This window comes from Xenorhabdus bakwenae (genome assembly GCF_030272115.1).
Taxonomy (GTDB): domain Bacteria; phylum Pseudomonadota; class Gammaproteobacteria; order Enterobacterales; family Enterobacteriaceae; genus Xenorhabdus; species Xenorhabdus bakwenae.
The window spans coordinates 2,247,000-2,708,372 of sequence record NZ_CP119194.1; the positions used below are offsets into that span (position 1 = coordinate 2,247,000).

Below are 461,373 nucleotides of genomic sequence, written 5' to 3' on the forward strand. Positions count from 1 at the left end.
AAAACGGCCAAGATTATCGCGGTTTTTGGCGATCCGGTCTGGAAAACCCTGCACCAGGAGTTCAGGCACAAGATCTAATCTCAGGTTTCCAGCATGGTTTGGTTTATCCGCCCGTTGATTTGTAAAATTCCTGACCAGCTGATTAGCTCGTTGCTGCCAATGACGCTGATTCTCTGTCATCCAATAGAGTAGGTCAGGCTGTCCACGACGCGGGGGTTCTTCCAGAATGGCGACCAATTTCGCTGCTGTTATCAATGCTGCCCAGCCTTCGCCTTTTTTATCTTCGCTCTCCTGAGCTGAACACAATATCGCCGCCAAACGGGGTTCACTGCCGAATGCCGCCATTTGCCAACCACGGGAAGTCAGTTGCTGGTTGTCGTCCAACGCCCTAAGGCGCAGCAACAGGGAACCTGCAACCGCTAATGCGGGTTGTGGTGGATTATCCAACCAATGAAGTTGGTTACTGTCACGACATCCCCACTGTAGTAAAGAGAGCTGTAGACCGCTTAGATCTGCATGCAAGATCTCCGGCTCGCTGTGCTCTCTGGCTCTTTCTGCCTGATCCTGACTAAATAAGTGCCAACAGACACCTGCCTCTCGTCGTCCAGCCCGCCCTGCCCGCTGAACCATAGATGCCTGGCTGATGCGTTGGGTCATTAAGCGTGTCAGGCCACTCTTCGGTTCAAATCGGCCGGCGCGTTCCAGTCCACTGTCTACCACTAACCGGATACCTTCAATTGTCAAACTGGTTTCTGCAATATTGGTAGCAAGTACAACTTTACGCATCCCCACTGGCGCCGGTGTGATTGCCTTGCGTTGTTCTGTCAACGACAATGCCCCATACAATGGACACAACAGCGTATCGTCATTGATCTTACCGGCCAATTGCGACAATACCCGCTGAATTTCACCGACACCGGGCAGAAACAGCAATAACGATCCCGTTTCCTGTTGCAATAAACGCAGTACCGCCGATGCAACGGATTGTTCAAAAGGTTGATGAGAAGGAAGTGGATGATATGACCTGATTACCGGATAACTACGCCCTTCTGACACAATCACAGGCGCATCGGGTAATAAAGAAGAAAGGCGCTGGTTATCCAATGTTGCCGACATCACCAAGATACGCAGGTCATCGCGCAACCCTTCCTGTACATCCAGCAGCAGTGCTAATGCAAGATCGGCCTGTAAACTGCGTTCATGAAATTCATCAAGAATGACCAAAGAGATGCCGTTCAATTCAGGATCTTGTTGCAGCATACGCGTCAAAATCCCTTCGGTCACAACCTCAATCCGTGTTGCAACACTGACTTTAGTTTCCGAACGCATCCGGTAGCCGATGGTCATACCAACAGGTTCATTGAGTTGTTCGGCAAGGCGTTCAGCCACACTCCGTGCAGCAATGCGCCGCGGTTCCAGCATAATAATGCGCCCCGGCAACTGCGCCTGCTGTAAAATTGCCAATGGCAATCCGGTCGATTTTCCAGCGCCCGTTGGCGCATGTAATAACACTTGCTTCGACGTTTGCAATGCAGCAATAACGGAGCCAACCACGTCATAAATGGGTAATAGATCACACATGGGCAATGACAAAGGATCACCATAATGAATTAACTTTCAGTGGATGCCATTGTAGCATTAGCGCCTTTGATTTCATTCGCCCACGGGTTATGAAGGAAAGTTTATGGAATTTTCACCTCCCCTGAAACCGGCTACCTTAATCCGCCGTTATAAACGCTTTCTTGCGGATGTCCTCACGCCAGAAGGAGAAATACTCACTATACATTGTGCCAATACGGGTGCCATGACAGGATGTGCCACGCCAGGGGATACCGTGTGGTATTCCACATCCGATAATCCCAAACGCAAGTACCCCAATAGCTGGGAACTCACGCAAACCCAGGATGGTCACTGGATTTGTGTCAATACCCTCAGAGCCAATGCTCTGGTCTGCCAAGCTATTGAAAAAAAATATTATCTCGGAATTATCTGGATATGAGCACATGCGTCATGAAGTTGGCTATGGAAAAGAGAAAAGTCGCATAGATTTATTGTTACAATCAAAACAAAAAGTTAGCTGCTATATTGAAGTCAAGTCAGTCACATTGTTACAAGAAAATTATGGATATTTTCCTGATGCGGTCACAATTCGAGGGCAAAAACATTTACGTGAGCTATCATTGATAGCACAACAAGGCCAGCGGGCTGTTTTGTTATTTGCTGTTTTACATTCTGGGATCAGCCAGGTTGCAGCAGCAAAACATATTGACCATGATTATGCTTTTCTTTTGGAACAAGCATGCCAATCAGGGGTCGAAGTAATCTGTTATAAGGCCAGCATGACAGAAAACGGGATGGTTATAAGTGACAAATTACCTTTCGTATCAATGGGATAATTTGTAAACAAATCATACTGACAAGAGGGGTTTTGCAACATATTTAGGCAGTAAACATGCCTGCCTTCACACCATTGCAAAACTAATGGCAGGAACAATTGCCAACCTCGCAGTCATCTGCTATTTATAGCGGCCTATTTTTTTCCCCCTCTTATCGGGGGGTCGTTTGATAGTGCGTGTGTAAGGAGAAGCATTATGCAAGAAGGGCAAAAACGTAAAACCTCGTCCTTGAGCATTCTCGCCATCGCTGGGGTAGAACCTTACCAGGAAAAGCCAGGCGAAGAATACATGAACGATGCCCAGTTAAAGCATTTCAGGCTGATTCTGGAAGCATGGCGCAATCAACTCAGGGATGAAGTAGACCGTACTGTATCTCATATGCAAGATGAGGCAGCAAACTTCCCTGATCCAGTTGACCGTGCGGCGCAAGAAGAAGAGTTCAGTCTTGAATTACGTAATCGGGATCGTGAGCGTAAGTTGATCAAAAAGATCGAAAAAACGCTGAAAAAGGTCGAAGAAGAAGACTTTGGCTATTGTGAAGCCTGTGGGATTGAAATCGGCATCCGCCGTTTAGAGGCTCGGCCAACAGCCGATTTATGTATTGACTGCAAGACGTTGGCCGAAATTCGTGAAAAACAAATGGCTGGCTAACCAATAGGGTTAAGTACGGCGCTAAATGCGCCGTATGCCCCTATGTTGAATCGACGATGACTCAATCCAGACATTCCTCGTTATATATTGGCCGTTTTGCGCCATCTCCTTCCGGCGATCTCCATTTTGGTTCTTTGGTGACTGCATTGGGCAGTTATCTGCAAGCCCGTGCCTGTCACGGAAAATGGCTGATGCGTATTGATGATATTGATCCCCCACGGGAAATTCCCGGAGCCGCCACGCGGATATTGCAAGCCCTTGAGCATTATAGGCTTTATTGGGATGGTGAGGTACTCTATCAATCCCAGCGCCATGACGCTTACCGTGCTATCCTCGATCAATTAAAACAGCAAGGTGATAGCTATTACTGCACCTGCACCCGCCAACACATTCAACAACTGGGCGGCTTTTATCATGGCCACTGCCGACATTTGTCTCTGCCCGCTCACAACGCTGCCATTCGTCTAAAACAACGCCATCCGGTTTATGGTTTTTACGATAAATGGCAAGGCCATATCACCGTGCCTACGAAAATGGCTGAGGAAGATTTTATTATTTATCGCAAAGACGGTTTATTTGCCTATAATCTTGTCGTTGTTATTGATGATAGCTATCAAGGTGTCACTGAAATTGTCAGAGGAGCTGATTTAATTGAACCCACGGTTCGCCAGCTATCTCTGTATCAGCATTTGAATTTTGCAACACCAGATTATGTGCATTTACCTCTCGTGCTAAATAAAGAGGGAAATAAACTTTCTAAGCAAAATCATGCCCAGCCGATCCCATTGAGCGACCCAAGACCATTGCTTATTGATGCGTTATCATTTCTGAATCAGCCCACTATTGCAGGCTGGCAGGATCTCACCACAGATCAACTGCTACAGCAAGCTATCGTCGGTTGGAATATAAACGCGGTTCCGCCAAAAAAAACCTAGTGAATAGACTAAGTTAAATAAAGTCTTTCTATCGGTACTGTAAGCATTCTCAAAAAATGTCCAGTAAGTTATGATTGGCGGCTGTTTTTGTTTTAATTGATCAGTCACTACCGAGGTGTACCATTTTTAACCGAGTAGCAACTTTCTGTCGTAATTTATTAATCCGCGATCACAGAACAAAGCGCGACGCACCGGCAGTCAGTGAAAGGCCAGTCACCGTATCTGACCATTCTGCTCAAACAGAGAGCAGTCCTCTGCGTAAACGTAGCAGGAGGAATCATTCATCTTCATCACATGCCGAAAACGACAAAATGAAGAAAAAACCCGTAAAGGCAATACGTTCGGACTCCCCGATCACGGTGATCCCACGCGACCAGCATCTAATTTCACGCAAGGACATCAGTGATAATGCCTTGAAAGTTCTGTATCGCCTAAATAAATCAGGTTTTGAAGCTTATCTGGTCGGTGGCGGAGTTCGTGATCTGCTGCTGCATAAAAAACCCAAAGATTTTGATATAGCCACCAATGCTACACCTGAACAAGTTCGTCAACTGTTCCGTAACTGCCGCCTTGTCGGACGTCGCTTTCGCCTTGCCCATATCATGTTTGGCCCTGATGTGATTGAAGTTGCCACCTTCCGCGGGCCACATGATCAAATTGAAAGCAATGACCGGAACCAGTCACATAAAGCTCAAAGCGGCATGTTATTGCGGGATAATATTTTTGGTTCAGTAGAAGAAGATGCCGTTCGTCGTGATTTCACAATCAATAGCCTCTATTATGGCATTGAAGATTTCTCACTGCGGGATTACGTCGGGGGCATGGCCGATCTGAACGCAGGTATCATTCGCCTGATTGGTGATCCCGAAACGCGCTATCGGGAAGACCCCGTGCGTATGCTGCGGGCTGTCCGTTTTGCCAGCAAACTGGGTATGACTGTCGAGCCAGCTACCGCTGAACCTATCCCGCGCCTGGCATTTCTGTTGAAGGATATTCCAGCGGCACGTCTGTTCGAAGAATCGCTGAAACTGTTACAGACAGGACAGGGTTACAGGACTTATAAACTGCTGCGCGAATATCATCTGTTCCAGTCATTGTTTCCGCTTATTCAACCGGGTTTCACCCAACGTGGTGATTCGTCAATGGAAAAGCTGTTAGTACAAGTGCTGAAAAATACCGATTTTCGCTTACAAAGTGACAAGAGAGTGAATCCCGCTTTCTTATTTGCGGCCATGCTATGGTATCCCTTGATTGAACATGCGGAAAAGCTGACACAGGAAGGTGGATTACAGTATTACGACGCCTTTGCGTTAGCAATGAATGATATTCTTGATGAACAGTGTCGTTCCATTGCGATCCCGAAACGTTATACCACCACCATGCGCGATATCTGGTTACTCCAGCTTCGTTTGCCACGCCGTCAGGGAAAACGAGCAAATAAGTTAATGGAACATCCGAAGTTCCGCGCGGCGTATGACTTACTGGAATTGCGCGCCAGCATTGAGCCACGCCATGACCTGAAAGAACTGGTACATTGGTGGACTGAATTCCAACAGTCAACATCACCACAACAGCGCGAAATGATATCTGATCTGGGCAACGAACCCATTCGCCGCCGGACACGCCCCCGTCGTGTTGGACGCACTCGCCATCACAGGAATAACGGTTAATATGACTCGCGTCTATATTGCCATTGGCAGCAATCTGGCCGAACCTTTGCAGCAAGTCAATAACGCGCTTGCTGCCCTGAAAAAGATCCCTGATACCACTTTCATTGTTCGATCCTCTTTTTACCGAACCAAACCAATGGGACCACAGGATCAACCAGATTACCTCAACCTTGCCGTCGCATTGGAAACGCGGTTATCACCAGAAACATTGCTTGATCACACCCAAGCAATCGAACGGGAACAAGGACGCGTTCGTAAAGACGAACGCTGGGGACCGAGAACGCTCGATTTGGATATCATGTTGTTTGGTAATCACATCATCAACACCGAACGCTTGACAGTTCCCCACTATGGGTTAAAACAGCGTGAATTCATGCTTTATCCACTGGCAGAAATTGCACCTGACCTTGTGTTTCCCGATGGAGAAACCCTGACAGCGCAATTAAAAAAAGTGCCAGAAAATGGCCTGACGCTTTGGTTATAAAAATAGAGGGTATCACTATTCAGGAGAGAATGATGAAATCAACCACCCTGACTGATCTCAGTCAGTTAAAAAAAGAAAAGCGCAAATTTGCAACCATCACCGCTTACGATGCCAGTTTCGCCCACCTTTTCGCCGGACAAGGTATTAACGTCATGCTCATTGGTGATTCACTCGGCATGACTATACAGGGATTTGACTCTACCCTGCCCGTTACCGTTGAAGATATCGCTTACCACACCCGAAGTGTTCGTGCTGGTGCCCCTCATGCTTTTCTCATCGCAGATATGCCTTTCATGAGCTACGCAACCCCCGAACAAAGTTTTGGTAATGCGGCGGCACTCATGCGTTCTGGTGCCAATATGGTCAAAATTGAAGGCGGAGATTGGCTATGTGATACCGTCAAAATGCTGACCGAACGAGCCGTCCCCGTTTGCGGTCATTTAGGTCTGACACCACAATCCGTCAATGTCCTCGGTGGCTATAAAGTTCAGGGACGCGATGATGCCTCAGCCCAAAAATTATTTGACGATGCGATTGCCTTAGAAAAAGCAGGTATGCAACTCCTGGTGCTAGAATGTGTTCCGACTGCACTGGCGCAGCGTATTACTGAAGCACTGGACATTCCGGTTATTGGCATTGGGGCGGGCAATATGACTGACGGTCAAATTCTGGTGATGCATGATGCCTTGGGCATTACCGCAAAACCACCTAAATTTGCTAAAGATTTCCTCAATGAAGCTGGCAATATGAGGGATGCCATTCGCCTGTACATTGAACAAGTAGAAAGCGGCACCTATCCTGATCCGGCACACTCGTTCAACTGAATATTCTCCAGCATGACGACTAATTAAAGGAGTACAACAATGCTGATCATAGAAACGATCCCCATTTTACGCCGAGAAATCCGGCGCTGGCGTCAGGCGGGCAAACGTATTGCCTTCGTCCCTACGATGGGAAACCTGCATGATGGTCATATGGCGTTAGTTGATACTGCCAAAGCACAGGCTGACGTTGTTATCGTCAGTATCTTCGTCAATCCGATGCAATTTGATCGAGAAGACGATCTGGTCAATTATCCTCGAACCTTGCAGGAAGATTGCGAAAAACTAAGCCGCCGCAATGTCGAGTTGATATTCGCCCCTAATGCTAACGAGATGTACCCACATGGTTTAAACGGCAACCAAACTTTTGTCGAAGTCCCCGAACTCTCCCATATTCTTGAAGGTGCCAGCCGACCAGGACATTTCCGTGGCGTCACTACCGTTGTCAGCAAATTGTTTAACCTGATCCAGCCCGATCTGGTTTATTTCGGCGAAAAAGATTTCCAGCAATTACAGATTATCCGCAAGATGATTGCAGATATGGCTTACGATATTACCTTGGTTTCCGTGCCGATTGTCCGTGATAAAACTGGATTGGCACTCAGCTCACGTAATAGCCTTCTATCCGCTGAAGAGAAAAAATTTGCGCCTTTGCTGAATAAAGTTATGCAATGTATGGCAGAAAAGCTGAAAAATGGTGAACGCGATACTGAACGGCTCATTGAACTGGCATCTGCACATTTGCGGGAAGAAGGCTTTATGCCGGATGAGTTATTTATTCGTGATGCAGAAAACCTGATGCCATTAAAGGCACAAAGTAAAAAAGCCGTAATTCTAATGGCAGCATGGTTAGGGCAAACCCGGCTGATTGATAATCAGCAAGTTGATTTGGCTGACTGATTTTAATTGTGGGATATGTGCATACCGTCACTCCGCCGCAATCAACGGCGGAGTATTAAATTTTTTGGCTATTAAGTTCTCAGCCCTCGCCCTGATTCAATCAGATACCAGGCCAATAGATAGAATCCAACAATAAAAAGCCCCAGCATACCTAACGTCATCGCCAGAGAAACATCCATAATACCGAGAAAACCATAACGGAAGCCACTGACCATATAGACGATGGGATTTAGTTTTGACACTATCTGCCAGAAAGCAGGTAACAGGGTAAGGGAGTAGAATACGCCCCCCAAATAGGTTAACGGGGTCAGCACAAATGTTGGAATAATACTGATATCATCAAACGTTTTCGCAAAAATGGCATTCAATAGCCCCGCCAATGAAAATAAGATTGATGTGGCCAGCAAAGTGATCACCACCATTCCCCATGAATGTATCTGTAGCGGTACGAACAATAGGGAAACCAGTGTCACCAGGATGCCAACACATACCCCACGCGCTACGCCACCCCCAACAAATCCAGCAATAATGATATGGGTTGGAACCGGAGCGACCAGTACTTCTTCAATGCTGCGCTGGAACTTAGCGCCAAAGAAAGACGAAGAAACGTTAGCGTAAGAGTTGGTGATCACTGACATCATTATCAACCCGGGTACAATAAACTGCATATAACCAACCCCCCCATTTCGCCAATGCGGGAACCGACCAGATTGCCGAAGATAACGAAATAAAGAGACATCGTGATCACCGGCGGCAGTAATGTCTGTACCCAAATACGCCCAAAGCGGGTGACTTCTTTAATCCAAATGGTTTTCAGAGCCACCCAGTATAATTGGATCATTACCTCTCTCCTTGGCTATTATTGGTCAATCCGACAAACAACTCTTCCAGGCGATTCGCTTTGTTACGCATACTGCTGATTTGTATACCCTGCTTACTTAGCTGGGAGAAAACATCATTTAATCCCTGCCCGCGTTTTACATCCACTTCCAGCGTGACTGCATCAATCAGACGGTAATCGTAGCCGTCAATAACAGGCTTTGTTTCTTTTGGTAATAAATCCAGCAAGAATGTTTCACGTTCAAGTTGACTGAGCAGGTTTTTCATGCTGGTGTTTTCCACCAGCTCACCATGTTGGATAATGCCGATGTTTCGGCACAACATCTCAGCTTCTTCAAGATAGTGGGTCGTCAAGATGATTGTGGTTCCCTGCGCATTCAGTTCTTTCAAAAATTCCCACATCGATCGGCGCAGTTCGATATCCACGCCCGCTGTAGGTTCATCAAGAATTAACAACTTCGGCTGATGCATTAAGGCACGGGCAATCATTAAACGCCGTTTCATACCGCCAGATAAACGAATGGCACGCTCGTTGCGCTTTTCCCATAGATCCAATTGAGTAAGATAGATTTCAGCCCGTTCCTGCGCCAGATTGCGTGGAACGCCATAATATCCCGCCTGGTTTAAGACAATCTGAATCACTGTTTCGAATGGATTGAAATTAAATTCCTGTGGAACAAGGCCAAGCTGCCGTTTGGCATTAATGAGATCCGTATCAATATCGTAGCCAAAAACCCTGACCGTCCCCCCACTTTTATTAACCAAGGAACTAATTATCCCTATCGTGGTCGATTTCCCAGCTCCATTTGGCCCTAAAAGCGCGTAGAAATCACCTTCTTCTACACGCAAATCAATCCCCCGCAGCGCTTTCACTCTACTCTCATAGACTTTCGTGAGCTGCGTCAATTCCAATGCGTAAGCCATAAGTAAAAAATACCTTTATTATTTGCTAATTCTGACTGCTGCAAGAGAGAAAGTATGCCATTATTTTCCCCCTATTTCTTCGCAATAATAGGGGACCAATAAAAAAACATACTTCAATTAAATATTAAATTCTCAATTAATGTTGTATATGATTCTATCTCAAAAATGTTACTAGGCTATTAGTTATGATGAGAAAAATTGAAGAGCTGTTTGCCAGGAACAAACAGTGGTCAAAGTCCGTAAACGAAGAAAACCCCCTGTTCTTCAAAGAATTATCAAAAGCACAAAAACCCCATTTTCTGTGGATAGGCTGCTCTGATAGCCGAGTACCTGCCGAAAAGCTGATTGATGCAGCCCCTGGCGATCTTTTTGTACACCGAAACGTCGCTAACCTTGTTATCCATACCGATTTAAACTGTCTGTCTGTTGTACAATATGCCGTTGATGTTTTGCAGGTTGAGCACATCATCATCTGTGGTCACTACGGTTGCGGTGGCATTGAAGCGGCTGTGGATGGCACTGAATTGGGCTTAATCAACAACTGGCTGCTCCATATCCGTGATTTGTGGTACAAACACAGTTCCATGCTGGGTGAGTTACCGCCTAACGACAGGCTGAATCTCCTGTGTGAATTGAATGTCATTGAACAGGTTTACAACCTTGGCCACTCAACCATTATGCAATCTGCATGGAAACGTGGGCAGAAAGTGATGATCCACGGTTGGGTATATGGTTTGAAGGATGGGGAGTTACATGATCTGGATATTACCGCTGACAGCCGTGAAAAATTGGAACTTAATTACCGTCAGGCTATTTCCAAGTTATCTCAGACAAAATAGTAACCCGAAAGGCAATCTATTATTAGAAAAACAAATGGCAGCCCCAAAGCTGCCATTTGCTTCTACCCGATAAACGTCAAGCTGCCATCCACAAGACGACGCGAGGCCTTATATTTCCCCGTTGCACGGGGAAATATAACACGCATCTTCCAGTTGGATTGGTATATACCAAATTGATTATTTTTGCTGATTGCAAAAATTAATCTTCCAGCAAGATGACATGTCCGATATAAGGCAGATGGCGATAACGCTGTGCATAGTCAATGCCGTAACCGACGACAAATTTATCTTCGATTGAATAACCCATCCACTCAACTGGCACATCGACTTCGCGGCGAGAGGGTTTGTTCAATAAAGTACAAATCGCCAGTGAATGAGGCTCACGCAGCGCCAGAATCTCGCGGATTTTGTTCAGTGTATTGCCTGAGTCGATAATATCTTCAACGATCAGCACATCTTTACCACGAATGTCTTCATCCAGATCCTTGAGGATTTTCACATCGCGGGTAGAACTCATCTCATTGCCATAGCTGGATGCAGTCATAAAATCCACTTCGTGGGGAACCTGAATTTCACGGCATAGATCGGCCATAAAGATAAACGACCCTCTTAACAAGCCAATCAACACTAATTCACGATCGCTGTTACGATAGTGTTCTGTAATCTGCTGCCCTAACTCAGCAATACGTTGCTTAACCTCTTGTTCGGAGATCATTACTTCTACAATATGTTTTAATTCACTCATAACTATATGTTTTTAATTAAAAATTTAAATAAACCATGTGGCGTTTTACCCAAAGTGATACCCCGATTGATATACCGTTCACCACACAAAAACGCACACACAAGAAAACATGAGAACAAAATATTTTGCAAAGCATATCAGAATTCATCACCTACAGTAAAAGAAGGGTGAATCTATGACTACCTACAAATAGGGATTTGAGGTGAATGCGGCTACACACTCGTAGTACCATGAGTCAGGTATTAGATAGTGATTGCTGTAACCTATCCACCTTGTTTACAGTTAGAGGGAGGGATCTGCCGTCATGGACGCTCCCATTCTGGCTATCAATATTATTTTTGCCATTCCTGGCAACTTGAATTCACTTATATCGCATATCGGGCGGGATCCCCCCCCTGAAATAGAACATTTTTTAACCGGAATAAATTCATATCTGATATCCTGTATGAATGAAAACAGATGACGCACGCTCACGACTGAGCAACAAGTGCGGCTAAGACAGCAAGCTATCCCGCTTCTTCGTTTGGAAGAGAAATTATTTCGCTAAATCGGCCAATGATTGCATATGCATCCAGATACCGCTTGACACTGGTTCAAACGCGGTCAGGCTGAGAGGAAAATAACCAGTTGATTTTTTTAACAATCACAAATCAAAGCTAAAAATGAATGTGACTATTTATATCGAGCTCAATCGCATAAGCTCACTGGCAGAAAAAATGGTCATTTTATTAAATTGAAGCAAATAAAGTTTGGCTAACAAAGATATTAATATGTTAATTTAAGTAAAACGGTAGAAAATCAGTATAATAGAAATTATGCAAAAAATTGCCTTATTCGCGTACATTCTGGCTCTGTTTAGTTTTGCTCAACCAGCAACAGCGCTGTCTGAGAGTGAAGCTGAAGATCTCGCCGATCTGACAGCCGTCTATATCTATCTAAAACATGACTGCGGCTATAGCCAAATCCCAGATTTTCAAATTAAACGTACAATTATCTATTTTGCCCAACGTAACAAGTGGGATCTCAGTAACTATGATAATCAGTTAATGCAGGAACTAAATCAATCAGGTTACAACGAGTTAAAGGATATCAACTTACCTCATGAGGTTAAATGCCGTTCTCTTGCAAAGAACTCCCTCAGCCTGCTCTCTTATATAAAAAGTTCCTTTTAGGTACTTCCAAGATTAATTTCATGTTAAAACTCAGTGACGGCCATGTGAATTACTGGCTACTATGTGCAGCCGATGAAGATCACAATGGAGGAAGAGCCGGGGAGTTTCTCACAATATCTAAGCATTGGGAGCATGATCTGGACTTAACAACTCAACGGTAAGATAACCCAATTTACCGTGTTTATCAGACTCTTTTGGAAAACAATGCCACAACACCTGACTCCTACGGCAATTACCGCAGGAGATGAAGACATAAATCGCTTGTCTGCCTATCAAATCATCAATAAACCCTGTAAAATCAACTATGCTTTCTGGGTATGTCACACCGCGAAAGCCCTTCCATTTCACTTCTAATAAATAGGTTTTACTAATGCATCAGTCTGATGTTGTTGATCGCTCGCTTTTTTCATTAAGCTGGCCGATTTTCATTGATATCTTTCTGCATATGGCGACGTTATTAATTAATACGTATATGGTCAGCCATATTTCTACTGCTTACCTTGCTGCAATGGGAGTGGGTAATCATGTCTTTGATCTCTTTATTACAATTTTTAACTTCATTAGCGTAGGTTGCAGTGTTGTCATCGCGCAATATCTGGGATCAGGGAAACGCAATAAAGCAGGTCAGGCGATTCATATTTCCATCGCCTTTAATTTTCTGTTGGGTTTGAGTTGTGCGCTGGTCACCGTGTTCTTCGGTTATAAGATCCTGCATCTCATGAACCTGCCTGAAAATCTGATGGAAGAGGGGTTCGCTTATCTGCATGTTCTTGGTATCTGTCTGATCCCCGAAGCGATTTCAATTATTCTGGCCGCCTGTATGCGGGTTTATGGTAAGTCGAAATCGGCCATGTATGTCACGCTGATTGCCAACTTGCTGACCATTGTCGGCAATATGATCGTGCTGTATGGATTCTTTGGACTACCTCAATATGGGCTTGAAGGCGTAGCGTGGTCTACGGTATTTGGCCGTACTGTGGCTGTTATTCTGCTCTTCGGATTACTGTTTTGTGGTTTGAAGCTCAAACTCGAACCTAAATTGCTCGTGAGCTGGTCCAAGAATATATTGGGAAAAATCCTGCACATCGGTTTACCCGCTGCGGGTGAAAATTTGGTGTGGATCCTACAATATATGACTGCACAGGCATTTATCGGCCTGATGGGTGAAATGTCTCTGGCCGCGCAAACGCTGTACTTCCAACTATCTCTGTTCATTATGTTGTTTGGTATCTCTATCAGCATTGGCAATGAGATTATGGTGGGTCACCTTGTTGGAGCAAAGCGTTTTGAAGACGCCTATCTTCGGGGGTTGAAGAGCCTGAGAATTGGTGTGATTGTTACAGTAGGCATCGTCTTAATGTTCTGGATTTTCAGGGAGCCACTACTCTATTTCATGACAGAAGATCAGAAGATTGTTGAACTTCTGCTGCCTTTGTTCCTGCTCTCGGTATTTTTTGAACCAGGACGCACTTTTAACATTGTGATGGTCAATGCCCTGCGCGCTTCCGGTGATGCTCGTTTTCCACTCTATACCGCGTTAATTTGTATGTGGGGGATCTCTATTCCAGTCGGATATTTTCTAGGAATTACTATGGGAATGGGGATCTTGGGGATCTGGATAGGATTCTTCTGCGACGAGTGGATCCGCGGGTTAGTGAACTCTTGGCGTTGGAAGTCTAAAAGATGGCAAGCCAAGCGATTGGATGTCTAGTTAAAAAATAACAGTAAAAAATGCCGCAAATTTATCTGCGGCATTTTATTCCCATCAAATCCTATAATTTTTCTTTACCATAGAATTCTGAACGTGGGCCATACAGTAGGTGGCCATATCCATATCCACCCGCACTTAACAAACGATTACTGGTGATGTCTGCAATATCATGACCTCTGTCCATAACGGTATTTGCGATCTGGGTGATGGCTGCTGATACCAACATCCCGATCAAACCGCCGCTGGAGTAATTATCATTTTCGGTGGAAGATGCTGTCGCGGCGCCATTCCACAGTTGTTTACCCGTGCGCAAATCCACCAGACGCGCTGTCGCACTGACACGGGTATCACTGTTAATCACCTGATATTGCGTACCGTATTGGGTAATATTCAGGTAAAGAACGGAATCTGCGCCAAATATGTCATACAGTTTTTTATAGCTGATATCGTGGATATCCTGCGCTTCTGTGACACCATTTTGGCGGAAGGTTTCTTCAACCACCGCAACGGGATAAACATAATAGCCGGATTCTGCCAGTGGGTAAGTCACCTGAGACAGAAAACTGCCAGAAGCCTGCACTTCTACAGACTTATTTATGGCAGGCAGAACTAAAATAGATTTAGGTTTGCTTTCTCTCAAGGCTGAATAATCATACGGTTTATTGTTAGCACACCCTGCTAGTACCAGCAGAAATAAGAAACCAATCGCCCCCAGAAAACGCTTCATTATTTCACTCCCTTATTCTTGCTTAACAGAAAATCCATGTAAGGTGCTGATTCAGGAAATAGATTTTTCTCTATCTCAAACTGCTGGAATGCATCCTCAATATTGCCGATATTGCTGTAAAGCAATCCCATTTGTGCATGCAAACCCGGTGGAACCGGATTATCTTTAGCCTTAGCTTGTTCAACCACTTTTTGCAATGCCTGAAGCTGCTCTTGTGGTCCCGTTTTATCCTGCTGGTAATATTGGTATAGGGTTGATTGGTAATTTCCCCATTCATATATGGTCTTAGGTGCGTTGACACATCCCACTAATGATTCCGCTACTAATAGTACTCCCAGCAACATCCCCGTCTTTCTTATCAAATACATACCGCTGTTTTCCCTAAAAAACATTTCACTTATCAATATATATACCCATCCAACTTCAAGATGCGTGTTATATTTAAAAATTAGTTAGTTGGCTTCCATGCACCATTATCAATACCCGCGACCAGATCATTAATTGCTTCACGGATCGCCAGATCCAATACCTTGCCATTTAAGGTAGAGTCATAGCGGGAAGTACTACCGAATCCAATCAGTTCACGGCTGGAAAGTTTATATTCCCCTGCCCCCGCAGAAGAGAAAACAACTTCAGAGGTTTCTACATTCACAATATTCAGCATCACTTTTGCATAAGCAATTTGTGATTTGCCACGCCCCAAAATGCCCCATAGCTGGTGATCACCCACTTCTTTACGGCCAAATTCAGTCACAGAACCAGTAATAATGTAATTAGCTCCTTTCAATTTTTGAACCTTACCCTGTAAGTCCGTTTCCATTTTCAACTCGGCCAGGTTGGTGCGTTCCAATACATTAAAACGTCCTGTTTGTTGTAAATGCGTTATAAGGATAGTTTTTGACTGGTTTCCTAAACGGTCAATGCCGTCAGAGAAAATGCCATTTTGGTAGCTTGAACGGTTTTCGAATTTACCCACGGCAATCGGGCTGCGAATGCCGGCATAGGTCGTTTTATAAGAAGTGACTTTTTGTACTGGAAGTGTTGATGAAGATTCCGTTGCACAACCGGCCAGCATGAGGGAGGCCAGACAAAGTGAAGCCAATGTGAATTTTCTTTTCATTATTATATCTTCCTGAATGATGGTTCAAATAAGTCTGCTCTATTTTTTATACAGAACATATCGTATCGCTAATATAAAAGTGGAATAATAAATATAGTTACAGTAAAAGTCCATTTAATTAATAAGAACTCGCCGGATAAAATCAAGTTATTGATTTATTTTAAATCATTAAAAATACTTATTGAGCAATCACTTGGTAACTTAATTTTAACTCCTGTTACTAAAAATAGAAAAATAGCGTTAAGCTCTTTACATTTTAGTTTTTTCATCATTATCTATAAATCAGCTTTATTCCATCAAATTAATTAGATCGGGTTAATTTCAGATAAAACATATACTCGATAAACTGCAAGTTGCAATCCGCAAGACGACGCGAGGCCTTATATTCCCCCGCTGCGCGGGGAAATATAACACGCATCTTGAAGTTGGATTGGTATAGTAAAAGAAAGCTGACTAATTAAATTATGTTTTCCTTTCATTTTTAATCAATAAGCAGGATTAAGATAGGTATCGACTCCGTTCACTAGTAAAAAAACCTAGATTAATATGCTGAAATACAGCATAATGTTAATAATTAAAAGGATTAAATCCTGACAAGGTGTTTTGAACAGATACAGACGTGATAAAAGCGTAATAGAAAATACTCAACTTTTCTTTATAATTGTTCCAATGGTCAATATCACAAATACCTTCGTATAGCGAATAAATAGCGTTGTTTATCAATACGATAAAAACAGCAACTCTTTTTACGCAGTATCCCTTAGCAATTTCTTCTTTATGAAGACATTGTTCTCCAAACGCCATATCAGATGGCATGTTTAGGGAAAATTTTTTCCCTGAAATCGAAATCATTGACGATCAGCAAACGATAATTCACTTACTAAAAGATATGAAAACAGCAACAAACAACAATGATGTCACGTCACAGTTATCGCCATCGGCCAAACGCGCCAACATGACGGAGGCAGAGTGGAAAAAAGCAATAAAATTTGACCATATCGATACCGGTTGGGTCATTATGAGTATTGGTATGGCAATCGGGGCCGGAATTGTTTTCTTGCCTGTTCAGGTTGGATTGATGGGATTGATGGGATTGTGGGTTTTTCTGCTCTCTTCCATTATTGGTTATCCTGCCATGTATCTCTTTCAACGGCTCTTCATCAATACCCTTGCCGAGTCACCAGAATGCAAAGATTATCCTAGTGTTATCAGTGGTTATCTTGGTAAAAATTGGGGCATGCTGTTAGGAATACTCTACTTTATTATGCTGGTGATCTGGATGTTTGTTTATTCCACTGCGATAACCAATGATAGTGCTTCTTACCTGCAAACCTTTGGGATCACTGATGAATTAATATCGAAAAATCCGCTTTATGGATTGGTATTAATCTGTGTATTAGTCGCTATCGCTTCCCGAGGTGAACAATTACTGTTCAAAATATCCAGTCTAATGGTCATAACAAAGTTATTTGTTATCGCGGCATTAGGATTTTCCATGATCGGTATGTGGCATCTTTACAATATCGGGGCATTACCTCCCCTGGGGCTATTGATCAAACAAGCCATCATCACGTTACCTTTTACGCTCACATCCATCCTGTTTATCCAAACACTTAGCCCAATGGTGATTTCTTATCGCAATCGGGAGAAAAACCGTGAAGTTGCCCGTCACAAGGCACTGCGAGCTATGAACATTGCCTTTGGTATCCTGTTTTGTACCGTATTTTTCTATGCCATCTCTTTTACGCTGGCAATGGGACATGACGAAGCGCTCAAAGCCTATGAACAGAATATTTCAGCATTAGCCATTGCCGCCCAATTCTTTCCCGGCAGTTGGGTTATTGCCGTCAGTATCATGCTCAATGTCTTTGCCGTGATGACTGCGTTTTTTGGTGTTTACCTTGGGTTTTGCGAAGCCAGCCAAGGCATTGCCATGAATATTCTTAATCGCCTGATGCCGGCCGAAAAGATCAATAAAAAGTGGGTACAAAAAGGCATCATGGTTTTTGCCATCTTATTGGCATGGGGCGCAATCCTCCTGAATGTCCCGGTATTAAGTTTTACTTCTATTTGTAGCCCAATATTTGGCATTGTTGGCTGCCTTATCCCGGCTTATTTGGTCTACAAGCTCCCTGAACTACACCATTACAAAGGGATATCGCTCATCTTGATCATCTTTACTGGGATCTTGCTCTGTATTTCCCCTTTTCTGGCCTTCTCCTGATATGAGGGCTTATAATTAAGGTTTACCCCGTGCGCCCTATATCCTCGTCTTTCTCTGTTAGGGGATATAAGGCACATTTAACTAATCAACGTCCTACAAAATCGCCTTCATTTATTTATTAAAGAATCCTTTTAAGGATGACTCGATAAACTTCAAGTTGCAATCCGCAAGACGATGCGAGGCCTTATATTTCCCCGCGCAACGGGGAAATATAAGGCCTCGCATCTTGAAGTTGGATGGGTATATATTTAATTAATCATGAAAAATATCTATTTAATTTAATTTCACAAAATGAACAAAAAACAGCCAATAAGCGCAATCCAAATAACGATGTAATAAACAAAAGAAACTATAACTAATGTTATCAAGTTAACGAAAACCCTTACTTTAACCTGATGTTATTCCAAGCATTACCCCTTAACCTCCCTCAATATTTCTCCTTTTTTCTCTCAAAAACGCAGTCAATCAGAATAAAAATCCAATAATAAACAAAAAATAAAAATATTATTTCAAAAACACCAGATAAAAGTTAATTTTCAATCAATAATAAAGCGCTATCTAAACAAATTAGATAAATCATTTACTTTTTCCACTAAATGCAGTAAAAATACAAACCCAATACACTTAAAAGGATTTTTAAAAGAATAAAAAACTAAAAAACAAACCAAGCTAAATGATTAGTTGTAAAGTTCAATAGAGCTGTTTTTATATATGGAATTCTATTTATGATTGCCTCATTCTGTGTATCAGAATCACATAACACGTATTTATACGATTTCAATTAGCATTTTCATTAAAAATAAGACAAAAATAAGCAGCAACTTTTTATTTGCGTTATTCCAATTAAATTAATCAGGTATTTAGCTAATCATGTTTAAAAAACATTAATGTTTTGTTGTATTCGATTAACTTAAATACCTTGCTGTTCACAATTTATCTCTCTGATTTCATAGGAATGATAATTTCATGAAACAACGTAAGTTTTTAACCCGATACGAAATAGACGCAATTTTGGCAGCAACAAAACAAGGACGTCATGCAGAGCGGGATTATTGCATGCTGTTAATGTGTTTCATTCACGGCTTTAGGGTAAGTGAGTTATGTAATCTATGCCTATCTGATCTCGATTTGAATTCAGCGATCATTCACATCAGACGGTTAAAAGGTGGGCTTTCAACCACACATCCTTTAATTCCAGAGGAAATTGAAGCGTTAAATAAATGGCTAGATATTCGTCAAAAATGGCGTGAAGCCGATTCTCCGTGGGTATTTCTCTCTCAAAAATCGGGTCCTGTTTCACGGCAACAAGTTTATGGTTTATTAAAACGTTATGGAAAGCAGGCATCTGTCAGTGTTTCTCCACATCCGCATATGTTAAGGCACGCTTGTGGTTATGCTTTAGCTGATCTCGGGCGTGATACCCGCTTGATTCAAGACTATCTCGGACACCGTAATATTTCACATACTGTAATTTACACCGCCAGTAATGTGAAACGTTTTTCCCGAATTTGGGAGTCTCACTCTAAATAGTTGTGTTCTTTTTTCTGCTGTTTTCACTAACATGATCGGTTATTGTAACAATCTCCACTAATGAATTTGTGGAGATTGCCGGCAGATAAAATAGACAATGCCATGAAAATCTAAGATAAAGGACTATTTTTTACGTATGGCAAACTCAATTTGTAAATTTATTTTATTTTTATTGTTTTCCAACTGTTAAATAACCTAAGTTTATTCTTTAAAAAAACTTAAGCTCAACAGGTCAATATATAAATTTTCATTTAAACTTGAGCAGCGAATTTATATAAATAACTTCACTGCTCAATAAGAAATAAAAATTATCAATTAAAATTCCACAAAAAGTGATTACCCAATCAATTATGCTTTAACCCATTCCGCAAATTTTTCACGAATTTTCTGTTCCGGCAGATCTATACCAATAAAAACCAGCACACTTTCACGTACTTCATTATCGCGCCATTCTCTATCCCAATCTGCGCTATACAGACGCTGAACCCCTTGAAACAGTAACCGCCGGGGTTCTTCTTTGATAGCAAGAATGCCTTTGTATCGCAGGAGATTATCCGCGAAACTCAGTAATAGCGCTTCCATCAGGTTAGAAACTTCTGGCAGTTCAACTGGGTACGCCAAGTTAATGACAATCGACTGAACCGAATTTTGTTGTTTGGGTACAAATCGAAAAATAGGTGCCGAAACCGTCAGTTTGTCATTCAACATAAAACCTTCGATATCGAACAGTAAGTCTAAATCAGCTTCACCTTGAATAATCTTGTGAATGGGTGCTCTGGCATTGATTCGCTGCAAACGTTCAACTAAAGCATCATGAACGGGAGCAACATCTGTTTTGGTTAAAAGAATACTGTCTGCATATCCTATCTGCGCCTGTGCAATGGAAAAACGATCTAACTGTTGTTCCGCGTGAACCGCATCCACCAGCGTAATAATGCCATCGAGCAAAAAACGCTGACACAAAATTTTATGGGAAAAGAAAGTCTGCGTAATCGGGCCAGGATCAGCCATGCCTGTACATTCGATAATCAAGCGGTCAAAGTCGATCTGCCCTTTATCCAGGCTATCCAGCAGATCCAATAATGCATCTTCCAGCTCATTCGAACGACTACAACAGATGCATCCGTTACTTAATGTCTTAATCTGAGTTGCCCGATCACCAATCAATTCATTATCAATAGGGACTTCGCCAAATTCATTTTCAATGACGGCGATTTTATAACCATGATTGGCATTAAGGATATGACGCAGCAGCGTCGTTTTGCCTGAACCCAAAAAACCGCTCAGGATCGTGACTGATATTGGTTGCATTTTCGTTTCCCGATTTTTCACTAACAGCAACGCATCCCGCCTTTGCCATCGCCACCATAGCGAGCATTCTGACGTTCGCGAAAAAATTCTTCATAAGACATATAAGGCTTATCTGGGTGGTTTTCCTTCATATGTTGTACATAGGTGTCATAGTCGGGAACGCCCACCAACATGCGGGCAGCCTGCCCCAAATACTTGCCTGCCCGACCAAGATGACCAAACATAAATTGTTCTCCAAGGCTTGTTCTATAAAAATACCCCACATAATACAAAGTCAGTTATGTGGGGTATCGCTGCTACTGATACGAAATGACTTGGCTGGTATCAGTTTTCGTATCACATCAGTGCGTAGAAGAGACTTTCACCCCACCTTCAGGAAGCGGAACATAAGGCGTTTCATTATCGGTACGCTCTGGGTTCTTACTTGCTTTGACCGCAGTTTTGATACCATAAATAATGATGCTATACACCACAATTAGGAATAAAATACTTAAGCCCGCATTGGTGTAGTTGTTTATAACAATATGATTCATGTTACTGATTTGCTGAGCTGTTAATTCTGCACCCCCTTCGGCAATTCGCTGCTTGTATTCTTTCGCCAGAAAGAAGAAGCCTTCAAGCCGCGGGTTATCACTGAATAATTTCAGCCCCAACGCCCATGTGGTACAAATCAACAACCAAACCGCAGGAATCACCGTTACCCAGATATATCGGGTGCGTTTCATCTTGATCAAGACAACCGTACCCAATACCAACGCAACGGCAGCCAACATCTGGTTAGAGATACCAAATAGCGGCCACAAGCTCTTGACGCCACCCAATGGATCAACCACACCTTGATACAGCAAATAACCCCATAAGCCAACACAACCGGCTGTACCAATAATACCCGCAATCAAAGAGTCCGTTTTTTTCAGGAATGGAACAAAGTTACCCAGAAGATCCTGCAACATGAAACGGCCAGAGCGTGTACCTGCATCCAGCGCCGTCAGGATAAACAACGCTTCAAACAGAATACCAAAGTGATACCAAAAGCCCATGTCTGCCGCAGGCATGATCTGATGGAATACATGGGCAATACCCACGGCCAAGGTTGGCGCTCCCCCTGCGCGGTTCAGAACGGATGGCTCACCAATGTCTTTTGCCGTTTGCAGAATTTGATCGGGTGAAATCACAAAGCCCCAGGAACTGACGGTCGTTGCCGCATGGCTCGTGACTTCTTGCAAAGAGGCCATGATCATTGGCGCTTCGGCAGTACCCAAATTATGCAAATCAGGCATGGTAATGCCCAGAGCTGCCGGAGGGGTATTCATCGCAAAATACAGCCCCGGTTCAATAATGGATGCAGCAACCAATGCCATGATCGCCACAAACGACTCCATTAACATCGCACCATAACCAATGAAGCGGGCATCTTTTTCATTTGCCAACAGTTTAGGCGTCGTCCCCGAAGAGATCAGGGCATGGAAACCAGACACCGCGCCACAAGCAATAGTAATGAACAAGAATGGGAACAACGTTCCTTTCCAGACTGGCCCTGTACCATCAATATATTGTGTGACGGCGGGCATTTTCAGTTCAGGGTTCAGGATGACAATCCCAATTGCAAGACCAACAATAACCCCAATTTTCAGGAAAGTTGCCAGATAGTCACGCGGTGCCAAAATAAGCCAAACGGGCAATAATGCAGAGATAAATGCATATCCGATCAGCGCATAAGTGATGGTGGTATCTTTAAAAGTCAGCGCGGGTCCCCAGTAAGGATCTGCGGCAACAACACCACCAAACCAAATGGCGGCAATTAGCAGGAAAATACCGATCACCGAGACTTCACCCACACGCCCCGGACGGATATATCGCATATAGATCCCCATGAAAAGCGCAATTGGCACTGTCGAACAAACAGTAAATACGCCCCACGGGCTTTCTGCCAATGCTTTCACGACGATTAAGGCCAGTACTGCCAGAATGATGATCATGATTAAGAAGCAACCAAACAGCGCTATTGTGCCTGGTACACGCCCCATCTCTTCCTTGACTATCTCCCCCAGTGATGCCCCATTACGGCGGGAGGAGATAAACAGCACCATAAAGTCCTGCACCGCTCCGGCAAGCACTACCCCTGCTAACAACCACAATGTTCCTGGCAGATAACCAACCTGTGCCGCCAATACTGGCCCGACTAATGGACCGGCCCCCGCGATGGCGGCAAAATGGTGACCAAACAGGACATTTTTATTGGTGGGAACATAGTTCAAACCATCATTATTGACAACAGCAGGCGTTGCTCGCGTGGCATCCAGCTTCATCACCTTCGTGGCGATATACAGGCTGTAATACCGATAAGCAACCAAGTAAACGGCTACGGAAGCGACAATGATCCACAAAGCACTAACGTGTTCTCCCCGACGTAGCGCAACGACTCCAAGACAGAATGCGCCAATTATCCCCAACATCATCCAGGGGATATGTTTTAACAATTTATTATTCTTCATAAAACGTCCTTTTCCACAGTAAGACGAACAGCAAGTCATTATTTAATTTTTACTTCCTTCTCCATAAACCGACCATCTACAGCCGGCAGGAAGCGATACCCATTAAAAGGTATATACTCCTCGTCACACTGCACTATGATATAAAACTCTCCCTGATAAGAGGGAGAGGATCTTACTCAGCGGTTGAATACCAACATTAAGCGGTCAAAATCCCCCAATCAGTGGTTCATACATATAAAGCATGAGCCAGATTTTGTGAGGTAACTCACTTCCTCAATAAATTGCAAGACGAAGGTATATTCATCAATCGAAGTTGATGGCGTCATCCTTTAGGTGATTAAAGTCTTTATATTCGTTACTGAATGAAATCACTGTATGTTGGTTCGGACACGCCTGGTTGGAAAACCAGGCACATTTGGATACCAGGCGAGGTTCTTCAATTCCCAACCATGTGGATAACATAGACAGTAGATTCAAACCGCTGCGGTGAGCATCTATGATATTTTTGCTTGCTGTGTTCTTGTCGGCATTTTTAATGCCATAGTCATAACCGGTAATAATAAAGGGAACTTGATAGTTCTGCTTATTACTATCGTTATGGGTCAGATTCTCGCTATCTGTATTCTTATTCACCAGCGACAAACCATGATCCGCAAAGTAAAGCATTGTCCAGTGCAATTGATTTTTATTGGCAATACTTTCAATGTCAGCTAGCAGGCTGTCCGTATTATGAATACTCTGAAGATAACATGAAATATTTTTGGAATGAAAATAGGTGCCGTATTTATCATTCGTTCTGGTGCAAGGTTGTGGATGCGAACCCATTAAGTGAATAATAATCAGCTTCTTTTTTTGCTCATTCTTCCCTAATGCTTTGCGAATATAAGGCAATAAATTTTCATCCGGCATATAACTGCGATCATCTGAATTGCCTTCTTTCAGAAAAGTATAATGAGTGGCCTGCTGCCCAATCAGTGCGACAGGAGAATCAAACCCTCCCTTCATTCCCTGGTTGGACAGCCAGTAAGTTTCAAATCCCGCTTTTTTCGCCAGTGAAACAAGACTGTTGTTCAGTTGAATTTCATTTGCTTCACGAACGGCCAGAGAGTTAGTCAACGACAACTGTGTCGAGGGTGCCGCAGAAATATAGTGGGTTAACACGGTGGCATTCGCATTATCCAACCAAGGGGTATTTTTATCCGGGAACCCATAGACACTCATAAAATCTTTTCGGACGCTCTCACCAATCACCATGATATAAGTATCGTATTTCTCTTCTTTCACCACGGGCTGCCAGTCATCCCGATATTGAATTATCTTGGCAAATCGGTGATTTTCTGACATGACTTGCTTGTAGCTCTGATAGACATCACTGAAAAAACGAACTTCCGGTAAACTGGTATTCAAAAGTTCCGAGCTATCTTCAAAACCCGATTTTATATACCCTTTGGCCGGGGACCAGAAAGCCGAAATCAAAAACAGGGTAAACAGCCACTTTTTACTTTTGCCTGTTAAGATGACATTTAGCTTAAGTGAAAATATCATCAGAACAAAAATAGCTATCGCAGTTAAATAGGTTGAAACAGAAAGGCCACTAATATATTCCGCTGTTTCATTCCTATTTGTATAGATTAATGATCCCACCGCATTGATGTCTGGATAACCGTAATTGAGACCAATCGGGGTATAGAGCATTCCTATCAAGGAAAAAAAAGCAATCAAAAAGATATATATTCGTCTACTGATAGCAGCCAAAAATAAAAAGAGTGCAAAGGCACTAAAGACATATATGAGTTTTAATTGATACCCTAAACATTTATGTATCAGAAAAATAAGAAAAAAGAGAACAATAAAACAAGAAAGATTCTTGTTTTTATAAAGCCAAGACATAATCACCCTGTAATTTCACATAGCCGTAGTTAAATTTCTATAAACCCAACACTGCACAACACAGTATTGGGAATCACTATCACATAATAAATTGTCATTTATTGAGTGATCGACAGGTAACGTGCAAAAATTTCGCGTTCTTCATCCCGCAGCGTTAACACGTTAAAACCATCACGGGTTACCAAGATCGTATGCTCAAACTGAGCTGATAACCGACGATCTTTGGTTGTTACAGTCCAACCATCTTTATGCAGTTTAATATCCTATTAGTGAAGAGTTCAAGCCAACATTTATTTAAATCCAGGCTTTTTCTAATCTCCTCTAAGTCCACCAATTCTCAATATCGCTGATAGAATTCAAGTGCTGTATGCCATCGGCTTTCTTATTATTTGTTATTTGGCAGCATGACTCAAACCAAACAACAATCGAGCTGCTTCGCAATCCTGCTGAATTGTGAAAAAATCTGATACATTCCTGCGAGTAATCCTGCTAACCTACCATTTAGATCTTCTCATCGCATCCACAGATGAATCACACAGATTATCAGTGATAAGATAGCGTTTTCGCCCAGGATGAGGTCAATTAACGTTCCATCCTTAGCTGATTATATTTAGGTTTTGTCATTTAGATGGGTTGACTTAGCGTCGATGGCCCAACTGAGTCAACAGGAATAATAGAATTGAATCAAGTCAATATGAAAGAATCTCCAGCAAAGGATATAGATAGCCACACCCCCATGATGCAGCAGTATCTGCGTCTGAAAGCGCAGCACCCCGATATTATGCTGCTGTATAGAATGGGGGATTTTTACGAGTTATTTTATGACGATGCCAAAAAAAGCGGCGAGGTTGCTGGATATCTCCCTAACCAAGCGCGGGCAATCGGCAGGTCAGCCTATTCCGATGGCGGGTGTTCCTTATCACGCAATCGAAAACTATCTGGCAAAACTGGTACAACTCGGTGAATCTGCGGCGATCTGCGAACAAGTTGGTGATCCTGCAACCAGTAAAGGCCCTGTTGAGCGCAAAGTTGTGCGTATTGTCACTCCCGGCACCGTCACTGATGAAGCTTTACTACAAGAACGTCAGGATAATCTGCTCGCCGCTATCTGGCATGATAATCAGGGCTTTGGTTACGCGACGCTGGATATCACTTCCGGCCGTTTCCGCGTTTCTGAAATGTCCGATCAAGATAGTATTGCCGCAGAATTGCAACGCACCCGTCCCGCGGAATTGCTTTATCCTGAAACCTTTGAGCATATGGCGTTGATTGAACGTTGTCATGGCTTGCGCCGACGCCCGATGTGGGAATTTGAGCTGGATACAGCAAGACAGCAACTTAATTTGCAATTTGGCACCCGTGACCTGATTGGCTTCGGGGTGGAAAAAGCGATGCTCGCCCTGCGCGCAGCAGGCTGTTTGCTGCAATATGTCAAAGATACTCAACGCACCACTTTACCTCATATTCGCAGTATTACGATGGAACGCCAGCAGGAAACGGTTATTATGGATGCCGCCACCCGCCGTAATCTGGAGCTGACACAAAATTTGTCCGGTGGCACTGAGAATACGCTGGCGGCGGTACTCGATCAATGTGTGACACCGATGGGCAGCCGAATGCTGAAACGCTGGCTGCATTCACCAACCCGCAATAAAGTTATGCTGGAAAATCGCCATCAAGCGATTTCTGCATTACAGGAAATCGGTTATGAATTACGGCCGTTTTTGCGTCAGGTCGGTGACTTAGAGCGTGTGCTTGCCCGTCTTGCTCTCCGCTCTGCTCGTCCCCGTGATCTGGCCAGAATGCGCCATGCTTTTCAGCAATTGCCTGATATTCATCAGATCCTGACATCCTCCGATGCCCCTTATATCCAAGTACTACAGCAGCGTGTGGGACATTTTGATGAATTGCAGATTCTGCTGGAAAATGCGATTGTCGAAACGCCTCCTGTTCTGGTGCGTGATGGTGGCGTCATTGCCACAGGTTATAATGCTGAATTGGATGAATGGCGAGCACTGGCCGATGGTGCCAGTGATTATCTGGATAAACTGGAGATCCGCGAACGTGAAAAACTTGGCATTGATACCCTGAAAGTGGGCTTTAATTCGGTACATGGTTACTATATTCAGGTCAGTCGTGGACAAAGCCATTTAGTCCCTATCCATTACGTTCGTCGTCAAACGCTGAAAAACGCAGAACGCTATATCATTCCTGAATTAAAGGAATATGAAGACAAAGTGCTGACGTCCAAAGGTAAAGCACTTGCCATCGAAAAAGCCCTGTACGAAACGTTGTTCGATCTGTTACTGCCTCATCTGGCCGATTTGCAAACTTGTGCCGAAGCACTGTCAGAGCTGGATGTACTGGCAAATCTTGCCGAACGTGCTGAAACGCTAAATTACACCTGTCCGATACTAACCGATAAAGTAGGTATTCAGCTCACTGGCGGTCGGCATCCGGTTGTCGAACAAGTATTAAGCGAACCGTTTATTTCTAACCCCTTGACGCTCTCGTCACAGCGCCGTTTGCTGATTATTACAGGGCCGAATATGGGGGGGAAAAGTACCTATATGCGTCAGGCGGCTTTGATCACGTTGATGGCTTATATTGGAAGCTTTGTTCCTGCCGAAAAAGCGGTTATTGGCCCTGTAGATCGCATCTTTACGCGTGTCGGTGCATCCGATGACCTGGCATCAGGACGCTCTACCTTTATGGTGGAAATGACTGAAACGGCCAACATCTTGCATAACGCGACTGAACACAGTCTGGTTTTGATGGATGAGATCGGTCGTGGGACATCAACTTATGATGGTTTATCCCTGGCGTGGGCCTGTGCGGAAAATTTAGCTAATCGCATCAAAGCAATGACCCTGTTTGCAACCCACTATTTCGAACTGACAACACTGCCTGAGAAACTGGAAGGGGTCGTCAATATTCATCTTGATGCTGTCGAACATGGCGATACCATTGCTTTCATGCACAGTGTACAGGAAGGGGCAGCAAGCAAGAGTTATGGATTGGCCGTTGCTTCGCTGGCCGGTGTTCCACGCGATGTCATTAAACGTGCACGCCAAAAATTGAAAGAGCTGGAATCACTCTCCAATAATGCGGCAGTAGGCCATGTCGATACACCACAGTTAACCCTGCTGACAGAAGAAACTCCTCCGGCAGTTGAAGCATTGGAAAACCTGAATCCAGATACCTTGACACCACGTCAGGCATTAGAGTGGATTTATCGTCTGAAAGATATGGTTTAGCCGTGAATGAAACAGCCATGCAGGGAACAACAATGACGTTTGATACTAATCTGTTAGTGCCCATTTATCAAATTTTACAGTGCGAAACTCCCGACCAATGGGTAGAAAAAGCGCGGCTGCCAGAGAATTTGCCCATTTTATTGCGCGATCATCTACTGTGTGAATTGAAAGCAGCACAAAGTGCTATGTTCTTAATTCGTAAATATGCCGTCGCCCCTGAGAGTGCGGATGCTCTGCTGGCTTGGTTTCAGCCCTATGAGGATTTTGTCTATAAAAAAATGGGGAATATCCATTCGTTGAAAGGAAAAAATCAGGCCACCAAGCAAATTACCGCGCGGGCAAAATCACGTTATAGTCAAGATCTCATCGATAAGATGGTGTTATTAATTAAGGAAGAGTTGCATCATTTTTATCAAGTATTAGAAATCATGGATGCCAGAGGGATAAACTATGACAGTATCAGTGCCAGCCGCTATGCTAAATCCCTGTTTCAGCATGTTGCTAATCATGAACCTTATACGTTGGTCGATAAATTAATTATTGGTGCTTATATTGAAGCTCGCTCATGCGAACGTTTTGCAAAATTGGCTCCTCATCTGGATGAGGATTTGGGTAAGTTTTATATTTCTCTGCTGCGTTCAGAAGCGCGGCATTACCAAGATTATTTGATGCTCGCTCAGTCAATATCTAAAGAAGATATTACCGAAAGAGTGAATTATTTCGGCCAGGTTGAAGCAGAGCTTATTCAAACTCACGATCATGATTTTAAATTTCATAGTGGTGTTCCGATTATCTCACTTTGATAAGTGTCACACCAAATGGTAATAAAAATATATACCAATCCGGCTTCAAGATGCGTGTTATATTTCCCCGCACAGCGGGGAAATATAAGGCCTCGCGTCGTCTGGCGGATTGCAACTTGAAGTTTATCGAGTATAAATGCGTAAATAAAAGGTGGGCTAAATAAGCCCACCTTAAGATTACTGCCTATCTTCTCTATTCCTTTATCTTTTCAATTATCACTTTTGGAATTACTGCTACTCTTGCCATCACCAAGTTATCTAATTATCTTTGCTTCTGGAAACTCATCTATTTTCCACTAACGCTGCAATTTTAAATTTCTTAGGTGTACGTTCTCAGGAATAAAAAATTAAGTACGGAATAATGATTCTATATTCAAACCTTGGGTATGCAATATGTCTCTAAGACGACGCAATCCCTCAACTTGAATCTGACGAACTCTCTCTCTTGTTAAACCAATTTCTCTCCCAACATCTTCCAATGTTTCTGCTTCGTATCCAAGCAAACCGAAACGACGGGCCAAAACTTCGCGCTGTTTTGCGTTCAGCTCAAACAACCATTTCACAATACTCTGTTTCATATCATCATCTTGAATGGTTGTTTCTGGCCCTGAATCATTTTCATCAGATAAAATATCCAATAATGCCTTATCTGAATCACCACTCATTGGTGTATCGACAGAAGTAATGCGTTCGTTCAGCCGCATCATACGACTTACATCTTCAATAGGTTTATCCAATTTTTCCGCAATTTCTTCGATACTGGGTTCATGATCCAATTTGTGTGCCAGTTCTCTTGCAGTACGTAAATAGACGTTCAATTCTTTGACAATGTGAATAGGTAAGCGAATTGTGCGAGTTTGATTCATAATGGCACGTTCAATGGTTTGACGGATCCACCATGTTGCATAAGTAGAAAAACGAAAACCTTTTTCAGGATCAAATTTTTCCACTGCACGAATAAGCCCAAGGTTACCTTCTTCAATCAGATCTAGCAGTGCTAATCCACGATTGCTATAGCGGCGGGATATTTTTACCACCAAGCGCAAGTTACTTTCAATCATGCGTTGGCGTGCAGCAACATCCCCTCGTAGTGCTCGTCTGGCGAAAAGAACCTCTTCCTCTGCTGTCAGCAAAGGTGAGAAACCAATCTCTCCGAGATAAAGCTGTGTTGCATCAAGAACCCGTTGGTTTACTCCTTGCAACAAATCCAAATCTTCATCAAGACCAGTTATATCATCCTCATCTTTCAGCAACGCTTCATCAAAGTCATCAGCTTCCATGCTATTTTCGTCTAAATTCGCATCATCATACAACTCATTAACTTTAAGCGTACTTTGGCTCATCAGCTGCTCCTACCCATGATAATGCGGGCAGGAATTTCAGATCCCTGCCCCGGTTTATCGCTGCGAAAGATAGCGCAGCGGGTTTACGGATTTTCCCTTATAGCGAATTTCAAAATGCAATCTTACTGAACTTGTTCCGGTGCTACCTATAGTGGCAATTTTTTGCCCCGCTTGAACGTCCTGTTGCTCACGAACCAGCATTGTGTCGTTGTGCGCATAAGCACTTAGGTAGTCATCGTTATGTTTTATTATTATTAGATTTCCATAGCCACGTAATGCATTTCCGGCATAAACCACTTTCCCACGGGCTGTAGCAAATACGGGTTGGCCACGGCTCCCCGCAATATCAATGCCTTTATTTCCTCCTTGAGAATCAGAGAAGTTTTCAAGAATTTTTCCTTCTGCTGGCCACCTCCAACTATTAATAGTATCAATACCATTAATAGCATTATTTACCCCTGTATCTGTTGCGATAGATACTTTTGGATAGGAATTATCGCCATCAGAAACGGTTGCCTTTGGCAACATTTTTCCTGACTTTGGTTTATCAATATTTGCAGGATACGCATTAATTTTTTGAAAATCAACCTGACTAATTTTTGATTTAGTACTATTTGATGCTATTAATACACCATTTGTGGAGGTTAGATTACCTATTCTCAGCACCTGACCAACATTTAAGCTATAAGGCTCTGAAATATTATTTCTGAGAGCCAGATCACGGAAATCACTACCTGTAATCCAGGCTATATAAAACAAAGTATCGCTATGTTTAACCGTATAAGTGCTCCCGTTGTAGCTTCCTTTGGGAATATTTTCATAGTTACGGCGATAAATAATTCGCCCTTGAGATGAACTGCTATTGGCAGCATTATTCACTGGCTGACGATTTTTAATCGCATGATTATCTGAAACACGATTTGTATCGATATTCACGATTGGGGCTGGACGATTTGGTGTATTACTGCAACCTATCAGCACAACGCCCATCACAGTACTGGCGATTATCCACTTTATTTTTTTCACTGGTTTTTCCAGATTCATACTTTATCCCCCATAAAGGCAAATATAAGTGAAAATAATAATGATTTATGAAAATTTAGGATTAAGAAAGATTTAAAGCGAAACATTTTGCTTAAATTCAGAAAAAAGAACAGCTGATTTGAAACTATCCCCCCAAATAAATTAGCTGATTATATTAGTTCGCCTTGAATTAGGGGTACAAAACGGACAGGTTCGATAACATCGCCATGAAAATCATTCCCATAACGATGTACGACTTTCAGTAACTGAGTACGCTCGCCGACAGGTAAAACCATCACGCCTCCATCAGCAAGTTGATGGAGTAATGCCTGCGGAATTTCTGGTGGTGCGGCGGTGACAATAATAGCGTCAAAGGGTCCTTTTGATGGCCATCCATCCCAGCCATCACCGTGGCGGGTTGAGATATTATGTAGGTCGAGTTGCTTCAATCTGCGTTTAGCCTGCCACTGCAATCCTTTAATCCGCTCCACGGAGAAAACGCGTTTGGCTAAGTGGGCCAGTATTGCTGTTTGATAACCTGAGCCTGTTCCAATTTCCAATACGTTGGAGGCCGGGGTTAAATTCAGCAACTCAGTCATGCGAGCAACAATATAGGGTTGAGAGATCGTTTGCCCATGACCAATAGGCAGTGCGGTGTTTTCATACGCCTTATGGGCGAGAGCTTCATCAACAAAACATTCTCGAGGGACTTTGCCAATAACCTCCAATAGTGGCTCATGATGAATTCCTTGCTGACGCAGCTGCGCCAACAAATTTTTCATTGATCGGTTTAACATTCCCCAATATCCCCGACTTTTGCCAACCAATCACTTATCCGCGCCTGGGCTTTATAAGCTGTTAAGTCCACTTGCAAAGGGGTAATGGAGACAAATCCTTCTTCTACCGCAGCAAAATCTGTTTCAGGCCCAAAATCACTTTTTTCTCCCGGAGGGCCTAGCCAATAGAGCATATTGCCTTTGGGATCTTCCATCGCATAGACTTGCTCAGCAGCACTACGGCGACCGCATCGCGTCACCCGAAACCCTTTGATCTGTTCAAGGGGAATATCAGGTACGTTCACATTCAGAATATTACCTGCTCTCAATGGGGATTTTTGCAGCAACGCTAATAAACGCATGGTCACTTCTGCCGCCGTTTCGTAATGTTGGTCGCCATTGAGTGATACCGCCAATGCGGGTAAGCCTAAGTGGCGTCCTTCCATTGCCGCCGCGACCGTACCAGAGTAAATCACGTCATCACCAAGGTTAGGGCCACAGTTGATGCCAGAAACGACAATGTCAGGACGAGGGAGTACCAGATTATTCACGCCCAAATAGACACAATCCGTCGGTGTACCTTCCTGAACAGAAATATCACCATTGTTCAGTGTGTTGATGCGCAAAGGGCGATCCAGCGTTAAGGCATTCGACGCTCCACTACGGTTACGGTCAGGTGCAACGACCTGAACATGATAGTGTTTCCGCAATGTCGCCGCCAAGGTTTGAATACCCGGTGCGGTGACACCATCATCGTTACTCAGCAATATCCGCAGCATTGATATATCTCATTGATTTTACTAAAATAAAATAGGTTAATAATGTAAATTATCCTGTGTGTGTTTGATCTTAGCATGACGTTGACAGTTTTGTAGAGTACTGTGCAATCACGCCACATCAAGGGAAGAGCCGAGATCCGGATTGATCAGTTCTCTAACAACACTGGTGGCAAAGCTACCAGATGGCAAAGAGAAATGCAGAGTGACAGTTTGGTCATCTTGCCATTCCCAACGCAAGTTAAGTGGTTTCACCAATATTGCCCGACGGGCGCTCTCCACACGTTCACGTTTGGCTAATCCCCAAAAATCCGCATAATCCAATAAGCATTGTTGTTCGAAATCCAAAGCCTGATGCTGCGTTCCTAATGCCTTATCACCCGGTAAAGGAGCCGTTATTTGTAATTCTCCCCCCATAACCCGGTGCTGCAATACCGACAATTCAGATTCATCAGCGACAAACCAGCTACTACGCCCTGTCAATTGTAATGCATCGCCATTTTTTACCTTTTGGTGTTCATCCTGGGCAATACGTCGGCTGGCAACAGCATTAAACATCGCGCTGCGACAGGCAGAAAGATAAAAACTGCGGCGGTTGCGTTCTTTGACATGGATTTCATTAGCTGCCCAGCGTTGAGCCTGAACTAAATTTTGTCCATCCCGCCCGAAACGCTGTTCACCAAAGTAATTTGGAACGCCGGTTTGCGCTATCTGCTGCAAGCGTTTTTCCACCGATTGTCGGTCAGAAATGTCTCTTAATACCAGAATGAAATCATTGCCTTTCAATGCGCCAATCCGCAGCTTGCGTTTCTGGCGGGACGTTGCCAGCATTTCACAACCCTCAAGTTGAAATGCCGCTAAATCCGGATCTTGTTTCCCCGGTAAGTGTAAGCAGAACCACTGTTCCGTCACTGCGTTGCGATCTTTCAATCCCGCATAGCTGACAGCGCGAGCCGGTATTTTGGCAAAACAGGCAAGTTGATCCGCGACAAATTGGGTGTTACATCCTGTTTTACGGATATATACCATTAAGTGTTCGCCCTCTCCATCAGGAGAAAATCCCAAATCTTCGCGAACAATAAAATCTTCTGGTGTGGCTTTAACAATACCGGTCGCTTCCGGCTGGCCATAAAGCCAATGTAATTTACTCAATGTCATGCTGATTTCTTTTATCTGTTTGCTCTTTAACCAACAAAGCAACCGCTTCGCAGGTAATGCCTTCTTTACGCCCAACAAATCCCAATTTTTCTGTTGTTGTCGCTTTGACGTTAATATCATCCATATGGCATTCAAGATCTTCTGCCAGATTAACCCGCATCTGGGGAATATGTGGCAGCATTTTCGGCGCTTGTGCGATAATCGTGATATCCAGGTTTCCCAGCCGATAGCCTTTCGCACGAATGCGACGGTAGGCTTCTTTCAGTAGCTCACGGCTATCTGCGCCTTTGAAGGCAGGATCGGTATCGGGAAATAATTTACCAATATCACCCAAAGCTGCCGCGCCCAGTAGGGCATCTGTAGCAGCGTGTAAGGCGACATCACCATCTGAGTGGGCAATTAACCCTTGTTCATAAGGAATGCGAACACCGCCAATGACCAATGGCCCTTCTCCGCCAAATTTATGCACATCAAAACCGTGTCCAATTCTCATACGATAGATTCCTTAGCTTTTCGGGATAGGTAAAATTCAGCCAATGCCAAATCTTCAGGTTGGGTCACTTTTATATTATCCGCTCGTCCCTTGATCAGTACGGGACGATAACCACAATGTTCAAGCGCCGAAGATTCATCGGTGATGCAGGCTTGATCTGCAAGTGCCTTGAGCAAGCAATCACGCAATAGCTGCAAAGGGAATAACTGGGGGGTCAACGCATGCCAAAGTCCGTTACGGTCAACGGTATGAGCAATCAAGTGAGGGGAAAGTGTGGATGATCCTGCCACTGATAGCGATACCGTGCGTTTCATCGTATCCCTCACCGGAGATGCCAGAAGCCCGCCACATAGGTCAGGAGACTCTGTGTTGTGATCAATCACCCGCAACAAGTTATCAAGATCATTTCTATGCAGACAAGGACGGGCTGCATCATGCACTAAGACCCAGACTGCCTTGTCTGTAGCCAAATCAATCAGATAATCTAATCCAGCCAATACCGAATCAGCACGTTCTTCACCACCAATGACAGTCATTATTCTTGGATCAGAAGCGATAGGTAATTGCGCAAATTGGGTATCAGCAGGATTCAGCGCGATAATAACGCGTTGTATACGAGGATGCTCAAGCAGTGCTGTCAGGGTATGTTCAAGGATCGTTTTTCCGGCAACTTTCAGATACTGTTTTGGGCAATCTGAATTCATCCGGCTACCGATACCCGCAGCCGGGATCAAGGCGATGATTTCAGCAGGGGGATGAAGTTGTGAATTATTCATTTCGATTATTATTTACTGTCTTGATTTAAAGTTACTGCGCATTATTTTTTGAGGTATCAGGCACCATACGATAAAAAGATTCTCCTGGTTTAATCATGCCCAACTCATTACGGGCACGTTCTTCAATCGCTTCCTGTCCCCCTTTAAGATCCTGAATTTCAGCTAATAACTGTTCGTTACGTGCTTTCAGTTTAAGGTTATCAACCTCTTGTTTATCAACTTCAGCCTTCACCCGCACATAATCGTGAATGCCATTTTTGCCGAACCACAGCGAATACTGTAACCAACCCAGCAGAACCAGTAATAATAGCGTTAGTTTGCCCATCTCCCCCCCTGAAAACTCGCTAATCATCCCACAACTGAAAGCATGACGCCACTGACTCTCACAAAACCATTTGCAAACCCACTCATAAGGCCAAGCAAAAACAGGATTGCACGAGGTAATGACACGAGATATTGAATTAACTGAGTGTAGAAACACATTATTTCACTAACAATAATAATGTGTTTCATGACAGTTTGTTGGGTTTGGTCGTTAAGTTGGCAGGATATTGCCGTTTTTCAGGGCAAAAAGCAGTTTTTCAATTGAAGATTCCATAGGCTGTGAACCCTCTAAATAGACTTCTGGTTGTTCGGGCGCTTCATAGGCCGCATCAATTCCGGTGAAATTGCGCAATGTTCCCGCTCGTGCTTTTTTATAGAGTCCTTTGGGATCACGGCTCTCACATATCTCCAGTGGCGTGTCGACATACACTTCAATGAATTGCCCCTCTTCCATTGATTCACGGATTTTTTTGCCGCTCTGCTCTCTGGGGAGAAATAAATGCGGTCAGGACAACCAGGCCTGCATCAACCATCAATTTTGCGACTTCACCGACCCGTCGGATATTTTCCTGCCGATCTGTTTCAGAAAAGCCCAAATCACTGCATAGGCCGTGGCGCACATTATCACCATCCAGTAAGTACGTTTTGATTCCCTGTGCAAACAATGCCTGCTCCAATGCCCCTGCAAGAGTGGATTTTCCTGAGCCAGATAGCCCTGTAAACCAAATCACCAATGCAGGATGACCATTTGCGCTTTCCCGCTGTGCCCTATTCAAAGCATGCGGATGCCAGACGATATTCTCCTGAACCACTTATTTTCCTCCCAATAGATCACGTACGCCCCAGTGCGGGAAGTGACGACGAACTAAGCGGTTAAGTTCCAGCTCAAACTCACTGTATACTTTCACCTCTTCGTCAACATCGGCGTGAATTTCACGCACCAATCCCGCGCCTACGGTAACGTTGGTTAGGCGATCAATCAGGATAATGCCACCGGTATCCGCATTTTGTGCGTAACTGTCGAGCAATAAAGGTTCATCAAATGAAAATTCCACCCGCCCAATGGCATTAAGCGGTAACTCAACAGCGACCTTCTGTGTCAGGTTGTTAATATCCACCTGATATTGAACATTATCGACTTTGCCACGGCTTTTTTTTGCCCGCAACTTTAATATCCAAACTCTGCCCTTGGATCAGTGGCTGTTCCGACATCCAGACGACATCAGCCAGAGCGTGGCGGGTCGCATTCATGTGATCGTCAACGGCAATCAATAAGTCACCACGGCTGATATCGATTTCATCTTTTAATACGAGGGTAATCGCTTCTCCGGGTACGGCAAAGGTGAGATCACCATTAAAAGTAACAATTCTTTCCACCGTAGAAACTACACCAGATGGCATCACTTTTATTTGCTGACCTTGCCGTAAAATTCCTGAAGACAATGTGCCGCTGTATCCACGAAAATCAAGATCGGGACGATTGACGTACTGGATCGGGAAACGCAAGGGCTGTTCTGCCGCTTTTGTTTTTACGTCCACGGATTCCAGGATATCCAGTAACGTTTCTCCCGTATGCCACACCATGTTCTCGCTGCGGGTAACGATATTATCCCCTTCTAACGCCGAGACAGGAACGAAATAGATATTTAAGTCAGTCGGGAGTTGTGCCGCAAAATTCAAATAATCGTGCTTGATCTGTTCAAATATCTCTTTTTGATATTCAACTAAATCCATTTTATTAATTGCCACCACCACGTGACGAATACCCAGCAAGGTGCTGATAAAACTGTGACGGCGGGTTTGTTCCTGAACACCTTTGCGGGCATCGATCAATAAAATGGAAAGATGACTGGTTGAAGCGCCTGTTGCCATATTGCGGGTATATTGTTCATGCCCTGGTGTGTCCGCAATGATGAATTTCCGCTTTTCCGTGGAAAAATAGCGGTATGCCACATCAATGGTGATGCCCTGTTCCCGTTCAGCCGCTAATCCATCAACCAATAATGCCAGATCGAGCTTCTCTCCCTGAGTCCCTATCCGCTTGCTATCGCTTTGTAAAGTTGCAAGTTGATCCTCATAAATTTGACGGGTGTCATGCAGCAAACGTCCAATGAGGGTACTTTTGCCATCATCCACGCTACCGCAGGTTAAAAAGCGCAGTAATCCTTTTTCCTGCTGCGTCCGAAGGTAAGCTTCAACTCCGCCTTGTTGCTTGATCTGACTAGCCATAGTTTCATTATATGCAAGTGCTGGCATAGCTGGACTCCTTAAAAATAACCCTGGCGCTTTTTCAGCTCCATAGAACCTGACTGATCACTATCAATCAGCCGCCCTTGCCGTTCGCTAGTGGTTGATATCAACATTTCTTCAATAATTTCCGGCAACGTTTCTGCTTCTGATTCCACCGCCCCTGTCAGCGGCCAGCAACCCAGTGTCCTAAAGCGCACTTTACGCTGGCTAATCACTTCCCCTGTTTTTAAATCGATTCGATCATCATCAACCATAATCAAGGTTCCTTCCCGCTGAACAACCGGACGGAACTGAGTAAAATAAAGGGGAACGATATCGATCTGCTCCAGATAGATGTATTGCCAGATATCCAACTCTGTCCAGTTGGATAACGGGAAGACGCGGATACTTTCCTCTTTATTAATCTGGCCGTTATAGTTGCGCCAAAGTTCGGGACGCTGATTTTTGGGATCCCAACGATGGGAGCGGTCACGGAATGAGTAAATGCGTTCTTTGGCTCGTGATTTTTCTTCATCACGCCGCGCCCCGCCAAATGCTGCATCAAAGCCGTATTTATCCAGTGCTTGCTTCAACCCTTCTGTTTTCATGATATCGGTATGTTTAGCACTGCCATGAATAAAAGGATTAATGCCCAACGCCTCGCCTTGTGGATTACGGTAGACCAGTAACTCAAAACCATATTTTTCCGCTGTACGATCACGGAAATCGTACATGTCCTGAAATTTCCAGCCGGTATCTACGTGCAATAAGGGGAAAGGCAGTTTTCCCGGATAAAACGCTTTACGTGCCAGATGCAGCATCACAGAGGAATCTTTACCAATCGAATAGAGCATGACGGGGTTGGCAAATTCAGCCGCCACTTCCCGAATAATATGGATACTTTCAGCTTCAAGTTGCTGTAAGTGTGTCAGTCTTTTTTCGTCCATCAGGCACTCCTTATACTAAATCAATCACAGCGGGGCGATTTACTTGATCAGCCGCGTTTCCGCGCTCAAACCAGCCTATTTGATGGTGGAGTTGAGCCACCTCGCCTATTACCAGCAAGGCGGGTGATGGTGCTTCTTGTGCCAATCGTTCCAATTCGGATAAGGTTCCGGTCAATACTTGCTGTTCTGGACGAGTGCCACAACCAATCACGGCAACGGGGGTATGGCTATCCCGACCATGCGAAATCAGCTGTTGGCTGATCAAGGCGGCTTTCATGATCCCCATATAAATAGCTAATGTTTGATTGCCCCGCGCAAGTACAGGCCAATTCAATTCATCGCCATTTTCACGGCAATGTCCGGTAATAAAAGTGACGCTTTGTGCGTGTTCTCTGTGGGTTAATGGGATACCTGCGTAAGCAGAAGCGCCCACTGCTGCCGTAATACCGGGCACGACGTGAAAAGGAATTCCTGCGGCTGCGGCAATCTGTAATTCCTCTCCACCACGGCCAAAAATAAAGGGATCTCCTCCCTTTAAGCGAACTACTTTTTTCCCCTGATTCGCTAATTTGATGATAAGTCGGTTGATTTCTTCTTGCGCCACGGAGTGATCACCCGCTCTTTTTCCAACACAGATTTTGTCTGCATCACGGCGAACTAACTCCAGAATTTCTGCACTCACTAAATGGTCATAAAGAATGACGTCAGCCTGCTGGATCACCTGTAGGCCTTTTAGAGTCAATAATCCCGGATCACCTGGCCCAGCGCCTACCAGCGCAAGTTCTCCCTGGGAATGAGCATCACCTTGTGCTAACTGCTGTTCAAGTTGTTCTTCTGCTTGCTGTAATTGCCCATTGGCGATCAGTGTGGCAAAACGCCCATTAAACGCCTTTTCCCAAAAATGGCGCCGTTGACGTAGGGTGGTGAGATGTTTTTTCACGCGCTCGCGCCAGCGCCCCGCGATATTTGCCATCGCACCAAGGCTAAATGGGAGCAAAGACTCCAGCTTTTCTCGCAATAATCGGGTTAATACCGGAGATTTTCCAGCCGATGAGATCGCCACGATAATCGGGGAGCGATCAATAATTGATGGGAAAATGGCCGAACAGAGCGGTTGGTTATCCACAACGTTGGTCAAGATAGCGCGCTGATTGGCTTCGGCAAAAATATGTTGATTTAAGATGTTATCGTCTGTAGCGGCGATCACTAAAAATACGCTATCAAGATATTCTGTTTTAAACGTTTCCTGTAACCACTCGAATTCTCCTCTTTGATGACGTTGTTGCAGTTCTGCATGTAGCTCAGGCGCAACAACCGTTAACGCTGCACCAGTACGAAGTAATAAGTCTGCTTTACGAGAGGCGATTTCTCCCCCCCAACCAGCAGTACAGATCGGGCTTTAAGCTCAATAAATAAAGGTAAATAATCCACGATACCATCCCGCGTTAGAGCCTGTTCAAGTTCTATCCTCTGGATTTCAAGTCACAAAGGATATAGCTCTTAATTATTATGATGACCAGAAGATGAATATATGAGGCTGTGATCAGGTTATGAAATGACAAAAAGTAATTATTTGTTCCTGAATCGCATAAGCTAAAAAAGCAGCGGTAGCCCACCAGCGCAGTCACTCAGGTTTTCCAGCCTGCGATCGCTTATTTCGCCCAAACGATGCATGAAGACTGCCTGCGCCAGTGCATTACGCACTTCACCTTTATTTAACCCTACTTGAATTATTTGCACCAACTCTCCGTTTAGCCCGACTGCTCAAGCGAAGCTGAGGTTAATTTAACTTTCATGTAAACCACACTCACGTTTCAGGCCGAAAAAACGGGTTTGTTCTTCACTCATACCGGGTTCCCATTTTTGGGTGGTATGCGTATCCCCGACAGAAAGATAACCCTGCTCCCAGAATGGATGGTATTCAAGGCCATGCTTTGTCAGGTATTGATGTACCTGGCGATTATCCCAATCAATTATAGGCAGGATTTTAAAAACTCCCCGTTGAATTGCTAGCACAGGTAAGTTGGCCCGGCTTTCTGATTGCTGGCGACGCAACCCCGCAAACCAGCTTTGTGCTTGCAGAGATGCTAATGCACGATCCATCGGCTCAACTTTGTTGATTTGGTTATAACGTTCAATCCCTTCTATTCCCTGTTCCCATAATTTGCCATAACGTGATTCTTGCCACGCCGGAGAATGCTCTGCACGAAAAACCTTCAAGTTCAGGTTGAGTTTTTCAGTCAATTTATCGATAAATTGATAAGTTTCAGGAAATAAGTATCCCGTATCGGTAAGAACCACGGGAATATCAGGATACTCCCGCGTCACAAGGTGCAAACAAACTGCCGCCTGAATACCAAAACTAGAGGAAAGCACAAATTCGCCAGACAGATGTTCCAATGCCCATCTCACCCGTTCACGGGCATCCAGCACCTCCAGCTGTTGATTGATTTCTGCCAATGACGGGGTTTGCTGCTCTGGAGCCAGTGCCACCCGCTCCGATAAATTCAATCGGTTCATACCGCCTCCTGCCAATCATAAAAATCGACAGCTGAATTCAATACTGGTTTGACGATATCAGCGCGGATCAGAAAATCACCGAAACATTCACCGACATGACGCCCTGATGCCCAACGACCAATTAATTCATCCAGTATCTCAAGGATCTCGGCTGATGTGATATTTTCCCTGTACATGCGGGGAATGCGATCACCGATACGATTTCCACCAAGATGCAGGTTGTAACGATCAAGCGCTTTACCCACCAGCCCAATTTCTGCCAGCATCGCCCTGCCACACCCATTCGGACAGCCTGTAACGCGCACTATGATCTCTTCATTGTCCACACCATGCTTTTTCATTAACGCATCAACATAATCGACAAAAGTCGGCAAGAAACGTTCTGCTTCGGCCATCGCTAATGGGCAGGTAGGAAATGAAACACAGGCCATAGCGTGGTGACGCAAGGTTGTCACGCTATTGTCAATTAAACCATGAGCACGGGCAATGTCTTCAATCCGCGATTTTTCACTCTCAGGCACCCCTGCCACAATCAGGTTTTGGTTGGCCGTCAGACGAAAATCGCCTTTATGGATTTTCGCAATTTCTGCAATCCCTGTTTTTAATGGCTGGTTGGGATAATCCAATAAACGGCCATTTTCAATAAATAAGGTCAGATGCCATTGATCATCAATACCTTTTAACCAACCCATTTGATCACCCCGGCCAGTGAATTTATAGGGGCGAATGGCTTCAAATTTCACGCCAGCACGTTTTTCAACCTCTTGTTTGAAGGTTTCGATCCCCACACGTTCAAGGGTATATTTAGTTTTGGCATTTTTACGGTCAGTCCGGTTACCCCAATCACGTTGGGTGGTCACTATCGCCTCTGCAATGGCCAGTGTGTGCTCTTGTGCAATAAAACCAAATTCACTCGCCAGCCGTGGAAAGGTTTTTTTGTCACCGTGGGTCATGGCTAATCCCCCACCCACCAATACGTTAAAGCCAATTAATTGATCCTTTTCCGCAATGGCGACAAAGTTCATATCGTTGGCATGGAGATCCACGTCATTTTGAGGCGGGATCACCACCGATGTTTTGAATTTACGGGGCAGATAAGTAGTACCAAGAATCGGTTCTTCATCGGTTGTTGCAATTTTTTCTTTATCCAACCAGATTTCAGCATATGCATTGGTACGAGGCAGCAGATGTTCCGATATCTTTTTTGCCCACTCGTAAGCGTGTTGGTGTAAAGCAGATTGCACCGGATTGGATGTACACAATACGTTACGATTGACGTCGTTGGCGGTAGCCAGCGAATCCAACCCCATTAGTGCCAATAATTGGTGTGCGGGTTTGAGATTATTTTTTAAAATCCCATGAAACTGGAACGTCTGGCGGTTGGTCAACCGGATGCTGCCATACAGCGTATTTTCTGTCGCAAACCGATCAATGCCCAGCCACTGTTTTGGAGTAATAATCCCTCCCGGCAGGCGACAACGCAACATCATGGCATGGCGTGGTTCGAGTTTCTGTTCTGCCCGTTCTGCCCGGATATCACGGTCATCTTGCTGATACATACCATGAAAGCGGATAAGGAGGAAATTATCCCCTTCAAATCCGCCTGTCAGCCCATTTTTTAAATCTTCGCTAATCGTTCCTCGCAGATAATTGCTGTCTAACTTCATGCGTTCACTGTCTGCAAGTTTGCCTTCAACGATCAAAGTACCTGTTTTTTCTTTGCTCACATTGCTCATATTAGTAAACATCTCTCTGATAACGGCGCTCAAGGCGCAATTCACTCAAGAATTCATCAGCCTGTTCAGCATCCATGCCACTATGTTGTGAAATGATGTCCAATAGGGCTTGTTCTACATCTTTTGCCATGCGACTCGCATCGCCACAGACATACAGATGGGCACCATCCTGAATCCAGCGCCAGACTTCGCCTCCCTGTTCACGCAGTTTGTCTTGTACATAGATTTTATGCTGCTGATCCCTTGACCATGCCAAATCAATGCGGGTCAATAAGCCCTCTTTCACATAGCGCTGGAATTCAACCTGATAAAGAAAATCTTCAATAAAATGCGGGTTACCAAAAAACAGCCAGTTTTTACCTTCAGCTCCCTGACGGTCACGATGCTGCAAAAATGCCCTAAACGGAGCAACCCCCGTTCCCGGTCCAATCATGATGATGGGGGTATTAGGATCGACCGGTAAACGGAAATTGTCGTTCTGTTCGATAAACACGCGGATGTTGTCATCTTCCTGCAAACGATCCGCCAGATAACCCGACGCTCCACCTGTACGGGCACGCCTTTCAATGTCATAACGAACGACTCCCACGGTAATGTGGACTTCGTTTTCCACTTCAGATTGTGAAGAGGAGATGGAATAGAGACGTGGGGTCAGTGGGCGCAATAAATCAATAAATTGTTGGGCCTCTGGGTGTGAAGCCGCAGCCCTGACCATATCGACAATAGGTGTTGTCTGAGCGTATTGCTGCAATGCTTGTTTATTAGCGGCGAGCGATAACAGTTTTTCATCTTTTGCCAACGCTGCATATTTCCCAACAATCACACCGGTATTTTGGGTCAACTCTATATGGCTAATCAGCGCCTCACGCAATGGAAGTGATTTTCCATGCACATTGACCTGTTCTGAACCTTCCAACCAAAGCAGGGCTATTAATTCATCCACTAAAGCCGGATCGTTTTCAAACCAAACGCCAAGTGCATCCCCTGGTTGATAGCGCAGTCCTGAATCCCCTAAATCAATTTCAATATGGCGAACATCTTTGTCAGAACCACGTCCCGTTATTTTCTGGTTAGTCAACAGGGAAGCCGTTAGAGGGCTTTCTTTGGTATATGTTTGGGTTTCCTGAACCTGCGCTGAAATAATAGATGAAGTGGCAGGCGGCGTGACAGTATTTGCTTGTACTGACAAGCGCTGCTTTAAGATATCCGTAATTTGCTGACGCCATTGAATAGCTTGTTCTTGATATTCCACATCAGCATCAACACGATCCAGTAGGCGTTGAGCACCAAGCTCATGCAGACGACGGTCAAAATCTTTCCCTGCCTGACAGAAGTTTTCATACGACGTATCCCCAAGGCCAAATACGGCATATACCGTCTCTTTCATTGATGGCGCTTTTTTTGGCATAGAGATACTTATGGAGTGCTACGGCTTCTTCGGCAGGTTCGCCTTCACCTTGCGTTGAAGCAATAACAATCAATACACGTTCCCGGGAAATTTGCTTAAATTTATAGTCACCCGCATTAATTAAGTTTACATTGATATTTCCCGCTAATAGTGAATCTCTTAGTTGTTCAGCCAAGCGACGGGCGTTGCCTGTTTGCGATGCGGAGAGCAAAGTCACTGTTTCCTGTGCAGAAACGACTGGTGTCTCTGCCCCAGTTTGTGGCTGATGATTCACCATTCCCCAAAAATAGCCAGACAACCAGGCTAATTGATGGGGAGAAAAATCGCTAATTGCAGATTGCAAGCGTGATAATTGCTCTGGAGAAACAGGTAGTAATGCGATTGAAGGTGGTTTTGCGGTCATTGTCCCAGTGCCTTTTGCTATAGCCAGTATCCATGTTGTAAAAAACGTAGGAATCAATCCAGCCATCAACATGAATTGATTAAGGTTATCCCAGAATAGGAGCTGTATTTAAAGAAAGGATCGCAATATCTCATAACCAAAACGCCTAACTTTATTTACAGATTTAATATATCAATAAAGCCGTTAAGCGTTGTGCTTTTTACTTCCAGAAAAATCACGTTAAGCTCGCAAAGTTCAGGTAGAATAGCCGACCTTTTGAAATCAGGGGAAAGCACAATGAGTACAACCATCTTTAAAGATTTTCAATTCGAAGCAGCACATCACCTTCCACACGTACCGGAAGGGCACAAATGTGGGCGTTTGCATGGGCATTCATTTATGGTACGGCTGGAGGTCACCGGAGACGTCGATCCGCTTAGTGGCTGGCTCATGGATTTTGCCGATGTCAAAGCTGCCTTTAAACCTGTCTGGGAACAGCTCGATCACCACTATCTCAATGAGATTCCCGGGCTTGAAAATCCAACCAGCGAAGTGTTGGCCACGTGGATTTGGGAAAAGTTAAAACCGACGTTGCCTCAACTCAGTGCTGTTATGGTTAAAGAGACTTGTAGCGCAGGTTGTATCTATCGGGGAGAATAAGGATTCAGCACCAGAGCCTGGTGCTGAATGAGATTTAAGCGATATTTAAGTATTTATGGGTCTGCATCGAAAAACGCCAATTACGGGCAATGCACGTTTCGATGCACAGGCGAGTAGCATCTTCTTTCTGGCTGATCGGCTGTAAAGCAATAACCGGAGTAGGGTTTCCATCAAGCATAGTCAATAATTCATCCAATGCTTCAATATCGCGCTGCCGCCCGACAGGATGCTTAATTTCATTAGCGCGTTTCATAGCCTCAGGCAAGACCTGATAGCCTCCGCGCATTTTCACTTTCGGAGAAACCGTCACCCACGTTTTATCAGAGCACTGAATCGCGTGTGTACCGCTCGTCTCTAGCTGACATTGATAGCCTTCAGTTTCCAGTGTTTCAGTCAAAGGACGCAAGTCATATAAGCACGGTTCTCCCCCGGTAATGACAATATGTTTCGCGCTATAACCTTGGTGAGTGAATATGTTCAGCAATTGTCTTGCAGTGGCAACGCCCCACAGATCGCTGTCTTGCGATTTCAGCAAAATATTTTCCATCGGCTGCTGTTTATCAGCCTCTTTTTCCCACGTATGTTTGGTATCGCACCAACTGCACCCTACCGGACATCCTTGCAATCGAATGAAAACCGAAGGTACACCGGTAAACACGCCTTCTCCCTGTAAAGTTTGGAAGATTTCATTTATTGGGTAAATCATAAAAAAACTCTGGTTTTAATAAACTGCCCTTATTATTACAGATATCTATCCCGCGAACATCCATCTTTATGGTATTGTACCAGGTTGCTTTTGCTGGCATCTCATGCCAGACAGAGCATCGTATGCCTAAATACTCTCAGGCTGAAAGGATAGATGGGAATAACGAATGCAAAATAATGAAAATCAGCTTAAACAGGGTCTAAGCGTGCGGCACATCCGCTTTATGGCTTTAGGCTCTGCAATAGGCACGGGGCTGTTTTATGGCTCAGCAGCAGCAATACAGCAAGCTGGCCCCGCGGTATTGTTGGCCTATTTACTCGGTGGAGCTGCCGTATTTATTGTGATGAGAGCACTTGGCGAAATGGCCGTTCACCATCCTGTTTCTGGTTCTTTTTCGCAATATGCCAGCCATTATCTGGGACCTTTGGCCGGTTTTTTAACTGGCTGGATCTATATTCTTGAAATGCTGTTTGTTTGCCTGGCTGACGTTACTGCATTCGGCACGTATATGAAGCTCTGGTTCCCACATGTTGATCAGTGGATTTGGGTTTTAGGGATTGTATGTTTTATTGGTGCCTTGAATCTATGTCACGTAAAAATCTTTGGTGAAATGGAGTTTTGGCTTTCAATCATTAAAGTCACTGCCATTATTGCCATGATTATCGGCGGCCTTGCCATTATGTTTTACGGTTTCGGACAAGTAACTGAGCATGCAACCGGTCTGTCCAATTTATGGGAGCATGGCGGTTTTATGCCAAATGGTATCAGTGGGGTGATAGCTTCATTCGCCATTGTTATGTTCGCTTTTGGTGGCATCGAAGTCATTGGTATCACTGCCAGTGAAGCAAAAAATCCAGAAAAAACGATCCCTCAGGCAATTAATGCTGTCCCGTTTCGTATCTTGATCTTCTATGTTTTGACTCTGTGTATCCTGATGAGTATCTATCCATGGAATCAAATTGGTCAGGATGGAAGCCCATTTGTACAGATCTTTTCCAATTTAGGCATGAATTCAGCCGCAAATATTTTAAATGTGGTCGTGATTACCGCTGCGATTTCCGCTATCAATAGTGATATTTTTGGTGCCGGCAGGATGATGTATGGTATGGCGCAAGAAGGACAAGCTCCCGAATCATTTAAAAAATTAACTCGTAATGGTGTGCCCTGGATGACGGTTCTTGTCATGACTGCGGTTCTGTTACTTGGCGTAGTGCTAAATTATCTGATCCCCGAAGAGATCTTCATTCTTATTGCTTCTGTTGCCACATTTGCAACCGTTTGGGTATGGTTGATGATTTTAATCTCGCAAATTGCCATGCGTCGCCAAATGAGCGCAGAAGAAGTCAAGACATTGAAATTTCCAATCCCAATGTGGCCTGTCGCTCCTGCAACCGCACTCATCTTCATGGTCAGTATCATCGTATTGCTGGGCTATTTTGAACAAACAAGAGACGCGCTATATGTTGGTCTAGGTTGGGTATTTATTCTGACTCTAGCCTATTTCTTCGGTGTGAAGAAGAACCTATCAGCAAAACGCGCTTCTAACCAGTAAACGACTTAAGTATGTCTAAAAAAGCGTCGGTAATCTCCGGCGCTTTTTTCTCTTTTCTTTGCAAGATCAGATAATCGCTTTATCCATCAGTTATCATCGCACAGAGAAATCATCATAAAGAGAAGTTCACCATCAATGGGTTATGATCAGAAGCACCGGTCATTACAACTGCTGCACGGGAAACTTTTAATTCACGATAAAAAACAAAATCCAGCGGTTTGCCAAAAACAATCGTTCTATGATCATCATCAAAATAGACTTCTTTCAAATGCATACGGTGGGCAAAACGTTCTAATATTTTTAACCTCTGCCGACTCCATGCATTAAAATCTCCTGCAAAAATGACGGGGCCATTGTGTAAGTTTATATGAATACCAATGTTATTTAATTGTCGACTATAAACATCAACACCAAGGCTAAAGTTAATGGCGTGCACGTTTATTACCATTAGCTGGCGTTTATCTGGCAATGGATAAATTGTAATTAATGACGATTTAGATAGTCTAAATATCGGTTCTTTTTCACGCAGTGGACAGCAATAAACGGGTGAAGACGAGGACAATGTCATCACACCTGATGGGTGTTGAGGAATAGCAAATGCAGGAACCTGATCGGCGACCAAACCGCTCTCCGTCACGAATTTCAATAAGGCTGGGGTCGTTTGTGCTTCTTGCAGTAAGACAAGGTCACTTTTCTCAATCAAAGAAGCCAAAACATGTTGCCATGATGGCCGTTGTTGTTTGTAGATATTCCAGATGGCGACAGAAAGCTCACTATCATGCTCAAGGAGCGGTTTCCCTCGTGGTAGCGACGCATCCTCAAGTAATTGCCTAGAAGTAGGAAAAACCCGTTCCACAGGCCGTCCAGCAACATATCTCATGGCGAAATTTTTTTGAGCGTAATCTTTTCTCGCCCAACTTTTTCTTAACTGACTATTCCTAATCAAGTTTCCCCCAGCTTACTTCAACACCTTTATCTCCATTAATATGACATTTTGGTAATTGATTTCAATCTCTAGCGCTTAAAAAACCAACATGGTTGTGTAACTATATACCAATCCAACTTCAAGATGCGTGTTATATTTCCCCGCTGCGCGGGGAAATATAAGGCCTCGCGTCGTCTTGCGGATTGCAACTTGAAGTTTATCGTGTATATATGAAAAATACGAATTTAAAATCATTGATAAGAATATAGGCAATAGAAAAAGCCCTGAGAGATACCTCTCAGGGCTTTTTCTAAATACGGTGGCGGTGCGGACGGGACTCGAACCCGCGACCCCCGGCGTGACAGGCCGGTATTCTAACCAACTGAACTACCGCACCACCGAATTTCTTTCTCTGTGCTGCCTTTTGGGCCGGCAACACGTTTTTTAATCAATGTCTGGCAGTGTCCTACTCTCACATGGGGAGACCCCACACTACCATCGGCGCTACGGCGTTTCACTGCTGAGTTCGGCATGGGTTCAGGTGGTCCCACCGCGCTGTTGCCGCCAGACAAATTCTGTCTTCAATCCCGAACAAGCTGTTTTTCACTCTGAAACCCTCTCAAATCCCCAAAACACCTTCGGTGTTGTCAGGTTAAGCCGCACGGCTCATTAGTACCGGTTAGCTCAACGTCTCGCAACGCTTACACACCCGGCCTATCCACGTCCTCGTCTCGGACGGTCCTTCAGTACCCTCAAAGGAGTAAGGGAAGACTCATCTTAAGGCAAGTTTCCCGCTTAGATGCTTTCAGCGGTTATCTCTTCCGCACTTAGCTACCGGGCAATGCCATTGGCATGACAACCCGAACACCAGTGGTGCGTCCACTCCGGTCCTCTCGTACTAGGAGCAGCCCCTTGCAATCTTCCAGCGCCCACGGCAGATAGGGACCGAACTGTCTCACGACGTTCTAAACCCAGCTCGCGTACCACTTTAAATGGCGAACAGCCATACCCTTGGGACCTACTTCAACCCCAGGATGTGATGAGCCGACATCGAGGTGCCAAACACCGCCGTCGATATGAACTCTTGGGCGGTATCAGCCTGTTATCCCCGGAGTACCTTTTATCCGTTGAGCGATGGCCCTTCCATTCAGAACCACCGGATCACTATGACCTGCTTTCGCACCTGCTCGAGCTGTCACTCTCGCAGTCAAGCTGGCTTATGCCATTGCACTAACCTCCTGATGTCCGACCAGGATTAGCCAACCTTCGTGCTCCTCCGTTACGCTTTGGGAGGAGACCGCCCCAGTCAAACTACCCACCAGACACTGTCCGCAACCCGGATAACGGGCCGGCGTTAGAACATCAAACATTCAAGGGTGGTATTTCAAGGATGGCTCCGTGCAGACTGGCGTCTGCACTTCACAGCCTCCCACCTATCCTACACATCAAGGCTCAAGGTTCAGTGTCAAGCTATAGTAAAGGTTCACGGGGTCTTTCCGTCTTGCCGCGGGTACACTGCATCTTCACAGCGAGTTCAATTTCACTGAGTCTCGGGTGGAGACAGCCTGGCCATCATTACGCCATTCGTGCAGGTCGGAACTTACCCGACAAGGAATTTCGCTACCTTAGGACCGTTATAGTTACGGCCGCCGTTTACTGGGGCTTCGATCAGGAGCTTCTCGCCAGGCGATAACCCCATCAATTAACCTTCCAGCACCGGGCAGGCGTCACACCGTATACGTCCACTTTCGTGTTTGCACAGTGCTGTGTTTTTATTAAACAGTTGCAGCCAGCTGGTATCTGCGACTGGCCTCAGCTCCGGACGCTCGGTCCTTCACCTAACGCCAGCGTGCCTTCTCCCGAAGTTACGGCACCATTTTGCCTAGTTCCTTCACCCGAGTTCTCTCAAGCGCCTGAGTATTCTCTACCTGACCACCTGTGTCGGTTTGGGGTACGATGAGCACTAATCTGAAGCTTAGGGGCTTTTCCTGGAAGCGGGGCATCAGCAACTTCAGCACCGTAGTGCCTCGTCATCGTGCCTCAGTGCTGTGGATAACCGGATTTGCCTGATTATCCCACCTACACACTTAAACCGGGACGACCGTCGCCCGGATTGCCTAGCCTTCTCCGTCCCCCCGTCGCAATTATTGCCCGTACAGGAATATTAACCTGTTTCCCATCGACTACGCTTTTCAGCCTCGCCTTAGGGGTCGACTCACCCTGCCCCGATTAACGTTGGACAGGAACCCTTGGTCTTCCGGCGAGCGGGTTTTTCACCCGCTTTATCGTTACTTATGTCAGCATTCGCACTTCTGATACCTCCAGCAAACCTCACAGTTCACCTTCAACGGCTTACAGAACGCTCCCCTACCCAGCAACACATTCGTGTCGCTGCCGCAGCTTCGGTGCATGGTTTAGCCCCGTTACATCTTCCGCGCAGGCCGACTCGACCAGTGAGCTATTACGCTTTCTTTAAATGATGGCTGCTTCTAAGCCAACATCCTGGCTGTCTGAGCCTTCCCACTTCGTTTCCCACTTAACCATGACTTGGGGACCTTAGCTGGCGGTCTGGGTTGTTTCCCTCTTCACGACGGACGTTAGCACCCGCCGTGTGTCTCCCGTGATAACATTCTTCGGTATTCGCAGTTTGCATCGGGTTGGTAAGTCGGGATGACCCCCTAGCCGAAACAGTGCTCTACCCCCGAAGATGACTTCACGAGGCGCTACCTAAATAGCTTTCGGGGAGAACCAGCTATCTCCCGGTTTGATTGGCCTTTCACCCCCAGCCACAAGTCATCCGCTAATTTTTCAACATTAGTCGGTTCGGTCCTCCAGTTAGTGTTACCCAACCTTCAACCTGCCCATGGCTAGATCACCGGGTTTCGGGTCTATACCCTGCAACTTAACGCCCAGTTAAGACTCGGTTTCCCTGCGGCTCCCCTATACGGTTAACCTTGCTACAGAATATAAGTCGCTGACCCATTATACAAAAGGTACGCAGTCACCCTGATAAATCAGGGCTCCCACTGCTTGTACGTACACGGTTTCAGGTTCTCTTTCACTCCCCTCGCCGGGGTTCTTTTCGCCTTTCCCTCACGGTACTGGTTCACTATCGGTCAGTCAGGAGTATTTAGCCTTGGAGGATGGTCCCCCCATGTTCAGACAGGATATCACGTGTCCCGCCCTACTCTTCGAGCTCACACAACACACCACTTCGGATACGGGGCTTTCACCCTTTACTGCCGGCCTTTCCAGACCGTTCTCCTGAGGCGTGTCATGCTGATGGCTCTGGGCTCCTCCCCGTTCGCTCGCCGCTACTGGGGGAATCTCGGTTGATTTCTTTTCCTCGGGGTACTGAGATGTTTCAGTTCCCCCGGTTCGCCTCATTAACCTATGAATTCAGTTAATGATGGTGCAACGGATTGCACCGGGTTTCCCCATTCGGACATCGCCGGCTGACAGCGCTTCATATCAGCTCACCGGCGCTTTTCGCAGATTAGCACGTCCTTCATCGCCTCTGACTGCCTAGGCATCCACCGTGTACGCTTAGTCGCTTAACCTGACAACCCGAAGGTGTCTTCGGATTGACGGGTCTGAGAGACTCACCCGTGCTGATGAATTCATCGTCACGGGCTGTTTCAAATTTTCAGCTTGTTCCAGATTGTTAAAGAGCTTACATTTCACAACACACGGCTTTGCATGTGTTCGGAAATGATTATAAATCAGAAGAGGATGGTGGAGCTAAGCGGGATCGAACCGCTGACCTCCTGCGTGCAAGGCAGGCGCTCTCCCAGCTGAGCTATAGCCCCATCGAGGTGTCCGGAAAAGTTGGTAGGCCTGAGTGGACTTGAACCACCGACCTCACCCTTATCAGGGGTGCGCTCTAACCACCTGAGCTACAAGCCTATTCCGTCCCGTCTCTTCTTTTCTTTATTTCATCAGACAATCTGTGTGAGCACTGCACCAAAAACCACTATCTTTCGGTAAGGAGGTGATCCAACCGCAGGTTCCCCTACGGTTACCTTGTTACGACTTCACCCCAGTCATGAATCACAAAGTGGTCAGCGCCCTCCCGAAGGTTAAGCTACCGACTTCTTTTGCAACCCACTCCCATGGTGTGACGGGCGGTGTGTACAAGGCCCGGGAACGTATTCACCGTAGCATTCTGATCTACGATTACTAGCGATTCCGACTTCATGGAGTCGAGTTGCAGACTCCAATCCGGACTACGACAGACTTTATGAGGTCCGCTTGCTCTCGCGAGGTCGCTTCTCTTTGTATCTGCCATTGTAGCACGTGTGTAGCCCTACTCGTAAGGGCCATGATGACTTGACGTCATCCCCACCTTCCTCCGGTTTATCACCGGCAGTCTCCCTTGAGTTCCCACCATCACGTGCTGGCAACAAAGGATAAGGGTTGCGCTCGTTGCGGGACTTAACCCAACATTTCACAACACGAGCTGACGACAGCCATGCAGCACCTGTCTCACGGGTCCCGAAGGCACTTCCGCATCTCTGCAGAATTCCGTGGATGTCAAGAGTAGGTAAGGTTCTTCGCGTTGCATCGAATTAAACCACATGCTCCACCGCTTGTGCGGGCCCCCGTCAATTCATTTGAGTTTTAATCTTGCGACCGTACTCCCCAGGCGGTCGATTTAACGCGTTAGCTCCGGAAGCCACAGCTCAAGGCCACAACCTCCAAATCGACATCGTTTACAGCGTGGACTACCAGGGTATCTAATCCTGTTTGCTCCCCACGCTTTCGCACCTGAGCGTCAGTCTTCGTCCAGGGGGCCGCCTTCGCCACCGGTATTCCTCCACATCTCTACGCATTTCACCGCTACACGTGGAATTCTACCCCCCTCTACGAGACTCTAGTCAACCAGTCTTAGATGCCATTCCCGGGTTAAGCCCGGGGATTTCACATCTAACTTAATTGACCGCCTGCGTGCGCTTTACGCCCAGTAATTCCGATTAACGCTTGCACCCTCCGTATTACCGCGGCTGCTGGCACGGAGTTAGCCGGTGCTTCTTCTGTGGGTAACGTCAATCACAGGGTGTATTCAACCCTGCGCCTTCCTCCCCACTGAAAGTACTTTACAACCCGAAGGCCTTCTTCATACACGCGGCATGGCTGCATCAGGCTTGCGCCCATTGTGCAATATTCCCCACTGCTGCCTCCCGTAGGAGTCTGGGCCGTGTCTCAGTCCCAGTGTGGCTGGTCATCCTCTCAGACCAGCTAGGGATCGTCGCCTAGGTGAGCCATTACCCCACCTACTAGCTAATCCCATCTGGGTTCATCCGATGGTGTGAGGCCCGAAGGTCCCCCACTTTGCTCTCTCGAGGTTATGCGGTATTAGCCACCGTTTCCAGTGGTTATCCCCCTCCATCGGGCAGATCCCCAGACATTACTCACCCGTCCGCCGCTCGCCGGCAAAGAAGCAAGCTTCTTCCCGCTGCCGCCCGACTTGCATGTGTTAGGCCTGCCGCCAGCGTTCAATCTGAGCCATGATCAAACTCTTCAATTAAAGTGTTTGATGCTCAAAGAATTCTGACTGTCCGTTCATAATGAATTAACTGTTCAGTCACTCTTCAAGACTTTTTTAATCTTTTTCGCCTTTCGGCGTCAGATAGTGTCTTGTGAGTGCCCACACAGATTGTCTGATTAATTTGTTAAAGAGCGTTGGCAACCGGAAGGACCTTCCGGGTTGCGAGGCTGCGTATCTTACGCTTTCCTCTTTTCGTGTCAAGCCTTATTCTCAGGCCTTTTCACGTTGTCATCCCGACCGGCTTGTGTGTTTGTCGTGACAACGGAAGCGCATTATAGGGAGCCTTTTAATTTAGGCAAGCCTTTTTTATTATTTTTTATTTAATCGCTCATAATTTAACCCAAATGGTTATTTTTGCCTATTTTTTATAACATTTGGCAAGTCTGACAAGCTATTAACTACCAAATCCGCAACCTGTTCAGCTTCTTCTGTTACCGGTTTTCCTGTACGAACAAGAATCTTAGTACCAACTTTCGCCGCTTTAGCTGCCAACATATCTTCTATTTTGTCTCCTACCATATAAGAAGAGGACATATCGATATGCAATGCTTGCTGTGCATCTAATAACATAGCGGGCTGTGGCTTGCGACAATTACAGTTCTTCTTATATTCTTCATCCTCTGCTTCTGGATGATGCGGACAATAATAGATACCATCAAGATCAACACCTCTATCCGCCAATGACCAATCCATCCATTCTGTTAGTTGCATAAACTGATCTTCAGTAAAAATCTTACGGGCAATGCCTGACTGATTGGTAATCAAAACCAGGGCATAGCCCATTTTTTTCAATTCAAGCATGGCTTCAATAGCACCATCAATAAATTGAAAATTATCTATTTCATATACATAACCATGATCGATGTTAATCGTGCCGTCACGATCTAAGAATACGGCGGGAATACCTTGAGTCACCTGATTACTCCAAAAATGTACCAAGTGGACAGTATCGCATGATTTATTACTGATTGAGAATGCAGCATTTAATTTATTCCTAGTTGACTTAGACGTCTAGACGCCTTAACATCCACTTTAATTCATGACTTGTTGAAATGTTCTCAAGTCATTCATCATTTACATCTAATAAGAAAAATATGATAAGACTGACTCAGATAAATAAGATATTTCAACAAGGAACGCGCACAATAAAAGCGCTTTCAGATATCAACCTACATGTCCCGCAGGGGCAAATATATGGTGTCATTGGTTCTTCTGGTGCGGGCAAAAGTACCTTAATTCGCTGTGTGAATATGCTTGAACGGCCGACTTCTGGTCAGGTATTAGTGGCAGGGCAGGATCTCACTTCGCTTTCAGAACGTGATCTTACTCATGCGCGTCGTCATATTGGCATGATTTTCCAGCACTTTAATTTGTTGTCATCCAGAACTGTGTTTGGCAATGTTGCGTTATCTTTGGAACTTAATAACACGCCTAAAGCTGAAATAAAGACTAAAGTTAACGAATTGCTAGAGTTAGTCGGCCTTACTGAAAAACATGATGCTTATCCTGCCAATTTATCTGGTGGTCAAAAGCAGCGCGTTGCTATTGCGCGGGCTCTGGCAAACTCCCCCAAAGTGCTTTTGTGTGACGAAGCCACCAGCGCTCTGGACCCAGCAACAACACGTTCTATTCTGGAGTTATTAAAAGACATTAACCGTCGACTGGGTCTGACCATTCTTCTCATTACCCATGAAATGGACGTCGTTAAACGTATCTGTGATCAAGTTGCTGTCATTAGTGGTGGTCAACTGATTGAACAAGATGTTGTGAGCGAAATATTTTCGCATCCCAAGACACCGGTTGCTCAGGAATTTATCAAATCTACGCTGCACCTAGATATTCCTGAAGATTATTTACAGAAGTTGCAACCGGAATCCGCTCCTGATCGCAGTCCATTACTGAAGCTAGAGTTCACAGGCAAATCAGTTGATGCACCGGTAATCTCTATAGCCGTTCGCCGCTTTAATATCGACATCAGCATATTAAGTTCTCAAATGGACTACGCCGGCGGTGTGAAATTTGGGGTTATGCTGGCTGAATTAGACGGGGAAAGCGATAGTATCAAATCAACAATTGCCTTTTTAGAAGAGCATCATGTAAAAGTAGAGGTTCTCGGTTATGTCTGAAGGAATGATTTTATTAATGGCTAAAGGAGTCTGGGAAACCCTCGTCATGACTTTTGTCTCTGGTTTCTTTGGCTTTGTTATTGGATTGCCGGCGGGTGTGCTTCTATATGTTACTCGCCCTGGGCAGATCATTGAAAATGGTACGCTTTATCGCATACTTTCTGCATTGGTAAATATAACGCGTTCAATACCTTTTATTATTCTGTTGGTATGGATGATCCCATTTACCCGTCTGATTGTAGGAACATCAATCGGCTTGCAGGCAGCCATTGTTCCGCTGACTGTGGGTGCAGCACCGTTTATTGCCCGTATGGTGGAAAATGCATTGTTGGAAATTCCGACTGGCTTAATTGAAGCAGCGCGTGCAATGGGAGCAACCCCATTTCAGATAGTCAAAAAGATTTTATTGCCGGAAGCCTTGCCAAGCTTGATTAATGCCGCCACCATCACGTTAATTACATTAGTGGGTTATTCCGCAATGGGTGGCGCTGTTGGTGCTGGTGGTTTGGGCCAGATTGGCTATCAATATGGTTATATCGGCTACGATGCGACAATAATGAATACCGTATTAGCATTATTAGTTGTTTTAGTGTTCTTGATTCAGCTCGGCGGTGATCATTTAGTGAAAGCCGTTAATCGCAAATAGATTATTTTCAACAAAGTGGCAAGGCTTATACCTACCCGACAAATTTCAAGTTGCTGCTTTATTGGCTGCAATTTGAAAAATGATGGGGAATAAGAGCCTCAATTATAGTAGTACGCAGTAACTTGATAAGACAGGTTATAAATCAGTATTCAATAGGGGTGAAAATATGTCAGTAAAATTGAAATCCATCGCAGCAGTCAGTGCATTGTTAGGTACATTAATTCTTGCTGGTTGCGGTCAGGAACAACGTGATCCAAACCATATTAAGGTTGGCGTTATTGCAGGACCTGAACTTAAGGTTGCCGAAGTGGCTAAACAAGTGGCTAAAGATAAATATGGCCTTGATGTTGAGCTGACGACATTCAATGATTATGTTCTGCCAAATGAATCATTGAGTAAGGGAGATATTGATGTGAATGTCTTCCAACATAAACCTTTTTTAGATCAGCAAATGAAAGAACGTAACTACAAACTGGCCAGTGTGGGTAACTCTTTCATTTTCCCAATGGCGGCCTATTCTAAAAAAATTAAGTCAGTGGATGAATTGCAAGAGGGTTCTCAAATTGCCATCCCCAACGATCCGACTAACCAAGGCCGCGCCCTGCTGTTATTACAAAAACAAGGTCTTATCACTCTGAAAGAGGGTGTTGGTCTGCTGCCAACTATTTTAGACATTACCAGCAATCCTAAGCACCTGGATATCGTACAGTTGGAAGGTCCCCAATTACCACGTTCACTGGACGACCAAAAGATTGTTTTCGCTATTATCAATAACACCTATGCGGGGCAAATTGGTTTAACACCAGAGCAAGATGGGATCTTTGTTGAAGATAAAGATTCACCTTACGTAAATCTCATTGTCAGCCGCGAAGACAATAAAGATGCGGAAAATGTGCAAAAATTTGTGAAAGCGTACCAGTCTCCAGAAGTAGCAAAAGAAGCCAATGAAGCCTTTAAGGGCGGAGCAATAAAAGGCTGGTAACCTTTCCTATTCAGTTAATCAAGATTAAAATCATTGGGTGGATATTTTTATATCCACCCATTTTTAATTTTAATGAGGATTCAACTCGATGCGTGTGTTACCTGTCTGCTTCATGGCGCTCTTTATCGCTGGGTGTACTTCACCATCAACCCAGTTCAGTAAATCTGGTATGTCAGATCCGAAGTTGAAACATCAGCCAGCCAAAAAAAGCAAAGTGCTCTCTTATGTCCGTCTATATACTAAGCCGGATGAGCTTTTAGGTTTACCATTTAAAGAGTTAGGTATTGTCGCCGGAGAGTCCTGCCGTAATACGTTGCAAGATTCTCCCGCCAGTATTGCAACCGCACGACAAAATATGCTGACAAAAGCATCTTATCTAAACGCAAACGCAGTTTTACTTCATCAATGTGCAATTTTACCGGGTCAGGGTTGTTACCAAATTGCCATTTGTGAAGGCACTGCATTACTGACAACCAATAAATAATTATTATTAATAAAAAGCGCTTATGGCAGATTTTCAGTTTACGCAAATAGGAACCATTCATTCTCCTTATAAAGAGAAATTTGCCATTCCCCGCCAACCGGGTTTGGTCGAAGATGGTACAGGGCAGCTAGAATTACTTGCGCCTTATAATCAGGTTGATGCAGTACGCGGGCTGGAGCAGTTCAGTCATTTATGGATTATTTTTGTCTTCCATCAAACTATGGTGGATGGCTGGAATCCATTAGTGCGTCCCCCTCGTTTGGGAGGCAATGCCAAAATGGGTGTTTTTGCCACCCGCTCAACCTTCCGCCCCAACCCCATTGGCGTGTCACTGGTGGAATTGAAAGCTATCCAATGCGAGAACAACCGCGTCATTCTGGAACTGGGTAGTTTGGATTTGGTAGATGGTACACCGGTTATCGACATCAAACCTTACCTGCCTTTTGCCGAATCAAAGCCAGAAGCCAAGGCGGGTTTTGCCCAGGCCGCACCAGAGGCAGATATGGTAGTGAATTTCTCACCAGAAGCGGAATGCCAACTTTTACCTTATAAAGCCCATTATCCTCACTTGAGGCGCTTTATCAGCCAAGTTTTAGCGCAAGATCCTCGTCCTGCCTACCGTAAAAAAGCGCAGGAAAACCGCCTATATGCTGCTCATATCTTGGATTTTAACGTTCGCTGGCGAGTTTTTAATACCACAACAGAAGTGGTTTCTATCGAACCCCGCTAAAACTCCTTTTGACATCGCAAGCTCGCTGGTAGACTAGCGATTTGTCTTTATTTTTCGCTATCCAATGGAAACTTACTATGCGTACTAGCCAATATCTGCTCTCTACTTTAAAAGAAACACCTGCTGATGCAGAAGTCGTCAGTCATCAACTGATGCTTCGTGCCGGAATGATCCGCAAACTCGCTTCTGGTCTGTACAACTGGATGCCGACCGGTGTTCGCGCGTTGAGAAAAGTTGAACACATTGTTCGTGAAGAGATGAATAATGCGGGAGCAGTTGAGGTTTCCATGCCAGTAGTTCAGCCAGCAGATTTGTGGCAGGAAAGTGGCCGTTGGGAACAATATGGCCCAGAATTACTGCGTTTTGTTGATCGCGGTGAACGCCCTTTCGTTTTGGGACCCACTCATGAAGAAGTTATCACTGATCTGGTGCGTAACGAAGTCACTTCCTATAAGCAGCTTCCACTGAGCCTGTTCCAGATCCAGACCAAATTCCGTGATGAAGTTCGTCCACGCTTTGGTGTTATGCGTTCACGTGAATTTATCATGAAAGATGCATATTCTTTCCACACTACCCAAGCCTCTCTGCAAGAGACTTACGAGAAGATGTACGAGGCCTACAGTAAGATCTTTACCCGCATCGGCTTAGATTTCCGTGCAGTTCTGGCTGATACGGGTTCAATCGGTGGCAGTGCTTCCCACGAATTCCAGGTTCTGGCAGACAGTGGTGAAGATGATATCGTTTTCTCTACCGAGTCTAACTATGCGGCCAATATTGAGTTGGCTGAAGCAGTCATACCATCTCAAGAGCGTGCGGCTCCGTCTGAAGAGCTGCGTCTGGTCGATACACCAAACGCTAAAACCATTGCTGAACTGGTAGAACAATTCAATCTGCCAATTGAAAAAACCGTTAAAACTCTGATCGTTCATGCCACAGAAGAAAGTGGGCATAAATTAGTTGCCTTGCTGGTACGTGGTGATCATGAACTGAATGAGATCAAAGCAGAAAAATTGCCTTTAGTCGCCAGCCCGTTGACTTTTGCGACCGAAGAAGAAATCCGTGCCATCGTGAAAGCAGGCCCTGGTTCTTTAGGACCGGTCAACCTGCCGATGCCGGTCATTATTGACCGCAGCGTATCCATCATGAGTGATTTTGGTGCCGGCGCTAATATTGATGACAAACACTACTTTGGCATTAACTGGGAGCGTGATTTACCACTGCCAGAAGTGGCGGATATCCGTAATGTGGTTGAAGGTGACGCCAGCCCAGACGGTAAAGGAACGCTGTTAATCAAGCGTGGTATTGAAGTGGGTCATATCTTCCAATTAGGCACCAAATATTCTGATGCCTTGAAAGCAACCGTGCAAAACGAAGATGGGCACAATCAAGTGATCACTATGGGATGCTATGGGATTGGTATCACCCGTATCGTTGCCGCAGCCATTGAACAGAATCACGATGATCGTGGCATTATCTGGCCAGATGCCATTGCCCCATTCCAGGTGGCGATCCTGCCAATGAACATGCACAAATCTTACCGCGTGAAAGAAGTCGCCGAAAAATTATATGCAGATTTACGTGCCAGCGGCATTGATGTCATTTTCGACGATCGCAAAGAGCGCCCTGGTGTTATGTTTGCTGATATGGAACTGATCGGTGTACCACATAATCTGGTTATCGGTGATCGTAACTTAGATAACGGTGAGATCGAATATAAATACCGCCGTACTGGTGATAAGCAGATGCTGAAACTGGAAAATATCGTTGATTACCTGAAAGATCATATTCAACAAGTTTAATTTCTTTGGTCAGCTTTTAAGAAAACCTGCGTATTTATTACGCAGGATTTTCAATAGATATGCGCCACTGTTATACGTTATTTCTTCGTATGGCAGGAAGAAGCTTTATCAAACCGAATTTTACCTGTTTGGACCACGGCATTATCAAACAAGCCATCTTCCATTGACGGACGAACCGTGTAATAGCCCTCTATTTCCACATAAACAGGGGTTCCACCTTCTACTCCCATCGCACTGTAACCACGTTCTAAATCGATATTTTCCGCCGCATCATAACGCTTTCCGGTGCCACATTCGGTAAAGAAAGCAGAGTCAGCAAAATAGCTGTATTCTCCTGCCAGTTTTTTCGGTTTGGCGTTCGCTAATTCATAATTGAGGCTTGATTGAATTGGCTCGCCGTTGATATCCAGCATAACCAGGTTCTCGCCTTTCATCAGATAATAAGATTTTTGGTCATCTTGCTGACTTAAGATAATCTTTTTACCCTTTATCACCCAATGACCGGTTTCAAAGAACGTATTTTCCTGATGTTTGGCTCCCAAATAAGTTTGCCCCAATATATATGTCCCATCTTTAGCAAGCTGTAAGGTCGTCTCGATACCTGCACAATCCGCACAAGGAACAACACCACTAAACACGTTGTCACTTGACTGAAACTTTTCCTGAGAGACAGCGGTATCCGGGGTTACGAATGTATTCTGGCATCCCGTAGCGGTAAATACACCCGCAACCAACAATGCTAGCAATATTTTTTTATTCATCATTTGATCCAATAAATTCAAAAAGATAATCATTCACTTTCAAGCAAAGCATAAACTTTACCTAACAACATTGACATTACGCTGATGGGTTCCAAAATGCACGGAGAGAACCATCGAATAGCATGACTTTATTTTATTGCGTAATGGTAAGATACAGGTTTAATCCACTTCCTGTTTTAACGAAAGTCTCACCGACTTATTCAGTAATAACGGGAAGCTTACTGTGCTATAGTCGTAAGTGGCATTTTGTATTTGATTTTGGTCAATCACGGGCGGCTCGATAACCGCCACTAACACAGTGGTGAGTAAATATGTCTATAGATAACGAAGAATATCAACCAATTAACTGTGATGATTACGATAACCTTGAGCTAGCATGTCAACGCCAGCTACATTTACGTCTCCAATTGCGAGATGGTGAATCCGTTGAAGGAAAAGCGAATAAGCTGATTTTAAGAAAAAAAATTGAATATCTTCTCGTCGATTCAAATAAAGGAACCCGTGAATTAAGGTTAGATTACATTATTAGTTTCAGCAATCCAGAAATTGGAACGATTGTTATTGAGCATTCTTAAATCTGATCGCTAATAGCGATTAACCCCCCCCCCCCCCCCAAAGTCCTTATATAGAATAAGGACTTTTTTTATGTCAGAAAAACATGCATTAAATAGACAGCATAATTTTCTTCCACTGAACCGAAATTCCTTCATCATCAGGCAAATTCTGCCCTTCTTTCGTGATGAAAACCCCCAGCGCGGCAATCAGTTTTTCATTGTAATAAAGCAACGGTGTTCTCTCCCTGAGCCAAGGGGAAATCCCTAATTCTTGCCACAGTTTTTTACTGTGACGGGAATGTTGTCGCCCGACAATACTAATATTGCCCTGAACCCCAAAACGAATTGTCACTTGCTCATGACGGGTTGGTTTTCTCACTGTCATGCCATGTTCTTTAAAACAGAGCAGCGTTCCCAACCCATCTGGTAACGTCAATGCCTGCTGTAAATCCCAGGCAAGAATTGATCCCGCCAGATCCTGATATTGCGGAAGTAGCCAAAGTTGCTGCCGATAACGACGAATATCATATTGCCCCAATCTAAAACGCGGTTCTGCATCTTGTCTGGCGAGTGCCACTTCGGACCAAATGCGTTGAAGCTGCTCTCGGGCCGGCATTTTTACCCCACACTGATTGAGCCATCGCCGCAACAACGCATTTCGTTTTGCTTCCGAACTGTTTTCCAAAGGTGGAATGGATATCGAACCTTCTGCGGTAATCAGTGAATCCAAAGATTCTTGTAACAATTCATCCAGCAATTGTTCTTGCTCACCACACAAACTGGCGCTGCGGGAAACCGCTTGGGGGAAATGCGGCCAACGCTGATTGAATAACGGCATGATATTCAGGCGCAGGAAATTACGGTCATAACGATCATCTTGATTACTGTCATCCTCGACCCATTGTAATTTTTGTGCCTGTGCATACTCTTCCAACTCTGCACGGCTTACATTTAGCAATGGGCGAATCAATGTCGTTCCCGCAAAGGGCATTCTGGCAGGCATGGAAGATAATCCCGCCGGACCACTGCCCCGTTTCAGGGCTAATAAAAACGTTTCTGCCTGATCATCAAGATGTTGCGCCGTGATTAAAACCTCATCCTGTTGTAGCTCACGCTGGAAAGCGTGATAACGCGCATTTCGGGCCGCCGCTTCAATCCCATTCTGGCGAGTATCAAGCCGGACTTTTTCGGTTCGGAAACCCACCTGCCAATCAGCGCAAACCTGACGACAATGTTCGACCCATAAATCCGCTTTTGGGTTTAAGCCATGATGAATATGGATTGCCCTTAACCCCACTCTTTCACGACTCAATTGATGGGGTTGGGTTCGCAAACGAACCAGCAAATGCAGCAATACGGTGGAATCCAGTCCACCGCTAAATCCAAGCAAAATCTTTTTATGCTGACCAATTTGTTCTGCCAACGCCGTAAGCAGAAGATCATGAGAACTTGCCATTATAGAGCCAAACCTTTTTTCATTTTGCCTAATCAATCCTCAATCAGATCATCCGTCAATTCATTCTGTTCGGACGTTTTTCTCTTGGTACTGATACAGAGTAATCCAGAAATAATAACCAGTGCTAATCCAAACACATAGGCAGGGACAAATGCATCACCAAAAAACAAGATAATCCACATCATCGACAAAACGGGGGATAAAAATAAGATTGAAGCAACCTTATGGGAATCAGGGCCATTCATGGCTTTGAACCAAATAATATAAGAAATCCCATTCAGTATGATGCCGTTAAGTAACGTTGGCATCAGCGAGTCACCGACAGGCAAATTAATGCGGCTGAAAGCAAACATAAATACCGCAGAAACTAAGGTAGAACAGAGGAATACCCAGAATGTACTAATATAGGGATCAATAGCAAACTGTCTCGATAATACCGACATTAATGCAAAACAAAATGCTCCGCTAAATACCAGCAACAATGCCTGCGGATGTTCCACTGCAATCTCGGTAATATTGCCTTTCGTGAAAGTGATCACTACCGCCATAAAGCCCATGACAATACCAATCATCTGTTTGATCGTTAATTTTTCTTTAAACAGAAAAAATGACAATCCAATAATCATTAACGGCCAGCTATATTGGATCACCAAAACAGCCACACCATTTTCAATGGAATAACCATAGTAAAGCAGCAAATAGAAGAAACAATCCAACGCACCTAAGATCAAAACCTTAAGCATAACGGGTAAAGGAATGAATAAAATACCCTTCCAACTTCTTCCCATCATGAGGGCAACGACAAATACCGCTAAAACAGACAAAATATTTGACCAGAATAAATATTGGAAGTGATCCATCTCTTTCTGACCAAAACGCGATATAGAAGGAATAAAACTCCAGATAAACACGCAAGAAAACGCATAAATAATATATTTATATTTGGCCATAGAAAAACTCAACTTATTATTTTAAAGCCCAGCCTACGAGGCGCCTATTCCATCCCAATGCCATCAGGCATGATAATATTAGATTATATATGACGTAATGATTTCGCCCTTACAAACAGCAAAACAGGCGGAAATATCAGGGGGTTATCACTCCTCAATATTTCCGCCTGGTAAATGATTTTCATCCGCTATTAGCGAGTAAAAACTTTAGACCTTAGCAATAACCGTACTGCATTAAGTGCTCATAACGGCGGTTAACTAATTCTTCACTGTCCAGTTCGCTCAATTCAGCAAGATCAGCTAACAGTTGAGCTTTCAATGTTTCAGCGATTTCTTCATAGTTACGGTGCGCACCACCCAATGGCTCAGGAATAACAGTATCAATCAAATTCAATTCTTTCAAACGTGGGGCGGTATTCCCCATGGCTTCCGCCGCCAATGGTGCTTTTTCAGCGCTTTTCCACAAGATGGAAGCACAGCCTTCAGGAGAGATGGTGGAGAAGGTGCTGTATTGCAACATGTTAACTTTATCACCCACACTAAGCGCCAATGCGCCACCAGAACCCCCTTCGCCAATCACGGTACAAATGATAGGAACAGAAAGATGAGACATTTCACGTAGGTTACGGGCAATAGCTTCTGACTGACCACGCTCTTCTGCACCTACTCCGGGATAGGCCCCCGGAGTATCAATGAAAGTCATGATTGGCAATTTGAAACGCTCTGCCATCTCCATCAATCTCAATGCCTTACGATAACCTTCCGGCGATGGCATACCAAAATTACGACGGATCTTTTCTTTGGTTTCACGCCCTTTCTGATGGCCTATCACCATGACAGGACGGCCATCAATACGCGCTAACCCTCCTACAATGGCTTTGTCATCTGCATAGGCACGATCACCCGCTAACTCTTCAAAGTCAGTAAATATATGCTGAATATAATCCAGTGTATAAGGGCGCAAGGGATGACGTGATAGCTGGGAAATTTGCCATGCCCCTAAATCAGCGAAAATTTTGCGAGTCAGCTCCAGGCTTTTTTCCCGCAGACGCTGGACTTCTTCATCCAGATTGATATCTAGCTTTTCATCTTGACGGCTAACTGCGGTAAGCGAATCAATTTTCGCTTCCAGCTCGGCAATCGGCTGTTCAAAATCCAGAAAATTCAGACTCATAATGTTCCTATTCTAGTCAAATTCTAATTCTACCTGCTCATTACCCAGCAGAGTTCGCAGATCGGTCAACAGGGTGTCTGTTGGCGTTACCCGCCAGGTCGCCCCGAATCGTAAACGGGCGCGGGCATCTACCCGCTGATAATAAAGATGAACCGGTATCGTACCTGAACGGTGTGGCTCCAATGCCCCACGAAGACGGCTCAATAATTGCTCATCAATTTGCCTGTCTGATAACGAGATAGCAAGCCCACGTGCAAATTTTTCACGTGCTTCACTGATATCCATTAATTCACGAACTGTCATTTTAAGCCCACCGCTGAAGTCATCAAAGCTGACTTGTCCGGTAGCAATCAAAATCTTGTCCTGTTCCAATAAATGCTGATACCTTTCCAACGCATCAGAAAACAGCATGATCTCCAGACGTCCTGAACGATCATCCAATGTACTGATACCAATCCGGTTTCCCCGTTTGGTCGTCAATATTTTGGAAGCTAATACCAAACCTACCACTGTTGTTATCTGGCCACGAGGTGTCGGGTTCACATCTTTTAGACGCAATCCATTGGTATATCGTTCAATCTCTTTCAAATAACCTGTGATGGGGTGTCCAGTTAAGTACAAGCCTAATGTTTCCCGCTCACCATCCAATACCACCTGATCCGGCCATTTCGGGGTGCTGGCATAGGAACGCTCAACTTGTTCTGGCTCTTCAGCCAACACACCAAACATATCTGTTTGACCCGTAGCTTCGGCTTTGGCATGTTGATCCGCTGCTTTCAGTGCCCCTTCCAGGGAAGACATCAGTGCTGCACGATGTGGTCCCAACCGATCAAAAGCACCGGACATGATCAGTTTCTCCATCACACGACGGTTTATTTTTTTTGATATCAACACGTGCACACAGGTCGAATAGCTCTTTGAAATGCCCCCCTTTCTGTCGGGCTTCGAGCATCGCTTCAATCGGCCCTTCCCCCACGCCTTTAATCGCGCCAATGCCGTAAACAATTTCTCCGTCATTATTGACATGGAAATGATACAAGCCGCTATTTATATCAGGAGGAAGAACTTTCAGCCTCATGCGCCAGCACTCATCCACCAGCCCAACGACTTTTTCGGTGTTATCCATATCCGCTGTCATCACGGCAGCCATAAATTCTGCCGGATAGTGCGCTTTCAACCATAACGTTTGGTAGGAAACCAGTGCATAAGCTGCGGAGTGAGATTTGTTAAAGCCATAACCCGCGAATTTCTCCACCAAATCGAATATTTTCATGGCGAGCGTACCATCCACGCCCTGTTTTAACGCTCCCTCTTCAAATACCGACCGCTGTTTAGCCATCTCTTCTGGTTTTTTCTTACCCATCGCACGGCGCAACATATCTGCCCCGCCCAGGGTATAACCGGCTAAAACCTGCGCAATTTGCATCACCTGTTCCTGATACAGAATGATACCGTAAGTTGGCTCCAATACAGGTTTTAAGGATTCGTGCTGCCATTCCACATCAGGATAGGAAAGCGCTTCCCGTCCATGTTTACGGTCGATAAAGTTATCTACCATGCCTGATTGCAACGGCCCAGGACGGAACAGCGCCACTAATGCGATCATGTCTTCAAAACAGTCAGGGCGCAGACGTTTGATTAAGTCCTTCATTCCGCGAGATTCAAGCTGGAACACGGCCGTGGTTTCAGAGCGTTGCAGCATATCGAAACTTTTCTTATCGTCCAACGGAATAGCGGCGATATCAATCGGCTCCAGCCCTTGCCTGGCACGACGTGCATTCACCATCTCAAGCGCCCAGTTGATGATGGTCAGGGTTCTCAGGCCAAGGAAGTCAAACTTAACCAGACCTGCATATTCCACATCATTTTTGTCAAACTGGGTAACCGGGTTCTGTCCTTCTGGATCACAGTAAATTGGCGCAAAATCAGTAATTTTGGTTGGTGCAATAACAACACCACCGGCATGCTTACCTGCGTTACGAGTGACACCTTCCAGTTTACGCGCCATGTCTATCAGCGCTTTAACCTCTTCATCCGCTTCGTAAATTTCAGGTAACTGGGGTTCGGCAGCAAACGCTTTTTCCAGTGTCATACCCGGGTCAGGAGGCACCAGTTTGGATATTCGATCCACAAATCCATAGGGGTGTCCAAGTACACGCCCAACATCACGGATAACCGCTTTCGCCGCCATCGTACCAAAAGTGATGATCTGCGATACGGCATCTCGTCCGTACATATCTGCAACGTGATCGATAACCTGATCACGTTTTTCCATACAGAAATCGATGTCAAAATCTGGCATGGAAATACGTTCAGGGTTAAGGAAACGTTCAAACAGCAGATCGAATCCTAGCGGATCGAGGTCGGTAATTTTTAACGCATAAGCCACAAGGGAGCCGGCACCAGAACCTCGTCCTGGACCAACGGGAACACCGTTGTCTTTCGACCACTGGATAAATTCCATTACGATCAGGAAGTAGCCAGGAAATCCCATCTGATTGATAACGTTCAGTTCAATATCCAGACGCTCATCATATTCTGGCCGTTTCTGCTCCCTGACTTCTGGGTCGGGATAGAGAAATTCCAGACGCTCTTCCAATCCTTGCCTGGATTTTTCAATGAGAAAGTCTTCTGTGCTCATTTCTCCCGTCGGAAATTGGGGCAGGAAATACTCACCAAGACGGATCGTGACATTACAGCGTTTAGCAATTTCTACGCTATTTTGTAGCGCTTCAGGAATGTCTGAGAAAAGCTCGCACATCTCCTGTTCACTGCGTAGATATTGCTGAGGGCTGTAATTTTTAGGCCGTTTCGGATCAGACAGTGTATAACCATCGTGGATAGCAACCCGAATATCGTGGGCTTCGAAGTCTTCGCTTTCAAGAAAACAAACGTCGTTGGTTGCCACAACAGGAAGATTTTTTTCTGACGCCAGTGCCACAGCCGCATGAAGATAGTTTTCTTCATCCTGACGTCCGGTACGGATCAGCTCAAGGTAATAACTGTCAGGGAAATGCTCCTGATAAAAATCGAGGCATTGCTCCACCATCGCACGATTGCCACGCAGCAGGAATTTACCCACATCCCCCATGCGTCCCCCCGACAACAGGATCAACCCTGTTTTGTATTTCACCAGCCATTCCCGCTGGAGAGTCGGGCCAATCGCACCATAACCTTTTTGGTAAGCCTCAGAGATCAGCAAAGTCAGATTTTGGTAACCTTCATTATTACGAGCAAGGATCGTCAGATGGGCATATTCATCCCCCAGCAAATCACTTTCCACATAAAAATCTGCACCAATAATTGGCTTGATACCGGCACCGTGGGCACTACCATAGAATTTCACCAATCCACACAAGTTGGTAAAATCCGTGATCGCAAAAGCGGGCATCCCCAATTTGGCGATTTTTTTCACCAATGGGCCGGTCTTAGCCAAGCCATCAATCATTGAATAATCACTGTGAACACGTAAGTGTACAAAACGTGGTTCTGTCATAATCTGCCCAGATACTTATCCCAGATTTTATATAAGACCTAGCACCCGTTTAACGGGCGCAAAACTTTTACGATGGTGCTCCGTAGCGCCCAAAGAAGCCAGTTTTTCCAGATGCAGGGCGGTTGGATAACCTTTATGTTTCGCAAAGCCATAGTCAGGGAACTGTTTATCCAGCTCTGCCATTTCTCTGTCACGTGTGACTTTGGCAAGAATAGAGGCAGCACTGATTTCTGCAACCAGATTATCGCCCTTAATGACAGCCTGAGCTGGCATGGATAACACCGGACAGCGGTTGCCATCAATCAGAACATAATCCGGTATGAGTGCCAACCCGGCAACGGCTCTTTGCATAGCCAGCATAGTGGCGTGGAGGATGTTAAGCTGGTCGATCTCTTCCGGCTCTGCGCGACCGAGACTCCAACATAAAGCTTTTTCTTTTATTTCCCAATACAGTGCCTCACGGCGTTTTTCCGTGAGTTTCTTGGAATCCATTAAGCCTGCAATCGGTTTGAGCGGATCAAGAATAACCGCCGCAGTCACGACAGCCCCTACCAGTGGGCCACGCCCAACTTCATCAACACCGGCAATCAAATTCGCCTGTGGATAAACAAAATCCATTATCTTCTCGCTAATTCCAGAACGGCTTGCGCAGCCTGTTCATCGGCATCACAGCGAATGCTTTTATGCAAATGCAAGAACGTTTGTTGCAACGCATCCACATCCGCACCACCTTGCACAAGAGGTAACAATGCCTCTGACAACGCTTGTGGTTCGCATTCATCTTGTAGCAGTTCTTTGACTAATTCTTTTCCTGCCAGTAAGTTAGGCAAAGAAACATACGGTGTTTTCACCAAGCGTTTTGCCAGCCAAAATGTAAAAGGTTTCATTCTATAGCCCACTACCATTGGGCATTTGGCCAGCATACATTCCAGTGCAGCCGTCCCGGAGGCCAGTAAAGTGGCATCACTGGCAATCATGGCTTCACGCGCTTTGCCATCCAATAAATGGAGCAGCAAATCCGGTGCTGTCTCGTTCTTAATGCGCTGAAACTGTTCACGCCGTTTGGCATTAACCAACGGAACCAATACATGCAAGTCGGGATATTCTTCCCGTAATAATTGGGCGGTTTTTAAGAAGTCAGCACTGAGCATCTCGACTTCAGCATGACGACTCCCCGGCAATATTGCCAGACAGTGAGCGGCCAATGGAATACCCAGAATTTTTCTGGCGGCGGCTTTATCGGGTTGCAAGGGCATCGCATCTGCCATTGTGTGCCCGATAAATCGGCACGGAACGTTAAACCGATCGTAAAAAGCTTTTTCAAAAGGTAAAAACGCCAATACCAAATCCGTTGCCCGCCCCATTTTAAACACGCGTTTCTGACGCCACGCCCATACCGATGGGCTAACGTAATGGATCGTTTTAATTCCCTGCTGTTTAAGCCTGCCTTCCAAAGTAATGTTGAAGTCAGGCGCATCAATGCCAATAAACACATCAGGTTTCAACGCGGTAAAACGGGCGGTTAAATCTTTGCGTATTTTCAGCAAACGGGGCAAACGTCCCAGCACTTCGACGATCCCCATGACGGCCAGCTCTTCCATCTCATACCAGGCTTCACAACCTTCTGCCTGCATAAGAGGACCAGCAACACCCACAAAACGGGCGTGCGGAATTTTTGCTTTCAATGCACGAATCAGCCCTGCCCCAAGTATATCACCGGAAGTTTCTCCGGCGACCAAACCAATTATCAGGGGGCGCTGATTATCAACAGAAGAAAAGGTAGTCAAAGGAGTATCCTTCATCTACTTATTAACGAATGATGCCACGGCTGGATTTTGCGGAATGTTCCAGAAAATCACTGAATACTTTCACATGCGGGCTGTTTTCCGCTTGGAGATCAATCTCTTTTCTGGCTTCTTCCAATGTTTTTCCGCTGCGATAAAGCGTCTTATAGGCATGACGAATGGCATGCAGAGATTCTTTGTCAAACCCACGGCGTTTCAGGCCTTCGATATTCAATCCGAAAGGAGTTGCATGGTTTCCCTGTGCGATGATGTAAGGAGGAATATCCTGAGCAACGCCGGAACAGCCACCCACCATCACGTGGGAACCAATTTGACAGAATTGATGCACCGCCGTCATACCACCAATAATGACATGATCACCCAGAATAACATGCCCGCCCAATGTACCGTTGTTCGCAATAATACAACGATCACCAATGATACAGTCATGGGCGATATGGGCGTTGATCATCAGCAGATTGTCACTGCCAACTTTAGTCACGCCCCCACCCTGCACCGTGCCTCTGTGGATAGAAACACTTTCACGAATGCGATTACGGTCACCAATTTCAACACGGGTTGGTTCACCCTGATATTTGAGATCCTGATTGACCTCCCCAATAGAGGCAAATTGATAAATCTGGTTATCACAACCAATTTTAGTTATCCCATTAACCACAATATGGGATTTTAATTCAGTCCCTTCACCAATCTCAACGTGGGCACCGATATAACAAAATGGGCCAATGCGAACATTGGCGCCAATAACAGCACCCTCTTCAATAATAGAAGAGGGATGGATAATCGCGGTCTTATCAATCATGGATTAAGCCTCACGACGGCGAGCACACATCATTTCAGCTTCGCAAGCCACTTCTCCATCGACTTTCGCTACGCCCCTGAAACGCGCAACACCGCGACGTTCTTTAATAAATTCTACTTCCATGATCATTTGATCACCTGGCAGAACCGGACGCTTGAAGCGAGCGCCATCAATCGCTGCAAAGTAATACAATTCACCTGGCGCCAGTGATCCAACACTTTTGAACGCCAAAATACCGGTAGCTTGAGCCATTGCTTCGAGGATCAAAACACCAGGAAAAATGGGTTTACCCGGGAAGTGTCCCTGAAAGAATGGTTCATTAAATGATACATTCTTGACTGCGCGCAGAAATTTACCTTTCTCAAAATCCAAGACGCGGTCTACCAACAAAAATGGGTAGCGGTGAGGCAGTAAATCTAAAATCTCTTCAATTTGCAGAGTATGATTATCACTCATCTAAATACTCTTCCTGTCATATAAAAATCATAATATTAACGACACGGCCTGCGTTAACTCCAAATTCAGAGCTATCAGGCAGGCCGCAAAAATCAAAAGCACAACCAAAAATGCTAATTAAAAACGTTTAATCAAAAATGTCTATCCAAGATGCGGGTATGATTATTCGTTTTCACCTTCCAGTTGGCGTTCAACTGACTTCAAGCGCTTATTCATCTCACTGATGTTCATGATTAAAGCGGCCGTCTTGCGCCAAACTTTGTTCGGTTGTAACGGAAGCCCCGACGAGTATACGCCCGGCTCTGTGATTGGACGTATCACCATGCTCATACCCGTCACGGTCACTTTATCACAGATTTCCATGTGCCCATTGATGGCACTGGCTCCACCAATCATACAGTAACGGCCCATTTTCAAACTGCCCGCCATAACGACGCCACCCGCCACTGCGGTGTTGTCTCCAATCGTCACGTTGTGGGCAATCTGACATTGGTTGTCTATGATAACACCATTACCGATGACTGTGTTATCCAATGCGCCGCGATCAATTGTCGTACAAGCGCCGATTTCAACGCGATTTCCGATGATCACTGTGCCTAACTGTGGAATTTTAACCCAATTTCCGCGCTCATTGGCATAACCAAAACCATCAGAACCGATAACAGTCCCTGACTGGATCAAACACGACTCACCAATTTCAACATTGTGGTATACCGATACATTGGCCCAAAGACGGGTTCCTGCACCAATCCGCGCATTTTTTCCAATAAAACAACCGGCACCAACAATAACGTTATCACCAAGCATAACGCCGGATTCGATAACCGCATTGGCACCAATCGCCACATTTTTGCCCAGTACCCCCTCAGAGGAAATCACTGCTGATGGGTGGATATCCTGTGCCGGTTTCGGTGTCGTATCCATAATTTGCGCCATACGGGCATAGGCAAGGTAAGGATCATTAACAACCAACGCGGCAACTTTGCAGTGAGGGAGATCTGCTTCACGCAGCACAACGGCCGCAGCCTGACAGGTAGCAAGTTTGTCAGTATAACGACTGTCGGATAAAAATGTAATTTGCTCGTTATTTGCTGAATACATCGGCGCAATACCGGTGATGACGATATCGCCATCACCATGTAATTGCGCATTCAACTGCTGAGCGAGATCAGCCAATCGAATTGAAACCATCTACTTACTTAACCTGTTTCAGTACTTCTACAGTGATATCTTTACCTGACGTAGAATACACCACGGTATTCGCATCCAGAACCAGATCGTAACCTTCTTTGCCTGCAACCACTTTGACTGCATCCTGAATACGGTTCAGAATTTTACCGCGTTCTTCCATCTGACGACGGCGGTTATCGTTTTCAAAACTTTGCGCTTTCTGAGCAAAGTCATCACGTTTCGCCATCACTTCTTTTTCCAATTTTTCGCGTTCACTGGCCTTCATGGTTGAGCCATCACGCTGTAATTTTTGGATTTTAGTTTGCAACTCAGATTCCATACGCTGTAATTCGGTTGCGCGGCCTTTAAATTCGTTTTCCAACTGTTTTGCCACAGCTTCACGGGCAGGTAACTGTTGAAAAACTTCAGCTACATTCACTAAAGCAATTTTATCTGCCGCCTGCGCACCCGCAGAAAATGCTAATGCTATCCCCAAACCTGCTGCACACAATATTTTCTTCACTATAAACTCCTTTGACCTACGCTATTTTTACATATTAATAATAGGGCGATTTTTACCAAAAATGATTAAAAATTACCAAACTCCGCCAATATTGAACTGGAACTGTTCCGCTCTATCACCGGAATATTCCTTAATTGGCTGTGCATAAGAGAAGCTCAGTGGTCCTAATGGTGATATCCATTGCAGAGCAATACCGGCCGAAACACGGATGTTATTTGGCTTACTGTAGTCTGGCATCCCTGCGTCAGTCTTATCCCAATTGGTATCCCACACAGTTCCCGCGTCCACAAATAGCGAAGTCCGCAGGGAGTTGGCATATTTAGCATCCAGGAACGGTGTCGGGGTAATCAGTTCGAAACTCGCAACCGCCGTCGCGTTACCCCCCACGGCATCACGGGATGGGCTATTTGGTTTACCACTTTGTCCATCTAAATAAACCGCTTTCGGGCCAATATTATTCGACCGGAAGCCACGAACACTGCTGGAACCACCGGCATAAAAGTTCTCATAGAATGGCATTTCCTTGCCACCAAAACCGCCACCATATCCCAGTCGTGTACGCCCCATCAGTACCCATGCGTGATTATCATCTAATGGATAATAAGCGGCTGAGTTCCAAGTGATTTTATAGAACTGGTTGTCGGAACCAGGAATGGTCACTTTCGTATCCAGAGAGGATTTCAGGCCAGATGTCGGGAAGAAACCACGGTCAAGATTGTTGTAAACCCATCCTATTGTGACGGTGAAGTCATTAGAATCAAAATTCGCCTTATCTTTAAAATTGGGATGTTTACCCATTTTATTCCAATAACGCCACATCGCGCTCTGTGGTCGCATATTAGACAGAGAGTTATGGATATAACCCAGTCTAAACGACAGGCCGTTATTTTCATTCAATGGGAAGCCGAGCGTTCCCTCAGTACCGTATGCTTTATTGGTATAATTCGAAAGATCAGCATCATTGGCGCGGAAATCGTTATAGAACAGACGCCCCCCCAAACTGACACCATCGACGGTGAAGTAAGGGTTAGTCATCGATATATCAGCCGATGTTGAATAGTCATTTTTACTGGCGTTGATGCTCACGGCGTTGCCTGTCCCCAGCCAGTTGGCCTGTTGGAGTCCAACCTGGAAACCCATGCCACTTTCTGTGCCGAAACTCACACCAAAGTTCATAGAACCCGTATTGCGCTCTTTGACTTTGTAAACCACGTCAACCTGATCTGGACTGCCTGGTACGCGTTCCGTTTCCACATCAACAGAGTCAAAATACCCTAATCGATTGAGGCGTTCTTTACCCTGCTCAACCAAATCACTCCCCAGCCAAGAGCCTTCCATCTGACGCATTTCACGGCGTAATACAGAATCTTTACTCACATTATTGCCTGAAAAAAAGGATTTTACGCACATAGAAGCGATTACCAGAATCAACATTCACATGCAGCTTAACCGTCTTATCGGAATCGTTGATTTCAGGTTGTGTCATTACGCGAGGATAAGCATAACCGTGGCGACCAAGCAGGTTTTTGATGGCGGTTTCCATCTTGGTTACTTCTGCACCATTATACAGCGAACCAGGTTCAATTTTAGTCAATTCTTCGATTTGGGACTGGTAACCCGCCAAATTACCATTCAAATCAACCCCAGCGATTTTATACTGATCGCCTTCGGTGATATTGACAGTGACATAAATACCTTTCTTATCTGGCGTCAGGTTAACTTGAGTCGAGTCAATATTGAAACGCGCATAGCCTCGATCAAGATAGAAACTACGCAAGGTTTCAAGATCACCTGCCAATTTTTGTTTCTGGTATTTTTGGTCAGCCATCATGTTCCACCAGGGAACATCATCCCTAAGTTGAAACTGGTTAAGCAATTCATTGGTTGAGAAGGCTTTATTACCAACAATATTAATTTGTTGGATCTTGGCAGAAACCCCTTCAGAAAAAACGAGCTTCAAATCAATACGGTTGCGGGGCAGTGGCGTGACAACGGCTTTTACTGTCGCGTTGTATTTACCAACACTGTAATAGAAATCTTCCAGCCCCTTCTCAATATTGGACAGCATAGTGCGGTCAAGGGCTTCGCCAACACGAACGCGAGAGGCTTCAAGGTTTTGCTTGAGCATGTCATCTTTCACCGATTTGTTGCCGGTGAAAGTAATACTTGCGATGGTTGGCCGTTCTTTTACCTGAACAACAAGTGAATTGCCATCACGTAAGACACGAACATCTTCAAAGTTTCCAGTTGCGAATAGTGAATGAATCGTGCGGCTAATATCTTCATCACTAACCGTATCACCCACCCGAACTGGCATGTTCAGTAATGCTGCACCAACGGTGACGCGTTGAAGACCGTCAAAGTGAATGTCCCGAACTACGAATCCGTCTGAACTGTATGCAGTGGCGCTGCCGAACAGCAGCGACGCTATGAGCAACTTTTTCATCGCCATCGTTGTTATGCGTTTTCCTAACCGGTCTCCCACCTTAAAAGCGGGAGAAATCATTGAAAAGTGCAAGCCCCATTAATAACACCAGTAACATAGCACCAATGCGATAACTGAAGTCTTGTACACGCTCGGAGACTGGCCCCCCCTTAATCTTTTCGATAGCAAGGAAAAGCAAGTGTCCACCATCTAGTACAGGTAATGGAAACAAATTAATGATCCCAAGATTGACGCTAATCAGCGCCAAAAACATTAAATAATACACCAAGCCAGAATCAGCCGATACTCCTGCGCCTTTGGCAATGGAAATCGGCCCACTCAGATTATTCAGTTTTAAGTCACCCACAATCAATTTGCCGATCATATTGACCGTCAGCTTCATTAACTGCCAAGTCTTGTCTCCTGCCTCATAAATGGCAGAAAAAGGTCCATATTGCTGAATAACCTTGTATTCATCCGCCAATGGAATGATTTTCAGTTCGGTGCCAGCAAACCCCTCTTCACGGCCATTGGATAATTTTCTGACTTCAGGAGTCAGGGACAAGGAGATCATTCCCCCCGCTCTCGCAACGTCCAATTTTAGAGGAGTATTAGGATTCTTCCTGACAAAAGATGAAAAAGTGTGCCATACATCGACATCTTGATCGTTGACTTTAACGATCCTATCCCCACTTTGTAAACCCGCTTTTTCAGCGGCTGAAGCAGGATAAACTTTTTCCACTTGCGAACTCAGTCGAGGTACAACAGGCATAATTCCCAAAGATAGCAGAACATCCTGTTTAGATGGATCGAAAGCCCACTTGCTCAAATCTAGTGTCTTTTGAACACCATCAAGCGCATTCAGCGGCAAAACATCCATAGTGACCGATGTCGCCCCCACTTTACCTATCATGGCAAGACGTACTGAGTTCCAATCAGGAGTTTCGATACCATTAACGGCTTTTAGTTCCATTCCAGGCAAAATATTTGCCTGTGCAGCAATCGAGTTTGGCTTAATATCCAACACTACCGGGCGTACAGATGGCACGCCAATCACAAAAACCAGCCAATAAGCGATCACCGCCAGAATGAAGTTTGCGATTGGCCCAGCGCTGATAACTGCCGCACGCTGGCCAATAGTTTTGTTATTGAATGCCATATGACGACGTTCGGGAGCAACTTCCCCTACCCGCTCGTCGAGCATTTTGACATATCCCCCTAAGGGGATAAGAGCGATAACGTATTCGGTTCCCTGTTTATCTGTACGACGCCAAAGCACCTTGCCAAATCCGATGGAAAAGCGTTCAACGTAGATACCGCACCGTCTGGCAACCCAAAAATGACCAAACTCATGCACGGTGATGAGAACACCCAAAGCAACAATAAATGCAGCCAGATTCCAGAGAATATCCATTACGTACCTTCAGAGAGTAAATCCAGAAGAAATTAACATAACCAGCCCAGCAAACACGGGAACTGCCGCAGTCAGACTATCAACCCTGTCCATGACACCGCCGTGCCCCGGAATCAATTGACTACTGTCTTTGATCCCAGATTCCCGCTTGAACATACTTTCAGTCAGATCACCAAAGACCGAGGCAACCACCACTACCGTAGAAATCAGCAACAAATGTTCTGGCATCGCGGGGACAGGGGCAAATTTACCAAACAACCACGAAATCAGTGCAGCCGTTAATAACCCACCAACCAACCCCTCAAGCGTTTTACCTGGGGATACTTTTGGGGCCATTTTATGTTTACCCATGGTACGGCCAAAAAGATAAGCGCCTGAATCGGCAGCCCATACCAACAGCATGACGTACAGCAACCACCATGCGCCATCATAAGGATTATTTTCATAGCTCTGGGTACGCAGTACCATCATCCCACAATAAAATGGCACAATAGTCATAACCCCGAATAGCAGGCGCAAGGCAACCGACGATTTCCAGATGGAAGCAGAAGCCGGATACGTCACCACCAATAAAATGGCGACCACCCACCAAAGCATGCCAGCCCACAGTAGGTATACAATTTGTGGTTTCTCAATAAGGTGAGAAAAATCCGACAAAGAGTACTGCAAGGCCAATAGCCCGACAGCAAATAACACAGCCAGCGTAATACGCTTAACTGGAGTGAAAAGACCTGCAAATTGCCCCCATTCCCATGCAGCAAGTGCTGAAACAGCAATCACAACCAACCCAAACCCTGCCGGGGAGAGGAAAAACAGCGCTACAATAACAAGTGGAATCAATATCAACGTAGTTAAAAGACGGTACTTCAGCAAGTTATCCTCCTATGATCCCACTTCGGCATCGTCTTGCGTTCCGCCAAATCGGCGTTCTCGTTTGACAAAGGCATTAATTGCACCTTCAAAAATAGTTTCATCAAAATCAGGCCAAAGTATATCGGTAAAATACAATTCTGCATAAGCGATCTGCCAGAGCAGGAAATTACTGACACGATGTTCGCCGCCAGTCCTAATCACCAGATCCACTTCAGGCTGCTGACTTAAATTGATGAAGTCATCAACTGTCGCTTCGGTAATCTCTTCGGGAGATAATTCATTGGCTTCAATCTTTTCCGCAATTTGCTTAAAACTCTGAACCAGATCCCAACGACCACCATAGTTAGCAGCAATATTAAGCTGTAATCCGGTATTGCCCGCTGTCAATTCAACAGAACGGCGGATACGCTCCTGCAACCGTAAGCTAAAACGACTGATATCACCAATCACAGACAATTTCACATTGTGTTTATGCAGGCTCTTTACTTCATTATCGAGAGCAAAAACAAACAGCTCCATCAATGAACTGACTTCCTGCTGTGGGCGATTCCAGTTTTCGCTGCTAAAAGCATATAGCGTCAGTGAATTAATATTATTTTTCACTGAAAAACTCACGGCACTTCGTACGGCTTTAATTCCTGCACGGTGGCCAAAGACTCTTAATTTGCCCCGTTTTTTTGCCCAGCGACCGTTACCATCCATAATGATGGCGACATGTCTGGGTAACGTTGGCAATGAGTCATTATCACAGGGAGATATCACTCAAAATAATCCTTAAATAACTAAGCTGACTTTTTGGTAAACTCAATCACTTCTAAACATGAAAAGCCGTATTCCGTGTCAACAATTAGCACGGATAGCACGGCTATTTCAGGCACGACTGAATGAAAGCCTTTAACCTGTGCTTATCTATGATTAGAATGCAAGCACCAGATGATTGAAATGGCTATTATAGCAACTGTAATTTACCCGCGAACTATATCATTTGCCAAAACGCAAACCTATACTTATTAATAAAACTGGCTATTTGGCAAAAGTGCTTATGGTTTCTCGCGCTAAGGCCCTGGCTATGTTATCGATTTCTAAGACCTCTTCGATACTTTGCGGTTCAGATAAATTTACTTTTTCAACGACCAACCGATTGATTGTCGCAATATCGGTGAAACGGATCCCACCTTGCAAAAAAACATCAACGGTTTCTTCATTTGCTGCATTTAACGCCGTTGTTGCCGCCTGCCCCCGGTGACAAGCCTCAATCGCCAGTTTCAAACAAGGATAACGCTGATAATCCAGAGATTCAAAAGTGAGCAAACTCAATTCGGTAAAATCCAGTGGCTTTGCCCCGGATGGAATACGATTAGGATAAGCCATCGCATAGGCAATTGGGGTACACATGTCCTGTGTTCCCAATTGTGCGATGATGCTGCCATCCTGATAACGAACCATCGAATGAATGACCGATTGGGGATGCAATACTACTTCCATTTCATCTGCGGATGCATTGAACAGGTAACGCGCTTCGATATATTCCAATCCCTTGTTCATCATCGTGGCAGAATCCACCGAAATTTTACGGCCCATTGACCAGATAGGATGCGCACACGCTTCATCCGGCGTCACATCGGGCAAATTCACCAAAGGCGTCTGGCGGAACGGCCCGCCCGATCCCGTCAGGATAATGCTGGAAATACCGTGTTCTTTTAGATTTGCCTTGCCGAGATTGTGCTGAACCCCCTCCGGCAGACTTTGGAAAATAGCATTATGTTCGCTATCAATTGGCAGCAATTGCGCTTTGTATTGGATAACCGCTTCCATAAACAGACGGCCACTGGTAATCAACGATTCTTTGTTAGCCAGCAGAACTTGTTTGCCCTTGCGGATAGCCGCCAACGTCGGCAATAAACCTGCGACGCCAACGATGGCTGACATGACTTGATCGACGTTATCCAATGCCGCTAAATCACAAATAGCCTGTTTACCGGACAGCACTTCGGTTTGGCTTCCCTGCGCCTGTAATAACTGACGCAGCGCTTTTGCTGACGGCTCATCGGCCATTGCGGCATATTGAGGGTGGAATTCCAAACATTGCTGTGCCATGACTGCAATATTTTTCCCAGCAACCAGTGCGATGACACTGAATTTCTCCGGGTTATGGCGAACAACAGAAAGCGTACTTTTCCCAATCGAACCCGTTGAGCCAAGAATAGTTAACCGTTTCATTTTAATACTCTAAGTATGCTACTGATATAAAATTGCAATAGAAAATCGTAACAGAAAATCTGTCATAGTTTGAGCGGTGCAGATCGCTATGTCCATCGCTTGAGAAAGAAATGTGATACGAAGTGTAAAAGAACAACGCCGCAAGAGTTGCGGCGTTGTATGCGTAAAACGGCAATTAGAAATCCATCAACTCAGTTTCTTTATTTGCCAACGCTTCATCAATTTTCTTAATGAAGCTGTCAGTCAGTTTCTGAATTTCATCTTGTGAACGACGTTCTTCATCTTCACTGATTTCTTTGTCTTTCAGCAGTGTTTTGACCTTATCGTTCGCATCACGGCGAATGTTACGGATGGAGACACGACCCTGTTCCGCTTCCCCACGAACGACTTTAATAAGATCCTTACGGCGTTCTTCTGTCAGTGGTGGCAATGGAACACGGATAATGGTTCCGGCAGAAGAGGGATTCAGGCCCAGGTCAGAAGCCATGATAGCTTTTTCAACCGCCGCAGACATAGAGCGATCAAATACCGTGATCGCCAAAGTGCGAACATCTTCTGCAACGACGTTTGCAATCTGACGCAGTGGAGTCGCCGCGCCATAATATTCAACGCTGATGCCATCCAACAGGCTAGGAGAAGCACGGCCAGTACGAACCTTGCTAATTTGATTTTTCAGTGCTTCGACGCTTTTTTCCATGCGGTCTTGTGCGTCTTTCTTGATTTCATTAATCACGTTACAAACCCTTGGGAGATGGTTATTTTTTTAGGCCACACTGCGTAAGTCATCAATAAGTGAACCGAATACGCTACGACATGTGTGACCCGGTGTCATTAAATTTGGCGCATCAGGACGCTGATCATACCGTCAAATTTCACCAATGTCTCTGAGCACGAACTGTGAAAAATCAGCCGTGAGAAATCAACGTACCTTCACTTTCTCCCATCACAACACGACGAAGTGCGCCTGGTTTGTTCATATTAAAGACACGAATTGGCAGATTATGGTCACGAGCCAGCGTAAAGGCCGCCAGATCCATCACTTTCAATTCACGCTCCAATACTTCCTGATAAGTGAGCTTATTGTAGAGAACGGCTTCAGGATTTTTTGCAGGATCAGCAGAATAAACGCCATCAACTTTGGTTGCTTTTAACACAACATCCGCTTCGATTTCAATGCCACGTAAACAGGCAGCGGAATCTGTTGTGAAGAACGGGTTGCCAGTACCCGCAGAGAAAATAACAACACGACCGTGGCGCAGTAAGCTTATCGCCTCAGCCCAGCTATAATTGTCACACACGCCATTCAATGGGATGGCAGACATCAGACGAGCGTTCACATAGGCGCGGTGCAAAGCATCACGCATTGCCAGACCATTCATCACAGTCGCCAACATGCCCATGTGGTCGCCTACGACACGGTTCATTCCTGCTTCTGCCAAACCGGCACCACGAAACAGGTTACCTCCTCCAATAACGACACCGACCTGAATACCCAGCTCAACCAGTTCTTTGATTTCCTGAGCCATGCGGTCTAAGACACTGGCGTCGATACCAAAACCTTCTGTGCCTTGCAGGGCTTCTCCACTGAGCTTAAGCAGGATTTTCTGATATACGGGTTTTGCATTGGTTGCCATGGTGTTCAGTCCTAAGCAGATAAGGATATTGGGGATTTATTAAGATTGACTCAACTACTACACACCCACGCGATAAAGCCCAGATGTAAAAATTCATCATGAGATAAAACAGAACCGCCAATCGGCGGCTCCGTTCAAGAAAATTAAGACTGTTTGCTCATTGCAGCAACTTCTGCGGCGAAATCAGCTTCAACTTTCTCAATACCTTCACCAACTTCGAAGCGGATGAAGTTGATAACCTTAGCATTGTTTTCTTTCAGCAGATCGCCAACAGATTTGCTTGGGTCCATCACGAAGTTCTGACCAGTCAGAGAGATTTCGCCGGTAAATTTGTTCATACGGCCAGAAACCATTTTCTCTGCGATTTCGCGAGGCTTACCAGACTGCATAGCGATATCCAGCTGGATCTGGTGCTCACGCTCAACAACGTCAGCAGGAACGTCAGTTGGGTTCACGTATTCTGGCTTGCTTGCCGCAACGTGCATTGCGATGTGTTTGATCAATTCTTCGTTGGCACTTTCAGCCGCAACCAGAACACCGATACGAGCGCCGTGCAGGTAAGAACCCACCGCTTCACCTTCCAGAATAGCAACGCGACGAATGTTGATGTTTTCACCAATTTTCGCGACCAGGCCAGTACGCTGTTCTTCGAACTTCGCTTTCAGTGCGTCGATGTCAGCGTTTTTGTCTGCCATAACAGAAGCAATAACTTCTTTACCGAACGCCAGGAAGCCAGCATCTTTAGCAACGAAGTCAGTTTCACAGTTCAGTTCAACGATTGCTGCAAATTTAGCATCAGCCGCAACTTCAACCAGAATAACACCTTCAGCAGCAACACGGCCTGCTTTCTTAGCCGCTTTTGCCTGACCTGATTTACGCATGTTATCGATAGCCAGTTCGATATCACCATTTGCTTCAACCAGTGCTTTTTTACATTCCATCATGCCTGCGCCAGTACGCTCACGCAGTTCTTTTACCAGAGCAGCGGTAATGTCAGCCATTTGTTTTATTCCTCGATGTGTCTCGCGGGAAGATAATACTCCGCGTGGAAAGTTCTATATCAGATAATAGTTCTATATCAGATAGGTAAAGGGGGCCTTGATAGGCCCCCTAACCAATATATTTCAATACCTGGTCAATAAGGGCTCAAACAAAATGAGCAGGCCTTATTATTCAGCGTCTACCAGATCTTCTTCAGCCTGAACAGCCAGATCTTGAGAACGACCTTCACGAACAGCGGTAGCTGCCGCAGTCAGGTACAGTTTAACTGCACGGATTGCATCGTCGTTACCTGGGATGATGAAGTTAACGCCGTCTGGATCAGAGTTGGTATCAACGATAGAGAAGACAGGGATACCCAGGTTGTTTGCTTCTTTGATAGCAATGTGTTCGTGTTCAGCGTCGATAACAAACAGCGCATCAGGCAGGCCGCCCATGTCTTTGATACCGCCCAGGCTGTTTTCCAGTTTGATAAGCTCACGAGAACGCATCAGCGCTTCTTTTTTAGTCAGCTTTTCAAAAGTACCGTCCTGAGACTGAACTTCCAGATCTTTCAAACGCTTGATTGACTGACGAACAGTTTTCCAGTTAGTCAGCATACCACCCAACCAACGGTGGTTAACGAAGTATTGGTCACAGCTCAGTGCTGCTTCTTTTACGGCTTCGCTAGCAGCACGCTTGGTGCCAACAAACAGAATTTTACCTTTACGGGAAGCGATTTTGTTCAGCTCTGCCAGAGCATCGTTGAACATTGGAACAGTTTTTTCCAGGTTGATGATATGAACTTTGTTACGAGCACCAAAGATGAAAGGTTTCATTTTTGGGTTCCAGTAACGAGTCTGGTGACCGAAGTGAACGCCCGCTTGCAGCATATCGCGCATGGAAACAGTTGCCATTTTAGACCTCTATAAAGTTAATTGGGGTTATGCCTCCACAGATCCCATGACACCGACTCATTAGCTGCGGGCTATTTGTAAAAATGAGCTAACCGCATAAGAGCACCCCGGTGTATGTGCCGATCCGTGTGTGTTATTTACACATAATGAGTTTATTTAGTATCCTTCGTACATTGCATCACATCAGAAACAATGACACAGAATACCGGCGCGTTTTATACCATAAACCACCACCAGACTCCAACATTTGTTACAGCTACGTTTGTTACAGCTATGTTTATTACAGCGACTGATTCGGGTTATATTGGCATCCCTTCGGTGGGCTGATACCATTACCGACAATACTTTCCTTAATTAATATCAAGTAGTCGGTAATTTTCCGACTTAAATGGACCCATTTCATGGCTATTTCTATCAAAACAGAAGAAGACATTCAGAAAATGCGGGTTGCCGGACGTCTGGCCGCCGAAGTTCTGGAAATGATTGAGCCTTACGTTAAGGCGGGCGTCACTACGGGTGAACTTGATCGTATCTGCCACAAGCACATAACCGAAAAACAACAGGCCATCTCGGCTTGTCTGGGCTATCACGGCTTCCCTAAATCCGTGTGCATCTCCGTCAATGACGTGGTTTGCCACGGCATTCCAAGCGATGATAAGGCGCTGAAAGAAGGGGATATCGTCAATATCGACGTGACCGTCATCAAAGATGAGTTCCACGGTGATACTTCTAAAATGTTTATTGTCGGCAAGCCCACCATTCAAGGTGAGCGCCTGTGTCGCGTCACGCAGGAAAGCTTGTATCTTGCCCTGAAAATGGTTAAACCCGGCATCCGTCTGCGTACCATCGGCAAGACAATTCAGCAATTTGTCGAAAGTCACGATTATTCTGTTGTCCGCGAATACTGCGGTCACGGTATCGGCAGAGGCTTCCACGAAGAACCTCATGTTCTGCATTATGATGCGGATGATGGCGGCGTGATATTGCAAAAAGGGATGGCATTCACCATTGAGCCGATGGTCAACGCGGGTGATTTTCGTATCCGCTCTATGAAAGATGGCTGGACAGTTAAAACCAAAGATCGCGGTTGGTCTGCTCAGTATGAGCACACTATTGTCGTTACCGATAATGGTTGTGAAATCATGACATGGCGCCAAGAAGAAGAAGCACATATCTCGGCAGTATTAGAAAACGCATAATTGCCCGCTAATACAATTTATTAAATTTAATCAACAAGCTCCCTGTTATCTTCAACCCACCGGGAGCTTTTATCTCTGTCAATAATCCCTGTTCAACCTATCATTTTCTCAGTAATCTGATCATCATGGGCTTTCTCACGATAGGTTTCTGCATATGCCGGTTGATATCTCCTTAGCGCAAGCACCCGTTCCCCCCCTTTCTCCTGTGGAGTTTTCCCACGATGATCTGCAATTCCCCGCCCTTAAACAGCACGTTGATGAATTCCAGCTCTGGCTTGAACACGCATTCAAGGCAGGGATCTCACCGGATGCACTGATTTACACCCGCAGTGACTATATTGATCAACTTTTAAAACGATTATGGCAGGAACAGGGATTTGATCCGATCGATTCCTTTTCCCTGATTGCGGTAGGTGGCTATGGTCGCCGCGAATTACATCCTCTCTCTGACATTGACCTATTGATTCTGAGCAAATTGCCATTAACTGAAGAACAATCAGCCCGTCTTGGCCAGTTTATTGCCCTACTTTGGGATATCCGGCTTGAAGTCGGTCATAGTGTCAGGACATTCGAAGAATGTCAGCAAAAAGGGCTTTCCGACTCCACTATAGCGACTAATCTCATTGAATCCCGCCTGATTTGCGGAAATTTGCCGCTATTTTTGCGATTACAGAAATATATTTTCAGTGATGATTTCTGGCCATCCGCTCAATTTTTCGCAGCCAAAATTACGGAACAACAGGAACGCCATCAACGCTATCACAGCACCAGTTACAATCTGGAGCCAGATATCAAAAGCAGCCCAGGTGGCCTGCGCGATATCCATACCTTACTTTGGGTTGCTCATCGCCATTTTGGTGCTACCTCTTTAGATGAAATGGTCAATTTTGGTTTCCTGACCCAAGAAGAACGCAATGAATTGAACGAATGTCAGAATTTTCTCTGGCGTATCCGTTTTGCGCTTCATTTGGTGGTTACCCGTTACGATAACCGGTTGCTGTTCGAAAGTCAGTTTAGTGTCGCCAGACTACTCGGCTATGAAGGGGAAAGAAATCAGCCGGTCGAACGAATGATGAAAGATTTCTATCGCATGACCCGCCGTGTCAGTGAGCTAAATAACATGCTGCTGCAACTGTTTAATGAAGCCATTTTGGCACTGCAACCTAATGAAAAACCCCGCTTCCTGAACACCGAATTTCAATTGCGGGGAAACCTTATCGATCTTATTGATGAAACACTGTTTAGCCGCGATCCCATTTCAATATTGAGAATGTTTTATCACATGGCTGAACATCATGAAATTGAGGGGATCTATTCCACGACATTACGCCAACTTCGCTATGCCCGCAGAAACCTGACTACGCCGTTATGCGAACGCCCCGAAGCACGAAAAATTTTCATGGATATTCTGCGCCACCCCCGTGCAGTTACAGGGGCATTACTCCCGATGCACCTGCATAGTGTCCTGGGGGCTTACATGCCATTTTGGAGTCATATTGTCGGCCAGATGCAATTTGACCTTTTTCATGCTTATACCGTTGATGAACACACCATCCGCGTACTGCAAAAACTGGAAAGTTTTGCTGATGAAAACAACCGCGTGATCCACCCGCTGTGTGTTGAACTTTATCCGCACCTGTCTCAGCCAGAGCTACTGCGATTGGCGGCGTTTTTCCATGATATTGCCAAAGGACGCAACGGCGACCATTCTGAACTCGGTGCCAAAGATGCCTTCGCATTCGCACTACAGCATGGCCTGACCAACCACGAAGCCGAATTGGTGGAATGGCTGGTTTGCGACCATCTGCTGATGTCAGTGACCGCACAACGGCGGGATATTCAAGATCCTGAGGTTATCCAACAATTTGCCAGTCAGGTTAAAAACCAAAATCGCCTTAATTACTTAGCCTGCCTGACTGTTGCAGATATTTGCGCCACCAACGCTAAACTGTGGAATAGCTGGAAACAGAGCCTGATACGTGAACTCTATTTCGCCACTAAAACCCAATTACACCAAGGTATCCAAAACACCCCTGATTTACGGGAACGCATCCATAACAATCGCTTGCAGGCATTGGCTCTTCTGCGCCAGGAAGAAATTAACGAACAGCGCTTGCACAACATCTGGAGCCGTTGCCATGCAGATTATTTCCTGCGCCATACCCCCGACCAATTAGCGTGGCACGCTAGCCATTTAATCCATCACCTCCCCCCGGAACCCATGGTTTTGATCAGCACCGCATTTTCTCACGGTGGCACAGAAATTTTCATTTGGTGCCAGGACCGGCCTTCGCTTTTTGCGGCTGTTGTTGGGGAATTGGACAAGCGTAATTTAAGTGTCCATGATGCTCAAATTTTCACTAATCGTGATGAAATGGCGATGGATACATTTGTCGTTTTAGATCCTAACGGTCATCCACTGGCGTTTGATCGCCACGAACCTATCCGCCGTGCCTTATTGAAAGTCGTGAATGATCCGCATCCTGACGTCCCAAAGGCACGCAATCTGTCTGCCAAGTTGCGCCATTTTAATGTCCCTACCAAAGTCAACTTCTTACCGACAAAAAATGCTCGCCGTACTTACATGGAATTGGTCGCATTGGATCAACCAGGATTATTGGCACGGGTAGGTAATATTTTCGCCGAATTGGGGGTTTTCTTACATGGAGCACGCATTACGACTATTGGCGAACGTGTGGAAGACTTTTTTGTATTGGCGGATAAAGATCAAAACGCATTACATAAAAAAATAAGGGATGAACTCTCAGAAAGGTTGACAGAGGCTCTCAACACACGAGATAAACTATAGCAAGATTCTCTTAACAGAAATTAGGAACCGCATACTTATGCAGCAATTACAAACGACTATCGAAAATGCATTTGAAGACCGCGTCAACATCACCCCAACTACTGTTGATAGCGCAACCCGTGATGCCATTAATCAGGTTATTCAAATGCTGGACAGTGGCAAACTGCGGGTTGCTGAAAAAATCGACGGAGAGTGGGTAACTCATCAATGGCTGAAAAAAGCGGTATTGCTTTCCTTCCGCATTAATGACAATCAAGTGATGGAAGGGGCTGAAAGCCGCTATTTCGACAAAGTACCGATGAAATTTGCTGACTATGATCAAGCTCGTTTCGAAAAAGAAGGATTCCGGGTCGTGCCTCCTGCGGCTGTCCGCCAGGGGGCTTATATCGCCCGCAACACCGTATTGATGCCATCTTACGTCAACCTTGGGGCTTACGTGGATGAAGGCTCAATGGTGGACACTTGGGCCACCGTCGGTTCCTGCGCACAAATCGGTAAAAATGTTCACTTATCCGGTGGTGTTGGCATTGGCGGTGTCCTGGAGCCATTGCAGGCCAACCCAACCATCATTGAAGACAACTGCTTTATCGGTGCACGCTCTGAGATTGTAGAAGGCGTAATCGTAGAAGAAGGCTCCGTGATCTCAATGGGGGTTTACATCGGCCAGAGCACCAAAATCTACGATCGTGAAACCGGCGAAATCCATTATGGTCGCGTACCCGCAGGTTCTGTCGTCGTCTCCGGTAATCTTCCGTCAAAAGATGGCAGCTACAGCCTGTATTGCGCTGTTATCGTGAAAAAGGTGGATGCCAAAACCCGTGGCAAAGTGGGTATTAATGAACTGCTGAGAAATATTGATTAAATCAAAAACAACCGCGCCACCCATTAGGGTGGCTGTTAATATTAATAACTAGGTAGCGCACTATGTACGATAACTTGAAAAGTTTGGGGATCACACATCCTGAAGATATTGATCGCTATAGCCTCCGTCAGGAAGCGAATAACGACATCCTGAAGATTTATTTCCGCAAGGACAAAGGCGAATTCTTCGCCAAAAGCGTTAAATTTAAGTATCCACGCCAGTTAAAGACCATCTCTGACGCCCACTCTAGCCAGGGTTATAAAGAAGTCAAAGAGATCAACACCAACCTGCGTTATGTTATTGAAGAGTTAGATCAGATTTGTAAACGTGATCAAATAGAAGTGGATTTACAACGCAAAATTCTCGACGACTTACGCCATTTAGAACACGTCGTTGCAAACAAAATTGCAGAAATTGAAGCCGATTTGGAAAAATTGGCCCGCAAGTAAATGTAAATGATGTCCGTTTGTTATACACCGCTTATCCTTCCCAATGCTCAAACCCAATAAAGGCATAAGCGGTATCATCGATCACGTTCTTACAACAAAGCCCCCCACGTCTTAATCCAGTCTTGGGCAAAGACCTCAGGTTCAACGACTTCAATCGCATCAATCAGCAACATCTCACCGATTCGTTTGGCTCCCTGTTCCTGTAACAGTTCATCAAAAGTACGGCCCCCCCCACAGAAAGTGTCGTAACTGCTGTCACCTAACGCAATCACGCCATAGCTCAGATCGGGCTGATAGCCCAACTTATCATTTAATTCTGTATAGAGCGGCTGGATATTGTCAGGCAGATCGCCTTGTCCTGTTGTCGAAGTGACCACTAAAACAACGTGTTGCAAATACTCTTGCCATTGTTCTAAGGTTGCATCTTCAAAAACTGCAACCTCGTGCCCCAGCGGCTCAAGGATCTGCTGCGCTTCTTCCGCAACCGCTAATGCATTGCCATAAACTGTACCAACGAAAACACCAATCTTTGCCATAAATATTGATCTCTTTAATCGGTTTGATACTGCGTTCATTCATGAATAGGGAGACATTCCAGATCAGACACAATACCCTGCCAGCCAAATTGTTCAAGCAAATGCTGCCATGATTGATCCCAGCGTGCAGTCAGAAGAAGGTTTTCTCCTGTCACCGGATGCTTGAGTTGAAGATGGCTGGCATGCAACATTAACCTGCCAGTCTGATAATATTTAACAACGCCTCGATTTTGTCGCAAATCGCCGTGCGTGGTATCCCCAATGATCGGATGTCGAATATGTGCCATATGCCGCCGCAATTGATGTTTACGACCGGTCTTTGGCATCAGCTCCAACAGGCTGAAACGAGATGTTGGATAACGCCCTATCTCAACCGGACACTCTGCGTTTGCCAATGAACGGTAAGAAGTCACGGCGGGTTGCGCTGCTCGATCTGTATCAGCAAATTTATCCGCAATTTTATCCAACTGTTCCATTAGGGCATAGTCGATAATATCATCACCTTCAACATAACCCCGCACAACGGCGTGATACGTTTTTTGTATCTCGTGGAATTCAAATTGTTGCGAAAGTGCTCTGGCGACGTCACTGGAAAGCGCCATCAGCAAAACGCCCGATGTGGGTTTGTCCAGACGATGGACAGGAAAAACATGCTGCCCAATTTGATCACGCAATGTCTGCATCACAAAAACCGTTTCATGGCGTGCCAGCCAGCTGCGGTGAACCAACCATCCGGCGGGTTTATTGACCGCAACAATATGTTCATCCTGATAAATGATCTCCAGCATGTCAGACATCCTGCATAAACAGGTTATCTAATGCCCGTAAATGTTCAAGCAAAGGTAAAAAACGCGCCGCGTCTTCTTTAAAAGCCTCTTCAAAATAGGGGGCAATGGAAAATGCCGTCGGCAGGCTGGCATCCTGCTCTATCAGGGTGCGCATCCTTGGGATTAACACCCACTGAAGCCACTCTTCTGCTGACATGGTATCAATGGAAAAAGGTTCGGTGCTGTCAAAGGCTTCTGGTTTAGGGGGATAATTTTGCCATACCCCCACCATTTTCATGGTAGCTTCAATGAGCTGTAATTTATGTAGAATTTGTTTCTCGATACTCATGATGTTTCGTCTGATGCTTGTCTGTTGTTCAGATGACAGAAACTGCCACCGTGTCATTGGGACGTAAGAGTATCATTGATATGATTTCAGCGGAAAAGTTACGGTAGGAAAATAGCGGCAATAGTTAAAGCAAACAGTTAAAGCAAACAGTTAAAGCAAACAGTTATGGCAATACAAGTGAGTAAGAGGAGAGAGGTTCTCTCTCCTCTTGAGTGGCTGTCATAGCAATCCTGCTACATGGGGTGCTTCCTGCTCATTTCCCTGACAAAATACATCCTTGTCAGTTATCCTTTATTATACTGATAGTTTTTAGCATTCCTGCCTATACCTAATCATCCTTGTACCATCTTCCCGATGGGTTTATTCCCTGGTTATTGTTTTGCAGTGGTTCCTTGCGGAACAGTGAAAGGATCTACGATCCAGCGTCTTGAAACAAGCAACTGGATCAGCATCGTAAGAGATATAAAAAATGCACATTGAGGTAATATTACGCATATTATTGATATAGCATAAAAATAATTTCACCAAATAATATTCACGCCATGATTAGAAGAGATATCTCACGTGAAATGTGAGATATCTCTTACAAAAAAGCTAACCAATATCTGCAATTAACTGCACATAACAGGATTGATAACCGAAAGGAAACTTGCCAAATCTGCGGATAACATTTTCCGATCCTGGCGACCAAACTGTTCAAAAATCACTTGCCCTGTCAAATTACACACAGAGATCAAGCCCATATCGGAATCGGTCGTCCCAATAAAAACAGTAGGCGAGAGCTTTAACCGCTTCTGTGTAACAAGATGACCAATCAGGTTTTCCTGCAAGCGAATAAAATCATCTTCACTCCATGCCTGAATCAGGCTGAAATTTTGGCCGGCAAAACTGGCCGTCATATCACCCGCAACCTGCATCACATAATAATCATGGATGGAGTCCTGCAAACGGATCTCCAGTGCAGTTTCTACCTTGCTGAGTTTTTCCTGCGCAGAAAACGACCGTGGAAGCCAATGCACCACCCCCTCTCCCGTGCGCTCGATACAGGGTGAAGATATGCCATACAACTCACGGCTGGCTGGCGGAAACCCTGTTTTCTCTTGCCATAATTCAACATAACGGCGGGTAAAGTCAGAGAGTGCCTCTGTCACATTAAAGGTCATATGATTATATCATCCACATTTTCAGGCTTATAAGGGTGATGTTACCCTCTATTTCAATAAATTATAAAATTTATCATGGCATTCTATTTTATATCCTATATACCAATCCAACTTCAAGATGCATGTTATATTTCCCTGCGTAGCAGAGAAATATAAGGCCTCACGTCGTCTTGCGGATTGCAACTTGAAGTTTATCGAATATATATTTTATTTCCATAAAATAGTTATTAACAAATAGCTCTTAGCAAATAGATATATACCAATCCAACGTCAAGATGCGGGTTATATTTCTCCGCGCAGCGGGGAAATATAAGGCCTCGCGTCGTCTTGAGAATTGCAACTTGAAGTTTATCGAGTATATTGTTGAACTTATATTAAAAAAGTCACCCTACAAATTAAAAACGAAGGAAATAAAACATGCCATCACCTGACCAACTGAAACAAGAAGATATTTATTTACAAAATGAGATAATTACAAAAATAGAATATAACTTACCCAACTTTCCCCAAGACGTAATCTGGAAAATGATTAATTTTAAAAACTGGTCAGGAGAAATTCGCGCCGATAATATACCATATTGTATACCTAGAACTATTGATGAGGTGATTTCCGTTGTCAATTGGGCATGGAAAGAGAATTATAAATTAAGACCCATCGGACAATCCCATAATTGGTCACCACTCATATTGGAATCAGGGCAAAGTTTCAAAAATCATATTATATTGATGGATCTTTCCTCGCATTTCACCCATGTTAATATCGAGCATCGTGCGAAATTTTCTATAGTGACTGCACAACCCGGCGTATTAATGGAAACATTAATGGCCCAAATGGAAGAACAAGGCTTGGGTTTTACTGCCACACCTGCTCCCGGTGATTTAACACTCGGCGCTGTTCTTGCAATAAACGGGCATGGAACTGCCATTAAAGCCGTTGATGAAACGCCACTTCCTGGACACACATTTGGCTCCCTCAGTAATACGATATTATCCCTGTCTGCTGTTGTATGGGATAAAGAAAACCAGCAATATACCATTAAACGTTTTGAGCGAAATGAACCTGATTGTGCACCGTTATTAACGCATGTCGGAGGCGCTCTGATTTTAGAAGTGCAATTTCAGGCAGGTCAAAATCAACGCCTTCGCTGCCAAAGTTTCACCGATATTCCAGCGGATGAGTTATTTGCCCCGCCAGAAAACGCAAAAGAAAAACAGACCTTGAGTTATTTTCTGGATAAAAGTGGTCGTGCCGAAATCATTTTATTTCCTTTTACCAAGACACCGTGGCTAAAAGTCTGGAGTGTGGCACCAACCAAACCCGCTTCCAGCGTTGAAGTTAATGCGCCCTATAACTACCCATTTTCCGATAATATTTCATCAACCTTATCGGATATTGCGGATAATATTCTGGCCAACTTTCCGCTGATTACGCCGCTTGTTGGTGAAATGCAATATCAACTGACACATGCAGCCTTGCAAAACTATGGAAAAGATATCTGGGGTTGGAGTAAGAACCTGCTGTTATATGTCAAACCAACCACATTACGTGTCACCGCAAATGGTTATGCGGTATTAACACAACGTACAAATATCCAGCTTGTGCTGAATAAGTTTTATGCTCAGTGGCAGGGATTAATACAGCACTATGCAAACCAGGGGAAATATCCCATCAATGGCCCGCTTGAAGTTAGAGTCACTGGGTTAGATGATCCGGCTGAAGTGATGCATACAGGAGCAACGGTTCCCAGCTTATCCGCTATTCGTCCCCGGTTGGATCATCTAGAATGGGATGTGGCCGTTTGGCTTGATGTCTTAACCTTTCCAGAAACCCCCTATGCCATTGAATTTTGTCACCAATTTGAACAATGGCTATTCAACGAATTTGATGGTTCTTATGCCTCTGCTCGTGTTGAATGGAGTAAAGGTTGGGCTTATGGCTCTCACACTGCATGGGAGAATAAAGAAATATTAACCAAAACAATCCCAGCGTCATTGACTGAGGGTTTGCCTGCTGATAACAACTGGACTTCAACAGTGGCAGCATTACAGAAGCACGATCCACATCACGTATTTAGATCACCATTATTGGATACCTTGTTTTCTGGTTAACCGCTTTCTGATTAGTAAGACCCTAATAAATAGCAGATATAGAAATATACCTGCTATTTAAGTTCAATAACACGGATGCTGACTTCACCCATTACGCCAATAAAAGCGACAATAATATTGGTTCAGTAAACTAAGGGGATCCTGTGTAATAAAAATACGAACCATCAGGATTCCTTGATACACTACAGATGACTTTAGTCATTAAGACGCTTTTTGTCGTAAAGACTAGCTCAATGATAAGATTTTTTAGCCTTAAGGAATCCTAATGTCTTTATACCAAGATAATCATGCGCTTTCCCAACTCACATTGGGTAAACCAACGCCCTACCGTGATAACTATGATCCTACTTTATTGCAAGCAGTTCCACGCAGTATGAACCGTGAACCGCTTGAGCTGTTTCCTGATAATCTTCCTTTTCATGGTGCAGATATCTGGACAATGTACGAACTCTCCTGGCTCAACGCACGCGGCGTTCCTCAAGTTGCCATCGGTCACGTCAGCCTGGATGCAGCCAGTGAAAACCTTATCGAATCAAAAAGCTTTAAACTTTATCTCAACAGTTTTAACCAAACCCGCTTTGCGGATTGGGAAACCGTACAAAAAACGTTGCAACAGGATTTATCTGCTTGCGCCAATGGCAATATTGAAGTTGTTTTGCATCCCCTCCACACTTTCAGCCAACAGCCAATTGCCGAATTTGAGGGAAAATGCATCGATAATCAGGACATTGACATTGATGATTATCAGTTCAGTCGCAATTATCTTAACCAGGCAGCCACAGGTCCTGTCGTTGAGGAGACTTTGGTTAGCCACTTGCTAAAATCAAATTGCCTGATCACCCACCAACCCGATTGGGGATCGGTAATGATCCGCTATCAAGGCCCTAAAATCGATCAGGAAAAACTATTGCGCTACCTGGTTTCTTTCCGCCACCACAATGAATTTCATGAACAATGTGTTGAGCGTATTTTCAATGACGTAATGACGTTATGTGCACCTGAAAAGCTGACGGTTTATGCACGTTATACCCGTCGGGGAGGGTTGGATATCAACCCGTGGCGCAGTAACGAAGCGTTTACTCCAGCAACCGGAAGGTTAGCTCGCCAGTAATCATCGTCTGTACCCTAACCGGACTGCCGGATGAAGTCAGTTATACCCAACAGGGACATAAGTCATTATTGAGGGATCCCCATAAGGGGTAAAAGGAGTCATTTTGATTACGCATGTCAATCCATTAGGATCAATGAATTTACTCTCTCAGCTTGAAGTAGATATGCTCAAGCGTACCGCAAGCAGTGATTTATACCGCCTTTTCCGTAACTGTTCACTGGCGGTTCTTAATTCAGGCAGTCAAACAGATAACAGTAAGGAGTTACTATCAAAATATCAACATTTTGATATCAACGTCCTGCGCCGAGAGCGAGGGGTAAAGCTGAAACTGATTAATCCCCCCGAAGACGCTTTCGTCGATGGTAAAATCATCCGTTCCCTGCAAGCCAATCTTTTTGCAGTACTGCGCGATATTTTATTTGTCCACGCACAAATTACCGATGCACAGAAGGCAAATCATTTGGATATGGGAAATGGTATGCATATTACCAATACTATTTTCTCCATCCTGCGCAACGCCAACGCACTGCATATCTCAGAAGATCCTAATATGATTGTTTGTTGGGGCGGCCATTCCATCAATGAGAAAGAGTACTTGTATGGGCGCAAGGTAGGCAATGAGCTGGGACTACGTGAACTGAATATCTGTACGGGATGCGGTCCCGGTGCAATGGAAGCACCGATGAAAGGCGCCGCAGTGGGACATGCCCAGCAGAATTACAAAAAAAGTCGTTTTATCGGCATCACAGAACCGTCAATAATTGCAGCAGAGCCACCTAATCCACTGGTGAATGAGCTAATCATCATGCCGGATATTGAAAAACGTCTGGAAGCCTTTGTCCGTATTGCTCATGGCATCATTATCTTCCCCGGCGGAGTGGGAACGGCAGAAGAATTGCTGTATTTGTTGTCTATCCTGATGCATCCTGAAAATAAAGATCAAGTTCTGCCGCTGGTCTTGACTGGTCCCAAAGAGAGCGCCAATTACTTCCGGGTGTTGGATGAGTTTATTGTTAATACTCTGGGGGAACAGGCACGCCGGCACTATCACATTATTGTGGATGCCCCTTCAGAAGTCGCCCGTATCATGAAAAAAGCCATGCCGAAGGTCAAAGAAAAGCGCCGCGCGACCGGAGATGCCTATAGTTTCAACTGGTCACTGAAAATCGGCTCTGATCTACAATCTCCTTTCATGCCAACCCATGAAAACATGGCTGATTTGAATTTATACCCAAACCAATCGGCAGAGAAACTTGCCTCCGCGCTCCGGCGCGCATTTTCTGGTATTGTGGCAGGCAATGTCAAAGAAGCGGGTATTTACGCCATAGAAAAACACGGGGCATTCAAGATCCACGGTGATGCAGATATTATGCATCGCATGGATGACCTGTTGAAAGATTTTGTCGAGCAGGATCGCATGAAACTCCCCGGAGGTACGGCTTATGAACCCTGTTATGAGATAATCACATAAATCGCGGATACCTTTTCTCATCAATATTCAATGAGGCTGGTGCCAGGGAATAAATCCACGGATGGACTATAACGACCATGATACATCTTCTGATTGTAGACGCCTTAAACCTGATTCGGCGCATCCATGCAGTACAGGGCAGCCCTTGCATTCCGGCCTGTCAACATGCGTTAAAGCAGTTAATCACCCATGCATCACCGACTCACGCGGTTGCGGTATTTGATGAAGCTGATCGCAGCCATAGCTGGCGCCATCAACTGTTCCCGGATTACAAAGCGGGCCGCTCTGCCATGCCGGACAACTTGCAGCAAGAAATGCCCTTAATTAAGCAGGCATTCAACGCGCAGGGGGTGGCTTGCTGGCACGCAGAAGGGCATGAAGCGGATGATTTAGCGGCCACACTGGCAACAAAAGTCGCCAATAGCGGGCATCATGTCACCATCGTTTCAACAGATAAGGGCTATTGCCAGCTCCTTTCCCCCAATATCCAGATTCGTGATTACTTCCAAAAGCGCTGGCTGGATCTGCCTTTTGTCCAGCAAGAGTTTAGGGTTGAACCAGACCAGCTTCCCGATTATTGGGGGCTTGCCGGTATCAGTAGCAGTAAGATCCCAGGCATTCAGGGAATTGGTCCCAAAACGGCCGCCCTCCTGCTGCAACAAGCGGGTTCGCTGGATAATTTATTCCAAAACCTGGACGCCCAGCCGGATAAATGGCGCAAAAAATTGGCATCTCACAAAGAAATGGCTTATATCAGCCGTGAAATTGCTTCACTAAGAACTGATTTGACCTTACAGGGTAATTTACAGCAACTGCGGCTTATTAATAAATAAACTGTTCTCTGTCAGTGAATAATGCGTGATACCCGTTTCTATTATGCGAATCTTAAGGATAAAGAAGACGGGATATCACACTTTAATCATCTCAACCAAAATAATCAGCAATTAACCTAATATGTTCACCCTGTAACTGGCCTGATTCATCTAATAACCCAATCCACGCTTTCATATAGTCATATTTTGCCTGAGAGAGTTCACGACGGGCGGTATAAAGCTGTTGCTCGGCATTCAATATATCGACATTCACTCTCTGCCCCAACGCCACACTTTTTTGCGTCGCTTTCACTTGCAATGCGGCCGCTTCCACCGCCGTTTCATAGGCGCGTATCCGCTTTTCACCGTTCACGCAAGCGTTATAATTGCGCCTCAGTGCGTTCAGGATTTCCCCCGTCTGTGCATCCATTTCGAATTTAGTCTTGCCATAATTTGCGGCTGATTGGCGCACCGCTGCCGCAGTGCCTCCGCCATTATAGAGATTTATGGAGAGTCGTAAGCCAATGGAATCCGTCCGGTATTGTTGGTCAATGCTGTTGTCACTACTGGATTTATTTTCGCTATGGGAAGCATATAGCTCCAGTTTCGGCAGATATCCCGCCCGGTTACGCTCAATATCATGGTACGCAACATCCACTTTCTGGCGGGCGGCCGCCAGTTGTGGGTTCTGACGTAATGCCAGTTGTTCCCAATCGGTGTAGTGTGCTAAATCCAGTTTGATGGTTTTGAACGGCGGGGAGTCGGATAAACGCTTAACCGGCACATCTACTGGCAACGGGTTGCCAACTAATAACTGCAAGCCACGAATAGCGGCATCCAGCTCATCTTGCACCACTAACTCATCAGCCAGTACCTGACTGTAACGCGCCTGAGTTTCCGCCACATCGGTACGAGTACCTTCACCGGAAAAAAACAATTTCTGGTTACGTTCCAGTTGCTCTTCATAGGCCGCCCGCTGTTGAGCAACCTGTGCCAGCCGATCCTGCGCATAAGCGACCGCCACATAGCTGTTCACCACCCTGACCGCCAATTGCTGGTTATCCGCCCGAAAACGGCTATCACTCATCAGGGTATAAGCCTGACGGGTTCGATAACGCGCCCAGGCCTCAAAATCGATCACCGGCTGGGTCAAAATAATCGCACCGCTATAGCTGTCATACTGTCGGTCACGGCTCTCCCTGACGCTTCTTCCCCGCAGGTCTAACGATTGCGAGTCCATCTTTTGCCCATTTTTGGGGGCATTCTGGTAACTGAAAGATAGCTTGGGCAACAGTTCCGCCAGCCCAAGATTTTTCTCTTCCTGTCCCGCTTCCTGCTCTTTGATAGCAGCCTGAAATGTCGGATCGTGCTGCAATGCCAGCGCATAAGCCTCCGTTAAGGAAAGCGCACTGGCAAAACGGGGAAATATCAATATCGACATCAGCAATACTGACGCTGGCAATAATTTGCTGAAAAATAGGCGAGATAAAAAAGCCCGTCTATTGGCAAAACTGTGATACATCAACATCCCCATTACTCCTCGATTAGTGAGGTAGACGCCCTGTCCATTAATGGCTTGAACAGATAACTCAACAACGAACGCGAACCGGTTTTGACAAATACGTCAACCGGCATCCCCGGTCTGATATTCAATCCGGCCAGTTTCTCCATGCCATCAGGACTGACTTTCAATCGCATCTGGTAATAAGGCTCTCTTGTCCGTTCATCCACCAGACGGTCAGCGGAAATCACCATCACCTTGCCCGTGACTTTCGGGGTCCGGTTCTGGTTGAACGCGGTAAACATTAAGTCAACCTCTTGCCCCACGGCAACCTTATCAATCAGGTTCACCAGCAGACGCGCCTCGATTTCCAGCGCACTCTGGGTCGGCAGGATCTCCATCAGCTTCTCACCGGCAGCCACCACCCCCCCTGAGTGAACACGGTTAATCCAACCACTGAGCCATCCACCGGGGCCATGATAGAAGTCTGTGACAAATCAAATTGTGCCGTTTCCAGCTTATTTCTCAGCTCATTCGCCAGAACCTGTACATCAGATAACTGGCTGCGTACCTCACGCTGGTAATCCGCCTGACGCTGGATAACCCGCTGCTGCGTTTCCTGCCGCTGCTTTTCAAGCTGACCCATTTTTCCGGTCATTTCCGCGATACTGCCACTTAATTCACTTTGGCTACGCTGTAATTCCAGATAGCGGTTACGGGGGAAATAGCCCTCTTCCGTCAGGGGCTGCAAATTTGTCACCTGTTCTTTAAGCGAAACTTGCTGCTGCTGTTTACTTACCCGCGCTTCCCGCAATCCCCTGATTTGGAAATTCAGTCCCTCTTCGGCCTGCTGCATTCCCGCCAGATCACTACGCAGCATCTCACGACGTGATAAAAAGAGCTGTCTTTGCAGGGCCAGCGTCTCGTTAATGCGTGGCTCCGATTGCAGATCCAGTAACGCAGACGGGAAAACCATAGCATCCTGCCCTTGCTGCTCGGCCAAAAGTCGGGCTTCTGTTGCCAATGTGGTGTAAAGCTGCTGTTTCAGGGAATCAATTTGTGCATTAACCTGCACCTGGTTGAGCTGAACCAAAACCTGCCCCGCCTTGACTTGTTCCCCCTCGTTCACCTGAATTTGACTGATAACGCCATTAAGCGGGGATTGTATCGTTTTACGGTTACCATCAACCACGACAGTACCAGAAGAAGCCACCCCCTTATCGAGGGGCGCAAAGGCCGCCCAGATGAAAAACCCGACAATGCCGATCCCAATCACCAACCAACCCATTCGCAGGTAACGATTTGCATCCAGCGGTAATAATTCCGACACCGCGTTTTGGGCATCCTTTGCGTTAGTCTGATAGGACATCTTTACTCCCAGAGAGAATATCCCAAGTATTAAAATATGGCTGAATCATGTTACGAAGCACGTTCAACCGTTTTTAACTGTGACTGTGGTTGTTACGGAGACGAAGACTGAGTTTGGGATAGCGCCGCCATCACTTGTCGGGAAGGGCCAAACATTTTCATTTTCCCCTGCACCAACAGCAAAATTTTGCTTGTTTGCGAAAGCAATGAAGGCCGGTGCGTAATAACAACCACGGTTTTCCCCTGTTCCCGCAATTGTGCGATCGCATGGCTTAGCGCTTTTTCACCCACATCATCCAGATTCGAGTTAGGTTCATCCAACACGATGAGCGATGGATTACCATACAGAGCGCGAGCCAAACCGATGCGTTGTTTCTGCCCACCGGATAACCCCATCCCCCCCGCGCCGATTACCGTGTCATAACCGCGCTCAAGATTGAGCACCAATTCGTGGACACCGGCTTTTTTCGCCGCCTCGATCACTTTTTCCGGTTCAACATCATTAAAACGGGCGATATTCTCCGCGATTGTGCCGCCAAACAGTTCAATATCCTGCGGCAGATAACCAATAAATGCCCCTAACTCATCTTTATTCCATTGGTAGATATCCGCATCATCAAGCCGTACCACGCCTTCTTGCGCAGGCCATATCCCGACCAGCAGACGAGCCAATGTCGATTTCCCCGACGCACTGGGACCAATCACACCCAGCACATCACCGGCATCCAGAGCAAAGTGGATATCCTGCAAAACATATTGGTTATTCGGCGCTGATCCGTTTTGCGAAAATTGCAATGCCCGTGTTTTACCCGGTGGCATTGCGGATACTTTTTCCAGCAACAACACACCGTTAGGCGCGGGCAATGACATGCCACTTTTGCGTTCCGGTTGGGCTTTCAGTAGCTTGTCCAGCCGTTGCCAGGATAAGCGGGCAGCGCTCCAGCTCTTCCATGCCTGTATCAACTGTTCAATCGGCGATAACGCCCGTCCCATCAAAATGGAACCGGCAATCATCATCCCTGGTGTAATACTTCCTTCAATCGCTAACCAGCCTCCTAAGCCAAGGATCAACGACTGCAAAGCCATACGTATCGTTTTGGTCAACGCCGTGATAGCGGCCGAACGTTCACTGGCAATACGCTGAAAATTGAGAAAACGCTGATGCAAACCGAACCAACGGTGACGCAATGCCGGCAACATGCCGAGCGCTTCAATCACTTCGGCATTGCGTAAGTTGGTGCTGGCTAAATTGGCTGAGCGTAAAGAAAGATGGCTGGCTTCCGCCAAAGGCGCTTGGGATAACCACTGGTTCAATACCGCCAGCGTGATCAAAATGATCGCACCAACCAATGCCAACAAGCCTAAATACGGGCTGAACAGGAAGATGACGCAAAGATAGACTGGAAACCAAGGCGCATCAAAAAAAGCAAACAGGGCATTGCCGGTCAGGAATTGGCGGATAGTCGCCAAGTCATTCAGCATCTGCCCTGCATCGGTGGAACCGTTTCTCAGGTTGGATTCATAGGACGCGGTATAAATCCGTTGGTTCAGGCACATATCAAACTGGCTGCCGATGCGGATCACCACCTGGCTGCGGATATATTCCAGCCCGCCCATCATGGCGAACATCCCCAGCGTGATCAACGTTAGCATCAGCAAGGTGATTTCATTACTGGATGGCAGTACGCGATCATAGACTTGCAGCATATAAATCGTCGGAACCAGCATCAGCAAGTTGATGCAGGCCGTAAATAACCCAATAGCCCAGAAGACCTTGCTGCGGGCACGGATAACATCCGTGATTTCATCCCCTTCCTGCTTGAGATGATTCATCATTCTTCTTTTCCTGTTTAAAAAAACATCGGTTATAATTAACAACAAAAACAGCCATAATTAATTTTTAACCCATCTGTTTATTCATCATACGGCGGCTATTATCTCCTTCTTTGTCCGCCGTATTTTTAGATGATTTTTATGAAATCAAATTACGCTATTTATTTTATGTCGAAATTTATTTTCCTGATTTCTTTAATTTAACGACATCATTCCAATTGTTAATCAAATACGTGCATTCATTACACCCAATTTGACTGGCTTTCTTATAATACTCCTTCGCTTTATTAAAGTCTTGTTTTACGCCTGTTCCATTCAAATAATTAGTCCCAATAGCGTTGTAACCTTCAAAATAGCCACTTTCTCCAGCTTGTTCAAAAAGAGAGCGGGCTTCAGCGAATTTATTTTCTTTTTCAAGAATAAACCCTAAATTAACCATAGATTTCAGATTAAATTTATCATTTCTGGAAATAGATAAATGATATCTTTCACTGGCCTCCTGATGATGACCTACAGTATGTTGTATTGCAGCGAGCATCCAATTTGCTTCGGGATCTCCAGCGTCCGCTTTATTTACTAACTCAAAATATTCATGTTCATTTTTAGGCATTGGAATAGATAATGCTGATAAAAAATCATCTGGATAATTAAATATAGCCGATGGAATGTTATGCTTGCTCATGTTTGAACTCTGCGCCATAAAAGATAAAAATAATATGGAATAAATTAAATTCTTTTTATTTTTAAAAAATAAACCAATCATAATATAGCCTCGCTAAAAGTATCATTTACTCCTACTATGTCTATGTGAGAGGTAACTGATTCAATTGTTTTACTTTTGTTCACTGCAAAATATACATCAACTATCTTAGTTACATTGCCATTATTCCAATTCACGGTGCTTTCCAACTCATGGACGTTACCGTTAATGTCTTTGAATCCATTTTCCTTATATGCAAGATTGATAGAGGAAATTCCTGATTCATTTAATTTATGTAGCTCTCCGCTGTCAGTGATAGCATCGTGATTAGAATCAACCCATAACTCTAGTGAGTTCCACAGGCTATCATTTTGATCAAAAACACCATCATTATTATCATCCAGATCGGCTAATGCCGCGAATCCATGATCTGCTTTGGTGCCATTTTTTAATATGGAGTTATTTCCAAATAGTTCATTTCCATTATTTATTTTTCCATCTTTATTTTTATCCCACACCAAAAATGCACTGTTTGACTCTATCCATCCTGAGCTTTCAATAATTCCATTATTATCGTGATCAAAAAAGAGGTTACCGTTTTCTGCTATAGTGGCAATACCATCACCAGTGAGATCAATAACAAGTGGTGAGTCTGTTTGATGCCATGAATCCATACTACGATAATCAGAAATAATTCCTTCAAGGTTATCTAATATACCATCTGGAGTCATACCGTCTAATTCACCTATATCATCCAAACCAGGAGTATTATTCTCGTATTGTGTGATTGCCAAAATCGAATTTACAAATTTAATGCAATTATTAGTCAGGAGATTATAATTAGGTTTAAAATCTGTGAAATTTCCACTTTTTAAGTTAGATATGTGATGGTCAATATTATGAATTACATGATCCGTATATAATGGAAAAGTTACACTGCTGACCTTTGACTGATCATACCCAATGGAATCTCTAAACGTTAAATTCTCAGTACCTCCAATCCCCTTACTATCACCTAATCCCCACCCTATAGATTCTCCTTTATATTCAATCCACACATGTCCAAAAGGAGATTTGCTAACTTCGTTTGATGCATTAGTGTAATTAGTACCAGAAGGTGCCACCTTTACTGTTATTGTTTCTAAATGCTGACCTACATGTCCCATCCTTTCGACGTCAAATTTATTAACTAACCCATAATCTTTACCTGACATAATTGTTTCCTTGTTAAATTTTTTATGATTGGCTCTCTATAATTCTATAGAAACTTAGGCTGAATTTAATCTAACTTAAGCCTGTATAACTTATGGTCTGCGAGGAAATTTACTAAATCATCATAAATGCTAATGATAATGATAATGATTGTCAATATAGTTATGGGTTTCAAAAATGGTTACTTATATGCACCGCTAAATGTCATGACCAATTCCCTGCCATCAACAAAGTAAGCAATCCACTGTTCTGATTCATGGCTAAAAAAGGCCAGACTATTGCCATCATTATCGGTCAATGTGATGCCATCTGGAGACGGATACCATCCTGCCACCGGCTGCCCGATCAACTCCGTCACACACGTATTCCCTTTCAACGCCCAAAACGAGCCTGCGGGTAAACGGGTATCGGTCAGTTCAATACTGCACAACTTATTTCCATCAGAGAGTTGCCATAATCCTTTCAACTCACCTGCGGCTGGAAGCCTTAAACTACTCGCCATACATCCTCCGACAAAAAAAGAGCGCAAAAATTATTGATAAGAGCGATTTCGATCTAAAAAACCGACAGCCACAAAGTAAGAAGTCCACCCTTTCCACCTTTCCACCTTTCCACCTTTCCACTTTTCCACTTTTCCATCATCTCCATAATACTGCCGTATCCTGCGGGGAAGTACGGCAGTATTCTATTAACGTGATGACATCAATCAGACAATGAAATCTGCTTCGGCTAACGGTTGACCAACAACTTTCACCAGAAAATCGTTGCCAGCCAGATCACCACCAAGACTGATTTCCAGATCGGTGACCTCATTCACTTCATCGTAAGTGAACAGCACTTCGCCCGCTTTACCTGAGAAGGAATCGACAAATTTAATATCGCCATTACCCCCGAAATTGAACTCAGACAGATCGATCTTGTCTTCACCAGAGACGAAATCGTGGATCCAGTCTGGATTGTCTTTCAGAGATTCTTTGCCATCCAGATAAACAAAGGTATCGTTGCCTTCACCGCCCCACAGATGATCACCGCCCAGACCGCCATAAATGATGTCGTTGCCGGCACCACCTTTCAGAATGTTATCTGCGCTGTTACCCACCAGAATGTCATCGCCGCTGCCGCCAATCGCATTCTCAATAACAACACCACGGGCGATAGAAACGTTACCTTTCAGGCCGCCAACATCAGAGAAAGCACCTTCATTCAGGTTGATACGCTGATTTTGATTAAAACCAGAGAAATCAAAGGTATCTTCACCTCCCGCATCCCAGACACTGAACACCAGTTTGCTGTCAGCATCCGTTGCGGTCATAAAGTCGCGGTCAGTATTGGAATTGAAACCATATATGGTATCTCCCTTACGGGTTTCCATATTCGCACCATACAACGCCTGAATGGCAGAAATATCATTCAACAGAGGTGCCGATGAATATTCATATTTAAAATCTTGGCCGGTATATTTTTCACTGAAATAACTCATGACCGTATAGGCACGAGTATCTTCGAAATATTCTGCTTTAGTGATATAGCCTGGACGCACTTTATCAGAAGCATCATAATCGGCAGGATGGTCCAGTCCTAATGCATGACCAATTTCATGAGTGAAAGTTTGACGGGCATAACCATTCACATCAATATCATTGTCTACAAACGTATGGCTTTTAGCGTGATACCATGTAAAAGTGTTTTTTTGTCCTTGTGGCAAATTTGCAAATGCATAATCATCGTTGTCACTATGATCAAAGAAACCAAAAGTGATATTCGCTTTTTTAACACTACTGACTTCGGTAAATTTAATATTGGCAACATCAGACCAGGATTGTAAAGAAAGTTTCGCTGTTTCTTTTTGTTCTTCATTAAAAGCACTGAAGCCAGAAATTTCAAACAACGGCATGATAGCCGGTGTCGATTCCATGAAATGATACGATAATTTCAAGGTGCCAGTAGAATCAACATACTTATTGGACCACTTATAATGACCCCGCAGAAGTTTATCAGGTGCATTGTCTCCTAATGGATCATGAGCAACCCGAATAGAGGTGTCGTAATTGGGAACATAGGCTTTAAGAAATGAATTAACCTCCTGAGCGGAATTGGAATCAGATAACTCCGTATAGGTATACTTTTTCTTTGAGACCATATAAATCTCCTGTAAAAACAAGATAAACACCCTAAAGATCCGAAATTTTTATAATAACGGCGGTAAGAGTTTTAAATTCTTTCTAAGACCCACTTAGAAATAAAACTCCAGAACAAAATAGCGTTAGTTACTGTCTGTGTAAAAATAATTAATATACTTTTTTAGAATACATATTGAACAAATTTAATTTATGTAATTAATTATTAATTTCACAATGAAATTTTTTTGATAATAAAAAAACAACATAATTTAGTAATAAATAATGTTGTTTTTATCTGCTGAAAATTGATCTTAAGAAAGAATTATCTCTTTACCTGTTTTTTCCCTACTTTTTCCCTATTTTTTAAAGGTGGGTTATTTTTTATTCAACTTGAAATTAGTTCCACATCTCTGGGTTTTACATTGCGTATCTGGGATAAGGGTAACCGAAATAGCTGAATTAAGTGGTATGACAACAGATAAATAGGATAATAAGACAATAGATAGAATAAATAAGTGCTGCCAATAAGGCAGCATATTTAACAATAAAGAGTGGTATCAATAATCCCGACTGGTTGCATACACAGACCAGATCCGACGGACATGTACCGTGATCTCTTCACGATCGTGATACAGGTGTTTCGCCTGAATCTGTGCATTCACCCCATTTTCTTGCAATTGCTGTTCTATTTTCAGCAAGATATGCGCCACTTCCTCATAACGCTTCTTCATCGGCAATTTAAGATTAAAAATAGCCTCACGACACCAACTGTTTACCAGCCAATCCGTCATAAGTTGGGCAACTTTGGCCGGTTTCTCAACCATGTCACAAACCAGCCAGTAAATGTTTTTCACTGCCGGCTCAAACTTAAAGCCATCGACACGATGATGCTTCACCTGGCCTGTTTCCATCAGGCTATCCGCCATCGGGCCATTATCGACCGCATGAACCATCATGCAGCGTTTCACCAGCTGGTAAGTCCACCCCCCCGGACAAGCTCCGAGATCCACAGCATGAAGGCCGCTATCCAGACGCTCTTCCCATTCATCATAAGGAATGAACACATGAAAGGCCTCTTCCAGTTTCAGCGTTGAACGGCTTGGGGCATCTGAAGGGAATTTCAGGCGGGGGATGCCCATATAGAAACGGGAGTTGTTGTTGCTGTTGGAATACCCGACATAACAACAACCGGGAGCGATGAAAAAGACATGGATCACAGGGCGACCCGCGTTTTCCTTTGCCAGCAAAAGTTTTTCCTGCCGCATTGCATTACGCAGCGGCACCGTAAACTTACGGCAAAATTTCATCAACTCCTTGCCTTCATTGGTATCCGGCACTTCCACTCGCAGCTCACCCGCTCTTTCAACAACACCGAATAACATGCCAATAATCGGTGTAATGCGATCTTCCGACGGTAAATCTTTCAGCAATTCACCCACAACCAACATTTGACGGGCAAAAATCAATTCACTGAACGGAACTTCACGGATCAGACGATCCGCATCATCCGGCTGATAACATTCAAACAGCACATATCCACTGTTCTCTTTCACGCGGGCGAAACCGTAGATTTCTTTCTTACCCGCTTTATCGGTAATTTCCGCCGCACACTCTTTTTCAAAACCCGGACGGCAATATAAAGCAACTTTATTCATGGCTAGGCGCCGATTTCCTTAGACGCAGAGCGCCAATTAATACACATAACCACCCAATGAGAAAACAGAACCCACCGATTGGTGTCAAATAAACCAGAAATTTTAGCGGTAAAAAGGCCAGACAATAAAGGCTGCCACTAAACAGCACAATTCCCGCCGTAAAAAAAATCCCACTCCAACCAAACGGCGCTACAGGCTGACGCATCAACAAAGCGGCCAGAGCCATCATGGCGAGTGTATGTAGCCCTTGATATTGCAGGCCGGTATGAATCCATTCCATCTGGCGTGGTGTCAGAATGGGTGCCAACATATGTGCCCCCATCGCTCCCAGTGCCACGTAGAAAAAACCACTGATCCCAACCAAAATCAGCATGATTCGACTGCTCATCACACAGCTCCTGTTTCTGTTTATCAGCTATTGGGTATCACTATTAAGTCTGTTGGGTAATAAACCCTAACCTTTCTTGTTCCGTCGCGGCTTGCGTCAGTATCCATTTGCGGAAAGCCGCGATCTTGCCCAATTCTGCCTGATTATCGTGGCAAACCAAATAAAATGCATTCTTACTGACTAAAACATCATTAAATGGATAAACAAGACGCCCTGCATCAATTTCATTTTGTGCCATCACATTATTGGCCAGGGCAACACCCTGACCATGCACGGCCGCCTGGATCACCATCGCGCTATGGCTGAATATCGGTCCCTGCTGAACATTAATCTGCTGCTGCATATCAAGCTGGCGGATATAGGCTTGCCAATCCCGTCGGGATGAATCATGCAATAAAGTATGATTGGCGAGATCTGAGGAGGTTTTCAATGGCCGATCACCTGCCAGCAATGCCGGAGAGCAGACAGGTAACAGATATTCAGGATAGAGGCGATCGGTTCGCAACCCCGGCCAGTTACCCCGACCATAAAAAATTGCGACATCAACATCATCAGCCAGTTTATCTTCTTCCCGATCCACTGCCTGAATACGGACATCAATCCCCGGAAAACTCTGATGAAAACCTGAAAGCCGGGGCACTAACCACTGAATCGCAAAACTGGGAGATAAACTGACCGTTAACGCGCCTTTGGCACTGCGAGCCTGGAGTTTACGGGTTGCGTCATTGATGGCGGTAAAAATTTCCTTGATATCGAGATAGTAACTCTGTCCCTCTTCCGTCAATAATAACGAACGGTTACGACGACGAAAAAGCTTCAATCCCAGAAAATCTTCCAGACTTTTCATTTGATGACTAACCGCAGCCTGAGTCACAAATAATTCTTCTGCCGCTTTAGTAAAACTTAAATGACGGGCCGCAGCATCAAAAACGCGTAACGCATTGAGTGGAGGTAAACGTTTAGACATGTTCGTTTCTTATATAATGGTGATGATACCGGTAACTCTTTTCATTTAGTTATTAGTTTTTTTAATCCGAATCATTATAATTTGTCCATTGATGATATACCAGCAAATCCCTATAGTGTGCGCACTTCCTATAGCCGGAACGAAAAGTCTCTTTGTAGCGATACATTGGTGCTTTTGGCTTTGTGGTTGTGATGTTGTGTTTGCAAGTTGTCTGGAAAACCAGACTTTGTAGCATATGCTACTGTTTTTTTTTCACTTCCTGTACATTTACCCTGTCTGTCCATAGTGATTTTTTTATGCACCGCCGATTGCGGTGCTTTTTTTTCCTGCCTTCTGCTGTAGAATCCTTCTTTCCCTGATTAAAGCAAAACTTATTCTTTATCACACAACGATTAAATCAGCAGCGTTTATGAAAGCCTTTGACTCAGAAAAATTCCGCCAGCAATTTCCTGCCCTGCAACAATCCACCACATTTCTGGATAGCGCAGCTACGGCATTAAAACCGGCATGCATGATTGAGGCGACCGGAGATTATTACCAACACCACAGTGCAACAGTACACCGCAGTCAACATGCCACTGCGCAGGCCATGACTGCCCGTTATGAGCAGGCCCGTTCTCTGGTGGCGGAATTGATCAATGCGTCATTACCTGAAGATATTATCTGGACAAAAGGGACGACTGAGTCCATCAATCTGGTTGCCCAAAGTTACTTTCGCCCTCGCCTGAACGTCGGGGATGAAATCATTGTCAGTGAACAGGAACACCACGCTAACCTGTTACCGTGGCTGATCCTGGCGGAACAAACCGGCGCCAAAATCGTTCAATGGCCGATTGGCAATCGACGCCAACCAGAAATCGGAACCCTGGCAGAACTATTGAATGAAAAAAGCCGCTTAGTTGCCATCAGCCAGATGTCTAACGTTACCGGTGCTGCCGTAGATTTGGCACAAGTCACCGCACTCGCCCATCAATATGATTGCCGTGTTCTGGTCGATGGTGCTCAGGGGATCGTTCACGCGCCTGTCAATGTACAACAACTGGATATCGACTTTTATGCTTTCTCTGCCCATAAACTGTATGGCCCAAATGGACTGGGTGTGTTGTATGGCAAAAGTGAATTACTGAATGCGATGTCACCGTGGCATGGCGGTGGAAAAATGCTGACTCAAGTCTCGTTCGCGGGTTTCACACCGGAAGCCGTACCTTACCGTTTTGAAGCGGGAACACCCAATATCGCCGGCGTGGTTGGCTTTGCCGCAACCCTGGAATGGTTGCAAGCGATTGATACCCAGCTCGCTGAATCCCACGCGATTGCGCTGACAGATTACACCGAACAACAACTTAGTACTCTGGCGGGCTTTAACAGTTACCGTGTGGTGGGTTCCAGCGTGCTGGCTTTCAATATCGCCGGAATACACCATAGTGATTTAGCGACGCTGATTGCCGAACAAAATATCTCCCTGCGTTCAGGCCAACACTGTGCCCAGCCATTGTTGGATGCCCTTGGGATCAGCGGCTGTCTGCGCGCTTCATTCATGCCTTATAATAACCAGCAAGATGCGGATAGATTGATCAGTGCCGTAAAATTTGCACTATCACTGCTGATGGATGATTGATATTGTCCTGTTATCAATTACCTCATTATAAAAGCCCCAATCCGACTTCAAGATGCGTGTTATATTTCCCCGCTGTGCGGGGAAATATAAGGCCTCGCGGCGTCTTGCGGATGGCAACTTGAAGTTTATCGAGTATAGCACTCTACTCATCATTGGACTTAACTGAAATTGCATATGATAAATCATTAACTCCATGAACCTGATCCACCACCAATGCCTGATATAGTGGAAATAGCGGCGCTTTGGAAATGACCAAGCAAATGACTGTGTGAATCAAAGAAAAGTAAACTAAAGTATACGGGCGAGGCATTAAACTCGAAACTGACAGTATCAGAATAAACTTTACCTAAATCTTCTGTATAAACATAGCCTTCCATCCAGGCAAAACCGGGAGAAGTCAGCCCACCGGCCTTCCCACTAAAAGACTTTTTATCAATATTTACTTCCAGGCTAAACAGTAGGAAAAAAACGATGCCTTGTACATCACCTGTCGTGTAATATTTATCATTACTTGAAGAAGCTATTCTTTTTACGGCCTCACCAATAACATTGGGTTCCAATTTATCCTTTGCATATTGTTTAAAATCCTCAATGATTTTAAATTTTATTTCATTTTGTTCTACTTCGTTCATAATATTATCCTCTTTTATATTCCATAAATGGAGAAAAAAACAACAGCCAAAATATATTATTTTATTTATCATATTCTTAGGCATAAGAATAATATACCAATCCAACTTCAAGATGCGTGTTATATTTCCCCGCGCAGCGGTGAAAAATAAGACCTCGCGTCGTCTTTCGGCTTGCAATTTAAAGTTTATTGAGTATAAGCTGATTAAGCATTAATGCATTTTTAACTCACAATCATTAACCTCAAAATCATTATAAAATTCAATATCAACAGCTAAAAAAACATATTATATAAAAAAGAAAAAACAAATGATTCCTGAAGATAAATAGAATTTATTATTTGTTGTATCCTATGTTCTTGCTGAGGAAATCTCAGTGTTAAGTCAGCGGCTGCCCAATCTTTAAACGCCCCTCTATAGTTGCTCATCTGCCACACTTGTAGTATTAGCGACATTATTGAATCATCAAAAGGGGTGTGAGTTGTAAAATGACAATCAATGATTGAACGTATTAGATTAGTATTGGTAACGTGTGTTACAGCAGAATTATCAGTAATAAATTGTCCATATAACCTTAAATAAATATTATCTGTAATATTCACATGGGCACTTTGTCCAGCTAGAAAAGTTACTGGAACAGTATTATTTATTCTCCATATATCCCTTCTGGAAGTTTCCCAAAAACCTAATTTCAAAACATTTCCAAAAATTTCTTGATACTCGTGACTCTCAACTGTATTAGTCAGTCTATCTATATTAATTTCGATATTATTTATCGGGTTATTACCTCTGACTTCCACAATATCACTGCCAACCAGATCCTTAATCTGTCTGAAACCGCGTACATACTCTGTTTCCATGACAGCCTGAGCGCCAGCCGTAGTGTAACTATGACTACTTCCCGCCGCCGCCGCACCTCTGCCACTCAGCCCATGAGAAAAACTCTCGGTCAACCTTTCACCGGTCTGCCGCATTCCCCGCGCCAGCCCGCCCAGCAGCCCACTGCCCAAACTTAATGCCCCCAGAGCGAGGGATACCCAGCCCAGCACCGCTGATTTCTGCGGGTTGCTCTCTTCCATCACCGCACTGGCAATCCCGGTGGCATCGCCCAAAAAGCCGATCCCCGCTAAAATCGCGCTGCTAAGAGTCAGAGACGCACCTCCCGTCGGGATCACCGTTGCCAGCCCGATGACCAAACCTATCGTCCCAAAGACAATGCCCAGAATACTGCCTATGCTCATTTGCCCGCTGGGATCGCTCCGGTTTATCGGATCACCCAAACAGTATGCATATGGGTTCAGCCCTCCGGCACCAAACGGACTTAAGCTGTCCGGGGCGGTAAACCGCATCAGTACCGGATTGTAGGTACGGTAGCCATTGCCCAGATGATAACCGCCGCCCACCGGATCGAAGGCTTCCCCGGTATACGCTGGCTGAACGGAGTCCTGTTCGTCTGTTGCCTGCTGTCCATACGGCGTGTAGCGATAGCGGGTCAGGGTATCAGGATGCTGTTGTCTCATCAGCACACTGCCCTGCCCGTCAGTACCCAGTAAGTGTATGCCACTGTCGGTGACTGTTGCCGCCAGCACCCCGTTCGCCTGTACTCGCTGGGTTTCTGCCCCGCTTTCCCGCAGCACTTCCATCACCCGCATGTTGCCCTGATAATACAGTTCCTGCGTCTGCGTACCGTTCAGCCGTTGCAGTGCCAGCCGGCCTGCCGCATCGTACCCGTAATCACAAGTGTTTTCGTTCAGCTTGGCTGATGTGAGCCTGCCCAGCGCATCGTAGGTAAGCTCTCGCCCGGTCTCATCCCGGATCAGCCGCCCATTCTTATCGTAAGCCAGAGTGATTTCCGCCGGATAGCCCGGATGGGTATGAGTAATACGCTGTAACTGGCAGGTATCGGACGGGCTGTAACTGAACGTCGCCGTATCACTGCTGCCATCCGTCAGCGTGGTGATACAGGTCAGGATATTACCCAGCCGATCATAAGTGAACTGCTGGCGAGCCAGTGTCATACCATAAGCATCCCGTGGGCACTCGCTCCCTGTGCACTGATAATCAGTCAGCCAGCGGCGGGCAGTATCGTAAGTGTAGCTTTCCTGCCGTAACAGGCCGGCCTGTTGTGATCGGGTCATCCGGCTCGCTAACTGACCGATAACGGTATGGGTCTGCGTCAGTGTCAATATGTCAGTATCGCTTTCGATCCGGCGTTCCGTTTCCCGGCCAAAATCATCCCAGTTCAGCGTGGTCATCAGTTGCTGCGTTGTTTTTTTATCCTGTATCGTCCAGAGGTTAACCCGGCTGGCGGCATCATAGGAAAAGGTCATGCGGAGGGCATCGTCAGCCATTTCAACCGGCCGCCCCAGCGTATCAAAACGCAGCCGCCGGCTTCGGCTTTCTGCCGTTGAAAATCCCCGGTATTCCGTCAGTCTGCCAGCCGGCGAGTAACTGTATTCTGCGTTCCGAACCGCTCCCGCGCCGGGATCGTCAAAACACACACTTTCTTGCTGTAACTGCCCGGCAGGGGTATAACTGAGTTGCTGAGTAACCTGCTGTGCCGTCACCGCCCGAATCATCGCGCCGGTTTTAGCCTCATAGGTAAAGTTCTGTTGGATACCCGCCGTGATCATCTGGAGCAACGCGTTGCCCAGCAGGGGTTCGTACTGCTGCTGCGATGTCTGCCCCTGCGCATCGGTGATCGTTGCCGGTGCAGGATTACTGGTCTGATAGGTCGCCCGTTGGGTACGGTCGCCAACCGTGGTAGATATCGCCCTGTGCAGGCTGTCAAACTCACGGATACCCAGCACTTTTCCGTCGGCTTCTATCTGCGTCAGTAACGCACCGACGCTGAACGGCGCATAACTTTTGCGCACTATGGTGCCATCGCTGTACTGGATCACTGATACCCGGTTAAATACATCATAACGGTATTCGGTCTTCTGCCCCTGCGCATCCACCGTGGCGCGTAATCGGCCCAGTCCGTCATAATCGTTCTTTTGCTGGCTGACCTGTTGTCCCTGACTGTCATATTGCGTTACGGTCAACGGCTGGTGCCGCAGGTCGTAGACGGCTTCTGTATAACCGAACGACAGGCCATCCGCTTCCGTTTGATGCCGAGTCGTCAGAGTGACCGGATCATACTCCTGCCGCAACCGTTTTCCGGTGTCATCCGTTACCCGGCAAGGTTGCCCCCAGTTGTCGTAAGTGGTTTGCTGACGAATGGAAACCGGCCTGGCCTGTGCCTCTTTTTCTGGATCTGTTCCCATTGGTAACCAGTCATGGTACGTTTTCGCGATAACCCGTCCCCAGCTGTCCCGTTCGGTGTCTGAAACCTGACGCCAGCCCGCCGCTTCCTGCCCTTTCGCCAGTATTTCCTGCTGATAAGACTGTCCTTTTCCGTCAAGCCGGGTGCGCATCTGATTGCCCCAGACATCCTGTTGGGTGGTGGTGAGCACGTTATCTTCTTCAATAGTATAAGTAAACTGAGTATCGCGGGCGTAATCCGTGTCGGCATTATTCACATGTTTCAGCAGGCGTCCCAGTGCATCATAGGTATAGTGTGCCGTACAACTCAACGGGTCTTGTTCACGCAAGATTTTTCCACTGACACACGATATTACCTGCATGCCACTGACGGTCAGCCCGTCATGTCCGCACCACTGCATGGTACTTTGCAGCTCTCCGTCTGCCAGGCTGTAGCTGAAACGCTTCTGGCTGGTCCAGTGCTGCGGGGTGTCCGTTGAAGTGTTATCCGGCACACTGTAGACCGTTACTTCAATCAATGCCAGCCGCCCGTGGTAGTGAGGCTGATCTGGCTGATCCACATAATGCGTTTGGCTGGCTTGCAGTAACTGACTGCCGCTGTACATTTCTTGCCGGGTACACACCACAGCATATGAGTTCGGGCTGCCGGAACGGGTGGATAAGGTATCATAACGATAGTGCACCTGATGCACCGGTGCATCGTCATAGCCAGCTGTCGGTGCTGGCGTTACTGTTTTAGATTTCACGTAACGCACAAACCCGTGCGGATCTGCCGGGCACAGGTCGGCTTCCCCTTCTACTGGGTAATATACCCATTCAGTACGGGTGCCGTCCGGCGCTACCTGAACGGTCGGGTTGCCCGCCGCATCAAATTCAGTCTGCGTCACTTCTTCCCGCTGGCCACTGTCACTGATAAAACGCACAGTAGCGGATTGCGGTAACTGGAACTGCGGCTGCTGGTTATCAAAACTCTGTCCAATGCGGGCATAATATTTTGTCTCGTGCTGACGCTGACAGCTGTTTTGCTGCACGTTTTCTGAAATCAGCAGATGGTAATTATTGTAAAGCCGGGTAATATGCCGCTGTTCTGTGCCATTATTCCAATGCTCGGTTGAGCCATAGTGATAATTTGTCAGGACACCGTAGAGATAGTCATCATCCTCATTCCAGCTCTCATGACTGCCATACCCCAGAAAATTATATTCGGTATATTCATAGTTCCTGATGACATCAGGATTTCGCTTAGTTTGTTGAGTGTGTCGGGTGACATAAGGCAACGGCGGTAGATGGGCGTGACTAGGGAAGTCATGCCCCTCAAAATCGTAATCCACAAATTCAGCAATGCCGGTCGGTGATGAAATCCGGGTTAAGAACCCGCTGTCTGAGTCATACCCCAGTTCCCAGCTTAATGTTTGGTCACCCGCCTCATTATGGATATGAGTAACCCGGTCATTCTCAAAGTCTAACCGGATAACATAAGATTCCGGTGTGTCGGGCCAGACCATAATACGGGTATAGATAGCCGCTTTATACTGGATTTTTAACAGCACCTGATTTTCGTCTGATACTGTAACAAGGCGGGGGATTCCCCCCATTCCATAATCCCAGTTCAGTGTCAGAGTACACCCCAGTGGGTTGATAATGTGAGTGGGGATTTTGAGATCACAGAGATTCCGGGGACCGGTCAGTATTTCCACCTGACCGGATTTATGGATCACTCGGTAAACATTTTGTCCGACATCTTTTTCAAACCGAATAACATCCTGTTTGTATTGTTTCAAAAAGACCCGGTCATCGGTTTCAAATACTTTATACCGTTCGCCGGTTGAAAGCATTAACAACCGGTTTTCAGCATCATAGTGCGTGAGTCCCAGCGAAAAACCGATGCCAAAACCAATATCGCTCGAATTGAGCGGGCTATAAGACAGTGCAAAAGTCTGCTCTGGACCAAGCTGGTTATTGCCGATAAGGTGTGCCAGCGGCATCGCGTAATTAAATAACCCGGTACGCGGATCGACACGGCCCGTTGCTGTGCTCTGAAAATTAGCGGCCTGGGAGAAAAAATTATCACTCATCTTTGTCACCTATCTTTCTTTGAGAACAGAATATTTTGGTCGTTAAAACTCTATAGACCGTTTTACCCCTCCTGTAGGTGAAATTCGTTCTCACTATCCGAGACATCCATGATAATTTTTAGCCAGACTGATTCATTGCCATAAATATCACGAAATTTAAATTGTGGAACCTGGTTAGCTTCATCAACCCAAAAATTGTTTATTGGTTTTTTGAAATAAAGTCGACTCAAACTAACAACATCAGTACGTGGTGTTGTGTCTATTTCTACTTGTGGGGTCGCTTCCCTGGTTATAGAGATACCAGAATCACTAAAATAATCTTTTTTAGACTGATAATCAGCGCCAGCCGTTCTCTTGGCTTTATATTTCCCCCACAGAAACCAAAGATAAAGTTGATCATCTTTTGTATGATGAGTAAACCTTCGGTAATCATATCTGGAAATATCGTTGTCGTTTATCGTATTTTTAATATCAACATCATGAACAGAAAAGTTATAACTATCATTAATATAGATGTAATGATTATCTTGAATCCATTCCAGATCCTCAAATTCAATTACTGTACGTGGGCTAACAAATGGACCACCGGGTTCAACAGTGGTCACTTTACATTTATATGTACCATTAGCGACATTTTTTTCTGTTTGCCTCACCAGACCATTAGCATGATAAATAATTTCTTTTCGCCCCGTAACAGAAATGTGGGATCCCTTGCCATGTTCATCATCTGATAAAAATGTTTTCCCATCCAATGTCACTCTTGCTATTATTTCGATGGTTTCAATTGCTGTTGTTTTTAGCCAATAAATTTTTTTCTGAGCTTCAGGTTTATTATTGAATGAATCTATTTCATCAGGTGATAAATTTGTGTTTTCTGTCAGGCCTTGTTGTGGAAACTGGTGCAAATAATCATTTTCCTCAGAACTGTATGACCACTCACTCGATAATTTTTCATCTGTTATTTTATTAACCAATTCAATACTATTTAATTGTTCATCAGATAATTTTACTTCCTCATCATAATTATCCGTCGTAGCTTGTATATTAATCACAATACCAAGTTGCATATTTCCATTCGCGAATAGCACACCTTCTCGGCGACCATCAGATACCACAATATTAAAGGTAGGCAACCCTTCTATTTTTTTAGATAAATTATTCTTTAGTTGTGTTTTCATTATGATTTCCCTCTGGGAAAGAACAAAATAACTGATTACCCTGATGATTCTTTGATTTTTCCACAATGCAATATAGAAATACACTGAGAATAATACCATAAAAATACAATATTATTAATTAAATTAAAATTCACACCCAATATGACACACTGCATTCAATTAAAAATTGATAGCGACACCCATAATCAATATTGGTATATATAAATATTAGACCACGTATTAAAGTATTTCCAATAAAATAATAAAAATAAATATCCCATTAATTAAAATTATATAAATAAAAGATAAAAAATCCATCAAAATAACAACAAATTATTTTCATTGATCTATTTTTTATAAGACTACTTCATGACATGAATTTATTTAAATAATTGGAGTGATGGATCACGTATTCACCCCGTTGAGCCGCCTTAAATAGAGTATTCCCTTTTGATAAAAGTGCCGATAACTTTGTCATGCCTCTCCGGGGATTTTGAGTAACCGAGTGTTTTACGGTTCAACAGTTTGGTTATGGATAGCGTTGATGCCCTGCATCGCCTTTATCGTGTTTTTTGACGAATTCCGTTTGCTGACAAAATCGACATTTTATTTCAACCGTCGCCATTTAATCTCTCCGAAAAAAGAGCGATGATACATAATCATCAACGGGTTGAATACGTGACCAGAAAAACCCATAGCCCCGTTTCATGCTTAAGAATATAAGCACACCTTCCATTTGAGGGATCCGGCGATTTTAGGCGTTTTGATGACAGCTAACGGGCGGTTTTGGTGGATAAACTCGCCCGTTTAAATTTTCACCTAAAATGCAACAGTGTCGCAAAATTGCAGTATCATTCTCTATCAAATAAAAATGGATGAAAGATGATACTTAACACAATCAAATAAGTCCGTGTACCAAAATCACCCCGATACATAAAGGTCCGACATATCGCCATATAAAGCGTAAACACTGACGCTTGCGCAATGACATGTTATCCGGTATTAGTGCATTGACCTTACGTGACCAACCAAATACGAGGCAGATGATAATCCCGAATAATGGCATGAGGACATTGGAAGTAATAAAGTCCAGCATGTCGAAGATGGATTTTCCACCTAATGTGACGTGACTTAGAGGACCAAAAGATAAGGAAACAGGTATCCCCATTAACATAATCGATGCCGTGACTATTAAGCTTGTTTTACGGCGCGACCATTGAAAACGCGTCTGAACATAAGCAACGATGTGCTCAAGTAATGAAATTGCTGAGGTCAGTGCGGCCATTAATAATAATAAAAAGAAAATGACGGCTAAGATTGAGCCACCAGGAAGACTGGCGAAATAAATTGGCATCGTCATAAACGTTAATCCAGGTCCCGCATTTGGTTTTAAACCAGCAGCAGCCAAAGCAGGAAAAATCATCAGACCAGCCAATATACAGACCAAGCAGGAGAGACTGACAACCCAAATACTCGATTTACCAATGCCTTTGTTATTAGGCAAATAGGAACTGTACGTAATGTGGATCCCTAAACCAATAGACAGTGAAAAAAATGCCAGCCCTAATGCATCTAAAACACCTTTTCCGGTCAAGCTATTAAAGTCTGGGTATAAGAATAATTTTAACCCTTCTGATGAGCCAGGTAAACGGATGCCAATAATAATTAACACTATCATGATCAAAAATAACAGTGGCATCATGACCTTAACTGATTTTTCCAAACCTTTTTGCACACCCGATAATACAACGAAACAGGTTAGCCCTGAAAAGGCCAGATGGGCGATTATCGGCCACCACGGATTGCTGATGAAATTGGTGAAAATAGATGTCAGTTGAGAAACATCTGTAATATTCAATTTCCCTGTACTTGCCATCACCGTGTAGCCTATAGTCCAGCCACCGACAACACTGTAGAAGCTATAGATACACCATGAACTGAATACACCGATAAGGCCAACCCACCCCCAGTGTTTACCCAGTAATTTTTTAAACGCATTAACGGCCACTTCACCCGTACTGCTTCCCAGCATGTTCTCAGCCAACAGAACCGCTAATCCAATCACAAAGCTAAACAATAAAAATACAACCAGAAACGCACCGCCGCCATTTGTTGCTGAAACATACGAGAATTTCCAAATGGCACCAATGCCAACGGCAGAGCCGGTTGCTGCTAATATGTGCCCCAGACGGGATGTCCATTGTTGACTCATGCTAACCCCCGAATAAATACTGTGTTAGCACATGTACTCAGGCCCATAACCGTGAGCAAAAAACCAGCAGCAGTGCGCCGAACATGCTCACCTGCTTGCAGGTGAACCATAGGCAGGATGATATTTCTTGTCCCGACGAACAGGGCAAAGGTTATAAAGCCCAATGCCCAAATATCTTTAGATGATAAACGGTATGTCATAATAATCGTTAACTTATTGTTGTAAAAATAATTGCAAATGTAATAGTAACTATCACAACCTCTTGAATTTCCATTGACGAAACTGGATTCTGATTTAACAGTCAGTGATAAACATCCTATTCACTGATATTCGCAAGATACAGAATGATAGTAGTAACATCAAAGAGATTATCTTGAAGCATTAACGGAGAAGAGTTCGCTGACCATATGTAACGCCCATCGCCAGACGCCAATCTTGCAAAAGTTCACATGCAAGCTTTGGATAAAGTGAAAATGAGACTCTTCAATTATGGAGTTATTAACCAGGAGAAAGGGCATTAATAGAAATGGCATTTATGACACCACAATAAAACCATAAGAAATATAGTGAAGCCAGCATCACTGACTCCACATATTTTATCGAATGTTTACAGCCCGCCCATCATCAGAATTGCCATCTAAAACCGATATTCATACTATTGTCCTGATGACCGCTGGAGAGCAATCCACTATAGCCAAGCGTGAATGAAACGTTATTACTTGCACTCATCTCCGCGTTAGCTTTTAGCACCACACCATCACGAGAAGCAGGCACGCTGTGAGTCACAAACGTTGTGTTACTGCCACGGAACGATAAACCTGTTGCTCGTTCACGTTCACCGTATTGGTGTTGCCAGCCTAATTCTCCCTTTAGGGTCATTGAAGAACCCCATGCAGTCTGCCAGCTATGATTGGCACGTAATCCCAATGTGGAAAGAGTGGCTTCCGTATGTTGGCTGTTACCACGAAGTGCGGCGGCAGCACCATCTTCGTTAATACCTTCATTGCGGAAATTGACGTAAGCCAAGTTAACGAATGGCTCCAAATTCACAACCCCTGTCGGCAGAGGGTAAGCAAGTTCTGCGGATAATTGTGTTGTTCGTCCACTGTACCGGGCATTCTCACTATCACGCTGACTGCCATAGCTGATAAAGCGTTTGGTATCAATACGGTGCCACGTGAATCCGCTATTGGCTCGCAAAACAAAGTCACCAAATTGACGGTCACCATAAAGAGCGAGGTGATAGTTATTACTGTCAGCAGTCACACTGTTACCGCTATCAAGGGAAGTACGGGTATAACCCGTTGCGATACCAAGACGGCTGTATTCATCAATAAGAGCATCCGCGCCAAGGAATAAACCATAGTTGGAAGCCTGATAGCCCGTCGCATTCGCTGTACCAGAAGCGTGGCTCCATGCACCAAGCAGTCGAACCCATGCACCGTTCTTGTCTTCATGAATATCAGGCGAAAATGAATAGCCTTCAATCTGACTCAAACGAGAATTCAAGGTATCACGCAAATAACGGCTGTCACTAACCAACTGAGACGCAATATCAGCGTGGATTTGTCCATCAAGCTGACGGAATGCAGAGCGGGCCTGTTCCGCAAAACGACTGGCTAAGATACTTTCGTAAACCGGATTATCCATACCAAGGGTATCAGCGGCAGCAGCCACTGCGCGTTCATTCTGTGTCTTAGCAAAATCGACAAAAGCCGTCTCATTACGCCCAACATGGAGAGTGACTTCATCAGGCTGATAAGACAATCCAGCACCCAGAAAGAGATAATTCGGGACGACATCATCAAAACGGCCATTGATATTCTGCTTCGCGCTAAGAATAGTGTATTGCTGACCCGTCAGGCTTCGCACTTCTTCAAAAGAAAGCAAGTTCGCCGTATTCTCAAGGGAAACGGTAACTTTTCCGCCATCGATCTGTGCCCTTTTTTCAACCTGAATGTTGTCACTGCGCCCATCGGAAGCGATTTCAACAGCGTAATGAGAACCGGGTTCAAAGGTAATTTTTTCGGCAACCTTAAGCGTACCTATAGAGTTACCCGGTGCTACCGTCCCGCCACGCTGCACATTGAGCGTCCCCACCGTCCCATTCCCACCAAGCGTGCCACTTTCCATGACGGATACGCCAGAAGAGACACTACCGCTCACGTTCAGTAATCCCTGTTTGACCCGTGTTGGACCAGAATAGGTATTCTGGCCACTGAGAGTCAGCGCACCTCTACCTTGTTTAGTTAATCCACCATGACCACTGATATCATTGCTCCATTGATCCTGAGCACACTGACCCGCATCACAGATGCGTTCAGTCGGTTTATCCTTATCGAGTACGGCACCAACACCCGGAATATCAGCGATAAACTGCCCCTTGCCGTAGGCGACTCCGTCAGGATCTGGTATACGGAGTTTTTCAGGAATATCCTCTGCGGTATAGAACATGCCAGGGCCATTTATTGCTTTACCGAGGTTGATCAATCCCCAGCCGTAAAGCTCATCAATACCCTTTTCCCCCATGTCAGTCGCCGTAGTACGAAGCACGGAAGCGACTTGCTCGCCGCTCATATAGGGAAAACGCTCCATCAATACCGCAATACTACCACCCGCGTGTGGTGCAGCCATTGAGGTTCCGCTATAACTGTCATAGCCGGTAGTCATATCATCTATTCCAGTTCCCTTAATGACTGAACTATAGATCTCACTACCCGGTGCGCTGACACAAAGACTGGCCGTATAGCCACAGCGGGAGGAAAAATCGCTGATGATATAAGGCACGCTATGGGTACTCTTTGGATCTTTTTGCAAGCTTGCTACTGTCAACCAGTTTGGTGCAATCTCTGGCACAAACCAAGCCAGGCCCGCAATAGCATCTGGATTACTGTAGTTATTACTATTGCCAGCAGCAAAAATTGTCACAATACCGCTACGGGCAGCATCAATTGCTCCCTGATATGCTCCCCCCGGTTTTGTCCCCAAAATCGGTTTGATTTCATCAAACTGCATCCGGGCTTCAGCCAGGGTAAAATGGGCTGCATTCGGATCTTTCCCGCCTCTCTCAAGTTCCCTATCAATACCAATCCCCCAGCTGTTGTTAATGATACGGGCACCACTGCCTATCAAGGCATTCCAACCAGCCTGATAAACACCACCATCATTGCCTAAGATAATGCCATCTTCAGGGCCGGGATCACCGTTATCCGCGGTGAATATTTGGGCGTTATAAGCCACGCCATGCATCTCTCTGCCATCCCTGTTAGCTGCCGCTATGCCTGCAACATGGACGCCATGTGTTCCTAGCCTCCCGTACCTATCCACGGACGGCGTGCCATCATAAGTGAATGAATCACCTTTTTTCACCGGAATATAGGGATCGGTATATTCACGTATCCCCGAAGTTTTTAAGTTGGTGACCTTATCTTTTCCCATAAACTCAGGATGTTTGGCATAAACGGCCTGATCAAATATGCCTAATTTGATCCCTTTACCGGTATAGCCTCTGGCATAGGCCTCATCAGCGTGAATAGCACCCAGTCCCCATTGGCCCGAAAACTCACTGGAACGCCAACTGGCCGGATCGCCAATCCGTCCTTTCTCAACATAATTTTCCGCATAGGTGCCTGCACTGGCTGCGGCCAAACAACAAGCTATCGCGTGAGAAAGTACTCGTGATTGGGTTTTGACGGATAAACGAGAGGAAGCCAGAGTGTTCCAGGGTATTCTGTATCTCTTATTCATGTTAGTCACCATCCATTGTTGATTTGCAAAAATGCCAGCTCTTATGTTTTTTATTGTGTAGGCAGCTTGAAACCATCAAGGTGATCGTTGTCTAAAAAGCAGGGACAGATTAAAAAGGCGTGCTGTTTTTTAGATTGTTATCAAAAGAAAGCGGGTTTAATCAAAGCCATCACCTACACTATTTACACCACCAATACTCACTATAAAATGCCACATTTAATCAACCCTTATTTTAATAAATTTTAACCAAACCATAACATTCCATGATGTTATTCTGAAACATTGGAATGGTTCTTTATTTTCGTTAACCCTGATTGGCAAATTTCGTGCCCGAACGTAGAAGCCTGCTTCTATGGTAGGTCATGTATTGAATGGGTGGATTACCCGCTAAATGTAGTTTTCACGCTCAATAAACGTCCCTATCACTTTGTCGTGCACTTCTTCCGATTTGGAATCACCAATTGTCTTTCGTTATCCATTATTATTTTTACACCATAATTTAATTAAATAATCATATAAAAATGTAGTTATAAGGCAAATGAAAAACCAATTAATCCATGATATTGAGTTTTGCAATATAGATATTAAGAAAGAGTTTCCTATAGCAAAATCCATTAGTGGTTGCCGAACTAGTCTACCCATGATCGCCAATTCAAGTAACCACATAATAATTCCTCTTGTGAAAGAATTAGATGTAGGCATACCCCTTTTTATGAATATATACAAGATTGTTATACCAAAACCTGTTTCTATACTTGTGAATGCAGCTAAGTACCTAACATCCCAAGAGGGTAAAACAGATACGTTATTTACTTCACTTCTAATGTATGGCATTAACAACTCAACGTTAATAACATGAACTATAAATCCAATAAATGCAGTAAATATAGATACAATTAAAATAATAAAAAAAACTACTTTTTTTTCGTTACCCATCACATAAGCCTCTAAAATTTACGATTCATAATAATGATATAGTTTAATTATTTTGTTAAAAATTTCAAAAGTTAATTTTTAATTACCATCAAAATTTTCAAGAAGAACAATTCACTTACTATAAAAAGACCTCCACGCTATTTTTTAAATCTTTAAATGTCTTAGAACCATATGAAAGCAACTCCATCCGTGATTAAAACCACAGGATTACGTAAATTTAACGGATTAATAGAAATTTTTTATTATGAATGTTTAGATGCGCAATAAAAAGATGAGAGGGAGAGGATATTCCCTCTCCCTATAACTAATTAAAAACTATATTTATATACTCGATAAACGTCAAGTTGCAATCCGCAAGACGACGCGAGGCCTTATATTTCCCCGCTGCGCGGGGAAATATAAGGCGCATCTTGAAGTTAGATTGGTATAGAACAAGGTTATTGTGTCCCACAAGCCGCTGAATCCTTAGGGGTCTCCAAAAAATTGCTACATGTCTGGCGGAAACAACATGTCGAGCAATTCCAACCCGGAATCCTAACCTCTGGTGAGCGACAGGAGTTGCTGAAACTTCGAGAAGAAAACAAACAGTTAAGGATGGAAAAGGAAATCCTAAAAAAGGCGAACGCTTTCTTTAATACAGGGGTCAGCAGTTCCTGTTCCCAGCGGTTGGTGTGATGCCAAGGAAAATGGTGAATGGGTTGTTACCCTTCGTTGTGGGGAATGATTCGAAAACCCTATGCGACTCTTTGCAGGAGCAGGCATCGTTGCTGATTCACAACCCCATGCTGAATGGCAAGAAACAGGGGTGAAACTTGGCACCATGCTACAAGCTCTGGGATTATCTGATAGCAATGATAGTCATTTACTATTTTCTGACCATGTATAGTTCATCGTTGGGCACTTATAGCAAAATCATACTAATATGTCATAATATCCAAATCCAAAATGACAAGGCATAAAGTGAAATGGGTTACAGTCTAGATTTTCGAAAAAGAGTACTGGCATACAAAGATAAGCATTCGTTGACTTTCGAACAAACGAGTGCCCATTTTGAGATTTCTATTCGTACCCTGTTCCGGTGGAGTCATAAAATAGAACCTTGCATGACGCGTGATAAGCCTCCCATGAAAATTCCTGATGAGGTGCTCATCGCGGATGTCCAAAATTTTCCTGATGACTATCAATGGGAAAGAGCAAAGCGCTTAGGGGTCTCACAATCGGCGATTCATTACGCGTTGAAACGGCTTCGCCTCACTCATAAAAAAAACCTTAAAACATCCTCGCGCTGATCCTCAGCTTCGTCAGGCGTTTGTCGAGCGCATCAGCGGCTATAAACAGGAAGGCAAACCGATTGTGTATTTGGATGAAAGTGGTTTCGCGCAGTCAATGCCACGGATATACGGGTATTCAGAGAAAGGGCAGCGTTGTTTTGGTACACAGGATTGGCACGCGAAAGGCCGTATTAACGTGATTGGAGCCATTCTCGAAAATACGTTCATCACCTTAAGCTTATTTACTGGCAACATTAACGCCGATGTCTTTCATGCGTGGGTGACGCAGGATTTATTGCCCAAACTCCCACACGGTGCCGTGATAGTCATGGATAATGCGCGTTTTCATAAACGACTTGATACGATACAAGCGATAGCAGAGAGTCAATATCAATTAGAGTGGCTGCCCGCTTATAGTCCGGACTTGAATCCCATAGAACACAAATGGGGTGGGGCAAAAGCGATAAGAAGACAAAAAAGATGTTCAGTTGATGAGGTGTTCACCGAGCACATCGAGTGTGTCAGGTTATGTTGATTCTGCTATAGCTGCGATATGTATTTCATAGCTTTCACACTCTTGATCTATACTATTGCCCCTTTTGCAACACATAAAAAACACAATGGAACGCTTTCTCGAAAACACAATGTATTCCTCCCGCTGGCTACTTGCACCGGTTTATTTCGGTTTATCATTGGCATTATTTGCCCTTGCGGTTAAGTTCTTTCTGGAAATCATGCATATCCTGCCGAACCTTCTTTACATTACAGAATCCGACCTCATCCTGACGTTGCTTTCCCTGGTTGATATGGCTCTGGTTGGCGGGTTGCTGGTAATGGTGATGTTTTCTGGCTATGAAAACTTTGTTTCAAGCCTGGATATTCACGAAAGCAAGGAGAAATTAAGCTGGTTGGGGAAAATGGATGCGACCTCACTCAAAAATAAAGTTGCAGCCTCAATTGTCGCCATTTCCTCCATTCATTTGCTGCGCGTCTTTATGGATGCCAAAAATGTGCCGGACAATAAACTTATGTGGTATGTCATTATTCACCTCACCTTTGTTTTGTCCGCATTTGTGATGGGATATCTGGATAAACTTACACGCCACAATCATTAAGCGATCAAACAGTAAGCGAACAAGCCAACCCACAATCATCGCCCTGATGCCAGTTGAATCCAACCGGCTGGCATTACGGAATTCGCCTCTTCGATGAACTTCCTTTCACGGACTCTTTGAGCAATTTTTCAATAAACCTATCCACGACCGTTTCAACGACATCACTTCGGGTTGTTTCCAGACGATTAGCCAAACTATCAATTTTTCTGATGACAGACATTCTTAGAGATAGGGAAACCGGCTTTTTTTTCTCTTTATCCAGAAAGACATGGCTGGTGGCGTCTTCAGATTTACAACTGAGATGCTGCACAAGGAGTTCTTCAATCCTTCTCACATCTTTCCTGGTCAGGATCCCTTTATCCACTAACTGATAAGTATTGCCCATTTTGCTAAACCGGATATCCGCACAGTAAAGATCTCTCAATTCCCGCAATGCACGTGTTAACGTAGGCTCCGAACAATTCAGTTCCCTAATGATCCTCACCTTACTAACCGGTTTACCCTGTGAAAGTAATAAAGTTAATTTAAAATTTCTAAATTGTTTGGGACTAAGCAGCATTTTTTATTACCAAGTCAGGGATAACAAACCCCAGGCTATCTACTGTTAACTACAAAAATAACTTTCAGCATAGCTACTATCACAGGCATAGCTACTATCACAGGCAAATCAATATCAAAACGAGTGAAAGCGTTAGCAATATTTTCAACCGGTTAAGATACTATTGCCTCTGGTTCTATACCATAATGCGCTGCCCGCTCGAGAATATTGACTGCCCAGCGTTGATGGGTGGCAGGTTCACACATCATTCCCTGCGATTTGAACACGGCTTCACTGGCACTAAGAATAGTCAGCGCCTCAGCATGATCATGAGCATTAACCATTAGCGCTCGTTGGATGCATTTAATCTGCTTCGGGTGTATAGCTGTTTTTCCCACCAGACCGTGGGCAACATCCAATTCCAGCTCTTTTTCCAGTAATCTCAAATCATCAATATGCTCACAAACCGGCGCAGTCAGAGCAAATCCCCGCGCAACAAAAACGGCAACCAACATTTTAATGACATAGCCCATCGGCCCATCATACAGGGTAAAATTACGGGAGCGCCGCAGGGACATGACATTCATCAGATCATTACCGCCAATACGCAAGGCAATAATGCGATCCTTGCAAGGGTGTTGTTTGAGAATGTCCGCAAGCTGGTTCATTTTCCGAACGTCAAACACCTCTTCACTCTCCAGTGTTGGCATCATGCACAGATGGGTTGAACCAATAACATCCCACCAGCCGGACAACGAAGCATGGGTAAATTTGGGCAAAACCAGTCCATCAATGGCACTCAGATTGACATTGGTCACCAGATAATTTGCCATTCTTTCATCACGTGGACGGATAAAAATCAGGGGACGATGGCAATCGGTATTGGAAGAAAAACGGCTTTCTTCGGTCAATGTTTGCATGACTTCCCGGAGATTTTCGAGGGCAAGGGGAATATCCTGTTCACTAACGGCATCTTCCAGACAAATAACCAGCGAGCGCAGATCAGGGATCTTATTCTGTAACACAATTTCAGCAATGTCCTGACGGGTAGCTGGCATATACAGAGTGGCACCGAGTCGATGTGGAGAAGGGATTGGTTTCATCACGCGACCTTCTTAATCATAGTTACGGCACGATATTGACCGATTAGATCACCGACTTCCGTAATCACAACATTTTTCTGACGGGCCAAATGAACCAACAGGGCAACATCAGGATCATCCTGGGAACGCACGAGTACATGTTCTGGCACACGTCGTAATACTGCACGGGTGGCTTCTGCAATACCAGGTTTAATACGGTTAATACTGTCAATCTGGTATTTTTCAGCAAGACTGGAAATCACCGTTTTGCTTAATTGCTGCAAAGCGGTCTTTTCCTGCGGCAACCAAACCGCTTCTGGTATAGCAGCGCAATCCAATCGATGACGACAATCAGCAACAGTATCCACCAATAAGCGGCTGCACTCAAACTTGAGCAGGTGATCACACTGCACGCAACCGTGCAATCCTTCTTCATGCCAGATCGAACGTGATATCAATCCCGATACCGGCGCACCCATAATACCGAAAGGAATCAACCAGTCATCATCGCTGGCTGCCAGCCACGAACACCCACAAGGATCAGCTAATACCACCAGACGTGGGAGACCTGAATAACCATCCCGCCCCGCCAAAGATCGCGACAGTTCTGCCGTAATCGCGCCTTTGCCTGTCCAGCCATCAACAAATACCACGCCATCCGTTCCATGTTGCTGCTCAATATACGATAGCGCTGTATGATCAATACCACGATCCCGAATAATGCTGATGCCATAATGATAAGAGCATTTGCCCATTTCTCTGAGCGTTTGATGCAACATCACCCCCAAAGGAACGCCAGCCCTGACCAGGCTGACCAAGACAATCGGCGTATCACCAAAGCGGGATACCAGCGCTTTGGCGAGTATCACAACTTCCGTCGCCAACCGAACAGCCCCTTGCCCAAGCGCTTTATCAAACAGTTCAAGGTGATAAGACGTAGGTTCCGGCTCCTGACTTAACATATCCGAATAATGGCGAGCACCAGATTGGATCAACTGCTCCTTAATATCCACAGGCGTCATCTCAATTTGAACGGGCTTTAGCAGGAATTGAACATCATCAGAAGCGTAACTCCCAGAGAAAGGGGAAAAGCTATTCATTATTTACAGCTCCAAATAAGGCTGTCATTAATGTGTCAGCAAACTGGCTTTGCTGAGGCATACTAAACCAATCACACAGTTGCATAAAACGGTGATCACTCAAACTGTCTCCCAGGCCGATAACCGGGAAAACGCCTCTCTCAGCACGAAGTCTTTGCAAAAGGTGATGAGTCGCCAGCCCCTTGTCAACACACTTTGGCAGCACAGTAAGATTGTTATTGTTTTGATGGAAATAAAAGTTTTGCTGGAAATGACTTTCTTGGGCTAAAGCGTCAGCCAGGATATTAAGCTCATTCAATCTATCGTGGTTGCGGTGCTTGATGATCAGGAAAACAGGTACATCACCGTACTCATAGTCAATGCGTACCCAGGCATCGATACCATAAGATGCCATCAAACGCTGGCTCAACCGTTCCAACTCACACAATTTATCCCGATATGACAACAATTCTGACAACATGCACGATTGCCAAAGCTCATCAACAGCACCTTCTGGTGTGAGGATCACCGCACCGTGCGAAACAATACACCAGGAACTGAAAGGGATCTGCACACGGCTTAATTGTTCTGTATTTCTGGCGGTGACTGGAATAACCTCGGCATGAGCCAACAGCCAATCAACCAGCATGGATTGTTTTTCAGTCAGATAGCTGTGGGGAAGACATTTTCGATCCAAGGCCCCCACGCGGAAAGATATTTCTTTCAGCTTGCGGCGAGATTGAAATAGCGTGTCATCAAGATCAGTTAAAAATACAGGCTTAATCATATCCCACGATCTCGACAACCGGAGAAACACGGGCAAGCTGTGCCATTAACGCAGGGTCAACGGACATTTTGGGCGTTTCAAGACAGAGTAACACCCGATCAAAGTGCTGATGCGCGACATTATAGAGAAAATTCGGGATGCCCAGCCCGTAATTATCCGTAAAAGCCATGACAGATTGGATGGCATGACCGCAAGAAATGGGAGAGCGGGTTGTCGAACCAAATACCACTGATGCCCCTTCCTGCTCAAGCCGTTCAGCTAGCAGGAACGGCTGCCAGACAAATTCACTGGAACCCAATACCAGCACGTTTTCGCCTGCTTTGGCACTGATTGCAGCGCCAATGTCACATTGGATCTCATCCAGCCCCAAACGTCCCCAGCTCTGTTGGCCTATGATGTTGATTTCTCCCTTGGCCGTCACATTGACTTGGGGCATGACCGGCACTGGCGCAGAGATATCCGCTTCCCACTGCCAATTCCCCTCGATCAGGGAAACTTCAGAAACCGGCAACGGGCTGCGTTTCACAACCGATTTACCACTCCAATCTGTCAATGTCACGGTGACGATATGTTCAATATGCTCAAGCCCTGCATGACGCAGTGCATCCAGTAAATTCAGGAACGTATTGCCCGTGGTTGCTTCATCATCAATCAGAACCAGAGTTCGGGCTTGGGTCACCCGTTGGCGCAAGCGGCTTTCTGTTGGCCAATAAATCAAATGATCCGTAGCATGACTGTGATTTTCCTTAAACTCACACAATAAATCGCCATCAACCGGATGGCGTGTCGACGTCAGAAATACAGGCTTATCGGCTTTGTGTTGCGTTTCCTGAAATACCCCTGCCGCTAGCCCGACAGCCGTTTCTGCCATGCCAATATATAGAACCGGGCCGGGAAGATGAGCAGGGAATCGGGCAGATAATTGCTGATAAATCGAACGCATGATCGATGGCTTGACCGGAATATGTCGCCCCAAGACTTTACTGACAAACAGGAATGCTCTTTTGGGATTACGGCGTTCAGCGATATCAAACAGGGTTTCCAGACATGCTGTGCGACGCGATGCCGTCACCGTCAATGTCCCGCTGTTTAACTTTCTTTGGTAAACCTGCTCTTGAAAAATCTGTTTTTCATCAACGGGTTTTTTATAAACATCGGTGTCACTCAACACGGTCATGGGGATGCCTTTTCAAAAAAATCTCGGCCTGAACCAATCGCCCCGAACTAATAGGGTAACTTTCAGCATTTGTTCTTAATTCGGTGAAATATACATCGCAGTCTAGAGTTTCAAACTAACAAATGTCAATCATATTATGATTATTTACACCAAAATTTGTTTGACTTTTCTGCATGGAAAAGAAATCATACCAAACGAAATCAGACTGTTTTCTATCATACAGTTAACAGCCAATATACCTGTTTACGGGAGTCATAATATGACAGATTCAGTTATCTATTTGTCATATTATGATTTTTTAATACGTGAAATTACCGTGATTCACCGACGAACAGAATAGAGGTGTCATTAATGGTTTCGTTAAGCAAAAATCAGTCAGTTTCGCTCGCCAAACAGAGCGCATCACTGGCTAACATGAATTTTGGTCTGGGATGGGATCCTGTGACCAAGAAAAAAGGCTTTCTGGCGAGTTTATTCGGCGGGGGCAGTGATGAAATCGATCTGGATGCAAGCTGCATTCTGCTTGATAAATCGGGGAATGCCATCGATACCGTGTGGTTCGGTCAACTGAAATCAAAATGTGGTTCTATACAACACACTGGCGATAACCTGACGGGTGAAGGTGATGGGGATGATGAAGTTATCCGCGTCAATCTCATCAAACTTCCCACCAATGTCGAATACCTTGCATTTACCGTTAACAGTTTCCGTGGCCAAACCTTCAATGACGTTGAAAATGCCTTCTGCCGCGTCGTTGACCAAAACGGCAAAGAGCTGGCTCGCTATCAATTGAATGAGCAAGGCGCTCACACTGGCATTATCATCTCCTCCTTGCGCCGCAACGGGGGTCAGTGGGATTTCACAGCACACGGCGTCCCTTGTCTTGGACGTACTATTGACGCGATGTTTCCGCAGATCGTTGAGACGGTGGTGCGCTAATGAATCTGACACCTGGGGCCAACGCTCCCGTTCCCCATCAAACGCTCACTGTGCGGGTTCTATCGGGTTCAGCCGTTGATGTTTCTGCTTTCCGTCTGTATGCAGATGGCAAAGTGAAGGGTGATCCAGATATGGTGTTCTACGGTCAGCCGGTCAATGATGACAACACCGTCCGGCTGACTACCGGTAATCTCAATACCTCATTCAGTGTCAACTTGCCGGCATTGAGCCAGGATGTCCAGAAAGTCGCGTTCACCGCGACTTGCGACGGTAATCAAACGATTTCCAATCTGCGTAATCTTTCCATTCAGGTTGAACTGAACAGCAGCGTGATTTTGCAGGGAGATGTTGACGTACAGGGCCGTCCAGAGGCTGCCTTGATCCTCGGCGAGCTGTATCGCCGGAACGGTGAATGGAAATTCCGTTTTATTGCCCAGGGCTTTAATGGCGGTCTCAAACCACTGGCTGAACATTTTGGCGTAGATATTATGGATGATGAGCCAGCACCAAATATCGTCAATCTGAGTAAGGTTTCTTTGACCAAAGAAAAACCGACTATCAGCCTTAGCAAACGCGACAGCTACGGTGAAATTCGCATCAATCTGAACTGGAGTCAAAATACCGCCCCCTCAAAAGGCCTATTGCAAGGCATGTTCGGTGCAAACAAAAACGTGGATTTAGATCTCGGTGCTTTCGTCCGACTGCAAGATGGAGAGAAAGACGTTGTACAGGCACTGGGGGATCGCTTTGGCGATTACCGTTATGAACCTTATGTAGAATTACAGGGCGATGATCGCACCGGTCAAGTGCGTGACGGTGAATGGCTCCACGTCAATGGGGTTGAATGGAAAAACATCCGTGAAGTTTTGATCTACGCCTTTATCTATGAGGGCGTGCCTGGCTGGGATAAAACCGATGGCATAGTCACAATTTATGTCCCTGACCAACCCCCGATTGAAACGCGGATGACAGAAGGCAACAACCACAAAGGCATGTGTGCTATTGCCCGCCTTGTCAATGAAAACGGCACCATCAAAGTAGAACGCATCAATCAATACTTCAGCGGGCATAAAGAGATGGACAAGGCGTTTAGCTGGGGCTTTAGCTGGACATCCGGCAAGAAATAACTCTCTATTTTACCAATTAGCGGAGGGACTGATGTCCTTTTTAAACAAAATCAAATCAGCGTTCAACGCAGGCCGTGAAGAACTCACCACTCAAGTGAGTCGCTTCAAGAACAGAAAATTCATGGAAGGTACGGTAGCCGTATGTGCACACGTTGCTATGGCGAGTAACGGCGTCAGTTCAGAAGAAAAGCAGAAAATGATCGGCTTCATCAAAAACTCCCCTGAGCTGAAAGTGTTCGATACCTCTGAGATTATCGAATTCTTTAACAAACTGGTCAGCAGCTATGAGTTTGATGCTGACATTGGTAAAGGTGAAGCCATGAAACTCATTATGGCTCTGAAACAGCAGCCGGAAGCAGCGCAGCTTGCTTTGCGCGTCGGAATTGCAGTCGCCAAGAGTGATGGTGACTTTGATAACGACGAAAAACAGGCGGCCCGTGAAATTTGTTTAGCCCTTGGCTTTACACCGGCTGATTTCGAACTGTAATCGCAGATAATTTAAGAGGCTTACTTCATGGTATCCACGCACATTGGTTTTCCGATGGAAACCGTTGCTGTATTTATTATTCTGTCGGTTGGTGCGCTCTTTATCGACCTCTTTATGCATCGTCATGATAAGCCGGTTTCGCTGCGTAGTGCCGCCCTTTGGTCTATTTTCTGGATCGCAATTGCCTTTGTTTTCGCGGGCTTCCTGTATGTTCATCACGGCGCGGAAGCCGCAAGTCTGTTTGTCACGGGCTATGCACTGGAAAAAGTCCTTTCCGTCGATAACCTGTTTGTCATCATGGCGATTTTCTCCTGGTTCGCTGTCCCGGACCGCTATCGCCATCGAGTCCTGTATTGGGGAATTATCGGCGCGATTGTCTTCCGTGGTATTTTCGTTGCCATTGGGACAAGTCTGCTGGCACTTGGGCCGTGGGTTGAAATCATATTTGCAGTTATCGTTGGCTGGACAGCGGTTATGATGCTGAAAAGTGGTGGTGACGACGATGAAATCGAAGACTACTCACAGCACCTTGCCTACCGTCTGGTGAAACGTTTCTTCCCAATCTGGCCGAAACTGCGCGGCCATGCATTTGTGCTGAACCAAAAAGAAGTGGGTCAGGAATTAGCTAAACCAGAAAACGCCGATGTGAAAGTGGGTCGGGCGAGCAAAGCCGCACTTTATGCTACGCCATTGATGCTGTGTCTGGCAGTGGTTGAACTGTCTGACGTGATGTTTGCCTTTGACTCTGTTCCTGCGGTGATTGCAGTCAGCCGGGAACCATTAATTGTGTACAGCGCCATGATGTTTGCTATCTTGGGCCTGCGCACGCTCTACTTTGTGCTTGAAGCATTGAAAAAGTATCTGGTGCATTTGGAAAAGGCAGTGATCGTTTTACTGTTCTTTATTGCCATAAAACTGGGTCTAAATGCTTCTGAGCATATATTCCACCACGGCTATTCAATTTCAGCAACAAGTAGCTTATTTGTGGTAATTGGCGTACTGGCAGCCGGTATTCTTGCCAGCCTGCTGTTCCCGCAAAAAGAAAATGCAAGCTAAATCCGTAAAATCCAGATAACTAATACGACGTAATAAGTGAGGAAATAACAATGGGTGTATCTCTTTCTAAAGGCGGTAACGTTTCTCTAAGCAAAGAAGCGCCAAGCATGAAAAACGTTCTGATCGGTCTCGGCTGGGATGCTCGTTCTACTGACGGACAAGACTTTGACCTTGATGCCTCAGCTTTCCTGCTGACAGCAAGCGGCAAAGTACGTGGTGATGCAGATTTCATTTTCTACAACAATCTGAAATCGTCTGACGGCTCCATCATGCACACTGGCGACAACCGTACCGGTGAAGGGGATGGCGATGACGAATCACTGAAAATCAAACTGGATCAAGTTCCTGCTGACGTAGAAAAAGTGGTGTTTGTAGTCACTATCCATGACGCACAAGCTCGTCGCCAGAGCTTCGGTCAAGTTTCCGGTGCCTTCATCCGTCTGGTTAACGATGACACACAAGTTGAAGTGGCACGCTATGACCTGACTGAAGATGCGTCTACCGAAACCGCTATGCTGTTCGGTGAACTGTATCGCCACAATACAGAATGGAAATTCCGCGCAGTAGGCCAAGGCTATGCTGGTGGTTTGGCTTCTGTTTGTGCCCAGTATGGTATTAACGCTGCTTAATTTGGGTGTTATTAGCTTGAATTCAGCGCACTGAAATTAAAAGCCCTGCTTGATAATATCGGTAGGGCTTTTTGTGGCTTTATCTATTTGTTTATACGCAATTAACTTGAAGATGCAGATTTTAAAATCTGGAAGTTATCAGTCAACCGAGTGGTGAGTTCTTTCGCTTTTTCTGACAATGTGACATGAAAAAAGTGACGGAACGTTTCTGCATCCGGAAAATAGACATTGTTTCGTACCTGCTCATTCATATATTTCCATAATCGCTCAATCGGGTTAAGGTTAGGGCTGTAAGGTGGCAAGTAGTGCAACTCAATATTCAAAATCTCGGCAAAAAATTGAACGACTTCGGAGCGGTGGTAACCCGCACCATCCAGAATAATGTGGATTTTTTGCGAAAGTGGGTAGGTTTCCCGGATTGAGCCGAAAAAAAGGACGACATTTTTCGCGTTAATCGTCGGATATTCACGTATCAGGGTGTCTTCAATCCGGTGTAAATGAAGGGCGCCCAGGATGTTGAGTCGGGTACGACTGCCGGTGGTTTCAACGACTTTGACGTGCTTCCTTTCTTCATCCAGCCGTAACTTAATTTTGTAGACTGGGTAGGATGCACGGCATCAATAAACAAAATAGGCTCATTTTGGCCACAAGCTTCTTTCAGCGCGTTGTAGGCCCCAATAAACTGTTGCTGTTTATCGGCATCAAATTTATGCGGAACCCCCATTGGCTTCTTCCCTGACGGTGAAGCCATTTCATCATACCTGCGACAGTGAAAGCCACCTGCCATTGATCCCAGACATAAGCCACGATTTGTGCGGTGGTGTGCATCAAATTTGCGGTCAGATAATCAATCAGTTCAACGGTGCGTTCAGCAGATAAACGGCTTTCAGAGCCGCCATTTTCAGGGGCGAGTTTTTCCTGAGAGAAGTACTCCTTCAGATGGCGGTTCACGGTGCTTTCATGGATACGCAGGGCCTGAGCAATCATCTGGGTAGTCCAGCCCTCTGATGCCAAAAGCACAGCCTTGATGCGGTCACGTACTCGTCCATCGCGAGTAGTATCATGCATCAATTCGAGGGCTTTCTTTTGATCTGCTGTCAGATGAATTTTCATGGTCACGATCATGATCTGATAAGAATGAAAAATCAAGCATCTTCAATTACGAGGGGTATAACCAGATGCAAAAATTGGATAACTATTTTTACGAATTATTGATTTTCATTATAACAAGTAGGAGGATATTGATGTGATAGAACATACCAATATACGTTTTTAATGTAAGATATATTGGATAAAATAGCATTAAACAATTTGCTTTTTTGTGACATAGATCATGAGTGTTGTGCTAACTATGTGAATGCAAGTCCTAAATTTAGAACACCATGAATTAACACAATAATGCGACAATATATTTATATTAATTATCGAAACAACTATGAACAGGTTAAACAGGAGGAAAAAATCAAGCCCACATAAATTCAAACTATTCTTAAGGGATAGCGTTCTATCCCTTAAGTTTTAAACATCTATTTGACTACTTTCCTCTGGACAACAGCTTCTGCATCATCATTTGCCCGAACATGCCCGCTGACTGCCTGACCTGCCCCACGCCCTGACTCATCATGCCTGCCATATCGCCCATCCGAACCCCTGCCCAGGCCAGTGCCCCCAGTCTGTAGTGATGTGATGGACGTCCCCTTTTTCAGCAGCAAATAGTGCCATCTTTTTTTCCGATGCACTGAATTTCGGGAGAACATCTCATGAATACGATTAAAGTCATTGGCATTGACCTCGCCAAAAACGTTTTTCAAGTCTGTGTCTGGATGGAGGACGGTTCTATCGCCTCGAACCGAAAAATTTCACGGCAAAAATTGCTTGATACTGTGCGCGCTTTTTCGCCAGGAACCCTCATTGCTATGGAGGCCTGTGCAACTTCTCACTATTGGGGCAGAACCCTTCAGGCGATGGGATTTATCATCAGGCTTGTACCGACCCAGCATGTCAAAGCGTTCAGCCATTATCAAAAAAATGATGCCAATGATGCACTGGCTATCTGCGAAACGGCCTGCCGACCCGGTATCCATTTTGTTCCGGTCAAGACGGTGGAACAGCAAGATATCAAGCAACTGTCTTGAACGCGATTTTATGGCGTTATCTGATGATACGAATTATTCCATTCTTCATTTTTTCTAATCATCGCATTCAAGATGGTCAGTGAAGTGGTCAATAAAAATTGGTCACTGACTTAGAGGCTTCCCAAAATAATCTTTCTGATTCATTGGGGGTTAATCCGTTGTTATACCAGTGAGGGCGAAGCTGACTGTAATAACCTGTTATATACTGGGTGATTGAATATCTGGCTGCCATAAAATTTGCATATCCCTCTAAAGGCACCCATTCGCTTTTCAAGCTCCTGAAAAACCGCTCCATTGGGCTGTTATCCCAACAGTTTCCCCGTCGGCTCAGGCTTTGTTTGATACCATATTGCTGTAATAATCGCCTAAATGCTTTGCTGGTATACTGGCATCCCTGATCGCTGTGAAACATCACACCTTGTGGCTTTCCTCTTGATTCAAATGCCATTGTTAAGGCTTTCTTCGTTAACTCAGCGTCGGGCGAAAATGACATCGCACAACTGACGGGTTTACGCGCAAATAAGTCGAGAACCACCGCTAAATACGCCCAACGTTGACCTGTCCAGATGTAAGTGATGTCACCACACCAAACCTGATTAGGTTCCGTAACAGCAAATTGGCGGTCAAGATGGTTTGGAATATCAACATGTTCCTGCTCCTTTCGTGAATACCGATGTTTGGGTTGTTGACGACTGACCAGCCCGAGTTCAGTCATAAGTTTTCCGGCCCGCCATCGGCCTAATGGGATCCCCTCACGGGTAACTATCGAGGCAATCGTTCGTGCTCCGGCAGAACCGTGACTTTTGTTAAAGGCTTCACGAACCCGGCTTTTTAGCGTTACGCGAGCAGAGTCTGGCCGCTTGATTCGCTTGTGCCAGGCCTGATAACTACTGCGATGAACCCCGAACAGTTGGCAAAGAGAAGCCACCGGATAATGCACTCTGAATTGCTCGATTAACGAGAACTGTTCATGTAGTCCGACATCAAGAGTGCTGAGGCTTTTTTTAATACATCGTTTTCCATTTCAAGGCGTTGCAGTTTCTTCTTCAGTTCGCGTATTTCAATTTGCTCCGGCGTGATGGGTGAGGCTTTGGGTGATTGGCCTTGTCGCTCCTGTTTTAACTGGCGAACCCAAGATTCCATTGCCGATTTACTCACATTCATCGCCTTCGCCGCTTCTCTTATGCTGTAATGCTGGTCAAGGACTAGCTGGGCAGATTCCAGTTTAAATTCGGGGCTGAAACGTCTTTTCATCATGTCACCTATTTTGCGTGTTGAAGTGAGAATATCACCTCTATAACGGTGACCAAAATCATTGGACCACATCACAGCAGCTTGCGCATACAAGCCACAAGAGCCACTTTTTTGGCCTTACCCGCCGCCAGCAGGCGGTTGTAAAACGTCTTGATTACCGGGTTAAAACGGGTTGCCACGAGTGTGGCCATATACAACGCTGTCCGAACCCCAGCGCGCCCGCCAAAGATGGTTCGTCGACCCCGCATAGTTCCCGAGTCACGGTTAACAGGAGCAACGCCAACAAGTGCACTGATTTCCCGACGCGAGAGCTTGCCCAGTTCAGGGACTTCTGCCAGCAGGGCTGCTGTTGTCATTGCCCCAATGCCCTTGATGGCGCTGAGCCGGTCAGCCAGTTCCTTAAAATGAATCTGGATATGTTTATTCATATCTTCATCGATCCGCGCCAGCTCAGCTTCCAGTGCTTTAATGACAGTGTTGATGCTCTTTCTGCTCTGAGGATGCGCAGGATGTAGGCGATTACGCTCAGCAACCAGCATCGTAATCAACTGCCGTCTGCGCACCACCATGGCAGAAAGAATCTGACGTTCCGCATCTGGCAGCGCCCGAATAAACCGTTCTCGTTCGGGATGACGGTTTATCACTTCTGCCATCTGAGTCAGGACCTTGGCGTCAATGCGGTCAGTCTTTGCCAGATATCCCATGGCCCGGGCAAAATCTCGCGCTTGCCTGGGATTAATAACAACGACATCAAACCCTTCGGCCTGAAGCGAGCAGGCAACAGCAGATTCCAGTCCACCGGTGGCTTCCATCAGAATCAGGGACACGAGATGTTGCTTCAGTACGGACACAATGGCATCAAAACCATCAGGATCATTACTGGCAGTGAATGCCTCTACGCCAGTACTCACGGCGATATCTAATGAGGCTTTGGAAACATCGATGCCCACACAAAGTGGATTTGGCTGACTCATATTACCCTGCCTTGCAAATACGTTATGGATGACGGACAACTGTTCGGGTTTCAGATGAGTGGCTCAGTGTATGCGTCAATAGCTTTAAAACGGGCTTAAAACCCCAGGGCAACTCAGACTGCGTACACTGTGCCAAATCTAATCGTATTTATTTTAACCTACTTTTAAGATACAAGGGCATCCAGGGAAGCCAATACAGCAGCAATAAGTTCCGTCGTTTATTATGGAGAAACAAAATCATCCAGAGTATGAGCCGCCGGGGAAATTGCTGGGATAATTCCCCAATGGAAAGAGTCTTTCGCAGTCTGAAGAGTGAATGGGTTCCCCCGGAAGGGTATCTGGATATCCATGATGCCATACGGGATATCACGCCATATTTGGGCGGCTATTACAACCACGATCGTCCGCATAGTTTTAATGGCGGACTTTCACCGGTTGAATATGAAAAGCAGTGGGAAGAGGCTAAAAATGTGTCCGGTATTTATTGACCGCTACACTTCATCAGATGGCTAACGTTAGTATACTCAAGAGCTAATTCAATATTATCAATCTGCCATTGACACCAACCTCCACCATTAAGAGGTATTTTTTCTTTAAAATAACCTGTTACAGGATCTACTAAAATATTAAATCTGTTCCAGTGATATTTAGGTAGGTGATAGAGTGTTCCACCTGCGGTATTATGAGTAGCAAGACACCTATTTGAAGCATAAATACTGTCTAAATTAGGTTTCGTATTTGGAGGAGCAATACCTTCGACTGTAATCCATTGATTTTTTTCAGGTGGTGAAAATGGTTCAGACTTATCTTTATAAGTCTGCCAGTAACTTGAAATAGTATTAGACATGAATTCACATCCTGTTAAGCACAGGATAAGTGATAATATTGTTAAGTCCTCAAGAGAAATTAACTGCAAATTGGCGACCATAACTTTCAAATAAAGTATTTAGCTCATGATCCATTGTATCCTGAGTCCAAGTGATAAAACGTCGCCAGTGATATTTAGCCTGTCTCCAGACGATTTCAATCAGATTCAGCTCTGGGCTGTAGGCGGGAAAGTAAAATAAAAACAGGTTGTGTTCTCGTAACCCGCGACTTTTGATTTTTTCATCTATCCTATGATGGATACGCGCATTATCTAATACGACAAATGTCAGGCGATGATCCCCTTGCTTTGCAACCTGTTCTAAAAAATCAATGACATCAGTCCGCGTAACACTGTCTGACATTATCTGATAAAACAGTGTGTTATCGGTGTAATTTAGCGCCCCTAACACTGAACGTCTGACATGATTTTGCGGCTCTGTTTCATGGGGCTTACCCCGCGGACTCCATCCGTATTGCACCGGCGGAGAGGCGGTAAAACCCGCCTCATCAAGATAGACCAGCCGGTAATGACCCGATCGCGCGCCCGCCTTAATTTTATTCAGCAAGGCGGCTTTTTCAGCAAACTCCGCGTCATTGCATTTTTTTTAAAGACAGGCGGGCTCGTTTATAGGTTATCCCCTGTTTTTTCAGGGTATTCGCCAGCGTCTCAAGCGTACAGGGCAGCGGGCCATGCTTGTCCTCGACTTTCTGTGCGATTCGGGCTAACGTCAGAGATTCTGCACTGGCGGCTTCGACCGCGGAGGTAATCATGTCAGGGGTCATGGCGGGATATCGGCCTCCGACATGCCCACCTAATAATCCCGCTATCCCTGAATCGTGCCAGAAGTGAACCCAGTCATAGATAACTCTGAGACTGCATCCTATCTCAGCGGCTATCTGACGGGGTTTGATGCCTCTGGCAAGCATGAGCAAACCCGTTCCTCGCGTACGGATGTCTCGGTGTCTGTGATTCAGGGCAAGTTGTTGTAATGTAATACGTTCAGCTTCAGACAGTGTGATATTCGATTTCAATTTCATAAGAACAGGCGGTAAGTCATCGGATGACCGATTATAACATCAATGCAGATCATTTATCCGATCAATTTAATAGTCTGAATGTTAATTTCATTATTAGCCTCATATTATCCTTTTATCGTTTTTAGTTACTTCTAGAGTTATCATTAATTGATTATCTATTTCTCTTAAGAAATAATATTCTCTGATTTTTTTTCTTTGAAATACTGCGCGAATCGAATGCGGTTCACTTTCAAGAAATGATAAATCTTCCTGCTTCCTTTGCAATTTTTTATCCGGTGAAAGAGTGCACAGTTCTCGCAATCTCTTATCAATATATTCAGCATATAAGGCGTTACTATGGTCAAGAAGACCTGTCCCACGCTTACCTGTAGGATTTTCGTCACCCTGAAAAAATGAACGTATCTCTTGCTCTCTATATTTATCTACTTTGGTCTGTTGTTCAATAAATTCTTTAGTCTCTTTTCTGGTTTTTTCATTTAACTCCGGAAGTAAATAAAGTTTTGATTCTGAATCAGGGAGAACATAAAAGTAAACTAATTTACCATGGTGTAAAAAGGGATCATATTTAGGCGAATATCGCTATGTCATTGAAGTATTTCCATTTAGGGCATGGTCTTTGTTGTTACATCATCAAAAAGACTATTCATTAGTTAATGCTTATAACCTCTCACTAATGAGTATATTAACTTATGCCGAAGATACTGAAAATTACTTAGGTTCAGTTACAAACCTCTTCCAAAAACAGTTGCTCGATCTGTCACGTTCACCTCATAGGATCAATGACCAATCTTTTTCTCCAGTGGTTTATGATGTTCCATTTAGTGATCGCTATACTGAGGTCGTCTACATTGACTCAAATAAACAAAAAATTCCTCAGGGTCACACCCAACTTTTTTACGTGGCAAACAAGAAAGAAGTTATTATTGGATGGCGTGGTACTGAAATGACGGAAACAAAGGATCTGCTCACAGATGGAACATTCCAGCCGCTAGAATTAGGCTGTACACCTAAAGGTGTATGTAGTGGTTTTAGCGAAAAAGGGAAAGTTCACAAAGGTTTTTGGGATGCCTTCCATCTTGTCACAGAAATCCAAGTACCTAAAAGAGACGATGGAAAAACAGTATTTGAACATATCATTGAGTTAACACAAAATAAAAAACTATTCGTCTGCGGTCATAGTTTGGGGGGGGGGGGGGCCTCGCCTTGTTACATAGTGCACAACTCAAATCCTATAATCCTTGCCTCTATACCTACGGTATGCCACGTTTATTCACCCAAAGCGCAGTGCAGGAACTCACTGAAATTACTCATTATCGTCATGTTAATGAAGATGATTTTGTTCCATCTGTACCGTTTAACAAGGATATGGATAATATAGCTCTTCAAGCAGATTATAAATTTGTAGGATACGCAATCGAAGTATTTGATACTGCTATTGGAACATCATTAAGTACAGCTGGTGCTCTCACTGCAAAAAGTGTTAAGTCACTCAGCCGTGATAACGATGGATAAACTTCAAGGCCCTGTGGTTCACTATCAGGAAAATGGTAGCTTGGAAGAGGATTTTCTTCTTTCCATTTTTCGATAACTGGTTTTTTATCAACCAATTCACCAATCTTTGCATAATGATACTTGCGGCCTGATTCCAAGCTCCCTTTAAAAACTGGTGAAATGGCTTTCATGGCTTCGGTAGAGCGAGTGTATTCACTGTTACGCTTCGTTCTCAGTGGGCGTTTTTCCATTTCATCGGCAAGTTCTTGCCCACTGAAAAATAAGCGTAAAGGAGAAGCCAATAATTGTTCTTCCTTGATCATTCCATTCCCATCTATTTTCCCTGTACGTGTAGTTTTGCTGTTTTTTAATGTATAAGGCATATTGGTTATGGGTTTATTATGTTCATCGACAAGCTGAATTTCTATCTTGTTCTTCAGCATATTCGGACAATTAGGACAATTAGGACAATTAGGACAATTAGGACAATTAGGACAATTAGGACAATTAGGACAATTAGGACAATAAACTGAATTTGCATTACTCATAAATCTTTCTCCTGTTCTTTTTCTTGTTCCATCGCTAGCAGATAATCCTGACAGGATATTTTTTCAGCATGATGCCCTGCCTCAATTTTTTTCCGCAGCCATTGTTCAATCTGTTGTTCCAAACTGCCTTCAGGCTGATCCAATTGCCTCGCTATCTCTCCGTGGTTTTCCCATAAATCATTATAGAGGGAACTACTTAAGGCTTGCAGACCATAGGGAGAATGTAACCAGACTGCCAGCAAATGCTCACCCAACGTAAACGGAATTTCGCTGTTACCTTCTCTACACGCTTCAGGACGGCAAAACCTCATCGGTTGCGGCCTGTCTATCATCAGTTCTGTGACAGGCGACAACATCAGTGACCAGTCGCTGGGCGTAAAAGCCGGCACCAGTGTGCCCAATATCCGCGCATCCATCATGCGGAACAACATTGGTTCGCCATTCATCATTACCCATTGCCGCTGTTGCCAGTGTTTAATCTGTCCTTGCCACGGTGTATGGCTGCGGTAAGCCCAACCCCAACTGTTGTCACCCAGTTCATAGCGATCCAGCACTACCCCTATCTGAACTAATTGATTAGCCTTCGGTTGTACCAACCACGGACTCTGTTTCAACATATTGCGCATCGGGGTGCCGCTATACAGCCGAAATGCCTGCTCAATCCAGTCATTAAGGTAAAATGACTCTATCCTGGCATCCTGTTGCGCCAATTCTGCACAAGCTGGTTGCACCGGAAATTCAGTTGCCGGGAGTGCTTACGCCATCGGGAGTTGCCCTACTTGTGAGAGTGGCGCTACTCCCTCCGGTAATTGCAGTGAAATCCCGCGCCCACTGCCGCCTGAACCCTGCCCGACATTAATCGGTGAACAGAGAATGCCGCCCGGCGTGACTTTCAGAAAACTATCGCCCACTTTCAATGTGATTTCTGCTGCCGCTTCCAGCACGACTTTGCCGCCGCTTTTCAGGTGAATCTCCTGTCCGCTGTCAATCACGGTGGCATCCCCGGTCTGGGTATGCTGGCTACCGGCAATCCGGTGCGATACATCGCCTTCGGTGGTGATTTTGCGTGAACCGGCGACCTGATGATGGTCATCGGCACGGATATCGTGGTAACGGTTGTTATCAATACGTTGTTTCTGGTCGTGTTTGATATGCCAGAGCACATCATTTTCAATCTGGGCGGTCAAATCTTTCTGGCCGTGGAAATAAATTTCCTCACTGCCTTTGGCATCTTCAAAACGCAGTTCGTTAAAGCTTTTGCCTTTAACGCTGTTCAACGATTCAATCGCATTCGTTGTGTAGATCACCTTGCGGATCTCGGCTGGGTAGGCGAAGAACGTCGACAGATGGTTCCAGTTAGACTGCCAGCTACGGCGGATTTTGGGGTAACGGGGATCCCAAGCCCGGCCAAAGGCTTCCAATGCCTGCAACGCCGCTTCTTCTGTTGGTGCCTGATAAATGGCTTTGAGGTCACGGGTAACCGCTTTGTCGTCTTTCCAGGCCACGAACCGCAGGCTGTTGCGTATCATATGCACAATGCACAGCTGGATACGGGTTTCGGGATAAACGGTGTTGATGGCATCCGGGAAGCCTTTCAGCCCATCGGCACAGGCAATGAGAATATCTTCCAGTCCCCGGTTCTTGAGATCGGTCAGCACGGACAGCCAGAATTTCGCCCTTTCATTTTCGGCCAGCCACATGCCCAGGAGCTCCTTTTGGCCCTCAAGGTTTGATCCCCAGTGTCAGGAACACCGATTTGTTGATGACCCGGCCATCATGACGAACCTTAATGACAATACAGTCAAGATAAACAATAGGATATAGCGCATCCAGCGGACGATTTTGCCACTCAGTAACTTGTTCCAGCACGGTGTCAGTGACCTTTGAGATGAGCGAGGGTGACACATCTGCGTCGTACATTTCTTTGAAGGCGGCGGTAATTTCACGGGGCGTCATCCCCTTGGCATAGAGCGCCAGAATCTGGTTGTCCATGGCGGTGATTCGGGTTTGGTGCTTCCGGATCAACTGGGGTTCAAACGCGCTCTCCCGATCACGGGGAATACGCAATTCCAAAGGGCCATCATTGCTCATGACCGTCTTTGATGAATAACCATTACGGGGGTTGGTGCCTGTTTTGGCGTTATTTTTCCAGTGGCCGAGTGTTCAGTCAGTTCAGCATTAAGGGCGGTTTCAACCGTTAATTTTTTGAGCAAACGGGAAAGCTGACTGAGATCATCAGAGGTTTTGAGATTTTTAGCCAATTCAGCCGCAAGAGCCTGTAACTGTTTGTCGTCCATAAGTGCACCTTCTTTTGATGGTTAATTAAACATATCAAAATCGGGCAATTACACAAATCTACGTACAGACTCTTGTAATCGATTAGTAAACATTTAAAAGATTTCTTTATCTTCGAGAACTGGTAAGGAATCAATAGCAGAGATCTTTTTTAGTTGTGTTAAATAGTCTGGATTATTATCTACTAACCAATTCAATACAGCATAATTACTAAGAAGCTTCTTAATGTGATTTATAATCACAGCTAACTTTAAATTATTTGTACCATAAATATTTTCTAATTGTTTAGTCTCCATTTCCATTGCAGCCATTTCTCGCTCCATTCTGGCAAAATTTTTTGCGATATCTTGCTTCTTAAGCTTGGAGTCTTTGGGGTTCTTAAGCATTTCATCAGGGGTTGTATGCAATAATGAAAGTGCAAATTTTCTACTAAAGTTATTTATATTTATCATCGTACATACCGCCTCATGCTGTCTTTCCGGCTTCATTTTCTTCAACACCTTGAATATAGCTTGAGGAACTATTTTGTCAGCTAATAAAGCTGTTGTTTCAGGGGTAATACCGTCAAGTAATTTAAATTTTGCTCTAAGAGACTTTATCGAAATATTTAGCGCAGTGCTTAATCTCTCTTCTGATACTCCAGCCTCAACAGCTTGTAATGCCATTCGGTGCTCCTGAATGACCGATAAACGGTTAACATACTTATTATAGCTATAAGATTCCTCATCCTCCGCTATTAAGCAGTATATTTTTTCAAGGCCTGCATCTTTTGATGCTTCAACTCTTAAATGTCCATCAAGTATAATCCTTTCAGAGTTTTCGTTAATGTAGATTACGATAGGTTCAATAACACCAATTATTTTTATAGTTGAAAGTATTTGTTTATATTTTACACTTATCTTAACGTTTAATGGCAATTCTTTACCGTATTTCAGTTCGCAAACATCCATTAATATACTTAGACTATTAAACTTAGGATTGTTCATTTTCCAGTCCTCGTTCAGGATTCACATTTTCGAGAATAAATGCAGGAACAGCATTTAAATTTTCAGAAACTAACACATCAGAAAACTCTTTATTTTGCAAAAGATTTACCATGATCTCTTTAACAACCATCAGACTTAACATCGTAAACTCAGACCTTGTATGGAGCATTTTATGTCTTTTCACATTATCTTGATAAAGCTCCCTCAACTCGTCAGGCGTAATCCGCTTCTTTTTTGCGGCCTTAACAAAAGCATTATTATCACTTCCTTTCCCTGAGGTTTCCCTCTGAGCTAAGATTTTTTTAATTATCGCTATTTGCTTTGAGTTAAGTTCACCAGAATTGAAACCCTCCAACAAAATATCTTGTATATCATTTCCTTTTGCTCTCGATATCTCAACAGCAAGGTAGAACGGTATTCTTCCAGATTCTACAGCAGCAAGTAGTTTATCCTCCCCATTCTCCTTTAATGAAACTATTGCACTTACCCAAGTTCGTGAACGCCCTATCTTTTGTCCTATTTCTAATTCGGTAAAACCTTTCTTTTTTAATTCTAATATACTATTGAGAAGCTCAGTTGCGCGGGGCTTTCTTCGTGCAATATTTTCAGCAAGACTCATGATATGCCCGTCTTCATGATCCACGGACTTTACTATTGCAGGGATTTGTTTCTCACCTAATATCTCATAAGCCTCAATTCTTCCTTGTCCACAAATTAAATCGTACATATACGTCTCACATGGGGAATCAGATAGTCTTACAGTTATTGGTTTTTTTAAGCCTATGTTTCTTATACTTTCAACAAGTTCATCATGAATAGATTTACTTCTGGAGCGTGAGTTAACAATCTTGATCTTAGATATAGCTATAAGCTTTATTTCTTCATATTCTTTCATCATGGTTCCTCTTAAATAATTTCACGTCTAAGAATCTGTAGAAAAGGATTCAAAGAATCAAACCTATAAAACTCTAACTGATAAGAATTTACATTTTCAAAAATTAACTGTCGTTCTAATACCTCTATTGAAGGGAATATATAGTAATCTTTCGTGTTTACGTTTTGACTATCAAGTCGAACAACAATACAAGCATCATAACTGTACTTACGTTCAAACCGTATCTTCCAACGCTTCTTAGTGGTATTCAGAAAACAACGTGAAATAACAACGGACATCTTAAATTCATCATTGATAGTAAATAATTTCGTTTCCTCATCATAATCAACATAACAACCCTGTTCTGTAATATCACGGATGAATTTTTCAATGAAGATGTGATATTTTTCTCTTAGTAATGAATTTATTCTCAAATAGTCATAATCATGTTTTGGTTTATAGTTAATTAATTGATAAGCCTGCAATAGGCCACCAAAACGCTTTCTATAAACAGATGAGGATGGGGTCTCATCGTCCTCATCTATAATGATACCGGAGAGCTTCCCTCTTGTTTTCAAAAGATCCGAGAGTTTACAAAGTAAATCCTCATTGCTAAGATGAATACTTCTATTACTAATAACCTCCTGTGCTTGTAAAAAGATCTCAGGAGAAATAATAGCCTCAAAAGCATTTTCACATCTTATCCATTCATGTTTTGGATTACGGATAAAACGTCGCTTTAATCGATAGGATGTTCGGTTATAAACATTATGACCAATATATTTTTCGTTAGTTAAAATCTCATGGATCTTTCCTCTGGTCCATTTCGTGCCTCGCTCTGCTGCTATCTCTCTCCTGTTCAGTTCAGAGGCAATAACTCGCTCTGGTTTTGAGCTATTAACGAATTGGTCGTATATCCATTTTACAACTGCAACTTCATTTTCTGGCCCTAATACTAAAATTATTCTGTCAGTCTGGATGCTTTTCCACTCTTTGTAATTAAGTATTCCTTTATGTTTCCGGTTTTCATCTACCAACATTCTCCGCAGACCATAACCTGCAGGCCCACCTTGGTGATATCCACGACCAGCCAGATTTACTTGACCAAGAAAGACTTTTTGAGATAAATTTCGACTGAATAGAGATGCTTCTTTGCGACCTATGAACAATTGGAAATCAGCATAATCGTTATCAACTTCGGCGATAGGATTCGCACAATAGATGATCTTAACATCATGCATTTCAAGTTGATGGGTGTAATATCCATATTGATCTATTTTTTGAAATCTACCGAAACGACTTATATCATAAACTAAAACAGCTTTAATATTTATTCTTCTGCTAACTACATCATCAATTAGTTGATGAAATGCTTCTCTTCGGTTAGCCGTAACTCCGCTTTTACCTGAGTCATCGTAAGTATGAATAATATTCATACCATGTTCAGAAGCATATTTACTTATGAATTGCGACTGATTGAATAATGAATACTGTTGGTGGTCTGTAGACATTCTAAGATATTGAGCTACACTAATCTCATCCATAACATCCACCTCATCTTTAAAAAATAAAGTTTGTGGTGTTATGAAAAGCTTTGATGTCCTAAAAAATCATTTCTCCACAATACTCTATATGCAAAATACCTAACTTAAACTACACTATTAACCATGCCTATTTTCTTGATCTGGCTCCCAAATCTGAACATAATTTAACCAAAATCATTTATGAAAGTCCAAATGACATCTGAGCCACCGGACAAGGATTCCAGTATTTTTATGGGAACCTCCAAAAACTTTTCACAGCCACAAAATTGAGTAAAATGTAGACACAGTACATCTCTGCAAGGTAGCACCGTCATGATACTACCTCGTTCTGCTTTAAAAAAAAGACAAGCTGGCATCCGAATATCACCGTCGAAAAATCGATGAATGAGGTGATCCACTGCTTGTTCTTGATAAGTCTGTTGATTTCTCGGCACTGGCTGACACCATAGACCGTGTCGCACCACGTATTATTTCTCCCAAAGGGGGACGCCCGCCATTCCCGACTGAGGTGATGGTTCGCATCATTATCCTGAAACATTTCCATAATCTTTCCGATGAAAAGGGGGAATATCAATTACTTGATCGAATGAGCTGGTCACGTTTTTGTCGCCTGACCGATATCATTAATATTCCAGACTGTCACACGATTTGGTGTTTCGAAAAACGGATTGGGCAGGAAGTACCCGCGCATTGTTTGAAGAGGCGAAGCATCAGCTTTCGGCACAGGGATTCATTCCCAGAATGGGGTAACTCATTGATGCCACGTTGATTCCAGTGCCTAAGCAGCACAATAAGAAGTAAGAGAATGAACACATCCGTCAGGGTAAAACCCCGGATAACGGGACAGCCAACAAACGATGCCAGAAAGACACCGAGGCAACCTGGCCGAAAAAACACTTTATCGCTAAGTCACCTGAAGTGAGCAATATCAGCGAAAGTCCCGGGCTGAATGGCAAAAGCTCAACGCCCTCGTCGCACAAATCCAGCTGGCGCAACCGCCTGTCCAGACTGTGGAAAAGTCTGGTGAGCTGGCTGAAAAAGAGGGAACAGGTTCCGGCGTCCCGCTATGCCGGAAGGTGTGCTTATATTCTTAAGCATGAAACGGGGCGATGGGTTTTTCTCCGTCATAAAGACATCCCGTTGACCAACAACGAGGCGAAATGGTGCCTGCGTGGCAGTGTGATCATGCAAAAAATCTTCTTTGGGACCCGTTCCCAGCGGGGGTGAACAGTACTGTTTCCGAGGATGTGATCAGTGAAATCGTGACCGAGATGACCCAAAAACAGCCCTACCAGGATGTGTTTAATCTTCTTCCCGCTAGTCAATATAGGGCTGGTAAAGGGTTACTGTATTTTTAACCTAAACTTTCTCCACTGCAATTTAAAATAAATTAAGAATATGCTATTTTTTCTGGTATATTTAACCAGAATTTTAATAAAAACAAACAAAAGCATTGAATATTATTTTGCAAATGGTAATTTCTTAACAAAGAAGAAATTAAATAACAAATCGTGTGTTAATGATCCTGGATTCTTCAAGGATATCATGACTTGCCTGTTTAATATTAGTTAATGCGCAGGTACGTAACAACCATCTATTATAACCATCATAACGCGCTATACCAATTCACCTTCAAGGTGCATGTTACATATTCCCGTAACACATGGAAATATAAGGCTTTACTTCATATTGCAGATTGCAATTTGAAGTTTATCGAGTATATAAACTCAGAACGGAAGGGCTATGTAACCCATCACTATAAAATCCTTTTCTAAGTAACTCATCATTATCTACATAAATAATATGGTCACCTTTAATTTTAGATAAATCACGGGTAGTATCTGGTTCTCTATATTCAATAATACTATTAGAAAAACTCATTCCTGATTGAAAATCAAAATTTTTTTGATCGTTATCGATAATATCTCCAATCATTTTCTTTAAAAGAACCTCATTTTCTCACCTTGCAAAATAGAAAGAAGACCCCAATGACAAAGTCGTTATATTTTATAAAAGGCTGCCATCCCTCATAATCAATAAATTGTCTGACATAATTACCATGCAAATGAAACCCCTCCCCTTCGTAAACTACTTTAATTTCCCCATCAAGTTGATTCAAGTAATTATACTCTCCATGTTTAAACTCTATATTTTTGGTAACAACACCTTTGTTAACAATGTTATTTTCAGCGTGAGAGTAAATATCCGACAAAGAAAATATAATAGATAAATTTGGTTGTTATTCTAAATTATTCTGTGAAAATTCATTGGTTGTAAGAAAGATATCAATATCACTTAAAATATTTCCTTTTGACATGTAATTATTCATATCACATACATCAAAATTATAATATTTGAAAAAACAAACCACATTATAAAATGAGTTTTTGGCAATATTATTGCCACCTAATTTCTTATAAAAAGAATCATCATGAACAACACAAAGCCTTCTACCTTTCATTACCCAACCTCATATATAAAGATAATAATGGCATCAATTAATCTTATATTGATGCCCCCCATGATGCGATAGATAAATTCGGACAGAAATAACATTCTACGGTAATAAGTCAATTAAATAAAAACAGTACCCACAAACATAACAACTCCAAATAACAGCAAGAAAATATTAGTTATAGACTCTATAATAACTTGAGAATTTCCTTTCAAAAATATATTTTGAATATAGTGAATCGCATGAACAAATATAACCCACCATAAGGCCCCAATAACAATATCAATTATCCCAAGTATGATAATTTGCCTAAGATGAGGTAGTTCCGGATTAATAAATTGAGGCAGAATACTGATAAAAAATATGGCTACTTTAGGGTTAAGTACATTAGCAAATAACCCGACTAAAAAAGGATTTCTTTTTTGCTTAATGATTCCTTGTGAATCAATCACTGACTGTTGTTGGTTTTTATTGCGATAAATCTCCCTTAATCCCGAACTTCCAAGGTAAATAAGATAAACGGCGCCGATTATTTGTAATATATTGAATGCTGTTTTCGATGTTGCCAGAATAACTGTAGCGCCTAATGATCCTAACACAAGATGAAAAAACAGCCCTGACTGTACACCAAATGCAGTGATCATTCCTTCTCTCTTGCTCTTAAATACCCCTTTACTGATAACAGCCCAATCAGGTCCAGGGGTCAAATAAGAGAGTAATGCCAATAGAACAAATATAGATATCAATTCAAAACTGATCATGTTTTATCATCTCAACTTACAGTATGTCGTAATTACAATATACTCATCACTTTCTTCTGGCTTTATCTCTACCTTAATATCCTGTATTTCTTCTGTATTTTTTATATGGGTTCCACCACACGGAATAACAACCGGACGATTTTCTACCGTGCTTTTCCATAACCTCAAACTTCCAATATCTTGTGATGTATATTCAACCCGTATTTCACTCCCTGTTACCAGCCAGTTTTTCAAAATTAAATTTATTTCTTCATTGATGCTAACAATACTTTCCAAAAATGATGCTTTATCAAACCCTTTTTTCTTTAACGACTTACCAAGCCGATATGTATCTATGGATTTTAACTCAGAAATTGATGATTTAAATATTGCTGCTTTATCTAAGTTATAATTTTCTAAACTATCCTTATCATAATCTTTATTCCAATATTTATTAGTCACCTTATTTAAGGCTAAAGACATAAAGTGAGCCATACTATGTGCTGCGCTAATTTTATGCCTGACTTCAGCATCAACCGATAATTTAACTTTTGCACCTACTATAGATTGACATTCCAGACCATTTAGCGATTCTAAATAGTGGGCTGGGATCAGTTTATCTTCTATATTCAATTTTTTGGGTATATCGTGATCAATATAAATCATACTGTCAATGATAACTGCGGTATAAGTCTTGACAATATTTACTGCTTGGTTATTAAGAACAATAACCCCAATGTCACTTTTTTGGTCACCCCATTTATAGTTTTTGGGATAGAAAGGGCTATTACTTGTAATAACGATATATCCATTATTATATTTGAATGCTTCGATGATAATTGCGTCCAAACTTAATTGCCCTGTCATAAATGATGAATCAATTACTGCATTATTTAACATATCAATTTCTCTTGCTGTTTATTTTATCAACAGACAATCTACTAATTGATCAAAAAATGTCAAGGGTTCTATGCAGGGTAACCGCATAGCCTTCGGGATATTCCTGAATATCATGCCAGCTTTCTGCCCCCGCAATCATTGCACAAAGCGACGCAAACAGGATATCAAATAAGGGATAAGCGACTTTCGCGCTCTGGTGCGGGTCTTGGATCTCTGAAAAAATGCAGGATAAAGTTTCCGAGGGACATGGGATTGGTTTTCAACTCTCAAAAGAGAGTATAGGATCACAGCTCTTTATGCGAAGTGTTTCCATCCCCAGATTTGAGGATGGAAAAAGAGAATTAAATGGCAACCGGTGCTTTAATACCGGGATGCGGATCGTAATCCACAATTTCAAAGTCTTCGAATCGATAATCAAACAATGAGTCGGGCTTACGCTTAATCACTAACTTAGGTAACGCACGTGGCTCACGACTTAATTGCAGTCTGGTTTGTTCCAAATGGTTGCTGTAAAGGTGAGTATCTCCGCCAGTCCAGACAAAATCACCCACTTCAAGATCACATTGTTGGGCCATCATATGCACCAATAACGCATAGCTGGCGATATTGAATGGCAATCCTAAAAATACATCACAAGAACGCTGGTAAAGCTGGCAGGAAAGTTTACCGTCTGCCACGTAGAACTGGAAAAAAGCATGGCATGGCGCCAGGGCCATTTTATCCAGTTCCCCAACGTTCCACGCAGAAACAATGATCCGACGTGAATCAGGATCACTTTTCAACTGTTCAATAACCTGGGTTAATTGATCGATCTGACGGCCATCTGCACAACCCCAGGCACGCCATTGTTTACCATAAACAGGTCCCAAATTGCCATTTTCGTCAGCCCATTCATCCCAAATAGATACGCCATTATCATGCAGGTATTTGATATTGGTGTCGCCATGCAAGAACCACAGCAATTCGTGGATAATGGAACGAATATGGCAACGCTTGGTGGTTACCAACGGAAAACCTGCTTGCAAATTGAAACGCATCTGATGACCAAAAATAGAAAGGGTTCCCGTCCCCGTTCGGTCATCTTTTGCTGTGCCCTCTTCCAACACTTTTTTCATTAAATCCAGATACTGTTTCATTTTGCCTCTTGTACCTTGTTATTGCGTGTTTTATTGCCAGGGCATTTATGCGCCCATATCATCAAAAATATTCCCGCTAGAATCATGGGAACAGAAAGGATTTGCCCCATACTTATCCCGTCAAACAGCCCAAGTTGGGCGTCAGGCTGGCGGAAAAATTCGACTATTATGCGGAATGCACCATAACCAATCAGGAATAAGCCTGAAACACTCCCCATCGGGCGCGGTTTACGGATAAATAAGTTGAGGATGATAAATAATACGATGCCTTCAAGTACCATCTCATAGAGCTGTGATGGATGGCGGGGCAGGACACCATATTTTTCCAGAATAGGCCATAAAGAAGGATTGGCGGTGGCGATGGCAATATCTTCACTGCGGGAGCCTGGGAATAACATGGCCCACGGCGTATCAAGCGTAACACGCCCCCACAATTCTCCATTGATAAAGTTACCGATCCGCCCCATGCCCAAACCAAACGGAACTAATGGCGCAACGAAATCCGCGACTTGCAAGAAATGGCGTTTGGTGCGGTGCGCAAACCACCACATGGCGCAGATAACCCCTACCAGTCCACCGTGGAAAGACATTCCGCCATCCCAAACTTTGAACAGATAAAGCGGGTTATCAAGGAACATTGGAAGATTATAGAACAGGACATAACCGAGGCGTCCACCGACGAAAACCCCGACAAACCCTGCATACAGTAAGTTCTCAACTTCGGTTTTGTTCCAGCCACTGTTTGGCTTTGCCGCACGGCGATTTGCCAGCCACATGGCAAAAACAAAGCCAACCAGATACATAAAACCGTACCAGTGGAGGGATACAGGCCCGATTGAAAATATGACGGGGTCAATATTAGGAAATGCCAGATAGCTAGTGCTCATCGTTCCCCACTAAAAATATGTTGTGTGAATGAATGATCTTGTGCGAGTAAATTATATGACTTGAATAGCTTAAGACAAATAATCGCAGATAATAACACAGGCAAGTGACGTGCTCCCACCATTAGGCCGCAAGTGATTGTCGTGGCGCCTCTGATGAACCCCATTAGTGGAGACTACAAACTCAGTTAGGTTGGTATGTTGCAAGGTGGCTGCACGTATCAACAACAACTTGTCGTCTGAAGAAATTCATAAGGATATATGGTCATTGGTTTCTACTGGAATCTGAGGCATCATTAAGTCCTCCAATTTTTTGTATAACTTCCCTAAATACCCCCTCGAATCAAGCCTCCCAAACCTTGTGATTCCATAAATTCGGCTGACAATACTTTTACTTCATGGCTGGTTTCAGCTCTCAAAATCAACTCAATAAGATGCTCAAGTTCTTTGGCATCCAAATGCCTTAATAAATACTTAATACGCGGAATACTGTGACCACTCATGCTCAGGCTACGGTAACCTAAGCCAAGCAATATGAGTGTCTCCATTGGCAGGCCTGCCATTTCTCCGCATATGCTAATCGGGAGATCAAGACGCTGGCATTCATCAAAGGCGAATTTCAAGGCTCTAATCACCGCAGGATGCAAATTATCATACAGCGAAGCGACGTGGGTATTATTGCGATCCACCGCAAGCAAATACTGGGTTAAATCATTCGTGCCAATAGAAACAAAATCAATCCGTTTCTTTAATTGAGGCAGCAAAAAAATGGCTGAGGGAACTTCAAGCATAATACCAACCTGGGGCATTGTGATTGTTTCAGCCAGCGTTTGCTCTACTTCAATTTTTGCTCTCTCAATCAGTTTTCGGGCTTCATCAATCTCTTCAATACTGGTCACCATCGGCAACAGTATTTTTAAATTGCCCGTTTGTGCATTGGCTTTTAGCATCGCCCGCAGCTGAATCAGGAATATTTCCGGTTGATCCAGCGTGATGCGGATGCCCCGCCATCCCAGACAAGGGTTTTCTTCGTTGATAGGCATATAAGGAAGTTGTTTATCAGCGCCAATATCCAGTGTTCTCAATACCACTGGCTTATCAGGAAAAAGTTCCAGTATCTCTTGATAGCGATTTTTCTGCTCATCTTCTGATGGAAAACCGCTATGCAACATAAAAGGAATTTCCGTGCGATACAGCCCAATGCCATCAATATTGTCTTCTATCTGCCGTTCATGTTTCAAACTCAAGCCCGCGTTAAGCTGCACCAGAACCCGTTCTCCGCTTTTTAGCCGTGCTTGCTTTTGCTGTTCACATTCAGCCAGCTTACTGAGAACCTGTTCCTCCTCGATGATTTGTTGGTATTCTTTAGCAACCAGAGGCTCCGGTTCAATAAAAACCTCTGCGCGATAACCATCCAGGATGAGTGTCCGATTGTGTAATAACTCAGGCTGGATATCCGCGCCCATGATAGCCGGAATTCCCATCGCACGAACCAATATTGCAGAGTGAGAATGGGTCGCGCCATCTCGTACAATCACACCCACCAATTGATCTTGTGGCAATTCAGCCAATAAGTTAGCACTGAGTTCATCAGCAACCAGTATAAAACGCGCTGGCCACTGCCTGCTCCCCGTAGAGGAACCATTCAGATGAAACAACACCCGCTGACCGAGCGCCCGCAGATCCGATGCCCTCTCGCGCATATAAAGATCTTGCAAGCTGGCAAACTGTTCCGCATATTTTTCAATCACCGTTTTAATCGCCCATTCCGCTACAAAACCGTTATCAACGGCACAAAACAGATCCCGCTTGAGTTGAGGATCATTTAATAAATGGGAATAGAGATCAAAAATGGCGGCGCTTTCTTTCTGTGAACTGGCAGTAAAGCGCTTGCTGATACGACGGCATTCCGCAGTGGCTTCTTCAAGCGCCAAAGTCAGCCTGGAGCGTTCAGCCTGATAATCCGGCGTCAATGCTTCAGTCACTTGTTCCAACAAAGGTTGGGAGCGATCTTGCCATCCCTGTGCCAGAACAATGCCATTAGAAATAGCAAGCCCCTTAATGCGGGTCTGGCGATACTGGCCGAACACCCCTTTGGTTTGCGCCTGAGCGAGAACAGCAGCAAGTTGCATCGCCAGTGTCACCATGAAAGATTCTTCACTTTCATCAAATAACCGTCGCTCATATTGCTGGACAACGAGTATTCCCTGCAATTGGCGACGATAAATAATCGGTACACCTAAAAAAGCCCGCAGACTTTCTTCTCTTACCTGGGGAATATATTTAAAACTGGGATGATCACGGACATCAGCGAGATTAATTAATTCGGATAAACGCCCAACTTGCCCCACGACACCTTCATCAAAGGCGAGACTAATTGCTTGCCCCCTGGGTTTTCTCAACCCCTTGGTTGCCATCAGGTAATAACATTGCCGCTGATGATCCGCCAAATAAATAGAGCAGACATCCGTGTTCATTGCCCGGCACGTTTCATTGACCAATAACTCAAGCGCTTCAGATAAATTAGCTGCCATTGCAACCTTTTCAACAATTTCCCGTAAGCGCATGAGCATAGCAATAACCTAACTTTTTCTACGACGATGTAAATAAGGTGAATGGAATAATGAAGCCGGCTCCTGCGTTGACATCACAATAAAAGAGAATTCTTTCATCACGCGGCGATAGACATCGCGTTTAAAAGAAACGACCTGCCGGACAGGATACCAATAACTGACCCAACGCCAACCATCAAATTCCGGTGTCTTACTGCGCTGCACATTAATATCCGCTTCATTACACAATAACTGTAATAAAAACCAACGTTGCTTTTGCCCAATACAAACAGGCTTTGTATCCCAACGCACCAAACGTTTGGGTAATTTGTAACGCAACCAACTCCGGGTTGAGGCAAGAACCCGTACATCTTTGCGATTTAAACCAACTTCTTCGAACAACTCGCGATACATTGCCTGCTCTGGTGATTCCCCTGGATTGATACCCCCTTGAGGAAACTGCCAGGAGTGCTGCCCATAACGGCGAGCCCACAGAACTTGCCCTTGGCGATTACAAATTACAATTCCTACATTCGGGCGGTAGCCATCATCATCGATCACCAGACTACCTCTCGGTATAACAAATTTAAAAAGATAGCTAATTGTTTCACACTCATCTCAAGCGGTAAACCTCTATGATTAGACTTTGCAGACGTAGCCGAAGTCTCTACAATACCGCTATCTCAACGGGGTGCGGCTGTCGCAAAACAGTACTGCTGAGAACAAACCCGTCGAACCTGAACCGGTTAGTACCGTCGTAGGGATTTGAGACGCTACTCATTGATATAATAGATGTCATTTTCATTTAGCACCTTCTCAGATCCTTTGCTATCTGCTAATAACAAACATTAAGTAATTGATGTATAGAATTATCAATATTGCTAACTATTGATATATGCAATTATAGGAGAGCAAAGTGTTTACAAAATTATTTCCCCGCTTTATGGCTATCAGCCTGCTGTCTATTGCTACCAGCGTTTTTGCTCAGACAGGCCAGGCAAAACCTACCCTGACAGTTTATACTTATGATTCATTTGCCTCTGAATGGGGACCCGGGCCTGCCATCAAAAAAGCCTTTGAAACCGAATGTGGCTGTGAACTGAAACTGGTTGCGTTGGAAGATGGCGTCTCCTTGCTGAACCGTTTGAGAATGGAAGGCAAAAAAACACCCGCAGATATTATACTGGGGTTAGATAACAACCTGATTCAAGCCGCTCAACAAACCGGATTATTCACACCAAGTCACGTCGATACCTCAAAACTGAAATTACCCATTGCATGGCACAACACGACGTTTATTCCTTACGATTACGGTTATTTTGCCTTTATTTACAACAAAAATACCCTACCTCATCCCCCCCAAAGTATGGATGAATTAATCAATAATCCCCAGAATTGGAAGATTATTTACCAAGACCCACGCACCAGCACGCCGGGTTTAGGGCTATTGCTCTGGATACAAAAACTCTATGGCGACAAAGCCGCTCAGGAGTGGCAAAAAGTGGCGCCAAAGACACTCACTGTGACTAAAGGCTGGAGTGAAGCCTATGGCCTGTTTCTGAAAGGTGAAGGTGATATGGTGTTGAGCTATACCACATCTCCTGGCTATCACATGATGTCAGAGAAAAAAGATAACTACGCCGCCGCTATCTTCAAGGAAGGACATTACTTGCAAATTGAAGTGGCCGCTCAGGTAGCCTCAAGTAAACAGCCAGAACTGGCACAGAACTTTTTGAATTTCATGCTTTCTCCGGCATTTCAGCAAGCCATTCCAACAACCCAATGGATGTATCCTGTCATTGATATCCCTTTGCCCGACGTTTTCAAACAACTTCCTGTTCCTGAGAAATCCCTGCAATTCAACGCAGATGATGTGGCAAAACACCGTACAAAATGGATACGTACATGGCAAAGCGCTGTCAGCCGTTAATCGCGGGTTGGTTATTGCCGGGGGTTCTTGCCGCCGGCCTGTTAATGATGGTTGCCCTGTCGGCGTTCGGGGCGCTGTGGTTCAATGCACCTGAAAGCCATTGGCAGGCATTTTTGCATGACAGTTATCTCTGGCATGTCATTCTGTTCACCTTCTGGCAGGCATTTCTCTCTGCCGTTTTATCGGTAACACCGGCCATTTTTCTGGCTCGGGCACTGTACCGTCGTTGTTTTCCAGGCAAGACTCTCTTTCTGCGCTTATGCGCCATGACATTGGTTCTCCCTGTTTTAGTTGCCCTGTTTGGCATCCTCACGGTTTATGGTCAGACCGGCTGGCTGGCTAACCTTTCCCAATGGATAGGCGTTGAATATCGTTTTACACCTTATGGGCTACAAGGGATTTTGCTGGCACATATTTTCTTCAATATGCCAATGGCAACGCGGCTATTGCTGCAATCTCTGGAGAGTATTGCCATTGAGCAGCGCCAACTTGCCGCCCAGCTTGGTATGAGTGAATGGCAACATTTTCGTTTTATCGAGTGGCCTTACCTGCGCCGTCAAATTTTACCGACGGGTGCGCTGATTTTTATGCTGTGCTTCGCCAGTTTCGCTACGGTTCTGGCTCTCGGCGGTGGCCCAGCCGCAACGACCATTGAACTTGCCATTTATCAGGCGCTGAGTTACGACTACGATCTTGGTCATGCTGCCCTGCTTGCCTTGATACAGCTTTTTTGTTGCCTCGGCTTGGTGCTTCTTAGCCAAAAACTTAAGGGCGCACTTTCCGTGGGTTATGGGCATCAACAACAATGGCGGAATCCACAGGATCCATGGCTGCAAAAATTATCTGATGGTTTACTGATTGGCATCGCGTTATTGCTGTTACTTCCCCCCTTATTGGCGGTCATCGTGGATGGCCTGAACCGTGATATTTTTGCTGTCTTAAGCCAGCCCGCTTTATGGCAAGCCTTTACGACGTCCATCATTATTGCAGTAGGTGCAGGATTGTTGTGTGTTATTTTCACCATGATGTTGCTATGGAGCAGCCGCGAATTACGCTTACGCCATTCCCCTCGCTGGGGGCAGACAATGGAAAGCAGCGGATTGCTGATCCTTGCCATGCCGGGAATTGTTCTTGCCACAGGCTTTTTTCTCCTGCTAAACACAACCATTGGTATACCTCAATCACCTTACGGGCTGGTTATCCTGACCAACGCATTAATGGCGATCCCCTACGCGCTAAAAGTATTGGAAAACCCCATGCGCGATCTGGCACAGCGTTATAACCCTCTATGTCGCTCCCTCAATATGCAGGGAATACACCGCCTGTATTGGATCGAGCTTAAAGCATTAAAAACACCATTGGCCCAAGCGTTGGCTTTCGCCTGTGTTTTATCCATTGGCGATTTTGGTGTGATTGCCTTATTTGGCAATGAAGATTTCCGCACTTTGCCTTATTACCTTTCCCAACAAATTGGGGCCTATCGCAGTCAGGATGGTGCCGTGACCGCATTTCTGTTGCTCCTGCTGTGTTTTGTTTTATTCACTGTGATTGAACGCTTACCGAGCCGACGCCATGATTAAACTTGAAAATGTCATTTATACTTATGAACACTTTGCCATGCATTTTAATCTGAGCGTCAAAGCCGGAGAACGCATTGCGATCCTCGGCCCAAGCGGCGCTGGTAAAAGTACCTTGTTAAGTTTAATAGCGGGTTTTCAGTTTCCAGCACAAGGCGATATTTGGCTGGATGGCGAAAACCATACGCATACCCCACCTTCCAGGCGGCCGGTTTCGATGCTGTTTCAGGAAAATAATCTGTTTTCCCATTTAACCATCGCACAAAATATTGGTTTGGGATTGCATCCCGGCTTGCGGTTAAGTGCTGAGCAAAAGAAAACGCGACAGCAGATTGCCTCCCAGGTGTCACTGGAAGAGTGTCTATCGCGCCTGCCTGCCCAACTTTCAGGTGGACAACGCCAGCGGGCAGCGTTGGCTCGTTGTTTAGTCCGCCATCAACCGATTTTATTGCTGGATGAACCCTTTTCGGCACTTGATCCGGCTTTACGCAATGAGATGCTGGGATTACTGGATAAAATATGCAGTGAACGACAAATGACGTTACTTATGGTGTCCCATAATCTTGAGGATGCCGCCAAGATCGCCCCACGCTCTTTGCTGATTGTGGATGGAAAAATTCATTATGATGGTGCAACAGAGAAATTGGTGAGCGGGGAGGCGGCTGAGGCGGTGGTTTTGGGGATAGGTTGATGTTGGGGGATAAAATTATGGCCTACATTTTAAGCACAAGACGCCCCGGTAATGGGGCGCTAATCAAAAGAATAAGAGTAATCTAAACGCGATGCTCGACTTTTATGGTGAGTTGAAATGACATAGCCGTTCCTTTATAACTTTAAGTCGTCAAAAATAGAGGAATAAAGGAACAAAAGGCTATGTCACAGCAAGATTTTATCATTTGGGTGTTTTGTTGGGTAGATGACAATTTAACGCAGTTACAGCAAGGCACACGGTTCAGAAGCCGGGGATATCCACCTAAGCTGAGCGATGCGGAAGCCATCACGATGGAAGTGGTGGGCGAATTTTTAGGCTTTTCAACGGATAAAGGCATTTGGACGTACTTTCGTGACCACTGGCGCGAGTGGTTTCCGGGACTGGGTTCACGCGCCAATTTCGCTAAACAGATTTCGAATCTTTGGGTTGTTAAACAACAACTGCAAGAAAAGCTGGCGAGGTTATTGGGCGCGCCCGACAGGCCAGTACATATTATCGACGGATTTCCGCTGCCCGTCTGTGGATTCAAAAGAGCAAAAGGCAGTGCCAACTTCAAAGGACAAGCCGATTATGGGTACTGTGCCGCCAAAAACGAAACTGACTACGGCTTCAAAGGACATCTCATGATAGACGAAATCGGCGTGGTAACCGGGTTTACGCTGACGCCCGCCAATGTCAGTGAGCGTGAAGCAATCTGGGATGTGATCGGTTCGATAAAAGGCTGTTTGCTGGGTGATAAAGGGTATTTAGGCGTTGAATTTAAACAGGAAATGAAGGCAGAGGGGATTGAAATGATTACCCCAGTGCGTGCCAATAGGGATGATCCCATCCCCAGAAAAACGAGAAGGGTCATTAACGCCAAACGCCGTTTAATTGAAACCGTCATTGGTCAACTTGCCGGGCAATTTGCTATCGAGAAGTGCTGGGCACGGGATCTGTGGCATTTGAGTAATCGAATTGCCAGAAAACTTCTTTCTCACACATTGGGTATTTTTGCCAATTTTAAACAAGGTAAAAGTCAACGCGACTGGCTTCAACAAGCCAACGTTATAGGATGTTAAAGTCGAGCATCGCGTTAAATAAAGGGCTATTTAATACATAAATAAGTCAAATTGATTGTTTTTATCTCTCAATTGGATTATATCATATGCAATTTAAGTTCAAAAAACGTTCGTGCCCTCGCCCTGGCTTTAAGTTACGTTTATATGTAGCATGAAATATAACCAGAAATAAATTGAAGCTTTATATTAATAGCACGCTAATAATGAGAATGGATTGTTATGAATTTAATTAGGTATCTTTGTGCTCACTCCTGGAAATTATTGTGTTTTTCTATGGTAAGTGCATTAGTAGCTGGAGGTGCTGCGGCCTCACTAGTTAGTCTGGTTAGCAAAGCAATTGAATCTCCTGATTACTCTGTTTCATATATATTTTTTATATTATGTTTAGTCTATTTTTTTAGTAAATCTACTGCGGAAATTGCGTTGCTACATTTGACTCAATCGGCAATATTATCACTGCGTATCAGTCTCAGTAATAAACTATTGCGAACGCCATTTAAAAAACAGCAAGAACTTGGGCGTCATGGTTTGTTAGCTGTTTTAACAAAAGATGTTGATGTATTTTCGGAGTCATGTAGGGTTGCGCCAGTACTACTTGGTAATATCATTCTTATTGTGGCCTGCCTTAGTTATTTGGCTTGGGTCTCTTGGGTGCTATTTTTAATCCTAAGTGTGTGTTTCGCCATATTGATGTATGGATTTAACATTTTAGAGAAAAAACCTTCTCAAATGCTGGGTAAGGTTAGAGAACAGGTTGATATAATCTATCTTAATTTTCAAAGTCTTATAAATGGAAATAAAGAACTTCAGCTAAATGCTAATCGTGGTAAATTATTTGTTAATCAAGTTATTATGCATGGTGCTGAAAATATAAGAAAAATATTTATAATGGGTCATGCCAGATGGGCATGGCTAGTAAATTCAACAGATGCTATGTTTTACGTGATAATTGGTTTTATGGTTTTTGTAGTGCCTATTTGGTACCCGTCTGAACCAAGTGTTCTTGTCACGGTGGTCTTGGTTATGCTCTTTTTAGTTGGCCCTATTAGTGAAGTTATGGGAGATATACCTGACTTACGCATGGCAGAAATATCACTGAAAAGAATGCAACAATTAGATAAGGATTTGCAGGAATCTCAATCTGTATATTCTGATATACCTGACCCTTTCTTAGAAGTAAAAGAGAATAAAGTATTAATTGAATTACAGGATGTTGTTCATCATTACTCAAGCGATACAGAAGATAGCCAGTTTATACTTGGGCCACTAAACCTGAAAATACATCGTGAAGAGATTATTTTTATAATAGGCGGTAATGGCAGTGGTAAAACTACGTTGGCGATGTTACTGGTGGGTTTATTTCAGTGTGATTCAGGCGCTATTTTATTAAATGGCGTGGAAATGAATGCGACTAATAATGATTATTATCGGCGTTTCTTCTCTGCGGTTTTTTCTGATTTTCACTTATTCCAAGAACTGCTCACTGTAGATTCACAAATTACTGATCAAGCCAATCACTATATTCATAAATTAGAAATGGGCCATAAAGTAAAAATCGTCGATGGAAAATTTTCTACCATCAATTTATCTACGGGTCAGCGTAAAAGATTGGCTTTAGTTTCAGCTTATCTGGAAGATCGCCCCGTTTATATTTTTGATGAGTGGGCAGCAGATCAAGATCCGGTATTTAAAAAAGTGTTTTATACTGAATTATTACCTGAATTAAAAGCTCGTGGAAAAACTGTTATTGTTATTACTCATGATGACTCTTATTTTGGAATAGCAAATAGAATCGTGAAATTAGAAGATGGTAATATAAAAGACATTTAAATTATTTATATGGACATCAACTTAAATTAACGCGATGCTCGACTTTTATGATGAGTTGAAATGACATAGCCGCTCCTTTATAACTTTAAGTCGTCAAAAATAGAGAAATAAAGGAACAAAAGGCTATGTCACAGCAAGATTTTATCATTTGGGTGTTTTGTTGGGTAGATGAAAATCTAACGGCGTTACAGCAAGGTATGCGATTCAGAAGCCGGGGATATCCACCTAAGCTGAGCGATACGGAAGCCATCACGATGGAAGTGGTGGGTGAATTTTTAGGCTTTTCAACAGATAAAGGCATTTGGACGTACTTTCGTGACCACGGGCGCGAGTGGTTTCCGGGACTGGGTTCACGCGCCAATTTCGCTAAACAGATTTCGAATCTTTGGGTTGTTAAACAACAACTGCAAGAAAAGCTGGCGAGGTTATTGGGCGCGCCCGACAGGCCGGTACATATTACCGACGGATTTCCGCTGCCCGTCTGTGGATTCAAAAGAGCAAAAGGCAGTGCCAACTTCAAAGGACAAGCCGATTATGGGTACTGTGCCGCCAAAAACGAAACTGACTACGGCTTCAAAGGACATCTCATGATAGACGAAATCGGCGTGGTAACCGGGTTTACGCTGACGCCCGCCAATGTCAGTGAGCGTGAAGCAACCTGGGATGTGATCGGTTCGATAAAAGGCTATTTGCTGGGTGATAAAGGGTATTTAGGCGTTGAATTTAAACAGGAAATGAAGGAAGAGGGTATTGAAATGATTACCCCAGTGCGTGCCAATAGGGATGATCCCATCCCCAGAAAAACGAGAAGGGTCATTAACGCCAAACGCCGTTTAATTGAAACCGTCATTGGTCAACTTGCCGGGCAATTTGCTATCGAGAAGTGCTGGGCACGGGATTTGTGGCATTTGAGTAATCGAATTGCCAGAAAACTGCTTTCTCACACATTGGGTATTTTTGCCAATTTTAAACAAGGTAAAAGTCAACGCGACTGGCTTCAACAAGCCAACGTTATAGGATGTTAAAGTCGAGCATCGCGTTAATCTAATATAAATTACCCATTGTCCTTTATATCATCCAACGCCACTTTCTTATAAACAACTAAATTCTCTTTATCTCGAGTTGGTCTATGCCCATGCCAAAATAGCGCCATCCCTTCGGGAGCGGGTGCTATTTCTTCGGATAATACAATCAGCCAATCACATTTTTCAGACGCTTCAAATTGACGCTGCTGTTGATGCAAAATACGGGCAAAGTAATAAAGCATTGGCGCTTCAGATTCCCCAATATAATACGACGCCATACAGTCATTATCTTTATACACTCCAGTCAACTTCTGTTTTAAATCAAGAAACGCCTCTTTATATCCCTTGGTGTAATCAATCCAGCCAACAAATAGCGTGAAGACTAATCCCCAAACGGTGGCAATACCCAAAACCCAATTTTGGGCAGCACGCAAGGCGGGTGATTGAGAGAGAAACCAACGTTTAGCTATCCATACCGCAGTGATCAAGGCAGCGGCAACAACGATAAATCCCGAAAAATGCATTTGATAATCCATTGGCAACCAGCGGCTAAATGGGGTTAACCAATGTTTATAATCAGTGGAAAGGGACAAAAAATAACAAGCCCATAAAAATACAATCAGGACAGACCAAAATAGGGAAGAAAATAGGGTTAAATATTTATAGATTATTTGCGGTATTTTAATGAATGTTCCTGTTGCCAGGATCGCCATAGGGGCAATAAAGGGCAGTAAATATAATGCACGGCCAGAAGCCGACATTTGCAATAGAACAACCCCTAAGATAACAAAGGCAGCACACAAGAAATAATGTTTATCCGACAGAATTTTAATTGGATTTGTCAATATAAAGAGAAAAGCCAATATTCCTGATGGCAGGGCAAACAACAGCACCGCCTCAGGGATCATAGTCAGATTCCCCCTTGCGCCCAGATCTTCAACAGAAAAACCTAAAAAGCGACCAATATTGTTATCCCAAATCCAGATTTTAAATAAATCAGGATGTTCAATAAGTAACATGACAGGCCACGGCAGGATTAAAACCAACGCAATAATACCCGACAATAAAGCCCTTAGCCAATATTGTTTGGTTCGGCAATGTTTAAGGAAAACGGGTGCCAAAACCAGGCAAATCCATAATAATCCCGGAATAAAGACCCCTTTTGATAAGAGTGTTACAGCCGTACCGATGATCAACCATAAACAGGAATAGCCTGTTTTTTCGTTTTTGATTAATCCCAGTAAACCATATAATCCGATAGTTGTTCCTGTTATTAATGCGGTATCAGTAAACATATCATGGCTGTGGCGAACTAATCCGGGAGCACTGGCATACAAAGCAAAAGCTATCCATATTCGACTGTCGGTGAAGTTTTTGACATCAAATACGCGACGCGCCAACAGAATAAAAAAGGAAAAATTGATCACTGAAAAGAATAAAGAGGCGGTTCTGGCTGCATCGTGCATCGGAAGCCAATGGGATAACAAATGAATAAATGAAGTCGCTGTCCAATAATACAAGGGGGGCTTTTCCATAAAAGGTTGCCCGGCATTCATGGTGACCAACCAATTCCCTGTTTCATACATGGTATGAATAATACCAAAACTGTAATTTTCATCTTGTTTCCAAGGGGTATGTCCATAAACGCCCGGCAACAAATACAGCAGAGTAAAAGCAGTAAATAACAGTAAGGCTTTGATATCTGTTTGAGTCAATTTATTGGGATTATTCATCAATATTTACCAGATTCAATTAATGTTTCATTTTCTCAGTAAAAAAATCGATAGAATATTAGCCAATTAATAATAACAACAAAAGTGACTTACTTACTGAAAAATAATAAATCTCTCTGATAATTTGAAATAGTTAATATTTCTCTGGTAAAAATCAAATTATTATCTACCAATCCAACTTGAAAGGTGAGGGGTATAAATAATGTTTTTATTGCGTTATTAATTAATAAAATTATAAATCATCATAACTATGAAAAGCAATCCAACACAAAATACTGTATAAATAACCATAGTCAATGCTATGATTGAAATGATCCCGATAACACTAAATAGGGTTGGTTTCTCATAAGAGAAAGATTATGCAGATAAATCACGTTGAACAGGGTTTTATCCTGACCCGCCACTGGAAAGATACCTCATTGGGTATCGAGCTGGTGTATTGGCTGGCGACAGAATCGGGTGCACGCCGCGTGACTATTCCTCACCAAAAAGCAGTTGCCTTTGTTCCCCAACGTGATCTGCATAAAGTAAAACCTTTACTCACACAAGAGCGGCATTGTGAATTAACCGCATTGCCATTGAAAGATTTCAATCGTCAGCCTGTTGCGGCGCTGTATTGTCTGCATTACCGCCAATTGCAACATCTGGAGAAAATTTTCAGGGAACAGAATATTCCCCTCTACGAAGCCGATATCCGTCCACCCGACAGGTTTATGATGGAGCGCTTTATCACTGCTCCGGTCTGGTTCAGCCAGAAACCCGACGGTAGTTACCAGATGAAACCCAACCCCACCTATCGGCCAAATTTGAAATGGGTGTCACTGGATATCGAAACCAGCCAGCATGGTGAGTTGTATTCCATTGGTTTGGCGGGATGCGGCGAGAAAATTGTCTTTATGTTAGGGCCAGCAACGGGTAACCAACTGGATCTTGATTTCAAGCTGGAATATGTAGCCAGTCGTCCGATGATGCTGGAAAAACTCAACGAATGGCTGGCACATTATGATCCTGATGCCATTATTGGCTGGAATCTGGTGCAGTTTGATTTGAGGGTGTTACAGCAACATGCTGAACGCTACAACGTGCCGTTAAAATTCGGCCGCAATCAGACTTTGCTCGAATGGCGAGAACACGGTTTCAAGCCAGGGCACTTTTTCGCCTCAGCAGAAGGCCGTTTGATTATTGACGGCATTGATGCACTGAAAACCGCAACCTGGAATTTTCCTTCTTTCAGCCTTGAATATGTGGCACAACAACTTCTGGGGGAAGGAAAAGCCGTCGATAATCCTTATGATCGCATGGATGAGATCAACCGCCGCTTTCAGCAAGATAAACCTGCCCTCGCCCACTATAATTTACAGGATTGTATTCTGGTTAATCGTATCTTTGAGAAAGCAGATTTGATGGCCTTCTTATTGGAACGCGCCACAGTAACAGGATTAGCAGTAGATCGCAGCGGCGGATCGGTCGCGGCGTTCACGCACCTTTATCTGCCTAAAATGCACCGTATTGGCTATGTTGCGCCCGTCCAGCCAACGTATTCCGATGATAACAGCCCCGGCGGTTTTGTGATGGATTCGTTTCCGGGATTATACGATTCGGTGTTGGTGCTGGATTACAAGAGCCTTTATCCTTCGATTATTCGCACGTTTTTGATTGATCCGGTCGGGATGGTTGAAGGCCTTGCCAACCCTGACAATGAACACGCTGTCCCCGGCTTTCGGCAGGCATTTTTTTCCCGGACACAACATTGCCTGCCGGATATCGTCACCCAAATCTGGCAGGCGCGCGACAAGGCCAAACAGCAACAGAATGCGTCCCTTTCTCAAGCCCTGAAAATTATTATGAATGCCTTTTATGGCGTGCTCGGTGCTTCTGGCTGCCATTTTTTTGATCCTCGCCTGACTTCATCAATTACGATGCGCGGCCACGAAATCATGCACCAAACCCGTGAGCTAATCGAATCACAAGGCTATCAGGTGATTTATGGCGATACGGATTCCACGTTTGTCTGGCTAAAATGCCCCCATTCAGAGGATGAAGCCTGCCAAATCGGGCATTATTTGGCACAATTTGTCAACCAATGGTGGCAAAACCATCTCAAAACCGAATTCAATCTTGAAAGTACGTTGGAGCTGGAATTTGAGACACATTATCGGCGTTTCCTGATGCCAACGGTACGCGGGGCAGAGCAAGGTAGCAAAAAACGTTATGCCGGATTAAGCGGTGATAAGGTGATTTTCAAAGGATTGGAAACAGTAAGGACTGACTGGACACCGCTGGCACAAATATTCCAGAAGGAACTGTATACTCTGATTTTTCAGCAAAAATCCCATCAAAATTATATTCGTGAATATCTTGCCAAGACGCTGGCAGGTGAATGTGATGATCGTCTGGTTTATCGTAAGCGGTTACGCCGTAAGTTGTCTGATTATCAGCGCAATATCCCTCCCCACGTTCGGGCAGCGCGTTTGGCTGATGAGTATAATCAATTGCATAATCGTCCACTACAGTACCAAAATGGGGGCTGGATCAACTATGTCATCACTCAAGCTGGCCCTGAGCCATTAGAGAACCAAACCTCTGCCCCCGATTATGAACACTATATCAATAAGCAATTGAAGCCGATTGCTGACGCTATCTTGCCCTTTATTCAAGATGATTTTATGCCTCTGCTGACAGGGCAAATGAGCATCTCTTTCGAATAATGGTTATTTTTGCAGGTGACGGCTTGCTCGGCTTCAATTAACATATCGCCCCTCTAATGGGCCATTGTACTTTTGTGATCCCTTTTATCAAAAAACAGGCGTTGTAAAGTGCAATTGAAAACTATCCCTATCGATAACCAATAACGATCGATATCCAACAAAAGCAGCCATCCTGCAACCATAAATAATATTGTCTAACAGAAAACTGAGCCAAATTTTATGCCATTTACTCTTGGTCAACGCTGGATAAGCGATACAGAAAGCGAACTTGGATTAGGAACAGTCGTGGCGCTTGATGCGCGCATGGTAACGTTACTCTTCCCTGCCAGCGGAGAAAACCGCCTTTACGCACGCAATGACTCCCCCATCACCCGTGTTATGTTTAATGTGGACGATACCGTGACCAGTCACGAAGGCTGGAAGCTCAAGATTAATGATGTCCAACAAGATAATGGCCTGCTGATCTATGTTGGTACGCGTCTGGATACGGAAGAAGAAAATACCTGCTTGCGGGAAGTTTTTCTGGATAGCAAGCTGACGTTTAACAAGCCACAAGATCGCCTGTTTGCAGGCCAAATTGACCGCATGGATCGCTTCGCTTTGCGTTTTCGCGCCCGTAAGCACCAAAGCGAACAATTCCGTCTGGCAGAAAGCGGGCTGCGTGGTATTCGTGCCAGCTTGATCCCTCACCAATTACACATTGCCAATGAAGTGGGCAAGCGACACGCGCCTCGGGTATTACTGGCGGATGAAGTCGGATTAGGTAAGACCATTGAAGCCGGGATGATTATCCATCAGCAATTAATGGCCGGGCGGGTTGAACGTGTATTAATCATTGTGCCGGAAAGTTTGCAGCACCAATGGCTGGTAGAAATGCTGCGCCGTTTCAACCTGCGTTTTTCGCTGTTTGATGATGGCCGATATAGCGAAGCTCAGCATGACAGCGATAATCCATTCGAAACTGAACAGTTGATTATCTGTTCTCTGGATTTTGTTCGCCGCAATAAGCAACGTTTTGAACTTCTTCTGGAGGCAAGTTGGGATTTGATGGTAGTGGATGAAGCACACCATCTGGCATGGAGCGAAAAATCCCCAAGCCGCGAATATCAAGTTATCGAACAATTGGCAGAACAGATCCCGTCTGTCTTATTGTTAACCGCGACACCAGAGCAGTTAGGGCAAGAAAGTCACTTTGCCCGCCTGCGCCTGCTGGATTCAAATCGTTTCCACGATTATCAGGCTTTCATTGATGAACAACAGAAATACCGCCCTGTCGCGGATACCGTGACGTTGCTGTTGTCTGGTAAAACGCTGAATAATGACCAGCAAAATGCTATCGTCGAACTGATCAGCGAACAGGATATTGAGCCTCTGCTGAAAGCCGCAAACAGCAATCAGGATGGAGAGAGCGAAGATGCGCGGCGCGAACTGATCACCCTGCTGATGGATCGTCACGGCACCAGCCGCCTGCTTTTCCGTAACACCCGTGGTGGTGTGAAAGGTTTCCCGCATCGTGAATTGCACGAGATCAAGTTACCATTGCCGACCCAATATCAGACGGCAATCAAGGTTTCTGAAATCATGGGGGCCAAAAAGACGGTGGAGTCCCGCGCCAAAGATATGCTCTATCCTGAGCGGATCTATCAGGAATTCGAAGGGGAAAATGCCACATGGTGGAATTTCGATCCCCGCGTAGAATGGCTGATGGGTTTCTTGATGGCAAACCGCGATGAGAAAGTGCTGGTGATCTGTGCCAAAGCAGAAACTGCGCTGCAACTGGAGCAAATTTTGCGTGAACGCGAAGGCATCCGCAGTGCCGTGTTCCACGAAGGTTTGTCCTTGCTGGAGCGGGATCGCGCCGCCGCTTACTTTGCATCTGCGGAAGAAGGCGCCCAAGTGCTGCTCTGCTCTGAAATTGGCTCAGAAGGACGTAACTTCCAGTTTGCCAACCAGCTTGTCATGTTTGATTTGCCATTCAACCCTGATCTGCTGGAACAACGTATCGGTCGTCTGGATCGTATCGGTCAAAACCGTAATATCAAAATCAGTGTGCCTTATCTGGAAAACACGGCGCAATCCATTCTCCTGTGCTGGTATCACGAAGGGCTGGATGCTTTTGAGCATACTTGTCCAACCGGCCGCTCTATCTATGACCAGTATTATGAAACCCTGCTTAATTTCCTTGCCAAACCTAATGAACAAACGGGTTTCAGTGAGTTTATTGCTGAATGTCGCGGGCATCATGACAAGCTTAAGCAGCAATTGGAACAAGGACGTGACCGTCTGCTGGAGATGAACTCCAACGGTGGCGAGCAAGGCCAGAAGCTGGCGGAAAAGATTGCGGCACAAGATAACGATACCGATTTGGTGAATTTTGCCCTGAATCTGTTCGATATTATTGGCATTAATCAGGAAGATCGCTGCGACAATATTATTGCTCTGCATCCATCCGATCATATGCTGGTACCTGATTTCCCTGGGTTACCACAAGATGGCTGCTCGATTACGTTTGACCGTGAAAAAGCCCTCTCCCGCGAAGATACTCAGTTCCTGAGCTGGGAACACCCCATCATTCGCAATGGCCTGGATTTAATTCTGTCGGGGGATACCGGAAGCTGTGCTGTTTCCATCCTGAAAAACAAAGCACTGCCAGTCGGGACGCTGTTGGTTGAGTTGATTTACGTTGTTGAAGCTCAGGCACCGAAGCACCTGCAATTGACCCGTTTCTTGCCACCAACGCCAGTGCGCCTGTTGTTGGATCTGAAAGGCACCAATCTGGCTCCTCAGGTGGAATTTGAAAGTTTCAACCGCCAGCTAAACGCTATCAACCGCCATAATGCCAGCAAGCTGGTTAACGCTGTACAGAAAGAGGTTCATGCTATTTTGCAACAATCTGAGCCGCTGATTGAAGCGCAAGCGCGTGCGTTGATTGAAAAAGCAAAAAAAGAAGCGGATGAAACGCTGTCGGCTGAATTGTCACGTCTGGAAGCCCTGAAAGCGGTTAACCCGAATATCCGTGATGATGAACTGGAAGCGATTAGCGCCGAGCATAAGCATCTGCTGCTCAATCTTGATCAGGCCAACTGGCGTCTGGATGCGATTCGTTTGGTGGTTATTTCTCATCAATAAACAGCCACCAATAAACAGCCACCAATAAACAGGCATCAATGAACAGACAGCAATAACCTGTCATCCGGTAAACTCAGGGGCGCTTTCCGCAAGATGCCCCCTGGGTATCCCATTTTTTCCGACCCATAGGAGCCACTATGCTGGAGTCTTATCATCCCCCGACAGATCCTTGGTTATATGTGCTATATCAGGATGAGCACATTATGGTTGTCAACAAACCCAGTGGATTGCTTTCTGTGCCGGGTAAAGCAGAAGAGCACAAGGACAGTATCATGACGCGGATACAGGCTGAATTTCCTACCGCCGAATCCGTCCATCGATTGGATATGGCTACCAGCGGTATCATGGTTGTGGCGCTGACTAAAGCCGCCGAGCGTGAGTTGAAACGCCAGTTCCGTGAACGTGAACCGAAAAAAATCTATCTCGCGCGGGTATGGGGAAAGCTCGAGCAGGAAAAAGGCTTGGTGGATCTGCCCTTAATCTGCGACTGGCCGAATCGCCCAAAACAAAAAGTCTGTTTTGATACGGGCAAATCCGCACAGACTGAGTATCAGGTACTGGAATATGAGTCCCAGGCTACACGGGTCAGGCTCGCCCCTATCACAGGGCGTTCTCATCAGCTTCGCGTGCATATGCTGGCACTTGGTCATCCCATTCTGGGAGATAAGTTCTATGCTCATATGCAGGCAAAGGAAATGGCACCTCGCCTGCAATTACATGCTCAGGAACTGTTTATTACTCATCCGGCTTATGGCACACCCATGCATTTTGAGTGTAAAGCCGAATTTTAACGAGCGCTATTTAAAGCCCCGCTCCTTTTTAATCAAATCGTAAGCCGACTGGATGGACTGCGTCTTTTGTTTCGCCAATTCCATCATTTCTGGTGGTAAACCTTTTGCCACCAGTTTATCGGGATGGTGCTCACTCATCAGTTTTCGATAAGCCCGCTTAATGGTGGTCGCATCATCCTCTTTGTTGACGCCCAAGACTTTACAAGCATCTTCCAATGTCGCACGCTTCTGCCCATGACCCTGATGGGAGCCATATTGCTGGTACTGTCCATTGAAATGGCGGCCGCTTTCCATCATGGCAAGGAATTGTTCAAATTGAATACGGGAAATACCTAACTCTTCGGCAATGACAAACAGAACCTTTCTTTCATTGGGGTGCAGTTCGCCATCAGCAAATGCTGCTTGTAGCTGAATTTCCAGAAACATGCGGATCAGATCAGAACGGCCGAAGCAAGCACGGCGTAATTGTCGCATTGTTTCACGCAAAGGAAATTGAGACTGTTTGCCTTCACGAAACGCCTGCTGCGCGGAAAGCCGTGCCTCACCATGCAGTTGCATTCGGTTCATCAATTGGGTGGCAAGCCGGATATCCGTTTCTGTTACCCGGCCTTTTGCTTTGGTTAAATGCCCCAATACTTGAAAAGTACTGCGGAAAAACAGCGCCTGTCGGGTTGGGCCTTTCGTTGTTTTCCCCAATTTTTGCATCCTGATTTTGTCAAGGATGTGACCAAGCACTAAGCCAATCACTATCCCCCAAAAACCCGCACCAGATGCAATCCCAAATATCAATCCGAATAATTTTCCCCAATACTGCATATAGTCTTCAATTCCCCAATGCCCTGAGCGCAATTTTGCATTATCATACTATCCATTAAGCTCTGTGCCTAACAACAAGATTAGCAAAGTTAAACTTTACTCTGGCGCATATCTCTCAACTACGTTAGTCTCTGAGCGTTTGCCGGCACGATGCCACTGATGACGGAACCGCATAAACATCTATGAATAAATGTTATCCTACCCTGCTGGCCACAATGGTATGGGCAGCACTTTATAGTCAGCAAGCCCATGCTGACCTCGCAGCACAATGTATGCTGGGTGTCCCTGTCTACGATAAGCCGATTATCACAGGCGACCCTAATAAACTGCCAGTTTATATTCAGTCCGATGATTCTCACGGTGAATATCCCAATGCGGCTGAGTTCATTGGCAATGTGAATATCCAACAGGGAAATAAAACACTGATAGCCGATAAGGTTCGGCTCGAACAGACACAAGAGCAGGATAAAGAACCTGTGCGCACTGTTACCGCAGTAGGTAATGTCAGCTATGATGACCCTCAGATCATTTTGAAGGGGCCACGCGCCTGGGCGAATCTGAACAATAAAGATACCGACGTGGAACAAGGCAAGTACCAGATGGTTGGCCGTCAAGGACGTGGCAGCGCAGACAAGATGATGCTGCGTGATGAAAACCGCTATACCATCATGAATAATGGGATATTCACTTCCTGTTTGCCCGGTAATGATAGCTGGAGTGTCGTGGGTTCTGAGGTCATCCTTGACCGTGAAGAAGAAGTCGCCGAAATCTGGAATGCCCGTTTTCGTGTTGCCAATGTGCCGGTGTTTTATACGCCCTATTTGCAATTACCCATCGGGGATAAACGCCGTTCTGGTTTCTTAATTCCGAATGCCAGTTTTTCCAACAAAGATGGCTTCCAATTCCTGCTGCCATATTATTGGAACATTGCCCCCAACTATGATGCCACGATTACTCCGCATCTCATCACGATGCGGGGTTTGAAGCTGGATAATGAATTCCGTTATTTAACCAAAGCAGGGGCAGGTACAGTTGCGCTGGATTGGATTGGGCGTGATCGTCTGTATGAAGAGGATAAAAGACTCAATGCCAGACCTGAGCGGGATAGCAACAGACGCTGGTTGTTCTACTGGAATCACAGTGGCGTCATGAATCAGGTTTGGCGTTTCAGTGCTGATTATACCAAAGTCAGTGATCCGAACTATTTCAGTGACTTCAACTCACAATACGGTTCCAGCACCGATGGCTATGCCACTCAGAAATTCAGTATTGGCTATGCTCAACAAAACTGGAATACCACACTGACAACCAAACAGTTCCAAATCTTTACCCCCAGTGATAGGGGAAAAGCTTACCGAACAGCACCTCAGTTGGATTTCAACTACTATAAAAATGATTTGGGACCCTTTGATTTTCGTACTTATGCCCAAGTCGCCAAATTTACCAGTGTAGGTAACCGGTGGCCGGACGGAACACGCTGGCATCTGGAGCCGTCCATTAATTTACCAGTCTCCAATGGTTGGGCGAGCATCAATAATGAATTTAAATTGATGGCAACCCATTACCAACAGGATCTTACTGAAACAACGAAAGCCAACTCTGAGATACCTGCACTGGAAAGATCAGTCAATCGTGTCCTGCCGGTATTTAAATCAGATGCGAAGATGGTGTTTGAACGCGCCATGTATCTTAACCAGAATTATACCCAGACACTGGAGCCACGCGTTCAATATCTCTATGTGCCTTATAAGAATCAAAACAACATCAATAACTTTGATTCTTCCCTGCTGCAATCGGACTATACCGGGCTGTTCCGCGATCACTTCTACAGCGGCTTGGATCGCATCTCGTCTGCTAATCAATTTACCACTGGCGTGACCACCCGTATTTATGATGAAGATTTGGTTGAACGTTTTAGCCTGTCCGTAGGTCAAATCTACTACTTTGAACGTCCACGTACCGAAGATGCTGGGTCTGTTTCAGGTAGCAAAGATATCATCGGAAACAAAAAAGGCACGGGGGCGACAACCTGGGCTGGAGATGTACACTGGAGAATCAATGATTCCTGGGGCATCAAAGGTGGGCTGCAATATGATAATCGTCTGGACAGCTTCACTATGGGTAATGCCGTAATGGAATACCGTCATGATACTGACCGCATGTTGCAGTTAAGCTACCGTTTTGTTGACCGCGATTATATTCAAGCCACACTCAAGGGAGGCGCACCCGCTTATCAGCAAGGAATTTCTCAGATTGGTATGGTGGCAAGCTGGCCATTGTCAGATCGTTGGGCATTTGTCGGGGCTTATTACTACGATACCAAAGAGAAACAGCCAGCAAACCAGATGGTCGGTTTGCAATACAACACCTGCTGCTGGGCAGTCAGTGTAGGTTATGAACGCAAGATCACCGACTGGCGCTTCGACAGTAGTCAATATGACAACAAATGGTCATTCAATATTGAACTTCGTGGCTTAAGTAACAATCCTAGTTTAGGTAGTCAGAAAATGTTGCAGCAAGGTATTCTTCCATACCAACGTGCATTCTGATACCGATAAACGCAATGTAAACAAAATAACCCCGCCAAGGCGGGATTGATATGATGGGAAATGTATGAAGAACTGGAGATCGCTCATTTTCGGATTGATGTTTTCAGTAAACTCTGTCGCAATGGCTGCTCCACAAGAGCTGAATAAGGTCGCCGCCGTTGTTAACAACGATGTCGTACTGGAAAGTGACGTTAACAGCCTTTTACAATCCGTTAAACTCAATGCAAAACATGCAGGCCAGCAATTACCGGATGAGAAAACATTGCGTCACCAAATCCTTGAGCGCCTGATTATGGATGATATTGTTCTGCAAATAGCAAACCGGATGCAGCTAACTATCCCAGATCAAGCCTTAGATTCTGCGCTCGCTAATATTGCGGCTCAAAACCACTTGAGCCTTGCTCAGTTACAACAAAATCTGACCGCAGAAGGGATGAGTTTTGATACCTACCGTAATCGGATCCGCAAAGAGATGATGATTGCAGATGTACGTAACAATGAGGTACGCCGCCGCATCACTATCCTGCCACAGGAAGTTGATTCACTGGCTAACCAAATCAGCAACCAAGACAGTCAGGACTATGAGGTAAATCTCAGCCAGATCCTGATCCCTCTGCCGGAAAACCCAAGCCAGGAGCAGGTAGAAAAAGCGGAAACCACGATCAAAAAAATCTTGTCTGAACTCCAGAATGGCGTGGATTTCGGCAAATTAGCCCTCTCCTATTCTGGTGATGCCCAAGCCCTGAAAGGGGGAAATATGGGTTGGAACAAACCGCAAGAATTGTCATCCCTGTATGCTGCACAGCTCAAGTCTGCCCATAAGGGGCAGATTATTGGCCCAATTCGTTCCGGTGTTGGTTTTCACATTCTGAAAGTGAATGACATCCGTGGTGGTCAGATGTCAATTGCCGTCACCGAAGTGAATGCCCGCCATATTTTGCTGAAAACATCACCGATTATGAATGACGAGCAGGCACGCAACGAGTTGATGAAACTCAGGGAAGAGATCTTAAGCGGCAAAACTTCATTCGAAGCAGCAGCAAAAGCGCATTCAGAAGATCCAGGTTCAGCCATGCGTGGTGGAGAACTGGGTTGGAATTTGCCGAGTGCTTACGATCCTGCTTTCCGGGATGCGTTGATGAAGCTGCAAAAAGGTGAGATCAGCCAGCCTGTTCACTCCTCTTTCGGCTGGCACTTAATCCAACTGCTGGACAGCCGCAAAGTTGACAGAACAGACGCCGCACAGAAAGATCGTGCCTACCGCCTGCTGTTCAACCGTAAATTCAATGAAGAGGCACAAAACTGGGTGCAGGAATTACGCGCCTCTGCTTATGTGAAAATTTTAGATGGCAACGATGCTCAATAATAAACCCATCGTCATTACCCCCGGCGAACCTGCCGGGGTTGGCCCTGACTTAGTCATTGCCTTGGCGCAAAAAGAATGGCCTGCCCAACTGGTTGTTTGTGCCGACCCAGAGCTGATGCTCTCCCGAGCTGAACAATTGAATTTACCTCTGCAACTGCAAACTTATTCTCCAGAACACATTTCGTTATCACAAGCAGCCGGAACCTTAACCATCCTGCCCGTGAATCTTCACGCCCCGACGATTGCAGGGGAGTTAAACCGGAAAAATGGTCTCTACGTCACGGAAACCTTAGCAAGAGCCTGCGATGGTTGCCTGAATGGAGAATTTTCAGCATTAGTGACAGGACCTGTACATAAAGGTGTCATTAATGATGCAGGCGTGCCTTTTATCGGACATACTGAGTTTTTTGCTGACCACAGCCAATGCTCAAGGGTGGTCATGATGTTAGCAACGGAAGAGCTACGGGTTGCGCTGGCAACCACGCACCTGCCGATTCTGGATGTCCCCAACGCAATTACGTTTGACTCCTTGCGGGAAGTGATCACCATTCTTAATCATGATCTAAAAACCAAATTCGGTATCCCCCGTCCCCATATCTATGTTTGCGGTCTGAACCCTCATGCCGGTGAAGGCGGGCATATGGGGCATGAAGAAATAGATATCATCATGCCTGCTTTAGACAGTCTGAGAGCAGAAAGGATATGGCTGGAAGGTCCATTACCTGCGGATACCCTGTTCCAACCCAAATATTTAGATCATGCTGATGCCGTGCTTTCAATGTATCACGATCAAGGGTTACCCGTGTTAAAATACCAGGGGTTTGGCAGGGCCGTGAATATTACGTTGGGACTGCCATTTATCCGAACTTCTGTCGATCATGGCACAGCACTGGAGCTGGCGGGGACAGGTCAAGCTGATGTGGGTAGTTTTATCACCGCATTGAATCTAGCAATTAAAATGATACAAAACAGTAATGAATAACAAAGTCCACCAAGGGCACCATGCCCGTAAACGTTTCGGGCAAAACTTTTTAACCGATAAATTTATCATTGATAGTATTGTCAATGCAATGAACCCACAGGTTGGCCAGGCCATCGTGGAAATCGGTCCAGGTCTGGGGGCACTAACCGAGCCAGTGGGTGAACGCATGGATAAGATGACTGTCGTCGAGCTTGACCGTGATTTAGCGGCTCGTCTGCACGTCCACCCCAAACTGAAAGATAAACTGACAATCATTCAGCAAGATGCAATGACCGTTGATTTTGGGCAGATAGCCAAAGAACATGGGCAATCCCTGCGTGTATTTGGTAACTTGCCGTATAACATCTCTACGCCGTTAATGTTCCATCTTTTCAGCTATACTGATGCTATCGCTGATATGAGCTTTATGTTGCAGAAAGAAGTTGTGAATCGTCTTGTCGCAGGGCCTGACAGTAAAGCCTATGGACGTTTAAGTGTGATGGCACAATACTACTGTCAGGTAATCCCTGTTCTTGAAGTACCGCCAACAGCATTTATACCCGCGCCAAAAGTGGATTCTGCTATTGTGCGTTTGATCCCACACAAGAGTATGCCTTATCCTGTTCAGGATATTCGTATGTTAGCCCGGATCACAACGCAGGCATTTAACCAACGGAGAAAAACAATCCGCAATAGCCTTGGGAGCCTTTTTTCTGTTGAACAGTTAACTGAATTGGGTGTTGATCCAAACACGCGGGCTGAAAACATCTCTGTCGAGCAATACTGTAAGATGGCGAACTGGTTATCATCTCAACCTGAAATTGCCTAAACAAATAAACAGGCGTTGCAGCAACAGGAGGTCTCTATGCTCAATGAACCAAGAATTCATATTCAAGTACAAAGTACTTACGTAGAAAGTCAATCACAGCCGGAACAACAACGTTTTGTGTTTGCTTATACTGTATCAATTCGCAATCTTGGGCATTCCCCTGTGCAACTTATCAGCCGTTACTGGCGCATTACCAACAGTGATGGTCACCTAACCGAAGTTCAGGGTGAAGGGGTTGTGGGAAAACAACCTTTGATCCCACCGGGAACAGAATATCGCTACAGCAGTGGCGCTATTTTGGAAACACCGCTGGGGACAATGGAAGGCCATTATCAAATGATTGATCATGATGGCCGTCCGTTCCGTGTCACCATTCCCGTGTTCCGGCTGGCTATTCCATCACTGATAAATTAATTATGGCTACATACCTTATTGGCGATATTCACGGCTGTTATCGTGAATTTCGCGCCTTGTTAGAACAAGTCAATTTTAATTCCAGTGAAGACACTTTATGGTTAACCGGCGATTTGGTCGCTCGTGGCCCTGATTCATTGGCGGTACTTCGCTACATTAAGCAACTTGGCTCCGCAGTTAAACTGGTATTGGGCAATCACGATCTGCATCTGTTGGCGGTTTACGCTAAGATCAGCCGCAATAAGCCGAAAGATTTGCTGGATGAATTACTCGCGGCACCGGATGCCGATGAATTAATAAATTGGTTGAGAAAACAGCCAATGCTGCAAATCGATGAAGAACGGAAAATCGTCATGGCACATGCAGGGCTTACCCCACAATGGGATCTGGAAACAGCCAGAATATGTGCCCGTGAAGTGGAAGCCATTCTTCGCAGTGACAGTTATCCCTTGTTTCTCAATGAGATGTATGGGGATATGCCGAATAATTGGACGCCAGAGTTAAGCGGACTTGCTCGATTACGTTACAGTACCAATGCGTTGACCCGCATGCGTTATTGTTTTCCACATGGGCAATTGGATATGAGCTGCAAATCCAAACCGGAAAATGCCCCTGCCCCGCTAAAACCCTGGTTTGCATTACCGCGCCGCATTCCTGAGGACTATTCCATCGCCTTTGGTCATTGGGCAGCCCTGGAAGGTCAAGGCACACCCGCTGGCATCTATGCTCTGGATACGGGGTGTTGTTGGGGAGGTAAATTGACCCTGCTTCGTTGGGAAGATAAGCAGTATTTCAGCCAGGAGCCATTACCCAAATCATAAGGCTGATAAATAATAAACCTGCCTGTGACACTGGAGTGCCCCAAGGCACTCCGCACGTAAGATTAACTCACTCTCGACGTTCCAGAATTTCAAAACAATAGCTATGAGAATTGTTTTCATCTGCATCGTAGTATTCGGTAAACGTTGAATTCCATTCATCAGGTTCATAATCAGGGAAATGCGTGTCACCAATCACTTCTGCATCAATGTGAGTCAGATACATACGATTAGCCAGAGGAATAAATTGCTCATAAATTTGCCCTCCTCCCATCACCATCACTTCGTTAACATCGCCGGCAGCTGATAAAGCAGCTTCGATAGAGTTAACCCAAGTCACCCGATCATCATTTACAGGTTGACTGCTAATCACGATATTCAGGCGCCCTGGCAAAGGACGGCCAATCGATTCATAAGTCACTCGCCCCATTACAACCGGCTTTCCGAGTGTATTGTGTTTAAACCAGGCTAAATCACCCGGCAAAGTCCACGGCATGGTATTTTCCATACCGATAACCCGATCCATAGCCATCGCAGCAATCAAGCTGATAATCATTAAATCACCTTACAGCTAAGTAGTATGAAAATTTTGGACACTATACGGAAAGGGTTACTCTCAGTCGATAAGATTAGCCATTTATCCAAACAAATAGTGAGTTTGCCCGTGAATTGTTAAACAATCCGTTGTTTAACACATTATTACTTAACAAGCAGGCAGAAAAATAACAACTTCATTCAATTTGACAGAATATCTATCTATACTCGATAAACTTCAAGTTACAATCCGCAAGACGACGCGAGGCCTTATATTTCCCCGCTGCGCGGGGAAATATAACACGCATCTTGAAGTTGGCTTGGTATAAAACAGAGCCAGAAACGAGTAACAGAGCAAAGATTTCATTTAAAAACCAGCAGGATTAACAATTAACTGCCCGGCAACCCCACGATCTGCCATCTCCAATATCTGGCTGTAATACATGAAAGGAAAATGATCATAAGACGGCTGCATCATATTAACCAGCAACTCAGCACGACTATCAATCCAAACGGTATCTTTCCAACCATAATCCTGTGGCTCCGGACGATTACCATTCAGGCTGATGATCTTAAATCTTACCCCTTCAATATGGAAAGGCTGAGGCACTGACGTTGTGACTATCCAACGTTCCCACGCGCCTTGTTGGCTTGTGATATCGATTCGATGCTCATTCAGCCGTGAGCCATTAATCCCCTGCGAATAATCGCCCAAATCAATCTGACGACTTTGAATGGTAGAGTTGATCTGCGGATTATCGACGATAAGTTGAGCTGGGAGTTGATCTGTTACCAAAGGAAGTAATCCGCTGGCTTTTAGGGTTAATACCGTCGTTGACAACAGTTTGGTCGAAGGCTCAAACAAGCCTTTCAAACGATCGATGACACCAGCGGACTCTCCCGCCGTAACGGTAACACTCTCTACTTTCGACATATCAATCAAGACTTCTCGCCGTTCTCCCGGCGCAAGTGATAATAACTGTACCGTCACGGGAGCAGGCAGCAAGCCTTGATCAGTGGCAATCATGCAGAAAGGGTGCCCATCACTGAGTTGCAATTGATATCGACGGGCATTAGATGCATTCAGGAAACGTAACCTGACCCAACCTCTGGCAACCTCCACAAAAGGATTTTCGACACCATTCACCACCAAGGTATCACCAAGAAAGCCTTGATTAGCTGACGGTTTATATTGCGGTACACCAAAATTATCCAACCGCTTATCTTGCAAGATAACAGGAAAATCATCGACACCATAATGTCTGGGTAAAGGCAGGCTGCGGCTACTTTCATCTTCCACCAGCCACATACCCGCAAGACCGGCATAAACATGCCGTGCCATGCGATTTGGGGTATTGGCATGATACCAACAGGTCGTTGCAACTTGATCTATCGGGATAACCGGCGACCAGCTTTCCCCCGGTGCCATCAAACGCGCTGAACCTCCCATCAAGGTTCCAGGCACCAGTAATCCCCCGACGGTCATTGAAACCGGTTCAGATAATCGATTGCTATAGATCAGTTTGACATCATCCCCCCGGTGAACCCGAATGGTTGGTCCCAAATAATGTCCGTTGATGCCCCAGACTTGAGCTTTATTATGACCGTTAAATGACCAGGTGGCTTTTTGTATGGCTAAAAACAGGGGTTGCCCTCTGCGGGATTCAAGTAAGGGAGGGAGTGGCAATTTGGTTTGTTGATTTTTGTTGGCCCGAACGACAAAAGGAAGCGCCCCTAAACACATAGCCAAACCAGAAGCCTGAATAAATTGGCGCCGACTCAGTGACATACTTTCTCCACAGAAGGTCTCCACAGAAGGAATAATCTCTTTACGATAAAAATAATTCCCACAACCCGAATCGCAATTCCCAATGATTGCCTGATTCAAATAATTGCAGAGATGAATACCCTGATATTGTGGCTATCAGGATTTATTATTCTATCGATTGCGTTTAATAAAAACGTTAATTTATTAAACGCAATCATATCGTGAACAGGAGAAAATTTCTAAAATTATTGAAAAATTATAGTGATAATCAGCCCAACTGGCTACCCACGCTGATTAAGTACCTCGACTTCTTTATCCAATTCTTCAATTTTCGTTTTCATCATTTGTCGGCAGTGTTCTGCCAATTCACGAACCTGATCTTTGGTATATTTCGTGGTATCAATCGGGGGCAACATTTCAACAATGACGGTGCCATTATCCCAACGATTTAGTTTTATTTTATCGTGTGTTGTCGAAACACAGACCGGTACAATAGGTGCACCGGCTGTAATGGCGGCATGAAAGGCGCCTGTTTTAAAAGGCATCAACCCACGCCCCCGACTGCGCGTTCCTTCTGGAAACATCCAAACCGAAACCCGATTTTTTCTGATCTGATCGACAACCTGTGAAATCGTGCCATGGGCTTTTGTCCGATTGTTCCTGTCGATCAAAATATTACCTGTCAGCCAATAAATCAGGCCAAAGAAGGGAATAAAGACCAGGCTTTTTTTGCCCACGGTGACTGTACGTGGCTGCACCGCATTCGACATCGTAACCATGTCGTAATTATTTTGGTGATTGCCGATATAAATGCTGGGTCCATATTCCCGAGCTTCCTTTGGAATACGTTCCTGCAACTTAATGCCAAGCACTTTATGCAATTTGCCAAACGCATGCCCGAAAGTCATAACATGACGTGGGTTGCGGGGGCTGAATAAACAGTAGGTACATCCAAAAATAAAGATCAGTATCACAAACAGAATAACAATAATTCCCCGAATGATTGCTAGCATAGCGGCCTCTTGTTGAAAGGCCAGTGCATTCCATTCATTACACTGGCCTAAAATGACGATTTATACTCGATAAACTTCAAGTTGCCATCCGCAAGACGACGCGAAGCCTTATATTTCCCCGCGCTGCGGGGAAATATAACACGCATCTTGAAGTTGGCTTGGTATATACCTTTTATCCTGCAATTCGCAGCTTAATTGCTTGTATTACAAACCACGTCAATGCGTTCAACACGCTGTAACCCACGAGGCAGAGACGCTCCCTTGCGCCCTCTCTCTGCCCTGAATTTCTGTAACTCCTCAGGGCGAAGCAGTAATTTGCGTTTGCCAAAGTAAAGCGTGATAGAAGATTGTGCTGGCAATACCCGTAACCAAGTCAACATATCTTCGCCTGATGCAGCCTGTGCCGCCGGGATGGAAACAATCTTATTGCCCTTACCCTTTGAAAGCTGTGGCAGATCAGACACCGGGAACATCAACATACGACCCGCTTTGGTAAGCGCCAGTAACATATCATCCTGTTCGTTGTTAATCTCCAATGGCTGCATTACTTTGGCATTTTCAGGCAAAGTAATCATGGCCTTGCCCGCCCGGTTCTTGGCGATCAATTCACTGAAAGTACAGATAAAACCATACCCCGCATCAGATGCCATCACGAATTTCTGGTCTTCTTTCGCCATCAAAAGATGCTCAACTGATGCCCCTACCGGCAACGCCAGTTTGCCCGTTAATGGTTCTCCCTGCCCTCTGGCTGATGGCAAATCCAGCGGATCAAGGGAATAACTACGCCCGGTGGTATCAATAAAGACCACAGGCTGGTTACTCTTGCCACGCGCCGCACTGCGGAAGCTGTCACCCGATTTGTAATTTAAGCCAGCCGGATCAATCTCGTGCCCTTTCGCACTACGTACCCAGCCCATCTCTGACATAATGACAGTAATCGGCTCAGACGGCAGGATGTCGTGATCACTCATGGCCTTCGCTTCCGTGCGCTCTTTGAGCGGCGAGCGACGGTCATCACCGTAGCTTTCTGCATCGGCAATAATTTCTTTTTTCAGTAACGTATTTAACTTACGTTCAGAACCCAAAATCGCCTGAAGTTTATCGCGTTCTTTCGCCAACTCATCCTGCTCACCACGGATTTTGACTTCTTCCAGTTTCGCCAAATGACGCAATTTCAGTTCAAGAATGGCTTCTGCCTGCGTTTCGGTTAAGTCAAAACGCTGCATCAATACTGATTTCGGTTCATCTTCATTGCGAATAATGTGGATGACTTCATCAATATTAAGATAGGCCACCAGCAAACCTTCCAGAATATGCAAACGCTTAAGCACTTTTTCCAGACGGTGATTCAAGCGATTACGCACGGTTTCGCGCCGGAAAACCAGCCATTCACTGAGGATCTCAACCAATCCCTTAACCGCAGGACGGTTATCCAGACCGATCATGTTGAGATTGACGCGATAGCTTTTTTCCAAATCGGTGGTTGCAAACAAGTGGTTCATTACCTGCTCAACATCCACGCGGTTAGTACGGGGAACAATCACCAAACGGGTTGGATTTTCATGATCAGATTCATCACGCAGATCATCTACCATCGGCAACTTCTTCGCCCGCATCTGGCTGGCAATTTGCTCTAATATCTTCGCGCCAGATACCTGATGAGGCAAAGCCGTGATCACGACGTTACTGTCTTCTTTCGACCAAATCGCCCGCATCCGCACCGAACCACGGCCATTTTTGTAGATCTTGCGGATATCTTCTTTTGGCGTGATGATCTCAGCTTCTGTCGGGTAGTCCGGCCCTTTGACATATTCCATCACCTCATCAAGCGATAGATCTGGCTTATCCAGCATGGCAATCAGTGCATTCACGACCTCACGGGCATTGTGTGGTGGGATATCGGTCGCCATACCGACAGCAATCCCCGTGGTGCCATTGAGCAAAATATTGGGCAGACGTGCAGGCAAACACTTAGGCTCCTGCAATGTACCATCAAAGTTTGGCACCCAAGCTACGGTTCCTTGCCCCAACTCAGACAGTAACAATTCGGCATATTTGGACAAACGGGATTCGGTATAACGCATCGCCGCAAAGGATTTTGGATCATCCGGTGCGCCCCAGTTACCTTGTCCATCGACTAACGGATAGCGATATGAGAAAGGCTGTGCCATCAAAACCATAGCTTCATAACAAGCCCCATCGCCATGTGGATGATATTTACCAAGAACATCACCGACAGTACGGGCAGATTTTTTAAATTTGGCGCTGTTGCTCAACCCAAGTTCTGACATCGCATAGACAATACGACGCTGAACAGGCTTTAAGCCATCACCAATAAAAGGCAACGCCCTGTCCATGATGACGTACATGGAGTAATTCAAATAGGCATTTTCAGTGAACGTGTGGAGCGGCTGACGCTCCACACCGTCGTGAGTTATCTCACTCATGTAATAATTTCCTCAGGATCTGTATTGACTATCTTTGCGCTCAATTCATGCGCTAAACTTCGATATTGATGGAATCGCCCTTCTCTTGCAGCCAATTACGGCGATCTTCTGAACGTTTCTTCGCCAGAAGCATATCCATGACAGAGAGGGTTTCTTGATAATTTTCATCGTCGATAGTCAATTGCACCAGACGGCGAGTGTTAGGATCTAACGTGGTTTCACGCAACTGCATTGGGTTCATTTCACCCAACCCTTTAAAGCGCTGAACGTTCGGCTTGCCCCGCTTGCGGCTCAAACGATCCAAAATGGCGCTTTTTTCCCCTTCATCCAGCGCATAATGTACTTCTTTACCGAGGTCGATGCGATACAGCGGCGGCATTGCCATGTAGACATGCCCACGTTTCACCAATGTCGGAAAATGACGGACAAACAGGGCGCACAGCAATGTAGCAATGTGCAATCCATCAGAGTCTGCATCCGCCAGTATGCAAACTTTACCGTAGCGCAGTTGGCTCAGATCTTCGCTGTCTGGATCGATACCAATTGCAACCGAGATATCATGAACTTCCTGCGAAGCCAGCACTTCATCCGAAGAGACTTCCCATGTGTTCAGGATCTTTCCGCGCAGCGGCATGATCGCCTGAAACTCACGATCACGGGCTTGCTTGGCAGAGCCACCCGCAGAATCCCCTTCCACTAAAAACAGTTCAGTAATATTGAGATCTTGCGCAGTACAATCTGCTAATTTACCCGGCAAAGCAGGGCCATTAGTCAGCTTTTTGCGTACCACTTTCTTCGCCGCCCGCATTCTACGCTGCGCACTGGCAATCGCCATTTCAGCGAGTTGCTCTGCATCTTGAATATGCTGGTTCAACCACAAGCTGAATGCATCTTTTACCACACCGGAAACGAAAGCTGCAGATTGGCGGGAAGAGAGGCGCTCTTTGGTTTGGCCGGCAAATTGCGGATCTTGCATTTTAAGGGATAGCACATAAGCACAGCGATCCCAGATATCATCGGCAGAGAGTTTAACCCCACGTGGCAATATATTGCGGAACTCGCAGAATTCACGCATGGCGTCCAACAAACCTTGACGCAAGCCGTTCACATGGGTGCCGCCTTGTACCGTTGGGATCAAGTTGACGTAACTTTCCGTCAATAAATCCCCGCCTTCCGGTAGCCAGAGTACTGTCCAGTCAACCGCTTCAGTATCTCCGCTTAATGTGCCGACAAAAGGCGCTTGTGGCAATGTTACCAGCCCGTTGACGGCTTCCAGCAGATAATCTGTCAACCCGTCGGCATAACACCATTTCTGTTCGGTATCGTTGAGTTTGTCTTTAAAAACAATCTCAACCCCCGGACACAGTACCGCCTTAGCCTTCAGCAAATGCGTCAAACGGGTGGCAGAAAAACGGGGCGTGTCGAAATAGCTTTCATCTGGCCAGAAATGGACACTCGTTCCGGTATTGCGTTTGCCACAACTGCCGATGACTTCCAATTCTTGTACTTTTTCACCATTTTCAAAGGCAATTTGGTGTACCTGACTATTACGACGAACAGTCACCTCCACACGCTTAGAGAGGGCGTTAACCACCGAGATCCCAACCCCATGCAGGCCACCAGAGAATTGGTAATTTTTATTGGAAAATTTGCCGCCCGCATGCAGGCGGGTCAAAATCAATTCAACAGCAGAAACTTTTTCTTCAGGATGGATATCAACCGGCATACCACGGCCATCATCTATCACTTCCAGAGACTGATCGCTGTGAAGGATTACTTCAATATGCTTCGCGTGACCAGCCAGAGCTTCGTCCACACTGTTATCGATCACTTCCTGTGCCAAATGGTTCGGGCGGGCTGTATCCGTATACATTCCGGGACGGCGACGAACTGGCTCCAGGCCACTGAGGACTTCAATGGCCTCTGCGTTGTAACTAGATTGAGTCATGTTGTAATTCTGTCGGTTGCTTCATTATTAGAGGGCCAATCAGTATTGATCTACTGTTGATAATACCAGTCGTTTACCTATTTTTGGCAATTTTTTTACTATTGCCACTGGTTAACCCCAAGAAGTCAATGATTTGAGGGAAATAATATTCGAAGCCAATAAAAGCATGATTCCCACCAGATTCAACTGTCTGCCGGCACTGCATCAGGTAAGCAACGGCTTGGCGGTAATCGAGCACCTCATCCCCTGTTTGCTGCAATAACCAAATAAGATCAGGTGATTCCAGCGGGTCAATGTGCATCACTTTGAGATCATGTATATGGCCTGGTTCGAGAGTATAGCGCTCTTCGGTATAGGGATTCACGTTTTCCCCAATATAATTCTGAAACAAGTCGAAAGGACGTACCGCAGGATTGACAACCACAGCGGGCAAACTAAAACATTGGGAAAGCCAGATCGCCAGATAACCGCCCAGAGAAGAACCCACCAGCCCGATGTTTTCACCGGCGTGCTCCATCACCAGTTCTTCCAGTAAGATGGCCGCATCTTCAGGATACGGGGGTAATTGCGGCACCAACATGTCAATTTCAGGGTGCTGTTGGTATAACCACGTTTTCAACGCATTCGCTTTCGCTGATTGAGGAGAACTATTGAAACCGTGTAAGTAGAGTAACGTCGACATTAATATCCGTCCGAATTTAAATCCGGGCAAAACTCGTTACTCTTAAGCCTGTGAACCTGTGTCTGCAATTTCGCGTCTTTATTGTTGCCAGCCACAGACAGTTCGAGATAACGCCACCCCGGAGCCACTGTATCAAGCATAAAATTAGTACAATGTGGCTTAAATTGCACACAGGTTGATGGGGTTGCCATAACGCGGATGCCGTTCCACATTTCATCAACTTCTTGGTGGATGTGCCCACACAGCATGGCTTTCACCTGGGTTTTTCCTTTCAAACACGCTGATAATTCGGGAGCATTACGCAAACTGTGCTGATCCAGCCATGTGCATCCAGACGGAATCGGGTGATGGTGAAGCATAATAATTGTGTGGCGATCACTGTGCTCATCCAGGCATTTTTTCATCCACTCAAGCTGATAATCCGTCAATTCACCATGAGGAACACCTTGCACTTGACTGTCCAGCATAATCAACTGCCAATGCTGTCCGATAACTATCTGCTTGGAAGGTGAAATACCTGCTGCTGCCAACGTGTCAACCATTGCGGGTTGATAATCGTGATTACCGGGTAACCAAACACAAGGAGCAGATAAACGGGCAATGCCCTCAGCAAAATGCTGGTAAGCATTGATGGTCTGATCCTGTACCAGGTCACCTGTCGCCACTATCAAATCAATATCGAGATTTTGCTGTAAAATCCTATCTAATACAGCATGATAACTGCGATAGGTATTGACTCCCAGCAATGAGTCTCCCTTATTAGCAAAAAGGTGCGTGTCGGTAATTTGCAGTATTCTGGCTGTGGCACCTTCTGCCACAGGTACTTCAAGCAGGCTTTCCAAAGGGTTTCCTTTTCCTGTCGATCATAAGGATTATTTTAACGTGTCTTGATGCAAAAGATCTGCTGGCTGGGGCACACTTCCCATTTTCCAACATAAATCAGGAATGATTATCCAACCACTTTTTCCTAAGTTTTTCATGGTTCAATGCCAGCCACTGTATTGCAATAACTGAAGCCGCATTATCAATAATGCCCTCTTCTACCCACTGATAGGCTTGATCGCGACTCACAACCAGAACGCGAATATCTTCATGTTCACCTTCCAGACCATGAACCCCTGACGCGGTGGTGGCATCAACTTCACCGGCAAAGATATGCATGCGCTCTGTCGTACCACCTGGGCTGGAAAGATAACTTAATGCAGGCTGGCAGCGCTTAACCTCAATCCCTGCTTCTTCCACGGCTTCACGACGGACGACCTGTTCAGCGTCTTCTCCTTCTTCGATCATGCCGGCAATCACTTCCAACAGCCACGGCGTATGACGGGTTTCAATCGCCGGAATACGGATTTGTTCAATCAAAACAACTTCATCGCGCACCGGATCATAAGGCAACAAAACGCCGGCATGACCTCGCTCAAAAACTTCACGTTTAATGATTTCACTCCAGCCACCGCGAAATAGGCGATGCTTGAATTGATATTCAGTCATTTTAAAAAAACCGCGATAAAGCGTTTTTTGAGAAATAACTTCGATATCTTGTTTAGTAAAAGTATATGGCGAGGCAAGGTTTTTACTCATAAAATGTCCTGATTAGTTTTTAAAATTTCCTATTATTAAAAGGTATTTTTTCATATTGATCTAAATAAATTCATTTTGATGATACAAACAAGCAGAGAAATGAGGCAATATGGCACAAACAGCCACCCTACCCTGCTGGCATTCTCTGCTAGAATCTGTGGTATCCGTTTTTATGCAGAGGCAACTTAAGCAAAATAGCTGCACAACAAGGAACGCAAATGAAAAAATTGCTCTCTCTTTTTATCGCTATGAATCTGGTAGGTTTTAGTACTTCAAGCCATGCTGCGGATTTACTCCAGATTTATCAGCAGGCGAAAGAAACAAACCCTGAATTGCTTAAGGCACAAGCTGACCGCAATTCAGTAGTTGAAAAGATTAATCAAGCTCGTAGTACTTTATTGCCTCAATTGGGGCTGAATGCGGGTGTCAATTATGGCAAGGGCTTTCGCGATGCCAGAAATTCAGAATCTCATGGCACAAGTGCGAGTCTGCAACTGACGCAAACTATCTTTGATATGGCAAAATGGAATCATCTGAGTCAAGCAGAGAAAAATGCGGGTATTGAAGACATCAAATATCAAGCAGCTCAACAGCAATTAATTCTCAACACTGCACAAGCCTATTTTGACGTTCTGAATAAAATCGATACATTGACATTTACCGAAGCGCAAAAAGCTTCACTGTACCGTCAACTGGATCAAACCACTCAGCGTTTTAATGTCGGTCTGGTTGCCATTACTGACGTGCAGAATGCCCGCGCTCAATATGACTCGATTCTGGCAGCCGAAGTTTCTGATCGCAACAACCTGGAGAATGCGCTGGAAAAACTGCGTATGATTACAGGTACTTACCACCCACAGTTGGCTGCATTAACTATTGATCAGTTCAAAACCAAACAACCAGAATCGGCTGATGAAGTGCTAAAAGAAGCAGAAACCCGTAACCTGAACCTGCTGTCAGCCCGCTTAATGCAAGATCTAAGACGCGAACAAATCAAAGAAATGCAGACAGGCTATATGCCAACGGTTAATTTAAGCGCAGATACAAGTATTTCTAACGATCATACGCGCGGAAATCAACGAATAGATGAGTATAGAGGCGGTAATAGCGTTAAGCTGTCTTTGAACTTACCGCTATTCAGTGGTGGAGCTACCTATTCTCAAGTAGAGCAAGCGAAATATAATTTTGTCAGCGCCAGTCAGGACTTGGAAAATACGTATCGTAAAGTTACACAAGAAGTGCATTCTTCCACTAATAACATTGCGGCTGCGATCAGTAGTGTTGACGCTAACAAGCAAGCGGTACTCTCTGCGCAAAGTTCATTGGATTCAATGGAAGCTGGCTATCAGGTAGGAACCCGCACAATCGTCGATGTGCTGGATTCGACAACTAAACTTTATCAAGCCAAGCAGAACCTGTCTAAGGCACGTTACGACTATTTGCTTTCCCTGTTACAGAACAGACAGGCGCGCGGCGTTTTGAATGAAAATGATTTGATAGAGTTGAATAAGATGCTAGGCACACAAATCTCAACCTCTGCCAACAGTATCATTAAAGAGATGAAAACGCCGTCAGTTCGCTGAATTAATGCACTATCGTTCTCAATTGAAAAACGTTATATTAAAAACGCTATACTAATAGAAAGCAGCCCGCGATTGCGTGGGCTGCTTTTTAGCACATCCCTGAGAGCCGCTCCCATTGAGCACAATAAAATGGGGTAAGGCTCTTAATCTTAATCAAAGACCTTCAAGATGGATGCCCCTATGACAATGAAACGGACAAAAGAGATAAACCGCGATTCTTTCCGTAAAACGTGGCGAAACTATCGCCTGACACCTGTAGCGCTTGCTGTCAGTGCTGTTTTTATGCTTTCTGCCTGTGAACAAAACGATGAAACGGTGTCACTCTATACGAATGCCGACGAGTGCTCCCAGGCGAATCCTTCTCAAAGCGAACAATGCAAGACCGCCTACAACAATGCCCTGACAGAAGCGGAAAAAACCGCACCAAAATATGCGACTCGCGAAGAGTGTGTCGCTGAATTCGGTGAACAACAATGTACGCAAACCCCGGCTCAGGCGGGTGTCGGTCAGCAGGCTCAGGCACAAAGCAGTAGCAGCAGTTTCTGGATGCCTTTGATGGCAGGTTATATGATGGGGCGATTAATGGGCGGCAGCTCTGCACCATCACAACCGCTGTTCACATCACAATCGGCTTCCAGCCCAGCCAATGGCAAGTTTGTTGATGCAACAGGTAAAAGCTATGGCCCGGCCACCGCAGGCGGTCGCAGCATGACCGTGCCAAAAACCGCAATGGCACCAAAACCGGCTACCACAACTACGATTACCCGTGGTGGGTTCGGTGAATCCGTGGCGAAACAATCTGCCATGCAGCGTTCGTCTGCCAGCTCAAGTTCCAGTTCTTCCCGCTCTATGGGTGGTTAATCAACGATGAAACGTATTGGTATTACCGAACGCCCGGATTGGCGCGAAAAAGCAGCAGAGTTTGGTTTTAATTTTCACACCATGTATGGTCAACCTTACTGGAGTGAAGACGCTTATTACCAGTTCACCCTGGATCAAATTGAAGAAATTGAAGAGGCAACAGCAGAACTGCACCAAATGTGTTTGCAGGTCGTGGAAAAAGTGGTCGATAGTGAAGAGTTACTGACCAAATTCCAGATCCCAAAACACTGTTGGGAATTTATCCGCTCTTCATGGGTCACCAGTCAACCCTCGCTCTATTCCCGTCTGGATTTAGCCTATGATGGCAAAAATCTCCCCAAATTGCTGGAAAATAATGCCGATACCCCAACGTCACTGTATGAATCGGCTTTCTTTCAGTGGATCTGGCTGGAAGACCAGACTAATGCCGGTAATCTGCCGTCAAATGCTGATCAGTTCAACAGCCTGCAAGAAAAGCTGATTGAGCGTTTTGCACAGTTACGTGAAAAACATGGGTTCGGCCTGCTGCACATGGCCTGCTGTCAGGATACTGAAGAAGATCGTGGCACCATCCAATATTTGCAGGATTGTGCTGCGGAAGCCGATATTCCTACCGAGTTCCTGTTTATTGAGGATATCGGGTTGGGTGAGAAAGGGCAGTTTACTGACTTGCAGGATCAAGTGATCAGTAACCTGTTTAAGCTGTATCCGTGGGAATTTATGCTGCGTGAGATGTTTTCCACCAAGCTGGCTGATGCGGGTGTCCGTTGGCTGGAGCCAGCATGGAAAAGCATTATCTCCAACAAAGCACTGCTGCCAATGCTGTGGAAAATGTTCCCAAATCATCCTAACCTACTGCCTGCCTATTTTGCGGATGAACGCCCTTCAGACATGAACAGCTATGTTATTAAGCCACTGTTCTCCCGCGAAGGGGCCAATATTCGCATCATTGAAAACGGCCGTGAAATCGCCAGTGCGGATGGCCCTTATGGGGAAGAAGGGATGATCATCCAACAGTTCCACGCATTACCGAAATTTGAGGGTAACTATACGCTGGTCGGTAGCTGGTTGGTGGATGATCAATCTGCGGGTATCTGTATCCGTGAAGACCGCGAGTTGATTACTCAAGATTTATCACGCTTCTACCCGCATATTATTTTGGATTGATTCAATCAGCCAATCTGAATCGATAACATACTTAAAGAGCCGTCTTCAATCCCTTCAACTGGCGTTGAAATTGGCTCTTTTTTATTCCATGTCCCCATCACATACAGCAATGGCAGAAAGTGTTCTGGTGTTGGGTTAGACAATTGACCATCTTTCCTGTCCAAAGCATTAAACAGAGGATGAGGCTCTTCCAGACTGGTTAAACTTTCACGCACACACTGTTCAAAAGAGAGTGCCCAGGAAAAAGGTTCTGCTCCCAATTTTGCGCCTGGCAGGTTATGTACAATATTCCCACTGCCCATGATTAAGACACCTTCATCTCGCAGTAAAGCTAATTTTTCACCTATTTCATAATGAAAAGAAGCAGGTTGATTGCGATCCATGCTCAGTTGGATAACTGGAATATCAGCATCAGGATACATTTTTGCCAATATCCCCCAGGATCCGTGATCCAATCCCCATTCTTCAAAATCAGTCTCGACCTCAATCGGTTCAAGAATATCCTGTACCAATACAGCCAGTTCAGGAAAACCTTTAGCCGGATACTGTTTTTCATGTAATTCTCTGGGAAAGTTACCAAAATCGTGGATAGTTCTGGGCTGTGACATCGCTGTAACGGTTGTACCATTCGTGTGCCAGTGCGCAGAAATCACCAGAATCGCCCTTGGTCTGGGTAATTTCTTCCCCAGTTCAAACCAAGCGCGTGAGTAACAGTTATCTTCAATGGCATTCATTGGGCTACCATGACCAATGAATAGAGCAGGCATTCTCAGGAGACTCATTTTCCGCCCCTTATACAACAAATTAAACATTCGAATAGTGAATTCGGGTTATGATAGAAAAATTATGACAGGATTAAGACATTCCTTCCTTGAATATCGTCAATCAAAAATGATGAAGTGTCTTAGAAATACTGAAAGGCTACAGGGTGTGGACTGTAGCCTTTCAAAGTACATGCGTACGCGTTGTGTGTCTCTTCCCAGTATTCCTTTTAAAATCCGTTAGCTGGCTGCCTTTGCCATTTTTAAGCGGTAATCCACCAAATCTTCAATCGTGACTACCGGCATATTATGCTGTTTTGCAAATTCAATCACTTCAGGGGCGCGGGCCATTGAACCATCATCATTCGTCAATTCACATAACACGCCTGCTGGTTTGAACCCCGCCATTTTGACCAAATCAATGGTCGCTTCGGTATGACCACGGCGGGTTAAAACCCCTCCTGACTGCGCACGCAGTGGAAAAACGTGTCCGGGGCGGCTCAGATCACTGGGTTGTGCGTCATCTGCAATAGCAGCCCGGATCGTGGTAATGCGATCTGCCGCAGACACACCTGTTGTCACGCCTTGTGCCGCTTCAATGGAGACGGTGAAAGCGGTTTGATATTGGCTGGAATTATTTTCCACCATCATGGGCAGTTTTAACTGCTGACGGCGTTCTTCGGTCAAGCACAGGCAAACAATTCCACTACCGTGGCGGATAGTTAATGCCATTTGTGCTACCGTCATTGTTTCGGCAGCGAAAATCATATCACCTTCATTTTCACGATTTTCGTCATCCAGTACCATCACGCCCTGACCCGCACGCAAAGCAGCAAGCGCACGTTCAACACGTTCAAATGGCGTTCCATATGAGGAAAGTAGCGTCTGATTCATGGTAAAGAAACCTCTTTAAATGTATGGATTACCAGAATCAGGGCAATTTTGAGGAGTTTGTGCTGCACCAAAATACGGCAACAAAAACAACAGACGAGCGCGAACACTCGATTGATGCTGTTATTCTCTCCCATCCGGACTATCACCGTCGGCTCCAGAATCACACTGGATCTGCTGACCTCTGTTTTATCCAAAAAAACACAGGGATAATGACAAACAGAGCGCTCGCGGGCTGCATAAAATGATCATTTGATATTTCATGTTACCGCCGGTAGGGACTTTCACCCTGCCCTGAGATAAACAATTTCACTATAGCGCTAATAATCGGCAGGAGCAATCAGCAAAATCAAATATGAAACCTGACTCTCAATCATTTATGCTTTCGCCATAGGGTATTAAAATATTGCTAATACCGTTACGCTATGAAACATTATTACATCATACACAGGATGATCATCATGCTCGATCCAAAGAAAATTGAACAAATTGCTCGCCAGCTCCACAATGCCATGCCGAAAGGTGTCAAAGAATTTGGCGATGATGTGGAAAAAAAATTGCGTGCTGTTCTGCAATCCCAGTTGAGCAAGTTAGATCTTGTTAACCGCGAAGAATTTGATGTTCAGACACAAGTCTTGTTGCGCACCCGTGAAAAACTGGCCGCAATGGAACAACGCTTGAATGAATTGGAAACTCGCCTCGAAGAAGCAGGCAAGAAAACTCAGCAAGCTGAATAATGCGGCAAGAGAGAATGCCATGAAGACAATTGCGTGAGGTAATATGCCGCTATGCGCCAAAAAGCATAACGGCACATAATGCCAAACTTACTGGCTCTTAATGGTTTTGATGATATTGGTTGTGGAAATACCATCTTCGAAGTTTAATACCTTAACTTCGCCACCCGCCGCCCAAACTTCTTCACTACCGGCGATCTCTTCAGGCTTATAATCACCACCTTTGACCAAAATATCTGGCAGGATACCGGCGATTAAGCGCTGCGGTGTATCCTCCTCAAATGCCACAACCCAGTCCACAGATTCCAGCGCTGATAACACTATCATACGTTGTTCCAGCGGATTCACCGGGCGGGTTTCCCCCTTCAGGCGCTTAGTGGATGCATCACTATTGACGGCAACGATCAAACGATCCCCCAATTTACGCGCATTAGACAGATATGAAACGTGTCCCGCATGGAGGATATCAAAACAACCATTCGTCATGACAATCCGTTCGCTACGCTGGCGCGCCTGTGTAACGGCTTCTTTCAGTTTGGCTTCATTCATTGCACCAAATCCAGTTTCTGCGCGTCCACGCACCGCATTTTCCAGCTCAACCGATGACACAGTGGACGTTCCCAATTTGCCAACCACCACACCCGCTGCCGCATTGGCAAGGTAACAGGCTTCGTTTAACGGCTTACCCGCAGCTAATGCCGTTGCCAATACACCGATCACCGTATCTCCTGCGCCAGTGACATCAAAGACTTCCTGTGCCTGAGTCGGCAAATGCAGGGGCGCCTGCCCAACCTGCAATAAACTCATGCCCCGTTCAGAACGTGTGATCAGCAGTGCTTTCAGTGCCAAATCCTGCACCAGTTTCATGCCTTTCTGTACCAAATCATCATCATCCTGGCAGTGTCCTACCACGGCTTCAAACTCTGACATATTTGGCGTCAGCAATGTTGCGCCACGATAGCGGCTAAAATCGCTGCCTTTTGGATCGATAAGCACAGGAACATTAGCTTCATTGGCGAGCTTAATCATCGCCTGAATCTGGTTTAGTGCTCCTTTAGCGTAATCCGACAGTACCAACGCGCCAATATGTGGCAAGGATTGCTGAATTTTTTCCAGCATCGGCTGGGCATCTATATTCTGGAAGCCCTCTTCAAAATCCAGACGCAGCAATTGCTGATTACGCGATAAAACACGCAGTTTCGTGATAGTTGGATGAGTTGGGACAGAAACAAAATCACAACGGACTTTCACACTACTGAGTTTTTCATTCAACGCCCGCGCCGCATCATCAATGCCCGTCAAACCTACCAAACGTGAATTCGCCCCCAAGGAAGCAATATTCATGGCGACATTAGCCGCACCACCAGGACGCTCTTCTATGGTTTCAACCTTAACCACCGGGACGGGCGCTTCCGGTGAAATGCGGCTAGTTGGACCATACCAATAGCGATCTAACATAACATCGCCAACAACCAAAACACCTGCGCGGTGAAAATCCGGGAGTGTTACTTTCATCCCATGCTCCAAATATCAAAATAAACTGTTGCGGATATTACCATAACCAAACTTAGTGCCAGCAAACTCAGGAAAAGCGACTGCGTCAGCAGCGATATTCTAACCATTTTTGCCAGCTATCACGTACCAATGCTTGCTGCTGGCTGAAATGTCCAACGGAAACTCGGCTGGATAACGCTTGCAACGCTAAATGATGCAATGCATCACGCATGGTAATGTAAGCCTGCGTCAGCGCCATCGCCTCCTGCTCATCCATAATATTATGCTGCGCCATTAATTCGAAAATTCGTACATTATCAGACCAACGGGTCAGCCTGGCATTTTCTGGTGCATAACGCAGCACCAGATACTGAGCAATAAATTCAATATCCGTGATCCCTCCCGGATCAGCTTTGATATCAAATTGCCCGTGTTGATGGCTGCCCAGGTGCCGATGCATTTTTTCTCGCATCTCACGCACCTGTTGGCGCAAAAGAGCGGGATCACGGGGAAGGCATAAAGTTTCACGGCGAATGCGTTCAAAATCATGGCGTATTTTCTCATCACCGAAAACCATGCGTGCACGAACCAGTGCCTGATGCTCCCAGGTCCACGCCTCATTTTTTTGGTAATCATCAAAGGCTTCAACGGTACTGACCAACATCCCTGACTCACCGGATGGCCGCAAACGAGCATCAACATCATACAATACCCCTGACGCCGTGCGGGTGCTGAACAAATGCAGGATACGTTGGGCAAGACGCAAATAAAATTGGCGGGATTCAATGGAACGGGCGCCGTCTGTCATCATCCCCATCGGGCAATCCAGCAAAAACACCAGATCCAAATCAGAGCCATAACCGAGTTCCCAACCACCCAATTTGCCATAACCAATAATGGCAAAGCCCAATCCCTGCTGTTGGGATAAATGAGCAGGTGCACCATAGCGCTTTACCATTTGGTTCCACGCCAACCGTACAACAGCCTCAATAATGGCTTCCGCCAGATAAGTCAGGTGATCACTCACCTTCATCACAGGCAAAACGCCCGCAATATCTTCTGCCGCGATCCGCAATAACTGCGCCTGCTTAAATTGGCGCAAAGCTTCCAGCAATTGTTCTTCATCATCTTCTGGAATGCGTAACAGATATTGATAAAGTTCATCGCGATATGCGTCTATCGGTAACGGCTGATACAGCGATTTAGGATCGAGCAGCTCATCCAGCAACACGGGGTGACGAGCAAGCTGGCTGGCGATCATCGGAGAAGCAGCACAGAGCCGGATAACATGAATCATGACCTGTTCTGATTCCAGTATCAGCTCCAGATAAGTCGTGCGGCTGACGATACTGAGCAACAAAGAAGTCATCCGCGCCAAAACGATCTCGGTATCTTCCCTGGCTGCAATTTTTGCCAACAAGCGTGGCATCAGCTGGTCAAGCACATCCCTTCCCCGTGGGCCGATGGTGCGCTTACTGACGTCCTGACGGAAAAGCACTATGACATCAAGCATTTTCCGGGCTTTTTCTTTATCAAGATGAGGAATCAATGCGATAAGTTCGTCTGTGTGTAACGCTTCCTGCCATAAGCCCTTGAACGGGATATGGCCGGACTCTTCACTATGCTCTTCTATTTCATCGCCAATCAACTGTTGGAAAATATTTCGCACCGCACTCATTTTGCGCTCGGTTTCTGCCATCAATTCAGCCCAGTTGGCAAAATTCATGCCCCAGGAGAGACGGGCACGATCCAACGCGTTATCCGGTAAGGTTTGCGTTTGTTGGTCACGGATAGATTGCAGCAAGTTTTCAAGCCGCCGTAAAAACAGGTAACTTTCCTCAAGCTGCTTTAACGGTTCCGCTGGCAATAAAGCCAAATCATCGATAGCCTTCAATGTCGGCAACAAAGAACGAGATTGCAGGCTCGGCTCCCTTCCTCCACGGATAAGCTGAAAAACCTGAGTGATAAACTCAATTTCACGAATTCCGCCTGCGCCTAATTTTATATTGTCTTTTAATCCCCGCCGGCGAACTTCCCGTTCAATCATACCTTTCATATTGCGCAAGGATTGAATTGCACTAAAATCGATATAACGGCGGAAGACAAACGGTCGCAGCATCTGGCGCAGTTCCTGACAATAAACCTGTTCATCATGGCCCAAAATGCGCGCTTTCACCAAAGCATAACGCTCCCAGTCACGCCCTTGTTCCTGATAATAATCTTCCAATGCCGGAAAACTGAACACTAAAGGGCCACTGTCACCAAATGGACGTAATCGCATATCGACACGATAAACAAATCCGTCTACGGTTTGTTGATCCAGTACCTTAATTAATTTCTGTCCCAATCGGGTAAAGAACTGAGAATTATCCATTTCCCGACGCCCACCCTGCGTTACGCCATTTTCTGGATATGCAAAAATGAGGTCAATATCAGAGGAAAAATTAAGCTCTGCCCCCCCCAATTTTCCCATGCCCAAGATCAGCAGCGGCTGTGCCACTCCATCACTATTGGCAGGCGTTCCCCAATCCTGACAACAACGCAGATAAAGCCAATCACGGGCGGCTATAATCAAGGTTTCGGCCAACATGCTTAATTGCTGCAATGTCTGTTCTGTCGTACTGCTTTGTAATGCCTGCGACCAGGCAATCCTGACCAGTATCCGATGGCGGAAAAGACGTAAACCCCGCATCAAACCATTTTCATCATTTACCGCCAGCAGCGCTTGTCCCAGCCAATGGGAATAATGTTGCCACTCTTGTGGTTGGGGAGGATTTTGGCGAATATCCTCTAGCCATGCAGGATGTGATAACACGTTTTCTGTTACAAATTCACTCAATGACAGCACCGCCTGTTCATCAGGTGTAAAAGGCGTGATTGTTTCCCCTAATGACGGAAGATCCGCAACAATATGCTGTAATTGTTCGGTTAAAAGTGATGAAAGTGGCCGCATAACGGGTTTTTCCTTATGACCGTTTTTTAATAACAAAAGGGAATTATCGGGATTGAGCCAGCAACCACTGCATTAATGCCAGCTTACATTGCAACCAAGAAGCGCTATAACACAACGTTTCCGCCTGTGAATAGTTCATAGATAAAACAACTTCTAATTCCGGCAATAAATCGGCTAATACCCCCAAGATCGGCAAGCAGTCTGTCTGTCTTTCGGTCAGTTTTATCATCCATTGCAGAACCTGCGCTAATCCCGTTTTACCTTCCGGTAAACCCGCCAGCCATCCTTCTTCTTGCGCCTGCCATTGCGCCAAAATTTCAGGCAGAAGCACAGACAATGGCTGCTGCCATTCCAACGCATTCGGTACTTTTGGTAATATCTTACAAGGCAAACCATGAACAAGCGCATAGCCCCGTGCCGCCTTGCTTTTATCGGCTAAACGCAGGCCATTCTGTGATGCCAGTCTGTTTGCCAATGACAGCATATCGATGATATTTCCATTTTTTAGTTCCAGTTCAAACTCACAAATGGGCAAAGTTTGATCTCCTGAATCTTTATTGCCAGAAAAAATGCTCCCCTGATCCAACACGACTTCAATTTCACTTTCTCCATAGGCCACAAGCCATTTTTCACGGTTAAAGTCGGTGCTGAATAATTCCGTCAATTGTGCCTGTAGAGCGACGAGATCGGTATTTTCAGGCCAGATATGGTCGGGAAACAGTGTCAGGTCTAATTTAGGTTGGTACAAAGGGATATTGAATTCAGGGCGTTGGTGTAACCCACCTATCACTTTACCGGCGGTTTTGATGGTCATCTCATAGTGCCCATCAAACCCACGGATACGCAACCCCATATCCCAACGCCGCAATTGATTATCAGACGTCTCAAAATAAATATTAGTCAGGTGCTGTGGTGAAGTGTAATCATGAGGAAACTGAAATAACTGCCGGCAAACGGCCGATATCGCATCAGGCTTCACGGACAGTTTCAATTCTATTTCTACAGAACTCATATTTTTTATTCCTCAATGGATATTACAGAATTTTTTCTTAACCTTGTTCACACTTTCTTTCACAGAAGAAAAACTTTTCACAGAAGAGAAAAATAAACCACAATAGGGTGTTATCTCAACAAACATCACTTTTACTTCACCAAAAAAAACCTCAAAAGGCGTGTATTCGGCTAGTTGATATCGCATTCATTCTGGTTTACTGATTGCACCCACAAACTTAACTCTTTACTATCTCTTGAGTAGTTTAAATCACGATTGATCCATACACAGAGAACAGTTGAGCACAGAATGCAAAAACTACATCGATTATTTATTTTGTTACTGAGTTTTACTCTTCCATTATCCGTACACGCTGAAGAAAAATGCTATGTTTCCGATGAGTTATCAGCTTACATTCATAGCGGCCCAAGCACTAAAAACCGCATCATTGGCTCATTGAATGCCGGCGAAGAGGTCACATTAGTCAGCCCTAAATCAGATAATGGTTTCTTGCAAATTCAAGACAGCAAAGGGCGTACGAGCTGGATACTCGCCAATGAACTCAGCGCTATTCCAAGCTTGCGTGAACGCCTTCCTGCAATGGAACAAGAGATCAAAACACTCACTGAAAATCTGGCCACCATTGACGATAAATGGAATAAGCGTACCGCTGAGTTGCAGAACAAAGTGGCAAACAGCGATAAGATCATCCGTGATCTGAAAAAAGAGAATGCCCAGCTCCAGAGCAAATTAACCGTGGCTGAGAAAAAGGTAGAAGTTGCCAATTTGCAGTTAGATGATAAACAAAGAGAGATCATCTTGCAGTGGTTTACCTATGGCGGTGGAGTTGCAGGCATTGGCCTGATTTTGGGACTTATATTGCCCCACATTATCCCTCGCCGAAAAAAGAAAGATCGTTGGATGAGCTGATTTAAGGAAATAAGCGTGAAAGTCTATTTGGTTGGCGGCGCCGTTCGCGATCAATTATTGGGTTTGCCCGTCACGGAACGGGACTGGGTTGTCGTTGGCAGCACCCCAGAGGAACTACTGTCTCAGGGGTATCAACAAGTTGGTAAGGATTTTCCTGTCTTCTTGCATCCCAAAACCCATGAAGAGTATGCGCTGGCACGTACGGAAAGGAAATCAGGTCAGGGATATACCGGTTTTAGCTGTTATGCCGCGCCCGATGTGACGCTGGAAGAAGATCTGCTGCGCCGTGATTTAACGATTAACGCTATTGCACAAACTCGTGAAGGTGCATTGATCGATCCCTATCAGGGTGCCAATGATCTCAAAAATCGTATCTTGCGCCATGTCTCTCTTGCGTTCTCCGAAGATCCATTACGTGTGCTGCGTTTGGCTCGTTTTGCTGCCCGTTTTGCCCATCTAGGCTTTGCAATCGCACCAGAGACCCAAACGCTCATTACAGAAATGGTCGCAAGTGGTGAATTATCCTCATTGACCCCTGAACGCGTTTGGCGGGAAACTGAAAAAGCGCTCACTTCACAATCACCACAAGTTTATTTTCAGATTCTGCGTGATTGCGGGGCATTGGCTGTACTCTTTCCTGAAATAGATAACCTGTTCGGTGTTCCTCTGCTTAAACATGATGCCGGACTTCATTCATTAAGAGTTTTGCAGATATCCACCCAATTGAGCGAAGAAACAGACATTCGTTTCGCCTCACTATGTAGCCATATCGAAATAATGTCGCTAAAACAAATGAGTGAACGCCTGCGCATTCCCAACTCGGCACGCGACCTGGCCATGATGGTGACGCAATATCACAATTGGGTACATACCGTAGAACAATTACCGCCAGAAACCTTGCTGAGCTTGTTTAATGCCGTGGATGCCTGGCGTAAACCACAACGCATTGAACAACTGATTACCTGTAGTGAAGCAGACTATCGTGAATCCCCAGGAACAGAAACGGCATCTTATCCACAAGCGGATTATTTACGTAAAATGTTTGCCATTGCCAGCCAAGTCAGTGTCCAGGAAGTGATTGCCCGTGGATTTCAGGGGGCCGAGATTCGCACAGAATTGGAACGACAACGACACATTGCCATCGCAGGCTGGAAACAACCATCGATTGATTAAGTTCCCCCATCAATTTAGCGTCCCAGGTCATTAATTAAATTGGGACGCTTTTTCAATTAGCCCGTACTTCGCTCAATCACTACGCCGACACTTTTTGCATGTGCAACTGCACCTGGTTTACTGACTTTAACCTTGACCCAAGGCGAATGAAATTGGTTCAGCAAGATACCCGCAACTTCTTCTGCAACCCGTTCTACCAGCGCAAAACGTTGGCTTGCCACATGATTAATAATCGCCTCACTCACCTTGGCATAATCCAGACAGTGCTCAACATTATCACTGGAAGAGGCGCGTTTGTTATCCCATCCCATTTCGATATCGAACACTAATTTCTGTTTAATTGTTTGTTCCCAATCATAAACACCAATAGTGGTCATCACGGTTAATTCTTCAATAAATACGATATCCATCACGACCTTTTCCCCATTTTTCGGTTCGCCGGATACCACTTCCGACGAAATGTGCGTATTATCCATTGTTAGACTTAAGAAAACGACCCTTATTCATTGGAGATATCTTATGAGTGCAATCGCGCTTGGCATGATCATCTTCGCGTACTTATGTGGCTCTATATCCAGCGCGATATTGATCTGCCGCTTGGCAGGGCTTCCCGATCCCCGTCAGCATGGTTCTGGCAACCCCGGGGCAACAAATGTACTGCGCATTGGTGGTAAATGGGCTGCATTGGCCGTGTTGATTTGTGATGTCCTAAAAGGGCTAATACCGGTCTGGCTGGCATACAAACTCAACGTTTCCCCGTTTTATTTAGGTATTACTGCCATTACTGCCTGTCTCGGGCATATTTATCCCATCTTCTTCCATTTCAAGGGAGGAAAAGGCGTTGCAACCGCTTTCGGTGCCATTGCTGCCATCGGTTGGGATCTGATGGGACTGATCGCAGGGACATGGATGCTAACAGTGCTGTTAAGCGGCTACTCCTCATTGGGCGCCATTGTCAGTGCATTAATTGCCCCTTTCTACGTCTGGTGGTTCAAACCTGAATTCACTTTTCCCGTTGCCATGCTGTCATGTCTGGTACTTGTGCGTCATCACGATAATATTCAACGCCTGTGGCGAGGGCAGGAAAGCCGTATCTGGCAGAAATTGAAAAAGAAACAGGAACTGACCGATAAAGAGAAAACTCAAGCAATTAAAGAGCAAGAGCAGCAAGAGGACTGACGTGGAGAACGCCTATGAGAGTACTTGTTTATCATGGCGTCGGCAAAATACGCGGGGCAGAAAAATAAAACAGCAACTCATTGAGTAATATAACGAAATAGTCCGTCTATATGCGTAAATTGCATTTGGCTTTTTAAACTGCGATGTATTTCACTGATTAACCTGATAATTAAAAGGCTGAGTAGCAAACAGCACTCAGCCCATATCAAGCAACGTCTTGTATTATTACTTTTGCAAAGCAGGCAGATCTGCCAACGGCCAACGTGCTTTCACCGTTACACCCAATTCACCGACAGTCCCCCCCTTGCAAACGGATCATGCCAGCCAGTGCGATCATTGCCCCGTTATCAGTACAGAATTCAGGTCGGGCATAGAAGACTTCTCCTCCCAGCTTTTCCATCACTTCCTGCATCTTAGTACGCAAGGTTCGGTTTGCACTCACTCCGCCCGCCATCACCAGACGTTTGAACCCCGCCTGTTCCAACGCTCGTTTGCACTTAATGGCTAGTGTGTCCACGACGGCATCTTCAAATGCACGGGCAATATCCGCCTTAGTTTGCGCATCCTCAGCCATATCATGACCATGAATGTTATTGCGGATGGTATTCGCTGCGAACGTTTTCAGACCAGAGAAACTGAAATCCAACCCAGGACGATCGGTCATCGGCCGGGGAAAAACGAAACGCCCAGCCTTACCCAGCAGTGCCATACGGGAAAGCACTGGCCCGCCGGGGTAATCCAACCCAAGCAGCTTGGCTGTCTTATCAAAAGCCTCGCCGGCAGCATCATCAATGGATTCACCCAACAGTTTATATTCACCGATACCCGTCACACTGATAAGCTGGGTGTGCCCCCCTGAAACCAGTAAGGCGACAAAAGGAAACTCAGGACGGTTTTCTTCCAGCATCGGTGCCAACAAATGGCCTTCCATATGATGCACGGGAATAGCAGGTACATCCCATGCAAATGCCAGTGAACGCCCAATGGTTGCCCCAACCAGCAACGCACCAACCAATCCCGGCCCGGCAGTGTAAGCCACTGCATCGATGTCTTTACTCGTCAGACCTGCTTCCTTCAACGCTGCCTGAATCAAAGGAACCGTTTTACGAATGTGGTCACGGGACGCCAGTTCAGGCACAACACCACCATAATCAGCATGTAGCTTGACCTGACTGTATAATTGATTAGCTAGCAGACCGGTTTTGTCGTCATAAATTGCGATTCCGGTTTCATCGCAAGACGTTTCTATACCTAAAACTCGCATTGCACTATTCGTCTCGTCGTCTCGTCGTCTCGTCGTCTCGTGTCTCGTTGTTTGGTCATACATTCGCATTCCTTTCAACGCGCAATAGTGTAACACCATCTATTGTTAAATTCTCTGCCGACACGCTTTCCATATCAACATTCACGCCGCTGAGTCCATTACAGGCTGGCTATTTTTTCTGTTTAGTCTATAATCAATGCCCTACTTGAATATCCTGTGTGGTTAATGTTAATAACGTCGGTATCAGGCTGCATTTTTATATATATACAAAAATGCATCCCACAACCCGTGGCGTTATCGGTTTCAATTTTCCTCGGCACTTTACAAGGCCGTGTTCATTGAAGTAAAATTCCGCACCATTTTAAAGACGGCTGGCACTATCACGCCAGCGACAAACCCGATTTCTATTGAGGTGAGAGGCACATGCCAGTAATTAAAGTACGTGAAAACGAGCCATTTGACGTAGCGCTGCGTCGCTTCAAGCGTTCTTGCGAGAAAGCAGGCGTATTAGCCGAAGTTCGTCGTCGTGAATTCTATGAAAAACCAACGACTGAGCGCAAACGCGCTAAAGCTTCTGCTGTTAAGCGTCATGCTAAGAAGCTAGCTCGCGAAAACGCACGCCGCACTCGTTTGTACTAATCTTCGCGGTCAGTCCGCTTAGTGTTTGTATTAACAAACTACTGCTGTTAAAGGCCGTGCTTTCCCAAAGGAAGCGCGGCTTATTCTCGTTCATCAACAGGCGGAAAAGGGCTTATGGCTGGACGAATTCCACGCGCATTTATCAATGACTTATTAGCAAGAACCGATATCATTGATTTGATCGATGTTAGGGTGCCTTTGAAAAAAAAAGGCAAAAACCATCAAGCGTGCTGTCCTTTTCATAACGAAAAAACCCCTTCATTCACTGTGAATGGTGATAAGCAGTTTTACCATTGCTTCGGTTGCGGGGCACATGGTAATGCCATTGATTTTTTGATGAATTATGACAGGCTGGATTTTGTCGAATCTATCGAAGAACTGGCAGCCATGCATGGGCTGGAAGTTCCCTACGAAGCAGGTTCCGGCATCAGTCAAATCGAACGTCACCAAAGGCAAAATCTTTACCAACTGATGGAAAAGCTCAATAGCTTCTATCAGCATTCACTGAATATCCCCAGCGCCCAATCAGCCCGACAATATTTGGCTCAACGTGGACTCAGTGAAGAGATCATCCAGCGTTTCGCCATTGGTTTTGCGCCTGCGGGATGGGATAACGCCTTAAAACGGTTTGCCCATAGTACAGAAGATCGCAAACAGCTAAACGATGCAGGAATGCTGGTCACGAACGACAATGGCCGCACTTATGATCGTTTCCGCGAGCGGGTGATGTTCCCCATTCGTGATCGCCGTGGCCGCGTGATTGCGTTCGGTGGCAGAGTGCTGGGAGATGCACTTCCCAAGTACCTGAACTCGCCGGAAACAGAAATTTTTCATAAAGGCCGCCAGTTATATGGCCTTTATGAGGCCCAGCAAAGCCACAATACCCTGACACGGTTACTGGTGGTTGAAGGTTATATGGATGTTGTGGCGCTCGCTCAATTTGGCATTAACTATGCCGTGGCTTCGCTGGGAACGTCCACGACAGCCGAACACGTTCAGTTGCTTTTCAGGACAACCGATAATGTCATCTGTTGCTACGATGGTGACCGTGCAGGTCGTGATGCCGCATGGCGTACATTAGAAACAGCGCTGCCTTATCTGAATGATGGTCGGCAATTACGTTTTATGTTCTTGCCTGATGGCGAAGATCCTGATTCATTGATTCGCAAAGAAGGACGGGAAACATTCGAGCAGAGAATGGAAAAGGCATTGACCTTATCGGCATTTTTGTTCGAATCACTCTTGCCACAGGTTGATTTTAGTAACTCGGAAGGAGCGACTAAGCTCAGTTCGCTAGCCATGCCACTGATAAGTCAAATCCCAGGGGAAACACTGCGACTCTACCTGCTTCAAGAGCTTGGAAACCTGTTAGGTACGCCTGATACAACACAATTGGAACGATTTTTGGCAAAACTTGTCAAAAAAGATACAAATACTTATCAGGCGCTAAAACTGAAACCAACAACAATGCGCATACTGATCGCATTATTGGTACAGAATCCACATTTAGCGACATTGGTTCCCCCGTTACAGGGAATGTTTCCTACTCAGATAGCCGGACTGCCATTATTCATAGATCTTGTCGATACGTGCCTTGCGCAACCAGGTTTAACCACGGGACAACTGTTGGAGCAATATCGCGATAATAAGTATGCTAAACAGCTTGAAAAACTCGCTGCATGGAACGATATACAAATAGAAGAGATTGCTGAAAAGACTTTCAGCGATGCACTGAACCATCTTTTTGCGTCAGCACTTGATGAACGTTTTAATTTTCTAATGGCTAAAGAGAGAACTGAAGGCCTGACACCAGAAGAGCGTGAAGAAGTCCGGTTAATTACGGAATCTGGTGCGAGGAAATAAGAATCTGTCTCAGCAAGGCTATATGACTTCAAGATTATATTAACTTGGAGGTTATACTGTTCGGCTTACTTATATAGGCTTATATCCCTAATAGAGTTGGCTGAAACTCTCGTTTAATAAAATATCGTTTGATAAAAATATCACTCGATAAAATATAGCTTGGTGAAACAGGTTCTAAACCAAAATCTGACATCACAGACACAGAATTCACGGCTTAAATGCCGCATTAGGTAGGGCCGGTAACCCTACAATTGCCGCAACTGAGGGCAGCGGCAATGCAATGAAAACGCCCCTAAATATTATTGTTGGCATATTTGTTTCGCCGACCGACACCAACCAATACTCTGAAGTGTGGATACCGTCTTATGGAGCAAAACCCGCAGTCACAGCTAAAGCTACTTGTCACCCGAGGTAAGGAGCAAGGCTATTTGACCTATGCTGAGGTCAATGACCATCTGCCGGAAGATATCGTCGATTCTGATCAGATAGAAGATATCATCCAAATGATCAATGACATGGGCATCCAGGTAATGGAAGAAGCACCTGATGCCGATGATCTCATGTTGGCAGAAAACACAAACGACACAGATGAAGACGCAGTGGAAGCGGCTGCGCAAGTGCTATCTAGTGTTGAGTCAGAAATCGGTCGTACCACCGATCCGGTTCGCATGTACATGCGCGAAATGGGTACGGTTGAACTCTTGACTCGCGAAGGTGAAATTGACATTGCAAAGCGCATTGAAGATGGCATCAACCAAGTACAGTGCTCCGTTGCTGAATACCCTGAAGCAATTACTTATCTGTTAGAACAATACGACCGTGTTGAATCCGGCGAGAGTCGTCTGTCCGATTTGATCACCGGTTTCGTTGATCCGAATGCAGAAGAAGATCTTGCCCCAACCGCCACTCACGTTGGCTCAGAACTTCCCCAGGAAGAACTTGACAACGATGATGAAGATGAAGATGAAGACAGTGATGATGATGCTGACAGCGAAGAGGATAACAGCATCGATCCAGAACTCGCTCGCCAGAAATTTTCGGAACTGCGTGAACAACACGAACTAACTCGTCAGGCGATTAAAACATACGGTCGTAGTCATCCTAATTCCGCAGCAGAAATATTAACTTTATCTGAAGTATTTAAACAGTTCCGCCTGGTACCAAAGCAATTTGATCATCTGGTCAATAATATGCGTTCCATGATGGATCGCGTGCGTCTTCAAGAGCGCCAGATCATGAAGATGTGTGTTGAACAGTGCAAAATGCCGAAGAAAAACTTCATTACGCTGTTCTCTAGCAATGAAACCACGGATACATGGTTCACCGCTGCAAAAGCAATGAACAAGCCATGGTCTGACAAGTTGCTGGAAGTTGAAGAAGAAGTTATGCGTAGCCTGCAAAAGTTACGCCAGATTGAAGAAGAGACCGGCCTGACCATTGAACAGGTCAAAGACATCAACCGTCGCATGTCAATCGGTGAAGCGAAAGCCCGCCGTGCGAAAAAAGAGATGGTTGAGGCCAACCTGCGTCTGGTTATTTCGATTGCGAAGAAATATACCAACCGTGGCCTGCAATTCCTCGATTTGATCCAGGAAGGTAATATCGGTTTGATGAAAGCGGTTGATAAATTTGAATACCGTCGTGGTTACAAATTCTCAACTTACGCGACCTGGTGGATCCGTCAGGCGATCACACGTTCTATCGCGGATCAGGCACGTACCATCCGTATCCCGGTACATATGATTGAGACTATCAACAAACTCAATCGTATCTCCCGCCAGATGTTGCAGGAAATGGGTCGTGAGCCTTCACCGGAAGAGCTGGCCGAGCGTATGATGATGCCTGAAGACAAGATCCGCAAAGTCCTGAAAATTGCCAAAGAGCCAATCTCCATGGAAACCCCTGTGGGTGATGATGAAGATTCACATCTGGGCGATTTTATCGAGGATACGACTCTGGAACTGCCGCTGGACTCAGCAACGTCAGAAAGCCTGCGCGCGGCAACTCACGATGTGCTGGCCGGTCTGACAGCACGTGAGGCGAAAGTTCTGCGTATGCGTTTTGGTATCGATATGAACACTGACCATACCTTGGAAGAAGTGGGTAAACAATTTGATGTAACCCGCGAACGTATTCGTCAGATCGAAGCAAAAGCACTACGTAAACTGCGCCATCCGAGCCGTTCCGAAGTACTGCGCAGCTTCCTTGATGACTAACCAACGGATTTAGTGATAAATCTGAAAAGCGTCTGTTTCGACAGACGCTTTTTTATTTAGGGCTTTAGCCAGTTTAAGAAGCCCTATGCTTCTTAAACATAAAACCACCCGCTATGCGGGTGGAGATCAGGGGGTTATACCAAGAAAAACACCTTTCCGTTACGATATAGATGTTCAAGCTAATATGCGTAACTAAGAAGGAAAGGTGTTTATGGGAATTAAAGCACAAAGCTTGGCCCACACAAAGTGGCTCTGCAAATACCATATCGTCTTTTCGCCGAAATACAGACGTAAAGTTATTTTTGCAAGTTTACGTTCAAGTATAGGTGAGATTTTAAAAAACCTTTGTAAGTACAAAGGGGTAGAAATAATAGAAGGACATTTGATGCCAGATCATGTGCATATGTTGGTGAGTATCCCGCCGAAAATCAGTGTATCGAGTTTCATGGGATATTTGAAAGGTAAAAGTTCACTGATGATATTTGATAAGCACGCGAATCTAAAATACAAATTTGGCAACAGGAAGTTTTGGTCAGAAGGATATTATGTGAGTACAGTAGGACTCAATGAAGCCACGATCCGTAAGTATATCCGAGAGCAGGAAAAGCAAGATTTCATACAGGATAAATTGAGTGCACGTGAGTATGAGGACCCCTTTAAGGGGTAAGCCAAAGAGACAATGACATTTAGCTTGAACAAAGAGAAAGCGGCGTCATTTTGGCGCAGTCGGTAACATGCCCTTATAGGGCGAGAGCAAACCACCCGCTATGCGGGTGGTTTTGATTTTATTTTCGGCTAAGTCCCTGGTATTCAAACAACGGCTTAAACCCAATCCGCCGGTACAATCCATTACCATCGCGAGAGGCATCCAAATAGCATGCAGTTGCACTATCTTGTTTGGCTTTATTCAGTACATGATTGATCAAGGCAAAAGCATACCCTCTTCTCTGCTTTTCCATCACAGTACTAATGTCATCAAGACGGACAAAATTATTTAATCTCGATAGAGTTAAAGAGCAGACCGGCAGCTCATCAATATACAAGGTATAATGTTGCAAATTTTTTCCGGCATCCAAACACTTTCACTGATATGCTGGGACATTTGGCTGATAGACGAAAAAAAATAATCTTCTATTTGGTGATGGTCCCAAACAGCAGCCGATAGCCGATCTTTTTTCATATTTATTTACCAAAAATTTTTATAAAAAATAAGGATATAAGAATGATGGAAAATCAATGAAAAACACAAAACTGGACTAACAAGATTTTCTTGACCAGATTATGGTCAGAGACCAACAAATAATCAGAAATATTTATTATAAAAACAACCAACATCACTAAAAAACAGCCAGATTACTGCCAATAGACTGAAATACGTTAAAAGATACTGATTATTGTCTATAAAATGCGCATATGAATTTTGGGGACTAGACCTAGCACCAAACTGTACCGTATAATCCCTCCAGTTCAACGGCCCCTTAGCTCAGTGGTTAGAGCAGGCGACTCATAATCGCTTGGTCGCTGGTTCAAGTCCAGCAGGGGCCACCAGATTTTAGCTGTAATATCAGCAAGTTAAGCCACTTCTAAGCAAGTGGCTTTTTTGTTTCTGAAATTCAGTGGCGACAAAATGGCGATAGAGATTTTTAGCTACGGGCTATACTGATCCCCGAAATATCTTTAGCTTGCCTTACTCCGTTGCCTCTAACATAATTCATTACTGCTTAATTCAAATATCACCTCAACCATTAAGGATAATGAAAAATGTTTGCTCAAAAACGGAATATCAGAATTGAAGTCACCAAAGATAAAACGCTTGTCGATTTAAAAGGATTGTCAGCAGAAGAGGCGATAAAAATTATCGAAACAGCTCAGGCTGTTAGAAGCGCAGACGCAAGCGAAGATAATTCACCGAAGCAATAAATTTCAGTTCATCTTCTCTCACAAAGCCGCATAAATCCTGAACTCTTTAAATGGCGCGGCTTTGCTTTGTGATCCAATATTCTCACGTAAAATAGAATTTATCCTTTAATATCATTACCTTGACTTTTCCCCGCGATCCATGCCGCGATCCAAAAACTGAAATTTCCTGAAAATCTTTTCAATCCTTTCAGTTCGGAATTTTTCCCACGCCGCCCGTGCTGGCGCGGTCTGGCGATATCATTTGTAGGATTTTAAAACTGAAAAAACTTTTTGATCCAAAACGTGCAGGCGGGTGCGGTGTAGTCCGTTTTACGTGGGGTTTACGTTTATTTAGTGGGGATTGTGCAGCATGGGCGCAACGCAAAGACGCTGATCCAAATTAGCCACGATGGTCACTATGTTAGTAAGTGAATGGCCTAGCGTGCGTCTGATTGCGTTTTATAAGAGCCTAAAAAAGGCCACTCCGCGAAGAGTAGCCTGTGGCTGGAGGTATTGAGTTCGTTCAAAAATGCAAGCTATCACCTAAGCTGAGTTAAGCCGCAGTGAGTATTAATTCATAGCCTAAACTTGATAAGGCCTTTTCCACCGTGTCAATTTTTGTCGCGTGATACACATCCAGCAGTTGCTTGACGTTCTGCTTTTGAATGCCAACACGGCGCCCCAGTTCCGAACGGCTAACACCTGACCTTACCATAGCATTAAGCAAAAGAATTTTAGCCGCAACACTCGCCGGAATATCAATATAGTGCTCTGTTACCGTATCGCTTGGTAACGGAATTTCCTTACTTTCATCATCAAAATACATAGAAAACGCAGTGAGCAACGCATCATAGGCCATCGCTTTCGCATCTGCCAAATCATCGCCACAAGTCAACGCTTCGGGTATATCAGGGAACGAGACAAACAGGTTCGTTCCGTCTTCTTCGATATTGACTGGATATCGCATAATCATAGTAGTGAGTCGAGTTAGCCCAAGAACCAGCCCCGAAGGGCTGGTTAGTTATTTGAGTTTTAACTGCTTAAGGATTGCCAGCCTTAATTTTTCGTTAATCTCTTTACTCGGATGTCTTGGCATTGCACTTCTTTCGTCTCCATAGAAGAGTATCAAGTGATTCTTTCCATTCTTGATTATTACCCCTTGAGACTCAAGCCACCGCCTGAACTCACTCTGCTTCACTCATCCTCCATTCTGTTTAACATGGTAAAATGGTAATATTTTTTTATTACCCCGTCAACACATTTGTAATATTTTTTTATTACCATAGAAAAACAAAAACCCCGCCGGAGCAGGGTTACTTGATCAACAGGCAATCAAGTGGTGAGGTTGATGGCGCTATTTTTATTTTGATGAGAGGGTGTTTAGGAGCCAACGGATGAATGTTTTGTTGACACCCTATCATCGTTCTCAAAGCGTTAACCGCACTTTGAGAATTGATTCGTGTATTTCTTAACGTAGACTTCGCTACTCTACTTCTTACCACTCCAAATAGCAACTCCACACATTTGTAAGATAAACAACACTCACCCAATCACCGGCGAATACTTCTGTTTCAGCCCGTCCGATTTATAGGCTGTGTTCCTGATGGCGCTGGCGTTCTCCGGGGTGCCGGTGTTGTGATGGGTATGGGCGGCGGTCAGTTCGGCCAGTTCCCTGACCACATCCAGTGTCTCTAACATCAAGGTCATCACGTTAAGTTGCTGGCTACCGACCCAGACCACAGGGGCGACAATCTCTTGTTTAGCACCCGCGATGCTTTGCTTAAGCAGGCCGATTTTCTCTATCAGTTTCTGTCCGACGTCAATATTGGCCTCTTTCCCCACACTGGCGACAAAATTCGCTGAGGTGGCCAGACTGTAATCCCCGTCTGCAATTTGCTGGACAGCGCCTGCCAGTAAGGTGGACGTGCCTAACACTGTGGTCTTATCCGTGGCCTGTACCGTGGTTTCCCGTGTAACCAGCGTGCGCGTTTCTGTGTCCGCCTTGACTTCACGGTGCATAGACGATTCATTAATGGTCTGGTCAGTCTGTCTAATCCAACTGCCCGCCTGCGTCACCCGCTGCGACACTTCCGCCCGCTGCTGCTGCAACTGTTCACCGGGCTGGATATCGGGCAGGGTGTTGCCCTGACTCAAGGTCTGGCGGATAAAGGGCTTGTCCGGCCGGCCTCCCTCGAACGCAATTTCAACCACCGTGCCGATGGGCGGATACTGGAACATCCCCGATTCACCGCCAGCCATTGGCAAGGGCAGCGGAACGGCACGGTAAACCGGGGCGGCGGCGTCTTTGCCGTTATCATCCAGCAATTGCACATCCACGGCATAACGCGGCCTGAATGGGTCAGCCATATCACCACTGGCCGTGTTTTCCGTGTGGGACTCAATACGGGCGAATTGGGGCAGGTGCGTGCCCGCCGATAATTCCGGGTAAGCGGCATCAATCTGACGCTGGGCGGGGGTTTTGCTCTCCTGCTGCCCCTTGGGCAACCACGTGATGGTCATATTCTCATTGGTCAGGTTGACCTTACTGAGTCGCTGCTGATTGACCACAAAACCCGGCCGCAATGATTGGATCATCGGAATGGTCATGCTATTGCCCGCAGACTGTTGCTGGCTAAATTCATTGGGGATCTCAACGGGCTTGCCCTTAAACATCGAATGCGCCCAACTGCCCAGATAAACCGAACCATCCGGCAATTGATGCCAGATATAATCTTCAATAGCAAAGACCTGCCCCAAATTTGCCAGTAGCTGGTAGCCTGTGCCGTTATGGGTGTAGTGTGGGATCGGTTTATCAGTATAAGGCGCATCCGGTAAGGTAAATGTCAGCCCGCTGTGCGCCTGCAACCAGTCCGCAATCTGGCGCAGGGTGGGATGCTGAAACGAGCATGGCCACGCCCGCTCAAACACGCCAACCAGTTCACGCACAAACAGACGTTGGTAACCGTTCTGGGCAGGCTGTGAACGTTCCACATAACCCGTAAACCAGCGCAGTACCAAATCCGTATAGCCCACATCCAGACGGACGAGTTTTCCGGTGTAATCGGTGGTTGTTTCTGCGGTGATAAAGCCGCGGCCACAGGCAGAAAGTTCCAGCATAAGGTTGGCCTCCACCAAATGGATCTCATCACCGGACAGGTAAAGTCGGTTAACCGGTCTCATTCTTTTGCTGGCCCCAAGCTATCATTTAACGGCTTGAGCCACTCGCGCTCAAACCAACTCAGTTTTTCATCGCCGTCTGCTAACGATTCTCCCGGCTTCATCGTTTGTTTTTTCGCGTCAACCTGCCCCATTGCCCGGGCGTCACGTTTTTCCGCCACAGACAGATGTTCCCTTAAGGTAAAAGTGACCTGCCAGGCCTGTTTACCGTCTACCTTGCTGGCATCAATCGTGCCCGTAAAGGTGCTGATACGAAAGTTAATGGCCTGTGCGGTCAGGTTGGCGACCCGGTAGCGTTTCAGGTTACCGCCGTCTTTGGCTTCCGCCAGGGCAAACAGACGGGACAGGGTTTTCTGCTCAGTAAAGGGGATAATCCCGGTGATGCGCAGTTCTTTCGGTTTAATACCCTGTTCGGCGACGGCGGTACTGGATGACTGGCCGCTTTGGTCGCTGTCCTGAAACATCATGGACGGTGTAACAGTAAGGCTTTTTAACGGGATGGCTTCGCCATCAAGGGCGAGGGTGATAATCTGGCTCATGTAGCATCCTTTCTAATGGGCGGATATCGTCTCCGGCAAACAGGATTGCCAGTGTGTAAACAGCGTCGGGTTCAGGGATATTCTGGCGCAATTTCTCCGCCAGATGTGTGCCGTCCCCTTTCCCGGAGAACGCCCAGACGTCGGCGGATTTTCCCTTAAGCCCGTTCATTGCCTCACTCATTTGCTGAAAGGCGGACTGACGGGCGGTCGTAAACGCGGTTAATTGTGATTTTAGCCCCGCAACACTGCTGCCTGCACTGGCCTGCGCGTTGGCCTGTTCGATTAACTGTGCATTAACGGCCTGGCGGCTGGTTGCGGTTGACAGCGGCTGCGGCAAGGGTAGCCCGCCGCCCGGCTTACCCGGCAATTGCATCTTGGTAATAGCCAGACTTTCGGCTGTTTTTGCCATCCGTTTGACCTGGGCAAACACCGGCAGCGGCAATACCGCCGCAAACTGCGCAAGCTGCTGCATAAATTCAGCATGGGTTTTGGCGCACACCATCAGTATCAGGCTATTGATATTGCCCGCGCCCGTCAGTTTAGTCGCCAGTGTGTCAATGGCGTTGGTCGGGCTTAAGTAACTGCCGCTGTCGGTCTGCTGCCCGATACCGTAGACAAAGGGGTGAATGGGCACAATGGCGGCGGTTATCCCCGACAAATTCGGGGACAGTTGCATTATTTTACGCTGCCAGTGCATTATGCGGGTTGCTCCGGCCAGTGGATATCGGGTGCGGTAGAGCAATCCACCCGATTGAGCAACACCCGATATTTGCGCCATGCGGTTAATGCGGATTTTTCGGCATCGGTCGCCATATCGAGGTCAATAGCATCCTGCCAAATCGCAATTTTTTCGGTTGCCGTTCTCAACAGGCCGCGTTTCTCATACGCCGCACGCTGCTGTAGTTGTTCCGGCGTTGGCGGCGGCGTGCCGATGGCTATGGCCTCAGCTTCAGTAATTGGGATTAAATCTGGTCTAATCCACGCGTCCTGCGACCCGTCGGCAGTATATCCATATACCTGATTATCCAGTGATTTGAAATATTTCATCATTGTCATTGTTATCGTAACTCCCACCAATTCGTAATTTTATTATCAAATTCCGTCGTCACTGAATAGGCAGCACCGACAGGTATGATTGCACTGCCTGTCCCGCGCTGGGCGCCCCCACTATTGGCCCCCCTAACCAGGGGAATATGTATAACGTCCCCGCCCTGTTTAAACGAAATATTCGCGGCTGACTGCTCTGTTCCCTCGCGAGTGTCGCGGGATACCGCTATGACAACAAATAGGGGCCTGTTTGTGTCATTGACATACCAGGCGCCAATCACCCGGCTCGTTGTCACATGAACCCACGACTGGGCATACCCGACCCCGTGAGCAGAAATGGCATCGGTGACCGATTTCTGGCTCATTACCACATCTGTTGCCGTGCCAGTTGACTGCGCGATACGGGTTGGCACGGGTATATCATCCAAAAATGCGATGGTTCCGTTTTTTTGCGGAATACGGGCGTTAAACCACGCGTTATTTCCAGTGCGACTGGTTAGCTGAGGTTGGGGATACGACGCATTTAATTCAATCACTGATACACTACCGCGGGCGCGGACAATATTGGTTCCCGTTATTTCACCCGCAACAGAAACAAAACCATCAATATTACCGCCAGATTTGCTAAATTTCGTCTCCAATACCCGAGTTGTTGCCTGCTGACTCATAATACTGGTTGTCGATTGGCCTGTGGATTGGGCAATTGTAGTGGGTGTTATAGGTGCTGGGATATCGTCCAAAAATGCGATGGTTCCGTTTTTTTGTGGAATATAGGCGCTATTCCAGCCACCATTACCCTGACGGCTAGTCAATTTAGGACTAGACTCAGACGCATTAATCTCGACCGTTGATAGATTACTGCGGGCCCGGACGATATTGTTTCCGGTGATTTCACCCTCAGCAGAGACGGAGCCGTCAACCACACCGCCTGTTTTGGAGTAGGCATTATCATTGACCGTCTTGAGTGCCGCATTCGTTGCATAATCCTGTTTAACTCTGCCAAGCTCACCGTTCAATGCTTCAATATCCCGATCATTCGATGATCCGGTAGGACGCAAATCAACAATATCCCCACCCCCATCAATCTGCGCCACTGCAAACACATAATGCGGATTTCCGGCTGCATCCAGATAATTTTTCAGCTCATTAGCCACCGTAATCTTCACCACCGTCTGCCACTGGCTCACCAGATTGCCCTGATAGCTAAAATCCGCATACACACGGGTATTGCGCAAGCTGTTTAACGTCTGGTCAAACTCTAGTACCCCGCGCAAACCGCCGACATAAGCCAGCCCTTTTTTAACAAGGTATTGTTCACCCTGATGCACCACGGCAAAGCCATCACCAAAGAACGCCGCCTCGCCGTAACTGTCGGTATTGATCAAACGCTGCATTTCGTCGATACCGGACAAGCGGGCAGTAAAATCAATCTGCCAGGTTTCGGCGGTGGTCGTGATGGCGGTTTCTTTGGCGGCCCCGTCAAACTCCAGCAAAAAAGAACGGGTTAACACATTGCCCTGTAATCCATTGGCCGTTTTGATTTTCTTCTGGATCGGCGCATGGGTGATCATCCCAATCACACCGGAAGCCTTGTTGATAAGACCAATCCAGTTAAATTCAAAATCGCCGACTTCTGTGCCTAATGTGACGCTGTAGGCCACGGAGTTCTCGCTGGCTAATCCGGTTTTGTTGACCGCCTGACGATGGACGATGTAATTTGCCGCGGGCAGTTTTTCATCCCGGCGGATGGCCTGAGCCGGATCTAATCCTGGCACATTGGCGAAGACAAATTCGTCTAAGATGACCGACTTCCCGACAGCAACCTGCTGGGCTTTCCATTTTTCAAAATCAGTCGTAATCACTGATGACATACTCTTTCCTTATAATGACGCACCGTAGGTCACTGTCGGTGCGGTACGTTCCTTGAGGCTGGCATGGTCACAGACGGCAACGCCTGCTATATGCCCCACCCGTAATAACAGCGGCTGTGTCGGTATAGCGGCGGCATAACAGATATAGTCTGCGCTTACACTCCCCACGCGCATTAATAATTGATTTTTCGCTATCACTTCAAAACGGTAGCGACGACAGGTGCGGCCATACTGGCGGATGATATTCATCAGCAAATCGGGGTTTGCCGCTATCTGCCCGTCACTCAGGCGCAGGATAATCACATCCCAGTCAATGCCCGGCTGGCGCTCCAGCAATTCCACATAGCCCACGCCCAGACGCGCAAAGATGGCAATAAAGCCTGCGATGCTGCCCGCGTCTCTGGCGTTGATAAAGGCGTACTTCACCCGCTTGCGAAACAACGCCAGCGGCTCGCCGTTAAAGCGCTGGATATCCCGCTGGTAGGCCAGCACCGATAACAGCGCTTCTGTGCAGGTTTCTGCATCCAGTTGCGCCAGTGGCCATTTAAGCCAGCGATAAACCGCTGTCCAGAATACCCGCACCGCACTCAGCAACTTAGCGGGTTCGCCCTTATCCATCCATGAGGGCAAGGCCAGCCGCTTAAGGCGCTCCCGGAATTCAGACATTTTTCACCTCCACGGTGAGTGATTGCAGCCGGGGCACACTCAGCTCACTGAGAATGTCACCCACTGAAAAGGTCAGTGACTCAATTTCGGTGAATTCACGGTGTATCTCACGCCCCAGATTCGAAAATGAAAAGCGTGAGTACGGCCAGGTCTTTTTAACCTGATAGTCCGTATTTTCCCGAAAGGCACAGCGGATCAGGTCGCTGACATCCATTTTCAGCGTGGCGATTTGTTCCTGACTGTAGTTCGCCCTATTCACCACAAACAGCGTCACCGTTAGCGCATGATGCGTTTCCGGCATCGGCAGGCACTGCATATCATCGCCGTGCCCGTGATGCCCCTGATTGGTGATGTAATCGTTCACCGCCTCAATAAACGGCTGGCTGATCACCCCCGAATCCAGCAACAGGTAGGCATTGGCGGTACCCGCCCCACGGGGCGCATCGTGCAGAAAGAAGATGCGGTCAATGCTTAAGCCCGCCACCGTGGCAATCATGCCCCGGTAAACCGCATCAGTATGATAGTTACCGACCAGGTTGTATTGGTTGCGGCAACGGTCACGCAACTCATCATCGCTTTCGGCGTCTGCGCCGGGGGTTAACAGCCAGCCTTCTTCATTCTGCACCCGCGCAATGCCGGACACGGCCACAGGCAGAATGCGAAAATAACCCGGTGCCAGATTGAAAGCCCCGCCCGTGGCATCTGCCGTCACAGGCAGTAACGCACTGCTGACCCCTTCGGCAATGACAACACTTTCTGTGGTGCTGACCCGGTAGATTTCGCCATTAATACGCTCAGTCTGGATAACGGTTCCGGCAGGCACGGTCACCGCCGAAGCGCCGGCGGCTTTATAGACGCGGATCACGCCCAGTGCAGCCGATGCGGGCTTGCGTTTCAGGTTGACGCCCCAGGCGAACATATCCAGCCAGGTACCCGATGCCGTCGCCAGATACATGTTTTTCAGCGTGACATTAATTAACGCCTCTTTCAGCCACAGCACAGGGCGCGTCACAATCGAGTTAATCAGCCGCCAGAACGGGGACATGCGCGAGGTGTTGGTCACCAGACCCGCGTTATCCACAACCCGGGCAAAGGCATTGCTGATTTCGGTTTCCGTGGTCGGCATCCCGCTGTCACGCAAGACCTTCTCATAATCTATCGTCGGTTTAGTGTCCATGCCCCACACTCACACTAATACGGCCAAAATCATAGGTTTCCGCCGTGATCCATAACTTAATCGGCGATTCTTCATTAATGATGACGGTGCCCGGAATAATCCGTTCATCATCTTCAACCAGGATCTCTATCTGGGTGCGGATATCCGCACGCAGGGTCGGGCTGCGTTCGGCCACCAGTTCGGTAGCAAGACCGCTTTCAAGGATGGCGTGAACACAATCCTGCCCAATTGACACGCGGTTATTGCAAAATTGCGGTTCGTTGCCTGAGTTGAGCGTAAAATTGCCGCCCGTGATCAATAAATCAATGTATTTCGGCTCATCCATAAGCCACCTGCTCCCATTCCGTGAGTTGTGCCGGTGTGACATTGCCCTTCACATTCAGCGTCACATTTTCAATCCGGCGGCTGTTATCCGTGATGGTCTGTGAATTTGTTGTTACCGCTTTCATCAGACCCTGCTTGCCAATGCCCTGCTTTTTTCCGCCCGTTAATACGCCCTCGGTTTCGGGCGGTTTAATGGCTTTCACAGGCTGGATCATCGCTTGGGGCTGGCCCTGCAAAATCCCGTTGGGTTGCATCATTAATTTGGCCGTATTTTCCCCCATGCCCATGTTGGGCACGGGCGCTTTTCCCATGATGGGGGACTGCCCCTGTAACACCCCATTAGGCGGGGCCATTAATTTCTGGGTATTTTCCCCGATGCCCGAAACCGGAGCCGCCGCTTTTCCGGTCGGTTCGGTGACCGTCTTCTCAATGGCTTGGGTCTCAATATTAATACCGGGAATGTAATTTAACTTCTCGATAATCCAATTGTAGGCGTCCCCGAATGATCCTTTTAGCCAGTCCCATAAGCCACTAAACAGATTGCTGACACTGTCCACCATGCCGGAAAACGTCTCCGCCAGTGAAAAGTTGCTGAACCAGTTACAGAGGTTATCCCACGCCTCGCCAATCCACGCAAAAACCTTGCCGAAGATCTCCCCGACCCATTGCACACAAGCCGCGATAACCTTAAAGGCCGTCGTGTTCATGATGGCCGCCTTGATGGCATCCCAATGCTTAATCAGCAAATAAATGCCCACCGCCAACAACGCAATCGCCGCGATAATCAGTAGGATCGGCCACGTCATAAAGCTGAATGAGATACCCGCTAACATGGCCTGCATACGAACAGCCATCAAGGTATTGCGCAATATTCTCAGCCCGACGTTCCATACGGTAACCGCACCATTACAAAGCCAGACTGCCGCCGTCCACAGTTTCATCACCAGTGTACAGGCCGCCCAAATGCCCTTAAGGCCAACCCAAATAAACTTAGACACCCCCATCACAATATTGGCCGCTGCCCCCGCCGCCGCAAAGCTCAGTATGCCGACCGAAATATACCCGATCCAACGCGCGATATTGGGAAACAGCTTCGCCCAGCGCACCAGTATCTGACTGCCATCAGCCAGCTTATTGATTAACGGTTTGATCACTGGCAGCAAGGTTGAACCAATGACAATACGGATATTTTGCCAGATGGCTTGCAGCCGTTCCCACGGGTTCGCCATCAGTTCGGCCATGTCGCGGGTGCGTTTCATACCATCGTTGGCACCCAGTGCCGTCATGTTCTTGCGCAGCATATCGACATTGCCGTAGAGCTGTTTGACCACCACGGCCGAATCCCCAAAGGCGGCTTCAATTTCGGCCTGTGCCTTAAGGTTGCCTTCAATGCTCTTGCCGTATTTAGCCTGGAGCTTCTCCAGCATTTCCGGCATCGACAGCAATTTTCCCGACGCATTGACAAAACTTAGCCCCAGTTTCTGGCCGCTGGCTTCTGCATTCGTGATAAACGACTCATAAGCACCACTGGATTCACTGCCCAAAGAACGTTGCAATTCCCCCAACACGGCCAGCTGTTCATCAATGCCGACACCAAACTGCGTCCCGGCCGCGCGTGCCCCTTCCATCGCATCCGCAATGTCGGTCATGGACATGCCGAACGTTTTTGACATCGCCACCGCCTTGCCTGCCAGTTCCCCGGCAAACTGGAGGTGCCCCACCGCGTTGGCATGACTGGAGAACTGGGCAAACATTTTCCCCATATAACCGGCGGTATCGCTGGCACTGGATTTCAGGGCCGCGGCGGTGGTGTTGGCAATGTGGGTCATCTGAGGCAGATCGCTGTGTGACAACCCGCCGATCGCCTTGCTGATCTCCGAGGCCGACTGTACAAACTCAATCGACGATTTGCCGTACTGAGAACTGAACGTCATGGCATCATGGGCCACTTTATCCATCACACTACTGTCGATACCTTGCAGTGAGGCCGATTTCAGCGCCTCATCCATTTCAATGGCCGGATCTAAAAAGCCCTTGATAGACCAGAACGACGCGGCCAGACCTGCCCCGCCCACGGCCAGTTTGCCAAACGCATCTTGCGACGACTGGGCAAAGCCTGACACCGCCGCTTTGGCTTTCGCCAGCGGTTGAGTAATTTTATCAATCAGGCTTAAGGTAAAATCTAATTGCCCACTCATGATTCACCCTTAAATGCCAGCGCAATACCATTCGCCGTGGCGATGCGCATATTTTCCCAATAACGATTATCCAGCCAAATAGCCCGGGCTAAATTTTCCGTATTATCTTTTTCATCCGGTAAATAATGACGGCGTAATATTAAGGCCTGCTCAAATAAACTCTGGTCAATGGCCTTAACCCGTGCATTTAGTTTTTTATTTCGATGTCCAGCTTAGGCGCATATTCCGAATTCACGCGCTCTACAAGCTGCATGGCCGCGCCGGGGATTTGCAGAAACTCATCCAGCGCGGCTTTAGAGGCAGGCTGAACAATGCGGCGCAGGTAAGTGACAATCGGCACAATCTTATTATCCAGCGTCATATCATTAATCATGCTGTTATAGGCGATAATATTCGGTTCAAATTTAATTTCTTTTTCGCCAATCATTAAGGTGATAATTTTATTTTCTTTGCTCATGATTTAATTCCTTTCTTTTATTTATTTCATCCACTAATTGATTATGCCGTGCGGCGCAAGGGCCATATATCTGGATATAATCAATCACAATATTCGCTAAATTATTTCCGGTCATTCCCGCCAGTCGGGGTAACCGTTGCTGACAGGGTGTCAGTAAGTTTTCCTGATAAGGTACGTTCGACCCGTTCGGCTGTCTCGTTGTACATCCTGACAAACTCAGGGCTAACGCACACAGCAGTAAAAACAGGCTTAACCACCTCAGTACGTATTTCTCTGGGGGCAGCATGGGCGATCTCCTCCAGTTTACCTTCCAGTTGTCGGGCGGAGGCGCTGGAAATGGCCTGCCATTCCTGCCGGATGTTCTCTGCGGTTTCCGCCGCCGCCCGTGTTATTCCAAGCTCTACGCTGTCACGGTAGTAATGATTGACGCGCCAGCCCGCACCGAACGCTAACGCAAGGCAGAGTACATACAGCGTCCGTACCTTGAGCATCATTTCACCCCGTTATGCGCCAGCGAAAAATGGTTGCCATCGGGACGGGAGAAACGCCCGCCCCATGTGCCGCCGAGCGACTCCCAATATTCCCCCAAAGGCAGGTATGCCGCACTCAGGGTCTGGTATTTGCCCTGGATAAACAGATTCAGATCAACCGCCAGACGCCGGGTATGCAGGCTGTTGGCGATACCTGTCCCTTTTTGCGCGTTCAGTTTCGCCTGCTCCGGTGTCCGGTAGACTTCCCCGAACGTCACGCGGTAACCGCGCTCATCCGCCCATAAAATCAACTGGGCGATCAGGACGGCAAATAACTGCTGTTTCTCACTCAGTGTCATTGCTTTAACTTCCCTGTTAACAAGGCGCTGCCGCGCTTGCGTAGCCAGACTTCAACTAACTGATAGCCGGCAATCCCCAGTGCGCTGCCAATTCCGGTCACCGCTATCGGGCTGATACCGGGCCACCAAATCAACAAGGCACCTGCCATCACCGACACCGCCGAACCGAGGATCACGCGACCAATAAATAGCCGTAAGGTGATGGGTTCGTGGCCTGTCAGCATTTTGCCTAACGCAATCAGCGCCCCCAATAGCACCAGCGTAACAAAGGTTTTCTCATGTTCTTCCATGAACCGCCCCTTACCCAATCAGGCTTTGTGTCAGTTCCGCTTCCAGATAGGGAATGCCATTAATACGCACAAAGTCGGGGCTGGTCACCACGAATTTCACTTTATGAGTCATGACACTGCCCCCTTTCGGATCAACATCCAGAATGTCACTCACAATCAGCTTGCAGCCGTAGGCTTCAACCTTGATTTCCTCGTCCCCCGCTTTGGCGTACCACATTAAATCGACGGGCTGAATGCCCCGCCATGATCCCGCCGAACGGGCTTTGGCGGTCACAATCTCCAGATATTTAGTGCTGAGTTCAATTTCCCCTTCCGCCGCCACATCCCCGGCAATATAGCCATCCGGTACGCCCTGCGTCTGCGCGGCGGTAGTATTATCCGTAATGGACAGGTTGACCTTTTCCGCATGAACCAGATCCCCGTCCATATTAAAATCAATCGACTGGCCTGAAATACGTTGACTCATGCGCTTTTCTCCAGACTGCTATCCAGCAACAGACTGACCGATATCCCTTTCGGACATTCGTAAGTGCGGATAGTGATATAAATTTCCACGGTGTTTTTATTGCGCCAGGTGATAGCGACATCACCGTCTTTCGGTGATTTCACTTCACCCGGAAAGGTCACCCCGTTAATTTCGGTACTGCGTGACATTTCACGCAGGGTGCGGGCAAAGTAAGCCTGGTGCGTGGCGATGCTGCCCGGCGTACTGTTCAGACTCCGGTCGGCAATTTTGGCAATCGCCTGCAACCGCACACGGCGTGCCACCTTATCCACAACCCGCAGGTTTTCGATGCTCTGGTAGTCCCCGCCTTCCACGTCCAGCGTGCGGCCGTCTGACCAGTACATGCCGTCATAATCGGGATACCACATCGGCACACTGAAACGCAGTTTTTCCAGCGCCTGCAAGGTGGCCAGATCAATCGGTGCGCCCGTGCCATCCAACGGAAAATCGGCTGAACCCAAATCCATCAGGGCACCGGTCTGGACGCGTGCCGGACTGTCTGCCACGGTGACGGCACGGTGACACAAACGCCCGGCCAATACCCCCGCCTCATGGCCCCACAGGCACGGCACCAGTTGCACCGAGGCCACCGCTTCCCCTTTTTGTAACTCTGCCAGGCGGTTCACGTAATCCGCCCACGGCTCCTTCGATTGTGGGCTGTCCACAGCCAGAATTGCCCACTGCCAGCGGCCAAACTTAGCAATGGTGTTGGCACGCAAAGTTTGTGCTGCCTTGATCATGGCTTTATTGGCCCCCACCGTCAGGACATAACCTTCAACGCTGGCAACCGTCTGCGCTGCGGTCACGGCCTCGATAAAGGCCAGTTCATCCGCCGCTTCGGGCAAGATATGGACATAGCCCGACCAGTTTTGCCCCGCGTTGGCCATCGCCGCCAGTACCTGACGCTTGAGGGCGGTTTGTGCCGTTCCCAGCACGGAATCAAAGTCCGTCTGGGTATTGACGGCAATCGTCTTGCCTGTGTTGGTTTTGCCCGTCCCGACAAAGAGCAATACTCGCTCAATTTCCCTGGTTTCGCCTTGCAGTTGGTTAACCTGGTTAACCTGAACATGTGGCCACATAATTGATCCTTTATCTTATGTCTTGTGCGTTAACATCCCAGCCATAGTTGATGGCCTGTAACTGCCTGACTAATGCCTTATTAAATTCATCGTCATTCAGACCTAAAAACGTACGAGCGGGAATATCAACCGTCCATGAGCTTTTAGCTGCTTTACCACTCAGTTCGCGGATTTTTTTCCCGGCCTTAATAAAGAGCATCTTTTCGGTGATCTCTTTAATGGTAGGTTTGCGCAGCCTTTTTCCTTTCTTTACCTGATAGCCCAAATCCCGTAATTTTTTGGCCTGTTTAATGGTTGCTTTCCGCGTTAAATCGACGGTCTTTGTCTCATTACTCTCTGATGCCGCTTTTCGAGTAATTCGTGCTTTCATGCCATTTTGTTGCACACTACCGACTAACCCCGCATTGACAGGGGGATATTTCCCACCTTGCAAATAAAGCCGAACCGCGCTAATTTCCGGCATTTCCCGAATATGCAGCAATTTCGGCATATTTCGGAGCATCTTCTTGCGCCACGGGGTCTTTCGAGCAGGCCAGCTTTCGCCCTCTGGTGATCGCTGATTACGCACATTGCGTTTTGCTGCCTGAATCACACCATATTTTGCAATACGCCATAACAGGCGTTGGCGCTTTTTCGGTGGCATTTCGAGGCTATTGACTGCCTTTTTCAGCTCTTTTAGCTGAGATTGATTCAACTGACCATTTACAATCATGCTGTTTGTCCAATCTGGGCACCCGTCTCATCCACACTGTGCACCGCACCTTGTTCCGCGAACCACACTTCGGTATCGGCCAGTGACCAGCGCTTGCCATCAAACGGGATCATGCCTTGCGGATCTTCCCGTATCACGACAGGCTCTGCCAGTGACAGCGACACCACGACAACCGCCGTGTTATCGTCCACTTCAACGGTCAGTGTCGGTTGTTCCTGCTCGACATTCGCATCACCGAAACGATTTCCCTGTGCGGTTAACCATGAATCAATCAGCAAGGGGATATTGCGCGGATCACACTCCCGATAAGGAAAACGTCCCCAGGCAATCACCGCCTCATATTGCTGGACAAACATCTGGTATTGCCCCAGCCCTAAATCCCGTTGCGCCGGAATAAAGCGGATTTCATCCATTTCACTGGTAAATTCCGTTTCACAGATACGCTCTGGCAGGTTTTCCCGTAAAAAGGCCGTTAATTGCTGTAACTTGCTCATATTGAACGCACCGTGACACGTTTATGCCCTTTCATATTACGCAGTACCATCGCGGCCTCAGCCAAGAGACGGGTGCGCACTTCGGGGCTTTCCTGTCCCGGATTGGGGGCACGGCTGACCAGTGTTGTGTATTCCCCCAGTAAATCCGCTTTTGCCCTGGCATACACCGCTTTTTTTATACTGGCTGACCAGTGCGGTATTACCGTTAATGGAAATACCCGACACCTCAGCGGCGTTCTGGTAGCCTTTGGCCTGCAATCTTGATTTCAGTCGGGCTAAATCCAGATTGATCTCCGCCACCGTAGCCAGCAACGCATTGGCCAGCATGTCGTTATCCAAATCGAGCGGCAATTTGCGATTAACCTGAAATTCCCGCAAATTCAAGTCCGGCCAAAAACCATCATTAGTCAGCGGGGCATCCCGATAATCCACCGTGTTGCCATTAAACATCGGTCATTCTCTCCCTGAAAAAAAAGCGGGCTGTCCGGTTTCCACGGCCATCAGCAATCAATTGCTCTGCCTCCACCGCGCCCGCTCCGGCTTGCGGTAGTCGTTATGGATTAAGGCTGAACGTTTCGTTGGTCAGTGCCCGTACCCGGGCGGCGATCCGTTGTCGATAGGTTTTTACCCCCGATGCCGGATTGCACTGATGCGCCGCTGCCAGCCAGCTATCGGCCTGCGCCAGCACATCCAGACTCTCCACGCTGCTTGCCTTAATGTCGGCGTTATCCCCTTTTAGCAGGTGTAACGCCGCGAATTTGTAGTATTTGGCCTTGATTTTCTCGTGAACTTTCCATTTTTCAGTGACATTGTGAAACGTCCGTGAGAAATAGGGTTCGACGGGGTTTCCGGCTTCCGCTTCCCGTTGCGCCCAAAGCAACACGGTATCGGCCACGAACGCCGGAAAACCACTGCGAAAATGGTCGGGGGTGAGCTGTCCCTGCTCAATGGCGATATCCGCCCAGTCCAGTCCGGTGACAAAATCCCCAATATCAAATAACCAAATCACGCAGTAGACAAAAATCGGGTTGCTGTACACCTCGCCTTCATCCAAGTAGCGTTGTGCCGTGGGCAGGTAGTTAGGTAACAATTCCCGCCGTTTCATCTCAACCCGCTCTGCTGTGGTCAGTAACTCACGTAATCGCTTCACATCCTGCTCAATGGCACGGGCTTGCAGGTGCATACTGGCGCCATCAGCAATGGCGACAGCGTGCTGCCGTGCCAGTTTCTGGCGCAGTTCAACCTCAGCACGGTGTCGTTGAGCAGGCGATAACATCAGTCTGTTTCCGGTTTTTCAGCGGGTTCAGCCACTGTACCAATGGTGACGGCGTTCTCATCGTAGGCCGCATACAATTCCGGTGTTTCCAGTGCGTAACCTTCGTTGCGCAGGTATTTGTTTTCGAACTGCTTGCGGTCATCGACAAACTCCGCCTTACGCTGACGGGTATTACGCTGGGTCAGAATTTGCAGGTTCGGCAACATCGTGACCACCATACGCTTACCCGGCATAAATGGCGGCACCATCGCCGGACGGCCAGCTATCGAGCTACCCAACATCTGCGCGGCAATTTTTTCCGTTGGTCTGTCGGCTGCCTGGTAAAGCCGGTACTGTTCGGCGGCGACCAAATCCGCACCGACCAGTACCACTAAACGGGGATCATGGATAAATTGCTGCGGAATACAGGCGTTAATCAGGTCAGAGGCCATCGAATCCAGTGATTTATGGTCGCCGTGTTCATCCAGTGTCACGGGCGTGGTGATCACACGCTTACCACCATCCCACTCTTTGGCAATCTGATGCCAGCCTATATTCACATCCTCGCCGTTCGGGTTCGCTTCCGGGTCAGTTGTGTCCGCCGCACTCTTACCGTTAAAGCCGATACGCAGCATATCCAGCGCAAAAGATTCATTGATAAAGGCTTGCATACGCTGGAAAAATTCATTTTCGCTACCGGAGTTGGCCCAAATGGACAGCAAGTCCCATTTCAACGCCGCACCGGAATCAGTTTCTCTCAATTTATATTCGTTACCATCCACGCCTGTGTCACGTGTAAAGCGGCCAGATTTTTTACGTCCGGTAAAGAGTCCCGGATTACCGACCGACACCACCTGACCGGAAAGCTGATCCACATCCGCACAGGTAATCATGTTAAGGAACTCGACCGATTCCAGCAGTGCGCTGCGCAGCGCGGTTTCTTTTGGGTCAGTCAGCGAGAAGTAACGTGAGGTATCTTCAATTTCAACCCCATAGGATTCAGCTAATCCCGCTGTATACTGTTGCAAAAATGCCCGTGCCCGTTGATTTAATTGCATAGTTCTTCCCTTCGCTGTTATAGGAAATTAAAACGGGCGTTGTTATTGCCTTTCGGGTTACGTGACGGTACACGGGTTGCCAGTGTGTCCAGCTTGCCGAAATTTTTCACAATCTTTGGCAAGTTATCGCGCAGGCGGGCAAAATCTTCGGTATCCACCACTTCTTTAACGGTTTCAACATCTTCCTGTACTTCTTCCACGACTTGCTCAGTGGCTTCCTGTTTACCCTCCAAGGCGGCTAAACGGGTTTCCAAATCAGCTACCGTTTGAGCTAATACCTGCAACGCATCATCATTGGTTGTGTCGGTCGAGGTATCGTCCTGTTCTTCAATATTGAAGAGACTGCGCCATGATTTTTTAGTGTTTTTACCCTTAGCCATCTTTGTTCCCTTTTGGTTAAATTCCCTGACTTCATCAATCACCAGCGGTTTATACGCGCCGAATCGGTGAGATTGTTTCTTTTTGCTAAATTGCAGGCGGGTTGTGCCTACACTGGCTGGCGAATCCGTGACTGCCAGCCCTTCCAGATAGGTTTTGCCTGTTCCGCGAAAATTACCGTTAAGCGTAAATTCCACCGAGGTAAACAGCAGTTGCCCGTCCCGGTTGGCCTCTAACAAGCGGTGATTAGGGCGCAGTTGCGCATATAAACGCAATGCCCCATCGTCCCCGTGTTCGGCTTTCACCGCGAGCACTTCGCCCATTGCCCCGAACCAGCGTTCATGCTCTGGCCAGATCCGGGCGGTATACAGCTGCGGGTCGTAAAGTTCGGCCGCTTCCAAGATCCAATTAGGTTCTATTGCCCGACCATCAACCGTGTCGCCCTCCATGGCAATACATATCCAGTTCGTCATTAACTGAGACATATTGCTTCCTTGTCGTTTGCGTCAGACACAGTATTGCGAATCCCATCGGCTCACGCGAGCAGCGCAATTCGGATGAATTCGGATATAAGCCATAACCGAATGTAACCGAAGCAAATCAGACGAAAGCCGTCTGTTTGCCCTGCATAATGGGACTATCAAGGATGAAAATTAGAAAATTATGGCTAAATACTCAGATGAACTTATTAAGGTAGCGAAGTCGCTTTATCTGCGCCGCTATACCCCGGCTGAAATTGCCGACGAGCTGAACCTGCCCAACAAGCGGATCATTTACTACTGGGCGGAAAAATGGCACTGGGCGGATATGCTCAGTCATGAAACGGTACATGAGGCTATCAATCGCCGTATCGCCCTGCTCAGTGAACGTAATGATAAAAATGCCGGAGAACTGGACGAACTCGACCGCCTGATTGCCCATCATGTCAAACTGATGGCGCAGGAGAATAAGCACAAAGAGAAGCTGGATGAGATTCAGGCGCGGGCACAATCGAGCGGTGAATATGCGCCATCCGGTGACGGTGAGCCGAAGAAAAAGAAACGCCAGCGTAAAAATGATATTTCCGCCCTGACAGAAGAAAACTTCCGGCAATTTGCGGATGAACAGCTTTTTGGTTATCAGAAGCACCTGCGCAATAATATTACAAAATCTATCCGTAATATCCTTAAAAGCCGTCAGGTTGGCGCGACATGGTACTTTGCCTTTGAAGCCTTTGAAGATGCCGTGTTAACGGGTAAGCCTCAGATCTTTCTGTCAGCGTCCAAACCCCAGGCCGAAGTCTTCCGTTCTTATATCGTCAATATTGCCGAACAATTCTTCGGTGTGACACTGACAGGTAACCCGATTCGCCTGAGCAATGGCGCGGAACTGCGTTTCTTATCCACCAATAAGAACACCGCGCAATCTTACAGCGGCCATTTGTATTGTGATGAATACTTCTGGGTGCCCGACTTTAAGCGCCTGAATGAAGTGGCTTCCGCAATGGCCACCCATAACCATTGGCGTACCACCTATTTCTCAACCCCCAGTGCCAAAACGCATCCGGCCTACCCGTTCTGGATGGGCGACGAATGGCGCGGTAACGATGCCAAACGTAAGAATGTGGTATTTCCCACGGTGGATGAGATGCGCGATGGCGGGCGTGATTGCCCCGATGGTCAGTGGCGTTATGTCATCACAATGGCGGATGCTATCAAGGGCGGGTTTAATCTGGCCTCCATTGAGAAACTGCGCAACCGCTATAACCAGGACACCTTTAACATGCTCTATATGTGCCAGTTTGTGGATAGCGGCGCATCGGTATTCAAATATCACCAACTGGAAAAATGCGGCGTTGATATCAATCTGTGGGAAGATCACGACCCCAACGCGATGCGTCCGTTCGGTGAGCGTGAAGTGTGGGGCGGTTTTGACCCTGCCCGCTCCGGTGATACCTCTACCTTTGTGATTGTTGCCCCGCCATTGATGGCAGGCGAAGCCTTTCGGGTTCTGGCGACGTTCTACTGGCAAGGCATGAACTGGAAACATCAGGCCAAACTGATTGAGGCACTGTTCAAACGCTATCGCTTTACCCATATCGGCATTGATACCACGGGCATTGGTCACGGTGTCTATGAGATGGTGCAGGACTTTGCGCCCCGCCAGACACAGGCCATTCACTACAGCCAGCAGAGCAAAAACCAACTGGTGATGAAGATGATCGATGTGGTCAGCGAAGAACGCCTTGAGTGGAACGGGGAACAAAAAGAAATCCCGGCCTCATTCCTGGCTATCCGCCATACGACCACGGGCAAAGGGGGGGCCATGACCTTTGTTGCCGACCGTTCGCAGGAAACCGGACACGCCGACGTATTCTGGGCTATTTCCCATGCCCTGATGAATGAACCCCTGAACTACGAGAAGAAACGCTCCTCTAAATATCAATTTTCAAAGGCAGCATAATGAGCAAGAAAAAGTTAAGGAAAACCGCCAAAGCAGTGCATACCAACAACCGTCAACGGAAAATGAGCCTGATCACGCTGGGTAAACCTGAGCCGATACTCACCACCATGACGGATTACCAGAAAATCTGGTATGACAACGATTATGATCATTACACCCTGCCCATTGACCGTCTGGCACTGGCGCAGCTTACCAACATGAACGGGCAACACGGCGGTATTATCTACTCCCGCCACAATATGATGGCCTCGGATTACCTGGGGGGCGGACTGAGTCACGAACAATTTAAATCAGCCGTGATTAATTTCCTGATTTTCGGGGATGTGGCCATCCTGAAAGTGCGCAACTTCTGGGGTGATATCGTGAGACTGGAGGTGCTGCCCTCCCTTTACCTGCGTCGCCGTAAAGACGGGGATTTTGTGGTATTGCAGGAAGGTGAGCCACTGGTTTACTCACCGGAAGAAGTAATTTTTATCAAGCAGTATGATCCCCAGCAGCAGGTTTATGGCCTGCCGGATTATATCGGCGGCATCCATGCGGCCTTGCTTAATTCGGAAGCGACTATCTTTCGCCGTCGCTACTACCATAACGGGGCACATACGGGCGGTATCATCTATACCAATGACCCCAATATCTCTGATGAAACCGAAGAAGAAATCATCTGGAAACTGCAACAAAGCAAGGGGATCGGCAACTTTGACACCCTGTTTGTGAATATTCCCAATGGTGACCCGGATGGCATCAAGTTTATTCCGGTCGGGGATATTTCCGCCAATGATGAGTTTGCCAATGTCAAAAGTATCAGCTCACAAGATGTGCTGACCGCCCACCGATTCCCGGCAGGACTGGCGGGCATTATCCCGACCAATGCCGCCGGATTGGGTGATCCAGAAAAGGCGCGGGCGGCCTATCGCCTGGATGAAGTTATCCCCGTGCAAAATATGTTCATGAATGCGATAAATAACCCTGATGTGCCAGAAATATTACACATCCGTTTTAAACAAGATAGCGTAATTTCGGGTGAGGAATGAGTAAGAAAATGGTAAAATCGCGTAAATTCGAGACATCAGGAATGAGGAATATGCGCGTATTAAAAATAATCTGCCCTGAGTGCGGCGCTAAGGCCGTCATTCGTAAAACCAACCGGATGCACCGCGAGATTGCCGATATTTATTGTTCGTGTGCGGATGTGGAGTGTGGCCATACTTTTGTGATGAACCTGACGTTCTCACACACCATCAGCCCCAGTGCGAAAACGGGCGATATTCTGTTGCAGACTGTGATTAATAACCTCAATCTGCAACAGCGCCAGATGGCGTTAGACTTGCTGCAAGCCAATGCAGCCTGATTTAAGTTTTAAGAAGCCACTATCCGTGGCTTTTCTATCTGGGTTTCCAGCTCACTTTTAACTTGCTTAATCAACTCGCCAAGCCAAAACAGGGTAATCTGCCGGTCATTATCATTTAAATATTCCGAACCTCCTATTTTGCAAATTAATTCAATACGTTCTAACAGAATGGAGGTGTTTAAAGAATCTAACATTTTAGCCCTACTATTTGAAATACGACACTCAAAATACTGTATATATAAACAGACGCAATTAATATAATTGCTCTCCGAATTAATTGCACCGGGTAATATTTAATTGTGTGATTTATCCGATATTTCTAGAATTTTTCACTAAAAACCCCTCAAAAATGGCTTTTGGATTGCGAAAAATACCTTTTATATCAATATCTAAATCTAATTTTTTACCAAGCCTTATTAGTGCGCTTTTTGTTCTTTCAACACAGGACGGTTTCTCTTTTTGCAGATGACCAAACATCGATAAGCGATAAGGCTGATCGTCAACCGTCAGGCGGCTGCCTCTCAGCAAGGCTTTTGCCAAGCCATCGCTTATCTCAAAACCGTGTAATTTTGCAGAATTATGTATCCGTTCGACCTTTTGGCGCTCGTCCATCCGTTCCCAGTTCTGATAAAACTCATCCAGACACAGATCACTTTCATTCACGGCATTGCTAATCGTACTTTGCTCCACCGTACAGTTATTGACAGAACTCCTAGGCGGCGCGGACGCACCGCTAAAAGCAACCTCCGCTGACGCTTCGGCTAACTTCGGCACAATCTTCCAGCTTTTGAGGCGCGTTAAGATTGGAGTATCCATCGAGAAAACCCCTTTAATCCGGATCACATTCTCACCGTGGGCGTTAGTCTCTTGCTCCGTCTCATACCATAAACGCGCAACCAAATCGTCACGACGAACAAAAGGGCCACCCTGTGCATTGATATAACTAGCCCAGTCGCCGTTATCTGCCGCATCGTGCACAGCAGCAAATTCAGTACTTAAGTCCATTGCAGTATCATGATCTGCCATGCGGCGCAGTTCGCGGTAAACCGTCACAGGAGCACCGCCCACAAACTGGAACTGACGAATACGCCAACGTCCCGCCCATGCACTGGCAGCCATAGCCGCTTCTTTCATAGGGCGATCACTTTCATCATCCAGCTCCCCATCCATCGCGTAGCCATCAATATTTTTAGAAATATATTTCGCCACATAGCCGGTTGCAGAGCCTTTCTCCGGGTCAATCTTCTCGGCATGAAAACGGGCTTTCAGGGCTTTTTCATTCCGCAGTTCGTGGCGATCTTCCTGCAAAGCATATTCACGGATAATGTCGCGCACCTGATCCGCCTGGTCGGGCTGCATAAAAAACAGCATATGCCAATGGGGTGTACCATCGTGATGGGGTTCAGCCACGCGGATACCAAAGATACGCAGATTGTTACGATGGAGTTTGGCCCGGATTTTTGCCCAGAGTCTGCTTAAGTATTGTTGTGTATCTGCCGGGCTGCATCCGTTCCACTTGCGGTTACGGTGCCCATGTCGGGTAGTGGCGTGATATTTAGAGGGGGCGGTCAGCGTGTAAAACTCCGCCACATAGCCCAGTTCATTACAGATATTTTCAAAGCCCCGGATACGTACCATCATTTCAGTACGGCGGATAGCCGGATTCGCCACACTGCCATAATATTTATCAATCAGGCTGATGCGGTTTCCCTCTTCGTCTTCCAGTTCCATCGACTTGATAAACTCTTTCGTGCGGTGCTTTTGCTCTTTCCACTCTGAAATGGTCATTTTGCTGGCGTAGGTACTGGCCTTTTTGCTGACGCGGTTGATGGCGATTTGCAAGTGCTCGCGCCACTCAGCCGCCAGACGGCGCAGACGACCTAACCACCATTTATCGGAGGTCATGCGGGAAATAGCCGCGATAGCCGGCGCTTCATCAAAGAAGCTGCCAGTCAGTTTATCCCAGTAAGGCGCATCCTGACGGTAGGCTTTAGTGATTGCCGCCGCACGCATATAGAGAACCTGCGCCCGTTTCAGTTCGCTTTCTTCTGGCATCTCGTTTGCTGTTGTTTCCAGTTTCTGAAAAACAAACTGCGCAATATCATTCGCCAGTAGCTCGATATCGTCCCGTGACATATCAGGGATACGGTTAAATCGCGCCATATACAGCGCGTTATCCGCTTCAATTTCCTGAATCTGGTAACGGTGGGTCACTAACGTAACTCTGGGTAAGATACGGTCAACGAATGTTTTAGATAAAAAAGCCTCGGCGCGGGGCGTCCCTTGCTCCTTTTCTAAAACACTAGCTTTGTATTGAACATCAAGGCGAACAATAGACGGTTGTTTTCTTAATAACCGCTGAACGCGAGCGCGTTCTTTGATCGCCTTTGCAATCGCCTGATGTTCTTCTTCTTTCTGGTATTGTTCCGCATAGGTTGGGAACGGTCTGACTATCGGCTGAATGGGTTTATCCCACGGCGTAGAAACGCCAGCAGCCAGAGCTGCGCTGTGTGGCATCACTGGCTGAAATTTGCTGTATTGGCGGCGCGGTTGGGGTTGTACGCCGCTGGTTGCTGGTACTGGGTTCACTCACAAACCTCTGCAACTTCATTGCAGAAATAGGCTGGTGTTAATAGCGAGTATTCATAAAAATTAATACAGATCTCATTAGGTGCGCTCATTCGATTAATAAGATGATATACATCCTCTATTTGTATCGTGATACGAGGTGAAGATTTATCACTCAATCCCTCTTCATCTATCATCGTGATCAGAATTAACTCGCCGGGTAATGCAGTAGCAGGTAAAGCGGTATCATCGAAAAGGCATTCAATATTAATATGCTTAAAAATAAAAAATTGACCCGCTACCTCTAACTGTTTTGCAGTCAGTCCTTCCTCAAACGTATTAGCAACACCCACAACTCGATTATTTTTAATGATATTAAATTCTTGCTCAGTAACAAAAACTCGACGGAAAAAATTCATTTTATTAACTCCGGGAATGTTTCTTAATTAATTCAAAATCAGCCTGACAATCCACGCAGCGGGAACACCCCATAGCCTGAGTACGGCGTAGTTCGGGAATAGCTTCGCCGCAGTCTTCACACTCAAATGCTGAAACACCGACCGGGCGATTAATATGTGCGGAAATCTGGCGCTCCAGTGTTTTTTCGGCGTGCTGGCAAGCACGGTCAATCACATCAAACATAGTTCCATTCCTGCGCTTGGCGGTTGATGCTTTCGGATTCACTTTTCAGCAGGGCAGCACTGACGGTGTATTCCATTTTGTTTTTCAAAACATGTGCGGATAACTTGTCCAAACGGGATGAAAACAAATCGGCATAATGCTTGCGCTCATCCTCCCGCACCTGCTTAATTAATCGTTCAATATTCTTATCTTCCATTCTTCATTTCCTGTTTTTAGATAAAAAGAATCCCTGACGTGTTGACGCCATTAAAATTAACTCGATAATTATTGTTATTTAATTAGGCAGTGATAAATCCGCTGGTAATAATGGAGCGGCTGCTTTAATTTTATTGATGGCTTTAATTAACTCGCTTCGCTCATCAATGCTAAATTCGTTTAATTCCAGCTCATGCCGTTCTTTTGGAATATGAGCAAGAAAGAAAATTGCTGCCAGTACGCGAATATTATCGACATAATTCGGATTGCGTTTATTGCGCATCTCATCAATAAAGGCCGCCAACTGCTCATTGCCCGCTTTCAAATGTTGCTGCCTAATTTTTGCCAGTTGATTTAAACCATTCACACGCACATCAAAAGCCATTTTGCTGGCTCGCTGTTCAGTTGATTCAAATTGGTATTCCGTGTTCATTTAAACCTCACCGAATAAGAAACAGAAAAAAGTAAGCAACGGAGCATAAGACAATCGGGAAAATAAATCCGTCACCTTTCTTTGTATGAAACGACTTACTACTTAATCTGTACTGATGCTGCTGTTGCTTTAATGCGTTCATGCTCACCTCAGACAATAAATAGTTGCCGGGTTTTTCCATGCCCGGCGCATGGTGTTGTGGTAGGATTGAATTTCGACAAACAAACGCACCACAAGGAAACAGAAACTTATGACAAACTAAAAACAAGGATTTTAAATAATGACCACTCAACCAACCCAAAGAAACCTTCCTTTTGATATCAGCTATTCCTTCCATCTCGAAGAAATGACGAGCTTGTTTCATCTTCACTGCAATCAAATTTGTACGCTTTTCCAGTGGCTTCTCGGTGCTTTTATCTTTGCTGGCAACCTGCACTGGCTGCTTGGCCTGATGATTGTCCTCATTGCTTCCCTGCAATTCAGCGCCGGATTTAACGAAAAAGCCGGTAACGCGAAAGTTCAGGCCAGCCGATATCGCCTCTTGCTTGATGACATGCCCAATTTGTCTGAGGATGACATTATCAAGCAACTGCAAGCTATCGAGAAAAGCGATAGCCAAGTGTTGTCCTCGCTTTGCAACCCTGCCCGTAAAAGAACCAGTATCGCACTGCACGGCTACGATCTTGAATCCAACGTGCCATTGAACAGACTGGAAAAAATCAGCACTATCATTGGTGGCGGCATCCCTAAATAACATCGTATATCCCTCAGACGATTGACGCACTTAAACCCGTAAAGGCATCGAATGCTGTTGTATAAGCCGGGTTTGAGTGTAATCTTGATGAAATAGTGACACCCGCCAACGTTAATAACCGCACTGCATTGTTAACGGTCTTCTTAAACTCCGCGACACGGGTCTGGTTAAGATGCTCACCCGAAACAGCCTCACTTGCCAGCTTGCCCACTTCTGCCGTAGCACCTAACAGGTAGCCCGACATATTGGCGTCACAAACTTCATTCACCGGCACAGAGGGCTGACACTGTAATTGCTCCAGAAAGCCGTCCAGAATGGAGGCGTCTTCTGTGGCATCGGTTAACTTCATTAAGTCAACACAAGTCAGCATGTGGGGCTGCTCAGGGTTCAGCTTATTACGCAGCATTTGCGGAGACATCCCAATAACTTCCGCAATTTGTACTAAGCTACCTTTGTGCGCGTTGGAGAACGCACGACACGCATTATCAAAGTGGGATTGTTTGGATACTTGATAGTCAAACATGTTTCATCTCCATAATTCACATAAAATGAATTAGTCACCTATAATGAGTTGAAAACGGGAATGCCCCAACGCCTTACGCATTTGCTCTTCTTTCCAACGTGCGTAATAGATGCGAACCATACCGCCTGCACGTTGTTTTCCGGGTTTAATAACTCGCGGTTCGATTGGCACGCAAGGATTATCGCCAGTAGTCCAGCGACGAACGGTAGCGATAGAAATTCTTTCTAAAGCGGCAAACTCGTGAGGTGAAACAATCTCACTTGGAATTTTCACAATTGTAATTTCAGAAGCCATATTGCATCATTCCCTGTTTATCAATAATTATCATTGATGCCCTTCGATTGTCAGCGATTATCATCAATGTGTTACGGTTTAGCTGCATAATAATACTCATTTGTTTATTAGTAAAGGCTATAAGGAGTATATTTTGTTTCTTGATTCTCAAGTGAACAGCGATGAGTTACTGGATAGGATTTGCCAAGCATATGGTTTTACTCAAAAAGTTCAGCTAGCTAGGCACTTTAAGATCTCTGCCAGCTCAATACAAAATAGATATAACAGAGGCACCATTTCTTATGATTTTGCAGCACAATGCGTATTAGATACAGGCACAAGTCTTTTGTGGCTACTCACCGGAAAAGGCCCACAAAATGAAGGAAAATCCTCACCGAAAGATCCAAAACAATTTGATTCATTCATTTTGAGAGATGGAAAACTTACAAAAAATGCTACTTTGAGTATTGATAGGGCGTTTTTTAAGCAACAATTATCAAAAGGTATTTGTGTTCTGACTGATGATAAGAATCATTTTGTAGAACAAGATGCAGCACTCTCTGATGGATTGTGGCTTGTCGATATTGAAGGAGCAATTAGTATTCGAGAATTGACTAAGTTACCGGGTAAAAGATTGCATGTTGCAGGTGGTAACGTACCTTTTGAATGTGGTGTTGATGATATAAAGACACTGGGCCGTGTTGTGGGTATATATAGTGAGATTAATTAATGACCGTTCGTAAAAACCCAGCAGGTGGATGGATTTGCGAACTTTACCCTAATGGGGCAAAAGGCAAACGTATCAGAAAGAAATTCGCCACTAAAGGCGAGGCGTTAGCTTTTGAACAGTACACGGTACAAAACCCGTGGCAGGAAGAAAAAGAAGACAGACGCACTTTAAAAGAACTGATTGATGCTTGGTATAGTGCTCATGGCATCACGCTTAAAGATGGCATCAAGCGTCAACTGGCTATGTACCATGTTTTTGATTGTATGGGCGAACCATTAGCCATAGATTTTGATGCACAAATGTTTTCTCGTTACAGAGAGAAAAGACTCAAAGGAGATTATGCCCGTTCAAATCGTGTTAAAGAAGTTTCACCTCGCACCCTCAACCTTGAGCTAGCTTATTTCCGGGCAGTATTTAATGAGCTTAATCGCCTTGGCGAATGGAAAGGGGAAAACCCTTTAAAAAATATGCGCCCTTTCCGCACTGAAGAAATAGAAATGGCATGGCTTACTCAAGAACAGATAACACGGCTTCTTGCGGAATGTAAGCGCCATGATCACCCTGATTTAGAAACCGTTGTCAGAATATGCCTTACCACTGGTGCGAGATGGTCGGAGGCTGAAAATTTGCGCAAAAGCCAACTTGCAAAATACAAAGTGACTTATACGAATACAAAAGGCAGAAAGAATCGAACGATTCCTATCAGTAAAGAGCTTTATGATTCTCTCCCTCATAATAAAAAAGGCAGGCTCTTTACCGATTGTTATGGAGCATTCCGTTCTGCTTTAGAAAGAACAGATATTGAATTACCCGCAGGCCAATTAACTCACGTTCTAAGGCATACTTTTGCCAGTCACTTTATGATGAACGGAGGAAACATACTCGTGTTACAGCGTGTACTTGGTCACACTGATATCAAAATGACGATGCGATATGCACACTTTGCGCCTGACCATTTAGAGGATGCAGTTAAGCTAAATCCGTTGGCGATGAGTGGCGGTAGAGTGGCGGTAGAAATGAATAACAATGATAATCACATATAATATTTGATAATCTAATTCATTGTTTTTAAACGTAAAGCATTGATTTTAGGTTGTTCCGGTAGGTACTCATAATCGCTTGGTCGCTGGTTCAAGTCCAGCAGGGGCCACCAGATTTATCAGGGGGTTGCATCAAAAGTGCGACCCCTTAGTTTTTTTCTAGGATACCGTCTGGCAGTAGCGTTAGGTATAACCGATTAACACCGCTACGGTAATGAACCGTATTCGTATTTCTCCCTGCAATATTTATCACATTCTCTGAACATTACGACGCCTAACTTATTTCCCTAATCGCCACTTAAAATGCAAAAAACATGAAAAATGCGGAATTATAGCAAGATAATCTAACGATACCCGGAGAATTAATGAACCCTATCATCAATCTAAAAAATCTTACCCTCAACTCTTGGAAGCAGGGCGAACTCTATGAGGGATCAGATATTTCCTTTGGGCAACAGCTTGGCCTTAAGCATTTAGGTATCACCTATAACGAAGTGCCGAAAGGCAAAAGTAGCTGCCCGTTTCACAACCATCATAGCGTGGACGAGCTTTTTTTTATTCTTGAAGGTAACGGTACTTACCGTTTTGGCTCCGATGAGTTTTCGATCGGGAAGGGTGATGTTGTAAGTGCTCCGGCGGGAGGGCAAGAGACCGCCCATCAAATAATCAACACCGGTTCAGTTCCATTGCGCTATCTTGCTATTTCAACAAATGTTTCAGCAGATGTGATTGGATATCCGGACTCGGGCAAGTTTCAGTCTGTGTTAAAGCAGCAAGACGGAAAGTTGCTTCATTTTGTTGGGCGGGTCAGCGACGAAGTTGATTATTGGGACGGAGAACCTGGAGCGTAACAACCTGGAGTGGTCTGGAAGACACGCTAAAATATTAGGTATATGCATCCTTGCCGATAATTCGGGATAAACGGCATTAATCTGGTGCTGCCACTTGAAATTTATTGAGTACATATTTTCTTTCATGATATCAATAAATTTGTTTCATTGATTATTTATGGAAAAAATAGCAGTACTCATATTTAAATATTAACCCAACAAATAACAACAGTGATTATTATCAACCTTTTTATCACTTACATTACTAAAAAATACATTCACAAAATCCATTGTCATTGATATAAGTATCCGCAAAATCAATATAAAATCCGATTCGATATTCAACCAACTAATTTTAAATTAACAGGATAAATAAATACACATAGACACAATCACAGTTAATAAATTCTAAAAATAAATAAAAAGTAGAGATAAAATCTATAATAAAGTGATGGATGTAGCAGTATTGTTGGAATTTATTTAAACTATTCTGCGCAACGTAACTATTTCACCATCTATATGGTCTTATTTACCATGAGAAAAATAATGAAAATTTCATATAAGCTATTAATCAGTCTGGCTTGCATTGTCTCTCTTGCAGGCTGCGCTCGTAACGTACCGATATTAACTCCCCAAACCACCATCGTGACAAAAAATTCCCTATCTTCCGTAAAAAAAGCAATATTGGAAGCAGGTAAGAACCGCAAGTGGGTAATGACTGAAGTCTCTCCTGGGGTTATTAATGGCTCACTGAAAAATCGTAAGCATGACGTGCAAATACGCATCAACTATACCGCCAAAAACTACTCTATCAATTATGTCAAGAGCCATGAATTAAGAGAGGGTGACGGAAAAATTCACCGCAACTATAACCGTTGGGTCAATAACCTAGATAGAGACATTCAGTTAAATTTATCCCTGCTAGCTAATAAATAAACACTTACTTTAGAGCCTATCCCAATCAATGAAAACATCCTGATGAGATAGGCTTTTTCTGGCTATAGACCTATTGGATATCTGGATATATGACCACACCCTATAATTATGAAAAAGATGAATTCAGTGCACTTGAAGCGATTACAGAAGCTCAACGCATTGCTTTCGCTCCTATGCTATTTCAAACAGCAATCGGACTGCGTGATTGCGGGATTTTATCTTTCCTGGATAAAAACCATAAAAATGGTGTAACTAAAGATGAAATTTGCAGCAATTCCGAATTAGACAGCTACGGTGTGGGTATTTTGTTAGATATGGGGTTGAGTGGAAGAATTATTCTCAAACACGATGATCGTTATTTCCTCAGTAAGATTGGACATTATTTGCTGCATGACAAGATGACTCGCGTCAATATGGATTTTACGCAAGACGTTTGCTATCAAGGGCTATTTCACCTGAAAGAATCTCTTCTGAAAAATAAGCCGGCTGGATTAAAAGTGTTCGGTGAATGGTCAACTATTTACCCTGCCCTAAGCCAACTACCCGAACCTGCGAAAACAAGTTGGTTTTCATTTGACCATTTTTATTCTGATTCCGCCTTTAATGCAGCATTGAAAACGGTTTTCTCCATGGATCCTAAAGTGATTTATGATGTTGGTGGCAATACAGGAAAATGGGCATTGCGCTGTTGCCAATATGACAGTAAAGTCAGTGTCACTATTCTGGATTTACCCCAGCAAATAAAATTGGCTGAAGAAAATATACGCAGCCAGGGAATGACTGATCGTATTTTCGGCCATCCTGTTGACATGTTATCGGATAACAATTTACCCACAGGCGCAGATATTTGGTGGATGAGCCAATTTCTTGATTGTTTTTCCGAAACACAAATTACAGGCATTTTACGCAAGATCGCCGCAGCGATGAAACCTGATGCTCGAATTTGTATCATGGAGCTGTTTTGGGACTGCCAGCCTTTTGAAGCAGCAGCTTATAGCCTTAATGCTACCTCGCTCTATTTTACTTGTATGGCAAATGGTAATAGTCGTTTTTACAGCATTAATGATTTTACCCAATTCCTCAATAAAGCTGGATTGGTTATAGAAAACCAAATAGATCAGTTAGGTTTGGGCCACACATTACTGATCTGCAAAAAACAGTAACAGACGGTATTTCATGAAATTGACATTGGATATTACAGACTGGCAAGCCATCGCTCCTGGACTTTCTCATATTGATGAGTGGAAGAAATGGTCTGCAACATTACCCGTCACTATTGATCAATCACGGCCATTAGAGAAATGCACCCAATTACCGATGATGACAGCCCGCCGCTTAAGCTCCGGCAGTCGCCTTGCTGTGGATTGTGGCTTGAGCATCCTACGTCGCAATCAGGTCGATGCCATTGTCTATACCAGCCGTCATGGCGAGTTGGAACGTAATTACCAGATATTGCAGAATCTGGCGCAAAAAGAGAATGTTTCGCCCACCAATTTTACCATGTCAGTTCATAACTCCTCTGTCGGTAATTTAACCATTGTCGCTAAGGCGCCTCTGGTTTCCTCTTCCGTTTCGGCAGGTATTGACAGTTTCCAGCAAGGACTATTTGAAGCGTTAACACTGCTTCATACGGGTCATCGTAAAGTTCTGCTTGTCGATTTTGAGGGCGAGATCCCCCGCTTTTATCACAATGTCATCGATGCCAAGACCCCAACCTATCCTTTTGCGGTAGCTCTGCTCCTGGAGCAAGGTACTGGCCTGCATTGTACAAAGCAATTTTCAGTGGAAACAGAACCGAGTCTTCCTCAAAGCCTCCAGTTTCTTCGTCACTGGTTGCAGGGTGAACAGAATTTCATTGTTTCAGGGGATCATTGCCAGTGGAATTGGAGCCGATAGGATGATGAAAAGGATTTCAATCAATATCATTGAACGCACTAACTGGCTCTGGCGTTTGCTCATGACCGGGTTGTGTTTTACCCTTTTTGGCCTGGGTGGGTTACTACTCTCTCTTATTTGGTTTAATTTATTGTTAGTTTTCCAACGCAATGAAGATAAACGCAGCCACCTTGCCCGCCACAGCATTTCATTGAGTTTTCGCCTGTTCCTTTTTTTGACCAAAAAATTAGGGGTACTGGATTACCATTTCAATGGATTGGATAAAGTCCGTGCGGATAAAGGCTGTTTGATTGTTGCTAATCACCCGACTTTGCTGGATTACGTTATTTTGGCATCGGCACTACCAGATATAGATTGCATCGTAAAATCTGCATTACTGCGCAATCCTTTTATCAGTGGCGTCATTCGTTCTGCACGTTACCCGGTAAACAGTGATGCAGAAACTTTGCTTCCTGTCTGTCGCGGGCGACTAGCTTCTGGTCACAATATCTTGATCTTCCCAGAAGGAACCCGCACGACACCGGGTCAGTCAATGACACTGCAACGTGGGGCTGCAAATATCGCAGTGCGATGTGAATGTGATTTACGGATCATACATATCACTTGCAGCCAAAGAATGCTGGACAAAAAAAGCCAGTGGTATCAAATCCCACCGAAAAAACCCATTTATACGATCACGATTGGTGAACAACTCACCAATGAAAATTTCGCGGTTGATACAGAAAACGGGCATGCCATCGCTGCCCGCCAACTTAATCGTCAACTTACTCAATTACTAACACCATCAAATTAATAGATGTCGGATACGATGATGCAAGAGTTACATATTGAAATAAAACAATTAATTATAGATGTCCTGAATCTGGAAGATATTACACCTGCGGATATTGAAACCGATGCCGCCCTGTTTGGCGACGGTTTAGGTTTAGATTCTATCGATGCTCTGGAACTGGGACTGGCCGTCAAAAATCGTTATGGCATCGTATTATCTTCTGAAAGTGAAGAGATGCGCCAACACTTCACTTCTGTCGCCTCGCTGGCGTCTTACATCCAGTCACAACAAGCATAAGAACAGGTGTCATCATGGAAAAACAAGCGATTCTTCAGGAAGTCTCCCAGCTACTGGTTCAATTGTTTGAGCTATCTCCCAAAGACATTACGCCTGAATCACGGCTCTATGAAGATTTGGAGTTAGATAGCATTGATGCCGTTGATATGGTTGTACATTTGCAAAAGAAAACGGGGCGAAAAATCAAGCCTGAAGCATTCAAGTCTGTTCGCACCGTGCAGGATGTCGTGGATGCCGTGGAACAATTGTTGCAAGAACAATAATCAGCAATAAACCATCAGAAAAGTAGAAAAAAAACGATAAACATGTGGGTAGTTCATTGATTTTATTGCTCCGTATTGCCAATGCCGTAATGTTAATCGCCTGGCCTTTTTTAGGCTGGGCGATGGTTCACTACGGACAATTTCATGCCATATTGATTGTTATTATTTTATTTTTTATTTTGCGATTATTGTCGAACAAACATCTGGCCTACAGTCAGCAGAAAACCAGTTGGGTATTATCCATAGCAGGGCTGACCCTGGGTTTAGCCAGCCTGTTTCTGCGCAACCACCAACTTCTTATGTACTACCCCGTGGTTGTTAATGCTGTTCTACTGATTCTGTTTAGCAACTCATTACGTTGCGGGCCTCCTATCATTGAAAGGATAGCCCGTATCAAAGAGCCTAATTTACCCCCAAAGGGTATTATCTATACACGTAAGGTCACTTACATCTGGTGCTTGTTCTTTATATTCAATGGCACAGTGTCACTTGGAACTTGTCTGTATAACAATATGACCCTGTGGACATTATGGAACGGCGTGGTGAGCTATCTATTAATTGGATTACTCATTTCCATTGAATGGCTGGTACGCCAACGGGTAAAAAAATGATGAAAGCACAACCTCTATCCCAATGGCTATCAGAGGATAATGGTCCCCAGCGGCTGGTCAGTTGGGGCAATCGGGGCAATCATCCTATCAGCCTGAATAAACTTCGGCAGGATGTCACCGTATTATATTTACGCCTGAAAAACCTGCACATAACAGAGCCAAAACGAGCAGCTTCCCGCTGGGCTTTGTGTTTTGAAGATAGTTATGACTTCTGTGTCGCCTTGCTGGCAACACTTCATGCCGGCAAAATCCCTGTTATTCCGGGTCATTGTCGCGAAGCCCAATTACAGGAGCAGCAATCTCTTTTTGATGGTGTATTGACGGATTTACCTCTGAGCTTATCTTGTCCTTGCTGGCAGATTACATCGTCTAATCCAAAAATTGATACGACAGAAAAAACTTCACCTAACATTACATTACCAGCCATCTCACCAGATGCCACTTTGGTGATGTTCACTTCTGGTTCGACAGGTATTCCTCAAGCAGTGATCAAGCCCATTGCCGTCATGGATCTTGAATCCCAATGGCTGGCTTCTCTGTGGGGAGACAAGCTACAATCCTGCATTGTCAGAGCTTCGGTCAGCCACCAGCATTTATATGGTTTAACATTCCGCATCTGGCTACCCATGTCACTGGGCTTAACATTTGATCGCAAGATAGTAGAATTTCCTGAGCAGCTTACCAATAGCCCACGCTGTGCACTGATCAGTAGTCCCGCTTTCCTACAACGGCTTGATGACAAACTCCCCGGCCCTGATTGCACGTTTGTCGTTTCTGCGGGTGGGCTTTTGCATTTCACCGATGCGGAAAAAGCAATGCAGTGGTTCAACACGCCGCCTAATGAAATTTATGGCTGTACCGAAACCGGCATAATGGCCTGGCGAAGCCGTAAAACGGACAATGCAGTCTGGACCACATTTAAAGAAGTGTCATTCCAGGAAGATGAAGAAAAGAATGTGCGTGTCTATTCTCCTCTTCTTCCTGAGCCTTTTGGTCTGATTCTGGATGATCAGTTTGCCTTCGATAGCCAGGGTAATTTTGCTCTATTAGGGCGCCGAGATCGTCTGGTGAAAATTGAAGAAAAACGCATTTCCCTGTCAGAAATCGAACGCCGTCTGTGTGACATTTCAGGGATCGCTGACGCAGCGGTATTGCCGATTAATCGAGGTAAACGCAATAGCATTGGTGCGGTAGTCGTTTTAGATTACGAAACCGGCAAACGTTATCAACAGCAAGGAATTCATGAACTGTCACAAGATTGGCGTCATCAGTTAAAACCTTGGCTGGAATCTGTCGCATTGCCACGTTATTGGCGAGTCGTTGAAGCCATTCCCTTAAATGCCCAAAGCAAACGCTCATGGCCTGCATTACAGGAACTATTTAATGAAACCCATTGAAATTCATCACGAGCAACCTGCCCCCAATGAGGTCATTGTACAACTGTATTTAGATCCCAATCTGGATTGGTTCCGAGGGCATTTTCCCATTCAGCCACTTCTGCCGGGCGTGGCTCAAATCGATTGGGTCATGCATTATGCTCAACCCTTGCTGACACCAGACTGGTCTTTCTCTTCGATTGAAATGGTGAAATTCCAGCGTCCTTTGCTACCAGGCAACAAACTGCTATTGAACATCAAATGGGATGAAAAAAAACACCTGCTGGTCTTCCATTATGACTTAGAAACCCAGAATGGAAACGAAGGCCAGACTGCAAGCCAGGGAAAAATAAAGCTATGTCGTTGAGCGCGAATACAATTACTCTTTGCGTGGTTATTCCTTGTTATAATCACGGCGCGACCATGCCTGCGGTATTGGAAAGATTATCCCCTTATCGTCTCCACTGTTTTATCGTGGATGATGGCAGTGAAGTCGAGACTCAACATCGCCTCGAAGATTTAGCACAATCCGTTCCTGATGTCACACTTATCCGCCTTGAACATAATCAGGGCAAAGGTGGTGCAGTCATGGCAGGAATGCGGGCAGCGGCGGATTCAGGGTACAGCCATGTTTTACAAGTTGATGCCGATGGTCAACATTGCCTGGAAGATATTCCCCTGTTTTTGGCAAAGGCACATCAGTATCCCGATCACTTGATTTCCGGTAGCCCGCAATATGATGCTTCCGTGCCCAAATCCCGCCTTTATGGACGCTATATCACCCATTTCTGGGTTTGGGTGGAAACCCTGTCTTTGTCTATTAAAGACAGTATGTGTGGCTTTCGTGTCTATCCATTGGCACCTACGCTACAACTGTTGGCTGACAAAAATGTCGGGCATCGCATGGATTTTGATATCGAGATCATGGTGCGGCTTTATTGGCAGGGAACAGAAAATGAATTTGTGCCAACAAAAGTCACTTATCCTGAAAATGGCCTATCCCATTTTGATGCATTGAAGGATAACCTTAGCATCTCATGGATGCATACCCGCCTGTTTTTCGGCATGTTACCCCGCATTCCTTCACTATTATGGCGTAAGCGCTACCATTGGTCAGATATTCAAGAGCGTAAGGGGCTGTCTGGCATGAAGTTCATGCTAGCGGTTTACCGATGGTTTGGACGCAAGCCTTTTGAATGGTTGCTTTATCCTGTTGTTGGTTATTTCTGGCTAACTGGCGGTCTACAACGCCAGGCATCCCGCCAATATCTTGAGAGACTGAAAAAAAACCTTGCAACACAGAGGTATTGCTACTCCACAAGGCCTTAATAGTTATCGCCATTATCTGCGTTTTGGCCAGGCCATGCTGGATAAAATCGCCAGCTGGCGGGGTGACTTGAAATGGGGAAAAGATATTGAATTTGCGGAGGGTGCAGAACACACATTGTTGGATGACAATTCAGGCGGGAAATTGTTGTTGGTTTCGCATTTGGGAGATATTGAAGTCTGCCGGGCACTGGCACAACAAGCGGGTAAACAGACTATCAATGCACTGGTTTTTACTGAACATGCTCAACGTTTCAAACAGGTCATTGAAGAAATTTCACCACAAGCGGGGATCAATTTATTGCCAGTCACGGATATAGGGGCTGATACCGCTATCATGCTGAAAGAAAAAATTGACGCTGGCGAATGGGTAGCCATTGTCGGTGATCGGATTGCCGTTAATCCTTCCAGAGGCAACACTCAACGCATCGTATGGAGTCAATTCCTTGGCTATTCTGCCCCCTTTCCGCAAGGGCCATTTATCCTCGCTTCCGTGTTGCACTGCCCTGTGCTGCTGATGTTCGCTCTTCGGCAAAATAACCAATTCAAAATTTATTGTGAGCATTTTGCCAATCCCCTTGAATTGCCACGTAAACAGAGAGAACAAGCTTTGCAGCAAGCGGTGGATCTCTACGCTTCCCGACTGGAACATTATGCCCTGCAATCCCCGCTGGATTGGTTTAATTTTTTCGATTTTTGGCAATTGCCGTCTGCCCGAACCAATAAGGAATAAAAAATGCTGACTGATCCTCGTTTTACTGCCGAGGTTGAATTGACAGTGCCATTTCATGATGCTGATCCCATGGGCGTTGTTTGGCATGGAAATTACTTTCGCTATTTTGAAATTGCCCGTGAAGCCCTGATGAATCAACTCAATTATGGTTATCGAGAAATGCGTGAATCCGGCTACATTTGGCCTGTCGTTGACGCCAAAATCAAGTACCGCGCCCCCGTCCTCTTTGAACAAAAAATACGCATCAGAGCGGCCATCGAAGAATTTGAAAACCGCCTGAAAATTGCCTATCAAGTTTTTGATGCAGCAAGCGGCGAAAAAACCACTGTCGGCTACACCATTCAGGTCGCCGTTTCTCAAGAAACACAGGAAATGGGCTTTATCAGCCCAGATATTCTATTCGAACGTATGGGGATGAAGCCGTGAAAAAATGGCGCTGGATATTGCTGTTCCTGACAACAAGCTTCATAGCAATCAATAATATGGCATATGCCATCACCCTTGAGGAATTACAACAGCGGTTTGCTCACCAACCCGTTGTGCGAGCGCACTTCACACAAGTGCGGCAAATTCAAGGTATGTCTCAACCCCTGTCTTCCAGTGGTCAAATGCTGGTTTCACAACATAAAGGACTATGGTGGCATCAGCAAAAACCGTTTCCACTGACACTGTTGCTGGATGACAACCATATGGTACAAGCCATATCAGGGCAAACACCCCAAGTGGTCACCGCTGATTCTAATCCACAACTGTTTCAGTTCAACCATCTGATGCGAGCGCTGTTTCAGGCCGATCGTGCTGTGCTGGAAGAAAATTTCAAAATCGAATTCAACGACCTTGGGCAGGAAAAATGGCGCTTGGTACTGACACCCAAAACATCTCCTTTGGATAAGCTTTTCACGGCGATTACGCTAAACGGTCAAACCCACCTTGATGCTATTTTACTGACTGATCGCCAGGGAGATCGTACAGAACTCTCTTTTACCCAACACCAATTAACGCCAGAGACGCTGAGTCATGAAGAAAAGCAACACTTCAAATTCTGAGCCACGTCGGCGGGCACTACTCTGGTTGTTAACATGCACTATCCTGCTGATATGGCTGGCCATCTTGTTACCTCAATCTCGCCTGTCCACCAGCGTATTGGCATTATTGCCGGCGCAAAATGCGGGAAACATGCCTCCCGCCTTGCAAGAAGAGTTCATGCAACGTCTTGATCGCCAATTGGTGTGGATGGTCAGTCCGGGAAAAAATGGGGAGACTGCCCCTGCACAATACTGGCTGGAGCATTTGCAAAAAACGCCATTTCTGACCAATGTCAAAGGGCCAATGACGGCAGAGCAACAACAAGCATGGGGGCGTTTTTACTATGAACACCGTAATGCAATGCTCGATCCTGCTACCCGTGACAGGCTGAAAGATGATGGTAATCAGCAAGCAAACTGGATCTTATCTCAGATTTATTCCGCCTTTTCTGGTGTCAGTGGAAAAGAACTCAATAATGATCCCTTCATGCTGGTCAGAGGCTCACAACTGGCACTCCAGCAGACATCCAGTCAATTACGGCTTCAAAGTGGCTGGTTAGTTGCCAAAGATAATTCGGGAAGAAGCTGGTACTTACTTCATGGCGAGCTAAAAAGCGCTTCCTTTGATATGCAGCAAAGCCATCATGCTGTCACTGAGTTGAGTCAGATACAGCAGTCTCTGGAAGCTCAATTTCCTGATGCTAAAGTGATTTCACGGGGAACCCTGTTTTACAGCGATTACGCCACCCAACAAGCAAAACACGATATTTCAACATTGGGCAGCGCCACAGTGCTCGGTGTATTGCTACTCATCTACACTGTTTTTCGCTCCCTGAAACCTTTATTGCTGTGCGTTCTCTCCATCAGTATCGGTGCTTTGGCTGGTACTGTCGTAACGTTAGGGATCTTTGGCGAACTGCATTTCATGACGTTGGTGATGAGCATCAGTATTATCGGCATTTCCGCTGACTACGCTATTTACTATCTAACAGAACGCATGGTACATGGTCAGGAAATGACGTCATGGCAAAGTATGCAGAAAGTCTTGCCTGCCTTATTAATGGCATTGGCAACCACTGTCATTGCCTATCTAATCATGATGCTTGCACCTTTTCCCGGTCTACGCCAATTGGCGGTGTTTGCTGCTGCGGGGTTAACCGCTTCCTGCTTAACCGTCATTTGTTGGTATCCCCGACTTGCTAAAAACCTGCCCGTACGCCCCATTCCGGCCATGATCATGTTAATGCGTTGGCTGGCATCATGGAGACGCAATCGGCTGTTTTATATGGGATTACCTATAATGTTGGCGATTTTTGCCGTACTGGGAATTTCCCGTTTGCAGATCAATGATGACATTGCCCAATTACAGGCGCTACCACAAGATATCCATCAACAGGAAAAACACATTTCCGCGTTAACCGGACAGCGCAGTGATCAGAAGTGGTTCGTTATTTATGGCGATAATGCAGAGCAAACATTGCAACGGCTGGAATCCTTTATTCCCAAATTGGATACAGAAAAACAGCAAGGTAATATCAGCCATTACCAACGGTTTCCTCTCTCCTCTCTTGCTCAACAACATCAAGATCTTGCGCTGATCAAGGCGGCTACACCCAATATCGTAGCTCGGTTGACAGAAGCAGGATTAACAGTGAAACAACCAGATACTCACGCTATGACTGTGACGCCGAATGACTGGCTTAACAGTGCAGTTAGTGAAGGTTGGAGGTTGATGTGGATAACCCTGCCAAATGGCCACAGCGGCGTTCTGCTCCCGGTCACTGGCGTTAAAAACAGTGTCTTGATGCGTCAATTGGCAGAACAACAGGAAGGGATCAGTTGGGTTGATCGCAAGCTGGCTTTCGATGAGATGTTTCAATTCTATCGAACCATACTTGGCTGGCTGTTAGCAGGTTCAATCATCCTGATCGCTACCAGTTACATAGCACGGCTTGGCCTGCGTCGTGGCGTCATCAGCATATTACCATCACTGCTGTCCCTCGGCTGTGGGCTGGCGGTTCTCGGTTTTAGTGGTCATAGCCTTAACTTATTTTCAATATTAGCTCTGGTTCTGGTGCTGGGTATTGGCATCAACTACACCCTGTTTTTCAGCAATCCTCGGGGCACTCCGCTAACCTCTCTATTGGCGATCAGCGTAGCAATGTGTACTTCATTGCTCACGCTGGGCATGTTGATGTTCAGCAACACTCAGGCAATCAGTAGTTTTGGTATCGTGTTATGCAGTGGGATCTTTACGGCTTTCCTGCTATCACCACTGGCAATAGCGAAACACCAAAAAAGGGAGAAGCAATCATGACACGGTTACTCATCCTGTCTTTGACCTGCCTGTTGGCAGCTTGTACGAGCGCACCACAAAACGGCCCCCCCAGTGCATGGCTGAAACCGGGTGTCCGTGTTTTATTACCGGAGCCAACCATAACGCCTGCCATTAATGAACAGCAATTGTTAACAGCTACCGTAAAAGGCAAACAACAATCATTGATTGTGCTGCTTAATGCTGATAAGCAACACCTGTCACTGGCAGGGTTGTCTTCGTTAGGTATCCGGTTATTCAAATTAGATTACGACAAAAATGGCGTTCATACCGAACAATCTATTGTCTTGCCGGAACTTCCCCCTGCCAACCAAGTCTTGGCCGATATTATGCTCAGTTACTGGCCAGCTTCCGCTTGGCAAAATCGATTGCCTGATGGCTGGAGGCTCAAAGAGAGCAGCAATCTCCGACAACTCTATGATAAAAAAGAAAAATTAATCACAGAAATTTATTATGATACCCAAAATGGCAAACGACGCCCGATTCGCGTCCAGCAATTCGTTTTCGGTTATGACATTGCCATTCAGCATTTAGAAGAGTAAGACATGATTTATATTTCCGCCGTGGGTATGCTCAATGCCTTAGGCAATAATGTGGATGAGATTGCACAGAATCTCGTGCTTAATCAAGCGCCGGGAATGTATGAGCGTTCAGGCTGGTTACAACCCGACAAAACCTGCTGTCTGGGCGGCGTTGACGCTGAATTACCCGTCATTCCTGACAGCCTGTTTCAGCACAACAGCCGCAATAATCGCTTGTTACTGGCGGCCTTAATGCAAATAAAACCACAAGTGGACGAAGCCATCGCCCACTACGGTCGGGAACGCATCGCGGTGATTATGGGAACCAGCACATCCGGTCTCGACGAAGGTGATCAGCATGTCAGTCGCACAATGCATCAGCAACCCAATGAGCATTACCATTATTACCAACAAGAATTAGGCGATCCTTCCCGCTTTCTTGCCAGCTACCTGAACATTGATGGGCCTGCATTTACCCTCTCCACAGCCTGTTCATCCAGTTCACGCGCGATTATCAGCGGTCAACGCCTGATTGAAATGGGGCTGGCGGATGTCGCCATTGTTGGTGGTGCGGACACATTGAGCCGTATGCCAATCAATGGCTTCAATAGCCTGGAATCCATTTCTCCCACCTTGTGTGCCCCCTTTTGTGAGGATCGCCGGGGCATTACTATTGGAGAAGCCTCTGCATTGCTGCTGCTAACGCGAGAACCCCAACCGATAGCCTTACTCGGCGTAGGAGAATCAAGTGATGCATGGCATATGTCAGCCCCTCATCCTGAAGGAAAAGGGGCCATTGAAGCTATCAATATGGCACTGAGAAATGCCGGACTCTCTCCAGCCGAAATCGGTTACATTAACCTGCACGGAACAGGCACGAAATTGAATGATCAGATGGAGTCGATTGTCATCAATCAAATTTTTGGTGAAAACACGCCATGCAGCTCCACCAAGTATTTAACCGGTCATACTCTTGGTGCCGCAGGTGCCTGTGAAGCGGGGCTTTGCTGGTTACTGCTCACACGTCACTTACCACTGCCTGCACAGGATTTTTCATGCTCAGGCAGAGATACCTCTCTGCCTGCTTGTGGTTTGCTAACCCAATCACAAGCCCTGAAAAAACCGATTGTCATGTCAAATTCTTTTGCTTTTGGTGGCAACAATACCAGCCTGATTTTGGGAGCTGCATAATGCCTGATTATTTACCAGTCGATCGTTATCTCCCACATGAATCCCCCATGGTGTTACTGGAAAACGTGCTCAATGTATCCAGCAATTATGTCCATTGTCAGGTCACAGTCAGCCAAGAGGGTGTTTTATCCCCTTTCCTCAATGAGGAAGGCCATCTGCCGGGTTGGTTTGCCATTGAAATCATGGCCCAAACCATTGGGGTCTGGTCTGGCTGGCATCGCAAGGAAAGAAAAGAGGAAGATTCCGCCCTGGGCATGTTACTGGGCGGACGTGCAGTACGGTGCCGAGTACCCGCTTTCACACCAAACAGTGTTTTGGATATTCAGATGAATTTAATACTGCAAGATGAAAAAATTGGCAGTTTTGAAGGTGAAATCAGTTGCAATGGCACCGTACTGGTGACAGGCCGTCTGAACACCTATCAACCTAACAAAACAGAACTCATACAACTCACAAATAAACAGGATGGAGTAGCATAATGCGTTCAGTTTTAGTGACCGGTGCCAGCAAAGGGATAGGCCGATCAATTGCCTGCCGACTGGCGGCAGAGGGTTTTACTGTCATCGTACATTATCACCGCGATGCTAAAGGTGCGGAAGAGACACTGGAACACATTCAGGCAAACGGAGGCAGTGGCCGTATTCTGCCTTTTGATGTTTCGGATCGAATGACCTGCCGTGAAAAGCTGGAAAAGGACATCGAAACTCACGGCGCTTACTATGGCATCATCTGCAATGCAGGGATCGCCAAAGATGGTGCTTTCCCAACACTGGAAGGCAATGACTGGGATAGTGTCATTCATACCAATTTAGATGGCTTCTACAATGTTATCCATCCTTGCGTCATGCCGATGATCGGCTTACGGCAAGGAGGACGCATCATCACCTTATCGTCGGTGTCTGGTTTGATGGGCAATCGTGGACAAGTCAATTACAGCGCAGCTAAAGCCGGGATTATCGGCGCCACAAAAGCGCTGGCAATCGAATTGGCGAAAAGAAAAATCACCGTGAACTGTATTGCACCTGGCCTGATTGGGACAGACATGATTCAAATGGAAGAAATGGCTTTGAAAGAAGCGATGAATATGATCCCAATGAAACGCATGGGACAAGTGGAAGAAGTGGCTGGTCTTGCTAGCTACTTGATGTCTGATATTGCGGGATATGTAACCCGTCAAGTCATCTCAATCAACGGGGGGATGCTATGAACCACAATGCTATATTCCAGCCCCGCAGGGTCGTGATTACGGGAATGGGCGGCATTACCGCATTGGGGCACAATTGGCAATCTGTTTCCGCAGAATTGAAAGCTGGCATTAATGCCGTTCAACAGATGCCAGCGTGGGCAGAATATGATGGGCTTAATACCCATCTTGGGGCACCGGTTACGGATTTTATTTTACCCGAACATTATACCCGCAAACGCATTCGTTCTATGGGGCGTGTTTCCCTGATGTCAACGCGCGCCACAGAACTGGCTTTAGAGAGGGCAGGTTTACTCAATGATCCAATACTGACCCATGGAGAAACAGGTATTGCCTATGGTTCTTCTACGGGCAGTACCAAGCCCGTTAGCGAATTTGCCACCATGCTGACTGAAAAGCATACCAATAACATCACAGGCACAACCTATGTGCAAATGATGCCTCATACAACAGCCGTCAACACGGGGTTGTTCTTTGGCTTACGTGGCCGAGTGATCCCAACCTCAAGTGCCTGTACATCTGGCAGTCAGGCGATTGGGTACGCGTGGGAAGCTATCCGCCACGGCTATCAAACCGTGATGGTCGCAGGTGGAGCTGAAGAGTTGTGTCCATCCGAAGCGGCAGTCTTTGATACGCTGTTTGCCACCAGCCAGAAAAATGAAGCACCGAAAACCACACCGTCTCCTTTTGATGTTAACCGTGATGGACTGGTGATTGGTGAAGGTGCAGGCACCTTGATCCTTGAAGACCTGGAGCACGCCAAAGCACGTGGTGCCAAGATTTACGGTGAAATCATCGGATTTGCCACTAACTGTGATGCTTCTCATATCACCCAACCAAAATCTGAAACCATGCAGATATGCATTGAAATGGCACTGAAATCAGCGGGATTACAGCCAGCTGATATCGGTTACATCAGCGCCCACGGTACTGCAACCGATCGGGGAGATGTGGCAGAGAGCCAAGCGACGACCCATATTTTTGGCAATCAAACACCTATTTCTTCACTGAAAAGTTATTTCGGTCATACGCTAGGGGCTTGTGGTGCCCTTGAAGCATGGTTAAGCCTGGAAATGATGAACGAAGGCTGGTTTACCCCAACAATCAATCTCAATGAGATTGATCCCGCCTGTGGGGAGTTGGATTACATTATGCATCAACCGCGTAAAATCCAAACCGAGTTTATCCAAAGCAATAACTTTGCCTTTGGTGGAATCAATACCTCGATTGTGATCCGTCGTTGGAATTAATGATGATGGACAGATTTCCCGAGAAAACGCGGCGGAAAATATCGCGCTATTGAAACCTTAAATAGACCGAGACAGGAAGATAGGCTTCATTACGACGTGGTTTTGATTTATGCTTTGGCAATCATTATCAATTCACAAATGAAGCCTTTTTTATATTAAAATAAAGAGTTACCACTTAAAACTCTGTATATTATTCCAATCCAACTTCAAAAACATTAATCGCAAGTGGATGGGATATTTTCATATCCAACAGAATCTCAATAAAATCAGCAAGTTTATAGTACTTACGATTGTTTTTGCTAATGACAGATTTATCTCCACATTCAGGAGAAATCATTTTTAATACTCGCATATTGCTTATTTTAAAGAGATTTTTATTTTGATGATTTTGACGTCTTGCGTACTTTACCCTCGCATTTACATAACCCTTTTCTCCATAAATCTTTTCATTCATAAGTATCAGTTTTTCTCGTTGTATCTCTTTGTGATAAAGGGCTATAGTCCGCATCACTCAAGGTTATTGAGTGACTTACCTACTGCTTAAATCATCAAGATATATTCCAGTCCCTGGCCTATATCGTGACCACCATTCGGCAAAAACTTGATGAGAAGCAGCGCATTTCTGGCTGATTTTTTATGTGGAGACGACAGTAGTGAAACTGCTGCGCAAGAATGACAGTGCATTTGTACCTGTCGCCGGCTTGACTGTTTTTGCCATTGCTTCTGGTTACCTGATGAGCTTAATTCCTCTGTCGATGGCAAGTTTCAGCATTGATACGGTTTATGCGAGTTGGTTAGCTAGTGCTTATTATGTCGGTTTATTAATCGGTTCAATGATGATTGAACCTGTTATCGCCAGAATAGGTCACCGTCTTTCATTTATTATTTTTTTGTTGCTTTTGTCAGCGACTGTCATTACATTGCCTTTTTTTCCGAATAAAGAAATTTGGTTATTTGTACGGTGTATTGCCGGCGTTGCCGTAGCCGGTGTCTTTGTCGTGATCGAATCTTGGCTGTTGATCTGCGACAACGCCAAAGAACGCGCCAGACGCCTGAGCTTTTATATGACTGCTCTTTATGGTGGGACAACTTTAGGGCAATTATTGATTGGATCTATTGGCACTCAGGGGACGATCCCCTTTATGGTGATTTCGACACTGCTGTTTGTCGCAATTTTGCCCCCATTATTCGCACGTCATGGTCAACCTCCTGCGCTCCACCACCAAAGTATGTCGCTGAGAAAAATGACTGAATTCAGTAAACCAGCCATCGTTGGCTGCATGACATCAGGTATTATTATGGGCACCATCTATGGCTTGATGCCTTTATCACTCAGTCAAAGTCATTTCAGCACCGATCAAGTCGGTGCATTGATGGCAGCCACTATTCTGGGCGGAATGATCATACAACCGATTATCAGCAAGCTGTCCGTCATCATGAGCAAAACTGTTCTATTGGTCATGATTTCATTACTGGGGGTATTCGCCGTAGGAATGGCCTATCTCTTCGAACATTACATTGTCATGATAGTGTCACTGGCTTTGTTGGGAATGTCGTCTTTTGCGCTGTACCCCATTGCGATCACGCTTGCTTGTGACAAGCTGGATGCGTCCTATATTGTAGTGGCAAGCCAGGTCATGTTGTTAAGTTACAGTATTGGTTCTGCCGTTGGGCCACTGGTAGCAGGGCATTTTATGCTACATCACTACTTTAAGGTTCAGCACCATGGGCTGATGAGTTTCTTTTTCATCGTGTTATTGGCTACCGCGATTTATATGCTGCTGGCGAGTTTGTACCGCAAAGACCGTGTACTGGCACGCTAGATAGCCTCAAAAACATTCAGACTGAAACCACAAACAACAGAAAAATTGAGGGGATACAATGCAAATACAACAAGCCAGCAAAGCTGATTTTTCAGTATTGATTCAGATTTGGGAAGCCTCTGTACTTGCTACTCATGATTTTTTGCCTAAGTCAATGATTGAAGTTTTACGCCCACAGATCCTTAACGATTATTTGCCCAATCTCACTGTTTATAAAGCGGTAGATGAACAAAATAATATCGTAGGGTTTATTAGTACCGATCAACATCGAATAGAAATGTTGTTTATTGCGCCACAGGTACGGAGAACAGGGATCGGTAAGATGTTACTACAATTTGCTATTAATGAATTACAGATCAGAGAATTAGATGTAAACGAACAAAATATACAAGGCGTCGGCTTCTACCAATATATGGGATTTCAGGTAGTTTCTCGTTCAGAGCTTGATGGTCAAGGGAATCCATTTCCTCTATTACACCTGAAACTGGCTTAAAAACGGCAGAATGTTAAAAATGAATAATGCATAAATAAGATAAATATATAAAATAAAAATATCATTTAAGGCATAATTTGTTAAATAACAATAAGCCTTATTTTAAAAAATAATAATAGAGTAATATTCTTTACTAGAAAAAATAAATAAATTTAAAGTAAAGGCATGTTTTGTAAACATATGAGTAGAATTTGATAAATCAATGATATAATGAAGTCTCTCTATTCCCATCACCTTTCAAGTTACAGCTTTGCTGGCTACGTCCACACCCCTTAGTCACGTAGTTATAAATACAGAGTTCGCTCTGCTCCTGGGGATTTACCCTTTTGCCACTGTGCTGCAACTTGAAATCGAGTGGGTATAAATATTTTTTACTTTTGTTGAGCTTGAATTAATGAGTTATTTACAACAACCTACATCTTCAGGAATGAAGCTATTTGCTGATCTTGTCGGAAAACGTATTATCCCGGGGGAATTCTGGTATTCTTCCGCTACCCGTACTAAATTTGCACTACGCAGCCTTCTGACCCCCATTTCAACATTAAAATTGTTGAATGGTATTACCAAAACGCCTCATTATCTGGATATTTTGAAAAAACAACCCAGTTGGCCTTGCAAATTACATCGCCCATACTTAAGCATTAATTTTAAACGTAACCAGATTGTCGGCGCTCTGAATGAGCATTATCAAATATTATTCAAACAGTTAGAATCTACTGTTATTAATCGGATTTTTTCAGTTCATGCTTATTTACTGACAACCATCCAAGGGAAAAATGAAATATTTCTGATATATATTGACGCACTGGACAACCTGAATAAAGAAGGTGAACTCTCTTTCTATATTACTACCGCAGAGAACGTCATTCTGGCCAAGTGTGCTTTCACTTTATTAACGATTGATGGCAAACAGACACTATTTATTGGTGCACTACAAGGGCCAACTAAAGGGGATAATTCTCTGGAGATTATCCGCCATGCAACTAAAGAGTGTTATGGGTTATTCCCCAAACGCCTGTTGATTGAGGCTATTTGCCGTTTTGCCGATCATATGAATTGTGAACAGATCCTGGCAGCCAGTAACGAGACTCATATCTACCGTAGCATTCGTTATTGGCATAAAAAGAAAAATAAGATGGTAGCCGATTACAATTCTTTCTGGGAGTCGCTAAATGGCGTCAGAAATGAAAATAATGATTTCCATTTACCATCATGCATAGAAAGAAAATCTTTGGATGAGATCCCCAGTAAAAAACGCGCCGAATATCGCCGTCGCTATCAATTACTGGATGATCTGGAAAACGATATCAAGGCATCCCTTAAAGCCGCCTGACCGCCAGCCAGAAAGAAATAGCAATTCACTCAACGTGGCTTCGTCATTAACCATGTAAGATGCGTTTTAATGGCGGGCCATTCATTGAACAGAATGCTATAAACGCAAGTATCCCTTATCGAACCCTCTTTGGCCCGCATGTGATGACGTAAAATACCATCCAGCTTTGCCCCCAATCGTTCTATCGCCTTGCGGCTTTGGTGATTTAAAAAATGGGTACGAAGTTCCACCGCGACACATTCCAATTCCTCAAATGCATACTGTAACAATAAAAATTTTGCTTCCGTATTAATTGCAGTGCGTTGGACAGAATGCGCATACCATGTAGAACCAATTTCCAGTCTGGGAATATTCGCATCAATATTCATATAAGTTGTCATACCAACTGCCATCCCCGTGGCATTATTGATGACAGCAAAAGGCAACATATTGCCCTTGGCATGCAGGGTTAAACGACGTTCAATTTCCGCCTGGACATTGACAGGTTCAGGCACACTGGCATACCACAGCTTATGTAACTGCCCATCCTCAATAGCACGAACAAATTCATCATGTCTATCATGTGACAAAGGCATTAAAGTTACACTTTTTCCGGTTAACGTAACCCAATCTGTTATTTTTCCCATAATTACATTCCCCTACACTTATTTCTATCACACTTAATTTTCTACCAAGGCTTAATTATTCATCATTCCGTAAGAATATATTCACAGTATGCACAGTTAAAAACAGGCGGCAACCATAAATAAGAGGCATTTCTCGCCTCAATAGATTTTCATTAAGGCGCGATTGAAGTTCTATTTCATGATATTTGTCACAATCAATTAACAAAGTGGTTCCAATAATGCCGGAACTGTCTAAATTTAATTATCATCTCATCCGACCACTTAGCTGTTTAGCTTCATACGGAAAACAATAATATTCTTGAGCTACCAAATATTTGATGGAGAATGCAATGAGCAATTACCCTCACCTGCTTGCACCGCTGGATTTGGGCTTTACCACACTAAAAAACCGTGTATTGATGGGTTCAATGCACACGGGGCTTGAAGAACATCCCGACGGTGCCCAACGTTTGGCCCAATTTTATGCAGAACGGGCAGCGGGAGGCGTCGCACTGATTGTGACCGGCGGTATCGCACCCAACCCACAGGGCGTTGTTGCGGCAGGAGCAAGCATCCTGAATAGTGAAGCTCACCTGCCCCACCACAAGCTTATTACAGAGGCGGTACATCAGGCTGGAGGAAAGATAGCTTTACAAATCCTGCATGCCGGACGCTACAGCTATCAGAAAAATTCCATTGCGCCTTCGGCCATTCAAGCTCCGATTAACCCCTTTATGCCGAGAGAAATGTCTGAGGATGACATCCGGCAGACAATCAAGGATTTTGCCCACTGTGCCCAGCTGGCACAACAAGCCGGCTATGATGGTGTGGAAATCATGGGTTCAGAAGGTTATCTCATCAATCAGTTTCTGGTCACACGCACCAATCATCGACAGGATAAATGGGGGGGAACTTTCGAAAACCGCATACGCTTTGCGCTGGAAATTGTCAAAGCAGTCCGCGCTATCACGGGGGAGCGTTTTATCATCATCTACCGCCTTTCTATGCTGGATTTAGTGGAAGATGGCTCCAATTGGCAAGAGATCGAACAACTGGCACGGGAGATTGAAAAAGCAGGGGCATCCATTATCAATACCGGTATCGGCTGGCATGAAGCCAATATCCCAACGATTGCAACGATGGTGCCCAGAGCCGGATTTAGCTGGGTTACGCAAAAATTGATGGGAAAAGTCAGCATCCCTTTGATTACAACCAACCGCATCAACACCCCCCGGGTTGCCGAACAAGTTCTCAGTGAAGGCTGCGCCGATATGGTTTCTATGGCACGCCCGTTTCTCGCTGATGCCGAGTTTGTATTGAAAACCGAACAGGAGCGTGCTAATGAAATCAATACCTGCATAGGCTGCAACCAAGCCTGTCTGGACAGAGTTTTTGTCGGCAAGCTGACGTCTTGTCTGGTCAATCCACGCGCCTGCCATGAAACCGAATTTATTGCCGCGCCTGCCATAGCCCCCAAAACTATTGCGGTTATTGGTGCCGGACCGGCGGGATTATCCTTTGCGGTCACAGCGGCCAGCCGAGGACACCATGTCACGCTGTTTGAACGAGAAAACCACATTGGCGGGCAGTTTAATATCGCCAAACAGATCCCCGGCAAAGAAGAATTCCATGAAACTTTACGCTATTTTGAACGCCAATTAGCCTTGAACGGCGTCGAAGTCTGCCTCAACCATACGGCAACGACCGACCAACTTTTATCGTTTGATGAAATAGTCATAGCGACAGGGATCATGCCACGCATCCCCAATATTGATGGTATTGATCATGAAAAGGTACTGACTTACCTTGATGTTTTAAAACATAAGCAGCCCGTCGGAAAGCGTATCGCTATTATTGGTGCTGGAGGTATTGGTTTTGATACTGCTGAGTATCTGAGTCAAAACGGACAAAGTTCCAGTCTGAGTAGCCATGCTTTTAGCCATGAGTGGGGAATTGATCGAACAATTATGCATAGGGGAGGATTACGACCAGAAGGTGCGCAGGTCGAGCATTCCCCGCGTAAAATTTATCTGCTGCAACGCAAAGATTCCAGGGTCGGGGATGGCTTAGGAAAAACCACAGGTTGGGTGCATAAAACCAGCCTGTTAATGCGGGGCGTAACCATGTTAAACAGTGTCCAGTACTTGAAGATTGATGATCAGGGATTGCATATCCGTCGTGGTGATGAACAACAATGCCTGGACGTGGATAATGTAATTATTTGCGCAGGACAGGAGCCATTGAAAACACTCTATCAACCGTTACAGGCAATGGGAAAAAGTGTACATATCATTGGTGGAGCAGATATCGCGGCCGAATTGGACGCACGCAGGGCAATCGATCAAGGCACCCGATTGGCACTTAAAGTGTAATAAATGGAGCCACTAAAGGCAAAGGCGGTGATAATTTGTACTCAACCAATTATCACCGTTCTTATTCTGATTAACGCTGCGCCAGCCGATCAGACGAGATACGAGACTCTTCGGCCTGACACGCGGCGGCAGTAAACAGCACATCGGTGGAAGAGTTCAATGCAGTTTCAGCAGAATCTTGCACTACACCTATAATCATACCTACTGCAACAACCTGCATGGCTATTTCATTGGAAATTCCAAACATACTGCATCCCAACGGAATCAACAATAAAGAACCCCCAACAACCCCCGAAGCACCACATGCAGCAACAGCAGAAACTACACTCAACAAAATGGCTGTCGGTATATCAACATTAATTCCCAATGTATTCACAGCGGCTAATGTCAATATGGTTATAGTCACTGCTGCTCCCCCCATATTAATGATCGCCCCCAAAGGAATAGAAATAGAATAGGTATCTTCATTTAAATTCATGCGACGACACATTGCCATATTAACTGGAATATTTGCCGCAGAACTGCGAGTGAAGAACGCAGTTATTCCACTTTCACGCAAGCAAACGAAAACTAACGGGTAAGGATTACGGCGAATTTTCCAAAAAACAATTAATGGATTAATTACTAAAGCAATGAAAACCATACACCCTAACAATACAGACAATAATTGCACATAATCTAATAAAACATTAAACCCTGTTGTTGCAATCGTTGAAGATACCAATCCAAAAATACCAATCGGTGCAAAACGAATAATCACACGCAAAACTTGCATTACGGCTTCGGCTAGATCATGAACTATAAATTTAGTTGATTCTTTTCCATGACGTAAAGCAATACCTATTCCTGTTGACCAGGCCAATATACTAATATAGTTGGCATTTATAAGAGCATAAATAGGATTCGCTACTATATTAAGTAATATCCCTTTCAAAACTTCAATAATGTTTTCTGGTGGTAATACCTGAATATCATTCGTCACTAACGTCAACGTCGATGGAAACAGCAGACTACCAATTACAGCTACAATCGCTGCCAGAAAGGTTCCTAACAAATATAGGAACAGTATGGGACCAATGTTAGTTTTTTGACCTGCTTTATAATTTGCAATCGAGGACATAACCAATACCCATACTAAAAAAGGTGCTGCCGCTTTTAATGCTCCTACAAAAAGTGTTCCTAACAATTCGGCTGATTTAGCCACAGAAGGAGCCAACCATGCCAGTAATATACCTGCCATTAAACCGATAGATATTTGTGTAACGAGGCTGCCCCGCATAATATATTGTACAAACCCTTTTTGTTTTTTTTCCATAGTCTTTCCAATTGATATTTATACTTAATGAATCTGCCTGTTTTAATTTATATTTACTTTTTCAAGACAAGAAAATTTGGAAAGCTATAATCAACCCAACAAACAAAAATATCAACATTTAGTAACAAATTGATCACATTTATGTGATCAAAACAACAACTTTTATCCTTTCAAATACATCACACAATGAATCACGACAATACGATTTCTATACCAATCCAACTTCAAGATGCGTGTTATATTTCCTCGCGCAGCGGGGAAATATAAGGCCTTGTATCGTCTTACGGATTGTAAATTAATAATTAATTATTCTTTTGCAACTCCAAACCAAATGAAATTTTAGTAAGTTCATATAATTAACCCGGCTTCTGGATAAGAAATTGACAAAAAGCCTGTTCCAGGAGCAAAGTTTTGCCGCACACCAAAGTACCTGTCTACCCCTGAGCTGGCGCGGATCGATGAGAATATGAAGATCGTCCCTAAAAACCTGATGGGTTATTTTGCGCCCAACCAACACAAATAACTTTAGCTTAAAAATATAACTGCTATGATCCTGAAACCTCATCCAAAGGAAATCAGCAACAAGCCCACGGTAAGATAAATAACCCATGACACAACTCTCAGACACTATCCTGGCTCCGCATCCATTTGGAACCGAAATCACGCAGCAGCAACTTATTGAAAACTTTCAGCCATGCAAATTGTGGGAAGATCGTTACCGGCAGCTAATCAGTCTCGCCAGAAAGCTGCCTCCTCTAGCAGATGAACTAAAACAGCAAAATATCGAAAGATCCGGCTGTGAAAATCGTGTCTGGTTGGGGCATCAACAACTTGCTGACGGCCGATTGCATTTTTATGGCGATAGTGAAGGCCGTATCGTCAAAGGATTATTGGCAATCTTACTGACTGCCGTAGAAGGCAAAACCCCGGAGCAGATTGTGCAAACGCCTTTGGCCGGGCTATTCCAACACCTCGGCCTGGAACAACAACTCAGTGGCTCAAGGCTCAATGGCGTGAAAGCTCTGATAAATACCCTTCAGGAAATAGCGAACACTTACATTCATTAGGTTCGCTTAAAGCGCATTTTCCCGTTCAGCTTTCGCCACCATCTTTTTCAACGCGTGGGATACTGCAACAAAACCAAAAGTCGCCGTAACCATCGTTGCGGCACCAAAACCTGAAGCGCAATCCATTCGCTTGGAACCCTCCGCAGTACTTTTGGCAGCACAAACTGTGCCGTCAGATTGCGGATAAACTAACTGTTCCGTTGAAAAAACACAGTCAATGCCTAACTTGCCCTTGCCGTTTTTTACGACGCGATAATCCGACTTCAAGCGCTCTTTCAATTTCGCGGCCAATGGATCTTGCACCGTTTTCGCTAAATCCACCACCTGGATCCGGGTAGGATCAAGTTGCCCACCCGCGCCGCCAGTTGTCACGAGCGGGATCTTATAACGGCGGCAATAAGCCAATAACGCCGCTTTTGGTCGTACGCTATCAATGGCATCAATAACATAACTGAACCCTGTGGACATCAATTCAGCCACATTATCAGGGGTGACAAAATCATCAATGCAAGTGACCTGACACTCAGGATTGATTGCTCGTATCCGTTCTGCTATGACTTCCGTCTTTGGGAAGCCCACATTCTGTATCAAGGTGTGCAACTGGCGATTGGTATTGGTGATGCAAACATCATCCATATCAATCAACGTAATAGCACCAATACCGGTGCGCGCCAGCGCTTCTGCCGCCCATGAACCCACGCCGCCAATGCCGACAACACAGACATGGGAACGGGCAAATAATGAAAGCGCTTTCTGGCCATATAACCGCGCTGTACCAGCAAAACGCTGAAGATAAGCATCAGAGAGAGAAACTTGCATTGTTAAATAAATCCTGCTTAAAACCTACCTCTATTGAGATAGGTTATCGATTGATGGTTTGAACTGGCGGGGATCTTACTGGTTTGCCGTCAAAAAACCAGATGATGCTTTCTTCAATACCCAAACACGACCATAGTGATTATAAAAACCCGCCATTTCACCCGCTTTCTCGCCAACACCATGATAAATATCAAAATGGTTCCCTTTGATGGCACCACCAACATCCAGTGCCACCATCAGATGCATCCGATACTGGCCGGTAAATTTACCCTTTTCATCCAGTACCGGCACTTCCGCCAACAATGCTGTTCCGGGCGGGATTAATGATTTATCAGATGCTACCGAGGCTTTTGCAACAAGAGGCACTGCGCTGGCCCCCCTCACGAGGGTATAGGATTCAGGTTTAAAGAAAACAAATGAAGGATTCTGCTCAAGCAACTCTCTCACTTCGGCTTCGCTGTGCTGTTCTCCCCACTGACGGATAGCTTTCATCGACATTTTTTCGCCCGGGACTTCGCCACGGTCGATCAGCACTTTGCCAATACTGCGATAGGCATGTCCATTTTTTCCTCCATAGCCAAAAAAGGTCAATGGACGTCCATCCCCAAAATCGACATAGCCACTTCCTTGTACTTCCATCATAAAATTATCCATCAGGGAGTTACTGTACCCGATAATAAATTTCTTGCTCAGGGCACCTTTATATATCTCTGCACGACTTGGCAAGCGGGAACGTAAGTGAGTTGGCATTCGATACAGTGGATATTTAAACTCCCCTTGCCGGGTATGTCGTGCTTGCAAAACAGGCGTGTAATAACCGGTAAACTTCACGTTGCCGTATTTATCTTCGCCTTCCATCTGATAAGCCAGTAAACCGAATTCAGTTAAATCACAGGTATCACCACCGGACAGCATCCAGTGCTCAATGGCACTAAATAATTCACGGTTATTGTCATAAAGACGAGGAGAAGCTTTGCTGATATACCTAATTTGGGTGGCAAAGTCTCTGGCATTAACGGGAGAGCCTTCGGCATTAGGGGTATTAACCAACTGGAGGTTTTGGCTAATTCGCCCATCCTTATACTGCTGTGCCTGATCAGTGGGTCGAAAATGGCATCCCGCTAATATCGAAATGACACATCCAACTAAAAGATATTTACCCCAAACTCTCATATTAATACCTTATCTCTAGCCATCACTTACTCGGATCACGAACAATATCAAACACTAATCAATAATGATATGTAGTTAAAAAATAGCTTGCTGTTTCAACCCAGTCTATAGCACAAAAATAAAACGATAAGTCCACTTTTAAACCAAAAAACAAAAAAATTAGTCACTTTCAATAAAAAAAACTTGCAACCTCTCCGTTCCAGAGTATAGTGTGCCGACATCGAACGCGGGGTGGAGCAGCCTGGTAGCTCGTCGGGCTCATAACCCGAAGGTCGTCGGTTCAAATCCGGCCCCCGCAACCAATTCGATTAGATGTCGTTGTCGATATGATGTAGCATCGACACGCTCTGGTAGCAAAGGCAGTAAATAGTGTCATCATTGAATATTTGCATTCACGATTAATTATCAAGATATGTAAATAAACGGACGCGGGGTGGAGCAGCTTGGTAGCTCGTCGGGCTCATAACCCGAAGGCCGTCGGTTCAAATCCGGCCCCCGCAACCAACACTTTATGATGATATTGCTCAATATTTGCATTTACGATCAGTTATCAAAATATGCAAATAGACGGACGCGGGGTGGAGCAGCCTGGTAGCTCGTCGGGCTCATAACCCGAAGGTCGTCGGTTCAAATCCGGCCCCCGCAACCAATTTTTATTTGTCATTTTACCGCCGCAACTTTTTCCCCGTTTTTATTTCACAGCTTGTTCGCTGATCCCTTTATTACTTTATTTCCACTGATTTTAAAATCTATGTTTAAACATTATTTCATTCCGATTTAAACATGAATGTAAAGCCAATAACCATCATTGCATCATCAGCAATAAATTCTCGCTGGTATTACTCCATAGTTTATCAAGGCGAATATTTCACCGCCTCGCCAATTCAACGCCATTTTTGAAATACGCCTTGATGCCCGCAAAAATGGATTCCGCCACTTGTTGCTGGAATTTTGCTGTCTTAAGTTTGCGCTCTTCCTCCAGATTACTGATAAATGCCGTTTCTACCAAAATGGAAGGGATATCTGGTGCTTTCAATACCGCAAACCCCGCCTGATCGACGCTATTTTTATGCAGTTTATTGATTTTCCCCACCCGCTTGAGCACTTCTTTACCAAATTTCAGACTATCATTAATCGTTGCGGTTTGAACCAAATCCAGCATGGTATGATCCAAATATTTATCGCCACTTTTACTGACTCCACCAATTAAGTCTGCCTCGTTCTGAGTTTGGGCGAGAAAACGGGCCGTATTGCTGGTAGCCCCTTTAGTGGAAAGCGCAAACACGGATGAACCCCGTGCAGAACGACTGGTAAAGGCATCCGCATGAATAGAAACAAAAAGATCAGCGCGCATCTTACGCGCTTTTGCCACTCTCACCGTCAAGGGAATAAACACATCTTCATTGCGCGTCATGTAAACTTTCATGCCCGGCTCACGTTTGATGAGTGCCTGTAACCGACGGGCAATCTGCAACACGACATCTTTTTCACGAGTTTTATATTTCCCAATCGCCCCAGAGTCTTCACCACCATGACCGGGATCGAGCATAATCACAATCGGCCGGTCTTTACCTGCCTTGCCGGGTTTGCGGGTCTGTGCAGGCAAATGCTGTTCTAAATTCCCACGGTTGTACTCTTCAAGCAGGGCCAATAAAGGATCATTATCCACATCCGCAGCCTTTTGGGGATACAGATCGAGCACCAGACGATGTTTAAACTTTGCAATTGGCGGCAATGTGAAAATATGCGGGGAGACGGGCTGTTTGATTTCAAAGACTAAACGTACCGTTTTAGGATTAAATTGCCCTGCCCGCACTAATTTTAAGTAAGGATCACGCCGCTGAATCTGTGCCCCCATACGGCTCAAAATACTGTTAAGCTGGATCCCCTGCAAATCAATGACAATACGATTAGGGTTTGCAAGCGAAAACTGGCGGTATTTAAGTGGAATATTAGATTCCAGCGTCACTCTGGTATAACTTGATGCAGGCCAAATACGAACAGCAATAACTTTTGCAGTCGCTGCATAACCTATTGGGCTGATGCTTAATAACCATACAGCAGCTGCGCCTTTCAGCAGGCGACGACGTGAAATATTATGGCCTGAATGACTCATCATTTATTCCATTTAAAAACAACCAAACGCAGTAATCTTTATCAAACATAATAGTCAGGCAGGAACTCTAATTAATTAGCAAACTTCTGTCATCAAAAAATGTATTTTTTGATAACCTGGTTTATTTATACCAATATAAATAATAACGCTATTTTTATCCATGTTTCCTCTTGCCATTTCCCTTCAAAAAGAATAAAAATACAAAAAAATCGAATAAAAATTCAATCAGAGAGGGTTTCATGAAAGAACGCAGTACCGAATTGGTTGAAGTCTTACGGCACTCGGTGCCGTATATCAATGCACATCGAGGTAAAACCTTTGTCATTATGCTGGGAGGTGAAGCCATCGCCCATGAGAATTTTTCCAATATCGTCAACGATATTGGATTATTGCATAACCTGGGCATTCGTTTAATCGTTGTTTATGGTGCCCGTCCACAAATTGAACAGAACATTGCCGAACACCATTGCCAATCGATTTACCACAAACACACCCGGGTGACCGATGCCAAAACACTGGATTTGGTCAAACAGGCGGCCGGCTTATTACAGCTAGAAATTACAGCCCGTCTTTCTATGGGGTTAAATAATACCCCATTACAAGGCGCTAATATTAGTGTTGTCAGCGGAAACTTCGTTATCGCCCAACCTTTGGGAATCGATGACGGCGTCGATTATTGCCACAGTGGCAGAGTCCGCCGTATTGATGAGAAAGCAATCAACCAACAACTGGATAATGGTGCTATTGTGCTGATTGGGCCAGTTGCGGTTTCCGTTACAGGAGAAAGTTTCAACCTCACTTCCGAAGAAATTGCAACACAGCTGGCAATCAAATTAAAAGCAGAAAAATTAATTGGATTTTGCTCATCTCAGGGCGTACTTGGTGCCGAAGGTGACACTTTATCAGAAATGTTTCTTAATGAAGGCGAAGCTCACCTGCACAAATTGGAAAACTCGGGTGATTATCATTCAGGAACCGTGCGTTTCTTAAGAGGCGCGATTAAGGCCTGCCGCCGTGGCGTCCGCCGCAGCCATTTGATCAGTTATCAAGAAAATGGCTCGTTGGTTCAGGAACTCTTTTCCCGCGAAGGTATCGGCACTCAAATAGTGATGGAACGTTCCGAACAGATACGTCGCGCCAATATTAATGATATTGGTGGCATTCTTGAACTTATTCGCCCATTGGAGCAACAAGGTATTTTGGTACGTCGTTCACGTGAACAACTGGAAATGGAAATTGATAACTTCACCCTGATTGAACTCGATAATATCACTATCGCCTGCGCTGCCCTATATTCCTATCCCAATGAAAAAATTGGAGAAATGGCCTGCGTTGTTGTACATCCAGACTACAGAAACTCTTTCAGAGGTGAAATTCTGCTAGATTCAATTTCTAATCAGGCGAAACAAAGAGGGTTGGAAAAACTTTTCGTACTCACAACCCGCAGCATTCACTGGTTTCAGGAGAAAGGTTTTAAGCCCGCCGGAATAGATATGTTGCCCGTGGAAAAACAAGCGCTGTATAACTATCAGCGCTGTTCCAAAATTTTGATGCTGGATTTACAGGCTTGATGAAGCTTGCTGACGTCAGGCTAACTATAGACATCCCAGCCATATAATCCTTGGCCACATTGCATTTTATTGCGGGTTGAACCAATCTGCCAACCCGCTCCGCCGCTGTGTTACTGTAGACACTGCTTTATCCCAAACGGGCTTATTGGCATAAATTGTCAATTTTTCCCTCGCCCGCGTCAGTGCGGTATACACCAATTCCCGACTGACTATGGGTGAGTGTTGGGTCGGTAACACCAAGGCCGTATGTTCAAATTCAGACCCTTGAGACTTATGCACTGTCATCACATAAGCCGTTTCATGTTGGGGCAACCGGCTTGGCTGAAATCCTTTAATCTGTCCATCAGACAACTGAAAATAGGCTTTCAGTTCATTATCCTGATTTTTGAGCATAATCCCGATATCTCCGTTAAACAGCCCAAGCGTGCTGTCATTACGCAATATCATGATAGGACGCCCGACATAACCACGGCTCTCTGCATTTTTGGGCAGGGTAATGACGCCTTTCCTGTGCAGTAATTGTTCCATTCGCTGGTTCAGTCCCGTAACACCAAAGGGACCTTCCCTTAACGCGCACAACAATCGAAAACGATTAAACGCCGCCAAAATGGCTTCTTCCGCCATCCGTTCATTTGCCATGGTTAAATACTGAGAGTAACCCGCAGCGGTTTCTGTCAACAGACGCTGATAATCTTCATCTGCGGCAAGTGGGTAAAAATCAACATCGGGAAAAGATTGATTCAGCACTGCCGCGACGCCTCTGCGATCCCCTTGATTCACAGCCGACGCCAATCGGCCAATGCCGGAAGCCGAGTTGAAGCGATAACTTTTGCGCAGCAGACACAGGCTATCCCGCACGGCAGGCGTATTTTTATCGGAATGTAAGGTGGAATAAGAGGTTAACTGACATCCCGTTAAGCGCTCCAATTGTTCAGCCCGCTTGGCGCTATAACCTTGTTCAGCAAAACGGCAAATATCGCCCAATACCGCTCCGGCTTCAACCGATGCAAGCTGGTCTTTATCCCCCAAGAAAATCACTTTTGCCCGTGGCGGCAAAGCATCAACCAAATGCGCCATCATCGGTAAATCCACCATTGAGGCTTCATCAATGATCAAAATATCAAGGGACAGCGGATTATCACGCCCATAACGCAGTTTCTGGCTATCGGGTTGCGCTCCCAGTAAACGATGGAGAGTTTGCGCCTGCTCTGGGATGCTATGCCATTGTTCTGGCGTCAAATCGAGTTTCTTGACCGCTTCCCTCAGCGATTCAGTTAATCTGGCCGCTGCCTTACCGGTTGGCGCAGCTAATTGAATACTTAATTTTTTCCCTTCATGCAACTTGATCAAGGCAGCCAACAATTTAGCTACTGTCGTGGTTTTGCCGGTTCCTGGCCCACCAGAGATCACTGAAATACGGCTCGTTACAGCCACGGCTGCCGCAACTTTTTGCCAATCAATTTCTCCTTCAACAGTGACACCAAAAAGCGCATCCAAAATGCGACGTAACTGGATTTCATCAACCGCCGTTTGATCATGAGAAGATTGAGCAACAGTCTCGGTTAACGCCACCGCAGCAAAAAAAATCCGCCACCCTCTGTTCACTTTGCCACATGCGTTGTAAATACAGGCGGTAATCATTCTCCCTTTGATGGAAAAGGATCACCGGTGCCGGAGTTTCCCCCATACTGACCGCCGGACACGCCTGTAAAACAGCCAGAATTTGCTGTTGATCGGGTGCTCCGGCCAAAGACCAAAGCGATGCTGCTAACTCCGGCTGCCTGCCTTCAAAAAAATATTTTGGCGAAATCCGCGCCAATGGCAAACAGACATGCCCCGCGCCCGATTCAGCGCTTAATAAGGCCGTAATCAACAGTAACAGAGGATTTTCATCCTCAATCATCGCATAAGCAAACTGCACATCCAAAGGGCGCAGCAGCTTCTGGTTCACCGCCTGTTGCAATAATGACATCATGGAATTCATACGCTTTTTTCCTTACCAACAGCACTGAAAAGCGTATCCAGTTCGTCAATAAATTCAAAGGGAGGCAAGTAGGAATAAATACCATGCCCCGGGTTATCTTTATCAATACCCCGCAGAAACAGATAGATCACGCCACCAAAATGGCGGCGGTAATCATAATGAGCTAACCGATGCCGCAAATAACGGTGCAGCGCTAAAGTATAAAGCTGATACTGGAAATCGTAACGATGCTCTATCATGGCTCTTGCCATCGCCTCTTGCGTATATGACTGGCTGTTCTCACCTAACCAGTTTGATTTGTAATCCACGATGTAAAACTTATCTTGCCAGCAAAAAACCAAATCAATAAAACCTCTTAACATGCCTTTGACTTGATGAAAGGATAACGGAGCACATTGCGCAGACAGCGGATCATAACGACGGGCTAGTGCATCCATTTCCTTTGCATGTAATAGCTTATCTATTGGCAGGTAAAACTGCATTTCACTTTGCTGCCGATGACGAGGCACACCGACAAGTTTCATTCCTTGCTCATTCAGCTCTGCGCCCAGAATATCCTCTACCCACTGCTCCAATATGGGTGCCCAGTTTTCATCAAATCCTGACGCTGTCAGTTTTTCCACCAGCCACAACCGATCCGGAGGATTGCCGAAATCCAGATCTTCTAAAATACTGTGCAGGAATGTGCCCGCAGACGCTCCTCGCGGAAAAGTATGCGGCGTCATCTGTAACGATTGTTCTTCCTGCTTTTCACCACTCGCTTCAATATCCAGCTTCGGAGCAATGGATTGCACTATCACATCAACTGATTCCCCAAATGTCCCCGCATAAATGGAGGAAGTGGCGTGGGAAGCGGAATATTGTAACCCCGAATAACTCGTCACCCGCCAGTCATCCCGAACGGAACGTTGCAATTTTCGGGCTTCCAGCGACAGCGTATTTTCACTTTGGGGGCACCATGGCAAGTCAGTGGTATCTCCCGCTTTCCTTATTTCTATGCTGTCATCACAAAGCGCATTCAGGCTGTTAACCAGTAATTGTGCATCCCCTTTTTGCCCCTTTTGTAGCAGGTATCCAAGGGCAGATAAGTGCAAATCAGTATCACCTGCTTTTCCTCTATTCCCTTTGATAAGCGGGGCTACCCCGATGCTACAGTGATAAACCGAACGGGTTAATGCAACGTAGAGCAAGCGTAAATCCTCGGCCAGACGTTCTTCATCAGCCAGCTCCAAAGCTTCTTTCAACGCTTCATCATCATGAGAAAGATTAAGACAAGCCTCAAAGTTATGGCGATCATGATACACCGCCAGTTTCTGCTTCCTGTAACCACAAACAAAAGGCAAGCAAACCAACGGATACTCCAATCCCTTAGATTTATGAATGGTACAGATCTGCACCAGATGTCGATCACTCTCCAGCCTCAGTTGCTGGCTTTCTGATTGCGGATCCGGGCGTGAAATCTGTTGTGCCAGCCAACGAGCAACAGCATGTTCGCTATCTAGTTGTTGAGATTCCGCCTGCAACAACTCACCAATGTGCATAACATCGGTCAGCCGGCGTTCACCGTCATCACCGGCCAGCAGATTTTCTGCTATCCGGTATTTCGCCATGACTGCCCGCAACATGGGTAATACGCCACGAGTACGCCATAAACGGGCATAGCCATCAAATTCATCAACCAGACGATCCCACGCCCTTTCGTCGTTATTCAACTGGTCAATTTGTTGTGCACTTAAGCCAAATAGACTGCTGGCTAATGCACTGCGCAATTCGCGCGCCTTTTCCGGTGCCAATACTGCCTGTAACAACCACAGCAAATCTTTCGCTTCCGGGGTATCAAACACACTTTCCCGGTTGGAAAGATAAACCGAGGGTATTCTCAGTGCGTTCAATTCTTGACGGATCAATGCGGCTTCCCGCCGATCACGCACCAACACCGTAATATCTGCCGCCATCACCGGTCGGCTTGCTTCTGTTGGTTTATTTTTTGCCTGATATAAAAGCGCCTTTCCTTCTTGCCCTGCCTGCAACCAATCCCGTATTTGGGCCGCACATTGTCGGGCCATCGTTTGCTCATATTCCCCTTTGGAGACACCATCACCCGACTGTAACCAAAATCGTAAGGCAACTTGATCCTCACCATGTAAGGAAAATCTCAGCCCACGATTTTTCTCTGCGGCATTAACGTCAATAAATGGAATTTGTGCAAACAAAAACGGGAATTCCGGGCGGGAAAACAGTTTATTGACAGACTGCACCATTGATGCAGAAGAACGCCAGTTTGTTTCCAGCGTGTAATGGGCTTTAACGTGAGAACGAGCGCGAATGTAAGTAAAAATATCGGCCCCACGAAACGCATAAATCGCTTGTTTGGGGTCGCCAATAAACAATAAGCCCGTTTCGTTTTCAGCCCGTGCATTTTCTGATTGATGGCGATATATGGCCTGAAAAATACGATATTGTTGTGGGTCGGTATCCTGAAACTCATCAATCATTGCGACGGGATAGCGCTGCCGAATGGTGGCTGCAAGCTGCTCTCCTCCTGCACACCGCAAGGCACTGTCCAAACGGGTCAGCAAATCATCAAACCCCATGTAACCACGGTTCAGCTTCTCCTGATTAACCGACTGGCGAACTTCAACAATCGCTTTGGAGAGGATGATATCTTTCAATGTCAACGGGTGCTGATATAAACCCTCAATTGCTGCAAACAACGCATGCTGCGGAGCTTCCCCTTTTTTAGTCTTTTCTAATAAGCGTGACTGACAAAATTTATCCAATTCTTTGGGCAACAGGTAATCTTTGGTGGGCGATTTAGCCCACTCAGAAACACTATTCAGCCAGTTAGGTAAATGTTTTTTGCTGTAGCTACGTTTATCCACATCTGAATTAGTAATCAGTTCTTCTAACCCGGAAGCGGCGTCATTCCACTGGCGTTTTATCACCTCAATCTGCTCAATAATTTTTTGATGGCGGCTAAACAGCGTTTCATCACCATCAGGGGCATTAAGGATATACGGCATATCCCCGTGCAAATAGTCTGAAATATCTTTCAATAATGCTTCCGGCCCATTCCATATCCGGCTAACTTCCGCAGCGATTGGCAATGGCAGGGGATAACAGTGACGGCGCCAAAAATCAGCACAGCCTTGTTTACGTAACGGGTTTTCATCCTGAATTAAGGTCTGATCAAACAGGACACCAGACTCAAAAGCATTGTGGATTAACATGCGCTGGCAAAAGCCGTGGATGGTATAAATCGCCGCCTCATCCATCTGGCGTTCAGCGGCTAATAACCACCCAGCCGCACTTTCTTTATCAGGAATTTCATCCAGTAATTGCTGATAGATAGGATCGCTAACCGCTGTTTCTTTCCGTATACAAGCCAAGCGGAGTTGGTGGATGTTTTCACGGATACGTCCCCGCAATTCATCCGTCGCCGCTTGCGTAAAAGTAACAACCAGAATCTCTTCAACACTCAGCGGACGGGAAAAGGCGGCAGAGCCGCCCAATCCCAGTAATAGCCGCAGATACAACAAGCCTATCGTATAAGTCTTCCCCGTCCCTGCGGACGCTTCGATCAGCCGCTGACCATACAGCGGCAGAGTTAACGGGTTAAGCTTATGAGAGGGTATTTCTTTGCTCACTGAGCATTCACCTTAACCGGTAATTGTTTTTGGAAATCTGACACATAATCGTAAGTTTTCCAGCCTTTCAGCTCGGCATATTGATGAGCCGTCCCTTTTTTCCCTGTAATTTGGGAAACCAGCGCCAATCCCTGACGTTTAAGCACGGCTTTTTCATAAAACGCAATCATCTGCGCTTTGGTGGCTTTCTCCATCGCTGCGATGATTTTCTCACGGGTATCAAATTTGAAATTATTACGCCCAAAATCTGCATCAAAGCGAGCCACTTCTGAATAGAAAGTCTGTGGCGGCTCACGCATTTCTATTAGCAATGATTTTTTATACTGTTCAAACTCAGCATCAGACATCGCTTTCAGTGCTTTCTCAGCCTGTTGATAGAAGCTCTGGTAACGTTGATGCAGGTAATCCGGTTGCTTGCTGTTACTTTGCAGCAAGAAACCCAATCCCCACTGTTTACCGATATTTTGGTTGAAAGCAAAAACCGCATAACCAAGTTGTTCTGTCGTCCTCAATTGATCATAGAACCACGGTGACAAAATGCGACTCAGCAAACTGGAATAAACCGATCCCCGGATACGGTCATACCCCGTTGGAATAAAGATTTCTTCCAGAGCGTTATCCGTGCTATTCGCCGTGCCAGTGAAATTAACCGCATAATGCCGATCAATGACAAGGTGCTCGCCAGTCCACCATATCGTTCCCTGATTAGCGAGCTGCTTCTGTACTGATTGAACGATATTAATACTCTGCTGTTCAGTGAAATTACCGAAGACCAGGGCCTGTAGTGCCGAGTGTTGGATCATGCTCTGACGGTAGTTGACAATATCGTCAACCGTGAGGGTATCCAACTCTTTCAATTTTTCTGCCGGTTCAAAGTAAGGCACACCAGAGAGGCGGGAAATGGGTTGCATCGCCATCTGAAAAGCCTTGCTATTATTGGCGACTTCCATCTGTTCCCGATACCACGATTTCGCCTGATCCAGTTCTTCCTGAGACGGCGTAAACGAAATATATTGATTAATTGCTGAAGTTAACAACGCGGGTAAGTGCTGCGTATAACCATTGACGCCGATTTTCAAACCATCAACATAACCGGTATAAACGCCCATTCCCCCAACCGATGCCTGATAACTCAGTTGATCAAGTGCCAGTCCAGACAAATAGCTCAATAAAGTATCTGAAACCTGATCTTTGATGTTTTTCAATCCATTCGGATTGCGCATCTCCAATGCAATACTGCCTTTAGGTTCATCTGCAAAATATTGGCTCGGCATATACAGCAAGCGAACATTTGGCTTTTCCAAAATCATTTTAGGGTGTTTTTGGCTATCCGATGTTTTAATCAGGGATAAATCATCAGGAATATAGGGATTCAATTCAGGCAAAGAGAATAAGTCTCCCTGTTCGCGTTTTTTCCATTCCGCCCGCTGTCTTGGCGTAATTTTATTGACCTGGTACGGTGCCTGCACAAAGTAAGCTTCTTTGTTATGTGGCTCGGTTGGGCTGATAAACCAGATACGCGCATTTTCCGGCGTTAATTCGTCCAGACGGCTAGCTATCGCCTTTGGGTTGAACGCATTTGCAACATAACCCGCATCCAGCACATGGGATATAGGTAATACCAGCATGGCATCAGACAGCCCTTCGATGTAGTTCATATTGCGTACGATTGATGCATACTGGAACGACAAATTCAGGACTTTATCCATTTCATCGAAATAACTCTTGTTGATACCCTGTTGTTTCAGCAGATTAATGTAGGAAAAGATGGCTGCGATAACTTGATCACGCTGTTCAAGGCCCTTATCCGTGAGTGAAACATAAATATCAAACGTCCCGGAATTACCATCCGTTTTGGGATTTGCCCCGGCATCGATACTTTCGATTAATCCCTGCTTTTGTAACCAATCAGACAAGGTATTTTGGCTGCGATTGCCAAGCAAATACCCGACATAAGCGTCCGTCTTACTGCGAAAATCTGCGCTGTTGTCAGCAATGCTAAACTCCAGTCGCAACGCTTTGTAAGGTTGTGCGGGCACATAATGGATAATGGTGCCTTTTTCTTTATCTGTGATTGCCGGTACGGTAATGGCAGGCACCGAAGCATGTCGGTTCGGAATACGGCCCAAGGTTTCTACCGCAATCTGAGCCAATTTATCGATGGATTGATTGCCATACACAACCCCTTTCATCAGATTAGCGGAGTAATAGCGTTGGTAAAAATCGATCAGGGCTGTCTGTAACTTGCTGTCGGGTTTATCTTTCAGTGTTTCTAAATTTCCGCCGGCAAAGCGGGCATTCGGGTGAGCCGGATTGATGGTCTCGGAACGAATTTGCCATAAACGATGCCCTTCACCCGCCCGTGCGATGGTCATTTCATTATCCACGGCATGACGTTCACGATCAGCATTGACTGGCTCCAGCAAAGGTTCAGCCAGCGCATCCGCAAGGCGGTCAACCGCTTCTGTTAAAGCGTCATTTTCAACTTCCAGATAGAATGCGGTACGGTTGGCATTGGTACTGGCGTTACGGCTTCCACCATGTTTTTGCAAGAATTCAGCAAATCCGCCTGCTTGTGGGTAACGCCTGGAACCCATCAATACCATGTGCTCAAGATAGTGGGCCAGACCAAGCTGATTATCTGGATTTTCCATATGGCCAACCGGAAGAGACACGGCAGCCAATGATTTAATCGCTTTTTCATCAGCAACCAGCAAAACGGTCATGCCATTTTGCAATTTAATCGCTTTATATTGACGCGGATCGCGATCACTTTTGTGGATCGTCTCTGGCAATGGCTGCCAGGGCGATTGTGCATATACAGTAACCCCAAAAAATAGCAGAAAGAGCACCGTCATAATGTGGATAAGACATTTAGGCATAACCTAATATTCTCCCTAATTATTTAAATAATGATCCATTGGAATAGCGTGCTATCGGCAGTAAATAACGCTGAGTTTCACGCTTCATTCGCTCCAAAAGTGATTGATCAACTTGCCGGAAAGCCCGTTGTACGTAATGATCAGCGCTTTCCCCTTTTCTGTCATGTGTTCCTAACCAGTGTTCCATTAATTTATTTTCAGCACTTTGTTGAACCTCTTCACGAAAATCTATTTCACGAGTTTCTTTATCAAAACAGTCAACTAACCATGCCCAGCCGCTTCGGCAAAATAAGGGCAGAGGTTCAGACATTCCTTGAAAATAGCCCTCTACCATCTGGTTCAGATAGTGTTTCGCCTTCTCCGGTTTTAACGGTAAGAAACGATATTCTGACACCTTTTTATCTTCCTTCTCTTTTTTTCCCTTTTTACCTGTTCCATACATGCGGCTTTCACTACTTCCACCTGAAAGACAATAGGCAAGGTGTTCAATCCATAATTGGATACCATCATTGGCCGTTAAGTTCGCTGGCCGCCAACGTAAAATGCCATCAGACTGCACCTGACTGATGCTGCCAGTTAACACCACCGTGTCTAATGGCTCATATAGGTCAATAGGAGAAGAGGCTGTTCTCTCTTCACGCACCCTGGCGGCCAAAGGCTGCATGGACTCCAGTTGCTCCAGCCAGTAAACTTCACCAAAGGAACCATATGGCAGCCCTCCTGACGCACGGAGGTGGTAAAACAGAGATTCAGGTGCTCCCTGTTCAATCAGAATATTTAACAACAGTTGGTTAAATTGATAACGTTGCAGGTTATCCAGCACAAAAGGTTCGTCTTCAGGTAACTCCATCTCTTCAATGACAAAATGCACCTTCAGCCTTTGCTGAAAAAACGCCCGGACAGGGTATCGATAAAAGCGGATCAGTTCATCTAATGCAACTTCTTTTACCTCACTGCGATCAAACCCAATCGGCTGACAAAAATCAGGGGCTGAAACGCCCTGTTGTGTCGCAGCTGGCAACCATTCTGCGGCATAACTTTGTAAGTGATGGGCTGGTAAGAAATTTTCTGTCGCAAAAGGCACACGGGTATGCTGTGACAGCAGATGTTTTCTGACATTGTTGGCACTGTCATCAACATTCAACATTTCATCGCCGGATAAGCAAAAACTCTGGCAAATATAATCCAGTAACTCGTTAACCAATACCGAGGGATTACACTCAGTATCATCGCGGATCGATTTGCCGATATAGCTAATATAAAGAAATTGTTCAGCCGAAACTAACGCTTCCAGAAAGAGATAACGGTCATCGTCACGCCGTTTTCTATCCCCACGCTGAGTTTTTTCTGCCATCAGATCAAACCCAAGTGGCGGGATAGTACGTGGATAAACGCCATCATTCATTCCCAACAGGCAGACAACCTTAAAAGGAATGGAACGCATAGGCATCAGAGTGCAAAAATTGAGGGAACCGGCCAAAAAGCGCTGGCTGATCTTTTCATCATCCAGACGAAGCGCCAGTTCATCGCGCAGCAGCACCAAAGGGATGCTTTCGGCATAATGTGCATTCAGTCCATTATCAACTACTTTTTGCCATTGCTGCGTAATAAGCGCCAGAACCAGTTCAACTTCGTCATCCGCTACAAAAAAAGTTTCCAGCAATTGCGGACATACAGCCAACCAATCCGTCAATCGCTGTTCTTCACTCAACATTTTACGCCAGCGATTCAGTGCCATTAAAAACTCAGCTAATTGCCCTGCCAGTTCGGCAGCAAGACCACTGGATTCATCATAAGGCAAAACATCGTTCCACGGCCCGGCATGGCTATCCATCGCATAACCCAATAGCATACGCGTCAGGCCAAAGCGCCAGGTATTCTGCCCTGTAGCGGGCAACGATAATGCTTCAATATTGTCATCATCCAGCCCCCAGCAAATTCCCGATTCTTTTACCCAACGCCGTAATAAACGCAACCCTTCTTCCTGAATCGAGAATTTGTTAGCTAAAGCAGGGACTTCCAATAATGCCAGCACCTGTTCTGCCGTAAACCGACTCTGCGGCAAATCCAGCAAGGTAATAAATGCCTGCAAGACGGGATGCGCCTGACTAACTTTACGGTCAGAGATGGCAAAAGGGATATAACGATCATCAGGCGCATTGCCAAAAACAGCCTGAATATAGGGAGCATAGCTATCAATATCCGCCATCATCACAATGATGTCCCTCGGTGTCAGTGAAGGGTCATCATCCAATAAATGCAGGATTTGATCCTGCAATACTTCTATCTCCCTCTGTGGGCTATGGCATGAATGAAAAGACAGTGAGCGATCGGCACTATTAATCGGGCGCTTTTTCAGGCTATTTTTAAAGGAATTGTCGGTAGAACCAATCTGGGCGTGATCTTCAAGGTTAAGGATATCTTGCTGAATTTGGTGCAAGACAGAATCTGGTTCTGATTCAACAAAGGCATGAATATCGGAATCTGGCTCCAATTGTGACAACAGGTAGAGGTTATCCCTTCCCAATTTTCCCCAAGATGCCAACAATGGATTATTCAATTCCTGCTCACCTTCGGCATTAAACAGCGATGGCACCTCTTCGGGGTTTTTGAATCTTTCCATCAATTGTTGGCTTTTATAATGCTTTGGCTTACGGCTAGTTAACTTAGCAAGAAAAGCATAACTCTGGATATCGCCCCAATAATATTGGCATGGATTCGTAAACATAAGATGAATATCAATATGTTTACCCAATGCTTTCAATACTTGCAGATAAGAGGGAGGCAATACAGATATGCCGCAGATGAAAATACGCGGAGGAAGAGCCGCCAATGGAAAATTTCCTGCTTCCAACGTCGTGATAAATCGTTGGTATAAATTGGCACGGTGCCACAAAGGTTGTTGTAATTGACGAGTGTAGGCTGTCAGTTCAAACCATAGCCTTTTTTGCCATAACTGGTTGCTGCTCAAGCCATCAATTAATTGCCCCTTTTCCCAGCTTTCTAACCATTGGGGGCGATAAACCAGATATTGGTCAAACAGATCGGCAATTCGGCCAGCTAACTGGTGAATTTTGCGTTTATCAATATCTTGATCAAGATAATGCCTGAGTGCTGAAAACTCCGGTTCCGTCAACAAATCGGGCAGTAAGGTCATCAGCTTCCACTTCATGGCATCCTTGCTGAAAGCACTGTCTTTGGGAATATCAGGCAACACTTGGGTAAACATCTGCCAGATAAAAGTTGCCGGCAGTGGAAACTCCATGTTCGCAGCAATACCCAATTTTTCTGCCAACTGAATTTGCAACCACTGTGACATCCCCGGGCTTTGAACCAAAATCACTTCTTTGCCAAATGGGTCAGAAAGGGGATTTTCCCCGATTAAACTCGCCAGCAACTCTTTAAGAAGATCGAGCTGATTTGAATGATAAACGCTAAACATCAATGCTCCCACTTGAATAGAATAAACCATTTAACATGCTGATATTAAATAATTTATTTAATTTTATTATCAAATCCATACAGACTTCTATACAAATTAAATCATCGCTAGGGGATTTTCATCTTGTCTATTTCCCTAAGACATCATCACTCTGATAAATCATTGCATATAGTGACATGCCATCCAAGAATAACCCTCTCTGTAAACTATCCGTTATTTTGTCACGCCTCTGTTTCAAACAATATCGTGATTTTTCACTACTGCGATTTGAAATATTAGCAGTGGTTAATCAGCTCGCTTCAAACGTAATAATAGCAACCGAAAGATATTTTTCATCTGACAGGTTGCCCTCTTAAAGAGAGATTGGTTATTTTGCAGGGATCAATAAGAGTTGTGCAAATAGGCTACCGGATTAAATCGGGTAGGCCGATTCATCAGCTAAAGTTTCAGCCGATGACTGGCAAGCCAAAGTGTTATTTCACATCTTGGTAATAACCTAATGATTCATTTGAAGACGTCACTTCGGTCTTACGGTGTAATTTAACGTCTCGGTGCTGGTTTCGTCCATTGATAGGTCGTGTGGTCATTCTACGGCGGTAACGTTCTTTAGCCTACAACGTCTGCGTTACTCCCGTTCTGATTGCCAGCCTATCCCGTCCAGTGAGTGATTGTCCTTTCTGGTAGGCTAATTCCATCATAACAGCTTTTATCGACTCTCGGTTTAACATGGCTCTCCCTTAAGGTGTTGCGATTATCGCTATACCTTGCCTGTACGGTACGCATTATAAACCGTTCTAGTACATACCTGCTTGTGTACCGCTATCATGTAACAAAGCAAGTCACATCAAAAGCCAGTAATAACACTGATGCTGAATTAGATTGAAATAATGAAACAAGTCAGATAGAAGTCAAGTTTTGACAGGTTTCAATGTTAACATTTGTAAATATTCCGAGATTCCCATTTTGGCTAATATGGCATATATGATTTAGTGTGCACGATAATCACTTATGATTAAAATAATCTGAATATATTTTATACACTGCGGATAGGTGTACTCGAATATCCTGATTACCTACCAATAAATAAACATGCCCCAGATTATCTCCTGCACGAGAGAGGCCAGCCCTTGCTCCTTTCACTATTGTTGTATCTGGTGCTGATTTCTTACGAAAGTGCTTAGTGTGATTACAAAGCTCACGGATTATTCTGTAATCTTCTGATTTAAATAGCAGTTCTACAAATTTTTTTTGCGATTTTATCATCATTTTGACTACCTTCTTTCTCAATCCATTCCTGTAGGTGAGAAAATGGAAATAATGCATCTAATAATGTGCCTGTTGACGGGGTACTTAAATATACTTGATACTTACTTTCTAAGTGCTGAAACATATCTTTCGATGTTGCTATCTCAAACAATCCTGACATATCAGAAACCCTCTTTAATTTAACGCTATTTATTGAATTAATTAACATTCACCTAACCGGATATTCTATTATCAAATTAAGCATCAGAAAAGTATTAGGAAATGTTAGGATTCTTCTTTTTTAGGACTGTCAAAAACATCATTCCTTAACATGCCTTTAAATCATCACAGTTCACGCTATAGCTTTTCTATAATCGCCTGTCTCACGGAACTCTGCACGGTTGCCGCGTGTTACTCTGCTACCTTTGATGTGGTTGTCCACGGCATCAATAATGGATTGCTCACAGGTCACAATAAGCCGTGTTGTCGGTGTGCCGTTAAAATAGCGGTTAGTCTGCTTTTTGGTGCTTGTTGCATATATCTCCTCACGCGAGCGTACTGGTCGCTAAATCATCATAATCATAGTTTACCATCCCGGTTTATGCGTTGGCGGTAAGTATGATCATTGTTGTTTCGTCTATTGCCAACCGATTAGTCCTCGCTCTGCTGCTTTCGATACCTTTCATCAATATTGTCAGTACGCCAAAAGTTCCGAAATGGTGGAAAGGTAGAGGTGTTTTTCGTTGGGATCTATTGAGATGGTAGAGAAAATGTTACTACTAGTTAGTGAGAAGATACCCCGCTATGGCTATCTTCCCAATGTTGTTCAAGTAGGTATTGACTAATTTTATGACTTATTGCGAATCTTACGTTCAATTAGTTGACCACGTTGATCAAAATAACGACTAGGCCAGATCTCAGAAGGATGTATTTCGAGATAGTTAGCGATGATCCATTCGCCTTTAGGCCACTGCCTGCTGAGTGCATTTGCTAAGGTTGATGAACTGAGTCCGGCTTCACGAGAGAGAGCTGCTAAGGTTGTACCACGTTTACGTAATGCGGCGATAATATCGGCCTGATGCCAATCATTTCTAACGTTATTCATTCCTGCTACCCCTTCCATTAATTAATATTGATGGTGGCGATTCAGACGGGGTTCGCAGTACCGGGACACTCGTCCGGCGAGACCGAAGTCTCCCCCACCTGAACCACCATTGAAAAGGCGATAACAGGCACACTGGTAGAAACATCCTACCAGTGGAGTGTCTTTAAGGCTGCGAAACCTTACCACTAGATTTTGCTAATGGCGGGAATACTTTAACTAATTGTTTTACCTAACACAATAACTGAACGACTAAGTTTAACGGTTATAACGTCTATCAAGCGTGCACAAACTCAGAGGAGAATACGGACGGCTAAATCAATCTTTGTTGTTTGTTCTCGTTCGTGATCGCTTCGCTATCCGTATTTCCCCTTTGTTTTTCATACTAATTTTACTCATTTCGAAACATTTTCCCTGCGTGTCGGTTAGGTTCACCGTTCCGTGGTACGTCAGATAATGTGTATACAGGGCGAGGGTTGCGGTGAGTTTTTGCAGGAGTTCGCTACGTGCTCTGCACGGCGGTGGAGTACTCCCCATTCAGTGCCTGATTAGATCAGGATGAATGCCTCATTATTCGTAACGTGTGATATCTCCTTTCTTTACAGCATCAGCCTGTTTAAGGCAATGGGTGAAAAATAAACGAAATAAGTAAACTAAGGTAGAAAAATACCAATGAAAAGTAGTGACACTGAGTAAAACGTGGTTCAAATCGTTCGTAAAGCCAGACCGGACATGCTCTGGACGTTGACGCTTGGCCGCGTCACTTGGTAATCGCTTCGCTTAAACTCAAGTGACGCGCGAAGTTTTCGGGACGTTTATCGTGCGTAAATCAAAGCATGAGTAAAAATCGTGCAAGGACAAATAGTGATAGTGAACGTGGCAGGGTTACTGCTCTATGTGTGTGATAAACCGGTTCAATTTAACCGGGTAACTTTCATCGTCAACTGTGGGTTATGTGTCTGACGATATCTGCTTCCAAAAGTGCGCAGATGTACCGCAATCTTGCTCTCCCTTTCAGGCTACGGGAGTTTTTAAGCCATTTTTAATGGCCGCTGCACATCTGTGATGGTAATTAAACAAGTTTAGATTAGCATTTTTTTGAGCTATTGCAATTAAATACTACTAATTAGAAAATATTATTGATGAATTTTTCACACAAGTAATTTACCTGACACTCCGCAGCTATATCTGTAATAGTTTGATCTTCAAGTGTTTATATGAATTTAACACATATATAATTAAAAACATAAAATACAATGGATAACCATTGTACATGTTACTGGATATGATGAGAATAATATATTCTAATTTGGTTATAAAATATTAAGCTAAAGTATTTATATTCAGGTATATTAAATTTTATCTCAGGCTTACTGATAGTAAAATGAACCTCCTATTTTTCACTATAGAGGTAACAGCTGTTACCTGTTTATTTTTCTTTGATACTATTAACCCAGCGGAGATTTACATCATCATAAATTAAAATTTTATAAATATTTCAGTTGGATAGATATTATCTCTAAACTGCCGCAAGATTAATATAAACAATTATCTATTAAAAAACTACATTTTTCGAAAATATATAAAAATAACAAAATGCCACGATCATGAAGACATATTTTTTGAAGCAACTCCAAAAATCAAGGTGGAATACCAGTTGGATAACCCATGATTTATTTGTTATAGTCCACACTTGAAACATCAAGTTAAGTATACTTTTACTCAACTCAAGTATAAGAGGTCTGTATCATGTTAGAAGAACCATCAAAAGATTCCCCTGAAGTTTCTAAAGAAATCCCCTATGAGCAAAGTAATTTATTAAAGTCTAGATGTATTATTATATCTGGTGAGGTTAACCAAAAGTTAGCTGAAAGGGTAACAACACAACTACTGATTTTACAAGAAATAAGTAATGACCCAATAAAGATTTTTATTAATAGTCAGGGTGGGCATGTTGAAGCTGGTGACACTATTCATGACTTGATTAAATTTGTAAAACCGGAAGTATTTATAATAGGAACCGGTTGGGTTGCAAGTGCCGGCATTACTATTTTTCTTGCTGCTAAAAAAGAAAACCGCTATTCCCTTCCAAATACTCGTTTTATGATCCACCAACCTTTAGGAGGATACGAAGGAAGAGCATCTGATATTGAAATCGAAGCTAGAGAGTTTTTGCTCATACGTAGTCGCATAAATCAACTTATCAGTGATGCCACGGGGCAACCGATAGAAAAAGTTGAAAAAGATACTGATAGAAATTATTGGATGCGTCCTCAACAAGCTACTGAATATGGAATTGTGGGGCGAATAATAACTAAGTGGGAAGATATCAATCATAAATAATAAAGAGGGTGGGCGAAAGCTCACCCACTATATTTATGTTTTAAAAACATTGGTGCTTGCCACTCATCTTCCAGAATTGCGTATATATACATATCACTCCATATTCCATTTATATACTCATTTTGTAATAAGTGTGCTTCTTGACGCATTCCTAATTTTTCAACTAATTTTTTAGAACCTACATTCAAAACATCTAATCTTGCATAAATTCGATGACATTTAAAATATTCAAAACCAATATCTATTAATGCGCCTAACGCTTCTGTTCCTATGGATTTTCTTTGATATAATGGATGGAATATACAACCTATCTCCCCTTGTTGCGATTTTTTATTAATTAACCTCAACATTACCTCTCCAGCTAACTCATTAGTCTCTTGTATAATTACAGCAAGCCTTATCTCATCACCGTCATCATTAAATGCAGGGTTAAGAACTTTGTTAAATTGTTCCCTAATTTCACTATCTGTTGGAGTCGGGATGTATAAAAATTTATAAACTTCTGGTAATGAATGATAGCTATCATATTTGATGAAATCTTTTTCTTCAAATTTACGTAGAGTTAAGTGAGATGTAGAATACAAAATAGGAACATTATTTATTAGCATAGATGCCTCCTAAATTACTTATTTGTCAATTTATTAGTAATATCCCTTTCTTTTAGAAAAAAGAGACAAAATAATCCTGCCAGCAAAGTCAAGATAAATATAATTATGAACAATATTTGAAATGTTACTCTATAGGAATAAGAAACTATTTGAGTGCTATCGCTAATTGAGCTGGAATTAATATATATTGAAGTAAGTATATTTATCAATGACCCTACGAGTGTGATAGCAATGGCTTCGCCTGCTACCCGCATAGTATTAAATAATCCAGATGCTAATCCTGCTTTTTCTTGAGGAACAACGCTAACAGATAAAGCATCCATTAACCCCCAAGGTAAGGCATTACCAATTCCTATCAATGCCATAGCAAAAGATATTAACCAAATTTTTTCATATGTGGAGTTGATTAACATACATACACCAATGGAAGCTATAAAAAAACCAATCCCAGAAATATTATTAATTGGATAATTTTTAGCAAGACAACCAGAGAGAAGTGGAATAACAAGCATCGGTAAAGTTAAAGGTAAAATAATTATCCCTGTTTGAGATGCACTGAAATTGCCTCCAGTCATAAGCCACATTGGTAAATAAACAAAAAGTGATATATAGCTAAAAGCCATTAATAATGGTAATAATTGCACACCAAAGAATAAAGGTATTTTAAATAAAGATATATCGACTAATGGATTATCCGTATTTTTTTCTATAAGATAAAAAGCCATTATAAAAAGAGCCACAAAAAATATAATCACATAAATTCTTATATCACTAAACCCGATTTTTCCGCCTAAAATAAGTGCATATGTAAAAAGTATTAAAGCTAAAGTAAAAATAATAAGACCAATCCAATCTAGACGTTCGGCATTATCATTTTTTGATTCTTTAATTTTCCATTGTCCTAATGCAACAATCAGGATAGAAAAAATAGATATTCCCCAATAGAGTGATCGCCAACCCAGAAAGTCAATCATAAAACCAGCGATAATAGGGCCAAATGCAAGTCCGGCTCCAAAAGATGTACCTAATAATGAAAATGCAATAGTTTTATTTTTTCCATAAAAATCTTGAGCTAATAAAGATGTAGCGGAGGTAGATACTAATGCACCACCTATACCTTCAAGCATTCTCATTGTAATTATGATGAGTAAATCATGACTTACAGCAATACATATAGATGAAAGGCTAAATAACACCAAACCAGTTATAAAACATAATCTTCTTCCAATATAGTCCCCTGCAACACCAGCAGCCATAACAAACCCACCGAATGCAATGACATAGGAATTTATTATCCATTCTAGTGAAAACCTATCTCCTCCAATATCATTTTTCACAGCATGAAGGGAAATTGCAGGGCCAGTAAATACCAAAGGTATCACAAATGCAGCACAGCAAATAATCATAAGCACATCATATCTTTTTTTTACAAATTTTGTCATAATATTATATCAACATTCTAATAATTTATCTTATTGAAAAATAACTGAAAATAATCAGTTGAGTCAATTTCGAATTTATCTTCAAGGTTTTCATTTAGCCATTTCAAAAAGGAATGAGAATACTCAGTATTATTTCTTTTATCTATTATTGATATGGCTTTGTATGCAAAATCATACAGCTCATAGGACTCTGCAAGAATTATAGCAAGAACGCAAAGTTTTTCACTAGACATAGCATCCCAATCATTAACATTCCTAATAAACAAGGCATCACTCCATATCCATTGATTTCCATAAATAAAAGGATCCTTGTTTATAGTTATAGGTTCCAAAGGTCTTGTACCATATCCCATAAATTTAACAAAATTAAATCCTTGTGAACGTAGCAGAATTTCTATTTCAGAGAATCTAGGCTGCCCTATATACTGTTCTACAAATTCAACTTCACATTCAATTACAAGAGTATTTTTAAGTTTTTCCAAAGAGTTATATAAAGCAAGATATTCACAACCTTGAATATCAACTTTATATAAATCTATATATTTTATATCATCTATATCATCAAGTCGTTTTGTTTTAATAATTTGCTCATCCACAACCAACATCCATTCAGAAAAGGATTTGTATTTTTTCATTTCTTCTAAGTTAGGTATTAGAAGGGACGAACACCCGGGAACCTGACAAATAGACAGTTTATGTATACCTCCATCTCCAATAGCATATGGGAAATATTTAATGCTTATGTCCTTGTTTGTTTTTAATTTTTCGAATTCATCAGGATTAGGTTCAAAACCATAAATATTGAATGGATATGATTCAATTATTCCATTGTAATTATTTTCTGTCGTATCAAAATTAGCCGCACCTATATCTACTATTATTATATCTCTATTTTCTTTTATGATATTTTCATATAATTCAATAAGAGGTTTGATTGCCATATCTTATACACCCGTTCAAAGTTTATTCAAATGCCATTTCTCTTGTGCTATTCATTAATTTTTTTCCTAGTTCAGTTAATTTTGCATTTTCTAATATTATATTCCAACAATCATAAAACTTTTCTTCAAACGAAGCTGGATTATTGGCGTTATTGTATGCAGTATCAACTCGTTCTAAAATTGGATCATAATTATGATAAGTGCTTAATTTCTTTAAAATACGCATTGTTCTAGCAAGAACAAACATTGCGTGATATATTCCACTTAATGGCCTAGCTTCACGACGTAGTGGAGACTTATATGTGCCACTATCCTCGTTTAAAATTATTGGGTCAATAAAAAAAAGCATGTTTAAATGATTATGCCCAGCTTCATGAGCCAAATTCTCGAAATACCGAGTCCAAATTTGATTTTCTCTTAATTGACTCATTCTTATGATTCCAAATGTATTTAATGATGAACCAGCATTCATGGTAGGAGAATTAACAATGATAATATCTGTAATTAAAGAATCCAGCTCATCAAATAAGTCAAGATCAACTTCTTTCATTCTACTTAATGCTTTGTTAACAGCGTACGTTGAATTATCTAATTCTTTTTCTGACGGGGCATTTCCATCAAAATGATAACCATAAGTATTTATCATTCCATAATCACATGTATCATAATAAAATTGATGTAATGATTGTGTATACCCATTAGTGAATAGTCCTATAGCACGTGGTGACTGTTCAATATAATTTAATTCATTAAAACAATTCAATATATGTTTAATTAAAAATCCATCGTTATCTTCAATAGCTCTCAACAGTCTATTATGTAATACATGTATCATTCCACTTATTTTACTTTTTTTATTTAAATTATTTATTTTTTCTTCTGCTGACTTACAATTAAAACCGGAATAATTACATTGTTCGAAAATATATGAAAGACTATTAATAATACGCTCATTTATCTGTTCTCGTATTTTAATGTCTCTTTTTGCATCTGGGCGAGCATCATATATATCAAGCATAAACACCCCTATTAATAAGATATTTTTATATCAAATTATCAACATTGCTATGTTGATAATTTGCAATTAAATTCTTCCTAAAAAATACTGCCGCAAACTTTTCGCTTGCGGCAATAAATATGGATTAGTTTACCTGATCCATAATAGGTGTTACTCGATTTGCCGAAGCAGAAAAAATTTTCTTGCTATCAAGTTTTATCTTATTAGTTTTCTTGTCTTTTTTTACAGTATTCATAGTGTATCTCCTAAATTTAATATAGTTCATTTACTACTATAATTTACCAGAATATACTAATTAATGACAAAAACTGATATAGTTGGTGTATCTGGTAAAAGTGAGACTACCAGATAAAAACAGAACTTCAACATTTAAATAACAATATCGCGTGTATTTTTTTTGACTAGATAATAAAAACACATAACTTATTATTTTTTGATTTCAATTTGCGTTGTAATTATAACGATTTATAATAATAAAATTATTATTCAATTTTATTCCTAACGAATTATTATTAGTGAAATATTATCTAAATTAAACTTCAAGTAATACAATAGATTAAAATCATACTGACGCGCTGCGCTTGTCTTCTCCTATTTACCGGGCTAATGAATTAACCCGGCAAATAGGAGAGCTGAAAAAATAACCGTTACTATCGATTATCTTTATACAATTGCACAAATCTTCACGGGATAACGGGATAAATGACATATTTATTATATATTTCATATGGTTGAACTATCCCACGTTATCCCAGCTTATCCCAGCTTATCCCGTGACAGGACGTTATCACTTTTAATTCATTTAAATTCAATTAATTACAACCCGCCAAAGAAGAATATTTTTCGGGATAACCTCCACTATCACAATATTACTTTATTTGTAATTACACTATGTTACGGGATAGAGCGGGATAACACGGGATAATTTAAAAAACTATAACTAACTGATATTTATTAAAATAAATCTCTCTTATCCCGATATCCCGTTATCCCAACGTTTTTTTAATCCTAAGTGAGTTAATCTTCATCCCTGAAAACCAGTACGACAAATCGCCCCTGAGTCCCATTCACTGAAATAGTTTTACTGATAAAGCGGTCTTTTTCAGCTTTAACCAACATTCCAGCCTCTTCTAAGGCTTCAAAACCCGATTTCTTCTGCAATCCCTGCAATATCTCTGCTTCAAATACACTGGGGATAATATGGTATTCCGCCTGTCCATCATCACGACGGTTGTTCACCAGATACCCGGCAAGATCATTAATTCTCATGGCGTGTGACGTATCAATATCACCGTTTGGCCTGCCGTAGGTGTAAGGCTGGAAGCGTGAAAGTCCGTATTTCTGGATAAAGTCACGGGTACGGGTAACAACCTGATATTTTTCCCGGTTCCCGATACCAAAATCCGCTAACCAGTCATCGAAACTTTGCTTTATCGCCGCATGACACGCTTCTTTACTCCAACCAGTGATATGGGTTGCCAGCTCTCCGGTGGCGTCCAGTAACGCGAAACGAACGGCCACACGCTTGACTTGAGCTGAGGCTTCTTCTGGCAGGCCATCAAGCCATTCTTTCTCTTTACGGGCAATAAGTTCGATAGCCTGCTCCTGATGCTCAGACAACCATAAAATCCATTCACGACCGGCTGCACCACAATAGCGTTTAGATTCTCGCTTGATTGCCCTTGCATGGGAATCACCGTCTTCATAACCATTGAAAAATTCAGTATCAATAAAGGGCACACTAAGCAGCCTGACGAGCTGTCCGGCCTTGGGCGTGATCCCGCCTTTGATCAGGAAGGTTTCTAAATCTTCCTCGCCGGTTGAAAGGGCGGCAATTTTCCAGCGGATCACGGCACGGTTCCCACCTTCGCGTTTTCCCTGAATCTTACCGACACCGTTAAACAGGCTGTAAGCACTGTTAGCGACTTCCTTCGGGTTGGAGCTTTGCCCGATTTCGTCAATGGGCATGAAACCATCATTACGGGCGGCGGCTTCGTTATTTAACCTGAACTTCGCTTAAGAAAGGAAAGAAAAAAAGGAACTAAGCGCCTGAGGCACGATCAAAGTTTTTGCTTAGAAAACAAAATCGTGGGGATCCTCAGGCTATGACTACTTTAGAAGAACTTTTTTGTTGCGTCGATGATTTTTGCCAAAAATTTATTCCCCTTTGGGAACAACAGCTCATTGAGAATAATCAGCTCAAGCGTCATCGTGCCACTTCCCTGTCTCTCAGTGAGATAATGACGATCCTCATTTTATTTCACATGAGCCATTATCGTCATTTTAAAGCGTTTTATACTGAGCATGTGCAGCAATATCTCAACGCAGATTTCCCGGGTCTGGTCAGCTACAATCGAATAATTACATTGAAGAAAAGAGCCCTTATTCCGTTATGCGCTTTCCTTTCTTCACGCAAACAAAAATCACACGGCATTGCCTTTATCGATTCCACTAAAATCGCGGTTTGCCATAATCTGCGTATTCCTCGCCATCAAGTTTTCGCGGGTGTCGCCCAGCGAGGAAAAACCCGTACAGGCTGGTTCTATGGCTTTAAACTCCATCTGATTATTGATGACTGTGGGGAGATTTTATCCGTTAAATTAACACCGGGAAATGTTGACGATCGTCAGCCGGTAAAGGAATTAGTACAAGGTTTAACCGGGCATCTCTATGGTGACAAAGGCTATTTATCGCAAGTGTTATGCGATGAACTGAAGGAGGAAGGAATTACGCTGATCACGAATGTTCGCCGTAATATGAAAGCCAAATTTTTATCGTTTTGGGACAAGGCCATGTTAAGAAAACGGTTTTTGATAGAAACGGTGAATGACCAATTGAAAAATATTTCTCAGATAGAGCACTCAAGGCACCGAAGCGTAGTCGGCTTTTTACTGGAAATAGTATCAGGACTGATTGCTTATACATTCCAGCCGAAAAAGCCGAGCTTAGGTTTACGTGACCATGAAATTGCGATGCTTAAACAAAGTTGAGGTTATTTAAGCCGTGGTTAGTGCCGTGCCATGATAACTTAAGTTCTTCGGGATCGCCGTATAAGCTGCTGGCAGCCTCAACAGTAGTGGTTTTACCTGCTGAGGATTGGGCAAATAAATGCACACCAAAGCAGCTACCGCCTGTCAGTGAGTTAAGCGGGGCAGACAATCCTACCAGTACGCCCAGCATCATTGAGCGGTTACCTTTCAGCAATGAGGCAACGTGTGTTTTCCACTGTTCGGCGGTTCCTCTGACTACATAACCGGCAATCGCAGATGTGCCGCCACTGAACGCGACAGGCATATAAGGCTGGCCGATGATTTCACCGTCCGGCATGACATACGCCCCACAATGCCAGCCAGCTTTCTGTGTCACAATCCATTCACGGCGATCGCCGCTGCGTTGCAGGTGTTCAGCCAAAATGGGCAACAGACTGTTTTTTACGGTAATGTTCATGCCCCGTGAACGTAATCTAGCCCAACCTACAGGCATCCCTATTTCACGGCGCGGTAGGGCTTCAACGATACATTTTCCCGAGCCTTCCTGGTGGAGCTTAATAATGAGATAACCTTCGCTGCCATCGTTGCCAATACCCACTATCTCCATGTAATCACTGAGCCATTTTTCAACTTCGACGATCTCGCCGCCTTGCTCTTTGGGTTCAACCCAGTAAATACCTTTCTTACGGATATCAACATGGGGCTTTAACTGATCGTATTCTTTCTCACGGAATTCATCTGAATGAATGGTCGCAGACCTTGCCACTGGCACTTTCTTTTCCACCTGATATAACCCATTACTGAATGCCTGCTTTGTTACCTCAATGCCGTGACGTTGGCGATAATCGTCCCAGTCAGCTTTATGCTCTGTAGGCGGCAACGTGATCCAGCCATTAACCGCAAGAGCCGCTTTTTCTGCTGAGATCTTGCCGATATTCACCTTTGGTTTGCCGTTCTTATCCAGTTCGTCGGGTCTATGCCAGTCATTATCAGCAGCAAGGATGATTTTTGCGTCAGGCCACCGCTCCCTGACTTTCTCGCAAATGGTGAATAAATTGCTTTCATCAATCGCGGCCAACACTACGCCTTTATACAATTGGCGAACAGTTAAGGCTGTAGCGTAACCCTCGGTAATGATGAAGGTATCAGGTGTTTCGGTTATCTCAGATACAGGGATAAAACTGCCTTTCTTCTGCGTACCGGAGACAAGACGTTTTTCACCGTTCGGCTTGATGGTCTGAGCACCCGTGATTGTCCCGTCCAGTGTTTGAGTGATCAGCAATAACGAACCATCTTTCAATAGTCTCTGATTGGGGCATTTCAGCCCCTTTTTCACCAGATATTGAGATTTATCCGTAACTGTAGTGGCAACCAGTGCCACAATGCGTTCAGCAATCGGCTTGACTGTTTGCGGTTGTTCTTTGACTGTTTTAGGTTCAGGCAAAGGCATTGCTAAGGTATCAGCCACCAATTTAGCCGCTGCATAAATCGTGATCCCTTTGGTTCTCGCTACCAAATCCAGCCCGTCACCGTGGTTTGGTTCATCACATTGGCGACAATGCCAGTCGCCGTTATGGTTATCATCGATAAAATGAAAGCGATCAGTACCGCCGCATATCGGGCAAGCACCATGTTTGCCTCTTTCCGGAACGTCAACTCCACAAGCAGGCAACAGATTTTGCCAATAATTCGCGGCGGATTGCTTCACTGCTAGGATTACATCTAACGGACAGCGTTTCTGGTTATGATTTCTCTTATTCATGATCACTCGTCCTCACCATTAACCGCTGCATAAAGAGCGTGGTAAACTTCATGGTTGATATCACAGGCCAGTGACAGCAAATCATGCAATTCTTCCGAACAGTGTTGGCTGGCCTGCTCAAGAATGATTTCATATAAAGAAGTGCATAACCCCGCACGAAACGAGGATTGACCGAATGGATCTCTTTCCCGGCGTACAATGTAATTGACTAATTTATTCACCTGGTTCTGTGGGACGTGTTTCAACAGATCACGATAAACCTCCTGATGAATGCCGTGTGCCAATGCAATCAGATTATTTAGGTTGATTTCGCAGCGTTCATCCTTAGCCTTTTTGGTAATGAACGTGAAAAGTGAGATCCCCAGACCTGCACGATACAGAGCCTGTTTTAATGAGATAGGTTTATTACTCATTGTGTGCCCCCTGAACAGGCAGACGACCAGCAAATAATAAAATATAGTTGCGAACAAGCGTCATTCTTGCATTGTGTTCATTGGATGCGGTTGTTTCTATACGGCAAGGTATTGCGGCTAAATATGAACATTTTATGCTCAAAAACAGGAAATTAAAGTGAGTTTGGGTAGGGGTAGCCATCATAACGACGATCTCCTTTTCTTTTTCTAAGGAGTCACCGCGAGAGGTCTCAATCTCTGTGGGGGCGGTGACGCTGACAGGGTTGAGACTACTGGTAGAAAAGGGAAACCAGCCAGCCCGAAGGCTGCCCCATCAGCATCACCATTGAATTCGTATAGGCAAATAACGCCTTATTATTAAATAAAAGGTGCTGTGATACTACGACATAAAAAAAGACGCTTGGCGCGTCATGTATCGCCTTTTCTATTATCAGGGTCTCAATCCTGACACCAGATTTTGCTGGTGCAAGAGCAATATAGCCAATGCTTAATGACAAAGTAAAGAGATAATGATTACTATTTTTGTAACGGTTATTTTCTTGGGTAGTGAAATCGCCTGTTACAGCTGCGTGCTCTGCTCAGCACATATACAAAAAAAACCAGCCCTTTTACTGGCTGGCTCTGTCTGTTGTTGGCGGTCTATGCTCGCTTAAATTTTCCGTGTACGACATTATTACCGTTCTCTAATGCTTCCATATAGTCAGCATACCATTGAAGCATTTCCCTGCGGCCATCAATATACTGAGCGTGGTTATATGTGCCACGAATAGAATTCTTATCAACATGAGCAAGCTGTGTTTCGATCCAAGCAGAATTATAGTTTTGTTCGTGCAAGATAGTGCTCATGGTGTGACGGAAGCCATGTCCTGTAGCTCTTCCTGCATATCCAATGCGCTTAATTAATACGTTTACTGTCATTGCACTCATTGGTTGAGCTTGATTAATCCTGCCCTGAAAAACATATTTCCCTTGTCCTGTAATGGGTTTTATCTGTTCCAAAATATCAATAGCCTGTCTCGATAATGGGATAATATGAGGGCGGCGCATTTTCATTTTTTCGGCTGGTATCTCCCATTGAGCTTTATCAAAATCAATTTCTAACCATTCAGCTTTACGCAATTCACTAGGACGAACACCAATAATCATTTGTAAACGCATTCCCATCTTTACGATAAAACTCCCTGTATACGCATTTAAAGCCTTATAGAATTCATGTATCTCATCAGCATTTAAAAATGGGTAATGTTCCTTTTTATGTGCAACAAAAGCAGACACTAAATCAGGTGCGGGATTATATTCAGCTCTTCCTGTAGCTACTGCATATCGCCATACTTCCCCACAGCGTTGGCGAACCTTTTGAAGTTTTTCTGTCGCTCCCCGATCATTCAACCTCGATAAAACAGCCATAAGTTCCATTGGCTTAATCTCAGTAATCGGTCTATTGCCTATATAGGGAAAAACATCTTTTTCAAATGTTTCCATCATTTCTATTGCATAAGAAGCTGACCATCTGTCTTTGCGCTTTTCGTACCATTCAAGAGTTATATTTTCAAAGGTGTTTGCTATCTGGTTTGCTACGGATATCTTTTCTGTTTTTCTTACTTCACTGGGATTAAGTCCATTAGCAACTAGCTTTCTTGCTTCATCGCGTTTGGTTCTGGCTTCGGTGAGTGTTACTACTGGATAAACGCCTAATGAAATCATTTTAGTTTTACCCGCAAATTGATAACGATAACGCCAGCCTTTGGAACCATTGGTATCAACCAATAAAGATAGCCCATTGCCATCCGCCAATGTATAGGTTTTTTCCTTTGGTTTAGCTCGCTTGATTGCCAAATCTGTCAGCTTCATAAATCACCGATATTGTATAGAAAAGTTGTGTAGGGAAATTCTATACAAAATACTATACAATAAATTGCAGATATTTAGAAAGACAGCAGTAGACAACAACAGAACAAAAACAATGTAACAAATTGATTTTTATTTAATTAATTTACTTTAGTAGACTATATTAGATGTCAGTTTTATGCCTCCCACTTGCACAAAACCAGCGCTCTAATTTACTTGGTTTATTGTAATGTACTGACAGATTAATCGTTACCTGATAGCACCCCCAAGAACGAAATTCTTGTTGAACTTCCACTTTCCAGCCTCGCTGTATAGCTGCCTCTTCTTCTTTTTTCTTCAAATCAATCTGGCCTGCCAAACGTTCATACTGTTCCAACTGATTATGGACATACCGTACTGCTTTAAGCTGCCCCCAATATTGTTGAAAATTAGCGGACAGTGCTTGGTGGTAACGCATTAAACCCAATAAAGAGATCGCAAATACGGCAGATGCAATCATGACTTCAGGTAAACTCATCCCCTCTTGTCTTCTGGTTTTCATAAACAAAATTCAGCCTGAGCAACAGGGCAAAAATCCAACCAACCGCTTTCAATAGGAATAAGTGTATCTTGATTTAGAGGTTTCATCTGTTTCATCCATTGATAAAGTTCAAGTTTTTCCCCTGATGTAAATTGAGCAATCCCTTTTAATAAAAAAAGATTGTCTGAATAGTGTTTTAGGCAACTTTTCAAATTAAATTCAGTATGTTGCAGACAAACCCAAGCCCCTATTTCTTGCTGATTGATCTGCCACGACTGTGCCTTGCCCCATATCAATGATGATTCAGCCCGCCAAAAAGCCTGCAAATAATGTTGTTCATCCATCATCATAAGCATCGCACTTTCCTGTTGATAATGGAGCGCTTTCAACATCATCAAACTCAGCGCCAATAGCATCATTATCGATATCAGCAGAATATTTCCCTGTTGTTTCTCTGCCATCTATTTTTCTTTCCTTGATATATTTATCCCCTGATATTACGCAGCCGAATTGTAGCTTGATGGCGGTACACAATTGATGGGGATTTCAACCAATGGGCATCAATGAACAAAGTGATAAAAATCACCCTACCTTTTGCTTGTGATTTCTCAAGATGAAAGGTATCAATGACAACCTCTTTTGGATCAAATAGCCTTTCCCAACCACTTTCCTGACAATCGCCTGCCCCTCTTCCCCACTCAAGTGCTCGGTTATTTAAACGATAACCAAAAAACTCAGACTCAATGTGTCCCGGTTTTTCCCATTGATTATTTAAATTGAGATCAAAAGCAACAATAAAACAGGAGTTAGTAATTTCTGTATTTTTATTGTTAATGACCAATGGATCACCCTTGCACTGTTCTCTATCCCGACAATAACCTGCCCGCCGAATATCTTTCTCTATCAAATAAGTCGTTCTGTTCACCAAATAATGCAATCTATATTTACGATAGAGATCGAGAATTTGGACTGATAAAACCGGATACGTTTTTGTCATAGCAACAAAAATCACGCTACTGATTAGCAGAGCTACCATTATTTCCAACAATGAGAATCCTGCCTGTTTTTGTTTAAAATAAAAGTTAGTCAGAATCATGGGGTTTTTATGCCCTCACAATTAGGAAACGAGTTAATTGTATTACTGCATGTCCTGATTCGCCCACGTCCAGAAACGATGATACTCATGTCACCTGCCGAGTTTGCCAGCATGAAACTGGCTGGCATTGCTGTATTTCTGATCCCGTAAAAATCAATGCGATCAGTCGTAGAAAATGACAAAAATACATCTTCATGAGGGGAATCAACGCGTTCTCCATCACCTTCATCACAAGCAACGATTTTGGTGACAGACGATATCAAACACCAGGGCTGTCCTGTCACTAACCATAAGGTACGATCCTGATTTAAATAATTGGCTAAAGCCTGCTGCCTTTCCATAAAAGACAACACATTATGTACCGCTGATTGCAAACGCAGGCGGCTTTGATATTTCCCCCAATGATACAATCCCCAGGACAAGCTAATAGAAATGATGAGCATTGCTATCATTAATTCTAATAAAGTAAATCCATTGCTATTGTTAATTTTTTTATATTCCATTATTTTCTGGCGTCTATATTCAACTCAATTTTTCTCAAGGGGAATATCGACTATTAGAAACTAAATGAACAGTGCCACGATTTAATTATGCGAAGCGCTTTGAAGGGAAAATAGATATTTTCTTTTGTTGCATTTTAATTGCAAGATAGATCACAAAATTAAACCTATATTTTCACCGTAGAAATAAAAAAGAGCAGAATAACTATCTACTCTTTAACTATTCTATTTTGATTAATTCACTACCTTTGTTTTTGTACCCTTCACCAGCCCCCCATTGACACAAAAGTGTGATGTTTATCTCGTGATCCGCTTTTGCCTCCTGCTTGATCCTGCCAGTCAGGTCATTTTTCTCCCATGAAAAAGAAAAAGCACTTTATCGCTGAGTCACCTGAAGTGAGCAATATCAGCGAAAGTCCCAGGCTGAACGGCAAAAGCTCAACGCCCTCGTCGCACAAATCCAGCTGGCGCAACCGCCTGTCCACTACAATCGCGGGTGCTAAACAACCTCAGTTTTGTTTAAGCATCGCAATTTCATGGTCACGTAAACCTAAGCTCGGCTTTTTCGGCTGGAATGTATAAGCAATGAGTCCTGATACCACCTCCAGTAAAAAGCCGATGATGCTCCGGTGTCTTGAGTAATGAAATGGACACCTCCCCAAAACGGCTTCAGTGAGCCATGCTGAATACATCAGCAAAAATATGAAGAGGTGTCCAATGGAACAAGTTATCGGAATTGATCTGGCAAAGCGAGGGTTTCAGTTAAATATCGTGCCTTCTTCCGGGAAACCCGTTCAAAACAAAATGGTGTCCCGTGAAAAACTCATGGCTTTCATGGCCCAACAGCCGCCTTCAAGGATTGTGATGGAAGCCTGTGGCAGTGCCAATTACTGGAGCCGCCAATTCAGACAATTTGGGCATGAAGTTAAACAAATCAGCCCCCAATATGTCTCGCCTTTCAGAATGGGCAGTAAGAATGATAAAAATGACGCCATTGCCATTGTGGAAGCTGACAGTCGTCCGGGTATGCGCTATGTACCTGAAAAAACAATAGAACAACAAGATATTCAGTGCCTGCACCGAATTCGGCAGCGTCTGATGAAAAATCGGACAGCGCTGATTAACCAAATACGGGGATTGGGGCTGGAATATGGCCTCTCCATCCCGGAAGGGGCTCATCAAGTCGAACAATGTTTACTGTAAAATGCTGAGAATGAGTTGACGATATTGAACCGTCAATTTTTTCAGGAATTATTGTTTGAACTGAAAAACCTTCAACAGCGCCTGAAAGAACTGGATAAACATCTTGAGCATCTGATGGGTGGTACTACGGTACGAGGGTGGGGATTAGACACACTGACATGGGTAGGTGCAGGAGTGAGTATACTGGCTATCATATCCCTTGTGTGGCAAATGGTTATTCCATCCATGCGTGAGAAACGTTCAGTTTCTAACTCGCCATAATATCCTGTTACAGGAAGAAGCGAACACTTCGGAAGTTATCGTGGCTTCCAAAGCAACAGATTGCGTGGTTATGTTGTAAGATTGGCCAGGTATGCAATATTACAGTGGCAACCCCACAATGCCCCGCCAGTATTCATCACGGTCAGGGTTATTTTCTAATACCAGTGGTATTCCTTTTTGTTCATTAACCCTAAATTGTGCCAAAACCCCCCAGAGAACTCAGTTTGTCTGCGAAGTTCTGACAATATAGACCTATATAAATTGCAGCAGTACTATTATTGACAGCCGATTTCAAGGCAGGCAAATTACCTGTGGGGCAAAGTAGCTCCATGACATAACCCCTGAAAAGTGAATGGTAGCGGTGAATGGTAGTGACGCAGATTATTAAATGTATTGATTTGGGGTTGTTTCCGTGCGAATGTCACATAGCTATTTGCCCTACAGAACCCAGTATTGGCACAATGGCTCGGCTGGTAATTTCGTGAAGCATTAGCAGAAGATAAGCTGACATTTTTGTAATTGTATTGGTTGAAAAATAAAGGCGTTAACTTCAATAATTTCATCTTTATAGCTGCCCGCAGGGAATATCCTGAAACATAGCTTTTCAGCGTCGTTTATGGGTTGAAGGGAATACAAAATTGGGACTACATGTGAAAAATCAGATGGATTCCATTGACGTGGGATCTATGCCATCCATCCTTCACTTTGGTCTATTGCTTCTGGCTGAATTGATCAAAGCGGGACAGAAAGAGGGCGCTGATCAGAATGATCGCGCGTTATCGTCATGTTAATCAGGGTCGAAATTCCTGTCGATGCTATGGGGATTGATCGTTTGTTGCGGCAATCTTTTGAAACATCGGCAGAGGCTGAGTTAATTCATCAACTAAGAGAAGATGGTTTATTGACACTAGGTATTGTTGCGACTGACGATGAAGGCCATGTGATTGGTTATGCCGGTTTTGCGCCCGTTGATATCAATGGTGAAGATCATCAATGGGTAGGTTTGGCACCATTGGCAGTGGCGGAACAGTATCGTAGTCATGGGCTTGGTGAAAAATTGGTTTATGAAGGATTGGATAGCCTGAACGAGTTTGGCTATGGCGCGGTAGTGGTACTGGGAGAGCCAGAATACTACAGCCGTTTTGGTTTTAAGCTTGCGACTGAATATCAGGTATATTGCCAATGGCCCGATTGCGAGAATGACTTTTTGATCTATCCCCTGGCTGATATTTCGCAGGGAGATTGTCACGGTCTGGTTACTTATCCTGCCCATTTTGATCACCTGTGGGCATGACCTGAGTGAAAGATTTCTCAGATGAACCGATTTTGGTTAAATAAGTCGTTATGCAGAGAGGCTGGTCGATAACTAGCCTTTCTTTTTGCTGTTTATTCAGTTTCTTCACACGATATTCCATTTTCAATGCTACGCCTTTATCCCCTACCTGACTTTGATAGGCCAACGTTAAGGGATCTTTCCCTCTTAGGCATTTTGCGCCTTTTCCGGCTGCATGTTGCCTAAATCGACGAGATATATTGGTCGTTATTCCGGTATATAAGCTTCCGTTTCGTGTTCTGATCAGATAGATATGCCAGTTAGATATGTTAATAGTCATTATTTATTTTTAATAATTTCAATAAGTTAATTTGTATGGGAAATTAATTCATATTTTAGTGATAAATGTGGTTATAAGCTGAGTTTTTGATGGTTTTTAAATATAACAAAATGAATTTATTTAAATTATATGCCATTTATTAACCCATAGCGGTATTTTTTTTCAAAAAAATTGAAAGAATATAGCAATAATTGTTAATTATAATAATCTGAACAAGTGTATAACATGCTCACAGTTACAAGAGATTAACTCTATTTTAAAAATGATTAGAGGAGAAAAACATGAAAAATGTCAAAAATATTGTCGCTGTCTTAGCATTAAGTGCAGTTTCTTTCGGTTCTTTTGCTGCTACCGAAGTTCAGGTTGCTAAGGGAGAAAAAATCGGTGTTATTTCAGTGAGCGGTGCAGAGACACTCGATAGCCTGACCACAGAGTTATCCAAAAAAGCTGATGAAGCTGGCGCAACCTATTTCCGTATTGTGTCGGCAAATGGCCAGAATCAACTCGCTGGTGTTGCTGAAATTTATAAATAATTTATCGTGTTTCTATATAAATCTCAGGGTTTATTGAGTCAAATACATAACACGTAACTGGATAAGGCGCCTATCGTGTTCTGTTATGATTTGAATAAAATAACGGTATGGAAATATATGGATTTAAATAAAGAAATTTTAATAATTCGTCAATATCTTGCCAGGCAACATGTCATCACGCTTTGCACTTCTTCAAGCCAGGATTTATGGTGTGCGAACTGCTTTTATGTCTTTGATGCGGATAGCATGGCATTCTGGTTTATGACGGAGTCCGATACTCGCCACGGTCAGATGATGCAAAACAATCCTATCGTTGCAGGTACGGTTGCCGGCCAAACCCGCAATATTGCACAAATCAAAGGGGTCCAATTTCGTGGTGAAGTCGTGCGATTGGCAGGTGAAGCCGAATCCATCGCCAGAGCGCATTATTGCCGCCGTTTTCCCATCGCTTTAGCCGCCAAATCCCCCATCTGGCAACTTAATATCAATGAAATCAAAATGGTCAATAACACCCTCGGTTTTGGTAAAAAATTACACTGGCAGCGTTAATTTTCCTATCATAAATAGTGGATAACCTGATTATGGCTGCCTCGCCAAATTAACGTGGGATCATACAGCGCTTGTTCAAACTTCCCATCCACTACCACATGAACGTAACTGATAACTTCCTGCTGAATTTCGCTTAATTCATTGAGGACATAACCTGTCCACAGCCAGATATCCTTATCCGGGCATTCTTCCCGTACACGTTTAACCAGTTGCAGTATGCGGCGAACATTATGAGGATGCAGCGGATCACCGCCAGACAGTGACAGACCTTGCCGTTTAATCCGGTGATCGTTCAGGTCGGCAATGATTTGATCTTCGAGGGCTTGCGTAAAAGGCTGACCTGAATCGACTCGCCATGTACTTTGGTTGTAGCAGCCACGACATTGATGCAAACAACCTGACACGAACAGCGTACAGCGGGTGCCGGGACCATTCACCACATCAACCGGATAATATTGATGATAATTCATGCTATTAACCTATCTGCCCATGGCCGAGATGTTTCACACGGCGTTTCACTTCTTCCTGCTTACCTGCATTGAATGGGCGGGCATCCGGGCTGCCAAGGTAACCACAAACACGGCGAATCACTGAAACATGGGCTGGATCATGGTTGCCACATTGGGGGCAGGTGAACCCTTTGCTGGTACAGGCAAATTCTCCGGTAAAACCGCATTGGTAACACTCATCGATGGGCGTATTGGTGCCATAGTAAGGCACACGTGAATAACTGTAATCCCAGACATCTTCCAATGCTTTCAAATTATGTTGTAGGTTGGGATACTCGCCATAGCAAATAAAACCCCCGTTTGCCAATGGCGGATAGGGCGCTTCAAAGTCCAGCTTATCGTAGGGATTGACCTTTTTTTTCTACATCCAGATGGAAGCTGTTGGTGTAATAGCCCTTATCAGTGACACCCTGGATTACGCCAAACTCAGCGATATCCAAACGGCAGAAGCGGTCACATAAATTCTCGCTGGGTGTACTGTACAAACTAAAACCATATCCCGTCTCCTGCTTCCACTGATCGACAGCCTTACGTAAGTGTTTAACAATCTCGATGGCTTTCTGCTGGCGCCGTTCATCATCAAACAGATGAATGTGATTGCCATATAACGCATTTATCGTTTCATGAATGCCGATATAGCCCAACGAGATAGAAGCACGACCCTGTTTGAAAATATCGGCAATATTGTCATCCGCTTTCAGGCGTACACCACAGGCACCTTCCATATAGAGGATCGGGGCAACGCGAGCTTTAGTCTTTTCGAGGCGAGAGATTCGCGTCATCAGCGCTTTTTTGGCGAGTAACAAGCGTTGATCTAAAATTTGCCAAAAATTAGTGTCATTCCCCTTGGCTTCAAGCGCAATGCGGGGAAGATTCAGGCTGATAACGCCTAAATTGTTACGCCCTTCGTGAATTTGCTGACCGTTTTCCTCATAAACACTGAGAAAACTGCGGCAACCCATTGGTGTTTTAAATGATCCCGTTACCTTGATCACTTGATCATAATTGAGAATATCGGGATACATGCGTTTACTGGCACATTCCAGGGCCAATAATTTAATGTCATAGTGCGGATCACCAAACTGGTGATTCAATCCATCACGAATAGTAAACACCAGTTTTGGGAAGACTGCGGTCTTGCGGTTTTTTCCCAAACCTGCAATGCGGTTGCGCAGAATTGAGATTTGAATCAGGCGGGCTTCTTTGGTTGTTCCCAAGCCGAAACCGAAAGTGACAAACGGCGTTTGCCCATTAGCGGTATGCAGCGTATTGACTTCATATTCCAGGGACTGAAAAGCGTCATAACACTCTTTTTCTGTGCGGGCTTCTGCATAGGCAGCCTGATCTACGATATTCCACGCTTGGGCAATGGCCAGATGCTTGTCATAACTGGCTTTCACAAAAGGAGCGAGGACTTCATCAATACGATTAATGGTTGTTCCGCCATAAATGTGGCTGGCAACTTGCGCGATAATCTGGGCAGTAACCGCAGTGGCGGTAGCAATGGATTTAGGCGGTTCAATTTCCGCATTGCCCATTTTAAAGCCGTTAGTCAGCATGCCCTGCAAATCGATCAGCATACAGTTGAACATAGGAAAAAACGGGGCGTAATCCAGATCATGATAGTGAATTTCGCCTCTATCGTGTGCCTGCACCACATCATGCGGCAGCATATGCTGCTTGGCATATTGTCGGGCGACAATCCCCGCCAATAGATCACGCTGGGTTGGAATAACCTTACTGTCTTTATTGGCGTTTTCATTAAGAAGAGAGAAATTACTTTGCTCGATCAGACCCCGAATGTCTTGATCCAATCGATCATGCCATGCATGGGAAGCCTGTTCACAGGTATTGCCTTTATTCACATCATCCTGTTGTATCACAACCATTTTCACAATATGGCACCTCAATATGTTATTCACAGCAAAAATAAGAGGAAGACTCTCTTTCTGTTTTGATGTGGATAATTTTGTGTATAAATACTATATATAGTTTATTTATTATATTAAAGCACAATATGTGGGTTTTATAAGTCAATATACAACCTAAAAAGTTGATCTCAGACAAAGAAAAAGAGGAAAACCAGACGGCTACAGAATGCAGCTGGAATGTTCGGAGATAGCACTCAGCCATACCACGATTTATCGGCGTATTCGTGAAAATCGTGAGGCAGACGGCCTCTTTTATCAGCGTTTACCTCGCTTTGGTAAGACACATTGGAAAGGGGGAAAACGAGCCAGTGTCTAATCCCGAATCGGGTGGATATCAGCCAACGCCCAGTTATCGTTGAGAAACGTGCCTGTATTGGGAATTTTGAAAGCGATATCCTCTCTGGTCAGGGTACTTATCTGGTGACATTGGTTGATCGCAAAAGCCGTTTATTACTCATGGCAAAAACGCAGGTTAAAACGGCAGAAGTAGTTTCCAACACAATAAATACCTTACTTAATCTTATTTCACGTGTTCATATGATCACGCTGGATAATGGCGGCGAGTTCGCTCAGCATGAAAAGGTCAGCCAATCGACGAAAGCCCAAATTTATTTTGCCCGCCCTTATGCCAGTTATCAGCGGGAAACGAATGAAAATACAAAGGGTTTAGTTCGTCGCCAATGGCCTAAGGGAACCGCTTTTAGCCCACTGACGGGTAAGGTATCAACGATATGGAATTGAGGCTGAATATGACACCAAGAAAGATTTTAAATGGGCTGACGCCAATGGAAGCCTATACTGGGTCGCATGTTGCACTTATTGCGTTAATCCAGCTATAGGTCACTACCCGCTTTCCGGACGGATAAGAGTGACAAGCAGTTAATCCAAATATCATGCTTGAGCAAAGTAACAATGCTAATATTTTCTTAGTTATTTTCGCTCCAATTGTGTTCATAAAACGTTCACGTTCTCGCCCTCGCTCTGGATTGGTCTCAAGTTCCAACATCAGAAATCATGCCAACTTCTGATGTTGAGGCGATTTCAAAATGGCCGTTTTACCATTCTCCATAGGGGTATTTTTTCCCTTTGATAAAGTTTTTAATACGTTCTGAATATTCACCATAACCATCAGGATGATTTGTTTTATCCCGGCAAATAGTCATGTTATCACCGGAAACGGATTCACCCGTAGCCACTAAAATATTATCGCCATTGTTTTTATCAATACCCCGCAACCAAGCACGTGCAGTTCCCGCAGGAGCCAGACCAATAAAAATTCGCTCTCGATAGTCTGGTGGTTGTTTCTCATAGCCGGGATAGAAAGCAGGTTCGCGCATCAGTTGTCTTACATCTGGCGAAAATTTAAATAATGTCTGATAAGACTTTTTATCAATCACTGAATTCCAGCAGACTAATAATGCCTGGGGTAAAGCTTCACCATGATTTTTAATTCCGCTAGCCCCCCCTCCTAACTTCTTACTCCATGAATTCACACTTCTAAAATCTGAATTTGCTCCATCAGGCATAAATTTTTGCACAATATAATTATCTTCATCCAAAAATTGAACAAAACTAATACTGGCGTAAAAATATTCTGCGGTAATAAATTGGAATCTCCATTTATCATAAGGCAGCGGTTCGCTGTTGCGTACAATGGGTTTATAGGTCACTACCCGCTTTCCTGACGGGTATGACTGACAGGCCGCTAACCCAAATATCATGCCCAAGCTAAGTAATAAAGCTAATGTTTTTTTGTTTTTCATTGAGTGATTGCTCTCAAGTTCCAACATCAGAAACTAATAATTAAACAATATTTATTTCTGATGTTGCATTCAGTTCAAGGTAATCGGTTTACCATTCTCCGTAGGGGTATTTTTTCCCTTTGATAAAGGATTTTATTTCCTCAGAATATTCACTATATCCATCGGGGTGTTTTGTCTTATTCTGGCAAATAGTCATGTTATCACCGGAAACCGACTCTCCAGTTGCCACTAAGATATTATCACCGTTGTTTTTAGCATACCCCCGTAACCAAGCCTTGGCAGCCCCACTGGGAGCCAAACCAATAAATAAGGTATCTCGATAGAAAATATGATTTTTAACTCGTTGGCCAACAGAAGGCTCTCTCATCAACTTTCGGATATCTGGTGTAAAAATAAACTGTGTTTGGTAGGTTTTTTTATCAACCACAGAATCCCAGCAAACTAATAATGACTGAGGTAAGGCTTCACCATGATTTTTAATCCCGCTAGCCCCTCCTCCTAATTTCTTACTCCATGAATTCACACTGCTATAATCTGGATCTGCTCCATCAGGCATAAATTTTTGCACAATATAATTATCTTCATCCAAAAATTGAACAAAACTAATACTGGCGTAAAAATATTCTGGGGTAATAAATTGGAATCTCCATTTATCATAAGGCAGCGGTTCACTGTTGCGTACAATGGGTTTGTAATTCACGACACGATTTTCTGAGTACCCAAACGCTTTAGCAAGTTCATTAATGTATATATAAGCAAATCCACCTAATATCAGCAGAATATGCCCTATCATAATCAATAAAATTAATGCTTTTTTTCTCATTTTGAGATGTCCTTTCCATTGTTATCAAAAATAGTTCTGCGCCAATCACGATTAGGACGGTTCGCATAAGCAATTTCTGCCGGATAAATATCACCTTTGATTTTATTATCTTTTGTTTTCACATTATTCCAATGTGCTGAAAAATGGGTATATTTAGACCATATCAATGTAAGTTCCTCCAAAGTAAAAGATTCAGGTTTTTGACCTTGTCTGATAGCCTTTCCCTGAGTGATTGCTTTTTTTGCCAGAGACTGAAGATCCTCTGGAAGTTGATAGTCAATATCTTTGTCATCCGGTTTATTAAAAACTAATCCCGCTTCTTGTGCAGCATCTTGCATTACCAGCATACCGACTTTAGACCAGTCATTCTTGATGGTACGAGTCAGAACTGCTGCAGCTACCATATTGATTAGACCAGATCGTTGCATAGCAAAATCTGAGCTGTCATCTCGCCATGTGATAAACTTAACGTTTTCATCTTTAATTAATGAACCAATAATCGGGGATTTTTTTAACTGCGCCAACTCTTTTTGAGAGTCTTTATAAACACGAAGACTGTGATCTGGAGAAACTGCAATCCCTGATACTTGCATCATCTTTGGTCGGGTGATACATAAATTCTCATCACCCACAGGATCATATCCGCCACCAACATCAGCATGTGCGCCGGGTAGTTCAAATTCAGGCCAATGGGGTTTTACACTGTTTAAAGTGAAATTATAGCGGCATTCATTCTGTGCTGTAATGTGGAAAACACTTTTTGCAATATTAGGAGATAAAAATATATTAGCAGGCCCTGTTACAGAAGAATCGTGAGGATTAAGAGCATTACTCAGTTCAGCAATAGCTGTAACTGTATCATAAATGCCCAAAAAGCGAGTCTTACCTGTAGGATAGGTAGATTTTTCCAGATACCTACGATTAGAAAAAAACTCATTTAATGCATTTAATAAATCTGCATCTTTAGCTAAAACACGGTTTGCAAAATGACGAGAGGACGCAGCTCCACGACTAAATCCTATAATATCAAACTGAAGAGATCTGATATTATCTGTTACTTCATCTTGTAATTTTAAAAGTTCTGTTTTGATTTTCTGAATAGCAAGATTAGTTTTGATTACAATGCCAGCATCCCCTCTTCCCGACATATAACCCCATACATGATCAGCTTCCCCTGATACGGTCCCGACACCTTCAATATAAACTTTAATTTGATGTGTGTTATCATCAAGTTTGGTATTTTTATATAGTTTGTGCAATAAATGAACATTTGTGTAATGGTTATCATAACTCAATCGTGAAACATCACCAGGTTCACCATACTTGCTAAATGAACAAATAAATTTATCAAGTTGTTCTGGGGTTGGGTCACTTTTTTCTTTAGCACATAAACGTTCATCAGTATTATTTACATTGTTTCCAGTTCCATCAAAAAATACACCAATAATTAAATTTATGCCGCTTTCTATCGCCTGAACTTCCAATACATACTGCTGATTAAGAGAATTAGCAGTAAATCCTTTTAATACTGAATTTTTAAAATGCTCAGAAACTTTTAATTCAGCCTCTTTCCAGCCTTTGACTTTTGGATAGGCATCACTGATTGCACCAAGTGGAATATAATGGTAGATATACTTATTTTTGAAACTTTTTTCTCTTACCTGAATATTTCCGGCTTTCCCTGTATCCAGACGAGCTGGGCATTGGGTTACTTTATCTGCCAAAGGCTGTGCTGAAACAGATAATGTCACGGGCATGGGGGGGAGATCTGCTTCACGCAATAAACCATTCCCATCTGTAGTGCCCGTTCGCACAATGCTTTTGTTTCCCCGACTTGTCAGCTTATAAGGTATACCTGCTAATGGCTCACCCTGCTCATCCACAAGCTGAAATTCAATCCAGTGTTTCAGTATATCTTGGCAGTTAATGCAATCCGACTGTTCTAACTGACTCATTTTTTCTTCCTTAATGATAGATAATAGTGGGCGAGCCTTAAATTTCTTTTTTAAGCACAACCTGTTGGTTATTGGTAATAAAGCGCTCAACAGTCAGTTTATTCAGATTCTGCTTTTCATCTCTTGCCTGTTTCAGCCACGCTACAAGGCTGTGCTGCAATTGCCCTTCTGGCTCATCCAGTTTTAATGCCAATTCAGGGTTTTCTTCCCAAAGCTGGCAACTTAAGGCGTAAGCCAGATTCTTGAGGGCTGTATCGGTTGAGTAACGGGCTTCAATCAGGTGATCACCCAACACAAATAAATTCGTGTTCAGTTCCTGAGGACAATTTTCTGGTCGGTAATAGCAAATCGGGTTAGGCGTATCGATCATCAGTTCATTAACCGGTGTTAACAGTTCACGCCAGTCCCCCGATTTCAGGGCAGGCAGCAATGGTGTAAAGATCCGGTTATCCATCAACCGCAATACCACAACCTGACCCCGCAGCAACACCTGCTGATGTAAGCGCCAGTGTGCTAACTGAAATGACCACGGTAACGTGCTGCGATATCCCCAGCCCCAACTGGCATCGCTGAATGCGTGTTTATCCAGCAATTGCGCCAGTTCCGGCAGGCACTTAGCTTTGGGTTGGATCAGCCACGGGCTTTGTTCCAGCATGGCCTTCATTGGTGTACCGCTATAGAGCGGAAATGCCTGTTCTGACCAGCCGTTGAGGTAAAAGCGCTGAACGGGGTTCGGTTCTGCCAGACTGTTGACCAGAAAATAACACTCGCCTCTGTCCTGCTGTGATAGCCAGCTTTTCCAATTAGTCGATTCCATCATGCTTCCTCTGCTCCGGTGATAACCCAGTTTTCCTCTTGCTGTGCGAGAATGGCGCAGGGGGGCTTAGCCGGAAATTCAGTTGCCGGGAGCGCTTCCGCCATCGGAAGTTGTCCCACTTGTGCAAGCGGCGCTACCCCTTCTGGAAGTTGCAGTGAAATCCCGCGCCCGCTGCCGCCTGAACCCTGCCCGACATTAATCGGTGAACAGAGAATGCCGCCCGGCGTGACTTTCAGAAAACTACCGCCCACTTTCAATGTGATTTCTGCTGCCGCTTCCAGCACCACTTTGCCGCCGCTTTTCAGGTGGATTTCCTGCCCGCTGTCAATCACGGTGGCATCCCCGGTCTGGGTATGCTGGCTACCGGCAATCCGGTGCGATACATCGCCTTCGGTGGTGATTTTGCGTGAACCGGCGACCTGATGATGGTCATCGGCGCGGATATCGTGGTAACGGTTGTTATCAATACGTTGTTTCTGGTCGTGTTTGATATGCCAGAGCACATCATTTTCAATCTGGGCGGTAAAATCTTTCTGGCCGTGGAAATAAATTTCCTCACTGCCTTTGGCATCCTCAAACCGAAGTTCATTGAATCCTTTGCCCTTGTGGGTTTTGGTTTTAAAGGTGGTGCGGGTCTTTTCTGCCGGTAAATCCAGTGGCGGGCGGTTCAGGCCGTTGTAGACACAACCGGTGACAATCGGACGGTCGATATCCCCGTTGAGGTAAGAGATAATTACTTCCTGCCCGATACGCGGTATCGCCATAAAACCAAAACCGTTACCGTTCCAGCCCTGAGCAACCCGTACCCAGCACGAAGCGCCATCATCCGGCGGGTCATCGCGGTTCCAGTGAAAATACACTTTAATCGCCCCGTCTTTATTGACGAAAATTTCTTCGCCCTCCGGCCCGACCACAATGGCAGTTTCATCCCCATCGGCTAACGGTTTGTAGTGGAACGGCGGGCGGTAGTCAGCAAGGCCATCGATAAAACGGAAATCGTTGCTCAGTGTCGTGCCGGTGCCGCTGCTGTCGCCGAACGCCTGTGGGCAGCACCCGTAGTGGCTGATGGTGACGATTTGCCAGCGCGCGTTAATCGGTTTATGGGGGTGATTTTTTATCTCGAAGATTTTACCCGGCATCAGTTTGATGCAGTTACTGTGGCCACTGCCGGTTTGTTTCTGGTTATCCAGCGCTTCCTGCCGGTATTTTAAAAACGGTTTGGCGACCGCATCTTTCTGGAACCGCCCGTAACTCTCAAACACGGAGTAAGGGGTCTGGCTGCCGAAATCGCGGAAACCTTCGCTGCTGTGCATATGGGAGAGGTGATAGCGCGGTTTTTCCGGGTTGAAATCTTTGTGGAAACTGCGTTGCGGACTCATCCCGACGCCCAGTTGCACCTGATAGATAGTGTCTGTTCCGTGGGCGGTTTCCGGCTGGGGCTGGTATTGCAGCGGCAAGCCCGCGGTCATGCCCAGGTGGCTGTCACTGAAAAACAGCGTTTCATCCTCAAACCAGAAACTGAATCCCTCTTCCGCCGCTAACCGGCTGAAAAAATCATAATCGGATTCGCGCTTCTGGGTCACATATTCCCGATCCTGATGCGTATCGTAGCGTTTTGAATCGGCTTTTACCCGGTGTTTTTTCGGTCATGCTTCCAATGGTTAGATTGCTTAGAGAAAGTCGTATTCACGCTCAATAAACGTTCCTATCACTTTATCGTGTATTTCTTCGGATTTGGAATAGCCTATCGTTTTTCGATTTAGCCTTTTTATACGAATACGCAGGGTGAGATTGGTTCTTTCTATACGTTGGGTAAATTTCTTTCCCGTGAGGTGTTTTTCCTCAGGTAGGCAATCGTAAACCGCATAATCATCCGTACAGTAGAACTGAATGTTAAAAGGAGACAGGAGTGCCAGCAGTGGCAGCGTAGTTATGTTTCTGGGAGTGAGTTTTTTCGTGTGCGAATGACCGTGTTAATGCCGACATTCAGGACGTGAGCGGTATCCCTGACACCGGCGTTATTCATGTCCATATCAATAATCTGGTCTTTCATGCCGGGCTGACAGGCTTGATAAGTATAAGTCAGTTGAAAGGTTTTACGGCAAGCATAACAGTGATAACGCGGATGCCCAGTGCGCCCTTTTCCATGCCCTTGTATCTTAAAAGTAGGTTAAAATAAATACGATTAGATTTGGCACAGTGTACGCAGTCTGAGTTGCCCTGGGGTTTTAAGCCCGTTTTAAAGCTATTGACGCATACACTGAGCCACTCATCTGAAACCCGAACAGTTGTCCGTCATCCATAACGTATTTGCAAGGCAGGGTAATATGAGTCAGCCAAATCCACTTTGTGTGGGCATCGATGTTTCCAAAGCCTCATTAGATATCGCCGTGAGTACTGGCGTAGAGGCATTCACCGCCAGTAATGATCCTGATGGTTTTGATGCCATTGTGTCCGTACTGAAGCAACATCTCGTGTCCCTGATTCTGATGGAAGCCACCGGTGGACTGGAATCTGCTGTTGCCTGCTCGCTTCAGGCCGAAGGGTTTGATGTCGTTGTTAACCTGAACTTCGCTTAAGAAAGGAAAGAAAAAAAGGAACTAAGCGCCTGAGGCACGATCAAAGTTTTTGCTTAGAAAACAAAATCGTGGGGATCCTCAGGCTATGACTACTTTAGAAGAACTTTTTTGTTGCGTCGATGATTTTTGCCAAAAATTTATTCCCCTTTGGGAACAACAGCTCATTGAGAATAATCAGCTCAAGCGTCATCGTGCCACTTCCCTGTCTCTCAGTGAGATAATGACGATCCTCATTTTATTTCACATGAGCCATTATCGTCATTTTAAAGCGTTTTATACTGAGCATGTGCAGCAATATCTCAACGCAGATTTCCCGGGTCTGGTCAGCTACAATCGAATAATTACATTGAAGAAAAGAGCCCTTATTCCGTTATGCGCTTTCCTTTCTTCACGCAAACAAAAATCACACGGCATTGCCTTTATCGATTCCACTAAAATCGCGGTTTGCCATAATCTGCGTATTCCTCGCCATCAAGTTTTCGCGGGTGTCGCCCAGCGAGGAAAAACCCGTACAGGCTGGTTCTATGGCTTTAAACTCCATCTGATTATTGATGACTGTGGGGAGATTTTATCCGTTAAATTAACACCGGGAAATGTTGACGATCGTCAGCCGGTAAAGGAATTAGTACAAGGTTTAACCGGGCATCTCTATGGTGACAAAGGCTATTTATCGCAAGTGTTATGCGATGAACTGAAGGAGGAAGGAATTACGCTGATCACGAATGTTCGCCGTAATATGAAAGCCAAATTTTTATCGTTTTGGGACAAGGCCATGTTAAGAAAACGGTTTTTGATAGAAACGGTGAATGACCAATTGAAAAATATTTCTCAGATAGAGCACTCAAGGCACCGAAGCGTAGTCGGCTTTTTACTGGAAATAGTATCAGGACTGATTGCTTATACATTCCAGCCGAAAAAGCCGAGCTTAGGTTTACGTGACCATGAAATTGCGATGCTTAAACAAAGTTGAGGTTTGTTATTAATCCCAGGCAAGCGCGAGATTTTGCCCGGGCCATGGGATATCTGGCAAAGACTGACCGCATTGACGCCAAGGTCCTGACTCAGATGGCAGAAGTGATAAACCGTCATCCCGAACGAGAACGGTTTATTCGGGCGCTGCCAGATGCGGAACGTCAGATTCTTTCTGCCATGGTGGTGCGCAGACGGCAGTTGATTACGATGCTGGTTGCTGAGCGTAATCGCCTACATCCTGCGCATCCTCAGAGCAGAAAGAGCATCAACACTGTCATTAAAGCACTGGAAGCTGAGCTGGCGCGGATCGATGAAGATATGAATAAACATATCCAGATTCATTTTAAGGAACTGGCTGACCGGCTCAGCGCCATCAAGGGCATTGGGGCAATGACAACAGCAGCCCTGCTGGCAGAAGTCCCTGAACTGGGCAAGCTCTCGCGTCGGGAAATCAGTGCACTTGTTGGCGTTGCTCCTGTTAACCGTGACTCGGGAACTATGCGGGGTCGACGAACCATCTTTGGCGGGCGCGCTGGGGTTCGGACAGCGTTGTATATGGCCACACTCGTGGCAACCCGTTTTAACCCGGTAATCAAGACGTTTTACAACCGCCTGCTGGCGGCGGGTAAGGCCAAAAAAGTGGCTCTTGTGGCTTGTATGCGCAAGCTGCTGACCATCTTGAATGCGATGATTAGAAAAAATGAAGAATGGAATAATTCGTATCATCAGATAACGCCATAAAATCGCGTTCAAGACAGTTGCTTTAACCTCTTCAGTTTTGTGACAGTACCGACAAACCACATCAACTTTAGCCATATCTCATCCATAACAAAAAGTGGGGAGTTTATCATATTATCTAATCATTGGGAGCATGACCAAACCAGACGGGAATATCAACCCTGATACCGAGTGATCAGGGCTGGGAAAACGGCAAATTAGCGACGAACGGCGATGGCTTCGATTTCGATTTTCACATCTTTTGGCAGACGGGCAACTTCAACGCATGAACGGGCAGGGAACGGCGCATTATGTTCAGCGAAGAACGCTTCGTAAGTTGCGTTCACGGCAGCAAAATCATTCAGATCCTTAACGAACACCGTGGTTTTTACGATATCAGCAACTTTCAAGCCGGATTGTTCAATAATCGCTTTAACGTTTTCCAAAGATTGACGGGCTTGAGCCGTCACCTCTTCAGGGATGGTTCCCGTTTTGGGATCAACAGGGATCTGGCCGGAAGTGATAACCATGCTGCCCAGATCAACACCCTGAACATAAGGGCCGATTGCGGCGGGGGCATTCTCGGTATGGATAGAACGTGACATTAGAAACTCCTGTTTGATATCTAAATGGAAAAATTTATTGGATCGCCATTATAGTGATCCTCTGTCCCACATCAATTGATACAGGACATTCTTACAGATTGCGTGAACGGGTCGCGGGTAGATTGTTTGAACCGGCGGTTAACCGTTATTGATAACGGCCTGGCGATCAAACTCTTTCTCGCAGTACTTACAGCGCAATACCACATCGTCTTTTTCTGACATCACATGGAAGCTGCTGTTGACAGGTTCATTATGGCTGATGCAATTGCTGTTTGGGCAGACAAGAACACTGTTGATCTGGTCGGGCAGATTAATTGGCATCTTTTTAACCACAACGTAATTCTCAATGTTATTGATGGTGGCATGTGGGGCATACACGGCGAGTTGATTTGCCTGTTGCTCTGTCAGAAAGGTGTTTTCAATCTTGATCAGATCCTTTTTACCCAAATGGTTGGAAGGCAGGTTCAGGCCAATAGTAATGCGCTGGTCTGTTTCGGTGAGTTTGAACAGCGACAATAATTTAAAGCCGACATGGGCGGGGATGTGATCGATAACCGTGCCGCATTTAATCGCTTCTACTTGTAGTTGATGGTCTTGAGTCATGTTGTGTCATGAATACCGTCTCGGTATTCCTCCTCCAGGTATTAGGGGATCAAGGAAATCGGCTTATTTTGTCACAGACGATTCGGCATTTCATCTGATTAGCTTTTGAATATATACTCGATAAACTTCAAGTTGCAATCCGCCAGACGACGCGAGGCCTCATATTTCCCCGCTGCGCGGGGAAATATGACACGCATCTTGAAGTTGGATTGGTATAAAAGATGATTCAATTTCATAACAGTAAATAAAATTTGATGGCTTGCATCTCTGTTGTCAATCTGTAATTGTATTGTTACTCAAATGATGCCTGTGCCAATATGATAGTGTGAGGTCGAATATGTTGTTATCTGCTTCTTCTGGAAATGTCGATTTGGGAAAATATTCTGCGGAAAAGATCCCACAAGAAAGAGATTTTAATTGGAAAATAATTAATAAAATTCCTATTTATGAATGTGATGAATATTTAGAAATTATTACTGACTCGAATAAATTAAAGCAAAAATCTGTTTATTATCTGGCGGGAATAAAAGGCGCGATTAAATATGGTATGGTAAGAAAAAGTGTGGCGGAAAAATTAAGATTGGCATCACAACTGCTTCCTGCCCATTTAGGGATTTTGGTATTGGATGGCTGGCGTTCACGGGAAACTCAACAGGCATTGCAAGAGATAACACAGGCAAAGATTGCAGAGCAATATACTGACTTATCGGCAGAAGAACAACGAAAACTATTGCAGCAGTTTGTCGCTCCGGCGCCTGTAGAAGAAAATCAGATCAGCCCGCATCTGACAGGGGGATCCGTGGATGTCACACTCTTCGATATCGCATCGGGTCATCCACTGTTTTTGGGAACTGAGTTCGATGAAGTGAGCGAACTTTCCTACACCGCCGCATTAGAAAAAGCGCCGGAAAAAAAATATGCCTGCTACTTTATATCGCCGATTACTCTATCAAGCCATGACGCAAGTAGGGTTTACCAGTTTACCCACTGAATGGTGGCATTATGATTATGGGAATTCTATGTGGGCATTTTATAAAAATCAGGCTGCTATTTATGGTGCCATAGATACAACCCCATGTTTTTAATAATTAAATAATTTAATAAGTCAGTGCGTAACTATTTTCTTTTTTATTTGATAAACATCAGGGGAAATAATGAAAAATACACTTATTGCATCTGACAATTCATTACTACTTTGGGCTTTTATCATGATTGCTGTTGCTGCCGCCATAATGGTGGAACAGCGTTTCAAATGGGCCTCTAAAATACCGGGCGCAGTGATTGCATTGATCATTGCTATCATTGCATCCAATTTCAATATTATTCCAGTCGAAGCACCGGCTTACGATGTTGTTTGGCAATATATTCTGCCATTGGCGATCCCTTTATTATTATTTAAAACCAACCTGCATAGCCTCTTTAAAGAAAGTGGGAGGTTACTGATACTTTTTCTGATTTCCTCTGTAGCGACCATGATTGGTACGATTGCCTCCTTCTGGCTTTTCAAGGCGTACATACCGGAATTAGATAAAATCAGTGGCATGATCTCTGCTTCTTACACGGGAGGCGCGGTTAATTTTGCGGCAATGTCCGCCAAACTGGGCACTTCCCAGAGCATGGTCGCTGCGACTATCGTGGCTGATAATTTTATGATGGCCGCCTATTTTATTATTCTGATACTTTTATCCGGTTGGACTGTGGCGAGGAGATTCTGGGGCAGTCCATATACTGATCAGATGGAGAAGACACCTAATTCAGATAACCCCCAACCTTTGGTGACGACTTATTGGAAACCGAAAAATATTGCCCTGAAAGACATCGCCTTATCGCTGGCATGGTCGATTTTTATCGTCGCACTCTCATTCCATCTTTCCTCATGGTTAAAAACCTTACTTGGGCAGCCAAACAACATTTACCAAGAGCTAATTTTCGGCCTGATTTCTGATAAATATCTGCTTCTGACGACAATCACCTTCATTATCGTCTCAATATTTAAAGAGACATTCAGCAAACTGAATGGCACTCAGGAGTTGGGGACTTACGCCATTTATATGTTCTTTGTTGTGATTGGCATACCGGCATCCGTTCAGGTCATTATCAGCCATGCGCCCCTGTTGTTTGCTTTCGTCTTTGTCATTGCCATGCTCAACTTGATACTGACTTTTGCCGTGGGGAAAGTGTTTAAGTTCAGTCTGGAGGAAAATATTTTGGCGTGTAATGCCAATATTGGTGGACCAACTACCGCAGCCGCAATGGCAATCAGCCGTGGTTGGTTCAATCTGGTCGGCCCGATTATGGTCATTGGTACATTCGGCTACGTAATTGGTAATTATGTGGGGACGTTTGTTTATTTTGTGGTGGGATGAACAAGTGCAGCCAACAACACTACCAATTCATTGGAATTGTATATTTAATCGTTGCCCCACTGTTGTTATCACGCCTCTTGTTGCTATTTTGTTTGAAATAAAATCGATCTTTTCAAAAAGAGTTGTAAGTTTAGGTCGTTAGGTAAAAACGCCAAAGCCTAATGGCTCGGTTTTTTCGTGATATAACCACGGAATAATTATCACTATGGGCAGATAGGAGTATGATCACATCGGCGCTAAACCGCCAATGAATGAAATCGACGTGACGGGTTCACCTGTAGATATGTGGCTCGATGCTGGCTACGACATAAAAAATAGAGATTTTTATGAAATTCAAATCAAAAATAAAACCTTACCATGCGGCGGCGGGTGGTTGGGGTTCACTGGAGGCAACAACCCGTTTTGTCTTTGATAGTAAACAAGCACTGAAAAATATGGTTAACCTGATGCGCATGAACAAGCCCAGAGGCTTTGATTGCCCCGGATGCGCATGGGGAGATGACAACAAAAGCCTGTTTAGCTTTTGTGAAAACGGTGCCAAGGCAGTCACTTGGGAAGCGACTCGTCGGTATGTTGATCGGCAGTTTTTCGCAACCCATAGCGTTAGTCAACTCTACCAACAAAGCGATTATTTCCTTGAATACCAGGGAAGAGTGGTTGAGCCGATGAGCTATAACCCGCAGACGGATCATTACGAGCCGATCCGTTGGGATGAGGCTTTTGCCCTGATAGCCAACCATATTCAGGCGATGGATAACCCCAATCAGCTTGAACTATACACTTCGGGGCGAGCCAGTAATGAGGCTTCGTGGCTGTACCAGTTGTTTGGCCGTGTAGTGGGAACCAACAACTTCCCGGATTGCTCCAATATGTGTCATGAAGCCAGCGGTTCCGGTATGTTGGCAAGCTTAGGCGTTGGGAAAGGCACTGTTCGGCTGCAAGATTTTGATCATGCCGATGCCATCTTTATATTTGGTCAAAACCCCGGGACAAATCACCCACGAATGCTGCATAGCTTACGACATGCGGCTGAACGCGGCGCACGCATCGTCACTTTTAATACCCTGTATGAGCGCGGTTTGGAACGTTTCGCTGATCCACAAAAACCGCTTGAAGTGATCACCCCAATGGCGGGTGAAATTAGCCATCGTTACTATCAACCGAAACTTGGTGGCGATATGGCTGCGGTACGAGGGATAGTCAAGGCACTTTTAGCAACCCATAACGCCCTGCTGGCTGAGAGCAAATCAGGTATTTTTGATCTGGCATTTATTGCCACTTACACCCACGGCGTGGAGGCTTATTTGCAAGAAGTGGTTGCAACCGAGTGGTCATTGATTGAAGAGCAATCGGGATTGACCGAAGCACAACTGCGTGAAGCGGCAGCCATTTACCAGAATGCCGGGCGCGTCATCTGTACCTGGGCAATGGGGATAACCCAACATAAACACTCTTTGGTTACGGTGCGTGAAATCGTCAACCTGCAATTGCTTTTTGGACAATTGGGTAAATCGGGCGCAGGGCTTTGTCCGGTACGTGGACACAGTAATGTACAGGGTAACCGGACGATGGGAATTAATGAGAAACCGGGCAAACTTTTTTTGGATAACATGGCTGCTCATTTTGGTTTCGAGCCACCTCGTGCTCATGGTCATCATGTTGTGGAAGCGTTGAGTGCCATGTTGCGTGATGAAGTTAAGGTTCTGATCGCATTGGGTGGGAACCTCGCAGCAGCGGCTCCGGATAGCCCACGAACAGAAGCAGCACTCAGGCATTGTGATTTGACGGTACACATCAGCACAAAATTAAACCGGAGTCATCTTATTACCGGTAAAAAAGGCGCCTTGATTCTGCCGGCATTAGGGCGCACTGAACGAGATATTCAGGCTACCGGCGCACAGTTTGTGACGGTAGAAGACTCGTTCAGCATGGTGCATGCCTCAGAGGGCGTAAATAAGCCATTATTTGATAGCCAGCGTTCTGAAACAGCGATTATTGCCGGTATTGCTAATGCGACAGTCGGCAATACCACCACCATTAACTGGTCGGAATTAGCGGGAGATTACAATAAAATCCGCAATCATATTGCAGCGACTATTCCCGGGTTTGATGATTTTAATAAAAAATGTGAACACGCTGGTGGCTTCTATCTTGGCAATGCTGCGGCCGAATTACGTTTTGCAACACCGAGCAAAAAAGCCGAATTCAGTCATGCACCGTTACCAAAAACGCGGTTCCCACAAATTGAAGGCGCTGATGTTCCTTTCACTTTGCAAACCTTGCGTTCGCACGATCAATATAACACCACGATTTATGGGCTGGATGATCGTTATCGCGGGGTTTATGGTCAGCGGGAAGTGTTGTTTATGAATGAGGAAGATATTGCCCAATTGGGCTATCAGGCCGGTGATTTGGTCGATATCGAAACCGTATGGCATGACGGTATTAAGCGTAAAGTTTCCGGCTTTAAGTTAGTGCCTTATGCCATTCCGCGCGGGAACCTTGCTGCTTACTACCCGGAAACCAACCCATTAGTCCCAATGGACAGTGTTGGTGATGGGACTGGCACGCCAACTTCAAAATCTGTACCGGTGAGATTATCCCTTACTGCGCTGAATGGATTTGAGCCTCAGCGCATTGTATAAGGCGTTTATGGTTCTTTTGTTTAATAGTCACCACAAATATGTCGGTTCAGATCCGGTTTTTGAAAATTCATTGAGATTTGTATTCATTATTTTAAAGACGCCCCCAATCAGGAGGCGTTATCCTTTTCGTTCTAACGCATTTGCTCTCTGGCTGACCTGTTTTGCTTATTTTTTCGCTATCTCGCCTATCCAATTCCGCCAAAGTACGCTCAAGTTGCTGATTCACATCAGCCGTTTTCTTATCCTTGAACAAGAACAGGGCACAAGTGGACGATTTTCATCGGGTCGGTTTGATTGGAAACGCCTGCCTGCGAATAACGGGCGGCATAGATCTTGCCTCTATACTGTTCAGGGGTGGTTTTTTTTATCTCCTTCTGTCGTTCAACGGGATCATGCAGGATCACAATCTCACAACACGTCCACCAACTCCACCGCCTCCCTTGCTAATTTACCCATCGTTCGCCACTCTTTATCTCGGATCAACTGGGGGCTGACCATCCAGGAACCCCCACATGCCACAATTTGTGGGATAGCAAGGTAATCGAGAATGTTCTTCACACTGATCCCACCGGTTGGCATGACGTGTAACTGTGGGTACGGAGCGAGTAGTGCTTTAATCATCGCAATGCCACCCGAGGGTTCAGCCGGGAAAAATTTGACAAAATTGATGCCTGATTCCAGCGCTTGTTCAATCGTGCTGGCGTTATTTACGCCGGGAATGATAGGAATACCGATTTGCTGGCACGCCTGAACGGTATTTGGATTAAACCCGGGTGAAACAATAAACTCTGCCCCCGCTGCTTTTGCCTGACGTACGTGTTCACGATGAAGCACGGTTCCCGCACCGATCAGCATATCTGGCCGCGCCGCTTTTAGCAGGCTAATTGCTTCGGCGGCACTCTCGGTACGAAACGTGATTTCAGCCACAGGCAGGCCGTTGTCTGCTAACGCGTGACCAAGGGGAATGATATCTCTGGCCTCTTCAATCGCTATCACAGGCACAATTTTAATCTGACGCAGACGTGCCATTATCTCTTGCATTATCATTCTCTCCGATTTCGTTCAAATTAAAAAAACGCGCGATAACTTCTTGTGTCGCCGCCGGTGGCACAATCGCCCCTTTATGCTGGATCACAACCCCTGCGAGCTGATGCCCCATTAATGCTGAATCATGAATGGATTTCCCATTTAACCGCCCCACGATAAAACCCGCATTAAACGCATCGCCTGCCGAAGTGGTATCAACGACAGAGGTAACAGGTTGCGTCTTAATATGTTGTGTGGCATTGCAGCCGCTTAAGTCACGATAAAAACAGCCCCGTTCACCCGCTTTGATAATGGCATGTTTAACCCCGATTCTTTTCAGGCGGTTAACGCTCTCCTCAATTGACGTGTCTCCCCAGAGACGTGCTTCGTCATCGTCAGTCACTAACGCAATATCAGTGATGGCATACATTTGCTGATAACACTCACGGGCTTGCGTTTCATTTTCCCATAAGGCCGGGCGGTAATTACTGTCAAAGAAAATCAATTTCCCTTCAGAAGCTAACTGTTTCAAATCAATTAACAGCAACTGGCGATCATTTTCGGGCAAAATAGCCAGGCTGATCCCACTGAGGTAGAGCACATCCATATTCCGCAATTGTTGGCGCAACAGGGGATAATCAGGATGGCGCAAGAGATAACGCGCCGCCGAGTTATCGCGCCGGTAAAGAAACGTGCGTTCACCTTTTTCATCGAGCTGGATCAGGTATCGACCGGGCTGATGCGCGTTATCACGCAACACGAGCGAAGTATTAATGCCTTCTTGCTGCCAGCGTGAGATCATGCCTTCGCTCAAAGGGTCCGTGCCCATCGCCGTGACGAAATGGACATCAAGTGTATCGCCGCCAGCGCGAGCCAGATAAACGGCACTATTCAGCACGTCACCGCCATAATTTTGTGTCATGGCACCACATGGCGTGCCATTTAGCTCAATCATCCCTTCGCCAATCAGGGCAATTTTCCACATCTGCATATTTTAATCCTTTACAGCCTGAAAATAACGTTCAGCATTATTGAAGCAGATATCCTGAACTATCTGCCCCAGCATTTTTTCATCATGGGGAATTTCACCATTTTCGACCCAATTCCCCAGCATATTGCAGAGAATACGCCGAAAATATTCATGGCGGGTATAGGATAAGAAACTGCGTGAATCTGTCAGCATACCGACAAATTGGCTTAATAAGCCTAATTGGGAAAGTTGCTCTAATTGACGCTGCATACCGTCTTTTTGATCGTTGAACCACCAGCCCGATCCAAATTGGATCTTACCCCTAATACTTTTATCACCCCGATCCCCGCCCTGAAAATTGCCGGTCATAGTTGCGATCACTTCGTTATCGCGGGGATTTAAGCAATAGAGAATAGTCTTTGGTAATTGGTCTGTTTTATCCATTTCATCCAGCAAGCGAGATAATGGGTAAGCGATAGGATTATCCCCAATGGAATCAAAGCCACAGTCTGGCCCTAACCGATTAAACATACGTGTGTTGTTATTGCGCAAGGCACCAATATGCAGTTGCATGACCCAGCCGCGTTTTGCGTACTGCTTACCTAGCCAAACCAGCACCGCTGTCGTAAATTGGGCTATTTCTAATTCGCTGAGTAATTGCCCCTGTCTGCGGGTCATGCTCCCAATCATTAGATTGTTGTAGTAAACTCCCCACTTTTTATTACTGGTGAGATATGGCTAAAGTTGATGTGGTTTGTCGTTACTGTCACAAAGCGGAAGAGGTCAAAGGGCATGGAAAAGGAAGCAGCGGACATCAGCGTTATCACTGTTATGCCTGCCGTAAAACCTTTCAACTGAATTACACCTACCAAGCCTGCAAACCCGGAATGAAAGATCAGATTGTGGATATGGCTGCGAATAATGGCGGTATCAGAGACACCGCTCGTGTCCTGAAGGTGGGTATCAACACCGTTCTTCGTACCCTAAAAAAACTCGAACCCAGACAGGTAACTACACTGCCGCTGGCCGCAAATAATATTCATATTATCTGCGAAATTGATGAACAATGGTCTTTTGTCGGTAACAAGAAGAATCAGCGCTGGCTTTGGTATGCCTGGGAACCGGAGCAAAAGCAAATAATCGCGCACGTATTGGGGGATCGCAGCAGGAAAACACTGAGCAAATTGCTGGCACTTCTGGCTCCTTTCGAAATTCAATTTTTCTGTACCGATAATTATGCCGTTTACGATTGCCTTTCTGAGGAAAAACACTTTAGAGGGAAGAAATTTACTCAACGTATCGAAAGAACCAATCTGACCTTACGTACTCGCATCAAGAGACTGAATCGGAAAACGATCTGTTATTCCAAATCCGAAGAAATGCATGACAAAGTGATAGGCACTTTCATTGAGCGTGAATACTATCTTCCAAAGGTTATCTAACTATTGGGTGCATGACCTAACAGTATGTTAGTTGAATTGCTTAAACAGTCCTGGGCGTGGCGTGAAAATAATCCCATGTGGGTGAAACTGCATAGCCGAATTACCAATACTGATTACCGTAAAGCGTGGTTGAATGATCATCAGACCATTTTGGCAGCGATGATCAAAAAAGATCCCGCCGCAGCGAAGCAAACGATGTGGCAACACTTAGAAAACGTGAAACAGAGTTTGCTGGAGTTGTCAGATGTGGATGACCCGAATTTTGACGGGTATTTGTTTGAATCGTATCCGGTGGGAATTGGGAAGTGAGTTTTGGGGGATTGGGGAAATCATCTCATTGTTAGTTATCGTTTTTCAAGTTGCAGCGCTGTTGGCTGCACCTTGAAGTTGGATTGGTATATAGTTTTCTTAGCGGGCTATAACAACATCTTCATTCAATACCAGCGACAATAATGCCTGACGGGCAAAAATGCCATTTCCTGCTTGCTGGAAGTAGTAAGCATATGGCGTTTTATCGACATCTCCCGTAATTTCATCAATACGTGGCAGCGGGTGCAGTACTTTCAGGTTTTCTTTAACATCCACCAGATCCGCCGCGCGCAGGACAAACTGAGCTTTGATATTGGCATATTCTGAAGGGTCAAGACGCTCTTTCTGGACACGGGTCATATACAGAATATCCAGTTCGGGCAGCACATCTTCAAAGTTATTGTGGAGGCTGTAACTCACCTGTTTTTCTTCCAGCATATGCAGGATATAGCTTGGCATTGCAAGTGCATCTGGCGCAATAAAACAGAAATGGTTGCCGTTAAATTTCGCCAGCGCTTGTGTCAGTGAATGAACGGTACGGCCATATTTCAAATCACCGACCATCGCAATTTTCAGATTTTCCAGCCTGCCCTGAGTTTCCTGAATGGTGAACAGGTCGAGCAACGTCTGGGTCGGATGCTGGTTTGCGCCATCGCCAGCGTTGATAACAGGGATAGGGCCGGAAAACTCAGAAGCCAATCGTGCCGCACCTTCCTGTGGGTGACGCATGACGATGGCATCGGCGTATTGGCTGATAATGGAAATGGTATCAGCCAACGTTTCTCCCTTTTTACCCAATGAAGTATTACTACTGTCAGCGAAGCCCACGACGGCAGCGCCGAGTCGCTGAATGGCGGTCTCGAAAGAGAGACGGGTACGTGTGGAGGCTTCAAAGAAGCAACTCGCTATCACCTTGTGTTTCAGTAAATCAGTCTGTGGATTGGCTTTTAATGCAGCGGCCGTCTGCAATACCAGTTCCAGATCTGCACGGCTCAGATCATTAATTGAAATGATATGCTTGCGATATAACGGATTAGCCATGTTTACGTTCCTCTTTTATGACTTCTAGACTTGGACTGGTCAGGCAAAAAAAAGCCCCTCAACTGAGGGGCTTTTTTTAATGTTCGGTTAAGCAATGGGAAAAACAACGCGCTTACGCTGCCAGCAGACAGTGTCTCGTTAGCTTGGTGTTTTGTTACAGCCTTTACAGCGCAATCTTTCATGTTTTCTCCCGGCAAATCGTCGCGCATTATACTCACGATAGCATTCATCGCAAAGATTGCGGGCAGAAATTTTTCAATGAATGGTCAGGTTAAATCGCCTGCATAATGATGTGATTATTCGTTTCGGTCCCCTAAACTGACCGCCATTCTGTTAAGGGCACTCATTAAGGCGATCGTTGCTGTCAGGTCAACAATCTCTTTTTCGGTGAAAACAGCATCCAGGCGTTCTTTAATCTTATCCAAGATACTTTGTCTGGGATTTGTTGTTAAGGCTTCGCACCATTCTAATGCCAGTTTTTCTTTCGGGCTGTAGATATTGGAATTGAACCATGCAGGTAATTTATCCAATTTTACTTGTTCTATATAGCTAAATCATACCAATATGGCATAATATCCCAATCCAATATGACAAGGCATAAAGTGAAATGGGTTACAGTCTAGATTTTCGAAAAAGAGTCCTGGCATACAAAGATAAACATTCGTTGACTTTCGAGCAAACGAGTGTCCATTTTGAGATTTCTATTCGTACCCTGTTCCGGTGGAGCCATAAAATAGAACCTTGCATGACGCGTGATAAGCCTCCCATGAAAATCCCTGATGAGGTGCTTATCGCGGATATCCAAAAATTTCCCGACGATTATCAGTGGGAAAGAGCAAAACGTTTAGGTGTCTCGCAGTCGGCTATTCATTACGCCTTGAAACGACTTCGGCTCACGCATAAAAAAAACGCTGGAACACCCTCGCGCTGACCCTCAGGCTCGTCAAGCGTTTGTCGAGCGGATCAATGGCTATGAACAGGCAGGCAAACCGATAGTTTACTTAGATGAAAGTGGTTTTGCTCAATCCATGCCACGTACACATGGGTATGCTGAAAAAGGACAGCGCTGTTTTGGTACACACGACTGGCAGGCGAAAGGCCGTATTAACGTGATTGGGGCCATTCTCAACAATCGCTTCGTCACCTTAAGTTTGTTTACCGGGAGCATTAATGCGGATGTCTTTCATGCATGGATAACGCAAGATTTATTGCCAAAACTCCCGCACGGTGCAGTGATAGTCATGGATAATGCGTCTTTCCACAAAAGAAATGACACGAGACAAGCGATAGTGGATAGCGAATGTCAACTGGAATGGCTTCCTGCTTATAGCCCTGATTTGAATCCGATAGAACACAAATGGGGTGGAGCAAAAGCAATAAGAAGACAAAAAAGATGTTCAGTTGATGAGCTGTTTACAGAGCATATTGAATATGCCATGTTATGATGATTTTGCTATACCATGATCTTTGCGGATTGCTTCGGCATGAAGATGGCAACAATAGGCACAACCATTAATTTGAGATACCCGTGTTTCCACCAGCAGAATAAGTGTTTGATCCAGTTCAGAGGCATGGATTTCTTCATAGCTTTTATATAATGGGTTAATAATCCTGGGTGAAACTTTTGCATAATTCATTCTTATCTCTCAGATATTTTGTTTGCAACATTTTCATTTAACAATAAATGAGGCGAAATCTGCGGTCAAATCAGTATTTGGAAATATTTCCCGACATTCTGCTCTGGTGCCCATAAATTTCAGTCCATGTTGCGGCTCTTTTTTATAAACAACGCTATATACCAATCCAACTTCAATATAAGGCCTCGCGTCGTCTTACGGATTGCAACTTGAAATTTATCGCGTATAGAAAGATAGCCAATTTAACCTGAAAAAAAATCACCAAGATTAGATGAGAATAAAATCAGTGATTTTGCTAAGTGTGAGCCAAAAAATCTCACTAAACTGGAAAAAACAGCTAAAAAGAGAGCTGTTTTTTCTGTAAAATTAGATTGCGCTTATCGAAGAATAAGAAAACAATGCAGGAGCACCACCAGTATGAACAAAAAGCAATGGTTTCTGACTTTCGATGGTGTTATTCAGTACATTATCAATTAATCCCGCCATCGCTTTTCCGGTATAGACGGGATCTAATAAAATACCCTCTTTTTGTGCCAGTAGCGTAATGGCGTCTAATCCTGGTTTATTTGGCATGCCATACATGGGAGCGAAATAATTATCCCACAAAAGAATATCTGGGCAGGTTGTTTGGCCTAAGAGCGCACTGATCTCTTGCTGCAATTGACTCACTTTTGGCGCTTGCTCGGCGGTAACACGCGAGACGGTAACGCCAATAACCGGTGTCTGCGGTAGTACAGAATGTAACCCGACAGCCAACCCTGCATGTGTACCCGCGCTTCCAGAGGCGACAATCACGGCAGCAAACTCCACCTCTTTCGGGCGCTGCTCGGCTATTTCTAATGCACAACGCACATAACCCAATGAACCCAGAGCATTGGAACCCCCGACAGGCACAATATAGGCATCTTCGAGATTGAGTTGATCAACCAATTCTTCCATTTGCCTGTTTGGATCGGTCAATTCATCACACATGACGCATTGGGGATTGAATAATTCCGTCAGTAATTTATTACCATTATTGAGAAAATTACTGTCCTGATTTTGAATGGGATTTTCTAATAAAGCGACGCATTTTAGACCATATTTTGCCGCCATAGCGGCTGTTTGCCGGACGTGATTTGATTGAATTGCGCCAGCGGTAACAATAACTTTAGCCTTTTTTTGTAATGCGTCAGCAATAAGATACTCCAGTTTACGTAATTTATTCCCACCCATTGCCAAAGGCGTTAAATCATCTCTCTTAATATAAATATCGCGTCCTAAGTAGTGGGATAAATTTTCCAATTTATCCATCATAGTGGCCGTTTTAAGTAAATCAATCCGGGCAAATTTTGCCAAATTTTCTGTTAAAGACATATTATCCTCAGCGGATGGTAAATTAATAAGTAAGGCCTAAATAGAAATAGATAGCGAGGGTGAAACTTGCAGTAACCAACGCGTATGGCATTTGAGTCCGAATATGTTCAATATGGTCACAATCTGTTGCCATTGATGCAACGATAGCATCGCTGGAAATTGGCGATGTCATATCACCAAAAATGGAACCCGCAATTGCGGCACCGATCATATATTCAGGAGGCATACCCACTGAAATGCCTAGCTGTACCCCAATGGGGATCATCATTGCGAATGTCCCCCATGAGGTGCCTGTTGCTAATGACATGATGGAACTAATCAGGAAAATAAAGCCGATGGAAAAACCCGCCGGAATGATGCCAGACGTTATTTGTGCAATATACGCACCGGTATTTAAATCAGCGGAAACGTTACCCATTAAGAATGCCAATACCATGACAGAGCTTATTTTTATCATGCTGGCATAACCAATATAAAGCTCTTTAAAAAAGCTTTCGATGGTTAAAACACGGCGTAATAAGTACCAGAAAAAAGAGATCGTGGTTCCAAATATAACACTCCAATAGATAGAGGTTGAACCGCTGCCCTTACTAAAATCACCATCACCTGTGATATAGAGAGCAACAGGGAGCATTAATACCGTCGATAAAATAGGAATAAAAAAGTTTAATGAAGTATGGCTGTTAGGGTGTTCAATAACATCTTCACTATCTTCATTGTGTTTATCTTCAATATCACTATTTAAATGGTCATATAAGGCCCGCATTTCTGCGGTTTTCATTGGTCCCCAGGAAACATTAGAGAAAATATAAAATAAGACAGAAGCCAGAGATAACCAAGCCATAATATTATAAACCATAGAGCCAGCCAGGATATCGAATGGCTCCCCGCTGATTAACCCTCTGGAAATCTGTACACCGATGACGCCCATCATTGCGGCACCCCAACCGTTAATCATGGCAGAAGAACAGACAGAAACACAGGATGTCTGGATAATGTAAGACATTTTTTCTGGTGGGATACCGTAGTTTTTAGCTAATTTCTTGGTTGATGCTCCAGCAATTAATTGGTTAATTGAGCTTTCAATAAAAATTAATGATGTAATGATCATTGCTAAGAACTGAACAGATTTTTTATTTTTAATAAGTTGTGTTTTGTTCGTAAGTAAACGAACTAAAGATCGCACGCCGCCTGTAACAACCACAAGCCGCATTATGCCACCAATCATCAACATAAAAATAATGGTTTTTGTATTGCCTGAGGAGGAAAAGGTATCAATAATACCTTCACTAGTCCCTTGTATACCTAAAATAATATTATGGTCATTAATGACAGTAAAACCCACTAATATACCGAGTAGTAGTGATAAAATAACCTGGCGTGTAAATATAGCTAAAATAATTGTGACAACAGGGGTAATGATGGTCCAAATACCGTAATCATTCATTTTTTACTCACCTTATTTTCTTGTTATTTTTTATATTAAGCCTGAATCCATATAATAACTGCAATGCTCGAAAGAAAATTAGGACAAGGAATTCGTTACCGATAAAATCTTCATTTTTCCGACCAAAGACGAGTGTGAGAAACGTGTATTATCAGCAGCTAACTGAAGGTCAAAGATACCAGATTGAGATTCTTTTTAAAGCAAAATTCAGTCTCCCTGAAATTGCCCCGCGAATGGGGGTTCATGAGTCCACGCTAAGTTAACCTATTATAAGTTAACCTATTAAGTGTAAGCAGTGTTGGTAAAACCCGCTGGAAGGGCGGGAAATGTAAAGCTGGCCGTAGCCTGATCCCGAATCGGGAGGATACCTGCCTGAATTCATTGGAAAACAAAAGTATTTTTTTGTTTCAAAAATATCCGATATGAAACTATTTCCATCTGGTACAATTCGGTGCAAAATAAGACACGCGATGACCATTCATAAAATAGTCATAAAAAATGACATATTGTTATTGTTTCGGCTTTCAATTTGGGCGTACTGCGTTTATGATGCGCGCTTCGTAATTTCAACCGGCGCCACTGGCTTTGAGCTTTAGCGGAGAAATGATGCTTTCTGCTAGCTAACACAGTCTTTTCCCGTGGCGGTTCTATCTGCATTATTCCAAGGGATAGATGATAGCATAAATGACTGAGAACACCTCTCTGACACCACTCGTTGAACTGAAAGCCTTGAGTAAGGGCTTCGACGGTAAACAAGTTATTTCACAGCTCGATCTGACAATCAATGATGGCGAGTTCTTGACCATTCTTGGGCCATCCGGTTGTGGCAAAACTACAGTACTCCGCCTGATTGCCGGGCTGGAAGATGCAGACAGCGGCAAAATTTTACTGGAAGGGCAGGATATTACTGATATTCCCGCCGAGCACCGTCACGTTAATACGGTTTTCCAAAGTTATGCCCTGTTCCCCCACATGACCGTATTTGAAAATGTCGCTTTTGGACTTCGGATGCAGAAAACACCGGAAAAAGAGATTGCTCCGCGTGTTGAGGAAGCACTGCGCATGGTACAGCTTGAAGAGTTTGCCCAGCGTAAACCTGTCCAGCTTTCCGGCGGCCAACAGCAACGTGTGGCGATTGCCCGTGCGGTTGTCAATAAACCGAAAGTCTTGCTGCTGGATGAATCACTCTCCGCGCTCGATTACAAGTTGCGCAAGCAGATGCAAAATGAGCTAAAGGCGCTCCAGCGTAAGCTCGGCATCACCTTTATCTTCGTGACCCACGATCAGGAAGAAGCTCTGGTCATGTCAGACCGCATCGTGGTTATGCGGAACGGTCGCATTGAACAGGATGGCTCTCCGCGTGAGATTTATGAAGAGCCGAAAAACCTGTTTGTTGCCCGCTTTATCGGCGAAATCAATATCTTTGATGCTGAAGTGCTGCATCGTATTGATGATCAACGGATACGCGCCAATGTCGAAGGCCATGAATGTGATATTTTCACCTCGCTGCCAGTGACGGTGGGGCAAACGTTGAAAGTCTTGCTGCGCCCGGAAGACCTGCGCGTGGAAGAGATCAACAACGGTGAGCAGGTATCGGGGCTGATTGGTTATGTCCGTGAGCGTAACTACAAGGGCATGACGCTGGATTCCGTGGTCGAAATGGAAAATGGCAAGATGGTCATGGTCAGTGAATTCTTCAACGAAGATGATCCGGACGTTGACCATTCCCTGAACCAGAAGATTGCCGTCACTTGGGTAGAAAGCTGGGAGGTTGTGCTGGTCGATGAAGAAGACGCGTAAACTATTCCAGAATATCGTCATTACGGGCATCGTATCCTGGCTGATGCTATTCGTCTTTTTGCCGAACCTGATGATCATCGGAACCAGCTTCCTGACCCGTGATGATGCCAATTTAGTGCAGATGGTATTCTCGCTGGATAACTATAGCCGATTGTTTGATCCGCTGTATGCCGAGGTGCTGCTGCATTCGCTGAATATGGCGATTATAGCGACGTTGTGCTGTCTGGTGATTGGCTATCCGTTCGCTTTTTTCCTGACTCGTATGCCAAAGAAACAGCGTTCGCTGATGCTATTCCTGTTGATCGTGCCGTTCTGGACGAACTCGTTAATCCGTATTTATGGCTTGAAGATGTTTCTCAGTACCCGTGGGTATTTGAATGATTTTCTGCTGTGGATAGGCATTACCGATAAACCTTTTCGCATCATGTATACCCCCGAAGCGGTTGTGCTGGGGCTGGTCTACATCTTGTTGCCGTTTATGGTGATGCCGCTCTATTCCAGCATTGAAAAGCTGGATAAACCTTGTCTGGAAGCGGCACGCGATTTGGGTGCGGGGAAATTGCAGACCTTTATCCGCATCATTGTGCCATTGACCATGCCGGGCATTATCGCCGGTTGTTTGCTGGTATTGCTGCCCGCGATGGGGCTGTTCTACGTAGCTGATTTGATGGGTGGGGCGAAGAACCTGCTGATCGGTAATGTGATTAAGAGCCAATTCCTCAATATCCGCGACTGGCCGTTTGGGGCGGCGACCAGCATCTGTTTGACGCTGGTCATGGGATTGATGTTACTGGTTTATTATCGTGCGGCTAAGTTGCTGAACAAGAAGGTGGAACTGGAATGATCGGACGCCTGTTGCGCGGTGGCTTCATGACCATCGTTTACGCTTACCTGTATATCCCGATGATTATTCTGCTGGTCAGCTCGTTTAACCAATCACGCTTTGGCATTAGCTGGCAGGGTTTTACCACTGAATGGTATAGCCTGCTGTTCGCTAATGACAGTCTGGTTCAAGCGGCAGGCCATTCCCTGACGATGGCGGTAACGTCCGCCACGTTTGCCACCTTAATAGGCTCCCTGACGGCGGTCGCTCTGTATCGTTACTCATTCCGAGGCAAAAAGTTTGTTGGCGGTATGCTGTTCGTCGTGATGATGTCGCCGGATATCGTGATGGCAATCTCTTTGTTGGTACTGTTTATGCTGCTCGGCGTTTCACTGGGATTCTGGTCACTGCTGTTTTCGCATATCACCTTCTGCTTGCCGTTTGTGGTGATAACGGTTTACTCCCGCCTGAAAGACTTTGACGTCAAGATGCTGGAAGCGGCGCGTGATTTGGGCGCGGGTGAATTGACTATTCTGCGAAAAATCATCCTGCCGCTGGCGATGCCGGCGGTGATGGCGGGTTGGCTGCTGAGCTTTACCTTATCGATGGATGATGTGGTTGTTTCCTCATTCGTGACAGGGCCAAGCTATGAGATTTTGCCACTTAAGATCTATTCAATGGTAAAAGTGGGAATTTCGCCGGAAGTGAACGCATTAGCAACGATTTTGTTACTTATGTCGTTGGTTTTGGTGCTGATTAGCCAATTTGTGATGCGTGATCGCACAGGGAAATCTTAATCTTCTTTTAAGCGTGGTTGCGGATTGGCCACGCTTTTCTTTCATATTACACCGTTTCAGCAAGAAATAAGTTGCTTTACCCCATTAAATGTCACTTTTATAATAGCCCCCTTTTCGGGGATAGGTTCACACCGAACCTATATATGATACTAACGCACCAACTGCGAGGGAAAACACGACATGAAAAACAACATGAAAAAGTGGTTTTGTCTGTTAGCCGCTGGGATGATGGCATTAAGCATTGGTTCGGCGAATGCCGCTGCCGCTGATGATGGCAAAACGCTGTATTTCTACAACTGGACTGAATATGTTCCGCCTGGTTTACTCAACCAGTTCACCAAAGAGACTGGGATTAAGGTGATTTATTCCACCTATGAATCCAATGAGAGCATGTACACCAAGCTGAAAACTTATAAAGACGGCGCTTATGATTTAGTGGTTCCATCCACTTACTTTATCTCAAAGATGAGTAAAGAAGGGATGTTGCGAAAAATCGATACCCGTAAATTGAGCAACTTCCATAACCTTGATCCTAACCTGCTCCATAAGTCTTTTGACCCGAATAACGATTACTCTGTCCCTTATATTTGGGGGGCAACGGCGATTGGCGTCAATGGCGATAATATTGATCCCAAATCTCTCTCTTCCTGGGCTGATCTTTGGAAACCAGAGTACAAAAACAGTTTAGTACTGACTGACGATGCGCGTGAAGTTTTCCAGATGGCGTTGCTGAAATTGGGCTATTCCGGTAATACCTCTGATCCGAAAGAGATTGAAGCGGCTTATCAGGAACTGAGAAAACTGATGCCAAATGTACTGGCATTTAATTCTGATAACCCTGCCAACCCATTTATGGAAGGCGCAGCGGATATCGGTATGATGTGGAACGGCTCTGCTTATGTTGCGCGTCAGGCTGGCACACCGGTTGAGATTATTTGGCCGAAAGAGGGCGGGATTTTCTGGATGGACAGTTTGGCTATTCCAGCGAATGCTAAAAATGTCGATGGCGCGATGAAATTGATCAATTTCTTGTTGCGCCCGGAAATTGCGGCACAGGTTGCCGAGAAAATTGGCTACCCAACCCCGAATCTGGAGGCGAGAAAATTACTGCCGAAATCGATGACAGAAGATAAATCGCTGTATCCAGATGCCGCCGAGATCAAAAAAGGCGAATGGCAGAGTGATGTTGGTAATACCAATATCCTGTACGAAGAGTACTTTCAAAAACTGAAAGCCAGCCAGTGATCTGACATCACCTTGAATGATGGGGGAGCTTTGGCTCCCCTTTTTAATCTACTTGAAGTCTGTACGCGATAAACGTCAAGTTGCAATCCGCAAGACGACGCGAGGCCTTATATTTCACTGCTGCGCGGGGAAATATAACACGCATCCTGAAGTTGGATTGGTATATTAGTGGATTACTATTTTTTTGTTTTAAGATAAATTAAGAAGATTAAATTAATACTTATTTGGAACTCTCAAGACTTCTATCTTTATATAATTAACCAATGAAATAAAAACCAAAGGCAATTATTTCTATTAATTAAATAAAGTTGATTTATTTGTCAATTAACATTGATTTTTGTTTTACATAGAAGCAACAAATATCATAATTAAATATCATCATTAAATCTCATAACATGCTTTCTTCATTAAAAAAAGTTCATCATATTGAAATGATGAACTGAAAAAACTTTCTATTTTTCATATGGCTGCATTTAATATTTCAATTTAATAATATGATGTATCATAAATATATACTTCCTGTTTAATCAGCTATCTGATAAATATTTATTTATTCTCTCCCTAATCAGAATTAACTTCATATTCTGACAATAAAATTAAACAAAAAATTAACATCTGGAAGTAATAAAAAAAATGAAAAGTTCAAATGAATTGATCCCATTAAAGATCATTGCGTCTGGTATTGCTTTACCAGAAAAAAAAGTGTACTCATCCGATTTAGATTTGAAACTCAATAAACCAAAGGGTTTTGTCGAAAAACATTCTGGAATAGAGTATCGTTATCATTCTGATTATGCAGCATCACCGGCTAAATTAGCCTCAGATGCATTGCATAATACGTTAGAAACACATCAAATCTCGCCAGATTCCATTGATTTGCTGATTTCAGCTTCTGCTATCCCGATTCAAGCCTTACCTTATTCCGCCGCACATATTTTAAAAGAGAGTCGATTAAAGGCAGGAACGGCCTGTTTTGATATTAATGCTAGCTGTGTGAGTTTTATCTCTGCGCTGAGTGTGGCGGGTGGATTATTGTCAACCCGGCAGTATCGGCGGATTGCCATTGTCTGCTCAGAAATGGCTTCCCGTGGCATTGACTGGTCACATCAGGAGTCCTCGCTGATTTTTGGTGATGGGGCGGCGTGTATGATCGTCGAAAGAGGGGATGGGCAAAGCGGGATTGTTACCTACAAACATGAAACCTACCCGGAAGGCCTTGAATTATGTGAGATCCGGGCGGGTGGAACCCGTAAAAATCTGCGTACCGGCATGGAAGATAGCGATTTTCTGTTCCAGATGCAGGGTAAGCCACTGTTTAAACTGACTGCCTCATTGATTGAAGAATTTACTGTACGTGTATTAGACAGTGCCAATCTTGCCATGTCCGATATTGATACCGTGATACCGCATCAGGCAAGCCATTTGGGATTGAAGCATATTCTCAAGCGACTGAATATCAAAAATGAGAGATTTGTGAATATCTATCGTTATCGCGGTAATCAGGTTGCGGCATCCATTCCAAGTGCGCTGCATGAAGCCGTTATGACAAATCGCTATTATGGCCGTGATTATGTGATGTTGCTTGGTACCGCGGCCGGGCTTTCATTAAGTGAGATGATCCTGATACCATGAAAATTCTTGTAACTGGCGCAACCAGTGGTTTAGGTCGTAATGCCGTTGATTACCTGTTATCCCGGGGAGAAACGGTGGTGGCAACCGGGCGTGACCCGCAGGCGGGAGCATTCTTGACTCAATTGGGCGCGGAGTTTCGTCGTGCTGAACTGGCGACGTTAACGGAGGATGACGCCCTCGCATTGATGTCAGATTGTGATGCCGTCTGGCATTGTGCCGCCAAATCCTCTCCCTGGGGTGATCCTGATGAGTTTGAACGTATCAACGTGGCGGCGACCTATACGTTAGCACAGGCAGCCGGAATAGGTGGTATCCGGCGCTTTATCCATATTTCTACTCCAGCCGTGTATTTTAATTTTTCCCACCAACAGCATGTTACCGAAAATCAGCGCAGCCAGTATTTTGCCAATGATTACGCCCGGACTAAGTTTCTGGCGGAAGAGAGCATACGCCAATTGTTTCCCCGCTATCCTGACACAACTTACATTATCCTGCGTCCCCGTGGATTATTTGGCCCGCATGACAGGGTATTGTTACCGCGTCTGATGGCTCAGGTTAAGGCCAGTAAAGGCGTGGTGGCTTTACCGGCCGGGGGAAGGAATGCGCTGGATCTCACTTACGTTATGAATGTTGTCCATGCTATGTCGTTGGCAACCCAGCGCGAAAGCGTACAAAGCGGGGCGATATATAACATTACCAATCAGCAGCCACAGCCATTGGCAAAAACGCTGGGGCAGTTATTTGATGAGATGCAGTTTAGTTACCGGATCAAATCATTGCCTTATCCACTTTTGTATGCCGTTGCGGCAATTTTGGAAAGCATTGCCATGTTCACCCGAAAAGAGCCGTTGCTGACGCGTTATGGTATTGGCGCGGTTTATTACGCCATGACACTGGATAATTCAAAGGCGCAGGAAGAGCTGGGTTATTCGCCGATTTATACCATGGAGGAAGGCATTCATTTAACGGCCAATTGGCTAAAACAGGCAGACCTGCAAACGGGTTCACATGGTTAAAATACGTATTTTTGAAGTGGGATATTGCACTCATTCCGGTTGCATGGCACTGAAAGGTGCCAGTCTTCGCGTATGCAAATTTCCAGCCCGTGCGTGGTTGCTGGCGTGTCATGATAAGCGTTGGCTACTTGATACCGGATACGCCAATCATTTTTACGATCATACCCGCAATGGGATTATTCGGTTATATCGCACGGTCACGCCGGTTTACTTTGACAGCAAAGACGCACTGGTGATGCAGCTCAAGGAAAAAGGTATTCAGGCTCGTGATATTGATGGCGTCATCATTTCTCACTTTCATGGTGATCATATTGCCGGATTACGGGATTTCCCGCAGTCTAAATTTATCTGTTCTGGGGAAGGTTGGCGGCAAACCCGTCATTTACGTGGGATCACCGCACTACGAAAAGCGTTTGTGCGGGGGTTAGTCCCGGAAGATTTCGAATCCAGAGTCCGTTTTTATGAAGGATTTGAAACCCGCTCATTGCCGGAAGAATTAGCGGTATTGGGAGAAGGTTATGCCGTGCCAGGAAGTCAGAAACAGATCCTGATTGTTCCGCTGCCCGGTCATGCGGCCGGGCATCTTGGCCTTTGTGTATTGACTGAACAGGGTTGGGTATTGCTGGCGGGAGATGCTGCCTGGTCACCGACGAATTACCGTGAACTGCGCGGGCCTGCAAAGCTGGCGAATCTTATTATGGATGACAGCCGGGCTTATTACGAAACACTGAATAAGTTGCATCAAATTGACCAAAAACAGATCCCTATCCAGCTATGTCATAAGGGAGATTTGGAATGATATTGAAAACGCTTTGCTACTATTGGCGAGCCAAAAAACGGTGGAAATTTGCCAACCGACAGCAGCTCGAGCAGCATCAATTGAGAGAACTGGCGAGATTTAAGCATAGGGTTCTGGCGAAAAGCCCTTATTTTTCCTCATACGCTGATTTACCGTTAGTGGAATATCCGCTGATGAATAAAGCCATCATGATGGAAAATTTCGACCAGATGAATACAGCAGGTCTCAGGCGTGACGAGCTTTTGGCATGTGCGCGGTTGAGCGAACAGTCACGAGATTTCAAGCCAACAGTCGGCAAATTCAGCGTTGGCCTGTCATCAGGGACATCAGGGCAGCGGGGTATTTTTGTTGCCAGCCCGAAAGAGCGGAGCATTTGGGCAGGAATGATGCTTGCTAAGATGCTGCCAAATGGCTTATTTCACGGTGAACGGGTTGCGCTGTTTTTACGGGCGGGAAACACGCTCTACGATAGTGTCCAGAATCGTTGGATATCCTTCCGTTTTTTTGATTTGTTCGCTGACTTTAATCAGCAGGTGCAAGCGTTAGTAGAGTACAGGCCGACGATTATTGTGGCACCGGCTCAAGTATTGCGGGCGCTGGCATTGAAGATCCAGCAAGGTGAAGCCTCGTTGCCGCCGGTTAAAGTGATCTCGGTGGCAGAAGTGCTTGAGCCGCAAGATCGCCAACTGTTGCAGGCCGTATTCAGGGAGGTGGGAGAAATTTATCAGGCAACGGAAGGTTTTCTGGCGTGTACCTGCTCGCATGGGACGCTGCATCTTAATGAAGATTTTCTGCATATTGAGCCAAAATGGATAGATGAATCGCGTTTTAATCCAATTATTACCGATTTTACCCGAGAAACTCAGCCCATTGTGCGTTATCAGCTTGATGATATTTTGGTCGTGAAGAAAACCCCGTGTGCTTGTGGCAATCCGGCATTGGCGATAGAGCGTATAGAGGGGCGCAATGATGATCAGTTGATTTTACCTGCGCTTAATGGGGAAATGGTGAGTATTTTTGCTGATCCCTGTTCGCGGATCATCGCTAATACTTTGCCGCTAACGAGTGATTATCGGCTAACTCAGACTGAGTTGTTGCTGACATTGGAAGGGAATTGTGCCATTGAAGTACTCGGACAATGCCAGTCAGCGCTGTCAGACTATTTTGTCAAACAGGGGGTTGATATCGATAAAATTGAGTGGCAGTGCGTATCGCAGACGATCCTGCCGGATCTGTTTAATAAGCGCCGCCGGATTATCAGGAGGAAGGGAGAGTCCGGGGGAAGATAGCTTGGTTTAAGCGAGCGACATTGTGGGGACTTGCCATCAAATAGGCGATTTCATGTCTGATAGACAGCAGACGGATGAACCGTTCAGGGAAAAATTTTGATGTTTAAAGCCTGACCGGAATGAAATCTACAACCCTTACTTTTCAAGTTACAGTGTTATTATCTGTAACTTGAAATTTATCATCAAATAAATTTTTCTCGAAAAATAAATATAAAAAACACACCATTACCCTCCTGTTTTATTGAATAGTAAGCCTGATTTTTTACGCTAATTCTCACTTCATGTCATCATCTGATATTCAAAATAAAAAGCGATAACTTTTTATTATCAAGTCATAAAAAATTGTCATTAAGCAGATTGGCAATAAATCACCTAATGTATCTTAAGTGCACAAAAATATTAATTTTTTATTCTTATCGCGTGTTAGGACATCAAATATTCAACGAGGTACTATATATGGACTCATATATGAGTAAGAAGTTCATTCGGTCTTTTCTATATATAGGTTCTGTGTTTTTACCATTTATATCAATGAATACACTTGCTATAGGTGAAAAAAGCATTGACCAGCAAACTCAGAAAGTGGCAACTGAAAACCAGTTAAATCACAGGGGAGATGAAACAGAAAATTTAATTGCGCAAAATATTCAGACGGTCAGCAGGGTACTGTCGTCTTCACCTTCCGAACTTACTGAACAAGCGAAATCCTACGCGTTAGGCAGAATTAATGGGGCAATATCCGGCGAGACACAGAAATGGTTATCGCAGTTTGGTACAGCCAAAATTAACTTTGGCTTAGACAGAAAAGGCAAACTGGATAATGGCTCTCTGGATATGCTGCTGCCGCTTTACGACAATAAAGCCGATTGGTTGGTTTTCTCCCAATTTGGTTATCGTCATAAAGACAGCCGCCATACCCTGAACGTCGGCTTGGGCGGGCGTTATTTTACGCCTCAGTGGATGTATGGGTTGAACACCTTCTTTGACCATGATGTCACTGGTAAAAATCAGCGTATTGGTCTAGGGGCGGAAGCCTGGACAAATTATGTCAAACTCTCTGCCAATTCATACTGGCGTCTGACTAACTGGCGTCAGTCACTGAAAGAACAGGATTGGGAAGAGCGTCCTGCTAACGGTTTTGATCTGCATGGCGAATTCTATTTACCGGCTTACCCGAATCTGGGGGGTAAGTTAGGCTTTGAACAATACTTTGGTGATAACGTTACGCTGTTCAATCGTGACAGCAAACAGAAAAACCCCAGTCTGGGGAGAGTTGGCCTGAATTATACGCCGATTCCGTTGGTGACAATGGGAGTAGATTACAAATATGGCGGCAGCGGGCACAGTGAAACGCTATTTCAGGCCAACCTGAATTATCGCTTTGGTGTACCGCTTGGTGTGCAGTTCTCACCTGAAAATGTTGCTTCCATACGCACACTGGCAGGCAGCCGCTATGACTTAGTGGAAAGGAACAACCATATCGTGCTTGATCACAGGAAGAAACCAGACGAATTGCAACTGTCATTATCACAAAGCGCTATTGTTGGTTATAGCCAGCAAGTATGGCCAACGCCAATACCTGTAACGGCTAATATAAAATCACGTGTCAAGAAAATCCTATTTCAGGCAGATAATGCATTTGTAAAAAATGGCGGCGCTATTTCCAATATTGGCGGTGGTAATGAGATGCTTGCGCTTGTATTACCTAAATATGTTCCTGAGGGACAGAATACGCATACGATCAATATCGTTGCGGAAGGAAATAACGGTAAGTTCAGCAAGCCTGCTATTTTGAATGTGACAGTACAGCCTTTTGTTGTCAGACAATTTAAGACTGAACAATTATCTTCCTCTGCTGCGGGTGCTCAGGGGGGGTTATAATCTACTGGCAACTGTCGCTCATGGTACAGCCGATAAAGACATTATCCGCGATGGCGTGATCCAGGATGCCATCTGGTCTATTGAGCCACAAAGTAAGGATGTGATCCTGAATTGGGAGAACCCCAGCAAAACCAATTCCCAGGGGCAATTGCAGGCAACAGTAGCAACTTCCCAGCCGCTGAAAGATGTGAAAGTTTTCCTGGAAATGCCTGGCATGCCAAAAACCCATATTGGTGATATTGGCTTTAGTGGCCTTATCTCTGACTTTGCGGTTCAATCTGTCAAGCCATTGGCATCAGGGACACTTCTCGCCGGAGATAATGGTTATACCTTTACGGCAGATGTGAAAGATAAGAATGGTATCCCGCTGAAAAATCATAAAGTGGATGTTAAGTGGTATCCTGAACAATTACCGAATGGCATGAAATGGTCGTCAGTGCAAGAGACTACGGATACTAATGGACGCTTGTTTGCTACCTTAACCAGTACCAACCCTGTACAAGGTATTAAAGTAGGGGCATCAATTGATGGTGGGAAAACAAAGGCATACGCTGAAAATCCAGTGACTTTCATCGGTGACATCAAGATTGGCGATCTGGAAATTATACCTGCTAATAAGACGCTCAATAGTGACGGAAAAGAGGCTTATACCTATAAGGCAAAAATCACTGATTCCTCTGGTGTTACTGCCATACCCCATCTGACCTTTGGTCACGATAAAGTGATTTGGAGCGTTGTTAATTCCGACAAGTTTGACCACAACAAGCTGGTAGAGGAAAATAAGCTGGTTTTCGATAATAAAAAGTTAACCACGGATGATCAGGGATATTTAACTGTAACGTTGACCAGTTCTGTTGGTGTTAACAAGGTCAGAGCCAAGTTGGAGATTGTGACGAAAGACGGAAAACGGGAATCGACGGCGAACACTGACGTGACATTTATATCGGTAGATCAGCCTGCGGGATTGTATGTTTACAATAACAATAACACAAGTGTCAGTCGATTCTACCAGAGTCATGAAAATGGACCTCACAACCTTTTCGCATCGTTATACGCGGAGTTACGAGTTGATCCAGGTACGCCTCTTATTACTGATGCAAAGGTTGAAACAGGCGATTATGAGATAGTATCAGGGTTAGCAGCTTCGAATTATACTAAGGATAAGCAAATTCTTAAGCCAGTAATAGATGGTATCAATGGGACTATCGAATTTGCTTTGCAACAAAATACAGCAATGATACCGACAAAGTTCAGGGCCACTATTACTAACAATCAAACAGGAGCAATAAGGACGTACACTTATACAGTGAAGCCATTACGCTATTTTAATGGACTCGCGTATGACACAACAAAATATACCTGTGAAACGTCTTATGAAGCATATAGTAGCCCAGCTAAGTCATCAAGGTTTTCAACAGTTAAGTTGACCGATTTGTGGCCACTGAGCGATCCTAAGTCAGGTCGTAACATTGCAAAAGATGGTACGTCTCTACTGGAAGAGTTTCCCAATATAATGGATTGGAGCATTATAGGTACTGATATCACTCAGCCTAGTAATACTCCTAACCCCATTCCGACGGTATTTAATAACGTGGTTGGTCAATACAAGTTGGTCGGGTTTGATGTTCAAAAACTGACAATTGTTGATAAAGGCAAAGCTGACCCTAATTATGGACTTTGTCTAGCTACATCATACTGAAACTCTTACTAATATTCTTCAGGAAACTAAAGGTAACAAAAACCGATCAGCAGTATAGTAATAAATAAACAGGCTCAGCGTTATTGAGCCTGTTTTATTATTGAATAAGGTATTCTAAACAAAATCTACTGATGCTATCGCTATTAACAATGATCTTACTGCGTCTTTGCTGCCTCCAGCGCTTGCGCGAGGTCGGCAATAATATCATCGCTGTGTTCGATACCGATGGATAAGCGAATTAAATCACGTGAAACGCCTGCTTTTACCATTTCTTCATCATTTAGCATATCATACCGAAACGAGATAAAGATCTTGACCATAGGCTTGCATCTATATAGTATTTAATCTATATCGTGGCGAGGGATAATCATGTGGACCATAGAGACAACGGATACCTTTGATGAGTGGTTCAATGTTCTGGATGACACCGACCGTACCAACGTTCTGGCTTCAATGATGGTGCTTCGGGAGCGAGGCCCGATGTTACCCCGGCCATACGCAGACGCCGTTAGGGGTTCATTCTACAGCAACATGAAAGAGCTGCGGGTTCAAAGTAAAGGCGATCCAATCCGAGCGTTCTTTGCGTTCGATCCTAAACGTAAAGGGATCCTTCTTTGTGCCGGTAACAAGAACGGAAATGAGAAAAGGTTTTACGAAATTATGATTCCGATTGCTGACCGCGAATTCACGGCGCATCTGGAGAAATTGAAGAAGGAGTAGATAATTATGGCAAGAACTCTTGACCAAATACTGGTAAGTGAAAAGCCCGAAGTTGTTGCCAACGCACAAAAAGCAGCGACTGAGATGTTGCTTAACATCCATCTGGCAGAACTTCGTGAACGCATGAATCTGACTCAAGGCGACATTGCTGTGGCCCTCGGCATTAAGCAACCAACTGTCTCCGATATGGAGAAACCTGGCCGCGACTTGAAGTTATCTTCTCTCAAACGTTACGTGGAAGCATCCGGTGGTAAGTTGCGTATCGACGTAGAGTTACCCGACGGCACACACTATGGTTTTGTCGTTTAATCTAAAGCACAGGCTCAAAATTAGAGCCTGTGCTTATTTTTACTACATTTGCAATATTCTGGTATTACCGCTATTAACAATGATCTTACTGCGTCTTTGCTGCCTCCAGTGCTTGCGCGAGGTCGGCAATAATATCATCGCTATGTTCGATACCGATGGATAAGCGAATTAAATCACGTGAAACGCCTGCTTTTACCATTTCTTCATCATTTAGCTGACGATGGGTGGTTGAGGCTGGATGACAGGCCAGCGATTTGGCATCACCAATATTGACCAAACGCACAATAAGTTGCAGAGCATCAATAAAGCGTATACCGGCTTTTTCCCCGCCTTTAATGCCGAAAGACAGAATAGAGGCTGGCTTGCCCCCCATATAGCGGACAGCCAAATTATATTCAGGATGTGCAGGCAATCCTGCATAGTTAACCCAAGATACCTGAGAATGTCTTTCCAGATATTGTGCGATCTTCAGGGCATTTTCAGTATGGCGCTCCATACGCAGTGCCAGGGTTTCCAGCCCCTGTAAAATCAGGAAAGCATTGAACGGTGATAAAGCGGCTCCTGTGCTACGCAGTGGCCCGACACGGCAGCGCGCGATAAAGGCGGCGGCACCAAAATGTTCGGTATAGGTGATGCCGTGATACGAAGGATCCGGGGTGCCTAAAATCGCAAAGCGCTCCTGATGCACAGCCCAGGGAAATTTGCCAGAATCGACAATGATCCCGCCAATAGAAGTACCATGCCCACCAATATATTTGGTCAGAGAATGAATAATAATATCGGCACCCTGTTCAAACGGGCGGCATAAATAGGGGGTTGCGACGGTATTATCGACAATAAGAGGAATGCCGTGCCGATGGGCAATATCTGCCAGCGCCTGAATATCCACGATATTCCCACTTGGGTTGGTGATGGATTCACAATAAACAGCTTTGGTTTTCTGGTCGATCAATGCGTCAACGGCAGCGAGATCGTCATGATCAACAAAACGGGTTTCAATTCCCAGGTTTGGGAAACTGTGCGCCATCAGGTTATAAGTTCCGCCATACAATTTTGCGACAGAGACAATATTATCCCCGACAGTCGCAATGGTTTGTATGGCGTAGGTGATGGCCGCCATACCAGAAGCAACCGCCAGCGCACCGATACCACCTTCCAAAGCGGCGATACGTTTTTCCAATACATCATTGGTTGGGTTCATAATGCGGGAATAAATATTACCTTCCACTTTTAAATCAAACAGATCAGCGCCATGTTGGGAATCATCAAAAGCGTAGGAAGTGGTCTGGTAAATCGGGACAGCAACGGCTTTGGTGGTTGGATCGGGAGAATAACCTGCGTGGATGGATAAAGTTTCTAATTTCATTGTCATTTCCTTTCGTTAGGTAAAGTGCTACTGACATTTAAGACTGACAATTAAAAAGAGTAACGCGTTTTTTCTGTTCTGGTTGATATCAAAAAATAATCCTGAATTAAAAATGGCAATGTAATGAGGCAATATATACCAATCCAACTTCAATATAAGGTCTCGCGTCGTCTTGCGGGTTGCAACCTGAAGTTTATCGAGTATAAACCGCCAATTCATATTACTTAGGTTGATACAAATAAAAATAGTGATTTAACTCACTATTTTTATTTAATTATATTCTTGAAATTGAAAATGTAATATGAGTGGACGCAAAATATAAAGCAACGATTACAACATGAGGTTTTCCACCAGTGTTGCTACCATCACAGCCTTAATGGTATGCATTCGGTTTTCAGCCTGATCAAACACAATGCTGTGTTTTGATTCAAATACTTCATTTGTGACTTCCAGGCCACCAGATAAATTGAATTCCTCTGCCAGTTGCTTACCGAGTGTTGTTTCTTCATCATGGAAAGCAGGCAGGCAATGCAGAAATTTAACATCTGGATTCCCTGTGAGTTTCACAACCGCCATATTGACCTGATAGGGTTTCAGTAATGCAATGCGTTCTTGCCAGACTGATTTCGGTTCTCCCATTGATACCCAAACATCGGTATACAGAAAATCGACCCCTTTTACCCCTTGCGCAATATCTTCTGTCAGCGTGATCTGACCGCCCGTTTTCTCTGCCTGTTTTTGACATTCCGCCACCAACTTTTTTTCCGGCCAGCAGGTTCGTGGCGCAACTAAACGGAGATCTATACCCGTCAGTGCAGCAGCTTCCAGCAGGGTATTGCCCATGTTATTGCGGGCATCGCCCAAATAGGCAAATTTGATTTCAGATAGTGGTTTTTGGCTGTGTTCCTGCATCGTCATTAAATCAGCCAAAAGTTGGGTTGGATGGAATTCATCAGTCAGGCCATTCCAAACCGGAACGTCTGCGTACTGTGCCAACGTTTCAACAATTTTCTGACTATATCCACGGTATTGAATACCATCATACAAACGCCCAAGTACCCGCGCGGTGTCCTTGATGGATTCTTTGTGCCCGATCTGACTGCCGCTTGAGCCTAAATAGGTAACATTGGCACCTTGATCATGCGCCGCGACTTCAAATGCGCAGCGTGTACGAGTGGAGTCTTTTTCGAAAATCAGGGCAATGTTTTTCCCTGTAAGGACGGGAGATTCCGAACCTGATTTTTTATTCGCTTTTAATGCATGGGATAAAGTTAAAAGAGTATCAATTTCTGTGGAGGAAATATCAAGTAATCTTAGGAAAGAACGCTTGAAAAAAGGGTTCATTATGCATTGTCTCCATGAGGGTAATATTGAATTTATATTCACTATATATCGATAAAAAATGCAATTACAAGCCCTGTGTGCAGCGTTTACTGGCATGAAGGTATCAAGACAGGTTATAGATCAGTCGCTTATGTTATGCATTTCTTTTTGGACAAAATTGGATAGATATATCCTTTGTACATAAAAGATGGGAGAATGCAAAACAAGACAGCCGACTGACAGAGGGGATTGGCATGGCAGACCCACATGCTTTAGAAGAACAGTGCGAAGAAACTCGCTTGATCATCGAAGAATTATTGGAAGATGGCAGTGATCCTGATGCACTTTATATTATTGAACACCATTTTTCGGCAGAAAACTTCGATCAACTGGAAAAAGCAGCCCTTGAAGCATTCAGGTTAGGCTATGAAGTCACGGATGCGGAAGAGCTGGAAACCGAAGAGGGTGTCGTTTTGATGTGTTGTGATGTGATCAGTGAAAGTCGTTTAGCGGCTGAATTGATCAACGTACAGGTTGTGCAGCTCATCGATCTGGCAGAAAAGATCGGTGTCTATTACGACGGTTGGGGGACGTATTTTGAAGATCCTAACGCGCCTGATGATGAAGATGATGGTGATCTCTTTCCCCCTGAAGACGATGAACCCGAACCCAGACTCCATTAAGATCGATTGAAGATAACGTCGAAAAAGATAGCGTTAAACCCAAATGCCCCACTTAAACCGTGGGGCTGATTTATGGGCGTTATAGTGTTTTTATCATTCATATAAGGCAATGGCGGCTTTCAGGTTTTCTGTTGTTTCCAGATAGCGCGTTTAAAGCCTTGCTCTGTGCCAAGCTCAAGAGATTGCTTCACGATTTGTCGGGCAATCCCTGCATTTTTCGAATACGTGCCCAAATTCTGATGAAAAGGGCGTTTTTTATTTATCATCCCAGTGTTGAATTATTTTGAGGAATTTATTATTTTCCTTATTCAAATTTTGTAAGTAGATTCTTTTCAGGTGTCACTATTTGAATAAAAATATATTATCTTTAACTCGTTTATAGAATATTTATAAATTTCCTTTGTGAGTGTTTTTAGTTTTAGTGAGAATAGGTTGAATCATAGAATTTTATAGCGTTTAGTTAAATGCTTTCAGTATGTTTAAATATGTTACTTGTTTTTAATAAAATGATGATGGTTTGTGAAGAGGACGTGTTGTTTTTTAATATAAAAAAGGCGACCTAATAAAAATGCCGCCATCTATTTAGGAAAATAAAACTTTATTTGGAAATATCCACGCCAAAGTATTTCTCAGAGATACGGGCATACGTACCGTCATCCTTGATCTCTTGCAGGGCCTTATTCACTGCTTCCAGTAACTCAGCATCCCCTTTACGCAGCAAGACGGCTGATTTGCTCGCATCGGTTTGCTGGGCGACAATTTTTACCGGCGCATTAGGGCGCTGTTTTTTGAAATCCAAAAATGACAGACGATCATTGAGTGTGGCATCAGCGCGTCTGGTAGCGACCAGATCAATAGCCTGATTAAAACCATCTGTACTGACCAGACTCGCGCCGTAAGTAGTTGCCAGTTGCCCGTAATTGCTGGTCAATGATTGGGCTGAACGTTTGTTTTTAATATCCGCGAAGGTTTTTATATCACCGTTATCGTTACGGGTGATCAACACAACCTGAGACGTCGTGTAAGGAAGAGAAAAACTGTATTTCGCTGTCCGCTCCGGGGTAACACCGACCTGATTGATAACCGCATCAAAACGTTTAGCATCCAATCCAGCAATCAAACCATCCCATTTGACTTCCATAAATTCAGGTTTGACGTTCAAACGTCGGGCGATTTCCCGCGCGATATCGACGTCAAAGCCGGTTAATTGATTGTTGGTATCGTGGTAGGTAAAAGGAGGATAAGTGCCTTCCGTGCCGATTTTAAAGACGCCAGCGGCTTTGATGGCATCAAAATCTTTGCCGGCATAGCCAGGGGCTGAAATAGCAAGAGCAGTCGCACTCGCCAGTAATAAATTCAAAATTTTTTTCATCGCGTTTCTCCGAATAAATAATGTACCGTGACTGCTCGCTATATTTCCCAATCCGGTAAGGTTTCTGTCAGGGTTGAGATAAATTCGACTGTTCGCACCTTGCTGGGGTGGGTGAAAATGGTTTTTGCCGTGCCCGATTCGATAATTTCACCCGATTCCAGAAATACGACATTATGGGCAAGGTTGGCCGCCAGACGCAGATCGTGCGTTGCCATTAACATGGTAGTGCCTTCTCCGGCGAGTTGTTTCAAAACTGAGACGACTTCTTTGGATAACTCAGGATCAAGCGCCGATGTCGGTTCATCGCATAGCAGCACCTTGGGGGAAGGTGCCATTGCTCTGGCGATTGCCACACGTTGCTGCTGACCGCCCGACAGTGTGGCGGGCCAAACATCCGCCTTGTGGGATAAGCCGACTTTATCCAGCAACGCCAGCGCCCGTTCTCTGGCGCGTTCACGAGACCATTTCTGAACCCAAATCAGCCCTTCCATAATGTTCTCAATCACCGTCAGATGCGGAAAAAGCTGAAAGTTCTGGAATACCATGCCGGTTTGCCGGTTAAAACGCTGGATTTCCCGATGTGGCAGTCGTTCCTTACCGGTAAAGATAATCTGTTCTTTGCCGATTTCCAGCTTGCCAGCCTGTGGGATCTCCAACAGATTAATGCAACGCAGTAAAGTACTTTTGCCGCTACCGGAAGGGCCAATCAGTGCCGTCAGGCTGCCTTCTTTAATGGTCAGGTTAATCTTTTTCAGCACCTTCTGTCCGTCGAAACTTTTTTCAATGTTGGTAAGCTGAATCATCTTTGCCTTCCTTATTTTTACGGCTGTTTTGCTGAGTGAATTTCTTTTCTAACCGGACTTGCAGTGCTGATAACACCGAACTTAAAAGGAGGTAGAGAATGGCGGCTTCGGTATACAGGATCAGCGGCTGGTAGGTGACGGCGGCGATGCGCTGTGCCGCCAGAAACATTTCTGGCACGGTAATGACGGAAGCCAGCGAAGTGTCTTTTACCAGTGAAATAAAGGTATTGGATAAGGGCGGAATTGAAACCCGTGCCGCTTGTGGCAGGACGATCCGGCGCAGCGATTGCCACCAACTCATGCCGATAGAGTGAGAGGCTTCCCATTGCCCTTTGGGAACAGAAGTCAGTGCGGCACGGATCACTTCTGAGGTATAGGCCCCCACATTCAGGGTAAAGCCGATAACGGCGGAGGTGAACGCTTCCAACGTAATCCCTACGCTGGGCAGGGCGTAGAAGATCAGGAATAGCTGTACCAGCAGAGGCGTGCCACGAATCAACCAGACGTAAAACCGAACGACAGCCACCAGTGGCTTAGGGCCATACAACCTGATGAGCGCCACGAAAAACCCCAATGAGATCCCCAGTACGAATGTTATCAGTGTGAGGGGAATCGTGAATGTCAGGCCGGCGTAAATCATCGGCCATAGGGAATCCAACGCTAAATTGAGCCATGATGGGTTCATAAAACCTTCCTGATAGAGATTAAAAATATATTTATTTTTTATAGGGTTGTTTTAATGATGATATGGCAAGAAAAGATGAACGTTATATACAATAAAGTTATAGCTTAGAACCTAAGATTTATTTTAAAAGCCTATTCCGTTAGGCTCCTATTTTCATGATTGGTTAGTCGCTTTCAGCGAAATATTTATCCCAAATGCGTTGATAAGTCCCATCCGCTTTTATCTCAGTAATCGCTTTATCTATTGCGGCTTTTAATTCAGTATCATTTTTACGCAATAGCACGGCGGTTTGTGCTGCCTGGGTATCTGCGGCAACAATTTTTACCGGTGCATCCGGGCGATGTTTTTTGTAATCGAGGTAAGAAAGTTTATCGTTAATTGTCGCATCTGCGCGGCCTGTGCTCACCAGTTCTATTTCCTGATTAAAACCATTAGTGCCGATAATGTCAGCCCCATAATGTCTGGCGATTTGGGCAAAGTTATTCGTCAGGGTATGCGCCGATTTTTTCCCTTTTAAATCGCTGAACGTCTTAATATCGTTGTTATCTTTGCGGGTAATCAGTACGGCTTTTGAGATAACATAGGGCAAGGAGAAACGGTATTTCTTCTCGCGCTCCGGTGTAATGGCAATCTGGTTCATCACGGCATCGAAACGTCCGGCATCCAGTCCACCAATCAAACCATCCCATTTACTTTCAATAAATTCAGGTTTCACTTTCATGTGTAATGCAATTTCGCGGCCGATTTCCACATCAAACCCGGTCAGTTTCCCAGAAGCATCATGATAACTGAATGGAGAATAGGCACCTTCGGTTCCGATCCTGAATATCCCCGTGGATTGAATGTTATCAAGGGTAGATTGTGCATAGGCAAGTGAGGTGACACCTAACTGGATAATACCCGCTAATAATATATTGAGTATGGCTTTCATGTTATTTCTCCGAGAGGGAATTATTGTTTTTTGAAATTATTTCCACTATAGCGGTAATATCATCAGCCTTATATATAAAATAAAGTTATATCATATCCTGATGTCATGGGTAATAAACTGGGTCTATCTTAGTTTTCTATTGATTATTATTTAATGATATTTATCATGAAATAGATTAACTTCTCCGTTACCCTAAATATAATGCTAACTATAGGTGCCAGGTGTTAAATTCGCTCTTTAGGAAAGGCATGGTTGATTCTTTGCCTGTTTGTATCTCATTTTTCTTTATTTTTACCTCGATTGGTGCGCTTTATCAGAGTCATGGTGTTCCATTAATGGAAACGTTGGTTGGCTCATTGTTGATATACGCTGCACCGTTACAAGTGGCGGCGGTAGGTTATCTGGTTGATGGGACGATACTTTCTGTTATCGCTCTGGCATTGCTGATCAACTTCCGTTTTTTCTTGATGGCGATGGTAATGTCACCATATTTTCGTGGTGTGCCTAAACAACATGTTTTGTTGTCAATGTTGGGATTTAGCGCCAGCACTTATACGGTGACGCATGCACATCTCTCTGCGGAAAATATCACAGATGGGAAATCCCAATTTCATTTTTATCTCGGCGTTGCTGTACCCTGTTTTGTGATGACCTTCTGTGCCACTTTGTTGGGGTACATTTCGGCAGAATATCTGGATTATGGTTCCCTTTCTCTGTTCCTCATGATGTTGGTTCCCATCCATTTTGCTTCCCTGACAGCCAGGCGTTCAGGCAAGGATATGTCTGTCCTGGCGACAGTGACAGGAGGGATTTGCGCACCATTATTAAATGAAGTGGACATGAAACTCATCGATCTTGCCGTTCCCGTTTTATGTGGGATAGCGATTGCGTTTATTGAGCGGAAAATCAGACAGGATAAAAGATCATGATGTTGTTGATCATATTAATGGGGTTAATCAGTTTTATATTAAGGGCCGCGCCTTTTTTGATGAATAATCATCGCGTGTCAAAAGAAAAAGGTTTGCTAATTACCGCGCTGGATTATGCCATTTGTTTTATTCTGGGGACGATTATCGTTAATATTTCATTGGATAATTTATCCCTAAGTGAATTAATTGACCAGTTTAATATTAAATATGTATTTGCATTGATGACGGTGGTATTGGCGTATTTTATCAGTAAATATACGCACTCAATATTAAAGAGTTTGGGGTTTTCTCTGTTGTTTTTTATGTTGATGCAGTGGTTGTGGTGAAGAAACGGTCTATAAATCCAGACGGCTGCAATAGACGTATTTCCGTGATGGAAGTCAGGGCAGTTTCCTACCCTGTAGGTCACATAGGTATCTACACATTTATTGAAATCATTTTCAGCATCCATTCAACTTCTCTATCGCCGGGCTTAACCTCCGATAACGTGGTGCTTTGCAGAGCACTTGTCTTGGGACAGATTGGCATGTTCGCTTTTGAAATAAGACCTGCCGCTTACCACTTTAAGTGGACATGGCATGGCAAAATGTAGCACTATTGAAAATAGTTAATTATTTTAATGGGATAAAATTGTAAAAAAAATTTAACGTGCGCTTAAAAAAGCCAAATCTAGCAAAATAGTAATGAACACATGAGCTAATAAAAGTGTAATTTTTGTCTACTTTCACATAAAACACCACGAAAAATCCAAATATCGGAGGCGGTTATATGCAAAATAAGAATTCTATGCTCTTACTCGTTTTATCTATTGCAGTTTTTAGTGTTATTACTACCGAAGTGGCTGTAATTGGATTGCTTCCACAATTAGAATCACAACTTCATGTTACGCCTACTCAGGTTGGTTTTCTTGTAAGTATCTATGCTATTATTGTAGCCATAACCGGGCCATTTGTTACTCTAATGCTATCGAGGTATAATAAAAAATATATTCTACTTATTATTCTCTTCATATTTGTTATTTCTAACCTTATATACGCCACGACGGATAATTTTAATGTGATGCTTTTCTTTAGAGTACTTCCAGCACTGGTGCATGCTGTTTTCTTTGCAGTCGCACTTGTGGTTGCTGCCAACTCAGTATCTAAAGAAAAAAGCCCAGGAGCGGTAGCAAAAGTTTTTGCAGGTGTTGCTGTGGGATTGGTATTAGGTGTACCAATGAGTTCGCTCATCGCAGAGCATTTGTCATTAAGTGCTGCATTTTACTTTGGGGCAGTGTCCTGCGTATTAGCTTTCATCGGTATTATGTTTTTTGTTCCTTCTTTTCCCTCTACAAAAAAAATTGTTTTTTCTAGCCAATTAGCCGTGTTAAGAAAGGGAAAACTGTGGTTGACGATTTTTACGGTGATACTGATTTTCTCGGCGATGTTTTCAAACTTCAGTTATATCGCAGATTACCTTTCTAAAATTACACACCTCAATAATAATCTTATTAACCTCAACTTTGTTTAAGCATCGCAATTTCATGGTCACGTAAACCTAAGCTCGGCTTTTTCGGCTGGAATGTATAAGCAATCAGTCCTGATACTATTTCCAGTAAAAAGCCGACTACGCTTCGGTGCCTTGAGTGCTCTATCTGAGAAATATTTTTCAATTGGTCATTCACCGTTTCTATCAAAAACCGTTTTCTTAACATGGCCTTGTCCCAAAACGATAAAAATTTGGCTTTCATATTACGGCGAACATTCGTGATCAGCGTAATTCCTTCCTCCTTCAGTTCATCGCATAACACTTGCGATAAATAGCCTTTGTCACCATAGAGATGCCCGGTTAAACCTTGTACTAATTCCTTTACCGGCTGACGATCGTCAACATTTCCCGGTGTTAATTTAACGGATAAAATCTCCCCACAGTCATCAATAATCAGATGGAGTTTAAAGCCATAGAACCAGCCTGTACGGGTTTTTCCTCGCTGGGCGACACCCGCGAAAACTTGATGGCGAGGAATACGCAGATTATGGCAAACCGCGATTTTAGTGGAATCGATAAAGGCAATGCCGTGTGATTTTTGTTTGCGTGAAGAAAGGAAAGCGCATAACGGAATAAGGGCTCTTTTCTTCAATGTAATTATTCGATTGTAGCTGACCAGACCCGGGAAATCTGCGTTGAGATATTGCTGCACATGCTCAGTATAAAACGCTTTAAAATGACGATAATGGCTCATGTGAAATAAAATGAGGATCGTCATTATCTCACTGAGAGACAGGGAAGTGGCACGATGACGCTTGAGCTGATTATTCTCAATGAGCTGTTGTTCCCAAAGGGGAATAAATTTTTGGCAAAAATCATCGACGCAACAAAAAAGTTCTTCTAAAGTAGTCATAGCCTGAGGATCCCCACGATTTTGTTTTCTAAGCAAAAACTTTGATCGTGCCTCAGGCGCTTAGTTCCTTTTTTTCTTTCCTTTCTTAAGCGAAGTTCAGGTTTATTAGCGCAATTTTAATTTTATTTGGTGTGAGTGGATTCTTGGGAAATTTTGTCTTTAGTCATTTTTTACAAAAAAGCGTTGTAAAAACAACCCATGCATACCCTATTTTATTAAGCCTTCTATATGTCTTTATCTGGTATTTAGGATTCTCACCAATGGCCATATTTGTATTGACTATTTTTTGGGGATCGCTACATTCTGCTGGGCTGGTTATCAGCCAGACTTGGTTGATGCGGGAAGCCAGTGAAGCTCCAGAATTCGCCAACAGTTTATATATTTCTTTCTCTAACTTAGGTATAATAATTGGTGCTGTCACTGGAGGATGGGTTGTATCACATTCAGGAATACATACAGTTGTTCTCAGTAGTATTGTTTTTACATTTATGGCATTTTTAAGCATTTACATTAAAAATAAGGTCGATAATAATGACAAAAAACTTATCAAAAAAACAACATAATTCGATACTGATTTTTTGAAAAAATCTATTTTTATCCATTATTTTGTTTTACCAAGTTCCGTTCATTAGACGGAGCTTGTTGTCATGTTATGAGCGGGACGAGATTATATGGTTGCTATTGCTCTGCTGTTTTTTATGTTGATGCAGTGGTTATTTAATTAAAAAAACAGATTACAAAAAAATACTGCTCACTAAATTGCAGTGGCTTAACCAAGGTATTCATTTCTAAGTTGGTAATATTTAGTGACAGTTTATTCTTTTTAAGGCCATAAAAATGACAGGATTGCGCATCACCGTGAGACCTAATGCCGTTATGTTATAAATCAATTCTTTTTGTGGTTCAATCGTATATCAATGGTTGATTATTTGTTTTGTTTTTGTATATGTTGTTGGCGCTATACTCCAGGAGTCATCGCAAGTTTCGGCATGACATCTAATTTAAAAAATAAGGAACTCAAATGCCAGCGCTTCGATTTCCTCATACCTGATGATCAGCACGCTGATAGCATTGACGTCGAGGATATACCCAAAAATAAAAAAGTGAGCTACAACAATGATGAAATTTAATTATTGGTTAGCAATGGTTGCATTTTTTCTTTTACTCTCTTTTCAGAGGGTTCGGTTGCGAATATAAAAAATTCTGTAACATTAAAACTGAATTTTGATGAATATTCTGTTCCTCATACAACATTTATAATTGATGGTCAGCCAGTATATGCAATGGTTGATACCGGCTCTTCTATGGGTTTTCACCTTTACAAATCTCAGATAACTAAAATAAAAGGACTCAAAAAAGAAAGTACTTATCACAGTACAGATTTAACCGGAAAAATCCAGAGAAATATAAATTATCTTGCTCACTCTCTGAATGTGAATAATATGAGGTTTAAAGATGTGATCGTGACTCCATTTAAGCAATGGGGGCTATTAGTTTATAATAAAGGAAAATTACCAAATACACCTGTTGTAGGTCTCGGCGCTTTTAAAGATAAACAAATAACACTGGATTATATCTCTAATACATTAACTATAGCAGATAGTTTTACTGGTAAAAAGAAGAAGGCTCCAAAAGGTTTTATACAATTTCCTTTTCAAATATCCTCTGAAGGAATGGTTTTTTATGTCGAACAATCCGGCCATGAATACCATATGATTCTGGATACGGGTGCCACAGTATCTATAATATGGCGTGAAAGACTTAAGTCTTACAAACCTATAAGCTGTCTCTCAGTTAATCCGGAAATGGATAACAAAGGATGTGAAGCTACAGTGCTCACAATGAAATCAATAACTGGAAAACCGGAACAGTTTAGTTCAGTTATTGTTGATGGACATTTTCAACATATGGGGGAAATTGATGGCATTATAGGAAACAGCTTCCTTAGAAACCGAAAAATCATTATAGATTTTAAAAATAAGAAGGTTTTTGTTTCTGATGATCACAGAAAAGAACCCTATACCTGATTTTGCGTCATCGGCATCGTCCATTTTTTCGAGGCCGCCTGAATTGCCCACTAGACCACTTTTTTGACCGATCTCACGGAGCAAGGTGCAATAACAACAGGCATTCTATTTGCCTTTATGCTTTACGCTGATATGTTCCTTACCCGTTCTATCAAGGTGGTAAATTCGCTTTTTAACTTTCGTCTTATATCAATACATTCGGATCGTCTCACAGACATTGCAACCGCAGAGACAGAAAGCGCTTGGTATCCGCAAAACTTAGTATCTCTTGATAGTGTGGCGGGTCGGATAACACTACATAGTCTCGCCTATCGTTACAGAGACGCTGAACTCTTCATTTTTAACGACATCAATATGGAGTTCAATGCTGGCGAGAACGTAGCGATCTGACGAAAATTAAAAAATAGATGACGGAAAAAAGCCACTGCAAACTAAATTGCAGTGGCTTATATGAAAAAATTTCAACTAAGAAAAATTACAGGGCAGCGATAGTCTCTTTCTGCGCCAGTAACTTCTCTTTTGCGGCATTGTTGGTCGCCAAACGTTCACGCTCTTTGGCAACAACAGCTTCCGGTGCACGGCTGACAAAGCCTTCGTTAGCCAGTTTACCTTCAATGCTGCTAATCTCTTTATCCAGCTTCTCGATTTCTTTATCCAGGCGTGCCAGCTCTGCATCTTTATTAATCAAACCGGCCATTGGGATCAGCACTTCCGCCCCATTGATCAGTTTGGTGACAGAAACAGGTGCTGCTTCTCCGGCCGCCAATACGGTAACAGAAGAGAGACGTCCCATTGCCTGAAGGAAATTGAGGTTTTCAGCGACACGGCGTTGTGCATCATCATTCGCATCACGCAGCAGAACCTCCAGCGGTTTGCTTGGCGCGATGTTCATTTCTGCACGAATGTTACGTACTGCAATGATCGCTTCCTTGATCCACTCCAGATCGTTCAATGCCAACTCATCGGCTTTCGCCTGATCGAATTCAGGGAACGGTTGCAGCATGATGGTATCCGCATCAATACCTTTGACGACTTTCACCCGCTGCCAGATGGTTTCAGTGATAAATGGAATGATGGGGTGTGCCAGACGCAGTAAACCTTCCAAAACTTCAATCAGGGTATGCCGAGCCGCACGGACTTCGGCTTCTGTCCCTTTGTTGATTGCCGGTTTAGACAGCTCCAGATACCAGTCACAGAATTGGTTCCAGGTGAATTCGTAAAGAATGTTAGCGGCGATGTCGAAACGGTGAGTATCCAGCGCTTCACGATAGGCTTTAATGGTCTGGTTGAACTCTGCCAGGATCCAGCGATCAGCCAGTGACAGCGACATTTCACCGCCGTTCTGGCCACAATCCTGTCCCTCTGTGTTCATCAGGACAAAACGGCTGGCGTTCCACAGTTTGTTACAGAAGTTGCGATAGCCTTGCAGGCGCTTCATGTCCCAGTTGATATCACGGCCGGTAGAAGCCAGTGCCGCCAGCGTGAAACGCAGGGCGTCAGTACCGTGGGCTTCAATGCCTTCCGGGAACTGTTGTTCGGTGCGCTTGCGGATTTTCTCGGCCATTTGTGGCTGCATCATATTGCCGGTACGTTTTTCCAGCAGATTTTCCAGCGGAATACCGTCGATCATATCCAGAGGGTCGATCACGTTCCCTTTGGATTTTGACATTTTTTGGCCTTCTTCATCGCGGATCAAGCCAGTCATGTAGACCGTCTTGAATGGCACTTGTGGCTTGCCGTTTTCATCTTTGATGAAGTGCATGGTCAGCATGATCATGCGCGCAATCCAGAAAAAGATAATATCGAAGCCACTGACCAGCACATCAGTCGGATGGAAGGTTTTCAATGCTTCGGTCTGCTCAGGCCAGCCGAGGGTGGAAAATGTCCACAGGCCAGAGGAGAACCAGGTATCCAGTACGTCTTCGTCTTGGGTCAGGATGATACCGGTGCCCAGATTGTTCTCGCGGCGAACTTCTTCTTCATTGCGACCAACATAAACGTTGCCTTGTGCGTCATACCACGCCGGAATACGGTGGCCCCACCACAATTGACGGGAGATACACCAATCCTGAATATCACGCATCCACGAGTAGTACATGTTTTCGTACTGTTTGGGTACGAACTGGATATCACCATTTTCAACCGCTTCAATCGCCACTTTTGCCAATGGTGCCGTACGAACATACCATTGGTCGGTCAGCATTGGCTCGATAACCACGCCGCCACGGTCGCCGTAAGGAACAGTCAGGTCATGGGGTTTGATCTCAACCAGCAGGCCCTGTTTCTCGAATTCTGCTACCAGCGCTTTACGGGCAGCGAAACGCTCCATGCCACGGTATTCGGCAGGAATGTCGGTCGGGTAGAGATCGGAAACTTCGCCGTTGCTGTCGAACACTTCTGCGGCTTCACGAATATTGCCGTCGAAGGTCAGGATGTTGATCATGGGCAGGCTGTGGCGCTTACCGACTTCATAGTCATTGAAATCGTGGGCTGGGGTGATTTTCACGCAGCCGGTGCCTTTTTCCATATCCGCGTGCTCGTCACCAACAACAGGAATACGGCGGTTCACCAGTGGCAGGAGGATCTCTTTGCCGATCAGATCCTTATAGCGCGGATCTTCCGGGTTCACGGCAACACCGGTATCGCCCAGCATGGTTTCTGGACGGGTTGTGGCAACGATCAGATAGTCTTTGCCTTCTGCGGTCTTAACGCCGTCAGCCAGCGGATAGCGCAGGTGCCACATGGAACCTTTTACTTCACGGTTTTCGACTTCCAGATCAGAAATCGCCGTGCGCAATTTCGGGTCCCAGTTAACCAGGCGTTTGCCACGGTAAATCAGATCGTCCTGATACAGGCGAACGAAGGCTTCTTTCACTGCTTTGGACAAACCTTCATCCATAGTGAAGCGCTCACGTTCCCAATCAACGGAGTTACCCAGACGGCGCATCTGGTTGGAGATATTGCCACCCGATTCTGCTTTCCACTGCCAAATTTTGTCGATAAAAGCTTCACGACCATAATCGTGGCGGGTTTTGCTTTCTTCTGCCGCGATCTTGCGCTCAACAACCATTTGGGTAGCGATACCCGCGTGGTCAGTCCCGGCTTGCCACAGGGTATTTTTACCCTGCATGCGTTGGTAACGCACCATAGTATCCATGATAGTCTGCTGGAAAGCGTGTCCCATATGCAGGCTGCCGGTGACGTTTGGGGGGGGAATGACGATGCAGAAACTTTCGCGGCTGGTATCGCCATTCGGCTTGAAGTAACCACTCTGTTCCCAGTGGTTGTAAAGGGGTTGCTCTATCTCTGTCGGGTTGTATGTTTTATCGAGAGATGGCTCAGATTGCGTTTGAGTAGCGGGTGTCTTTTCCATTGTGTTTTGATATTCAATAGGTTGGCGGGGTTGCCATGGTCAAATTAAAGCCGACGCTACGATAAGATTTATATCGTTCGCGCGCTAACTGTTTCAGATTTTCATCAATAGGAACGAAGTCTATCACTTCATGGAAAGCTGTGGCAAAGTCTGCAAAATGAGGAAGCAGTGTCACTAATACATCGCGGGGTACATTGCCTCTTTTTTGCGGCCAGCATAACTCCACGGGGGCGCCGTATCGAGGGCCTTCGCCGGCAAGATTGTGTGGTACAAATTGATTCGGCTCCCGTTGCCATAATGCTTCGTCCAATTTTTCGGCCTGTTGCTGGCTTTCACAAGCAATCAGAACCCGCTTCCCTGCACGCCATTGATCAGCAGCAAACTGACATGCCAGCCATTCATGTGGCTGTAGTTCCTCCGACGAGGATTGTTCCGATAACTGCTTTTCCGGTGACAGCTTTTCTAATAATGGCAGCTTTTCTAATAAATAGAAGGTGGCGTTTTTCATAGTTTCTTGGTTGCAAGGTTACTGAAACAGTATGGGTATTGCAGTTGCAATACCCTAATTCAATTAAGCGGTGGGAGCATTAATCATCAGAATTCAAACCTGAACGATTTAACAGGAATTGTGACAGAAGTGCAACCGGACGACCTGTTGCTCCTTTTGCTTTACCTGAACGCCATGCTGTACCCGCGATATCCAGATGCGCCCAGTGATATTTGGCGGTAAAGCGGGACAGGAAAGCACCTGCGGTAATTGCACCACCGGAGCGCCCGCACGCGTTGACCATATCCGCAAAGTTGGATTCTAACTGTTCGGTATATTCATCCGCTAACGGCAGACGCCATGCACGATCTCCTGCCTGCTCTGAGGCATTCAGCAGTTCATGCGCCAGGGGATTATGGTTAGACAACAGGCCGGTGTAGTGACCGCCCAGCGCGACCACACAAGCGCCGGTCAAGGTGGCAACATCAATGACTGATTCCGGCTCAAAACGCTCAACATAAGTCAACGCATCACACAGTACCAGACGGCCTTCCGCATCCGTGTTTGTCACTTCAACAGTCTGACCGGACAGGGTAGTCAGAATATCTCCAGGGCGATAGGCGCGTCCGCCGGGCATATTTTCACAGCCTGCCAGAACACCGATGACATTGATTGGCAATTGCAGTTCGGCAACAACGCGCATGGCACCATAGACAGAAGCGGCACCGCACATATCATATTTCATCTCATCCATACCTTCGGCGGGTTTGATGGAGATACCGCCGGAATCAAACGTCAGCCCTTTGCCCACCAATACGATCGGTTTCGCATTGGCGTCTGCGCTGCCTTTATATTCCATAACGGCCATCAAGGATTCATTCTGTGAACCCTGACCAACCGCCAGATAAGAATTCATACCCAGCTCTTTCATCTGCTCTTCACCAATGACTTTGGTGGTCAGATTGGTCACATTGTCAGCAAGCTGACGCGCCTGTGATGCCAAATACGCCGCATTACAGATATTGGGTGGCATATTGGCGAGATCTTTCGCCGCTTTGATACCTGATGCAATGGCAAGACCGTGCTGAATGGCGCGTTCACCGCTGGTCAATTCACGGCGGGTCGGCACATTGAACACCATTTTACGCAGCGGGCGGCGCAATTCATTTTTGCTGCTCTTGAGTTGATCAAAAACATACAGTGACTCTTTGGCGGTTTCGACCGCCTGACGGACTTTCCAGTAATTATTGCGCGCCTTCACGTGCAGTTCTGTCAAGAAACAAACCGCTTCCATTGAACCGGTTTCATTGAGGGTACTGATTGTTTTCTGGATAATTTGCTTATACTGGCGTTCATCCAGCTCACGCTCTTTTCCACATCCAACCAGCAAAATACGCTCAGACAGTACATTCGGAACATGATGCAGCAACAAGGTTTGACCTACCTTGCCTTCAAGTTCACCACGGCGCAATAACGCACTGATATAGCCGTTACTTATTTTGTCAAGCTGCTCTGCGATAGGGGAAAGACGGCGGGGTTCAAACACGCCGACAATAATACAGGCACTGCGCTGTTTCTCCGGGCTACCGCTCTTTACACTAAACTCCATGCGTTCTCCTGAATCTTAAAGACAAAGACGGATACAATCGCTAAAATACCGCGTTCCGCATTCATTCATCCCAAAGAAAATTAACGGTTATGTTAAACTAAGCCTATTATTTTTTGATACTTAGATAACGATAACTATGTTCTAATTGGGAACCAATATATGGAATGCTTTGGTATCATTTTAGCGATGGGGAAGCCAAACTGATTCATATAAATGGTAGATATACGACGAAGTTAGCGACTTTCCTGCAAAAAGACAAGTTTTCACAGGCGTAATAAGCGTGATCATCATTAGATATCTAGTACGGGAAACCCTGAAAAGCCAAATCGCAATACTGTTCATCTTATCGCTGATCTTTTTCAGCCAGAAATTAGTTGACGTATTGAGTACGGCGGTGGAAGGAAATATTCCCGCAAATTTGGTTTTATCGTTGTTAGGTTTAGGTGTGCCAGAGATGGCGCAGCTTATTTTGCCCCTGAGTTTATTTCTTGGGGTATTAATGACGTTCAGCAAACTCTATACCGAAAGTGAAATCACCGTTATGCATGCCTGCGGGTTGGGCAAAAGTGTATTGGTGAAATCAGCCCTTATTCTGGCTCTCTTCACATCAGCGTTGGCGGCGGCTAACGTTATCTGGGTCACGCCGTGGTCTGCCAAATCTAAAGCGCAAGTACTGGCGGATGCAAAAGCCAATCCAAGCCTTGCGGCAATTATGGAAGGGCAATTCAAACCTTCTCGTGATGGCAACATGGTGCTGTATATCGGTAACGTGAAGGGGAACACGTTTGAGAATGTTTTCCTGGCCCAGCTCCGTCCGGCGAATGACCAGCGCCCTTCTGTGGTCATTGCAGATGGCGGGCATATGGAAGAACGCCCGAATGGTAATCAGGTGGCGGTACTTCATCAAGGAATGCGCTATGAGGGTACGGCACTGTTGCGTGACTTCCGTATTACGGAGTTCACTAATTATCAGGCCATAATTGGGCACCAAAAAGCAGATATCGATAACAAAGTTGAACAAAAATCGATTGAACAGCTTTGGCATGATACCGATAACGACTCTCGTGCCGAATTTCACTGGCGCCTGACGTTGATTGCTTCGGTGTTGATCATGGCGTTGATGGTGGTGCCGTTAAGTGTCGTGAACCCGCGTCAGGGGCGGATACTCAGTATGTTACCCGCCATGTTGCTCTATCTGATTTTCTTCCTGCTGCAAAGCTCCCTGCATTCCAATGGCAGTAAAGGCAAACTTGATCCTCTGTTCTGCATGTGGTTGGTCAACGGCGTGTACTTTGCGTTGGCAGTGACCCTTAATCTGTGGGATACCGTCCCCATGCGCAAACTGCGTTCGCACTTTAAGACTCAAGGAGCGTCATGATGTTTGGGGTATTGGATAGATATATCGGGCGCACCATCCTGCAAACCATCCTGATGACTTTATTTATGCTGGTATCGCTTTCCGGCATCATTAAGTTTGTCGATCAGCTACGCAAAGTCGGGCAGGGGGAATATAGCGCATTTTCCGCAGGCATTTATACCCTGTTGAGTATTCCCAAAGATATTCAGATCTTCTTCCCTATGGCTGCTCTGCTCGGGGCGTTATTAGGTCTGGGCGCACTGGCGACACGTAGTGAGCTGGTGGTCATGCAGGCTTCTGGCTTTACCCGTCTGCAAGTGGCGGGTGCAGTCATGAAAACGGCAATCCCGCTGGTCTTGCTGACGATGGTCATTGGTGAATGGGTTGCCCCACAAGGAGAACAGATTGCCCGCAATTACCGTTCCCAAAAAATGTATGGTGGTTCACTGATGTCCACTACTAAAGGGCTTTGGGCGAAAGATGGCCAAGATTTTGTCTATATCCAGAGTGTTGGGAAGGACAATGCCCTAAACGGTGTCAACATCTATCATGTTGATGACAACCAAAAACTGTTATCCATAAGATATGCGGCGTCAGCGGTGTATGATCAAAATAACCATCAATGGAAGTTATCTCAGGTTGAAGAATCCGATTTAACTCAGGATGGGCGGATCACGGGGTCACAACATCTTTCTGCGAACTGGAAAAGTCGGCTGACACCAGAAAAACTGGGCGTCGTTTCCCTTGATCCTGAAGCGCTTTCCATCCGCGGCCTGCATCAATATATTACCTACCTGCAACAGGGCCAACAGGATGCCGGACGTTACCAGCTTAATATGTGGAAGAAAATCTTCGCACCTTTATCGGTTGCGGTGATGATGCTGATGGCACTTTCCTTTATCTTCGGGCCACTGCGTAGCGTGCCGATGGGATTCAGGGTTGTGGTGGGGATCAGTATGGGCTTTGTGTTCTATGTCTTGAATGAGATATTCGGCCCGCTCAGTCTGGTTTATAGTATGCCGCCGATATTAGGGGCGCTGTTGCCAAGTTTGTTGTTTTTTGCAGTGAGTGTTTACTTACTCTTATATAGAAAATAACAAACTGATATCTCAGCTGACTTACCTGTCGTTGCCTCCACCGTCAACAGTGGAGGCGATTTTTTAACAAAACTAAATTTGCTGATGATTGCGCGCCAATGCGGCCACTAATTCATTAACTCCATTCGTCACACGACTAAATTTACTTTGCTCCTTGCGGGTCATCACCACAAATACGCCGATATTGCTTTCAGGGATCATTGCCATATAGGTATTGAACCCACCGCCGCCGCCAGTTTTCTGATAAATACCGTTGGTATCCATATATACCCAGCCAAGCCCAATTCCGTCTGCCAGTCCCGCAACATCCATCCCTGTGATTGATTTCAGATCGGCACGTTTAAAGTAGATACCTTGTTCACGGCTGGCAGTCTGCTTCCTTAACTGATTATGGGAAGATAAAAACTGTTGCATCCAGTGCTGCATATCTGCGGGAGTAGAATAAATTCCGCCACTGCCTGCGGCAGCAATTGTATTGACGCAAGGGCTGGATTTAACTCCCGCCATTAAACGGGCGCATTGGGATGGTGTGGGTGTCAGTGTCGTATCTTTCATGCGATATGGATGAGTAATCTCCTCTTGTAGCAGACGGGAATAGGGTTTTCCCGTGGCTTTAGCAAGGGCATCAGCCAATAAATCATAGGCCAGATTGGAATACGACGCCGTCGTGCCGGGCGCCGCATCTATTCCTGCGGTTTTCAGCCAAGTCCAGCGGTTCGATTGGGTCGGCCAAATAAATACAGGGCGTCCCCATTTTCCACCAGGTTGTTCCCGAGGCAATCCGCTGGTATGACTTGCCAGATGATACAGTCGGATTGGCTGCCCTGAGCCGTAATTTGGTACATGGACACTGTGATAAGTGTATTTCTGCAACGGATCGGTAATCTTGAGACGTTTCTTCTGTGCCAACTTAACCATGATCTCGCTGGTCATCAATTTGGTAATAGAAGCAATACGAATTAAAGAATCCTGCCGTGGCCGAACGCCGCTCCCTGGATAAGTTTCCCCGAAACTGCGATGTATAACCTGATTATTATCGATCACCACCATCGCCATTCCCAAAGGATTGCCCTCTTCAAAGATGGATTGGGAATACTGGTCGATCAATGCAACAGCTATTTTCTTAATATTGTTGTTACTCTCGAACACTCCCCATTTTGCTGGTTGCGCATGGGATTGCTGAAATTTTTTCTGATGTGAATAACCAGAATCTGCACAAGCTGAAATCGCCCATGTCATGACGGAAACTGCACACAGTTTATATAGCCGTTTTTTCATTTTTGGATTAACCAATCAGGGAGCATTCAAGTGAAGGAATAAAGCTGTTATTTGTTTTTCTTACATATCGCCATTATGGCCCCAATAACGATACCCAACAGGATACCTGTAAAAATCCAACTGATAATAGTCATGATAATTTACCTCATAGCAGTGTATTGTTTTGAATTATATAAGGAGTTTATAGGTTGTCTATTGGCTGGAAGGAATTGTGTGAGGAGGGATTGGCGGGATAGGATAGAAAAAGCGGTTTAGTTTTTAAGCGTTACTGGTAAAAATCTGGCGAAAAAATAGAATAAGCGATTCTTTTTTTCGGCACTTGAGCAAAATCGAAAGGATAAGTATTGCGAATGTGCTTCTGACAGGTATAATGGCCCCCGTTCTCCGAATCATTTCAGTGCCGAAGTGGCGAAATCGGTAGACGCAGTTGATTCAAAATCAACCGCCTTCGGGTGTGCCGGTTCGAGTCCGGCCTTCGGCACCATTCGTTAGTTTTCTAACGTCTACCCAAGTCTACAAACTCCCAAAAAACTCCAATAAATCAAGATAATTAGTTATTTTGCCGTCTACTGTGGTCTGTTGCAATCAACACGCACCAAGGGGCATAATTTGGGGCATCTACACTTCGATTGTAAATGTGCCCCAAAAATGAAACTAAACGCCCGACAAATCGAGACTGCGAAACCGAAAGAGAAATCCTATAAATTAGCGGATGGCGCTGGCTTATATCTCGAAATCACGCCGCGCGGTTCTAAATACTGGCGCATGAAGTATCATCGCCCCACCGATAGAAAAGAAGATCGGCTGGCTTTTGGTGTCTATCCTGTTGTCTCATTAGCTGATGCACGCGCTAAACGGGACGAAGCTAAAAAATTGCTCGCTCAAGGTATTGATCCCAAAGCAGAGAAAAAAGACGCACAAGCCGAATCAAAGGGTGCATATACCTTTGAACGGATCGCCCGTGAATGGCACGCCAGCAATAAACGGTGGAGCGAAGACCACAGAGACCGAATTATGCGAGGTTTTGAACAATACATTTTTCCTTATATTGGCACTCTCGATATTCGCACTTTACGAACCAGCCAACTGTTAGCACCGATCCAAGCCGTTGATACTGATGGTAAACACGATATAGCCCAGAGATTACAACAGCGTGTAGCTGCCATTATGCGTTACGCAGTTCAAAATGACATTCTTGAATATAGCCCTGCCAATGATATGGCTGGCACTCTCACCGTAGTAAAGCCCAAACATCACCCTGCATTGCCTCATGAACGCCTGCCTGAATTTTTGGCTCGTATTTCCTGTTATCGTGGGCGCTTACTGACCAAAATTGCGGTAGAACTGACTTTATTAACATTTGTTCGTTCCAGTGAAATGAGATTCGCTCGTTGGGAAGAAATCGATCTCGAAAGAGCTGTCTGGCATATACCAGCAACACGAAAACCCATTGATGGAGTTAAGCATTCTCAACGTGGTATGAAAATGAAAACCGAACACATTGTACCGTTGAGCCGTCAGGCAATTTTGCTTATCAAAACACTTTACAGCCTGAGCGGAGAGAATGAAGTAATGTTTCCCGGTGATCACGATCCAAAGAAAGTGATGAATGAAAACACCGTTAATAATGCGTTGCGAACGATGGGCTATGACACCAAAACAGAAGTTTGCGGACACGGATTCCGTACAATGGCACGCGGTGCAATGGGCGAATCTGGTCTGTGGAGTGATGACGCTAACGTTACCACCAACTGAGCACAAAGCTGATTGGGACGATTACCGTCAGCAACAGGGAGTGGAAATAGCACAGCAAGCCTTTGCTCAGGGGCTTTATCAACCAACATCAATCAAGAAAAAAGCAGCCGTTCAGCTTAATAATGATACCGAATCTTCAAAACTGACATTATGCCAGATGGGAGCCAGTCAGCGCGGAGAAGTGTTACTGGCGCGTTATAGCGGAGATTTAGCGTTGGATGGCGCTTCGGAAAGCGTTCATCACTATGATGGCATTGTCTGGCGTCCGGTCAGTGATCTCGATTTAAGGCGGGAAATGGTCGCTGCCTTTATGGAAGAGAAACTACCGTATTCACCGCATGGCATTAGTTCAGCCGTAGATGCCCTGAAATTGCAGCTTCCCATGATGCAATCACCAGAACGTCACTTAATCGGATTCAGTAACGGCGTGTTTAATCTGAAAACATGCCAGTTCCGACCTCATCATAAAAGTGACTGGTTATTGCTTGCCAACGATATCGAGTTCAATTCCCCTGCTTCGGGAGAAATCTTGCAAGATCACGCGCCACAGTTCTGGCGCTGGCTTAATCAAACAACTGCCAACTGTGAAAACAAAACAGACAGGGTACTGGCAGCGCTGTTTATAGTGCTGGCGAATCGTTATGACTGGCAGCTATTTCTGGAAGTCACTGGCGCAGGTGGCAGCGGTAAAAGTATCTTTGCTGAAATTTGTTCCATGCTGACAGGTAAAGGCAATACAGTTTCTGCAAGTATGGTGGCACTGGAAAATCCACGGGAACGGGCGCAGATTGTTGGTTATTCGCTGATTATCCTACTCGATCAGACCCGCTATGTAGGTGATGGCTCCGGCATCAAGGCAATTACGGGTGGCGATGAAGTTGCCATTGATCCGAAACACAAACAACCCTATTCAACCCGTATTCCTGCGATAGTGCTGGCAGTGAACAATAATGCTATGAGTTTTAGTGATCGCAGTGGTGGAGTATCGCGGCGTCGGGTGATTTTTAATTTTTCCGAAGTTGTGCCGGAAAATGAACGTGATCCACTCTTACGGGATAAAATTGCGGCAGAATTGCCCGTGATTATCCGGCATTTGTTGCATCGATTTGCTGACCCACAAGCCGCAAGGCGTTTACTGGCAGAGCAGCAGAAATCTGCGGAGGCGCTGGATATCAAACGCGGTACAGATCCACTGGTCGATTTTTGCGGTTATCTTATTGCTTCCCATGAAGCTGACGGTTTGTTAACCGGCAATGCGGAAATTATGCCGTTCAATCCCGGCAAATATCTCTATCATGCCTACCTTGCTTATATGAAAGGTAATAACCTGAACAAACCTGTTTCTGTAACTCGCTTCGGTATGGATATGCCGGGTGCGTTGGCAGAATACAGCCAGCAATATTTACGCAAGAAAAGCAAACAGGGCATTCGCAGCAATCTGAGCCTGAATCTTGATACTGCTGTCGAATGGATGCCGAAACTGACAAGGAATAGCCAGCCAGAAGAATAATTTTTTTCTGATTATGGGCATTTTTCAAAGAAATATAAAAAAGTGTTCACCACTGTTCATCCTATAATTTAAACCGGATATATCAATGTATTATAGGGTGAATGGTTATTTTTAAACTGTTCACAACTATTCATCACTGTTCACCTTTTTTCTGGTTGGAGGTGAACGGTTGGGTGAAGAGTAGTGAAGAGTTTGATTTCAACTCATCACCCTTTAACAATATGAATTTAAATAAAATAATTCAAAGGTGAACAGGGTGAACAGTTTTATCCATAATTCTTTAATAGGGAGGGGGAGGTAAAAATGTTTTCTCTGGTAGGTGATCTTTTAGCTCTCCGTGTTACTGGGTTAATTTATTAGCCCGGTAACTCGGAGAAGACAAGCGCAGCGCGTCAGTGTGGTTTGAATCTGCTGTACAGCTCTTCAGACATCTAATGGGTCAATATATACCCATTCAACTTCAAGGTGCATGTTAGACCTTCCCGTAACACGTGAAAACGTAAGGTTTTACTTCATATTGCAGATTGCAACTTGAAGTTTATCTAGTATATATCCATACCTTTTTACAGTTAAGGTCATAATGGACACTATCAACTTTAATTTTCTAAAAACATAGAAGTGTTTTGGTTCACTAGGGATAAGTAATGATGTAGAATACTATCTAATCTATTTTATTGAGGCTTATAATATGACATTAAAATTTCAACTGGCTGACTTACAGAAAAAAGCCAAGGAAAGAACTGTAAAAACTCAGAACATAGAATATGATTTAGAAACGTTAATAAAAAAAATAGATCGCAAGACAATAAAGTTAAATCCTGACTATCAACGCAGACATCGCTGGACGGTTGAAGCCTCATCTCGGCTTATAGAAAGTTTAATACTTAATATACCTATACCCTATGTATATATATCTTTAGATGTTGATGTGGATGATGAAATAGGTGATGAAGATGAACAATATAGATATTCAGTTATTGATGGACAGCAGAGAATCACTGCAATATATGAGTTTATGAAAGGCAAATACTCTTTATCTGGATTAGAAGTATTATCTCCATTAAACGATGCCTATTATTCAGACTTACCTGCATTCTTAATAAGAAGATTAGAAGAAAGAACAATTAAATGTCTAAGAATAGATTCAACTATTGATCCTCAAGTAAAGTATGATATATTTGAAAGACTTAATACAGGTGCATTAAAGTTAGAATCTCAAGAATTAAGAAATGCAATTTACAGGGGACCATTTAAAGATCTCCTTATCGAATTATGTTCAAACATTGACTTTAAAAACACAACAAATCTTAGCAATAAAAAAGTAGCAAAAATGGATGATCAGGAGATAATTCTTAGATTCTTTTCTCTGCACTATAACAATGGATATACAGACTATAAGAGTGGATTTAAGAAGTTCCTCAATGATAAAATGAATTTTTTTAATGGCCTAGATGAAGATGAATTGAAAGATATGAAGCATAAATTTGAAGAAACATTCAAAAGAATTGCAAATAGCAAAATTGATATGCCATTTTCAAACTGGAATGTTGATCACACAACCGGTAAAATAAAGAAAAAATCAAGCTTCAATGTTGCTGTGTATGATACAGTTTGCAGGATATACTATTTAGGGAATGAAAAATTCACAAGAAATTCACTCACTAGCTTCTTATTCAAAGATTCTGGCTATGTAGAAGCATGTTCTGGAAGTTATAATGATATCTCAAAATTAAGAACCAGAATGACTAAAGCTACGGAGTTATATAAATAATGAGGCCGTTTACTGTCAACTATATAAGTAAGCTTAATGATCAATGGAGAGAGATTGATTGCATAATTGACTTGGCAGATGAACACATACACAACAATATTGATACATATAATAGTCTATGCCGTTCTGCTATGGTGTTATGTGTATCACATATGGAAAATTTTTATAAGGAATTAGTTAAAAACTTCATTTCAGATATAGATAAAATGGATTTTAAATTACTTCCAGATGCAATGAAAAGACAATTTTGCAAGCAGTTCGTTGGATATGAAGATAATAAAGAAAATAATAAAAAAATAACCAGCTTGATTAACGAATTAGAAAATCATGGTAACTTTAAAATATCTTATGACGCATTTATGCCAAGCAAAAATAAAAATCCAAAGCCCAGTATAATTGAATCAATATGTGATAATTTAGGAACGAAGAAAATATTCGAAAAACTGAGTGGAACAATATTCGATAATGTATTTTCAATGACGGACAAGGAAATAGAAAGATTTGAAAAAATTATAGACACATCAGTAAGAAAAAGATTATCAAAACAAAAAATATTAGACAATTTCGTATTGATACAAAAAATAAACTCAATACAATCAAAGGATAGAAGTCTTTGGGAATCATTTTTTGATAATATTAATACAAAAAGACATGACATTGCACATGGTAATGTTTTTGAAAATTCAACATCTACATCAGAATTAAAGGTAATAAAAAATAAATGCAAAATTTTTCAAAAAATTTGTATTTCAATTATATTTTCAAACATTAATTAATATTCGGTTATAATGATTATGTAAAACAAGAAACCATATTATTAAATAACCATTGCAATAATTAAAAATATTTGTTAATTTTAATCAATCCGATCACCATCATAGATGGTAATATAGCCACCAAAAGCGGCTAAAAACTCCTGTAGCCTGAAAGGGGGAGCAAAATTGCGGTACATCTGCGCACCTTTGGAAGCAGATATTGTCAAGACACCTAAACCCTCGTCTGGCAATGAAGGTCTCTTAAACTAAAAAATACACCCAAAAGGTGTTTTTATATTGCCAATCAAGTGTAGTGAACATTAGATCATGCACTTATCTTTTATATCAACTCCCTTTATCTTCAATGAATAACAGGATGGCTTTAGTACATCTGGTTCATACTTATCACGATCACTGTCTGAAATATTCAGCGGACAATTTTTCTACATCTAAACATTTAACTCATTACTACCGTTTGATTCTTCATCTTGCGGCATTTTGTGGCAACTACTGGTATTTCAATGCTCGCACTGCTTTTGCTAACCGTTCGCGGAACTCAAGGCGTCACTTTTTGCGGATTTACCGCTGAAAGTGACGCCGCCGCAAAAGAGCAACACAACCCTGACAGGCTTTGGTCTAATTAACCACACAGTGAATCTGACACTGCATTTTATAGATTGAATAAGTATCAAAAGGAAAACTTGACGATATCGAGGCTGGCTTTTAGCCGGTGGGGATGACCTGTTAATACAGGCGGCAGTACAGTGTACTCAACCGATACCCCGCAATACCTCAACTTGCGTTCACTCTGGCGCACAGATATCGATCAAGGGTAAGACTGGTATTTTCTGTTTTGCCCGAATGGTCGCGCGCCAGAGATTGCATGTTGTTAGATATAAGTAGAGCTGATTGATTAAAGAATTGACAGCATTCGAAACATTGGCTGTTATGTTGAACGTGGTTATAGTCGTTAAACTTAGCCGTTCAGTTATTGAGTCCAATAATACAATCAGTTAAAGTATTCCCGCCATTGGCTCAATCCAATGGTCAAGGTTTAGCAGCCTTGTGTTCACTGACACTGGTAGGATGTTTCTGCCAGTGCGCCTGCGTTCACCCTTTCTATGGTGATTCAGGTAGGGGGAGGCTTCGGCCTCGCTGGTGTGAACCCAGTCTGCTAACCCTGCCTTGAATCACCACCATCAATATTAATTAATGGAAGGGGTAGCTGGAATGAATAACAACAATGTTCAAAATGACTGGCATCAGGCCGATATCATCGCAGCATTACGTAAACGTGGTACAACCTTAGCGGCTGTCTCCCGTGAAGCAGGACTAAGTTCATCAACATTAGCAAATGCACTCAGCAGGCAATGGCCTAAAGGCGAGTGGATAATTGCTAACTATCTCGGTATTCACCCCTCAGAGATCTGGCCTAGCCGTTATTTTGATAAGCATGGTCGATTAATTGAGCGAAAGGTTCGAGATAAGTCGCAGGAATAACCCGTTTTAACTTGTGATCTACTTTGTGAAAATGATAAATTTTTATACAAAGCCCTGAGAATGAAATGACAGACTAATTTAAAACTCATGGCTTTTTTAACTTCATGCTTATATCAATGTATCAAGATGTTCATAAAAACAGATTAAAATCAAATAGATGAACAAGTAAAAGGAGTAAAATAAATATGGGGCACAAAATGGGGCATTTTGAAAATTTATTTTTAATAATATATTTAATTTCAATGAATTATATTCGTTTACGAGTCCGACCTTCGCACCATCGGAACATCAATAGACGTCAACAGACGTCTTTTTTTGTGCCTGAAATCCGCGCCATACAAGGTTTTCCGCGATTTTTCTTTCAACAGAAGTCAATCTGAGTCAACCCACATCAAGTCGCTTGTGAGTAGCAAAGATCAATTGAGCATGTGGTTTCATATCGTGCAGCAGCTTTATGACATCGTCGTATATCGGCCCGATAACGGCCAGCGCGCTGGTCGCATCGATAGGGGATGCTAGACACTTCGCCAATGGTCGCCAGTTGGCGGCATGGCTGGGTCTGGTTCCCCGACAATCGAGAAGTGATGGGAGAAGTGATGGCAAGACAGGTCGGACCGTGATCAGGAAACTCTGGTGTCATGCAAGCGCTTATAGCGCGTCGAAATGATAAGAGCCTGGTCAGCGAATTCCATCAGGGACAGGGGCGACGACCTCAACTAAAGTCCGGATGTATGGCTGCAATCTTAACCTGGTTCTGGTCATGACAAACGATTGTTTGGCAAACAAGGGGCGTCCATGTATGCATGACAAGGTGATAGGGACGTTCATTGAGCGTGAAAACTACGTTTAATGAATGATCTAACTAACCCGAATTCTGCTTAAACCATCATTGGAACATCTTCTTCTAAGTAGAAAACTTTCAGTGATGGTTTCTTCAATTTAAGGCAGTAAGCAATCAGTCCACCTAAAACGGTCAACATAAATCCTCTTAGACTTCGGTGACGCGAATGCTCTATCTGAGAAATCAATTTTAATTGCCCATTAATCGTTTCAATAATAAAACGCTTTTTTAACATTACTTTATCCCACTCAGCTTGCATGCACGCTTTCATGTTGCGCCGTTTTTTCGTGATGAAAGTGACATCGGTTTTGGCTAAATCGTCCGCCAATTCCTGGCTGAGATAACCTTTGTCACCGTAAAGAGAACCTATTAATTCTTTTGATAATTCACGAACAGGTTCCCGATCATCCACATTTCCCGCAGTCACTTTAAGCGCTAGAATTTCCCCCTGATGATTGACAACCAAGTGTAATTTGAAACCGTAAAACCAACCCATTGAATTTTTTCCGCGCTTTGCTATTCCCGCAAAGACCTTATGTCGAGGGATGCGAATGTTATGGCAGACACTCAAACTGGTGGAATCAATAAAAGCAATGCCTGTGGGTTTCCCTTTTAATTTAGTCAGATAGCTGCATAGTGGCACCAGAACGGAAGAAGCCACACTGACAAAGCGAGGATAGCTGAGCAAGGTTGGAAAATCCTTATGGTGATATTTCCAAATATGCTCTAGATAAAAATGTTTAAAATCACGGTAATGCGACAGATGAAAAAGGATCAAAAGGGTCATGATTTCACTGGGATACATATGACCTTGTCGGCGGCGTAAACGATGCCCGCTATCGAGACAAAATTGTTCCCATTGAGGGATGAAAAAACGGCAAAAATCATCGACATCACAGAAAACTTCAACTAACTTGTCCATAGCCTGTTCCACCTCGGAGCGGTTTTTGGTGTGCACCAAAACTTTGCTCCCGGAACAGGCTTCTCGTCAATTTCTTATCCAGAATTCGGGTTAACTATTCAATACATGACCCGTTGCTTACGCAGCATACCAACTAAAATACCCAGAACCATGTATATCACACCAAGCAGCAGCATCATGCCGATATCGTTGAACACATTGTGCAATGGCAACCCCATCTGGTTAACCCCGGCTATCGCTTTTGTTGCCCATGTCGATGGCAAGGCCAATGAAATCACTCTGACCCATTCAGGCATCGCCTGAGGCGGCCAGATTGTGCCTGAAATATAGAAGATCGGTGTGGTAATAAAAGCCAGCGTTAAATAAATCATTTCTACGCTACGCAGGCATTCTGTCAACAATTTTCCCAAGCCCAATACCGCTAACAGGAACGGGAATGTCAGTAAAAGCACGAGGTGAATCGGTGCATCTTGCCGATACCCCAATATCCACGGCCACAGAATAAAAAAGATCACTGACAGAAATAGCCAGATAGGGATCAAAGCAGATAATGTGCCCAAATAGATCGGGAGCGGCGGATTACCTTTGGGGGTATCCCGTAGGGTAATACTGACGCGAACACAAGCGACTAATAAGGAGTGTTGCAACAGCATGACTAACAAACCCGGAAATACGATTGCAGCATAACTGACCCCCGGATTAAATAATCCAATGGTTTCACCCCGAATCGGTTGTAGCAAGGTTTTCACCTGCTCAAGACTAAAGCCCGATTGCAAAAGTAATTTGCCGTTGTATTCTGATAAAAGTTGTTGATAAGCCAACATCAAATCTTTTTGAATCTGCCCATTAGCGAGACGATTGGTCGCATCACCATAAACCGGCACAGTGACATCTTGTCCACCTAACAGGCGTTTTTCAAAATCCATCGGTACGATGATAATGGCAAAGATGGTGCGCTGTAGCATGTCATGGCGGGCATTGTCGAGATTATTGTAGCTTTTGGGGGCCACTTTAGCCATGGCATCAATATTACGGATCAACGTGCGACTCGCATAACTGTTATCTTTATCGATCACAGCGATCGGTAAGTCCCACAAAGAAGGGCGAGCGTAAACCAGACTCATCACACATAGCGAAACAATCAATAATAACCACATGGGTTTTTCCAGCATCACCAAAAATACATTACGCAGTGTCTGCCAGTACAACGCCCAATTCGATGGCCCATTTGTTTGCCCATTATCTGACATTATGGGGTTCCTTCTGATTGATTAAGCCGTTTCCACAAGCGATTGCGAATCAAAAGGCTGCAAACCACAGGATAAATCATCAATATCAGGCAAACATACAAAATAATCTGTAGTGAGACTTCCCGCAGGAAAATGTCAAACATGGCATTCAAGGCATAGGTTAATGGCTCAAGCATAGAGATAATTCTTGCAGGCCATATCATGGCAAGTTGTGGCACGATCATGCCAGAAAATGTCATCGCAATACTGACCAGCATCCCAATCAAGGTGTAGGCCGTTATTGCCGTGTTGGTGAAGGTAAACAGCAACAGGCCAATGCTTTGCGCCGCAATGACATAGAAAAATCCAACAATCGGCATGTACAGCGGATTACCCGCGACTCTGGCCCCCGAAGACATAACCAGTATGGTAATTTCTACCATCAATAGCAGGGTGAATATCAAGGTATAAGGTGCCAATTTTCCTAACAATGCCCCAACGAAATATTTCGCCTTCAGGAGCCGCTTCTCTCTGGCCATGGTGTAGATAGTACATGTGACAACAAAAAGCTGTAATAGATGGATGGTTGCCGCAAATTGCTGGAAATAAATATAACTGCCGCTGGCGTTAAATAAGCTGTCATAGGACATGGTCGCTTTCGCTAATGGCGGTAACGGGCGGCCTATTTCGGCAGCAATAATTGCACGGTATTTTGCGTTAGTTTCAGCTATCAGGCCGCTGAAATCCAGTGTTGAGTAGCGACCTGCCCCATAAAATAGGGCATTGAAATACATAATAACCATCGGCTGTTTCCCACTTAAAGCCTCTTTTTCAAGATTTTCAGGGAGATAAAGCAAAGAGTAATCCTGCGCCGCACGCAAACGGTCTATGGATTCTGGTAAGCTATTGTTATAAGACTTGATATTCGCATGAGGTGCCGCATTCAAGTTCCGGATAAGGGTGCGTGATAGCGTGCTTTGGTCATTATCCACCACCGAAACTGGCAGGTTAAACAGTGTTCCCTTTGAAAAATTCGCACTGATTAAGATAAACAGCAGTAAAGGAAATAACCACCCCAGCCAATGAAAAACAGGACTGTGCAGTGCAGTACTCAGTTCTCGCATAAATTCTTGTTTAAAACTGCGCCACACCGCTTTTCTGTTCATCAGGCCGCACCTTATACCTACTTATTCCAGAGCCATAAAGCACTCATGCCCGGACGTAAGCCGTCAACGGGTTGCAATGGATATAACCGAACCTCAAACGTTCTCAGGTCAAAATCTCCCGTCGCACGCGTTGCACGTTTTGTCGCATAATTCCCCATTGGCGCGATATAACGAATTTCAGCCTCAATCTCCTTATTTCCCAGTGCCGGGACAGACAATTTAATTTTGTCGCCCTTGCGAACGCCCGCCAAAATATCTTCTCGCAGGTTGTAGACGAAATAAGCCTGTGAAATGCGTACCAGTGTCGCTAATGGACTATTCGCATTAAAAAGTTGGCCGACTTCTGCCGGCAATGGCCCGACTTCCCCCTCAACAGGCGCTTTGACTTGCAGATCATCATTCTGGATTTGCAGTTCACGCAGATTTTCTTCTGCTTCATTTAATGCTGCCTGGAGTTGCTGACGTAACTCTATACGATCGCCATTTTTGCCTTCATCAAGCTGCGCTTTAGCCCCCAGCCTCTTCTGATAGGCAATATCCCTTGCGTTACGCGCATTATCCAGATCGGTAGCAGACACAAAGCCTTTGGTTGACATATTTTTAAGGCGATCAAATTCACGTTGTGCATTTGTGTACTCTGATTGGGCCTGTGACAATGTGGCTGCTAAGTTCCGAATGTTCTCTTCACGAGTTCCATGCAGGGACAATTCAAGTTTTGCTCTGGCTTGATCGCGTGCTGCCCGTGCCGCAGCAACTTTAGCCGCCAGTTCAGGGCTATCAAGACTTACCATCAGTTGTCCGGTTTTGACACTATCTCCTCGCACAACATGAACGTTAACGACTCGCCCCATCGCCTTAGACGCAATGATCACTTCCGGCGCATCAACTTCTCCCTGCAATAACAGCTCCCGACTGTGGGAACGGAAAAGCACAGCCATTGCGATCAGGAAGATAATCAGTAAGATTGTGAAAAGTGTTCTTTTTTTCATTCTGCTCTGTCAGCCCCAAACGTACGATCAGGTCAAAATAATCGATAAATCAACAACCTAATCTGAAATTAGTTACAGTATCAGTCAAGATTGAATGATGATAATCCAGCCTCGACATTCTCCACTGCCTAAATTTTAGCACCTCTGGGAAAAACGCCCCTCACTAGTTATAAATATCGACATAAATGATATTGAAGCCATAAAAAAAGAAATGCTCATCTAAAACATCCTATAATAGTATTATTTATTTTAACAAAAACAAAACATTTAGCGCATTACCCTATAAACCTGAATAGTCATCGTAAAATAATTAGTTGAGTTAATTTTATATTAATTAAACTAATAAAGAGGATGGATTAATCTCTATCATCCTTTTTCCCCCATGAAAAATATGGATAATGAAAAAAAGATAATAAAAAAACAGCGGAAAACAGAAATTAATTAAGCAATAAAACTACACATTATAATTAAAATTATAAACTCTCATATATTAATATAGAAAAATAAAAAAACGCTATTTTCTCTCATCAGAGGCTATCGACAGATATTCATTTTAATAATAGTCCATCTATTTAATTTTATGACTAAAGAGAAAAACAAACAGCTAACCCGTCAAATTATCTTATGCTTTATTCTTACCTTATTTTTAATCTGAGAATAAACATTAAGATAATATAAAATAAAATGATAACTCTTTACTTTTACTTAATTATTTAAATAAAAAAGGGGGTAAACATCAGAATAATCGGGAATAAAAGTTATATTGATCAAAAAATGATTTTATGCTGGAATAAAAACTCGCATAAAGAAAAAACAACAGATCAATAATCTGATTGTAAACCTTTACGTAGTGTTTATTAACTCTTTTAACGATATTTCAAATCAGGCTATGCCGTGTTGGTACTCCTTTATTGTGTACTCTATGGCGTTTTCCCCTGATTAACATGACTCATGGTAGACAGTAAATAGAAGATAATATCCTGAAATGGATAGGATTATTGCTGGCTACTACATGCATGGTATTTTTTATTGTTACAGGTCTATAGATATGAACAAAAAATCCGAGCAGCCGTGGTTACAAGATCAGCAAAATTTGATGAAACGTGTAACCTGGATAAATATTGTCACTCAACTTGCATTTCCAGTTGCTGTTGCATTCACCCCCGCTATCGTTGTCGCCCAAACCCATCCAACTTTTCAAAATGAAAAATGGCTTTTACCAACAGAGCCTTATGTCCTGAAACCAGGGGAAACTGTCAGTATCGTCGCTAAACGTTATGGTTTAACAATCTCTGATTTGAAAAAAATCAACCCATTGCGCAATTTTGATAAGCCTTTCACCGCACTCGGTGTTAATAGTGAAATTGATGTTCCAAAACCCAGAAAAAATAAATTTCTTCCTTTTAATTACACCTCATTAGAGCGGCCTTTATTAACACCATCTTCATCAGAACACTCCTCATTAGAAAACCCCTCACCAGGCAAAGCCCTGATCACAGAAGACCAGACGGCGATTACAGACAAAAATGCCAGCCATCTGGCTGAGATTTCTTCTCGCATTGGCCAGTTACTGGCGAGTGACAACATGAAGAGTAATGCAACAAGTCAATTAAGCAGTCTGGCAATGGGAGAAGCCAGTCAGAAAATTCAAAATTGGTTAGAACGCTACGGCACTGCACGCGTGCAGCTTAGTATGGATAATCATGGCCATTTGAATGACAGCCAATTTGATATGTTATTGCCACTGTATGATACCTCCCATCGGATGGCCTTTACCCAATTCGGCCTGCGCCATATCGATAGTCGTAACACAGCCAATATTGGATTTGGACAACGCCATTTTTTTGATGATTGGATGCTGGGCTACAATACCTTCTTTGATCACGATATCACTGGCGATAATAGCCGACTCGGCCTTGGCGCAGAATATGCCCGCAATTACCTAAAGCTGGCGGCTAACAGCTATATTCGGTTAAGTAACTGGAAAGAATCTCGCCTGTTGACCGATTATGATGAACGTCCGGCCAATGGCTTCGACCTGAAAGTACAAGGTTATTTGCCTGCTTTACCACAACTCGGTGGTAAGTTGATCTATGAACAATACTTCGGGGATGAAGTCGGACTCATTAGTAAAGACCATCGCAAGAAAGATCCGGCTGCCTTCACTTTTGGGGTTAATTATACGCCTGTCCCATTGCTGACTTTCGGTATTGACCGTAAACAAGAGATGTCTGGGGGAGGGGAAACCCAGTTCAATATCGCACTGAGCTATGAAATTGGTACGCCGTGGGCTAAACAGATTGATCCCGATGCGGTGGCGTTTAAGCGTTCTCTGCAAGGCAGCCGCTATGCTTTGGTTGATCGCAACAATCAGATCGTTTTGGAATATCGCAAACGTGAAGTGATCGCTCTGGCAATAGATAACCTGATTATTGGTCATGCGAGGGAGACCAAACCTCTCCATATCACGGTTGACAGCAAATATGGGTTTAAAGATATCGAGTGGAATGCCGCCGACTTTTTTGCCAATGGCGGTAAGATCCAACATCAAAATGGGACACTCTATCTGTTGACCTTACCAAAATATCGAACCCAAGGTAACAATACCTACGCAGTGGGCGCCATTGCTTACGATGAGCACGGTAATACATCCAAACGGGCCGAAATGAAGGTACAAGTGCTTCCTGCTGTCGTGAATGCCAATAAATCCACCTTCTCGGCCAAAGATAAAGAGCTATTGGCTGACGGTCATGCCACTACCCTCCTGACATTAACCCTGAAAGATAAGGATGACAAACCTGTCCGTGGCGTTGCCTCAGAGATCAAATTGGTCTCAAGCGGATTAAGTGGGGATGGCAACGCTCCTAAGATCGACAAGATGAAAGAAGTTCAGCCAGGTGTCTATGAATCCCGGCTGACTGCCGGCGAAAAGATTGGTGCACTGAAAATCACACCAGAAGTGGATGGTATTACGATCAAACCCGCCGAGATCCTGTTCGTACATCCGAGTGCGCCAATCGTCAGAAATTTGATTCTCTTTGGTAAATTAGAGATAGGGGGGGACATTAAGCGCAACCTATACCTTTAATCCTAATGATGGTGACAAAACAGATGAATCACGCTACATGTGGGGCAATAAAGGCAATATTGACATTACCAAAGGTCAGATAATCACAAAATCGGGCAAGGTTCCTGACTATATATTGACCCCGGCAGATGCAGGTACGGTGAAAGAAGTTGTCGTACAGGCACAAAATGCGAAAAAACTTACCGGAAATACACAACGTGTTGATACCAGCATGAGTGCCGCACAAGGCAACCAGACTCATGATGGTGGAGAAGGCGGTACTGTCAGAGGGCTGGCCGATAAAATGGTGATTACGGTGAATGCTGATAAGGTTAAAAAACAAGAACCCATCAGGCTGAAAATCCAAACACTAAATCAGGGGAAGCCAGCCCGAAATGTCGCCGTCAGAGTTAACGCCATGAAAGCACTGAATCGCCAGAATATTAGTGAGAAAGTCACGGCCTTACTGAGTGGCAAATCAGGTGTGTACCAAGGTGTCACGGATGATCAAGGTATCTTGTCTCTTACAGTGACCGATCCAAACGGGATTGGTGTGAAGACAATATTGTCTATCTCCGTGGACGGAACTGCTGCCCCACAAACTAAAGAGGTCATTTTTACTGTGGTTACCAGCCCGGACGTTTCCGTAGCGAATTTTTGGGGACATATGCCTGATACCGCCGTGGCCGAAAATGGTCTTGTCTTTAAACGCCCTCTATTGAAAGCGGAACTCGCAGCACAGCATTTAATCACAGGGGTCGAATATTCCGAAGGGGGTGAAGTCTGGCCGCGCCGTCGTGCAGAAGGAGCCACTTTGTATTGCAACGAAATGCACAATAAGTTGCCAACAAAAGACGATTTACTAGCCTTGTACCGAGCACATCCAAACAATGCCATGTATGAACAATTCGGTTGGCCCGAACATCGCTCCTATCGTTCAGCCACGCCAGGAAAAGATGATGAAGGGAACGATGGACATTATGCCGTAAATATCGACGAAGGATTTGCACATATTATCGATGATAAAACAGTCTATGATTACGTCATTTGTGTGGAGTAACGCGATTTATCACTCATTTTTATTGCTTGTCCCAAAATCCGCCCCATGTGGGCGGATAATGCTTTCCTATTCCTGTAAATGCATTATCCTGCCAACACCTATTGACGGTGTTAAATCCCACCTTTGATAATAGCGCCTTAAATTTTTTATCGTTATTAATCACACATTATTAATCACAAAACGAAAATATATGTACGAATTTAACCTGGTGTTGTTATTACTTCAGCAGATGTGTGTCTATCTGGTGATCGCTTGGCTCCTGAGTAAAACCCCTCTGTTTATTCCCTTGTTGCAAGTGACGGTCCGTTTACCTCATAAGCTGATGTGTTACGTGATTTTTTCCATCTTTTGCATTATGGGAACCTATTTTGGGCTGCATATTAACGATTCGATCGCCAATACCCGCGCGATTGGTGCCGTATTGGGAGGCTTTCTCGGCGGACCTACTGTAGGGGCGATGGTCGGATTCACTGGAGGCCTGCACCGCTATTCTCTTGGCGGAATGACCGCATTTAGCTGTATGGTATCCACCATTGTAGAAGGCATACTGGGTGGCCTTGTACATATTTATCTGATGAAAAAAGGACAGATCAATAAATTATTGAACCCCTGGACGGCGGCCATCGTTACTTTCCTTGCTGAATGCACTCAAATGGGCATTATCCTACTGCTTGCCACTCCTTTCAGTGAGGCCCTGAGTTTGGTGAAAGATATCGCCGCTCCCATGATCATCGCTAATAGTATCGGGGCGGCCATGTTTATCCGCATCTTATTGGACAGGCGCGCCATTTTCGAAAAATATACCAGCGCTTTTTCTGCCCAAGCGCTAAAAATTGCGGTCTGTACCGAGGGTATCTTGCGTAAGGGATTTAATGAAGATAACAGTATGCGCGTGGCAAAAGTGATCTATCAGGAGTTGGAGATCGGGGCTGTCGCAATTACGGATAGAGAAAAGTTACTGGCGTTTATCGGTATCGGTTCGGATCACCATTTAGCCGGTACTCCCATCGCTTCCAGACAATCTCATCGCGCTATCGAGAATAATGAGGTTGTGTATGCCGATGGCAATGAAACACCTTATTGCTGTTCCCTCAGCCCAACCTGCAAACTTGGCTCCGCGCTGGTTATCCCGTTACGGGGAGAGAACCAACAAGTTATTGGTACGATCAAACTCTACGAAGCCAAGAATCGTCTGTTCAGTTCCATCAATCGTACATTAGGCGAGGGAATTGCCAGCCTGCTCTCTGCCCAAATTCTTGCCGGACAGTATGAACGAAATAAGCAATCTTTGCTGCAATCAGAAGTAAAGCTCCTTCACGCACAAGTGAATCCTCACTTTTTATTTAATGCCTTAAATACACTGCAAGCGGTTATCCGTCGGGATAGCCAGCAGGCAGGCCAGCTTGTGCAGTATCTCTCAACATTTTTCCGTAAGAATTTAAAGCGATCTGAAGATATTGCCACGCTGGAAAATGAGATAGAGCATGTAAACGCTTACTTACAAATTGAGAAAGCCCGTTTCCGTGATCACCTCCAGATTGCCATTGAGATACCGGAATCCCTGCGCAATGCACGGTTACCGGCTTTTTCCCTCCAACCGATGGTAGAAAATGCCATTAAACATGGCACATCACAGTTACTGGAGACGGGAAGAGTTACGATTAGAGCCTATCAAGAAGAACAGTTGCTATTGGTAGAGATTGAAGATAATGCCGGGCTGTATTGCCCCAGAAAAGTGGGGGATGATGGTCTTGGGATGAGTCTGGTAGATAAACGGCTACGGCTTCGTTATGGTAAACAGTATGGGGTGAGAGTTGATTGTCAGCCAGAAGAATTTACCCGTGCCATTTTGTGTTTACCATTAGAAAAAAAACAGGCTAAAAAAGCGACGTAAATATGCATATATTGATTGTTGATGATGAGCCATTGGCACGTGAAAATCTACGTTGTCTGCTGGAAGAGGAAACGGATATCCAAATTATTGGTGAATGTGCCAATGCAGTAGAAGCAATTGGTGCTATCCATCGCCTGAAACCCGATGTTGTTTTCCTCGATATTCAAATGCCCCGTATTACCGGGCTGGAAATGGTAGGTATGCTCGATCCAGCGCATCGCCCTTACATTGTTTTTCTGACGGCATTTGATGAATATGCGGTGCAAGCCTTTGAAGAACATGCTTTCGATTATTTATTGAAGCCGCTGGAAAAAGAGCGCCTGAGTAAGACGCTGCAACGACTGCGTGCTGGCTATCAAAAGCAAAATCCGGCAGATCTTCAACGTGAAGATGAACAGCTGAAATATATTCCCTGTACCGGGCATAGCCGAATCTGGTTGATGCCATTGGATGATGTTCTGTATGTCTCTTCCCGCCTGAGTGGTGTCTATGTCATGAGTGCCAGCGGACAGGAAGGATTTACCGAGTTAACCCTGCGAACGCTGGAAACCCGCACTTCACTCACCCGTTGCCATCGCCAGTATTTAGTCAACATGACCCAGTTACGGGAAATTGTTTTTGGCGAAAATGGGCAGGCAGAGCTGGTACTGAGCAATGACGAGCGTATTCCGGTTAGTCGTCGTTATTTGAAACCGCTTAAAGAAGAATTGGGGTTAAATTGATCGCGGCTTAGGGCATCATTTCATGCGATGTGTAGTATTTAATAAACTCAGAAAGATAAATAACCTCAACTTTGTTTAAGCATCGCAATTTCATGGTCACGTAAACCTAAGCTCGGCTTTTTCGGCTGGAATGTATAAGCAATCAGTCCTGATACTATTTCCAGTAAAAAGCCGACTACGCTTCGGTGCCTTGAGTGCTCTATCTGAGAAATATTTTTCAATTGGTCATTCACCGTTTCTATCAAAAACCGTTTTCTTAACATGGCCTTGTCCCAAAACGATAAAAATTTGGCTTTCATATTACGGCGAACATTCGTGATCAGCGTAATTCCTTCCTCCTTCAGTTCATCGCATAACACTTGCGATAAATAGCCTTTGTCACCATAGAGATGCCCGGTTAAACCTTGTACTAATTCCTTTACCGGCTGACGATCGTCAACATTTCCCGGTGTTAATTTAACGGATAAAATCTCCCCACAGTCATCAATAATCAGATGGAGTTTAAAGCCATAGAACCAGCCTGTACGGGTTTTTCCTCGCTGGGCGACACCCGCGAAAACTTGATGGCGAGGAATACGCAGATTATGGCAAACCGCGATTTTAGTGGAATCGATAAAGGCAATGCCGTGTGATTTTTGTTTGCGTGAAGAAAGGAAAGCGCATAACGGAATAAGGGCTCTTTTCTTCAATGTAATTATTCGATTGTAGCTGACCAGACCCGGGAAATCTGCGTTGAGATATTGCTGCACATGCTCAGTATAAAACGCTTTAAAATGACGATAATGGCTCATGTGAAATAAAATGAGGATCGTCATTATCTCACTGAGAGACAGGGAAGTGGCACGATGACGCTTGAGCTGATTATTCTCAATGAGCTGTTGTTCCCAAAGGGGAATAAATTTTTGGCAAAAATCATCGACGCAACAAAAAAGTTCTTCTAAAGTAGTCATAGCCTGAGGATCCCCACGATTTTGTTTTCTAAGCAAAAACTTTGATCGTGCCTCAGGCGCTTAGTTCCTTTTTTTCTTTCCTTTCTTAAGCGAAGTTCAGGTTAAATAGCAAAAGCCCTTTCTCCATTAAGAGAAAGGGCTTTATTTACGTCATCATTGCGATATTTTCAACGCAACGATAAATCAAGCACGTCAATCAGAGACGCATGCTTGCTTATACATTACCATTGCTTTGGCGACGGCGTGGTGCACCACCATTGGAATCATCGTTACTGCGACTGCGGAACGAACCACGCTCACCACCACTACCACGACGTTCGTTGTTAAAACGACGACCACCGTTATTAGCGGAACCATCACGATCACGGCGTGGGCCATTGCCAGCATTGCCACCGTTACCATTGCGGCCACCACGACGCTCACGGCGTTCAAAGGGTTGCGCATCTCCCATCAACTGCATATTCAGTGGTTTGTTCAAAATACGAGTACGAGTGAAGTGAGACAGCAACTCTCCTGGCATGCCTTTTGGCAGCTCAATCGTAGAGTGGGTTGCAAACAGTTTGATATTACCGATATAACGGCTGCTGATATCACCTTCGTTTGCAATTGCGCCCACAATATGGCGAACTTCAACACCATCATCACGGCCAACTTCAATGCGATACAGTTCCATATCACCCACGTCTCGACGCTCACGACGAGGACGATCACCTCTGTCACGCTCACCAAAGCCGCTACCATTGCTATTGTTATTGCCATTGCTATTGCGACGACGGTCATCACGCTCGTTGAATTCACGGCGAGGACGACGCACTGGATCAGGTGGCAGAATAAGTGAGCGCTCACCTTGTGCCATTTTCAGCAGGGCGGCTGCCAGTGTTTCCATATCCAGCTCATCGCCAGTACCCAGCTTAGACAACAATGCGCGATACTGTTCCAGATCGCTGCTTTCCAGTTGATTCTGAACATTGGCCGCAAATTTCTCCAGACGACGCTGGCTCAGAAGTTCTGCGTTTGGCAGTTCAACTTCCGGGATGGTCAGTTTCATGGTGCGTTCAACGTTACGCAGCAAACGACGTTCACGGTTTTCAACAAACAACAGGGCACGACCCGCACGGCCAGCACGACCAGTACGACCGATACGGTGTACATAAGATTCTGCATCCATTGGGATGTCGTAGTTAACCACCAGGCTAATGCGATCAACATCCAGACCACGAGCAGCTACATCAGTCGCAATCAGAATGTCCAAACGGCCATTTTTCAGGCGCTCCAGTGTCTGTTCACGCAGAGCCTGGTTCATGTCACCATTCAGTGCCGCAGAGTTGTAGCCGTTACGCTCCAGCGTTTCTGCAACTTCCAGCGTTGCATTCTTGGTACGCACGAAAATAATCGCAGCATCAAAATCCTCCGCTTCAAGGAAACGCACCAACGCTTCATTTTTGCGCATACCGTAAACAGACCAGTAGCTTTGGCTAATGTCAGGACGGTTTGTGACACTGCTCTGAATACGAACTTCCTGTGGATCATTCATGAAACGACGAGTGATGCGGCGGATCGCTTCTGGCATTGTCGCGGAGAACAGTGCGGTTTGATGTTCAGCAGGGATCTGGCTCATGATGTTTTCAACATCTTCGATAAAGCCCATACGCAACATTTCGTCAGCTTCATCTAAGACCAAACCTTTCAGGTTGGACAGATCCAATGTTCCACGTTTCAGATGGTCAAGCAAACGTCCCGGTGTTCCCACCACAACTTGTGGTCCCTGACGCAAGGCGCGTAACTGAACGTCATAACGCTGCCCACCGTAAAGTGCAACAACATTCACGTTGCGCATATGTTTGGAAAAATCTGAACACGCTTCAGCAACCTGCACCGCCAGTTCACGGGTTGGCGCTAACACAAGAATTTGTGGCGCTTTAAGTTCAGCATCTATGTTATTCAATAAAGGCAAGCTGAAAGCAGCGGTCTTACCACTGCCTGTCTGTGCCATGCCAAGCACATCACGGCCGCTCAACAAGTGAGGGATACATTGTTGTTGAATAGGAGAAGGCTTCTCATAGCCCAGGTCTCCCAACGCAGAAAGGATAGGTGCTGATAAACCTAAATCAGCAAAAGAGATTTCAGTCTCAGTGGTCATGTAATGGTGCCTCATTAATCGTGGCGGCCAGTCTACATAACACAGTGAAAAGAATTTCTGTCATTTTCATTTAAAATGTGAACTGGCTCAAATTATGTTATTAAACGAACAAACAAGCCCCCATCTCCAGAGATGTGGACTTTAAAATCTGTCGTGAAAATGTTCGTCAGCTATTGTTGGTTCGATTCCGATAAATCATCTTGTTTTTGGCCCAATAGCGCCAATTCCAACAATGCGTAGCGGTGCTCAACAAAGTTATGCACATTGTTAGCCACCGTCAGCTTGAATAACGCAGTTGCGTTATCCTCATCCCCCAGACTTAGGTAATGTTTACCTAAATAGAAGTCAGTTTCACTGAGATGCTCAGCGAGCGAAGTGTTATCTGTTGAACCCTGTTTTAAGCGTTCCATCAATGTTTTTTCACCGATTTTGCCTAAATAGAATTCAACAATATTCCAGCCCCATCTCCCCCGCTTCGCTTTGTCAAAATGGTACGACAAATTCGTCATTGCAACCTTAGGATCAATTTTATCTTCCACAAGGTACAACCACAACGAACGGAAGGGGTCATTTGGATCGTCTTGATAAAACGCCTGCAGATCATCCTGCGCCAATCGATAGCGGCCACCGTAATACAGTGAAATGCCGCGATTCATTCGCGCGTAGTTGTAAGTTGGATCAAGCTCTAAAACAGAATCAAACGCTTCATAGGCAGAATCAAAATTGCCTGCCTGCGTAAAATAAATTCCCAGATAATTAAAAATCTCAGGAATATCAGGGCGGATAGACAAAGCCACTGAAAAATCATTCTGCGCCAGTGCCCTCAACCCGAGGCTATCATACAGCACACCGCGTTCATATAAAAGCTGTGCGTATTCATCTTCTGTCAGTGACCGACTCGCCAGTATTTGCTCCATGCGAGCCAGAATAACCTCCTGTTGCAATGTCGGTTGTAATGGAATAGCAATAACTTCATTTTTACGCCACCCAGTGCCGCTACATCCCACAAGGAGAAAAATAGCCGCAACATAACACCAGCGCAGAAAAGAATTCATTTCCCACTCCCGAAGCCAGACATCAATCAGAATGCCCTATTACTCCACCCACATTGTATATTTCAGGCTTCCTGCCCAAAATTGACTTCTTCTCATCACCTTTCAAACTATTGCCAGGCTACTGTGAACAATATACTACGAACAATAACTCGAAATTTATTGAGATAAACGGCGCCCTTTTTACAGGACGCCGCTCTTTACGTCAAATTTATTCTACTGATGATTCCGGTGATTGCAGTTCCGCATCAGTTGTAATCACAGCTTCTTTCATGCTCAGGCGGATACGTCCCTGACGGTCAATTTCCAGCACTTTCACCGGCACTTCTTGCCCAAGTTGCAGATAATCAGTGACTTTCTCTACACGTTTTTCGGCAATCTGAGAAATGTGTACCAGCCCTTCTTTACCACCGCCGATAGCAACAAATGCACCAAAATCAACAATGCGGGTCACTTTACCAGCATAAATACGACCGACTTCAACTTCCGCAGTGATTTCTTCGATACGTCTGATAGCATGACGTGCTTTGTCACCGTCAATCGCCGCAATCTTCACTGTGCCATCGTCTTCAATCTCAATGGTAGTCCCTGTTTCTTCCGTCAATGCGCGGATCACGGAACCCCCTTTACCAATCACATCTTTGATCTTGTCTGGATTGATCTTGATAGTGTGGATACGTGGTGCAAATTCAGAAATATCATTGCGTGGGCTGTGAATTGCCTGTTCCATCACACTCAGAATGTGCAAACGGGCACCTTTAGCCTGATTCAGAGCAATCTGCATGATTTCACGGGTAATGCCTTCGATTTTGATGTCCATTTGCAAGGCGCTGATACCATCTCGGCTACCCGCAACTTTAAAGTCCATGTCGCCCAGATGATCTTCATCACCCAAAATGTCAGACAGAACAACAAAGTTTTCCCCTTCTTTCACCAGACCCATTGCGATACCCGCAACGGCGGCCTTAACGGGTACACCCGCATCCATCAATGCCAGTGATGCACCACAGACAGAAGCCATAGAGGAAGAACCGTTGGATTCAGTGATTTCAGATACCACGCGAACGGTATATGGGAATTCGTTGATGCCTGGCATCACAGCCAATACGCCACGTTTCGCCAGACGACCATGACCAATTTCACGGCGTTTTGGTGAACCGACCATGCCAGTTTCACCAACAGAATACGGAGGGAAGTTATAGTGGAACAGGAAGCGATCTGTACGCTCACCCATCAGCTCATCGATCACTTGGGCATCGCGCTCTGTGCCCAGTGTTGCAGTCACCAGTGCCTGCGTTTCACCACGGGTAAACAGGGATGAACCATGAGTACGTGGCAGCACACCTGTGCGAACGTCCAGAGCACGAACCATGTCTTTTTCACGGCCATCAATACGCGGTTCACCACGCAGAACACGGCTACGAACAACATTTTTCTCCAGAGCAGCGAGAACGTCAAAAACTTCGGTTTCATCCAGTTCAACGCCTTTTTCTGCAAATTCAGCCAGGATAACCGCAGTGACTTCTTCTTTGATGCTATTAACCTGAGCATAACGCTCCTGCTTCTCAGTAATGCGATAAGCATCACCCAGACGGGTTTCAGCCAATTCTGCAACCCGAGCGTGCAGAGGCTGATTAATCAGCTCTGGTGCCCAATTCCATTTCTCTTTGCCTGCTTCAGCAACCAGTGCATTGATATTATCAATCACAATCTGTTGTTGCTCGTGACCAAACACAACAGCACCCAACATTTGCTCTTCAGTCAGCAGCTCGGCTTCGGACTCAACCATCAGCACCGCGTTATTTGTACCTGCAACGACCAGATCCAGACGGCTGTGTTTCAGCTCATCACTGGTTGGGTTCAGTACGTACTGATCGTTAATGTAACCCACACGCGCAGCACCAATTGGGCCATTGAATGGGATGCCAGACAAAGCCAGTGCAGCAGAAGAGCCGATCATGGCAACGATATCAGGGTTTATTTGTGGGTTAACAGAAACAACTGTTGCGATGATTTGAACTTCATTCAGGAAACCTTCTGGAAACAGAGGGCGTAGAGGGCGGTCGATAAGACGGGCAACTAATGTTTCACCTTCACCCGGACGGCCTTCGCGGCGAAAGAAACTTCCCGGAATACGACCAGCAGCGTAAGTGCGCTCCTGATAGTTAACGGTCAGAGGGAAGAAATCCTGACCTGTTTTGACTTTCTTTTGACCAACAACGGTGACAAATACCGCTGTGTCATCCATATTGACCATAACGGCTGCTGTCGCCTGACGAGCCATCATGCCAGTTTCGATGGCCACTGTGTGCTGACCATACTGGAATTTACGAACAATCGGATTAAGCAAAATAATTTTCCTTTGTTAGTGTCACCGCTTAAAAGATCGGCAACAATAGATTTTCTCTTCTTGCTACACCCTCACGACTAATGACAGTGCTCACTGCTTTGAGGACTCTCATTAGCCGCGCGAGTCACTGTAGCGAAAGAGGTTTAATTTTTAGAAACGGTGCAAAAAACAGGAGATTAAATTTTCCGATTCTGTTTTCTGGCAATTCCGTTTCCTAGAAGAAAAGGGGCCAAATTAGGCCCCTTTCCACTGAAACTCATCAATTAGCGACGCAGTCCCAGACGCTCAATCAGAGCACTATAGCGTGCCAAATCTTTACCCTTCAGGTAGTCCAGTTGCTTACGACGCTGTGCAACCTTTCTCAGCAGACCACGACGGCTGTGGTGATCTTTTTTGTGCTCTGAAAAGTGACCTTGCAGGTGGTTGATGTCAGCAGTCAGCAATGCGATCTGAACTTCGCTGGAACCACTGTCGTTAGCGCCGCGACCAAATTCAGCAATAATCTGCGCTTTTGCAGCAGTACTTAGAGACATAGTATAACTCCAAATATGTAATTTAAAATAACGAGTGCCGATCTCTAATTCAGCCACTCATGTACAGACGCGGTATTCTACGCTGCAAATAGGTGAAGCGCAAGACAGCACAATCACCGTCATTCTGTGCCCCAACTCAATTTATCTGCTGAAAATTCCTTGTCTGTCTGTTGCTATCATTATTCCGTTTCAACAACCAGACGGCGTGGAGCCACTAATCCATCATCATCAATCATTGCAATGCCGAGGAATTTATTTTCATCGCCTTCGGTCACCCTCACCCATTCATCTGCAGCCAGCTTATGGCTGCTGCGAACCGGCTGGCCTTGTTTGAAGTACGACGCAACGACAGAGGTTAAGTGAATGACAGGAAAATGAATCACGGCGGTATCCATGGGTAGCAACAAGGGATCAAGCAATTCCCACGCCTCAATTTCTTGAGCTTCAGCCTGTTGTTTTAACGCATATAACTGTTCCAACGTGAGCATTCTTTGATTGGGATAGTCGGCAACCTGTAAACGACGCAGATAAATGACATGCGCACCACAGCCCAAAAGTTCCCCTAAATCATCAATGATGGTACGAATGTAAGTTCCCTTGGAACAGTGTATTTCCAATTCCAGCTCATTCCCTTCCCAGCGAATGAATTGCAATTCATAAACAGTAATAGGACGCGCTTCCCGCTCCACTTCAATCCCCTGACGGGCATATTCGTATAGCGGTTTTCCCTGATGTTTCAATGCAGAGTACATGGAAGGAACCTGCATGGTATCACCACGGAATTGATCCAATGCAGCATTGAGCTGAGATGCGGTGATTTTTACGTCGCGTTCACTGATGATTGTGCCATGCGAATCCGACGTATCCGTACGCTGCCCCAAACGGGCAATCACACGATAGCGTTTGTCAGAATCCAGCAAGAATTGGGAAAACTTGGTCGCTTCACCCAGACAAATCGGCAACATGCCTGTCGCCAATGGATCCAGCGCACCAGTATGACCCGCCTTGCTGGCATTAAAAATCCGTCTGACTTTCTGTAACGCATCATTGGAGGAAATATCCTGCGGCTTATCCAGCAACAGTACACCGTGTATAGCACGGCCTTTACGACGGCGCCCCATCATTTTTCCTCATTGTGATCCGCAGATGTGCGACGCTTTTCATCATTTTTAACGACGTTGCTAACCAAATTCGACATACGCATCCCTTCCACCAAAGAACTGTCATAAGAGAATGTCAGTTCAGGAATGATACGCAGACGCATCGCTTTACCCAGCAGGGAACGAATAAAACCGGAGGCTTCGTTCAATGCTTTGATACCTGCTTTAACCATATCTGAATCATGCCCATCCACCAGCACATTCAAAAAGGTGACAAATACTTTGGCATAAGCCAGATCGCGGGAAACCTCAACACCAGAGACTGTCGCCATTCCGATACGGGGATCTTTGATTTCACGCTGTAAAATGATGGCAATTTCTTTTTGCATTTCCTGTGCAACGCGCTGAGTACGACTAAATTCTCTTGCCATTGTTATATCTCCTGACATTTTGGGGGGCATAAAGCCCCCCAAGAATGGAATGAATGTATTAATAAATAATGGTATTAATCGATGGAGCGTTTAATTTCAATCACTTCAAAGACTTCAATCATGTCGCCAACGCGAACATCATTGTAGTTCTTCACACCGATACCACATTCCATACCATTACGGACTTCGTTAACGTCATCCTTAAAGCGACGCAAGGATTCCAATTCACCTTCGTAAATGACAATGTTATCGCGCAATACGCGGATCGGGTTATTACGCTTGATGGAACCTTCTGTCACCATACAACCCGCAACGGCACCAAATTTCGGTGATTTAAACACATCACGAACTTCGGCAAGACCCATGATCTGCTGTTTGTATTCTGGTGCCAGCATACCGCTCATAGCCTGTTTGATCTCATCAATCAGGTTATAGATAACGGAGTAGTAACGCAGATCCAAACTTTCGTTTTCAATGACACGACGTGCAGAAGCATCAGCACGAACGTTGAAGCCCAGAATAATTGCTTCAGATGCCGCTGCCAGTGTTGCATCGGTTTCAGTGATACCACCCACACCGGAACCGATGATTTTCACTTTAACTTCATCAGTAGACAATTTCAGCAGTGAATCACTAATGGCTTCACAAGTCCCTTGAACATCCGTTTTCAGAACGATGTTCAGTTCAGATACCTTGCCTTCTTCTAAGTTAGCGAAGATGTTTTCCAACTTAGCTTTATGCTGACGAGCCAATTTCACTTCGCGGAATTTACCCTGACGATACAAGGCCACTTCACGCGCTTTTTTCTCATCACGAACAACCGTTGCTTCATCACCCGCAGATGGCACATTGGACAGACCCAAAATTTCCACTGGGATAGAGGGACCAGCCGAAGTCACTTCGCGGCCAAGTTCGTTACGCATTGCACGGATGCGGCCATACTCGAAGCCACACAGAACGATATCGCCTTTGTTCAGCGTACCAGACTGAACCAGAATGGTTGCAACTGGGCCACGGCCTTTATCCAGGAAGGATTCAATGACCACACCGTTCGCCATACCCGTGCGTACCGCTTTCAGTTCAAGAACTTCAGATTGAAGCAAAATGGCTTCCAGCAATTCATCAATACCAATACCAGCTTTGGCAGACACATTGATGAACTGGTTTTCACCGCCCCACTCTTCTGAAATGATACCGTATTGCGACAATTCATTCTTCACGCGATCCGGATCAGCTTCTGGCTTATCGATCTTGTTCACCGCAACAACAACGGGTACGTTGGCTGCTTTAGCATGCTGGATAGCTTCTATGGTCTGTGGCATCACACCATCATCCGCTGCTACAACCAGAACAACGATATCTGTTGCTTTCGCACCACGGGCACGCATGGAGGTAAACGCTGCATGGCCTGGGGTATCCAGAAAGGTGATCATGCCTTTTTCAGTTTTAACATGATAGGCACCAATGTGCTGGGTAATACCACCCGCCTCTCCAGAAGCCACTTTAGTGGAACGGATATAGTCCAGCAGAGAAGTTTTACCGTGGTCAACGTGCCCCATGATGGTCACAACTGGCGCACGAGATTCTGCCTGTGTTTCACCCGTATCACGATCGCTCATCAGCGCTTCTTCCAGTTCGTTTTCACGACGCAGGATAACTTTGTGCCCCATTTCTTCGGCAACCATTTGCGCGGTTTCTTGATCGATCACTTGGTTGATGGTGACCATTGCTCCCATGTTCATCATAGTCTTAATGACCTGGGCACCTTTGACGGCCATTTTGTTAGCCAATTCAGCAACAGTAATTGTCTCACCAATCACAACGTCACGGTTAACCGCAGCTACCGGTTTCGTGAAACTCTGTTGTAAAGTACTCGGCTTACGTTGTTTACCTTTGGTACGACCTACAGCCCGCGCTTCTTCGCGATCAGCTTTCGATTCAGAATGTTTATTATTCTTCTTCTGGCGGGATTTACCACCACGGGAGCGGGAACGACGTTCGCCCTCTACTTTGGCGTCATTTTCATCTTCCGCATCACGAGCATAGCGGGAAGTGGTTATATGGTAGTCACTATTGGTCTCACTACTGGTGTCACTACTATTGTTCTCAGAGTCATAAGACCATTTGTCTTTGTTCTCTTCTGCCATTCGACGCGCTTCTTCTGCAACACGTTTAGCCTCCTCTTCCACCTTACGGCGCACTTCTTCTTCAGCTTGACGTTTTAAATTTGCAGCTTCAGCTTCACGACGCGCTTTTTCACTTTGCGCAGCAGAGTGATTCTGAACTGATTTTTGCTTGATTTCGGTATGTTGCTTAGTCACTTTTTCTTTTTCCGCCGCCTCACGCTGAGACAGTTTAGCCTCTTCACGTTTGGCTTTTTCTTCTGCTTCACGTCGAGCGCTCTCTACAGCTTCACATTTAGCCTTTTCTTCAGCTTCACGTTTAGCTTGCTCTTCCGCGAATTTTTTCGCTTCAGCCTCAAGCCGCGCCTTCTCTTCTACCTCGCGCCGAGCCTGCTCTTCCGCTTCACGCTTTTCCTGCTCTTCCGCGTTAACCTGTTCAGTGGTATCGCGGTTTACATATGTGCGTTTTTTGCGGACTTCAATCGCTACCGATTTACTTTTGCCACCGGTGCCAGGAACGTTTAGTGTACTGCGCGTTTTGCGCTGTAATGTCATTTTACCTGGCTGACCGCCAGAACCGCCTTGTTCGCGATTCAGATGGGCCAGCAAAGCTTCTTTTTCTTTCTGGGAAACAGAGTCAGTTGCGGTTTTCTGAATGCCAGCATCAGCAAATTGCTGGATGAGACGTTCCACCGATGTCTGGATCTCTTCTGCCAGTATTTTTACGGTTACCTCTGTCATTCTGTTCCTTCCTGCTACAGTTTATTTATGCATCATCGCCAAACCAACAGATATTTCGGGCTGCCATAATGAGTTCTCCTGCTTTCTCATCATTCAGTCCTTCGATATCAGATAAGTCGTCGATACCCTGCTCGGCAAGATCTTCCAGAGTGCAGATGCCACGGGCAGCCAGGTTAAACGCCAAAGTACGCTCCATGCCAGACAAATTCAATAAATCTTCGGCAGGTTGCTGATCACTAAGACTCTCTTTCTGAGCCAGTTCCAGCGTCGTCAAGGCCGCTTTAGCGCGTTCACGAAGAACTTCAACGGTTTCTTCATCAAGGCCCTCTACTGCCAGAAGTTCTTTGATTGGCACATAAGCCAGTTCTTCCAGTGTAGAGAAACCTTCCTCGACCAATACAGTGGCGAAATCTTCATCAATGTCGAGATGCTTGGTAAATGTATCAATAGAAGCGTGTGCTTCTGCCTGATGTTTTGCTTGTAGCTCTTCCGCAGTCATGACATTGAGTTCCCATTTGTCATCACCACGATGTTTTTTCAACAGTTGTGCCGCCAGACGAACGTTCTGACCATTACGTCCAATCGCCTGAGCAAGATTACTGTTTTCTACGGCAACATCCATAGTGCAGTTGTCTTCGTCAACCACAATAGATGCAACATCCGCCGGAGCCATTGCATTAATGACAAACTGCGCAGGGTTATCGTCCCACAGCACGATGTCAATTCTTTCACCGCCCAGTTCACTGGAAACGGCTTGTACCCTTGCACCACGCATACCGACACAAGCGCCAACAGGATCAATACGCTTGTCGTTGGTTTTCACTGCGATCTTTGCACGAGAACCCGGATCACGAGCAGCCGCTTTGATCTCAATGATCTCTTCACCAATCTCAGGCACTTCGATGCGGAACAATTCAACCAACATCTCAGGACGAGAACGAGTGATGAAAAGCTGTGCTCCACGCGCTTCAGGACGAACATCATACAGAACACCGCGCACGCGGTCACCTGGACGGAAGTTTTCCCGCGGCAACATGTCTTCACGTAAAATGACCGCTTCAGCATTATTACCTAAATCCAACGTAATATTTTCGCGGTTCATTTTTTTGACCTGACCGGTCACAATTTCGCCCTGCTGTTCACGGAATTGATCAACAACCATCGCACGTTCAGCTTCACGTACTTTCTGTACGATAACCTGTTTTGCCGTCTGAGTCGTAATGCGGTCAAAGGTCACTGATTCAATTTGATCTTCAATATAACCACCCAGTTCAATCTCTGGGTTGTCAAATTTTGCCGCTTCCAGAGTGATTTCTCGCGTTGGCTGAGTCACTTCGTCAACAGCTAACCAGCGACGGAAGGTATCAAAATCACCTGATTTACGATCGATACAAACGCGGACGTCGATTTCCTGCTCATACTTTTTCTTGGTGGCTGTCGCCAGTGCAATCTCTAATGCTTCGAAGATTTTTTCGCGAGGGAGTGATTTTTCATTAGAAACCGCTTCCACAACAGCCAGAATTTCTTTATTCATCCTAGTTGCCTCATCCGAACTTTAAAAGTGGGGTACCAAGTTCGCTTTCTGGATGTTGCTCAGTGCGAACACTTCGTCTTTTCCATCCACCGTAACCGTAATCATTTCACCATCAACTGCCTTGATGATACCTTGCCATTTTCGCCGGTTCTGCATTGCCATGCGTAAAACCAAACTGACTTTTTCACCAATAAAACGCTGGTAATGTTCAGCCTTAAACAGTGGACGCTCAAGCCCTGGTGAAGATATTTCCAAGTTATAAAGCCCTGGAATCGGATCTTCAACATCAAGCACTGCACTGACCTGGTGGCTAACATCAGCACAATTATCAACAGTGATACCCTCCTCACTATCAATATAGACTCGCAACGTCGATACACGAGCGCGAATATACTCCAGGCCAACTAATTCAAAACCCAAAGCTTCAACGGGTGCTGAAATTATCTCTGTTAATTTTTGCTCTAATGTGGACAAGCCCACCCCCAAGACATAAAAAAAGGGCTATATTAGCCCAGTAATTCTGCTGTCAAATAACAAAAAACCCCGACACTCGGGGCTTTATGCAACTGGACCCTATTTACTGCCAGCGGTCTCAACCTACTTCTTTTTTTATACTTTTCAAAGCAACCTGTCAAATCAGGGATCGATATCTCAATGGCTGCTGAATTATTACTGTTGAAAAGATACAGGCTGTTAAGAAGTGGTTGCGGGAGCCGGATTTGAACCGACGACCTTCGGGTTATGAGCCCGACGAGCTACCATGCTGCTCCATCCCGCGTTCGAAAACGTGGCAAATCTTACGCTGATAATACTAAAAACGCAAGTTTCTAGATTAATTGGTGCCGAGGACGGGACTTGAACCCGTACGCCCGTTGTTTAGGCACTACCACCTCAAGGTAGCGTGTATACCAATTTCACCACCTCGGCACTGATTTTATAGGATTGTTATTCTAATGGTTATCTAAACTCATCGTCAAAATCAACAACCCTATTTCAATTCTGTTACTGAATGTTACTGTGGGATATCACTATTTGGTTTTGCTGGTGTTGCCGGAATTTCTGCCTGTTTTTCAACTTTTACAGGTTCGACAAGGTTATCCCATTTACTGTTAGAACCCGTCTTGTTGCTGGTCATGTTACCAAGAATCAGACTGATAACAATGAACAACGTGGCAAAAATAGCCGTCATGCGGGTCATAAAATTACTGGAACCCGATGAACCAAACAGCGTGTTAGATGCACCCGCGCCGAAAGAAGCACCCATATCAGCACCTTTACCCTGCTGTAGCAGAACCAGAGCTATTAGCCCGATACCAACCAGCAAGAATATACCTAAAAGAGCTTCATACATATGTTGTACCCGTTTCCTCGTGGCGTTTACCACAATTTTATAGCGACTTTATGTTGCATCACCCGCTCACAAAATTAGAAAAATTAACTTATTGAGCGGGTGTGAATACTAACCAAAGCGTCTTAGACACGCAAGACTAATTTTAAATACTGGCGTCGTTCGGGCAAAAAATCAACAAATCAACCTATTTTTTTCACCGCATCAGCAATACGATGCGCTAATACCGTGACTTGCTCTTCATCTTCGCCTTCCACCATGACCCGAATCAAGGGTTCTGTCCCTGATTTACGCAGCAGAACACGACCACGGCCATTTAATTCAGTCTCAACTGATTTTACGGTTTCAAGCACTGATTCTGATTGCAGAGGATCGGCATTACCTGCAAAGCGAACGTTAACCAAAATTTGTGGCAGAAGTTTCATGCCACTGCACAGATCATGCAGGCTCATATTATTGCGTACTATTGCACTCAGAACTTGCAATCCAGCAACAATGCCATCTCCTGTTGTGGTTTTGTCCAGCAAAATCACATGGCCCGAATTTTCAGCCCCCAAACGCCAGCCTTTTTCCTGCAATTTCTCCAGCACGTAGCGGTCGCCAACTTTCGCACGTTCAAATGGAATACCAAGCTGTTTCAGTGCCAACTCCAGCCCCATATTGCTCATCAACGTACCCACTGCACCACCACGTAGCTGACCTTGTCTCAACGCTTCACGTGCAATGATATAAAGGATCTGATCGCCATCAACTTTTTGCCCCAGATGATCAACCATGATGATACGGTCACCATCACCATCAAATGCCAGACCAACGTGAGCCTGCTCTTCCAGTACACACTGTTGCAATAGACGAACATCCGTTGCACCACATTCTTCATTGATATTGATGCCATTAGGCTCACAACCAAGGGTAATTACTTCCGCTCCCAGCTCTCTGAAAACATTCGGGGCGATATGGTAAGTCGCACCATTGGCGCAATCCAAAACAATTTTCAACCCATTTAAACTTTGTTCACTGGGGAATGTCCCTTTACAAAATTCAATGTAACGACCCGCTGCATCAACTATCCGATTTGCCCGTCCTAACTCAGCAGATTCCACACAAGTCAGAGGTTTTTCCATTTCCGCTTCAATCGCTTCTTCAACATCATCCGGTAATTTAGTCCCATCAATGGAGAAGAATTTAATGCCGTTATCATAGTAAGGGTTGTGGGAAGCGGAAATGACAATGCCGGCTTCTGCACGAAAAGTCCGTGTCAGATACGCCACAGCAGGTGTTGGCATTGGGCCGGTAAAGGAGGCCGATAATCCCGCTGCGGCTAACCCTGCCTCCAAAGCAGATTCCAACATATAACCTGAGATTCGGGTATCTTTACCAATAATGATTTTGCGAGAACCATGACGCGCCAGCACTTTTCCCGCAGCCCAACCAAGTTTCAATACAAAGTCAGGGGTAATTGGGGTATTTCCCACTTTGCCACGGATACCGTCAGTGCCAAAATATTTACGGTTACTCATAAAGTTCTTTCCTTTGCTGAACGAATCTTTTGCTCTCAGCGTTTTTTGCTGACACCATGTTCTTTACAAACGATGTATTCTACAAACTCTGTATTCTATGAACATGTATTCTTTTCAGATACCGTATGTCGTACAGGTATTATTGGCAGACAGTGTTGCGTGAACAACTTGCATTGCCTGAACGGTTTCTTTTACATCGTGCACACGGATAATCTGGGCACCTTTCATAGCTGCAATCACAGCACAAGCAACGCTTCCGGCCACACGCTCCGGCGGTGGTACATCAAATAACTGGCCAATCATGGACTTGCGTGACATTCCCGCCAGAATAGGTAATCCCAAATGATGGAATTCTTGCAAATGAGCCAATAACTGATAATTATGCGATAAGTTCTTACCAAAACCGAAGCCAGGATCAAGAATCAGGTTGTTTTTTGCGATACCCGCCGCAACACAGCGCTCAATTTGCTGTATCAGGAAATTTTTTACTTCCGATACAACATCTTCATAGTGAGGCTCTGTTTGCATTGTCCGAGGTTGCCCCTGCATATGCATCAGGCAGATCGGCAAACCACTTAGTGCTGCCGCATCAAGTGCTCCAGGCTCCTGCAACGCACGGACATCATTAATAATATGGGCCCCCGCCCTGGCTGATTCCTGCATAACAACAGCTTTTGAGGTATCAACAGAGATCCAGGTATCAAAGCGCTGTGCCAGCGCCTCAATCATTGGAATAACACGATCCAATTCTTCCTGCTCACTTACCTCATTCGCTCCGGGACGAGTCGATTCACCACCCACATCAATAATGGTTGCCCCTTCTTTGATCATCCCGACGGCATGCTCTAATGCTGTGTTAAAAGTATTATGGGTTCCACCGTCAGAGAAGGAATCAGGGGTAACGTTTAAAATTCCCATCACTTGTGGGCAGGAAAGATCGAGGACGCTGCCTCTGGCAGTCAGTTTCATCGCTAGGTGCCTTAATGTCAAAACCCCAGGACAAGCCTGGGGTTTAATGTAAGATTGTGAGCCACGTTATGCGGTTGGATTACCATCCGCAGGCTTTGAAGTTTGCTGCGGAGATGGCGTGTTATGACGGTTATTGCTATTACCGCCATTCTTATCACCTTCCCAACCTGCTGGCGGGCGTACTGTTGTACGATTCATCAGGTCATCAATCTGAGGAGCATCAATCGTTTCATACTTCATCAATGCATCTTTCATTGAATGAAGAATATCCAGATTATCCATCAGAATCTGACGAGCACGTACATAGTTACGATCGATGAGAACCTTCACTTCCTGATCGATTAAACGCGCGGTGTCTTCAGACATATGTTTTGCCTTGGCAACCGAGCGACCGAGGAAAACTTCGCCTTCTTCTTCCGCATACAGCAATGGTCCCAGTTTTTCTGAGAAGCCCCACTGTGTCACCATGTTACGCGCAATAGATGTCGCCACTTTAATATCGTTGGACGCACCAGTAGAAACATTATCTACACCATAGATAATTTCTTCCGCTAACCGGCCACCGTATAAAGTTGAAATTTGGCTCTCCAACTTCTGACGGCTTGCACTGATCTGATCACCCTCTGGCAAGAAGAACGTCACACCCAACGCACGGCCACGCGGGATAATCGTCACTTTATGCACAGGATCGTGTTCTGGAACCAAACGACCAATAATGGCATGTCCTGCTTCATGGTATGCCGTGGATTCTTTCTGTTCCTCGGTCATAACCATTGAACGGCGCTCCGCACCCATCATGATCTTATCTTTGGCTTTTTCGAACTCAACCATAGAAACAACGCGTTTGTTACCGCGAGCAGCAAACAAAGCAGCTTCATTCACAAGGTTTGCCAAATCTGCGCCAGAAAAACCTGGCGTGCCACGAGCAATGACCGAGGCATCAATATCAGTATCCAGCGGAATGCGACGCATATGAACTTTCAGGATTTGCTCACGGCCACGAACATCCGGCAGACCAACAACGACCTGACGGTCAAAACGGCCAGGACGTAACAAAGCAGGATCGAGAACATCAGGACGGTTAGTTGCTGCGATAACAATAATGCCTTCGTTACCTTCAAAGCCATCCATCTCAACCAGCATCTGGTTCAGTGTCTGTTCACGTTCATCATGTCCGCCACCCAGACCCGCGCCACGCTGACGACCTACTGCATCAATTTCATCAATAAAGATGATGCACGGTGCAGCTTTTTTCGCCTGCTCAAACATATCTCGCACACGGGAAGCACCAACACCCACGAACATTTCAACGAAATCAGAACCCGAGATGGTGAAGAAAGGGACTTTCGCTTCGCCAGCAATAGCTTTCGCCAGCAATGTCTTACCCGTACCTGGAGGGCCAACCATCAGGATGCCTTTCGGGATTTTACCCCCCAATTTTTGAAAACGGCCAGGTTCACGCAGATACTCAACCAATTCGCCCACTTCTTCTTTGGCTTCATCACAACCAGCAACATCGGCAAACGTGGTTTTGATCTGATCTTCCGTCAACATCCGGGCTTTGCTTTTACCAAAAGACATCGCCCCTTTACCGCCACCGCCTTGCATTTGGCGCATAAAGAAGATCCAAACACCAATGAGCAGTAACATTGGGAACCATGAAATAAAGAGGGTCGCCAACAGGCCTTGTTGTTCTGGTGGTTCACCAACAACTTTTACCTGCTTATTAAGTAGGGTATCCAGCAACTTTTCATCCTGAATTGGCATATAAGTGCTGTATTTTCCACTGTTGTCTTTCTTAGTGAAATCAATGTCACGACCCGAAATACGTACTTCGCTTACTTGATTCTGCGATATCTCACTGATGAAATTAGAGTAATCAACCCTACGACCACTAGAGTCGCTGGGACCAAAACTCTGGAACAATAACATCAAGACAACTGCGATGACTAACCAGAGAATCAGGTTTTTCGCCATGTCACTCAAGGGATTAACCTCATATTACAACTGTGTTAACAAATAGTAGTCAGGGTACTACACTTTCCGCCCTGTCGCTACAATGTATACTTCACGTGATCGTGCCCGCGAAGATTCTGGTTTACGAACTTTTACCTTCGCAAAAAGGGAGCGTATTTCCCTCAGGTATTCATCAAAGCCCTCTCCCTGAAATACTTTGACAATAAAACTACCCCCAGGGGCCAGCACATCACGACACATACCCAACGCTAACTCAACCAGATACATGGATCGGGGAATATCGACCGCAGGAGTTCCACTCATATTAGGAGCCATATCCGACATGACGACCTGGACTTTATTATCACCAACTCTCTCAAGTAATGTTTTCAATACCCGCTCATCACGAAAGTCTCCTTGAAGAAAATCGACTCCAACTATCGGATCCATCGGCAAAAGATCGCAAGCAATGACTCGCCCACTATTACCAATCTGACTCACTACGTACTGAGACCACCCACCTGGGGCAGCGCCTAAATCAACAACGGTCATGCCCGGTTTAAAGATTTTGTCGCTTTGCTGTATCTCATCAAGTTTAAACCAAGCGCGAGAGCGAAGCCCTTTTTTCTGCGCCTGGAGAACATATTTATCACTAAAATGTTCCTGTAACCAGCGACTTGAGCTTGCTGAACGTTTTTTATTGGCCATTGTTCTTTCCAACTCTACTAATAAGGCGCCATATTTTTTTGCGCTCTCTTATCAAACCACACCACACTTTTATGGTGATAGACATGAGATGGCGGTAGAATATATCGTTTTCAATCCCAACTAAGCAAATAAACGATGACTCTTAACAAGAAACAAATCCAATACCTGAAAAGCCTCGCTCATTCATTAAAGCCTGTCGTTATGATCGGCAACAATGGGTTGACCGAAGGTGTGTTGGCTGAAATTGAACAAACTCTTTCGCATCACGAGCTTATCAAAGTCAAAGTTGCTGGCGAAGACCGTGAAATAAAAACTTTGATCGCTGAAGCAATTGTTCGTGAAACGGGTGCACATAACGTGCAAATCATTGGCAAAATGTTAGTTCTCTACCGTCCATCGGAAGAACGCAAGATTAGTTTACCTAAATAATCACGGCATATTTATACAAAAGTGCCATATTAATTTATTTACCTTGATAAAAAAGGCCAAAACCGGCCTTTTTTCTTTGAGCATGGTGTATTAGATATAATCCACGTTCAAAACTTCGAATTCCACTTGACCGCCAGGCGTGGAGATGACAACAACATCATCCACTTCTTTACCAATCAGGCCACGGGCAATCGGTGAATTCACTGAAAGAAGATTTTCTTTAATATTGGCTTCATCATCACCGACAATACGGTAGGTCTGCTCTTCATCGGAATCCAAGTTCAGTACCGTGACCGTTGCTCCAAAAATCACTCGGCCATTGTTGGTCATCTTCATGACATCAATCACCTGTGCATTGGAAAGTTTAGCCTCAATTTCCTGAATACGGCCTTCACAGAAACCCTGCTGCTCACGAGCGGCATGATATTCCGCGTTTTCTTTCAAATCACCGTGCTCACGCGCCTCAGCGATTGCGGCAATAATTTGAGGCCGACGTACATTTTTCAAATGTTCTAATTCTCCGCGCAATTTATCCGCGCCACGTACCGTCATCGGAATTTGTTTCATTTATTCAACCTTTAAATTAATCCTAAGCCCAAACAACATCTTCCTGATTTTTGTAATAACAGCACATTTTTTAATAACAGCACAATGAGCACACCTTATCAGGCGGGCTTACAGATACTTGATAAAAAGAAGTGTAATTCAGCACAATCTGAAGTCCACAGGAATACTTACCTGCCAATCCATCATTCTAACGTAGAGTTGATGATGGATCATCGTTTACTTTTCCTTTGAATTATACCTTAGTATGATTAATACAAATATTCCTGGAATACATCACCTTCATACGCGAGATCTATGGCTCTTTTAAAAATGACCAGCAGAATAGCTTGTATGCTCAGTTTAAGCCTGAGTATTTTCAGTACAAATGCCGCTTCTGATAGCTCTTCTATTGAGAAAAGTACCCAGTATTTACCTACGGGAACTCATTTTTCATTTATTGCCCAAGCCGTTGGGGCAAAAAATCTCTTAGTTGATTATCACGGGCAACAAATGGCTTTACCTGCCAGTACGCTGAAAATTGTGACGGCATTAGCAGCGCTATTGCAGCTTGGTAAGGATTACCGTTTTGTTACAACACTGGAAAGTGATGCTAATCTTTCAGATGGTGTATTAAAAGGTAACCTGACGGCTCGCTTTGTCGGTGATCCCATGCTGACACGTTCACAACTGCGTAATATGGTGGAGTCCTTAAAACAATCGGGTATCAAACAGATTGACGGGGACCTCATCATCGATATTTCGATTTTTTCCAGCCATGATAAAGCCCCGGGCTGGGTATGGAACGATATGACCCAGTGTTTCAGCGCCCCTCCATCAGCCGCAATCGTGGATAAGAACTGCTTTTCTGTTTCACTCTACAGCTCAGAACAACCTGGCGAACTGGCATTTGTCCGTGTGCCCTCTTTTTATCCTGTTAATGTACTGAGTGAAGTCAAAACATTGGCTAAGGGTTCACCAGAAGCGAAGTATTGTGAATTTGATGTTACATCGGGTGATTTGAATCGATATACCCTCACAGGTTGCCTGACACAACGCGATGAACCACTGCCATTGGCATTTGCTATCCAGAATGGGCCTGGTTATGCTGGCAACCTCCTGAAAAATGAACTGAATATTGCCGGTATTGAGTTAAAAGGCCATATACGGCTCCAGGCGGCTCCCAAGCAACCGGAAAAGATCCTCGCCGTAAACCAATCTGTGCCATTAAATAAGATGCTCGAAGTCATGTTAAAAAAAATCAGATAACATGATTGCAGATACCCTCTTTCGAACCCTCGGCCACCGCTATTTCAACGTTCCAGGGACATGGCGGGCAGGTTCCGATGCAGTCCGCCAAATCCTGAAACAGAAAGCTGGCATTGACTTAGGTAACACCGTCATGGTGGATGGATCTGGTCTTTCACGCCACAATTTAATCGCTGCCACAACCATGTTGGAGATATTGCAATTTATTGCTCAACACAATGGTGAACTGGATTTCATCTCCATGTTGCCCAAAGCGGGATATGATGGCACGTTGGCTTATCGTCCCGGTCTGCACGAAGCGGGGCTTGATGGTAAGGTCTTTGCCAAAACGGGATCATTGCAAGGGGTTTATAACCTCGCAGGGTTTATGACTGCCGCCAGTGGGCAGCAAATTGCTTTTGTCCAGTTTGTTTCTGCCTACTCTGTTCCCCCGCAAGATCAGCGAACCCGCCGTGTTCCATTATCGCGTTTTGAACACGATTTATATAAATCGTTATATCAAAGTCACTGAACTGGCTCTGTTATTAACCTCAACTTTGTTTAAGCATCGCAATTTCATGGTCACGTAAACCTAAGCTCGGCTTTTTCGGCTGGAATGTATAAGCAATCAGTCCTGATACTATTTCCAGTAAAAAGCCGACTACGCTTCGGTGCCTTGAGTGCTCTATCTGAGAAATATTTTTCAATTGGTCATTCACCGTTTCTATCAAAAACCGTTTTCTTAACATGGCCTTGTCCCAAAACGATAAAAATTTGGCTTTCATATTACGGCGAACATTCGTGATCAGCGTAATTCCTTCCTCCTTCAGTTCATCGCATAACACTTGCGATAAATAGCCTTTGTCACCATAGAGATGCCCGGTTAAACCTTGTACTAATTCCTTTACCGGCTGACGATCGTCAACATTTCCCGGTGTTAATTTAACGGATAAAATCTCCCCACAGTCATCAATAATCAGATGGAGTTTAAAGCCATAGAACCAGCCTGTACGGGTTTTTCCTCGCTGGGCGACACCCGCGAAAACTTGATGGCGAGGAATACGCAGATTATGGCAAACCGCGATTTTAGTGGAATCGATAAAGGCAATGCCGTGTGATTTTTGTTTGCGTGAAGAAAGGAAAGCGCATAACGGAATAAGGGCTCTTTTCTTCAATGTAATTATTCGATTGTAGCTGACCAGACCCGGGAAATCTGCGTTGAGATATTGCTGCACATGCTCAGTATAAAACGCTTTAAAATGACGATAATGGCTCATGTGAAATAAAATGAGGATCGTCATTATCTCACTGAGAGACAGGGAAGTGGCACGATGACGCTTGAGCTGATTATTCTCAATGAGCTGTTGTTCCCAAAGGGGAATAAATTTTTGGCAAAAATCATCGACGCAACAAAAAAGTTCTTCTAAAGTAGTCATAGCCTGAGGATCCCCACGATTTTGTTTTCTAAGCAAAAACTTTGATCGTGCCTCAGGCGCTTAGTTCCTTTTTTCTTTCCTTTCTTAAGCGAAGTTCAGGTTTATTAAGAAGGGTTTGACCAAAAAGAAAAAAGGGCGCCAAATACAGCGCCCTTTTGTTATATTCAAGTGGTTACATGAAGATTAGTGTTTATAAATAAACTCGATGCCTTCGTCATCTTCTTCGTCCCAGTCATCATCCAAATCTTCGTCGTCAGATGCTTGCTGTAACTGCTCTTTATGGTAGTCATCCCACATAAATTCCACTTTTTCCGGTTGGGATTCCTCCGACGTTTCCATGCTACGAGGCTGCGTCTTCATGAACTCCATAATATCCCAGCAAAGCTCTTTTACGCCCTGACGATTCACGGCTGAGATCATGTAATAATCGCCTTCCCAACCAAGCTCCTCAGCGATAGCTTTTGCCCGCTGTTTAGCTTCTTCTGGATCGGTAAGATCGACTTTGTTAAAGACCAACCAGCGCGGTTTTTCTGCCAGTTTTTCACTGTAATTATGCAGTTCTTTGATGATGATACGGGCGTTTTCAACCGGCGCGGATTCATCGATTGGGCAGAGATCAATCAAATGCAGCAATACGCGGCAACGTTCCAAATGCTTCAAGAAACGAATACCCAATCCGGCACCTTCTGAGGCACCTTCAATCAAACCAGGGATATCTGCAACGACAAAACTTTGCTCGTTATCCATACGCACAACGCCAAGGCTTGGCACCAGAGTTGTAAATGGATAATCAGCGACTTTCGGTTTTGCGGCCGATACAGCACGAATAAAGGTGGATTTGCCTGCATTTGGCATCCCCAGCATCCCTACATCAGCCAGTAGCATCAGTTCCAACATCAGCTCACGACTTTCTCCGGGAGTTCCCATCGTTTTTTGACGAGGAGCACGATTTACCGAAGATTTAAAACGGGTATTGCCAAGTCCGTGGAAGCCACCTTTTGCTACCATAAAACGCTGTTCATGGCGCAGCATATCCCCAAGTATTTCGCCCGTGGCAACATCACGTACACGAGTTCCGACCGGAACCTTAATGGTAATATCCTGACCACGTTTCCCCCGTACAATCCCGGCTTTGTCCATTCTGACCACGTTCAGCACGGAAGGATTTTTCAAAACGGTAATCAATCAGTGTATTGAGGTTTTCATCTGCTAGCAGGTAGACATCACCACCATCACCACCATCACCGCCGTCCGGTCCACCTTTTGGAATATATTTCTCACGACGGAAGCTGACGCAACCATTGCCACCATCTCCCGCTACAACCAGAATTCTGGCTTCATCTACAAATTTCATTTTTTTTCTCCGCAGGATAGCCACTGTAAAGCTGGATGGCAGCTAGTACCCAGAGATGGCGTAATCCAAAATAATAAAAAGCCCCGCAACACATATTGCAGGGCTTCTGATTCGATCAAGATGCAAAAAACTTATTCAGCTTCGATGCTGATAAATTTACGGTTTTTTGGACCTTTAACTTCGAACTTAATTTTCCCGTCAGCTAATGCGAACAGGGTGTGGTCACGGCCACAACCTACGTTGTTGCCTGCGTGGAATTTAGTACCACGTTGACGAACGATGATGCTACCTGCCAAAACAGACTCACCACCAAAACGTTTTACACCCAGACGTTTGCTTTCAGAATCGCGACCGTTACGAGTCGAGCCGCCAGCCTTTTTGTGTGCCATTAATCTGCTCTCCTAAAATCTTAAGCGATGCCAGTGATTTTAACATCGGTGAACCACTGACGGTGGCCCTGTTGCTTACGGCTGTGTTTACGACGACGAAACTTAACAATTTTAACTTTCTCGCCACGACCGTGAGCGACAACTTCAGCTTTAATTTTAACGCCTTCAACTACTGGAGCGCCGATTTTGATATCTTCGCCGTTAGCGACCATCAGCACCTGGTCAAACTCAACAGTTTCACCTGTTGCGATGTCCAGCTTTTCCAAGCGAATTGTTTGGCCTTCGCTTACTCGGTGTTGTTTACCACCACTTTGGAAAACTGCGTACATATAAACTCCGCTTTCCGCGCACCCCCCTAAAATGCTTTCCAGAGCGCGCTATAAAATATTCACATAGGGCGCGAATTCTACGCAAAAACCACTTGGAAGACAAGTGCAGAATTAGAACAGATGAGAAAAAAACAGAGTTTTTCAATTGTCATTTATTTGAACGGTTTTTCAAGTACAATCGAGATATCTTGATATCTATTGATATGCTAATTAATGAGCACAGCTCTGAATCAGAGTCCAAAGCCAAAACATGAATTTAGAATCGATACTTAAACTCACCGCTGATGATATGGCAGCGGTTAATGAAACCATTCTTAACCAATTAAATTCTGACGTTGCGCTGATTAACCAACTTGGTTACTACATCATCAGCGGGGGTGGCAAACGCATTCGGCCAATGATTGCCGTACTGGCAGGTAAAGCCCTTCATTGCCAGGATGAAAAACATATCAAAGTTGCTGCTTTGATTGAATTTATCCACACGGCAACGCTGCTGCATGATGATGTCGTTGATGAATCTGATATGCGCCGTGGTAAGGCGACAGCCAACGCCATTTATGGCAATGCGGCCAGTGTCCTTGTGGGCGATTTTATCTATACGCGCTCATTTCAAATGATGACCGATCTCGACTCCATGCGCGTATTAAAATTGATGTCTGATGCTACCAATGTCATTGCTGAAGGCGAAGTCATGCAGTTGATGAACTGCAATGATCCTACTATTTCAGAAGATGACTATATGAGGGTCATTTACAGTAAAACCGCTCGCCTGTTTGAAGTCGCTGCGCATTCAGCCGCCATTCTCGCCAACGCCACTCCTGAGCAAGAAATAGCACTACGTGATTATGGCCGTTATCTGGGCACCGCATTTCAATTAATTGATGATCTGTTGGATTATGACTCAGATAACAGCACGCTGGGTAAGAACACAGGGGATGACTTAAACGAAGGCAAACCCACATTGCCTCTTTTGCACGCCATGAACCACGGAACACCGGAGCAATCCGCTTTAATCCGAAGTGCCATTGAGCAAGGTAATGGCCGCCATTTGTTGGATACCGTCCTGACAACGATGAAACAGTGTGGTTCACTTAAATACACCCGCCAGCGGGCAGAAGAAGAAGCTGATAAGGCTATTTCAGCATTGCAGTCACTGGAAAATTCTCCATACAAGGCGGCTCTTGAGGGATTGGCCCATGTCGCTGTACAGCGACTTTCCTAACCTGAATCAAACAGTGCCCCAGATAATTCAATCCAGGGCGCTGTCTTTATTATCACTATCTTGAATACCGACATATTGGACCAGGCTGGCTAGCCCTTTTCTCAAAATAAATTTAACCATTCGCTCTCTTTCGGATTTGCTCAACTGGTAATAAGCTTCTACCCAGATCATAAATGGGTCCTGTCGTTTATTGCGATAGTATTCGACCGAATTTTCACTGACCGTCAGCACATTCACGACTTCTTCGGGCAAACTGTTGACATTATATTCAAGCGCTTTTCCTTGTACGCCCCGCTTACGGCGTTGTTCCCAGCCCTCGCGTCTTGCCATCAGATTGACTCCTTGGGGTGACGATGGCAGCCCTGCGAGGCCGATGAGTTCTTTTGCAGAATACCACTCTTTTTTCATCTCTTTCTCCTCGCTTGATACTGGAGCAGTGACGAGAAAGCCAAATGTTAAGTACCTGGCTTTTCAAAAGCTGTCTCAAGTAGCTATGATTTTTCCCAAAAAACTTCTTATGCCATCTCGTAATATCACTTCGGTAATGACCTCCTTCTCTTCCTCGGTAAGTAAATTAAATGCACTTACCCAAATGGCTAAAGGATCTTGTTTTTGAACCTGATATTCTGCTGGTGTTTCATGGAGTTCTAACGCTTCCAACGTTGTTTGAGGAAAACAAGAGTAATGGTATTCAATCGCCCGCCCCTGGACGCCAGCCCGTTTCTGTTTTAACCACTCTTCACGCTTTGCCCTGGCATTAACTCCTTGTGGTGATCTAGGTAACTCACCTACACCGGTCAGCTCCATTGCCGTATACCACTCTTTTTTCATAACGTTTCTCTATTTTTGTTACCAAGTTCAAAAAAGAAGTTATTAAGAAAAAATTAGAAACATTTTTAGAAAAAATAATGTTATTTTATTTTCTTAATAACAGGTTCGTGTTCGTTATTAATTTCACATTAACGCTTTAGTTATACCACTAATGTGGCGTCTAATTTAATAGAAAAGGATTAAAAAAATGATTTCTACGAAATCGGATTGGCATCCTGCTGATATTATTGCCGCTTTACGTAAACGAGGAACGACATTAGCTGCCGTTTCTCGTGCGGCGGGATTGAGTTCATCAACTTTGGCGAATACACTTTCTCGCCCATGGCCCAAGGGAGAATGGATAATAGCGAATTATTTAGAACTACATCCGTCTGAAATATGGCCAAGCCGCTATTTCGATCCCCATACAGGAGAACTATTGGAAAGAAAAGTAAGAGAGAAAAAGAATAATTAGCTATCAATATAACTATTGAAAGAAAAACCGCTAGTTATTTCTAACTAGCGGTTTTAGTTATTTAATATATTTAACTTAATTCGTATATTAATAAATTATTAATAAATGAATTATTCGTTAATAAATTTTTCGCCCAACTCAATGTCTTTTTTCAAAACATCCAGCATGTTATCCAGTGACTTTTGTTCAAAATCACTCAACTTGCCAATATCTAAATGTTCTTCGATACCCTTTTTACCTAAGCGAACAGGCTGCGCAAAGAAACGGGCATATTTGCCATCACCTTCAACATAGCTGCACTCAACAACATTGCTTTCGCCTTGCAAGCCACGGATCAGCGACAGCCCCAAACGAGCCGCTGCTTGTCCCATAGACAGAGTTGCAGAGCCGCCACCCGCTTTCGCTTCAACAACCTCAGTACCCGCATTCTGGATACGCTTGGTCAATGCTTCAACTTCTTCATCAGTGAAGCTAACACCTGGAATTTGCGACAAAAGAGGCAGGATGGTCACACCAGAGTGCCCACCAATAACAGGAACTTCTATTTCTTCTACTTTCTTGTCTTTCAGTTCAGCAACAAAAGTGTTGGAACGAATGATATCCAGGGTTGTGACACCAAACAGGCGGTTCTTATCGTATACCCCTTCTTTTTTTCAGTACCTCAGCGGCGATGGCAACCGTGGTATTGACGGGGTTGGTAATAATTCCAATTAATGCTTTTGGACACGTTTTAGCAACCTGCTGAACCAGATTACGAATGATTCCCACATTGATATTGAACAAATCGGAACGATCCATACCAGGTTTACGCGCCACACCCGCAGAAATTAATACGACATCTGCACCTGCCAGTGCAGGAGTTGCATCTTCACCAGCAAAACCAGCGACTTTGACTTCCGTTGGGATATGGCTCAGATCGGTTGCCACGCCTGGAGTCACCGGAGCAATGTCATACAAGGAAAGTTCTGAACCTGAAGGAAGCTGGGTCTTGAGTAGAAGGGCAAGTGCCTGACCAATACCACCGGCTGCACCGAGAACTGCAACTTTCATCCTGATACTCCTTAAATTAAGTACTGTAAATACGATCTATTTGTATACACGATGTATTAAAAACACCAATATATTAAAAACACCATGCATTAAAAACAATCTGTTAACAGTCAGATTATCCACTTAATAGCCTGATGATGGAACACCAACGTCGTTTTATTCTAAACAAAATGCTTATCTGTTAATGAGATAATGGACACTTTTTTAAGAATTACTTCAGGCGAGCGCTTCAACAATTAGCTTATTACCTTACTCTTCCCTTTCCTACCAAACAATCCCATTTAATTAACAATACATTTACTACGCTTAATTCACTATTCTCTGTATATTGGTTTTTTCTTCTCTTTCTTGCATAAAAATTCACTCTTTCGCATAATGGCCGCCTGATAACGGATTCAACGATGGTGAAATATGCGTGTTCCTTCGAAACAGGAAGATTTGGTAAAAGCGTTCAAGGCATTATTGAAAGAAGAAAAATTCAGCTCTCAAGGTGAAATTGTTTCGGCACTTCAAGAACAGGGATTTGAAAATATCAACCAATCTAAAGTTTCCAGAATGCTGACGAAATTTGGTGCTGTCCGAACCCGTAATGCAAAGATGGAAATGGTTTATTGCTTACCCGCAGAATTGGGCGTGCCCACTGCCACCAGCCCATTAAAAAATCTGGTATTAGATGTCGATTATAATCACAGCATTGTCGTCATACGTACCAGCCCTGGCGCAGCACAGTTAATTGCCCGCCTGTTAGATTCATTGGGGAAAGCAGAAGGGATCCTTGGCAGCATTGCAGGGGATGACACTATTTTTTCCACTCCAGCGCAGAACTTTACGACAAAACAACTTTACGAAGCCATTCTCCACCTGTTTGAACAGGAACTTTAATTTATTCAGGTCTGCCGTATACCAATCTAATCAAAATATGCGTATGGCAGACCGAAATATAAAAAATCTTAACTAAGATGCGCTGGTTTTTTGCGTCAATGCAGCCAGTAGTTTTTCGTGAATACCGCCAAATCCACCATTACTCATCACCAGAATATGGTCACCGGGCTGTGCCGTTTCTACAATCATTTTCACCAAAGTATCAATATCAGCACTCCAACGAGTGGGTTGAATACACTGTTCAGCAATTTCAACAACCTGCCACGGAATATTGGTAGGTTGATAGAGAAAAACTTCATCAGCACGCCCCAAAGAAGGGGCAATATCATTTTTATTCATGCCCATTTTCATGGTATTCGAACGCGGTTCCAGCACGGCAAGAATACGAGCCATACCGCCCACTTTACTTCTCAACGCCTCCAGTGTGGCCAGGATAGCCGTTGGATGATGGGCAAAATCATCATACACCGAGATGCCATTAACATCGCCGAGTAATTCAAGGCGACGACGGGCATTAATAAATTGGCCGAGTGCCTGACAGGCATCCGCAGGTTGCACCCCCACATGATGGGCTGCCGCAATTGCGATCAAACCATTATGCATATTGTGTTCACCGACTAATGACCACATCACTTCCCCCACCAGCTCCCCCTGATGGAATACCTGATAGTGACTGCTATCCTGACTGGCTTTCTTCGCCTGCCAATGACCGTTTTCCCCTGTCTGTTCCAATTCACTCCAACATCCCATTGAGAGCACTTGCTTCAAATTAATATCATTATCAGGAACAATGATCTTGCCGGTACTCGGCACAACTCTGACGAGATGGTGGAACTGTTTTTGAATCGCGCCCAAATTTTCAAAAATGTCAGCATGATCAAACTCAAGATTATTCATGATCAATGTACGGGGGCTGTAGTGGACAAATTTCGAACGCTTGTCAAAGAAAGCACAGTCATATTCATCCGCCTCAATCACAAAAAATGGGCTTTCACCAATATGTGCTGAAACGTCAAAATTCCCTGGCACACCACCGATAAGGAACCCGGGTTTATAGCCACACTCTTCCAATATCCAGGCCACCATACCCGCCGTCGTTGTTTTACCGTGGGTGCCCGCGACTGCCAATACCCAGCGCTCTGGCAATATATGATCATGCAGCCACTGCGGACCAGAAGTATAAGGAATACCACGATCTAACACAGCTTCTACGCAGGGATTGCCACGTGTCATGGCATTACCAATGATCACCACATCCGGAGCAGGATCGAGCTGGGCCGGATCGTAGTCCCGGATCAACTCAATGCCTTGTTTTTCCAGCAACGTGCTCATTGGGGGATAAACATTAGCATCAGAGCCAGTCACTTCATGCCCCTGTGCGCGGGCGAGGATCGCCAGCCCACCCATGAAAGTACCGCAAATGCCAAGAATATGAATACGCATTTATTTCTACCTGATTCATGAACTGTATCACTATTCTAACTACCAAATCAGAGATTAAAAATGCAATAACCTATGAATCAGCAGATTCTTTAGCTAAACTGCCCGCGTCTAAGTGCGGCACAGAAGTGCGACACATCAGTGAAGCACGCTTCCGAAAACCACAACCAAATTCAAGGCCTTTGTCATGAAAACATTGGGCGAATTCATCGTCGAAAAGCAGCAAGATTTTCCGCATGCTACAGGTGAACTGACTGCACTGCTGTCTGCCATCAAGTTAGGTGCCAAAATTATCCATCGGGATATCAATAAAGCCGGTCTGGTGGATATTTTAGGCTCAAGTGGCGTATCTAATGTGCAGGGTGAAGTTCAGATGAAGCTGGACTTATATGCCAATGAAAAACTCAAGGCAGCACTGAAAGCACGCGGCGAAGTCGCAGGCATTGCTTCTGAAGAGGAAGACGACATCGTTATTTTTGATGGCGACCGGGCAGAAAATGCAAAATATGTTGTTTTGATGGATCCACTGGATGGTTCTTCGAATATTGATGTAAACGTTTCCGTCGGGACTATTTTCTCAATTTACCATCGAATTACCCCGCTCGGTCAGCCTGTAACCGAAGAGGATTTCCTGCAACCAGGTAATCGTCAGGTTGCAGCCGGTTATGTGGTTTATGGTTCATCCACAATGCTGGTTTACACGACAGGCTGTGGTGTCCATACTTTTACTTATGATCCTTCCCTTGGGGTATTTTGTCTGACCCATGAGAAAGTCCAATTTCCGAAAAAGGGCAATATGTACTCGATCAATGAAGGGAACTACATCAAGTTTCCACTGGGTGTGAAAAAATACATCAAATATTGCCAGGAACAAGACGAAGCAACCCAACGTCCATACACTACCCGCTATATCGGTTCTCTGGTTGCTGATTTCCATCGCAATCTGTTAAAAGGCGGGATCTATATCTACCCAAGTACGGCAAGTCATCCAACAGGCAAACTCCGCTTACTTTATGAATGCAACCCAATCGCATTTCTGGCTGAACAAGCCGGTGGTAAAGCCAGCGATGGCGCAAACCGTATTCTGGATATCGTGCCAAATAAGCTACACCAACGCGTACCTTTTTTTGTCGGCACCAAGTCTATGGTAGAAAAAGCCGAAAGTTTTATGGCGGAATTCTCTGATCAATAAACAGTATGATTAAACCATAATATAGGGAGGTGGATTCCCACCTCTTATTCCATTTATTTTCTAAACCTCAGTTTTTCTATTTCAATGACACTCACCTTGCAACCAATTACTCATATATTCCTCTTGATACGCCATCGTCATTCCTGAAAAAACACCGCTTTGCATGAAAGATAAAACCTAATTTCTGTGGAAATAAAGTGATAGCTTTTTGTTATCTACTGATAATAATTTTTCATTACGCATAACAACAAAATTTTTCCTAATGTATGTAGGTATGGGAAAGATTATCTTTTTTATATTAATGAGATAGCTGTACCCAATAAAACTGAAGTTTTAAACATCAAAGGTGTAATGCTAAAGCGCTGGCGCCAGCCCATATTTTATGAGGAATTCATATATGGACTCGTTTATAAATCATAAAGTTTTTCGGCTTTCTATTCTCATGTACTCGCTTTTTTTGCCCTTTACTCCTACGAGTGCACTGTCAGCGGGTGAAAAAGTTCAAGAAAATAGAATAGAAAGAAAAAAGTTCTTACAAAAACCAACAAATGAAAATCACATCAATAAAGTGACAGTAGCGGAAAGAAAGAGGTTCTTACAAAAACCAGCAAATGAAAATAACATCAATAAAGTGACAGTAACAGAAGGAAAGAGGTTCTTACAAAAACCAGCAAATGAAAATCACATCAATAAAGTGACAGTAACAGAAGGAAAGAGGTTCTTACAAAAACCAGCAAATGAAAATCACATCAATAAAGTGACAGTAACAGAAGGAAAGAGGTTCTTACAAAAACCAGTAAATGAAAATCACATCAATAAAGTGACAGTAACAGAAAGAAAGAGGTTCTTACAAAAACCAGCAAATGAAAATAACGCTAATAAAGCGCGGGATAATCAAGAGGCTATTGATCAGAAAGTGGGTGCCATCACACAAGGCATCCATAAGATAGGTGATATCTTATCCTCTTCCCCATCCCAATTAACCGAGCAGGCAAAATCCTACGCGTTGGGGAAAATCAATGGTGCGATAAACACGGAAGCTCAAAAATGGTTGACCCGGTTTGGTACTGGCAGGATTAATTTTTCCATCGATAAAAAAGGGAAACTGGATGCCAGCTCTCTGGATGTGCTAGTCCCTCTCTATGATAACAAAGCAGATTGGCTATTTTTCTCACAGTTAGGTTATCGCCGTCACGACAGCCGTAATACCCTGAATCTCGGCTTTGGTGGACGTTATTTCACGCCTAAATGGATGTATGGTTTAAATACCTTCTTTGACAAAGATTTCACAGGACAACATCAACGGCTGGGTGTTGGAGGCGAAATCTGGACAGATTATGTTAAATTGTCTGCCAACACTTATTGGCGCTTGAGTAAATGGCGTATATCACCCAACGAGCTGGATTATGAAGAACGACCCGCCAACGGCTACGATATCAATGGTGAATTTTTCTTACCCGCTTATCCAAATCTTGGGGGTAAGTTGGGCTATGAACAGTACTTCGGCGATAACGTTGCCCTGTTCAATCGGGAAACCAAACAAAAGAATCCTAACCTTGCCCGAATTGGCCTGAATTATACCCCTATTCCGCTGATGACGATGGGTGTGGATTATAAGTTCGGCAGTGGACACAGCGAAACTCTCTTCCAGGCCAATCTGAATTATCGTTTCGGTATCCCTTTTGGCGATCAAATTTCACCACGTAGTGTTGCTGCTATACGTACACTGGCCGGAAGCCGTTATGAACTCGTAGAAAGAAACAATCATATCGTGTTGGACTACAAGAAAAAACCGGAGTTCAATCTCGCCCTGCCAAATACGTTAAGCGGATACAGTGCCCAGCATGTTCAAATTACCCCTAATATTACGGCTGAACACCGCCTGAAAAAGATATCATGGCAGACTAATGAAGAGTTCCGTAAAAACGGGGGCGCTATCACACCCTATGGCTCGTCTGTTGAACTGGATCTGCCAAAATATTCTGTCAAGGGGATAAATAGCTATACCCTGTCTGCTATTTCTGAAATAACGGGTAGCAATAAGCCCATGACAACCTATATGGATGTGGTTGTTGAACCTTTTGCCATTAAAGAGCAAAGCATCAAGCCAAGTGGTACGGGGCCTGTTATTTCCAATGGCAAACCTGCTTATGATCTGGCAGCAACAATCACCTATGGTAATAAAAATAATCCACCGATTAAAAACCAGGTAATACCAAACGTAAAATGGAGCATTGAACCCGAAAATAAACATGCAATATTGAACTGGGATTCAGCAGGAACGACCAATGATAACGGTCAGTTAACTGCAACGTTGAGCAGTACTCAGCCGCTTGATCCGAAGACAAAGATTTATCTGTCAATGGATGCTCAACCTAAGCTGGAGATAAAAGGCGACAAACCGCTGAATCTCACTCATCTTGGTGATGCTATTCAGGCCAAGGACTTTGTCTTTGACCAGAAAGCGCCTTATGAGGCAACGGAACAAAAGCCGGTCATTGTGACTGCGACAGTATTCGATTTAGATGGCAACCCAATCAATAAAAAAATGGAGATGAACTTACAATGGAGTACAGTGCCTTCTGACCTACCGGGATTATCTGTTACGCCCGCACCTGGCTATGAGAACACCTCTGATGAGGAAGGTAAAATCAAGGCGATTGTGACCAGTACCCAGAGAGTAAAAGGGGCTAAGGTTGGGGTATTGATTAATGAAAAACATCAAAGCTTCTCTGAACCCTTCAATTTTGTCACTCCAGAAAGCCTGAAGTTCGCATTCGATGCAATATCGCAATCCCCGATGAGACCACTCATCGCCAACGGAAAAGATCGCTATACCTATAAAGTGCGGGTCATCGATACAGAAAGCAAACTTCCTCTTAAGAATCAGTCTCTTGGTAAAATTAAAGCGGAGAAGAAGACAGTTATTTCTAATCTACTTAATGTTCCGGACGAAGTTAAGCTTGAGATCCCTGCGAATCCAACCACAGATGCTGAGGGTTATTTGACGCTCTATATGACAAGTCTCGTCGGTATGGATGGTATTTATTTCAAACTATTGCAGGATACACCCTATGAAGATGATGCAAATAGCATACAATCCGAACCGGTAAATTTCGATACTGTTCCAATACCCGTGGGAATTCTGATGGGAACCGAAAACTCACCTAAAACTAAATATATTTCTCAGCAGGGAAGGCCCTATAACGTACATAAAGATCTCATCGTTCAACTGACACAGGATGGAAAAACGAATTTGTTTGATGGCACAAACATTCCCAGACCAAATGGGGGTTCTGCCGGGTTATCGGGATCAGACATCAGATCTTCCAATCCTAATTTAGTGAAAGTAGACAGAAATACAGGGAATATCACATTCCTCCTGGATAACTTCTCTATTGAGCAATGGCCGGTAACAGTGACACTAACCAAAACAGTTTCGGATACTGGAATAACGTCTAGTTATTACTATACTTTCAACCCACGGAGATACATATTGATCCCTGAGCATCCGGATCCTTTGGCTCCAAATTCGAATACTGTTCCCTTAGGCAACTACCCTGAATGTAGTTATCTGAATGGGAATAACAATTCTGGTCTCAATAATCAGCAAGCTGTCGCACCGACTCTGACTGATATGGGAGCAACTCCGCAAACAACTACTCCAACTTCAATTAGTTATGAATATGACAAAGAGCATTTCCCTTATTTCGGATTGAAAGCTCTTCTCAATAACTCAACAGGAGTTAATATATTGAAGACGTATACGCCATCAGATGAAACTATTTATGCCTATGACTACCTTAAAAGGATAATCGAACCGGCAACGATATATCCTCTCAACAAGCCGTCGTTACTTCTTTGCATAATACGCGTGGGTAGTTACGGAGAAGTTTCCCCAAATTAAACTACCATTAATATAAAATAAGCACAGGCTCACTCAGGGTTGAGTCTGTGCTTTTTTTTATTCTGCTTTTCAGCCATCGCCAACAACCGAAAAATCCGAGGAATTCTGGCCTGTTTTGGCTATAATACCCCGCACTCCATTTTGGTTTAAAATTGAAGGAAACCGTTTTATGAGCCTGAATAATGTACCGGCTGGCAAAGAGCTACCTGAAGATATTTATGTCATCATTGAGATCCCCGCAAATGCAGATCCCATCAAATATGAAGTAGACAAAGAGTCTGGTGCCCTGTTTGTAGACCGTTTCATGTCAAGTGCAATGTTCTACCCATGTAACTACGGTTATATCAACAATACCCTGTCTCTTGATGGTGACCCGGTTGACGTATTAGTGCCGACACCCTACCCATTGCAGCCAGGTTCTGTTATCCGCTGTCGTCCGGTTGGTGTCCTGAAAATGACTGACGAATCCGGTGAAGATGCAAAACTAGTGGCTGTTCCTCATACCAAACTGAGCAAAGAATATGATCACATCAAAGATGTGAACGATCTGCCGGAGCTGCTGCGTGCCCAAATCACTCACTTCTTCGAACACTACAAGGATCTGGAAAAAGGCAAGTGGGTTAAAGTTGAGGGCTGGGATAATGTTGAAGCCGCCAAGGCTGAAATCCTGTCTTCTTTCGAACGCGCAGCTAAAAAATAATCCTGACAGGAAATAACAGGTTTTCATTGCCAAAAACCGCTGCCCCAATCAGGGACAGCGGTTTTTGGTTTGTCGTTCGGTTTTCTAATGTTACTTTTCTTCGTAGCGTTTCAGCCAGTCACCGCAGTTTATCCTACACAATCCCTCAACAGACAATTGATAAAGGTAAATCCATGCCTTGCCATACGGTGTTTCAATCAGTTCTCTTTGGTACTCCTGAGCGTTTTTTTTTCAACTCATCCAATTCTGTCAGGATGGATGGCGTAATACGATAGATTTCACACTCGATTGTTCCTTCGCCACGGATAACCGCCGGATAGTGCCCCAGATCATAAATTTCATAACCTGCTAATCGGTGCTCTCCCAACAATTGGGCGTCCGTCATCCAGTGGTGATTGCCTTGTTTTCGCCTCAGGCTACCATAAACAATAACTCGCATCTTTAAAACTCAAACTCATAGAGCAGATCTAAAGCCTGATCAATACCAGATACTGCCTCCAGATACAATCTTGGCATCACACGATAACGTAATGTCAATGTTGCCAAAGAATCAAAAATACCCACACCATACTTCACTTGTAAGTCGTTGGTAATTCTGCCACTGACAACCACCTGGGATTTATCACCCACCCCTTGAGTATCCAGAGCCAAATCAGAGACACCAAAAGTTTCCCCAATCTTACCGACTAATTGACCACTCTGAGCAATCCCTAATCCAATCAGCATAGCCGCCATTTGTGAGTTGTCAGAATCCCCTTTTTCCAACCCCTGACCACGTAACAAATAAGACAAGGCTTCCTGTTGAGATTTTACCGGATCAGAAAAAACGTCTACTTTCGGTTTATCTGCCAATCCGGTAACACGCACACCCGCGATGACTTTGTTGGCTGTCGATTCTGGATTACGGATAGCTTCAATATTCAATAATGGCTGATCGGGCGGGCCAGAGAACATAATGGTTCCCTTACGCACTTGCAAATCCTGCCCATAAGCGTGGAAATTCCCTTCCGGAATATCAATCTGGCCATTCAAGCCTAATCCCTGCTGATCTTGAAGGACTTTCAGATCGCCTTTAAGCTGCGCTTTCAAACCAAATGCACTCAGGCGTACATCATTACCAATATGAACATTTAAGTTACTTTGTATCAAAATTGGTGATTTTTTCTTCTCAATTGGCTGGAGGTGATTATTCAGCATCACTTCATCAGCCGAAACACCTACCGCTGATTCCGGTAACTCCTGAACCGTAATTCGTGCCCACGGGATATTTACATTACCGTCAAGTTTCAACAGGTTTGGTTCTGCCTCCAGCACCAAATTTGGGCTGACATCCACCTTCACCATCGGCGGAACCGTGATACGTAACTGGTCACCATTAGCTGTCACTCTGGCATACCAGGCATTCACGTTGCGCCAGTCAGCATAACCATTCAGGTTTAGTTGCCCTTTGGGCGTTCTAATCATGCCATGCATATCAGAGCTGGCACCGGCAAAATGAACGGCTAACTGGCCTTGGGTGATATCGAATGGCAGCCAATGACTGCTCATTTGCAGGGCGTTCGCGTTAAGTTGACCAAATAGCAGCGGGTTTCTGGCATTACCACCAATACGTAAATTCGCACTTAATCCCCCCCTCCGCTTTTTCACCTTTACCCAAAATCGGTTTAACCAATCCTAAGGAAAGTGCCTGAATATCGACATTCCCCGCTAATTTTCGGCTGCCTTCTAAATCAGCGACCTGCACATCGCCTTTTAACTGCCCGTTGCCCGCCAATTTGAATAACCATGCCAAATTCGCTTTGCCATCTGCCAGCCCTGCATTCAAGGTGAGTGTGTCAAAATTAACCGGTAATGTATTACCTTCCACAACCTGACGAATTTGTACCCCATTCCCTTGAAGCGCCACTTTTACCTGGGGCAACCCCTGCTCTGCTGTCCATCTGATCTCAGCATTACCATTGAATACGCCCTTAAGTTGGGTGCTTTTATCAAGGAATGGTCGGATCATAGCCAGATCAAAGCGTTCAAGTGCCACTTGAGCATGACCGCGCCTTCCCGCCTCAATGGGTTTTGCAATACAAAGTTGTGCATTGGGGTTAAGCCAACAGTGAGTGCCCACGATGGCCTTTTGTTGCAAGTTGAAGTAATCAATGGCTATCGCTTTGCTTAAACGCCATTCACCGACAGGCGTATTAAAATCAGTATGGTTGATACTGCCTTGCCAGTGCTCCTTTTGACGATCAAAGCTGCCATGAAGTGCCAATTGGCCTGATACCGGCGTTCCTTCGATTTTCAGTTGTAAATCGTGCTTCCTTTCTGTGCCTTGTGCGTTGAGCGTCAGGTTCTTGATGGTTAAATCCGCCTGCTGCAATTGCCGCACAACAACCGATAACTGCCCCTGGAGCTGTTCAGCCGAACGTACATTACCTTTGATCGTGGCGCTATCCACCCTTAACTCATTCTGCCAACGCAACCCACGTGCATTCAAATCCGCCATGATTTGGGGGGCTTGCATATTGCCGCGCAGTTTAACTTCACCCGTAATAAAGCCAGCCAGACCCGGCAGTAAGCCCGTTAATTGCGGTGCATTAATTTCACCATCCAGTTTCCACGCCTGATCCGTAAGCTGCCCCTGTATATTCAGCGTATTACGCCCAACGGCAAGATCGAGTTGGGGAATATCCCACTGGCCTGCTGCATTACCCGATGCCTTGCCACGGGCTTTGATGGCATTCTCCTTCACATGACCATCAAGGACAATTTCAGGGATCCGGAGCTGCCAGCTTCCGCCATACAGGCTGCCACGCACGGCCAAGTTACCGTCTAGCCTGGCGGGCCATTCCGGCCACTGTTTGGCCGTATTAATACCCTCCAAAATGAGTTTGGCATTCCAGCTAATGGCTTTACTCCAATCAACCACGCCGACCATATCGGCTTTACCTTGCAAGGCCACCAAACGCAAACGCGTTAACTTCAGTAATTCTTCATTGCCTTTTGCATCCAACATTAACGATGCCGGCGGAAGATCATGGCCCTTAATATCCGAACGGAGAGAAAGATCGTAGTGGCTTGCTTGACCATTCAGGCGCAATTTGACGCCATCAAGTTGATATTCTGGCTTGCCTTGCAGCGGCCATTGCAGTTGCTGGCTTTTCACTGTCAGACGTACAGGCAAGCCGGCTTTTGCCAATTCAGTCTGAGCATCCAAACTGGCGACAACAGGGCCGGAAAGATGCAATGCGAGATCAAGCTGCTGTAATAACGCACCTTTTAGCGTTAAATCAATCTGTTGCCCTGTTAAATCATCCAGATTGATATGATTTAAATTATCGACCTGACCCTTAACCACCAGATTCACTGGCCATTGTTCAGCCAGTTTTGCCGTCCCCTGTATCGCCAGTGAGCCTTCCGGTGCCTGTGCGCTTAACGTTTTTATCTCGACTGCCTGCCCCTGATTACTGGCCTGTAGCCGCAAATCGTTAATCTTGATATCGGTAGCACCGGTTAAATGAAGCTGACTGCCGTGGATGCTTTCCAGCGTGATATCAAGCGGAATGGGAATATGGGGTAACTCTGTTAACAACGGTTGGGCAAACAGCGCTTTCAACGTTTCGCCCAGAGATTTTTCCGGTTTAGCCTGCTGGCTAACTTTTTGTGTTATACCGATTTTTTCAGGTGCACTTTTTGGCAATGCCACTAACAGGTTATTAATTTCCGTCGGTTTTAATATCAGTCGTTTTTCCTGCCACTGAGCTGCCGTTTTAAATTCATCCAACGCAATGGCGATCCCATCTACCTGCACATGAATGTTTTTCAAGGAAAGCAAATCCAGTGAGACAGGATACGGTGTTTGCAATTCAGTCAATGGTGCCGATTCAGTCTCAGGTGCCGATGGAGGAAGTTCAGCGGTATTCACCGAAACAGTAACACCTTCAGTGGTCAAAGCATTGACACACACCTGGCTGTGTTTCAGGCAGGAGAGCCGGATAGAGAGGTGCAAATTATCCGCATTAACGTTAACCCCCGGCATCTGATATTTGACGCCTTTTAACGTTAAATCGCGCCAGGTTCCGCTGACTCCCGCAATATCCAATCCGGGAACCCAACGTGCTGCACTGTTGATCACAAAATGCAAGCCCGTTTGCGTGCCAACCAGCCCGGCAACTGCCACCAATAACAGGCTAACAATCAGCAGGAAAGCAATACTCACCCTTTTTGCCCACTTCATAGTTCAGCCCCTAAACCAATATAAAATTCCACATTATGACTATCTGGATCTCCGATTGGCGTTGCCAAATCAAATTTTATCGGGCCAATCGGTGATGCCCAGCGCACGCCAATTCCCGCACCGGTTTTAAAATTATTCTTTCTGATGTCATCCAGCGCTTCACCGGAATCGACAAACAATGCACTCCACCAATTACCATAAATATTGTATTGATACTCCAGCGAGCCAACCGCCAATTTTGATGCCCCGACTAATTTCCCTGCACTGTCTTTTGGTGAGATTTTCTGGTACTCATAACCCCGAATACTGCGATCCCCCCCGGCAAAGAAGCGCAGATCCGGTGGTACTTTGTTGAATTCATTCGTCTCTATCCAGCCCAAATCTGCCCGTACCACAAAACGGTGATTCTCCCGATAAGTTCTTATCCAGACGTGGTGTGCCTGTAACACCAAAAAATCGACATTGGACTGCCAGGTTGTATCAGAAATATCAATCGAATAACGCTGGCTATCCCCCCAATAAGGCATCGTGCCACCACGCTGGCGAATGCGACTGAGACTGAATCCCGGATAAAGCAGCATGGTAGTATTGGTGACTTTAGCCTGGGTAAAGTGGCTCAGGCTCCAGCGCAGATTAACGCTGTACTGCCAACCCGTAAAACGATCCCAATTACGGGAAAGATTCAACGTTGCCGTATCCGAAATAGTATCGTTAATATCTTTACGTCGATAACCCGTTTGTAACTGATAATATTCTTCCAGTGGGTTGACTTTAAGCGGCATTTTGTAGGATGCGTCAATGATTTGATCGCGGGCAGAAAGGTTAAGGCTGGTACTCAAACTGTGTCCACGCGGATTAAGCCACGGTTTTTTCCATTTAGCCTGAACACGAGGCCCGACATCCGTTCCATAACCGCCTCCCAATTCAACATAGTTGGCAGAACGAGGCACTAAGGACGCATTTAATGGCAATATCTTATCTTTACTCTCACGACCTGTTTTAAAATCGGGCACAACAACCGCAGAATTGAACCATCCGGTATCGACCAAACGACGATTAAATTCGGCTAATTGTTCTGAGGTATAATATTCGCCTGATTTGAAAGGAATAAGGTTATCCAGGTAAGTTTCACGAATTTGCGAACCGTGAAATGCCACTGGCCCAAAACGATAGCGTTGGCCGCTATCGAAATCAAAATCCCAAATAGATTCGTGCAGATCTTTTGCTACCCCCAACTCACTTCTTTTCATTAAGGCATCGAAATAGCCTTTCTTAACTGCCAGATTCGTCAATGAACTTTTAAAATCTTCATATTCACCGTGGTTGAGTATTGTCCCTTCTTTTGGCCTATTTTTTTTGATCAGGGCGGCATAATCTTTATCTGTTTTAGCGCCTCCCTCCAAAGCAACATTCACTTTAGCGACCCTTACCGGTTCACCCAGTGTCACCTTTGCAGTTAAAACAGGACGAGCGGGAGGAATATTCTCTTGATAGGTAAACTCGACAGTGGGAGCATAATATCCCAATGGACGAAGCCCCTGTCGTATCGCTTTCTCCACACGGGCACGAAAACGGCCATCAGGAGCAACTTCATCGGTACTGATATTTGAAAGTTGCACTCTGGCATTTTTTTCTAATTCACCAGAAAGCCCCTCCAGTTTCAATCGTAAATTTGCACTATAAGCTGATGGCGTGACGATAGAGAAAAAAAAGCGCAAATATGAGGGGATATCGTGACACTCGAACTCCTAATATTTATCTATCTGTTGAATAAAATTCAACAACATAAAAATGCCGCAATGAATTAATTCTGGTAAAGTTTTAACAATATACAAGCAACATATAATCATAAAACTTGTGGATATAGAGGAGAGAATCTTGCCAAATTCAACCAATGAAAAACAACATGTTTCTGCACCAGATGCCATACCGGGTAGAACCACTCCATTAACCGTATCACCCTACCATGACATTACACAGCATGCGATAGAGAACATTCCTGAAAAGATGGAAATCGCCTATGTAGGCATGGGATGTTTCTGGGGCGTAGAGCGTCTTTTCTGGCAACAGAACGGCGTTTACACGACTTCCGCAGGTTACAGCGGTGGCACTACGCCAAACCCAACTTATGAAGAAGTGTGTACTGGCTTGACGGGTCATGCCGAAGTAGTCAGGATCGTTTTTGATCCAACCCAAATTACCTATTCTCAATTACTCACCCTGTTCTGGGAAAATCACGATCCTGCTCAGGGTATGCGTCAACATGGTGATATTGGTACTCAATACCGTTCCGTTCTGTACCCGATTTCACCACAACAGTATGAACAGGCCATTGCCAGCCGGGAACAATACCAGCAAGCGCTGACGCAAAATAATGATCAACGCACCATCACGACGGAAATTCGTGCAGCAGGGCCATTCTATTTTGCCGAGGATTATCACCAGCAATACCTCCACAAAAACCCCGAAGGGTATTGTGGCTTAGGGGGGACGGGGATCTGCTTCCCGCCCACACTCAGAAACTAGCTGATTGAGTTAGCCCAATGGTATGACTGTTGGGTTAACTGCCAAAGAACCTGTCGTAGATTCGAATTTACTACTCAGCCAAAGTAGGATGAAATTACCTTGAACTTTAACGAATAATAAGTGAAGTATTTACGTCTGAAGTTAATAAACTAAAAGGCTGTATGCTGTCTTTTGATATTAAGATAGGGACTCGCAGCCGTCCACAAGGTGATAGTTTTATATAAGAACAAGGATAGTCATACCTTCCTCATTCCATTAAATTTCATCGTATTATTAGTTTTAATGACACTGACCGTAACTCTGGAGAAATCGGCAACCCATCCTTAAAATAAACATTTTTGTTTTTCTTTTTTACTTTATTGTTAATTTATTTAACTTATACGTTATAATTATAGCGTTGGTTAAGGAGAGCAAATGAAGTACAGTGAGTTTAAGCGATGATTACTACAACAGGGAACTGAGTTCAAAAAAGCACCTGGTGGTGGCAGTCACCAAAAAGTTAGTTTGAATGGCCGACGTTCAGTTTTTCCCGATCACGGTTCCAAAGAAATGCCAGAGCCGCTCCGCAAGAAGATATTAAAGGACCTAGGGCTATGAGCCTCAAAATAAAAAATTAATATCAATATATTTTGGTAATTTTAGCCGAAAAATCAAACAAAGGTAGTCAAATGTCCATATACCATTACCCAGTTAAATTAGAGCATGATAAATCGACAGGAGCTTACGTCGTATCATGCCGTGACTTACCCCTGATGAACTCAGTGGGGGACTCTATTGATGAGGCCCTTTTAGAGGCTGTTGAAGGTGTGGTAACAGCTATAGCAATGGAAATTGAGGAACGCCGCCCTATTCCTCTGGGTAGTGCTCCACTTGATGGTGAATACGTTGTTAATGTACCTGTGCTGGTAGCAATGAAAGCCGCTTTGCATAATGCCATGATAGAAACTGGCACACGCAAAGCTGAATTAGCCAGAAAAATGGGACAAAAACCCGCACAAATCGATCGATTACTTGATGTTGAGCATTCATCAAAAATTGAAACCGTCGAATTGGCATTACACCAACTAAACCGCAATGTGGGAATTTCTGTAATGACCGCAACAGTATAAATAATTCACGATCAAAAAACGGCCGCAAGGCCGTTTATTATACTCATTTTATATATCGCATTGATTTTATTACATTGCTATTAACCGATGAGCAATGACAAACAGTCACCCCATTTCAGTCTGTAAACGCAATACTTGCTGATTAACTTCACTCATCACATGGAAATGGCGTTTATCTTTGATTTTCGGGGGTAAAATCTTTCCATAATTGAATTCAAACGCGCCCATGTCCTTAATGTATAACCGCCCACGAAATAGGGTTTTTACGTAGAGAGCAATTTTCATTGAGTTATAATGGCGAAAAATTTTCATCTCTGTTTTTTCCTCCCATGCTTCTTACGGTACTATTGCTACGGCATCGCATCTAGTGACTCCATAAATGCATCGTTGTTATGCCAACTGTATAGACTCCGTATATGGAAATTTGTTCCCCTCAATATTAAGATTCAATCACTATTTTGATATAATATAATGATATTAATGAGCATTATATTGCATCATCCTCTTGTTTACTTAGTACATTATTCCAAATGTTATCAAATTGTTTGTTTTATTGAGGACAGACCAGTTAACAAGCGCTATGCTGAATATGTCATTCCCTGATAACATGCCACACCATGACAAATAAGGAATAAATATGTTAAAAAACAATATTTTAATAAAGATCGGGTTATCTGCAATATTGAGTATAACGTCAATATTTGCGTTCGCTCATAACATCACCTTAGAACAACCTGTTCCCGCTGTCAGCGTGACAGATAAGGGTGAGCTGTTGCTAAACGAGGGTAAGTTCAACTACCAAAATTGGAGCAATACCGAACTTCTGGGAAAAGTCAGGACTATCCAACATATTGCCGGTCGTAGTTCCGCAAAAGAGATGAATGATCCCTTGATTCAAGCATTGAAGGATGCTGATTTACCCAAGGATAAATATCAAACCACCAGCATCGTGAATACCGATGATGCTATTTTTGGTACTGGTATTTTTGTTCGCAATAGTATTGAAGACAGCAAAAAACAGTTCCCGTGGTCACAATTCATTGTCGATAGTAACGGGCTGGTTAAAAAGGCCTGGGGGCTGGAACCCAAAAGTTCGGCAATCATTGTGCTGGATAAAAACGGTAAGGTGAAATTCGTCAAAGATGGCAAATTAAGTGACGAAGACATTACACACGTTATCAGCCTAATTAAAGAAGAATTGGAAAAATAGCCTATTCAATACCGTACAGTGATAATGGTTCCCCCATTGTGAGCCATTATCACCTTCACATTATCGCTTTCGTATTAAAAAACGCTGACTCTGAACCCTGGGTTCAGGAAAGATTCACGCGGCGTGTAATTGAGGGTTTTCCCTTCCCAGTCCGTCACATGTGCCCCAGCAGCAATAGCAATGGCATGGCCGGCACCCGTATCCCAGATATTAGTCGGCCCAAAGCGTGGATAAAGTTGGGCTTTTCCCTCGGCAACCATACAAAATTTAAGTGAAGATCCTACCTCAAGTGTATTGTGTATCCCTAGCTGGGAAAGATAGTCTTGCAATTCCTCATCGTCCTTGTGAGAACGGCTGACTACCACAACGGGAGGCTTCGCCTGCATAATTTTAATAGGAAGCATCTGACCATTGGTCTCTTTCCATGCCTGGCGCCCTTGCCCTAAATATAAGACATTCTGTACCGGGACATAGACAACCCCCATCACAGGTACACCATTTTCTATCAATGCAATATTGACGGTAAATTCACCATTGCGGCGAATAAATTCTTTCGTGCCATCCAATGGATCAACCAGCCAATAACGCTGCCAATTTTTCCGCTCTTCCCATGCAGGTGGATCTTCTTCTGATAACAACGGGATATCAGGTGCAATGCGCAACAATCCCGCTTTAATGATCTTATGAGCGGCAATATCCGCAGCAGTAACAGGTGAATCATCCATTTTATGCTTTACTTGCAACGGTTTCTCAGCCTGATAGACCTCCATGATCGCCGCGCCTGCTTCCCGTGCCAATTGGCAGATCTGTTGTAGCATCATACACCTCTGCGTTTGTTGTTTGGCTATACCATTTGAAGCACCATTTTTAACGCATTTTTTACCGGAATGGCGAATATTTTATTCATCATTCCCAAATACATCTAAAAAATAGCCGGTTAACCGGCTATTCAATAAGTTACAGAATTTCCAATAATTCCACTTCAAAAATCAGCGTGCTATAAGGTGGAATGGATGCACCTGCCCCACGCTCACCATAAGCCAGATTGTGCGGAATATAGAGTTCCCATTTGGAACCGACTGGCATCAAGGTCAACGCTTCAATCCAACCCGGAATCACACCACTAACAGGAAATTCTGCCGGTGTACCGCGCTGTACTGAACTATCAAAGACAGTGCCATCGATCAGGCGGCCGGTATAGTGAACGCGAACACGGTCAGTACGGGCAGGGATAGCGCCTTCACCTTGTGTCAGGACAGAAAATTGTAGGCCAGACTCAGTACTGCTTACGCCTTCACGCTGAATATTGTCTGCCAGAAATTTTTTGCCTTCTTCTGCCATCGCCTGCTGACGTTCACGACGAACACTATCAGCACGTTCATGAATTTCACGTAGCGCACGATGCAGCTCTTCTACAGGAATAGCAGGGGAACGGCTTTCCAGCGCATCACACAGTCCTGCCAACAGGGCTTCTGGTTCTAACCCTTGTAAACCCGATTCCTGTAACTGCTGCCCAACCTGCAAACCAATACCGTAACTTGCCCGCGCTTCAATAGACTCAAAAGAAGGTTTTGTCATGAAAGTACCTGTTATTAAATGAGTGAAAACTCAAGCATAACAGCACCGTCCGGATGGGTAAACGCGTGAAGGTGGGTAATAATAATGTAAACACCAATTATTGGCGTATAACAACTGTTGAGCCTGATATTTAGGGCAGTTTTTTCGGCACAAAACAAAAAACGCCGGCATTGCCGGCGTTTTTTGTCACATGTTCTTCAGCTAATCAACGATTAAGCTTCTGGAACAATGTTAACGTTCAATTGTGCGAATACATCGCTGTGTACCTGGAAGTGAACTTCGTGTTCACCAACAGTACGCAGAACGCCGTTAGACAGGCGAACTTCGCTCTTAGATACTTCAACGCCAGCCGCAGTCACTGCATCAGCGATATCACGAGTACCGATAGAACCGAACAGTTTACCTTCGTCACCCGCTTTAGAAGCGATAGTGACAGAACCCAGTGCGTTGATTTTATCTGCACGAGCTTGTGCTGCTGCCAGAACGTCAGCCAGTTTAGCTTCCAGTTCAGCACGACGAGCTTCGAAGAATTCGATGTTTTTCTTAGTGGCAGGAACAGCTTTGCCCTGTGGGACTAAGAAGTTACGGGCATAACCCGCTTTAACGTTAACTTGGTCACCCAGGCTACCCAGGTTCGCTACTTTATCAAGCAGAATAATTTGCATTACCTTATCCTCTCAGAGTCGTTAATGGACTGAGCCTATTACTGATGACGATCAGTGTAAGGCAACAGAGACAGATAGCGCGCACGCTTGATAGCACGAGCGAGCTGACGCTGGTATTTTGCACGAGTGCCAGTAATACGGCTTGGTACAATTTTACCGCTTTCGGTAATGTAGTTTTTCAGCGTAGCAATATCTTTATAATCGATCTCTTGTACGCCTTCCGCGGTGAAGCGGCAGAACTTGCGACGACGGAAATAACGTGCCATTTGGCTAGTCTCCAGAATCTATCAATTCAATCTGCTCGGCATGTAGAACCAGTTTGCTAAGACCATTGCGCCCATAGTGGGCATTAATGAATCCTGAAACAGTTATTCGACTGCCGACCGTTATACTGCGAGTATATTCCTGTAACAACTGTCCGCTGGCAATAACGGGCATTCTGCACCATGATTGCCTGCTGAATCCGGCTTCCTGTTGCTGTGAACGATGTTCAAGCACAAACTGACAATGTGGAATACCAGATGGACTGACTTTTCGTATCGGTGCCTTGCACACTGTGCCTGTGAGCACCAAACGATTGGTTGTCACGGTAATTACTCTTCAGAATCCCCAGCTTCATCAGCATCATCAACCAAGTCTTCTTCCAAGACCAGATCACGGCCGCGACGTTCGTCTTTAGCCTTAACCATTGGTGATGCTTCAGTTACTGCGTGCTTAACGCGCATAACCATGCTGCGGATAACGGCGTCGTTGAAGCGGAAGTTAGTTTCCAGCTCATCAATCGCTTCTTGTGGCGCTTCAACGTTCATCAGAACGTAGTGAGCCTTGTGCAGTTTGTTGATTGGGTAAGCCAGTTGACGACGACCCCAGTCTTCCAGACGGTGAATCTGACCTTGCGCGTTAGTGATAGTCGCACTGTAACGCTCGATCATGCCCGGAACCTGTTCGCTTTGGTCAGGGTGAACCATAAAAACGATTTCGTAATGACGCATTATTGCTCCTTACGGATTATTCAGCCTCCTGTCAGGGTCAGCCGTGGCCCATGGAGGCAAGGAACGTGTTTAGTACGGCTGAAAAATCGACGCGTCACTATACCCGTACAATACAAAAAACTCAATAAAGAATTACCGGGCACTTCTCTGGCGCACAATTTCAAACAAGCATACCCCTGTTGCAACCGATACATTCAAAGAAGAGACTGAACCCGCCATGGGAATACTGATCAATTCGTCACAATGTTCGCGCGTCAATCGACGCATTCCCTCACCTTCCGCGCCCATCACCAGCGCCATCGGTCCCGTCAACTTGCTTTCGTATAAATCATGCGTGGCTTCACCCGCCGTTCCGACAATCCAGACATTGTGTTCTTGCAGTAAACGCAGGGTTCGGGCAAGGTTAGTCACACGGATCAGCGGTACACTTTCTGCCGCACCACAGGCCACTTTTTTGGCGGTAGCATTCAATTGTGCAGAACGATCACGGGGAACAATAACGGCATCAACCCCCGCCGCATCTGCGGTACGCAAGCAAGCGCCCAGGTTATGGGGATCAGTGACACCATCCAGTACCAGCAGAAACGGGCGCTCCCGCCGAGATAACAAATCCGGCAGATCATTTTCCTGATACTGACGCCCTGGCTTGACTCGAGCAATGATCCCTTGATGAACGGCCCCTTCTGTTTGGGTATCCAACCATTGGCGGTTGGCAATTTGTACTGCGATACCGGTACTTTCCAACTCCTGCAATAATGGGGTTAAACGGCGATCTTCACGCCCTTTCAACACATAAACTTCCATGAAACGTTGTGGATCGCGCTCCAGCAAGGCTTTAACGGCATGGATACCGTAGATAATTTCACTCATGACTCACTGATACCTAACTCACTAATATCTTTAAGATACCGAAAATAGTGGGCGGCAGAAGCCACCCTGTTTGATGATTGTACGGATTAATTTTTCCCGGCTCGTTTTTACTCGCGATCAGCTTGCGTTTTTTTTGCACGCTTCGCTTTCAGTTTTGCCGTAATTTTTTGAGTCTTGCTTGACGGTTTTTTCTTTTTGCCTGGCTTAGATTCTTTAGGCTTTTCCGTACTTTTCTTTTTACGAAAGGCGCTATCTGACTCAAAATTGGCTGATTTTTTATGATCACGACCTTTTTTACCACTTTTACGCTCTGGCGTACCTTTTTTCGCCTTATCGCGTGCCGTCTTGCCTTGATTACGCGCTGTACGGGTTGTTGAAAGTAAGGCAAAATCAATATTGCGTTCATCCATATGAACCGCTTCCACCCGAATCTCGACTTCATCACCGAGGCGATAAGTTGTTCCAGAAGACTCACCAATCAAACGCTGGCCGACGTTATCATATCGATAATAATCGTTATTCAACGTCGAAACATGTACCAAGCCATCAATAAACAGATCATTTAAGCGAACAAAGAAACCGAAACCTGTCACGCTGGTAATCAATCCGGTAAAAACATTACCCACCTGATCTTGCATGAAATCACATTTCAGCCAGTCGGCCACATCCCTTGTCGCTTCGTCAGCACGGCGCTCAGTCATGGAACAGTGGTCACCCAATTGCAGCATTTGCTCCATATCGTTGTGCCAACCCCCTGTTGGCGTCCCGTGATGCTCAATAACACCATTTTCTTGTGCCAATAAGTACTTAATCGCACGATGCAAAGCCAAATCAGGGTAGCGGCGGATTGGCGAAGTGAAATGAGAATAAGAGCGCAATGCTAAACCAAAATGCCCCCGATTCTCCGGCTCATAGATCGCCTGCTTCATAGAGCGCAACAGCATCGTTTGCAGTAACTCGTGATCGGGGCGATCCGCGACTTGTTTCATCAATTGCGCATAATCTTTCGGTTCTGGTGTCAGGCCACCCAACAAACTCAATCCTAACTCATTGAAGACTGAACGCAGGTTCAGGATACTCTCTTCTCTTGGTCGATCATGGATGCGATATAACGCTGGCTCATGGTGTTTTTCAACAAAACGGGCTGCGGCAATATTCGCCAGGATCATACACTCTTCGATAAGTTTATGCGCATCGTTGCGTACCACGGGTTCTATGCGCTCAATGCGACGCTCTGCATTAAAGATAAACTTGGCTTCTTCCGATTCAAACGAAATAGCGCCACGCTGTTCACGCGCTTGTTCCAGTGCCTGATAAAGCTCATGCAGATATTCAATAGGTTGCACCAGCGGCTTATAGTGCTCACGCAACTCTTGATCCCCCTGCAAAATCTTCCAGACTTTGGTATAGGTCAAACGGGCGTGTGAATTCATCACCGCTTCATAAAACTTGTAGGAAGAGAGCTTGCCCTGGTCGGAGACCGTCATTTCACACACCATACACAGGCGATCAACTTCTGGATTGAGGGAGCACAACCCGTTAGACAGTACTTCCGGCAGCATAGGGACAACCTGGGATGGGAAGTAAACCGAGTTACCACGGCTGCGTGCTTCCATATCCAAAGCGGTTTGCGGGCGAACATAGTAGCTGACATCAGCAATCGCTACCCACAATCGCCAACCGCCACCCCGTTTTCTTTCGCAATACACCGCATCATCAAAGTCTCGTGCATCTTCGCCATCAATCGTCACCAACGGCAACGCTCGTAAATCTACACGGCCTTGTTTGGCTGATTCCGGTACATGTTCAGCCAAACCCGCAATCTGTTTTTCTACCATCGGTGGCCAGCTATGGGGAATTTCATGGGTACGCAGTGCGATCTCAACCGCCATGTTCGTTCCCATGGTTTCACCCAGCACTTCAACAATTTTACCAATGGCTTTAGTCCGACGAGTCGGGCGATTTGTCAATTCAACCACCACGACATTCCCCATTCTTGCCCCGCAAGTTGCTTCTTTTGGGATCAAGATATCGAAACAGAGACGGCTATCATCAGGGACGACAAATCCCATACCCGCATCCATAAAATACCGGCCAACAATCTGGCTATTCTTGGGTTCCAAAACCCGCACGATACGCACTTCAACGCGACCTTTTCTGTCTGGTTGCAAGGGCTGTGCCAGTACCACCTCGCCGTGGATCGCCATTTTCATCTGGTCGGCTGGCAGGTAATAGTCTTCTTTATGGCCTTCCACACGCAGAAAACCATAGCCATCGCGGTGTCCAATCACCGTGCCTTTCAATAAATCCAGCCGCTCTGGTAACGCATAACATTGCCGGCGGGTAAAAACCAACTGCCCATCACGTTCCATTGCCCGCAAACGGCGGCGCAGTGCTTCCAGTGCATCTGGAGTGGTTAACTGAAGTTCCTGTGCGAGTTCCTGACGGCTTACCGGCGTGGCGTGTTTAGAAATGATATCCAAGATGTATTCACGGCTTGGGATAGGAGATTCGTATTTTGCAGCTTCTCGTTCCTGAAAAGGATCTTTTGACATCATCATTCCTCTATTGTCATCAGCAAGCTGTTTATCCCCTTGCGTCACTTAACCAAAAGTAATTGATAAAGGGGACGATTGTCTTTGACCATATCGGCCACAGTATGTTTATCCAACTCTTCCAAAAAATTTTCTACCGCTTGATTCAAGACCGACTTTAAGCGACATGCAGGCGTGATTTGACAGGCACTACAGTTAACCAATGACAGAGGTTCTAATGAGCGAACTACATCACCAATTTTGATCTCGTTGGCAGGTTTCCCTAAACTGATGCCGCCATTTTTCCCCCTGACAGCATTCACTAATCCTAAATGACTCAGCTGATTGATAATTTTTACCATATGGTTACGTGAAACACCATAAACTTCAGTGACTTCTGTAATACTCGTCATTTGGCCTTCTGGTAGAGAGGCCATATAAATCAAAGCACGTAATCCATAATCGGTAAAACTGGTTAACTGCACACTCACCTCTGGGAGACTGAATATAACGGAGCTTATTTGGCACCAAAAAATGTATGTTTATTGGTTTTCGTTAGTTAATCATCATTATGTGGGTATTTTAAAAATTAAGCAAAACGGGAGAAAACAAAAACCGGGCAATAAGCCCGGTCATGTGCGCATAAAAGGTGAATCTATCGATTAAGCATCAAAGGGATCACGCAGGATCATGGTTTCCGCACGATCTGGGCCTGTAGAAATAATATCAACAGGAACGCCTGTCAGCTCTTCTACACGTTTGATGTAGTTCAATGCTGCTTGTGGCAACTGGCTGTGATCTTTCACGCCAAAAGTACTGTCATCCCAACCAGGCAGAGCTTCATAGACTGCTTCAAGACCTTCCCAGTTTTCTGCGGCCAGTGGCGTCGTGTCAATGACCGTGCCATCAGGCAGGCGATAACCCACGCAGATTTTCACTTCTTTCAAGCCATCCAGCACATCCAGTTTGGTCATGCAGAAGCCAGACAGAGAGTTGATTTGGATCGCACGACGAATAGCTACGATATCCAACCAGCCAGTACGACGGCTACGACCTGTCGTCGCGCCAAATTCCTGACCTTTCTGACGCAGGTATTCACCTGTTTCATCAAACAGCTCAGTGGGAAATGGGCCGGCCCCTACACGAGTAGAGTAAGCCTTGATGATACCCAGTACATAACCAACATAACGTGGACCCAGGCCAGAACCCGTTGCAACGCCACCCGCAGTGGTGTTGGAAGAAGTCACATAAGGATAAGTACCGTGGTCGATATCCAACAGAGTACCCTGCGCACCTTCAAACATTACCAATTCACCTTTCTGGGTTGCTTTATACAGCAAGTCAGAAACGTCAACTACCATGCCCGTCAGGATATCGGCAACAGCCAAAATGTCATCTAAGGTTTTCTGGTAATCAACGGCAGGTTCGTTGTAGTAGTTAACTAACTGGAAGTTGTGGTAGTCGATGATTTCTTTCAGTTTGACAGCGAAAGTTTCTTTATCAAACAGATCACCCACACGCAAGCCACGGCGTGCGACTTTGTCTTCGTACGCAGGACCAATACCACGACCTGTTGTCCCAATCGCCTTGGCTCCACGCGCTTTTTCGCGGGCGTTATCCAATGCAACATGGTAAGGCAGGATCAGCGGACAAGCTTCAGAAATAAGCAGGCGCTCACGTACAGGGATCCCACGTGATTCAAGCTCTTTCATCTCTTTCATCAAAGCATCTGGTGCTAAAACGACCCCATTTGCGATAATGCTAATGACATTTTCACGTAAGATCCCGGATGGAATTAAGTGGAGAACGGTTTTTTCACCGTTGATGACTAGTGTATGGCCCGCGTTATGGCCCCCTTGATAACGAACTACGTATTTAGCCCGTTCAGTCAGCAAGTCGACGATTTTACCCTTGCCCTCGTCACCCCATTGGGTGCCCAATACGACAACGTTCTTACTCATTTCAAAAGTTCACTCGGTTGCTTAAAAATGGATTCTACCATCTCATTTAGCACCTTTCAGTATTTTTTATTACTTCTTGTTATTTCTTTTAGTTATATAAATAGGATAATGAATAAACAATTGGTAATTATAGCGGTATATAAAAGCCACTGTCTTTTTCTACAGTGGCTTACAGTAAGTTAAGAGGACATTACTTCGCAGGGGCTTTCATATAACGGAAGAAGTCAGTATCTGGACTGAGTACCATGACATCATTACCGTCATTCTTGAAGCTCTTCTCGTAAGCACGCAGGCTACGGATAAATGCATAGAATTCGGGGTCCTGATTGAATGCATCCGCAAAGAGTTTTGTGGCTTCCGCATCACCTTCACCATGTAAAACCAGTGCTTCACTCTGTGCTTCTGCCCTGATTTCAGTTGCTGTTTTATCAGCAGCAGCCCGGATCTTTTCCGCTTCTTCCGAACCTTCGGAACGCAGGAGACGCGCTTCGGCTTCACGGTCAGCACGCATACGCTGGTAAATCGCTTCTGAAATTTCCTGTGGCAAGTTGATCTGTTTGATACGAACGTCAACAACCTCAATACCTAACGCCGCCATACTGTTTGGATTGATGGCAGGTTGCTTGCCTTTCGTCTCTTTTTCTACCAAGGCCGCAGCCGATGCAATGACAGTATCGACATCAGTTGCATCATTCTCTTCGTGAGTCCCCTGATTCAGGGCATCACGCACATCGGTAGTTAAACGACCACGGGAATCAGTCACAATACCGCGCACATCAAGACGACCAATTTCAGAACGCAAGCGGTCACTGAATTTACGTCTCAGCATTATTTCAGCCCGGTTAATATCACCGCCACCGGTAGCCAGATAGTAACGGCTGAAATCATTAATGCGCCACTTCAAATAAGAATCAACGATCAGGTCCTTATTTTCACGTGTCAGGAAACGGTCAGCCTTGATATCCATCGTCTGGATACGGGCATCAAGGGTTTTAACTGTTTCTACAAACGGAATTTTGAAATGCAGGCCCGGCTCATAAATGATCGGTTTATTCTCTGCATCACGTACAACCTTACTAAAACGCAGTACAATGCCACGTTCACCTTCTTTTACAGTAAAGATTGATGAATAGAGAACAACCAATACCGCAATAATTACAACAATGAATGAATTACGCATGATTATGGTCTCCCTGTTCTGACCGAATCACCGCGCAGGTTATCGCTACCACCATAAGTGTTAGATTCCCGTTGTGGCGTAGGTTGATTCTGACGGATCATTTTCTGCACTGCCGTGTTACTGGATATATGTTGCTGAACTTTCGCCTGATCTTTCACCACGTTATCTAATGGCAATAACAGCACGTTGTTACTCTTGTCGCTTGCAATGACTTTACGTGTATTGCTCAACACACGTTCCATCGTCTCGATATACAAACGTTCACGCGTAATTTCTGGCGCCGCCTTATATTCAGGTAAGATTTTGGCAAAACTCGCCACTTCACCCTTCGCATTCAATACCGCGCTAACTTTATAGGCTTTGGCATCTTCAATAATACGCTGCGCTTCACCTTTCGCTTTAGGTAATACTTCGTTCTCGTAAGCTCGAGATTCACGAATGGTTTGCTGCTTCTGTTCACGTGCTGCGATCACATCATCGAATGCAGCTTTAACCTCTTCTGGCGGACGGGCGGCCTGGAAGTTTACATCGACCACAGTAATGCCCATATGGTATGGACGGATCGTCTCTTCCAGCACTTTCTGAGTATCGTTACGGACAACAGTACGTCCTTCCGTCAGGTTGGTTTCCATCGAATATTTACCAACAACACCGCGCACGGCACTGTCTGTAGCTTGACGCAAGCTATCATCAGGATTGGTAACGCTGAAGAGATAAGCGGATGGATCAGTCACGCGGTATTGGACGTTCATTTCAGCCAATACCACGTTTTCATCTGAGGTCAGCATGGCACCGGTCGTTGCCAAATCGCGCACAGACTCAATGTTAACAGGCCTGACTTGATCGATAAACGTCATTTTCCAATTCAAGCCGGGCTGTACAACATGACTAAACTTACCAAATCGAGTAACGACACCACGATCCGATTCTTTAATCGTATAAAAACCACTGACAACCCAAACAGCAATTGCAGCAGCAACGGCAAGACCAATAAGACGCCCGCCAAGTTTAGGGTTCTGCCCAGAACCATTTCCACCTTTGTTTCCACCGAGACCACCGAGTTTTTCACTCAGCTTACGGAACAGATCGTCGAGATCAGTTGCCCCACGGTTACGACCACCTTTATTGTTGCCGCCGGAGTTGCCGCCATTATTATTGCTGCTTCCCCACGGGTCGCGGTCTTGTCCGTTATTACCGGGCTGATTCCACGCCATGTTTTAGCTCCACTTTCTAGTTTTTACTGGTTTTTCAGAGGTGACTGCTCTCCACCCAGATGGGTGAGGCTTCCCACTTCACAGACCGTTGCCTGTCCCTGACAGGTTTGACAACGGCCTCCGTGGGCAGAAACGACGAACTTCATCGTTTTTGTAAGCAACCAATATTATTGGGTGATAACTTTTGACAGTGCTGATCCTGTTACTGCAATTTTGGCACAGTCATTTCATCACCGCCATTTCATCTCTGCCACTCCATCACTATAAGCACCTTGAAATGACGGATAAAATGATACCTTGTTTGTTGTCCTGCGCCAATCAATCAGACAACATAGTCGGGTAATTTTGGTTCTTGTTTGCACAGACGGCGCCAATCGACCATTGGCATTCTGACTTCAACACCAACCTGACCATTTTCTTCCATCCATTCACGTTCAATGGCCTGAAGCTGATAAAAACGGCTACGCAAACGCCCTGCTTCAGGTGGAAGATGCAATTTATAGTGCGCAATTTCACCTGAAAGGCGCTCAGTCAATGCCTGCAATAATAAAGGAATACCTGCGCCGGTTTGTGCAGATAACCAAACTCTGACCGGACGATTTTCTTCATCACGATCAATGCGTGGAATAAAATCTTCTAACATATCGATTTTATTCATCACCATCAGCGAAGGGATCTCATTGGATTCAATCTCTTCAAGAACACAGTCAACAGCGATAATGTTTTCATCGAAGCGAGGATCAGCCGCATCAACCACATGCAGTAATAATCTCGCCTGCCGAGTTTCCTGCAAAGTCGCCTTGAACGCTGCCACCAAATCATGGGGTAAATGGCGGATAAAACCCACTGTATCAGCCAAAACAACCGTACCAACATCATCCACCTCTATTCGGCGCAATGTCGGATCCAGAGTGGCAAAAAGCTGGTCAGCCGCATAAACATCGGCAGAAGTGATTTTATTGAATAGACTGGACTTTCCGGCATTGGTGTAACCGACAAGAGAGACGGTGGGGATATCGGCTTTATTACGTGCCTGACGCCCCTGTTCACGCTGCTTTTCAACTTTGTTGAGGCGCCCCAAAATCTGTTTGATTTTGTCACGCAGCATACGGCGGTCACTTTCCAACTGGGTTTCCCCAGGCCCACGCAGCCCGATCCCCCCTTTTTGGCGTTCAAGGTGAGTCCAGCCTCGAACCAGACGGGTGGACAGATGACGCAACTGTGCCAGTTCGACTTGCAACTTGCCTTCGTGCGTCCTTGCCCGTTGGGCAAAAATATCCAGAATCACGCCCGTGCGATCAACGACACGGCATTGACACAAGCGTTCAAGATTACGTTCCTGAGCAGGACTGAGGGTATGGTTAAATAACACCACATCTGCACCGCTGTTTTTGACAGCTTCAGCAATTTCCTCTGCCTTGCCCTCTCCGACAAAATATTTCGGATGAGGTGCCTTCCGGCTTCCGGTTACAATCTGCACAGGAGAAACACCTGCGGAAGTTACCAATGACTCGAATTCACTGAGATTTTCCGTATCTTTTTCCTGTGAGAAGAAAACATGCACCAGAACGGCTAACTCTCCGCCTTCATAACGATCAAACAACGGTGCAACCCCTCAGGCTGGGTAAAAATCCAATAAGAAAAAACATAGGTAAAGTCTCCCTACCTATGTTTTTATTTTCAGGCACGGCAGCTGATTTATTCAGCGCCATCGCTTTCCTGTTGTACTGCCGAGTTCGTGCCAGCATGATAATTACCAACGCCAGTCGGCACATTCGGGTTGTTACCATGATGAGACACTGGACGGGAAGGCACAACAGTAGAGATGGCATGCTTATAAACCATCTGGCTCACCGTGTTCTTCAGTAAAATGACAAACTGGTCAAAAGATTCAATCTGACCCTGTAATTTGATGCCATTGACCAAATAAATAGAAACCGGGACCCTTTCACGTCGTAAAGCGTTCAGGAATGGATCTTGCAGAGATTGCCCCTTAGCCATTCTATATTTTCCTTATTTTGTTGTTTTTCACTAAGAACCTGTTGGTTCGAAAAATTAACTACTCAAAAATGACACTTTGTATTGATCACTGGTACTGATCAATTGTACACAATCAATAAATTTATGTACTAACAACCTGCATGACTGTGTTTAGGTTTTGTTTAGGTTGATCGCTATCCAACCACGCCACATTGTCCCAACTCCTGAGCCACGTGATCTGACGCTTCGCCAATTGGCGTGTCGCACAGATACCACGATAAACCATCTCATCATGAGAGATTTCGCCCGCGAGGTAAGACCACATCTGACGATAACCAACACAACGAATGGAGGGTAAATCGGTATGCAAATCACTACGAGCATAAAGTGCTTTTACCTCATCTTCAAACCCTGATTTGATCATTTGTTCAAAACGGGCTGCGATACGCTGATGCAACATTTCACGACTTGTCGGCGCGATCGCAAATTGATGAACTCGATAAGGCAATATTTCTCCAGACGTTTCAGTCAACTCAGTTAGAGTTTTACCCGAAATCCGAAAAACTTCCAGTGCACGAGTAAGACGTTGTGGATCATTAGGATGAATCCTTGCCGCAGAAACGGGATCAATTTCCTGTAATTGTCGATGTAATTCGTCCCATCCTAGCTCTGCGGCCTGTTGTTCAATCTGCGCCCTCATCTCAGGCTCTGCGGAAGGTAAAGGCGATAATCCTTCCAACAATGCTTTGAAATATAGCATGGTTCCACCAACCAGGAGTGGTATTCTCCCAGCCGCCGTGATTTCAGCCATTTCTTGCAATGCATCACGGCGAAAATCAGCAGCAGAATAGACTGCCGCAGGGTCAAGAATATCGATCAAACGATGAGGTGCCAGAGCCTGCTCTTCTGCGGAAGGTTTTGCTGTCCCAATATCCATTCCACGATAAATTAACGCAGAATCGACACTGATTAATTCAACCGGAAGATGCCGGCGCAAGGCGATCGATAACGCCGTTTTCCCTGAAGCCGTCGGTCCCATGATAAAAATGGCTGTCGGCAGGTGTTGAGTTTTTAAATCACTCATGATTAAGGAATGCCACCACTGCTTGTAAATCAATTAACTGTAATAACCCATCCGGCGGCGATCCCACCAGCTGAGGGCAAAGGCGTTCGACATCAGCCAAAAGCTGGACAGCTTGCGCGATGTTCCACGTTTCATGCTCACTATCCACGTGACGGGAAAGCCAACTGGCAACTTGCTCAACAGAAGCGGCTGACTGTTCCCCAAGATAACCCAACAGTTCCGGCAAGAGTTTCGGCAGGTTCTGTTGACGCAGAGGCAACGATACCGCATGAATGGTTACTTTTCCATGTGCGACTGCCGATTCAATACCAAAAGTCTTTAACAAGTCACTATTCTGCTTTAAGACATGCGTTTCTGACTGATTGAGAGCCAGTTTTAGCGGGATCAATAATGGCTGGGATTTCAGCCCCTGTTCTCCGGGGGTCAGTTGCGCCTGTTTCAGCCAGCGCCCTGCAACTGGCAGAGAAAGCAGCCCGATTCCCAATGGCGATTCGAGCAAAGCATAACAACCTGCATAGATACACAATACTTTTCCAAAGCTATGTTTCCCCTGCCCCGATGGCACAGGAGTCGCAGAAACCGATACACCTTCCCGCACACCCCGCTCTGGAAATAATGGGCGTTTTTCTTCCGGGGAGAATTGCATCATTTTTTGGTACAACTCCCCCTGTTTTTTCTGGTAGCTTTCCCCATGATGTATTTGTTGCGTACCACGATCATGATGCTCATGACGTCGTGAAGAGGCCTCATCCGCTTGTTCAACACGCTTACGGGTAAAATGGTTTTCTCCCGCAGAAGGGCGATTCTCCGGCACCCAGCTTGTAACACTCTCCTGACAGCCGAGCGCCAATTCATCTCCCGTGCCGCGTTGTTTCAATACCGCAGCCACCCCCTGATAAATAAAATCATGTACCAGGCGGGCTTGATGGAAACGCACTTCATGTTTGGCCGGATGTACATTGACATCCACCTGGCGTGGATCGATTTCGAGATACAAAACATAAGCGGGTTGTTGCTCACCCTTAATCAAATCCTGATAAGCCTGACGAATCGCATGATTAAGCAGGCGATCCCGCATCATACGCCCATTGACATAGCAATATTGGATCTCGCTCACGGCCGGATTCACCGGATCGACAACCCAGCCCTTAATAGACAAGGAATCATGCTGCCATGACAACGCCAGCGCCTGTTGCACAAAAGCGGTCCCACAAATGGCTGCCAGACGCCGTTCATGCTGAGATTTCTCTTTAGCGGGACGGTACTGGCGCATCAATTTCCCATTGTGATTCAGGTTAATGGCGACATCCAACCGCGCCAAAGCGATACGACGCACTATTTCATCAATATGGCCAAATTCCGTTTTTTCTGTTCTCAGGAATTTTCGACGGGCAGGCGTGTTATAAAACAGATCCAACACTTCAACCGTTGTCCCCACAGGATGAGCGGCAGGTTTTACCGTGACCTCCATATCACGGCCTTCGGCATAAGATTGCCACGCTTCTGCCTGACTTTCAGGACGGGAAGTTAATGTCAGCCTTGAAACCGAGCTGATACTCGCTAAGGCTTCCCCACGGAACCCCATGCTGACAATCGCTTCCAAATCATCCAATGAAGCAATTTTACTGGTCGCATGGCGCGCCAGTGCCAGCATCAAATCCTGTTTGGCTATCCCACAGCCATTATCGCGGATACGGATAAGCTTTGCGCCACCCCGTTCAATATCAATATCAATACGGGTTGCACCGGCATCAAGACTATTTTCCACTAACTCTTTCACTACAGAAGAAGGGCGTTCAACCACTTCACCCGCAGCAATCTGGTTTGCCAATTGTGGGGGTAATATCTTGATAGCCATAATGTGACCTTACCTACGATTCAGAGCCTGTCAAACCTATTCTGATAGGCGTATATTTGGTTACTTTGGTGCAGACTGCAACGGGTTAGCCAGAAAATAGTGACGTAATCCCAAATGAATGGCCTGTGCCAGTTTCTCCTGATACTGATTGGAGCCTAATAACGTTTCTTCAGACACATTACTGATAAAGCCCGTTTCCACTAAAATGGACGGAATATCCGGCGAGCGCAAAACACCCAGGCTTGCATGTTCTGGTGTACGTTTATGCAGGGAACCAATTCTGGTTAGCTGGCTCAATACCTGCATGGCAACATCATAGCCAACCCGTTGTGAATGCCCAAATTGCAAATCCAGCACGGCCTTACTCAGATAAGGATCAGTGCCGTTGGCGAGAGCATCTCCCGCACCGCCCAGTAATTCCGATTGTTTTTCATGCTGTTCCAGCCAGTTCCCCAATTCACTGTTTGCACGGCGGTTGGAGAGCACCCAGACAGAAGCACCTCTGGCACCGCGATTAGGCGCAGCATCGGCATGAATGGATACCAGTATATTGGCTTTATGTTTACGGGCGACTTCAGAACGCCCTGCCACAGAAATAAAATAATCGCCATTTCGCGTCAACACCGGCGTGAACATGGGATCATTGCGCAAAAGGGCTTCCAATTTACGAGCAACATTAATCGTGACATTCTTTTCTTTCAGCCCCCGTTGCCCAATCGCCCCAGGATCTTGCCCGCCATGCCCCGCATCAATGGCAACGACAACCGGGTGGAACGCTCTTCCTTGCGCAGATTGAGCTGCCTGTTTCTTCACACCTTGCTCACGGTGATTCGATACTGGCTTAGTTTCTTTTTCCGGCAGGGGAGCATTATTTGTAAGCAAGCGCTTACTTTCATTTTTTAAGGCCGGCTTATTCGATACCGATGAGTTATTCGCCACTCCATTGGCTTTCAGTGTCATCATCACTTGCGATTGATTGCCGACATTTTTCACCGTAGATGTCACTGTAGCCTTATGTGCCAATTCCAACACCACCCGCTGATGATGTGCATCAGATGGCTGGCTGGAACGTATCTGTTTTACCAGATTCTGGCCGGATAAAATCATCGGTAATCCAACAATCTTACTGGCTTGGCGAATATCCACCACCAACCGTTCAGGAGAATGCAAAAGAAAGAACCGATAATCAGGATGCCCGCCGGTGAATTTCAACGTTACTACGGACTCAGATGGATCATTCTTCACATGAATATTCGACAGCGTAGCCGCAGACGCCGCCGTAATAACCAGCTGATTTAACATGAAAAACAAAACACAGGCCATTACCCAATAGGCACGCCATTTTTTTATCACATCCACGAAAAAGGCATTCATCATAGTCGGGTATTCCTTCATAAGGACTTCAAATTATCCAACAGACTTTCACCATATTGAGATAACGCAACAAAACGAGCCTGGCGCCCTTCACTGTCATAACTCAGGTGCAACTCAATATCTGCATCAGGCAAAACGCCAGTGCCCTGCTGAGGCCACTCCACCAGACAAATAGCGTCCTGATGGAAATAATCCCGGATCCCCATAAATTCCAGCTCTTCAGGATCAGCCAGACGGTAAAGATCGAAATGGTAGACAGGCCGTGGTTGTAAAGCATAAGGCTCGACTAACGTATAAGTCGGACTTTTCACATGCCCCTGATGGCCGAGAGCTTGCAGAAAACCCCGGCTGAATGTGGTTTTTCCTGCACCAAGATCGCCATACAGATAAATAACATAGCCGCGATCGCCAACTGCCGCCACTGCATTACCCAATGCAACTGTGGCATTTTCATTTGGGAGTGATAAAACGAGTTCTTTCATTGAAAAATATCTGTTTTGATTTATTGAATGAGAAACTAGTCAGGTAGAATATCAGTTAAATAGATTAACCCGTAACCATAACATAATTCAGACATTATCATTTAGTCTCTTCTGTGCTACCGTAACAACTATATGCTCCATTTTTTGTATTCAATTCCCTCTGTGTTAAGCTAACGCCCCTCTTTCAGCAGTCATTTGTATTTCATGGCAACCCCTCTCGATCTGAATCTTCTGGCAACAAACATCAAGCAATGGGGCCTTTCCCTTGGCTTCCAGCAAGTCGGCATCTGTGATACGGACTTATCGGCAGAAGAGCCGAGATTACAAGAATGGCTTGATAAGCAATATCATGGCGAAATGGACTGGATGGCGCGTCACGGCATGATGCGCGCCCGTCCCCATGAGCTTCTGCCGGGGACTTTGCGGGTTATCAGCGTACGCATGAATTATCTGCCTGCTAAAGCCGCGTTTGCCAGTACGCTTAACAATCCGCAAATGGGTTATATTAGTCGCTATTCGTTGGGCCGGGATTATCATAAACTGCTACGTCAGCGTCTCAAAAAACTGGGCGACAAGATCCAAGAATATTGCAGCACCCATGAATATCAGGGAACTTTGAATTTTCGTCCTTTTGTCGATTCTGCTCCGATTATGGAACGCCCACTGGCCGCAAAAGCGGGGCTTGGTTGGGTTGGTAAACACTCACTTATATTAAATCGTGAATCGGGTTCCTGGTTTTTCCTCGGTGAATTGCTGATTAATCTTCCCCTGCCGATTGATGTTCCACAAGAGGAGCAATGTGGACGCTGCGTAGCCTGCATGACAACTTGTCCAACGGGGGCTATTGTTGCACCTGACACCATTGATGCCCGACGCTGCATCTCATATCTGACCATTGAATTGGAAGGTGTTATTCCAGAAGAACTGCGCCCACTGATGGGTAACCGGATTTATGGCTGCGATGATTGCCAGCTTATTTGCCCCTGGAACCGTTTTTCTCAATTAACAGATGAAGCTGATTTTAGCCCACGAGCCGTACTGCATACTCCTGAGCTATTAGATCTATTCAATTGGAGCGAGGAGAAGTTTCTGCGTATCACGGAAGGCTCGGCAATTCGCCGTATTGGATATCTGCGCTGGTTGCGCAACATTTCCGTCGCCTTAGGTAATGCACCGTATCAAGATGACATTGTGTTAGCGTTGGAAAAAAAGTTCGGCTTAAGTGAAGTTTTGGATGAACATATCCACTGGGCGATCGCCCAGCAAATGACCCGCCGCAATGCGAATGCCATTGAGGTTCAAACCTCACAACAAAAACGATTAATAAGGGCAATAACCAAAGGCTTACCCAGAGACGCCTAATAATCAACCATCCGGTTTTATGGTAAAAAAAACCGTTTATTTCCTTGTGAATAAAATAAAAATACTTTGCTGATCAACTAACAAACAGAGAATAAATGTTGATCATGTTATTTTTAAATTAGGTTAATTACTTTAATTAATCAATAAGTTAAGTTTGAACTGTTGTTGTGAATGATACGTCAAGAAAACCAAACACAAAGAATCCTCCTGTGGATAACTCTGTGTAACAAGTAGAGCATCATCAGGTGACTCAATAGAGTGATAATGTTAAAAACTGTGGATAAAAAACAAGAATTGAGTTCTAGTCTCGAACACCAGAAATCAGCAGCAAGGCAATAGCCCACTCATCCATTCTAGACGCTAGTGGAGAAATTTTCCTCTGCCCATTCAAAAATGAGGCGGTATTATGGACCTATTGGAGCAGGATAGCAAGCGCTTTATCGTCAATAATGTGCTGGACGCTTCCCAATCGGACGGCTTATAAAGGCACCTTAACGTCTGATAAGGGGACACCTGCATAAAACAACTCATATTGGAGATGCCTTGAAGCAAACGCTAATCCAACCACATCCTACACCAACCTGACCCTTTCGACAGGAGATACAGTATCTGTCTTGAACAAGATTTTTATAGAAAGAAGGTAACAAAATGGAGGAAATTGGAGCGGGAAACGAGACTCGAACTCGCGACCCCAACCTTGGCAAGGTTGTGCTCTACCAACTGAGCTATTCCCGCGTCGCTGACAGCTAATATTATTAGCCTGAGATGCCTGAATGCTGATTTTGAATACCTGTTAACCTTATGAGTTATAGGTCATTCTTAGAGCCTGCATATCAGGAACGGGCGCCATTATGAACGCGTTCAGATAAGATGGCAAGCCCTTTGCTTTTACTTCCGAGTTAAACGCTCAAAAGATATTCACTCCCGTTTGACACAAAAAATCCCTACCATAACCCCGACAGTTGTCTGGAATACCAAACAGCACGGAGTTAACATTAAATAAACAATTAACCAACATCTAATAAGATTTATGCTTGTTCTAACGATTTTATGGAAATAGATTAACAATAATTTGCGTTGTTAATTAGATAATTATTCTCTTAAGAGAGGGTCAGGAACATGGCTCGATATTATCAATCTAAATTTGTCACGGGCACTGAGGCGCTGGTTGACCTTCTACTCGCTCAAGCTGAGTTGGATGAAATCCACAATCTCAACACAGCGGGATTAGTTTCAGGTTATCGTGGCTCTCCTTTAGCCCGCTTAGATCAAACATTATGGCAACACAGCAAAGAACTTATCCAAGCCAACATTCGCTTTCAACCTGCCGTCAATGAAGATCTCGCAGCCGATGCACTGATAGGTACACAAAAAGTCGAAACAGACCCTGACAGACAGGTTAACGGCGTTTTTGGTATGTGGTACGGCAAAGGGCCAGGCGTCGATCGTTCCGGTGATGCACTTAAACATGGCAATGCTTACGGCTCCTCGCCAAACGGGGGTGTGCTGGTTATCGTCGGAGACGATCACGGTTGTGTCTCTTCGTCCATGTCCCACCAATCTGATCTCACGATGATGGCATGGAGTATGCCTGTTTTGCACCCGGCATCAGTTGCCGATTATATGAGTGTCGGTTTATGGGGCTGGGCGGCATCACGTGTCAGCGGCGCATGGTTTGGCTTTAAAGCGATCAGTGAAGTTGTGGAAAGCGGTGCCGTCAGAGAAAGCAAGCCATTTCCTGATTATAAAGTGCCCCACGTTGATCCTGGACCCGATGGGTTGCATTGGCGCTGGCCGGATCTCCCCGGCCCACAGATTGAAAAGCGATTGGCCTATAAACTAAAAGCCGTCGAAGAGTTCGCTAAACTTAACCCCATTGATTACCTGCTCGCCCCCTGCGAACATCCACACGCTTTATTGGTAACGGTGGGTAAGGCTCATAAGGATGTTATGGAAGCCCTGCGTGTCGGGGGCCTTACACCTTCTGAACTGGCCCAACAAGGCGTCGCTTTTCTCCATATCCGTTTGGTTTATCCTTTATCACCGCTGCTCAGCGAGCTGGCTACCCAAGTCAGTCATATTTTTATTATTGAAGAAAAAGCCGCCATCGTTGAGATGCTGCTGGCTCATCAATTGGTTAAATTACGGAAAATGACCAATCTGATAGGTAAGCATAACCAGCTTGGTCAGAAATTGTTACCCGCTGACGTTGAACTACGCCCTTCACGGGTTGCCGTCCCACTTTCAGGATGGTTACAACAATTCAATTTATTTCTCTCCGTGCCACCCGAATGGTCAACGACGCCCATTCAGCACGATGCAACTTTACCCAAACGTACACCGTATTTTTGCGCTGGATGTCCCCATAGCACTTCAACCCGCTTACCAGACAATAGCCAAGCTCAACCTGGTATCGGATGCCATGTTATGGCGACATGGATGGATCGCAATACCGGAAACGGCCTCTTGCCAATGGGAGGTGAAGGCGTTGACTGGATAGGACATGCCCCATTTGTCAATCGCTCCCATGTCTTTCAAAATCTGGGCGATGGCACCTACTTCCATTCTGGTCACTTAGCCATTCGCCAATCAGTCGCCGCAGGAAGCCACATTACTTACAAATTGCTGTTCAATGATGCGGTGGCAATGACAGGTGGACAACCGCTGGATGGGAATATCACCCTATCGCAAATTATTTCTTTGATGATTGCTGAAGGTGTGAAAGAAGTAGTTGTCGTGACGAATGATCTTGATAAATACAAAGATAAAAATTGCTTTCCTGCCAAGGTGAAACTCTA

389 protein-coding genes, 11 tRNA genes, 3 rRNA genes, 48 pseudogenes and 2 riboswitches (2 of these 453 running past the window's edge) are annotated in these 461,373 nt (G+C 44.8%); of the genes and pseudogenes, 178 read left to right on the forward strand and 273 right to left on the reverse strand.

Annotated elements, in window-relative coordinates; translation table 11 throughout:
• On the reverse strand, positions 1-1,581 hold the 5' portion of the coding sequence (gene hrpB / locus PXH59_RS11400) for an ATP-dependent helicase HrpB (protein ID WP_285811748.1). 900 nt of this gene lie to the left of the window's left edge; 1,581 of the gene's 2,481 nt are visible here — the first part of the coding sequence; it begins with the start codon at positions 1,579-1,581; its stop codon lies off the left edge, out of view.
• Between the two features lie 103 nt (positions 1,582-1,684).
• Here hrpB and sfsA point away from each other — a divergent pair.
• From sfsA to panC, 7 genes and pseudogenes are all read left to right on the forward strand, one after another.
• Positions 1,685-2,396 (forward strand): annotated as a pseudogene (sfsA, locus tag PXH59_RS11405) (DNA/RNA nuclease SfsA).
• A gap of 195 nt (positions 2,397-2,591) precedes the next feature.
• Positions 2,592-3,047: an RNA polymerase-binding protein DksA gene (gene dksA / locus PXH59_RS11410; protein ID WP_047769264.1), complete on the forward strand. Its 456-nt coding sequence runs from the start codon at positions 2,592-2,594 to the stop codon at positions 3,045-3,047.
• A gap of 56 nt (positions 3,048-3,103) precedes the next feature.
• Positions 3,104-3,982 carry a tRNA glutamyl-Q(34) synthetase GluQRS gene (gluQRS, locus tag PXH59_RS11415; protein WP_285808418.1) on the forward strand — a complete coding sequence of 293 codons (879 nt, stop codon included), beginning with the start codon at positions 3,104-3,106 and terminating at the stop codon, positions 3,980-3,982.
• Positions 3,983-4,293: 311 nt separating this feature from the next.
• Positions 4,294-5,652 (forward strand): polynucleotide adenylyltransferase PcnB, encoded by a 1,359-nt coding sequence (gene pcnB, locus PXH59_RS11420; RefSeq protein WP_285808419.1) that lies wholly within the window; start codon positions 4,294-4,296, stop codon positions 5,650-5,652.
• A gap of 1 nt (position 5,653) precedes the next feature.
• Positions 5,654-6,136, forward strand: coding sequence for a 2-amino-4-hydroxy-6-hydroxymethyldihydropteridine diphosphokinase (gene folK, locus PXH59_RS11425; RefSeq protein ID WP_285808422.1), 483 nt, complete (start codon positions 5,654-5,656; stop codon positions 6,134-6,136).
• Positions 6,137-6,168: 32 nt separating this feature from the next.
• Positions 6,169-6,960 (forward strand): 3-methyl-2-oxobutanoate hydroxymethyltransferase, encoded by a 792-nt coding sequence (panB, locus tag PXH59_RS11430; RefSeq protein ID WP_285811749.1) that lies wholly within the window; start codon positions 6,169-6,171, stop codon positions 6,958-6,960.
• 39 nt (positions 6,961-6,999) lie between these two features.
• Positions 7,000-7,857, forward strand: coding sequence for a pantoate--beta-alanine ligase (panC, locus tag PXH59_RS11435; RefSeq protein WP_285808423.1), 858 nt, complete (start codon positions 7,000-7,002; stop codon positions 7,855-7,857).
• A 71-nt stretch (positions 7,858-7,928) separates the two neighbouring features.
• Here panC and PXH59_RS11440 read toward each other — a convergent pair.
• Together PXH59_RS11440 and PXH59_RS11445 are read right to left on the reverse strand one after the other, a co-directional pair.
• Positions 7,929-8,698: pseudogene (locus PXH59_RS11440) on the reverse strand (ABC transporter permease).
• Positions 8,698-9,621: an ABC transporter ATP-binding protein gene (locus PXH59_RS11445; protein ID WP_285808424.1), complete on the reverse strand. Its 924-nt coding sequence runs from the start codon at positions 9,619-9,621 to the stop codon at positions 8,698-8,700. Before PXH59_RS11445 ends, PXH59_RS11440 begins: the two are co-directional and overlap by 1 nt.
• Positions 9,622-9,806: 185 nt before the next feature.
• On the opposite strand from PXH59_RS11445, the gene can reads away from it, so the two are divergent.
• Positions 9,807-10,460: a carbonate dehydratase gene (gene can / locus PXH59_RS11450; protein WP_285808426.1), complete on the forward strand. Its 654-nt coding sequence runs from the start codon at positions 9,807-9,809 to the stop codon at positions 10,458-10,460.
• 199 nt (positions 10,461-10,659) lie between these two features.
• Here can and hpt read toward each other — a convergent pair whose 3' ends face one another.
• Positions 10,660-11,205 (reverse strand): hypoxanthine phosphoribosyltransferase, encoded by a 546-nt coding sequence (gene hpt / locus PXH59_RS11455; protein ID WP_047769248.1) that lies wholly within the window; start codon positions 11,203-11,205, stop codon positions 10,660-10,662.
• Positions 11,206-12,020: 815 nt separating this feature from the next.
• Here hpt and PXH59_RS11460 point away from each other — a divergent pair.
• Positions 12,021-12,377, forward strand: a complete 357-nt coding sequence (locus tag PXH59_RS11460) for a YacC family pilotin-like protein (RefSeq protein WP_285808429.1) — start codon at positions 12,021-12,023, stop codon at positions 12,375-12,377.
• Between the two features lie 370 nt (positions 12,378-12,747).
• Entirely contained in the window at positions 12,748-14,088 is a 1,341-nt protein-coding gene (locus PXH59_RS11465) for an MATE family efflux transporter (RefSeq protein WP_285808431.1), read from the forward strand.
• Between the two features lie 61 nt (positions 14,089-14,149).
• On the opposite strand, the gene PXH59_RS11470 is transcribed toward PXH59_RS11465, so the two are convergent.
• From PXH59_RS11470 to PXH59_RS11480, 3 genes are all read right to left on the reverse strand, one after another.
• The gene (locus PXH59_RS11470; RefSeq protein WP_285808432.1) at positions 14,150-14,815 is read right to left on the reverse strand and encodes a DUF799 domain-containing protein; all 666 of its coding nucleotides are present in this window, start codon (positions 14,813-14,815) and stop codon (positions 14,150-14,152) included.
• Positions 14,815-15,183 (reverse strand): DUF4810 domain-containing protein, encoded by a 369-nt coding sequence (locus PXH59_RS11475; protein WP_285808434.1) that lies wholly within the window; start codon positions 15,181-15,183, stop codon positions 14,815-14,817. The genes PXH59_RS11470 and PXH59_RS11475 overlap by 1 nt, the downstream gene beginning before the upstream one ends.
• A gap of 80 nt (positions 15,184-15,263) precedes the next feature.
• A complete protein-coding gene (locus PXH59_RS11480; protein ID WP_047769240.1) occupies positions 15,264-15,935 on the reverse strand; it encodes a CsgG/HfaB family protein in 672 nt (223 codons plus the stop codon).
• A gap of 889 nt (positions 15,936-16,824) precedes the next feature.
• Here PXH59_RS11480 and PXH59_RS11485 point away from each other — a divergent pair.
• Positions 16,825-18,159 carry an SLC5/6 family protein gene (locus PXH59_RS11485; protein ID WP_285811750.1) on the forward strand — a complete coding sequence of 445 codons (1,335 nt, stop codon included), beginning with the start codon at positions 16,825-16,827 and terminating at the stop codon, positions 18,157-18,159.
• 963 nt (positions 18,160-19,122) lie between these two features.
• Positions 19,123-19,689, forward strand: a pseudogene (locus PXH59_RS11490) (tyrosine-type DNA invertase); the annotation flags it as partial.
• A gap of 348 nt (positions 19,690-20,037) precedes the next feature.
• Here PXH59_RS11490 and yjiA read toward each other — a convergent pair.
• The 5 genes and pseudogenes from yjiA to PXH59_RS11515 all read right to left on the reverse strand — a co-directional run.
• Positions 20,038-21,000 (reverse strand): GTPase, encoded by a 963-nt coding sequence (gene yjiA, locus PXH59_RS11495; protein WP_285808439.1) that lies wholly within the window; start codon positions 20,998-21,000, stop codon positions 20,038-20,040.
• Between the two features lie 20 nt (positions 21,001-21,020).
• Complete coding sequence (locus PXH59_RS11500; protein WP_047769237.1) at positions 21,021-21,224, reverse strand: YbdD/YjiX family protein; 204 nt, start codon at positions 21,222-21,224, stop codon at positions 21,021-21,023.
• A gap of 117 nt (positions 21,225-21,341) precedes the next feature.
• A complete protein-coding gene (locus PXH59_RS11505) occupies positions 21,342-23,495 on the reverse strand; it encodes a carbon starvation CstA family protein (RefSeq protein WP_285808440.1) in 2,154 nt (717 codons plus the stop codon).
• A 303-nt stretch (positions 23,496-23,798) separates the two neighbouring features.
• Positions 23,799-25,217, reverse strand: coding sequence for a phosphoethanolamine transferase (locus PXH59_RS11510; protein ID WP_285808441.1), 1,419 nt, complete (start codon positions 25,215-25,217; stop codon positions 23,799-23,801).
• A gap of 266 nt (positions 25,218-25,483) precedes the next feature.
• A pseudogene (locus PXH59_RS11515) lies at positions 25,484-25,645 on the reverse strand (type I methionyl aminopeptidase); the annotation flags it as partial.
• 434 nt (positions 25,646-26,079) lie between these two features.
• Between PXH59_RS11515 and mutS the strand changes: the two are divergent.
• Together mutS and miaE are read left to right on the forward strand one after the other, a co-directional pair.
• A pseudogene (gene mutS / locus PXH59_RS11520) lies at positions 26,080-28,642 on the forward strand (DNA mismatch repair protein MutS).
• Positions 28,643-28,659: 17 nt separating this feature from the next.
• Positions 28,660-29,445, forward strand: coding sequence for a tRNA isopentenyl-2-thiomethyl-A-37 hydroxylase MiaE (gene miaE / locus PXH59_RS11525; protein ID WP_285811753.1), 786 nt, complete (start codon positions 28,660-28,662; stop codon positions 29,443-29,445).
• A gap of 347 nt (positions 29,446-29,792) precedes the next feature.
• Here the strand turns inward: miaE and rpoS are convergent, their stop codons facing one another.
• From rpoS to cysJ, 16 genes and pseudogenes are all read right to left on the reverse strand, one after another.
• Positions 29,793-30,788: an RNA polymerase sigma factor RpoS gene (gene rpoS / locus PXH59_RS11530; RefSeq protein WP_047769233.1), complete on the reverse strand. Its 996-nt coding sequence runs from the start codon at positions 30,786-30,788 to the stop codon at positions 29,793-29,795.
• Positions 30,789-30,842: 54 nt separating this feature from the next.
• A complete protein-coding gene (nlpD, locus tag PXH59_RS11535) occupies positions 30,843-31,832 on the reverse strand; it encodes a murein hydrolase activator NlpD (protein WP_285808442.1) in 990 nt (329 codons plus the stop codon).
• Positions 31,833-31,981: 149 nt separating this feature from the next.
• Positions 31,982-32,608, reverse strand: coding sequence for a protein-L-isoaspartate(D-aspartate) O-methyltransferase (locus PXH59_RS11540; protein WP_285808443.1), 627 nt, complete (start codon positions 32,606-32,608; stop codon positions 31,982-31,984).
• Positions 32,602-33,366, reverse strand: coding sequence for a 5'/3'-nucleotidase SurE (gene surE, locus PXH59_RS11545; protein WP_285808444.1), 765 nt, complete (start codon positions 33,364-33,366; stop codon positions 32,602-32,604). The genes PXH59_RS11540 and surE overlap by 7 nt, the downstream gene beginning before the upstream one ends.
• A gap of 108 nt (positions 33,367-33,474) precedes the next feature.
• Positions 33,475-34,521, reverse strand: a complete 1,047-nt coding sequence (truD, locus tag PXH59_RS11550) for a tRNA pseudouridine(13) synthase TruD (RefSeq protein WP_285808445.1) — start codon at positions 34,519-34,521, stop codon at positions 33,475-33,477.
• Complete coding sequence (gene ispF, locus PXH59_RS11555; protein ID WP_285808446.1) at positions 34,508-35,014, reverse strand: 2-C-methyl-D-erythritol 2,4-cyclodiphosphate synthase; 507 nt, start codon at positions 35,012-35,014, stop codon at positions 34,508-34,510. Before ispF ends, truD begins: the two co-directional genes overlap by 14 nt.
• On the reverse strand, positions 35,011-35,790 hold the full coding sequence (ispD, locus tag PXH59_RS11560) for a 2-C-methyl-D-erythritol 4-phosphate cytidylyltransferase (RefSeq protein ID WP_285808447.1): 780 nt from the start codon (positions 35,788-35,790) through the stop codon (positions 35,011-35,013). The genes ispF and ispD overlap by 4 nt, the downstream gene beginning before the upstream one ends.
• 31 nt (positions 35,791-35,821) lie before the next feature.
• Positions 35,822-36,115, reverse strand: a complete 294-nt coding sequence (gene ftsB, locus PXH59_RS11565; protein ID WP_047769219.1) for a cell division protein FtsB — start codon at positions 36,113-36,115, stop codon at positions 35,822-35,824.
• 210 nt (positions 36,116-36,325) lie between these two features.
• Positions 36,326-36,926 (reverse strand): annotated as a pseudogene (gene cysC / locus PXH59_RS11570) (adenylyl-sulfate kinase).
• Positions 36,927-38,370 (reverse strand): annotated as a pseudogene (gene cysN / locus PXH59_RS11575) (sulfate adenylyltransferase subunit CysN). It lies immediately after the preceding pseudogene.
• Positions 38,371-38,381: 11 nt separating this feature from the next.
• On the reverse strand, positions 38,382-39,290 hold the full coding sequence (cysD, locus tag PXH59_RS11580) for a sulfate adenylyltransferase subunit CysD (protein WP_285808450.1): 909 nt from the start codon (positions 39,288-39,290) through the stop codon (positions 38,382-38,384).
• Positions 39,291-39,300: 10 nt separating this feature from the next.
• Positions 39,301-40,721: pseudogene (gene cysG / locus PXH59_RS11585) on the reverse strand (siroheme synthase CysG).
• 168 nt (positions 40,722-40,889) lie between these two features.
• Positions 40,890-41,033: pseudogene (locus PXH59_RS11590) on the reverse strand (Tn3 family transposase); the annotation flags it as partial.
• Between the two features lie 42 nt (positions 41,034-41,075).
• Positions 41,076-41,810, reverse strand: coding sequence for a phosphoadenylyl-sulfate reductase (locus tag PXH59_RS11595; protein ID WP_285808452.1), 735 nt, complete (start codon positions 41,808-41,810; stop codon positions 41,076-41,078).
• Complete coding sequence (gene cysI, locus PXH59_RS11600; protein ID WP_285808454.1) at positions 41,807-43,546, reverse strand: assimilatory sulfite reductase (NADPH) hemoprotein subunit; 1,740 nt, start codon at positions 43,544-43,546, stop codon at positions 41,807-41,809. The genes PXH59_RS11595 and cysI overlap by 4 nt, the downstream gene beginning before the upstream one ends.
• Position 43,547: 1 nt before the next feature.
• Positions 43,548-45,357, reverse strand: a pseudogene (gene cysJ / locus PXH59_RS11605) (NADPH-dependent assimilatory sulfite reductase flavoprotein subunit).
• Positions 45,358-45,633: 276 nt separating this feature from the next.
• On the opposite strand from cysJ, the gene queD reads away from it, so the two are divergent.
• Complete coding sequence (gene queD, locus PXH59_RS11610; protein ID WP_047769203.1) at positions 45,634-45,996, forward strand: 6-carboxytetrahydropterin synthase QueD; 363 nt, start codon at positions 45,634-45,636, stop codon at positions 45,994-45,996.
• 34 nt (positions 45,997-46,030) lie between these two features.
• Here the strand turns inward: queD and queE are convergent, their stop codons facing one another.
• Positions 46,031-46,702 (reverse strand): 7-carboxy-7-deazaguanine synthase QueE, encoded by a 672-nt coding sequence (queE, locus tag PXH59_RS11615; RefSeq protein ID WP_285808456.1) that lies wholly within the window; start codon positions 46,700-46,702, stop codon positions 46,031-46,033.
• Between the two features lie 166 nt (positions 46,703-46,868).
• Here queE and PXH59_RS11620 point away from each other — a divergent pair, with 166 nt between their 5' ends.
• Positions 46,869-48,254: an amino acid permease gene (locus PXH59_RS11620; RefSeq protein ID WP_285808459.1), complete on the forward strand. Its 1,386-nt coding sequence runs from the start codon at positions 46,869-46,871 to the stop codon at positions 48,252-48,254.
• A 112-nt stretch (positions 48,255-48,366) separates the two neighbouring features.
• On the opposite strand, the gene PXH59_RS11625 is transcribed toward PXH59_RS11620, so the two are convergent.
• From PXH59_RS11625 to gmhB, 8 genes are all read right to left on the reverse strand, one after another.
• Positions 48,367-49,200 (reverse strand): endonuclease/exonuclease/phosphatase family protein, encoded by an 834-nt coding sequence (locus PXH59_RS11625; RefSeq protein ID WP_434223317.1) that lies wholly within the window; start codon positions 49,198-49,200, stop codon positions 48,367-48,369.
• A gap of 299 nt (positions 49,201-49,499) precedes the next feature.
• Positions 49,500-49,576: transfer RNA gene (locus tag PXH59_RS11630), tRNA-Asp, on the reverse strand.
• 56 nt (positions 49,577-49,632) lie between these two features.
• Positions 49,633-49,748, reverse strand: a 5S ribosomal RNA gene (rrf, locus tag PXH59_RS11635).
• A 79-nt stretch (positions 49,749-49,827) separates the two neighbouring features.
• A 23S ribosomal RNA gene (locus PXH59_RS11640) occupies positions 49,828-52,739 on the reverse strand.
• Positions 52,740-52,912: 173 nt separating this feature from the next.
• Positions 52,913-52,988, reverse strand: a tRNA-Ala gene (locus tag PXH59_RS11645).
• Positions 52,989-53,008: 20 nt separating this feature from the next.
• Positions 53,009-53,085 (reverse strand) — tRNA-Ile (locus tag PXH59_RS11650).
• Between the two features lie 78 nt (positions 53,086-53,163).
• Positions 53,164-54,706 (reverse strand): 16S ribosomal RNA (locus PXH59_RS11655).
• Together the 16S, 23S and 5S rRNA genes with 3 tRNA genes alongside form the textbook arrangement of a ribosomal RNA operon.
• Positions 54,707-55,075: 369 nt before the next feature.
• Positions 55,076-55,642: a D-glycero-beta-D-manno-heptose 1,7-bisphosphate 7-phosphatase gene (gene gmhB / locus PXH59_RS11660; RefSeq protein ID WP_047768975.1), complete on the reverse strand. Its 567-nt coding sequence runs from the start codon at positions 55,640-55,642 to the stop codon at positions 55,076-55,078.
• A 179-nt stretch (positions 55,643-55,821) separates the two neighbouring features.
• On the opposite strand from gmhB, the gene metN reads away from it, so the two are divergent.
• From metN to proS, 6 genes are all read left to right on the forward strand, one after another.
• Positions 55,822-56,853: a methionine ABC transporter ATP-binding protein MetN gene (gene metN / locus PXH59_RS11665; protein ID WP_047768977.1), complete on the forward strand. Its 1,032-nt coding sequence runs from the start codon at positions 55,822-55,824 to the stop codon at positions 56,851-56,853.
• Positions 56,846-57,499 (forward strand): methionine ABC transporter permease MetI, encoded by a 654-nt coding sequence (locus PXH59_RS11670; protein ID WP_047768979.1) that lies wholly within the window; start codon positions 56,846-56,848, stop codon positions 57,497-57,499. Before metN ends, PXH59_RS11670 begins: the two co-directional genes overlap by 8 nt.
• Before the next feature lie 166 nt (positions 57,500-57,665).
• A complete protein-coding gene (locus PXH59_RS11675; protein ID WP_285808467.1) occupies positions 57,666-58,481 on the forward strand; it encodes a MetQ/NlpA family lipoprotein in 816 nt (271 codons plus the stop codon).
• A gap of 88 nt (positions 58,482-58,569) precedes the next feature.
• Positions 58,570-58,965 carry an Rcs stress response system protein RcsF gene (rcsF, locus tag PXH59_RS11680; protein WP_285808468.1) on the forward strand — a complete coding sequence of 132 codons (396 nt, stop codon included), beginning with the start codon at positions 58,570-58,572 and terminating at the stop codon, positions 58,963-58,965.
• Positions 58,966-58,987: 22 nt separating this feature from the next.
• Complete coding sequence (tsaA, locus tag PXH59_RS11685; protein WP_285808469.1) at positions 58,988-59,695, forward strand: tRNA (N6-threonylcarbamoyladenosine(37)-N6)-methyltransferase TrmO; 708 nt, start codon at positions 58,988-58,990, stop codon at positions 59,693-59,695.
• 77 nt (positions 59,696-59,772) lie between these two features.
• The gene (gene proS, locus PXH59_RS11690) at positions 59,773-61,494 is read left to right on the forward strand and encodes a proline--tRNA ligase (protein ID WP_285808471.1); all 1,722 of its coding nucleotides are present in this window, start codon (positions 59,773-59,775) and stop codon (positions 61,492-61,494) included.
• A gap of 77 nt (positions 61,495-61,571) precedes the next feature.
• Here proS and nlpE read toward each other — a convergent pair whose 3' ends face one another.
• Positions 61,572-62,255 (reverse strand): envelope stress response activation lipoprotein NlpE, encoded by a 684-nt coding sequence (gene nlpE, locus PXH59_RS11695; RefSeq protein ID WP_285808472.1) that lies wholly within the window; start codon positions 62,253-62,255, stop codon positions 61,572-61,574.
• A gap of 311 nt (positions 62,256-62,566) precedes the next feature.
• Here nlpE and rof point away from each other — a divergent pair, with 311 nt between their 5' ends.
• Positions 62,567-62,830, forward strand: coding sequence for a Rho-binding antiterminator (rof, locus tag PXH59_RS11700; protein ID WP_285808473.1), 264 nt, complete (start codon positions 62,567-62,569; stop codon positions 62,828-62,830).
• 88 nt (positions 62,831-62,918) lie between these two features.
• Here rof and tilS read toward each other — a convergent pair whose 3' ends face one another.
• The 19 genes and pseudogenes from tilS to rpsB form a co-directional block, all read right to left on the reverse strand.
• On the reverse strand, positions 62,919-64,265 hold the full coding sequence (gene tilS, locus PXH59_RS11705) for a tRNA lysidine(34) synthetase TilS (protein ID WP_285808474.1): 1,347 nt from the start codon (positions 64,263-64,265) through the stop codon (positions 62,919-62,921).
• A gap of 32 nt (positions 64,266-64,297) precedes the next feature.
• A complete protein-coding gene (locus PXH59_RS11710; RefSeq protein ID WP_285808475.1) occupies positions 64,298-65,215 on the reverse strand; it encodes a DMT family transporter in 918 nt (305 codons plus the stop codon).
• Positions 65,216-65,429: 214 nt separating this feature from the next.
• Entirely contained in the window at positions 65,430-66,389 is a 960-nt protein-coding gene (gene accA / locus PXH59_RS11715) for an acetyl-CoA carboxylase carboxyl transferase subunit alpha (protein WP_285808476.1), read from the reverse strand.
• A gap of 12 nt (positions 66,390-66,401) precedes the next feature.
• Positions 66,402-69,885, reverse strand: a pseudogene (dnaE, locus tag PXH59_RS11720) (DNA polymerase III subunit alpha).
• 27 nt (positions 69,886-69,912) lie between these two features.
• The gene (gene rnhB / locus PXH59_RS11725) at positions 69,913-70,503 is read right to left on the reverse strand and encodes a ribonuclease HII (protein WP_047768998.1); all 591 of its coding nucleotides are present in this window, start codon (positions 70,501-70,503) and stop codon (positions 69,913-69,915) included.
• On the reverse strand, positions 70,503-71,687 hold the full coding sequence (gene lpxB / locus PXH59_RS11730; protein WP_285808477.1) for a lipid-A-disaccharide synthase: 1,185 nt from the start codon (positions 71,685-71,687) through the stop codon (positions 70,503-70,505). The genes rnhB and lpxB overlap by 1 nt, the downstream gene beginning before the upstream one ends.
• Positions 71,688-71,694: 7 nt before the next feature.
• Positions 71,695-72,492 carry an acyl-ACP--UDP-N-acetylglucosamine O-acyltransferase gene (lpxA, locus tag PXH59_RS11735; RefSeq protein ID WP_285808478.1) on the reverse strand — a complete coding sequence of 266 codons (798 nt, stop codon included), beginning with the start codon at positions 72,490-72,492 and terminating at the stop codon, positions 71,695-71,697.
• 3 nt (positions 72,493-72,495) lie between these two features.
• A complete protein-coding gene (fabZ, locus tag PXH59_RS11740) occupies positions 72,496-72,948 on the reverse strand; it encodes a 3-hydroxyacyl-ACP dehydratase FabZ (protein ID WP_047769005.1) in 453 nt (150 codons plus the stop codon).
• Between the two features lie 162 nt (positions 72,949-73,110).
• The gene (gene lpxD, locus PXH59_RS11745) at positions 73,111-74,139 is read right to left on the reverse strand and encodes a UDP-3-O-(3-hydroxymyristoyl)glucosamine N-acyltransferase (protein ID WP_047769007.1); all 1,029 of its coding nucleotides are present in this window, start codon (positions 74,137-74,139) and stop codon (positions 73,111-73,113) included.
• A 4-nt stretch (positions 74,140-74,143) separates the two neighbouring features.
• Positions 74,144-74,641: a molecular chaperone Skp gene (skp, locus tag PXH59_RS11750; protein ID WP_047769009.1), complete on the reverse strand. Its 498-nt coding sequence runs from the start codon at positions 74,639-74,641 to the stop codon at positions 74,144-74,146.
• A gap of 72 nt (positions 74,642-74,713) precedes the next feature.
• Positions 74,714-77,093: pseudogene (gene bamA / locus PXH59_RS11755) on the reverse strand (outer membrane protein assembly factor BamA).
• Positions 77,094-77,127: 34 nt separating this feature from the next.
• Positions 77,128-78,480, reverse strand: a complete 1,353-nt coding sequence (rseP, locus tag PXH59_RS11760) for a sigma E protease regulator RseP (protein WP_047769012.1) — start codon at positions 78,478-78,480, stop codon at positions 77,128-77,130.
• 9 nt (positions 78,481-78,489) lie between these two features.
• On the reverse strand, positions 78,490-79,353 hold the full coding sequence (gene cdsA, locus PXH59_RS11765; protein ID WP_047769014.1) for a phosphatidate cytidylyltransferase: 864 nt from the start codon (positions 79,351-79,353) through the stop codon (positions 78,490-78,492).
• A 9-nt stretch (positions 79,354-79,362) separates the two neighbouring features.
• Positions 79,363-80,055, reverse strand: coding sequence for a polyprenyl diphosphate synthase (gene uppS / locus PXH59_RS11770; protein WP_285811756.1), 693 nt, complete (start codon positions 80,053-80,055; stop codon positions 79,363-79,365).
• Between the two features lie 321 nt (positions 80,056-80,376).
• Positions 80,377-81,573: a 1-deoxy-D-xylulose-5-phosphate reductoisomerase gene (gene ispC / locus PXH59_RS11775; protein ID WP_047769018.1), complete on the reverse strand. Its 1,197-nt coding sequence runs from the start codon at positions 81,571-81,573 to the stop codon at positions 80,377-80,379.
• A gap of 175 nt (positions 81,574-81,748) precedes the next feature.
• Positions 81,749-82,306 (reverse strand): ribosome recycling factor, encoded by a 558-nt coding sequence (frr, locus tag PXH59_RS11780; RefSeq protein WP_047769021.1) that lies wholly within the window; start codon positions 82,304-82,306, stop codon positions 81,749-81,751.
• 172 nt (positions 82,307-82,478) lie between these two features.
• Positions 82,479-83,207, reverse strand: coding sequence for a UMP kinase (gene pyrH / locus PXH59_RS11785; RefSeq protein ID WP_047769023.1), 729 nt, complete (start codon positions 83,205-83,207; stop codon positions 82,479-82,481).
• A 143-nt stretch (positions 83,208-83,350) separates the two neighbouring features.
• Complete coding sequence (gene tsf / locus PXH59_RS11790) at positions 83,351-84,208, reverse strand: translation elongation factor Ts (protein WP_047769025.1); 858 nt, start codon at positions 84,206-84,208, stop codon at positions 83,351-83,353.
• Between the two features lie 168 nt (positions 84,209-84,376).
• On the reverse strand, positions 84,377-85,102 hold the full coding sequence (gene rpsB, locus PXH59_RS11795; protein WP_047769027.1) for a 30S ribosomal protein S2: 726 nt from the start codon (positions 85,100-85,102) through the stop codon (positions 84,377-84,379).
• Positions 85,103-85,503: 401 nt separating this feature from the next.
• On the opposite strand from rpsB, the gene map reads away from it, so the two are divergent.
• The 4 genes from map (at position 85,504) to PXH59_RS11815 (ending at position 90,421) form a co-directional block, all read left to right on the forward strand.
• The gene (map, locus tag PXH59_RS11800; protein WP_047769029.1) at positions 85,504-86,301 is read left to right on the forward strand and encodes a type I methionyl aminopeptidase; all 798 of its coding nucleotides are present in this window, start codon (positions 85,504-85,506) and stop codon (positions 86,299-86,301) included.
• A gap of 154 nt (positions 86,302-86,455) precedes the next feature.
• Positions 86,456-89,110 carry a bifunctional uridylyltransferase/uridylyl-removing protein GlnD gene (gene glnD / locus PXH59_RS11805; protein ID WP_285808480.1) on the forward strand — a complete coding sequence of 885 codons (2,655 nt, stop codon included), beginning with the start codon at positions 86,456-86,458 and terminating at the stop codon, positions 89,108-89,110.
• 37 nt (positions 89,111-89,147) lie between these two features.
• A complete protein-coding gene (gene dapD / locus PXH59_RS11810) occupies positions 89,148-89,972 on the forward strand; it encodes a 2,3,4,5-tetrahydropyridine-2,6-dicarboxylate N-succinyltransferase (RefSeq protein ID WP_285808481.1) in 825 nt (274 codons plus the stop codon).
• Between the two features lie 62 nt (positions 89,973-90,034).
• Entirely contained in the window at positions 90,035-90,421 is a 387-nt protein-coding gene (locus PXH59_RS11815) for a DUF3461 family protein (RefSeq protein WP_047769036.1), read from the forward strand.
• 89 nt (positions 90,422-90,510) lie between these two features.
• On the opposite strand, the gene PXH59_RS11820 is transcribed toward PXH59_RS11815, so the two are convergent.
• The 4 genes from PXH59_RS11820 to syd form a co-directional block, all read right to left on the reverse strand.
• A complete protein-coding gene (locus tag PXH59_RS11820) occupies positions 90,511-90,957 on the reverse strand; it encodes a flavodoxin (protein ID WP_285808483.1) in 447 nt (148 codons plus the stop codon).
• Between the two features lie 35 nt (positions 90,958-90,992).
• The gene (gene truC / locus PXH59_RS11825) at positions 90,993-91,745 is read right to left on the reverse strand and encodes a tRNA pseudouridine(65) synthase TruC (RefSeq protein WP_047769040.1); all 753 of its coding nucleotides are present in this window, start codon (positions 91,743-91,745) and stop codon (positions 90,993-90,995) included.
• 1 nt (position 91,746) lies between these two features.
• The gene (locus PXH59_RS11830; RefSeq protein WP_285808484.1) at positions 91,747-92,073 is read right to left on the reverse strand and encodes a YqcC family protein; all 327 of its coding nucleotides are present in this window, start codon (positions 92,071-92,073) and stop codon (positions 91,747-91,749) included.
• Positions 92,074-92,684: 611 nt separating this feature from the next.
• On the reverse strand, positions 92,685-93,236 hold the full coding sequence (gene syd / locus PXH59_RS11835) for a SecY-interacting protein (protein WP_285808485.1): 552 nt from the start codon (positions 93,234-93,236) through the stop codon (positions 92,685-92,687).
• 417 nt (positions 93,237-93,653) lie between these two features.
• Between syd and PXH59_RS11840 the strand changes: the two genes are divergently transcribed.
• From PXH59_RS11840 to xni, 4 genes are all read left to right on the forward strand, one after another.
• Entirely contained in the window at positions 93,654-95,345 is a 1,692-nt protein-coding gene (locus tag PXH59_RS11840; protein WP_285808486.1) for a cholesterol oxidase substrate-binding domain-containing protein, read from the forward strand.
• A 265-nt stretch (positions 95,346-95,610) separates the two neighbouring features.
• Positions 95,611-96,456, forward strand: a complete 846-nt coding sequence (gene queF / locus PXH59_RS11845) for an NADPH-dependent 7-cyano-7-deazaguanine reductase QueF (protein WP_047771255.1) — start codon at positions 95,611-95,613, stop codon at positions 96,454-96,456.
• 103 nt (positions 96,457-96,559) lie between these two features.
• On the forward strand, positions 96,560-97,927 hold the full coding sequence (gene ppnN / locus PXH59_RS11850; RefSeq protein WP_285808488.1) for a nucleotide 5'-monophosphate nucleosidase PpnN: 1,368 nt from the start codon (positions 96,560-96,562) through the stop codon (positions 97,925-97,927).
• 77 nt (positions 97,928-98,004) lie between these two features.
• Complete coding sequence (xni, locus tag PXH59_RS11855) at positions 98,005-98,760, forward strand: flap endonuclease Xni (RefSeq protein ID WP_285808489.1); 756 nt, start codon at positions 98,005-98,007, stop codon at positions 98,758-98,760.
• Positions 98,761-98,851: 91 nt separating this feature from the next.
• Here the strand turns inward: xni and PXH59_RS11860 are convergent, their stop codons facing one another.
• From PXH59_RS11860 to PXH59_RS11905, 10 genes and pseudogenes are all read right to left on the reverse strand, one after another.
• The gene (locus PXH59_RS11860; protein ID WP_285811757.1) at positions 98,852-100,180 is read right to left on the reverse strand and encodes a TolC family outer membrane protein; all 1,329 of its coding nucleotides are present in this window, start codon (positions 100,178-100,180) and stop codon (positions 98,852-98,854) included.
• Positions 100,181-100,272: 92 nt separating this feature from the next.
• A pseudogene (locus PXH59_RS11865) lies at positions 100,273-101,609 on the reverse strand (HlyD family type I secretion periplasmic adaptor subunit).
• Between the two features lie 92 nt (positions 101,610-101,701).
• On the reverse strand, positions 101,702-103,444 hold the full coding sequence (locus PXH59_RS11870) for a type I secretion system permease/ATPase (RefSeq protein WP_285808491.1): 1,743 nt from the start codon (positions 103,442-103,444) through the stop codon (positions 101,702-101,704).
• 175 nt (positions 103,445-103,619) lie between these two features.
• Positions 103,620-104,204, reverse strand: coding sequence for a tetratricopeptide repeat protein (locus tag PXH59_RS11875; protein ID WP_285808493.1), 585 nt, complete (start codon positions 104,202-104,204; stop codon positions 103,620-103,622).
• Positions 104,201-105,355 carry an SPM autocatalytic domain-containing protein gene (locus PXH59_RS11880; protein ID WP_285808495.1) on the reverse strand — a complete coding sequence of 385 codons (1,155 nt, stop codon included), beginning with the start codon at positions 105,353-105,355 and terminating at the stop codon, positions 104,201-104,203. The genes PXH59_RS11875 and PXH59_RS11880 overlap by 4 nt, the downstream gene beginning before the upstream one ends.
• A gap of 179 nt (positions 105,356-105,534) precedes the next feature.
• On the reverse strand, positions 105,535-105,855 hold the full coding sequence (locus PXH59_RS11885; protein WP_285808497.1) for an AprI/Inh family metalloprotease inhibitor: 321 nt from the start codon (positions 105,853-105,855) through the stop codon (positions 105,535-105,537).
• A 204-nt stretch (positions 105,856-106,059) separates the two neighbouring features.
• A complete protein-coding gene (locus PXH59_RS11890) occupies positions 106,060-107,493 on the reverse strand; it encodes a serralysin family metalloprotease (RefSeq protein ID WP_285808498.1) in 1,434 nt (477 codons plus the stop codon).
• A gap of 537 nt (positions 107,494-108,030) precedes the next feature.
• Complete coding sequence (gene rlmM / locus PXH59_RS11895) at positions 108,031-109,128, reverse strand: 23S rRNA (cytidine(2498)-2'-O)-methyltransferase RlmM (RefSeq protein WP_285808500.1); 1,098 nt, start codon at positions 109,126-109,128, stop codon at positions 108,031-108,033.
• The gene (locus PXH59_RS11900; protein WP_047771266.1) at positions 109,121-109,516 is read right to left on the reverse strand and encodes a DUF423 domain-containing protein; all 396 of its coding nucleotides are present in this window, start codon (positions 109,514-109,516) and stop codon (positions 109,121-109,123) included. Before PXH59_RS11900 ends, rlmM begins: the two co-directional genes overlap by 8 nt.
• 43 nt (positions 109,517-109,559) lie before the next feature.
• A complete protein-coding gene (locus PXH59_RS11905) occupies positions 109,560-110,483 on the reverse strand; it encodes a transcriptional regulator GcvA (protein WP_047771267.1) in 924 nt (307 codons plus the stop codon).
• A gap of 409 nt (positions 110,484-110,892) precedes the next feature.
• On the opposite strand from PXH59_RS11905, the gene csdA reads away from it, so the two are divergent.
• Positions 110,893-112,101, forward strand: coding sequence for a cysteine desulfurase CsdA (gene csdA / locus PXH59_RS11910; protein ID WP_285808505.1), 1,209 nt, complete (start codon positions 110,893-110,895; stop codon positions 112,099-112,101).
• A 185-nt stretch (positions 112,102-112,286) separates the two neighbouring features.
• Here csdA and PXH59_RS11915 read toward each other — a convergent pair whose 3' ends face one another.
• From PXH59_RS11915 to PXH59_RS11955, 10 genes and pseudogenes are all read right to left on the reverse strand, one after another.
• Positions 112,287-112,733: a VapA/VapB family virulence-associated protein gene (locus PXH59_RS11915; RefSeq protein ID WP_047771271.1), complete on the reverse strand. Its 447-nt coding sequence runs from the start codon at positions 112,731-112,733 to the stop codon at positions 112,287-112,289.
• Between the two features lie 272 nt (positions 112,734-113,005).
• The gene (locus PXH59_RS11920; RefSeq protein ID WP_285808508.1) at positions 113,006-118,072 is read right to left on the reverse strand and encodes an RHS repeat domain-containing protein; all 5,067 of its coding nucleotides are present in this window, start codon (positions 118,070-118,072) and stop codon (positions 113,006-113,008) included.
• A gap of 62 nt (positions 118,073-118,134) precedes the next feature.
• The gene (locus PXH59_RS11925; RefSeq protein ID WP_285808509.1) at positions 118,135-119,250 is read right to left on the reverse strand and encodes a hypothetical protein; all 1,116 of its coding nucleotides are present in this window, start codon (positions 119,248-119,250) and stop codon (positions 118,135-118,137) included.
• A 410-nt stretch (positions 119,251-119,660) separates the two neighbouring features.
• Positions 119,661-119,756: pseudogene (locus PXH59_RS11930) on the reverse strand (IS1 family transposase); the annotation flags it as partial.
• A gap of 2 nt (positions 119,757-119,758) precedes the next feature.
• On the reverse strand, positions 119,759-119,854 hold the full coding sequence (locus PXH59_RS20100) for an IS1 family transposase (protein WP_072059817.1): 96 nt from the start codon (positions 119,852-119,854) through the stop codon (positions 119,759-119,761).
• Positions 119,855-120,127: 273 nt separating this feature from the next.
• Entirely contained in the window at positions 120,128-121,441 is a 1,314-nt protein-coding gene (locus PXH59_RS11935; RefSeq protein WP_047771275.1) for a sodium-dependent transporter, read from the reverse strand.
• Between the two features lie 38 nt (positions 121,442-121,479).
• Positions 121,480-121,641 (reverse strand): annotated as a pseudogene (locus tag PXH59_RS11940) (branched-chain amino acid transport system II carrier protein); the annotation flags it as partial.
• Positions 121,642-122,065: 424 nt separating this feature from the next.
• Positions 122,066-125,188 carry an autotransporter outer membrane beta-barrel domain-containing protein gene (locus tag PXH59_RS11945; protein ID WP_285808513.1) on the reverse strand — a complete coding sequence of 1,041 codons (3,123 nt, stop codon included), beginning with the start codon at positions 125,186-125,188 and terminating at the stop codon, positions 122,066-122,068.
• 387 nt (positions 125,189-125,575) lie between these two features.
• Positions 125,576-125,659 (reverse strand): annotated as a pseudogene (locus PXH59_RS11950) (IS1 family transposase); the annotation flags it as partial.
• Positions 125,660-126,124 carry a hypothetical protein gene (locus PXH59_RS11955; protein ID WP_047771278.1) on the reverse strand — a complete coding sequence of 155 codons (465 nt, stop codon included), beginning with the start codon at positions 126,122-126,124 and terminating at the stop codon, positions 125,660-125,662.
• A gap of 426 nt (positions 126,125-126,550) precedes the next feature.
• On the opposite strand from PXH59_RS11955, the pseudogene PXH59_RS20105 reads away from it, so the two are divergent.
• The 5 genes and pseudogenes from PXH59_RS20105 to PXH59_RS11975 form a co-directional block, all read left to right on the forward strand.
• A pseudogene (locus tag PXH59_RS20105) lies at positions 126,551-126,742 on the forward strand (transposase); the annotation flags it as partial.
• A 46-nt stretch (positions 126,743-126,788) separates the two neighbouring features.
• Positions 126,789-127,010: pseudogene (locus PXH59_RS11960) on the forward strand (chorismate-binding protein); the annotation flags it as partial.
• A 79-nt stretch (positions 127,011-127,089) separates the two neighbouring features.
• On the forward strand, positions 127,090-127,413 hold the full coding sequence (locus PXH59_RS11965; RefSeq protein WP_285808283.1) for an IS630 transposase-related protein: 324 nt from the start codon (positions 127,090-127,092) through the stop codon (positions 127,411-127,413).
• Entirely contained in the window at positions 127,382-127,930 is a 549-nt protein-coding gene (locus PXH59_RS11970; RefSeq protein WP_285811610.1) for an IS630 family transposase, read from the forward strand. The genes PXH59_RS11965 and PXH59_RS11970 overlap by 32 nt, the downstream gene beginning before the upstream one ends.
• An 85-nt stretch (positions 127,931-128,015) precedes the next feature.
• Positions 128,016-128,510, forward strand: coding sequence for a TIGR00645 family protein (locus tag PXH59_RS11975; RefSeq protein WP_047771279.1), 495 nt, complete (start codon positions 128,016-128,018; stop codon positions 128,508-128,510).
• 73 nt (positions 128,511-128,583) lie between these two features.
• Here PXH59_RS11975 and PXH59_RS11980 read toward each other — a convergent pair whose 3' ends face one another.
• The 5 genes from PXH59_RS11980 to PXH59_RS12000 all read right to left on the reverse strand — a co-directional run bounded on the left by PXH59_RS11980 (position 128,584) and on the right by PXH59_RS12000 (position 133,173).
• On the reverse strand, positions 128,584-129,069 hold the full coding sequence (locus PXH59_RS11980) for a tellurium resistance protein TerW (RefSeq protein WP_285808515.1): 486 nt from the start codon (positions 129,067-129,069) through the stop codon (positions 128,584-128,586).
• Between the two features lie 152 nt (positions 129,070-129,221).
• The gene (locus tag PXH59_RS11985) at positions 129,222-130,151 is read right to left on the reverse strand and encodes an HpcH/HpaI aldolase/citrate lyase family protein (RefSeq protein ID WP_285811758.1); all 930 of its coding nucleotides are present in this window, start codon (positions 130,149-130,151) and stop codon (positions 129,222-129,224) included.
• A complete protein-coding gene (locus PXH59_RS11990; RefSeq protein WP_285808517.1) occupies positions 130,151-131,230 on the reverse strand; it encodes a cysteine protease StiP family protein in 1,080 nt (359 codons plus the stop codon). The genes PXH59_RS11985 and PXH59_RS11990 overlap by 1 nt, the downstream gene beginning before the upstream one ends.
• On the reverse strand, positions 131,223-131,996 hold the full coding sequence (locus PXH59_RS11995) for an HAD family hydrolase (protein ID WP_285808519.1): 774 nt from the start codon (positions 131,994-131,996) through the stop codon (positions 131,223-131,225). Before PXH59_RS11995 ends, PXH59_RS11990 begins: the two co-directional genes overlap by 8 nt.
• Positions 131,989-133,173 (reverse strand): phosphoribosyltransferase domain-containing protein, encoded by a 1,185-nt coding sequence (locus PXH59_RS12000; protein ID WP_285808520.1) that lies wholly within the window; start codon positions 133,171-133,173, stop codon positions 131,989-131,991. The genes PXH59_RS11995 and PXH59_RS12000 overlap by 8 nt, the downstream gene beginning before the upstream one ends.
• A 351-nt stretch (positions 133,174-133,524) precedes the next feature.
• Between PXH59_RS12000 and PXH59_RS12005 the strand changes: the two genes are divergently transcribed.
• Genes PXH59_RS12005 through PXH59_RS12025 form a run of 5 tightly spaced genes read left to right on the forward strand, consistent with a single transcriptional unit; the run spans position 133,525 to position 137,411 of the window.
• Complete coding sequence (locus tag PXH59_RS12005) at positions 133,525-134,112, forward strand: TerD family protein (protein WP_285808522.1); 588 nt, start codon at positions 133,525-133,527, stop codon at positions 134,110-134,112.
• Positions 134,112-135,239 (forward strand): TerD family protein, encoded by a 1,128-nt coding sequence (locus tag PXH59_RS12010; protein ID WP_285808525.1) that lies wholly within the window; start codon positions 134,112-134,114, stop codon positions 135,237-135,239. Before PXH59_RS12005 ends, PXH59_RS12010 begins: the two co-directional genes overlap by 1 nt.
• A gap of 31 nt (positions 135,240-135,270) precedes the next feature.
• The gene (locus PXH59_RS12015) at positions 135,271-135,726 is read left to right on the forward strand and encodes a tellurite resistance TerB family protein (protein WP_285808527.1); all 456 of its coding nucleotides are present in this window, start codon (positions 135,271-135,273) and stop codon (positions 135,724-135,726) included.
• 27 nt (positions 135,727-135,753) lie between these two features.
• Positions 135,754-136,782, forward strand: coding sequence for a TerC/Alx family metal homeostasis membrane protein (locus tag PXH59_RS12020; RefSeq protein WP_285808529.1), 1,029 nt, complete (start codon positions 135,754-135,756; stop codon positions 136,780-136,782).
• Positions 136,783-136,832: 50 nt separating this feature from the next.
• Positions 136,833-137,411 carry a TerD family protein gene (locus PXH59_RS12025; RefSeq protein ID WP_285808530.1) on the forward strand — a complete coding sequence of 193 codons (579 nt, stop codon included), beginning with the start codon at positions 136,833-136,835 and terminating at the stop codon, positions 137,409-137,411.
• A gap of 101 nt (positions 137,412-137,512) precedes the next feature.
• Here PXH59_RS12025 and PXH59_RS12030 read toward each other — a convergent pair.
• Positions 137,513-138,524, reverse strand: a pseudogene (locus PXH59_RS12030) (IS630 family transposase).
• 647 nt (positions 138,525-139,171) lie between these two features.
• Between PXH59_RS12030 and PXH59_RS12035 the strand changes: the two are divergent.
• Positions 139,172-139,540 (forward strand): annotated as a pseudogene (locus PXH59_RS12035) (IS110 family transposase); the annotation flags it as partial.
• A gap of 94 nt (positions 139,541-139,634) precedes the next feature.
• Here the strand turns inward: PXH59_RS12035 and PXH59_RS12040 are convergent.
• Together PXH59_RS12040 and PXH59_RS12045 are read right to left on the reverse strand one after the other, a co-directional pair.
• A protein-coding gene (locus PXH59_RS12040; RefSeq protein WP_285811760.1) for an IS3 family transposase occupies positions 139,635-140,803 on the reverse strand; the annotation gives its coding sequence in 2 pieces (ribosomal slippage) (positions 139,635-140,542 and positions 140,542-140,803; 1,170 coding nt in all).
• A gap of 68 nt (positions 140,804-140,871) precedes the next feature.
• On the reverse strand, positions 140,872-141,774 hold the full coding sequence (locus PXH59_RS12045; protein ID WP_285808532.1) for an IS110 family RNA-guided transposase: 903 nt from the start codon (positions 141,772-141,774) through the stop codon (positions 140,872-140,874).
• Between the two features lie 182 nt (positions 141,775-141,956).
• Between PXH59_RS12045 and PXH59_RS12050 the strand changes: the two are divergent.
• Positions 141,957-142,262: pseudogene (locus PXH59_RS12050) on the forward strand (transposase); the annotation flags it as partial.
• Here PXH59_RS12050 and PXH59_RS12055 read toward each other — a convergent pair.
• From PXH59_RS12055 to PXH59_RS12065, 3 genes are read right to left on the reverse strand one after another with little or no spacing between them, the layout of a single operon-like run.
• Positions 142,256-142,621 (reverse strand): hypothetical protein, encoded by a 366-nt coding sequence (locus tag PXH59_RS12055; protein WP_285808534.1) that lies wholly within the window; start codon positions 142,619-142,621, stop codon positions 142,256-142,258. The pseudogene PXH59_RS12050 and the gene PXH59_RS12055 overlap by 7 nt on opposite strands.
• A gap of 49 nt (positions 142,622-142,670) precedes the next feature.
• The gene (locus PXH59_RS12060) at positions 142,671-143,207 is read right to left on the reverse strand and encodes an IS630 family transposase (protein ID WP_072161191.1); all 537 of its coding nucleotides are present in this window, start codon (positions 143,205-143,207) and stop codon (positions 142,671-142,673) included.
• Positions 143,208-143,232: 25 nt separating this feature from the next.
• The gene (locus PXH59_RS12065) at positions 143,233-143,679 is read right to left on the reverse strand and encodes a helix-turn-helix domain-containing protein (RefSeq protein ID WP_285808538.1); all 447 of its coding nucleotides are present in this window, start codon (positions 143,677-143,679) and stop codon (positions 143,233-143,235) included.
• A gap of 943 nt (positions 143,680-144,622) precedes the next feature.
• Here PXH59_RS12065 and PXH59_RS12070 point away from each other — a divergent pair.
• Positions 144,623-144,802 (forward strand): annotated as a pseudogene (locus tag PXH59_RS12070) (hypothetical protein); the annotation flags it as partial.
• Between the two features lie 80 nt (positions 144,803-144,882).
• Positions 144,883-144,978, forward strand: a pseudogene (locus PXH59_RS12075) (hypothetical protein); the annotation flags it as partial.
• Between the two features lie 92 nt (positions 144,979-145,070).
• Here PXH59_RS12075 and PXH59_RS12080 read toward each other — a convergent pair.
• The 6 genes and pseudogenes from PXH59_RS12080 to PXH59_RS12105 all read right to left on the reverse strand — a co-directional run bounded on the left by PXH59_RS12080 (position 145,071) and on the right by PXH59_RS12105 (position 151,417).
• Positions 145,071-145,718: a hypothetical protein gene (locus tag PXH59_RS12080; RefSeq protein ID WP_285808540.1), complete on the reverse strand. Its 648-nt coding sequence runs from the start codon at positions 145,716-145,718 to the stop codon at positions 145,071-145,073.
• Positions 145,715-146,449 carry a DUF4123 domain-containing protein gene (locus PXH59_RS12085; protein WP_285808542.1) on the reverse strand — a complete coding sequence of 245 codons (735 nt, stop codon included), beginning with the start codon at positions 146,447-146,449 and terminating at the stop codon, positions 145,715-145,717. The genes PXH59_RS12080 and PXH59_RS12085 overlap by 4 nt, the downstream gene beginning before the upstream one ends.
• A gap of 24 nt (positions 146,450-146,473) precedes the next feature.
• Positions 146,474-148,015, reverse strand: a pseudogene (locus PXH59_RS12090) (IS256 family transposase).
• 93 nt (positions 148,016-148,108) lie between these two features.
• On the reverse strand, positions 148,109-148,999 hold the full coding sequence (locus tag PXH59_RS12095) for a plasmid partitioning protein RepB C-terminal domain-containing protein (RefSeq protein ID WP_047766598.1): 891 nt from the start codon (positions 148,997-148,999) through the stop codon (positions 148,109-148,111).
• Positions 148,986-149,894 carry a ParB/RepB/Spo0J family partition protein gene (locus PXH59_RS12100; RefSeq protein WP_053014194.1) on the reverse strand — a complete coding sequence of 303 codons (909 nt, stop codon included), beginning with the start codon at positions 149,892-149,894 and terminating at the stop codon, positions 148,986-148,988. The genes PXH59_RS12095 and PXH59_RS12100 overlap by 14 nt, the downstream gene beginning before the upstream one ends.
• Positions 149,895-149,905: 11 nt before the next feature.
• The gene (locus tag PXH59_RS12105; protein ID WP_285808549.1) at positions 149,906-151,417 is read right to left on the reverse strand and encodes a recombinase family protein; all 1,512 of its coding nucleotides are present in this window, start codon (positions 151,415-151,417) and stop codon (positions 149,906-149,908) included.
• Between the two features lie 445 nt (positions 151,418-151,862).
• On the opposite strand from PXH59_RS12105, the gene PXH59_RS20110 reads away from it, so the two are divergent.
• Both PXH59_RS20110 and PXH59_RS12110 read left to right on the forward strand, forming a co-directional pair.
• The gene (locus PXH59_RS20110; protein WP_491630987.1) at positions 151,863-152,186 is read left to right on the forward strand and encodes a transposase; all 324 of its coding nucleotides are present in this window, start codon (positions 151,863-151,865) and stop codon (positions 152,184-152,186) included.
• Between the two features lie 149 nt (positions 152,187-152,335).
• Positions 152,336-152,641, forward strand: a pseudogene (locus tag PXH59_RS12110) (IS66 family transposase); the annotation flags it as partial.
• A gap of 486 nt (positions 152,642-153,127) precedes the next feature.
• On the opposite strand, the gene PXH59_RS12115 reads toward PXH59_RS12110, so the two are convergent.
• From PXH59_RS12115 to rppH, 10 genes are all read right to left on the reverse strand, one after another.
• On the reverse strand, positions 153,128-153,352 hold the full coding sequence (locus PXH59_RS12115) for a hypothetical protein (protein ID WP_285808551.1): 225 nt from the start codon (positions 153,350-153,352) through the stop codon (positions 153,128-153,130).
• A 304-nt stretch (positions 153,353-153,656) separates the two neighbouring features.
• Positions 153,657-153,878, reverse strand: a complete 222-nt coding sequence (locus PXH59_RS12120) for a hypothetical protein (protein WP_053014197.1) — start codon at positions 153,876-153,878, stop codon at positions 153,657-153,659.
• Between the two features lie 113 nt (positions 153,879-153,991).
• On the reverse strand, positions 153,992-154,633 hold the full coding sequence (locus tag PXH59_RS12125; protein WP_285808552.1) for a LysE family translocator: 642 nt from the start codon (positions 154,631-154,633) through the stop codon (positions 153,992-153,994).
• A 6-nt stretch (positions 154,634-154,639) separates the two neighbouring features.
• On the reverse strand, positions 154,640-155,512 hold the full coding sequence (locus PXH59_RS12130; protein WP_285808553.1) for an alanyl-tRNA editing protein: 873 nt from the start codon (positions 155,510-155,512) through the stop codon (positions 154,640-154,642).
• A gap of 49 nt (positions 155,513-155,561) precedes the next feature.
• A complete protein-coding gene (locus PXH59_RS12135) occupies positions 155,562-155,735 on the reverse strand; it encodes a transposase family protein (RefSeq protein ID WP_434223378.1) in 174 nt (57 codons plus the stop codon).
• A 118-nt stretch (positions 155,736-155,853) separates the two neighbouring features.
• Positions 155,854-156,648, reverse strand: coding sequence for a thymidylate synthase (thyA, locus tag PXH59_RS12140; RefSeq protein ID WP_285808554.1), 795 nt, complete (start codon positions 156,646-156,648; stop codon positions 155,854-155,856).
• Positions 156,645-157,535: a prolipoprotein diacylglyceryl transferase gene (gene lgt / locus PXH59_RS12145; RefSeq protein ID WP_285808555.1), complete on the reverse strand. Its 891-nt coding sequence runs from the start codon at positions 157,533-157,535 to the stop codon at positions 156,645-156,647. The genes thyA and lgt overlap by 4 nt, the downstream gene beginning before the upstream one ends.
• A gap of 69 nt (positions 157,536-157,604) precedes the next feature.
• Positions 157,605-157,781: a type II toxin -antitoxin system TacA 1-like antitoxin gene (locus PXH59_RS20115; protein ID WP_434223379.1), complete on the reverse strand. Its 177-nt coding sequence runs from the start codon at positions 157,779-157,781 to the stop codon at positions 157,605-157,607.
• 77 nt (positions 157,782-157,858) lie between these two features.
• On the reverse strand, positions 157,859-160,105 hold the full coding sequence (ptsP, locus tag PXH59_RS12150) for a phosphoenolpyruvate--protein phosphotransferase (RefSeq protein ID WP_285808557.1): 2,247 nt from the start codon (positions 160,103-160,105) through the stop codon (positions 157,859-157,861).
• A gap of 9 nt (positions 160,106-160,114) precedes the next feature.
• Positions 160,115-160,645, reverse strand: coding sequence for an RNA pyrophosphohydrolase (gene rppH, locus PXH59_RS12155; RefSeq protein WP_047766605.1), 531 nt, complete (start codon positions 160,643-160,645; stop codon positions 160,115-160,117).
• A gap of 116 nt (positions 160,646-160,761) precedes the next feature.
• Positions 160,762-160,866: riboswitch (TPP riboswitch) on the forward strand.
• Positions 160,867-161,027: 161 nt separating this feature from the next.
• Between rppH and thiB the strand changes: the two genes are divergently transcribed.
• The 6 genes from thiB (at position 161,028) to PXH59_RS12185 (ending at position 168,219) form a co-directional block, all read left to right on the forward strand.
• On the forward strand, positions 161,028-162,014 hold the full coding sequence (gene thiB / locus PXH59_RS12160) for a thiamine ABC transporter substrate binding subunit (protein ID WP_285811762.1): 987 nt from the start codon (positions 161,028-161,030) through the stop codon (positions 162,012-162,014).
• Positions 161,990-163,594: a thiamine/thiamine pyrophosphate ABC transporter permease ThiP gene (gene thiP, locus PXH59_RS12165; RefSeq protein ID WP_285808560.1), complete on the forward strand. Its 1,605-nt coding sequence runs from the start codon at positions 161,990-161,992 to the stop codon at positions 163,592-163,594. The genes thiB and thiP overlap by 25 nt, the downstream gene beginning before the upstream one ends.
• Positions 163,587-164,282, forward strand: coding sequence for a thiamine ABC transporter ATP-binding protein ThiQ (thiQ, locus tag PXH59_RS12170; RefSeq protein ID WP_285808561.1), 696 nt, complete (start codon positions 163,587-163,589; stop codon positions 164,280-164,282). The genes thiP and thiQ overlap by 8 nt, the downstream gene beginning before the upstream one ends.
• Positions 164,283-164,464: 182 nt before the next feature.
• The gene (locus tag PXH59_RS12175) at positions 164,465-165,364 is read left to right on the forward strand and encodes an IS982 family transposase (RefSeq protein WP_285808562.1); all 900 of its coding nucleotides are present in this window, start codon (positions 164,465-164,467) and stop codon (positions 165,362-165,364) included.
• A gap of 219 nt (positions 165,365-165,583) precedes the next feature.
• Positions 165,584-167,194, forward strand: coding sequence for a cyclic peptide export ABC transporter (locus PXH59_RS12180; RefSeq protein ID WP_285808563.1), 1,611 nt, complete (start codon positions 165,584-165,586; stop codon positions 167,192-167,194).
• A gap of 125 nt (positions 167,195-167,319) precedes the next feature.
• Complete coding sequence (locus PXH59_RS12185) at positions 167,320-168,219, forward strand: IS982 family transposase (RefSeq protein WP_285808564.1); 900 nt, start codon at positions 167,320-167,322, stop codon at positions 168,217-168,219.
• Between the two features lie 29 nt (positions 168,220-168,248).
• Here the strand turns inward: PXH59_RS12185 and PXH59_RS12190 are convergent, their stop codons facing one another.
• Positions 168,249-169,952: an ArnT family glycosyltransferase gene (locus tag PXH59_RS12190; protein ID WP_285808565.1), complete on the reverse strand. Its 1,704-nt coding sequence runs from the start codon at positions 169,950-169,952 to the stop codon at positions 168,249-168,251.
• Positions 169,953-170,317: 365 nt separating this feature from the next.
• Between PXH59_RS12190 and PXH59_RS12195 the strand changes: the two genes are divergently transcribed.
• From PXH59_RS12195 to rluA, 3 genes are all read left to right on the forward strand, one after another.
• Positions 170,318-172,660 carry a DNA polymerase II gene (locus PXH59_RS12195; RefSeq protein WP_434223380.1) on the forward strand — a complete coding sequence of 781 codons (2,343 nt, stop codon included), beginning with the start codon at positions 170,318-170,320 and terminating at the stop codon, positions 172,658-172,660.
• Between the two features lie 219 nt (positions 172,661-172,879).
• On the forward strand, positions 172,880-175,789 hold the full coding sequence (gene rapA, locus PXH59_RS12200; protein WP_285808570.1) for an RNA polymerase-associated protein RapA: 2,910 nt from the start codon (positions 172,880-172,882) through the stop codon (positions 175,787-175,789).
• Between the two features lie 137 nt (positions 175,790-175,926).
• Positions 175,927-176,580, forward strand: a complete 654-nt coding sequence (gene rluA / locus PXH59_RS12205) for a bifunctional tRNA pseudouridine(32) synthase/23S rRNA pseudouridine(746) synthase RluA (RefSeq protein ID WP_285808572.1) — start codon at positions 175,927-175,929, stop codon at positions 176,578-176,580.
• 6 nt (positions 176,581-176,586) lie between these two features.
• On the opposite strand, the gene djlA is transcribed toward rluA, so the two are convergent.
• Positions 176,587-177,396 (reverse strand): co-chaperone DjlA, encoded by an 810-nt coding sequence (gene djlA, locus PXH59_RS12210; protein ID WP_285808574.1) that lies wholly within the window; start codon positions 177,394-177,396, stop codon positions 176,587-176,589.
• 182 nt (positions 177,397-177,578) lie between these two features.
• Here djlA and lptD point away from each other — a divergent pair, with 182 nt between their 5' ends.
• The 6 genes from lptD to apaH all read left to right on the forward strand — a co-directional run bounded on the left by lptD (position 177,579) and on the right by apaH (position 184,336).
• A complete protein-coding gene (lptD, locus tag PXH59_RS12215; RefSeq protein WP_285808575.1) occupies positions 177,579-179,945 on the forward strand; it encodes an LPS assembly protein LptD in 2,367 nt (788 codons plus the stop codon).
• Positions 179,946-180,009: 64 nt separating this feature from the next.
• The gene (gene surA, locus PXH59_RS12220; protein ID WP_047766615.1) at positions 180,010-181,311 is read left to right on the forward strand and encodes a peptidylprolyl isomerase SurA; all 1,302 of its coding nucleotides are present in this window, start codon (positions 180,010-180,012) and stop codon (positions 181,309-181,311) included.
• Complete coding sequence (pdxA, locus tag PXH59_RS12225) at positions 181,301-182,293, forward strand: 4-hydroxythreonine-4-phosphate dehydrogenase PdxA (protein WP_285811764.1); 993 nt, start codon at positions 181,301-181,303, stop codon at positions 182,291-182,293. Before surA ends, pdxA begins: the two co-directional genes overlap by 11 nt.
• On the forward strand, positions 182,286-183,101 hold the full coding sequence (rsmA, locus tag PXH59_RS12230) for a 16S rRNA (adenine(1518)-N(6)/adenine(1519)-N(6))-dimethyltransferase RsmA (RefSeq protein ID WP_285808576.1): 816 nt from the start codon (positions 182,286-182,288) through the stop codon (positions 183,099-183,101). The genes pdxA and rsmA overlap by 8 nt, the downstream gene beginning before the upstream one ends.
• A gap of 36 nt (positions 183,102-183,137) precedes the next feature.
• Positions 183,138-183,515 carry a Co2+/Mg2+ efflux protein ApaG gene (gene apaG, locus PXH59_RS12235; RefSeq protein WP_047766618.1) on the forward strand — a complete coding sequence of 126 codons (378 nt, stop codon included), beginning with the start codon at positions 183,138-183,140 and terminating at the stop codon, positions 183,513-183,515.
• Positions 183,516-183,517: 2 nt separating this feature from the next.
• A complete protein-coding gene (gene apaH / locus PXH59_RS12240; RefSeq protein ID WP_285808579.1) occupies positions 183,518-184,336 on the forward strand; it encodes a bis(5'-nucleosyl)-tetraphosphatase (symmetrical) ApaH in 819 nt (272 codons plus the stop codon).
• Positions 184,337-184,403: 67 nt separating this feature from the next.
• On the opposite strand, the gene folA is transcribed toward apaH, so the two are convergent.
• The 8 genes from folA to nudF form a co-directional block, all read right to left on the reverse strand.
• Positions 184,404-184,889 (reverse strand): type 3 dihydrofolate reductase, encoded by a 486-nt coding sequence (folA, locus tag PXH59_RS12245; RefSeq protein WP_285808581.1) that lies wholly within the window; start codon positions 184,887-184,889, stop codon positions 184,404-184,406.
• Positions 184,890-185,234: 345 nt separating this feature from the next.
• On the reverse strand, positions 185,235-186,656 hold the full coding sequence (ftsP, locus tag PXH59_RS12250) for a cell division protein FtsP (RefSeq protein WP_285808582.1): 1,422 nt from the start codon (positions 186,654-186,656) through the stop codon (positions 185,235-185,237).
• 260 nt (positions 186,657-186,916) lie between these two features.
• On the reverse strand, positions 186,917-187,648 hold the full coding sequence (locus PXH59_RS12255) for a 1-acylglycerol-3-phosphate O-acyltransferase (RefSeq protein WP_047766622.1): 732 nt from the start codon (positions 187,646-187,648) through the stop codon (positions 186,917-186,919).
• A gap of 191 nt (positions 187,649-187,839) precedes the next feature.
• On the reverse strand, positions 187,840-190,095 hold the full coding sequence (gene parC, locus PXH59_RS12260) for a DNA topoisomerase IV subunit A (RefSeq protein ID WP_285808585.1): 2,256 nt from the start codon (positions 190,093-190,095) through the stop codon (positions 187,840-187,842).
• 52 nt (positions 190,096-190,147) lie between these two features.
• The gene (gene parE, locus PXH59_RS12265) at positions 190,148-192,043 is read right to left on the reverse strand and encodes a DNA topoisomerase IV subunit B (protein ID WP_285808586.1); all 1,896 of its coding nucleotides are present in this window, start codon (positions 192,041-192,043) and stop codon (positions 190,148-190,150) included.
• A gap of 73 nt (positions 192,044-192,116) precedes the next feature.
• Positions 192,117-192,725 (reverse strand): esterase YqiA, encoded by a 609-nt coding sequence (yqiA, locus tag PXH59_RS12270; protein ID WP_285808587.1) that lies wholly within the window; start codon positions 192,723-192,725, stop codon positions 192,117-192,119.
• On the reverse strand, positions 192,725-193,567 hold the full coding sequence (gene cpdA / locus PXH59_RS12275) for a 3',5'-cyclic-AMP phosphodiesterase (protein WP_047766626.1): 843 nt from the start codon (positions 193,565-193,567) through the stop codon (positions 192,725-192,727). Before cpdA ends, yqiA begins: the two co-directional genes overlap by 1 nt.
• 97 nt (positions 193,568-193,664) lie before the next feature.
• Positions 193,665-194,306 (reverse strand): ADP-ribose diphosphatase, encoded by a 642-nt coding sequence (gene nudF / locus PXH59_RS12280; protein WP_047766627.1) that lies wholly within the window; start codon positions 194,304-194,306, stop codon positions 193,665-193,667.
• 218 nt (positions 194,307-194,524) lie between these two features.
• Here nudF and tolC point away from each other — a divergent pair, with 218 nt between their 5' ends.
• From tolC to PXH59_RS12295, 3 genes are all read left to right on the forward strand, one after another.
• Positions 194,525-195,889 (forward strand): outer membrane channel protein TolC, encoded by a 1,365-nt coding sequence (tolC, locus tag PXH59_RS12285; RefSeq protein WP_285808591.1) that lies wholly within the window; start codon positions 194,525-194,527, stop codon positions 195,887-195,889.
• A gap of 186 nt (positions 195,890-196,075) precedes the next feature.
• Positions 196,076-196,750, forward strand: coding sequence for a DUF1190 family protein (locus tag PXH59_RS12290; RefSeq protein WP_285811766.1), 675 nt, complete (start codon positions 196,076-196,078; stop codon positions 196,748-196,750).
• Positions 196,751-196,756: 6 nt separating this feature from the next.
• Positions 196,757-197,917 carry a glutathionylspermidine synthase family protein gene (locus tag PXH59_RS12295; RefSeq protein WP_285808592.1) on the forward strand — a complete coding sequence of 387 codons (1,161 nt, stop codon included), beginning with the start codon at positions 196,757-196,759 and terminating at the stop codon, positions 197,915-197,917.
• Positions 197,918-197,922: 5 nt separating this feature from the next.
• On the opposite strand, the gene ygiD is transcribed toward PXH59_RS12295, so the two are convergent.
• Both ygiD and ribB read right to left on the reverse strand, forming a co-directional pair.
• Complete coding sequence (gene ygiD / locus PXH59_RS12300; protein WP_285808593.1) at positions 197,923-198,699, reverse strand: 4,5-DOPA-extradiol-dioxygenase; 777 nt, start codon at positions 198,697-198,699, stop codon at positions 197,923-197,925.
• Between the two features lie 219 nt (positions 198,700-198,918).
• Positions 198,919-199,572: a 3,4-dihydroxy-2-butanone-4-phosphate synthase gene (gene ribB, locus PXH59_RS12305; RefSeq protein WP_047766631.1), complete on the reverse strand. Its 654-nt coding sequence runs from the start codon at positions 199,570-199,572 to the stop codon at positions 198,919-198,921.
• Between the two features lie 118 nt (positions 199,573-199,690).
• A riboswitch (FMN riboswitch) is annotated at positions 199,691-199,875 on the reverse strand.
• Between the two features lie 155 nt (positions 199,876-200,030).
• Here ribB and ubiK point away from each other — a divergent pair.
• A complete protein-coding gene (ubiK, locus tag PXH59_RS12310; RefSeq protein WP_285808596.1) occupies positions 200,031-200,306 on the forward strand; it encodes a ubiquinone biosynthesis accessory factor UbiK in 276 nt (91 codons plus the stop codon).
• Positions 200,307-200,393: 87 nt separating this feature from the next.
• On the opposite strand, the gene hldE is transcribed toward ubiK, so the two are convergent.
• From hldE to PXH59_RS12325, 3 genes are all read right to left on the reverse strand, one after another.
• Complete coding sequence (hldE, locus tag PXH59_RS12315) at positions 200,394-201,818, reverse strand: bifunctional D-glycero-beta-D-manno-heptose-7-phosphate kinase/D-glycero-beta-D-manno-heptose 1-phosphate adenylyltransferase HldE (RefSeq protein ID WP_285808597.1); 1,425 nt, start codon at positions 201,816-201,818, stop codon at positions 200,394-200,396.
• Between the two features lie 85 nt (positions 201,819-201,903).
• Positions 201,904-204,750: a bifunctional [glutamate--ammonia ligase]-adenylyl-L-tyrosine phosphorylase/[glutamate--ammonia-ligase] adenylyltransferase gene (gene glnE, locus PXH59_RS12320; protein ID WP_285808598.1), complete on the reverse strand. Its 2,847-nt coding sequence runs from the start codon at positions 204,748-204,750 to the stop codon at positions 201,904-201,906.
• Between the two features lie 43 nt (positions 204,751-204,793).
• A complete protein-coding gene (locus tag PXH59_RS12325; RefSeq protein WP_285808600.1) occupies positions 204,794-205,762 on the reverse strand; it encodes a CYTH domain-containing protein in 969 nt (322 codons plus the stop codon).
• Between the two features lie 288 nt (positions 205,763-206,050).
• On the opposite strand from PXH59_RS12325, the gene PXH59_RS12330 reads away from it, so the two are divergent.
• Complete coding sequence (locus PXH59_RS12330; protein ID WP_285808602.1) at positions 206,051-206,671, forward strand: TIGR04211 family SH3 domain-containing protein; 621 nt, start codon at positions 206,051-206,053, stop codon at positions 206,669-206,671.
• A 15-nt stretch (positions 206,672-206,686) separates the two neighbouring features.
• On the forward strand, positions 206,687-207,844 hold the full coding sequence (locus PXH59_RS12335) for a multifunctional CCA addition/repair protein (RefSeq protein ID WP_285808603.1): 1,158 nt from the start codon (positions 206,687-206,689) through the stop codon (positions 207,842-207,844).
• Positions 207,845-207,900: 56 nt separating this feature from the next.
• Here PXH59_RS12335 and folB read toward each other — a convergent pair whose 3' ends face one another.
• Complete coding sequence (gene folB, locus PXH59_RS12340; RefSeq protein WP_047766664.1) at positions 207,901-208,254, reverse strand: bifunctional dihydroneopterin aldolase/7,8-dihydroneopterin epimerase; 354 nt, start codon at positions 208,252-208,254, stop codon at positions 207,901-207,903.
• Positions 208,255-208,363: 109 nt separating this feature from the next.
• Between folB and plsY the strand changes: the two genes are divergently transcribed.
• Positions 208,364-209,023, forward strand: coding sequence for a glycerol-3-phosphate 1-O-acyltransferase PlsY (gene plsY, locus PXH59_RS12345; RefSeq protein ID WP_047766639.1), 660 nt, complete (start codon positions 208,364-208,366; stop codon positions 209,021-209,023).
• A gap of 225 nt (positions 209,024-209,248) precedes the next feature.
• On the opposite strand, the pseudogene tsaD reads toward plsY, so the two are convergent.
• Positions 209,249-210,287: pseudogene (tsaD, locus tag PXH59_RS12350) on the reverse strand (tRNA (adenosine(37)-N6)-threonylcarbamoyltransferase complex transferase subunit TsaD).
• A gap of 423 nt (positions 210,288-210,710) precedes the next feature.
• Between tsaD and rpsU the strand changes: the two are divergent.
• The 4 genes from rpsU to tnpA all read left to right on the forward strand — a co-directional run bounded on the left by rpsU (position 210,711) and on the right by tnpA (position 215,672).
• Positions 210,711-210,926 carry a 30S ribosomal protein S21 gene (gene rpsU, locus PXH59_RS12355; RefSeq protein WP_001144069.1) on the forward strand — a complete coding sequence of 72 codons (216 nt, stop codon included), beginning with the start codon at positions 210,711-210,713 and terminating at the stop codon, positions 210,924-210,926.
• A gap of 114 nt (positions 210,927-211,040) precedes the next feature.
• On the forward strand, positions 211,041-212,789 hold the full coding sequence (gene dnaG / locus PXH59_RS12360) for a DNA primase (RefSeq protein WP_285808605.1): 1,749 nt from the start codon (positions 211,041-211,043) through the stop codon (positions 212,787-212,789).
• Between the two features lie 365 nt (positions 212,790-213,154).
• Complete coding sequence (rpoD, locus tag PXH59_RS12365; RefSeq protein WP_047766642.1) at positions 213,155-215,005, forward strand: RNA polymerase sigma factor RpoD; 1,851 nt, start codon at positions 213,155-213,157, stop codon at positions 215,003-215,005.
• A gap of 211 nt (positions 215,006-215,216) precedes the next feature.
• Positions 215,217-215,672: an IS200/IS605 family transposase gene (tnpA, locus tag PXH59_RS12370; protein WP_047767579.1), complete on the forward strand. Its 456-nt coding sequence runs from the start codon at positions 215,217-215,219 to the stop codon at positions 215,670-215,672.
• Between the two features lie 118 nt (positions 215,673-215,790).
• Here tnpA and PXH59_RS12375 read toward each other — a convergent pair whose 3' ends face one another.
• On the reverse strand, positions 215,791-216,063 hold the full coding sequence (locus PXH59_RS12375) for a GNAT family N-acetyltransferase (protein ID WP_285808607.1): 273 nt from the start codon (positions 216,061-216,063) through the stop codon (positions 215,791-215,793).
• Between the two features lie 414 nt (positions 216,064-216,477).
• Here PXH59_RS12375 and PXH59_RS12380 point away from each other — a divergent pair.
• Positions 216,478-216,553 (forward strand) — tRNA-Ile (locus tag PXH59_RS12380).
• A 213-nt stretch (positions 216,554-216,766) separates the two neighbouring features.
• Positions 216,767-216,925: a hypothetical protein gene (locus tag PXH59_RS12385; protein WP_285808609.1), complete on the forward strand. Its 159-nt coding sequence runs from the start codon at positions 216,767-216,769 to the stop codon at positions 216,923-216,925.
• A 532-nt stretch (positions 216,926-217,457) separates the two neighbouring features.
• Here the strand turns inward: PXH59_RS12385 and PXH59_RS12390 are convergent.
• The 25 genes and pseudogenes from PXH59_RS12390 to PXH59_RS12505 all read right to left on the reverse strand — a co-directional run bounded on the left by PXH59_RS12390 (position 217,458) and on the right by PXH59_RS12505 (position 235,445).
• The gene (locus PXH59_RS12390; protein ID WP_352232070.1) at positions 217,458-217,877 is read right to left on the reverse strand and encodes a type II toxin-antitoxin system HicB family antitoxin; all 420 of its coding nucleotides are present in this window, start codon (positions 217,875-217,877) and stop codon (positions 217,458-217,460) included.
• A gap of 48 nt (positions 217,878-217,925) precedes the next feature.
• Positions 217,926-218,102, reverse strand: coding sequence for a type II toxin-antitoxin system HicA family toxin (locus PXH59_RS12395; protein WP_285808611.1), 177 nt, complete (start codon positions 218,100-218,102; stop codon positions 217,926-217,928).
• Between the two features lie 344 nt (positions 218,103-218,446).
• On the reverse strand, positions 218,447-220,084 hold the full coding sequence (locus tag PXH59_RS12400; RefSeq protein WP_285808613.1) for a type VI secretion system Vgr family protein: 1,638 nt from the start codon (positions 220,082-220,084) through the stop codon (positions 218,447-218,449).
• Positions 220,081-220,620: a baseplate complex protein gene (locus PXH59_RS12405; protein WP_285808614.1), complete on the reverse strand. Its 540-nt coding sequence runs from the start codon at positions 220,618-220,620 to the stop codon at positions 220,081-220,083. Before PXH59_RS12405 ends, PXH59_RS12400 begins: the two co-directional genes overlap by 4 nt.
• Complete coding sequence (locus PXH59_RS12410) at positions 220,592-221,398, reverse strand: hypothetical protein (RefSeq protein ID WP_285808617.1); 807 nt, start codon at positions 221,396-221,398, stop codon at positions 220,592-220,594. The genes PXH59_RS12405 and PXH59_RS12410 overlap by 29 nt, the downstream gene beginning before the upstream one ends.
• Positions 221,317-221,676 (reverse strand): tail fiber assembly protein, encoded by a 360-nt coding sequence (locus PXH59_RS12415; RefSeq protein WP_285808619.1) that lies wholly within the window; start codon positions 221,674-221,676, stop codon positions 221,317-221,319. Before PXH59_RS12415 ends, PXH59_RS12410 begins: the two co-directional genes overlap by 82 nt.
• A gap of 2 nt (positions 221,677-221,678) precedes the next feature.
• Positions 221,679-223,538, reverse strand: coding sequence for a phage tail-collar fiber domain-containing protein (locus tag PXH59_RS12420; RefSeq protein ID WP_285808621.1), 1,860 nt, complete (start codon positions 223,536-223,538; stop codon positions 221,679-221,681).
• Between the two features lie 9 nt (positions 223,539-223,547).
• Positions 223,548-224,204, reverse strand: coding sequence for a phage tail protein (locus PXH59_RS12425; RefSeq protein ID WP_285808623.1), 657 nt, complete (start codon positions 224,202-224,204; stop codon positions 223,548-223,550).
• Entirely contained in the window at positions 224,197-225,381 is a 1,185-nt protein-coding gene (locus PXH59_RS12430; RefSeq protein WP_285808624.1) for a baseplate J/gp47 family protein, read from the reverse strand. The genes PXH59_RS12425 and PXH59_RS12430 overlap by 8 nt, the downstream gene beginning before the upstream one ends.
• On the reverse strand, positions 225,371-225,706 hold the full coding sequence (locus PXH59_RS12435) for a DUF2590 family protein (RefSeq protein ID WP_285808625.1): 336 nt from the start codon (positions 225,704-225,706) through the stop codon (positions 225,371-225,373). Before PXH59_RS12435 ends, PXH59_RS12430 begins: the two co-directional genes overlap by 11 nt.
• A complete protein-coding gene (locus PXH59_RS12440) occupies positions 225,699-227,903 on the reverse strand; it encodes a phage tail tape measure protein (RefSeq protein WP_285808626.1) in 2,205 nt (734 codons plus the stop codon). Before PXH59_RS12440 ends, PXH59_RS12435 begins: the two co-directional genes overlap by 8 nt.
• Positions 227,900-228,073, reverse strand: coding sequence for a DUF6890 family protein (locus tag PXH59_RS20270; RefSeq protein WP_434223381.1), 174 nt, complete (start codon positions 228,071-228,073; stop codon positions 227,900-227,902). The genes PXH59_RS12440 and PXH59_RS20270 overlap by 4 nt, the downstream gene beginning before the upstream one ends.
• 17 nt (positions 228,074-228,090) lie before the next feature.
• Positions 228,091-228,360 carry a putative phage tail assembly chaperone gene (locus PXH59_RS12445; protein WP_285808627.1) on the reverse strand — a complete coding sequence of 90 codons (270 nt, stop codon included), beginning with the start codon at positions 228,358-228,360 and terminating at the stop codon, positions 228,091-228,093.
• Between the two features lie 101 nt (positions 228,361-228,461).
• Positions 228,462-228,854 (reverse strand): hypothetical protein, encoded by a 393-nt coding sequence (locus tag PXH59_RS12450; RefSeq protein ID WP_285808628.1) that lies wholly within the window; start codon positions 228,852-228,854, stop codon positions 228,462-228,464.
• A complete protein-coding gene (locus PXH59_RS12455; RefSeq protein ID WP_285808629.1) occupies positions 228,851-229,189 on the reverse strand; it encodes a M15 family metallopeptidase in 339 nt (112 codons plus the stop codon). Before PXH59_RS12455 ends, PXH59_RS12450 begins: the two co-directional genes overlap by 4 nt.
• Positions 229,186-229,479, reverse strand: coding sequence for a phage holin family protein (locus PXH59_RS12460; protein ID WP_285808630.1), 294 nt, complete (start codon positions 229,477-229,479; stop codon positions 229,186-229,188). Before PXH59_RS12460 ends, PXH59_RS12455 begins: the two co-directional genes overlap by 4 nt.
• Before the next feature lie 10 nt (positions 229,480-229,489).
• Positions 229,490-229,945 carry a DUF2597 family protein gene (locus tag PXH59_RS12465; RefSeq protein ID WP_285808631.1) on the reverse strand — a complete coding sequence of 152 codons (456 nt, stop codon included), beginning with the start codon at positions 229,943-229,945 and terminating at the stop codon, positions 229,490-229,492.
• On the reverse strand, positions 229,942-231,066 hold the full coding sequence (locus PXH59_RS12470; protein ID WP_285811769.1) for a DUF2586 domain-containing protein: 1,125 nt from the start codon (positions 231,064-231,066) through the stop codon (positions 229,942-229,944). Before PXH59_RS12470 ends, PXH59_RS12465 begins: the two co-directional genes overlap by 4 nt.
• A gap of 7 nt (positions 231,067-231,073) precedes the next feature.
• Entirely contained in the window at positions 231,074-231,775 is a 702-nt protein-coding gene (locus PXH59_RS12475; protein ID WP_285808632.1) for a phage virion morphogenesis protein, read from the reverse strand.
• Positions 231,772-232,269: a phage tail protein gene (locus PXH59_RS12480; RefSeq protein ID WP_285808633.1), complete on the reverse strand. Its 498-nt coding sequence runs from the start codon at positions 232,267-232,269 to the stop codon at positions 231,772-231,774. The genes PXH59_RS12475 and PXH59_RS12480 overlap by 4 nt, the downstream gene beginning before the upstream one ends.
• Positions 232,266-232,436, reverse strand: coding sequence for a head completion/stabilization protein (locus tag PXH59_RS12485; RefSeq protein ID WP_285808634.1), 171 nt, complete (start codon positions 232,434-232,436; stop codon positions 232,266-232,268). The genes PXH59_RS12480 and PXH59_RS12485 overlap by 4 nt, the downstream gene beginning before the upstream one ends.
• A 40-nt stretch (positions 232,437-232,476) precedes the next feature.
• Positions 232,477-232,719, reverse strand: a pseudogene (locus PXH59_RS12490) (head completion/stabilization protein); the annotation flags it as partial.
• A 103-nt stretch (positions 232,720-232,822) separates the two neighbouring features.
• The gene (gene gpM / locus PXH59_RS12495) at positions 232,823-233,545 is read right to left on the reverse strand and encodes a phage terminase small subunit (RefSeq protein ID WP_285808635.1); all 723 of its coding nucleotides are present in this window, start codon (positions 233,543-233,545) and stop codon (positions 232,823-232,825) included.
• On the reverse strand, positions 233,545-234,582 hold the full coding sequence (locus PXH59_RS12500; RefSeq protein WP_285808636.1) for a phage major capsid protein, P2 family: 1,038 nt from the start codon (positions 234,580-234,582) through the stop codon (positions 233,545-233,547). The genes gpM and PXH59_RS12500 overlap by 1 nt, the downstream gene beginning before the upstream one ends.
• 17 nt (positions 234,583-234,599) lie before the next feature.
• Entirely contained in the window at positions 234,600-235,445 is an 846-nt protein-coding gene (locus PXH59_RS12505) for a GPO family capsid scaffolding protein (protein ID WP_285808637.1), read from the reverse strand.
• Between the two features lie 178 nt (positions 235,446-235,623).
• Here PXH59_RS12505 and PXH59_RS12510 point away from each other — a divergent pair, with 178 nt between their 5' ends.
• Genes PXH59_RS12510 through PXH59_RS12520 form a run of 3 tightly spaced genes read left to right on the forward strand, consistent with a single transcriptional unit; the run spans position 235,624 to position 238,750 of the window.
• Complete coding sequence (locus PXH59_RS12510) at positions 235,624-237,402, forward strand: terminase large subunit domain-containing protein (protein WP_285808638.1); 1,779 nt, start codon at positions 235,624-235,626, stop codon at positions 237,400-237,402.
• The gene (locus PXH59_RS12515) at positions 237,402-238,433 is read left to right on the forward strand and encodes a phage portal protein (protein WP_285808640.1); all 1,032 of its coding nucleotides are present in this window, start codon (positions 237,402-237,404) and stop codon (positions 238,431-238,433) included. The genes PXH59_RS12510 and PXH59_RS12515 overlap by 1 nt, the downstream gene beginning before the upstream one ends.
• Positions 238,430-238,750, forward strand: a complete 321-nt coding sequence (locus tag PXH59_RS12520; RefSeq protein ID WP_285808642.1) for an Ogr/Delta-like zinc finger protein — start codon at positions 238,430-238,432, stop codon at positions 238,748-238,750. Before PXH59_RS12515 ends, PXH59_RS12520 begins: the two co-directional genes overlap by 4 nt.
• Positions 238,751-238,758: 8 nt before the next feature.
• Here PXH59_RS12520 and PXH59_RS12525 read toward each other — a convergent pair whose 3' ends face one another.
• The 6 genes from PXH59_RS12525 to PXH59_RS12550 all read right to left on the reverse strand — a co-directional run bounded on the left by PXH59_RS12525 (position 238,759) and on the right by PXH59_RS12550 (position 242,588).
• Positions 238,759-238,944 (reverse strand): hypothetical protein, encoded by a 186-nt coding sequence (locus PXH59_RS12525; protein WP_285808644.1) that lies wholly within the window; start codon positions 238,942-238,944, stop codon positions 238,759-238,761.
• A 112-nt stretch (positions 238,945-239,056) separates the two neighbouring features.
• Positions 239,057-241,267 carry a replication endonuclease gene (locus PXH59_RS12530; RefSeq protein WP_285811771.1) on the reverse strand — a complete coding sequence of 737 codons (2,211 nt, stop codon included), beginning with the start codon at positions 241,265-241,267 and terminating at the stop codon, positions 239,057-239,059.
• 68 nt (positions 241,268-241,335) lie between these two features.
• A complete protein-coding gene (locus PXH59_RS12535) occupies positions 241,336-241,737 on the reverse strand; it encodes a hypothetical protein (protein ID WP_285808646.1) in 402 nt (133 codons plus the stop codon).
• A gap of 4 nt (positions 241,738-241,741) precedes the next feature.
• On the reverse strand, positions 241,742-241,960 hold the full coding sequence (locus PXH59_RS12540) for a TraR/DksA family transcriptional regulator (RefSeq protein ID WP_285808648.1): 219 nt from the start codon (positions 241,958-241,960) through the stop codon (positions 241,742-241,744).
• Positions 241,953-242,156, reverse strand: coding sequence for a DUF2732 family protein (locus PXH59_RS12545; RefSeq protein WP_285808650.1), 204 nt, complete (start codon positions 242,154-242,156; stop codon positions 241,953-241,955). The genes PXH59_RS12540 and PXH59_RS12545 overlap by 8 nt, the downstream gene beginning before the upstream one ends.
• Positions 242,157-242,234: 78 nt before the next feature.
• Positions 242,235-242,588, reverse strand: coding sequence for a DUF5347 family protein (locus PXH59_RS12550; protein ID WP_285808652.1), 354 nt, complete (start codon positions 242,586-242,588; stop codon positions 242,235-242,237).
• 280 nt (positions 242,589-242,868) lie between these two features.
• Here PXH59_RS12550 and PXH59_RS12555 point away from each other — a divergent pair, with 280 nt between their 5' ends.
• Complete coding sequence (locus PXH59_RS12555) at positions 242,869-243,342, forward strand: hypothetical protein (protein ID WP_285808653.1); 474 nt, start codon at positions 242,869-242,871, stop codon at positions 243,340-243,342.
• A 13-nt stretch (positions 243,343-243,355) separates the two neighbouring features.
• Here PXH59_RS12555 and PXH59_RS12560 read toward each other — a convergent pair whose 3' ends face one another.
• The gene (locus tag PXH59_RS12560) at positions 243,356-243,865 is read right to left on the reverse strand and encodes a phage regulatory CII family protein (protein ID WP_285808654.1); all 510 of its coding nucleotides are present in this window, start codon (positions 243,863-243,865) and stop codon (positions 243,356-243,358) included.
• A 30-nt stretch (positions 243,866-243,895) separates the two neighbouring features.
• On the reverse strand, positions 243,896-244,159 hold the full coding sequence (locus PXH59_RS12565) for a hypothetical protein (protein WP_285808655.1): 264 nt from the start codon (positions 244,157-244,159) through the stop codon (positions 243,896-243,898).
• Between the two features lie 133 nt (positions 244,160-244,292).
• Between PXH59_RS12565 and PXH59_RS12570 the strand changes: the two genes are divergently transcribed.
• From PXH59_RS12570 to PXH59_RS12670, 21 genes and pseudogenes are all read left to right on the forward strand, one after another.
• Entirely contained in the window at positions 244,293-244,868 is a 576-nt protein-coding gene (locus PXH59_RS12570; RefSeq protein ID WP_285808657.1) for a phage repressor protein CI, read from the forward strand.
• Positions 244,868-245,911 carry a phage integrase gene (locus PXH59_RS12575; RefSeq protein ID WP_285808659.1) on the forward strand — a complete coding sequence of 348 codons (1,044 nt, stop codon included), beginning with the start codon at positions 244,868-244,870 and terminating at the stop codon, positions 245,909-245,911. Before PXH59_RS12570 ends, PXH59_RS12575 begins: the two co-directional genes overlap by 1 nt.
• Positions 245,912-246,273: 362 nt before the next feature.
• Entirely contained in the window at positions 246,274-246,759 is a 486-nt protein-coding gene (locus PXH59_RS12580) for a cupin domain-containing protein (RefSeq protein WP_285808661.1), read from the forward strand.
• A 525-nt stretch (positions 246,760-247,284) separates the two neighbouring features.
• Positions 247,285-247,674 carry a hypothetical protein gene (locus PXH59_RS12585; protein WP_047766646.1) on the forward strand — a complete coding sequence of 130 codons (390 nt, stop codon included), beginning with the start codon at positions 247,285-247,287 and terminating at the stop codon, positions 247,672-247,674.
• An 89-nt stretch (positions 247,675-247,763) separates the two neighbouring features.
• Entirely contained in the window at positions 247,764-248,837 is a 1,074-nt protein-coding gene (locus tag PXH59_RS12590) for a methyltransferase (RefSeq protein ID WP_285808663.1), read from the forward strand.
• A 13-nt stretch (positions 248,838-248,850) separates the two neighbouring features.
• A complete protein-coding gene (locus tag PXH59_RS12595) occupies positions 248,851-249,570 on the forward strand; it encodes a beta-ketoacyl synthase chain length factor (protein WP_285808664.1) in 720 nt (239 codons plus the stop codon).
• Between the two features lies 1 nt (position 249,571).
• Positions 249,572-250,363: a lysophospholipid acyltransferase family protein gene (locus tag PXH59_RS12600; protein ID WP_434223318.1), complete on the forward strand. Its 792-nt coding sequence runs from the start codon at positions 249,572-249,574 to the stop codon at positions 250,361-250,363.
• Between the two features lie 18 nt (positions 250,364-250,381).
• Entirely contained in the window at positions 250,382-250,639 is a 258-nt protein-coding gene (locus PXH59_RS12605) for a phosphopantetheine-binding protein (RefSeq protein ID WP_285808665.1), read from the forward strand.
• Positions 250,640-250,653: 14 nt separating this feature from the next.
• Positions 250,654-250,902, forward strand: coding sequence for an acyl carrier protein (locus tag PXH59_RS12610; protein WP_434223319.1), 249 nt, complete (start codon positions 250,654-250,656; stop codon positions 250,900-250,902).
• Between the two features lie 56 nt (positions 250,903-250,958).
• Positions 250,959-251,513 (forward strand): COG4648 family protein, encoded by a 555-nt coding sequence (locus PXH59_RS12615; protein WP_285808666.1) that lies wholly within the window; start codon positions 250,959-250,961, stop codon positions 251,511-251,513.
• Complete coding sequence (locus PXH59_RS12620) at positions 251,510-252,910, forward strand: acyl-CoA synthetase family protein (protein WP_285808667.1); 1,401 nt, start codon at positions 251,510-251,512, stop codon at positions 252,908-252,910. Before PXH59_RS12615 ends, PXH59_RS12620 begins: the two co-directional genes overlap by 4 nt.
• On the forward strand, positions 252,897-253,256 hold the full coding sequence (locus PXH59_RS12625) for an ApeI family dehydratase (RefSeq protein WP_047766652.1): 360 nt from the start codon (positions 252,897-252,899) through the stop codon (positions 253,254-253,256). The genes PXH59_RS12620 and PXH59_RS12625 overlap by 14 nt, the downstream gene beginning before the upstream one ends.
• Positions 253,247-254,948, forward strand: a pseudogene (locus PXH59_RS12630) (glycosyltransferase family 2 protein). The gene PXH59_RS12625 and the pseudogene PXH59_RS12630 overlap by 10 nt, the downstream one beginning before the upstream one ends.
• Positions 254,949-254,951: 3 nt before the next feature.
• Entirely contained in the window at positions 254,952-255,374 is a 423-nt protein-coding gene (locus PXH59_RS12635) for an acyl-CoA thioesterase (RefSeq protein ID WP_047766654.1), read from the forward strand.
• A gap of 56 nt (positions 255,375-255,430) precedes the next feature.
• The gene (locus tag PXH59_RS12640; protein WP_285811775.1) at positions 255,431-255,994 is read left to right on the forward strand and encodes a LolA family protein; all 564 of its coding nucleotides are present in this window, start codon (positions 255,431-255,433) and stop codon (positions 255,992-255,994) included.
• Positions 255,966-258,290 carry an MMPL family transporter gene (locus tag PXH59_RS12645; protein WP_285808668.1) on the forward strand — a complete coding sequence of 775 codons (2,325 nt, stop codon included), beginning with the start codon at positions 255,966-255,968 and terminating at the stop codon, positions 258,288-258,290. The genes PXH59_RS12640 and PXH59_RS12645 overlap by 29 nt, the downstream gene beginning before the upstream one ends.
• Positions 258,287-258,850, forward strand: coding sequence for a DUF3261 domain-containing protein (locus PXH59_RS12650; RefSeq protein WP_285808669.1), 564 nt, complete (start codon positions 258,287-258,289; stop codon positions 258,848-258,850). Before PXH59_RS12645 ends, PXH59_RS12650 begins: the two co-directional genes overlap by 4 nt.
• Before the next feature lie 3 nt (positions 258,851-258,853).
• On the forward strand, positions 258,854-260,020 hold the full coding sequence (locus PXH59_RS12655) for a beta-ketoacyl-[acyl-carrier-protein] synthase family protein (RefSeq protein WP_285808670.1): 1,167 nt from the start codon (positions 258,854-258,856) through the stop codon (positions 260,018-260,020).
• Positions 260,020-260,499: a hotdog family protein gene (locus PXH59_RS12660; protein ID WP_047766658.1), complete on the forward strand. Its 480-nt coding sequence runs from the start codon at positions 260,020-260,022 to the stop codon at positions 260,497-260,499. The genes PXH59_RS12655 and PXH59_RS12660 overlap by 1 nt, the downstream gene beginning before the upstream one ends.
• The gene (locus PXH59_RS12665; RefSeq protein WP_047766659.1) at positions 260,496-261,227 is read left to right on the forward strand and encodes a 3-ketoacyl-ACP reductase FabG2; all 732 of its coding nucleotides are present in this window, start codon (positions 260,496-260,498) and stop codon (positions 261,225-261,227) included. Before PXH59_RS12660 ends, PXH59_RS12665 begins: the two co-directional genes overlap by 4 nt.
• Entirely contained in the window at positions 261,224-262,474 is a 1,251-nt protein-coding gene (locus tag PXH59_RS12670; RefSeq protein ID WP_285808671.1) for a beta-ketoacyl-ACP synthase, read from the forward strand. Before PXH59_RS12665 ends, PXH59_RS12670 begins: the two co-directional genes overlap by 4 nt.
• A 190-nt stretch (positions 262,475-262,664) precedes the next feature.
• Here the strand turns inward: PXH59_RS12670 and PXH59_RS12675 are convergent, their stop codons facing one another.
• Positions 262,665-262,928 (reverse strand): hypothetical protein, encoded by a 264-nt coding sequence (locus PXH59_RS12675; RefSeq protein ID WP_285808672.1) that lies wholly within the window; start codon positions 262,926-262,928, stop codon positions 262,665-262,667.
• Positions 262,929-263,127: 199 nt separating this feature from the next.
• Here PXH59_RS12675 and PXH59_RS12680 point away from each other — a divergent pair, with 199 nt between their 5' ends.
• From PXH59_RS12680 to PXH59_RS12690, 3 genes are all read left to right on the forward strand, one after another.
• Entirely contained in the window at positions 263,128-264,297 is a 1,170-nt protein-coding gene (locus PXH59_RS12680; RefSeq protein WP_047771219.1) for an MFS transporter, read from the forward strand.
• Positions 264,298-264,355: 58 nt separating this feature from the next.
• Positions 264,356-264,790, forward strand: coding sequence for a GNAT family N-acetyltransferase (locus tag PXH59_RS12685; protein WP_285808673.1), 435 nt, complete (start codon positions 264,356-264,358; stop codon positions 264,788-264,790).
• Between the two features lie 394 nt (positions 264,791-265,184).
• Entirely contained in the window at positions 265,185-266,123 is a 939-nt protein-coding gene (locus PXH59_RS12690) for a VirK/YbjX family protein (protein WP_285808674.1), read from the forward strand.
• A 29-nt stretch (positions 266,124-266,152) separates the two neighbouring features.
• Here PXH59_RS12690 and PXH59_RS12695 read toward each other — a convergent pair whose 3' ends face one another.
• The gene (locus tag PXH59_RS12695) at positions 266,153-266,749 is read right to left on the reverse strand and encodes a GNAT family N-acetyltransferase (protein ID WP_047771216.1); all 597 of its coding nucleotides are present in this window, start codon (positions 266,747-266,749) and stop codon (positions 266,153-266,155) included.
• A 329-nt stretch (positions 266,750-267,078) separates the two neighbouring features.
• Between PXH59_RS12695 and PXH59_RS12700 the strand changes: the two genes are divergently transcribed.
• Positions 267,079-269,100 carry an oxidoreductase gene (locus PXH59_RS12700; RefSeq protein ID WP_285808675.1) on the forward strand — a complete coding sequence of 674 codons (2,022 nt, stop codon included), beginning with the start codon at positions 267,079-267,081 and terminating at the stop codon, positions 269,098-269,100.
• 70 nt (positions 269,101-269,170) lie between these two features.
• Here PXH59_RS12700 and sstT read toward each other — a convergent pair whose 3' ends face one another.
• A complete protein-coding gene (gene sstT / locus PXH59_RS12705) occupies positions 269,171-270,415 on the reverse strand; it encodes a serine/threonine transporter SstT (protein WP_285808676.1) in 1,245 nt (414 codons plus the stop codon).
• Positions 270,416-271,023: 608 nt separating this feature from the next.
• On the opposite strand from sstT, the gene csdE reads away from it, so the two are divergent.
• Entirely contained in the window at positions 271,024-271,482 is a 459-nt protein-coding gene (gene csdE / locus PXH59_RS12710) for a cysteine desulfurase sulfur acceptor subunit CsdE (RefSeq protein WP_047771211.1), read from the forward strand.
• 6 nt (positions 271,483-271,488) lie between these two features.
• Here csdE and tcdA read toward each other — a convergent pair whose 3' ends face one another.
• Positions 271,489-272,301, reverse strand: a complete 813-nt coding sequence (gene tcdA / locus PXH59_RS12715; RefSeq protein WP_047771210.1) for a tRNA cyclic N6-threonylcarbamoyladenosine(37) synthase TcdA — start codon at positions 272,299-272,301, stop codon at positions 271,489-271,491.
• Between the two features lie 75 nt (positions 272,302-272,376).
• Positions 272,377-273,474, reverse strand: a complete 1,098-nt coding sequence (gene mltA, locus PXH59_RS12720) for a murein transglycosylase A (RefSeq protein ID WP_434223320.1) — start codon at positions 273,472-273,474, stop codon at positions 272,377-272,379.
• A gap of 225 nt (positions 273,475-273,699) precedes the next feature.
• Between mltA and PXH59_RS12725 the strand changes: the two genes are divergently transcribed.
• The 3 genes from PXH59_RS12725 to PXH59_RS12735 all read left to right on the forward strand — a co-directional run bounded on the left by PXH59_RS12725 (position 273,700) and on the right by PXH59_RS12735 (position 274,123).
• A tRNA-Met gene (locus tag PXH59_RS12725) sits at positions 273,700-273,776 on the forward strand.
• A 125-nt stretch (positions 273,777-273,901) separates the two neighbouring features.
• Positions 273,902-273,978, forward strand: a tRNA-Met gene (locus PXH59_RS12730).
• A 68-nt stretch (positions 273,979-274,046) separates the two neighbouring features.
• A tRNA-Met gene (locus PXH59_RS12735) sits at positions 274,047-274,123 on the forward strand.
• A 219-nt stretch (positions 274,124-274,342) separates the two neighbouring features.
• Here PXH59_RS12735 and amiC read toward each other — a convergent pair.
• On the reverse strand, positions 274,343-275,590 hold the full coding sequence (amiC, locus tag PXH59_RS12740; RefSeq protein WP_285811779.1) for an N-acetylmuramoyl-L-alanine amidase AmiC: 1,248 nt from the start codon (positions 275,588-275,590) through the stop codon (positions 274,343-274,345).
• A gap of 239 nt (positions 275,591-275,829) precedes the next feature.
• Between amiC and argA the strand changes: the two genes are divergently transcribed.
• Positions 275,830-277,161, forward strand: coding sequence for an amino-acid N-acetyltransferase (gene argA, locus PXH59_RS12745; RefSeq protein ID WP_285808677.1), 1,332 nt, complete (start codon positions 275,830-275,832; stop codon positions 277,159-277,161).
• Positions 277,162-277,227: 66 nt separating this feature from the next.
• Here argA and recD read toward each other — a convergent pair.
• From recD to PXH59_RS12780, 7 genes and pseudogenes are all read right to left on the reverse strand, one after another.
• Positions 277,228-279,136, reverse strand: a pseudogene (recD, locus tag PXH59_RS12750) (exodeoxyribonuclease V subunit alpha).
• Between the two features lie 5 nt (positions 279,137-279,141).
• The gene (gene recB, locus PXH59_RS12755; RefSeq protein ID WP_285808678.1) at positions 279,142-282,792 is read right to left on the reverse strand and encodes an exodeoxyribonuclease V subunit beta; all 3,651 of its coding nucleotides are present in this window, start codon (positions 282,790-282,792) and stop codon (positions 279,142-279,144) included.
• Positions 282,789-285,674, reverse strand: coding sequence for a pitrilysin (gene ptrA / locus PXH59_RS12760; protein ID WP_285808679.1), 2,886 nt, complete (start codon positions 285,672-285,674; stop codon positions 282,789-282,791). The genes recB and ptrA overlap by 4 nt, the downstream gene beginning before the upstream one ends.
• A 19-nt stretch (positions 285,675-285,693) precedes the next feature.
• Positions 285,694-289,116, reverse strand: a complete 3,423-nt coding sequence (gene recC, locus PXH59_RS12765; protein WP_285808680.1) for an exodeoxyribonuclease V subunit gamma — start codon at positions 289,114-289,116, stop codon at positions 285,694-285,696.
• Between the two features lie 1,002 nt (positions 289,117-290,118).
• A complete protein-coding gene (locus PXH59_RS12770) occupies positions 290,119-290,382 on the reverse strand; it encodes a hypothetical protein (RefSeq protein ID WP_285808681.1) in 264 nt (87 codons plus the stop codon).
• On the reverse strand, positions 290,339-290,542 hold the full coding sequence (locus PXH59_RS12775) for a hypothetical protein (protein WP_285808682.1): 204 nt from the start codon (positions 290,540-290,542) through the stop codon (positions 290,339-290,341). The genes PXH59_RS12770 and PXH59_RS12775 overlap by 44 nt, the downstream gene beginning before the upstream one ends.
• A gap of 666 nt (positions 290,543-291,208) precedes the next feature.
• Positions 291,209-291,466, reverse strand: coding sequence for a helix-turn-helix domain-containing protein (locus tag PXH59_RS12780; protein ID WP_285808683.1), 258 nt, complete (start codon positions 291,464-291,466; stop codon positions 291,209-291,211).
• Positions 291,467-293,212: 1,746 nt separating this feature from the next.
• On the opposite strand from PXH59_RS12780, the gene PXH59_RS12785 reads away from it, so the two are divergent.
• Positions 293,213-293,806 (forward strand): ATP-dependent Clp protease proteolytic subunit, encoded by a 594-nt coding sequence (locus PXH59_RS12785; RefSeq protein WP_285808684.1) that lies wholly within the window; start codon positions 293,213-293,215, stop codon positions 293,804-293,806.
• A gap of 20 nt (positions 293,807-293,826) precedes the next feature.
• On the opposite strand, the gene PXH59_RS12790 is transcribed toward PXH59_RS12785, so the two are convergent.
• The 5 genes and pseudogenes from PXH59_RS12790 to PXH59_RS12810 all read right to left on the reverse strand — a co-directional run.
• Positions 293,827-294,414 carry a GNAT family N-acetyltransferase gene (locus PXH59_RS12790; protein ID WP_285808685.1) on the reverse strand — a complete coding sequence of 196 codons (588 nt, stop codon included), beginning with the start codon at positions 294,412-294,414 and terminating at the stop codon, positions 293,827-293,829.
• A gap of 14 nt (positions 294,415-294,428) precedes the next feature.
• Positions 294,429-295,856 (reverse strand): MFS transporter, encoded by a 1,428-nt coding sequence (locus PXH59_RS12795; protein ID WP_285808686.1) that lies wholly within the window; start codon positions 295,854-295,856, stop codon positions 294,429-294,431.
• Between the two features lie 17 nt (positions 295,857-295,873).
• Positions 295,874-296,797 (reverse strand): FkbM family methyltransferase, encoded by a 924-nt coding sequence (locus PXH59_RS12800; RefSeq protein WP_285808687.1) that lies wholly within the window; start codon positions 296,795-296,797, stop codon positions 295,874-295,876.
• 22 nt (positions 296,798-296,819) lie between these two features.
• The gene (locus PXH59_RS12805) at positions 296,820-297,815 is read right to left on the reverse strand and encodes an aKG-HExxH-type peptide beta-hydroxylase (RefSeq protein ID WP_285808688.1); all 996 of its coding nucleotides are present in this window, start codon (positions 297,813-297,815) and stop codon (positions 296,820-296,822) included.
• A gap of 1,017 nt (positions 297,816-298,832) precedes the next feature.
• Positions 298,833-299,798, reverse strand: a pseudogene (locus PXH59_RS12810) (DUF927 domain-containing protein); the annotation flags it as partial.
• A gap of 122 nt (positions 299,799-299,920) precedes the next feature.
• Here PXH59_RS12810 and PXH59_RS12815 point away from each other — a divergent pair.
• Positions 299,921-300,805 carry an IS982 family transposase gene (locus PXH59_RS12815; protein ID WP_285808690.1) on the forward strand — a complete coding sequence of 295 codons (885 nt, stop codon included), beginning with the start codon at positions 299,921-299,923 and terminating at the stop codon, positions 300,803-300,805.
• Here the strand turns inward: PXH59_RS12815 and PXH59_RS12820 are convergent.
• The 10 genes and pseudogenes from PXH59_RS12820 to PXH59_RS12865 all read right to left on the reverse strand — a co-directional run.
• On the reverse strand, positions 300,792-302,567 hold the full coding sequence (locus PXH59_RS12820) for a DUF927 domain-containing protein (RefSeq protein WP_285808691.1): 1,776 nt from the start codon (positions 302,565-302,567) through the stop codon (positions 300,792-300,794). The genes PXH59_RS12815 and PXH59_RS12820 overlap by 14 nt on opposite strands.
• 2 nt (positions 302,568-302,569) lie before the next feature.
• The gene (locus PXH59_RS12825; RefSeq protein ID WP_285808692.1) at positions 302,570-302,980 is read right to left on the reverse strand and encodes a hypothetical protein; all 411 of its coding nucleotides are present in this window, start codon (positions 302,978-302,980) and stop codon (positions 302,570-302,572) included.
• Positions 302,973-303,164, reverse strand: coding sequence for a host cell division inhibitor Icd-like protein (locus PXH59_RS12830; RefSeq protein ID WP_285808693.1), 192 nt, complete (start codon positions 303,162-303,164; stop codon positions 302,973-302,975). Before PXH59_RS12830 ends, PXH59_RS12825 begins: the two co-directional genes overlap by 8 nt.
• A gap of 85 nt (positions 303,165-303,249) precedes the next feature.
• Positions 303,250-303,477, reverse strand: a complete 228-nt coding sequence (locus tag PXH59_RS12835; protein WP_285808694.1) for an ash family protein — start codon at positions 303,475-303,477, stop codon at positions 303,250-303,252.
• A gap of 142 nt (positions 303,478-303,619) precedes the next feature.
• Entirely contained in the window at positions 303,620-304,831 is a 1,212-nt protein-coding gene (locus PXH59_RS12840) for a tyrosine-type recombinase/integrase (RefSeq protein ID WP_285808695.1), read from the reverse strand.
• 160 nt (positions 304,832-304,991) lie between these two features.
• Positions 304,992-305,369, reverse strand: coding sequence for a prepilin-type N-terminal cleavage/methylation domain-containing protein (locus tag PXH59_RS12845; RefSeq protein WP_285808696.1), 378 nt, complete (start codon positions 305,367-305,369; stop codon positions 304,992-304,994).
• Positions 305,366-305,809, reverse strand: coding sequence for a YgdB family protein (locus tag PXH59_RS12850; RefSeq protein WP_047771199.1), 444 nt, complete (start codon positions 305,807-305,809; stop codon positions 305,366-305,368). The genes PXH59_RS12845 and PXH59_RS12850 overlap by 4 nt, the downstream gene beginning before the upstream one ends.
• A 23-nt stretch (positions 305,810-305,832) precedes the next feature.
• Positions 305,833-306,444 carry a prepilin peptidase-dependent protein gene (locus tag PXH59_RS12855; RefSeq protein WP_047771198.1) on the reverse strand — a complete coding sequence of 204 codons (612 nt, stop codon included), beginning with the start codon at positions 306,442-306,444 and terminating at the stop codon, positions 305,833-305,835.
• Positions 306,441-306,947 carry a prepilin peptidase-dependent protein gene (locus PXH59_RS12860; protein WP_235428388.1) on the reverse strand — a complete coding sequence of 169 codons (507 nt, stop codon included), beginning with the start codon at positions 306,945-306,947 and terminating at the stop codon, positions 306,441-306,443. The genes PXH59_RS12855 and PXH59_RS12860 overlap by 4 nt, the downstream gene beginning before the upstream one ends.
• Positions 306,948-307,453: 506 nt before the next feature.
• Positions 307,454-307,585: pseudogene (locus PXH59_RS12865) on the reverse strand (IS982 family transposase); the annotation flags it as partial.
• Between the two features lie 76 nt (positions 307,586-307,661).
• On the opposite strand from PXH59_RS12865, the pseudogene PXH59_RS12870 reads away from it, so the two are divergent.
• A pseudogene (locus PXH59_RS12870) lies at positions 307,662-308,114 on the forward strand (IS110 family RNA-guided transposase); the annotation flags it as partial.
• 57 nt (positions 308,115-308,171) lie between these two features.
• On the forward strand, positions 308,172-308,408 hold the full coding sequence (locus PXH59_RS12875) for a hypothetical protein (RefSeq protein ID WP_285808698.1): 237 nt from the start codon (positions 308,172-308,174) through the stop codon (positions 308,406-308,408).
• 247 nt (positions 308,409-308,655) lie between these two features.
• Here the strand turns inward: PXH59_RS12875 and PXH59_RS12885 are convergent.
• Positions 308,656-308,739, reverse strand: a pseudogene (locus PXH59_RS12885) (peptidase); the annotation flags it as partial.
• A gap of 319 nt (positions 308,740-309,058) precedes the next feature.
• On the opposite strand from PXH59_RS12885, the gene PXH59_RS12890 reads away from it, so the two are divergent.
• Both PXH59_RS12890 and PXH59_RS12895 read left to right on the forward strand, forming a co-directional pair.
• Positions 309,059-309,199 (forward strand): hypothetical protein, encoded by a 141-nt coding sequence (locus PXH59_RS12890; protein WP_235428386.1) that lies wholly within the window; start codon positions 309,059-309,061, stop codon positions 309,197-309,199.
• Positions 309,193-309,702: a GNAT family N-acetyltransferase gene (locus tag PXH59_RS12895; RefSeq protein ID WP_285808700.1), complete on the forward strand. Its 510-nt coding sequence runs from the start codon at positions 309,193-309,195 to the stop codon at positions 309,700-309,702. Before PXH59_RS12890 ends, PXH59_RS12895 begins: the two co-directional genes overlap by 7 nt.
• On the opposite strand, the gene PXH59_RS12900 is transcribed toward PXH59_RS12895, so the two are convergent.
• Positions 309,665-310,015, reverse strand: coding sequence for a GIY-YIG nuclease family protein (locus PXH59_RS12900; protein WP_285811780.1), 351 nt, complete (start codon positions 310,013-310,015; stop codon positions 309,665-309,667). The two genes, PXH59_RS12895 and PXH59_RS12900, sit on opposite strands and share 38 nt — an antisense overlap.
• A 287-nt stretch (positions 310,016-310,302) precedes the next feature.
• Here PXH59_RS12900 and bhsA point away from each other — a divergent pair, with 287 nt between their 5' ends.
• A complete protein-coding gene (gene bhsA, locus PXH59_RS12905; RefSeq protein WP_285808701.1) occupies positions 310,303-310,554 on the forward strand; it encodes a multiple stress resistance protein BhsA in 252 nt (83 codons plus the stop codon).
• A gap of 117 nt (positions 310,555-310,671) precedes the next feature.
• Entirely contained in the window at positions 310,672-311,103 is a 432-nt protein-coding gene (locus PXH59_RS12910; protein ID WP_285808702.1) for a YhbP family protein, read from the forward strand.
• A gap of 8 nt (positions 311,104-311,111) precedes the next feature.
• On the opposite strand, the gene nrdG is transcribed toward PXH59_RS12910, so the two are convergent.
• Both nrdG and nrdD read right to left on the reverse strand, forming a co-directional pair.
• Positions 311,112-311,573 (reverse strand): anaerobic ribonucleoside-triphosphate reductase-activating protein, encoded by a 462-nt coding sequence (gene nrdG / locus PXH59_RS12915; RefSeq protein WP_285808703.1) that lies wholly within the window; start codon positions 311,571-311,573, stop codon positions 311,112-311,114.
• Positions 311,574-311,577: 4 nt separating this feature from the next.
• Positions 311,578-313,429 (reverse strand): annotated as a pseudogene (gene nrdD, locus PXH59_RS12920) (anaerobic ribonucleoside-triphosphate reductase); the annotation flags it as partial.
• Positions 313,430-313,709: 280 nt separating this feature from the next.
• Between nrdD and PXH59_RS12925 the strand changes: the two are divergent.
• Together PXH59_RS12925 and PXH59_RS12930 are read left to right on the forward strand one after the other, a co-directional pair.
• Entirely contained in the window at positions 313,710-313,859 is a 150-nt protein-coding gene (locus PXH59_RS12925; RefSeq protein WP_285808704.1) for a hypothetical protein, read from the forward strand.
• The gene (locus PXH59_RS12930; RefSeq protein WP_285808705.1) at positions 313,829-314,284 is read left to right on the forward strand and encodes an IS30 family transposase; all 456 of its coding nucleotides are present in this window, start codon (positions 313,829-313,831) and stop codon (positions 314,282-314,284) included. The genes PXH59_RS12925 and PXH59_RS12930 overlap by 31 nt, the downstream gene beginning before the upstream one ends.
• 314 nt (positions 314,285-314,598) lie before the next feature.
• Here PXH59_RS12930 and PXH59_RS12935 read toward each other — a convergent pair whose 3' ends face one another.
• The 6 genes and pseudogenes from PXH59_RS12935 to PXH59_RS12960 form a co-directional block, all read right to left on the reverse strand.
• Positions 314,599-315,306: a DUF2931 family protein gene (locus PXH59_RS12935; RefSeq protein ID WP_285808706.1), complete on the reverse strand. Its 708-nt coding sequence runs from the start codon at positions 315,304-315,306 to the stop codon at positions 314,599-314,601.
• An 88-nt stretch (positions 315,307-315,394) separates the two neighbouring features.
• Positions 315,395-316,129 carry a DUF2931 family protein gene (locus tag PXH59_RS12940; RefSeq protein ID WP_285808707.1) on the reverse strand — a complete coding sequence of 245 codons (735 nt, stop codon included), beginning with the start codon at positions 316,127-316,129 and terminating at the stop codon, positions 315,395-315,397.
• Positions 316,126-318,084 carry a T6SS phospholipase effector Tle1-like catalytic domain-containing protein gene (locus PXH59_RS12945; RefSeq protein WP_285808708.1) on the reverse strand — a complete coding sequence of 653 codons (1,959 nt, stop codon included), beginning with the start codon at positions 318,082-318,084 and terminating at the stop codon, positions 316,126-316,128. The genes PXH59_RS12940 and PXH59_RS12945 overlap by 4 nt, the downstream gene beginning before the upstream one ends.
• A 37-nt stretch (positions 318,085-318,121) precedes the next feature.
• The gene (locus PXH59_RS12950; protein ID WP_285808709.1) at positions 318,122-318,901 is read right to left on the reverse strand and encodes a DUF4123 domain-containing protein; all 780 of its coding nucleotides are present in this window, start codon (positions 318,899-318,901) and stop codon (positions 318,122-318,124) included.
• Positions 318,901-320,544 (reverse strand): annotated as a pseudogene (locus PXH59_RS12955) (type VI secretion system Vgr family protein); the annotation flags it as partial. The gene PXH59_RS12950 and the pseudogene PXH59_RS12955, both read right to left, overlap by 1 nt.
• 27 nt (positions 320,545-320,571) lie before the next feature.
• Positions 320,572-321,059, reverse strand: a pseudogene (locus tag PXH59_RS12960) (IS1 family transposase).
• Between the two features lie 169 nt (positions 321,060-321,228).
• On the opposite strand from PXH59_RS12960, the pseudogene PXH59_RS12965 reads away from it, so the two are divergent.
• From PXH59_RS12965 to PXH59_RS12975, 3 genes and pseudogenes are all read left to right on the forward strand, one after another.
• Positions 321,229-321,462, forward strand: a pseudogene (locus tag PXH59_RS12965) (IS110 family transposase); the annotation flags it as partial.
• Positions 321,463-321,565: 103 nt separating this feature from the next.
• Positions 321,566-322,450, forward strand: coding sequence for an IS982 family transposase (locus PXH59_RS12970; protein WP_285808690.1), 885 nt, complete (start codon positions 321,566-321,568; stop codon positions 322,448-322,450).
• Between the two features lie 5 nt (positions 322,451-322,455).
• Positions 322,456-323,193: pseudogene (locus tag PXH59_RS12975) on the forward strand (IS110 family RNA-guided transposase); the annotation flags it as partial.
• 194 nt (positions 323,194-323,387) lie between these two features.
• Here the strand turns inward: PXH59_RS12975 and ridA are convergent.
• Both ridA and pyrI read right to left on the reverse strand, forming a co-directional pair.
• Positions 323,388-323,774, reverse strand: coding sequence for a 2-iminobutanoate/2-iminopropanoate deaminase (gene ridA, locus PXH59_RS12980; RefSeq protein ID WP_047771188.1), 387 nt, complete (start codon positions 323,772-323,774; stop codon positions 323,388-323,390).
• Positions 323,775-323,912: 138 nt separating this feature from the next.
• Complete coding sequence (gene pyrI, locus PXH59_RS12985) at positions 323,913-324,377, reverse strand: aspartate carbamoyltransferase regulatory subunit (RefSeq protein WP_285808711.1); 465 nt, start codon at positions 324,375-324,377, stop codon at positions 323,913-323,915.
• Positions 324,378-324,714: 337 nt separating this feature from the next.
• On the opposite strand from pyrI, the gene PXH59_RS12990 reads away from it, so the two are divergent.
• From PXH59_RS12990 to PXH59_RS13005, 4 genes are all read left to right on the forward strand, one after another.
• Complete coding sequence (locus PXH59_RS12990; protein ID WP_285808712.1) at positions 324,715-325,368, forward strand: M15 family metallopeptidase domain-containing protein; 654 nt, start codon at positions 324,715-324,717, stop codon at positions 325,366-325,368.
• On the forward strand, positions 325,334-325,462 hold the full coding sequence (locus PXH59_RS12995) for a M15 family metallopeptidase (protein WP_285811781.1): 129 nt from the start codon (positions 325,334-325,336) through the stop codon (positions 325,460-325,462). Before PXH59_RS12990 ends, PXH59_RS12995 begins: the two co-directional genes overlap by 35 nt.
• A 69-nt stretch (positions 325,463-325,531) precedes the next feature.
• Entirely contained in the window at positions 325,532-326,743 is a 1,212-nt protein-coding gene (locus PXH59_RS13000) for a DUF819 family protein (protein WP_285808713.1), read from the forward strand.
• Positions 326,744-327,069: 326 nt separating this feature from the next.
• Positions 327,070-329,388, forward strand: a complete 2,319-nt coding sequence (locus PXH59_RS13005) for an FdhF/YdeP family oxidoreductase (protein ID WP_285808714.1) — start codon at positions 327,070-327,072, stop codon at positions 329,386-329,388.
• A gap of 408 nt (positions 329,389-329,796) precedes the next feature.
• On the opposite strand, the gene PXH59_RS13010 is transcribed toward PXH59_RS13005, so the two are convergent.
• The 3 genes and pseudogenes from PXH59_RS13010 to PXH59_RS13020 form a co-directional block, all read right to left on the reverse strand.
• Positions 329,797-330,429, reverse strand: a complete 633-nt coding sequence (locus PXH59_RS13010; protein ID WP_047769622.1) for a bifunctional 4-hydroxy-2-oxoglutarate aldolase/2-dehydro-3-deoxy-phosphogluconate aldolase — start codon at positions 330,427-330,429, stop codon at positions 329,797-329,799.
• The gene (locus PXH59_RS13015) at positions 330,395-331,405 is read right to left on the reverse strand and encodes a sugar kinase (protein WP_285808715.1); all 1,011 of its coding nucleotides are present in this window, start codon (positions 331,403-331,405) and stop codon (positions 330,395-330,397) included. Before PXH59_RS13015 ends, PXH59_RS13010 begins: the two co-directional genes overlap by 35 nt.
• Positions 331,406-331,408: 3 nt before the next feature.
• A pseudogene (locus tag PXH59_RS13020) lies at positions 331,409-332,056 on the reverse strand (glucuronate isomerase); the annotation flags it as partial.
• A gap of 62 nt (positions 332,057-332,118) precedes the next feature.
• Here PXH59_RS13020 and PXH59_RS13025 point away from each other — a divergent pair.
• Together PXH59_RS13025 and PXH59_RS13030 are read left to right on the forward strand one after the other, a co-directional pair.
• Positions 332,119-332,826, forward strand: coding sequence for an IS1 family transposase (locus PXH59_RS13025; protein WP_285808336.1), 708 nt, complete (start codon positions 332,119-332,121; stop codon positions 332,824-332,826).
• An 18-nt stretch (positions 332,827-332,844) separates the two neighbouring features.
• Positions 332,845-333,135 (forward strand): annotated as a pseudogene (locus PXH59_RS13030) (FCD domain-containing protein); the annotation flags it as partial.
• Between the two features lie 99 nt (positions 333,136-333,234).
• Here PXH59_RS13030 and pyrB read toward each other — a convergent pair.
• Together pyrB and PXH59_RS13040 are read right to left on the reverse strand one after the other, a co-directional pair.
• Positions 333,235-334,176 (reverse strand): aspartate carbamoyltransferase, encoded by a 942-nt coding sequence (gene pyrB / locus PXH59_RS13035; RefSeq protein WP_285808716.1) that lies wholly within the window; start codon positions 334,174-334,176, stop codon positions 333,235-333,237.
• A gap of 296 nt (positions 334,177-334,472) precedes the next feature.
• On the reverse strand, positions 334,473-334,706 hold the full coding sequence (locus PXH59_RS13040; RefSeq protein ID WP_285808717.1) for a carboxymuconolactone decarboxylase family protein: 234 nt from the start codon (positions 334,704-334,706) through the stop codon (positions 334,473-334,475).
• Positions 334,707-334,783: 77 nt separating this feature from the next.
• Between PXH59_RS13040 and PXH59_RS13045 the strand changes: the two genes are divergently transcribed.
• Together PXH59_RS13045 and PXH59_RS13050 are read left to right on the forward strand one after the other, a co-directional pair.
• On the forward strand, positions 334,784-335,107 hold the full coding sequence (locus tag PXH59_RS13045; RefSeq protein WP_047769920.1) for an IS630 transposase-related protein: 324 nt from the start codon (positions 334,784-334,786) through the stop codon (positions 335,105-335,107).
• On the forward strand, positions 335,088-335,621 hold the full coding sequence (locus tag PXH59_RS13050; protein ID WP_235428344.1) for an IS630 family transposase: 534 nt from the start codon (positions 335,088-335,090) through the stop codon (positions 335,619-335,621). Before PXH59_RS13045 ends, PXH59_RS13050 begins: the two co-directional genes overlap by 20 nt.
• Here PXH59_RS13050 and PXH59_RS13055 read toward each other — a convergent pair.
• The 3 genes from PXH59_RS13055 to PXH59_RS13065 all read right to left on the reverse strand — a co-directional run bounded on the left by PXH59_RS13055 (position 335,616) and on the right by PXH59_RS13065 (position 338,616).
• On the reverse strand, positions 335,616-335,813 hold the full coding sequence (locus PXH59_RS13055) for a carboxymuconolactone decarboxylase family protein (RefSeq protein ID WP_285808718.1): 198 nt from the start codon (positions 335,811-335,813) through the stop codon (positions 335,616-335,618). The genes PXH59_RS13050 and PXH59_RS13055 overlap by 6 nt on opposite strands.
• A 366-nt stretch (positions 335,814-336,179) precedes the next feature.
• Positions 336,180-337,169 (reverse strand): D-cysteine desulfhydrase, encoded by a 990-nt coding sequence (locus PXH59_RS13060; protein WP_285808719.1) that lies wholly within the window; start codon positions 337,167-337,169, stop codon positions 336,180-336,182.
• Positions 337,170-337,191: 22 nt separating this feature from the next.
• Positions 337,192-338,616: a Na+/H+ antiporter NhaC family protein gene (locus PXH59_RS13065; RefSeq protein WP_285808720.1), complete on the reverse strand. Its 1,425-nt coding sequence runs from the start codon at positions 338,614-338,616 to the stop codon at positions 337,192-337,194.
• Positions 338,617-338,759: 143 nt separating this feature from the next.
• Between PXH59_RS13065 and PXH59_RS13070 the strand changes: the two are divergent.
• The 11 genes and pseudogenes from PXH59_RS13070 to PXH59_RS13120 all read left to right on the forward strand — a co-directional run.
• A pseudogene (locus PXH59_RS13070) lies at positions 338,760-338,876 on the forward strand (helix-turn-helix domain-containing protein); the annotation flags it as partial.
• Positions 338,877-339,300: 424 nt separating this feature from the next.
• On the forward strand, positions 339,301-340,416 hold the full coding sequence (gene potA, locus PXH59_RS13075) for a spermidine/putrescine ABC transporter ATP-binding protein PotA (protein ID WP_047769599.1): 1,116 nt from the start codon (positions 339,301-339,303) through the stop codon (positions 340,414-340,416).
• Complete coding sequence (gene potB, locus PXH59_RS13080; RefSeq protein ID WP_047769597.1) at positions 340,400-341,260, forward strand: spermidine/putrescine ABC transporter permease PotB; 861 nt, start codon at positions 340,400-340,402, stop codon at positions 341,258-341,260. Before potA ends, potB begins: the two co-directional genes overlap by 17 nt.
• Positions 341,257-342,036, forward strand: a complete 780-nt coding sequence (gene potC / locus PXH59_RS13085) for a spermidine/putrescine ABC transporter permease PotC (protein WP_047769595.1) — start codon at positions 341,257-341,259, stop codon at positions 342,034-342,036. The genes potB and potC overlap by 4 nt, the downstream gene beginning before the upstream one ends.
• A gap of 192 nt (positions 342,037-342,228) precedes the next feature.
• Positions 342,229-343,281 (forward strand): spermidine/putrescine ABC transporter substrate-binding protein PotD, encoded by a 1,053-nt coding sequence (potD, locus tag PXH59_RS13090; RefSeq protein ID WP_285811783.1) that lies wholly within the window; start codon positions 342,229-342,231, stop codon positions 343,279-343,281.
• Between the two features lie 633 nt (positions 343,282-343,914).
• Positions 343,915-344,913: a 3-oxoacyl-[acyl-carrier-protein] synthase III C-terminal domain-containing protein gene (locus PXH59_RS13095; RefSeq protein ID WP_285808721.1), complete on the forward strand. Its 999-nt coding sequence runs from the start codon at positions 343,915-343,917 to the stop codon at positions 344,911-344,913.
• The gene (locus PXH59_RS13100; RefSeq protein ID WP_285808722.1) at positions 344,910-345,929 is read left to right on the forward strand and encodes an NAD-dependent epimerase/dehydratase family protein; all 1,020 of its coding nucleotides are present in this window, start codon (positions 344,910-344,912) and stop codon (positions 345,927-345,929) included. The genes PXH59_RS13095 and PXH59_RS13100 overlap by 4 nt, the downstream gene beginning before the upstream one ends.
• Positions 345,922-346,728 (forward strand): MBL fold metallo-hydrolase, encoded by an 807-nt coding sequence (locus PXH59_RS13105; RefSeq protein WP_285808723.1) that lies wholly within the window; start codon positions 345,922-345,924, stop codon positions 346,726-346,728. Before PXH59_RS13100 ends, PXH59_RS13105 begins: the two co-directional genes overlap by 8 nt.
• Positions 346,725-348,017: a F390 synthetase-related protein gene (locus PXH59_RS13110; protein ID WP_047769588.1), complete on the forward strand. Its 1,293-nt coding sequence runs from the start codon at positions 346,725-346,727 to the stop codon at positions 348,015-348,017. The genes PXH59_RS13105 and PXH59_RS13110 overlap by 4 nt, the downstream gene beginning before the upstream one ends.
• Before the next feature lie 531 nt (positions 348,018-348,548).
• Positions 348,549-349,898, forward strand: coding sequence for an inverse autotransporter beta domain-containing protein (locus tag PXH59_RS13115; RefSeq protein WP_285808724.1), 1,350 nt, complete (start codon positions 348,549-348,551; stop codon positions 349,896-349,898).
• Positions 349,834-351,597: an Ig-like domain-containing protein gene (locus PXH59_RS13120; protein WP_285808725.1), complete on the forward strand. Its 1,764-nt coding sequence runs from the start codon at positions 349,834-349,836 to the stop codon at positions 351,595-351,597. The genes PXH59_RS13115 and PXH59_RS13120 overlap by 65 nt, the downstream gene beginning before the upstream one ends.
• A 155-nt stretch (positions 351,598-351,752) precedes the next feature.
• On the opposite strand, the gene PXH59_RS13125 is transcribed toward PXH59_RS13120, so the two are convergent.
• Positions 351,753-351,938 (reverse strand): PLP-dependent transferase, encoded by a 186-nt coding sequence (locus PXH59_RS13125; RefSeq protein ID WP_434223382.1) that lies wholly within the window; start codon positions 351,936-351,938, stop codon positions 351,753-351,755.
• Between the two features lie 28 nt (positions 351,939-351,966).
• Between PXH59_RS13125 and PXH59_RS13130 the strand changes: the two genes are divergently transcribed.
• Both PXH59_RS13130 and proR read left to right on the forward strand, forming a co-directional pair.
• On the forward strand, positions 351,967-352,317 hold the full coding sequence (locus tag PXH59_RS13130) for a type II toxin-antitoxin system RelE/ParE family toxin (protein WP_047769586.1): 351 nt from the start codon (positions 351,967-351,969) through the stop codon (positions 352,315-352,317).
• A gap of 6 nt (positions 352,318-352,323) precedes the next feature.
• Positions 352,324-352,626 (forward strand): transcriptional regulator ProR, encoded by a 303-nt coding sequence (gene proR, locus PXH59_RS13135; RefSeq protein WP_047769584.1) that lies wholly within the window; start codon positions 352,324-352,326, stop codon positions 352,624-352,626.
• An 85-nt stretch (positions 352,627-352,711) separates the two neighbouring features.
• Here the strand turns inward: proR and PXH59_RS13140 are convergent, their stop codons facing one another.
• Positions 352,712-353,992, reverse strand: a complete 1,281-nt coding sequence (locus tag PXH59_RS13140; RefSeq protein ID WP_285808726.1) for a bifunctional O-acetylhomoserine aminocarboxypropyltransferase/cysteine synthase — start codon at positions 353,990-353,992, stop codon at positions 352,712-352,714.
• Positions 353,993-354,322: 330 nt separating this feature from the next.
• Entirely contained in the window at positions 354,323-355,336 is a 1,014-nt protein-coding gene (argF, locus tag PXH59_RS13145; protein WP_285808727.1) for an ornithine carbamoyltransferase, read from the reverse strand.
• Positions 355,337-355,569: 233 nt separating this feature from the next.
• Between argF and rraB the strand changes: the two genes are divergently transcribed.
• A complete protein-coding gene (gene rraB, locus PXH59_RS13150) occupies positions 355,570-355,998 on the forward strand; it encodes a ribonuclease E inhibitor RraB (protein WP_285808728.1) in 429 nt (142 codons plus the stop codon).
• A gap of 598 nt (positions 355,999-356,596) precedes the next feature.
• Here the strand turns inward: rraB and PXH59_RS13155 are convergent.
• From PXH59_RS13155 to PXH59_RS13170, 4 genes are all read right to left on the reverse strand, one after another.
• Positions 356,597-357,370, reverse strand: coding sequence for an amino acid ABC transporter substrate-binding protein (locus tag PXH59_RS13155; protein ID WP_285808729.1), 774 nt, complete (start codon positions 357,368-357,370; stop codon positions 356,597-356,599).
• Positions 357,371-357,408: 38 nt separating this feature from the next.
• Positions 357,409-358,173 (reverse strand): amino acid ABC transporter ATP-binding protein, encoded by a 765-nt coding sequence (locus PXH59_RS13160; RefSeq protein WP_047769574.1) that lies wholly within the window; start codon positions 358,171-358,173, stop codon positions 357,409-357,411.
• Positions 358,151-358,858, reverse strand: coding sequence for an amino acid ABC transporter permease (locus PXH59_RS13165; RefSeq protein WP_047769572.1), 708 nt, complete (start codon positions 358,856-358,858; stop codon positions 358,151-358,153). The genes PXH59_RS13160 and PXH59_RS13165 overlap by 23 nt, the downstream gene beginning before the upstream one ends.
• A gap of 163 nt (positions 358,859-359,021) precedes the next feature.
• A complete protein-coding gene (locus tag PXH59_RS13170; protein ID WP_047769570.1) occupies positions 359,022-359,789 on the reverse strand; it encodes an amino acid ABC transporter substrate-binding protein in 768 nt (255 codons plus the stop codon).
• 248 nt (positions 359,790-360,037) lie between these two features.
• On the opposite strand from PXH59_RS13170, the gene PXH59_RS13175 reads away from it, so the two are divergent.
• From PXH59_RS13175 to PXH59_RS13185, 3 genes are all read left to right on the forward strand, one after another.
• Positions 360,038-360,718 (forward strand): AzlC family ABC transporter permease, encoded by a 681-nt coding sequence (locus tag PXH59_RS13175; protein ID WP_285808730.1) that lies wholly within the window; start codon positions 360,038-360,040, stop codon positions 360,716-360,718.
• Positions 360,715-361,044, forward strand: coding sequence for an AzlD domain-containing protein (locus tag PXH59_RS13180; RefSeq protein WP_285808731.1), 330 nt, complete (start codon positions 360,715-360,717; stop codon positions 361,042-361,044). Before PXH59_RS13175 ends, PXH59_RS13180 begins: the two co-directional genes overlap by 4 nt.
• Positions 361,045-361,486: 442 nt before the next feature.
• On the forward strand, positions 361,487-362,227 hold the full coding sequence (locus PXH59_RS13185; protein WP_285808732.1) for an MFS transporter: 741 nt from the start codon (positions 361,487-361,489) through the stop codon (positions 362,225-362,227).
• Here PXH59_RS13185 and PXH59_RS13190 read toward each other — a convergent pair.
• Positions 362,214-363,098 (reverse strand): IS982 family transposase, encoded by an 885-nt coding sequence (locus tag PXH59_RS13190; protein ID WP_285808690.1) that lies wholly within the window; start codon positions 363,096-363,098, stop codon positions 362,214-362,216. The genes PXH59_RS13185 and PXH59_RS13190 overlap by 14 nt on opposite strands.
• 113 nt (positions 363,099-363,211) lie before the next feature.
• On the opposite strand from PXH59_RS13190, the gene PXH59_RS13195 reads away from it, so the two are divergent.
• The gene (locus PXH59_RS13195; RefSeq protein ID WP_434223383.1) at positions 363,212-363,661 is read left to right on the forward strand and encodes an MFS transporter; all 450 of its coding nucleotides are present in this window, start codon (positions 363,212-363,214) and stop codon (positions 363,659-363,661) included.
• 570 nt (positions 363,662-364,231) lie between these two features.
• Positions 364,232-365,125 carry a pepsin/retropepsin-like aspartic protease family protein gene (locus PXH59_RS13200; protein ID WP_285808734.1) on the forward strand — a complete coding sequence of 298 codons (894 nt, stop codon included), beginning with the start codon at positions 364,232-364,234 and terminating at the stop codon, positions 365,123-365,125.
• Between the two features lie 475 nt (positions 365,126-365,600).
• On the opposite strand, the gene PXH59_RS13205 is transcribed toward PXH59_RS13200, so the two are convergent.
• The 3 genes from PXH59_RS13205 to pepA form a co-directional block, all read right to left on the reverse strand.
• Positions 365,601-368,498, reverse strand: a complete 2,898-nt coding sequence (locus PXH59_RS13205; RefSeq protein ID WP_285808735.1) for a valine--tRNA ligase — start codon at positions 368,496-368,498, stop codon at positions 365,601-365,603.
• Positions 368,499-368,511: 13 nt separating this feature from the next.
• Entirely contained in the window at positions 368,512-369,006 is a 495-nt protein-coding gene (locus PXH59_RS13210; protein ID WP_047771657.1) for a DNA polymerase III subunit chi, read from the reverse strand.
• Positions 369,007-369,085: 79 nt separating this feature from the next.
• Positions 369,086-370,594 carry a leucyl aminopeptidase gene (gene pepA / locus PXH59_RS13215; protein WP_285808736.1) on the reverse strand — a complete coding sequence of 503 codons (1,509 nt, stop codon included), beginning with the start codon at positions 370,592-370,594 and terminating at the stop codon, positions 369,086-369,088.
• A 280-nt stretch (positions 370,595-370,874) separates the two neighbouring features.
• On the opposite strand from pepA, the gene lptF reads away from it, so the two are divergent.
• Complete coding sequence (lptF, locus tag PXH59_RS13220; protein ID WP_047771653.1) at positions 370,875-371,972, forward strand: LPS export ABC transporter permease LptF; 1,098 nt, start codon at positions 370,875-370,877, stop codon at positions 371,970-371,972.
• Positions 371,972-373,048, forward strand: a complete 1,077-nt coding sequence (gene lptG, locus PXH59_RS13225; RefSeq protein ID WP_285811785.1) for an LPS export ABC transporter permease LptG — start codon at positions 371,972-371,974, stop codon at positions 373,046-373,048. Before lptF ends, lptG begins: the two co-directional genes overlap by 1 nt.
• Before the next feature lie 72 nt (positions 373,049-373,120).
• Here the strand turns inward: lptG and ampH are convergent, their stop codons facing one another.
• Positions 373,121-374,326, reverse strand: coding sequence for a D-alanyl-D-alanine-carboxypeptidase/endopeptidase AmpH (gene ampH / locus PXH59_RS13230; protein WP_285808737.1), 1,206 nt, complete (start codon positions 374,324-374,326; stop codon positions 373,121-373,123).
• 399 nt (positions 374,327-374,725) lie between these two features.
• Between ampH and PXH59_RS13235 the strand changes: the two genes are divergently transcribed.
• The 8 genes and pseudogenes from PXH59_RS13235 to PXH59_RS13270 form a co-directional block, all read left to right on the forward strand.
• Positions 374,726-374,810 (forward strand) — tRNA-Leu (locus PXH59_RS13235).
• 164 nt (positions 374,811-374,974) lie between these two features.
• Positions 374,975-376,081 (forward strand): tyrosine-type recombinase/integrase, encoded by a 1,107-nt coding sequence (locus tag PXH59_RS13240; RefSeq protein ID WP_285808738.1) that lies wholly within the window; start codon positions 374,975-374,977, stop codon positions 376,079-376,081.
• Complete coding sequence (locus PXH59_RS13245; RefSeq protein WP_285811786.1) at positions 376,056-377,591, forward strand: phage/plasmid primase, P4 family; 1,536 nt, start codon at positions 376,056-376,058, stop codon at positions 377,589-377,591. Before PXH59_RS13240 ends, PXH59_RS13245 begins: the two co-directional genes overlap by 26 nt.
• A 688-nt stretch (positions 377,592-378,279) precedes the next feature.
• A complete protein-coding gene (locus PXH59_RS13250) occupies positions 378,280-379,362 on the forward strand; it encodes a DUF262 domain-containing protein (protein WP_285808739.1) in 1,083 nt (360 codons plus the stop codon).
• Positions 379,362-380,138 (forward strand): HEPN domain-containing protein, encoded by a 777-nt coding sequence (locus PXH59_RS13255; RefSeq protein WP_285808740.1) that lies wholly within the window; start codon positions 379,362-379,364, stop codon positions 380,136-380,138. Before PXH59_RS13250 ends, PXH59_RS13255 begins: the two co-directional genes overlap by 1 nt.
• 500 nt (positions 380,139-380,638) lie before the next feature.
• Positions 380,639-380,761: a hypothetical protein gene (locus PXH59_RS13260; RefSeq protein ID WP_285808741.1), complete on the forward strand. Its 123-nt coding sequence runs from the start codon at positions 380,639-380,641 to the stop codon at positions 380,759-380,761.
• A 586-nt stretch (positions 380,762-381,347) separates the two neighbouring features.
• The gene (locus PXH59_RS13265) at positions 381,348-381,617 is read left to right on the forward strand and encodes a helix-turn-helix domain-containing protein (protein WP_285808742.1); all 270 of its coding nucleotides are present in this window, start codon (positions 381,348-381,350) and stop codon (positions 381,615-381,617) included.
• Between the two features lie 469 nt (positions 381,618-382,086).
• A pseudogene (locus tag PXH59_RS13270) lies at positions 382,087-382,212 on the forward strand (transposase); the annotation flags it as partial.
• 283 nt (positions 382,213-382,495) lie between these two features.
• Here PXH59_RS13270 and PXH59_RS13275 read toward each other — a convergent pair.
• The 4 genes from PXH59_RS13275 to PXH59_RS13290 all read right to left on the reverse strand — a co-directional run bounded on the left by PXH59_RS13275 (position 382,496) and on the right by PXH59_RS13290 (position 386,764).
• On the reverse strand, positions 382,496-383,380 hold the full coding sequence (locus PXH59_RS13275) for an IS982 family transposase (RefSeq protein ID WP_285808743.1): 885 nt from the start codon (positions 383,378-383,380) through the stop codon (positions 382,496-382,498).
• 98 nt (positions 383,381-383,478) lie between these two features.
• The gene (locus PXH59_RS13280; RefSeq protein ID WP_285808744.1) at positions 383,479-384,630 is read right to left on the reverse strand and encodes an ABC transporter permease; all 1,152 of its coding nucleotides are present in this window, start codon (positions 384,628-384,630) and stop codon (positions 383,479-383,481) included.
• Positions 384,630-385,775, reverse strand: coding sequence for an ABC transporter permease (locus tag PXH59_RS13285; protein WP_285808745.1), 1,146 nt, complete (start codon positions 385,773-385,775; stop codon positions 384,630-384,632). Before PXH59_RS13285 ends, PXH59_RS13280 begins: the two co-directional genes overlap by 1 nt.
• A gap of 17 nt (positions 385,776-385,792) precedes the next feature.
• Positions 385,793-386,764, reverse strand: coding sequence for an HlyD family secretion protein (locus PXH59_RS13290; protein WP_285808746.1), 972 nt, complete (start codon positions 386,762-386,764; stop codon positions 385,793-385,795).
• Positions 386,765-387,812: 1,048 nt separating this feature from the next.
• On the opposite strand from PXH59_RS13290, the gene PXH59_RS13295 reads away from it, so the two are divergent.
• The 4 genes from PXH59_RS13295 (at position 387,813) to btsR (ending at position 393,507) form a co-directional block, all read left to right on the forward strand.
• The gene (locus PXH59_RS13295; protein ID WP_285808747.1) at positions 387,813-389,852 is read left to right on the forward strand and encodes an inverse autotransporter beta domain-containing protein; all 2,040 of its coding nucleotides are present in this window, start codon (positions 387,813-387,815) and stop codon (positions 389,850-389,852) included.
• Positions 389,853-389,889: 37 nt separating this feature from the next.
• Positions 389,890-390,891 (forward strand): adhesion domain-containing protein, encoded by a 1,002-nt coding sequence (locus PXH59_RS13300; RefSeq protein ID WP_285808748.1) that lies wholly within the window; start codon positions 389,890-389,892, stop codon positions 390,889-390,891.
• Positions 390,892-391,081: 190 nt separating this feature from the next.
• A complete protein-coding gene (locus tag PXH59_RS13305) occupies positions 391,082-392,785 on the forward strand; it encodes a sensor histidine kinase (RefSeq protein WP_285808749.1) in 1,704 nt (567 codons plus the stop codon).
• 2 nt (positions 392,786-392,787) lie between these two features.
• Positions 392,788-393,507: a two-component system response regulator BtsR gene (gene btsR / locus PXH59_RS13310; protein ID WP_047766234.1), complete on the forward strand. Its 720-nt coding sequence runs from the start codon at positions 392,788-392,790 to the stop codon at positions 393,505-393,507.
• Between the two features lie 65 nt (positions 393,508-393,572).
• On the opposite strand, the gene PXH59_RS13315 is transcribed toward btsR, so the two are convergent.
• The 18 genes from PXH59_RS13315 to rlmE form a co-directional block, all read right to left on the reverse strand.
• Positions 393,573-394,457, reverse strand: a complete 885-nt coding sequence (locus PXH59_RS13315) for an IS982 family transposase (RefSeq protein ID WP_285808690.1) — start codon at positions 394,455-394,457, stop codon at positions 393,573-393,575.
• Between the two features lie 214 nt (positions 394,458-394,671).
• Entirely contained in the window at positions 394,672-396,597 is a 1,926-nt protein-coding gene (locus PXH59_RS13320; protein WP_285808750.1) for a DEAD/DEAH family ATP-dependent RNA helicase, read from the reverse strand.
• Positions 396,587-396,667 (reverse strand): hypothetical protein, encoded by an 81-nt coding sequence (locus PXH59_RS20310; protein WP_489981664.1) that lies wholly within the window; start codon positions 396,665-396,667, stop codon positions 396,587-396,589. Before PXH59_RS20310 ends, PXH59_RS13320 begins: the two co-directional genes overlap by 11 nt.
• 100 nt (positions 396,668-396,767) lie before the next feature.
• Entirely contained in the window at positions 396,768-397,652 is an 885-nt protein-coding gene (gene nlpI, locus PXH59_RS13325; RefSeq protein ID WP_047766236.1) for a lipoprotein NlpI, read from the reverse strand.
• A 208-nt stretch (positions 397,653-397,860) separates the two neighbouring features.
• Positions 397,861-399,999, reverse strand: a complete 2,139-nt coding sequence (pnp, locus tag PXH59_RS13330) for a polyribonucleotide nucleotidyltransferase (RefSeq protein ID WP_285808751.1) — start codon at positions 399,997-399,999, stop codon at positions 397,861-397,863.
• A gap of 263 nt (positions 400,000-400,262) precedes the next feature.
• Complete coding sequence (gene rpsO / locus PXH59_RS13335) at positions 400,263-400,532, reverse strand: 30S ribosomal protein S15 (RefSeq protein ID WP_047766238.1); 270 nt, start codon at positions 400,530-400,532, stop codon at positions 400,263-400,265.
• Between the two features lie 179 nt (positions 400,533-400,711).
• Positions 400,712-401,653 (reverse strand): tRNA pseudouridine(55) synthase TruB, encoded by a 942-nt coding sequence (gene truB, locus PXH59_RS13340; protein ID WP_285808752.1) that lies wholly within the window; start codon positions 401,651-401,653, stop codon positions 400,712-400,714.
• Positions 401,653-402,063 carry a 30S ribosome-binding factor RbfA gene (gene rbfA / locus PXH59_RS13345; protein WP_047766240.1) on the reverse strand — a complete coding sequence of 137 codons (411 nt, stop codon included), beginning with the start codon at positions 402,061-402,063 and terminating at the stop codon, positions 401,653-401,655. Before rbfA ends, truB begins: the two co-directional genes overlap by 1 nt.
• 74 nt (positions 402,064-402,137) lie before the next feature.
• On the reverse strand, positions 402,138-404,927 hold the full coding sequence (infB, locus tag PXH59_RS13350) for a translation initiation factor IF-2 (protein ID WP_285808753.1): 2,790 nt from the start codon (positions 404,925-404,927) through the stop codon (positions 402,138-402,140).
• Positions 404,928-404,952: 25 nt separating this feature from the next.
• Positions 404,953-406,461, reverse strand: a complete 1,509-nt coding sequence (nusA, locus tag PXH59_RS13355) for a transcription termination factor NusA (protein WP_285808754.1) — start codon at positions 406,459-406,461, stop codon at positions 404,953-404,955.
• Positions 406,462-406,482: 21 nt separating this feature from the next.
• Entirely contained in the window at positions 406,483-406,935 is a 453-nt protein-coding gene (gene rimP, locus PXH59_RS13360) for a ribosome maturation factor RimP (protein WP_047766243.1), read from the reverse strand.
• A gap of 227 nt (positions 406,936-407,162) precedes the next feature.
• Positions 407,163-407,239 (reverse strand) — tRNA-Met (locus PXH59_RS13365).
• A 59-nt stretch (positions 407,240-407,298) separates the two neighbouring features.
• Positions 407,299-407,388, reverse strand: a tRNA-Leu gene (locus tag PXH59_RS13370).
• A gap of 85 nt (positions 407,389-407,473) precedes the next feature.
• Positions 407,474-407,812 carry a preprotein translocase subunit SecG gene (gene secG / locus PXH59_RS13375; protein WP_047766245.1) on the reverse strand — a complete coding sequence of 113 codons (339 nt, stop codon included), beginning with the start codon at positions 407,810-407,812 and terminating at the stop codon, positions 407,474-407,476.
• A 179-nt stretch (positions 407,813-407,991) separates the two neighbouring features.
• On the reverse strand, positions 407,992-409,329 hold the full coding sequence (gene glmM, locus PXH59_RS13380) for a phosphoglucosamine mutase (RefSeq protein WP_047766246.1): 1,338 nt from the start codon (positions 409,327-409,329) through the stop codon (positions 407,992-407,994).
• Between the two features lie 114 nt (positions 409,330-409,443).
• The gene (gene folP, locus PXH59_RS13385; protein ID WP_285808755.1) at positions 409,444-410,298 is read right to left on the reverse strand and encodes a dihydropteroate synthase; all 855 of its coding nucleotides are present in this window, start codon (positions 410,296-410,298) and stop codon (positions 409,444-409,446) included.
• 66 nt (positions 410,299-410,364) lie between these two features.
• Positions 410,365-412,284 carry an ATP-dependent zinc metalloprotease FtsH gene (gene ftsH / locus PXH59_RS13390; protein ID WP_047766248.1) on the reverse strand — a complete coding sequence of 640 codons (1,920 nt, stop codon included), beginning with the start codon at positions 412,282-412,284 and terminating at the stop codon, positions 410,365-410,367.
• Positions 412,285-412,332: 48 nt separating this feature from the next.
• On the reverse strand, positions 412,333-412,962 hold the full coding sequence (rlmE, locus tag PXH59_RS13395) for a 23S rRNA (uridine(2552)-2'-O)-methyltransferase RlmE (RefSeq protein ID WP_047766249.1): 630 nt from the start codon (positions 412,960-412,962) through the stop codon (positions 412,333-412,335).
• A 135-nt stretch (positions 412,963-413,097) separates the two neighbouring features.
• Between rlmE and yhbY the strand changes: the two genes are divergently transcribed.
• Positions 413,098-413,391 carry a ribosome assembly RNA-binding protein YhbY gene (yhbY, locus tag PXH59_RS13400; protein WP_047766250.1) on the forward strand — a complete coding sequence of 98 codons (294 nt, stop codon included), beginning with the start codon at positions 413,098-413,100 and terminating at the stop codon, positions 413,389-413,391.
• Positions 413,392-413,481: 90 nt separating this feature from the next.
• On the opposite strand, the gene greA is transcribed toward yhbY, so the two are convergent.
• Entirely contained in the window at positions 413,482-413,958 is a 477-nt protein-coding gene (gene greA, locus PXH59_RS13405) for a transcription elongation factor GreA (RefSeq protein ID WP_047766251.1), read from the reverse strand.
• Between the two features lie 294 nt (positions 413,959-414,252).
• On the opposite strand from greA, the pseudogene dacB reads away from it, so the two are divergent.
• Positions 414,253-415,714 (forward strand): annotated as a pseudogene (gene dacB / locus PXH59_RS13410) (serine-type D-Ala-D-Ala carboxypeptidase).
• A gap of 19 nt (positions 415,715-415,733) precedes the next feature.
• On the opposite strand, the gene PXH59_RS13415 reads toward dacB, so the two are convergent.
• The 4 genes and pseudogenes from PXH59_RS13415 to rplU all read right to left on the reverse strand — a co-directional run bounded on the left by PXH59_RS13415 (position 415,734) and on the right by rplU (position 418,690).
• Positions 415,734-416,618, reverse strand: a complete 885-nt coding sequence (locus PXH59_RS13415) for an IS982 family transposase (RefSeq protein ID WP_285808690.1) — start codon at positions 416,616-416,618, stop codon at positions 415,734-415,736.
• A gap of 183 nt (positions 416,619-416,801) precedes the next feature.
• Positions 416,802-417,972 (reverse strand): annotated as a pseudogene (cgtA, locus tag PXH59_RS13420) (Obg family GTPase CgtA).
• Positions 417,973-418,103: 131 nt separating this feature from the next.
• On the reverse strand, positions 418,104-418,361 hold the full coding sequence (rpmA, locus tag PXH59_RS13425; RefSeq protein WP_010845218.1) for a 50S ribosomal protein L27: 258 nt from the start codon (positions 418,359-418,361) through the stop codon (positions 418,104-418,106).
• Between the two features lie 20 nt (positions 418,362-418,381).
• Positions 418,382-418,690 carry a 50S ribosomal protein L21 gene (rplU, locus tag PXH59_RS13430; protein WP_047766254.1) on the reverse strand — a complete coding sequence of 103 codons (309 nt, stop codon included), beginning with the start codon at positions 418,688-418,690 and terminating at the stop codon, positions 418,382-418,384.
• Positions 418,691-418,940: 250 nt separating this feature from the next.
• Between rplU and ispB the strand changes: the two genes are divergently transcribed.
• Positions 418,941-419,912 (forward strand): octaprenyl diphosphate synthase, encoded by a 972-nt coding sequence (gene ispB / locus PXH59_RS13435; RefSeq protein WP_285808762.1) that lies wholly within the window; start codon positions 418,941-418,943, stop codon positions 419,910-419,912.
• 27 nt (positions 419,913-419,939) lie between these two features.
• Here ispB and PXH59_RS13440 read toward each other — a convergent pair whose 3' ends face one another.
• Positions 419,940-420,320 carry a DNA-binding protein gene (locus tag PXH59_RS13440; RefSeq protein ID WP_047766256.1) on the reverse strand — a complete coding sequence of 127 codons (381 nt, stop codon included), beginning with the start codon at positions 420,318-420,320 and terminating at the stop codon, positions 419,940-419,942.
• Positions 420,321-420,395: 75 nt separating this feature from the next.
• Complete coding sequence (locus PXH59_RS13445) at positions 420,396-420,743, reverse strand: DNA-binding protein (RefSeq protein ID WP_285808764.1); 348 nt, start codon at positions 420,741-420,743, stop codon at positions 420,396-420,398.
• 187 nt (positions 420,744-420,930) lie between these two features.
• On the opposite strand from PXH59_RS13445, the gene PXH59_RS13450 reads away from it, so the two are divergent.
• Positions 420,931-421,197, forward strand: a complete 267-nt coding sequence (locus PXH59_RS13450; protein ID WP_047766258.1) for a helix-turn-helix domain-containing protein — start codon at positions 420,931-420,933, stop codon at positions 421,195-421,197.
• A gap of 110 nt (positions 421,198-421,307) precedes the next feature.
• Here PXH59_RS13450 and mdh read toward each other — a convergent pair.
• A pseudogene (gene mdh / locus PXH59_RS13455) lies at positions 421,308-422,247 on the reverse strand (malate dehydrogenase).
• Positions 422,248-422,658: 411 nt separating this feature from the next.
• Here mdh and argR point away from each other — a divergent pair.
• The gene (argR, locus tag PXH59_RS13460) at positions 422,659-423,129 is read left to right on the forward strand and encodes a transcriptional regulator ArgR (protein ID WP_047766260.1); all 471 of its coding nucleotides are present in this window, start codon (positions 422,659-422,661) and stop codon (positions 423,127-423,129) included.
• Positions 423,130-423,201: 72 nt separating this feature from the next.
• Here the strand turns inward: argR and mpl are convergent, their stop codons facing one another.
• Positions 423,202-424,572: a UDP-N-acetylmuramate:L-alanyl-gamma-D-glutamyl-meso-diaminopimelate ligase gene (gene mpl, locus PXH59_RS13465; protein WP_285808770.1), complete on the reverse strand. Its 1,371-nt coding sequence runs from the start codon at positions 424,570-424,572 to the stop codon at positions 423,202-423,204.
• Positions 424,573-424,756: 184 nt separating this feature from the next.
• On the opposite strand from mpl, the gene fbp reads away from it, so the two are divergent.
• The 3 genes from fbp (at position 424,757) to ppa (ending at position 430,368) form a co-directional block, all read left to right on the forward strand.
• Complete coding sequence (fbp, locus tag PXH59_RS13470; RefSeq protein ID WP_285808772.1) at positions 424,757-425,761, forward strand: class 1 fructose-bisphosphatase; 1,005 nt, start codon at positions 424,757-424,759, stop codon at positions 425,759-425,761.
• A gap of 397 nt (positions 425,762-426,158) precedes the next feature.
• Positions 426,159-429,668: an inverse autotransporter beta domain-containing protein gene (locus tag PXH59_RS13475; protein ID WP_285808773.1), complete on the forward strand. Its 3,510-nt coding sequence runs from the start codon at positions 426,159-426,161 to the stop codon at positions 429,666-429,668.
• Positions 429,669-429,837: 169 nt separating this feature from the next.
• Positions 429,838-430,368: an inorganic diphosphatase gene (ppa, locus tag PXH59_RS13480; RefSeq protein WP_285808774.1), complete on the forward strand. Its 531-nt coding sequence runs from the start codon at positions 429,838-429,840 to the stop codon at positions 430,366-430,368.
• A gap of 90 nt (positions 430,369-430,458) precedes the next feature.
• Here ppa and PXH59_RS13485 read toward each other — a convergent pair.
• The 3 genes and pseudogenes from PXH59_RS13485 to tamA all read right to left on the reverse strand — a co-directional run bounded on the left by PXH59_RS13485 (position 430,459) and on the right by tamA (position 436,326).
• Positions 430,459-430,807 (reverse strand): annotated as a pseudogene (locus tag PXH59_RS13485) (gamma-glutamylcyclotransferase family protein).
• Between the two features lie 2 nt (positions 430,808-430,809).
• Positions 430,810-434,596: pseudogene (tamB, locus tag PXH59_RS13490) on the reverse strand (autotransporter assembly complex protein TamB).
• Complete coding sequence (gene tamA / locus PXH59_RS13495) at positions 434,593-436,326, reverse strand: autotransporter assembly complex protein TamA (RefSeq protein WP_285811787.1); 1,734 nt, start codon at positions 436,324-436,326, stop codon at positions 434,593-434,595. The pseudogene tamB and the gene tamA overlap by 4 nt, the downstream one beginning before the upstream one ends.
• Before the next feature lie 148 nt (positions 436,327-436,474).
• Between tamA and msrA the strand changes: the two genes are divergently transcribed.
• From msrA to PXH59_RS13510, 3 genes and pseudogenes are all read left to right on the forward strand, one after another.
• Positions 436,475-437,122, forward strand: a complete 648-nt coding sequence (msrA, locus tag PXH59_RS13500; RefSeq protein WP_047766267.1) for a peptide-methionine (S)-S-oxide reductase MsrA — start codon at positions 436,475-436,477, stop codon at positions 437,120-437,122.
• A 474-nt stretch (positions 437,123-437,596) separates the two neighbouring features.
• A pseudogene (locus PXH59_RS20120) lies at positions 437,597-437,719 on the forward strand (type II toxin-antitoxin system HicA family toxin); the annotation flags it as partial.
• 71 nt (positions 437,720-437,790) lie between these two features.
• Entirely contained in the window at positions 437,791-438,231 is a 441-nt protein-coding gene (locus tag PXH59_RS13510) for a type II toxin-antitoxin system HicB family antitoxin (RefSeq protein WP_285808778.1), read from the forward strand.
• Positions 438,232-438,336: 105 nt separating this feature from the next.
• Here the strand turns inward: PXH59_RS13510 and PXH59_RS13515 are convergent, their stop codons facing one another.
• Positions 438,337-438,543, reverse strand: coding sequence for a DUF1107 domain-containing protein (locus tag PXH59_RS13515; RefSeq protein ID WP_047766268.1), 207 nt, complete (start codon positions 438,541-438,543; stop codon positions 438,337-438,339).
• Between the two features lie 325 nt (positions 438,544-438,868).
• On the opposite strand from PXH59_RS13515, the gene PXH59_RS13520 reads away from it, so the two are divergent.
• Positions 438,869-439,441, forward strand: a complete 573-nt coding sequence (locus tag PXH59_RS13520; protein ID WP_285808781.1) for a YtfJ family protein — start codon at positions 438,869-438,871, stop codon at positions 439,439-439,441.
• A 74-nt stretch (positions 439,442-439,515) separates the two neighbouring features.
• On the opposite strand, the gene cysQ is transcribed toward PXH59_RS13520, so the two are convergent.
• The 18 genes from cysQ to tsaE form a co-directional block, all read right to left on the reverse strand.
• Positions 439,516-440,259 (reverse strand): 3'(2'),5'-bisphosphate nucleotidase CysQ, encoded by a 744-nt coding sequence (gene cysQ, locus PXH59_RS13525; RefSeq protein ID WP_285808783.1) that lies wholly within the window; start codon positions 440,257-440,259, stop codon positions 439,516-439,518.
• Between the two features lie 139 nt (positions 440,260-440,398).
• On the reverse strand, positions 440,399-441,019 hold the full coding sequence (bamJ, locus tag PXH59_RS13530) for a BamJ family beta-barrel-assembly machinery protein (RefSeq protein WP_047766271.1): 621 nt from the start codon (positions 441,017-441,019) through the stop codon (positions 440,399-440,401).
• A gap of 212 nt (positions 441,020-441,231) precedes the next feature.
• Complete coding sequence (gene rplI / locus PXH59_RS13535; protein WP_047766272.1) at positions 441,232-441,684, reverse strand: 50S ribosomal protein L9; 453 nt, start codon at positions 441,682-441,684, stop codon at positions 441,232-441,234.
• 38 nt (positions 441,685-441,722) lie between these two features.
• The gene (gene rpsR / locus PXH59_RS13540) at positions 441,723-441,950 is read right to left on the reverse strand and encodes a 30S ribosomal protein S18 (RefSeq protein WP_000135199.1); all 228 of its coding nucleotides are present in this window, start codon (positions 441,948-441,950) and stop codon (positions 441,723-441,725) included.
• A 4-nt stretch (positions 441,951-441,954) separates the two neighbouring features.
• Positions 441,955-442,272 (reverse strand): primosomal replication protein N, encoded by a 318-nt coding sequence (priB, locus tag PXH59_RS13545; protein ID WP_047766273.1) that lies wholly within the window; start codon positions 442,270-442,272, stop codon positions 441,955-441,957.
• Between the two features lie 5 nt (positions 442,273-442,277).
• On the reverse strand, positions 442,278-442,676 hold the full coding sequence (gene rpsF / locus PXH59_RS13550; RefSeq protein ID WP_047766274.1) for a 30S ribosomal protein S6: 399 nt from the start codon (positions 442,674-442,676) through the stop codon (positions 442,278-442,280).
• A gap of 132 nt (positions 442,677-442,808) precedes the next feature.
• Positions 442,809-443,546 (reverse strand): 23S rRNA (guanosine(2251)-2'-O)-methyltransferase RlmB, encoded by a 738-nt coding sequence (gene rlmB / locus PXH59_RS13555; RefSeq protein ID WP_047766275.1) that lies wholly within the window; start codon positions 443,544-443,546, stop codon positions 442,809-442,811.
• Positions 443,547-443,653: 107 nt separating this feature from the next.
• Complete coding sequence (rnr, locus tag PXH59_RS13560) at positions 443,654-446,101, reverse strand: ribonuclease R (RefSeq protein ID WP_285808786.1); 2,448 nt, start codon at positions 446,099-446,101, stop codon at positions 443,654-443,656.
• A 44-nt stretch (positions 446,102-446,145) separates the two neighbouring features.
• Positions 446,146-446,565 carry a nitric oxide-sensing transcriptional repressor NsrR gene (gene nsrR, locus PXH59_RS13565; RefSeq protein ID WP_047766277.1) on the reverse strand — a complete coding sequence of 140 codons (420 nt, stop codon included), beginning with the start codon at positions 446,563-446,565 and terminating at the stop codon, positions 446,146-446,148.
• 177 nt (positions 446,566-446,742) lie between these two features.
• Positions 446,743-448,041: an adenylosuccinate synthase gene (locus PXH59_RS13570; protein WP_285808787.1), complete on the reverse strand. Its 1,299-nt coding sequence runs from the start codon at positions 448,039-448,041 to the stop codon at positions 446,743-446,745.
• A 190-nt stretch (positions 448,042-448,231) separates the two neighbouring features.
• Positions 448,232-449,221 carry a protease modulator HflC gene (hflC, locus tag PXH59_RS13575; RefSeq protein WP_285808788.1) on the reverse strand — a complete coding sequence of 330 codons (990 nt, stop codon included), beginning with the start codon at positions 449,219-449,221 and terminating at the stop codon, positions 448,232-448,234.
• A 2-nt stretch (positions 449,222-449,223) separates the two neighbouring features.
• Entirely contained in the window at positions 449,224-450,435 is a 1,212-nt protein-coding gene (gene hflK, locus PXH59_RS13580) for an FtsH protease activity modulator HflK (RefSeq protein ID WP_047766280.1), read from the reverse strand.
• A 322-nt stretch (positions 450,436-450,757) separates the two neighbouring features.
• The gene (hflX, locus tag PXH59_RS13585; protein WP_047766281.1) at positions 450,758-452,038 is read right to left on the reverse strand and encodes a ribosome rescue GTPase HflX; all 1,281 of its coding nucleotides are present in this window, start codon (positions 452,036-452,038) and stop codon (positions 450,758-450,760) included.
• A gap of 95 nt (positions 452,039-452,133) precedes the next feature.
• Positions 452,134-452,436: an RNA chaperone Hfq gene (gene hfq, locus PXH59_RS13590; protein WP_047766282.1), complete on the reverse strand. Its 303-nt coding sequence runs from the start codon at positions 452,434-452,436 to the stop codon at positions 452,134-452,136.
• A 121-nt stretch (positions 452,437-452,557) separates the two neighbouring features.
• Complete coding sequence (miaA, locus tag PXH59_RS13595; protein ID WP_047766283.1) at positions 452,558-453,499, reverse strand: tRNA (adenosine(37)-N6)-dimethylallyltransferase MiaA; 942 nt, start codon at positions 453,497-453,499, stop codon at positions 452,558-452,560.
• Positions 453,492-455,357, reverse strand: a complete 1,866-nt coding sequence (mutL, locus tag PXH59_RS13600) for a DNA mismatch repair endonuclease MutL (RefSeq protein WP_285808789.1) — start codon at positions 455,355-455,357, stop codon at positions 453,492-453,494. Before mutL ends, miaA begins: the two co-directional genes overlap by 8 nt.
• Positions 455,358-455,417: 60 nt before the next feature.
• Positions 455,418-456,734: an N-acetylmuramoyl-L-alanine amidase AmiB gene (amiB, locus tag PXH59_RS13605; protein ID WP_434223321.1), complete on the reverse strand. Its 1,317-nt coding sequence runs from the start codon at positions 456,732-456,734 to the stop codon at positions 455,418-455,420.
• Positions 456,735-456,748: 14 nt separating this feature from the next.
• Positions 456,749-457,213, reverse strand: coding sequence for a tRNA (adenosine(37)-N6)-threonylcarbamoyltransferase complex ATPase subunit type 1 TsaE (gene tsaE, locus PXH59_RS13610; protein WP_047766286.1), 465 nt, complete (start codon positions 457,211-457,213; stop codon positions 456,749-456,751).
• Between the two features lie 204 nt (positions 457,214-457,417).
• On the opposite strand from tsaE, the gene queG reads away from it, so the two are divergent.
• Positions 457,418-458,575, forward strand: a complete 1,158-nt coding sequence (gene queG / locus PXH59_RS13615; protein ID WP_285808790.1) for a tRNA epoxyqueuosine(34) reductase QueG — start codon at positions 457,418-457,420, stop codon at positions 458,573-458,575.
• Positions 458,576-459,234: 659 nt separating this feature from the next.
• On the opposite strand, the gene PXH59_RS13620 is transcribed toward queG, so the two are convergent.
• Positions 459,235-459,310, reverse strand: a tRNA-Gly gene (locus PXH59_RS13620).
• A gap of 384 nt (positions 459,311-459,694) precedes the next feature.
• Here PXH59_RS13620 and PXH59_RS13625 point away from each other — a divergent pair.
• Positions 459,695-461,373 carry the 5' portion of an indolepyruvate ferredoxin oxidoreductase family protein gene (locus PXH59_RS13625; RefSeq protein ID WP_285808791.1) on the forward strand. It continues 1,702 nt past the right edge of the window, so 1,679 of the gene's 3,381 nt are visible here — the first part of the coding sequence; its start codon is at positions 459,695-459,697; its stop codon lies off the right edge, out of view.

Bases quoted from the DNA above. Each gene is read 5' to 3' on its own strand.
- dksA (WP_047769264.1), top strand. From the start codon at position 2,592: ATGCAAGAAGGGCAAAAACGTAAAACCTCGTCCTTGAGCATTCTCGCC.
- gluQRS (WP_285808418.1), top strand. From the start codon at position 3,104: ATGACTCAATCCAGACATTCCTCGTTATATATTGGCCGTTTTGCGCCA.
- pcnB (WP_285808419.1), top strand. From the start codon at position 4,294: ATGAAGAAAAAACCCGTAAAGGCAATACGTTCGGACTCCCCGATCACG.
- folK (WP_285808422.1), top strand. From the start codon at position 5,654: ATGACTCGCGTCTATATTGCCATTGGCAGCAATCTGGCCGAACCTTTG.
- panB (WP_285811749.1), top strand. From the start codon at position 6,169: ATGAAATCAACCACCCTGACTGATCTCAGTCAGTTAAAAAAAGAAAAG.
- panC (WP_285808423.1), top strand. From the start codon at position 7,000: ATGCTGATCATAGAAACGATCCCCATTTTACGCCGAGAAATCCGGCGC.
- PXH59_RS11445 (WP_285808424.1), bottom strand. From the start codon at position 9,621: ATGGCTTACGCATTGGAATTGACGCAGCTCACGAAAGTCTATGAGAGT.
- can (WP_285808426.1), top strand. From the start codon at position 9,807: ATGATGAGAAAAATTGAAGAGCTGTTTGCCAGGAACAAACAGTGGTCA.
- hpt (WP_047769248.1), bottom strand. From the start codon at position 11,205: ATGAGTGAATTAAAACATATTGTAGAAGTAATGATCTCCGAACAAGAG.
- PXH59_RS11460 (WP_285808429.1), top strand. From the start codon at position 12,021: ATGCAAAAAATTGCCTTATTCGCGTACATTCTGGCTCTGTTTAGTTTT.
- PXH59_RS11465 (WP_285808431.1), top strand. From the start codon at position 12,748: ATGCATCAGTCTGATGTTGTTGATCGCTCGCTTTTTTCATTAAGCTGG.
- PXH59_RS11470 (WP_285808432.1), bottom strand. From the start codon at position 14,815: ATGAAGCGTTTTCTGGGGGCGATTGGTTTCTTATTTCTGCTGGTACTA.
- PXH59_RS11475 (WP_285808434.1), bottom strand. From the start codon at position 15,183: ATGTATTTGATAAGAAAGACGGGGATGTTGCTGGGAGTACTATTAGTA.
- PXH59_RS11480 (WP_047769240.1), bottom strand. From the start codon at position 15,935: ATGAAAAGAAAATTCACATTGGCTTCACTTTGTCTGGCCTCCCTCATG.
- PXH59_RS11485 (WP_285811750.1), top strand. From the start codon at position 16,825: ATGAAAACAGCAACAAACAACAATGATGTCACGTCACAGTTATCGCCA.
- yjiA (WP_285808439.1), bottom strand. From the start codon at position 21,000: ATGCAACCAATATCAGTCACGATCCTGAGCGGTTTTTTGGGTTCAGGC.
- PXH59_RS11500 (WP_047769237.1), bottom strand. From the start codon at position 21,224: ATGTTTGGTCATCTTGGTCGGGCAGGCAAGTATTTGGGGCAGGCTGCC.
- PXH59_RS11505 (WP_285808440.1), bottom strand. From the start codon at position 23,495: ATGAAGAATAATAAATTGTTAAAACATATCCCCTGGATGATGTTGGGG.
- miaE (WP_285811753.1), top strand. From the start codon at position 28,660: ATGCAGGGAACAACAATGACGTTTGATACTAATCTGTTAGTGCCCATT.
- rpoS (WP_047769233.1), bottom strand. From the start codon at position 30,788: ATGAGCCAAAGTACGCTTAAAGTTAATGAGTTGTATGATGATGCGAAT.
- nlpD (WP_285808442.1), bottom strand. From the start codon at position 31,832: ATGAATCTGGAAAAACCAGTGAAAAAAATAAAGTGGATAATCGCCAGT.
- PXH59_RS11540 (WP_285808443.1), bottom strand. From the start codon at position 32,608: ATGTTAAACCGATCAATGAAAAATTTGTTGGCGCAGCTGCGTCAGCAA.
- surE (WP_285808444.1), bottom strand. From the start codon at position 33,366: ATGCTGCGGATATTGCTGAGTAACGATGATGGTGTCACCGCACCGGGT.
- truD (WP_285808445.1), bottom strand. From the start codon at position 34,521: ATGACATTGAGTAAATTACATTGGCTTTATGGCCAGCCGGAAGCGACC.
- ispF (WP_285808446.1), bottom strand. From the start codon at position 35,014: ATGAGAATTGGACACGGTTTTGATGTGCATAAATTTGGCGGAGAAGGG.
- ispD (WP_285808447.1), bottom strand. From the start codon at position 35,790: ATGAATAATTCACAACTTCATCCCCCTGCTGAAATCATCGCCTTGATC.
- ftsB (WP_047769219.1), bottom strand. From the start codon at position 36,115: ATGGGCAAACTAACGCTATTATTACTGGTTCTGCTGGGTTGGTTACAG.
- cysD (WP_285808450.1), bottom strand. From the start codon at position 39,290: ATGGACGAAAAAAGACTGACACACTTACAGCAACTTGAAGCTGAAAGT.
- PXH59_RS11595 (WP_285808452.1), bottom strand. From the start codon at position 41,810: ATGAACCGATTGAATTTATCGGAGCGGGTGGCACTGGCTCCAGAGCAG.
- cysI (WP_285808454.1), bottom strand. From the start codon at position 43,546: ATGAGCAATGTGAGCAAAGAAAAAACAGGTACTTTGATCGTTGAAGGC.
- queD (WP_047769203.1), top strand. From the start codon at position 45,634: ATGAGTACAACCATCTTTAAAGATTTTCAATTCGAAGCAGCACATCAC.
- queE (WP_285808456.1), bottom strand. From the start codon at position 46,702: ATGATTTACCCAATAAATGAAATCTTCCAAACTTTACAGGGAGAAGGC.
- PXH59_RS11620 (WP_285808459.1), top strand. From the start codon at position 46,869: ATGCAAAATAATGAAAATCAGCTTAAACAGGGTCTAAGCGTGCGGCAC.
- metN (WP_047768977.1), top strand. From the start codon at position 55,822: ATGATAAGACTGACTCAGATAAATAAGATATTTCAACAAGGAACGCGC.
- PXH59_RS11670 (WP_047768979.1), top strand. From the start codon at position 56,846: ATGTCTGAAGGAATGATTTTATTAATGGCTAAAGGAGTCTGGGAAACC.
- PXH59_RS11675 (WP_285808467.1), top strand. From the start codon at position 57,666: ATGTCAGTAAAATTGAAATCCATCGCAGCAGTCAGTGCATTGTTAGGT.
- rcsF (WP_285808468.1), top strand. From the start codon at position 58,570: ATGCGTGTGTTACCTGTCTGCTTCATGGCGCTCTTTATCGCTGGGTGT.
- tsaA (WP_285808469.1), top strand. From the start codon at position 58,988: ATGGCAGATTTTCAGTTTACGCAAATAGGAACCATTCATTCTCCTTAT.
- proS (WP_285808471.1), top strand. From the start codon at position 59,773: ATGCGTACTAGCCAATATCTGCTCTCTACTTTAAAAGAAACACCTGCT.
- nlpE (WP_285808472.1), bottom strand. From the start codon at position 62,255: ATGAATAAAAAAATATTGCTAGCATTGTTGGTTGCGGGTGTATTTACC.
- rof (WP_285808473.1), top strand. From the start codon at position 62,567: ATGTCTATAGATAACGAAGAATATCAACCAATTAACTGTGATGATTAC.
- tilS (WP_285808474.1), bottom strand. From the start codon at position 64,265: ATGGCAAGTTCTCATGATCTTCTGCTTACGGCGTTGGCAGAACAAATT.
- PXH59_RS11710 (WP_285808475.1), bottom strand. From the start codon at position 65,215: ATGGCCAAATATAAATATATTATTTATGCGTTTTCTTGCGTGTTTATC.
- accA (WP_285808476.1), bottom strand. From the start codon at position 66,389: ATGAGTCTGAATTTTCTGGATTTTGAACAGCCGATTGCCGAGCTGGAA.
- rnhB (WP_047768998.1), bottom strand. From the start codon at position 70,503: ATGGATTTTGTTTATCCACAGGCGAATTTGATTGCCGGTGTTGATGAA.
- lpxB (WP_285808477.1), bottom strand. From the start codon at position 71,687: ATGAAGGATACTCCTTTGACTACCTTTTCTTCTGTTGATAATCAGCGC.
- lpxA (WP_285808478.1), bottom strand. From the start codon at position 72,492: ATGATTGATAAGACCGCGATTATCCATCCCTCTTCTATTATTGAAGAG.
- fabZ (WP_047769005.1), bottom strand. From the start codon at position 72,948: ATGAGTGATAATCATACTCTGCAAATTGAAGAGATTTTAGATTTACTG.
- lpxD (WP_047769007.1), bottom strand. From the start codon at position 74,139: ATGGTTTCAATTCGATTGGCTGATCTCGCTCAGCAGTTGAATGCGCAA.
- rseP (WP_047769012.1), bottom strand. From the start codon at position 78,480: ATGGATATTCTCTGGAATCTGGCTGCATTTATTGTTGCTTTGGGTGTT.
- uppS (WP_285811756.1), bottom strand. From the start codon at position 80,055: ATGGATGGTAACGGTCGCTGGGCAAAAAAACGGGGCAAATTAAGAGTC.
- ispC (WP_047769018.1), bottom strand. From the start codon at position 81,573: ATGAAACGGTTAACTATTCTTGGCTCAACGGGTTCGATTGGGAAAAGT.
- pyrH (WP_047769023.1), bottom strand. From the start codon at position 83,207: ATGGCAACCAATGCAAAACCCGTATATCAGAAAATCCTGCTTAAGCTC.
- tsf (WP_047769025.1), bottom strand. From the start codon at position 84,208: ATGGCTGACATTACCGCTGCTCTGGTAAAAGAACTGCGTGAGCGTACT.
- rpsB (WP_047769027.1), bottom strand. From the start codon at position 85,102: ATGGCAACTGTTTCCATGCGCGATATGCTGCAAGCGGGCGTTCACTTC.
- map (WP_047769029.1), top strand. From the start codon at position 85,504: ATGGCTATTTCTATCAAAACAGAAGAAGACATTCAGAAAATGCGGGTT.
- glnD (WP_285808480.1), top strand. From the start codon at position 86,456: ATGCCGGTTGATATCTCCTTAGCGCAAGCACCCGTTCCCCCCCTTTCT.
- dapD (WP_285808481.1), top strand. From the start codon at position 89,148: ATGCAGCAATTACAAACGACTATCGAAAATGCATTTGAAGACCGCGTC.
- PXH59_RS11815 (WP_047769036.1), top strand. From the start codon at position 90,035: ATGTACGATAACTTGAAAAGTTTGGGGATCACACATCCTGAAGATATT.
- PXH59_RS11820 (WP_285808483.1), bottom strand. From the start codon at position 90,957: ATGGCAAAGATTGGTGTTTTCGTTGGTACAGTTTATGGCAATGCATTA.
- truC (WP_047769040.1), bottom strand. From the start codon at position 91,745: ATGCTGGAGATCATTTATCAGGATGAACATATTGTTGCGGTCAATAAA.
- PXH59_RS11830 (WP_285808484.1), bottom strand. From the start codon at position 92,073: ATGAGTATCGAGAAACAAATTCTACATAAATTACAGCTCATTGAAGCT.
- syd (WP_285808485.1), bottom strand. From the start codon at position 93,236: ATGACCTTTAATGTGACAGAGGCACTCTCTGACTTTACCCGCCGTTAT.
- PXH59_RS11840 (WP_285808486.1), top strand. From the start codon at position 93,654: ATGCCATCACCTGACCAACTGAAACAAGAAGATATTTATTTACAAAAT.
- queF (WP_047771255.1), top strand. From the start codon at position 95,611: ATGTCTTTATACCAAGATAATCATGCGCTTTCCCAACTCACATTGGGT.
- xni (WP_285808489.1), top strand. From the start codon at position 98,005: ATGATACATCTTCTGATTGTAGACGCCTTAAACCTGATTCGGCGCATC.
- PXH59_RS11860 (WP_285811757.1), bottom strand. From the start codon at position 100,180: ATGTCGATATTGATATTTCCCCGTTTTGCCAGTGCGCTTTCCTTAACG.
- PXH59_RS11870 (WP_285808491.1), bottom strand. From the start codon at position 103,444: ATGATGAATCATCTCAAGCAGGAAGGGGATGAAATCACGGATGTTATC.
- PXH59_RS11875 (WP_285808493.1), bottom strand. From the start codon at position 104,204: ATGATTGGTTTATTTTTTAAAAATAAAAAGAATTTAATTTATTCCATA.
- PXH59_RS11880 (WP_285808495.1), bottom strand. From the start codon at position 105,355: ATGTCAGGTAAAGATTATGGGTTAGTTAATAAATTTGACGTCGAAAGG.
- PXH59_RS11885 (WP_285808497.1), bottom strand. From the start codon at position 105,855: ATGGCGAGTAGTTTAAGGCTTCCAGCCGCAGGTGAGTTGAAAGGATTA.
- PXH59_RS11890 (WP_285808498.1), bottom strand. From the start codon at position 107,493: ATGGTCTCAAAGAAAAAGTATACCTATACGGAGTTATCTGATTCCAAT.
- rlmM (WP_285808500.1), bottom strand. From the start codon at position 109,128: ATGAATAAAGTTGCTTTATATTGCCGTCCGGGTTTTGAAAAAGAGTGT.
- PXH59_RS11900 (WP_047771266.1), bottom strand. From the start codon at position 109,516: ATGAGCAGTCGAATCATGCTGATTTTGGTTGGGATCAGTGGTTTTTTC.
- PXH59_RS11905 (WP_047771267.1), bottom strand. From the start codon at position 110,483: ATGTCTAAACGTTTACCTCCACTCAATGCGTTACGCGTTTTTGATGCT.
- csdA (WP_285808505.1), top strand. From the start codon at position 110,893: ATGAAAGCCTTTGACTCAGAAAAATTCCGCCAGCAATTTCCTGCCCTG.
- PXH59_RS11915 (WP_047771271.1), bottom strand. From the start codon at position 112,733: ATGAACGAAGTAGAACAAAATGAAATAAAATTTAAAATCATTGAGGAT.
- PXH59_RS11920 (WP_285808508.1), bottom strand. From the start codon at position 118,072: ATGAGTGATAATTTTTTCTCCCAGGCCGCTAATTTTCAGAGCACAGCA.
- PXH59_RS11925 (WP_285808509.1), bottom strand. From the start codon at position 119,250: ATGAAAACACAACTAAAGAATAATTTATCTAAAAAAATAGAAGGGTTG.
- PXH59_RS20100 (WP_072059817.1), bottom strand. From the start codon at position 119,854: ATGGCGACGGTTGAAATAAAATGTCGATTTTGTCAGCAAACGGAATTC.
- PXH59_RS11935 (WP_047771275.1), bottom strand. From the start codon at position 121,441: ATGAGTCAACAATGGACATCCCGTCTGGGGCACATATTAGCAGCAACC.
- PXH59_RS11945 (WP_285808513.1), bottom strand. From the start codon at position 125,188: ATGAATAAGAGATACAGAATACCCTGGAACACTCTGGCTTCCTCTCGT.
- PXH59_RS11955 (WP_047771278.1), bottom strand. From the start codon at position 126,124: ATGGGTAACGAAAAAAAAGTAGTTTTTTTTATTATTTTAATTGTATCT.
- PXH59_RS11965 (WP_285808283.1), top strand. From the start codon at position 127,090: ATGGGTTACAGTCTAGATTTTCGAAAAAGAGTACTGGCATACAAAGAT.
- PXH59_RS11975 (WP_047771279.1), top strand. From the start codon at position 128,016: ATGGAACGCTTTCTCGAAAACACAATGTATTCCTCCCGCTGGCTACTT.
- PXH59_RS11980 (WP_285808515.1), bottom strand. From the start codon at position 129,069: ATGCTGCTTAGTCCCAAACAATTTAGAAATTTTAAATTAACTTTATTA.
- PXH59_RS11985 (WP_285811758.1), bottom strand. From the start codon at position 130,151: ATGAAACCAATCCCTTCTCCACATCGACTCGGTGCCACTCTGTATATG.
- PXH59_RS11990 (WP_285808517.1), bottom strand. From the start codon at position 131,230: ATGAATAGCTTTTCCCCTTTCTCTGGGAGTTACGCTTCTGATGATGTT.
- PXH59_RS11995 (WP_285808519.1), bottom strand. From the start codon at position 131,996: ATGATTAAGCCTGTATTTTTAACTGATCTTGATGACACGCTATTTCAA.
- PXH59_RS12000 (WP_285808520.1), bottom strand. From the start codon at position 133,173: ATGACCGTGTTGAGTGACACCGATGTTTATAAAAAACCCGTTGATGAA.
- PXH59_RS12005 (WP_285808522.1), top strand. From the start codon at position 133,525: ATGGTTTCGTTAAGCAAAAATCAGTCAGTTTCGCTCGCCAAACAGAGC.
- PXH59_RS12010 (WP_285808525.1), top strand. From the start codon at position 134,112: ATGAATCTGACACCTGGGGCCAACGCTCCCGTTCCCCATCAAACGCTC.
- PXH59_RS12015 (WP_285808527.1), top strand. From the start codon at position 135,271: ATGTCCTTTTTAAACAAAATCAAATCAGCGTTCAACGCAGGCCGTGAA.
- PXH59_RS12020 (WP_285808529.1), top strand. From the start codon at position 135,754: ATGGTATCCACGCACATTGGTTTTCCGATGGAAACCGTTGCTGTATTT.
- PXH59_RS12025 (WP_285808530.1), top strand. From the start codon at position 136,833: ATGGGTGTATCTCTTTCTAAAGGCGGTAACGTTTCTCTAAGCAAAGAA.
- PXH59_RS12045 (WP_285808532.1), bottom strand. From the start codon at position 141,774: ATGAGTCAGCCAAATCCACTTTGTGTGGGCATCGATGTTTCCAAAGCC.
- PXH59_RS12055 (WP_285808534.1), bottom strand. From the start codon at position 142,621: ATGTCTAATACTATTTCAAGTTACTGGCAGACTTATAAAGATAAGTCT.
- PXH59_RS12065 (WP_285808538.1), bottom strand. From the start codon at position 143,679: ATGAAATTGAAATCGAATATCACACTGTCTGAAGCTGAACGTATTACA.
- PXH59_RS12080 (WP_285808540.1), bottom strand. From the start codon at position 145,718: ATGAGTAATGCAAATTCAGTTTATTGTCCTAATTGTCCTAATTGTCCT.
- PXH59_RS12095 (WP_047766598.1), bottom strand. From the start codon at position 148,999: ATGAACAATCCTAAGTTTAATAGTCTAAGTATATTAATGGATGTTTGC.
- PXH59_RS12100 (WP_053014194.1), bottom strand. From the start codon at position 149,894: ATGAAAGAATATGAAGAAATAAAGCTTATAGCTATATCTAAGATCAAG.
- PXH59_RS12105 (WP_285808549.1), bottom strand. From the start codon at position 151,417: ATGGATGAGATTAGTGTAGCTCAATATCTTAGAATGTCTACAGACCAC.
- PXH59_RS12115 (WP_285808551.1), bottom strand. From the start codon at position 153,352: ATGATTGGAGATATTATCGATAACGATCAAAAAAATTTTGATTTTCAA.
- PXH59_RS12120 (WP_053014197.1), bottom strand. From the start codon at position 153,878: ATGAAAGGTAGAAGGCTTTGTGTTGTTCATGATGATTCTTTTTATAAG.
- PXH59_RS12125 (WP_285808552.1), bottom strand. From the start codon at position 154,633: ATGATCAGTTTTGAATTGATATCTATATTTGTTCTATTGGCATTACTC.
- PXH59_RS12130 (WP_285808553.1), bottom strand. From the start codon at position 155,512: ATGTTAAATAATGCAGTAATTGATTCATCATTTATGACAGGGCAATTA.
- thyA (WP_285808554.1), bottom strand. From the start codon at position 156,648: ATGAAACAGTATCTGGATTTAATGAAAAAAGTGTTGGAAGAGGGCACA.
- lgt (WP_285808555.1), bottom strand. From the start codon at position 157,535: ATGAGCACTAGCTATCTGGCATTTCCTAATATTGACCCCGTCATATTT.
- ptsP (WP_285808557.1), bottom strand. From the start codon at position 160,105: ATGCTCATGCGCTTACGGGAAATTGTTGAAAAGGTTGCAATGGCAGCT.
- thiB (WP_285811762.1), top strand. From the start codon at position 161,028: ATGGCTATCAGCCTGCTGTCTATTGCTACCAGCGTTTTTGCTCAGACA.
- thiP (WP_285808560.1), top strand. From the start codon at position 161,990: ATGGCAAAGCGCTGTCAGCCGTTAATCGCGGGTTGGTTATTGCCGGGG.
- thiQ (WP_285808561.1), top strand. From the start codon at position 163,587: ATGATTAAACTTGAAAATGTCATTTATACTTATGAACACTTTGCCATG.
- PXH59_RS12175 (WP_285808562.1), top strand. From the start codon at position 164,465: ATGTCACAGCAAGATTTTATCATTTGGGTGTTTTGTTGGGTAGATGAC.
- PXH59_RS12180 (WP_285808563.1), top strand. From the start codon at position 165,584: ATGAATTTAATTAGGTATCTTTGTGCTCACTCCTGGAAATTATTGTGT.
- PXH59_RS12185 (WP_285808564.1), top strand. From the start codon at position 167,320: ATGTCACAGCAAGATTTTATCATTTGGGTGTTTTGTTGGGTAGATGAA.
- PXH59_RS12190 (WP_285808565.1), bottom strand. From the start codon at position 169,952: ATGAATAATCCCAATAAATTGACTCAAACAGATATCAAAGCCTTACTG.
- rapA (WP_285808570.1), top strand. From the start codon at position 172,880: ATGCCATTTACTCTTGGTCAACGCTGGATAAGCGATACAGAAAGCGAA.
- rluA (WP_285808572.1), top strand. From the start codon at position 175,927: ATGCTGGAGTCTTATCATCCCCCGACAGATCCTTGGTTATATGTGCTA.
- djlA (WP_285808574.1), bottom strand. From the start codon at position 177,396: ATGCAGTATTGGGGAAAATTATTCGGATTGATATTTGGGATTGCATCT.
- lptD (WP_285808575.1), top strand. From the start codon at position 177,579: ATGAATAAATGTTATCCTACCCTGCTGGCCACAATGGTATGGGCAGCA.
- surA (WP_047766615.1), top strand. From the start codon at position 180,010: ATGAAGAACTGGAGATCGCTCATTTTCGGATTGATGTTTTCAGTAAAC.
- pdxA (WP_285811764.1), top strand. From the start codon at position 181,301: ATGCTCAATAATAAACCCATCGTCATTACCCCCGGCGAACCTGCCGGG.
- rsmA (WP_285808576.1), top strand. From the start codon at position 182,286: ATGAATAACAAAGTCCACCAAGGGCACCATGCCCGTAAACGTTTCGGG.
- apaG (WP_047766618.1), top strand. From the start codon at position 183,138: ATGCTCAATGAACCAAGAATTCATATTCAAGTACAAAGTACTTACGTA.
- apaH (WP_285808579.1), top strand. From the start codon at position 183,518: ATGGCTACATACCTTATTGGCGATATTCACGGCTGTTATCGTGAATTT.
- folA (WP_285808581.1), bottom strand. From the start codon at position 184,889: ATGATTATCAGCTTGATTGCTGCGATGGCTATGGATCGGGTTATCGGT.
- ftsP (WP_285808582.1), bottom strand. From the start codon at position 186,656: ATGTCACTGAGTCGGCGCCAATTTATTCAGGCTTCTGGTTTGGCTATG.
- PXH59_RS12255 (WP_047766622.1), bottom strand. From the start codon at position 187,648: ATGCTAGCAATCATTCGGGGAATTATTGTTATTCTGTTTGTGATACTG.
- parC (WP_285808585.1), bottom strand. From the start codon at position 190,095: ATGAGTGAGATAACTCACGACGGTGTGGAGCGTCAGCCGCTCCACACG.
- parE (WP_285808586.1), bottom strand. From the start codon at position 192,043: ATGACTCAATCTAGTTACAACGCAGAGGCCATTGAAGTCCTCAGTGGC.
- yqiA (WP_285808587.1), bottom strand. From the start codon at position 192,725: ATGTCGACGTTACTCTACTTACACGGTTTCAATAGTTCTCCTCAATCA.
- nudF (WP_047766627.1), bottom strand. From the start codon at position 194,306: ATGAGTAAAAACCTTGCCTCGCCATATACTTTTACTAAACAAGATATC.
- tolC (WP_285808591.1), top strand. From the start codon at position 194,525: ATGAAAAAATTGCTCTCTCTTTTTATCGCTATGAATCTGGTAGGTTTT.
- PXH59_RS12290 (WP_285811766.1), top strand. From the start codon at position 196,076: ATGAAACGGACAAAAGAGATAAACCGCGATTCTTTCCGTAAAACGTGG.
- PXH59_RS12295 (WP_285808592.1), top strand. From the start codon at position 196,757: ATGAAACGTATTGGTATTACCGAACGCCCGGATTGGCGCGAAAAAGCA.
- ygiD (WP_285808593.1), bottom strand. From the start codon at position 198,699: ATGAGTCTCCTGAGAATGCCTGCTCTATTCATTGGTCATGGTAGCCCA.
- ribB (WP_047766631.1), bottom strand. From the start codon at position 199,572: ATGAATCAGACGCTACTTTCCTCATATGGAACGCCATTTGAACGTGTT.
- ubiK (WP_285808596.1), top strand. From the start codon at position 200,031: ATGCTCGATCCAAAGAAAATTGAACAAATTGCTCGCCAGCTCCACAAT.
- hldE (WP_285808597.1), bottom strand. From the start codon at position 201,818: ATGAAAGTAACACTCCCGGATTTTCACCGCGCAGGTGTTTTGGTTGTT.
- glnE (WP_285808598.1), bottom strand. From the start codon at position 204,750: ATGCGGCCACTTTCATCACTTTTAACCGAACAATTACAGCATATTGTT.
- PXH59_RS12325 (WP_285808600.1), bottom strand. From the start codon at position 205,762: ATGAGTTCTGTAGAAATAGAATTGAAACTGTCCGTGAAGCCTGATGCG.
- PXH59_RS12330 (WP_285808602.1), top strand. From the start codon at position 206,051: ATGCAAAAACTACATCGATTATTTATTTTGTTACTGAGTTTTACTCTT.
- folB (WP_047766664.1), bottom strand. From the start codon at position 208,254: ATGGATATCGTATTTATTGAAGAATTAACCGTGATGACCACTATTGGT.
- plsY (WP_047766639.1), top strand. From the start codon at position 208,364: ATGAGTGCAATCGCGCTTGGCATGATCATCTTCGCGTACTTATGTGGC.
- rpsU (WP_001144069.1), top strand. From the start codon at position 210,711: ATGCCAGTAATTAAAGTACGTGAAAACGAGCCATTTGACGTAGCGCTG.
- dnaG (WP_285808605.1), top strand. From the start codon at position 211,041: ATGGCTGGACGAATTCCACGCGCATTTATCAATGACTTATTAGCAAGA.
- rpoD (WP_047766642.1), top strand. From the start codon at position 213,155: ATGGAGCAAAACCCGCAGTCACAGCTAAAGCTACTTGTCACCCGAGGT.
- tnpA (WP_047767579.1), top strand. From the start codon at position 215,217: ATGGGAATTAAAGCACAAAGCTTGGCCCACACAAAGTGGCTCTGCAAA.
- PXH59_RS12385 (WP_285808609.1), top strand. From the start codon at position 216,767: ATGTTTGCTCAAAAACGGAATATCAGAATTGAAGTCACCAAAGATAAA.
- PXH59_RS12390 (WP_352232070.1), bottom strand. From the start codon at position 217,877: ATGATTATGCGATATCCAGTCAATATCGAAGAAGACGGAACGAACCTG.
- PXH59_RS12400 (WP_285808613.1), bottom strand. From the start codon at position 220,084: ATGAGACCGGTTAACCGACTTTACCTGTCCGGTGATGAGATCCATTTG.
- PXH59_RS12405 (WP_285808614.1), bottom strand. From the start codon at position 220,620: ATGAGCCAGATTATCACCCTCGCCCTTGATGGCGAAGCCATCCCGTTA.
- PXH59_RS12410 (WP_285808617.1), bottom strand. From the start codon at position 221,398: ATGGCGCAAATATCGGGTGTTGCTCAATCGGGTGGATTGCTCTACCGC.
- PXH59_RS12415 (WP_285808619.1), bottom strand. From the start codon at position 221,676: ATGACAATGATGAAATATTTCAAATCACTGGATAATCAGGTATATGGA.
- PXH59_RS12420 (WP_285808621.1), bottom strand. From the start codon at position 223,538: ATGTCATCAGTGATTACGACTGATTTTGAAAAATGGAAAGCCCAGCAG.
- PXH59_RS12425 (WP_285808623.1), bottom strand. From the start codon at position 224,204: ATGTCTGAATTCCGGGAGCGCCTTAAGCGGCTGGCCTTGCCCTCATGG.
- PXH59_RS12430 (WP_285808624.1), bottom strand. From the start codon at position 225,381: ATGGACACTAAACCGACGATAGATTATGAGAAGGTCTTGCGTGACAGC.
- PXH59_RS12435 (WP_285808625.1), bottom strand. From the start codon at position 225,706: ATGGATGAGCCGAAATACATTGATTTATTGATCACGGGCGGCAATTTT.
- PXH59_RS12440 (WP_285808626.1), bottom strand. From the start codon at position 227,903: ATGAGTGGGCAATTAGATTTTACCTTAAGCCTGATTGATAAAATTACT.
- PXH59_RS12445 (WP_285808627.1), bottom strand. From the start codon at position 228,360: ATGAGCAAAGAAAATAAAATTATCACCTTAATGATTGGCGAAAAAGAA.
- PXH59_RS12450 (WP_285808628.1), bottom strand. From the start codon at position 228,854: ATGATGCTCAAGGTACGGACGCTGTATGTACTCTGCCTTGCGTTAGCG.
- PXH59_RS12455 (WP_285808629.1), bottom strand. From the start codon at position 229,189: ATGACACTGAGTGAGAAACAGCAGTTATTTGCCGTCCTGATCGCCCAG.
- PXH59_RS12460 (WP_285808630.1), bottom strand. From the start codon at position 229,479: ATGGAAGAACATGAGAAAACCTTTGTTACGCTGGTGCTATTGGGGGCG.
- PXH59_RS12465 (WP_285808631.1), bottom strand. From the start codon at position 229,945: ATGAGTCAACGTATTTCAGGCCAGTCGATTGATTTTAATATGGACGGG.
- PXH59_RS12475 (WP_285808632.1), bottom strand. From the start codon at position 231,775: ATGATTGTAAATGGTCAGTTGAATCAATCTCAGCTAAAAGAGCTGAAA.
- PXH59_RS12480 (WP_285808633.1), bottom strand. From the start codon at position 232,269: ATGAGCAAGTTACAGCAATTAACGGCCTTTTTACGGGAAAACCTGCCA.
- gpM (WP_285808635.1), bottom strand. From the start codon at position 233,545: ATGTTATCGCCTGCTCAACGACACCGTGCTGAGGTTGAACTGCGCCAG.
- PXH59_RS12500 (WP_285808636.1), bottom strand. From the start codon at position 234,582: ATGCAATTAAATCAACGGGCACGGGCATTTTTGCAACAGTATACAGCG.
- PXH59_RS12505 (WP_285808637.1), bottom strand. From the start codon at position 235,445: ATGTCTCAGTTAATGACGAACTGGATATGTATTGCCATGGAGGGCGAC.
- PXH59_RS12510 (WP_285808638.1), top strand. From the start codon at position 235,624: ATGGCTAAATACTCAGATGAACTTATTAAGGTAGCGAAGTCGCTTTAT.
- PXH59_RS12515 (WP_285808640.1), top strand. From the start codon at position 237,402: ATGAGCAAGAAAAAGTTAAGGAAAACCGCCAAAGCAGTGCATACCAAC.
- PXH59_RS12520 (WP_285808642.1), top strand. From the start codon at position 238,430: ATGAGTAAGAAAATGGTAAAATCGCGTAAATTCGAGACATCAGGAATG.
- PXH59_RS12525 (WP_285808644.1), bottom strand. From the start codon at position 238,944: ATGTTAGATTCTTTAAACACCTCCATTCTGTTAGAACGTATTGAATTA.
- PXH59_RS12530 (WP_285811771.1), bottom strand. From the start codon at position 241,267: ATGCCACACAGCGCAGCTCTGGCTGCTGGCGTTTCTACGCCGTGGGAT.
- PXH59_RS12535 (WP_285808646.1), bottom strand. From the start codon at position 241,737: ATGAATTTTTTCCGTCGAGTTTTTGTTACTGAGCAAGAATTTAATATC.
- PXH59_RS12540 (WP_285808648.1), bottom strand. From the start codon at position 241,960: ATGTTTGATGTGATTGACCGTGCTTGCCAGCACGCCGAAAAAACACTG.
- PXH59_RS12545 (WP_285808650.1), bottom strand. From the start codon at position 242,156: ATGGAAGATAAGAATATTGAACGATTAATTAAGCAGGTGCGGGAGGAT.
- PXH59_RS12550 (WP_285808652.1), bottom strand. From the start codon at position 242,588: ATGAACACGGAATACCAATTTGAATCAACTGAACAGCGAGCCAGCAAA.
- PXH59_RS12555 (WP_285808653.1), top strand. From the start codon at position 242,869: ATGACCACTCAACCAACCCAAAGAAACCTTCCTTTTGATATCAGCTAT.
- PXH59_RS12560 (WP_285808654.1), bottom strand. From the start codon at position 243,865: ATGTTTGACTATCAAGTATCCAAACAATCCCACTTTGATAATGCGTGT.
- PXH59_RS12565 (WP_285808655.1), bottom strand. From the start codon at position 244,159: ATGGCTTCTGAAATTACAATTGTGAAAATTCCAAGTGAGATTGTTTCA.
- PXH59_RS12575 (WP_285808659.1), top strand. From the start codon at position 244,868: ATGACCGTTCGTAAAAACCCAGCAGGTGGATGGATTTGCGAACTTTAC.
- PXH59_RS12580 (WP_285808661.1), top strand. From the start codon at position 246,274: ATGAACCCTATCATCAATCTAAAAAATCTTACCCTCAACTCTTGGAAG.
- PXH59_RS12585 (WP_047766646.1), top strand. From the start codon at position 247,285: ATGAAAATTTCATATAAGCTATTAATCAGTCTGGCTTGCATTGTCTCT.
- PXH59_RS12590 (WP_285808663.1), top strand. From the start codon at position 247,764: ATGACCACACCCTATAATTATGAAAAAGATGAATTCAGTGCACTTGAA.
- PXH59_RS12595 (WP_285808664.1), top strand. From the start codon at position 248,851: ATGAAATTGACATTGGATATTACAGACTGGCAAGCCATCGCTCCTGGA.
- PXH59_RS12600 (WP_434223318.1), top strand. From the start codon at position 249,572: ATGATGAAAAGGATTTCAATCAATATCATTGAACGCACTAACTGGCTC.
- PXH59_RS12605 (WP_285808665.1), top strand. From the start codon at position 250,382: ATGCAAGAGTTACATATTGAAATAAAACAATTAATTATAGATGTCCTG.
- PXH59_RS12610 (WP_434223319.1), top strand. From the start codon at position 250,654: ATGGAAAAACAAGCGATTCTTCAGGAAGTCTCCCAGCTACTGGTTCAA.
- PXH59_RS12620 (WP_285808667.1), top strand. From the start codon at position 251,510: ATGATGAAAGCACAACCTCTATCCCAATGGCTATCAGAGGATAATGGT.
- PXH59_RS12625 (WP_047766652.1), top strand. From the start codon at position 252,897: ATGAAACCCATTGAAATTCATCACGAGCAACCTGCCCCCAATGAGGTC.
- PXH59_RS12635 (WP_047766654.1), top strand. From the start codon at position 254,952: ATGCTGACTGATCCTCGTTTTACTGCCGAGGTTGAATTGACAGTGCCA.
- PXH59_RS12640 (WP_285811775.1), top strand. From the start codon at position 255,431: ATGGCATATGCCATCACCCTTGAGGAATTACAACAGCGGTTTGCTCAC.
- PXH59_RS12645 (WP_285808668.1), top strand. From the start codon at position 255,966: ATGAAGAAAAGCAACACTTCAAATTCTGAGCCACGTCGGCGGGCACTA.
- PXH59_RS12650 (WP_285808669.1), top strand. From the start codon at position 258,287: ATGACACGGTTACTCATCCTGTCTTTGACCTGCCTGTTGGCAGCTTGT.
- PXH59_RS12655 (WP_285808670.1), top strand. From the start codon at position 258,854: ATGATTTATATTTCCGCCGTGGGTATGCTCAATGCCTTAGGCAATAAT.
- PXH59_RS12660 (WP_047766658.1), top strand. From the start codon at position 260,020: ATGCCTGATTATTTACCAGTCGATCGTTATCTCCCACATGAATCCCCC.
- PXH59_RS12670 (WP_285808671.1), top strand. From the start codon at position 261,224: ATGAACCACAATGCTATATTCCAGCCCCGCAGGGTCGTGATTACGGGA.
- PXH59_RS12675 (WP_285808672.1), bottom strand. From the start codon at position 262,928: ATGAATGAAAAGATTTATGGAGAAAAGGGTTATGTAAATGCGAGGGTA.
- PXH59_RS12685 (WP_285808673.1), top strand. From the start codon at position 264,356: ATGCAAATACAACAAGCCAGCAAAGCTGATTTTTCAGTATTGATTCAG.
- PXH59_RS12690 (WP_285808674.1), top strand. From the start codon at position 265,185: ATGAGTTATTTACAACAACCTACATCTTCAGGAATGAAGCTATTTGCT.
- PXH59_RS12695 (WP_047771216.1), bottom strand. From the start codon at position 266,749: ATGGGAAAAATAACAGATTGGGTTACGTTAACCGGAAAAAGTGTAACT.
- PXH59_RS12700 (WP_285808675.1), top strand. From the start codon at position 267,079: ATGAGCAATTACCCTCACCTGCTTGCACCGCTGGATTTGGGCTTTACC.
- sstT (WP_285808676.1), bottom strand. From the start codon at position 270,415: ATGGAAAAAAAACAAAAAGGGTTTGTACAATATATTATGCGGGGCAGC.
- csdE (WP_047771211.1), top strand. From the start codon at position 271,024: ATGACACAACTCTCAGACACTATCCTGGCTCCGCATCCATTTGGAACC.
- tcdA (WP_047771210.1), bottom strand. From the start codon at position 272,301: ATGCAAGTTTCTCTCTCTGATGCTTATCTTCAGCGTTTTGCTGGTACA.
- mltA (WP_434223320.1), bottom strand. From the start codon at position 273,474: ATGAGAGTTTGGGGTAAATATCTTTTAGTTGGATGTGTCATTTCGATA.
- amiC (WP_285811779.1), bottom strand. From the start codon at position 275,590: ATGAGTCATTCAGGCCATAATATTTCACGTCGTCGCCTGCTGAAAGGC.
- argA (WP_285808677.1), top strand. From the start codon at position 275,830: ATGAAAGAACGCAGTACCGAATTGGTTGAAGTCTTACGGCACTCGGTG.
- ptrA (WP_285808679.1), bottom strand. From the start codon at position 285,674: ATGCCTAAATGTCTTATCCACATTATGACGGTGCTCTTTCTGCTATTT.
- recC (WP_285808680.1), bottom strand. From the start codon at position 289,116: ATGTTTAGCGTTTATCATTCAAATCAGCTCGATCTTCTTAAAGAGTTG.
- PXH59_RS12770 (WP_285808681.1), bottom strand. From the start codon at position 290,382: ATGATGATAAAATCGCAAAAAAAATTTGTAGAACTGCTATTTAAATCA.
- PXH59_RS12775 (WP_285808682.1), bottom strand. From the start codon at position 290,542: ATGTCAGGATTGTTTGAGATAGCAACATCGAAAGATATGTTTCAGCAC.
- PXH59_RS12780 (WP_285808683.1), bottom strand. From the start codon at position 291,466: ATGAATAACGTTAGAAATGATTGGCATCAGGCCGATATTATCGCCGCA.
- PXH59_RS12785 (WP_285808684.1), top strand. From the start codon at position 293,213: ATGTTAGAAGAACCATCAAAAGATTCCCCTGAAGTTTCTAAAGAAATC.
- PXH59_RS12790 (WP_285808685.1), bottom strand. From the start codon at position 294,414: ATGCTAATAAATAATGTTCCTATTTTGTATTCTACATCTCACTTAACT.
- PXH59_RS12795 (WP_285808686.1), bottom strand. From the start codon at position 295,856: ATGACAAAATTTGTAAAAAAAAGATATGATGTGCTTATGATTATTTGC.
- PXH59_RS12800 (WP_285808687.1), bottom strand. From the start codon at position 296,797: ATGGCAATCAAACCTCTTATTGAATTATATGAAAATATCATAAAAGAA.
- PXH59_RS12805 (WP_285808688.1), bottom strand. From the start codon at position 297,815: ATGCTTGATATATATGATGCTCGCCCAGATGCAAAAAGAGACATTAAA.
- PXH59_RS12815 (WP_285808690.1), top strand. From the start codon at position 299,921: ATGACTACTTTAGAAGAACTTTTTTGTTGCGTCGATGATTTTTGCCAA.
- PXH59_RS12820 (WP_285808691.1), bottom strand. From the start codon at position 302,567: ATGAATAAGAGAAATCATAACCAGAAACGCTGTCCGTTAGATGTAATC.
- PXH59_RS12825 (WP_285808692.1), bottom strand. From the start codon at position 302,980: ATGAGTAATAAACCTATCTCATTAAAACAGGCTCTGTATCGTGCAGGT.
- PXH59_RS12830 (WP_285808693.1), bottom strand. From the start codon at position 303,164: ATGATGGCTACCCCTACCCAAACTCACTTTAATTTCCTGTTTTTGAGC.
- PXH59_RS12840 (WP_285808695.1), bottom strand. From the start codon at position 304,831: ATGAAGCTGACAGATTTGGCAATCAAGCGAGCTAAACCAAAGGAAAAA.
- PXH59_RS12845 (WP_285808696.1), bottom strand. From the start codon at position 305,369: ATGAAAACCAGAAGACAAGAGGGGATGAGTTTACCTGAAGTCATGATT.
- PXH59_RS12850 (WP_047771199.1), bottom strand. From the start codon at position 305,809: ATGGCAGAGAAACAACAGGGAAATATTCTGCTGATATCGATAATGATG.
- PXH59_RS12855 (WP_047771198.1), bottom strand. From the start codon at position 306,444: ATGATTCTGACTAACTTTTATTTTAAACAAAAACAGGCAGGATTCTCA.
- PXH59_RS12860 (WP_235428388.1), bottom strand. From the start codon at position 306,947: ATGGAATATAAAAAAATTAACAATAGCAATGGATTTACTTTATTAGAA.
- PXH59_RS12895 (WP_285808700.1), top strand. From the start codon at position 309,193: ATGTTAATCAGGGTCGAAATTCCTGTCGATGCTATGGGGATTGATCGT.
- bhsA (WP_285808701.1), top strand. From the start codon at position 310,303: ATGAAAAATGTCAAAAATATTGTCGCTGTCTTAGCATTAAGTGCAGTT.
- PXH59_RS12910 (WP_285808702.1), top strand. From the start codon at position 310,672: ATGGATTTAAATAAAGAAATTTTAATAATTCGTCAATATCTTGCCAGG.
- nrdG (WP_285808703.1), bottom strand. From the start codon at position 311,573: ATGAATTATCATCAATATTATCCGGTTGATGTGGTGAATGGTCCCGGC.
- PXH59_RS12925 (WP_285808704.1), top strand. From the start codon at position 313,710: ATGCAGCTGGAATGTTCGGAGATAGCACTCAGCCATACCACGATTTAT.
- PXH59_RS12935 (WP_285808706.1), bottom strand. From the start codon at position 315,306: ATGAAAAACAAAAAAACATTAGCTTTATTACTTAGCTTGGGCATGATA.
- PXH59_RS12940 (WP_285808707.1), bottom strand. From the start codon at position 316,129: ATGAGAAAAAAAGCATTAATTTTATTGATTATGATAGGGCATATTCTG.
- PXH59_RS12945 (WP_285808708.1), bottom strand. From the start codon at position 318,084: ATGAGTCAGTTAGAACAGTCGGATTGCATTAACTGCCAAGATATACTG.
- PXH59_RS12950 (WP_285808709.1), bottom strand. From the start codon at position 318,901: ATGGAATCGACTAATTGGAAAAGCTGGCTATCACAGCAGGACAGAGGC.
- PXH59_RS12970 (WP_285808690.1), top strand. From the start codon at position 321,566: ATGACTACTTTAGAAGAACTTTTTTGTTGCGTCGATGATTTTTGCCAA.
- ridA (WP_047771188.1), bottom strand. From the start codon at position 323,774: ATGTCACGTTCTATCCATACCGAGAATGCCCCCGCCGCAATCGGCCCT.
- pyrI (WP_285808711.1), bottom strand. From the start codon at position 324,377: ATGACTCAAGACCATCAACTACAAGTAGAAGCGATTAAATGCGGCACG.
- PXH59_RS12990 (WP_285808712.1), top strand. From the start codon at position 324,715: ATGTTGTTATCTGCTTCTTCTGGAAATGTCGATTTGGGAAAATATTCT.
- PXH59_RS12995 (WP_285811781.1), top strand. From the start codon at position 325,334: ATGACGCAAGTAGGGTTTACCAGTTTACCCACTGAATGGTGGCATTAT.
- PXH59_RS13000 (WP_285808713.1), top strand. From the start codon at position 325,532: ATGAAAAATACACTTATTGCATCTGACAATTCATTACTACTTTGGGCT.
- PXH59_RS13005 (WP_285808714.1), top strand. From the start codon at position 327,070: ATGAAATTCAAATCAAAAATAAAACCTTACCATGCGGCGGCGGGTGGT.
- PXH59_RS13010 (WP_047769622.1), bottom strand. From the start codon at position 330,429: ATGCAAGAGATAATGGCACGTCTGCGTCAGATTAAAATTGTGCCTGTG.
- PXH59_RS13015 (WP_285808715.1), bottom strand. From the start codon at position 331,405: ATGCAGATGTGGAAAATTGCCCTGATTGGCGAAGGGATGATTGAGCTA.
- PXH59_RS13025 (WP_285808336.1), top strand. From the start codon at position 332,119: ATGGCTAAAGTTGATGTGGTTTGTCGTTACTGTCACAAAGCGGAAGAG.
- pyrB (WP_285808716.1), bottom strand. From the start codon at position 334,176: ATGGCTAATCCGTTATATCGCAAGCATATCATTTCAATTAATGATCTG.
- PXH59_RS13045 (WP_047769920.1), top strand. From the start codon at position 334,784: ATGGGTTACAGTCTAGATTTTCGAAAAAGAGTCCTGGCATACAAAGAT.
- PXH59_RS13055 (WP_285808718.1), bottom strand. From the start codon at position 335,813: ATGAATTATGCAAAAGTTTCACCCAGGATTATTAACCCATTATATAAA.
- PXH59_RS13060 (WP_285808719.1), bottom strand. From the start codon at position 337,169: ATGTCTTTAACAGAAAATTTGGCAAAATTTGCCCGGATTGATTTACTT.
- PXH59_RS13065 (WP_285808720.1), bottom strand. From the start codon at position 338,616: ATGAATGATTACGGTATTTGGACCATCATTACCCCTGTTGTCACAATT.
- potA (WP_047769599.1), top strand. From the start codon at position 339,301: ATGACTGAGAACACCTCTCTGACACCACTCGTTGAACTGAAAGCCTTG.
- potB (WP_047769597.1), top strand. From the start codon at position 340,400: ATGAAGAAGACGCGTAAACTATTCCAGAATATCGTCATTACGGGCATC.
- potC (WP_047769595.1), top strand. From the start codon at position 341,257: ATGATCGGACGCCTGTTGCGCGGTGGCTTCATGACCATCGTTTACGCT.
- potD (WP_285811783.1), top strand. From the start codon at position 342,229: ATGAAAAAGTGGTTTTGTCTGTTAGCCGCTGGGATGATGGCATTAAGC.
- PXH59_RS13095 (WP_285808721.1), top strand. From the start codon at position 343,915: ATGAAAAGTTCAAATGAATTGATCCCATTAAAGATCATTGCGTCTGGT.
- PXH59_RS13100 (WP_285808722.1), top strand. From the start codon at position 344,910: ATGAAAATTCTTGTAACTGGCGCAACCAGTGGTTTAGGTCGTAATGCC.
- PXH59_RS13105 (WP_285808723.1), top strand. From the start codon at position 345,922: ATGGTTAAAATACGTATTTTTGAAGTGGGATATTGCACTCATTCCGGT.
- PXH59_RS13110 (WP_047769588.1), top strand. From the start codon at position 346,725: ATGATATTGAAAACGCTTTGCTACTATTGGCGAGCCAAAAAACGGTGG.
- PXH59_RS13115 (WP_285808724.1), top strand. From the start codon at position 348,549: ATGAATACACTTGCTATAGGTGAAAAAAGCATTGACCAGCAAACTCAG.
- PXH59_RS13130 (WP_047769586.1), top strand. From the start codon at position 351,967: ATGTGGACCATAGAGACAACGGATACCTTTGATGAGTGGTTCAATGTT.
- proR (WP_047769584.1), top strand. From the start codon at position 352,324: ATGGCAAGAACTCTTGACCAAATACTGGTAAGTGAAAAGCCCGAAGTT.
- PXH59_RS13140 (WP_285808726.1), bottom strand. From the start codon at position 353,992: ATGAAATTAGAAACTTTATCCATCCACGCAGGTTATTCTCCCGATCCA.
- argF (WP_285808727.1), bottom strand. From the start codon at position 355,336: ATGAACCCTTTTTTCAAGCGTTCTTTCCTAAGATTACTTGATATTTCC.
- rraB (WP_285808728.1), top strand. From the start codon at position 355,570: ATGGCAGACCCACATGCTTTAGAAGAACAGTGCGAAGAAACTCGCTTG.
- PXH59_RS13155 (WP_285808729.1), bottom strand. From the start codon at position 357,370: ATGAAAAAAATTTTGAATTTATTACTGGCGAGTGCGACTGCTCTTGCT.
- PXH59_RS13160 (WP_047769574.1), bottom strand. From the start codon at position 358,173: ATGATTCAGCTTACCAACATTGAAAAAAGTTTCGACGGACAGAAGGTG.
- PXH59_RS13165 (WP_047769572.1), bottom strand. From the start codon at position 358,858: ATGAACCCATCATGGCTCAATTTAGCGTTGGATTCCCTATGGCCGATG.
- PXH59_RS13170 (WP_047769570.1), bottom strand. From the start codon at position 359,789: ATGAAAGCCATACTCAATATATTATTAGCGGGTATTATCCAGTTAGGT.
- PXH59_RS13175 (WP_285808730.1), top strand. From the start codon at position 360,038: ATGGTTGATTCTTTGCCTGTTTGTATCTCATTTTTCTTTATTTTTACC.
- PXH59_RS13180 (WP_285808731.1), top strand. From the start codon at position 360,715: ATGATGTTGTTGATCATATTAATGGGGTTAATCAGTTTTATATTAAGG.
- PXH59_RS13185 (WP_285808732.1), top strand. From the start codon at position 361,487: ATGCAAAATAAGAATTCTATGCTCTTACTCGTTTTATCTATTGCAGTT.
- PXH59_RS13190 (WP_285808690.1), bottom strand. From the start codon at position 363,098: ATGACTACTTTAGAAGAACTTTTTTGTTGCGTCGATGATTTTTGCCAA.
- PXH59_RS13205 (WP_285808735.1), bottom strand. From the start codon at position 368,498: ATGGAAAAGACACCCGCTACTCAAACGCAATCTGAGCCATCTCTCGAT.
- PXH59_RS13210 (WP_047771657.1), bottom strand. From the start codon at position 369,006: ATGAAAAACGCCACCTTCTATTTATTAGAAAAGCTGCCATTATTAGAA.
- pepA (WP_285808736.1), bottom strand. From the start codon at position 370,594: ATGGAGTTTAGTGTAAAGAGCGGTAGCCCGGAGAAACAGCGCAGTGCC.
- lptG (WP_285811785.1), top strand. From the start codon at position 371,972: ATGTTTGGGGTATTGGATAGATATATCGGGCGCACCATCCTGCAAACC.
- ampH (WP_285808737.1), bottom strand. From the start codon at position 374,326: ATGAAAAAACGGCTATATAAACTGTGTGCAGTTTCCGTCATGACATGG.
- PXH59_RS13240 (WP_285808738.1), top strand. From the start codon at position 374,975: ATGAAACTAAACGCCCGACAAATCGAGACTGCGAAACCGAAAGAGAAA.
- PXH59_RS13245 (WP_285811786.1), top strand. From the start codon at position 376,056: ATGACGCTAACGTTACCACCAACTGAGCACAAAGCTGATTGGGACGAT.
- PXH59_RS13250 (WP_285808739.1), top strand. From the start codon at position 378,280: ATGACATTAAAATTTCAACTGGCTGACTTACAGAAAAAAGCCAAGGAA.
- PXH59_RS13255 (WP_285808740.1), top strand. From the start codon at position 379,362: ATGAGGCCGTTTACTGTCAACTATATAAGTAAGCTTAATGATCAATGG.
- PXH59_RS13260 (WP_285808741.1), top strand. From the start codon at position 380,639: ATGCTCGCACTGCTTTTGCTAACCGTTCGCGGAACTCAAGGCGTCACT.
- PXH59_RS13265 (WP_285808742.1), top strand. From the start codon at position 381,348: ATGAATAACAACAATGTTCAAAATGACTGGCATCAGGCCGATATCATC.
- PXH59_RS13275 (WP_285808743.1), bottom strand. From the start codon at position 383,380: ATGGACAAGTTAGTTGAAGTTTTCTGTGATGTCGATGATTTTTGCCGT.
- PXH59_RS13280 (WP_285808744.1), bottom strand. From the start codon at position 384,630: ATGTCAGATAATGGGCAAACAAATGGGCCATCGAATTGGGCGTTGTAC.
- PXH59_RS13285 (WP_285808745.1), bottom strand. From the start codon at position 385,775: ATGAACAGAAAAGCGGTGTGGCGCAGTTTTAAACAAGAATTTATGCGA.
- PXH59_RS13290 (WP_285808746.1), bottom strand. From the start codon at position 386,764: ATGAAAAAAAGAACACTTTTCACAATCTTACTGATTATCTTCCTGATC.
- PXH59_RS13295 (WP_285808747.1), top strand. From the start codon at position 387,813: ATGAACAAAAAATCCGAGCAGCCGTGGTTACAAGATCAGCAAAATTTG.
- PXH59_RS13300 (WP_285808748.1), top strand. From the start codon at position 389,890: ATGTGGGGCAATAAAGGCAATATTGACATTACCAAAGGTCAGATAATC.
- PXH59_RS13305 (WP_285808749.1), top strand. From the start codon at position 391,082: ATGTACGAATTTAACCTGGTGTTGTTATTACTTCAGCAGATGTGTGTC.
- btsR (WP_047766234.1), top strand. From the start codon at position 392,788: ATGCATATATTGATTGTTGATGATGAGCCATTGGCACGTGAAAATCTA.
- PXH59_RS13315 (WP_285808690.1), bottom strand. From the start codon at position 394,457: ATGACTACTTTAGAAGAACTTTTTTGTTGCGTCGATGATTTTTGCCAA.
- PXH59_RS13320 (WP_285808750.1), bottom strand. From the start codon at position 396,597: ATGACCACTGAGACTGAAATCTCTTTTGCTGATTTAGGTTTATCAGCA.
- PXH59_RS20310 (WP_489981664.1), bottom strand. From the start codon at position 396,667: ATGAAAATGACAGAAATTCTTTTCACTGTGTTATGTAGACTGGCCGCC.
- nlpI (WP_047766236.1), bottom strand. From the start codon at position 397,652: ATGAATTCTTTTCTGCGCTGGTGTTATGTTGCGGCTATTTTTCTCCTT.
- rpsO (WP_047766238.1), bottom strand. From the start codon at position 400,532: ATGTCTCTAAGTACTGCTGCAAAAGCGCAGATTATTGCTGAATTTGGT.
- truB (WP_285808752.1), bottom strand. From the start codon at position 401,653: ATGGGGCGCCGTCGTAAAGGCCGTGCTATACACGGTGTACTGTTGCTG.
- rbfA (WP_047766240.1), bottom strand. From the start codon at position 402,063: ATGGCAAGAGAATTTAGTCGTACTCAGCGCGTTGCACAGGAAATGCAA.
- infB (WP_285808753.1), bottom strand. From the start codon at position 404,927: ATGACAGAGGTAACCGTAAAAATACTGGCAGAAGAGATCCAGACATCG.
- nusA (WP_285808754.1), bottom strand. From the start codon at position 406,461: ATGAATAAAGAAATTCTGGCTGTTGTGGAAGCGGTTTCTAATGAAAAA.
- secG (WP_047766245.1), bottom strand. From the start codon at position 407,812: ATGTATGAAGCTCTTTTAGGTATATTCTTGCTGGTTGGTATCGGGCTA.
- glmM (WP_047766246.1), bottom strand. From the start codon at position 409,329: ATGAGTAACCGTAAATATTTTGGCACTGACGGTATCCGTGGCAAAGTG.
- folP (WP_285808755.1), bottom strand. From the start codon at position 410,298: ATGAAACTGACTGCCAGAGGCAGCGTCCTCGATCTTTCCTGCCCACAA.
- rlmE (WP_047766249.1), bottom strand. From the start codon at position 412,962: ATGGCCAATAAAAAACGTTCAGCAAGCTCAAGTCGCTGGTTACAGGAA.
- yhbY (WP_047766250.1), top strand. From the start codon at position 413,098: ATGACTCTTAACAAGAAACAAATCCAATACCTGAAAAGCCTCGCTCAT.
- greA (WP_047766251.1), bottom strand. From the start codon at position 413,958: ATGAAACAAATTCCGATGACGGTACGTGGCGCGGATAAATTGCGCGGA.
- PXH59_RS13415 (WP_285808690.1), bottom strand. From the start codon at position 416,618: ATGACTACTTTAGAAGAACTTTTTTGTTGCGTCGATGATTTTTGCCAA.
- rpmA (WP_010845218.1), bottom strand. From the start codon at position 418,361: ATGGCACACAAAAAGGCTGGCGGCTCGACTCGTAACGGTCGCGATTCT.
- rplU (WP_047766254.1), bottom strand. From the start codon at position 418,690: ATGTACGCAGTTTTCCAAAGTGGTGGTAAACAACACCGAGTAAGCGAA.
- ispB (WP_285808762.1), top strand. From the start codon at position 418,941: ATGAATTTAGAATCGATACTTAAACTCACCGCTGATGATATGGCAGCG.
- PXH59_RS13440 (WP_047766256.1), bottom strand. From the start codon at position 420,320: ATGAAAAAAGAGTGGTATTCTGCAAAAGAACTCATCGGCCTCGCAGGG.
- PXH59_RS13445 (WP_285808764.1), bottom strand. From the start codon at position 420,743: ATGAAAAAAGAGTGGTATACGGCAATGGAGCTGACCGGTGTAGGTGAG.
- PXH59_RS13450 (WP_047766258.1), top strand. From the start codon at position 420,931: ATGATTTCTACGAAATCGGATTGGCATCCTGCTGATATTATTGCCGCT.
- argR (WP_047766260.1), top strand. From the start codon at position 422,659: ATGCGTGTTCCTTCGAAACAGGAAGATTTGGTAAAAGCGTTCAAGGCA.
- mpl (WP_285808770.1), bottom strand. From the start codon at position 424,572: ATGCGTATTCATATTCTTGGCATTTGCGGTACTTTCATGGGTGGGCTG.
- fbp (WP_285808772.1), top strand. From the start codon at position 424,757: ATGAAAACATTGGGCGAATTCATCGTCGAAAAGCAGCAAGATTTTCCG.
- PXH59_RS13475 (WP_285808773.1), top strand. From the start codon at position 426,159: ATGGACTCGTTTATAAATCATAAAGTTTTTCGGCTTTCTATTCTCATG.
- ppa (WP_285808774.1), top strand. From the start codon at position 429,838: ATGAGCCTGAATAATGTACCGGCTGGCAAAGAGCTACCTGAAGATATT.
- PXH59_RS13510 (WP_285808778.1), top strand. From the start codon at position 437,791: ATGTCCATATACCATTACCCAGTTAAATTAGAGCATGATAAATCGACA.
- PXH59_RS13515 (WP_047766268.1), bottom strand. From the start codon at position 438,543: ATGAAAATTTTTCGCCATTATAACTCAATGAAAATTGCTCTCTACGTA.
- PXH59_RS13520 (WP_285808781.1), top strand. From the start codon at position 438,869: ATGTTAAAAAACAATATTTTAATAAAGATCGGGTTATCTGCAATATTG.
- cysQ (WP_285808783.1), bottom strand. From the start codon at position 440,259: ATGCTACAACAGATCTGCCAATTGGCACGGGAAGCAGGCGCGGCGATC.
- bamJ (WP_047766271.1), bottom strand. From the start codon at position 441,019: ATGACAAAACCTTCTTTTGAGTCTATTGAAGCGCGGGCAAGTTACGGT.
- rplI (WP_047766272.1), bottom strand. From the start codon at position 441,684: ATGCAAATTATTCTGCTTGATAAAGTAGCGAACCTGGGTAGCCTGGGT.
- rpsR (WP_000135199.1), bottom strand. From the start codon at position 441,950: ATGGCACGTTATTTCCGTCGTCGCAAGTTCTGCCGCTTCACCGCGGAA.
- rpsF (WP_047766274.1), bottom strand. From the start codon at position 442,676: ATGCGTCATTACGAAATCGTTTTTATGGTTCACCCTGACCAAAGCGAA.
- rlmB (WP_047766275.1), bottom strand. From the start codon at position 443,546: ATGAGTGAAATTATCTACGGTATCCATGCCGTTAAAGCCTTGCTGGAG.
- rnr (WP_285808786.1), bottom strand. From the start codon at position 446,101: ATGTCAAAAGATCCTTTTCAGGAACGAGAAGCTGCAAAATACGAATCT.
- PXH59_RS13570 (WP_285808787.1), bottom strand. From the start codon at position 448,041: ATGAGTAAGAACGTTGTCGTATTGGGCACCCAATGGGGTGACGAGGGC.
- hflC (WP_285808788.1), bottom strand. From the start codon at position 449,221: ATGCGTAATTCATTCATTGTTGTAATTATTGCGGTATTGGTTGTTCTC.
- hflK (WP_047766280.1), bottom strand. From the start codon at position 450,435: ATGGCGTGGAATCAGCCCGGTAATAACGGACAAGACCGCGACCCGTGG.
- hfq (WP_047766282.1), bottom strand. From the start codon at position 452,436: ATGGCTAAGGGGCAATCTCTGCAAGATCCATTCCTGAACGCTTTACGA.
- miaA (WP_047766283.1), bottom strand. From the start codon at position 453,499: ATGAGTGATTTAAAAACTCAACACCTGCCGACAGCCATTTTTATCATG.
- mutL (WP_285808789.1), bottom strand. From the start codon at position 455,357: ATGGCTATCAAGATATTACCCCCACAATTGGCAAACCAGATTGCTGCG.
- amiB (WP_434223321.1), bottom strand. From the start codon at position 456,734: ATGATGAATGCCTTTTTCGTGGATGTGATAAAAAAATGGCGTGCCTAT.
- tsaE (WP_047766286.1), bottom strand. From the start codon at position 457,213: ATGAAAGAACTCGTTTTATCACTCCCAAATGAAAATGCCACAGTTGCA.
- queG (WP_285808790.1), top strand. From the start codon at position 457,418: ATGGCAACCCCTCTCGATCTGAATCTTCTGGCAACAAACATCAAGCAA.